This is a genomic window from Pseudoduganella umbonata, assembly GCF_014192225.1.
GTDB classification, from domain to species: domain Bacteria; phylum Pseudomonadota; class Gammaproteobacteria; order Burkholderiales; family Burkholderiaceae_D; genus Rugamonas; species Rugamonas umbonata.
In genome coordinates, this window is sequence record NZ_JACHXS010000009.1 from 1 (window position 1) to 326,777 (window position 326,777).

At 64.5% G+C, this 326,777-nt stretch carries 246 protein-coding genes, 3 tRNA genes and 3 pseudogenes; 119 read left to right on the forward strand and 133 right to left on the reverse strand.

Features of this window, described 5'->3' with window-relative positions; genetic code table 11:
• Nucleotides 1-343: 343 nt before the first annotated feature.
• Nucleotides 344-715, reverse strand: coding sequence for a DsrE family protein (locus tag FHS02_RS21210; protein WP_137316445.1), 372 nt, complete (start codon nucleotides 713-715; stop codon nucleotides 344-346).
• 123 nt (nucleotides 716-838) lie between these two features.
• The gene (locus FHS02_RS21215; protein ID WP_137316444.1) at nucleotides 839-1,738 is read right to left on the reverse strand and encodes a LysR family transcriptional regulator; all 900 of its coding nucleotides are present in this window, start codon (nucleotides 1,736-1,738) and stop codon (nucleotides 839-841) included.
• Between the two features lie 151 nt (nucleotides 1,739-1,889).
• Between FHS02_RS21215 and FHS02_RS21220 the strand changes: the two genes are divergently transcribed.
• The 4 genes from FHS02_RS21220 to FHS02_RS21235 all read left to right on the forward strand — a co-directional run bounded on the left by FHS02_RS21220 (nucleotide 1,890) and on the right by FHS02_RS21235 (nucleotide 7,248).
• Nucleotides 1,890-2,816: a PNPOx family protein gene (locus tag FHS02_RS21220; protein WP_137316443.1), complete on the forward strand. Its 927-nt coding sequence runs from the start codon at nucleotides 1,890-1,892 to the stop codon at nucleotides 2,814-2,816.
• A 70-nt stretch (nucleotides 2,817-2,886) separates the two neighbouring features.
• Nucleotides 2,887-3,366 (forward strand): nuclear transport factor 2 family protein, encoded by a 480-nt coding sequence (locus FHS02_RS21225; protein ID WP_137316442.1) that lies wholly within the window; start codon nucleotides 2,887-2,889, stop codon nucleotides 3,364-3,366.
• A 167-nt stretch (nucleotides 3,367-3,533) separates the two neighbouring features.
• On the forward strand, nucleotides 3,534-3,728 hold the full coding sequence (locus FHS02_RS21230) for a hypothetical protein (RefSeq protein ID WP_137316441.1): 195 nt from the start codon (nucleotides 3,534-3,536) through the stop codon (nucleotides 3,726-3,728).
• 205 nt (nucleotides 3,729-3,933) lie between these two features.
• A complete protein-coding gene (locus FHS02_RS21235) occupies nucleotides 3,934-7,248 on the forward strand; it encodes a PAS domain-containing protein (RefSeq protein WP_183444264.1) in 3,315 nt (1,104 codons plus the stop codon).
• Nucleotides 7,249-7,440: 192 nt separating this feature from the next.
• On the opposite strand, the gene FHS02_RS21240 is transcribed toward FHS02_RS21235, so the two are convergent.
• The 7 genes and pseudogenes from FHS02_RS21240 to FHS02_RS21265 all read right to left on the reverse strand — a co-directional run bounded on the left by FHS02_RS21240 (nucleotide 7,441) and on the right by FHS02_RS21265 (nucleotide 15,215).
• Nucleotides 7,441-8,271 (reverse strand): alpha/beta fold hydrolase, encoded by an 831-nt coding sequence (locus FHS02_RS21240; RefSeq protein ID WP_137317704.1) that lies wholly within the window; start codon nucleotides 8,269-8,271, stop codon nucleotides 7,441-7,443.
• A gap of 338 nt (nucleotides 8,272-8,609) precedes the next feature.
• Nucleotides 8,610-9,338: a phosphonate metabolism transcriptional regulator PhnF gene (gene phnF / locus FHS02_RS21245; RefSeq protein ID WP_137316439.1), complete on the reverse strand. Its 729-nt coding sequence runs from the start codon at nucleotides 9,336-9,338 to the stop codon at nucleotides 8,610-8,612.
• A gap of 83 nt (nucleotides 9,339-9,421) precedes the next feature.
• Nucleotides 9,422-10,264, reverse strand: coding sequence for a phosphonoacetaldehyde hydrolase (phnX, locus tag FHS02_RS32125; protein ID WP_260115660.1), 843 nt, complete (start codon nucleotides 10,262-10,264; stop codon nucleotides 9,422-9,424).
• Nucleotides 10,244-11,347: pseudogene (locus FHS02_RS32130) on the reverse strand (2-aminoethylphosphonate--pyruvate transaminase); the annotation flags it as partial. The gene phnX and the pseudogene FHS02_RS32130, both read right to left, overlap by 21 nt.
• A 25-nt stretch (nucleotides 11,348-11,372) precedes the next feature.
• Nucleotides 11,373-13,079: a putative 2-aminoethylphosphonate ABC transporter permease subunit gene (locus tag FHS02_RS21255; protein WP_229422378.1), complete on the reverse strand. Its 1,707-nt coding sequence runs from the start codon at nucleotides 13,077-13,079 to the stop codon at nucleotides 11,373-11,375.
• On the reverse strand, nucleotides 13,076-14,185 hold the full coding sequence (locus FHS02_RS21260; protein WP_137316437.1) for a putative 2-aminoethylphosphonate ABC transporter ATP-binding protein: 1,110 nt from the start codon (nucleotides 14,183-14,185) through the stop codon (nucleotides 13,076-13,078). The genes FHS02_RS21255 and FHS02_RS21260 overlap by 4 nt, the downstream gene beginning before the upstream one ends.
• Before the next feature lie 10 nt (nucleotides 14,186-14,195).
• Nucleotides 14,196-15,215 (reverse strand): putative 2-aminoethylphosphonate ABC transporter substrate-binding protein, encoded by a 1,020-nt coding sequence (locus tag FHS02_RS21265; protein ID WP_137316436.1) that lies wholly within the window; start codon nucleotides 15,213-15,215, stop codon nucleotides 14,196-14,198.
• A gap of 197 nt (nucleotides 15,216-15,412) precedes the next feature.
• On the opposite strand from FHS02_RS21265, the gene FHS02_RS21270 reads away from it, so the two are divergent.
• From FHS02_RS21270 to FHS02_RS21280, 3 genes are all read left to right on the forward strand, one after another.
• Complete coding sequence (locus tag FHS02_RS21270) at nucleotides 15,413-16,447, forward strand: porin (protein WP_137316435.1); 1,035 nt, start codon at nucleotides 15,413-15,415, stop codon at nucleotides 16,445-16,447.
• A complete protein-coding gene (locus FHS02_RS21275; RefSeq protein WP_137316434.1) occupies nucleotides 16,447-16,938 on the forward strand; it encodes a GNAT family N-acetyltransferase in 492 nt (163 codons plus the stop codon). Before FHS02_RS21270 ends, FHS02_RS21275 begins: the two co-directional genes overlap by 1 nt.
• A gap of 137 nt (nucleotides 16,939-17,075) precedes the next feature.
• A complete protein-coding gene (locus FHS02_RS21280; protein ID WP_137316433.1) occupies nucleotides 17,076-19,451 on the forward strand; it encodes a TonB-dependent receptor in 2,376 nt (791 codons plus the stop codon).
• A gap of 208 nt (nucleotides 19,452-19,659) precedes the next feature.
• Here the strand turns inward: FHS02_RS21280 and FHS02_RS21285 are convergent, their stop codons facing one another.
• Nucleotides 19,660-21,765: a DUF4357 domain-containing protein gene (locus tag FHS02_RS21285; RefSeq protein ID WP_229430122.1), complete on the reverse strand. Its 2,106-nt coding sequence runs from the start codon at nucleotides 21,763-21,765 to the stop codon at nucleotides 19,660-19,662.
• Between the two features lie 142 nt (nucleotides 21,766-21,907).
• Complete coding sequence (locus FHS02_RS21290; RefSeq protein ID WP_137316431.1) at nucleotides 21,908-22,915, reverse strand: helix-turn-helix transcriptional regulator; 1,008 nt, start codon at nucleotides 22,913-22,915, stop codon at nucleotides 21,908-21,910.
• 223 nt (nucleotides 22,916-23,138) lie between these two features.
• On the opposite strand from FHS02_RS21290, the gene FHS02_RS21295 reads away from it, so the two are divergent.
• On the forward strand, nucleotides 23,139-25,007 hold the full coding sequence (locus FHS02_RS21295) for an ADP-ribosylglycohydrolase family protein (protein ID WP_229422376.1): 1,869 nt from the start codon (nucleotides 23,139-23,141) through the stop codon (nucleotides 25,005-25,007).
• A 161-nt stretch (nucleotides 25,008-25,168) separates the two neighbouring features.
• Here the strand turns inward: FHS02_RS21295 and FHS02_RS21300 are convergent, their stop codons facing one another.
• A complete protein-coding gene (locus tag FHS02_RS21300) occupies nucleotides 25,169-25,654 on the reverse strand; it encodes a DUF4265 domain-containing protein (protein WP_229422375.1) in 486 nt (161 codons plus the stop codon).
• Nucleotides 25,655-25,817: 163 nt separating this feature from the next.
• On the opposite strand from FHS02_RS21300, the gene FHS02_RS21305 reads away from it, so the two are divergent.
• The gene (locus FHS02_RS21305; protein WP_137316430.1) at nucleotides 25,818-26,915 is read left to right on the forward strand and encodes a zinc-binding metallopeptidase family protein; all 1,098 of its coding nucleotides are present in this window, start codon (nucleotides 25,818-25,820) and stop codon (nucleotides 26,913-26,915) included.
• Here FHS02_RS21305 and FHS02_RS21310 read toward each other — a convergent pair.
• The 3 genes from FHS02_RS21310 to FHS02_RS21320 form a co-directional block, all read right to left on the reverse strand.
• Entirely contained in the window at nucleotides 26,898-27,692 is a 795-nt protein-coding gene (locus FHS02_RS21310) for a transglutaminase-like domain-containing protein (RefSeq protein ID WP_137316429.1), read from the reverse strand. The two genes, FHS02_RS21305 and FHS02_RS21310, sit on opposite strands and share 18 nt — an antisense overlap.
• 129 nt (nucleotides 27,693-27,821) lie before the next feature.
• Nucleotides 27,822-28,781, reverse strand: a complete 960-nt coding sequence (locus FHS02_RS21315; RefSeq protein WP_137316428.1) for an alpha-E domain-containing protein — start codon at nucleotides 28,779-28,781, stop codon at nucleotides 27,822-27,824.
• 1 nt (nucleotide 28,782) lies between these two features.
• On the reverse strand, nucleotides 28,783-30,195 hold the full coding sequence (locus tag FHS02_RS21320) for a circularly permuted type 2 ATP-grasp protein (RefSeq protein WP_137316427.1): 1,413 nt from the start codon (nucleotides 30,193-30,195) through the stop codon (nucleotides 28,783-28,785).
• Between the two features lie 385 nt (nucleotides 30,196-30,580).
• Here FHS02_RS21320 and FHS02_RS21325 point away from each other — a divergent pair, with 385 nt between their 5' ends.
• From FHS02_RS21325 to FHS02_RS21335, 3 genes are read left to right on the forward strand one after another with little or no spacing between them, the layout of a single operon-like run.
• A complete protein-coding gene (locus tag FHS02_RS21325; protein WP_137316426.1) occupies nucleotides 30,581-33,964 on the forward strand; it encodes a transglutaminase family protein in 3,384 nt (1,127 codons plus the stop codon).
• 42 nt (nucleotides 33,965-34,006) lie between these two features.
• A complete protein-coding gene (locus FHS02_RS21330; RefSeq protein ID WP_137316425.1) occupies nucleotides 34,007-36,595 on the forward strand; it encodes a circularly permuted type 2 ATP-grasp protein in 2,589 nt (862 codons plus the stop codon).
• Nucleotides 36,592-37,527, forward strand: coding sequence for a transglutaminase family protein (locus FHS02_RS21335; protein WP_137316424.1), 936 nt, complete (start codon nucleotides 36,592-36,594; stop codon nucleotides 37,525-37,527). The genes FHS02_RS21330 and FHS02_RS21335 overlap by 4 nt, the downstream gene beginning before the upstream one ends.
• A 439-nt stretch (nucleotides 37,528-37,966) precedes the next feature.
• On the opposite strand, the gene FHS02_RS21340 is transcribed toward FHS02_RS21335, so the two are convergent.
• The 3 genes from FHS02_RS21340 to FHS02_RS21350 form a co-directional block, all read right to left on the reverse strand.
• Complete coding sequence (locus FHS02_RS21340; protein WP_137316423.1) at nucleotides 37,967-39,712, reverse strand: hypothetical protein; 1,746 nt, start codon at nucleotides 39,710-39,712, stop codon at nucleotides 37,967-37,969.
• A gap of 38 nt (nucleotides 39,713-39,750) precedes the next feature.
• Nucleotides 39,751-40,986, reverse strand: coding sequence for a dsDNA nuclease domain-containing protein (locus FHS02_RS21345; protein WP_137316422.1), 1,236 nt, complete (start codon nucleotides 40,984-40,986; stop codon nucleotides 39,751-39,753).
• Between the two features lie 825 nt (nucleotides 40,987-41,811).
• Nucleotides 41,812-44,598 (reverse strand): metallophosphoesterase, encoded by a 2,787-nt coding sequence (locus FHS02_RS21350; RefSeq protein ID WP_137316421.1) that lies wholly within the window; start codon nucleotides 44,596-44,598, stop codon nucleotides 41,812-41,814.
• 891 nt (nucleotides 44,599-45,489) lie between these two features.
• Between FHS02_RS21350 and FHS02_RS21355 the strand changes: the two genes are divergently transcribed.
• The 5 genes and pseudogenes from FHS02_RS21355 to FHS02_RS21375 all read left to right on the forward strand — a co-directional run bounded on the left by FHS02_RS21355 (nucleotide 45,490) and on the right by FHS02_RS21375 (nucleotide 49,305).
• A complete protein-coding gene (locus FHS02_RS21355) occupies nucleotides 45,490-46,086 on the forward strand; it encodes a hypothetical protein (protein WP_137316420.1) in 597 nt (198 codons plus the stop codon).
• A gap of 76 nt (nucleotides 46,087-46,162) precedes the next feature.
• Nucleotides 46,163-46,654 carry a hypothetical protein gene (locus tag FHS02_RS21360; protein ID WP_137316419.1) on the forward strand — a complete coding sequence of 164 codons (492 nt, stop codon included), beginning with the start codon at nucleotides 46,163-46,165 and terminating at the stop codon, nucleotides 46,652-46,654.
• A 33-nt stretch (nucleotides 46,655-46,687) separates the two neighbouring features.
• Complete coding sequence (locus FHS02_RS21365; RefSeq protein ID WP_137316418.1) at nucleotides 46,688-47,410, forward strand: hypothetical protein; 723 nt, start codon at nucleotides 46,688-46,690, stop codon at nucleotides 47,408-47,410.
• Nucleotides 47,411-47,780: 370 nt separating this feature from the next.
• Nucleotides 47,781-48,696, forward strand: a pseudogene (locus tag FHS02_RS21370) (IS3 family transposase).
• A 99-nt stretch (nucleotides 48,697-48,795) separates the two neighbouring features.
• Entirely contained in the window at nucleotides 48,796-49,305 is a 510-nt protein-coding gene (locus FHS02_RS21375) for a hypothetical protein (RefSeq protein ID WP_137316417.1), read from the forward strand.
• A 562-nt stretch (nucleotides 49,306-49,867) separates the two neighbouring features.
• Here the strand turns inward: FHS02_RS21375 and FHS02_RS21380 are convergent.
• From FHS02_RS21380 to FHS02_RS21400, 5 genes are all read right to left on the reverse strand, one after another.
• A complete protein-coding gene (locus tag FHS02_RS21380) occupies nucleotides 49,868-51,631 on the reverse strand; it encodes a sensor histidine kinase (RefSeq protein WP_175424919.1) in 1,764 nt (587 codons plus the stop codon).
• 367 nt (nucleotides 51,632-51,998) lie between these two features.
• On the reverse strand, nucleotides 51,999-52,355 hold the full coding sequence (locus tag FHS02_RS21385; RefSeq protein ID WP_137316415.1) for an STAS domain-containing protein: 357 nt from the start codon (nucleotides 52,353-52,355) through the stop codon (nucleotides 51,999-52,001).
• A gap of 7 nt (nucleotides 52,356-52,362) precedes the next feature.
• Nucleotides 52,363-53,229 (reverse strand): STAS domain-containing protein, encoded by an 867-nt coding sequence (locus FHS02_RS21390; protein WP_137316414.1) that lies wholly within the window; start codon nucleotides 53,227-53,229, stop codon nucleotides 52,363-52,365.
• Between the two features lie 184 nt (nucleotides 53,230-53,413).
• On the reverse strand, nucleotides 53,414-54,745 hold the full coding sequence (locus FHS02_RS21395) for a sensor histidine kinase (protein WP_175424918.1): 1,332 nt from the start codon (nucleotides 54,743-54,745) through the stop codon (nucleotides 53,414-53,416).
• Nucleotides 54,746-55,025: 280 nt separating this feature from the next.
• Nucleotides 55,026-55,598: a PEP-CTERM sorting domain-containing protein gene (locus tag FHS02_RS21400; protein WP_137316412.1), complete on the reverse strand. Its 573-nt coding sequence runs from the start codon at nucleotides 55,596-55,598 to the stop codon at nucleotides 55,026-55,028.
• Nucleotides 55,599-55,890: 292 nt separating this feature from the next.
• Here FHS02_RS21400 and FHS02_RS21405 point away from each other — a divergent pair, with 292 nt between their 5' ends.
• Complete coding sequence (locus FHS02_RS21405; RefSeq protein ID WP_137316411.1) at nucleotides 55,891-56,448, forward strand: PEP-CTERM sorting domain-containing protein; 558 nt, start codon at nucleotides 55,891-55,893, stop codon at nucleotides 56,446-56,448.
• Nucleotides 56,449-56,607: 159 nt separating this feature from the next.
• Here the strand turns inward: FHS02_RS21405 and FHS02_RS21410 are convergent.
• The 3 genes from FHS02_RS21410 to FHS02_RS31985 all read right to left on the reverse strand — a co-directional run bounded on the left by FHS02_RS21410 (nucleotide 56,608) and on the right by FHS02_RS31985 (nucleotide 60,774).
• Nucleotides 56,608-56,698, reverse strand: a tRNA-Ser gene (locus FHS02_RS21410).
• Between the two features lie 338 nt (nucleotides 56,699-57,036).
• A complete protein-coding gene (gene acs / locus FHS02_RS21415) occupies nucleotides 57,037-59,034 on the reverse strand; it encodes an acetate--CoA ligase (RefSeq protein ID WP_137316410.1) in 1,998 nt (665 codons plus the stop codon).
• A gap of 171 nt (nucleotides 59,035-59,205) precedes the next feature.
• A complete protein-coding gene (locus FHS02_RS31985; RefSeq protein ID WP_137316409.1) occupies nucleotides 59,206-60,774 on the reverse strand; it encodes a methyl-accepting chemotaxis protein in 1,569 nt (522 codons plus the stop codon).
• Nucleotides 60,775-61,051: 277 nt separating this feature from the next.
• Between FHS02_RS31985 and FHS02_RS21425 the strand changes: the two genes are divergently transcribed.
• From FHS02_RS21425 to FHS02_RS21455, 7 genes are all read left to right on the forward strand, one after another.
• Nucleotides 61,052-61,660, forward strand: coding sequence for a TIGR00645 family protein (locus tag FHS02_RS21425; protein WP_137316408.1), 609 nt, complete (start codon nucleotides 61,052-61,054; stop codon nucleotides 61,658-61,660).
• 25 nt (nucleotides 61,661-61,685) lie between these two features.
• Nucleotides 61,686-63,215, forward strand: coding sequence for a fumarate hydratase (locus tag FHS02_RS21430; protein WP_137316407.1), 1,530 nt, complete (start codon nucleotides 61,686-61,688; stop codon nucleotides 63,213-63,215).
• Between the two features lie 234 nt (nucleotides 63,216-63,449).
• On the forward strand, nucleotides 63,450-64,298 hold the full coding sequence (gene murI, locus FHS02_RS21435; protein ID WP_137316406.1) for a glutamate racemase: 849 nt from the start codon (nucleotides 63,450-63,452) through the stop codon (nucleotides 64,296-64,298).
• Between the two features lie 177 nt (nucleotides 64,299-64,475).
• Nucleotides 64,476-64,551: transfer RNA gene (locus FHS02_RS21440), tRNA-His, on the forward strand.
• A gap of 63 nt (nucleotides 64,552-64,614) precedes the next feature.
• Nucleotides 64,615-65,283 (forward strand): pentapeptide repeat-containing protein, encoded by a 669-nt coding sequence (locus tag FHS02_RS21445; RefSeq protein WP_137316405.1) that lies wholly within the window; start codon nucleotides 64,615-64,617, stop codon nucleotides 65,281-65,283.
• 179 nt (nucleotides 65,284-65,462) lie between these two features.
• Entirely contained in the window at nucleotides 65,463-65,789 is a 327-nt protein-coding gene (locus FHS02_RS21450; protein ID WP_137316404.1) for a hypothetical protein, read from the forward strand.
• A 152-nt stretch (nucleotides 65,790-65,941) separates the two neighbouring features.
• The gene (locus FHS02_RS21455) at nucleotides 65,942-66,391 is read left to right on the forward strand and encodes a hypothetical protein (protein WP_137316403.1); all 450 of its coding nucleotides are present in this window, start codon (nucleotides 65,942-65,944) and stop codon (nucleotides 66,389-66,391) included.
• 461 nt (nucleotides 66,392-66,852) lie between these two features.
• Here FHS02_RS21455 and FHS02_RS21460 read toward each other — a convergent pair whose 3' ends face one another.
• The 8 genes from FHS02_RS21460 to FHS02_RS21495 form a co-directional block, all read right to left on the reverse strand.
• Nucleotides 66,853-67,221 carry a hypothetical protein gene (locus FHS02_RS21460; RefSeq protein WP_137316402.1) on the reverse strand — a complete coding sequence of 123 codons (369 nt, stop codon included), beginning with the start codon at nucleotides 67,219-67,221 and terminating at the stop codon, nucleotides 66,853-66,855.
• Nucleotides 67,222-67,371: 150 nt separating this feature from the next.
• A complete protein-coding gene (locus FHS02_RS21465) occupies nucleotides 67,372-67,548 on the reverse strand; it encodes a hypothetical protein (RefSeq protein ID WP_175424917.1) in 177 nt (58 codons plus the stop codon).
• A gap of 26 nt (nucleotides 67,549-67,574) precedes the next feature.
• The gene (locus tag FHS02_RS21470) at nucleotides 67,575-68,156 is read right to left on the reverse strand and encodes a hypothetical protein (RefSeq protein WP_137316401.1); all 582 of its coding nucleotides are present in this window, start codon (nucleotides 68,154-68,156) and stop codon (nucleotides 67,575-67,577) included.
• 153 nt (nucleotides 68,157-68,309) lie between these two features.
• Nucleotides 68,310-68,645: an energy transducer TonB gene (locus FHS02_RS21475; RefSeq protein ID WP_137316400.1), complete on the reverse strand. Its 336-nt coding sequence runs from the start codon at nucleotides 68,643-68,645 to the stop codon at nucleotides 68,310-68,312.
• Between the two features lie 34 nt (nucleotides 68,646-68,679).
• Complete coding sequence (locus FHS02_RS21480; RefSeq protein WP_137316399.1) at nucleotides 68,680-69,012, reverse strand: energy transducer TonB; 333 nt, start codon at nucleotides 69,010-69,012, stop codon at nucleotides 68,680-68,682.
• Nucleotides 69,013-69,059: 47 nt separating this feature from the next.
• On the reverse strand, nucleotides 69,060-70,853 hold the full coding sequence (locus FHS02_RS21485) for a methyl-accepting chemotaxis protein (protein ID WP_229422374.1): 1,794 nt from the start codon (nucleotides 70,851-70,853) through the stop codon (nucleotides 69,060-69,062).
• A 716-nt stretch (nucleotides 70,854-71,569) separates the two neighbouring features.
• Nucleotides 71,570-72,589 (reverse strand): tRNA dihydrouridine(20/20a) synthase DusA, encoded by a 1,020-nt coding sequence (gene dusA / locus FHS02_RS21490; protein WP_137316398.1) that lies wholly within the window; start codon nucleotides 72,587-72,589, stop codon nucleotides 71,570-71,572.
• Nucleotides 72,590-73,988: 1,399 nt separating this feature from the next.
• Complete coding sequence (locus tag FHS02_RS21495; protein ID WP_137316397.1) at nucleotides 73,989-74,426, reverse strand: DUF2867 domain-containing protein; 438 nt, start codon at nucleotides 74,424-74,426, stop codon at nucleotides 73,989-73,991.
• 324 nt (nucleotides 74,427-74,750) lie between these two features.
• On the opposite strand from FHS02_RS21495, the gene FHS02_RS21500 reads away from it, so the two are divergent.
• The 6 genes from FHS02_RS21500 to FHS02_RS21525 all read left to right on the forward strand — a co-directional run bounded on the left by FHS02_RS21500 (nucleotide 74,751) and on the right by FHS02_RS21525 (nucleotide 85,019).
• The gene (locus tag FHS02_RS21500; protein ID WP_137316396.1) at nucleotides 74,751-75,977 is read left to right on the forward strand and encodes a DUF4861 family protein; all 1,227 of its coding nucleotides are present in this window, start codon (nucleotides 74,751-74,753) and stop codon (nucleotides 75,975-75,977) included.
• A 259-nt stretch (nucleotides 75,978-76,236) separates the two neighbouring features.
• The gene (locus FHS02_RS21505; protein ID WP_137316395.1) at nucleotides 76,237-77,544 is read left to right on the forward strand and encodes a rhamnogalacturonan acetylesterase; all 1,308 of its coding nucleotides are present in this window, start codon (nucleotides 76,237-76,239) and stop codon (nucleotides 77,542-77,544) included.
• Complete coding sequence (locus FHS02_RS21510) at nucleotides 77,541-78,485, forward strand: glycoside hydrolase family 43 protein (protein WP_137316394.1); 945 nt, start codon at nucleotides 77,541-77,543, stop codon at nucleotides 78,483-78,485. Before FHS02_RS21505 ends, FHS02_RS21510 begins: the two co-directional genes overlap by 4 nt.
• A gap of 182 nt (nucleotides 78,486-78,667) precedes the next feature.
• The gene (locus tag FHS02_RS21515) at nucleotides 78,668-81,100 is read left to right on the forward strand and encodes a TonB-dependent receptor domain-containing protein (RefSeq protein WP_137316393.1); all 2,433 of its coding nucleotides are present in this window, start codon (nucleotides 78,668-78,670) and stop codon (nucleotides 81,098-81,100) included.
• Nucleotides 81,101-81,525: 425 nt separating this feature from the next.
• On the forward strand, nucleotides 81,526-82,950 hold the full coding sequence (locus FHS02_RS21520) for a glycoside hydrolase family 88/105 protein (protein ID WP_229422372.1): 1,425 nt from the start codon (nucleotides 81,526-81,528) through the stop codon (nucleotides 82,948-82,950).
• 80 nt (nucleotides 82,951-83,030) lie between these two features.
• Complete coding sequence (locus FHS02_RS21525; protein ID WP_307722173.1) at nucleotides 83,031-85,019, forward strand: rhamnogalacturonan lyase; 1,989 nt, start codon at nucleotides 83,031-83,033, stop codon at nucleotides 85,017-85,019.
• A gap of 170 nt (nucleotides 85,020-85,189) precedes the next feature.
• Here FHS02_RS21525 and FHS02_RS21530 read toward each other — a convergent pair whose 3' ends face one another.
• A complete protein-coding gene (locus tag FHS02_RS21530) occupies nucleotides 85,190-86,899 on the reverse strand; it encodes a rhamnogalacturonan acetylesterase (protein WP_137316392.1) in 1,710 nt (569 codons plus the stop codon).
• A 132-nt stretch (nucleotides 86,900-87,031) separates the two neighbouring features.
• Here FHS02_RS21530 and FHS02_RS21535 point away from each other — a divergent pair, with 132 nt between their 5' ends.
• On the forward strand, nucleotides 87,032-88,378 hold the full coding sequence (locus FHS02_RS21535; RefSeq protein ID WP_137316391.1) for a TolB-like translocation protein: 1,347 nt from the start codon (nucleotides 87,032-87,034) through the stop codon (nucleotides 88,376-88,378).
• 220 nt (nucleotides 88,379-88,598) lie between these two features.
• Here the strand turns inward: FHS02_RS21535 and FHS02_RS21540 are convergent, their stop codons facing one another.
• Complete coding sequence (locus tag FHS02_RS21540; RefSeq protein WP_137316390.1) at nucleotides 88,599-88,829, reverse strand: hypothetical protein; 231 nt, start codon at nucleotides 88,827-88,829, stop codon at nucleotides 88,599-88,601.
• A gap of 15 nt (nucleotides 88,830-88,844) precedes the next feature.
• Between FHS02_RS21540 and FHS02_RS21545 the strand changes: the two genes are divergently transcribed.
• On the forward strand, nucleotides 88,845-89,765 hold the full coding sequence (locus FHS02_RS21545; protein ID WP_137316389.1) for an alpha/beta hydrolase: 921 nt from the start codon (nucleotides 88,845-88,847) through the stop codon (nucleotides 89,763-89,765).
• A gap of 32 nt (nucleotides 89,766-89,797) precedes the next feature.
• Here the strand turns inward: FHS02_RS21545 and FHS02_RS21550 are convergent, their stop codons facing one another.
• Nucleotides 89,798-90,415, reverse strand: a complete 618-nt coding sequence (locus FHS02_RS21550) for a TMEM175 family protein (RefSeq protein ID WP_137316388.1) — start codon at nucleotides 90,413-90,415, stop codon at nucleotides 89,798-89,800.
• Nucleotides 90,416-90,458: 43 nt separating this feature from the next.
• On the opposite strand from FHS02_RS21550, the gene FHS02_RS21555 reads away from it, so the two are divergent.
• Nucleotides 90,459-91,091: a helix-turn-helix transcriptional regulator gene (locus tag FHS02_RS21555; protein ID WP_137316387.1), complete on the forward strand. Its 633-nt coding sequence runs from the start codon at nucleotides 90,459-90,461 to the stop codon at nucleotides 91,089-91,091.
• A 127-nt stretch (nucleotides 91,092-91,218) separates the two neighbouring features.
• Here the strand turns inward: FHS02_RS21555 and FHS02_RS21560 are convergent, their stop codons facing one another.
• The 5 genes from FHS02_RS21560 to FHS02_RS21580 form a co-directional block, all read right to left on the reverse strand.
• Nucleotides 91,219-91,551: an L-rhamnose mutarotase gene (locus tag FHS02_RS21560; RefSeq protein ID WP_137316386.1), complete on the reverse strand. Its 333-nt coding sequence runs from the start codon at nucleotides 91,549-91,551 to the stop codon at nucleotides 91,219-91,221.
• The gene (locus FHS02_RS21565; RefSeq protein WP_229422371.1) at nucleotides 91,548-92,774 is read right to left on the reverse strand and encodes a glycoside hydrolase family 88/105 protein; all 1,227 of its coding nucleotides are present in this window, start codon (nucleotides 92,772-92,774) and stop codon (nucleotides 91,548-91,550) included. The genes FHS02_RS21560 and FHS02_RS21565 overlap by 4 nt, the downstream gene beginning before the upstream one ends.
• Nucleotides 92,771-94,225, reverse strand: coding sequence for a glycoside hydrolase family 28 protein (locus FHS02_RS21570; RefSeq protein ID WP_137316385.1), 1,455 nt, complete (start codon nucleotides 94,223-94,225; stop codon nucleotides 92,771-92,773). The genes FHS02_RS21565 and FHS02_RS21570 overlap by 4 nt, the downstream gene beginning before the upstream one ends.
• 294 nt (nucleotides 94,226-94,519) lie before the next feature.
• Nucleotides 94,520-95,836, reverse strand: a complete 1,317-nt coding sequence (gene rhaI, locus FHS02_RS21575; RefSeq protein WP_137316384.1) for an L-rhamnose catabolism isomerase — start codon at nucleotides 95,834-95,836, stop codon at nucleotides 94,520-94,522.
• 106 nt (nucleotides 95,837-95,942) lie between these two features.
• Entirely contained in the window at nucleotides 95,943-98,042 is a 2,100-nt protein-coding gene (locus FHS02_RS21580) for a bifunctional rhamnulose-1-phosphate aldolase/short-chain dehydrogenase (RefSeq protein ID WP_137316383.1), read from the reverse strand.
• A 315-nt stretch (nucleotides 98,043-98,357) separates the two neighbouring features.
• On the opposite strand from FHS02_RS21580, the gene FHS02_RS21585 reads away from it, so the two are divergent.
• From FHS02_RS21585 to FHS02_RS21610, 6 genes are read left to right on the forward strand one after another with little or no spacing between them, the layout of a single operon-like run.
• A complete protein-coding gene (locus FHS02_RS21585; protein ID WP_137316382.1) occupies nucleotides 98,358-99,224 on the forward strand; it encodes a DeoR/GlpR family DNA-binding transcription regulator in 867 nt (288 codons plus the stop codon).
• Nucleotides 99,221-100,267 (forward strand): rhamnose ABC transporter substrate-binding protein, encoded by a 1,047-nt coding sequence (gene rhaS, locus FHS02_RS21590; protein WP_229422370.1) that lies wholly within the window; start codon nucleotides 99,221-99,223, stop codon nucleotides 100,265-100,267. Before FHS02_RS21585 ends, rhaS begins: the two co-directional genes overlap by 4 nt.
• A gap of 3 nt (nucleotides 100,268-100,270) precedes the next feature.
• Nucleotides 100,271-101,821, forward strand: a complete 1,551-nt coding sequence (locus FHS02_RS21595; protein WP_137316381.1) for a sugar ABC transporter ATP-binding protein — start codon at nucleotides 100,271-100,273, stop codon at nucleotides 101,819-101,821.
• A complete protein-coding gene (locus FHS02_RS21600; protein WP_229422369.1) occupies nucleotides 101,818-102,828 on the forward strand; it encodes an ABC transporter permease in 1,011 nt (336 codons plus the stop codon). The genes FHS02_RS21595 and FHS02_RS21600 overlap by 4 nt, the downstream gene beginning before the upstream one ends.
• 5 nt (nucleotides 102,829-102,833) lie before the next feature.
• Nucleotides 102,834-103,871, forward strand: coding sequence for an ABC transporter permease (locus FHS02_RS21605; RefSeq protein ID WP_137317694.1), 1,038 nt, complete (start codon nucleotides 102,834-102,836; stop codon nucleotides 103,869-103,871).
• Nucleotides 103,868-105,238, forward strand: a complete 1,371-nt coding sequence (locus FHS02_RS21610; protein ID WP_137316380.1) for an FGGY-family carbohydrate kinase — start codon at nucleotides 103,868-103,870, stop codon at nucleotides 105,236-105,238. The genes FHS02_RS21605 and FHS02_RS21610 overlap by 4 nt, the downstream gene beginning before the upstream one ends.
• A 166-nt stretch (nucleotides 105,239-105,404) precedes the next feature.
• Here FHS02_RS21610 and FHS02_RS21615 read toward each other — a convergent pair whose 3' ends face one another.
• The 3 genes from FHS02_RS21615 to typA form a co-directional block, all read right to left on the reverse strand.
• Nucleotides 105,405-106,451 (reverse strand): glycoside hydrolase family 43 protein, encoded by a 1,047-nt coding sequence (locus FHS02_RS21615; RefSeq protein WP_175424916.1) that lies wholly within the window; start codon nucleotides 106,449-106,451, stop codon nucleotides 105,405-105,407.
• A gap of 2 nt (nucleotides 106,452-106,453) precedes the next feature.
• Nucleotides 106,454-109,591, reverse strand: coding sequence for a TonB-dependent receptor (locus tag FHS02_RS21620; RefSeq protein WP_229422367.1), 3,138 nt, complete (start codon nucleotides 109,589-109,591; stop codon nucleotides 106,454-106,456).
• Between the two features lie 339 nt (nucleotides 109,592-109,930).
• Entirely contained in the window at nucleotides 109,931-111,763 is a 1,833-nt protein-coding gene (gene typA / locus FHS02_RS21625; RefSeq protein ID WP_137316378.1) for a translational GTPase TypA, read from the reverse strand.
• 246 nt (nucleotides 111,764-112,009) lie between these two features.
• Here typA and FHS02_RS21630 point away from each other — a divergent pair, with 246 nt between their 5' ends.
• Nucleotides 112,010-114,412 carry a PAS domain-containing protein gene (locus FHS02_RS21630; RefSeq protein ID WP_137316377.1) on the forward strand — a complete coding sequence of 801 codons (2,403 nt, stop codon included), beginning with the start codon at nucleotides 112,010-112,012 and terminating at the stop codon, nucleotides 114,410-114,412.
• A 106-nt stretch (nucleotides 114,413-114,518) separates the two neighbouring features.
• Here FHS02_RS21630 and FHS02_RS21635 read toward each other — a convergent pair whose 3' ends face one another.
• The 14 genes from FHS02_RS21635 to FHS02_RS21700 all read right to left on the reverse strand — a co-directional run bounded on the left by FHS02_RS21635 (nucleotide 114,519) and on the right by FHS02_RS21700 (nucleotide 132,421).
• On the reverse strand, nucleotides 114,519-115,172 hold the full coding sequence (locus tag FHS02_RS21635; RefSeq protein WP_137316376.1) for a PEP-CTERM sorting domain-containing protein: 654 nt from the start codon (nucleotides 115,170-115,172) through the stop codon (nucleotides 114,519-114,521).
• Between the two features lie 127 nt (nucleotides 115,173-115,299).
• Nucleotides 115,300-116,004, reverse strand: coding sequence for a PEP-CTERM sorting domain-containing protein (locus FHS02_RS21640; protein WP_229422366.1), 705 nt, complete (start codon nucleotides 116,002-116,004; stop codon nucleotides 115,300-115,302).
• A 237-nt stretch (nucleotides 116,005-116,241) separates the two neighbouring features.
• Nucleotides 116,242-117,198: a tRNA pseudouridine(55) synthase TruB gene (truB, locus tag FHS02_RS21645; RefSeq protein WP_137316374.1), complete on the reverse strand. Its 957-nt coding sequence runs from the start codon at nucleotides 117,196-117,198 to the stop codon at nucleotides 116,242-116,244.
• Entirely contained in the window at nucleotides 117,195-117,602 is a 408-nt protein-coding gene (gene rbfA, locus FHS02_RS21650) for a 30S ribosome-binding factor RbfA (protein ID WP_137316373.1), read from the reverse strand. Before rbfA ends, truB begins: the two co-directional genes overlap by 4 nt.
• 98 nt (nucleotides 117,603-117,700) lie before the next feature.
• Nucleotides 117,701-120,577 (reverse strand): translation initiation factor IF-2, encoded by a 2,877-nt coding sequence (gene infB / locus FHS02_RS21655; RefSeq protein ID WP_137316372.1) that lies wholly within the window; start codon nucleotides 120,575-120,577, stop codon nucleotides 117,701-117,703.
• 80 nt (nucleotides 120,578-120,657) lie between these two features.
• A complete protein-coding gene (gene nusA, locus FHS02_RS21660; protein WP_131147441.1) occupies nucleotides 120,658-122,223 on the reverse strand; it encodes a transcription termination factor NusA in 1,566 nt (521 codons plus the stop codon).
• Nucleotides 122,220-122,708, reverse strand: a complete 489-nt coding sequence (gene rimP, locus FHS02_RS21665; protein ID WP_137316371.1) for a ribosome maturation factor RimP — start codon at nucleotides 122,706-122,708, stop codon at nucleotides 122,220-122,222. Before rimP ends, nusA begins: the two co-directional genes overlap by 4 nt.
• A 555-nt stretch (nucleotides 122,709-123,263) precedes the next feature.
• Nucleotides 123,264-125,447, reverse strand: coding sequence for a 23S rRNA pseudouridine(2605) synthase RluB (gene rluB, locus FHS02_RS21670; protein ID WP_137316370.1), 2,184 nt, complete (start codon nucleotides 125,445-125,447; stop codon nucleotides 123,264-123,266).
• The gene (scpB, locus tag FHS02_RS21675; protein WP_137316369.1) at nucleotides 125,434-126,156 is read right to left on the reverse strand and encodes an SMC-Scp complex subunit ScpB; all 723 of its coding nucleotides are present in this window, start codon (nucleotides 126,154-126,156) and stop codon (nucleotides 125,434-125,436) included. Before scpB ends, rluB begins: the two co-directional genes overlap by 14 nt.
• A gap of 329 nt (nucleotides 126,157-126,485) precedes the next feature.
• Entirely contained in the window at nucleotides 126,486-127,502 is a 1,017-nt protein-coding gene (locus tag FHS02_RS21680; protein ID WP_137316368.1) for a glucokinase, read from the reverse strand.
• 301 nt (nucleotides 127,503-127,803) lie between these two features.
• On the reverse strand, nucleotides 127,804-128,763 hold the full coding sequence (locus tag FHS02_RS21685; protein ID WP_137316367.1) for a VTT domain-containing protein: 960 nt from the start codon (nucleotides 128,761-128,763) through the stop codon (nucleotides 127,804-127,806).
• Between the two features lie 12 nt (nucleotides 128,764-128,775).
• On the reverse strand, nucleotides 128,776-130,479 hold the full coding sequence (locus FHS02_RS21690; protein WP_137316366.1) for an ABC transporter ATP-binding protein: 1,704 nt from the start codon (nucleotides 130,477-130,479) through the stop codon (nucleotides 128,776-128,778).
• Nucleotides 130,476-131,486, reverse strand: coding sequence for an ABC transporter permease (locus tag FHS02_RS21695; protein ID WP_137316365.1), 1,011 nt, complete (start codon nucleotides 131,484-131,486; stop codon nucleotides 130,476-130,478). The genes FHS02_RS21690 and FHS02_RS21695 overlap by 4 nt, the downstream gene beginning before the upstream one ends.
• Entirely contained in the window at nucleotides 131,483-132,421 is a 939-nt protein-coding gene (locus tag FHS02_RS21700) for an ABC transporter permease (protein ID WP_137316364.1), read from the reverse strand. The genes FHS02_RS21695 and FHS02_RS21700 overlap by 4 nt, the downstream gene beginning before the upstream one ends.
• 423 nt (nucleotides 132,422-132,844) lie before the next feature.
• Between FHS02_RS21700 and FHS02_RS21705 the strand changes: the two genes are divergently transcribed.
• Together FHS02_RS21705 and FHS02_RS21710 are read left to right on the forward strand one after the other, a co-directional pair.
• Nucleotides 132,845-135,625, forward strand: coding sequence for a TonB-dependent receptor (locus tag FHS02_RS21705; protein ID WP_229422365.1), 2,781 nt, complete (start codon nucleotides 132,845-132,847; stop codon nucleotides 135,623-135,625).
• A gap of 411 nt (nucleotides 135,626-136,036) precedes the next feature.
• On the forward strand, nucleotides 136,037-138,823 hold the full coding sequence (locus tag FHS02_RS21710) for a TonB-dependent receptor plug domain-containing protein (RefSeq protein ID WP_137316363.1): 2,787 nt from the start codon (nucleotides 136,037-136,039) through the stop codon (nucleotides 138,821-138,823).
• A gap of 150 nt (nucleotides 138,824-138,973) precedes the next feature.
• On the opposite strand, the gene aroG is transcribed toward FHS02_RS21710, so the two are convergent.
• Entirely contained in the window at nucleotides 138,974-140,032 is a 1,059-nt protein-coding gene (gene aroG, locus FHS02_RS21715) for a 3-deoxy-7-phosphoheptulonate synthase AroG (RefSeq protein ID WP_137316362.1), read from the reverse strand.
• A 79-nt stretch (nucleotides 140,033-140,111) separates the two neighbouring features.
• Between aroG and FHS02_RS21720 the strand changes: the two genes are divergently transcribed.
• From FHS02_RS21720 to FHS02_RS21730, 3 genes are all read left to right on the forward strand, one after another.
• Nucleotides 140,112-140,291: a hypothetical protein gene (locus FHS02_RS21720; protein ID WP_137316361.1), complete on the forward strand. Its 180-nt coding sequence runs from the start codon at nucleotides 140,112-140,114 to the stop codon at nucleotides 140,289-140,291.
• Nucleotides 140,292-141,037: 746 nt separating this feature from the next.
• Entirely contained in the window at nucleotides 141,038-143,833 is a 2,796-nt protein-coding gene (locus FHS02_RS21725; RefSeq protein WP_229430123.1) for a TonB-dependent receptor, read from the forward strand.
• Between the two features lie 168 nt (nucleotides 143,834-144,001).
• Nucleotides 144,002-146,677 carry a TonB-dependent receptor gene (locus tag FHS02_RS21730; RefSeq protein WP_137316359.1) on the forward strand — a complete coding sequence of 892 codons (2,676 nt, stop codon included), beginning with the start codon at nucleotides 144,002-144,004 and terminating at the stop codon, nucleotides 146,675-146,677.
• 147 nt (nucleotides 146,678-146,824) lie between these two features.
• Here the strand turns inward: FHS02_RS21730 and tldD are convergent, their stop codons facing one another.
• The 3 genes from tldD to FHS02_RS21745 all read right to left on the reverse strand — a co-directional run bounded on the left by tldD (nucleotide 146,825) and on the right by FHS02_RS21745 (nucleotide 153,518).
• Nucleotides 146,825-148,285 carry a metalloprotease TldD gene (gene tldD / locus FHS02_RS21735; protein WP_137316358.1) on the reverse strand — a complete coding sequence of 487 codons (1,461 nt, stop codon included), beginning with the start codon at nucleotides 148,283-148,285 and terminating at the stop codon, nucleotides 146,825-146,827.
• Between the two features lie 88 nt (nucleotides 148,286-148,373).
• On the reverse strand, nucleotides 148,374-149,195 hold the full coding sequence (locus FHS02_RS21740; protein ID WP_229422363.1) for a carbon-nitrogen hydrolase family protein: 822 nt from the start codon (nucleotides 149,193-149,195) through the stop codon (nucleotides 148,374-148,376).
• Between the two features lie 9 nt (nucleotides 149,196-149,204).
• Nucleotides 149,205-153,518, reverse strand: a complete 4,314-nt coding sequence (locus tag FHS02_RS21745; protein WP_229422362.1) for a YhdP family protein — start codon at nucleotides 153,516-153,518, stop codon at nucleotides 149,205-149,207.
• Nucleotides 153,519-153,677: 159 nt separating this feature from the next.
• Between FHS02_RS21745 and glnE the strand changes: the two genes are divergently transcribed.
• The 3 genes from glnE (at nucleotide 153,678) to FHS02_RS21760 (ending at nucleotide 162,589) form a co-directional block, all read left to right on the forward strand.
• Complete coding sequence (glnE, locus tag FHS02_RS21750) at nucleotides 153,678-156,419, forward strand: bifunctional [glutamate--ammonia ligase]-adenylyl-L-tyrosine phosphorylase/[glutamate--ammonia-ligase] adenylyltransferase (RefSeq protein WP_137316357.1); 2,742 nt, start codon at nucleotides 153,678-153,680, stop codon at nucleotides 156,417-156,419.
• Nucleotides 156,420-156,610: 191 nt separating this feature from the next.
• Nucleotides 156,611-159,577, forward strand: coding sequence for a TonB-dependent receptor domain-containing protein (locus FHS02_RS21755; protein WP_137316356.1), 2,967 nt, complete (start codon nucleotides 156,611-156,613; stop codon nucleotides 159,575-159,577).
• 306 nt (nucleotides 159,578-159,883) lie between these two features.
• Nucleotides 159,884-162,589, forward strand: a complete 2,706-nt coding sequence (locus tag FHS02_RS21760; protein WP_137316355.1) for a TonB-dependent receptor — start codon at nucleotides 159,884-159,886, stop codon at nucleotides 162,587-162,589.
• A gap of 226 nt (nucleotides 162,590-162,815) precedes the next feature.
• On the opposite strand, the gene gap is transcribed toward FHS02_RS21760, so the two are convergent.
• The gene (gene gap / locus FHS02_RS21765; protein WP_137316354.1) at nucleotides 162,816-163,826 is read right to left on the reverse strand and encodes a type I glyceraldehyde-3-phosphate dehydrogenase; all 1,011 of its coding nucleotides are present in this window, start codon (nucleotides 163,824-163,826) and stop codon (nucleotides 162,816-162,818) included.
• 180 nt (nucleotides 163,827-164,006) lie between these two features.
• Complete coding sequence (gene tkt / locus FHS02_RS21770; protein ID WP_137316353.1) at nucleotides 164,007-166,004, reverse strand: transketolase; 1,998 nt, start codon at nucleotides 166,002-166,004, stop codon at nucleotides 164,007-164,009.
• A 187-nt stretch (nucleotides 166,005-166,191) separates the two neighbouring features.
• Here tkt and FHS02_RS21775 point away from each other — a divergent pair, with 187 nt between their 5' ends.
• On the forward strand, nucleotides 166,192-166,917 hold the full coding sequence (locus FHS02_RS21775; RefSeq protein WP_137316352.1) for a 16S rRNA (uracil(1498)-N(3))-methyltransferase: 726 nt from the start codon (nucleotides 166,192-166,194) through the stop codon (nucleotides 166,915-166,917).
• A 54-nt stretch (nucleotides 166,918-166,971) separates the two neighbouring features.
• Here FHS02_RS21775 and FHS02_RS21780 read toward each other — a convergent pair whose 3' ends face one another.
• Both FHS02_RS21780 and FHS02_RS21785 read right to left on the reverse strand, forming a co-directional pair.
• A complete protein-coding gene (locus FHS02_RS21780) occupies nucleotides 166,972-169,839 on the reverse strand; it encodes a TonB-dependent receptor (RefSeq protein WP_137316351.1) in 2,868 nt (955 codons plus the stop codon).
• 373 nt (nucleotides 169,840-170,212) lie between these two features.
• The gene (locus FHS02_RS21785) at nucleotides 170,213-173,290 is read right to left on the reverse strand and encodes a TonB-dependent receptor (RefSeq protein WP_137316350.1); all 3,078 of its coding nucleotides are present in this window, start codon (nucleotides 173,288-173,290) and stop codon (nucleotides 170,213-170,215) included.
• Nucleotides 173,291-173,694: 404 nt separating this feature from the next.
• Between FHS02_RS21785 and FHS02_RS21790 the strand changes: the two genes are divergently transcribed.
• Nucleotides 173,695-175,332, forward strand: coding sequence for an NAD(P)/FAD-dependent oxidoreductase (locus FHS02_RS21790; protein ID WP_137316349.1), 1,638 nt, complete (start codon nucleotides 173,695-173,697; stop codon nucleotides 175,330-175,332).
• Here the strand turns inward: FHS02_RS21790 and FHS02_RS21795 are convergent.
• Nucleotides 175,236-176,084, reverse strand: a complete 849-nt coding sequence (locus FHS02_RS21795) for an SDR family oxidoreductase (protein WP_137316348.1) — start codon at nucleotides 176,082-176,084, stop codon at nucleotides 175,236-175,238. The two genes, FHS02_RS21790 and FHS02_RS21795, sit on opposite strands and share 97 nt — an antisense overlap.
• A 99-nt stretch (nucleotides 176,085-176,183) precedes the next feature.
• On the opposite strand from FHS02_RS21795, the gene FHS02_RS21800 reads away from it, so the two are divergent.
• Complete coding sequence (locus FHS02_RS21800; protein WP_137316347.1) at nucleotides 176,184-177,098, forward strand: AraC family transcriptional regulator; 915 nt, start codon at nucleotides 176,184-176,186, stop codon at nucleotides 177,096-177,098.
• Here the strand turns inward: FHS02_RS21800 and corA are convergent.
• The 5 genes from corA to glnA form a co-directional block, all read right to left on the reverse strand.
• Nucleotides 177,076-178,041 (reverse strand): magnesium/cobalt transporter CorA, encoded by a 966-nt coding sequence (gene corA, locus FHS02_RS21805; protein WP_137316346.1) that lies wholly within the window; start codon nucleotides 178,039-178,041, stop codon nucleotides 177,076-177,078. The genes FHS02_RS21800 and corA overlap by 23 nt on opposite strands.
• 227 nt (nucleotides 178,042-178,268) lie before the next feature.
• On the reverse strand, nucleotides 178,269-179,786 hold the full coding sequence (ntrC, locus tag FHS02_RS21810; protein ID WP_137316345.1) for a nitrogen regulation protein NR(I): 1,518 nt from the start codon (nucleotides 179,784-179,786) through the stop codon (nucleotides 178,269-178,271).
• 59 nt (nucleotides 179,787-179,845) lie between these two features.
• The gene (gene glnL, locus FHS02_RS21815) at nucleotides 179,846-180,967 is read right to left on the reverse strand and encodes a nitrogen regulation protein NR(II) (protein ID WP_137316344.1); all 1,122 of its coding nucleotides are present in this window, start codon (nucleotides 180,965-180,967) and stop codon (nucleotides 179,846-179,848) included.
• The gene (locus FHS02_RS21820) at nucleotides 180,964-181,500 is read right to left on the reverse strand and encodes a DUF4124 domain-containing protein (RefSeq protein WP_137317689.1); all 537 of its coding nucleotides are present in this window, start codon (nucleotides 181,498-181,500) and stop codon (nucleotides 180,964-180,966) included. Before FHS02_RS21820 ends, glnL begins: the two co-directional genes overlap by 4 nt.
• 97 nt (nucleotides 181,501-181,597) lie before the next feature.
• Nucleotides 181,598-183,013 carry a type I glutamate--ammonia ligase gene (glnA, locus tag FHS02_RS21825; protein ID WP_137316343.1) on the reverse strand — a complete coding sequence of 472 codons (1,416 nt, stop codon included), beginning with the start codon at nucleotides 183,011-183,013 and terminating at the stop codon, nucleotides 181,598-181,600.
• A 336-nt stretch (nucleotides 183,014-183,349) separates the two neighbouring features.
• On the opposite strand from glnA, the gene FHS02_RS21830 reads away from it, so the two are divergent.
• On the forward strand, nucleotides 183,350-183,805 hold the full coding sequence (locus FHS02_RS21830) for a rhodanese-like domain-containing protein (protein WP_137316342.1): 456 nt from the start codon (nucleotides 183,350-183,352) through the stop codon (nucleotides 183,803-183,805).
• A 261-nt stretch (nucleotides 183,806-184,066) separates the two neighbouring features.
• On the opposite strand, the gene FHS02_RS21835 is transcribed toward FHS02_RS21830, so the two are convergent.
• The 5 genes from FHS02_RS21835 to FHS02_RS21855 all read right to left on the reverse strand — a co-directional run bounded on the left by FHS02_RS21835 (nucleotide 184,067) and on the right by FHS02_RS21855 (nucleotide 193,435).
• Nucleotides 184,067-186,568 (reverse strand): TonB-dependent receptor plug domain-containing protein, encoded by a 2,502-nt coding sequence (locus FHS02_RS21835; RefSeq protein WP_137316341.1) that lies wholly within the window; start codon nucleotides 186,566-186,568, stop codon nucleotides 184,067-184,069.
• Nucleotides 186,569-186,765: 197 nt separating this feature from the next.
• The gene (locus FHS02_RS21840; RefSeq protein WP_137317688.1) at nucleotides 186,766-188,133 is read right to left on the reverse strand and encodes a TAXI family TRAP transporter solute-binding subunit; all 1,368 of its coding nucleotides are present in this window, start codon (nucleotides 188,131-188,133) and stop codon (nucleotides 186,766-186,768) included.
• Nucleotides 188,134-188,322: 189 nt separating this feature from the next.
• Entirely contained in the window at nucleotides 188,323-191,463 is a 3,141-nt protein-coding gene (locus tag FHS02_RS21845; RefSeq protein ID WP_137316340.1) for a transglycosylase domain-containing protein, read from the reverse strand.
• A gap of 344 nt (nucleotides 191,464-191,807) precedes the next feature.
• Nucleotides 191,808-192,611 (reverse strand): competence/damage-inducible protein A, encoded by an 804-nt coding sequence (locus FHS02_RS21850; protein ID WP_137316339.1) that lies wholly within the window; start codon nucleotides 192,609-192,611, stop codon nucleotides 191,808-191,810.
• The gene (locus FHS02_RS21855) at nucleotides 192,608-193,435 is read right to left on the reverse strand and encodes an EI24 domain-containing protein (protein WP_137316338.1); all 828 of its coding nucleotides are present in this window, start codon (nucleotides 193,433-193,435) and stop codon (nucleotides 192,608-192,610) included. Before FHS02_RS21855 ends, FHS02_RS21850 begins: the two co-directional genes overlap by 4 nt.
• Before the next feature lie 278 nt (nucleotides 193,436-193,713).
• On the opposite strand from FHS02_RS21855, the gene FHS02_RS21860 reads away from it, so the two are divergent.
• Together FHS02_RS21860 and FHS02_RS21865 are read left to right on the forward strand one after the other, a co-directional pair.
• On the forward strand, nucleotides 193,714-194,070 hold the full coding sequence (locus FHS02_RS21860) for an FKBP-type peptidyl-prolyl cis-trans isomerase (RefSeq protein WP_137316337.1): 357 nt from the start codon (nucleotides 193,714-193,716) through the stop codon (nucleotides 194,068-194,070).
• Nucleotides 194,070-194,300, forward strand: coding sequence for a hypothetical protein (locus FHS02_RS21865; protein ID WP_175424915.1), 231 nt, complete (start codon nucleotides 194,070-194,072; stop codon nucleotides 194,298-194,300). The genes FHS02_RS21860 and FHS02_RS21865 overlap by 1 nt, the downstream gene beginning before the upstream one ends.
• A gap of 124 nt (nucleotides 194,301-194,424) precedes the next feature.
• On the opposite strand, the gene FHS02_RS21870 is transcribed toward FHS02_RS21865, so the two are convergent.
• Nucleotides 194,425-195,237, reverse strand: coding sequence for a hypothetical protein (locus FHS02_RS21870; protein ID WP_137316335.1), 813 nt, complete (start codon nucleotides 195,235-195,237; stop codon nucleotides 194,425-194,427).
• 227 nt (nucleotides 195,238-195,464) lie between these two features.
• Between FHS02_RS21870 and FHS02_RS21875 the strand changes: the two genes are divergently transcribed.
• Both FHS02_RS21875 and FHS02_RS21880 read left to right on the forward strand, forming a co-directional pair.
• Nucleotides 195,465-195,752 (forward strand): HU family DNA-binding protein, encoded by a 288-nt coding sequence (locus FHS02_RS21875; protein ID WP_050409188.1) that lies wholly within the window; start codon nucleotides 195,465-195,467, stop codon nucleotides 195,750-195,752.
• Between the two features lie 292 nt (nucleotides 195,753-196,044).
• On the forward strand, nucleotides 196,045-196,299 hold the full coding sequence (locus FHS02_RS21880) for an acyl-CoA-binding protein (protein ID WP_137316334.1): 255 nt from the start codon (nucleotides 196,045-196,047) through the stop codon (nucleotides 196,297-196,299).
• Nucleotides 196,300-196,349: 50 nt separating this feature from the next.
• Here the strand turns inward: FHS02_RS21880 and FHS02_RS21885 are convergent, their stop codons facing one another.
• Nucleotides 196,350-196,625: a polyhydroxyalkanoic acid system family protein gene (locus tag FHS02_RS21885; protein WP_137316333.1), complete on the reverse strand. Its 276-nt coding sequence runs from the start codon at nucleotides 196,623-196,625 to the stop codon at nucleotides 196,350-196,352.
• 89 nt (nucleotides 196,626-196,714) lie between these two features.
• Nucleotides 196,715-197,971, reverse strand: coding sequence for a putative Na+/H+ antiporter (locus FHS02_RS21890; RefSeq protein WP_137316332.1), 1,257 nt, complete (start codon nucleotides 197,969-197,971; stop codon nucleotides 196,715-196,717).
• Between the two features lie 248 nt (nucleotides 197,972-198,219).
• Between FHS02_RS21890 and fdxA the strand changes: the two genes are divergently transcribed.
• The 3 genes from fdxA (at nucleotide 198,220) to FHS02_RS21905 (ending at nucleotide 201,169) form a co-directional block, all read left to right on the forward strand.
• Complete coding sequence (gene fdxA, locus FHS02_RS21895) at nucleotides 198,220-198,543, forward strand: ferredoxin FdxA (protein WP_137316331.1); 324 nt, start codon at nucleotides 198,220-198,222, stop codon at nucleotides 198,541-198,543.
• 91 nt (nucleotides 198,544-198,634) lie between these two features.
• On the forward strand, nucleotides 198,635-199,702 hold the full coding sequence (locus tag FHS02_RS21900; RefSeq protein WP_137316330.1) for an NAD(P)/FAD-dependent oxidoreductase: 1,068 nt from the start codon (nucleotides 198,635-198,637) through the stop codon (nucleotides 199,700-199,702).
• Between the two features lie 243 nt (nucleotides 199,703-199,945).
• A complete protein-coding gene (locus FHS02_RS21905; RefSeq protein WP_137316329.1) occupies nucleotides 199,946-201,169 on the forward strand; it encodes a polyhydroxyalkanoate depolymerase in 1,224 nt (407 codons plus the stop codon).
• A 63-nt stretch (nucleotides 201,170-201,232) separates the two neighbouring features.
• On the opposite strand, the gene FHS02_RS21910 is transcribed toward FHS02_RS21905, so the two are convergent.
• A complete protein-coding gene (locus tag FHS02_RS21910) occupies nucleotides 201,233-201,988 on the reverse strand; it encodes a substrate-binding periplasmic protein (protein WP_371870577.1) in 756 nt (251 codons plus the stop codon).
• A gap of 330 nt (nucleotides 201,989-202,318) precedes the next feature.
• Between FHS02_RS21910 and rsxB the strand changes: the two genes are divergently transcribed.
• Both rsxB and nth read left to right on the forward strand, forming a co-directional pair.
• The gene (rsxB, locus tag FHS02_RS21915; RefSeq protein ID WP_137316327.1) at nucleotides 202,319-203,026 is read left to right on the forward strand and encodes an electron transport complex subunit RsxB; all 708 of its coding nucleotides are present in this window, start codon (nucleotides 202,319-202,321) and stop codon (nucleotides 203,024-203,026) included.
• Nucleotides 203,023-203,670, forward strand: coding sequence for an endonuclease III (nth, locus tag FHS02_RS21920; protein WP_137316326.1), 648 nt, complete (start codon nucleotides 203,023-203,025; stop codon nucleotides 203,668-203,670). Before rsxB ends, nth begins: the two co-directional genes overlap by 4 nt.
• 254 nt (nucleotides 203,671-203,924) lie before the next feature.
• Here nth and proB read toward each other — a convergent pair whose 3' ends face one another.
• The 4 genes from proB to rplU form a co-directional block, all read right to left on the reverse strand.
• Nucleotides 203,925-205,058: a glutamate 5-kinase gene (proB, locus tag FHS02_RS21925; RefSeq protein WP_137316325.1), complete on the reverse strand. Its 1,134-nt coding sequence runs from the start codon at nucleotides 205,056-205,058 to the stop codon at nucleotides 203,925-203,927.
• Between the two features lie 212 nt (nucleotides 205,059-205,270).
• Entirely contained in the window at nucleotides 205,271-206,380 is a 1,110-nt protein-coding gene (obgE, locus tag FHS02_RS21930) for a GTPase ObgE (RefSeq protein ID WP_137316324.1), read from the reverse strand.
• A 114-nt stretch (nucleotides 206,381-206,494) separates the two neighbouring features.
• Nucleotides 206,495-206,758 carry a 50S ribosomal protein L27 gene (rpmA, locus tag FHS02_RS21935; protein ID WP_130185981.1) on the reverse strand — a complete coding sequence of 88 codons (264 nt, stop codon included), beginning with the start codon at nucleotides 206,756-206,758 and terminating at the stop codon, nucleotides 206,495-206,497.
• 37 nt (nucleotides 206,759-206,795) lie between these two features.
• Entirely contained in the window at nucleotides 206,796-207,107 is a 312-nt protein-coding gene (gene rplU, locus FHS02_RS21940) for a 50S ribosomal protein L21 (protein WP_130185982.1), read from the reverse strand.
• Nucleotides 207,108-207,384: 277 nt separating this feature from the next.
• Here rplU and ispB point away from each other — a divergent pair, with 277 nt between their 5' ends.
• The 4 genes from ispB (at nucleotide 207,385) to FHS02_RS21960 (ending at nucleotide 212,078) form a co-directional block, all read left to right on the forward strand.
• Nucleotides 207,385-208,314, forward strand: a complete 930-nt coding sequence (gene ispB, locus FHS02_RS21945) for an octaprenyl diphosphate synthase (protein WP_229422886.1) — start codon at nucleotides 207,385-207,387, stop codon at nucleotides 208,312-208,314.
• A 154-nt stretch (nucleotides 208,315-208,468) separates the two neighbouring features.
• A complete protein-coding gene (locus FHS02_RS21950) occupies nucleotides 208,469-209,164 on the forward strand; it encodes a FadR/GntR family transcriptional regulator (protein WP_137316322.1) in 696 nt (231 codons plus the stop codon).
• A 270-nt stretch (nucleotides 209,165-209,434) separates the two neighbouring features.
• On the forward strand, nucleotides 209,435-210,838 hold the full coding sequence (locus FHS02_RS21955) for a glycoside hydrolase family 88/105 protein (RefSeq protein WP_137316321.1): 1,404 nt from the start codon (nucleotides 209,435-209,437) through the stop codon (nucleotides 210,836-210,838).
• A gap of 10 nt (nucleotides 210,839-210,848) precedes the next feature.
• Nucleotides 210,849-212,078 carry a BT3233 family polysaccharide utilization protein gene (locus FHS02_RS21960; protein ID WP_137316320.1) on the forward strand — a complete coding sequence of 410 codons (1,230 nt, stop codon included), beginning with the start codon at nucleotides 210,849-210,851 and terminating at the stop codon, nucleotides 212,076-212,078.
• Nucleotides 212,079-212,127: 49 nt separating this feature from the next.
• Here the strand turns inward: FHS02_RS21960 and arsC are convergent, their stop codons facing one another.
• Nucleotides 212,128-212,490 carry an arsenate reductase (glutaredoxin) gene (arsC, locus tag FHS02_RS21965; protein WP_307722172.1) on the reverse strand — a complete coding sequence of 121 codons (363 nt, stop codon included), beginning with the start codon at nucleotides 212,488-212,490 and terminating at the stop codon, nucleotides 212,128-212,130.
• Nucleotides 212,491-212,616: 126 nt separating this feature from the next.
• Between arsC and FHS02_RS21970 the strand changes: the two genes are divergently transcribed.
• From FHS02_RS21970 to FHS02_RS22005, 9 genes and pseudogenes are all read left to right on the forward strand, one after another.
• Nucleotides 212,617-212,693 (forward strand) — tRNA-Pro (locus FHS02_RS21970).
• Between the two features lie 465 nt (nucleotides 212,694-213,158).
• Nucleotides 213,159-213,839: a type 1 glutamine amidotransferase domain-containing protein gene (locus tag FHS02_RS21975; RefSeq protein WP_137316319.1), complete on the forward strand. Its 681-nt coding sequence runs from the start codon at nucleotides 213,159-213,161 to the stop codon at nucleotides 213,837-213,839.
• Nucleotides 213,840-213,913: 74 nt separating this feature from the next.
• The gene (locus tag FHS02_RS21980) at nucleotides 213,914-214,654 is read left to right on the forward strand and encodes an SDR family oxidoreductase (RefSeq protein ID WP_137316318.1); all 741 of its coding nucleotides are present in this window, start codon (nucleotides 213,914-213,916) and stop codon (nucleotides 214,652-214,654) included.
• Between the two features lie 40 nt (nucleotides 214,655-214,694).
• Nucleotides 214,695-215,453, forward strand: coding sequence for an alpha/beta fold hydrolase (locus FHS02_RS21985; RefSeq protein ID WP_137316317.1), 759 nt, complete (start codon nucleotides 214,695-214,697; stop codon nucleotides 215,451-215,453).
• Between the two features lie 63 nt (nucleotides 215,454-215,516).
• Nucleotides 215,517-216,122: a TetR/AcrR family transcriptional regulator gene (locus tag FHS02_RS21990; RefSeq protein ID WP_137316316.1), complete on the forward strand. Its 606-nt coding sequence runs from the start codon at nucleotides 215,517-215,519 to the stop codon at nucleotides 216,120-216,122.
• A 154-nt stretch (nucleotides 216,123-216,276) separates the two neighbouring features.
• A complete protein-coding gene (locus tag FHS02_RS31685; RefSeq protein WP_229422359.1) occupies nucleotides 216,277-216,606 on the forward strand; it encodes a hypothetical protein in 330 nt (109 codons plus the stop codon).
• Nucleotides 216,525-217,746: pseudogene (locus FHS02_RS21995) on the forward strand (aldehyde dehydrogenase family protein). Before FHS02_RS31685 ends, FHS02_RS21995 begins: the two are co-directional and overlap by 82 nt.
• A 47-nt stretch (nucleotides 217,747-217,793) precedes the next feature.
• Nucleotides 217,794-219,098, forward strand: a complete 1,305-nt coding sequence (locus FHS02_RS22000; RefSeq protein WP_217496861.1) for an MFS transporter — start codon at nucleotides 217,794-217,796, stop codon at nucleotides 219,096-219,098.
• A 46-nt stretch (nucleotides 219,099-219,144) separates the two neighbouring features.
• On the forward strand, nucleotides 219,145-219,732 hold the full coding sequence (locus tag FHS02_RS22005) for a flavin reductase family protein (RefSeq protein ID WP_137316315.1): 588 nt from the start codon (nucleotides 219,145-219,147) through the stop codon (nucleotides 219,730-219,732).
• A gap of 52 nt (nucleotides 219,733-219,784) precedes the next feature.
• On the opposite strand, the gene FHS02_RS22010 is transcribed toward FHS02_RS22005, so the two are convergent.
• The 4 genes from FHS02_RS22010 to FHS02_RS22025 form a co-directional block, all read right to left on the reverse strand.
• Entirely contained in the window at nucleotides 219,785-221,641 is a 1,857-nt protein-coding gene (locus FHS02_RS22010; protein WP_137316314.1) for an ABC transporter ATP-binding protein/permease, read from the reverse strand.
• Between the two features lie 201 nt (nucleotides 221,642-221,842).
• Nucleotides 221,843-222,322 (reverse strand): putative quinol monooxygenase, encoded by a 480-nt coding sequence (locus FHS02_RS22015; protein WP_229422358.1) that lies wholly within the window; start codon nucleotides 222,320-222,322, stop codon nucleotides 221,843-221,845.
• A gap of 126 nt (nucleotides 222,323-222,448) precedes the next feature.
• Complete coding sequence (locus FHS02_RS22020) at nucleotides 222,449-223,747, reverse strand: MFS transporter (RefSeq protein ID WP_137316313.1); 1,299 nt, start codon at nucleotides 223,745-223,747, stop codon at nucleotides 222,449-222,451.
• 329 nt (nucleotides 223,748-224,076) lie between these two features.
• Entirely contained in the window at nucleotides 224,077-225,846 is a 1,770-nt protein-coding gene (locus FHS02_RS22025; RefSeq protein ID WP_229422357.1) for a glycoside hydrolase family 9 protein, read from the reverse strand.
• 313 nt (nucleotides 225,847-226,159) lie between these two features.
• On the opposite strand from FHS02_RS22025, the gene FHS02_RS22030 reads away from it, so the two are divergent.
• The 4 genes from FHS02_RS22030 to FHS02_RS22045 all read left to right on the forward strand — a co-directional run bounded on the left by FHS02_RS22030 (nucleotide 226,160) and on the right by FHS02_RS22045 (nucleotide 228,780).
• Nucleotides 226,160-226,552: a hypothetical protein gene (locus tag FHS02_RS22030; protein ID WP_137316312.1), complete on the forward strand. Its 393-nt coding sequence runs from the start codon at nucleotides 226,160-226,162 to the stop codon at nucleotides 226,550-226,552.
• An 88-nt stretch (nucleotides 226,553-226,640) separates the two neighbouring features.
• Nucleotides 226,641-227,456 carry a 4'-phosphopantetheinyl transferase family protein gene (locus tag FHS02_RS22035; RefSeq protein WP_137316311.1) on the forward strand — a complete coding sequence of 272 codons (816 nt, stop codon included), beginning with the start codon at nucleotides 226,641-226,643 and terminating at the stop codon, nucleotides 227,454-227,456.
• A gap of 340 nt (nucleotides 227,457-227,796) precedes the next feature.
• Nucleotides 227,797-228,378 carry an acyl-homoserine-lactone synthase gene (locus FHS02_RS22040; RefSeq protein WP_137316310.1) on the forward strand — a complete coding sequence of 194 codons (582 nt, stop codon included), beginning with the start codon at nucleotides 227,797-227,799 and terminating at the stop codon, nucleotides 228,376-228,378.
• An 84-nt stretch (nucleotides 228,379-228,462) separates the two neighbouring features.
• Nucleotides 228,463-228,780: a helix-turn-helix domain-containing protein gene (locus FHS02_RS22045; protein WP_137316309.1), complete on the forward strand. Its 318-nt coding sequence runs from the start codon at nucleotides 228,463-228,465 to the stop codon at nucleotides 228,778-228,780.
• A 10-nt stretch (nucleotides 228,781-228,790) separates the two neighbouring features.
• Here the strand turns inward: FHS02_RS22045 and FHS02_RS22050 are convergent, their stop codons facing one another.
• Nucleotides 228,791-229,555 carry a helix-turn-helix transcriptional regulator gene (locus tag FHS02_RS22050; RefSeq protein WP_175424914.1) on the reverse strand — a complete coding sequence of 255 codons (765 nt, stop codon included), beginning with the start codon at nucleotides 229,553-229,555 and terminating at the stop codon, nucleotides 228,791-228,793.
• Nucleotides 229,556-230,029: 474 nt separating this feature from the next.
• Here FHS02_RS22050 and FHS02_RS22055 point away from each other — a divergent pair, with 474 nt between their 5' ends.
• From FHS02_RS22055 to FHS02_RS22120, 14 genes are all read left to right on the forward strand, one after another.
• Nucleotides 230,030-231,826 (forward strand): glycoside hydrolase family 2 protein, encoded by a 1,797-nt coding sequence (locus FHS02_RS22055; RefSeq protein ID WP_175424913.1) that lies wholly within the window; start codon nucleotides 230,030-230,032, stop codon nucleotides 231,824-231,826.
• A 187-nt stretch (nucleotides 231,827-232,013) separates the two neighbouring features.
• Nucleotides 232,014-232,880, forward strand: coding sequence for an STAS domain-containing protein (locus tag FHS02_RS22060; RefSeq protein ID WP_137316306.1), 867 nt, complete (start codon nucleotides 232,014-232,016; stop codon nucleotides 232,878-232,880).
• A gap of 7 nt (nucleotides 232,881-232,887) precedes the next feature.
• The gene (locus tag FHS02_RS22065) at nucleotides 232,888-233,244 is read left to right on the forward strand and encodes an STAS domain-containing protein (protein WP_137316305.1); all 357 of its coding nucleotides are present in this window, start codon (nucleotides 232,888-232,890) and stop codon (nucleotides 233,242-233,244) included.
• Between the two features lie 15 nt (nucleotides 233,245-233,259).
• Entirely contained in the window at nucleotides 233,260-233,676 is a 417-nt protein-coding gene (locus FHS02_RS22070) for an anti-sigma regulatory factor (RefSeq protein ID WP_229422356.1), read from the forward strand.
• Complete coding sequence (locus FHS02_RS22075; protein ID WP_137316304.1) at nucleotides 233,661-234,719, forward strand: ATP-binding SpoIIE family protein phosphatase; 1,059 nt, start codon at nucleotides 233,661-233,663, stop codon at nucleotides 234,717-234,719. The genes FHS02_RS22070 and FHS02_RS22075 overlap by 16 nt, the downstream gene beginning before the upstream one ends.
• On the forward strand, nucleotides 234,716-236,515 hold the full coding sequence (locus FHS02_RS22080) for an ATP-binding protein (protein WP_137316303.1): 1,800 nt from the start codon (nucleotides 234,716-234,718) through the stop codon (nucleotides 236,513-236,515). Before FHS02_RS22075 ends, FHS02_RS22080 begins: the two co-directional genes overlap by 4 nt.
• On the forward strand, nucleotides 236,512-238,047 hold the full coding sequence (locus FHS02_RS22085) for a response regulator (protein WP_137316302.1): 1,536 nt from the start codon (nucleotides 236,512-236,514) through the stop codon (nucleotides 238,045-238,047). Before FHS02_RS22080 ends, FHS02_RS22085 begins: the two co-directional genes overlap by 4 nt.
• A gap of 191 nt (nucleotides 238,048-238,238) precedes the next feature.
• The gene (locus FHS02_RS22090) at nucleotides 238,239-239,180 is read left to right on the forward strand and encodes a LysR family transcriptional regulator (RefSeq protein WP_137316301.1); all 942 of its coding nucleotides are present in this window, start codon (nucleotides 238,239-238,241) and stop codon (nucleotides 239,178-239,180) included.
• A 67-nt stretch (nucleotides 239,181-239,247) separates the two neighbouring features.
• A complete protein-coding gene (locus FHS02_RS22095) occupies nucleotides 239,248-239,724 on the forward strand; it encodes an META domain-containing protein (RefSeq protein WP_137316300.1) in 477 nt (158 codons plus the stop codon).
• A 182-nt stretch (nucleotides 239,725-239,906) separates the two neighbouring features.
• Nucleotides 239,907-240,857 carry a phosphate acetyltransferase gene (locus tag FHS02_RS22100; RefSeq protein ID WP_137316299.1) on the forward strand — a complete coding sequence of 317 codons (951 nt, stop codon included), beginning with the start codon at nucleotides 239,907-239,909 and terminating at the stop codon, nucleotides 240,855-240,857.
• Nucleotide 240,858: 1 nt separating this feature from the next.
• Nucleotides 240,859-242,058 (forward strand): acetate/propionate family kinase, encoded by a 1,200-nt coding sequence (locus FHS02_RS22105; protein ID WP_137316298.1) that lies wholly within the window; start codon nucleotides 240,859-240,861, stop codon nucleotides 242,056-242,058.
• Nucleotides 242,055-242,831: an enoyl-ACP reductase FabI gene (fabI, locus tag FHS02_RS22110; protein WP_137316297.1), complete on the forward strand. Its 777-nt coding sequence runs from the start codon at nucleotides 242,055-242,057 to the stop codon at nucleotides 242,829-242,831. Before FHS02_RS22105 ends, fabI begins: the two co-directional genes overlap by 4 nt.
• 132 nt (nucleotides 242,832-242,963) lie before the next feature.
• Complete coding sequence (locus FHS02_RS22115) at nucleotides 242,964-243,380, forward strand: hypothetical protein (RefSeq protein ID WP_137316296.1); 417 nt, start codon at nucleotides 242,964-242,966, stop codon at nucleotides 243,378-243,380.
• 11 nt (nucleotides 243,381-243,391) lie between these two features.
• A complete protein-coding gene (locus FHS02_RS22120; protein WP_137316295.1) occupies nucleotides 243,392-244,363 on the forward strand; it encodes a L,D-transpeptidase in 972 nt (323 codons plus the stop codon).
• A gap of 208 nt (nucleotides 244,364-244,571) precedes the next feature.
• On the opposite strand, the gene FHS02_RS22125 is transcribed toward FHS02_RS22120, so the two are convergent.
• Nucleotides 244,572-245,294, reverse strand: coding sequence for a sulfite exporter TauE/SafE family protein (locus tag FHS02_RS22125; RefSeq protein WP_137316294.1), 723 nt, complete (start codon nucleotides 245,292-245,294; stop codon nucleotides 244,572-244,574).
• Between the two features lie 86 nt (nucleotides 245,295-245,380).
• Between FHS02_RS22125 and FHS02_RS22130 the strand changes: the two genes are divergently transcribed.
• Nucleotides 245,381-246,298, forward strand: a complete 918-nt coding sequence (locus tag FHS02_RS22130; protein WP_137316293.1) for a LysR substrate-binding domain-containing protein — start codon at nucleotides 245,381-245,383, stop codon at nucleotides 246,296-246,298.
• A gap of 11 nt (nucleotides 246,299-246,309) precedes the next feature.
• On the forward strand, nucleotides 246,310-246,951 hold the full coding sequence (locus FHS02_RS22135) for a CatA-like O-acetyltransferase (protein ID WP_137316292.1): 642 nt from the start codon (nucleotides 246,310-246,312) through the stop codon (nucleotides 246,949-246,951).
• On the opposite strand, the gene FHS02_RS22140 is transcribed toward FHS02_RS22135, so the two are convergent.
• The 8 genes from FHS02_RS22140 to aptA all read right to left on the reverse strand — a co-directional run bounded on the left by FHS02_RS22140 (nucleotide 246,948) and on the right by aptA (nucleotide 258,220).
• Nucleotides 246,948-248,213: a Zn-dependent hydrolase gene (locus FHS02_RS22140; protein ID WP_137316291.1), complete on the reverse strand. Its 1,266-nt coding sequence runs from the start codon at nucleotides 248,211-248,213 to the stop codon at nucleotides 246,948-246,950. The genes FHS02_RS22135 and FHS02_RS22140 overlap by 4 nt on opposite strands.
• A 20-nt stretch (nucleotides 248,214-248,233) precedes the next feature.
• Nucleotides 248,234-249,628: a dihydropyrimidinase gene (gene hydA / locus FHS02_RS22145; protein WP_137316290.1), complete on the reverse strand. Its 1,395-nt coding sequence runs from the start codon at nucleotides 249,626-249,628 to the stop codon at nucleotides 248,234-248,236.
• Nucleotides 249,625-251,139, reverse strand: a complete 1,515-nt coding sequence (locus FHS02_RS22150; RefSeq protein ID WP_137316289.1) for an NCS1 family nucleobase:cation symporter-1 — start codon at nucleotides 251,137-251,139, stop codon at nucleotides 249,625-249,627. The genes hydA and FHS02_RS22150 overlap by 4 nt, the downstream gene beginning before the upstream one ends.
• 86 nt (nucleotides 251,140-251,225) lie before the next feature.
• On the reverse strand, nucleotides 251,226-252,527 hold the full coding sequence (gene preA, locus FHS02_RS22155; protein ID WP_137316288.1) for an NAD-dependent dihydropyrimidine dehydrogenase subunit PreA: 1,302 nt from the start codon (nucleotides 252,525-252,527) through the stop codon (nucleotides 251,226-251,228).
• Entirely contained in the window at nucleotides 252,527-253,894 is a 1,368-nt protein-coding gene (locus tag FHS02_RS22160; RefSeq protein WP_137316287.1) for an NAD(P)-dependent oxidoreductase, read from the reverse strand. Before FHS02_RS22160 ends, preA begins: the two co-directional genes overlap by 1 nt.
• Before the next feature lie 121 nt (nucleotides 253,895-254,015).
• Nucleotides 254,016-255,518: a CoA-acylating methylmalonate-semialdehyde dehydrogenase gene (locus FHS02_RS22165; RefSeq protein WP_137316286.1), complete on the reverse strand. Its 1,503-nt coding sequence runs from the start codon at nucleotides 255,516-255,518 to the stop codon at nucleotides 254,016-254,018.
• Nucleotides 255,519-255,591: 73 nt separating this feature from the next.
• Nucleotides 255,592-256,707 carry an alanine dehydrogenase gene (gene ald, locus FHS02_RS22170; protein WP_137316285.1) on the reverse strand — a complete coding sequence of 372 codons (1,116 nt, stop codon included), beginning with the start codon at nucleotides 256,705-256,707 and terminating at the stop codon, nucleotides 255,592-255,594.
• Nucleotides 256,708-256,927: 220 nt separating this feature from the next.
• Entirely contained in the window at nucleotides 256,928-258,220 is a 1,293-nt protein-coding gene (gene aptA, locus FHS02_RS22175) for an omega-aminotransferase AptA (protein ID WP_137317682.1), read from the reverse strand.
• 232 nt (nucleotides 258,221-258,452) lie between these two features.
• Between aptA and FHS02_RS22180 the strand changes: the two genes are divergently transcribed.
• Both FHS02_RS22180 and FHS02_RS22185 read left to right on the forward strand, forming a co-directional pair.
• The gene (locus FHS02_RS22180; RefSeq protein ID WP_229422355.1) at nucleotides 258,453-259,913 is read left to right on the forward strand and encodes an aminotransferase-like domain-containing protein; all 1,461 of its coding nucleotides are present in this window, start codon (nucleotides 258,453-258,455) and stop codon (nucleotides 259,911-259,913) included.
• Nucleotides 259,910-260,602, forward strand: coding sequence for a TetR/AcrR family transcriptional regulator (locus FHS02_RS22185; RefSeq protein ID WP_137316283.1), 693 nt, complete (start codon nucleotides 259,910-259,912; stop codon nucleotides 260,600-260,602). The genes FHS02_RS22180 and FHS02_RS22185 overlap by 4 nt, the downstream gene beginning before the upstream one ends.
• 34 nt (nucleotides 260,603-260,636) lie before the next feature.
• On the opposite strand, the gene FHS02_RS22190 is transcribed toward FHS02_RS22185, so the two are convergent.
• Complete coding sequence (locus FHS02_RS22190; RefSeq protein WP_137316282.1) at nucleotides 260,637-261,749, reverse strand: choice-of-anchor A family protein; 1,113 nt, start codon at nucleotides 261,747-261,749, stop codon at nucleotides 260,637-260,639.
• Between the two features lie 251 nt (nucleotides 261,750-262,000).
• On the opposite strand from FHS02_RS22190, the gene FHS02_RS22195 reads away from it, so the two are divergent.
• The 4 genes from FHS02_RS22195 (at nucleotide 262,001) to FHS02_RS22210 (ending at nucleotide 264,660) form a co-directional block, all read left to right on the forward strand.
• Nucleotides 262,001-262,273: a hypothetical protein gene (locus FHS02_RS22195; protein WP_137316281.1), complete on the forward strand. Its 273-nt coding sequence runs from the start codon at nucleotides 262,001-262,003 to the stop codon at nucleotides 262,271-262,273.
• Nucleotides 262,274-262,306: 33 nt separating this feature from the next.
• Complete coding sequence (locus tag FHS02_RS22200) at nucleotides 262,307-263,230, forward strand: sensor histidine kinase (RefSeq protein WP_137316280.1); 924 nt, start codon at nucleotides 262,307-262,309, stop codon at nucleotides 263,228-263,230.
• Nucleotides 263,227-264,003: a LytR/AlgR family response regulator transcription factor gene (locus FHS02_RS22205; RefSeq protein ID WP_137316279.1), complete on the forward strand. Its 777-nt coding sequence runs from the start codon at nucleotides 263,227-263,229 to the stop codon at nucleotides 264,001-264,003. Before FHS02_RS22200 ends, FHS02_RS22205 begins: the two co-directional genes overlap by 4 nt.
• Before the next feature lie 216 nt (nucleotides 264,004-264,219).
• A complete protein-coding gene (locus tag FHS02_RS22210; protein WP_137316278.1) occupies nucleotides 264,220-264,660 on the forward strand; it encodes a VOC family protein in 441 nt (146 codons plus the stop codon).
• Between the two features lie 32 nt (nucleotides 264,661-264,692).
• Here the strand turns inward: FHS02_RS22210 and FHS02_RS22215 are convergent, their stop codons facing one another.
• The 7 genes from FHS02_RS22215 to xapA all read right to left on the reverse strand — a co-directional run bounded on the left by FHS02_RS22215 (nucleotide 264,693) and on the right by xapA (nucleotide 273,446).
• The gene (locus FHS02_RS22215) at nucleotides 264,693-265,910 is read right to left on the reverse strand and encodes a nucleoside deaminase (protein WP_137316277.1); all 1,218 of its coding nucleotides are present in this window, start codon (nucleotides 265,908-265,910) and stop codon (nucleotides 264,693-264,695) included.
• Nucleotides 265,907-266,323: a cytidine deaminase gene (locus tag FHS02_RS22220; protein ID WP_137316276.1), complete on the reverse strand. Its 417-nt coding sequence runs from the start codon at nucleotides 266,321-266,323 to the stop codon at nucleotides 265,907-265,909. Before FHS02_RS22220 ends, FHS02_RS22215 begins: the two co-directional genes overlap by 4 nt.
• A gap of 128 nt (nucleotides 266,324-266,451) precedes the next feature.
• Entirely contained in the window at nucleotides 266,452-267,774 is a 1,323-nt protein-coding gene (gene deoA, locus FHS02_RS22225; RefSeq protein ID WP_137316275.1) for a thymidine phosphorylase, read from the reverse strand.
• Nucleotides 267,775-268,008: 234 nt separating this feature from the next.
• A complete protein-coding gene (locus FHS02_RS22230) occupies nucleotides 268,009-270,399 on the reverse strand; it encodes an aldehyde dehydrogenase family protein (protein ID WP_371861438.1) in 2,391 nt (796 codons plus the stop codon).
• Nucleotides 270,400-270,416: 17 nt separating this feature from the next.
• Nucleotides 270,417-271,373, reverse strand: coding sequence for a deoxyribose-phosphate aldolase (deoC, locus tag FHS02_RS22235; protein WP_137316274.1), 957 nt, complete (start codon nucleotides 271,371-271,373; stop codon nucleotides 270,417-270,419).
• Nucleotides 271,370-272,563: a phosphopentomutase gene (locus FHS02_RS22240; protein WP_137316273.1), complete on the reverse strand. Its 1,194-nt coding sequence runs from the start codon at nucleotides 272,561-272,563 to the stop codon at nucleotides 271,370-271,372. Before FHS02_RS22240 ends, deoC begins: the two co-directional genes overlap by 4 nt.
• Nucleotides 272,564-272,615: 52 nt before the next feature.
• Nucleotides 272,616-273,446: a xanthosine phosphorylase gene (gene xapA / locus FHS02_RS22245; protein WP_137316272.1), complete on the reverse strand. Its 831-nt coding sequence runs from the start codon at nucleotides 273,444-273,446 to the stop codon at nucleotides 272,616-272,618.
• Nucleotides 273,447-273,679: 233 nt separating this feature from the next.
• Here xapA and FHS02_RS22250 point away from each other — a divergent pair, with 233 nt between their 5' ends.
• Genes FHS02_RS22250 through FHS02_RS22260 form a run of 3 tightly spaced genes read left to right on the forward strand, consistent with a single transcriptional unit; the run spans nucleotide 273,680 to nucleotide 276,654 of the window.
• Nucleotides 273,680-274,816 carry a carbohydrate kinase gene (locus tag FHS02_RS22250; protein ID WP_137316271.1) on the forward strand — a complete coding sequence of 379 codons (1,137 nt, stop codon included), beginning with the start codon at nucleotides 273,680-273,682 and terminating at the stop codon, nucleotides 274,814-274,816.
• Nucleotides 274,817-274,818: 2 nt separating this feature from the next.
• A complete protein-coding gene (locus tag FHS02_RS22255; protein ID WP_137316270.1) occupies nucleotides 274,819-275,739 on the forward strand; it encodes a pseudouridine-5'-phosphate glycosidase in 921 nt (306 codons plus the stop codon).
• Between the two features lie 12 nt (nucleotides 275,740-275,751).
• Entirely contained in the window at nucleotides 275,752-276,654 is a 903-nt protein-coding gene (locus FHS02_RS22260; RefSeq protein WP_137316269.1) for a LysR family transcriptional regulator, read from the forward strand.
• 258 nt (nucleotides 276,655-276,912) lie between these two features.
• On the opposite strand, the gene FHS02_RS22265 is transcribed toward FHS02_RS22260, so the two are convergent.
• Nucleotides 276,913-279,156 carry a TonB-dependent receptor gene (locus tag FHS02_RS22265; protein WP_137316268.1) on the reverse strand — a complete coding sequence of 748 codons (2,244 nt, stop codon included), beginning with the start codon at nucleotides 279,154-279,156 and terminating at the stop codon, nucleotides 276,913-276,915.
• A gap of 511 nt (nucleotides 279,157-279,667) precedes the next feature.
• On the opposite strand from FHS02_RS22265, the gene FHS02_RS22270 reads away from it, so the two are divergent.
• The 4 genes from FHS02_RS22270 (at nucleotide 279,668) to FHS02_RS22285 (ending at nucleotide 284,318) form a co-directional block, all read left to right on the forward strand.
• Entirely contained in the window at nucleotides 279,668-280,663 is a 996-nt protein-coding gene (locus FHS02_RS22270; protein WP_137316267.1) for a BMP family lipoprotein, read from the forward strand.
• Between the two features lie 84 nt (nucleotides 280,664-280,747).
• On the forward strand, nucleotides 280,748-282,274 hold the full coding sequence (locus tag FHS02_RS22275; RefSeq protein WP_137316266.1) for an ABC transporter ATP-binding protein: 1,527 nt from the start codon (nucleotides 280,748-280,750) through the stop codon (nucleotides 282,272-282,274).
• Entirely contained in the window at nucleotides 282,271-283,350 is a 1,080-nt protein-coding gene (locus tag FHS02_RS22280; protein WP_137316265.1) for an ABC transporter permease, read from the forward strand. The genes FHS02_RS22275 and FHS02_RS22280 overlap by 4 nt, the downstream gene beginning before the upstream one ends.
• Nucleotides 283,347-284,318 carry an ABC transporter permease gene (locus tag FHS02_RS22285; RefSeq protein ID WP_137316264.1) on the forward strand — a complete coding sequence of 324 codons (972 nt, stop codon included), beginning with the start codon at nucleotides 283,347-283,349 and terminating at the stop codon, nucleotides 284,316-284,318. Before FHS02_RS22280 ends, FHS02_RS22285 begins: the two co-directional genes overlap by 4 nt.
• 196 nt (nucleotides 284,319-284,514) lie before the next feature.
• Here the strand turns inward: FHS02_RS22285 and FHS02_RS22290 are convergent, their stop codons facing one another.
• Nucleotides 284,515-285,102, reverse strand: a complete 588-nt coding sequence (locus FHS02_RS22290) for an NUDIX domain-containing protein (RefSeq protein ID WP_137316263.1) — start codon at nucleotides 285,100-285,102, stop codon at nucleotides 284,515-284,517.
• Between the two features lie 72 nt (nucleotides 285,103-285,174).
• On the opposite strand from FHS02_RS22290, the gene FHS02_RS22295 reads away from it, so the two are divergent.
• A complete protein-coding gene (locus tag FHS02_RS22295; RefSeq protein ID WP_137316262.1) occupies nucleotides 285,175-285,930 on the forward strand; it encodes a DeoR/GlpR family DNA-binding transcription regulator in 756 nt (251 codons plus the stop codon).
• A gap of 7 nt (nucleotides 285,931-285,937) precedes the next feature.
• On the opposite strand, the gene FHS02_RS22300 is transcribed toward FHS02_RS22295, so the two are convergent.
• The 11 genes from FHS02_RS22300 to FHS02_RS22350 form a co-directional block, all read right to left on the reverse strand.
• Nucleotides 285,938-287,002, reverse strand: coding sequence for a S1/P1 nuclease (locus tag FHS02_RS22300; RefSeq protein WP_137316261.1), 1,065 nt, complete (start codon nucleotides 287,000-287,002; stop codon nucleotides 285,938-285,940).
• Entirely contained in the window at nucleotides 286,999-288,225 is a 1,227-nt protein-coding gene (locus FHS02_RS22305; RefSeq protein WP_137317680.1) for a phospholipase D-like domain-containing protein, read from the reverse strand. The genes FHS02_RS22300 and FHS02_RS22305 overlap by 4 nt, the downstream gene beginning before the upstream one ends.
• Before the next feature lie 13 nt (nucleotides 288,226-288,238).
• A complete protein-coding gene (locus FHS02_RS22310) occupies nucleotides 288,239-289,930 on the reverse strand; it encodes a bifunctional metallophosphatase/5'-nucleotidase (RefSeq protein ID WP_137316260.1) in 1,692 nt (563 codons plus the stop codon).
• Between the two features lie 144 nt (nucleotides 289,931-290,074).
• Nucleotides 290,075-293,485: a TonB-dependent receptor gene (locus FHS02_RS22315; protein WP_137316259.1), complete on the reverse strand. Its 3,411-nt coding sequence runs from the start codon at nucleotides 293,483-293,485 to the stop codon at nucleotides 290,075-290,077.
• 570 nt (nucleotides 293,486-294,055) lie between these two features.
• Nucleotides 294,056-295,534, reverse strand: coding sequence for an adenosine deaminase family protein (locus FHS02_RS22320; RefSeq protein ID WP_137316258.1), 1,479 nt, complete (start codon nucleotides 295,532-295,534; stop codon nucleotides 294,056-294,058).
• Between the two features lie 31 nt (nucleotides 295,535-295,565).
• On the reverse strand, nucleotides 295,566-296,876 hold the full coding sequence (gene guaD, locus FHS02_RS22325) for a guanine deaminase (protein WP_137316257.1): 1,311 nt from the start codon (nucleotides 296,874-296,876) through the stop codon (nucleotides 295,566-295,568).
• Nucleotide 296,877: 1 nt separating this feature from the next.
• Nucleotides 296,878-297,882, reverse strand: coding sequence for a xanthine dehydrogenase accessory protein XdhC (gene xdhC, locus FHS02_RS22330; protein WP_137316256.1), 1,005 nt, complete (start codon nucleotides 297,880-297,882; stop codon nucleotides 296,878-296,880).
• A gap of 115 nt (nucleotides 297,883-297,997) precedes the next feature.
• Entirely contained in the window at nucleotides 297,998-300,364 is a 2,367-nt protein-coding gene (gene xdhB / locus FHS02_RS22335) for a xanthine dehydrogenase molybdopterin binding subunit (RefSeq protein ID WP_137316255.1), read from the reverse strand.
• Nucleotides 300,365-300,374: 10 nt separating this feature from the next.
• Entirely contained in the window at nucleotides 300,375-301,838 is a 1,464-nt protein-coding gene (gene xdhA, locus FHS02_RS22340) for a xanthine dehydrogenase small subunit (RefSeq protein ID WP_137316254.1), read from the reverse strand.
• 151 nt (nucleotides 301,839-301,989) lie between these two features.
• Nucleotides 301,990-303,540 (reverse strand): carboxylesterase/lipase family protein, encoded by a 1,551-nt coding sequence (locus FHS02_RS22345; protein WP_137316253.1) that lies wholly within the window; start codon nucleotides 303,538-303,540, stop codon nucleotides 301,990-301,992.
• Nucleotides 303,541-303,569: 29 nt separating this feature from the next.
• Nucleotides 303,570-304,787, reverse strand: coding sequence for a glutamate carboxypeptidase (locus FHS02_RS22350; RefSeq protein WP_137316252.1), 1,218 nt, complete (start codon nucleotides 304,785-304,787; stop codon nucleotides 303,570-303,572).
• A gap of 314 nt (nucleotides 304,788-305,101) precedes the next feature.
• Between FHS02_RS22350 and pilB the strand changes: the two genes are divergently transcribed.
• Together pilB and FHS02_RS22360 are read left to right on the forward strand one after the other, a co-directional pair.
• Nucleotides 305,102-306,823 (forward strand): type IV-A pilus assembly ATPase PilB, encoded by a 1,722-nt coding sequence (pilB, locus tag FHS02_RS22355; protein WP_137316251.1) that lies wholly within the window; start codon nucleotides 305,102-305,104, stop codon nucleotides 306,821-306,823.
• 8 nt (nucleotides 306,824-306,831) lie between these two features.
• Nucleotides 306,832-308,043 (forward strand): type II secretion system F family protein, encoded by a 1,212-nt coding sequence (locus FHS02_RS22360; protein ID WP_137316250.1) that lies wholly within the window; start codon nucleotides 306,832-306,834, stop codon nucleotides 308,041-308,043.
• Nucleotides 308,044-308,118: 75 nt separating this feature from the next.
• On the opposite strand, the gene FHS02_RS22365 is transcribed toward FHS02_RS22360, so the two are convergent.
• From FHS02_RS22365 to FHS02_RS22375, 3 genes are all read right to left on the reverse strand, one after another.
• Nucleotides 308,119-309,303 carry an alpha/beta fold hydrolase gene (locus FHS02_RS22365; protein ID WP_137316249.1) on the reverse strand — a complete coding sequence of 395 codons (1,185 nt, stop codon included), beginning with the start codon at nucleotides 309,301-309,303 and terminating at the stop codon, nucleotides 308,119-308,121.
• 279 nt (nucleotides 309,304-309,582) lie between these two features.
• Nucleotides 309,583-310,875: a PQQ-dependent sugar dehydrogenase gene (locus tag FHS02_RS22370; protein ID WP_137317679.1), complete on the reverse strand. Its 1,293-nt coding sequence runs from the start codon at nucleotides 310,873-310,875 to the stop codon at nucleotides 309,583-309,585.
• Nucleotides 310,876-310,898: 23 nt separating this feature from the next.
• Nucleotides 310,899-311,330: a DUF2231 domain-containing protein gene (locus tag FHS02_RS22375; protein ID WP_137316248.1), complete on the reverse strand. Its 432-nt coding sequence runs from the start codon at nucleotides 311,328-311,330 to the stop codon at nucleotides 310,899-310,901.
• Nucleotides 311,331-311,560: 230 nt separating this feature from the next.
• Here FHS02_RS22375 and FHS02_RS22380 point away from each other — a divergent pair, with 230 nt between their 5' ends.
• The 4 genes from FHS02_RS22380 (at nucleotide 311,561) to yacG (ending at nucleotide 314,082) form a co-directional block, all read left to right on the forward strand.
• Nucleotides 311,561-312,436 (forward strand): prepilin peptidase, encoded by an 876-nt coding sequence (locus FHS02_RS22380; protein WP_137316247.1) that lies wholly within the window; start codon nucleotides 311,561-311,563, stop codon nucleotides 312,434-312,436.
• Nucleotide 312,437: 1 nt separating this feature from the next.
• Nucleotides 312,438-313,061, forward strand: coding sequence for a dephospho-CoA kinase (gene coaE / locus FHS02_RS22385; RefSeq protein WP_137316246.1), 624 nt, complete (start codon nucleotides 312,438-312,440; stop codon nucleotides 313,059-313,061).
• A gap of 73 nt (nucleotides 313,062-313,134) precedes the next feature.
• The gene (gene zapD / locus FHS02_RS22390; RefSeq protein ID WP_137316245.1) at nucleotides 313,135-313,890 is read left to right on the forward strand and encodes a cell division protein ZapD; all 756 of its coding nucleotides are present in this window, start codon (nucleotides 313,135-313,137) and stop codon (nucleotides 313,888-313,890) included.
• 12 nt (nucleotides 313,891-313,902) lie between these two features.
• Nucleotides 313,903-314,082, forward strand: coding sequence for a DNA gyrase inhibitor YacG (gene yacG / locus FHS02_RS22395; protein WP_137316244.1), 180 nt, complete (start codon nucleotides 313,903-313,905; stop codon nucleotides 314,080-314,082).
• A 237-nt stretch (nucleotides 314,083-314,319) separates the two neighbouring features.
• Here the strand turns inward: yacG and FHS02_RS22400 are convergent, their stop codons facing one another.
• The 3 genes from FHS02_RS22400 to argJ are packed head-to-tail and all read right to left on the reverse strand — an operon-like array spanning nucleotide 314,320 to nucleotide 316,861.
• On the reverse strand, nucleotides 314,320-314,715 hold the full coding sequence (locus FHS02_RS22400) for an NUDIX domain-containing protein (protein ID WP_137316243.1): 396 nt from the start codon (nucleotides 314,713-314,715) through the stop codon (nucleotides 314,320-314,322).
• Nucleotides 314,712-315,593 carry an ATP-binding protein gene (locus tag FHS02_RS22405; protein ID WP_371861436.1) on the reverse strand — a complete coding sequence of 294 codons (882 nt, stop codon included), beginning with the start codon at nucleotides 315,591-315,593 and terminating at the stop codon, nucleotides 314,712-314,714. The genes FHS02_RS22400 and FHS02_RS22405 overlap by 4 nt, the downstream gene beginning before the upstream one ends.
• Before the next feature lie 32 nt (nucleotides 315,594-315,625).
• Nucleotides 315,626-316,861, reverse strand: a complete 1,236-nt coding sequence (gene argJ, locus FHS02_RS22410; protein ID WP_137316241.1) for a bifunctional glutamate N-acetyltransferase/amino-acid acetyltransferase ArgJ — start codon at nucleotides 316,859-316,861, stop codon at nucleotides 315,626-315,628.
• Between the two features lie 328 nt (nucleotides 316,862-317,189).
• On the opposite strand from argJ, the gene FHS02_RS22415 reads away from it, so the two are divergent.
• Both FHS02_RS22415 and FHS02_RS22420 read left to right on the forward strand, forming a co-directional pair.
• Nucleotides 317,190-318,407, forward strand: a complete 1,218-nt coding sequence (locus FHS02_RS22415; protein ID WP_229422354.1) for a hypothetical protein — start codon at nucleotides 317,190-317,192, stop codon at nucleotides 318,405-318,407.
• A gap of 9 nt (nucleotides 318,408-318,416) precedes the next feature.
• Nucleotides 318,417-318,836 (forward strand): type 2 periplasmic-binding domain-containing protein, encoded by a 420-nt coding sequence (locus FHS02_RS22420; protein WP_137316240.1) that lies wholly within the window; start codon nucleotides 318,417-318,419, stop codon nucleotides 318,834-318,836.
• Between the two features lie 146 nt (nucleotides 318,837-318,982).
• On the opposite strand, the gene secA is transcribed toward FHS02_RS22420, so the two are convergent.
• Nucleotides 318,983-321,751: a preprotein translocase subunit SecA gene (gene secA / locus FHS02_RS22425; RefSeq protein WP_137316239.1), complete on the reverse strand. Its 2,769-nt coding sequence runs from the start codon at nucleotides 321,749-321,751 to the stop codon at nucleotides 318,983-318,985.
• A 242-nt stretch (nucleotides 321,752-321,993) separates the two neighbouring features.
• Between secA and FHS02_RS22430 the strand changes: the two genes are divergently transcribed.
• Complete coding sequence (locus FHS02_RS22430) at nucleotides 321,994-322,467, forward strand: DciA family protein (protein WP_137316238.1); 474 nt, start codon at nucleotides 321,994-321,996, stop codon at nucleotides 322,465-322,467.
• Nucleotides 322,468-322,521: 54 nt separating this feature from the next.
• On the opposite strand, the gene FHS02_RS22435 is transcribed toward FHS02_RS22430, so the two are convergent.
• The gene (locus FHS02_RS22435; protein WP_137316237.1) at nucleotides 322,522-323,004 is read right to left on the reverse strand and encodes an AtaL-like protein; all 483 of its coding nucleotides are present in this window, start codon (nucleotides 323,002-323,004) and stop codon (nucleotides 322,522-322,524) included.
• Between the two features lie 101 nt (nucleotides 323,005-323,105).
• Between FHS02_RS22435 and FHS02_RS22440 the strand changes: the two genes are divergently transcribed.
• Nucleotides 323,106-323,999, forward strand: a complete 894-nt coding sequence (locus FHS02_RS22440) for a LysR family transcriptional regulator (protein WP_137316236.1) — start codon at nucleotides 323,106-323,108, stop codon at nucleotides 323,997-323,999.
• An 11-nt stretch (nucleotides 324,000-324,010) separates the two neighbouring features.
• On the opposite strand, the gene lpxC is transcribed toward FHS02_RS22440, so the two are convergent.
• The 3 genes from lpxC to FHS02_RS22455 form a co-directional block, all read right to left on the reverse strand.
• A complete protein-coding gene (gene lpxC / locus FHS02_RS22445) occupies nucleotides 324,011-324,943 on the reverse strand; it encodes a UDP-3-O-acyl-N-acetylglucosamine deacetylase (protein ID WP_137316235.1) in 933 nt (310 codons plus the stop codon).
• Nucleotides 324,944-325,018: 75 nt separating this feature from the next.
• Nucleotides 325,019-325,861, reverse strand: coding sequence for a DMT family transporter (locus tag FHS02_RS22450; protein WP_137317677.1), 843 nt, complete (start codon nucleotides 325,859-325,861; stop codon nucleotides 325,019-325,021).
• Nucleotides 325,862-325,988: 127 nt separating this feature from the next.
• On the reverse strand, nucleotides 325,989-326,777 hold a 789-nt coding region (locus tag FHS02_RS22455), incomplete at its 5' end, for an IS1595 family transposase (RefSeq protein ID WP_183444265.1).

A 326,777-nucleotide genomic window follows, 5' to 3' on the forward strand; every position in this document is an offset into this window, starting at 1 on the left:
GAGCATTCCGGACCGAAGTCCGGAGGCACATCACATCAAACGCCCACACTTATCGACTGTTGATTGTTAAAGAATTCTGCCCTTGAAGGCCTTGCCGCGTTGTCGACAAATCGTTGTGTTTGTCAGCAGCAGAGAAGCGAGATTATCGGGTGTTTCTTGCGAACCGTCAACCCCACTTCTGTCTCACATCAACTTGCCTGTTTCACTTTCGTGACAGAGCGTTGCTGCGAGGGACAGAACTATAGCAAAGCAAAATCATCCCGGCAATACCCTCGCAACATTTTCTTTGCCGATGCAAGGACGACACCGCGCGACCTGGCGGCCGCGCCCTCGATGCCGCCGCTCAGAACATGAACACCGTGTACCCATCCGCGGCGATCCGCGCGATGCTCGGCAACCCCGACGTCCCCGGCACGCTGTTATCGGTGATCAGGTCGAACCCGGCCTTTTCCACTTCCTCCCTGGCGCCGAACACGTCGGCGCAGCCGCAAGAAATGCCGATCACCCGGTCTTCCACTTCCTTGTACAGCGCATGGACCGGGTGCGCGGGATCTTGCAGAACGCCCGGCCAGCGGGTGCCGGTCCCCTGGAAGTAGATGCCCACTTCGGTGTCCTTTTGCTTGAAGTCATAGGCGGCGGCCAGGCCGTTGAACATGCGGCCCAGCGCTTCCTCGCCGGCTTTGGGATCGGACAGGATTATGATGGCGGCTTTCATGACGGTTTCCCTTTGAAGTTTGGCCCGCTGCGGCATGCAGCGGATGAGACCATTCTAGGCAGCAGGAAACTGCAAGAAAACGCCGTCGCCATCAATACATTATTGCGCCACGCGAAATGCCGCTTATTGAAGGTGCCGGTGGGCGCGCAGGTGTTCGGCCAGCAGGTCGATGAAGTTGCGCACCTTCGCGGAGCCGAATTTGCTTTCGCGGTGCACCACGTGCACGGGCCACGGCGCCTCTTCGTAGTCGTCGAGGATGATTTGCAGCCTGCCCGCATTGACATCCTCGGCGACCTGGTAGGACAGCAGCCGGCAGATGCCCAGGCCGGACGTGGCGGCCTCGATCGCCGCATCGTTGCTGGACACCGTCAGGCGCGGCCGCAGGCGCACCAGCGTGGGATCGTCGACGGCGCCGAACTTCCATTCCACGCGCGGCGAGATGCCGGTGGCGGCGATGATCGTGTGGCGCAGTAGGTCGGCCGGATGCTGCGGCATGCCATGGCGCGCCAGGTAGTCCGGCGCAGCGCACAGCACGCGGCGCACCTGTCCCACGCGCAGCGCCTTCAGGCTGGAGTCGGGCAGGTGCCCGATGCGGATCGCCACGTCGACGCCTTCGTCCACCAGGTTCACGATGCGGTCCAGGAACAGCGCCGACACTTCCACTTCGGGGAAATCGTTCAGGTAGCGCAGGATGCAGGGCATCACGAACTTCTTCCCGAACAGGACGGACGCCGTCACCGACAGGTTGCCCTTCGGCGCGGAATTCACGCCGGCGGCAGCTTCGTTCGCCTCCTCGATGCTGGCGAGGATGCTGCGCGTGTCGTCCAGGTAGCGCTGCCCGGCCTCGGTGAGGCGCACGTTGCGGGTCGTGCGCATCAGCAGCCGCACGCCCAGCTGCTCCTCCAGGCCGGCGATGGCGCGCGTGACCGCGGCCGGCGACAGGTCGAGGCGGCGCGCCGCCGCGGCGAACCCTTCCTCCTCGCCGACCGCCACGAAGACGTTCATCAGATGTATCTGGTCCACGCGTTTCTCCTTGCGAAATAATGTCTTGCGCCGGATGGCCATTCCAGCATCGCCCATTATTTCGCAGAATAACGTCACCAGCGAACCAACCGCCGGATTACGAACACAGCTCTTCATAATGGGAGACGCCGGCGCGAACAGGGAGAACACCATGAACGAGGCCTCTGTCTTCCATGACGGCGAGCGCACGATACAGGCGCTGGCCGGCGAGACCACCATCGCCGACCGCAATATCGCGATGCTGTCGGATACCGTGATCGGCGGCGCCCGCCCCTTCATCGCCAGGCAATTCATGGCCGTACTCGCCAGCACCGACGCCGCGGGCGCAGTATGGGCCTCCGTCATCTTCGGCAAGCCAGGCTTCCTGCACACGGACGACAGACATGCGATCGCGATCGACTTGCCGCACAAGGAACGCGACCTGGCCGACCCGCTATGGGAAAACATGGCGGCGATCGCAGATGTGGGCATGCTGTTCATCGAGCTGGGATCGCGCCGGCGCTATCGCGTGAACGGCACTGTTCGGCGGCTCGACGGGTGCGGTGCCGAGGTGGCGATTCGCGAGGCATATCCGAACTGCCCGAAGTACATCCAGCGCCGGCACCTGCGCCAGCTGGGCGAGCCGCGGCTGCCGGTCCAGGCGGCGCATGGCACCGTGCTGCGCGGCGGCGCCGCGAATATCGTGGCGCGTGCCGACACGATCTTCCTGGCCAGCCGCCACGAGCGCACGGGTGCCGATGCCTCGCACCGGGGCGGCCAGCCCGGCTTCGTGAAACTGGTCGACGACACCACGCTGCGCATCCCCGACTACCGCGGCAACAGCCTGTTCAACACGCTCGGCAATATCGAGGCCGACGGCCGCGCCGGCATCGCCATCCTCGACTTCGAGAACGGCCAGGTACTGCAACTGACCGGCAGCGCCACCGTGCTGTGGAACCAGGACGACCCGCACGGCGAAACGGGCGGCACGCGGCGCTACTGGGAATTCAAGGTCGCAAGCTGGATCCTGCGCGACCTGCCTCACGCGCTGCAATGGGAATACCTCGACGCTTCGCCGTTCAATCCGGTCGCCGCATGAGGAAGACACCGGCCGCCTGCCATGCAGGGCAGAATAGGGCCGGAATTTTGATTTCAACCTGGAGACCGCCATGCATACCAATATCGAACCCCGGCCGCCATTGCCGCCATTTACCCGCGAAAGCGCCGTCAAGAAAGTACGGCTTGCCGAGGATGGCTGGAACTCGCGCGATGCCGCAAAAGTGAGCCTGGCTTATACGCCGGACAGCCGGTGGCGCAACCGCGCCGAATTCGTCAATGGCCGGGAAGAGATCGTGCAGATGCTGTCCCGCAAATGGGCGAAGGAACTGGAATATCGGCTGATCAAGGAACTGTGGGCTTTCGACGGGAACCGTATCGCCGTACGCTATGCCTACGAGTGGCACGACGATTCGGGCAACTGGTTCCGTTCTTATGGCAACGAAAACTGGGAATTCGACGAACGGGGCCTGATGGCGCGCCGCTTTGCCTGCATTAACGATCTGCCGATCAGGGAAGAAGAGCGGCTGTTCCGCTGGCCGCAGGGGCGGCGGCCGGACGATCATCCCGGGCTGAGCGACCTGGGGCTGTAAAAAAAATCAACGACGCAGATAAAAAAAATGGCCGGTGCATCGCACCGGCCAAAATCCAATTCTGTGAAGAGTTGGAGGAGACAGGAGCATCTTCCCATTTAGTTCGCCATCTCGCCAATTGATTGTTCAGATAGCGATCATCACTGGCATGAATGAACGAATAATGAATGCAAGCGACTGATCCGCGCTGCGGGCCCTGCCGGACATTTTTTACAGCGAAAAACCATATCCGGCATCCCGGGCAGCATCTTCGCCATCGCCATTTCTGCAGCATCGGCCACGCAGATAACAACCATCCGCGCATTTTCACGGCCGCCAATAAAAAAACAGGCAAAAAAAAAGCCGGCTATCGGCCGGCTTGAATCCAATTCTAGTAGAGAGTTGGAGGAGACGGAAGCATCATCCCATGTCCACCCGATATACGCCAATTGATTGTCGGGATAGTGCTCATCACTGCGGTGAATAATGAAACCCGCTCACGTGTTTCATGCATGTCTGCCGTTTTCCCGTCATTTTGACTATCCGTTACCATGTCCCATCGCCAACGCTTTTCCGGACATGCCCGTAATGCACCCCGAAGGTAACGCCACTGCCGGCCAGGAAAACCACGCTGGCCAAAGCCCGCCGGCAACCGCCGCCGCGCTGGAAACAAGACCTTGGGTGGACGAGGAACTGCGGCAGTTGATCGACGCGATGCCGCTGGTGGTATGGGTAACGGACAGCGTGGGCCGGGTGCAGTTGTTCAACCAGCTCTGGCGCGACTATACGGGGCTGGCCTTCGACCACGAGACCGCGGCCGCCGTGGCGGCTGATGTCATCCATCCCGACGACCGGGCGATCACCATGGAACGCTTCGAACAGGCCTTGCAGACCGGCGGCATGTTCCTGGTCGAACACCGCGTGCGCGACCGCCATGGCGAGTATCGCTGGCTCGTCGCCAGGGCAACGCCCTTCCGGGATCCGGCCAGCGGTGCCATCACGCGCTGGCTCGGCGTATCGACCGACATCCACGACCGCAAGCAGGAAGAGGAAGGCCGCAGGCAGTTCGCCGCGCGGCAGAGCTTCCAGCTGGCGCTGGCGGACCGCATCCGGCCGCTGCTCGACCCGGCGGAAGTGATGACCTCCGCATGCGAGCTGCTGGGCCGGCTGCTCGGCGCCACGCGGGTAACCTACGGCGAACTGGAAAACGCCGGCGCGGTCATCGCGATGAACGGCAACTGGACGGACGGCTCGGTCCCCTCCCTTGCGGGGCTGCGCCTGACGATCGACGATTTCGGCCCGTCGGTCGGTGCCGCGCTGCGCGCCGGCGAGATCGTGGTGGTGGCCGACGTCACCGCGGAAGAGCGGCTGGCTTCCTTCCGCGACCAGTACGCCGCCAGCGGCATCGGCTCCTACATGGGCATTCCGCTGATGAAGCGCGGTGTGCTGCAGGCGATCCTGAGCGTGCATGACTCGGCGGCCCACGCATGGACAGGCAACGACGTCGACATGGCGCGCGACATGGTCGACCGCACCTGGGCCGCCGTGGACAGTGCGCGGGCACAGCTGGCCGCGCGCGAGAACGCCAGCCGCGTGCAGCTGGCACTGGCCGCCGGTGCCATCATCGGCACCTGGTTCTGGAATGTGCCGAACGACCGGTTCACCGTCGATGAAGCGTTCGCGCATGCGTTCGGACTGGATCCCGCGCTGGGCCGCGCAGGGCTGCGGCTGGCGCAAGTCGTGGCGACCGTCCACCCGGACGACCTGGCGGGGTTGACCGCCGCGGTCCGCCAGGCCATCGAACGGGGTGGCCAGTTCGCGCACCAGTACCGCGTGCGGCGCGCCGACGGCCGCTATTACTGGCTGGAGGCCAACGGCCGTGTCGAACGCGATGCCGCCGGCAATGCGCTGGCATTTCCCGGCGTGCTGCTCGACGTGGAGGGGCGCCGCGCGGTGGAGGCGGAACGGGACCGGGCGCTGCAGACGCTGCGCGTGCTGAACGCCGACCTGGAACGCAAGGTGACGGAACAGCTGCTGGCGCGCGGCCGCACGTGGCAAGTCAGCCCGGACATCCTGGCCGTGCTGAATGCGGACGGCTATGTCGAGGCATCCAATCCCGCCTGGAAGGCGACGCTGGGCTGGACAGCGGAAGACCTGGCCAGTGCGCCGCTGCTCGACTTCGTCCATCCGGACGACCGGGCGGGCGCGCGGGACGAATGGCGCATGGCCACAGGGCACGACGCGCCGGCACTGCGTTTCGAGCACCGCTACCGGTGCAAGGACGGCGGCTGGCGCTGGCTGTCGTGGGTGGTCGTGCCCGACGAGGGCAAGCTGTATTGTTCGGCCCGCGACGTGACGCTGGACCGGCGCGCCCAAGCCGAACTCATCACGCGCACCGAAGAACGCGACCGCATGTGGAACACGTCGCCAGACCTGATGCTGCTGATCGACTTCGACGGCTACCTGCGCCGGGTGAATCCGGCATGGACACGGCTGCTGGGCTATACGGCCGATGAACTGGTGGGTCGGCACGTCAATGCGTTCGTGCTGCCGGAGGACCATACTTCCACCGTGGATGCCTATGTCGCGGCGGCCGGCGGCGGCACGCCGCAGATCGTAAACCGCTACCGCCACAAGGATGGCTCGCTGCGGTGGATCGCCTGGGTAGCGGCGCCGTTCGGCGACACCACGTATGCCACCGGCCGGGACATCACGCTGGAGCGCGAACGCCAGGCGGCGCTGGAGCAGGCCCAGGACCAGCTGCGCCAGTCCCAGAAGATGGAAGCGGTGGGCCAGCTGACGGGCGGCCTGGCGCACGACTTCAACAACCTGCTGGCCACCATCATGGGCGGGCTGGAGCTCTCCGCCATCCGCATCCGCCAGGACCGGCCGGACGAAGTGGAACGCTACATGGGCATGGCGATGGGCGCCACCCGCCGCGCCGCCGCGCTCACGCACCGGCTGCTCGCCTTCTCGCGAAGGCAAACGCTCGCTCCGGTCGCCACCGACGTGAACGCGCTGGTCAACGGCATGCTGGAGATGATCCGCCGCACGGTGGGGCCCGGGGTGCAGGTCGACGTCGAATCGACGACGCCGTTATGGACGGTGCTCGCCGATCCTTCCCAGCTCGAAAACTCGCTGCTGAACCTGTGCCTGAACGCACGCGACGCCATGCCCGATGGCGGGCGCATCGTCATCAAGACCGGCAACCGCCATGTCGATCGCGCAAGCGCGGCGGCGCATGGCATCGACGCGGGCGAATACCTGGCGCTGTGCGTGACCGACACCGGCACCGGCATGACACCGGAAGTGATGGCCAAGGCCTTCGAGCCGTTTTTCACCACCAAGCCGCTCGGCCAGGGCACCGGGCTGGGACTGTCGATGATCTACGGCTTCGCGCGGCAATCCGGCGGGCATGCCAGCATCGCTTCCCAGGTGGGCAAGGGGAGCGAGGTGTGCATGCTGCTGCCCCGCCACCATGGCAACGCGATACCGGCTGCCGCCGCGCAGGCACCCAGCCTGGAACCGGCCGCCGGCACTGGCAGGACAGTGCTGGTGGTGGACGACGAACCGGACGTGCGCCAGCTGGTGGTGGACGTGCTGCGCGAACTGGGGCACGTCGCGATCGAAGCGGCGGACGGCCCGGCCGGGCTGCGCGTGCTGCAATCGGACGCCCGCATCGACCTGCTGATCTCCGACGTGGGGCTGCCCGGGCCGATGAACGGGCGGCAGATGGCCGATGCCGGGCGGACCGGGCGGCCGGGGTTGAAGGTGCTGTTCATCACCGGCTATGCGGAGGCGACCCTGCTCAACAACGGGCAGCTGGAAGCGGGCATGGCCGTGCTGTCGAAGCCATTTCCGCTGGAAGTGCTGGCGGCAAGGGTCAGGGAGATGGCCGGGTAGCTTCAGGCAAAAGCTCCGGGCAAAAGCTTCAGGCAAAAAAAAGCCGGCATCGAGGCCGGCTTGAATCCAGTTCCCTGTGGGGACTTGGAGGAGACACCTGGATCATCCCATGTCAACGGCCAGCAGGCCAATTGATTGTCGGGATAGTGCTTATCAGTGCCGTGAATGAAGGGTGGCCATTCACGCGCCCGTTCAGCCCTTGATGAAGGCGAGGATGTCGGCGTTGATCACGTCCGCATGCGTGGTGGGCATGCCGTGCGGGTAGCCCTTGTAGGTTTTCAGCGTGCCGTTTTTCAGCAGCTTGGCGGACAGCGGGCCGGAATCGGCATACGGCACGATCTGGTCGTCGTCGCCGTGCTGCACCAGCACAGGCAGCGTGATTTTCTTCAGGTCTTCGGTGAAGTCGGTCTGCGAGAACGCCACCACGCCATCGTAATGCGCCTTGGCACCGCCCATCATGCCCTGGCGCCACCAGTTCTGGATGATGCCTTCCTGCGGCTTGGCGCCCGGGCGGTTGAAGCCGTAGAACGGGCCGGCCGGCAGGTCGCGGTAGAACTGCGCGCGGTTGGTGGCCACCTGCTGCTGGATGCCGTCGAACACGTCCTTCGGCAGGCCACCGGGATTCGAGGCCGACTTGACCATCAGCGGCGGCACCGCGGCGATCAGCACGGCCTTCGCGGCGCGCTTCTCGCCATGGCGCGCCAGGTAGTGCACCACTTCGCCGCCGCCGGTCGAGTGGCCGACGTGGATCGCGCCCTTCAGGTCCAGGTGCTGCACCACGGCCGCCAGGTCGTCGGCATAGTGGTCCATGTCGTGGCCGGTCGCCACCTGGCTGGAACGGCCGTGGCCGCGGCGGTCGTGGGCAACCACGCGGAAGCCCTGCGCCAGGAAGAACATCATCTGCGCATCCCAGTCGTCGGAACTGAGCGGCCAGCCGTGCGAGAACACGATCGGCGTGCCGCTGCCCCAGTCCTTGTAGAAGATCTCGACGCCATCCTTGGTGGTGACAAAGCCGGTTTTCATGCGCGTGGTTCCTTTCGTGGGTGTTGCGCCCGCCGCCTGGGCGGGTGCGATTGTGTTCATCCATGCCAGCGGCAATGCCGCCGCGCCGCCGCTGGCGAGCAGGACTTGCCGACGTTTCCGGTTGATATCCTCGTTCTGGTTGGTCATGTTCTGATGCTCCTGTTTTTGTTCGCGGCGGGCCGCCGAAAGGCCCTGGCCGCGAATGACGCTGGGTGGATTGGCATGCGACGCGATTGCCAATGCGGTCATTGTGGGCGCGAAGGCGCCGGCGGGGTAGCCACCAAAGGTATAGGCGGGAACAGAAAAAAAGGGGGATGCGGCGGGGATGAGTGCGGCCGTCAGTCCGGCTCGATCACCAGCTGGACGGCGGCGCTGCTGAAGCTGGAGATGCCGTACTCGAACGGCTTGCCTTCCTGGTCGACGTAGACGGTTTCCACGTACAGGATCGGCAGCGAGGCCGGCTGGCCGAGCTGCTGCGCCACCTCGCTGCCCGGCATGCGGGCCGTGATGCGGCTCAGTTTGCGCTGGAACTGCGGGATGCCGAACCGCGCCAGCGCGACATGGGTCTTGCCGGCTTCCCGGTAGGCCTCGCCGAAGCCTTCGAAGCGCGGCAGCGGGAAGTACTGCGTGCACACGCCGATCACCTTGCCGTCCACCACGTCCAGCGAATCGATGGCCAGCGTTTTCGCGCGCGATGAGAGTTCCAGCAGCGCGGCGATGTCGGCTGGCGGCCGCACGCTTTCCCAGCCGAGGATCTCGCTCTTGCCGACGCGGCGCGCCTTGACGACGCTATGCGCCAGGCGGGTGCGCCGGCCGATCCGGTAGTCGAGGAAGTCCTCGCGCACGAAGGTGCCGCGGCCATGAACCACTTCCACCATGCCCTGCTCGACCAGCGCCTTGACCGCCTGCCGCACCGTATGGCGGTTGACGGCGAAGCGCTCGGCCAGCTCGGTTTCGTTCGGCAGCCGGCCGAGCAGGCGGCCAGCGAGGATATCGCTGCCAAGCGACTCCTGGATCTGCTTCCAGACGGTGGTGCCGGCCTGGCGAACGATCAAATTTTCGGACATTCAGCAGCACTCCATCGGGCGGAAAACACACCGCGGCGATTGTCGCATATTTGCACTGGGCGCGGTGGCGGCCATCGGGGCGTTCAAGGCCGCTCGCCCCGTGCCAGCCGGGCATCGATCCGCGCGATCGCTTCGGGCAGGTCGGCGATCGTGCCGATGACGTAGTGGGCGCCGGCCGCCCGCAGCGTGGCGGCCGCGGCGTCGAAGCGCCGTTCGCGTTCGTCCTGCGGCAGGGCCGCCAGCTCCTGCTCCGCCAGGCCGACTTCGTTGCCGGACAGCGCGACACCCACCGTCCACATGCCGGCCGCCAGGCCTTCGGCGATGCCGGGCACGGTGTCGTCGACTTTAACGCAGGCCCGCACGTCGGTCACGCCCAGCGCCACTACGTTGTCCAGCGCCATCCATGGTCCCGGGCGCCCGCCGGCCGGCAGGTCGTCGGTGGCGACGACGTGGTCGACCACCAGTCCGTCGGCCGCGGCCCTCGGCAGCAGCCGGTCCACCACCACGCGCGGATAGCCGGTGCACGAGCCGATCTTCACGCCCTGCGCGCGCAACGCCGCCAGCACATCCACCGCGCCGGCGATCGGCGCCGAGTACTGGCCCACGCGCTCGACCTGCAGCGGCAGGAAGGCGCTGTACAGCGTGTCGACGTCGCTGTCCGTCATCGGCGCGCCGAAGCGCTGCTGCCAGCGCTGGGCCACGCCTTCCTGGCGGCCGAGCGCCTGGATATGGTCCCATTTGGCCAGGCCCATCGGCACGCGCGCTTCGGCCAGCGAGATGCGCACGCCGAAGCCTTCGAAGGCGTCGATCAGCACCTGTGTCGGCGCGAAGGAGCCGAAATCCACCATCGTGCCGGCCCAGTCGAAGACGACGGCCTGCACCCCGCCTTCACAGGGCGCCGCGCGGCGCGGCCGCGAGATGCCCATTTCGCCCAGCACGGTGGCCACCGCGGCGACCGCGCGCTCGATGTCGGCGGGTTCTATGGCGCCGATGCAGCCGACACGGAACGTCTCCACCGCGGTGAGCTTGCCCGGATACAGGATCACGCCGTGCTCCTTGACGCGGCGATAGAACTCGCCGAAGTTCCAGTTCGGATGGTCCGGCGCATACACCGTGACGATGATGGGCGCCTGCACCTCGGCCGGCAGGAAAGAGCGCAGGCCGATGGCCGCCAGCCCTTCGACGAGCGCCTTGCAGTTGGCGCTGTAGCGGGCCAGCCGCGCGGGCTGTCCGCCCTGCTCTTCATACTGGTCCAGCGCGCAATCGAACGCGGCCACCACGTGGGTCGGCGGCGTGTAGCGCCATTGGCCGGTGCGGTGCATGTAGCGCCACTGGTCGTGCAGGTCCAGCGAGAGCGAGTGAGCGCGCCCCTCGGCCTGTTCGAGCGCGGCGCGGCGCACCAGCACGAAGCCCATGCCCGGCACGCCTTCCAGGCACTTGTTACTGGAGCCGATCACCGCATCGAACGCCAGCTCGCGGCACGACAGCGGCAAGGCGCCGAAGGCGCTCATCGCGTCGATCACCAGCGCGCGGCCGGCCGCGCCCACCTCGGCGGCGATGGCCGGCAGCGGATTGAGGATGCCGGTGCTGGTTTCGCAGTGGATCACGCCGACGTGGGTGATGTGCGGATCGGCGGCCAGCCGCGCCCGCACGACGGCCGGATCGACGGCCGACGTCTCGCCGAAATCCTCCACCTCGACGCGGCGGCCCATGACGGCGGCCAGCTGCGCCATGCGCTTGCCGTAGGCGCCATTAGCCAGCACCAGCAGCTTGCCGTCGCGCGGCACCAGGGTGCCGATGGCCGCTTCCACGGCAAAGGTGCCGGAGCCCTGCAGCGGCACGCAGACATAGTCGTCGCCGCCGTCGATGATGCCGACCAGGCGGCTGCCGATGCGCGCGGTCAGCGCGTTGAAGTCGCCGTCCCACGAACCCCAGTCGTACTGCATGGCGTTCTTGGTGCGGGCGGTGGTGGTCAGTGGACCAGGAGTCAGGAGCAGTGGTGCTTGCATGGTGTAGTCGAGAGAGGTGAAAAAATCAGTTGGCGCGCCAGCGTTGCAGGCGGCGCCCGCAGTACCAGCCGATGGCGTTCAGCAGCAGCGAGACCGCTCCGGAACAGGCGACGATCAGCGTGGCCATCGCCGCGGCGGCGGCGGTATCGCCGGCATCGTCCATGTTGAGCACGGCCAGCGAGGCCAATTCGGTCTCGGGGCTGTAGAGGAAGATCACGCAGCTGACGGTGGTCATGCTGGAAACGAACAGGTAGCGGAAAACATTCAGCAGCGACGGCAGCACGATGGGCAGCGTGACGCGCAGGCAGCACACCCACCAACCCTGCCCAAGGCTGCGCGATGCGGCTTCGATCTCGCCGTCGATCTGGCGCAGCGACGTGGTCAGCGTCATGTGGGCGGTGGTGTAGAAGTGGCAGATGCACGACGCCGCCATCAGCGTCATGCCGCCGTACAGGCCATGCAGCGGGTTGGCGGGATGGCTGAAGAACATGGCATAGCCCAGCCCCAGCACCATGCCCGGCACCGCCATCGGGATGACGGCGATGGCGCGCACCAGCAGCGCCGCGCCGGGCGCTACCGGCAGCTTTTCCAGCAGGTAGGCGTTGACGAACACCAGCAGCGTGCCCGCGAGTGCGCTGGCGCCGGACAGCACGAAGCTGTTGCGGAACGCTCCCCAGCCGCCGCCATCCTGGTGCTCGAAATCGAAGTGCGCCAGCGTCAGGCTCATGTCGTACGGCCACAGCTTGATGAAGGCGGCGGCCACCGCCGCGCCGGCCAGCGCCAGCAGGAACACGGCGACCGCGCCACAGGCCAGCGAAAGCAGCATGTCGCGCCCGGCGTGCGGCCTGGCGTGGTATTGCACGGAGCGGCCCGTCATGCCGGCCTGCGCGCGCCGGGCCACGCGGCGCTGGATGGCGAAGCTGGCCAGCGCCGGCAGCAGCAACAGCAGGCCGACGACGGCGCCGCGCTCGAAGTCATGCTGGCCGATCACCTGCTTGTAGGCTTCCAGCGCCAGCACGTTGGTCTGGCCGCCGATCACCTTCGGCACGCCGAAATCCGTGGCGGCCATGGTCAGCACCAGCGTGGCAGCCGAAACCAGGCCATAGCGAGCATTGGGCAGCGTGATCGTGACGAAGCGCCGCAGCGGGCCGGCGCCCAGCGTTTCGGCGGCCTCGTAGAGCCGCGCATCGGCCACCGACAGCGCCGCCGTCAGCACCAGCAGCGCATGGGGAAACGTGTAGAAGGCTTCGCCCAGCACGATGCCGAGCGGTCCGTAGATGCTGGCGCCACCCGCAAAGACGGCTAGCCAGCCCTTCAGCAGCCCCTGGTTGCCGAACAGGTAGACCAGCGAGATGGCCGGCATCAGCGACGGTGCCAGCAGCGGCGCAAGGCAGACCAGGCGCAGCACCGGCTTGCCGGCGATGCGCGAACGGGTCAGCGCGAACGCCACCACGAAGGCTGCCGGCAGCACCAGCGCCAGCGTCGCCACCGCGATCGCCAGGCTGTTCCATGCCGCGGCCTGGATGCGCGGTTCGGCCACCGTGCGCGCGATATCCGCGATACCGGCCCTGGTGAGAATGGCCAGCAGTGGCAGCACGAGAAACGCCAGCAGCGCGGCAAGGCACAGCCATTGCAGCAGCGCCGCGAAGCGGTCGTCGGCGCCGCGCACGCCGGGCATCGCCGCGCGCGGAAGCGCCGGCAGCAGCGCAGGCAGGAAGGAGCGGTTGTTCATGCCGCACCATCGACGAAGTAGCGCACCGCATGCGGTGCGATCGATACCGGCACGCGCGCGCCCGGCACCAGCAGCGCGTAGCCTGGGTCGTTGCGCGACACGTCCACCGTCAGCAGGGCATCGCGGTCGGCCGCCAGCGACAGCACGGCGCGGCGCACGCCACCAAGGAAGTCGACCCGCTCGACGATGGCCATCGTCATGCTGCCGCCGGCCGACCAGTGCGGTTCGACACGGATATCCTCCGGCCGGCAGAACGCCGTCGCGGCAGGCACCCCGGTCGGCAGGCTGCGGCCGAACGACAGGTCGCCCGAACGGACCACGCCTTCGTCGTCCTGGCGCACCGGCAGCCAGTTGGCGCAGCCGATGAATTCGGCGACGAAGCGGCTGGCCGGTTCGCGGTAGACCTGTTCCGGCGTGCCCACTTGCTCGACGCGGCCGGCGGACATGACGGCGATCGTGTCGGCGAGCGCCAGCGCTTCTTCCTGGTCGTGCGTGACCATGATGGCCGTCACACCGAGGCGGCGCTGCAAGGCCTTCAGTTGCTGGCGCAGGCTGTCGCGCACGCGGGCATCGAGCGCCGACAGGGGTTCGTCCAGCAACAGCAGGCTGGGCGACGTTGCCATGGCCCGCGCCAGCGCCACGCGCTGCTGCTGGCCGCCGGAGAGCTGCGCCGGATACTGCTCCTGCCGGCCATCGAGCTCCACCATCTGCAGCAGCTGCTCGACGCGCGCGGCGCGTTCCCGGCGCGGCAGCCTCAGGCCATAGGCCACGTTTTCCGCCACCGTCAGGTTGGGAAACAGTGCATACGACTGGAACACGATGCCGTAGTCGCGCTGCGCGGGCGGCAGCGCGCCGATATCGCGGCCGCCCATCACCACGGTGCCGCCGTCTTGCGCCTCCAGCCCGGCGATCACGCGCAGCAGTGTGGTCTTGCCGCAGCCGGAAGGGCCGAGCAGGCACAGGAACTCGCCGCGCCGCACCGACAGGTCGATATGGTCCAGCACCACGGCGCCGCCGAAGCGCTTGCTGACGCCGTCGATGCGCAGCCAGGCGGCTTGCGGCGCGGCCGTTTCAGCATCGGCCAGCAGGAGGTCGGTCTGTTTCATCGCACGCTCTTTACTTGGGTTCGGCCTTGCCGTCGTAGCGCCGGGTCCACTCGGCCAGGATGCGGTCGCGTTCGCGCGACGACCAGCGCAGGTCCTGCCTGACCAGCAGCGTCTCGTAATTGGCGGGAATCGCCGGATGCGGCTTGGCCACGCCCGGATAGGCGACGATGGCGAAGTTCTTCGCATACAGCTCGTTGGCGCCGCGCGAGGCCGCCCAGTCGGCCAGCCTGCTTGCGGCCGCCTGGTTCTTGCTGGCCTTGAGGATGGCGGTGCCTTCCACGTCCCAGCCCAGGCCTTCCTTCGGCAGCACCACGTCGAGCGGCGCACCGCCCTCCTTCAGCTTGGCCGCGCGGTACTCGAAGGCGATCCCGATCGGGAATTCGCCGGCCGCCGCCTGCTTGCAGGGCTTGGAGCCGGAATGCGTGTACTGGGCGATGTTGTCGTGCAGCCCGTCCATGTACGCCCAGCCGTCCTTCTCGCCGAACAGCGCCAGCCAGGCCGTGACGTCGAAGTAGCCGGTGCCGCTGGAAGCGGGATGCGGCATCACGATGCGCCCCTTGTATTCGGGCTTGAGCAGGTCCTTCCAGGACTCCGGCTTCTTCAGGCCCAGCCTGGCCGCTTCCACCGTGTTGAAGCAGATCGCCGCGCCCCACACGTCCATCCCCACCCAGGCCGGCGGCCGTGCACTGTCGACGTAGCGCGGCGACAGCTTGTCGACACCCTTCGGCGCATAGGGCTGCAGCATGCCTTCCCTGTCCAGCAACAGCAGCGAGGTGGCAGCCACACCCAGCACCGCGTCGGCCTGCGGCGCGGCCTTCTCGGCCAGCAGGCGGGCGGTGATGATGCCGGTCGAATCGCGCACCCATTTCAGCCTGATGTCGGGATTGGCGGCTTCGAACGCCACCTGGTAGGCCTTCAGCTGGTCGGCTTCCAGCGCGGTATAGACGGTCAGCGTGGTGGCGGCGTGGGACTGCAGGCAGGCAATCGACAGCAAGGCGGCAAGCGCGCTACGGATACGGGGGACAGGCATCGGCGACTCCGGTGAGTGGAACGGTTCTTAACAGTTGCGGCCATCTTATCGGTGCTTTGTGACTGCACAATGACATCTAGACGTCTGCATTGAAAGTTAGGATTTATATCTAGTCATCTAGACGTCACTACGTTGTCACAATGGCGCTTTAAGCTGCGGTTCCGGTTACTTCTCCACCATCACTAGGGATCGATGAAATGAAAAAACAAGTCCTGGCCGCCGCTTTCTGCGCGGGCTGCGCAGGCGCCGCAGTGGCGCAATCGAACGTGGGCATCTACGGTGTGCTCGACCTCAGCCTCGTCAACGTTTCCGGCGCCACGCCAGGCAGCGCGGGCTTCGACGGCAACGACACGAAGGTGCAGAGCGGCACCCTGCAAGGCAGCCGGATCGGGTTTCGCGGCACGGAGGACCTGGGCGGCGGTGTGTCGGCGATCTTCACGATCGAGTCGGGCATCCTGGCCGACACTGGTGCGTCCGACCAGGGCGGCCTGCTGTTCGGCCGCCAGGCATTCGTCGGTCTCCGGAGCAGCACGCTGGGCGCCATCACGATCGGCCGGCAGTACGGTCCCGAATACCTGGCATGGAAACTCATGGAACCGATGGACGACGGCTTCGCCGGCGCCGGCAGCAACTTCTTCGCCACCAACGGCAAGCGCGTCAACAACTCCATCAAGTACACCACGCCGACCGTCAACGGCCTGACCGCCGACGTGCTGTACGGCGCCGGCGAGGTGCCCGGCAAGAACACCGCTTCGCGCGACATCGGCGGCTCGGTGACGTACGTGCGGGACCCCGTGGTGATCCGAGCCGGCTACAACCGGCTCGATAACGCCGCCGCCAGCGACAAGGCCGTCAACTACGTGGCCGGCGGCAGCTACGACTTCAGGGTGGTCAAGGCGATCGCCATCTACGGCAACAACAAGGGCACCGGCAGCATCGACAACCGCGATTTCCTGCTTGGCGCATCGGTCCCCTTCGGCGCCAGCACGTTCCTGGCCAGCTACATCCGCAAGGACGACAGGAGCGGCGCGAACAGGGATGCGCACCAGGTCGCGGTCACCTGGACCCACGACCTCTCGAAACGCACCATCGCCTACGTGTCGGCCGCGCGCGTGAGCAACCGGAATGGCGCCAGCTACCACACCTACAACGCCACGCTTCCGGCGGCAACGCAGGCGGGCGCGGTGGCGGGCACGCGCGAAGTGAACATCGGCCTGCGCCACGCATTCTGATGGCGACCGTTCGACAGGCGGGTATCGCCGATCTCCCGGCGCTGGCCCGGCTCTTCGTGCAGCTCGGCTATCCCAACACGGTGGCGGAGCTGGAACTGCGTTGGCCCGACTTCCATGGCCGCGATGCCGATTGCTGGGTTGCCGTCAGCGGCGGCGATGTCATCGGCGTGCTGGCGCAGAACTACGTGCTGCCGCTGAACACCGCCGCGCACTACGCGGTGGTGAGCGCCTTCGTGGTGGACGAAGCGGTGCGGCGCAGTGGCGCCGGGAAGGCGCTGATGCGTTGCGCCGAGCAGGAGGCGGTGCGGCGGGGCTGCACGCACACCGAGCTTTCCAGCAGCATGCGGCGGCCAGTGGCGCACCTGTTTTATCTGGACTACGGGTTCGTGGAGGTGCCGAAGCGGTTCGTGAAGGAGTTTGCGGCGCGGGCGCGCGTAGCCAGGGAGATAACGCCGAGAGATGACGTAAAGGGAGTGACGACAAGGGGGTAATCGCGAGGAGTGCGGGGGCCGGGCGATAAAACTGTCGCGCCGATCAGACAATGTTTCAATAATTAACTTATTGCAAACCTGATTGCTACAATGGTCCGATCGTCCCCCCTTGCCCCTCCTCTCTCCTCCAGATCCCTATGAAAATTCGCCCGCCTGTCGTGTTGCGCCGTTCTCTCGTTGCCGTCTGCATCCACGCGGCGCTGTATCCCCAGGCGGCGTTGGCACAAGAGGCGGCGCAGCAGGCAACGCAGAATGCGAACCAGGACAGCCAGATCGAAATCGTCACGGTCACGGCACAGAAGCGCAAGGAAGATCCGGCCAAGGTGGCGATGAGCATCTCGGCGGTCAGCGGTACCCAGCTGCAGTCGCAGCACGTCAACGACATCACCGACCTGACGCGCATCGTGCCCAACATCTCTTTCACGGCCGCCACCGGCAATGGCGGCGCCGGTCCCGGCACGTCGAACATCGAGGTGCGCGGCATCAGTTCCGGCGCCGGCGCGGCCACGGTCGGCATCTACCTGGGCGACGTGTCGCTCACGGTGGGCAACGTATACACGATGGGCGCGGTGGAGCCAAAGTTCTTCGACATCGACCGCGTGGAAGTCCTGCGCGGCCCGCAGGCCACGCTGTACGGCGCCAGTTCGATGGGCGGAACCATCAAGTTCGTGCCCAACGAGCCGGACCTTCAGGAGCGTTCGTTCGATACCTACGCCGAGGCCTCGTCGCTGCGCGGCGGCAGCATGAATTATTCTGCGTCCGCCGTGGCCAACCTGCCGCTGGTGACCGACGAGCTGGCGCTGCGCATCGGCGTGCAGTCCCAGCGCGCCGGCGGGTTCATCGACCAGGTCGACGGCGACGGCGCCGTCATGGCGAAGAACATCAACCGGATCGACGACCAGGAGGTGCGCATCGCGCTGAAGTGGAAGCCATCCGCCGCGCTGACGGTGTCGCCGTCGGTGTACTACCAGAAGGTGGACGCCAAGGACATCTCGGCGTTCAACATCGAACTGCCCGCGTACCAGGCGCAGAAGCAGGTGCGCGAGCCGTCGAAGGACACGCTGCAGACGGCCACGGTGCTGGTCAACTGGGACCTGGGCTGGGCCGACCTCACGTCGAGCACCAGCCATTTCAAGCGCAAGTTCGACCGCACCCAGAACGGCTCGGCCTACAACAGCTATTCGCTGTCGACGTTCCTGACGTCGACCGAAGACGGCGGCACGGCACCGCCGGAACTGATCGAGGCCATCGCCGGGTTGCCGTCGGCCGTGTACCTGAACAACCGGGTGCGGCAGGTATCGCAGGAATTGCGTCTGGCCTCGAGGCCCTATGACAGCGCCGTGTCGCCATGGACCTGGCTGGCGGGCCTGTACTTCTCGAACCAGCACACCAACATCGAAGAGAACGATCCGATCTTCGGCGTCAACGATACCTTCGCGCACTTCGGCTTCGACATTGCCGATCCGGACCTGTTGCCCGACGCACGGCCGAACGCCTTCCCGAACGACAATGCCTTCATGGGCATCTTCCACTATCACGAGAGGCAAAGCTCCGTGTTCGGCGAAGCGAATTACTACTTCACGCCCACGCTTCACCTCACCGTGGGAGCACGCTACCTGAAGGGCACGTCGACGCTCGACCAGCAGAACGGCCTGTACCTGGCGGGCGCCGGCAACACCGGCAGCGCGCGGCTGTCGTCGCACGCCTTCATGCCGAAATATGCGCTGACGTGGGAGGTCGATCCGGCCCATACCGTGTACGGTACGGTCGCCAAGGGCTTCCGGCTGGGCGGCTCGAACGTGTTCGTGCCACCCACCACCTGCGGTCCCGACCTGGAAGCGAACGGTCTCGACGAAGGCCCAGCCACTTACGCGCCGGACAGCCTGTGGAACTACGAGGTCGGCAGCAAGTCGCGCTTCCTGAACAACCGCCTGTCGTTCAATGCCGCGCTGTTCTATGCCAAGTGGAAGAACATCCAGCAGGGCGTGTACCTGCCGACCTGCGCGTACACGTATAACGCCAACGCCGGCAATGCCGTCAGCAAGGGCATCGAGATCGACATCAAGGCCAAGCCCCTGCCCGGCCTGACCCTGAGCGCGTCCGGGGGCTACGTGAATGCCGAACTGTCCAACGACGAGGGCATCAACAACGGCGTGATCGGCGCGGTGCGCGGGGCCAAGGTGCAGGGCGTGCCGAAGTTTAACGCCGCGGTCAGCGCCCAATACAACTTCGCGGTGGGTGGCAACATGAGCGGCTTCGTGGCCGGCGGCGTGCAGTGGGTGGGCTCCAGCAACGGCTCGCTGAATCCCGAACTGCTCGATTACGAGCGGCCGTCGTACCACACGGCCGACATCAGTGGCGGACTGGCCTTTTCGCGCTACAAGCTGAGCGTGTTCGTGAAGAATGTGCTCGACGACGACACCGTGATCCAGCATCCGCAGGTCGCGTCGATCGTGCAGGGGTACCGGGTGGCGCCTCGCAGTATCGGGGTGAGTCTGGCGGCGAAGTTCTGAGGATTGCCGTGGAGCGCCATGGGTGCCATGGACATCCAGGGCATCCGGGGCCGGTACATCGCATGACGCGGCGACCGGCCTAGCCGCCCGCGCTCCACAGCAGCAGCCCGGGCAAGCATGCCATGTACATTCTATCCAAGCGAGCCCTCAATAGGCCTGGATGCGTTGCAGGCGAATGATCGGGCTCTGGTCGATCGTGCACTTCGGGTCAGACTTGCGATATGGACGGCACAGACTCGGCACCGATGCTGGCAATCTGCGTTGCCGGCAAATTGTCATGCCAGGCAGCATACGTAATGGATGTTCCTTTCACTTTCCAGCTGTTGCGACCATTATCAGGGCGGCCTAGTACGGTGGCCGCTGCTGCGCTGGGCTTCTTGAAATCCGTGTCCGTCGAAAACACCAGGTGCGTCTGGTCCTTGGACAGCGTGAGAATGCCGGTCTTGATCAAGTCATCCCGGAGCACCGAATAGGTATGTGGCTTGCCATTCCATTCGAGTTTGGCTTTAGCACCTGCCAAGACGGTGAACACGTTGCCCTTTTCGACTGCCGTCGCGGAAAGGCCATGCCGGGAACTCCTAAGTTCGTATGCTACGGTCCCATCGCCGGCTGCAAGGCTAGCAGCCACAGCACTGGCGATATCGGCCTTGCTCTTGCGTTTTTCCAGGCGCAGGTGCGTTTCAAGCTTGGCAATCATATTCGCCTGCCTTTGCTGCATGACGTCGACAGTCCATTGAGCATGCTGCAATACCTGAGTCGTCAACGCGAAACTGCAGACACCATTTTTGGAAAAGTACGCTGTCTTCTTCCACTCCAGATCATGATTGCTTGCCGCACTATTCTTGCTTCGGCTGAGCAATGCCAAATTTCCGAGACGATGGACCCATGCCTGGTGTGAGTCTGTATCGGGCACCCAGGCAACCCATTGGCTATTTGGAGCAGGTTGCTGTGGCATCACGTGTTCCACCGATACGACGTCGTGCTGGTACGTAGCGGTGCCATCGGCCATCAAGCGGTCCAGGCGCAGCAATAACAGCGCGAGTGCTCGTGGTGAATGGGTCTCGTACAAGGGACCGTTCAATGCTGCGTAGGTATCGTGTTGTTCTTCGGGCGAAAGCTGCAACGGCGAAGAATCTTCGAATAGTTCTGCATCCTCTTCTACCGCGCTTGTAAGCAGGGAAAAGCGCTCGATCCGCTCATTGATGCCTGCTTTGCGTGCGAGCATCGAGTACGCGAGGCGCTCCAGGTCACGGAAGAAATCCAGCACCATGTTCGGATGTTCGCGATGCCTGATGAAGAATGCCAGTGCTGGAGGAACCCAATCCTTGAATTCCAGCCGCTTCAGCCAACGCAGGTAATCATTTACCTCCTCGGCAAACTGCTGGCTTGAGTAGTTCATATCGCGCATTTCACGCAGCGCTTGCGCCATTGGTATTAACAAGGTGTCGATGAACTGCCCCGGCTGCTCAACCGCTCCTACATGCTCTTTGAATTCCTTTAGCAGCGTACCTTGGGGCTTGGCCTTTCGATAGACCATGCGAATGTGGCTGAACAGTTCGCCGAATTCATCACGGCCAAGCAGTTCTTCCTCATCCTCCCACTTCTTGGTGTAGGCATCACGGAGATCTTTTGGCAGGCCACCTATGATTTCAGCTTTCAATATATCGGTGGCACTCAGGTCAAGGCCGCGGCTATTCAACACGCCAAAGATCCGGTATGCGGAGTCCAGATCGGGTGTCGCCACCAGGACCAGATAGCAGCGATGCATCACGAACCTCACTAGGCGGAGCAGTGCGGCTTCAGAAAGCGAGCCAAGCTCTGTCATGAATACTTGGGCATTCGCTCGCAACCGTGCCTGGGCATCCGGCAACTTACTGTTGAGCTGCAGTACAGAATGCAGGCCGCCTTCATGTTGCACGTACTCCCGGAAGAAATCACGATCCCGTTCGCGAAGCGAAAGGCGGTAGCGGTCTTTTGTTCCCTTCACAATACTGGCCTTCTCATACAGGCAATTCGTAATGTCCTTCTGAACATCATCATTACCGACCGTGGCTCGAATAGCTGAGAGCAAGAGGGTCAAAGTTGTCAGCCTTTGCTGCCCATCGACCACCGTTGCATCGACAGAGCTGTCGGATTTGATCAGCACAATGCTGCCGAGAAAATATGGGGTAGCTTCAGTGACATCGTCCGGTGCAGCATTCGCCGCTGCAAGCAAGTCATCCAGCAACTCGCGCGCCTGCTCGGTGCCCCACGCATACGGCCTCTGATATCCGGGAATCGTGAAGATATAGTCGTCGCAGAAAATCTTGCTCAACGCTTGCTCTTTGGCTGTCAGCATATGCATCAGGAATTAGTTCCAGTTAAAAAGGTTTGAACAGCCGGGCCAGGCCCAACGTCCTTAAGTGAGTGAGATCAGAAAAGAAGTACGACTGCGCCTGGGTCGATCGGCGTAATACTCATCCATACAGCCGCGCCATATTCCGCACCATCCCGGCAATCTCTTCGCGCAGTTCCACCGGTTCCAGCACTTCCACTCCATCGCCAAACCCCAACAACCACCACAGCAAAGCACGGGTGTTCGGTACAGTGGCCGTGAGCGCAATACGGCCGTCATCGAGAACTTCGAGTTCCTGCGCAACGCAAAGCGGCGTTTCAAACAGATGCTCGCCGGCCTGGCGCCTGAAAACGGCACGCAGCCGCGCGGGCGGCCCGGTAACGATACCGAACTGGCCCGATGCCACGTAGGCATCGAGATCGAAGCCCGGACATTTGCGCGCGGGTTCGAACCGGTCCTCTGCCGCCACGATGCGGTGAAGCGCCAGGGTACGTGCGTTCTCGTAATCGCCAAACATGCACACCAGATAGATCACTCCGCCGCGCTGCACGATAGCGACGGGATGGATGCTCGGATAGTGCACCGGTGAAACAGCGTCGCGCTTGCGATAGCTGATGGCCAGCTGGTGGTCCTGCATCAGCGCCGCATAGACGGTATCGCGGACCTGCTCGTTCAGTACCGGCGGCAGCAGCGGCTGGGCTGGCACGATACTGCGTACTTTGCCCAGCCATGTTTTCGATGGCGTGTCAGATTCCACCGTCGCCAGCGTGCGGGCCGCGGCCTCGAAATATGGCTGCAGTACTTCGGTCGTGTTGGGCGGCAAGTGGTTGCGCAGATGCTGCTCGACGAGCTTCAACGTCAACGCTTCCGGCACCGAGATGCCCGGCAAGTTGAATCCAGCGCCTATGCGCGACCAGCTCCAGCCAAAAGGTTTCGACCGGTCGTCATATTCGAGATCGAATACTTCCGTCAGGTCCTTCAGGTCGCGTTGGATAGTGCGGTCGCTGACATCGTAATCGGACGCGGCCAACAGCTCGCATAATTGCTTGACCGTGATCTTGGCCGGCGCGCGCGGCAACAGTTTCAGCATGTGCCACTGCCGCAGCAGCGATTTTTCGTTCGTTGCCATGTGATTCTCTTGAATTCAACGCTGGGATACTATTGTTTAAATGAAAAATATGGAAGCATCAGGCAATATTTTTTACGAATATTTCCGGAAATCGTTGTATGCGACACGCCTTGTCGGTGCAGTGTTTATCGTGCCGTCGAAGGCGTAGCGCGATCGTTCCTGCCTGGCACAGGCTGAACCCGAATTCATCGTGAGCGCGAACTCAGATTGGAGAACTAAACAAATGCACGACCAAGGGGAATTTTGTCTCGACGCCCAAACATTGGCGCAATATGGCTTGCCTGACATTGTCTACCCAATCGCTTCAACCTCGATCGAAGTGGCTGTACAACAAAACGGCGTTCTGCCTTTGGCAGAAATGCTGTACGGGTTACAGCAGAGCCGTGCCGACGGCAAGGCTGACTGGCAGCAAACTGAGCCTGCCGCCAGCAGGCTTGCCGAATTGCTTTCGTCGGCGGACTACAGTGCAATCATGGCCGTGTCGGGAGAAAAATGGTGGCTCGAGCTTGGACCCGTAGATCTCGGCTCGCGGTTCGTCACCGTCCAGCGCGGCGATTTCCTGTTGGCGGCCGTTGCACCTCGCAAGGATGGGCGCTTGCGGGTGGCCGTCTTCCGTCCACTGGATGCGAAAAGCATCGGTTACCTAATCGGATTGGCCCAGGTGCCCGATTCCGAGAATGGTGTTTTCATGCGTGAAAGCAACTGGCAGTATGCGCTGGACTCATCTGCCGGCTTTGGCAATTTCTATGCAGCGGACCGGGGCGAAGCCTACCTGTCGTATTGGGAGAAAGGGCTGGGCATCAGCTCGGATGGCTCGGAAGTAGCCGCATGGCGCGCCCAGGCAAACCTCAACTCCAGGCCAGCCTCCTGTGTTGTCGCAGAGCTTACGACGTGGGCGTTGCTGACTCATGCGCAAAGCGAAGCGGTCCAACAAAGCGCCAAAGCGGAGGAACCATCGCCCAAAACCGGGCGGCGCGGCAAGCGCCAACAACGCGGCACGGTACGAGGAAGATTCCTGGGGTGCCTGTTGGGCGGCGCTGTCGGCGATGCATTGGGTGCGCCGGTGGAATTCATGAAGCGTACCGAGATCCTGCAACGCTTCGGGCCGGACGGCATCACGCAATATGCTCCCGCTTACGGGGGGCTCGGAAAAATCACCGACGACACGCAGATGACCTTGTTCACTGCCGAAGGACTGATCCGCGGATGGGTACGCGGCTGCCTGAAAGGTACCACCACGTATGCCGGTGTGACAGCCCATGCCTACCTCCGCTGGCTCCTGACCCAGGGGGAACGCCCGGCCTGCGACATCAGCTTTGGTGTCGACGAACCGGGATGGCTCATCCAGCAGCGCGAATTGTACAGTCGCCGGGCACCGGGCAATACCTGCCTTTCCGCCCTCCGGTCGATGCAGCGCTTGGGCGACGCAGCACACAACAACAGCAAAGGCTGTGGCGGCGTGATGCGTGTAGCTCCTGCAGGGTTGTTCGCCTGGCGGCTAGGCCAGCAGGAAACGCCCGAGGAAGCTTTTAACCTTGGTACCGAGCTCGCTGCACTCACCCATGGCCACCCTACTGGTGCATTGACTGGCGGCGTACTGGCTGTGCTGATCCTGGCCCTGACGGACGGTGTGTCGCTGCCTGAAGCGATCGATGCTTCGAAAGCGATCCTGCGGCAGAAGTCTGGGCACGAAGAAACTCTGTGGTGTATCGAACTGGCAGAACGCTTGGCTGTGTCCGGCGAGCGTCATGAGGCTGCGATTGCGCAGATAGGCCAGGGATGGATCGCAGAAGAAGCACTGGGGATATCCATCTATTGCGCGTTAGTTGCGCGCAACTTCAGGCATGGCGTCGTGCTGGCAGTGAACCACGATGGCGATTCGGACTCCACCGGTGCAATCGTCGGCAATTTGCTGGGTACGATGCACGGATTGAAGGCGATTCCATCTGAATGGCTGGAATCGCTGGAGCTTCGTGATGTGATTACGGCACTCGCGGAAGATCTCTATGCATTTAAAGACTGGAAGATCGACAAATACAGCGAAAACCTGGAGCTGAAACAGAAAATTTGGAAGAAGTATCCAGGGTGTTGAGTCGGAACCGTGCGAGTAGAGCATGATGCAGTGAGCCCGGCATTGCGTACCAAGACCCAGCTCCGGGGCATATAGCGAGCAATGAAAAATTGAATTGCTGCGGCTCCCGGGCCGCCCATACTCGAACATTGACCGTCTGAAACAGCCCATGGCACTGAGCCTCACTGCCACCAATCCAGCAGCGTCTCATCATCCACGTCGTCGAAATTCTTGTAGACGTTCGCGAAGTACCACTGAACGCCCGTCTTCGCGGTGAATGCGTCGAAGACTTGGCAGATCGTGGCCATCCCTGCGGAAGCCGGTACCGACAGGGCCAGGCTGCCACGATAGCTGCCGTCGAGCGTGCCATGCAGCTTCTCGCCGACGTTCTTTTCCAGTTCGTCGACATGGCCGGCGGCGAGTTCATCGGCATAGACCTGGATGCAGAAATTGCCGCCGCGCTGCACGACCGTGGCCGGTGCGGTGGCGTTTTTTATCTCGACGATATCGCCTCGAGCGAGATTCAGCGCCAGCCCGGGCGACGACAGCAGCTCGTACCTGTCCTCGCCAAGACTGTTCGCCGGGATCTCTTCGCAGACCGGCCCGTCTTCCCGCATCGCCACGAACAGCGCGACCAGCGTGGTTCCATCCTCGTCCATGTGGTGCATTGCAACCTTCCTTTTCCAACGCCATTGCCAGCACGCAGGGTACAGGATGCGCCACCCCCGCGCACGATATGAGGCGTAGTCCGACACGACCATATCAACACGAAAATAACTGATAGATTGTCAATATCCGTCGTTCAACCCCTTACTCTATCGGTCCCTGTCCATGAAAACGTTTCATTGCGACAAATGCGCACAACAAGTCTTTTTCGAAAATACCTTGTGCTTCAACTGCGACAGCACGCTCGGCTACCAGCCGGCGACACGCAGCATCAACAGCTTCGAGGAAACCGAGGATGGTCACTGGCGCAGCCTGAACCGCGTCGACGAAGGCAAGCTGTATAAAAAATGCGGCAACTATGTCGAACACAATGTCTGCAACTGGATGCTGCCCGCGGACGATCCCCACGAGCTGTGCGCCTCATGCCAGCTGACCGTCGTGATCCCCGCGCTGTCGTCGGAAAAAAACCACGTATTGTGGGCGCGCCTCGAAACGGCCAAGCGCCGCCTGCTGTTCTCGCTGGCGACACTGAACCTGACGCCGGCCTCGAAAGAAGAGGAACCGGAAACCGGCCTGGCGTTCCAGTTCCTGGAAGACGGCGTCACCGACCAGTGCGTGATGACCGGCCACGATAACGGGCTGATCACGCTGAACATCGCCGAAGCCGATCCGGCCGAGCGCGAACGCACGCGCGAGCAGATGCACGAACGCTACCGCACCTTGCTGGGGCATTTCCGCCACGAGAGCGGCCACTATTATTTTGACCGGCTGGTCGTCGACAGCGAGTTCATCGACGGTTTCCGCGCCCTGTTCGGCGACGAGCGCCAGGATTACGGCGAGGCCCTGAAGCGCCACTATGCAGAGGGCCCCGTGGAAGACTGGGAGTCGCGTTTCGTCAGCAGCTACGCCAGTTCGCACCCGTGGGAAGACTGGGCGGAAACCTGGGCCCACTACCTGCACATGATGGACACGCTGGAAACGGCGCACGCGTGCGGCCTGTCGCTGCATCCCTCCAAGCCGCTGGAACCGTCGCTGGACATCACGGCACCGCCAACCAAGGTTGCCTCGTTCGACGACACGCTCAGCGACTGGTTCGCCCTCACCTACGTACTCAACAGCCTGAACCGCAGCATCGGCATGCCGGACTCGTATCCGTTCAAGCTCAGCACGCCGGTACTGGAAAAGCTGGAATTCGTGCACAAGGTGGTGCGCGCCCAGCGGCCAGTGAAGACACCCGGGAAGCCTTCAGGAAAGGCTGCCTAGCAGGTCGACCGACACCTCCATGTCGTTGCGTACCAGCGGCGGCCCGAACTGGCTGAAGATCGCCACGTTGGCGGCATCGTGGCCGCGGGCGATCGTCACGCGGCCGCCGCGCGGTGCATCCTGGGTCGGATCGAAGGTGTACCAGCGCCCGCCCACGTAAGCCTCGAACCATGCGTGCAGGTCCATCGGTTCCAGGCCGTGCAGGTAGCCGGCCACGATGCGCGCCGGGATGCACAGGCTGCGGCACAGGGCGATGCCCAGGTGCGCCAGGTCGCGGCACACGCCTTCGCGCCGCTCGTTGACGGCGCTTGCCGCCATGTGGCTGTACGGCGATGCAGGATTGAAGCGCACCTCGCGCCGGATCCACGCGGTGATGCAGGCCACCTGGTCGTACCCCGGCGCGACGCCGGCGACGATTTCGGCCGCCATCTCGGCGAACAGCTCGGATTCGCAGTAGCGGCTGGGCAGCAGGTACGTGAGCACCTCGTCGGGCAGGGTCTGCACCTCGTCGAACGGTGCGCCTGGCGCGACGTCGATCGTAGGGGACGTCATCACGTCGGCCGACGTGTAGATCGAAAAGGCGCCGGGTGGCGCCACCAGCCGCTGGCACAGGTTGCCATAGCTGTCGGTGAATTCCATCGCCGGCACCCCGGGCGCCAGGTTATAGCTTTGATGGGCCACCCATTGCAGTGCGTCGCTGCGCGGGCGCAGCATCAGGATGAACGGCGTCGGCTCGGCAACGATGAAACTCAGGTTGCATCGGGTGCGCAACAACATGGCAGGCTCGCTTTCGCTTGTTGACATAAGTGCACCAATAAGGCGCACGAGTTGCAAATATTACCATTTTGGTGCGGTGCGTCATTTTTTGGTGCAGAAGTGTGACATTGCGCAGGCATGGCCGACACCTTACGCCGCGTCTTCCGACGCGGCCGGCACCAGGAAATCGCTGCCGATGCCATTGCCGATCTGCTCGATCGAGACGAGGAACGACGTCAGGAAATCGTGCAGGCCTTCCGCCAGGATGTCGTCGATCACCGCATGCTGCAGGCGGGCGTGCAGCTTGCCGGCCAGGCGCTCGGTTTCGTGCGACACGTCGTTGCTGATCTCGCGCAGGTTGGCCACCACGGCGGCCATGCAGGCCACCAGCGAGCGCGGCATCTTCGCCTCGAGAATCAGCAGCGTGGCCACGCGGGCCGGCGTGATGGCATCGCGGTAGACCTTGCGGTAGGTCTCGAACGCGGACACGGAGCGCAGCAGCGCCGCCAGGTAATAGAACTCGCCCTGCGGCCCCGCCTTGATGGCATCGGAATCGAGGGAGCGGAATTTCACGTCGAGGATGCGCGCCGTGTTGTCCGCGCGCTCCAGGAAGGTGCCGAGGCGGATGAAGTTGAACGCACCGTCCTGGAACATGGTGCCCAGCGTGACGCCGCGCGACAGGTGCGAGCGGTGCTTGACCCATTCCAGGAACTGGCCCGGCTGGTGCTCGAACATGCGGCTTTTCAGGTGCTGCTGCAGCTCGATCCACGTGGTGTTCTCGGTTTCCCACACTTCCGTGGGCAGGGTGCCGCGTACCGCCCGGGCATTCTCCCGCGCGCCCGCCAGGCAACTGGCAATCGATGAAGGATTGTCCGGATCGCGCACCATGAAGTCGATGACTTCCTTCTGCGTCAGCGCCGGATATTTGGCGTCGAACTGCCGTTCCAGTTCCGACACGCTCAGCATGGTGCGCCAGCCCTGCTGGGCGGCCACCGACGATTGCGGCATCAGCGAGTACTGCACGCGCACGTCGAGCATGCGGGCCGTGTTTTCGGCGCGTTCGGTGTAGCGGGCCATCCAGAACAGATGATCTGCGGTGCGGCTCAGCATATTAGTTCTCCAGTATCCACGTGTCCTTGGTGCCGCCGCCCTGCGACGAATTCACCACCAGCGAGCCCTCCTGCAGCGCCACGCGGGTCAGCCCGCCCGGCACCATCGTCACCGTCTTGCCCGACAGGACGAACGGGCGCAGGTCGATGTGGCGCGGCGCGATGCCCGAGTCGACATAGGTCGGGCAGGCCGACAGCGCCAGCGTGGGCTGGGCGATGTAGCCCGACGGATTGGCCAGCAGCCGCTCGCGGAACGCCTCGACCTGGGCGCTGGTCGAGGCAGGGCCGACCAGCATGCCGTAGCCGCCAGCGCCGTGCACTTCCTTGACCACCAGGTCCGGCAGGTTCGCCAGCGTGTAGGCCAGGTCCTCCTTCTTCCTGCACTGATAGGTGGGGACGTTGTTGAGGATCGGCTTTTCGCCGAGATAGAACTCGATCATGTCGGGCACGTACGGGTAGATCGACTTGTCGTCGGCCACGCCGGTGCCAATGGCATTGGCCAGCCCCACCCGCCCGGCGCGCACCGCCTCCATCAGGCCGGGCACGCCCAGCGTGGATTCGGGGCGGAATGCGCGCGGATCGAGATAGTCGTCGTCGATGCGGCGGTAGATGACGTCGACCCGCCGCGGGCCGCGCGTGGTGCGCATGTAGACGGTCTCGTTTTTCACGTACAGGTCCTGCCCCTGCACCAGCGCGACACCCATCTGCTGGGCCAGGAACGCGTGTTCGAAGTAAGCCGAATTGTGCATACCGGGCGTGAGCACGACCACGGTCGGATCGGCGATGCCATGCGGTGCCACGGTGCGCAGGTTATCCAGCAGCAGGTCGGGATAATGATCGACCGGTGCCACCCGGTTGCTGGCGAACAGCGCGGGAAACAGCCGCATCATCATCTTGCGGTTTTCCAGCATGTACGAGACGCCGGACGGCACGCGCAGGTTGTCTTCCAGGACGTAGAACTCGCCCTCCCCGGCCCGCACGATATCGACGCCGGCAATGTGCGCGTAGATGTCGGCCGGCACGTCGACGCCCTGCATGGCCGGCCGGTACTGGGCATTGTTCAGGATCTGTTCGGGCGGGATGATGCCCGCCTTGAGGATCTCCTGGTCGTGGTAGACATCGTGCAGGAAGCGGTTCAGCGCCGTCACCCGCTGCACCAGGCCGGCCTGCAGCTTGGCCCACTCGGCGGCGTGGATGACGCGCGGGATGATATCGAACGGGATCAGCCGCTCCTTGCCGGCCGTGTCGCCGTAGACGGCGAACGTGATGCCGACGCGCTGGAAGATCAGCTCGGCTTCGGTCCGTTTCTGGTCGATCTGGCCCGGTGGCTGGAGCGCCAGCCAGTCCGCGAACGCCTGGTAGTGCGGGCGCACGGTTGCCTCGGTGGAATACATTTCGTTGTAAAAGTTCGGCATCGATTCCTCCTCGTGGCAAGAGTGCTAACAAGAAACGTGCCAGGGGGGTTAATCGGTCGAAACAGCCACGGCAGGTAGCGTTACAGGGGTCTGTCCCCGGTAAGTGACGACCTGCGTGCTTGCCAGCGGCAGGTTGAGGGGACTGACCCCGGTGTTTGCCCGCATTCCTGGCACGCCGGCAAACACCGGGGTCAGTCCCCTCACAACGCCAACAATAAGCTAGCTGCCAACACTTACCGGGGACAGACCCCTGTAACGCTAGCGCCGGCGATCGCATCGACCAGCCACTACTCCCCCACACACTCCAGACAGAGATTGCATTTTTAGCAGGTACGAATCATGCTTCATCACCTTATATCGCGCCCATTTCGAAAGGCAGTCCCGCATGGCTATCCGTATCGCGCTGCACCACAAGACCAGTTACCGCTATGACCGCTTGGTCAGCCTGTCCCCCCATGAAGTGCGCCTGCGCCCGGCCCCCCACGCGCGCACGCCGATCCTGTCCTACTCGCTGACGGTAACGCCGCAGGAACACTTCATCAACTGGCAGCAGGACCCGTACGGCAACTACATCGGCCGCTTTGTCTTCCCCGAAAAATCGGACACCCTCGACTTCACGGTCGACCTGGTGGCCGACATGACCGTCATCAATCCGTTCGACTTCTTCGTCGAGAAGTACGCGGAGACCTTCCCGTTCGCCTACCCGCCGCAACTGACGTCCGAGCTGAGCGCCTACCTCCAGATCGAACCGTCAAGCCCGCTGGTGATGGAATGGGTGACCGCGGCACGCCGCGACCTGCTGGGAAAACCGATGGGCACCAACGACTTCCTGGTGGCCGTCAACCAGCGCCTGCAGCGCGACATCGCCTACCTGCTGCGCATGGAACCCGGCGTGCAGGCCCCCGATGAAACGCTGGAGAAGCGTTCCGGCTCGTGCCGCGACACCGGCTGGCTGCTGGTGCAGATCCTGCGCGAGATGGGGCTGGCGGCACGCTTCGTGTCCGGCTACCTGATCCAGCTGCGCGCCGACCAGGAAGCGCTCGATGGCCCCAGCGGCACCGACGTCGACTTCACGGACCTGCACGCGTGGACCGAGGTGTACATCCCCGGCGCCGGCTGGATCGGGCTCGACCCCACCTCCGGCATGCTGGCCAGCGAGGGCCACATTCCGCTGGCCTGTACCGCCCTGCCGTCGTCGGCGGCGCCAGTTTCCGGCTACACGGACAAGGCCGAGGTCACGTTCTTCCACGAGATGACGATCACGCGCATCCACGAAGACCCGCGCGTCACGAAACCGTACACGGAAGCGGACTGGCAAAAGATCGACCGCCTCGGCCAGCAAGTCGATGCGGACCTGAAGGCCCAGGACGTGCGCCTGACCCAGGGCGGCGAACCGACCTTCGTGTCGATCGACGACATGGACGGCCCGGAATGGAACACCCAGGCCCACGGCGACAAGAAGCGCGAGCTGGCGGGCAACCTGATGCACCGCCTGAAGAACCACTTCGCGCCGGGCGGCATGCTGCATTACGGCCAGGGCAAGTGGTACCCGGGCGAACCGCTGCCGCGCTGGGCGCTCAATATCTACTGGCGCATCGACGGCCAGCCGATGTGGCTCGACGCCACGCTGTTCTCGGACGAACATATCGACGACGGCTATGGCCCCGACGATGCCGGCCGCTTCACCACCGAACTGGTGAAATCGCTCGCCCTGCCCGCTAACAGCGCCATCCCCGCCTACGAGGACGTGCTGCTGCAAGCCCAGCGCGAGCAGGCTCTGCCGGGCAACCTCGATCCGCTGGACGCCGATCTCAACGCGCCGGAAGAACGCCGCCGCCTGGCCCGCCTGCTCGAACGGGGCCTGGGCGAGGTGGCCGGCTACGTGCTGCCGCTGAAGGCCAAGGACTACGATCCAGCCACGATCGGCACCGTCTGGCAGACGTCACCGTGGCCGATCCGGCGCGAGAACCTGTACCTCATCGAGGGGGATTCGCCGATCGGCCTGCGGCTGCCGCTGGCCACGCTGCCGTGGGTGCTGCCGGAAGAACGCGAGGACGAATACGACGTCGACCCGTTCGCGCCGCGCGCCGCGCTGCCGGTCGAGGAACGGAAGAAGGAAAAGGAGAAGCGGCCGATCCTGGGCCTGGCTGCGGGCAAAGCAGCGGACAAGGCGCCCGACAAGGCCCGCAGGCCGGTCGTCGAACCGATCCGCCCATTGAAACCGGCCGAACCGGCGCCGCGAGACGTGATCCACACCGCGCTGTGCGTCGAAGTGCGCGCCGGCCGCCTGTACGTGTTCATGCCGCCACTGAAACGCATCGAGGATTACCTGGCGCTGGTGGGTGCTGTCGAACGCACCGCGGGCAAGCTGGGGATGAAGCTGCGCATCGAAGGCTACGCGCCGCCGCGCGACCCGCGCATCAAGCTGCTCAGCGTAACGCCCGACCCCGGCGTGATCGAGGTGAACATCCACCCGGCGGCCAGCTGGAACGAGCTGGTTTATAACGTGTCGACCTTGTACCAGGAAGCCCGCCTGACCCGGCTGGGCACCGAGAAGTTCATGCTCGACGGCCGCCACACCGGCACCGGCGGCGGCAACCACGCCACCCTGGGCGGCGCCACCGCCGAGGACAGCCCGATGCTGCGCCGTCCGGACCTGCTGAAAAGCCTGATCACCTACTGGCAGAACCACCCTGCCCTGTCGTACCTGTTCTCCGGCACGTTCATCGGGCCGACCAGCCAGGCGCCGCGCGTGGACGAAGCGCGCGACGACAACCTGTACGAACTGGCGATCGCGTTCCAGCAGATGGACCAGGTACTGCCGACGTTGCATGAAGGCGACAAACCGTGGATCGTCGACCGCCTGCTGCGCAACCTGCTGGTGGACCTGACGGGCAATACCCACCGTTCCGAATTCTCCATCGACAAGCTGTATTCGCCGGACGGCCCCACCGGCCGCCTGGGCCTGGTGGAATTCCGCGCCTTCGAGATGCCGCCGCACGAGCGCATGAGCCTATTGCAGATGCTGCTGCTGCGCGCCCTGGTCGCGCGCTTCTGGCGCCAGCCCTACCAGGCCAAGCTGGTGAACTGGGGCGTGGCGCTGCACGACCGCTGGATGCTGCCCCATTTCGTCGCCCAGGACATCCGCGACGTGGCCCGCGACCTGCGCGCGCACGGCTACGAATTCGAGGACCACTGGTTCGAGCCATTCATCGAGTTCCGCTTCCCCCGCTTCGGCACTGTTGTTTATGAGGGCGTGGAAATGGAGCTGCGCCAGGCGATCGAGCCGTGGAACGTGCTCGGCGAGGAAGTCAGCGCCGGCGGCACCGCGCGCTATGTCGATTCGTCGGTGGAGCGGATGCAGCTGCTGGTGCGCGGGCTGACCAACGGCCGCCACGTCATCGCCTGCAATGGCCGCATGCTGCCGCTTCACCCGACCGGCATTCCAGGCGAGTACGTGGCCGGCGTGCGCTTCCGCGCCTGGAGCCCGTGGTCGGCGCTGCACCCGACCATCCGGGTACAGGCACCGCTCACTTTCGACCTGGTCGACACCTGGAGCGGGCGCGCGATCGGCGGCTGCACGTACCACGTGGTGCATCCGGGCGGCCGTAACGAAGTCGGCTCGCCCGTCAACGCCAACGCCGCCGAGGCGCGCCGCTTCGCGCGCTTCTGGCCGCACGGCCACACGCCGGGCCCGATGACTGTGCGAAAAGAGGAACAGAATCCGAGCTTCCCGATGACATTGGATTTGCGCTGGCAGCCAGATTAATCTACTGTTGATGCCTTATGGAAAGCAAAGCTGCTGTGCGACATGTCGAATAATCTACTTGAGTCCTACCTCTCCGCGCCCGATGGTTTCGATGAAATGCTCGACGCGGCGAGGGTGCCCCGCGCGCACTGGCGCGCCATGCTCGACAGCCTGGAGCACGAACCGCCGGACATGATGCGCCAGCGCCACGAAATGGTGCAGCGCCAGGTGCGGGAAAACGGCGTGACGTACAACGTGCGCGCCGACGCCGACGGCCTGCAGCGTCCATGGGACCTGAACGTGCTGCCCCTGATCCTGCCGTACGAGGAATGGAGCGGCATCGAAGCGGCGGTGATCCAGCGCGCCCGGCTGCTCAATAAGATCCTCGGCGACGTCTACGGCCCGCAGGACATGCTGCGCGAGGGCCTGCTGCCCCCGGCGCTGGTGCATGGCCACGCCGGCTTCCTGCGCCCGTGCCACGGCATGAGCCACCACGACGACATCGCCCTGCACTTCTACGCGGTGGACCTGGCGCGCGCGCCGGACGGCCGCTGGTGGGTGCTGGCCGACCGCACGCAGGCGCCATCCGGCGCCGGCTACGCGCTGGAAAACCGCGCGATCATTTCTCCCACCTTTCCCGACCTGCTGCGCGAACTGAAAGTGCAGCCGCTGAGTGGTTTCTTCCGCACCATGCGCGACAGCCTGGTGCACTGGGGCCGCCTGTGCGCGGCCAACGGCGATTCACCGGCCCCGCTGCGCGAAGGCGAAATGCCGCTGATCGTGCTGCTGACGCCCGGCCCCCGCACCGAAAGCTATTACGAGCAGGCGTATCTCGCGCGCCATCTCGGCCTGCCGCTGGTGGAAGGCAGCGACCTCACCGTGCGCGACGGCGTGGTCTATTTAAAAACCTTGGCGGGACTGCACCGGGTGCATGTGATCATCCGCCGCGTCGACGACGAATCCTGCGACCCGCTGGAACTACGCAGCTCGATGCTGGGTGTGGCGGGACTGACACAGGCGGCGCGGCGCGGCAACGTGCTGGTGTCGAACAGCCTGGGTTCCAGCCTGCTCGAATCGGGCGCCCTGCTCGGCTTCCTGCCGGCGCTGTCGCGGCGGCTGCTGGGCGAGCCGCTCAAAATGCCGTCGGTCGCCACCTGGTGGTGCGGCGAACCGGCCGCGCTGGAAGCGGTGATCGCGAAACTCGACCGGCTGGTCATCAAACCGAGCTTTTCACAGCTGCCGCCGGTCACCGTGTTCGGCCAGGACCTGGCCGGCGATGCGCGCGAGGCGCTGATTGCCAAGCTGCGCGCCAATCCGAATAACTACATCGCCCAGGAAGTGGTGCAGCTGTCGCGGGCACCGGTCTGGAAGCCCGGCGCGGCCTCCGGCCTGCAGCCGCGCGCCATCGGCCTGCGCGTGTTTGCCTGCGCCACGCCCAACGGCTATGTCGTGATGCCGGGCGGCCTGACCCGCGTAGCCACCGGCCCGGATGCGCGCGTGCTGACGATGAAGATGGGCGGCGCCAGCAAGGACACCTGGGTGCAGGCACGCGCCCGGGTGTCGGTGCCGCGCCTGCAACAGCGCAGCATCACGGGCAAGGACCTGGTGCGCGAAGACAGCAACCTGTCGAGCCGCGTGGCGGAAAACCTGCTGTGGTTCGGCCGCTATGCGGAACGCTGCGACAACATCGCCCGCCTGCTGCGGGTGGCGCTCAACTTCCTGTTCAACGTGCGCTTCGACCAGCGCGGCGCGGAATGGCCGACCGTCGAGGCGCTGTGCATCTATTTTCAGCTGATCGATGGAGAAAGACGGCCGGTGGCGGGACAGGCGGCGCAGATGCAGAGCCAGACTTCCGGCCAGGGTGGTCAATCGCAAAGCCAGAGCCAGGCGGTCGCCATCTTCACCGATGCCGAACTGGAGTCGGCCCTGCTGCTGGCGGTGGTCTCGCCCAACGTGCCCGGGCTGGCCCGGCAGCAGCAACAACTGGTGCGCCTCGCCGGCCAGCTGCATGAACGCTTCTCGGTCGACAACTGGCGCGCACTGAACCGCATGGCGCAACCGGCCGCCCGTCCCGGCGAGCGGCCGTCGCAGTCGGAAGCGATGACGATCCTCGACGACGCCGCCTCCTCGCTGATGACGCTGGCCGGCTTCGCGCTCGACGGCATGACGCGCGACCTCGGCTGGCGCTTCATGTCGATCGGCCGCCGCCTGGAGCGGCTGCAGTTCCAGAGCGTGGTGCTGCAGCGCGCGCTGGCGATGGACGAAAACGGCAACCTGGAATGGCTGCTCGAACTGTCCGACAGCATCATCACTTATCGGGCCCGCTATCGCGCCCAGCCAGAGTGGCTACCGGTGCTCGACCTGCTGCTGCGCGACGGCACCAATCCGCGCTCGATCCTGTTCCAGATGGACGGGATTTTGGGGGCTTTGCGGAAAATCGCGCTGACGCATGGGGACTGCGGCGTGGAGCTGCTGGCGCCGTTGCGGGAGGAGGTGCTGGCCCTGGAGCCGGATGCCGACCTCAATTACGCCAATGCGCATTTGAGCGACCTGCTGAATCGCATCCAGGTGGCCAGTGCGGCGTTGTCGGAGAAGATCAGTGTGCAGTTCTTCAGTTATACGGATGGGCAGCAGAGGAGCCGGAGATCATGAGTGACTTGCTGCCTGAAGGTAGGCCCGGCGAGGTGTGCGCGCGGTATCGGGTGGTGCATGAGACGCGGTATCGGTATCAGAGCACGGTGACGTTGTCGCAGCAGTATCTGCATCTGACGCCGCGCTCGTTTGCTTTCCAGCAGACGGAATCGCACCAGATCTGGCTGGATCGTTCGGTGGACGATGCTCGCGATGGCACCGACTATTTTGGGAACTGTACCCGGCATGTTGCTTTGACTGTGCCGCACGATAGTTTGCTGGTGCATGCGGAATCGACCGTTGCGCTATTTGCGCGCCCTACCCTGGCGGATATTGGTGGCACGCTGCCTTGGGAAGGCACGCGGGACATGATGGCCAAGGAGAAGAGTGCCGCTACCCTGGAAGCTTGCCGGTATCTGTATGCGTCGCCGCATGTTTATGCGTTTCCGGAGCTGGAAGCGTATGCACGGGAGAGTTATACGCCTTGCCGGCCACAGTTGGATGCCGCGCTGGAGCTGACGCATCGGATTTTTGAGGATTTCGATTTCGATGCGCGGGCGACGGAGATTTCGACGCCTTTGGAACAGGTGCTAAGGGGGCGGCGTGGGGTTTGTCAGGATTTTGCCCAGCTGATGATCGGCTGCCTGCGCAGCCTTGGGCTGCCGGCTCGTTACATTAGCGGGTATATCTTGACGCATCCGCCGGAGGGGAAGCCAAGGTTGGTGGGGGCGGATGCTTCGCATGCCTGGGTTTCGGTGTTTTGCCCGGAGCGGGGGTGGGTGGATTTTGATCCGACCAACCGGTGCCTTGTGGGGCATGAGCACATTACCTTGGGGTGGGGGCGGGATTTTAGTGATGTGACGCCGATGCGGGGGATTGTGTTGGGGGGTGGGGGGCAGGTGTTGGATGTGGAGGTTACGGTGACGCCGTTGGGGGTGGGACCTGATGGTTGAGCGAGCTCTAGTACTCCGATCTGACAACGCTGCATCAGAACTGAGCGGGATAGCTGCTTCGTATCTAGCGCGAGGATTGAAAATCCTTGTGTCGGTGGTTCGATTCCGCCCCGGGCCACCAAGAACATCCTTGACGAAACGCCGATCCATGCAGGTCGGCGTTTTTGTTTTCAGTACACGAATTCCTCGTGTCCGGTCCATTGCCGGTCCACCATCTCTGCGCTCGCACAACCGTCCGAATCGTCCAAACGTCCGCCCCACTCAGCTCCTCGCTCCGTAGCACGGACCTCAAACGTTTAAATGTCCAGACGTTCAGACGTCCAAACGTCCAAACGTCCAAACGTCCAAACGTCTATTGTGACCTCCAGGCTACGGTGACAGAACGGACTTAGGTCCGATGGTCGCAGGTTCGAAGCCCGCACGGCCTACCACGAATTGCCTATTCATCCGAATCCGCCTCCGGCTTCTCTTCCTTGACCTCGTCGGTTGGAAGGCTCAGCAGCGCGGCATTCATCTGCCGGTAGAGCGGCTCGACATCAGATTCGACCTCGTCGTAGTACTCGGGAAGCAACATGCTGTACTTCTTGTCGAAAACGGTTGTCTTGTCGAGCTGAGCGTCCGAGTGTTTCGTGACGCAGACTATGAGCTGCATGGAATCCGGAAGGCTCTCTGCGATGAACCCGAGGACGACGTGGAGGTTCAGGTCGTCTTGGTCCTGCTGGTTCGGAGAGTCTATGACTACGGGGATCGACATGCCTAACTGTTCGCCGTGGCAGACCTTCCACAAGGCTGCGTAGTAAGCGAGGAGTAAACGAGGCCCTCCGCTGCCTGAACGGTTAGGTCTGCTGACGAGGTTTGGATTGCCCGAAGGATCGGGTACGTTGAGCGACTTCCTCGCTAACTGGTAGGCTTCCCTAAACGCAGCCACAATCCTTTTGGCACGCTTCTTGTCAGTCAACGCATCCAGTCGCGCCTCGATTTCCGCAAGTTTGGCGTTCCAGTCTGCCAGTTCGCCGGCGATCTGTTCTCTTTCGGCGTCGAATGCCCTATGGGCAGCCTGGGCTCCTTGGGATTCCACTACCTCTTGAAACCGGAGGTCCCCGCGCTTTTGCTCAAGAATCCCGTTGATTCTGGCGTAGTTGCCGCGCAGCGTCCGAAGTTCCTCGTTCGTCGATTCCAGTTGGCGTCTCGCGGTAACGAGATCCCTCTGGAGCGTACGCGTAAGCTCCTCCAGGATCCTGGCGTCCTCGGCATAACCCAAGTAGTGCAGGAACGACTGCTCGTGCTCCGCCCCACACGTCGGGCAGACGATTTCATTGGCATTGGCAATGTTCGCAAGGTACTTCTGGTCTCCGGCGTATTCCCGCAGCGACGCGAAGGCGGTTTGGATCTGGTGGTTGATGCTTGCAACCACTTCGCCCTCGCGGACATACTTAGCACGCAGAGTTTCTTGCAGGCCGTTGAGCTCGTTCGCCTCCGATGTCAGGCGGCGGATTTCATCTTCGAAGCCCGCCTCCGACAGCTTCACTGTGCCGACCGGAAGAGTCTGGCTCAGCCGACCGCGAGCGCGTTCCAGAAGCTTCATCTCGCTGACACGCGCGTCGGCTTCCTTCGATATTGCGCTTTGCTCGCTCTTGAGCTCATAGTATTCGGCAGGCTTGATACCGCTGAAATATTCGAGGATGCTGCGGACCGGTGCCGCATACTGCATCGTAGCGGGGAAAGTGTCCCATTTTTCCCGCCAGCTCCCATCTTGGTCAATGTAAAACGGGAGGAAAAAACAGGAAGGATCGGCCAATACGCCCTGCCCTGTCTTTTTGGAAGTCAGCATGAGCTTGAAACCGACCAGCGCTGCGAACGTTTCTGCCCATGCGGCAGGCGAATCAGTTGCTTTGAGAAGCTTGCCGGACGAATCGTGAAGCGAGCGCGCACCACTATGGTGGATGACGGTGAACGATTCACCGTCTACCTTGAACCTGACTGCGGAAACGGTCTGAGGATCCCATTGTTCGAGGGTTCCCAGCGGTTTGGCACCAAGCGTTACGAAGAGGTGCTTAACGAGGCTTGACTTGCCCGTATGGTTTTCCCCTTGGATCAAGTTCCTGTGCGGGTGAAAGCTGACCTTCCTGGCTTTTTTGTCGCGGTGCGATAGCAGCGATATGCTTTCGAATTGGAAGATTCTCATAGGATTTTGTAGCTAGGGCGCGAAGGAGTTTTCTAAAATTAGGCTGCGGCATTTTTCGTTACCTGGATTAGCAAATACGCGAAGACTTCGGTGTTCTTGAAGGCCGGATGGGACGCCGCTATCCTCGCGGTTTCCGCTTCCAGTGCGGGAAGCAACGAAGAGGATGCCAGGAGCGGAGGTGCTGCCTTGGCGCATTCGTCGATCAGGGCGAGCTCGTCGCCCCCCCACGTGCCGGATACGACGGCGGAGAAGTACTTCGTCACGCCGACGTCAATCGAAATACGCCTTAGCGGAGCAAGCCCTTCCAGCAGCAGACCGTCAAGAACCTTGTCGAGGTACGATTTCAGGTCGGGAACGCCTTTGAGATCGGCAAGCGCAGAGTTCAGCTCGGCCATCGAGTATCCCCGCTGGCGACGCAGTTCCTCAAACGACACCACGGGCTGGGTCTGTCGTCCGAGGGCACTGAGCTGCGCGAAGAGAGCGTCCACGAACGCTTTCGCTTGGCCTGCGCTCGCCGGTAGATGCTTGCTGAGGTAAGCCGTAGCCGCGCCGAGAGCCATTAGGTGAGGGTCGTCCGGGTGCAGGGTGGTTTTTCGCAAGGCGAGCCGTTTGAGGTCCGGGACTTCTCCCGGAGCCGCGTGGAGCAGGGCTAACCCCTCGGCCAAAGGTAACGCGTGCGAAGCGTCAAGCTCCGACGCCAGGCATTTGAGCAGTGCCGAGGCTGATCCACTCGTGACTAACGGAAGGTCGCAGCCCGCGTTCGACACGAAGTGAGCGTTGGCTTCTAAATGCTGGACGGCTAAGCCAGCCTTATACAATTTGCCGAGAGGGCTCTTTCCTACCTTTGACAAAGTGGGGAATACTTTTTTCTTCGTTCGGCCGTCTGGCTTCAGCAAGCCCGTCAGTTCGTTGAACGACCACTCGCCACTGTCTTTCTTCTTGATCTGGTATATATCAACGCGGCTGGGTGCCGTTTCGGAATCGAACTCGGCGACGTCCTGGATCGACTCGAAAAGCAAGAGGAAATCGGTCGAGCCGTCTTGTTTGAGCTCGAATATACGGAGGATCGCCCAGTAGCGCTGGAAGTCCACCCCCTTCTGCCCATGACCACCCCCAGCTTCCGCCAGCTCAGGATCCTGGCTCAGGGAAAATATTTCGATGAATTTTTCTTCCGCTAGCGCCATATGTAAAGTTGGAAAGCATCGTTCGTCAATGTGTATGGGGCCCCTTTTGGGGTTGCTCAGCGCAACTGTTGGTAATTTATCAGTAAGCATGCACACTGACAATTTTTGTTAGCTGTCATGAGGATCAAGGCTTGTCAGGTCAAGGGGCTCATTGAACATTCCTGTGGCGGGCGCGCATGTCCTGCTCATATGACTTGAACGGCATATCCGGCCCGAAGATCATAGAGGAGCCCGAACCCGGACGTACCGGAGTATCGCGGCGACGTTGCAAAAGCGCAGCCAAAAACGTGTGCCAGCCGCAATTGTCGATTACCTCCTGAGAGCAGCCTATGCTTGAAAAAGCGCATTTTAGGCAGCGGCGCTTACTGATTTTTTCGATCTTCTAACCTGACAGATAGAGCTCGTGAGCAAGTACTCCACCGACGGAAGACCTTGTAAGGCTAATCGGTGAGATACACGATGTTCGTCTTGAAAACCCTTGTGTCGGTGGTTTGATTCCGCCCCGGGGCCACCAAGAACATCGTTCACACAACACCCACTCATGCAAGTGGGCTTGTCGTTTATAGAGTTTGCAGTCCCAGGCTCTGGTCTATTTCCGGTGCTCCCTTGTCAACAAGCGACTGGATCGTCCAATTGCCCAAAAGCACTGCTTAGATAGCTTCAGTGAAAAGATTTCTACGTTCACCGGTCCAATGCTACCGCTCTAATGAGTCTATAATGTGCTGGCGTTTGTGTTGACAGAATCAGGACGCTGCTTCGGTCTGTCTTCTGTCTTTTACGTCTATCTGAGGAAATTGGGCTAGTTCTCCATTGCTCATAGAATAGCCCCCGTGGTTAAAGCTGGGGACAACCTGAAAAAATTCGACTCGCAGTAGCTTATTGAAAATTTGTCAGGTGTCTTTGATAAACGCGTATTTATTGCCCAAGAAGTCGCCGCAGCGCCGCAAACCTAAACTGAGCAGGATTTCCAATTCTTTCTGCTACGGAATCGTTTAGAGACCCCTCCACAATCGCAGCATTCAATCCAGCTTGCATCCAAGCAAGTCCCTCTGTAACGTCCACTGGCGTCCCCCATGAAATCGATTCTTGCTGGTGAATTCTAAGGAATGAAAGATTCTTCTTATTCTGGCTAAGAAGCAATCCCAAAAACGCACATCCAGCCCGCGCTCGATTAAAATCATCCCGTCGATACAAACGGTTTAATTCTTCAAATGCCTTGGCAAGATTTGCAAACGCGAGGCTCGCGTCTTCTCCCCCTAGCGTACTTGGGCTCAGATCATCAGATATAGAATATGCTGTCAACCCGACATTGGAGACGTAGTCATTTAATATTCCACAAATGGTACCCCATTCCAACCAGACAGCTCGATTATCCCGCTTTTTTAACGACATTAAATACAGGACATCAAAAGCTCCATCGAGATCGCCGGACTCGCGCTTGAGTCGTGCAAGATTTACAGCGTAATAAACATTATCAGGGACGACCTCTAACATTTTCTCCGCGATTCTGACAGCCATTTCTGCATGTCCGTTTTGAACGAAATGCTTCGTTAAGGTGTAGTTCCAATCTTCTAATTCTTGCAATCGAACATTTTTGATCGACCTTAATCTTACTGCGCTGCAAGCAAGCAATATGTAGAGGCTTTCCAAGTCCTCTCCGTCATCACTACAAACTTCAAGCGCAGCCTTAGCTATGCGTCTGTGCCTTGTTCGTAAATATGCGCCACCACTTGCCGCTGCCTCGGCTGCAAGCGGCCACAAAACATCTTGCTGCATTGTCAACCTATCACACCCTATTGATTCCTGGAGGACGTTGGTGGAAAGGAAATTTAGGCCCTCTGCGTGCATTGCCGAAATAAGACGGAATGCGCCTCCAACTGTACCTCCCGACGGCAATGTCATATTGTCGAATCGTTGCAGGAGAGCTCGCATATGCGAACGCAAGTCTTTTCCATGGCGCAGGGTCAGTAATGCACCGAAGAATGCTCCTTCATCAAATCCGTCGTCCTTGGCGGCGTGAATTAACCGCTGCGCCAGCGCGTCCGGCTTGAGTCCATGTAACGAAGAGTCGTTAGAACTCGCACCAAAATGCAACCATGCTTCCGCAAGAGATGTTGCATCTTCCTCTGTAAGCCCTGCCAGACGTGTCGATTCAAACCGAGAAAAGGAATTCCATACAATAGTATCCCCTTTGGCAAGTTTCCAGTCAGAATCATGCGCCGCAATGACAAATTGGACGTTGCAATTGCCAGCGCGCTTTAGACTTTGTGCCAGCCTCGCTAAATCATCAACGATCATATCGCCGTGGTCGGTTGCTATTAACCAATTCGGTTTTGTGGCTAACATTTTCTCAAATGCCTGCACATTGAGTGAGACACTGTCATCCTGGTGCCAGAATACCCCAATATCTGGATTGGCCCGAACGACTGCCACGACGATTTGCCTGAGTGCCATAGATTTTCCTTCGGCTGCAGGCCCATGCAGTAAGGAAATTTGAGGGCGGTCTTCACCCTTGAAGCTGGTAACTTTCCTAAGCAAAGCCTTAGTTTGGCAGCGCAACGGAAACTGGGGAGAAATCGCCAATGCCCAATCCGGCTCTGCCCCATCAAAGAAACGTTGCGCTTCCTGCTGGTCAATTTCACGCGCAAAAGAATTCAATATTTCGGCATCAAGTACCTTCCACCCGGGTATTTGAACTGAAATATTGGAAAGGAGAGGTGCTCTCATCCCCGGCAGCGAAAAACGCCACCAGTCGGTTTCGCCAATTCGACGTTTCTGTGTAATGGCACTCATGTCTGGTGGCCACTCCCCGTTGACCCAGTACCGAGGTGAAATACGCACCTCCCCGGCTTGAGGGTCCAAATCCCCCCAAGAAAATCCATTTATCCACGGTTCCCCTTCGCGAGCTTGAAAAGCAGCTCCCGCTTGCAAAGTCAGGAAATGGTCTGCCATGCTTTCCTCGACTCGACCTTCGGACTTATGCATATGTCCATGTAAATAAATGACATTATGTTGAGCGAACAAACGTCGAATGTTTGCTTCCTCGTTCTCATTCCACCATGAGAGAGGGTGGTGACCAAGGATTATCTTTATTTGACACCCTTCAGCCTTCTTTAATGCTGACTCAACCAAACGATAACCCGGCGTTAACTTGTTCTTATCTTGGTCATTTTTGCAAAGCCAAGCAGTATTTAGCCCAATAACGGCAACTTGGACACCAGCCAAACTTCTGATGTGGAATGCGGTCCCCTCGCTCTTCGCCAACCAGTCTGGGGAAATTCCGCTCGCAGCCATCAATTTTTTATAGTTTTTGAACCGGGGCACAATTTGGTCTCGTGCGGCTTTCCCAATTTTGTCAGCATCAAAAAATTTGCTAGAAGCGGCTAATGGAGCGGTGCTATCCAACGTGTCGGTACCGGGCCGCTCAACGTCGTGGTTTCCTGGGACAGGAAAAACTATTGTACTTACATCAAACTTTTCTTGTAATGGGATAAGAAAATCCTTACGGAACGACTCATATTCGCGCTTCTGTCCCTTATTGGCAATGTCGCCCGTAAGAAAAACATAATCCGGAACGAACTCCTTTTCATTTTTCCAGCGTTCAATCTCTCTGATAATTTCAGTGAATAATCGCCGCTGTTCATAGGCGTCTTTACCAACATGAAAATCAGAGAGGTGTAACCAACGAATAGTGGGCGGCATGATTCTTTCGGCTTGTCCGTGTATGACCCTCTATTCTGCATGCTACTTATGGAAATAACAAGGTTTTTTCATTCGTTTAGGAAAGCGCTAATCAATCCGCTCCCCTGCCGATGTTGAAGCGCTGTATGGAACCCTCCATGTCCACTTCCCACATCACTGCTTGCTCATGTTTTCGTGCCGCTTCTCTACGCCTTATAGCCAGCATCGCCAGCGCGGCCTTCTCGCTGCGATCTAGCAGCGCGTGCGCCTGCGTTACGTTGCCGACATTACTAGCCGTACCGGTGACGATGTGCAACAAACCCTAGGCAGCATCGACACCGATGTGGCCTGCATGCCAAAGTATCAATAGTTGCCTGTCCGTGACTGGTGCATTGCTGGATCGCGCCTTGTTATTCGTCGAATGCCTTCCCTGTCCTTGCGCTCGAACGTGAAAGTGCTAGGTACCGGCGAACCAGCGCAATGCACGTCACCGAATCGGCGGCAATTTCGTATATATATTATTTTGATGGCTGATTTCAGCCAAAGCCCGAGCATTAACAAGCTCAGGATTTTTACATTCCAAAGGACAAAAGGTACATTTCGGTACATGATGAATATCACGGCAAAACCGACCTGGCAATGGCCAGGCAAGAATACAACGACACGTTCGCTCGCTGCACAAACTGGCAACGTAGGGAGCTCTGCCCTCAAACACGCATTAATGCCACGCAGCTTGGACCTGACCTTCTCGCTGAAGTATCGGCGCTAAACCAACTGCACATTACATCCGTTCGCTAGTCGCGTCGCACAGGCGGCGCATGCATAGCTTTAACCACGAAGGCTTATGACATCACCTTAGTCATAAGCCTTTCCTTATTCGTACTGACTACATTCGAATAACTGGAGAGCAAAATGAGCAAGAACACTCCTGCAATTAAGCCGTCCAACGCCCCCCAACCCGCTGCTGGCGCAAGTGGGTGCATCGAGGTCGCCCTTACTCCATTTTGGCTTCTCAATGCCGGGACTGCCAAGAAGCTAGGCCAGCACAGCGCTGGCATCCTCAATTATCACGTCCTCGCAGATAACAATCGCGTCGGTCTCCTTATTGCAGTAACGCGAAACGAAGGTGGTGGCTACTTCAGTCGTGAACGGGTTCCCTTCCGTACGATCGTGGCGTGCCTCGAAAGGTACAAATCAGGCAAGCCTTCTTTCGTTTCAAAGGTGCTCAAGAACGCTTTCATATCTAAGTCGGCCAACAATGCAGGCTTCCTGTGTGCGGTACTGCATGCACTCGGCCTGCTCGCGGCGGCACCTGAAGCTAAGACTCAGCACATTGTTATTGGCAACTGGCCACTCTGGGAGAAGACCATGCTCGCTGAGACTGGCACACGCATCGAGTTGCCAGCTGAAATTGGCGACGAAAATCAGGTCGAAAGGGATGCTGTACCGGATAATAAGCAACAGAAGAAGATGCTCGAAATCCCCGCCAAAAGCCCTAATAATAGCTAGCGGCGCGATGATTACAGGGTCGCATCTTGTCGCGCTAGCCGCTGCCGAACGGCTCCCACATGGGCTGCTGCATTGGATGATCGGCGTCCACGGCCTCTATATCTATGGGGGGCTGCTCAAGAGGATCATCGATCCGGCGTCCACCGCCCCCCTCGGTGACGTGGACGTGATCGCACTCGATGCCAAGGTCATGGCGGTCATGACCGAACGGTTCGGTATCGTCTTCAGGCGGGTGAACACAGCCATTACCCGCACGCCCTACTTCATCGGGAAGGCGGGCCAAGGAAACGCGAAGATCGTTCACCTTGCATTGCTGCACTCGCACGAGCAAGCAATGCGATACGTCATGAACAACCAGTTCGATATCGACCGTCTTGCCCTCTCCGACCACCATTTAATCTGCGATCCAAGCCTTGACCTCAATGCGATCTGCAATGCGATCCGATGCAGGCGCGCCACCCGCGTCCAGAGCACGCGGGACATGACCCTTTACGCGAAAACCCGGCCGCAAATCGAGCAGCATTACGAGGCGCGCCTAAGAAGCAAGGGCTACCTCGTCATCGACTAAATCCCGCGCCCCCAACAGAAATAGGAATCCAATATGTCTGCAACCATTTACGTTACCCGGCGGTCCTTCGCCACTATGACCCTGATCGCGCCGCTCGACTATTACGACAGAGTGACCCTCTCAGACGATCCCGCGACCGATCCGAGCGACAAGGAAGGCTACTATCTCAAGAATCTCTCGCACTTGGCCGTCTCGATTCTGCCCGACAATGCACACGTCGCTGTGCACCTCAATGCCGGCGCGCCCGAAGTGAGCTTCCCGACCGAGCTTCGCGGCTGCATCTTCGAGCACGCGCCGCATCTTCCCCCCAACTACCAACGCATCGTCGCATATTGGTCAGGCACACCGATCAACGCAGACGACGATTGCGCAATCTACTACCAATGCCCCACACAGCGTTACGAGGTACCGATGGCGAACCCGGAAGGTGGTTCCGAATTGATCGCCTCCCAGGACAACGCACGGCCCATCGACGCCCTCGTTTCCGAAGGCGTCGTCGTGTCTATCGTCGGTCTCAGCGCACTACTCGCCGATGCTGCTGACGACGATTTCGTGTCGGTGGTACTGCCTATCGATGATGATCTACTTGGCTTGGACAACGGTGGCTTCCTCGCCGAAAGCGTCTACAGCGTGACCTCGAAGCGTGTTGAACGCATCTTTCTCCAAGTGGCCGACATCAGGCGGTCGCCCGACCCGCAAAGTATTTACATCGACATCCTGCGCTACGAGGAACTTGATTATGGTTTTTACTACTAGTTGTCTTCTCAGCCGTGACTGTGCAATCGGCAAGCCGTTCGCGCTGCCGGCTTTCCCTATACCGTTCGGCAAGCGCGTACTGAACAATTCGTGCGTACGGTACTTTCTTCAAGCCGTTTCCGGCAGTATCAAGCCGTCCTTGTTGTGCGTGCTAAGGTCTTGATCCCTCGCCCAGCAATCCAATGAAGAAATAGTCGATCTGGACGGTATGCCGCAAGGCGTAGCCGTCCCTGCCGCATCGCGACGTGCGCCAATGCTCACCAAACCTTGCAAGCCGCTACCTGACGACCATCGACTGCGCAGGATACTGGGCTTCCCCCATGACGACGAACTCTTTCGATAGGTATCATGTCACTATCGGAGGTTTTTCATGGCACGTCAACGCAGGTCGTTTTCTGAAGAGTTTAAGCGCGAAGCTGTAAAGCTGGTCGACCTGTCCGGCGCAAGCAAATCGGGGAGCCTGTTGGCCCGCTGGTACCGGGAGGAAGAAGCTGGCAGATCGCCCGCTGCAAAGGCGTCCAATGCTGTGTCGGCAGAGGAGTACGAGCGTATGCGCCGCGAGCTCGCAAAGGTCAAGACGGAGCGCGATATATTAAAAAGGCGCTCGGCTACTTCGCTGCAGAGCCCAAGTGAAGTACGCCTTTATTGCCAAGCATAGGGCAATCTGGCCTACCCGAACCATGTGTCGGGTCCTTGGTGTTTCCCACAGCGGCTTCTGTGACTGGTTTGAGCGGCCACCCAGTGAACGTGACCAGGAAAACGAGCGCCTGCTTAAGTCCATTTGTCTGAGCCATCAGGCTAGCGATAACACGTATGGCTCTCCTCGTGTCTTCCGTGATCTGCATGATGCAGGCCATGCATGTAGCGAGAACCGCGATCTGTTTTCCCGCCGCGTGGTGGGTTGGTCGATGCAGCCGACGATGACGTCACAGCTTGTGATGGATGCCTTGCTGATGGCAGTGTTTCGACGTGGCCGGCCCAAGTCAGTGCTGCACCATTCCGATCAAGGACCGCAATACACCAGCGAGAACTTCCAGCGTCTGCTTAATTCACATGGCATCGTATGCAGCATGAGCCGTCGCGGAAATTGTTGGGATAACGCGGCAATGGAGAACTTTTTCTCGACGATGAAAACAGAGCGCTTGGCCAAACGGCACTACAAAACTCGCGATGAACTACGCGCTGATGTGTTCGATTACATCGAGCGGCTCTACAACCCAAGACGCAGGCATTCAACGTTAGGCTACATCAGTCCAGTACAATCCGAGAACTTAAAAAGCGCCTAGCAGGAAGTGCCCGTCAAATCGTGGGGAGGCCAGTAACATTAACTTCAACGAGCAGGTGGCCGGCAAGCCTAAGCTCAAGAACGATGACCTTAAGGACAAATGAATAAAATACAACAGCTCATCTATGTAACCTTAGCGCCGAAAGTGATAGAGCGGTTGTCCCAAGAACTTTCAGTAAGAATAACAACCGAAGAAATGTTGCTTACCCTGGTCACTCAAACCGCGAAGGAGTTGCAAGAGGTCGCTGAGCTGGACCTCACATACGAGTCCATCAAAGCAATTTACGAGAAACGCGACGCATTCAAGTCGCTCTCGAAGGTACTTGCGACCATCGAACTGTCAGAGAGTATTATTCCTGACGGAGTTGAGCGGGCCTTATACGAACAGCAAGTGAAGCACAAAGGAGAAGTTTGGGTGATTCACAAAAACGACGCTGACCCTCACCCATCCATTCCACATGCTCACAATTACGATGCGAACCTCAAGCTTCATTTGGGGAATGGCGATCTCTACAAAAAAAGGAATATCGTTGGAAATATCGGCAAGAAGGCTTTGATGGCCCTCCGTGAGAAAATCGTTGGTATCGATCTTCCCACGCTGGCAACGTAAATGCCCTTGCGGCTCCTTTGCATCAGACTCAAGTGCTACCGAAATGCTCGTACAATTACGAATGTGATCTAGTTTTGAATACTGCGGTCAAAACCATATCTTGGATTTTCATCCATCTTTCCTCGAATGCGGTATCTACAATTCGGGCATGGTTGCATCGACTCGCACGCACGCTCGGACGGCAGCGAATTTAATATGCAATCCTCCCGATACGCACTTCGGGATAAGCTGCTGGTTGCAAAAAATTTGGACTTAGTATGGGCATCAAATTGCACCGTTGCATCGTGCCGCACTGCGAAAAAGCATGATAAGTGCGGGATTTGCAATGCTTCGTGTCGCGTTACTATTGGTGACGGCGCGCCCTCGCGAGCGACGCCGTTGAGGTGCCGCCGCGCGCAAGCGGGGCCGGCACCTCAACGACAATGGGCGATTCGAAGAGGGCTGTGCGTGCACGCTACGCCCTTCGAATCTCCGCGCAGGCCCCTTGCTCTCTGCGCCCAGAATGCAAAACAGCCACCCGAAGGCGGCTGTTTTGCGATTTACCCTGTTGGTCGCCGTCAGCTCAGCCCACGCACATCGCCGCTCCAACCCGCGGCAACGTCACCTCCAACTGACACCCCATCCCCACCCCATCGCTCTTCGCACTAACCACCCCACCATGCAGCTGCACCAGACTCCTCGCCAGCGCCAGCCCAATCCCCAGCCCGCCCTGGCTCCGGTCCAGCCCCTGCACACCCTGTGAAAACAGATCAAACGCACTATCGATCAGCTCCGAAGACATCCCAACACCGTTATCCCGGATCGAGACCGTCAACGTCCTGGCCTGCGCCTCGAGAAGCAGTTCGATACGTCCGCCATCCGGTGTGTACTTCGCAGCATTCCCGAGCAGGTTAGCGAACACTTGCACCAGCCGTTTGCGGTCGCCTCTCACCATCACCTGCACGGGCGCGAGCAGCACATCCAGGTGATGCTGGTGCCGTGTGACGAGTGGCCGGACCTGTTCGATGGCGTCGGCGATCACGTCCCTGATGTTCAGTTCCGCGGTGTCCAGTTGCACCTTGCCGCGCGTGACCCTTGAAACGTCGAGCAGGTCGTTGATCAGCGAGGTCATGTGCCCGGCCTGCCTGGCGATGATCGCACCGGTACGCCGCACGACGCCTTCATCGAAATGGAAGTTGGACAGGATGGCTGCCGCCGACATGATCGGTGCGAGCGGGTTGCGGAGCTCGTGCGCGAGCATGGCAAGGAACTCATCCTTCTTCTGGTCCGCCATGCGCAGTGCGCTCTCGGCGTCGATACGGTCCGTGATATCCATCTGCGCGATGACGGCGCCGATGATCGCACCGATCTCGTCACGCACCGGGCGGCCCGAATTGAGCACGGTGCGGCGGGGCGTGGCCGCATCGAATGGCGCGATCTCGATCACCTGGCGGGGCGATTCCTCGCCAAGCAGGGCCCGCGCCAGCGACCATTCATGTGGCGCAAGCGGTTGTCCATGCCGCACTGAGCCATCGGCCCACCATCCCCGCCATGGTTGACCTGGCCCGAGGTCGGTGGCCTCGGGATGTAGTCCGAGCATCCGGCGATTTTCAGCGTTCATCTTGACGATCGCACCGTTGGCATCGGCGATGACAATGCCGACAGGCGCGGCCTCCAGCAGCGCATCGGTGCGCCTGCGCTCGGCTTCGGCCTGGCGGGACACTTCCAGGGCACGCCGCTGGCTCTCGCGCAGTTCGCCCTGCACCTGTGCCTGCCGGGCGATCAGCACTGCCTGGTCCTTCACTACCTTGCGCAACTCGATCTGGCTCATGATCTGCTGGGCGAGCGTGGCCAGCACGAACTGCTGCTGCTGCGTCAGGCCTTCCGGCCGCGGTTCCACGTCGAGCACACACAAGGTGCCCAACGGGATGCCTGCCTTCGTTTTCAACAGCTGGCCGGCGTAGAACCGCAAGCGCGGCTCTCCGGTCACCAGTGGATTGCGGGCGAACCGCGCATCTTCCCGCGTATCGGGCACGATCATCAGCTGGTCTTCGAGTAATGCAAACTTGCAGATCGAATCGTCGAGCGGCATTTCGCGGGTGCCCAGGCCCACTTCCGACTTGAACCACTGCCGGTTCTTTGCAATCAGGTTGACGGCGGCAATCGGCGCATCGAGCAGCTGGCTGGCGAGCTTGACGACGTCGTCGAACGCCTGCTCCGCAGGCGTGTCGAGGATGTCGTAGGAATCGAGTACGGCAAGACGCTCGGTTTCGTCGTACTGGTCAGCGTCCACAATGGACCAGTGTCGGGCGAAGCTGCGCTCTCGCAAGCGCCAGCAGGCCGTCATGGGCCACCTCGACCTTGCAGTCCATCCATCGCACCAGCTCGGAAAGCTTGGTGGCGGCATCATGGCTATGGTCGACGACCATTACTTGGCGTAGTTTGTTCATATGTCCCCCGTGTTATCTATCGATCACCGGCGCGGTACATCGCACTACCCGGGCTGTGTCACTTTGAATCAGTATAGACAACGGACGAGCTGCCGGATGCCGTCCGGCGTGGGACGGAGACACCAGCCGTCGTAGGACGAGCGCCCTGTGTAACTTCAGGTATTACAAATGTAGGAATTGCGGCACCATGGCCAATGGCCGGGGGATGTCGTGGTCGGCGTACGTGAGCCGCACGCACGACCTTTATCGCCAGTCTTGAAGCGGTTAAGCCGCGTCGCGCTTTAGCAGCGCGATGCCTTTTTCGACGTTCAGGGCGGTCTGCACGCCATGCAGCGTGAGGCCGAGCTCGACGAGGGTGATGGCCACGGCTGGCTGCATGCCGACCAGCACCGTGCGCGCATCGAGGATACGCGCCATCGCCGCGGTGTTGCTGATCATCCTGCCGATGAACGAATCGACGATGTCCAGCGCCGAGATGTCGATCAGTACCCCGCTCGCGTGGTCCTTGACGATGCGCGAGGTCAGGTCATCCTGCAGCGTCATCGCGAGCCGGTCGTGCATGTCGACCTGGATCGTGACGAGCAGCAGGTCGCCCATTTTCAGGATGGGGATGTGCTCCATCGCCGCCTCAGTAAGACTGTTCGGCGCGCGTCACGTTCGCGCCCACGCGCTTCAGGGCTACCAGGAACGCATCGGCCAGCGTGGCTTTCGTGGTCACGTCTTCCAGGTTGACGCCCAGGTGCACGATGGTCTGGGCGATCTGCGGGCGGATGCCGCTGATGATGCAGTCCGCGCCCATCAGGCGCGCCGCTGCCACTGTCTTCAGCAGGTGCTGCGCCACCAGCGTGTCGACCGTCGGCACGCCGGTGATGTCGATGATCGCGATCGATGCGCCGGTATCGATGATCTTCTGCAGCAGGTTTTCCATCACCACCTGGGTGCGGGCACTGTCCAGCGTGCCGATCAGCGGCAGCGCCAACACATCCTTCCACAGCTGCACGACGGGCGTGGACAGTTCCAGCAGCTCCTGCTGCTGGCGCATGATCACGCTTTCGCGGCCGCGCTGGTATTCCTCGATCGTGAACAGGCCCATGCGGTCGAACAGGCTGCCCGCTTCTGTCATCACGGCGGTGATCGTGTCCGGCTCATGCGCCATCGTCTGGCGTACCAGCGCGAACAGCGGTTCCTTCAACGAGAAGATGAACGCGGCCGTGTCGGTCGACGAATAGCCCTGGCGCACGCGCCCCATGGAGATCTCGGCCAATGTCTGGCGCACGTCCGCCCATGCAGGCGAGTCGAATTCATAGTTCTGGCTCTTCTCCACCGTGGCCGCAACCTCCGGCAGGAATCGCGTGGCCTGCTGGCGAATCTCTCCCTCGGCCACCTTGTCCCGGCGGACCATGCGGGACAACATCCCGCCCAGCCACACCTCCAGCAAGGTTGCCTGATGTTCGTTGAGGGTTTTGGCCAAAAGGCCTGTCGTTGCCATGCTCATGCATTCTCCTGGGTTATTGCCGGACTACTTGTGAGTGGCTTATCCAGTATCACACAGAAACAAGTTATCAATGCATTAATCGATGCGAGTGACCGGGACGATCGGTGGCCGACGTCCAAGGCAACATCCTGGGCGCGGGATATCGCTTCGATGCCTGAAAGGATGGCGGTGAGGCGGGCGGGACCTATTGCCCGCGATGACGGGGAAGCCGCACCGAGAAAGTGCTGCCGGCGTCTTTTCCATCGCTGTGTGCGGACACCGTGCCGGCATGGGCCTCGACCAGCCGTTTGACGAGTGCCAGTCCGAGGCCCAGGCCACTGTCGCGAGCGGCCACCGTCAGGTCAGCCTGGACATACAGGTCGAACATGGTGGGAATCAGCTGCGGATCGATGCCAATGCCATCGTCGGCGATTTCAACGACGGCGTGCTCCCCGTCGATCGCCAGGCGGATGCGGATTTCGCTGCCGGAAGGCGAGTATCGGCTGGCGTTGGACAGCAGGTTGCTCATCACCTGGGTCAATCGGGTACGGTCGCCGAGGACGACCGCGTCAGCGCATGCGACCATCCGGACGGCCTGCACCTTCGCGGCGATCAGCGCCCCCACCTGCTCGATGGCGGACTCCGTCACCTGCCCGAGGTCGATGACTTCGCGCCCGAGCGCCATCGTCCCGCGTTCGAAACGGGACACATCGAGCAGGTCTTCGGCGAGGCGGCTCATGTACCCTACCTGGCGCTTGACCAGTTTGCCGATGCTGGCGACGCGCGCGGCGTCGAGGTGGCTGGCGTTGATCAGCAGGTCGGCAGCGCCGTTGACCGCGGACAGCGGGCTTCGTAGTTCGTGGGCGAGGACGGCGAGGAACTCGCCCTTCTGCGCATCGGCCTTCACGGCAGCGGCATAGCGCACCTCATTGCTCAACTGGCGCTCTTCGAACTGGCGGGCCTGCCGTTCGAGCATATCGGCGCGTGCCGCCAGGACCGAGTTGTCCGCGGTAAGACCAGCGATCTTTTGATGCAATGGGTCCTGGTGAGGGGTGGAGCCCCGGCGCATATCGGCCGCGGATGCATCGACCTTGGCGAGTCCGGTAGCGAAGGAATCCATGGTCAGCGAACTGCTGGCCGGACACGCCCGCCACATGACGATGGAGCCGCCCGCCTGGTCATAGTCGATCGTATCGGCCCAATCGTTGGCGAGGCGCAGCGGCTCGGTCAGGGCGCTGCGGTCGAGAGGGTTCGCGGCCCCGGTCGCGATGGAGATACCCAGGCGCGTCGATGGCATCGCACCTCCCAGGCTGAACTGCAGGGTACCAGGGGCGCCGGACGACACCACGCTGCGAACGATATCGGAAACGATGGTACCCAGCCTCACCTGGTTCAACGAACTGAAGCCGCAGATCGCAGCGACCTGCAAGGCGCGCTGGCGTGCGGAAAAGACATCAAATTCGTTGTGTAGTTCAACGGTTAGCATAGGTGGGGGGCTGGCATGGCGGCGGCGAGTCGCATAAATGATGTGGATCAATGCATTCTAGCGTGAGGATGCCGCGAGATGTCGACAACTTCGCTGCAATAGTCGATGCTGGTGAGCTGGCTACAGTGCTGTTCAAGCCCAGGGTGCGTAGCCAAGAGGCGTTTCCGTGGGGGCGCTGTAGCGCTGTAAAGCGATTAATGAATTGCTTCAGGGGGGAAATTTACTGTGCGTGAGAAACAGTGCGGTTTCTACGCCGAAATGCACCGGACTTTTGTCCGCCCCCCTGCGCATTTCAGCTTTTTATTCAACATTCACCGGACGCATTCTCGATTCAGGATGCCGCAGTCTTCCTTCGCCGATGCGCAAGGCCAATAATGGACAGTCCAAGACCGAGCATCAAAACAGTTGCAGGCTCAGGGACGGAAACTACGCTGATTACTGTTTGATTGGTTGTTTCCCATGTCTTCGAGGCTCCTGGCTCGAACCAATCCCAGTATGCCTTTCCGTGGCCATCCCGACTGAGCCAGAAGGATCTCTGAAAATCAGTCCAATCTCCAGTTTCGCTATCGTAGGACTGATGCATCGTGGAAAATGCGAAATCTTGCGTATTTCGGTAGAAGAAATAGTAATCGTCAATCGTATAACGGTCAGTTTGGGTATTCGGGGTTATATAGTTGACTCCATTCACGACTAGAGCCGTGAACTCATCTCCCCTGATCTCGTTATCGCCATCCAGGTCTTCGCCAGTGAAACTGGCCTGAAACTTGGCGGACGGGTCCCAGACCAGCGAACCTCCTACGTCATCGTCATAGTTCGCCCCCTCATAGGAGAAGGATATCGTCACGGGTGCGGCGTGCGCGAAGGTCGCAGCTGTCAATAAGCAAGCAAATAAGGCTTTCTTCATTTTGATCTCCTTGAGTAGGGGATTTCATCTTACCGGACGCAAGGACCCATTTTCTTAACTTGCAATATGCTATCAGCAGATAGTATCCAGGCATTCTCTGTGACCAATATCCATTTCTCCCTTAGTACCGCTGAGCAGGTTGGTCGCCTGATTATCGTCGCCGTGCAGAGCGCTTATGTCGAAAATTCTTACATCATTGCAGCGCCGCTAGCCCAGGCAGTCGATAACCCCTTGTTTAATAAGCTTGGTACGCAATTTGCCTGCACAGTAATTTCACTCTTGGGGAACTCTGATGACTATAAGAAAGACGATCGTTGCAGCGGCATTCGCCCTGCTTGGCACCTCAGCCCATGCCGATATCACCCTAGACCCCCTGACCGGGGCCAGCAATATCTACGTGAACTGGGAAACGGAAGTCGGTACAGGTTTCTTCGTTCCTGTACAAATCTTCGGCGGGTCGTTTGGCAATAATGCATATATCACCGTCGACGCAGATGAAACCATCGATTTCTCGATTAGTGACGGAGGAATTCATGGGGACGCTTTTGCTCTGACACTCGACGGTGTGCTGCTCGCGCCCACTTCCGGCAATTTGGGGCCTGACACGCGCGGCCCTGGCGCCACTTCGTTCTACTCGGCGTTCTATGACGACATCGCGCTATCCGCCGGCAGCCATACGTTCAGACTTTACGTGACCGATGCCTGCTGTACGAGTGGTGGCACCTATGCATCCTTCTCGCCAGTCTCATCCGTTCCCGAACCGTCCTCGAACACAATGCTTGCAGCAGGATTGGGAATTACTGGTCTGGCTGCCCTGCGGCGAAACAGCGGCAGAAGGCGCCGCGCCTGAGCGGGGAGCGCCGTACCGGCGGGTGGGAATCGATGTGGCGCGGGTTTATTGGCCGCGTGATGGAAGAAAGTGAAGGAGCGTTCTACCGGACACGAGTACACGGCCGGTGAACAGTACAAATGGAAAGGGCCGCTATCGAAGCGGCCCTTGCAGTATCTGTGGCGGAGAGAGGGGGATTCGAACCCCCGTTAGGCTATGAACCTAAACACGCTTTCCAGGCGTGCGACTTAAACCACTCATCCATCTCTCCTGCATTCTCCCGCGTTGCGAGAGGCGCAGATTATAGCAGGTGGCCTGTAGAGTGCAAAGTTTTTTCGTGGAAAGGGACGGGGTTGGTCAATCGGTCCGGGGTTGGCTGCGCTTGGGCTCTGTACGGGAGAGCAAGAACAGGAACTGCCGGGAGCACGACTGCCGCGGGCTGACGAACCGGGGACAGGCACCAACCGCGAGAACCGGTGCCTTTCCCCTACGCTATGGGTGCGCTGCGAAACCCCTGCTCTGTCCGTGGCTAAAGAACCGGGGACAGACCCCAAGCGAGAAAACCGGGGTCAGTCCCCTCGCGCTATCGAAGCGCGAGGCACAAAGCGATCAGGCAGTCTCTTTGAGCTGCTCCAGAATCGCCGGATTCTCCAGCGTGGAAACGTCCTGGGTAATCGATTCGCCCTTGGCCAGCACACGGAGAAGGCGCCGCATGATCTTGCCCGAGCGCGTCTTCGGCAGGTTGTCACCGAAGCGGATCTCCTTCGGCTTGGCAATCGGCCCGATCTCCTTGCCCACCCAGGTCCGCAGCTCGGCGGCGATCTTCTTGGCATCCTCGCCAGTTGGCCGAGCCTGCTTCAGCACGACGAACGCGCAGATCGATTCGCCGGTGGTGTCGTCCGGCTTCCCAACCACGGCAGCCTCGGCCACCAGCGGATTGGCGACGAGAGCGGACTCGATCTCCATCGTGCCCATACGGTGCCCGGAAACATTCAGCACGTCATCGATGCGGCCGGTGATGGTGAAGTAGCCGGTGTCCTTGTTGCGGATCGCGCCATCGCCAGCCAGGTAGTACTTGCCGCCCAGCTCCTCGGGGAAGTAGCCGGCCTTGAAGCGGTCTGGATTGTTCCAGATGGTGCGGATCATCGATGGCCACGGGCGTTTCACGACCAGGATGCCGCCCTGCCCGTTCGGCACGTCAGCACCGGATTCGTCGACGATGGCCGCCATGATGCCCGGCAGCGGCAGGGTGCAGGAGCCCGGTACCATCGGCGTGGCGCCCGGCAGCGGCGTGATCATATGGCCGCCCGTTTCCGTTTGCCAGAACGTGTCGACGATCGGGCACTTTTCGCCGCCCACGTTCCGGTAGTACCACATCCACGCTTCCGGGTTGATCGGCTCGCCCACGGTGCCCAGCAGGCGCAGCGACGACAGGTCGAAACTCTTCGGGTGTACTTTCTCGTCGGCGTCCGATGCCTTGATCAGCGAGCGGATCGCGGTTGGGGCCGTGTAGAAGATCGACACCTTGTGCTTTTGCACGGTTTCCCAGAAGCGGCCGGCGTGCGGGAACGTCGGGATGCCTTCGAAGATCACCTGCGTGGCGCCGACAGCCGTCGGACCGTAGGCGATGTAGGTGTGGCCGGTGACCCAGCCGATGTCGGCGGTGCACCAGTACACGTCGCTGGGCTTGATGTCGAAGGACCACTTCATCGTCAGCGCGGCCCACAGCAGGTAGCCGCCGGTGGCGTGCTGCACGCCCTTCGGCGTGCCGGTGGAGCCGCTGGTGTACAGGATGAACAGCGGGTGCTCCGCTTCCACCCATTCCGGTTCGCATTCGGCGGCCTGGTTGTCGACCAGGTCGGACAGCCAGATGTCGCGGCCCTCGGTGAAGCCGATGTTGCCGCCGGTGCGCTTGTAGACGACCACGTTTTTAATCGTGTCGCAGCCGCCCATGGCCAGCGCTTCGTCGACGATGGCTTTCAGCGGCAGCTGCTTGCCGCCGCGCGATTGCTCGTCGGCGGTGATCACGGCCACGGCGCCGGCGTCGATGATGCGCTCCTGCAGGCTCTTGGCCGAGAAGCCGCCGAACACCACGGAGTGCGTGGCGCCGATGCGGGCGCAGGCCTGCATCGCGGCCACGCCTTCGACCGACATGCTCATGTAGATCACCACGCGATCGCCCTTCTTGATGCCGAGCGATTTCAGGCCGTTGGCGAACTTGCACACTTTCGCGTGCAGGTCTTTATAGGTGACGTTGGTGACGGTGCCGTCGTCCGCCTCGAAGATGATGGCGGTCTTGTCGGCGTTGCCGTTCTGCAGATTGCGGTCCAGGCAGTTGTACGACACGTTCAGCTTGCCGTCCTCGAACCATTTGTAGAACGGCGCGTTGTCTTCGTTCAGCGTGCGGGTGAACGGCGTTTGCCAGTCCACGTTTTCGCGCGCCAGGCGGGCCCAGAAGCCCTCATAGTCGCGCTCGGCCTCGGCGCACAGCGCGTTGTAGGCCTCCATGCCGGATACGGCGGCGTTGGCCGTGAAGTCCGCGGGCGGGTTGAAAACGCGGGATTCGACGTGGCCCTGCTGACCTTCTTGTTCCGTAGCTGCGTTCATGCTTTGTCTCCATCGTGGTAGTTATTTGCCATGACAGTAAGGCGGGGCGCTTACAACGCCCTTACAGGACAGCGCGTGTCCGGCAAACCAATACTGCCATTCTAACCACAATAGAAAAAGCGGGAGGGTGGCCGCAGCCGCCCTCCCGCCCGGATACCGCGACGGCTGCTATCAGCCGCGGTGTGCCAGCAGCACGCGGCCAGGGGTGGCCGCGCTGTCGAGACGGAACACGGAAACCGCCTGCGCCAGTCCGGCAGCCTGTTCCTGCAGCGATGCGGCGGCGGCGGATGCCTGCTCCACCAGCGCGGCGTTCTGCTGCGTGATGTCGTCCATCTGCACGATCGACACGTTGACCTGCTCGATGCCGGCGCTCTGCTCCACGGTGGCGCTGGTGATCTCGGCCATGATGTCGGTGACGCGCCTGACGCCTTCCACCACGTCGTTCATCGTGCTGCCGGCCTGCGACACGAGGCGGGTGCCGGCGTCCACTTTGTCGACGGAGTCGCCGATCAGTTCCTTGATTTCGCGGGCGGCGCTGGCCGAACGCTGGGCCAGGTTACGCACTTCGGAAGCCACCACGGCGAAGCCGCGGCCCTGTTCGCCCGCGCGGGCCGCTTCCACCGCCGCGTTCAGCGCCAGGATGTTGGTCTGGAAGGCGATACCGTCGATGACGCCGATGATGTCGACGATCTTGCGTGCCGACGCGTTGATCGCATCCATCGTCGAGACGACTTCGCCGATCACGGCGCCGCCCTTGACGGCCACGTCGGAGGCCGACTGGGCCAGCTGGTTGGCCTGGCGCGCGTTGTCGGCGTTCTGACGGACGGTCGTCGTCAGCTCGCCCATCGAGGCGGCGCTGTGCTGCAGCGAGCCGGCCTGGTTCTCGGTACGCTGCGACAGGTTCAGGTTGCCGGCGGCGATTTCGCCGGAGGCGGTGGCGATGGTATCGGTACCGCTGCGCACCTCGGTCACGATGCGCACCAGGCTGTCGTTCATCTCCTGCAGCGCGCGCATCAGCTGGCCGATCTCATCGTTGCTGCGCACCGTCACGCGGCTCGTCAGGTCGCCCTTGCTGACCGTTTGGGCCAGGTGCAGCGCCTCGCGCAGCGGCAGCGTGACCGAGCGCACCACGCGGTAGCCGGTCACCACGGAGATGGCGATCGCCAGCAGCACCGCGGCAAACATCACGTTGCGGTTGGTGGCGTTGGCGGCCAGCAGGCGGTCCACTTCCAGGCTGGCGTTCTGTTCCTGCATCTCGATCAGCGCCTTGAAACCCTTCACGGTGGCGGCACCGAACTTGTTGGTGTTATTGGCGCGCCACTCGGCCGCTTCCTCGGTCTGGCCGGCCGAATACAGCTCGAACCAGCGCGGGCGCGAGGCGAAGTACTTGGCATACGATTCCCTCAGCTGCGCCAGGCCGGCCTTTTCCTCGTCCGTGTGCGGCAGTGCTTCGTAGAGCTTCAGGTTGTCCTCGATGATGCCGGCCCATTTCTGCTCGTCGCCCAGGATCTTCGCGCGGCCCTGCTCGTTGGCCGTCATGAAGTTGGCGACACCGAAGCGCAGTTCCCACATCGCGTTCTGGGCGGCCACCAGGCCGGTGCTGCCGTTTTTCAGGTCGCGGATGCCCTCGTTGTTGCGCGCGACGCCTTGCAGGGAAAGGCCGCTCACCACGAGCAGCAGGAAGAACAGCACGCCCAGCATCAGGCTGATGCGGGTGCCGATTTTCAGGTTGTTGAACATTGTTGTTTTCAGAATTGGCGCGGGCGGCGGGGACAAGGCCATGTCGCGAACTGCATGCCGGCCAGAAGCTGCGGGGGGATGGGCAGCGGCCGAAAGGGCAGGATTGTAATGGGAAGATGTTGCCGTAACCAAACATTACAGTAATTTTTGTTTCGACTCAGCAACAAACGCACAGTTAACAGGCAGCGGGCGACCGGGCCTTGAGCTGCGGCAAGGACCGCTCAGGTGTAGAATGTCGGGTGTTTTTATCCGCACCACCCACCGGAGCCATTTTTCGATGACCGATCCGAAGTATCCAAACGGACGCCGCCTTAACCCCATCGCCTCTTTCATCTTCATGTCCCGCTGGCTGCAGCTGCCGCTGTACCTGGGGCTGATCCTGGCGCAATGCGTCTATGTGTTCCACTTCTGGGTCGAACTGAAGGACCTGATCGGTGCCGCGCTGGGCAACGAAGCATCGCTGCAGCACATCATCGCCGCCGTCACCGTGCCGGGTGCGCCGCCGCCGACCAAGCTCAATGAAACCACCATCATGCTGGTGGTGCTGGGCCTGATCGACGTGGTCATGATCTCGAACCTGCTGATCATGGTGATCGTGGGCGGCTACGAAACCTTCGTCTCGCGGATGGGCCTCGAAGGCCATCCGGACCAGCCGGAATGGCTGTCGCACGTTAACGCTTCGGTGCTGAAGACGAAGCTGGCCACGGCGATCATCGGCATTTCGTCGATCCACCTGCTGAAGACCTTCATCAACGCCCAGGTGTACGACGCCAAGACGCTGATGGCGCAAACCCTTATTCACATTGCATTCCTGCTGTCTGCCATTGCGATCGCCTATACCGACCGCCTGATGACCGGGACGCAAAACGGTTCCAAGCATCACTAATCCAGCCAATCGCAAGAGAACAGTCATGACCATCATCAAGCAAGAAGACCTGATCGAATCCGTGGCCGCAGCGCTGCAGTACATCAGCTATTACCACCCGGCCGACTACATCCAGCACCTGGGCCGCGCCTACGAGTCGGAGCAGAGCCCGGCCGCCAAGGATGCGATCGCGCAGATCCTGACCAACTCGCGCATGTGCGCCGAGGGCAAGCGTCCGATCTGCCAGGATACCGGCATGGTCAACGTGTTCCTGAAGATCGGCATGGGCGTGCGCTTCGAAGGCTTCACCGGCACTGTGACCGACGCGGTCAACGAAGGCGTGCGCCGCGCGTACAACTTCGCGGACAACAAGCTGCGCGCATCGATCGTGGCGGACCCGCACTTCGAGCGCAAGAACACCAAGGACAACACGCCGGCCGTGGTGCACATGGAACTGGTGGAAGGCAATACGGTCGACGTGGGCGTGGCTGCGAAAGGCGGCGGCTCCGAGAACAAGACCAAGTTCGTGATGCTCAATCCTTCCGACTCGCTGGTGGACTGGGTGCTGAAGACGGTGCCGCTGATGGGCGCCGGCTGGTGCCCGCCGGGCATGCTGGGCATCGGCATCGGCGGCAGTGCCGAGAAGGCGATGCTGCTGGCGAAAGAGTCGCTGATGGAAGACATCGACATGTTCGAGCTGAAGAAGCGCGGCCCACAGAACAAGCTGGAAGAGCTGCGCATCGAACTGTGCGACAAGATCAACGCGCTGGGCATCGGCGCGCAGGGCCTGGGCGGCCTGACGACCGTGCTGGACGTGAAGATCAACATGTACCCGACGCACGCGGCTTCCAAGCCGGTCGCGATGATCCCGAACTGCGCCGCCACGCGCCACGCGCACTTCGTGCTGGATGGTTCCGGCCCGGCCTACATCGAACCGCCGAAGCTTTCCGACTGGCCGAGCGTGTCGTGGGCGCCGGATACCGAGAAGTCGAAGCGCGTCGACCTGAATACGCTGACCAAGGAAGAAGTGGCTTCGTGGACGCCGGGCCAGACCCTGCTCCTGAACGGCAAGATGCTGACCGGCCGCGACGCCGCGCACAAGCGCATCCAGGACATGCTGGCCAAGGGCGAGCCGCTGCCGGTGGACTTCACCAACCGCGTGATCTACTACGTGGGCCCGGTGGATCCGGTGGGCGACGAAGTCGTCGGCCCGGCCGGTCCGACCACGGCGACCCGCATGGACAAGTTCACCGACATGATGCTGGAGAAGACCGGCCTGATCTCGATGGTGGGCAAGGCCGAGCGCGGCCCTGTCGCGATCGAATCGATCCAGCGTCACAAATCGGCTTACCTGATGGCCGTGGGCGGCGCCGCTTACCTGGTGTCGAAGGCGATCAAGAACGCCAAGGTGGTCGGCTTCGAAGACCTGGGCATGGAAGCGATCTACGAATTCGACGTGGTCGACATGCCGGTGACGGTGGCCGTCGATTCCACCGGTACCTCGGTGCACCAGACCGGCCCGAAGGAATGGGCTGTCAAGATCGAAAAGCTGAAGGCTGAAGGCGCGCTGGCGTAACTGCCGTCTCGCACTCGATGCATCGGCTGCGCCGGCGTACTGGTGTTCTGGCGTCGGACACCGGCTTCATGGTGTCGGACACCGGTGTTCTCATCCGACACCGGTATTCCCGGCATCGCATGCAGGCTCCGGGAAAACCGGTGTCCGACACCTGAAGGTGTCCGACACCAGCGCCGCGAACGCCAGTGCAGCATCATCCTTTCGCAAAGCATTTTCCAGACCCAGGAGCCCGCGATGACCCAGCCCATCCGCAATGTCAGTGTCGACGCCCCCATCGGCATCTTCGATTCCGGCGTGGGCGGGCTGTCGGTGCTGCGGCATGTGCATGCGCAGCTGCCGCATGAACACCTGATCTATTTCGCCGATTCCGGTTACGCGCCTTATGGTGACCGCGAAGAGGAATGGGTGATCCAGCGCTCGCTGGCCGTCGCCGCATTCCTGTTCGGGCAAGGCGTCAAGGCGCTGGTGGTGGCGTGCAATACCGCCACCGTCGCCGCCATCAAGGCCATTCGCACCGAGTGGCCCGGCGTGCCGATCGTTGGCGTCGAGCCGGGGCTGAAGCCGGGTGCCGCCGCCTCTCGCTCCGGCAAGGTCGGCGTGCTGGCTACCGACCGCACGCTGCACAGCGAAAAATTCCTCACGCTGCGCGACCAGATTAGCGCCGCCACCCAGGCCGAGTTCCTGCTGCAGCCGTGCATCGGCCTGGTCGACCAGATCGAACTGGGGCAGCTGGGCTCGGCCGGCACGATGGCGCTGCTGGAACAGTACGTGTCGCCGCTGCTCGATCGCGGCGCCGATACGCTGGTGCTGGGCTGCACGCACTACCCGTTCGTCGAGAACGCGATCCGGCAGGTGCTGGCGCGGCATGCGTCGCACGATGCCAGCGCGCCCGTCACGCTGATCGACACCGGCGACGCCGTCGCCCGGCAGCTCGCCCGGCTGCTCGAAGGCGCCGGGCTGCTGCGTCCCGCCGGCGTGGCACACCTGCGCGGCTACACCAGCGCCAGCGCCGCCGTCCTCGCCGAAGCCTTCCGCGCCCTGCTCTCGCTCACCCCGCAAGTCGACGCCGTCGACGTCGCCTGAAAAGTTGCTCGAAAACCGGTGACAGACACCGGTTTTCTGGAAATGTTTCAAAAAAACTGGTGTCTGTCACCGGTTTTCAGGAAATTTTGCAGCAAGAGGGGTTTGCCAGATGCCAATCGGTCCTATATAATGCGGCCTCTGTTGCGCTACTGGCGAAACAGAAAATGTAGTTCAGTGGTGGCTGTAGCTCAGTTGGTAGAGTCCAGGATTGTGATTCCTGTTGTCGTGGGTTCGAGCCCCATCAGCCACCCCAAAGAATTCAATGAAAAAGGTCACCTGCTTCGGCATGTGGCCTTTTTTGTTTTCCGGAGCACCGATGCACTTCCTCGACCAATCCCTCTCCCGCGCCGATATCGAAAGCGCACTTTCCCAAGGCACCCCGACCTTCGAGCAATGCGACCTCGATGGTGCCGACCTGTCGCGGCTGGACTTGCGCGGGGCCACCTTCATTAGCTGCAGCGTGGCCGAGACCTCGTTCTATGCCGCCCGGCTGATGCACTCCACGTGGCAGCGCTGCCGCGGCCGCCAGGCCGATTTCGAATCGGCGGACGTGACGGACGCGCAGTTCCACAGCTGCGACCTGAACAACAGCAGCTGGCGCCGCGCCAGGATGGCATCGGCGCTGCTGAAGGGGTGCAAACTGACGGGTGCGAACTTCGAGGAGGCGGCGCACCTGGGGCTGGCGTTCGAGGACTGCCTGCTGGTCGGCGCCGACCTGCGCCGCATGTCGTTTCGCAAGGCCACGCTGGCCGGGCTGGATTTCGCCGATGCCGACCTGGCGGGCTGCGATTTCCGCGACGCGGTATTCAACGGCGGCAGCCTGCGCAATGCGAACCTTAAAGGGGCGCGCTTCGAGAATGCCGACTTGCGTGAGGCGGATCTCGGCGGCCTGAAGCTGTCGGACATCAAACTGTTCCAGGGCGCGCTGATCTCGTCGCGTCAGGCGGCGGAAGTGCTGGCGGAGATGGGGTTGCGCGTCGGCTGACCTGCCTGGGCGGCGGCATGGACTCAGCTCAACATCACTGTGGTTTTTTGTCAATTCACGGAAAATTGCGTTGCCATATTTCAAGGACGGGAGCACTCTGGTCAAAATTGGTATTGTAACTTTCGATTTAAACGCCACATATACCTTGACCTCGCCAGAGCCACTTGAAAGGGCCGCAAATGGAGACCCCGAAATACAAGATCGTATTGGCAGCGCCGGGCTTGGCGCTGGATGAACAGAACACTGGCTTCCGCCACCTTGTGCATCGCTTCGTCGATGGCCTGCTGGGCAAACCCGAGCCTGCCAAAGCCATGGCACACATCGCACAGACACGGCAAGTAGCGGCGGCGGCAGATATTCCCCCACGCGAAATCGCCTGCGAGACGGAAGCGGAAGCCATCCAGGTTTGCCGGGACATGATCGCCCGCGGCTACTCGGCCGCGGTGCATTACGATACATACGACTTCTCCTGGTCGGTGGAAGTCGGTCCTGCAGAGGGCGATTAGGGCAGCCCTGCCCTGTAGCGCGGCGCCAAGTGGCCGGTGGGCCAGTCAAAGCGTTGTACGGTTGGCCCTGCAGATGAAATTTCCATTTTAAGTTGCGTCATGGAATTTATTTGCCGGTACAATATTGGTATTGCCAAATACCAATAATCATCATGTCCTCCGTCGCTTCCGCCTCAAAAGAATTCTCGACCTACAGCAAGGACACCCCCACCGAGCGCCCGGGCGTGGATGGTCGCGCAGGCGTGTTCGTGCCCACCGACGCCGTGGACCTGAACAGCGGCGTGATCCGCAAGGGCGCGGGGATCGTCGGCTACGGCAATCCCGACGGCACGCTGACCGTGTATTTCGAAGCCAACCGCTTTGAGGAATCCAGCCTGCACAAGTGGGAAAACAAAGTGCGGAAGGCGTATGACCGCCTGGTGATGGTAGCGCCAACAGTCTCGAAGGCGAAAATGAATGCCAGCACGATGGAACTGGTCGGCTACATCGATGGTTCCGGCATCCAGTTGAAGCAGCCCGACAGCGTCACTACCTGGCTGACGATTTCCGATGCCCTCGATACCGCCCCCGAAAGCAATGTGATCACGTTCGGCCGCCGTTAAAGCGGTGCCGATCGGGCTTCCAATAAAAAAACGCAGACCGGACAGTCTGCGTACATTCACGAGCGTTATTCCTACAACTTGCCCACAATTTTGCCGATGACTTCGGAGCGCCGCCCTCTTAAGATGAACTTAAGTCAAAAGGAGCCCATCATGGCACGGCATATTCCCCTCACATTCAGCACCATCCTGCTCAGCCTGGTCGGCGTGTCCACCTACTTGCTGTGCTCCACCGACCTGCTCCACAACGGCACGTTCTTCCTGCTGCACTGAGTACGCTGCATCAAGCACGCTGCACTGAGTATGTGCACTAAGCACGCTGCATTAAGCACGCTGCGCTGAGTACGCTGCATCAAGCACGCCGCACTGAGTACGCTGCATTAAGCACGCTGTACTAATTAGCTGCACTAATAAACCGCGCCAAGTACGCTGCACTCAATGCGTCACAAGAGTGCAGCGGCTCATCAGCGCCGGCCGCGCCAGCCGCGGCCGTGGTAGCCACGTCCCCAGCCGCCTGAACGGTGGCTCCAGACAAAGTCCAGCCCGATCGAGATCGGCGGGTACCAGTACGACGGTGCCGCATAGACCGGCGCCGGCGTGTAGACGGGTTGCGGCACATAAACCGGCTGCGGCACGTACGTGACTGCCGGCAGCGGCTCGGTGCTGTAGGTAACCGTCGAACCGGCGCGGGCAGCGGTGCCGGGCGCCACGGGCGTGACCGAGACGGTACGCCACTGGTATGGATCGACGGGTTGCGCGGCGTAGTACGGGCCGGGAACGGCACAACCGGCCAGAACGGCTGCCACGACAGGCAAAATCAGCAAATTTTTCATCGTAAATCTCCTTCCCAATAGAGAACTATAGGGAATTTCCGGCCGCCCTGCCGCGGATTTACACACCGTTACAGCGGCAAACAACATGGAAATATGGCGCCGGATTGGCCGCGTGGCGCATGCCACGCGACCCTGCCACACGTCCCTGAATCAATGCTTGCGGGCCTGCTTCTTTCCGCCGCCGGCTCCTTCATTGCTGCCGGCCTTGGTGTGGCTGGCCGCTTCCTTGCCCTGCTTGGCTTTCTTGGGCGACGCCGAAGATTGCGCTTCTGCTTCGGTGGCGGACTGCTTGTTCTGGTTACCCGTCGATTTCGATTGCGCCATCACGTTCCTCCGTCGGTTGATAAGTTAAATCAAATATACGGTATGTCGCAAATATCGAGCGCACGACCGTTCTCGTCGAGCCGCTGGGCACAGATGTCGAAGCGCACGCCATGCTCGAACTCCATCCGGTACACCTTCCCGTAAGGCAGCGCCACGCCCTGCTGCTGCACCTTGCGGTATTGCAGCGCCGGTACGTCCGCCGGAATGGCCATCGACGTGTGGAAGTTGCGCCGGCGGTCCTGCTGGCGCCGGTGCACGTCGACCACCACGCCCACGTCCAGCGTGATGCCGCCGGCCATGTAGGCGTAGCGCGTGATGTTGCGCGACGCGCTCAGCACGCCCCAGGCGCACGGCGCCGGACTCACCGGTCCTTTCGCGGAGCAGTTGCTGATCTGCGCCAGCGGGAAGTTTTCCTCGTGGCCGGCCAGCTGGGCCAGCGGCCAGGTGGTGCGGATCCCGTCGCGCTTGCCGGACATCGGGTTGGTCCACGTCATCGCATTGATCACGGAGACGGTCTGCTTCAGGCGCGCCGGATCGTCCTTGTTGCGCATCATCGTGCAGCCGGACAGCAGTGTCAGTGATACCAGGGACAGGCAGAGCGGGGTTTTCATAGCGGATCGGCAGTGGAACGATATGCGCCAGATTAACAGATGTGCGTGCATGCCAACAGCGCGGCGCAAACGGGCAAAAAAGAAGCCGGCGCAAGCCGGCTTAAAGAGGTAAAGCAGGTAAATCTGTCTGCCGCCCGACAGGCGGCGGGAAAATCAGTCCAGTTTCCAGGCGTAGTCGACCTTGGCCCATGTCTCGGCCGGTGCGCCATCCTTCGAGCCCGGCTTGAACTTGCAGGCGGACAGCGACTTGATCGCCGCCTTGTCCAGGTTCTTGAAACCGCTCGACTTGTCGAGCTTCGAGTCCTTCACGTCACCGGACGCGGAGACCAGGAACGACATCGATACCGTGCCCTGTTCTTCGTTCATCAGCGACGCCTTCGGATAGTCGGCCTTGCAGTTCTTGGCATCGAAGGAAGCCGGCACTTCCGCAGCGGAAGCGGCACCAGCGAAGAGCACCGTGGCCAGTACACCCATGAAACGCTTGTTCATCTGATTTCCCCTTTATCTTGTCAGCTACGGTTGATTACAGCGCCCACACGTAATCGACCTTGGTCCAGGTCTGCGCTACGGCGCCGTCCTTCTTGCCCGGAATGAACTTGCATGCGGTCAGCGCCTTCAGTGCGGCCTTGTCCAGGTTCTTGAAGCCGCTCGATTTCTCGACCTTCGACTCGACCACGTCGCCGCTCGTCGACACCAGGAATGCCATCGTTACCGCGCCCTGCTCTTCGTTCAGCAGCGAGGCTTTCGGGTATTCGGCCTTGCACTTGCGGGCATCGACGGAGGCCGGCACTTCGGAAGCGAATGCGGTGCCGGCAACGAGGGTGGCGGCGAAGAAGGTGATCAGATGCTTGTTCATGTTATTTTTTCCAGAAATTGAGTTGAGGTTGTCGTCTCGTTGTTTGCTTAGAATTCTTCCCATTCGTCCGCACCGGCCGGGGCGGCAACCACTTTCTTCGGCTTGTCCGAAGCGGGCTTGGCCGACGGTTTGGCCGATTGCGTGGACGCTGGCTTGGCCAATACCGGCTTGGCGGCGATGGCCGGGGCCGGCTTGCGGACGACCGCCTTGACGCTGGCGGTGGTCGGCACGGCCTTGGCGGCGGTGTTCACGGCGTCGATCACGGCGCGCTCTTCGCCCGCTTCCAGCTTGAAGATCGATACCACGCGGGCCAGTTCGCCGGCCTGGTCCTGCAGGCTTTGCGCGGCGGCGGCCGCTTCTTCCACCAGCGCGGCGTTCTGCTGCGTCATGCCGTCCATCTCGATGATCGAGCGGTTCACCTGCTCGATGCCGGCGCTTTGTTCCTGGCTGGCGTTGGCGATCTCGCCCATGATGTCCGTCACGCGGCGCACGGAGGCCACCACTTCGTCCATCGTCACGCCGGCCTGGCCGACCAGCTTCGAACCGCGCTCCACTTTTTCCACGGAGTCGCCGATCAGCGCCTTGATTTCCTTCGCGGCACCGGCCGAACGCTGGGCCAGGTTACGCACTTCGGAAGCCACCACGGCGAAGCCGCGGCCCTGCTCGCCGGCACGGGCCGCCTCGACGGCGGCGTTCAGCGCCAGGATATTGGTCTGGAAGGCGATGCCGTCGATCACGCCGATGATGTCGACGATCTTGTTGGCGGACTCGTTGATCGAGCTCATCGTGTCGACCACCTGCGACACCACGGCGCCACCCTTGCGGGCCACGTCGGAGGCGCTGGCGGCCAGCTGGTTCGCTTCGCGGGCATTGTCGGCGTTCTGCTTCACGGTGGAAGTCAGTTCTTCCATCGCCGACGCGGTCTTCTCCAGCGACGATGCCTGCATTTCGGTACGCGACGACAGGTCGATATTGCCGGCGGCGATTTCACGCGAGGCGGTGCCGATCGTTTCGGTACCCACGCGCACCTGGCTGACGATGCCCACCAGGCTGTCGCGCATTTCCTTCATTTCGGACAGCAGGCTTTCCTTCGCGGCGCCGCTCGTGTCGATCGACACCGACAGGTCGCCGTTGGCGATACTGCCGGCGATCGACGCCGTGTAGTCCGGCTCGCCGCCCAGCTGCTTCAGCAGGCCGCGGGTGATCGCAAGCGCCGCAGCCACCGACAGCAGCACCGCCAGCACGCCCATGCCGATCATGAAGTTGCGGGCACCTTCGAAGCTTTCCTTGGCATCGATCGCCGACTGCTTGTTGACCTTGTCTTCCAGCGCACCCAGCTGGTCAAGCGCTTCCATCCACTTCTTCTGGGCGGGACGGATTTCCTTGATCAGGATGCGGGTGGCGCTCATCGCGTCGTTGGCCAGCCAGAACTGCGAAGCGCGCTCGATGGCCGGCATCGCCACGGCTTCGTGTTCCTTGATTGCCGCCAGCAGTTTCTTTTCTTCCGGCGAAGCTTCGATCGCGAACTTGGCTTCCAGCTTCTTCAGGTCGGCCTGGTATTTCGCGGTCTGTTCCTTGATGCGGGCGAATTCCGGTTCCATGTCGGCCGGGTCGGACATCAGCGTCAGCACGCGCAGCGAACCGATACGGTCGGCCACGTTGTTGCGCATGTCGATCACGAGACGGGTAACGACGTTGTTAACGCTAACAACATGATCCAGGCGGTCCTGGATTTGCGCCAGGCGGAAAATACCCACCACGGTCACGGCCACCAGGAATGCCAGTACCAGTGCGAAACCGAGCGCCAGACGGCTACCCACCTTCATTTTGCTAAGATTCATTTCGACTCTTCGTTATTAGCGGTTATTGATGACCAGCGGTGATTGCAAGCGCTGCTTCGCGAAACTATTATTTATGAACACTTTTGATTACCTTAAGGCAATCGTCAAAGGTAGCAAACATGACTGCGAATGCAAAACAAGGGGAAGAAAACGCGGAATTGCTGTGGTTTTTCATTCCTCCTCCACACATTGAAGAACGACGAAATGTGTGTCCATAAGGAAAGTATAATTCTACGCATTGCCAAGGGGCAAGCGAAATCCTACGCGGAAATGCGTATTCTGTTTTTCTATGGGGAAATTACGACAGAATGACTGGAATGCGCACGAAACTGAGCGTTTCGTGGGATTTATGAACAAAAACAGGGCGTTGGCGCACCATTGCGGACCAGCAAAAACGTGCCGGCACGCGACGGATCGGGTGTAGATCTTGGTGTCGGACACCCTTCAGGATGTCGGACACCGGTTTTCTCACGCCACCACGATCGGTGTCGGAAGCCGGTTTCGTAACGCCACCACCAACCAGTGTCCGACACCATACAGCTGGTGTCCGACACCGAAGCGCGAACGCTGCCGAATGCATCAAGGGTGGTCGGCTGTACCTGACACACAGAGAACAGTTGCCGCAAAAATGGGGACGTACCCCATTTTCCGAGCAATGTTTCCCGAAAAAGGGGGCCCGTCCCCATTTTCTGGGCAACAGTTGGACCGCGGTGCGGCTATTTCGGCAGCGCTTCCAGCAGCAGTCCCGGGTCGCCGGCGGCCAGCCGCTTCGAGTCGGATAGCGTTTGCCGGAACTGCCGGGCGCCGTGCAGGCCCTGCATCAGGCCCAGCATATGGCGCGTGATCGTATTCAGCTTCAGGCCGCGGCCACCTTCCTTCGCCAGCTGGGCGGCGATGTACGGCATCATCGCGCGCAGTACTTCCTCGCGATTTTTCACGGGCGCGGTGTCGCCGTAATACTTGCTGTCGAACGTGGCCATCAGGTAGGGGTTGTGATACGCCTCGCGGCCCAGCATCACGCCATCCACGTGCCGCAGGTGTTCGTCGATCTCGGCCTCGGTCTTGATGCCGCCGTTGATCAGGATCTCGAATTGCGGGAAATCGCGCTTCAGGCGGTATGCGTACTCGTACTTGAGCGGCGGGATTTCGCGGTTTTCCTTCGGCGACAAGCCTTTCAGGATCGCGTTGCGGGCATGGACGATGAACGTGGTGCAGCCGGCATCGGCCACCGTGCCGACGAAATCGCGCACGAAGTCGTAGCTTTCCGTCTCGTCGATGCCGATGCGGTGCTTGACGGTCACGTCGATCGACACCGCATCGCGCATCGCCTTCACGCAGTCGCGCACCAGTTCCGGCTCGGCCATCAGGCAGGCGCCGAACGCGCCCTTCTGCACCCGCTCGGACGGGCAGCCACAGTTCAGGTTGATCTCGTCGTAGCCCCACTTCTCGCCCAGCTTCGCCGACGTGGCCAGGTCCTTTGGATCGCTGCCGCCCAGCTGCAGCGCCACCGGATGCTCTTCGTCGTTGAAGCGCAGGTGGCGCTCCACGTCGCCGTAGACCAGCGCGCCGGTCGTCACCATCTCTGTATACAGCCAGGTGTGCTTCGTGATGTGGCGGTGGAAGACGCGGCAGTGGCGGTCGGTCCAGTCCATCATCGGGGCTACGCTAATCCGGCGACCCGCGTAAGTATTGGATTTCTCTGCATTCCCCTCTGGGACGGCGTTGTTTGGCTGCATGGCTTGTATCACTAGGTATATCGATTAATCACCTGATTCAAAACGCAATGCTGCGGATGTGCTACGAAATGGCATCAGTGATTAAGATCGGAGATCAATGGCGGGACTTGGGTCAGGTGCAAGGGTTTCCGGCGGACAGACAGACCTTCTCGATGAAGGGGCGGGCAACTGCGAGGGCCGCGAAGACCGGGACGACATGATGGCACTGAAGTACCGGGACGTCCGTATCATATCAAAGATGGCCGCACCCGGCGTCATTGACCACTACACGAAGCAGATCCGGGCAGTCAACTGCTTGGCAGGAACATGGCTAACGTGCTGACCGTACTGCGGGCTAGACGCATCTTCGAAACCTTCGATTGACCGCTCTTACTTCGCGGCAGAGGCCGACGCGGGCGATCTATGGTCGCCGTCGATCTAACCTGGCTGGCAGCATGCAGAACACACAAAAACCGCTGGCGTTGACAGTAGATCCGAGCGCTACTGGATGTGCACAGACCACCACGAAATACTTGACTTACCACCGAAGTCCTCTCCCAGCTATCCATGTTCCGCTGCCACGACGGGCATCACAATTTTAAACACGCTTCAGAAATGGAACGACCTAAGATGAAAACTCACTAAACCTTAGGGGAACAATATGAAGACTTTGCTACTTACCGCTGCAGCAACTGCAACTCTTGTTTTTACTGCGTCAGCTTGGGCATGTGCCAATCCCAAATACTGTCGAAATGCAGAAGGGACGAGCGTCGTCTGTGGATGCAACGACAAGTCCACAAGCTCGGACCCGAAAGCTGGTGGTGAGAGGAAGAGATCCCCGGAGCCATCGCAGGATAATAGCGACCGAGGCAACTCACCGAAACACGATATGCCAACTCGGAAACAGTGACGAAAATCCACGGCTGTCAGTAGGCAGCTGGGTTCGAGCACCATCAGCCCCGAGAATTCAATGCAAAACAAGCACGAATTGTCGCCAGCTTATGCTCGTTCTGAAAGCTCTAATGCTTAAGGAATCTCCAACGAACGGTCGCCTCGGCGACCGTTCGTTGTGCGTCGCCATCGCACCACGACCTATTTCTTTCTCGAGAACGACCTGGCATGCATGCTTTTGGTCCGGGACAAACATGCACTCCTCCATTTCGCGCCAATGCTCGCTCTGACGGCTCAGGACAAGATGCGGGCATTAAATCACGATCTAAGCCTCGCGAAGTGCATCACAGCCTCAGAGGTGCTGTCCTAGCAGTGCAAACTGCTAAGGGAAACTTCGATATGTACGCGCAAAAGCACTGAACCGTGCGGCGCGCGCCGCATTCCGGTCCGCTCATTGCATGCCGTACGCTGGCATACGCCGCATCACCGCCGGCACGATACGTCGGTGCACGGGCGCAACGAAGAACATTTACACATGCCCCAACGGGCGGTGCACATGCACCACGGTCGACATCGACAGCCCGCCGCCTTCCCGGCACACAGAAACCTGCACGTCCAGGTGCCGGTCCGAATCGCCAAGGACGACTTCATCGTCCGACACATGCAGCAGTTCGAAAATGCCGATCCGGTCGCCGGGTCGGTAGGCACTGGCCGGCTTGGCGCGGTCGAAGCCGCCCAGCGCGCCAAGGTCCTTCAGACCGATGCGCGACACGACGGCGTTACGCAGCGCCATCATGCGGTCCACCCAGGCCGGCGTGCGTGTCACCGTGTCGAGGTAGAGCTGCAGCGCGGAACGGGGATCGGATGCCAGCGCCATGCGGTAGCTGTCGTGGAAGTGCGCGCCCGGCGTGGCGCGGTGAAGCCGGCTCGCGGCCGGAACCGGTTGTTTTACGATCGTTGCCGTCATCGCCGCAGCATAGCGCATCGCGGTAACGCGTGTGCTGCGTGCCTACGCACCGCACGGCGATGGCTGAATGCTCACATTGTTGATTGAATCTCCCCGTTCCGTTGACACCTGCTGAGCGAGTCCCGATACTCGTTTGCCGTTCTTGCATGACGGAGACCGATGGCAGCCGTGCCGAGATCGCGCCGCGCCCGCGGCACCGGCGCAGCGCGTGAGCACTGGTGGACGCCGTTGCCAGGCGCCCACTGGCGCCATACGCCCCGGCCGGGCTATCCTGCTGGCCTGACAGTCCCCGCAGTTCCACTCAACCTTCGCCTTGAGAGCACCATGACCAATCGATTCCTGCCTGCCGCCGCCGCATTCGCCGTCTCCGCCGCTTTCGCCATGCCCGCCGCCCACGCGGAAAAGCTGGCGATCACCGTGACCCACGCGCTCGACCAGGCCCGCCCCGCCGAGACGATCACCGTGCCATGGGCCGAGGTGAACCGCGTGCTGCCGGGCGCCATGCTGCAGCGGATCGCCGTGCGCGACGCCGCCGGCAAGCTGCTGCCCTACCAGGTGACGAACGTGGCGCCGCAGGCCAAGGACCCGGAAAACCGCGGCATCGCCTATGGTGACCTGATCTTCCAGCACGACTTCAAGGCCGGCGAGAAGAGCGCCACGTTCACCGTGGAGAAAACCGAGACGGTGTCGCCGCCGTTCCCCACCAAGGTCCACGCGCGCTACGTGCAGGAGCGCCTGGACGACTTCGCGTGGGAGAACGACAAGGTTGCGCACCGCACCTACGGCGCCGCGCTCGGCGCACCGGCGCCGGCCGGCGTCACCAAGGAAGTGCTGGTCACCAGCGGCAACGACATCTGGTTCAAACGCGTGCCGTATCCGATCGTCGACCGCTGGTACAACAAAGGCCATGACCACTACCACGTGGACCAGGGCGAAGGCATGGACATGTACAACGTGGGCCGCACGCTGGGCGCCGGCGGCACCGCCATCTGGGACGGCACGAAACTGGCCAAGGCAAGCAACTACACGGGCTGGAAGGTGCTGGCCAACGGTCCGGTGCGGGCGATCTTCGAGCTTTCGTACGACGCGTTCGACGCGGCCGGCACCAAGGTCTCCGAAGTGCGCCGCTTCACCGTCGATGCCGGCCATTGGTTCGACCGTATCGAATCGACGTTCACCTATGCCGGCGGCCAGCAGTTGAACGCCGTCGTCGGCCTGAACAAGACGCCGAGCGACAAGGGCCAGGACCCGCAGATCGCCACCGACCGCGTGCCGGCCGACGGCTCGCTGCGCCAGTGGGTCACGCAGAAGAGCAACGATGCGTTCGGCGTGGCGGTGGTGGTGCCGACGGCGAAGGACGCCGGTTCCGACCAGGCCAACGATTTCGTGATCGCCCCGGTCACCTCCGGCAAGCCGCTGACGTACTACGTGGGCGCGGCCTGGAGCCGTGCCGGCGAGATCAGGACCAAGGAAGAATGGGCTAAGCAGGTGGCGCTGACGGCCGCGCGGGCGAAGTCGCCCGTGAAGGTGACGGTGGCGGCGGCGAAGTAGGAATCGGATTCGCGTGCCGGGTCGCGAGGCATGCGTGTCGATTGCTTTAGCCGATAGCTGTTGGCCGCCGAACACCGGTGTCAGACACCTTTTCTGGGTGAATCTTCCAGAAAAGGTGTCTGACACCGGTTTGCTTCTTAAGTCGCCTGGTATCCCAAACCTCCCCCCCGCTCACTGTGCTGATTCTTTCCGCAGCCACCGCAGCCCCTCTCCGCCAGCCCCATAAAATACCGCGCAGGCAACCACTCCCACACCCGACATGAACATCAAACCGCTCGCCGGCCTGCTGCTCGCCCTGGCCGCCCCCGCCTCCTTCGCCGCCATGCCCGCCGACGGCTGGCGCTTCGATTTCACCGGCAAGGCCGCAGCGGGCCATACCGCCGTGCAGGCCGGCACGGCCTACGACAGCACCCGCGGCTTCGGCTATGAAGTGGACAACGGCGGGAACAACGGCGCGAACAACGGAGCTGATACAAGCACCGCCACCGCCACCGCGGCCGCCACGTTCTTCTCGGCCGACGTCCCCGAAGGGAACGTGGCCGTCACCGTCACGCTGGGCCCGGGCACGCACACGATCAAGTCGGAAGTGCGCCGGCTGATGCTGGAGAATGTCGTCGTTCCGGCGGGGCAGACGATCACGCGCACGTTCGTCGTCAACACGCGCACCCCGGCGATCGCCGCCGCGAACGGCATGAAGGCAGGTGTCGTGAACCTGAAGGCGCCGCGCGAAACGGTGCAGGAAGCGTGGAACTGGGACAGGCGCCTCACGCTCGAGATCCACGGCGGCGTCGACAAGGTCGAGATCAAGCCGGTGCAGCTTCCCACCATCTTCCTGCTGGGCGACTCCACCGTCAGCGACCAGCCGGGCGAGCCGTATGCCAGCTGGGGCCAGATGCTGACGCGCTTCTTCAAGCCGGGTGTCGCCGTCGCCAACCATGCGCAATCGGGCGAGACCTTCCGCGATTCGCTGGCGCGCCGCCGCATCGACAAGATCGTCTCGCAGCTGCGCCCCGGCGACGTGGTGCTGCTGCAGTTCGGCCACAACGACCAGAAGCAGATCAAGGCCGGCAACGGCGGCCCGTTCACCACCTATAAGGCGGAACTGCGCCAGCACGTGGACATGGTGCGCGAGGCGGGAGGGCTGCCGGTCGTGGTGTCGTCGATGGAGCGCCGCCGTTTCGATGCCGCCGGTAAGCCGGAGTCGACGCTTGCCGATTACGCCGCCGCGGCCAGCCAGTCCGCCCAGGAACTGGGCGTGCCGTACATCGACCTGAATGCCGCCAGCAAGGTGCTGTACGGCGCCCTTGGCGTGGAAGGCTCGAAGCCGGCCTTCGCACTGCCGGCGCCCGACAAGCTCGACAACACGCACCACAGCAACTATGGCGCCTACCTGCTGGCTAAGGCCGTCGTCAGCGGCATCCGCGACGCGAAGCTGCCGGTGGCTTCCCAGGTCGTCGACGGCTTCGCGTTCGATCCGGCCCGCCCCGACCCGTTCGACAAATTCGCCGTGCCGGCGAGCCCCCGCTACACCAATGAGCGTCCGCTGGGCGACGAGGCCAACCGATGATCCGAAAACTTCTCGCCACCGCCGTATTCTCCTGCGCCCTGCCCGCCTTCGCGGCCGACGCCTACCTGTTCGCCTACTTCACGAAGAACGGCGAGGACGGCTTGCACTTCGCCGCTAGCACCGACGCCTACAAGTGGGACAAGGTCGCCGGCGGCAAGAGCTTCCTGGCGCCGAAGGTGGGCAAGTCGAAACTGATGCGCGACCCGTGCATCGTGCGCGGGCCGGACGGTACGTACCACATGGTGTGGACGTCGGGCTGGAACGAGAACAATATCGGCTACGCCTCGTCGAAGGACCTGGTCACCTGGTCCGAACAGAAGGAACTGCCGGTGATGGCGCATGAGCCGGGCGTGCTGAACGCGTGGGCGCCGGAAATCGTGTACGACGACAAGCGCGGCGAATTCCTGATCTTCTGGGCCTCCACCGTGCCGGGCAAGTTCACGGAGACGGCCGGTTCTTCCGAGCAGAAATACAACCACCGGATGTACTACACGACGACGAAGGATTTCACGGCGTTCGCGCCCACGCAGCTGTTCTACGATCCGGGCTTCTCCGTCATCGACGCCACGTTCCTGCGCGCGAACGGCACGAACTACCTGATCGTGAAGGATGAAACCGTGAAGCCGCCGCGCAAGTACCTGCAGGTGGCCGAAGCGCCGGACGTGCGCGGGCCGTTCAAGCCGCTGTCGCCACCGATCACGCCGCAGGGCCTGTGGGTCGAGGGGCCGACGGCGATCCAGGCCGGCGCGGAAGTGCTGATGTACTTCGATGCCTACACCACGAAGCACTACGGCGCGCTGCGCTCGCGCGACCTGAAGACGTGGGAAAACGTGACGGACAAGATGCACTTCCCGGACGAAGGCACGCCGGTGCGCATGCGCCACGGCACCGTTATCCAGGTGCCGCAGGCTGTGCTGGCGAAGCTGCGCGCAGCCGATTAGGCGGGAGCCTGCCCTTCGTATCTCCTTGTGCTGGCGAAGCTGCGCGCAGCCGAATGAATCCGAACGAGTAACCGAGTGCGTATCGATTCACACTATGTTACTTAACGACTTGCGGTGGAAATAATGGCAACGAGGGCGGCGGGTACAATCCGGCCCACTATACCAACAACCGCCGTCACGTAATGAACCCATCGAAACTCGTCCTGCGTCCTTTGCCCGCCCTGCTGCTCGGTGCCCTGGTCGGGCAACTGGGCCTGGCGCACGCGCAGTCCGCGCCGGCCACGCCTTCGACCACGCCGCCGGCCAGCACGCCAGTCGCCGTGCCTGCCGCATCGAAGCCCGCCACCGCGCCAGCCTCTGTTACGCCCACCGTCAGCGCCAGGCCCGCCGACGAACTGAAAAAGCCGGAACAGGAAGCGCAAGCGGCAGGCGGCGGCCAGATGCAGACCGTGACGGTGGTGGCCGAACGCCCCGCCGAGCAGATCGACCGCTCGACCTATGACGTGAAGGCGGAAGTCGTGACGCCGAACGCGTCGGCGGCGGACGTGATCGCCAACGTGCCGAACGTCACCGTCGACCAGGACGGCAAGGTGGCGATTCGCGGCAACCAGAATGCGCAGATCTTCGTCAACGGCAAGCGCTCGGCCATGTTCTCCGGCGCGAACGCCGGCGATGCGCTGAACAGCTATCCGGCCGAGGCGCTGGAGTCCGTCGAGGTGATCACCACGCCGGGCGCCGAATTCGGCTCCGAAGGCGGCAGCGGCCCGATCCTGAACCTGGTCACGCGGCGCGTGCGCCCGCAGGGTTCGCAGGGGCAGGTTTCCGTGAACGTGGGCCAGGAGGGGCGCGGTGGCACGTCCCTTTCCGGCAGCTACAACGACGGCCGCCTGCAGCTGGAAGGCCAGGCGGGCGTGATGCGCAACGTGAACGAGCGCACCGGCTGGTCGGAGACCGAGACCGACGTGGGCAACGCGGTGTGGACGACACGGCGCGAGAACGACAGCCGCTCGCCGTCGCGGATCGTCATGCTCAATCCCACCATCAGCTACAACATCGGCACGACGGACCGCGCCAGCGCCACGCTGAACTTCAACCACTCGGAAAACGAAACCGGCTCCAACGAGTATTACCGCACCTACCACGGCGGTGCCACGCCTTACGAGGAATACAGCCGCGTCATCGACCGCGACAGCGAACGCACCTTCTACCAGCTCGCGCTGGGCTACGAACGCAAGTTCAGCGCCACCGAGAAGCTGAACTTCGACCTGCGCAGTTCCGGCAACCTGGCCGACACCGACAGCCGCAACCGCAACAGCTACGTGATCGCGCCGCCCACGGGTGCCCGTCCTGAAAGCACCAACGGCAACGAGACCACCAACCGCCTGACCGAGTTCAGCATCGACTACCAGAAGCGCGTCACGCCGATGTTCAACTTCAAGGGCGGCGTGAAAGTGGGCCGCAGCACCGGCCAGTCGGATGCCGACTACTTCAACATCGATCCGCTGACCGGCGAGGAAGTGATCGACGACGACCGCGCCAGCGCATTCCGCAACACCGAGCGCACCTACGCCGTGTACGTGTCGCCGAACCTGCGGATCGACGAACACTGGGCTGTCCTGCCCGGCCTGCGCTACGAGCGCGTGGAACGCCACATCGACTACATCAACCAGGACAACTCGGCCAGCGACGCCACCAGGAAGCTGCTGCCAAGCCTGCACGTGCAGTACGGCTGGGGCGAGCGCGGCGCGGCGATCACGGGCGGCTACTCGCGCCGCATCAGCCGGCCGCAGCTCAGCGACATCAATCCGAACCTGCAGTATGTCGACGACCAGAACTACACGCAGGGCGATCCGCGCCTGGCGCCGACCCGCAACGACAAGTACGAGCTGAAATACACCGACACGTGGCTCACGTGGCTGAACGCCAACCTGTCGGTGTACCGCGAGAAGGACAGCCCGCTGCTGGGCCGCTTCCTGACGCCGGTGCCGGGCAGCACGGCGGTAGTCAGCGAAGCCGTCAACTTCGGCGCGCGCACCAACGACGGCATCAGCATCAACCTGCAGGGCCGCCCGACGCGCGAAGTCAACCTGAGTGGCACGGTCGGCTTCCGGCGCGTGCAGCAGTCCTACCTCGCGACGCTGACCAACGCCGACGGCGCGCGGTATTCGGTGGAGACGGAGCGCGCCCGGAACACCCCGACGCTGCAGCTGCGCGCGCAGTATTCCGGCATTCCGAACCACCAGCTGCAGGTGAACGGCAACTACACCGGCCGGGCGCTGAACGGGCTGTACGAGACGGATTCGAACTGGCAGGCGCACCTGTCGTGGAGCTGGCGCTTCGCACCGCAATGGACGCTGCGCACCAGCGTCCGCGACGTCTTCGACAGCAACGTCAACCGCCTCACGCAGGTCTCGGACACGGTGCGCCAGGTCAGCTACAGCGAGCAGCAGGGCCGCACCTTCACCGTGGCCCTGAGCTACAGCTTCGGCGGCGTCTCGGGCGACCCGGGCCTGCGCAACAACCCCGGCATGTTCCGCGGCCCGCAGGGCGACGGCCCGCGCGGCCCGGGTCCCGGCGGCTTCAATCCCGGCGGCGGCTTCGGCCCCGGCATGTAAGCACCACAGCCGCACGCGGCACACCTGGTGTCAGACACCTTTTCCCGCCCGCGGGAAAAGGTGTCTGACACCGGTTTTCCATTGATGTCGCAAATAGCGTTCGCGTACAGGGGGCGAAGCAGGGGTTTCGCGGAGTACACTCCGCGCATGCGAAGCGGTGCTCCCTTACAAGGGAGCACTCCTTCCTGTCCCCGGTAAGTGTCAGCATCCGAGGCATCCACCTTCGCTGACAGGGGACTGACCCCGGTTTTTGCACGCGTACAGTCCCACCCTCTCCAATCAACAATGCGAGCAAAAGGCCTGCAAAGCGCTCACCGCATTGCACCGCCCCTTCATATCGGCTACTGTCACTCCGGATCGAGCGCGCGCATCGAACGCACGAGCTGCAAGCGCAGCCACCATTAACCCCGGAGACGATAGTTCAAGTGAAGAAGACCCCGTTCAAACTGAAGGCTGGCCGGCTGCTGATCGGCACGCTGCTCGCCTGCACCTCCCTGCAGCTGATGGCGCAGGAAGCCCCTGTCGCGCAAGAGAAGGGCCCGGCCGCCGCGGATGCGATGCTGCACGCGCTCGTCGTGAAATACCCGAACCCGTACCGCGCGATGGAAGCGGCCGAAGTGAAGGCGGTGATGGACCGCGTGTTCACGTACCTGGACGCCACCACGCCGGCTGAACTGATCGACAAAACCTCCCAAGCGCCGATCGCAAAGCTGGACAAGGCCAATCCGGAAGCCGTGCTGAAGCCGGGCGACTTCCGCCTGACCAGCTATGAATGGGGCGTGACGTACGCCGGCATGCTGGCCGCCGGCGCCGCCACGGGCGACAAGCGCTATACCGAATACACGACGAAGCGCCACCAGCTGCTGGCCGACCTCACGCGCCTGTACCTGCCGTCGGTGAAGGCCGATCCGGTCAATGCGCAGGCGCCGATCAAGAGCTTCCTGAACCCGCACGCGCTGGACGACGCGGGCGCGCTGTGCATGAGCTTCCTGAAGGCGAAGCAGATGGGCTCGAAAGTGAACTATGGCCAGATGGTCGACATCTGCGGCAAGTTCGTCACCGAGAAGGAATACCGCCTGCCGGACGGCACGCTGGCGCGCGGCGGTCCGGATGGCAAGGGCGGCAACAAGCAGCGTCCGCTGACCAACACGCTGTGGCTGGACGACATGTTCATGGGCGTGCCGACCATCGCGCTGCTGGGCAAGGATACCGGCAACGCGAAGTACTACGACGACGCCGTCAAGCAGGTGCTGCAGTTCTCGAAGCGCATGTTCAACCCGCAGCTGGGCATCTACATGCACGGCTACGTGGAAGGCCTGCGCGACCATCCGGAGCTGCACTGGGCGCGCGCCAACGGCTGGGCCATCATGGCGATGGTCGAGGTGCTGGAAGTGCTGCCGAAGAACCACAAGGGCTACAAGGCGGTCGAGGACCAGCTGCGCGCCCATGCGAAGGGCCTGGCCAAGTTCCAGCACAAGGACGGCCTGTGGCATCAGCTGATCGACCGTAACGACTCGTACCTTGAAACGTCCGCCACGGCGATCTACACGTACGCGATCGCGCGCGCCGTCAACCGCGGCTACCTGGACAAGGAAATGTACGGCCCGATGGCCAACCTGGCCTGGAACGCGGTGGCCCAGAAGGTCAATGCGAAGGGCGAGATCGAAGGCATCTGCGTGGGCACCGGCATGGCGTTCGATCCGGCGTTCTATTACTACCGCCCGACCAGCACCCGCGCCGCGCACGGCTACGGCCCGCTGCTGCTGGCCGGCGCCGAGATCATCGAGATGAACAAGAAGTTCAAGTTCGGCCTGAACGACAGCGGCTTCATGTTCCAGGGCCAGCGTTAAGCGAACCATGTGGCAGCGACGCGGCCGCGCTCCCCTTCCGGGACCGCGGCCGTTTTTTATGACAGCAGGAGACAGCAATAGTGAAGACAACGATGACACTGTGCGCGGCCGCCGTCGCGACAGCGATGATGGCCGCCTGTGGCACGACGGGCACGCAGCCTTCCGGCAGTTCCGCCGCGCCCGGCAGCGCGGCCACGATCGCCACCGCGATGGTGCCGGCGAAGACCGCCATGCAGCTGGAAAAACTGGACCGCGGCGCCGTGGCCGTGCGCGGCAGCGATGGCACGCTGGTGAGCTGGCGCGCGCTGGCGACCGATGCGCCGGGCCTGGCGTTCAATGTCTACCGCGACGGTAAAAAACTGAACGCGGAACCGCTTGCCACGTCGACCAGTTTCAATGACGCGGCCGGCGGCACCGGCGCGTACGAAGTGCGCGAAGTAGTGAACGGTACGGAAGGTGCCGCCAGCAAGGCGCTGGCCATCGACGGCTTCCTTACCGTGCCGCTGCGGCGCCCGGACGGCGGCAAGACCGCTGATGGCAAGGAGTACACGTACAACGCCAACGATGCGTCGGTGGCCGACCTCGATGGCGACGGGCAGTACGAGATCGTGCTGAAATGGGACCCGAGCGCATCGCAGGACAACTGCTGCGCGGGCTTCACCGGCAACGTGCTGCTCGATGCCTACAAGCTGGACGGCAAGCTGCTGTGGCGCGTGAACCTGGGCCCGAACATCCGCGCGGGCGCCCACTACACGCAGTTCCAGGTGGCCGACTACGATGGCGACGGCAAGGCGGAGCTGATCGTCAAGACGGCGGACGGCACGCGCGACGGCACCGGCAAGACGATCGGCGATGCCGGCGCAAACTGGGTCAGCGGCAGCGGCGAGATCGAGCAGACCGACCGCACCGGTTCGCGCCGCACCGAGGACGGCAAGCTGATGGCCAGCTTCGCGGGGCGCATCCTGAAGGGGCCGGAATACCTGTCCGTGTTCGAAGGCGCCACGGGGCGCGTGCTGGACACCATCCCGTATCCATCGAAACGGGGAGATGTCGACAAGGGCGGCGACAACCCGGGCGGCGACGAGCTGAAGGCACGCTGGGGCGATGCCTACGCGAATCGCTCCGACCGCTACCTGGCCGGCACCGCCTGGCTGGACGGCAAGCGCCCGAGCGCCGTCTTCGCGCGCGGCTACTACGCTCGTACCACGATCGCCGCCGTCGACTTCGCTGGCGGCAAGCTGAAACAGCGCTGGTACTTCGATTCCGAAGCGGCCGGCGTGCCGAAAGGGTACTCGGGCCAGGGCAACCACCAGTTCAGCGTCGCCGACGTGGATGGCGACGGCCGGCACGAGATCGTCTACGGCGCGATGGCGCTGGACGACGACGGCAAGCCGCTGTGGACGACCGGCATGGGGCACGGCGATGCGATGCACGTGGGCGACCTCGATCCGGCCCGCCCGGGGCTGGAAAAATGGGGCGTGCACGAGAACATGGCGATGGCGCGGAACCGCGGCGCGGCGATGGTCGATGCGCGCACCGGCGAAGTGCTGTGGTCCACTGCCGCCGCGAAGGATACGGGCCGCGGCGCGACGGGCGACATCGATCCCCGCTTCCCGGGCGCCGAGGCGTGGTCGGCGGCGTCGCCGAACCTGTTCGATGCGAAGGGCAACGTGATCGCCCAGGCGCGCCCGGGCCAGATGAACTTCATGGCGTGGTGGGATGGCGACCTGCAGCGCGAACTGCTGGACGGCACGAAGATCTCGAAATGGAACTGGCAGGCCGGCCGCGCCGATGTACTGCTGGACGCGCAAGGCGCCGCCTCCAACAACGGCACCAAGTCGAATCCCGCGCTGTCGGTGGATCTGTTCGGCGACTGGCGCGAGGAAGTCATCTGGCGCGCCGCCGACAACAACAGCCTGCGCATCTACTCGACGGCGATCCCGACCACGCACAAGCTGACCACGCTGATGCACGACCCGCAATACCGCGCCGCCATCGCCTGGCAGAACACGGCGTACAACCAGCCGCCGTGGCCGTCGTACTACATCGGCGAAGGCATGCCGAAGTAGAAACCCGCACCTCTCGATCCGCTGGTGTCAGACACCTTATCCGGCTTCATGGATAAAGGTGTCTGACACCGGTTTTCCTTCTTGGAGCCTTTGTTCGGCGAAAACCGGTGTCTGACACTGTTCCGGGCCTTGCCCGGAACAGTGTCAGACACCAGGCGCATCACACGTTGTCAACAGCTCGATGCTTCCACCTGCCGCCCCTGCGCCGACAGCCACTTGTCCACCAGCCCGCCCGGCAGCCCCTTCACCGCGGCGACGACGCGCTGCGCGTTGAACGAGGCGCCGGCGTCGTTGGTGTGCGTGCGCGCGTCGCTGAAGTACGTGTCGACGACGCCCGCGCCGATACGGCGGTAGCCTTCGGTGATCGCCATCGTCAGGTCGGCGAACAGTGCGCCGTGGCGCTCCGCCACTTCCCGGTCCCACCGGGCGAAGTTCTCGAAATCGCGGCGGTCCTGCCACGCGTCGCGGTGCGGGACCGGCGACAGCAGCACCACCGTAGCACCCTTCGCCTTCGCATCCTGCACGTAGCGCGCCATGTACCAGCCGAACGTGTGCACCTGTTCGACCGTGCCGTCCGGCTTTTTGTCTTCGACTGTCTCCGGGCCGGTGCCGGGGCCGGACGCGCGGCCTTTCATCGCCGGGTCGCCGATCCTGCCGCCGTCGTTGTGGCCGAACTGGATCAGCACCACGTCGCCGGCTTTCAGCTGGTCCAGCACCCTCTGCCAGCGCCCTTCCGTCAAGAAGGTGCGGCTGCTGCGCCCGCCGATCGCGTGATTGACGACGTTGACCCTGGCCGTGTCGAAGTACGGTGCGATACGCTCGCCCCAGCCGATATGGCCGCTCGCACCGCCGCTCTTCACCGTCGAATCGCCGACCAGGTGCAGCGTGGGCAGCGCGGCGTTCGCGGCCTGCTCGGCCTTCACGGATTTTGAATCGACGACCGGGCGGTCGTCTTCGCTGGCGGGGATGGGGGGATTGGCCGGGATGGCTCTCCCGCGCTCGTTCAGTGCGGCGACCAGCGGATGGAGATTCAGCGCCCTGATGCCGCCGACGACGATGCGCGCGTTCAGGTCGGCGCCGGCCCAGTTGGTGTGGACCGATTCGTCCGGCGTCACCAGCGGGAACAGTTTCATGACTTCGTCGCGGCCGATCTCGTCGTAGCGGCGCGCGGCCAGCTCATTCAGGTCGATGAAGCCGGCATTCTCGCGGCGCGCCACCTCCCTCGCCCAGCCCGCGTAATCGCCGGCATTGCGGCGCACCTTGCCGTCGTCGCCCCAGCGCTTGCGCGGAATCAGCGACACCACGACCGGTGTCGCGCCCTTTGCGCGGATCTGCGCGATGTAGTCGGCCAGGTACCAGCCGTAGCTGTGCACCGTCTCGCGCTGCTTCGTCAGCAGGTTGTCGATTTCCTCGGTCTCGTTGCCGGTGCCGCGGATCGTGCCGCGCGCGCGGCTGGTGTCGTTGATGGCGCTGGCGTCGTTGTGCCCGAACTGCATCAGCACCACGTCGCCCTTCTTGACCAGCGCGAGGGTACGCTGCCAGTGGCCGCTGGTCACGTAGGTGCGGCTGGACAGCCCGCCGACGGCGCGGTTGACGACGTTGACCTTCGACTGGTCGAAGTAGTTCGCGATCGGGTTGCCCCAGCCCCACTGGCCGGCCGGGCCCTTGCCCTGCCCGTCGTCGTGGCCGTTGCGCACCGTGGAGTCGCCGATCAGGACCAGCGACGGCAGTGACGGATTGGCCGGTTCCGGCAGCACCACCTGTGCCTTGGCCGGATCGGTATTCACAGCCGCCGGCAGCGGGGAGGCGGCGGGCGCCTGGGCCATGGCGAACGATTGGCAGAACAGGAAAAGCAGGAGGGATTGAAGGTATCGTTTCATGGACTCATTCTACGGCAGCGGTTTTGGCGGAGGTCCGGGAGGCTTTCAAACGCTCAGCAAGATGAGTGGACCGGGGGTGCGCAAACGCCCGGCCGGGCGCACAATCGGCCCTTTCGACCCGGGGCACACTCGATGAACACCTCTACCCTGCTGCGCGCCGCCGTGTGCGTGGCGCTCTGCTTCAGCACCGCCGCCCATGCCGGCATCGGCCAGCGCTTTCCTTCCGAACGCAAGGTCGTCAAGGACCCCGTCACCGGCACGATGCTGACCTTCCTCACCAGCACGCCGCAGGGCGACTCGAAGATCTACCCGACGCACCCGCAATGGACGTCGGACGGCAAGTGGCTGGTGTTCCGCTCGAACCGCGTGCAAGGCGAGGCGATGGCCGTCAACGAGGCTTCCGGCGCGCTGGTGCAGGTAACGGAAGGCGGCTACACGGGCATGCTGAACCTGGCGCAGAAATCGATGAAGCTGTTCTTCATGCGCCAGGCGGCCGAGAAAGGCGTGCTGCAAATCGTGGAAGTGGACCTGGCGGCCGTGTTCCGCGACAGCGCGGCCGGCAGCATGAAGGCGCCGGACGCGTACCAGCGCATCGCCGGCACCACGCCGGCCGACCTGGAAGCGGGCGGCGACATGGCGCTCGACGCCGACGAGGAATGGGTGTACTTCCGCGTGGGCCGCAACGCGGCGGCAAAGCACCTGCCGGCAGGCGCGAAGATCGAAGAGAACTTCGGGCCGCGCAACATGGGCGCCGGTCCGAACGGCATTGCGCGGATGAATGTGAAGACCGGCGAAATCCGGCACGTGGTGTCGGTCGGCTTCCAGATCGGCCACATCCAGGCCAACCTGTGGAACCCGGGCGAGATCGTGTTCTGCTGGGAGACCGGCGGCAAGTCGCCGCAGCGCACGTGGACCGTGCGCTCGGACGGTACCGGCCTGCGCCCGCTGTACCCGGAAGCGCCGTACGAATGGGTGACGCACGAGGCCGTGATCACGAAGGATGAAGTGGCGATGGCGCTGATGGGCCACCGGCCCGTGAAGGATGGCGGCGGCGGTGTCGCTGCGCCGGCGACCGGCGTCTACGGCGCCAATCCCGGCCAGGATGCCGCGTGGGGCGACGCCGGTACGCGCGAAAAGCCGACCGGCCTGGCCATCGTCAACCTGCGCACCCGCGAAATGACGATCGCCGGGCAGACGCCGTCCGGCAGCGGCCTGTGGCACGTGCACGGCTCGCCCGACGGCCGCTTCGCCGTCGGCGACGATTTTGCCCGCTCGCTGTGGCTGATCGACCGCAAGACGCGCGAGATGAAGCTCCTCACCACGGGCCACAAGGACACCGCGGCCGACCATCCGCACCCCACCTTCAATGCCGACGGCACGAAGATCCAGATCCAGTCGGCCATGCTGTCGGCGGATGGCAAGGCGATGAACATCGTCGTCGTGCCGGTGCCGAAGGAGTGGCTGAAGCGGAAGCAGTGATGGATACTCCGCTGTCGCTGCTACCGTTGCGATAAGCGGATTGTGATTGTGCAGATAGCGCTTGCGATGCTGGTGTCGGACACCGCGGTGTCGGACACCGGTTTTTGCCTGCGATGGCCAATGCGCTTACAAGAAAACCGGTGTCCGACACCATGAACCCGGTGTCCGACACCAGGTATCGATTTCTCAAGTGACGCCAACCGAATGGAATTTTCGGCTCTTACAGCTTTTCGAGCCTCACATTGCGCAGCTGGTACGCCGCGCCTTCCAGCTGGAAGCCGATGCGGCCCTCGGCCGGCTGCGCCTTCGTGATGCGGTTCTGGGTGCGCGCCTTGATGACGGGCTGCGCGCCGGGGGCGCTGGTGGGCGGTTCGGCGAACGTGGCGGCGGCCATCGCACCGGCCGATGCACACAAAGCCAGCAGTCCCGTGCACAATATCCTCTTGATCATTACACTTCCCCATTCATGAAAAAATTCGTCCTGCCCATCCTGCTTGCCATGACCTTTTCCTGCGCCGCCGCTGCCGCCCCGAACGTTCTTCCCCTGTGGCCCGAAGGGGTGCCCGGCAAGAAGGACATCGGCCCTGAACAGAACGGCAAGGGCTATATCCAGAACACGTCGAACCCCACGCTCACGCTGGTCGGCCCGGCCGTCGACCGCCCGAACGGCACCGCCATCATCGTGGCGCCGGGCGGCGGCTACGTGCGCCAGGCGGTCGACCGCGAGGGCACCCAGTATGCCACCTGGCTCAGCACCCTCGGCGTGACGACGTTCGTGCTGAACTACCGGATGCAGGAGTTCGGCCACCCGGCCCCGCTGCAGGACGTGCTGCGCGCCGTGCGCCTGCTCCGTTCGCGCGCGGCCGAATTCGGCATCGACCCGAACCGCATCGGCGTGATGGGCAGTTCGGCCGGCGGCCACCTCGCGGCCAGCGCCGGCACGCTGTTCGACAACCCGGCCGGCCGCACCGGCACGGACCTGGACAAGGTCAGCGCCCGCCCCGACTTCCTCGTGCTGATGTATCCGGTGATCGCGATGGAAGGCCCGGCCGCGCACATGGGGTCGCGCAAGGCGCTGCTGGGGGCCAATCCTTCGCAGGAACTGGTGCAGCTGATGTCCGTCGACCGCCAGGTTACGCCGCGCACGCCGCCCACGCTGCTGATCCATACGCAGGCCGATGCCGCGGTGCCGGTCGAGAACAGCATCCTGTTCTACCAGGCCCTCACGAAGAACAAGGTGCCGGCCGAGATGTACCTGTTCGAACAGGGTGCGCACGGCATGGGCATGCGCGACGGCCTGGCCAACGCCTCGCAATGGCCGCGCCGCGCCGAGGAATGGCTGCGCGCCCGTGGGCTGCTGACGCCGGCCGCGCCGGCGGCGAAGTAACTCGCCGGAATCCGGATGGGGGCATGCCTCGGTCAGCCCGGCCCCCGCTCGGCAGCTTTTTCTTCTTCCTCGATCTCTTCCTCGACTTTTTCCTCGATGCGCCGGTCGGGAATCAGCCACATCACGGCTACCGCCGCGTAGGCCAGGAATCCGAACCACGCCGTCACGAAGGACAGGGCCACGCCTGCCCCGTACAGGATGATGGAATACCTGCCCTTGCGGTCTTCGCCGATGGCTTCGGCCAGCGTGGCATTCTTCGGGTGGTTGGAGATCAACCGCCGCGCCAGCAGCGCGTAGGCGACGGCGCACATGCAGAGCACGAACCCGTAGGCAGCCGTCGGCGCCGTCTCGAAGTGGTTCTCGCCCATCCAGCCGGTAACGAAAGGGATCAGCGACAGCCAGAACAGCAAGTGCAGGTTGGCCCACAATACGCCGCCGCTGACTTCCTTCACGGCGTGGAGCAGGTGATGGTGGTTGTTCCAGTAGATGCCCACGTACACGAAGCTGAGCACATAGCTGATGAATACGGGCCAGAGCGGCAACAGCGCCCCGAAATCCGGATCGTGGGGAACTTTCAGTTCCAGCACCATGATCGTGATGATGATGGCGATAACGCCGTCGCTGAAGGCTTCCAGCCGGTTCTTGCCCATTGGGTGCTCCCTCAAGCATGTTGGTTTCAGCCATAATGCCACCATGCCCGAACACACCCCCGCACCCGACCAGGAAACGCTGATCGCCCAGCTCGACCAGATCGCCGCCGGCCTGGCGCAAACCTTTGCGCCGTTCTGCGAAGTCGTCGTGCACGACCTGCGCGACCCGGACCACGCGATCCTCGCCATCCACAACAACCTGTCCGGCCGGGCGCCCGGCGATCCGGCCACCGAGCTGGGGCTGGCGCGCATCGCCGACAGCGCGTACCCGCAGGTGGTGGCCAACTACGCCAACCGGTTTGCCGATGGCCGCCCGGCCAAGAGCACGTCGATCGGCATCAAGGATGCGCAGGGCAGCTACGTGGCGGCACTGTGCCTGAACGTGGACATGTCGATGTTCCGCTCGATGCAGAACGCGCTGCAGCAGTTTTCCGCCACCGGCGCGGCGCCGTTCCAGGAATCGCTGGACCCGGCCAACGCCGAGGCGATCCGCCGCCGCATCGACCAGTATGCGGCCGGCCTGGCGGCGTCGCCGCAACTGCTGAAGGCCGACGACCGGCGCGCGCTGATGCGCGAGCTGAAGGCCGCCGGCTTCCTGGAAGTGCGGCGCGCGATGGAAATCGCGGCCGCGCATCTGGGCATCTCGCGCGCAACCGCCTACAACGACGTCAAGTAGCATGGCGGTTTGCATGCGTGCCGATTGCCTCGGCCGGTAGCTGTTGGCATCCGAACACCGGTGTCAGACACCATTTTGAGCAAAGCTCAAAATGGTGTCTGACACCGGTTCTCCGCCGCGTACTACGTCAAGCGGATCGGCCCGCAAAGTGGAACAACTGCGGCAGCGCCCACTCCTTGGGACGATTGCCGGGCTCCACCTCCATCAGCTCCGCCATGTAATCCCACCACCGCTTCATGACCGGCTGCTGCGGCAGCTCGCCGATCGGCGCGCCATCCTTTACCTTCAGCACGGCGAACAGCGACAGCGTGTCTTCATCGAGGAAGATGGAGTAATCGAAAATGCCGGCGCCGTCGAGCGCCGCGGCGAGGTCGGGCCACAGCTCGTCGTGGCGGCGCTTGTACTCCTCCACCACGCCGGGCTTCAGCTGCATCCTGAATGCTTTAGTCGTGTACGTCATTTGATCGCCATCTTCTTCAGTTCGGCGGCAGCCTGCATGAAGCCGCCCACGCCATAGTTGTAGCTCGACGACGGCCGGTAGTGCGCCGGCTCGGCGCCCGTCTGCTGGATGCCGCCCAGGCGGCCGTCCGCGTAGATATGGTTCTTCACCAGCGCGGTCCAGGCCTTTTCGATCACGGGGCGGTAGGTCTTCTCGTCCAGGTAGCCGTTGTTCACGCCGTAGGCCATGCCGTGGATGAACATCGCCGCCCCGGACGTTTCGGCCAGTGGCCAGGCCTGCGGGTCCAGCAGGCCGGCGTGCCACTCGCCGTTTTCATCCTGGATCGACGCCAGCTTGGCCGACATCTCGCGCAGCTGCTGCACGTAGAACGGCCGGTTCGGGTCGTCCTTCGGCGTCAGGTCGAGCACCTTGGCCAGGCCGGCCATCACCCAACCCTCGCCGCGCGACCAGAAGATCTTCTTGCCGTTCGGCTCGCGCTTGTTCGGGTCCTCGTAAGCGGTATCGCGCGCGAACAGGTGCTCTTCCTTGTCGTACAGCAGGTCGTAGGTTTTCTTCCACTGCTCGTGCACATAGTCGGCATAGCGCTGCTCGCCGGTGGCCTGCGCCATCTTCAGCCACACTGGCGGCGCCATGAACAGCGCGTCGCACCACCACCACGGCAGGCGCGGGTCGTTCGGCCTCAGCGTGTCCAGGTCGATCAGCACGTCGAGGTATTTCTTCAGCGTGGCGATCTTCTCCGGGCTCGGTTCCTCCAGGTACAGGTCCAGGTACATCTGGCCGATGCTGATGTCATCCGCGTTTGGGTACTGGCCGGCGCGCAGCGACCAGTCGAAGCCCTTGGCCAGCTTCAGCATCGCGTTGCGGTACTTCGGATCGCCGGTCGCCTTCGACGCATCCATGAAGCCGGCATAGGTCACGCTGGCCGTCCAGATCTGGTCGGTGTATTCCATCGTGCGGCGCAGCTGCCAGTCGGCCACCTTGCGCAGCACCTTGTCGATATCCTTCTTCGTGATGGCCGGCGACAGGTCCGTGGCCAGCGGGCCGGCATCCTCCGGCGCATCGCCGAACTTGCGGCGGATGTCCTTGTCGATGATTGCCTGCATCGCAGCGGTCGGCTGCGGGTAGTCGGTCTTCGGCGACTGGGCATACAGCGCGGTGCTCGCGCACAGGGTCAGAACGGCAACGGCCAGCGTAGTGAAGCGTTGTTTCATCGGTTGTTTCATGACTTGTCCTGTTCTTCAAAGCTCTTCTTGGAGGGATCTTCCTTGATCGGGCGCGGCTGCACCACGAAGCTGCCTTGGGCCAGGCCGCGCACGGCCTTGCCGTCTTCCATCTCGACCGGCTTGCCCAGCTTGAGCCGGGCATTCTCGAACGTCCAGTCGGCGATGTCGTAGAGGTGGCCGCCCTGCTCCGCCTGGATGTCCAGGTTCTTCAGCGTGAAGCGCGTGGCCGGCTTTTCCTTGTAGCTGTCCACTTCGAACGCCGTCTTCGCGCCGGTGGCCTTGATGTTCCAGATCTGCACGTCGCGCAGCTGGGCCATGCCCTGCTCTTTCGGCACCTGCGTGGCCAGCACTTTCCAGTACGGCGGCACGTCCTTCACGTCATCCGGAATCTTCGCGTAGCTGTAGCTGGGGTTCCAGTTCATCGTGATACGCAATACCACCGGCGTGCCCTTCATCGTGAAGTCGTGCAGGCGGATGTTCTCGCCGAAGCCGCCGCGCGTGTGGGCCGACTTGAACAGGATGCCGACCGGTACCTTGTCGAGCACCGTGATGTTGTAGGCCTCGATGTTGCGGAAGCCGCCCGAGGTTTCGCTGCCGAAGGTGAAGCCGGCAGCACCGGACCGGACGATCGAGTCGCGCACGACGACATCCTCGGTGCGCCGCGCCACGCGCAGGCCATCCGAATCGCGGCCCGCCTTCATGCACAGCGCATCGTCGTTGACGTCGATGTCGGCGTTCTGCACCAGGATCTTCTTCGAGGAATCGATGTCGATGCCGTCGGTGGACGGGCCCAGGCCATCCTGGTTGTTGCGGATGATGACGCCGTCGATCGTCACGCTTTCCGAGTAGCAGATATGCACGGTCCAGAAGCCGGCGCGCTTGAGCAGCAGGCCGCCGCCCAGTTTTACGTCCTTCGAGTCGAACACCTGTATCAGGCGCGGGCGCTGCGCATCGTAGTCGGAAGCCCAGCGCAGGCCGCGCGGCTCGTACTGCTTGCGCAGCGTCCAGTAGCTGTCCCAGAACACCTTGCCGTCGCCATCGATCGTGCCCTCGCCTTCGATCCTGGCGTTGTCCTGCTGGTAGACGTTGACGAGGGCCGCCGGCCATTTCATCTCGATGCCGGCGATGCGGGTGGGCAGTACCGGGTAGTCCTTGATGTCCTGCGATCCCAGCAGCGTGACGCCTTTGCCGACCTTCAGCGTGACGCCGCTCTTGACGAAGATCGAACCGGTGAGATAGGTCCCCGCGGGGAAGGTAACGGTGCCGCCCTGCTTCGCCGCGGCATCGATGGCGGCCTGGATGGCCTTGGTGTTCATGGTCTTGCCGTCGGGCTTTGCGCCGTATTTGGCGACGCTGAAGTCGGGCGAAGCCGCTGCGGCGTGGGTCGCGTTTGACATCATGAACGCGGCCGACAGCAGGATTGCTGCGAGCGCGCGTAGCCAGTGGGTCATGGGTCTCCTCCTGTGTTTTTATAGGTGCAGCATGCGGGCCTGGTGTCGGACATCTTTTCCGGGCGCTTTATCCGGAAAAGGTGTCGGACACCGGTATGTGCATGCCTTGCCACTACCCGCCAGAAAACCGGTGTCAGACACTATTTCCGGGTGAAACATCCGGAAATAGTGTCTGACACCAGTAATTCGAGGCGCGAACGCTATCCGCGACTTCGGGGTTTGCTGCTACAGACGATTGCTACTACGGACGTGCAAAAGCCTGCCCGCGAAGCGGGCAGGCATGAACAACAAGGCTTAAACGATGCCGCTGCTGCTGGCGCCGGCCTTGGCCGGGCGGCGCTCGGCGGCGCTGTCGCGGTAGCCCGACGAGCGGTAAGCGGCGACCGGGTCGGCGGCGCCGCCGGCGCGCACGCGGGCCATCGCCAGGATCGCCGACACGTCGGTGCGGTAGGCTTTCTTCAGCGTTTGCGCGGCGTTCAGCACGTCGTTCGATTCCTGGAACGCGCGCAGTGCGTTGCGGTCCACCAGCGCGGCCTGCACGAAGGCGCGCTGCACTTCCACGGCGGAGGACATCAGGCTTTCGATCGGATCGGTCACGTTGTGCGACTGGTCCAGCATGTAGGCCGGGTTGAAGTCCGTGGCGCCGCTCTTCGCGCGTTCGGCCGCGTCGGCCAGCTCGTTGAAGACCAGGAACAGCTGGAACGGGTTGATCGAGCCGGAATCCAGGTCGTCGTCGCCGTACTTGCTGTCGTTGAAGTGGAAGCCGCCCAGCTTGCCGAACTGCGCCAGGCGCGCCACGATCATCTCGATGTTCGTGTTCGGCGCGTGGTGGCCCAGGTCGACCAGGCATTTCGCCTTCGGACCCAGTTCCGTGGCGGCCGCGAAGCTGGTACCCCAGTCGGCGATCACGGTGGCGTAGAACGCCGGTTCGAACAGCTTGTGTTCGATGAACACGTTCCAGTCGGCCGGCAGTGCGCCGTAGATGTCGCGCATGCTGTCCAGGTAGCGTTCCAGCGAGCCGCGCAGGTTGTTCTGGCCGGGGAAGTTGGCGCCGTCGCCCACCCACACGGTCAGCGCCTTCGAGCCCAGCTTCTGGCCCAGTTCGATGCAGTCGATGTTGTGCTGCACGGCTTGCGCGCGCGCCGCGCCGGATTGCGCCGACAGGCTGCCGTACTTGTAGGTGTGGTCCTGGCCCTGCTGGTCCTGGAAGGTGTTCGAGTTCACGGCGTCGAAGCCCAGGCCGTAGCCGTCGGCGATTTCCTTCAGCGCTGCCGGGTCGTCGGTGCGGTCCCACGGGAAGTGCAGCGACACGGCCGGCGTGGCGCGCGTCAGCTGGTTGATCACCGCGCAGTCTTCCATCTTCTCGAACACGTTGCGCGGCTCGCCGCGGCCGGCGAAGCGGGCGAAGCGGGTACCGCCGGTGCCGGCGCCCCAGCTCGGCACGGCCACGGCGAAGGTGCCGGCCAGTGCCGTCAGCTTTTCGATGTCGACGCCGCGGCGCGCCAGCATGCCGCCCAGTGCTTCGTAGTCGGCCTGCAGGTCTGCCTGCTGCTGCGCGTTGTGCTCGGCCACCAGGTTCGTGTCGATCACGGGATTCTTAATGTCGGTCATGCTCGTCTCCTTCAAGTACCGCCGCCGCGACGGGGCGCGGCGGCTTGCGTTTGGCTATTTGTATTATCGGCTAAAAAGCGTCGGCTAAAACGTTGGCTGACAGCGATCAGCGCGTGAACGCACCGGCGTTGCCGGCATCCACGTTGAGCACGTTGCCGGTGCTCTTCGCGGCCTTGTCGCTGGACAGGAAGTACACGGCTTCGGCGATGTCTTCCGGCAGCACCGAGCGCTTCAGCATGCTGCGGTCGCGGTAGAACGCTTCCACGTCGTCCGCCTCGATCTTGTTCGACTGGGCGCGTTCCTGCTTCCACTTGCCGTCCCAGATCTTCGAGCCCTTGATCACGGCGTCCGGGTTGACCACGTTGACGCGGATGCCCAGCGGCGCGCCTTCCAGCGCCACGCAGCGCGCCAGGTGGATCTCGGCGGCTTTCGCGGTGCAGTAGGCCGATGCGCCGGCCGATGCGACCAGGCCGTTCTTCGAGGCGACGAACACCATCGAACCGCCCAGCTTCTGCGTCTTCATCATGCGGAAGGCGGCGCGGCTGGCCAGGAAGTAGCCCTTGACGAGGATGTCCTGGTTACGGTCCCACACTTCGACCGTGGTGTCTTCCAGCGGCGCCGACGAGGCGATGCCGGCATTCGAGATCAGCAGGTCGACACCGCCGAAGCGCAGCGCCGATTCCGTGAACACCGCTTCCACCTGCTCTTCGCTGGTGATGTTGCCGGTGATCGTGGCCACGTTGTCCTTGCCGGCCACCTTGGCCAAGGCGCTCTTCGCCTCTTCCAGGGCGCCGCCGTCGATGTCGGTCAGCAGCACGCAGGCGCCTTCGGACAGCAGCTGCTTCGCCACCGCCTGGCCGATGCCGCCGGCGCCGCCGGTGACGACCGCGATGCGGCCTGCCAGCGATTTCGGCTTCGGCATGCGCTGCAGTTTTGCTTCTTCCAGCAGCCAGTACTCGATGTCGAACGCTTCCTGTTCCGGCAGGCCGACATACTTGTCGACGCCGTTCGCGCCGCGCATCACATTGATCGCGTTGACATAGAACTCGCCGGCGATGCGCGCGGTGGCCTTGTCCTTCGCGAACGACAGCATGCCCACGCCCGGGATCAGGTAGATGATCGGGTTCGCGTCACGCACTGCCGGGCTGTTGTCGCGCTTGCAGCGGTTGTAGTAAGCCGTGTAGTCGGCGCGGTAGGCTTCCAGCGCATCGTCCAGGCCGGCGGCGACGGCGTCGAAGTCCGGCCTGGTCGGGTCGAAATCGACGACGAACGGGCGGATCTTGGTGCGCAGGAAGTGGTCCGGGCACGAGGTGCCCAGCGCCGCCAGCGGTGCCAGGTCGGCGCTGTTGACGAATTCCAGGATCGTGTCGGAATCCTCGAAGTGGCCCAGCTTGTATTCGGTCTTGCTGATCTTGCCACGCAGCAAGGGCATCAGTTTCGCGGCGAATGCGGCGCGCTCGGCCGGCGGCAGCGCCTGGTGCTTCTGGCCGCCGAACACCGGTTGCGCGATGTTCGCTTCCAGCCATTCCTCGGCGCGCTTGATGATCGCCAGCGTGGTTTCGTAGGCTTCCTTGGCGGTATCGCCCCAGGTGAACAGGCCGTGGCCTTCCAGGATGATGCCTTTCAGGTGCGGCTGCTCGGTCGACAGCTTTTCCAGGTCCAGGCCCAGGTCGAAGCCGGGGCGCTTCCATGGCAGCCAGCCCAGCACGCCTTCGAAGATCTTCTCCGTCAGGGCGCGGCTGTTGGCCGTGGCGGCGATCGCGATCAGCGAGTCCGGGTGCATGTGATCGACGTGCTTCTTGTTGATGTAGGCGTGCAGCGGCGTGTCGATCGAGGCGGCGCGCGGGTTCAGGTTGAACGTGGCGTGCGGCAGGTAGCCGACCATTTCGTCTTCGTGTTCCAGGCCGCGGTAGCGCTTCTTCAGCGCGTGCAGCTTGTCCAGGTACAGCGTCGAGAAGCCGTCCAGCTTGATGCTGCCCAGGTCGCCGCCCGAACCCTTGACCCACAGTACCTCGACTTTGTCACCCGTCAGCGGGTCATCCATCATCACCTTGGCCGACGTGTTGCCGCCGCCGAAGTTGGTGATGCGCAGGTCCGAGCCCAGCAAATTGGAGCGGTACAGCAGCAGCTCCGGTTCGCTCATCGTTGCGGCCTTCTCGTCATCCCACAGCGACGTGATGGGCTGTTTCTGCTTCGGTTGGTTCATGTGGTCTCCATCGTTGATTTGCATTCGGTTTTGCCCCCGTTTCCGTGCTTTTTTCGGCCGGGAAGCAAGCGGAGTCAGTAGAAATCAGAGCCCTCGGGGGTGTCAATGCACAAGCGATCAACATCGTGACCAAGAATGAATTAATCATTTACTTGAGCGAAATGATCAGAACATGACAAGCGATTTTGGAAAAAATCATACATTTGAGCGCAGGATGATTGACCGGCTACTTTGAAAGGGTTTAGGCTTGCCCTTAATAAATAGACCACTCACGGCACCCGCCGGGAAGTAGGATCACGACAAGGAGACGGAAACATGGTGAATCACAAGCGCCGTAAACGTTTGCTCAAACTGCTCGCCGAGCACCAGACCGCCAGCGTTCCCCAGCTGGTCGAATGGCTGAGCGCTTCCCCCGCCACCGTGCGCCGCGACATCAGCTGGCTCGCCGCGCGCAACCTGCTGACCCGCACCCGCGGCGGCGCGGCGAACCTGGCCCAGAAGAAGCGCAATCTTACGCTCACGAGCGAAACCTTCGAACACAACATCCAGTGCTTTGCCGACCGCAAGCGCGCCATTGCCCGCTACGCGGCCGGCATGTGCGAGGAAGGCGAAACGATCGTCATCAACGGCGGCACCACCACGTTCATGATGGCGGACTTCCTGGTCGACAAGCACCTGAAGATCCTGACCAACTCGTTCCTGATGGCCGAGCGCCTGCTGCTGTCGTCGGAAAACGAAGTGATCCTCCCGGGCGGCAAGGTGTACCGTGAGCAGAACGTGATTCTTTCGCCGTTCGACAACGACATCACGCAGCACCACTACGCGGCGAAGATGTTCATGAGCGTGTACGGCCTTTCCCTGCTGGGCCTGATGGAAGCCGATCCGCTGCTGATCCAGGCCGAGAAGCGCCTGATCGGCCAGGCCGAGGAACTGATCGTGCTGGCGGACAGCTCCAAGTTCGCCAAGAAGGCCGGCCTGATCCTGTGCGGGCTCGATCGCGTGTCGTGCGTGATCACCGATACCTACGCATCGGACGCCGCCGTCCAGCTGCTCGAACAGTCCGGCGTCAAGGTCGTGACCGTGCAGCCGGAAGCCGTGCCGACCCAGGTCGGTTCGCTGCAATTCTCGCACGGGTTCGACTTCCCGGCTTCGTCGCTGTTCCATCCGGAGGCTGCACATTGAAACGCAAGACTTTTATCGTCGCCGCGCTGGCCGCCGCGGTCAGCGCCACCTGCATGACGGGCTGCGGCCAGAAGACTGACAACGCCGCCGGCGCCACCGGCGGCAAGGCGAATGGCGAGAAACTGCGTATCGCGATGGTCGTGAAAAGCCTGGGCAACGGCTTCTTCGATGCCGCCCACACGGGCGCCAAGGAAGCCGCCGCGCAGCTGAAGGACGTGGAGATCATCTACACCGGCCCGACGACGCCGTCGGCCGAAGGCCAGATCGAAATCGTCAATTCGCTGATCAGCCAGAAAGTCGATGCGATCGTCATTTCCGCCAACGATCCGAATGCGCTGGTGCCGATCGCCAAGAAGGCCATGCAGCGCGGCATCAAGGTGGTGTCGTTCGACAGCGGCCTGGCGCAGGAAGGCCGGCTGATGCACCTGACCCCGTCCAACCCCGAACTGATCGCCCGCAAGCAGCTGCAGATGGCCGCCAGCTCGATCGGCGGCGAAGGCGAGATCGCGATCCTGTCCGCTTCGGCGCAGGCCACGAACCAGAACATCTGGATCGACGTGATGAAGACGCAGCTCGCCACGCCCGAGTTCTCGAAGCTGAAACTGGTCGCCACCACCTACGGCGACGACCAGTCCGACAAGAGCTACCGCGAAGCCATCGGCCTGCTGCGCAGCTACCCGAACCTGAAGGCGATCATCGCGCCGACCACCGTCGGCATCGTGGCGGCATCGAAAGCCGTGGTCGACGAGAACGTCGTCGGCAAGGTGTTCGTCACCGGCCTCGGATTACCGTCCGAAATGGCCGGCCACGTAAAGAGCGGCGCCGTGAAGGAATTCGCGATCTGGAACCCGATCGACCTGGGCTACACCGCCACCTATGCGGCCTATGACTTCATCAAGGGCGCGCCGGATGCCAAGGCGGGCGGCAAGTTCGCCGCGGGCCGGATGGGCAATATCGCGATCGACGCGAAAGGCGAGGCCGCGATGGCCGAACCGTTCACGTACAACCGCGACAACGTCGACAAATTCGCCAAGATCTTCTAAGCCATGCAACAGACAACGAACACACCTGCCGGGAGTGCCATCCCGGCGGGCGAGGCCATGCTGCGCCTCGAGGGCATCTGCAAGCGGTTCGGCGGCATCACCGCGCTGAACAAGATGGCACTGACCGTGCGCGCCGGCGAAGTGATGGCCCTGCTGGGCGAGAACGGCGCCGGCAAGTCCACGCTGGTGAAAACGCTGACCGGCATCTACCAGCCGGACGAAGGCACCATCACGCTGAACGGCCAGCAGGTGCGGTTCGCCAATGCGCAGGATGCGATGCACGCCGGGATCACCGCGGTGCACCAGGAAAGCGTGATGTTCGACGAACTGACCGTGGCAGAGAACATCTACGTGGGCCGCCAGCCGCAAAAAGGCGGCCGCATCGACTGGGGCCGCATCGAGCGCGAAGCCGAGCAATTGTTCGCACGGCTCGAGGTACCGCTACCGGTGCGCACGAAAGTGAAGGACCTGTCGGTGGCGCAGCGGCACTTCGTCGAGATCGCCCGCGCCCTGTCGCAGGATGCCCGCGTGGTGATCCTCGACGAGCCGACCGCCGCGCTGTCGCAGCGCGAGATCGGTGAGCTGTACCGCATCATCAATCAGTTGAAGGCGGCCGGCACGGCCATCATCTTCATCACCCACAAGTTCGACGAGATCTACGCCGTGGCGGACCGCTACACGGTGCTGCGCGACGGCCACTACATCACCGAAGGCGTGCTGGCCGACATCACCGAAGGCGAACTGGTGTCGCTGATGGTGGGCCGCGCCGTGACGCAGGCGTATCCGAAGGCGGACGTGACGCCGGGCGCCACGCTGCTCGAAGTGAAGAATTTCTGCCATCCCACCGAATTCGACGACGTCTCCTTCTCGCTGAGGAAGGGCGAGATCCTGGGCTTCTATGGCCTGGTGGGCGCCGGGCGCTCCGAGGTGATGCAGGCGCTGTTCGGCCTGACGAAACCGTCGCGCGGCACCGTGCTCATCGACGGCAAGGCAGTGAAGATCGGCTGCGCCGCCGATGGCATCGCCCACGGCATCGCCTATGTGCCGGAAGACCGCCAGCACCAGGGCGCGCACCTGACGATGCCGATCCTGCACAACATCACGCTGCCGATCCTGGACAAGATGGGCTGGTTCCTGCGCGGCGGCAAGGCCAAGCGCGACTCGCTGGGCGTGGCGCGGCTGTACAGCGAGCAGCTGGAGCTGAAGGCGCACCACCTGCGCCAGAACGTGTCGGAACTCTCCGGCGGCAACCAGCAGAAGGTCGTGCTGGGCAAATGGCTGGCCACCGATCCGAAAGTGATCATCCTCGACGAACCGACCAAGGGCATCGACATCGGCTCGAAGGCGGCGGTGCACCGCTTCGTCGGCGAGCTGGTGAAACAGGGCCTGTCGGTGATCCTCGTATCGTCCGAACTGCCGGAAGTACTGGGGCTGTCGGACCGCATCGTGGTGATGCACCAGGGCCGCGTCGAGCGCGTGTATGCGCGCGGCGAGGCGACACCGGAGAATGTTTGCGCGGCCGCCTCGGGCGCCGTGCTGGAGGGAGCGGCGTGAACGCATTCAACTTGAAGCTGGCGAAACGGGAATTATTGCTGGCCGCGTCGATCGTGGTCCTCATCATCGGCGTGGGCGTGCGCGCGCCGGTGTTCGTCACCGGTGCGAGCCTGGCCAACCTGCTGACGGACAGCACGCTGCTGGTCATGCTGGCGCTGGCACAGATGCTGGTCATCGTCACGCGCGGCGTCGACCTGTCCGTCGCGTCGAACCTGGCGCTGTCCGGCATGGCCGCGGCGCTGCTGGCCGCCAACAACCCCGATTTGCCGCTGCCGGTGATCGTGCTGGCCGCCGCCGCGCTGGGCCTCGTGCTGGGTCTCGTCAACGGCTACCTGATCGGCTACCTGGACCTGCCGGCGATCGTCGTCACGCTGGGCACGATGAGCGTGTACCGCGGGCTGGTGTTCGTGCTGTCCGGCGGCGCGTGGGTCTCCTCGCACCAGATGCCGGAAGCGTTCATCGCCTTTCCGCTGAATAAATTCCTGGGCGTGACGAACCTGGTGTGGATCGCCGCGCTGGTCGTGCTGGCCGCCTGGTACCTGGCCAGCCACAGCCGCTTCGGCCGCGACCTGTACGCGGTGGGCAATGCGCCGTCGTGCGCCCGCTACGTGGGCATCCCGATGGCGCAGCGGCTGCTGTGGACGTACGGGATTTCCGGCCTGGTGGCCGGCGTGTGCGGCTACCTGTGGGTGGCGCGCTACGCGGTGGCCTACACCGAGATCGCCTACGGCTTCGAATTCACCGTGATCGCCGCGTGCGTGATCGGCGGCATCAACATCGCCGGCGGCACCGGGTCCGTGGCCGGCGCCGTGCTGGGCGCGCTGTTCCTGGCCGTGATCGGCAATGCGCTGCCGGTGGTGAAGGTTTCGCCGTTCTGGCAAAGCGCGCTGACCGGCGCCGTGATCCTGATTGCCGTGCTGATCAACGCCCGCGACCGCAAGAAGGAAGGCCGGCAGATCCTGCCGCTGCACCTCGATTCTCATTCACCTGTGCGGAGTGCCGCTTGAATACGATGACCGCCACTACCAATACGACCGACCCCGCGAACGCCGAACCGGCGGCCGGCAAATCCCGCTACACCATCCTCGACCAGCCGAAGCTGGGCATCAAGGGCGTGCTGGGCAAGTGGGAAACCCTGCTTGCGCTGCTGTTCCTGCTGGCCTTCGTCACCAACGGCATGCTGCTGCCGCACTTCCTCGATCCGTACAACCTGGCGGACGGCACGTTCAACTTCAGCGAGAAGGCGCTGATCGCGCTGCCGATGGCGTTATTGATCATCTGCCGCGAGATCGACATCTCGGTGGCCGGCATCCTGGCGCTGTCGTCGGTGGCGATGGGCCTGGCGATGAACGCCGGCTTCCCGCCCGCCTCGCTGCTGTTCGTGGCGCTGGCCACCGGCGTGGCGTGCGGCACGCTGAACGGCGTGCTGGTGACGCGCTTCGGCCTGCCGGCCATCGTCGTCACGATCGGTACCGTGTCGCTGTTCCGCGGCCTGGCGTCCGTGGTGCTGGGCGATAAGGCCTTCACCGGCTACCCGCAGGTGATGGCGGACTGGGGGCAAGGCTACTTCTTCGACTTCATCCCGCGCGAATTCGTGATCCTGCTGGTGTTCGCGGCGATCTTCGCCTTCGTGCTGCACGCAACGCGCTGGGGCCGCCGCATCTACGCGATCGGCAACAACCCGGTCGCCGCGCGCTTTTCCGGCATCGAGGTGGACCGCTACCGGATGGTGCTGTTCATGCTGACCGGTGCAATGGCCGGCCTGGCGGCCTTCCTGCTGACGGGCCGCATCGGCAGCACGCGCCCGAACATCGCCATGGGCTGGGAGCTGGAAGTGATCACGATGGTGATCCTGGGCGGCGTATCGATCGCGGGCGGCGCCGGCACCATCGGCGGCGTGATGCTGGCCGTGCTGACGCTGGGGACCGTGACGTATGGCCTGTCGATGGCCAACATCCCGGGCATCTACATGACGATCGTGATCGGGCTGCTGCTGCTCGTGACGATCGCGCTGCCGCGCCTGATGCGCGGGAAGAAGGTCGCCAAATGACTGACACTGCAATCATCGTCCTCGATATCGGCAAGACCAACGTCAAGCTGGCCCTGATCGACGCGGCGGGCACGCAGCTGGCCGAGCGCCGCAGGCCCAACACCGTGCTGCGCGACGGGCCGTATCCGCACCATGACACGGAAGGCATCTGGAACTGGATGCTGGAGACGATCGGGGAGTTCGCGGCCACCGCGCCGGTGCGGGCGATCGTGCCGGTGACGCATGGCGCCACGGCGGCGCTGGTGGATCACGATGGCCTGGTGCTGCCGGTGCTGGACTATGAATTCGAGCCGCCGGCCGCGCAGCGCACGGAATATCTGGCGGCGCGCCCCGCGTATGGCACGACGTATTCGCCATCGCTGCCGGCCGGCCTGAACCTGGGCCGGCAGCTGGCATGGCTGGCATCGGCCTTCCCCGCCGATTTCGCGCGGACGAAGCACATCCTGATGTATCCGCAGTACTGGGCGTGGCGGCTGTCCGGCGTGGCGGCCGGCGAAGTGACGTCGCTCGGCTGCCATACGGATCTGTGGCAGCCGTCGCGCCAGCAGTATTCGCAGCTGGTCGAGGGATCGGGCTGGACTCCGCTGATGCCACCGCTGCGCAATGCATGGGATCCGCTGGGGCCCGTGCTGCCAGCGCTGGCCGAACGCACCGGACTGCCGGCCGGCTGCCAGGTGATATGCGGCATCCACGACAGCAACGCATCGCTGCTGCGCCATCTCGATGCCACGGGCAGCCATGCGGCGCCGCCGGCCATCCTGTCGACCGGCACTTGGGTGATTGCCGCCCTGCCCGGCGGGCAGCTCGATGGCCTGAAGGAAGCGTCGGACATGCTGGCCAACTGCAGCGCGCTGGGCCAGCCGGTGCCGTGCATCCGCTTCATGGGCGGCCGCGAATTCGGCGCGCTGGCCGGCACGGACGCGGTGCCTTGCAGCGTGGCCGACCTGCAGCAGATCATCGACCAGGGCACCTACGCCCTGCCCGCGTTTGCCGAAGCGGGTGGACCGTTCGCCGGGCGCAAGGGTTCCGTCGTCGGCCCGGCCCTGCCGACCGATGCCGAGCGCACCGCGCTGGCCACGCTGTACTGCGTGCTGATGAGCGACTGGTGCCTGACCGCGCTGGGGTCGGCGGGCGACATCGTCGTCGAAGGCAGCTTCACCAACAACCCGCACTTCGCCCCGCTGCTGGCCGCCCTGCGGCGCGGCCAGCAGGTCACTGTGACCGACGACGCCAGCGGCACCACCAGCGGCGGCTGGATGCTGGCGCACTGGGGGCACGCCCCTGCCGTGCACTCGCACGCCGCCGATCCCATCGCCCTGCAGGGCTGGCCGCAATACCGCGAACGCTGGCTGACACTGTTGCCCTGAGAACCGGTGGCGAAGCAGGGGTTTCGAGAAGTTCACTTCTCGCCTGCGCAGCGGAGATGGCCTGCAGGCCATCTCTCCTCCCAGGCACCTGTTAATTTGAAATGTTTCAAAAAAACCGGTGTCTGTCACCGGTTTTCGGGAAATGTTTCAAAAAAACTGGTGTCTGTCACCGGTTTTGCTTGTCGGCGACGGGTGCACCGAAGTCGGGGGTGCCGTCGGCACGCCACGAGATGGCCTGGGCCCGCGTGTGCCGGTCAGGATTGCGCAGCGGGTCGCCAACGATGTCGCGGTAGTTCCGGGCGTGGTAGACGAGGATGTCCGTCTTGCCGTCCGGCGTGGTCGTGAACGAGTTGTGGCCCGGGCCATACTGGCCGTTTTCCACGCTGCTGGCCAGCACCGGTTGCGGCGACTTGGTCCACGATTTGCGGTCGAGCAGGTTGGCATCGGCCGGCGCGGTCAGCATGCCCAGCGCGTAGTTCGCGTCGGTGGCGGATGCGGAATAGGTCATGAACACGCGGCCGTTCTTCACCAGCACGGACGGCGCCTCGTTGACGGCATGCTTGACCTTCTCCCACGCGTATTCCGGCTCCGTCAGCAGCACGGCCGGCCCCGAGATCGACAGCGGCGTGTCCATCGGCGCGATGTAGATGTCGGTCTGCTTTTTCCCGTGATCCTTCGGCCGCTGCGTCCACAGCAGGTAGCGCCTGTCGTTCAGCTCGAAGGTCGTGGCGTCCAGCGCGAACGATTCCCAGCCCGTCTTCAGCTGGCCGCGCTCCTTCCACGGTCCGCGCAGCGGATCGTCCGACTCGCATTCGAGCACGTACAGCCGGATCTCCCAGATCGCATCGGAGCGGCCGGCGGTGAAGTAGATGTACCACTTGCCGCCGATCCTGTGCATCTCGGGCGCCCAGATGTGCGCGCCCATCTCGCCCTTGTCGTGCTTGCGCCAGACCGTGTGGACGTCGGCCTTGCCCAGCTCGTCGAGTGAGCGGGCGCGCCGCACTTCGATGCGATCGTACTCGGGCACGGTGGCGGTGTAGTAGTACCAGCCGTCCGGCTGCAGCGTCACGTGCGGATCGGCGCGTTGCTTCACCAGCGGGTTGTTGAACGCCGGCGCGGCAGAGGCAGCAGTGGATGCTGCATGGGCGGGCGCCCCCAAAAGAAAAAGCGCCGCCATTGCGGCAGCGCTTGAGCGTAAAGCATGTCTCGTCATTATCAGTATTTGTACGATGCACTCAGGAAGTAGCGGCGGCCCGAGAAGGCGAGTTCGTTGACGCGGAACGGATCGCCGGCATCGGTGACCTGCTCCTGGTCCGTGAGGTTCTTGCCTTCGACCGAGAACGTGAGGTTATCGTTATACCGGTATTGGAACTTCGCGTCCAGGAATCCGGTCTTGTTCTGGAAGACCGGGTTGCCCGACACGTCGTTGTTCCCCGTGAAGAAGCGGTCGCGGTAGGTGTAGGCCAGGCGGGCGTTGAACTTGCCCAGGTCGTACCACACGGCGGCGTTGTAGCTGTTCTTCGACAGGCCCGGATACGGCAGCACGGTACCATCGAGCACGTTCAGGCGCTCGGTGCCCTGCGAGTACTTGAAGGTCATCCGCGTGTAGTTGCCGTCCACGCCGAAGCCGGACAGCCAGCCGGGCAGGAAGGTCAGCGCGGTGCGCGCCGTCAGCTCGATGCCCTTGGTTTCCGCGCCTTCGCCGTTGACCGGCTGGGTCACGTCATAGCTCGATCCATCCCTGAACAGGTCGACGCCCTTGACCACCGTGCGGTCCAGGATATAGCTGGTGATCTTCTTCTTGAACAGCGCCAGGCTGACCTGCGAATCGCTGTTCGGGTAGTACTCGAACGACAGGTCGTAGTTCTTGGCGCGGAACGGCTTCAGGTCGGGATTGCCGGCCGTGCAGTCGTCATCGCCGTCGCCGCCGAAGGCCGGATTGCCGCTGCCGGCAATGCAGTTGGCGTTCGGCGCCAGCAGGTCGATGCGCGGGCGGGCCATCACCTTGCCGAAGCCGGCGCGGACCAGGAATTCGTCCGGGATCGCCCACATCATCACGTTCGCGCTCGGCAGCCAGTCGTGGTACGTGTTGTCCACGGTGGCCACGCTGTTCGAGATGACGAGATCGGTGTAGCCGGTCGTTCCGCTACCGGAGGCGACCCGCACGCGCTGGCTGCGCGATCCGGTGGAGAGATCGCGGGTGCGGGTGTAGCGCACGCCGATATTGCCCGAGATGCCGCGGTCGAACAGTTCGGTGTCGAAGTCCAGGCGTCCGTACGCGGCCTGGGTTTTCTCGCGCACCTGCCAGGCCGGGATCTGCGCATACGTGTTACCGTCGCTGCCCGGCGCGTTGTACAGGTACTGCTGGTTGAAGTTCGACGTGTCGAAGTTCGGCGCGGCGGCATTGTAGTCCGGCGAGATCCACGACGACGGCAGGCCGCTGACGCCGTCGAAGCCCTTGAAGAAGGTGCCCGGCGAACGGCCGGAGATCGACTGCACCAGCGCCGCCATCTGCTGGGCGTTGATGTAGTTCGTCGCGTTGAACTGGCTCATGAACGCGAACTTGTCCGGTGCGCGGTTCACGCCGGCCGGTGCCAGCGGATCGAAGATCAGCGTCTGGTTGATGTTCGAGCCGACCACCGTGACGTCATCGGCTGTGGAGTTCAGGTCGGCGCCGTTGCTGGCCAGGTAGCCGCCGCCGTTATAGCGCTTGCCGGCCGTGTCGCGGGCCTGCGCGCCGAACCACAGCTTGCTGAAGAACGGCGTATCGAGCTTGTATTTCAGGTCGATCTTGGCCTGGTCTTCGCGGTTCGTGGTTTCATAGGGTCGGTACTGCAGTTGCACCTGCGTGTAGGCGCTTGAACTGTCCGGCGAATACGCTGCCGGGAAATCGAAGTGCGGCAGGCCCTGGCCGTCCAGCGACACGCGCAGGCCGGGCGCATTCTGCGTCATGACCACGCTGTTCGAATTGTTGGTGTACTGCGAATTCGACGTGCCCAGCAGGCCTTCGATCTCCCACTTGCCCTGCTTGTAGTTGAAGCCCGTGGTGGTGTACTTCGAGTCGATGTCGAGGGCGAAGTCGCGTGCCGACGTGCTGAACGCGCTCTGGCCGCCCTGCCCCGCCGCGTACAGGCAATTACCGACCGTGTACTGCGTGACGTGGTGGTTGTCGACGATGACGCCTTCCGGCGTGGTCGTGGCCGACGCCGCCGAGCAGTTGCCGCCGGAAGGGATGCCGGCCGCATTGTACGTGGGCGCGGTACCGGCATTGGCCAGGCGGCTCACGTTGCCCAGTTCGGTGCCGAAGTTGCGGTCGTTGAGGCGCTGCTCCTGCTTGTTGTGCTGGTAGCTGACGTAGGCATTGAAGCTCTTGCTGAACTCATATTGCGCGGTCAGCTCGGCGGAGGCGCGCTTGTGGTCGCGTGTCCAGATGCCGTAGCGGGCGATGCCCGGCGAGTAGTCGTTCCACTGGTTGCTGCACGCGGTCTGCTGCTCCGCGGACAGGCCGCTGGTGCCGCATCCGGCCTTGCTGCCCACGGCGGCGACGGCGGGATCCCGGCTGACGACGGTCCTGTCAGCCGAAAAATCCCAGTCGCGCAGGAAGCGCCACGACGTGTTGCGCGCGTAGTCGTTGCGCGTCAGTACCTTGTCGTAGACGATGTTCGCCATCAGGCCCAGCTTGTTGTCCAGGAAGCGGTCCGCGGCCAGCAGGGACAGGCGCGGCTGCACGCCGCCGCGGCTCGACGACTGCTCGGCCGAGACGGTGGTGGCGATGGTGCGCTTCTTGAAGTCCAGCGGCTTGCGGGTCTTGATGCTGACGGTGCCGCCCACGCCGCCTTCGGTCATGTCGGCGGTAGTGCCCTTGTACACGTCGATCGAGGCGATCAGTTCGGACGCCAGCTCGCGCAGCTCGGCGCCGCGACCCGCTTCGCCATTGGTGCCCAGCACCGACATGCCGTTGATCTCGACCCGGTTCAGGTCCGGCTCGACGCCGCGGATTGCCACCTGCGAGCCTTCGCCGAAGTCGCGCGACAGCTGCACGCCGGTGATGCGCGACAGCGCCTCGCCCACGTTCTTGTCGGGGAACTGGTTGATGTCCTCGGCGATGATGGAATCGGACACGGTGGCATTGCGGATCTTGCGGTCGATCGCCGAGGCGACCGACTTGCGCGTGCCGACCACGGTCACCACGGCGCCCTGTCCGACCGCCGGTTCGGCTGCCGGCGCTGCCGGCTGGGCGGGCGCCTGTTGCGCCATCGCGGCGCCTGCCGCCAGCATCGATGCGGCGATGGCAAGGGCGGTCCTGCGGTGCAGGCGGCCAGGCGCCCGCACCTTGTTCATGTGCTTCGTCACTCTGAATCTCCTCCGGTGTCGGCCTGGATTGCAGGCCGCTAGTAAATGGCTATTTTTTCGCAATTCTATGTGAGTCAACCGGATGCGAAATAGCGCGCAGGCAAAGAATCAGAATGATGATTAACGGGCAGTTTTGCTCAACCGTTTGAGCGTTTCAAGCAGGGCACTGCGCGCCATGGTGGAAACGCTCCCGCAGGCTCGAATGGATGAACATCGATGATCAATGATGATCAATCGCCCGTCCCCATCCGGCGCAACGACATGCAAGCCATACAGGCAAGAAAAAACCCGCCGGTCTTGCGACCCGGCGGGTTTTCGAATCGGCTGTGCCGAGGAAGCTTACGCTTCGCGCGATGCCTTCTTGCGCTCGTGTTCTTTCAGGAAGCGCTTGCGCAGGCGGATCGATTTCGGCGTGATCTCGACCAGCTCGTCGTCCTCGATGAATTCCACCGCGTATTCGAGCGACATCTGGATCGGCGGCACCAGGCGCACCGCTTCGTCGGTACCGGACGAACGCACGTTGGTCAGCTGCTTGCCCTTGATCGGGTTGACGACCAGGTCGTTGTCGCGCGAGTGGATGCCGATGATCATGCCTTCGTACACCGGGTCGTTGTGCGACACGAACATGCGGCCGCGGTCCTGCAGCTTCCAGATCGCGTAGGCGACGGCGGCGCCATCATCCTGCGAGATCAGCACGCCGTTGCGGCGGCCAGCCAGCTCGCCGCGGGTGTTGTCGACCGGTGCGTAGGCGTCGAACACGTGGCTCATCAGGCCGGTGCCGCGCGTCAGCGTCATGAACTCGCCCTGGAAGCCGATCAGGCCACGGGCAGGAATGCGGTATTCGAGACGCACGCGGCCCTTGCCGTCCGATTCCATGTTCTGCAGGTCGCCACGGCGGCGGCCCAGTTCTTCCATCACGCCGCCCTGGTTGACTTCTTCCACGTCGACCGACAGGTTTTCATACGGCTCGTGGCGCACGCCATCGACCATCTTGAAGACCACGCGCGGACGCGACACGGCCAGCTCGAAGCCTTCGCGGCGCATGTTCTCGATCAGGATGGTCAGGTGCAGCTCGCCGCGGCCGGACACTTCGAAGATCGTGTCGTCGTCGGTCGGGGCCACGCGCAGTGCCACGTTGGCCTTCAGTTCCTTGTCCAGGCGGTCGCGCAGCTGGCGCGAGGTGACGAACTTGCCTTCGCGGCCGGCCAGCGGCGAGTTGTTGACCATGAAGTTCATCGTCAGGGTCGGCTCGTCGACGGTCAGCATCGGCAGCGGGTCCGGGGTATCCGGTGCGCAGACGGTGGAGCCGATGCCGATTTCCTCGATACCGTTGATCAGCACGATGTCGCCGGCGACGGCTTCATCGACCAGCACGCGTTCCAGGCCCTTGAAGTTCAGCACCTGGTTGATGCGGCCCTTGATCGGGGTAGCGCCTTCGCCGTCGATCACGACGACATCCTGGCCGGCCTTGACGCGGCCACGGGAGATGCGGCCGATGCCGATCTTGCCCACGTAGGACGAGTAGTCCAGCGACGTGATCTGCATCTGCAGCGGGCCGTCCGGGTTGTCGTCACGCACCGGCACGTGCTTCAGGATGGCTTCGAACAGCGGCTTCATGTCGCCTTCGCGCACATCTTCGGTCAGGCCGGAGTAGCCGTTCAGGCCCGATGCGTAAACGATCGGGAAGTCGAGCTGCTCGTCGTTGGCGCCCAGCTTGTCGAACAGTTCGAACGTGGCATTGATCGCCCAGTCGGCGCGCGCGCCCGGACGGTCGATCTTGTTGACGACGACGATCGGCTTCAGGCCCAGCGCCAGCGCCTTGCGCGTGACGAAGCGGGTCTGCGGCATCGGGCCTTCCTGGGCATCGATCAGCAGCAGAACGGAGTCGACCATCGACAGCACGCGTTCCACTTCGCCGCCGAAGTCGGCGTGGCCCGGGGTGTCGACGATGTTGATGTGCGTACCTTCGTACTCAACCGCGCAATTCTTCGACAGAATCGTGATGCCGCGTTCCTTTTCCAGGTCGTTCGAGTCCATGACGCGGGTATCGACCTGCTGGTTTTCGCGGAAGGTGCCGGACTGCCGCAGCAGTTGGTCCACGAGGGTCGTCTTGCCATGGTCGACGTGTGCGATGATGGCGATGTTGCGAATTGCGCGTTTAGTAGTAGACATAGTCGTTGTGTTTGTAAAAACGGGTGGGACGCCGAAGCTGCGGGGTACTGACGTAACTGAGTAACTGACGTAACTGAGTCACCGCTGACGGCTGCTGAGCAGGCGCCCCGGCAAATGCGGATGCACTGAACCCACTAGTATATCATGGGCTTGTGACAGCACAAAGACAGGCGGCTTTGTGTGTGTTGGGCCACCGACCGGTGGTTGCCAGACAGGCATCATGATGAACCGTTTTCCAGGATACCGATGAGCGATCGACCGCCAGATCCGGACGCCGTCTTCGGCGCCCTTCCCGCGCCTTATGTGCTGCTGACACCCGATTTCACCATCGTGCAGGCAAGCGACGCATTCCTGCGCGCCAACGGCCTGCAGCGCGAGCAGTTGCTGGGCCGCGACATCCTTTCCGTGTTCGGCGCACGGCCTGCCGATCCGCAGGTCAACGCGGCAACGATGGACAACCTGCGCACTTCCCTGGTCAAGGTACGCGACACCGCCACCACCGACGAAATGGCAGTGCAGCGCTACGATATCCCGGTGCCCGGCGAGCCGGGCCACCTCCAGCAGCGATACTGGAGCGCCACCAACTCGCCGGTCCTCGATGATGCGGGCAATGTCGCCTACATCCTGCACCACGTGCGCGACGTGACGGCACGCGTGCGCGGCAACGCGCGGCGCGATGCGCTGCTCGGGCTCACGGATGCCTGGCGCGACGTGCGCGCACCACGCGAGATCGTGCTGACGGCGCTGGCGATCCTGGGAGAACTGCTGGGAGTGAGCCGGGTTTCGTACGGCCGCTACAACGAGCTGACCGATACGCTGTATGTCGGCGCCGACTGGTGCCTGCCGGGTATTCCGTCGCTGGAAGGCACGGCGCACCTGCGCGATTTCGGCTCCTTCGTGGACGAGATGCGGCAGGGCCACGCGGTGGTGGTCGGCGACGTGGCGCTGGACCCGCGCACGGCGGCGCACGCGGGGCCGTTCCGCCGCCACCAAGCGCAATCGTTCGTCGACATTCCCGTGATCGAACACGGCCAGCTGAAGAGCATCCTGATCGTCAGCGATACGGTGCCGCGCCTGTGGGCCGACGACGACGTGGCGCTGATGCGCGAATTCGCGGGGCGTATCCGCACCGCCAGCGAACGGGCCCGCAGCATGGAGGCGCTGGCGACCAGCGAGGCGAAATTCCGCATCATCACGAACGCCATGCCGCAGATGGTGTGGTCGACGCTGCCGGACGGCTGGCACGACTACTACAACCAGCAGTGGTACGAATACACCGGTGTGCCGCCCGGCACCACCGACGGCCCGGGATGGAACGACATGTTCCATCCCGACGACCGCGAGCGCGCGTGGGAAGCATGGCGGCACAGCCTGGCCACCGGCGAAGTGTATGAAATCCAGTACCGGCTGCGCCATCGCTCCGGCGAGTACCGCTGGACACTGGGCCGCGCACTGCCGGTGCGCGACGAATCGGGCCGCATCATCCGCTGGATGGGTACCTGCACCGACATCCACAGCCAGAAGCTGGCCGAGGATGAACTGCGCGAGGCGGCGGCGCGCAAGGATGAGTTCCTGGCCATGCTGGCGCACGAGCTGCGCAACCCGCTGGCACCGATCGGCACCGCCGCGCAGCTGCTGAAAGGCGGGCTGGCAAACGAAAAAACGCGCATCGCCGCCAGCGACATCATTTCCCGGCAGGTGCGGCACATGGCGCACCTGGTGGACGACCTGCTCGACGTGTCGCGCGTCACGCGCGGGCTGGTCCAGCTGAACATGGCGGACCTCGACCTGGCCGACGTGGTGGCCAGCGCCGTCGAGCAGGCATTGCCGCTGATCGAGGAACGGCGCCATGCGCTCGACCTGCACTTGCCGGATTCCCCGGTGAAGGTGCATGGCGACCGCACGCGCCTCGTGCAGGTGATCGCCAACCTGCTGAACAACGCGGCGAAGTACACGCCGCCCGGCGGCCTGATCGCGCTGCGGCTGGAAGTGGTGGATAGCCACGCCCGCGTCGCGGTGCGCGACAACGGCAACGGCATCGCACCGACGCTGCTGCCGCATATTTTCGACCTGTTCATCCAGGGCGAACGCAATCCGGACCGGGCGCAGGGCGGCCTGGGATTGGGACTGACACTGGTCAAGAGCATCACCACGCTGCACGACGGCTTCGTGACGGCGCACAGCGACGGGCCCGGCCGGGGCAGCGAATTCTCGATCGCCCTGCCCCTGTGCGACAGCGTGCCGGTGGCGATGCAGAGTACGCCTTCGAGCCAGGCCCGGCCGGCAGTGCGGCCGCTGCGGCTGCTGGTCGTGGAAGACAATCCGGACGCGGCCGGCGTGCTGGCCGAACTGCTGCGCGCCGAGGGGCACGACGTGGCGGTGGCCGAGGATGCGGAAACGGCGTTGCGCCGCGCCGACCTGGCGGCGACCGACGCCTTCATCCTCGACATCGGCCTGCCCGGCATGGATGGCTATACGCTGGCACGGCGCCTGCGCGCCGACCCGGCCACCGCCGGCGCCACGATCATCGCGCTGACCGGCTATGGCCAGCCCAGCGACCGGGCCCAGTCGCATGCCGCCGGATTCAACCGGCATCTCGTCAAACCGGCCGATCCGGCCGAGCTGCTGATGGCGCTGCAGGCGGTGTAGCCGGCAGCGGGAAGAACGCCGCGCCCCCCCACCGCCCGTGCGCGCGCTACTCTAACACCGGCCTGCCCGTTCACCTGCCGACACGTTCGACGACCTGGCCCGCGGATCAGGACAGCTTGCGCCTGCGCCGCGAGGCATATCCAAGCAGCGCGAGACCACCGGCCAGCATGCCCCACGTGTGTGGTTCCGGCACGGCCGCGACCGACACATGGAAGTTGTCGATCGAGGACCATACGCCCGGCTGCTGGCCCGCGGTCACGGTCAGCGATACCAGATCCGCGCTGGAGACAAACCCGACGAACGAGTTGACGTCCGGATTTTCCAGCGTGAACGATACCGTGGCACCGGTACTGTCCGTGGCGGTCAGCAGCAGACTGGCGGCGCTGGTCGGATGGCTGTAGGCATCCGAACCGAAGAAGTTGCCGCCGGCGCCAGCCACGCCGCCTTGCAGCACGAACGTGGTGGTATCGGTGCGGTTCTGCGAGCTCAGCCAGAAGTCCACGAAATCGCTGGTGCCTGCCCACAGGGCGGGGGCTTTCGGCCCCGCGCTGACGCTGTACGAATACTCGCCAGCCTGGCGCGGCACTTCGTCATAGTACATCTGCTGGATCAGGTCATTGTAGTTGTCGACACCGGTATTGCCGACCGCGGCAAGGTACGCGGCTTCGTGGGTAAAGGTGGTGATGTCGGCTCGAGCACTGCCGGCGCTCAGCGCCAATGCAGCGGCGGCAACGGCCGCGATGGTGGAAATCGGTCGCACTATGGAACTCCATGGAATAAGGGGTGAACAGTGGCGGTGCGGGTGCAAGGCGCGTCTGGTCGCTCTGCATCGGCAGCGGCATGGGAAAGGCGCCTCGTGGGATCGCCCTCCGGTGCGCTGGTGCGCCTTACGCCAAGCGGCTGGTTGCGCGGCCTGGCCTGCGCCGTGCCGTCCAGCCCAGCAAACCCAGGCCGGCGAGCAGCATCGCGTAGGTGCCGGGTTCCGGCACGGCGGCCACGGACAGGTGCAGGTCGTTTACCGTAGGCCAGATGCCGTAGCCGTCGGCGCCAAGCTGGTCGCCGGTGGCGACCGACAGCGAGACAATCGTGGCGTCGGACACGAAACCGAGGAAGGAGCTGGGTACCGGATCAGTGATCGTGTAGGTCAGCGTGGCGCCCGTGCTATCCGTGGCGGTCACGGTGATGTAGGGGGCGAATACCGTGTAGCCGGCGATATCGGAACCCCAGAAAAAACCGCCGGCGCCGGCCACTGGTGTGCCGAAGCTGTCGAACGTGATCGCGTCGGTGCGCCGGCTAGAGCTCAGGTACCAGTCGACGTCGTCGTCGCTGGCTCCATAGGCGCGCGGGTTGCCAGGGCCGGTGGTAGCGACGTAGGTGATATCGCCGGCGGTGCGTGGGAACGGGGTGTCATACGGTTCGATATCGAGGTCGTTGAACGTATCGACCGCTGTGGCGCCGACCGCGCCGAGATAGGCGGACTGGCTGGTATACGTGGTGAGTGCGGCATTGGCCGTGGAAGCGGCGAACGACAGGACTGCGGAAACTGCAGCGGTGCTGACCAGGCTTGTGACTGAGCGAGACGTCTTGCGCACAATTGTGCTCCTTGTGGAAGTGGATGAGGAAGACTTTCGGGAGGCTCTTCAGCGCTGAAGAGTCCCCAATGTAGTCTTGCCGACATGCCGATTCAACAAGAGATCCCGAAATCATAATAATGATGATTAGTTTCGTGCCAGGCGTTGCTGACGGGGGAAAAGCACCTGACCGGGGGATTGACAGGCGGCCGCTGCGGGCAGGTACCGCCGATGCCGGTGCGTACCGGCTTCGGCTGGCTATTGCGCGGCGGCGATCAGCCGTTCCGGCTTGAGGATGGCCCACTGTTCGAACAGCCCGGTGCCGAGCAGTTTCCCATCCGCGTACACGCGCACGCGGCCTTCATAGGGCGCCGGCGTCTGCACGCCAGGCTCCTTGCCGAGCGGGAGCCGCTGGCCCTGCAGGAAGCGTTTCGACAGCTCGGCAGTGAGTTCGATGCGAGGGAACGTCGACAGCAGCGCATCCACCGGTGCCAGCAGGGACAGGGGCGCGGCGTGCCCCTGCACCTGTTCCAGCGTCACCATGTTGTCGGCGTTCAGCGCGCCGACGCCCGTGCGCCGCAAGGCGTTCAGGTGCGCGCCGCAGCCCAGCGCGGCGCCGATGTCCTCGCCCAGCACGCGGATGTAGGTGCCCTTGCTGACCGTGGCTTCCAGCCGCAGGAACGGCGCTTCGTACGACAGCAGTTCCAGCTTGTGGATGACGACGTTGCGCGCCTCGCGCTCGAGCGTGATGCCGGCGCGGGCGTATTCGTACAGCGGCTTGCCGTCGCGCTTCAGGGCCGAATACATCGGCGGCACCTGCGCGATCGGGCCGCGGAAGCGCGCCAGCACCGCTTCGATTTCCGCGACGGTGATGGTGGCAACGTCGCGGTCCAGCGCGGGATCGGCGTCGGCTACCTGCCCTTCGGTGTCACCCGTATCGGTGCGCACGCCCAGGTGCACGGTCGTCACGTAGGTCTTGTCGGCCTCGAGCAGGTCCTGCGAAAACTTGGTGGCCTCGCCGAAGCACAGCGGCAGCAGGCCGGTGGCGAACGGATCGAGCGTGCCGGTGTGGCCCGCCTTCTTCGCGTTCAGCACGCGCTTGGTCCTGATCAGCGCATCGTTCGACGACAGGCCGACCGGCTTGTCGAGCAGCAGGACGCCATCGACGAGGTCGCGTACCCGCTTCACGCGGGCAGCCTTGACTTCCTCCGTCATTCTTTTTCTTCGCCCGCGTCTTCTTCGTAGTCGGCCGCGCGCGTGGCGTTGGCCTTGTCGATCAGGGCCGACATCGCCATGCCGCGCGAGGCCGACGTGTCGTGCACGAAGTGCAGCTGCGGCAGCGTGTGGATGTGCAGCCGCTTGCCCAGCTGGTTGCGCAGGTAGCCGGCGGCGGCCTGCAGGCCGGCCAGCGTGTTCTTCACCGTGTCGGGATCGTCCTTGAGCATCGTGAAGTAGACCTTCGCGTGCGCATAGTCGGGGGTCAGCTGCACTTCGGCCAGCGTGAGCATGCCCACGCGCGGATCCTTCAGCTCGAAGGCGATCAGTTCGGAAAGGTCTTTCTGGATCTGGTCCGCCACGCGCAGGCCGCGCGCGGGGATCGATTTGCTGTGTTTAGCCATGATTTGTCCATCAATTAAAAATGGCGGGTGGCGCCCATCCGCTTGCGCGGACTGGGCGGCACCCGCCATGGATACTGCGTGCTGCCTGAGTGTCTCGCTTACAGCGTACGTGCCACTTCCTGGATCTCGAACACTTCCAGGGTGTCGCCAACCTGGATGTCGTTGTAGTTCTTCAGCGACAGGCCGCACTCCAGACCGGCGCGCACTTCTTTCGCGTCGTCCTTGAAGCGCTTCAGCGAGTCGATCTCGCCGGTCCACACGACGATGTTGTTGCGCAGCAGGCGTACCGACGAGGAACGCTTGACCACGCCATCGGTGACCAGGCAACCGGCGATCGCGCCGACCTTCGACACCAGGATGACCTGGCGGATTTCCACCTGGCCCGTGATGTGCTCGCGCTTCTCCGGTGCCAGCATGCCGGACATTGCCGCCTTCACCTCTTCGATCGCGTCGTAGATGATGTTGTAGTAGCGGATGTCCACGCCGTTGGTCTCGGCCAGCTTGCGCGCCTGGGCGTCGGCACGGGCGTTGAAGCCGATGATGACTGCCTTCGACGCGGTCGCCAGGTTGACGTCCGATTCCGTGATGCCGCCGACGGCCGCGTGCACGATCTGCACCCGCACTTCGGAGGTCGACAGTTTCTGCAGCGAGCCAACCAGCGCTTCCTGCGAACCCTGCACGTCGGTCTTGACGATCAGCGGCACGTTCTGCACTTCGCCTTCGGCCATTTGGTCGAACAGGTTCTCCAGCTTGGCGGCCTGCTGCTTGGCCAGCTTGACGTCGCGGTACTTACCTTGACGGAACAGGCCGATCTCGCGCGCCTTGCGCTCGTCCGCCATGACCATGACTTCTTCGCCGGCGGCCGGCACTTCGGTCAGGCCCTGGATCTCGACCGGGATCGACGGACCGGCTTCGGATACCGACTTGCCATTCTCGTCCAGCATCGCACGGACACGGCCGTACGACGAACCGGCCAGCACCACGTCGCCACGCTTCAGCGTACCGGACTGCACCAGGATCGTGGCGACCGGGCCGCGGCCCTTGTCCAGGCGGGCTTCGACCACCAGGCCACGCGCCAGGCTTTCCACCGGTGCCTTCAGTTCCAGCACTTCGGCTTGCAGCAGCACGTTTTCCAGCAGCGCATCGATGCCCTGGCCCGTCTTCGCGGACACCGGCACGAACGGCGACTCGCCGCCGTATTCTTCCGGCACCACGCCTTCGGTGATCAGTTCCTGCGTCACGCGTTCCAGGTTGCCGCCCGGCTTGTCGATCTTGTTGATCGCCACCACCAGCGGCACGCCGGCAGCTTTCGCGTGGGCGATCGCTTCCTTCGTCTGCGGCATCACGCCATCGTCCGCCGCCACCACCAGGATGACGATGTCGGTGGCCTTGGCACCGCGGGCACGCATTGCCGTGAAGGCTTCGTGGCCCGGGGTATCCAGGAACGTGATCATGCCGCGCGGCGTATCGACGTGGTATGCGCCGATGTGCTGCGTGATGCCGCCGGCTTCGCCCGACGCCACCTTGGCGCGGCGGATATAGTCCAGCAGCGAGGTCTTGCCGTGGTCGACGTGGCCCATGACGGTCACGACCGGAGCGCGCGGCTTCGCTTCGTGATGCGTCTGTTCGCCCTGGTCGGCCAGGATCGCTTCCGGATCGTCCTCGGCGGCGGCATGCGCCTTGTGGCCCATTTCCTCGACGACGATCATCGCCGTTTCCTGGTCCAGCACCTGGTTGATGGTGCACATCTGGCCCAGCTTCATCAGCTGCTTGATCACCTCGGATGCCTTGACGGCCATCTTGTGCGCCAGTTCGGCGACGGTGATGGTTTCCGGCACGTGCACTTCCTTGACGATCGCTTCCGTCGGTGCCTGGAAGTTCGATTCGCGGTCATCGTGGTGCGAATTGCGGCCACGGCCGCCACGGCCGCCACCGGCACGCCAGCCATCGCGGCTGGTCGGCCCGGTGCTCGTGCCGCGGCCCTTGCCGCCGCCCGGCGCGCCGCGCTTCTTGGCATCGTCCGACCAGGTCGACGACACGTTGGCCGACTTGATCGACTTGCGATCGCCCGGCTTTTTATCGTCTTTCTTGTCGGTCGTTGCCGGCGTGGTGGTGCCCGGCTTCTTGTCGGCCGGCTTGTGCAGCGTGCCAGCCGGCGCAGCCGGCTTGGCGACCACGGGTGCCGGTTCCGGCGCCTTGATCACGCGGCGCGGCTGCGCCATCATGGCCTTGATCTGGGCCACTTCGTCGGCTACGGCCTTGCGGGCACGCTCGGTGGCCGCGGCACGTTCCGCGGCTTCCTTGGTTGCCTGCTCGGCCTTCTTCTTGGCTTCCTCGGCGTCGGCCGCGCGTTTCTTGTCGGCGGCTTCGGACTCCGCCTGCTTCTGCGCGTCGCGTGCACCGGCCTTGTCGGCGGCGGCCTTCTCGGCAGCGGCTTTCGCGGCTTCCTCGTCGGCGCGGCGCTTGGCTTCCGCTTCTGCAGCAGCGGTGGCCTTCGCTTGCGCTTCCTTCTCGGCGTCCAGGCGTGCCAGCGCCTCCTGCTTCTCGCGCAGGTCCGCTTCCTGGCGGGCGATCAGCTCGGCCTGGCGGCGTGCATCTTCCTCGCGGCGGGCGTTCTCGGCCTCGTCGACCACCGGTGCCGCCGGGGCGGGCGTGGTGGTCGCGGGCAGGTCGTCGCGCTGCACGAAGGTGCGCTTCTTGCGCACTTCAACCTGGATCGTGCGGGTCTTGCCGGAGGCATCGGCCTGCTTGATCTCGTTGGTTTCCTTGCGCGTTACCGTGATTTTCTTCTTCTCGGATGCTCCAGCCGCGCCGTGCGTGCGGCGCAGGTGCTCCAGCAGCTTGTCCTTATCATCTTTCGACAATGGATCTGACGCCGAGCTCTTCTCGACGCCGGCAGAACGCAGCTGCGTCAGCAGCAGGTCTGCAGGCATCTTCAGTTCGGTGGCAAATTGGGCTACGTTGTTACTCGCCATTCAGTCCTCTTTTCTATGTGTCGCGTCGATGATAAGTAATAAGCTATGAAGCAGCTTGGCTGGTGGGGTGGCCAGGGCGCTCAGGCCTTGGCCGCCTCGGCCAGCGACCATGCCTTGGCCTGCAGGGCCTTGGCGCGATCGTCGTACTTTCCGTCGACCAGCTTCATTTCATCGTCGGTCACATCTTCAAATTCATTTTTAATCAGTTCAGTGGCACGGTCCGTCGACAGCGCCAGGATGGCGCCGAACTCGTCGTATGCCAGGCCGGCGAACTGTTCCAGCGTCTTGATGCCCGCCAGACCCAGCTTGCCCGCCGTGATGCGGTCCATGCCTTCCAGGCCGACCAGGCCTTCGTCCATCCCTTCCAGGCCTTCTTCCGAAGCGATCGCCTCCGTCACCAGCGCATCCCGCGCACGGGTACGCAGTTCGTTGACGGTGTCTTCGTCGAAGGCTTCGATATCCAGCATTTCGGAGATCGGCACGTAGGCGATCTCTTCCAGGCTGCTGAAGCCTTCCTCGACCAGGATGTCGGCCACTTCCTGGTCCACATCGAGCTTCTCCATGAACAGCGAGCGTACCGCCGCCGTTTCCTGGGCTGCCTTGTCGGCCGATTCCTCGGCCGTCATGATGTTGATCTTCCAGCCGGTCAGCTCGGAAGCCAGGCGCACGTTCTGGCCGGAACGGCCGATCGCGATTGCCAGGTTTTCCTCGTCGACGACGACGTCCATCGCGTGCTTGTCTTCATCGACCATGATCGACGACACGTTGGCCGGGGCCAGCGCGCCGATCACGAACTGCGCCGGGTCTTCGGACCACAGCACGATGTCGACGCGCTCGCCGCCCAGTTCACCGGTCACGGCCTGCACGCGCGAACCGCGCATGCCGACGCAGGTACCGATCGGGTCGATGCGCTTGTCGGCCGTGAAGACGGCGATCTTGGCGCGCACGCCGGCATCGCGGGCGGCCGATTTAATTTCCAGCATGCCCTGCTCGATTTCCGGCACTTCCAGCTCGAACAGCTTCATGATGAATTCCGGCGCGGTGCGCGACAGGATCACCTGCGGGCCGCGCATGTTGCGGTCCACGCGCAGGATATAGGCCCGCACGCGGTCGCCGATGCGCAGGTTTTCCTTCGGGATCATCTGGTCGCGCGGCAGGCGTGCTTCGATCTTGCCGGATTCGACGATCGCATCGCCGCGTTCCATGCGCTTGATCGTGCCGGTCACCAGCGCGTCGCCGCGCTCGAGGAAGTCCTGCAGGATCTGCTCGCGTTCGGCATCGCGCACGCGCTGCAGTACGACCTGCTTGGTGTCCTGCGCGAAGCGGCGGCCGAATTCCACCGATTCGATCGGCTCTTCGATGTATTCGTCGACTTCGATATCGGGGATCTGTTCCTTGGCTTCGAACAGAAGCACTTCCTGGTCAGGCAATTGCAGGCCGGCTTCGTCAGGCACCACGTGCCAGCGGCGGAAGGATTCGAATTCGCCGGAATCGCGGTCGATCGAAACGCGAATGTCGACTTCGCCTTCATAGCGTTTCTTCGTGGCTTGCGCCAACGCGAATTCGAGCGCGCCGAATACCACGTCCTTGTCGACGTTCTTCTCGCGCGCAAGCGCGTCCACCAATAACAAAACTTCGCGACTCATGCTTTGCGGCTCCTAAAATCCACCTGTGGCACCAAGCGTGCCTTATCCATATCCGCGAGCGTGAAATTCAGCAACGCAGGACCATCTTTACTTTCAAATTCAATTCCCAGCTGGTCACCCTCGGGTGCCTGCAGGATGCCCTGGTAGGACTTGCGGTTGGCGGTGCCCGGCAGCGCCATGCGCAGCTTGACGATTGCCTCGTGGCCGGCAAAGCGCTCGAAATCGGACAGCTTGCGCAGCGGCCTGTCCAGGCCGGGCGACGAAATCTCGAGCCGTTCGTATGGCACGTTCTCGACCGTCAGCACGTGCGACAGCTGGTGACTCACCGTGGCGCAGTCTTCCACCGTGATCGGGCCCTTTTCCTCTGCGTCCGCAGGGAGGAAATCGATGTACACGCGCAGCAGGCCGCGTTCGGCCCGTTCAAAATCGACCAGGTCGTAGCCGAGACCCGCGACGGTCTTCTCAATCAGTTCCGGCAGTTGCAAAGGAAAATCTCCAGATCGGGGCCCGCCGGCGCACTTGCCGGGAACCCGCTAAAACAGTTCAAATAACAGCTTGTTTTCCGCTCACCGGGCGCCGGCTGGGCGCTTACTTTTCCGTGAGCAAAAAAAAAATGGGCAACTGCCCATCTTCTTGTACTACCAGCCAGATGAAAGCATCTTTTCAAAGGGAAATCCTCGAAGGGAATAATCCCTTAAGGAAACCATCCTTTTGAAGAACTTTTACTAGGCCGCTTATTATAACGGCATATCCATTTCGCTGCAATGCCGCATAGGCGAAGCGGACGCCGTTACAACAGAGTCAAAGTTGGTTTTTATACTGCCGGGTAGCAGCAAACCAGGGGAGCGAGAGGCTGATGTGGCGCGAAAATACCGCGCCACGGACCTGTAGGTGTCTTATTTATAGACAGTCTTCTCGAAATCAAGCGGTTAATCCGACTCGGGGCTTGCAAAGTCCACGAAACCTCATCCATCCAGTCCCGGCCTTGCAAGGCCGGGCCGTTCGCCAGGCGTGGAGCGATGCTCCACGAATTCCCTGGCTTACCCTTTTCGCCGCCGCGGCATGCCGTGATCGGTGGCGCCGCCGCGCGGCTGGCCGCCGCCGCGGCGTTGCGGCTGGCCGCCGAAGCCGAACGTGGTCTGCAGCGGGTCCGGCTGGCGCGGACGCCCGCTCTTGCCCTGCTGCGGACGACCGCTGCCCTCGCCCAGGCCCGGGCGGCCCGGACGGCCCGCGCCGCCGGTGCCACCCGCACCGCCCGCACCGCCCGCACCGCGGGCAGGACGGCCGAGACCGGAGCCGGCACCGAAGTAGCTGCCGGCACCCTGACCGCCAGGACGGCCGCCGCGCGGCGCCTGCGGGAACGGATCGGCATTCTTGTTCGAGATGTCCATCCGGTTGAAGTTGGGCTCGCGCTCGCGCTCGCGTTCGCGGTTGCCGCGCTTCTCGCCGCCGCTGCGCTCATTGCCATTGCCGCTACGCTCGCCGGCGCTGCGTTCGTTGCCGCCGCGCTCGTTGCCGCTGCGTTCGCCGCCCTTGCCGGCCTTCGGCTCGCCGCCGATAGCCTTTTTCTCGACGCCGACGAAGGCCATCAGGTCGCGTACCGTGTTCTCTTCCATCTCTTCCCAGCGGCCGCGCTTCAGGTTCGACGGCAGCGTCAGCGCACCGTAGCGGGTACGGATCAGGCGCGAAACGGTCAGGCCGACGGCTTCGAACATGCGGCGCACTTCGCGGTTGCGGCCTTCGCCGATCACCACGCGGTACCACTTGTTGACGCCTTCGCCGCCGCCGTCGGCGATCTTCGAGAACTGCGCCAGGCCGTCTTCCAGCTCGACGCCGGCCAGCAGTTTCTGGCGCATGCCCTCTTCCAGCTCGCCCAGCGTGCGCACGGCATATTCGCGATCGATGTTGTAACGCGGGTGCATCAGGCGGTTCGCCAGGTCGCCGGAAGTGGTGAACAGCAGCAGGCCTTCGGTATTGAAGTCCAGGCGGCCCACGGCCAGCCATTTGCCGACCTTCATCTGCGGCAGGCGGTCGAACACGGACGGACGGCCGTCCGGATCGTCATGCGACACGATCTCGCCGGCCGGCTTGTGGTAGACCAGCACGCGCGGCGGCTTCTTGCTGACTTTCCGCTGGATCAGCTTGCCGTTGATGCGCACCGCATCGTTCGGCAGGATGCGCTGGCCGATGTGGGCCGGCTCGCCATTGACCGACACGCGGCCAGCAACGATCAGGTCTTCCATGTCGCGGCGCGAGCCGAGGCCTGCTTCGGCCAGCACCTTGTGCAGCTTCGGCGCATCGTCTTCGGCCGTCAGGTCGCGCCGGACGGTTTTCTGCTGGCCCTTGCCGCGCGCGCCGTCTTCCTGGTCGAACGCTTCGGACGTGACGAACGAGAACACGGCATCGGCTTCGCTCAGCTTGCCGCCACCCTGGCGCTGGCCCTGCGCGCCGGGGCGCTGGCCTTTGCCGCGGGTGTTCTGCGCATTCTTGTCGCTGCGCTGGCCTTCGGTGCGCACTTCGCCACGATTGCCTTCGCCGCGATTGCCTTCGCCACGGCCCTTGCCCTTGTTGCGGCCGTTTTCGCGGCGCGGCGCGTCATCGCGTGCGGCGCGTTCCTGCGGGGCGGCTTCGGCCTGTGCCGGTGCGCCGGCTGGCGCTTCGGCAACCTGCGCGTCTGGCTGGGCAGTTGGCTGGGCAGTTGGCTGAGATTCGGCCACGGCCGGTGCCTGCTCGGCTTTCAGCGCCTCGCGCACGGCGCGCTCGTTGCGCATCTGCCGCGGGCCGCGCGGCGTGCGGGGCTTTTTCGGCGCCGCCTCGTCGCTGCCGGCCGCATCGGCCGGTTGCGCGGCCGGTTGCGCTACCGCAACGGCTGGCGCCGCTTCGGCGACGGCTTCGGCCGGAGCTTCCACCTTCGGCTTGCGGGCACGGGGCTTTTTCACGGGTGCGGCTTCGTCCGCGGCCGGTGCCGCAGCGACTGGCGCTGGCGCGGCAGGTGCCTGGGCGGCAGGCGCCTCATCGGTGGCGGCGGATTCGACCTTCTTGCGGGTCCGCTTGGGCTTGGCCGGCGCATCGGCCGGAGCAGCCTGCGCTGGCGCAGCGGCTTCGACAGGCGCGGATGGCGCGGCTGCCGCTTCGGCGGCGATCTGCGCCTTGGTGCGACGCTTCGGCTTCACGGCCGGTTCAGCCGGCGTGCCGGTCTCGGTAATGTTCTCAGTATTGTTCATGCGTATTTTCTTGCGTGGGCTCAGCGTCAGGCGCCTGCATCGCATCGGTGGCGGATGCTTCCCCGGGCGCTACATTGTCAGTGACATCGGCGGCATGCGCCGCCTTCTCGAAATTCTCCTGCAGCGCGGCTTCGAGCATTTCGATCGAATTGGCGTTCTGCGTATCGCTGATTTGCTGCAAAGGCGGCAGCTGGGACAGCGACTGTAAGCCCAGGTCGTCCAGGAACTGTTTCGTGGTACCGAGGAGCGCCGGCCGGCCCGGCACGTCGCGGTGGCCCACAGTGTCGACCCAGCCGCGCTCTTCGAGCATCCGGATCGTCTGCGAATTCACCGCCACGCCGCGAATCTCCTCGATATCGCCACGCGTGACCGGCTGGCGGTAAGCGATGATCGCCAGCGTCTCGAGCGTGGCCCGCGAATACTTTTGCGGCTTTTCCGGGTTCAGGCGGTCCAGGTACTGCTTCATTTCGGGCCGGCTCTGGAAGCGCCAGCCGGAGGCCAGGCCGACGACTTCGACACCCCTGCCCTGCCAGTCCTGCCGCAACTGCTCAAGCAGGGCGCGGATCTCGTCGGCGCCGACACCGTCGGCCAATGGACGGCCCGCATCGTCGACATCGACGAACAGCCGGCGCAGGCTGTGCATCGACAACGGCTCACGCGCGCATAGCAATGCGGTTTCGAGGACTTTTTTCGCCTCAGCTGTATCCATATGCCAACATGTGGTCGCCGCATCCCGGCAGGAAAAAATTACGCTGGATTTCAGCGAATTGCCGGAAACACCGGGCGTAACTGCCCGGGGCGGCCTGGGCGTCAGTTCTGGATATCAGTTCCGGGCGTCAGTTCGCGAACCTGGGCGTCAGTAATCAAATAAGGTCAACGATGGTGAGAAGTGTTTTCAAGACCTGAAAACCTTGTCGGCCTTACCCGGAAGAGTTGCCGGATCGGGTGGCGCCGTTTCATCCAATGACGGGCATTGTACTCCATAAAACCGCGCGAAGTGCAATTCGCGGTTCAGGCGTAACGGACCAGTGTAACCGATCAGGCGCCCAGGCGCTCGGCGAGGATTGCGGAAACGCCAACGAAGGCCGGATATTCCGCGGTGATGACGAAGGCCGGAATCCCCGACAGGTACTGGCGGAAGCGGCCTTTCGCCTCGAAGCGGGCGCGGAAGCACGAGCGGTCGAAGCGCTCGCCCAGCTTCGGCACGATGCCGCCGCCGATATAAATGCCGCCCTGCGCACCGAGCGTCACCGCCAGGTTGGCGGCGATGGTGCCCAGCATGCCGCAGAACGTTTCGATCGCCTCGTCGCACAGCGCGCAGTCGCCGTCCAGCGCGCGGCGCGCGATCTCGGCGGGAGTGAGCGCCTCCGCCGGCAGCTTGCGGTAATCGGCCAGCGCGCGGTAGATCAGTTCGATGCCGGCGCCCGACATCAGCCGTTCGGCCGAGACGTGCTCGAATTCGCGCCAGGCGAACTGCAGGATCGCCACTTCGATTTCATTGACGGGCGAGAAGCTGACATGGCCGCCCTCGGACAGCAGCGCCGTCCAGCCCGATGCGCCCGGGATCAGGCCCGACACGCCCAGGCCGGTACCGGCGCCGATCAGGCCCAGCGGCGAATCCGGCACTGCCGCGCCGCCACCCACCTGCCGCTTGTGCGTGCCCAGAAACGGCAGCGAGCGGGCCAGCGCCGTAAAGTCGTTGACGACCGCCAGCACCTCGAAGCCGCACTCCTGGCGCATCCCTTCGATCGAGAACTCCCAGTGGTGATTCGTCATCCGCACGTAGTCGCCCGTCACCGGGTTGGCGATCGCGATCGCGCCGTGGCGCACCACGGGCGCGGCGGCCGCCACGTCCGGCAAGGCCAGGTAAGCCTGCAGCGCCGCCGCCAGCGTCGGATAGCCGGCGCCCGCCAGCACGTGGATGTGGCTCACCTGCCCCGGCGCCGATTCCAGCGCGAAGCGGGCATTGGTGCCGCCCACGTCGGCCAGCAGCCGGGGCCCACCGGGAAATGCGGAAACGAGGGTCTGCTGCGCGGGAGTCGACATGGCGTTCATGGGCACGAAAGAAGAAGTTGAAGCTGCATGCTAGCGGATTTCTTGGCGAACGCGCAAGAGTTGGCTGTAGTTTGGGTACAAACTGACGTATGACTGTGGGACAACTGCAAATTCGGCGTAGTAGTATGACTACCAAAAACCGGTGACAGGCTCCAGGTTTCTGGAAACATTTCTCGGAAACCGGTGTCTGTCACCGGTTTTTTGGAAACATTTCTCAAAACCTGGTGTCTGTCACCGGTTTTTTTGAAATATTTCCCGGAAACTGGTGCCTGTCACCGGTTTCGAGGGCGGTGGAGATGCGTCAGCGGTCCGTGGCGGGAATCTGTTCGCCGACCACCACCGTGTCGCCGGTGCGGAAGGCGGTGTTGTACGCTTCCAGTCCGCCATGCAGCGGCTTGGCCAGCGTGTAGCCGCGCTCGTGCAGTTGCTTGGCCACGCTGGCGGCGGTGACGTCGTTCGGGCAGCTGCAGTAGACGACGATGTGCCGGTCGCGCGGCAGCGCGCCCAGCAGCGCGGACAGGTTGCCGTCCACCGGCAGCGCGCCGGGTATCGACGGTTCCAGCTGGCGGGCGGTGGCGCTGCGCGCATCGACCATGACCGGCTCGTGGCCGGCATCGAGCAGCGCGCGCAGCTGGTCGACGTCGATCCGTTCGGTCTGCATCGCGCGCTGGAAGCGGCGCCGCTCGACGTACTTGAACAGCACGAACAGCGCCAGCAGCGTGCCGAGCACGGCCAGCGCGGTGCCGCCCATCGTCGACAGCACTTCCAGCACTTCGTCGATGTTCTCGTTGAAATACACGCCGATCAGGATGCCGGTCAGGCTCCACAGCAGGCTGCCCAGCAGGCTGAACGACAGGAACAGCGGCAACCGCGTGCCCATCGCGCCGGCCATCGGCGGTGCGATCGTGTTGAAGCCGGGGATGAACTTGGCCACCACCATCGACTTCACGCCCCATTTCTTGAAATTGTCTTCCGTCTGGGAGACGCAGTAATCGGGCGACAGGGAGATCCGGCACAGCACCTTCAGGATGCGCCTGCCATAGCGGCGCCCGGCGCTGAACCAGAACATGTCGGCCATCACGCAGCCGGCCAGCGCCACGGCGAGCACGGCGGGCAGCGGCGTACCGCCGTTCATCGCCAGCGCGCCGGCCACGATCAGCACCGGATACGCGGGAATCGGCGCCCCCATCTGCTCGACCAGGACGACGATGAAGACGATCAGCACGCCGTATTCCTGCAACAGATAGATCAAGTTCGCCATAGTTCCGCCATCTTACTCCACGCCACGGGGAAACGCCGACAACAAGCTGCGCGTGTAGGGATGCCGGGGGTTGCGGTACAACTCGTCGGCATCCGCGCTCTCGACCACGGCGCCGCCCTGCATCACCATGACCCGGTCCGAGATGTACTTCACCACCGCCAGGTCGTGCGAAATGAACAGGTAGGACAGCGCGAACTCGTCCTGCAGGTCCTGCAGCAGGTTCAGCACCTGGGCCTGCACCGACACGTCCAGCGCCGACACGGATTCGTCGCAGACGAGGATTTCCGGCTGCATCGTCAGGCAGCGCGCGATGGCGATGCGCTGGCGCTGGCCGCCGCTGAACTCGTGCGGATAACGGTGGAATGCCTGCGCCGGCATGCCCACCCGGGCCAGCAGCTCCAGTGCCATTGCCACTCTTTGCGCGTCATCGGCGCCGATGCGGTGCAAACGCATCGGTTCGAGCAGGATCTGCCCGACCGTGAAACGGGGATTCAGCGAGGCATAGGGATTCTGGAAAATGATCTGGATGCGCCGCTTGTAGGGATGGAAGGCGCGCTCCGGCAGCGCCAGCAGGTCGCGCCCGTCGAACAGCGCGCTGCCGCCGGTGGCGCGGTGCAGCCGCAGCAGGGTCAGGCCCACCGTCGTCTTGCCCGAGCCGGATTCACCCACCACGCCCAGCGTCTTCCCGCGCGGCAGCTGGAACGACACGTCCTTCACGGCCTGGAATTCGCGCTTGCCGAACAGCCCCTCGCGGATCCAGAAGCTCTTGCGCAGGTTGCGCACGTCCAGGATGATGTCGTCGTCCGGCCCGTAGCCGCGCGTGCGCTGCGGAACCGGCTCGCTGTCCGGCCCCCTTCCTGACTCTCTCTTCAGGTAATCGTCGATCACCGGCAGCCGGACCGGCCGGGAATCCAGCGACGGCCGGCAGTGCAGCAGCGCCCGCGTGTACGGGTCGCGCGGCGCGCCGAGCACCTGCCGCGCGGGGCCCGCTTCGCGGATCTCGCCATGCCGCATCACGATCACGTGGTCGGCGATCTCGCCCACCAGCCCCAGGTCGTGCGTGATGAACAGCACCGCCATGCCCCGCTCGCGCTGCAGCCGCGCGATCAGCGCGAGGATCTGCTTCTGGATCGTCACGTCCAGCGCGGTGGTCGGCTCGTCGGCGATCAGCAGCTTCGGTTCGCACGCGATCGCCATGGCGATCATCACGCGCTGCTGCTGGCCGCCGGACAGCTGGCCCGGGTACGCATCGATCTTCACGGCCGGATCGGGTATGCCCACCTCCTCCAGCAGGGCCAGGGTGCGGGCGCGGGCCTGCCGCCGGCTCATGCCCATGTGCCGGCGCAATACCTCGCCCACCTGGAAACCCACCGTGAAGACGGGGTTCAGCGACGACATCGGCTCCTGGAAGATCATCGCGATCTCGCGGCCGCACAGCGCACGCCGCTCGCCCGCCGGCAGGCGCAGCACGTCGCGGCCATCGAAGCGGATGCTGCTCGCCGGGTCGACCAGCGTGGACTCCGCCGGCAGCAGGCCCATCACCGCCAGCGAGCTGACCGACTTGCCGCTGCCCGATTCCCCCACCAGCGCCACGGTCGCATGGCGCGGCACGTCGAACGAAATGCCTTTCACGGCTTCGACCGTGCTATGCCGGTCGACCCGGAACGCGATGCGCAGGCCGCGCACCGCCAGCAGCGCGTCATCGGCCGGGTTCATGCCTTGACCTTCGGGTCGAGCGCGTCGCGCAGCGCATCCGCGACCAGGGAGAAGGCCGTCACGAGCAGCGCCATCGCCGTCGCGGCGGCCGTCAGCTGCCACCATTTGCCCAGCAACAGCTCGTTCTGCGCCTCGTTCAGCATCGAGCCCCACGACACCACGCCGGCCGGCACGCCGAAGCCGAGGAACGACAGGATCACCTCGGCCTTGATGAAGCCCACCACCAGGATCGAGACCTGCACCAGCGCCACGTGGCTGACGTTGGGGAAGATGTGGGCGAACATCCGCCGCCACGCGGAAGCGCCGATGGCCTGTGCCGCCAGCACGTACTCGCGGCGCCTGTGGCGCAGGTATTCGGCGCGCATCAGCCGGTACGGGCCGGTCCAGCCGGTGAGCCCGAGGATCAGCACGATCGTGCCGACGCCCTTGGTTTGCAGCACCGCGGCCACGGTCAGGATCATCAGGATGGCGGGGATCGCCGTGAATACGCTGTACAGCCACTCGAACAGGTCGTCGACGATGCCGCCGAAGTAGCCCGCCAGCGCGCCGGCCAGCGTGCCCAGGCCCACCGCGACGAAGGCCGCCACCAGGCCGACGACGATCGACGTTTCGGCCCCCTTGATGGTTTTCTGCACGATGTCGTGGCCCCACTTGTCGGCGCCGAACGGCAGCGTGGCCCGGCGCGCCTGCGTCGCGGCAGCGTCGGGCAGCGCGGCGCGCAGCGCCGCCAGGTCGGCGGCCAGCGGATCGAACGGATTGCCGCGAGCGGCCGAAATTGAAGCCGGGGCCGGTATGGGGACGGAACCGGAGGCGCCCAGGAACGATGGCGGCGCGTAGCTGACACCGACTTCGCGCTCCCAGCCGGCGGCAACCAGCCCGGCGGCGGACAGCGCGACCAGCACCAGCCAGCCGGCCACCACGGCCAGCGCCGCCATCGCCAGCCGGTCGGCGCGCAGCCGCCGCCACGCAAGCGTCCACACACCGGGCGCGCCGCGAAACAGCGTCATGCCGGCTGCACCCGCGGATCGGCGACCCGGTACAGCACGTCCGCCAGCAGGTTGAACACCATCGTCGCGGCGGCCACGTACACGGTGATGGCCTTGATGACGGGGAAGTCGCTGCGCTCGACGGCCAGGATCACTTCCCTGCCGATGCCGGGAATGCCGAAGAAGCGCTCCAGCAGGAAGGCGCCGATCAGCAGCGCCGGCAGGCTGGCCATCACGTGCGTGATGACCGGGATCGCCGCGTTCCTCAGCACGTGCACCCACATCACGCGCCGCTCCGGCAGACCCTTGGCGCGCGCGGTGCGCACGTAATCCTGGCCGGCTTCGTCCAGCACGAAGCTGCGGTACAGCCGCAGCGTCGGCGCCACCGATACCGCCAGGCCGATGAGGATCGGCAGCGGCGCATAGCGCAGCAGGTTTTCCGCGAGGCTGTCGCCCCAGCCCTGCACGGGGAACAGGCCGAGCCTGTAGGCCAGGCCGTACTGGAACGCGATGATGTAGACCAGGATCGACACCGACATGGCTGCCGTGCAGGCCACCATCACGGCGCGGTCGGTCAGCGAGCCGCGTACGAAGGCGATGGCCAGCGCCAGCGCGATGCAGAGCGCCGTTTCAATGACGGTCAGCGGCACCAGCACCGTCAGCGACGGCCCCAGCCGGGAAGCGATGATGTGCCCGACCGGTTCGCCGGTGGCCCAGCTCTGGCCGAAGTCGAACGTGGCGATCTGTTTCACGAAGATCAGCAGCTGCACGTGATAGGGATCGTCCATCCCCAGTTGCCGGCGGATGCCGGCGATGGCTTCCGCACTCGACATCTTGCCCGCCAGCACATAGGCAGGATCGCCGCCCACCCAGTTGAACAGCATGAACACCAGCAGCACGACGCCGGCCATGGTGGGCAGCATCTGCCACAGGCGCCGCGGGACGAATGAAAGCATGACGGGACCATGGATCGAAAGCGTAACGGTAACGTAAAACCGGAAGGCACGGCAGTATCCCGCTCCGACAAAATAAAGTTGCTACGTAAAAAGTTTGACGCGAAAGTGTATCAATTCGCCCACATTCCATATATACCGTTTATTTCATATGGAAAGTATCAGATGACCGAAGATCATTACCCAAGATTCACGGTCAACAAAATTTTCACGTTTTACTTGCCTTACGCCTACATCGATCTCGATTTGTGGCTTCCATCGGAATTCACTCGGACAACTTTTTATTTGACCGCCATGAATCCGAAATGATTACATGCAGCCTCAAGGAAGCAGAGCGCTTCCTGAAACCGAGCAACGGATACGCACACAACGCCGCCTTTGTAGCTCATCAGAAATTATTTGTGGAGGTTGTACATGGTAGAGAAAATGATGGCACGTTCGGTTCGCCTGTTATTCACGGGCAGCCTGATGGCCACGATGGGCATGGCAGGCACGGCCGCGGCCCAGGACAATTCGAACATCCAGCGCGTCGAGATCACTGGCTCGAGCATTAAGCGCGCAACCGCGGAAACCGCATCGCCGGTCACGGTGATCGGCCGCGACGAACTGCTGCGCTCCGGCAAGAGCACCGTGTCCGAATACCTGCAGACGCTGACCGTCGACGGCGCCGGCTCGCTGCCGACCGGCTTCGGCAACGGCTTTGCCGCGGGCTCCACCGCGATCTCGCTGCGCGGCCTCGGCGCCACCTCCACACTGGTCCTGTTGAATGGCCGCCGAATGGCGCCGTTCGCCCGTGCCGACGATGGCCAGAAAAGTTTTACCGACATCTCCACCGTGCCGATGCAGATCGTCGAGCGTATCGAGATTCTGAAGGATGGCGCTTCGTCCACCTACGGCGCCGATGCGATTGCCGGCGTGGTCAACATCATTTTGCGCAAGGATGTGCAAGGCCTGGAAGTGAAGGCCGACACGGGGTGGTCGCGCTATGACGACGGCAAGGCCAACAAGGCCTCCATCACGTACGGCATCGGCGACCTGGACGAAGACAAGTTCAACTGGGTGGTCAACGCCGAGTACAACCAGAGCGACCGCATCAAGAACAGCGACCGCGCCAACCGCCGCGGCCACATCGGCAACGGCGACCTGCGCGCCTACGGCTTCCCGATCGGCACCCAGTTCGCCGGCGGCTACATCAACGGCACCAACAACGTCAGCCCGTCGCCGACCGGCATGGTGCGCGACCCGGTGTCCACCAACTACGTGAACCTGCCGGGCTGCTCGGCGATCTCGGCCACCACGAACCAGACCGGCGCCAATGGCGGCTGCCTGTACTACCAGGACCAGTGGCGCGACATGCAGCCGGAGATCGAGTCCCTGAACCTGTACTCCAAGGGCACGTGGCAGATCAACGCGGACACCCAGGCTTACGTGGAACTGGGCTACTCGAAGCGCTCGACCGCATTCACGATGACGCCGCCGTCGGTGACGCCAACCGTGGCCTTCCCGCCGAACGCGCAGACGCCGCAGGGCTTCATCAACTACGGCAACCTGAACCTGATGTCGGCCGCGCACCCGCAGAATCCGTTCGGCGCCAACGCCCGGATGCGCTATATCGCCGCCGACATCGGCCCGTCCGAGCGTAACGCGGACAACGAGTTCCGCCGCTTCGTGGTCGGCGTCAAGGGTTCGGCCATGGGCTGGGACTACGACACCGGCTTCACCTACTCCGACTCGAAGCTGGACCTGCTGTACACGAACATGCTGAACATGAACGTGCTGACGCAGGCGCTGAGCAACCCGGCCTCGCAGTACTTCCCGTACTACATCGGCGCGGAAGCCGGCCGCAACCCGGCCTCGCTGTACCAGGCGATGGTGGTCAATGCGATGTCGCACTCCAAGACCAGCCTGTCCGTGATCGATTTCAAGGCAACGCGCGAACTGCCGATCGCCCTGCCGGGCGGTAACATCGGCCTGGCACTCGGCGCCGAGCACCGCCGCGAGAAAGTGACCAACCCGTCGCTGGCCGGTTCCGAGAACGGCTCGATCAACTCCAGCTATGTCGCCGCGTTCGGCGACTCGAAGGTGTCGGCGGTCTATGCCGAGATCCTGGCGCCGCTGCTGAAATCGCTGGAATTGTCCGCTGCCGTGCGTTACGACAAATACGACAACTTCAACTCGACCACGCCGAAAGTCGGCCTGAAGTGGACGCCAGTGCGCACGTTCGCACTGCGCGGTACGTACACGGAAGGCTTCCGTGCGCCAGGCCCGGCCGAAGGCAGCTCGGCATCGCAGTCGACCGGCACCTCCACCGTGCGCGACCCGATCCGCTGCCCTGGCAACGTTCCTGCCGCCGGTGGCGCCACGGCAACCGACTGCGCGATCCCCGTCGCCGCCGTCAAGGTCGGCGATGCCAACCTGCAGCCGGAAACGTCGAAAGGCATGACGCTGGGCCTGGTCTGGGATCCGTTCGAAGGCACCAGCGTGGCGCTCGACGGCTGGAAGATCAAGCGTGAAAACGAGATCAACCCGCTGCCGTACAACGAAGCGGCAGCCCTGCCGACCGCGATCCGCAACGACAACAACCTGGTGCAGAATGGCCAGGTGATCCCGAACTCGGGCACGCTGATCCTGACGCAGGCGCCTTACCGCAACTCGAGCTACACCGAGATCTCCGGCGTGGACCTGGACATCAAGCAGCGCCTGCGCCTGGGTAACTATGGCCGCGCCACGGTCGGCATGGTGATTACCCACGTCGCCTCGTGGGCCCGCCATGAAAGCGCAACGACCTCGTACCAGTTCGCCGGCACGCACGGCAACTGCGACACGTCGAACTGCGCCGGCACGCCGAAGAACAAGGTCAACCTGAACGCTTCGTGGGATATCGGCGCGTGGAACTTCACGAGCAACCTGAACTGGCGCGACAAGATGAAGAACATCTCGTTCGAAGGCGCAGCCTGCGCTTCCACGCTGGCCAACGGCCAGCCGGGCACGAAGGATTGCGAAATCGCGTCGTTCACGACGGTGGACCTGTCGACCCGCTTCAACGTGAGCAAGAACTTCACGCTGTTCGCCTCGGTCAACAACGTGTTCGACAAGATTGCCCCGCTCGATCCGCTGACCTACGGCGGCATCAGCTACAACCCGATGGATGCATCGGGCGCGATCGGCCGCTACTTCCGCGTTGGCGCGAGCTACAAGTTCTTCTGACCTGACTGAGCGCAGTACCGCAAAGGCGCCCCGATGGGGCGCCTTTTTTTTGTGTTCCATTTACACAACAGCACAATCCAATGCCGACGGCTGTCTTGATCTTCGCGTCGACAAGCCAGGACTCACATCTGTACATTCTATAAATGTAACTACCAAACGCTTCGTAAGAACTTTGTTTATTTGACACATCCTTGGCAGCAGCGCGCTACTTTTCCTTCCATCCACCGAACAAAAATTGACAAGAAGCATGGATAGATGGTTTGATATGCCCCCCGTGATTATTTGTGAGAATCACAGGGGCTAGTGGTCACTGTATAACAGTAACTTCCAGTTGCAGCATGGGCTGCGCCGGCCTCCGCCCTACCCGGGCGGCGGCCGCTTTGTCGTTCGCAATAACCTGAAAGAAGTTTCATGATTGAGAAAGTATTGTCTCGCTCCCTGCGCGTAATGTTCGCGGGCAGCCTGGCGATGGGCATGCATGCCGCGACCGCGCAGGAAGCCGGCGAGCAGCCCATGCAACGCGTTGAAATCACCGGCTCGTCCATCAAGCGCATCGCCGCCGAAGCGTCGCTGCCGGTGCAGTCCTTCAACCAGAAGGACATCAAGAAAACCGGTGTCACCACGGTTACCGACTTCATCCAGCAGATCCCGGCGATGCAGGGCTTCACCAGCGCGGCCCAGTCCGTGGGCGGCGGCGGCGGCGGCGTGACCACGGCGTCCATCCACGATATCGGCGAGCAGTACACGCTGGTGCTGCTGAACGGCCGCCGCATCGCGCCGTCCAACTCGGGCACCACGATCGACCTGAACTCGATCCCGCTGTCCGCCGTGGAACGCGTCGAAGTGCTGACCGACGGCGCCTCTGCGCTGTACGGCGCCGATGCCATCGCCGGCGTCGTCAACTTCATCCTGAAGAAGGGTGCGTCGGACTGGCAGGTCGATGCCAAGTACAACAACCCGGAACGTTCGGGCGGGGCGTCGAACTCGATCTCCATCTCGAAGGGCTTCGGCGACATCGATGAAGACGGCTACAGCCTGTTCTTCTCCGCCAGCCACGACGTGCAGAAGTCGCTGAAGGCTTCGCAGCGCAACTTCGCCAAGAGCGGCTTCATCAACTTCACCGACCCGGCCACCGGCAAGGAAATGCTGTTCGCGACCGGCTCGACCCGCGCGCTGCCGGCCAATGCGTCGGTACGCTACACGGGCGCCGACGGCAAGGCGAAGGCGGTGAACCTGAACCCGTACGCACTGTCGCACAACGGCGCCTGCGCGCCGCTGAACGCCGACCTGTACGGCGACGGCAACTGCTGGTTCGATTCCTCGTCGACCATCGAGATCAACCCGGAAACGAAGCGCGACGGCGTATTCAGCTCCGGCGAACTGAAGCTGGGCAACACCGGCTTCCGCGGCTTCTACGACTTCGCGTTCACGAAGGCCAACGTGCGGTCGGCGATCGCCCCGTTCCCGGCGCAGTTCTCGATCGCCAAGGGTTCGTCGCTGTACAACCAGCACATCCTGCCGTACCTGACCGCCGAGCAGGCCGCCGGCGTGACGGCGGTGAACGCGAACTACCGCCTGATGGAAATGGGCAACCGCACGTACGACTACGGCACCAAGGCAACGCATATCGTGGCCGGCGTGGACGGCAGCGCGTTCGGCTGGGACCTGAATTCGGCGTTCACCTGGTCGCGCAACCGCCAGCAGCAGGACTACGTCAGCGGCTTCCCGCTGGCATCGAAGTTCGGCGCGGCGATCGATGCCGGCCAGCTGGATCCGTTCAGCTACGGCCTGGGCGAGATGCCCGAAGCGATGCGCAATACGCTGCTGGGCACCGGCTTCTCCGGCAAGTACCAGACGCAGACCGTGATCATGAAGGGCTGGGATGCGCGCGGTTCGCGTGAAGCGTTCAAGCTGCCGGGCGGCACCGCCATGCTGGGCGTGGGCGTCGACTACCGCGACACCAACTACCACGTGGACGCCGAGAAGGTCGCGGAAAATATCGAGATCCTGTACGACGGCGGCGCCGTCGACAGCGGCTACCACCGCGACAACGCCGGCGCCTACGCCGAGCTGATGATGCCGTTGACGAAGGCCCTGGAAGTGACCGCTTCGGCGCGTTACGACCGGATCGGCGCCGTCAAGGACAACGTCGGCGGCAAGACCTACGGCGATACCGAAAGCGCCAGCACCTGGAAAGTGTCGGCCAAGTACTCGGCCACGAAGAACCTGATGTTCCGCGCTGCCGCCGGTACCGGTTTCCGCGCCGCGACGATGCAGCAGATCGCCGGCGTGCAGGAAGACTGGGGCGTCACGGCCGGTACCTACGGTTGCCCGCTGGTCGGCACCAGCCACCCGCTGGCCTCGTACTGCAACGGCATCGGCCGCACGCAGTTCGAAGCGTTCCGCGCGGGTAACGCTGAACTGAAGCCGGAGAAGTCGAAGCAGTGGTCGATCGGCACCGTGTGGGAACCGCTCAACAATGTGTCGCTGGCGCTGGACCTGTGGAACGTGGAAATCCGCGACCAGGTGAGCGACGTTGCCGAGTCGCGCATCTTCGCCGATCCGATGACGTACGCGAACCTGTTCACGACCAAGTACCTGAACTCGACCGGTTCGAACGAGCTGGCAATCATCTACGCGCCGATCAACATCGGCAAGACGGAAAATCGCGGTATCGACTACGACCTGACCCACAAGATGAACGTGTGGGGCGGCCGCCTGACGAGCCGCCTGGCCGGTACGTACCTGCTGCGCTCGCGCTACACGGAGCCAGGCACGGACGACGTCTGGACCACCAGCCTGAATCGCTACGGCAGCAACGACAAGGTCAGCTTCCGCCACGTGATCAAGGCCTCGACCTCGTTCGAGACCAAGCAGCTGACGCACACGCTGACGGCGAGCTACCGCAATGGCTACGTCGACAAGGCGTGGACCGCGGATGACTGCACGGTGACCGCGGTCGGTTCGGGCGAATGCCAGGCCGTCACGCTGGACGTGCCGAGCTACACCACGTTCGACTACCAGGTGGCCTACCGCCCGCTGTCCAACGTGGAAATCTCGGCCGGCTTCCTGAACATGTTCGACCGCAACCCGCCGCTGTCGCTGCGTAACGCCGGTTCGCACCAGATGGGCTACAACCCTGCCTACTCCAGCGCGCTGGGCCGGCAGCTGTACATCTCCGGTTCCTACCGGTTCTGATGAACCCCGGGCCTTGCGGCCCGGCGGCCCAACGAAAAGCGGCGCCTCGTGCGCCGCTTTTTTTGTTGCCGGAAAACCGGTGACAGACACCGGTTTTCCGGCAACATCTGTTCCAGAAAAACCGGTGTCTGTCACCGGTTTTGACGTTCCTTACTCGCCCTTCAACCGGCGCTGGCGCACGGCGTCGGCCAGTTGCTCCAGCACTTTTTCGCTGGTTTCCCAGTCGATGCAGCCGTCGGTGACGGATTGGCCGTAGGTCAGTTCCTTGCCCGGTACCAGGTCCTGGCGGCCGGCGACGAGGTGCGATTCGACCATCACGCCGACGATGCGCGTGTCGCCACCGGCTACCTGGCCGGCGATGTCGGCGCAGACGGGTACCTGGTTTTCCGGCTTCTTCGAGCTGTTTGCATGCGACGCGTCGATCATCAGGCGGGCTGCCAGGCCATGGCCGGCGATCGCGGCCGAGGTTTCCGCAACGCTGGCGGCGTCGTAGTTCGGCGCCTTGCCGCCGCGCAGGATGACGTGGCAGTCCTCGTTGCCGCTGGTGGAGACGATCGCCGAGTGCCCGCCCTTCGTGACCGACAGGAAGTGGTGCGGCTGCGAAGCGGCCTTGATCGCCTCGACAGCGATCTTGATGTTGCCATCGGTACCGTTCTTGAATCCCACCGGGCACGACAGACCCGACGCCAGCTCGCGGTGCACCTGCGATTCGGTGGTGCGGGCACCGATCGCGCCCCAGGCGATCAGGTCGGCGATGTACTGCGGGCTGATCACGTCGAGGAACTCGGTGCCGGCCGGCAAGCCCAGTTCGTTGATGTCGCGCAGCAGTTCGCGCGCCATGCGCAGGCCGTCGTTGATGCGGAAGCTGTTGTCCATGTACGGGTCGTTGATCATGCCCTTCCAGCCCACCGTCGTGCGCGGCTTTTCGAAATACACGCGCATCACGATTTCCAGGTCGCCCTTCAGGCGCTCGCGCACCTGGATCAGGCGGCGCGCATATTCCATCGCCGCCTTCGGATCGTGGATCGAGCACGGGCCGATGACGACCATCAGGCGGTCGTCCTGGCCATGCAGGATGCGGTGCAGTGCCACGCGCGCGCCGGAGGCCGTGGCGGATGCGGCTTCGGTGCAGGGGAATTCACGGATCAGGTGCGAGGGGGGCGTCAGTTCCTTCATCTCGCGGATGCGCAGGTCGTCGGTGCGTTGCATGGTGCTCTCCTGGAAAAATGCGGCTCGAATGGGCTGAAAAACGTACGGGTAAAAAAAACCGCCATCGCTGGCGGTTTGTTTGTATCTGCTGGACTCGCTTGCTTTTCGCTTACGTGCACCGGCCTTTACTCAACCGCCTGGAGGCAGGGAGCCAAAAGTAAAAAAAGCCGGTAAAGAAAACGAAGCGGTGCATGAAAACGATCCTGTAGTTGAGTTCACTATAACAACAAGTTTCGCGCTTTGGCAAGGACTTGTTTGATCGGCGCCCTTGCGTTCCCGCTTGCTGCTACATGCCACTCATCGCCGGTGCGATGCGGCGCCCGTCACTGCCCTTGCGGCGAATCCTTGATCCGCGTTTATTACGGGAGGCAGGGTTGTCCTGCTCCCGCCCGTCTTTCGCAGGTATTTCTTTCAGATCGATTTCTTCCAGATAGTCTCGCTGCCGTATGACGTACGAGATTGCGCTACCAGTCAAAAAAGCGGACGAAAGTTAATTCCGAATGTACTCGACGAATATTCGGCAAGGTCCAGGTATTCGACGGCGCGAGTATTGGAAGAGTTTACCCATTCTGGAGCCACGCAGTACACCCAGCATCGATACCCCTGCCACATGGCCGGAATCTGCATAACCCGACGATACTGCGGCAAGCTCGAAAAAACTGGATAAAACGGCAAACTTCACCCAAATAACGTCCTACGCACACTAAAAGACTCTAATTTCTCCTTCGTGCAGAATCGCGGATCACAATCCGAATTAGATGCAATAAGGAATTAAAATTTAACGCAAAGATACGTCGATAAATATCGTCCAGTGGGTTCCATAACTGGATTGTGGCGCACATGAGACATTTCAGTTCCGCCCGATCCTTAACTCCTATATAACGTTCACTCTCACGAAAAAATTCGAGACTTTCCGGAGATTTGAAGATGACACGAATGAAAATACGCCCAATGTCGGGCGTAGTACGGCGGGCCTTCCCTATTGCGGCACCTCTATTGATGACAATGCTGACGGCACAGGCACAAAATACGCCTGCCGACACGACCGCGCAGCCGATCCAGCGCGTGGAAATTACCGGTTCGAACATTCGCCGGGCGCAGGCCGAAACGGCATCCCCGGTGCAGACCGTGAACCGTGCCGATATCGAAAAATCGGGCAAGACGACCGTTGCGGAACTGCTGCAGACGCTGGCGGTCGATAACCAGGGTTCGGTCCCGACCACGTTCGGCAGCGGCTTTGCTTCCGGCGCGTCGGGCATCTCGCTGCGCGGCCTCGGCGCCGCGTCCACGCTGGTGCTGCTGAACGGCCGCCGCATCGCGCCGTACGGGCTGGCGGACGATGGCCAGAAAGTCTTCGCCGACCTGAACATCATTCCCGCGGAAGCCGTGGAACGCGTCGAGATCCTGAAGGACGGCGCGTCGGCAATCTACGGTTCCGATGCCATCGCCGGCGTGGTCAACGTCATCCTGCGCAAGGACTACGTGGGCACCACCGTGCGCCTGTCCCAGGGCCTGTCGAACGAGAGCGACGGCGGCGACACCCGCCTGGCCGTCACGCACGGCGTGGGCGACCTGGAAACGGATCGCTACAACTTCCTGTTTTCGGCCGAATACGGCAAGAAGCGCGAAGTGTGGAACCGCGACCGCGCCGGCCGTGGCGCCGTCGGCCGCGCCGACCTGCGCGAATTCGGTTTCTCGGCGCAGGAAGGGCTGGGCGGTACCGGTGCGATCGTCAATGCCGGCGCGGCGGGCAGCTCGATCATCGGTAACGTGCAACGGCCGGGTGGCGGTTATTACAGCCGGGACAGCCTTGACGCCGCCAACGGCTTCACGCGCACCTTCCCGGGCGCCGCGTGCGCGAACCTGACGAACCATCCACAAGGCGCCCCGGGCACCGGCTGCCTTATCGATGCCACCCAGCAGTACAACCAGATCCAGCCGCGCCAGGAAACGCTGAACCTGTTCGGCCGCGCGACCTTCCAGCTGAACAACGACTGGCAGGCCTATGTCGAATTGAATGGCTACCACAGCGATACGGATTCGTCGACGACCCCATCGGGCGTCAGCGCCAGCGTCGGCTATCCGGGCGGCCCCGTCAACAACGCCGGCGTTTCGCTGGGCGCCACCCACCCGGACAACCCGTATTTCGGCAGTGCCGCCCGCGTGCGCTACCTCGCGTGGGACGTAGGCCCACGCACCAGCGCCATCGAAACGAACTTCGTGCGCGCCGTGGCCGGCCTGAAGGGCACGGCCGCTGGCTGGGACATCGATAGCGCGTTGCTGTTCTCGCAGAGCAAGACCAACCGGAGCCAGAACGGTTACCTGCAACGCGACGTGGCCTTCGCCCTGCTGAACCCGACCGCGGCAAACGTTGCCGCCGCCCAGGCCGGCAGCGCCGCCTATGCCGGCCTGCCTGCCGGCAGCTACTGGCGCATTGGCGAGAACGCCGGCCTCAACTCGCCAGCCATCTACGCTGCCCTGTCGCCGACGATCACGAATGACGCCACCACCAACATCGCCATGGCCGACGTCAAGGCATCGCGCGAGTTCGGCCAGCTGCCGGGCGGTGCGATGGGCCTGGCCGTGGGCGCGGAGTTCCGCCACGACGAAACCGAACTGGCACCGACTTCGGGCACGGAACGCGGCAACATCATCGGCCTGGGCTATTCGGCCTACGAAGGCCAGCGCAATTCCGCCGCCGTATATGCCGAATTCCTGGCGCCGGTGCACTCCACGCTGGAACTGTCCGCCGCACTGCGCTACGACCACTTCAACGACGTGGGCAACTCGTACACGCCGAAGGCGGGCTTCAAGTGGACGCCGGCGCGCAGCTTCGCACTGCGCGGCACGTTCGCCCGCGGCTTCCGCGCACCAGGCCCGGCCGAAAATGGCCGCGGTGGCCTGGCGGCGTTCTCCACGGCGGACGATCCAGCCCGCTGCGCGCTGGGCGTCGAGGCTGCCTGCTCCTCGGGGCAGGTGGCGGTGATCACGTCGCCGAACCCTGACCTGGCGCCGGAAAAGTCGAAGAGCTTCTCGCTGGGCGCCGTTTGGGATCCGCTGCCGCGTACCAGCATCTCGCTGGACGCCTGGCAGATCGAACGCAAGAACGAGATCAACCAGGAAACGACCGAGGCGGCCATCGCGGCTGGCAACGTCGTGCGTGACCCGGGTTCCGCCGTCCCTGGCGTTGCCGGCGATCCTGGCCAGATCGTGGCCGTGCTGACCAACTACATCAACTCCGCCTCGACGAAAGTCAACGGTGTCGACCTGGATGCCCGCACCACGTTCCAGCTGGGCAATGCCGGTTCGCTGACGGCCGACATCAAGTGGACGCACATGTTCAAGTTCGAGCGCACCGACCAGGAAGGCAACACGGTCGACTTCGCCGGCACGCACGGCAACTGCGACGTGACGAACTGCATCGGCACGCCGGACGACCGTATCAACCTGGGCCTGACCTGGGATCGCGGCCCGCTGCGCCTGTCCGGCGTGGTCAACCATCGCGGCAAGTTCGACAACACGGAGAACAAGCAGGCGGAAGAATGCGCCTTCCACTTCTCCGCTGCCGCCGGTGGCGGCGATGCCCCGACCGGTTGCAAGATCAGCTCGTTCACGACGCTGGACCTGACCGCCAAGTACCGCTTCACGAACAAGGCCGAGCTGTTCGCCACGATCCAGAACGTGTTCGACAAGGAACCGCCGCTGGATCCGCTGACCTACGGCGCCGCCGGCTACAACCCGCTGGACTACAGCGGCGCACTGGGCCGTTACTTCCAGGTAGGCGTGCGCTACACCTTCTAAGCTACATTGCTGCAACAGAAATGGGCCTTCGGGCCCATTTTTTTTGATCTGTGATTTGTTAGCGATCAATATCGTGTCAAAGTGTTATTGCGAGCTGATGCATATAAGTGAAACCATCGGCTACTTCTGAGCAGTTCCATGAAAACTACTTGAGGAGCATCCCCATCCATGAACACCGCCCATCCGCGCACGCTCCGCTCCCGCCGCTTCAACCTCCGCCTCGCCGCCCTGCCCCTCGCACTCGCTTCCCTGGCATCCCCTGCCGCCCATGCCCAGCAAGCCGAAGAAGGCCAGGTCGCCCGCGTCGAAATCACCGGCTCGTCGATCAAGCGCATCCAGTCGGAAACGGCGAATCCGCTGACGGTGTTCCGTGCCGAGGAATTCGTCAAGCAGGGCCTGACGACGGCGCAGGAAGTGCTGGACCGGATCCCATCGAACCAGAGCAGCTTCGGCGCGGCCAACGTGGTGGGCGGCAATGCCAGCGGCCTGCCGACCGGGGGCCAGGCCACGGCCGACCTGCGCGGGCTGGGCGGCGACAAGACCCTCGTGCTGCTCAATGGACGCCGGCTGGCCACCCACCCGTACGACGGCGCCAGCGTGGACCTGAACCTGATCCCGGTGGCGGCGCTCGAGCGCGTCGAAGTACTGCGCGACGGCGCCTCGGCGATCTACGGCACCGATGCGATCGGCGGCGTGATCAACTTCATCACGAAGCGCGGTGTCGACCGCGCCACCATCGCGCTGGAAGCGACCTTTCCCGAGGAGACCGGCGGGCGCGAACGGCGCGCCAACCTGACCGCCGGCGGCGGCGACCTGGAGCGCGACCGCTGGACCGTGCTGGGCGTGCTGGACTGGCACAAGCAGGACGTGATGACGTCGCAGCAGCGGCCGTTTTCCGCCACTGGCGTGATCCCGTCGCGCGGCTTGAACATCACGTCCGGCACCACGTTCCCCGGCAATTACTTCGACCCGGTGACGGAGGCGCAGGGCAACCCGGGCAATCCCACCGGCTGCGATGCGCCGCGGTCCGTGCCGCATCCCACCAATGGCACCTGCCGGCAGGATTACACGCGCCAGATCGACAACATCCCGGCGCAGGAACACGTGACCGCATACGGCAAGGCCAGCATGAAGGTGGGCGCCGACCATACCGCCTCCGTCGAGCTGCTGTATTCGGTGAACCACGTGATGTCGCGCACCGCGCCACCGCCGCAGACCGGCCTGCTGCTGCCGGCGTCGAGCCCCTATTACCCCGGCAATTCAGGCGGTGTTCCCGCCCAGGCGGGGCTGTCCGGCGAGCCATTGTCGGTCAACTGGCGGCCCACCGAGGCGGGCCAGCGCCAGATCAAGTCGAAGGGTTCGGGCACGCGGCTGGTCGGCTCGCTGGAAGGCTTGATCGCCGGCTGGGATTACACGGGCGGGCTGAGTTATTCCGTCAGCCGCTCGGAAGAGCAATTCACCGGCGGCTACGTCACCGATGCCACGTTCGCGGCCGGCGTCTTCAACGGCATCCTGAATCCGTTCGGGTTGCAGGACGAGGCCGGGCGCACCTACCTGGCCAGCACCGCGCTGCGCGGCCGCGTGCAGGATGCCAGCAACCAGCAGACCGCGTTCGACTTCAAGGCCAGCCGCGAACTGTTCGACCTGGCAGGCGGCAAGCTGGCGGTGGCGTTCGGCGGCGAGCTGCGGCACGAGAAGGCCGACTTCAACGTCAACCGCGACATCGCCGGGCAGGCCTCCAGCTCGGGCCTGTCCGGCTCGCTGTCGAAGGATGGCAGCCGCACCGTGCAGGCCGTGTTCGGCGAAGTCAGCGCACCGCTGCTGAAGACGCTCGAAGCGTCGCTGGCCGCGCGCTACGATCACTACAGCGATGCCGGCAGCACATGGAACCCGAAGGCTTCGCTGCGCTTCCAGCCGAGCCAGGCCTTCGTGCTGCGCGGCTCCGCCAGCACGGGATTCCGCGCGCCCACGCTGTTCGAGAAAAACGCCCCGCTGTCGCGCAACGACACCAGCAATACCTACGACGATCCGATCCTGTGCCCGGGCGGCGTGCCGCAGCCGGGCGCGAACCCGCTGCGCGACTGCGACCTGCAGCAGTTCAAGCTGCAAGGCGGCAACGCCGACCTGAAGCCGGAGAAATCGCGCACCTACTCGATCGGCGCCGTCTTCGAGCCGATCCCGGCCCTGACGCTGACACTGGATTACTGGACCATCCGCCTGCGCGACAAGATCGGCGCGCTGCCGGAGCAGACCATCTTCGGCAATTACGAAAAATACCGCGACCGGTTCCTGCGCTTCCCCGACGGTTCGCCGAACGCGATCCTCGACCTGAACGAGAACCTCGGCAAGGTGAAGACGGACGGCGTCGACGTCAGCCTGACGGCGCGCGCGCCGAACCAGAGCTGGGGTGCGCTGTCGTTCACGCTGGACGGCACGTGGGTGCACAACTATGAATACCAGAACGAACGCGATGGCGAGTTCACGCAGAACGTGGCCCGGTACGCGGACAACAACGTGGTATTCCGCTGGCGGCACAACGCGGCGCTGACCTGGCGCTCGGGCGTGTGGAGCGCCACCGTGGCCCACAACTTCAAGACCGGCTACGACGACCAGAACCTGGTCGAGCCGCAATTCTTCAACCGCGTACCGTCGTATGGCCTGGTGAACCTGTCGGGCACGTACACGGGCTTCCGCAACGTGTCGCTCACCGCCGGCATCAAGAACGTGGCCGACAAGGAGCCGCATTTCTCGAACCAGGGCACGCTGTTCCAGAAGGGCTACGACCCGCGCTACACCGACCCGGTCGGCCGCGCCCTGTACCTGCGCGGCTCGTACACGTTCTGACCCGGAGATAGTTGCAAGAAAACCGGTGACAGACACCGGTTTTTCTGGAACGGATGTTCCCAGAAAATAGGTGTCTGTCACCGGTTTTCAGGCAACAAAAAAGGCGCCAGGATGATCCGGCGCCTTGTCGTTGCAGCGGAGCGAAGGTTACGCGGTGCCGCCGACGGTCACGCCGTCGATGCGCAAGGTCGGCTGGCCGACGCCGACCGGCACGCTCTGCCCTTCCTTGCCGCACACGCCCACGCCGGGGTCGAGCTTCATGTCGTTGCCGATCATCGATACGCGGTTCAGCACGTCGGGACCGTTGCCGATCAGCGTGGCGCCCTTCACCGGGTACGTGATCTTGCCGTCTTCGATCATGTAGGCTTCGCTGGCCGAGAACACGAACTTGCCGTTCGTGATGTCGACCTGGCCGCCGCCGAAGTTCACCGCGTACAGGCCGTTCTTGACGGAAGCCAGGATCTCGGCCGGGTCCTTGTCGCCGGCCAGCATGTACGTGTTCGTCATGCGCGGCATCGGCAGGTGCGCGAACGATTCGCGGCGGGCGTTGCCCGTGACCGGCATTTTCATCAGGCGGGCGTTCAGCGTGTCCTGGATGTAGCCGCGCAGGATGCCGTCCTCGATCAGCGTGGTGCACTGGGTGGGGTTGCCCTCGTCGTCGATGTTCAGCGAGCCGCGGCGGTCCTGCAGGGTGCCGTCGTCGACCACCGTCACGCCCTTGGCCGCGACGCGTTCGCCGATGCGGCCCGAGAACGTCGACGAGCCCTTGCGATTGAAGTCGCCTTCCAGGCCGTGGCCGATCGCCTCGTGCAGCAGGATGCCGGGCCAGCCCGGGCCCAGCACCACGGTCATCGGGCCGGCGGGGGCCGGGCGCGAATCCAGGTTGACCAGCGCGCCCTTGACGGCGTCTTCGGCGTACTGCGTCAGCAGTTCGTCGGTGAAATAGCCGTAGTCGTAGCGGCCGCCGCCGCCGGACGAGCCCATCTCGCGCCGGCCGTCCTGCTCGACGATGACGGTGACCGATACGCGCACCAGCGGGCGGATGTCCGCCGCCAGCACGCCGTCGCTGCGCACCACCAGCACCACGTCGTATTCGCCGGCCAGGCCGGCCATCACCTGCACCACGCGCGGATCCTTGGCGCGGGCGATCTTTTCCACCCGTTCGAGCAGCTTCACCTTGGCCGCGGCATCGAGCGAGCTCAAAGGATCGTTCGGCAGGTACAGCGAACGGCCGCCCTGCTGGGCCAGGCTGCCGGCCACCTTGATCTTGCCGGCGCCGGCGCGCGCGATCGTGCGCGTGGCGGCGGCCGCGTCGAGCAGCGCCGCTTCGGAAATCTCGTCGGAGTACGAGAACGCCGTTTTCTCGCCGGACACGGCGCGCACGCCAACGCCCTGGTCGATCGAGAAGCTGCCCGTCTTGACGATGCCTTCCTCCAGGCTCCAGCCCTCGTTCTTGGTGAACTGGAAGTACAGGTCGGCGTAGTCGACCTTGTGCGTGAACATGGTGCCGAGCGTCTTGATCAGCTTGCCTTCGTCCAGGCCGAACGGGGTCAGCAATACATCGCGTGCGACGGCCAGCGACGTGAGGTTCGGTTCGAATGGTTTCATGGTGAATTTCCCGAGCTATGACTGGCTGCCATTGTAGTGGATTCACGGCATGGCCGCCGCCGCCACGCCGCGCGGCCTAGTGTGTGCCTTACATCGTTCGATGCTGCAGCGCGGGCAGCTTGCGCCGCACGCTGTCGATCAGCTCGCGGTCGACCAGCCCGCCGGCGATGCCCTCGCCTTCCTCGACGATCGCGCGGACCTCGCCCCACGGGTCGATCAGCTGGCTGTGGCCCCAGGTACGCCGGCCGTTGACGTGCGTGCCGCCCTGCGCAGCGGCCAGCACGTAGCACTGGTTTTCGATGGCGCGGGCACGCAGCAGCGTATCCCAGTGCGCCGCGCCGGTGGTGTACGTGAACGCGGCGGGCACCACGATCAGGTCTACCGGCCCCATCGCGCGGAACAGTTCCGGGAAGCGCAGGTCGTAGCAGATCGCCATGCCCACCTTGCCGGCCCCCGTCTCGACGGTGCAGACATGCCTGCCCGGCACGATGGTGCGCGCCTCGTCGTACGATTCGCTGTCGTTGGCAAAGCCGAACAGGTGGATCTTGTCGTAGCGCGACACCTGCGCGCCGGCCGGGTCGAACACGAGCGTGGTATTGAGTACCTTGCCCGCCTCGCCGCTGACGAGCGGCAGCGTGCCGCCGAATAGCCAGACGCCATGCGTGCGCGCCAGCTCGGCCATCGTGTCCTGGATGATGCCGCTGCCGAGCTGTTCGGCCACCGCCACCTTGTCGGTATCGGCCATGCCCATGATCGGCCAGTACTCGGGCAGCACGACGAGGCCGGCGCCGTTCGCGGCGGCCTGGCCGACGAGCCGGCGGGCGGTGGCGATGTTTTCCGTCACGTCGGGCGTGGAAACCATCTGGACGGCTGCAACGAAGTTGCCGGCAGGATTACCGAAAGTGCTCATGATGTCCTCTCACTGGGTGCGGGTGGTGGTAGACAGGTCGGGCGCGGCGATGTCCTCGGTTACAGTCCTGCCGGGGTTCAGCCTGTTCTCGTCGAGTTTCGTGATGACGGGCGCCTTCCACGGCCCCGTCACCTGCATCTGGTACGTCAGCGCCTTCATCATCGGTTGCGCCAGGAACAGCTGGGCCAGGTAGCTGCCCAGCCCGATCACGGGATTGACGGCCAGCGCATAGACCAGCGGCGCGGTACCGAAGTTCAGCTCCGGGATGACGACCACGTGCAGGTTGGTCGATTCGTTGGCGATGTCGGCCGTGCCCGCCATCAGCACAGTGGCCTGCACGCCGTGCATTTTCAGGTTCTCCGTCTTCACGATGCCGCGGTCGATCTGGGCGCCGGCGGTGAGTCCGTCGAACTGCAAGCCTTGCGAGAACACGTCGTTGAAATCGAATTTCAGCAGCCGCGGCAGTGCTTGCAGGCTCAGCACGCCCAGCAGCTTCGCGGCGCCCGGGTCCTGCTTCAGGAACTGGCCCTTTTCCACGTTCAGGTCCAGCTTGCCGGAGAGCGTGGGAATGTCGAGCGAATACGGCAACCCCTTCCACGCGATATCGCCGGACAGCTTGCCCTTGCCGCCTTTTACCGTGTCGGCAAAGCCGAAGCGTTCCAGCAGCTTGCCCGCGTCATGGATCTCCAGGTTGAAATTGAGCGCCGTGTTGTGCCGCTCGTCCTGTTGCCCGGCTTGCTGCTCGTTGCCCGCTTTGTCCTGGCGGCCGCCGCGGGTGACCCAGCGGCCGGTGCCGTGCAGTGCGCCGTCCGCATTGACCAGCGCCAGCTTCGATACGCGCCATTCGCGCGACGACGTGATCAGCGCATTGTAGGCCTGCAGTTCCAGGCTGCCCAGCGGCCGGTTGAACAGCTCGAAACGCTCGGCCACGATATCGAGCGCGGGAATCGCCGGCGAGCTGGCCGACCGTTCCAGCATGTCCTTCACGTCGCCGGCCGCCGATTCGGGAATGATCAGGCTGGACAGCCGGGCCGTGACCTTGCCCAGCCCGCGCCCGGTCGGCGATTCGGCCCACGTGATGTAGCCGTTGGCCTGCCGCGAATCGATGTTGGCCTGCCAGGCGCCGCCGCGGTGGGTGGCGCCCAGCACCACGCCGTCGAGCTTGCGGCTGGCCAGGATCAGTTCGTCGGTGCGCGCCGCCATCGTCTCCGGCACGATGTACTGCGCCAGGTCGATGCCGCCGCCGCTGCCGCTGTTGCCACCGGTATTACCACCAGCGTTATTACCACCACCGTTATTACCACCACCGTTGCCGCCGCCCGCGCCGGCGATATCCGTGCCCAGCGCCAGCCAGTCGTCCACGTTCAGCGATTTCATGCTGACGTTCAGCGCCATGCCGCTGTCCGGCTCGGGCGCGGCCGTGTTGACGCCGATGCCGCCGCGCACCAGCTGCCATGCGCCGCGTTCCTGCCCGCGGCTTTGCCGCTGGCGCTGGTAGTAGGCGGCCACGGTGCTGCCGAGGGAAATGCGGATATCGTCGCGCGCCAGCCCCGCTTCGTCGGTGGCGGCGCCGTTCAGCACGAAGTGCACCGGCAGTGCGTCGGCGGCATTCTTGACGAGCGGCGCCGGGAAATCCAGGGCCACGCCGGTCAGCAGCGATTCGACGACGACCTGGTAGCGGTGGTTGTGCGCGGTGATCAGGCCGTTGTAGCGGGTGCCGCCATCGATGTGCCGGGCCAGGCGCTGCAGCGCCGGCGACGGGTAGGTGCGGCGCAGGCCGTCGGCCGTGACGTTGCCGCCGATGCGCACGGCGATCGTGCCGTCGCGCTGCGTGCCGCCGCCGACGGTCAGCTGGCCACCCAGCAACGTGCCGTTCAGGCCGTTCAGGTTGACGCCGCGCTCGTTGAATTCGATCTTGCCGGTGGCCAGCAGCACGGGCGGCATGTCGTTCCACAGCGTCACGTCGTTGCCCTGCAATTGCAGCGTGCCGTTGACCTTGCTCTCGAGCAGGCGGTTCAGCGGCAGGTCCAGGCGCAGCGTCAGTTTCGCGTTGCCGGTGGCCGAGGTCTGGTCGGTGAAGTGGCCGATCCAGCCCAGCACCGGGCTGTTGGCCACGTAGCGCAGGTAGTCGCTCATCGCGCCGGCCGCGTTGCCGTCGATTTCCAGCACGCTGTCGTGATGGATCAGGTCGGCGATGACGGCCTTCACGTTCGCCAGGTTGACGTTGCCCGTCTTCGCGGTGTCGCCGCGGATCTCCATGCGCGCGCGTTCGAACACGAAACTGCCCTGTATCTGTTCGGCCTGCGGCCACAGCGGCGACTTGCCGTCCGGCGCGAAGTGGGACGGTTCGTAGTTCAGCTTGCCATCCTTGATGCGCCCGGCGATGCGGAATTCGCCCTTGCCGAAATCCGGCGTATCGGCCGCGAACGGGAAATGCGCGAGGTCGCCGGCCAGCCGCACCGACACGTCGTGCGCGCTGCCGCCTTCCAGCGCGCCGGTCAGCCAGGTCTTCAGGTGCGCCGGCGTGGCGACCGGCAGGTAGCGGCCGATGCGGTTGATCGTGAAGCCATCCAGCTTGCCGCGGATGTCGGCGGTGCCGGGGCCGGCAAGCCTGCCATCCTTCCCGGCCGGCAGCACGTGGCTGCCCGACAGCGCGCCCGTCAGGCCTTCCTGGTCGAATTCCAGCTGGCCCAGGTCGACGCGCAGGCCCTCGTCGCCGCGCGACCACGATGCGTCCAGCAGCAGTTTCCTGAACGGCATTCTTGGCGTGTCGAACCAGGCCGGCATGTCGATCGCGAAACCGGGCGCGTCGAGCACAATGCTGCCGCCGTCTTCGCGCGCCTCGACCGTGCCGGACAGCCGCTCGAAGCCCGGCAGGGCCGGCATGGCCGGCAGCGCCGGCGACTTGCCGTCGGCCGGCACGGCCGCGCGCGCGGACAATGCTGCCATGCCGAGCTCGCGCAGATCCGCCCTGACCCGCCATGCGGCCGGCGCCGACAGCGGCCCCTGCCACTGTGCCTGCAGGTTTTCCACCCGCCCACGCGGTGCCAGGTCGGCCAGCAGGGTGCGCTGCGCGGCCGGCAGCGGCAGCCGCGTGGCCAGTCCGGCCAGCACCTGCAGGTCCAGCGCCGGCGAAGTGAGCTCGGTACTGGCCGGCCGGCTCCTGGTGGCAGGCGTGGTGCGTTCGGTCACCGTCGTCGGCGCCAGCGCGGCGCCGTCCCGCGTGCGCAGCGTGAGGCCGGTCACGCTGGCGCGGTGGCCATAGGCGCCGAATGCTGCTTCACGGTCGGCGCCGCGTGGTGCCTTGTCCTCGCTGAAGGCAAGCCGGCCCGCCAGCGCGGCCACGTCGAGCCGCGGCAGGTCCGGGCCCAGAGTGGCGACGACGTCGTCCAGCGCCACGTCGGCCGTCGCGCCCGTCAGGCGGGCGCGGTCGATGTCGAACCACGCGCGCAGGCTGCCGCGGCCCGATGCCAGTTCATGCGGATACGGCAGGTGCGGCTTCCAGGCGGCCAGGTCGGCGTTCCGCACGGCGGCGTACAGCGTGCCGCGCCATTGCCTGACGTCGGCCGCATGCTGCGTGAACGCGGGCTGCCGGAAGTCGGCGCGGATATCGAGCGTGCCGCCCAGCGCGCGCGGCGGCGCGGCCTTGATGCCGAAACGGTGCCGGCCCCAGCTGTTATGCAGCACCACATGCAGGTCCTGCAACGCCAGCGGTTCGGTGCCGCGCATGGCGTCGGTCCACGCCACCCGGCCTTCGCGGATCACGATTTCGCGCTGGGCCAGCAGCCAGTCGGCCCCGCTGCCGTCATCCTTGCGTTCAGGGTCGAGCAGCACGCCGGCCACGTAGAGCTTGCCGTCGGCCTCGCGGCGCACGTCCAGGTTCGGCCGGATCAGTTCGATCGATTCGAAGCGCACGCCGAACGTTGCCAGGCTCCACCACGACAGCGTGGCCGAGACGCTGGGCAGCCGCAGCGCCTGCCGGCCGGTGCCGTCGCGCAGCACCACGTCGCCCAGGAACAGGTTCGGGCGCAGGCCGGACCAGGAAGCATAGATGCGGTCGATCGTGACGGGATTGCCGGCGGCGCGGCTGGCCAGCCGTTCGATATCGTCCTTGTAGTGGTCGATATTGGGCAGCACGGCCCAGCGCAGCGCCAGGAACAGCAGCGCCAGCGCGAAATACACGACCAGCACCAGCTTGATCGTGAATCCCAGGACGTGGTGGGTGGCCAGGTTGCACAGGCGGTAAGCGGCCTGGAGACGGTGCCAGCGCACAACCAGCGGGCCCTCGCCTGTCAGCTCTTTCTCTGCCGTTTGTTCCGTCAACGCACAATCCCTGGGTCAGCCGCCCTGAAAAATGCTTAGCGGCAAAAAAAATATTGGCTCATTCACGCCCAGGGCGCGAGAGGTGCCCATTCTACCCCAAGGCCCGGTTAAACTAGCCCGCACAAAGCTGACCATTACACTACGTTACCAAGTCCTTAAATGCCCTCTTCCGTCTCCCCAGTCTCCAGCAGCCGCTTCTACCAGCGCTGGCTTGCCGCCGCGCCTGACCGCCAGGCGAAGATCGATTCTCTAGTGCAACAACCGCTGGACAGCGCCGACCTGGAGGCCTTGCTGGCCGTGGAACGCGAAGGTGGCGTATTGCCGACGGCACGCGGCATGCGCCGCTTGCGCAACCTGCTGATTGCCGGCCTGATCCGGCGCGACCTGGAGGGGCTGGCCGACCTGAACGAGGTGGTGACGGCGGTGACGCGGCTGGCCGACTTCGCGATCCGCACGCACCTGGCCGAAGTCGATGCCGAGATGCGCGCGGCGCACGGCGTGCCGACCGGCGCCGAGTCGGGCGTTGCGCAGGAATTGATCGTGCTCGCAATGGGCAAGCAGGGCGGCTTCGAGCTGAACGTGTCGTCCGATATCGACCTGATCTTTGTGTATCCGGAAGACGGCGATACGGTGCCGACGGCGCCAGGCCAGCGCGTGCTGTCGAATCACGAGTATTTCGTCCGGCTGGGCAAGAAGCTGATCGCGGCGATCGCCGAGATCACCGAGGACGGCTTCACGTTCCGTGTCGACATGGCGCTGCGCCCGAACGGCGGCTCCGGCCCGCTGGCGGCCAGCCTGGGCATGGTCGAACAGTACCTGATCGTGCAGGGCCGCGAGTGGGAACGCTACGCGTGGGTGAAGGCGCGCGCCGTGACCGGCCGCGCCGAGGATATCGCCGCGCTCGATGCGATCGTGCGGCCGTTCTGCTTCCGCCGCTACCTGGACTTCGGCGTCATCGATGCGATCCGCACGATGCACATGCAGATCCGCACCGAGGTGAACCGGCAGGAACGGCTGCACCCGGAGCGCAGCCACAACGTCAAGCTGGGCCGCGGCGGCATCCGCGAGATCGAATTCCTGGCCCAGGTGTTCCAGCTGATCCGCGGCGGACGCGACCCGAGCCTGCGCGACCGCTCCACGCGCGCGACGCTGCGCGTGCTGCCCGACAAGGGCCTGCTGGCGGCGGACACCGTCGAGCGCCTGCTGGCCTCGTACACCTTCCTGCGCAACCTGGAACACCGGCTGCAATACCTGGAAGATGCGCAGACCCACACGCTGCCGCCGAACGACGCCGACCGCGAGACGGTGGCGCGCATGATGGGCCTGCCCGATGCGGCGGCCCTGCTCGCCGAACTGGAACAGCACCGGCGCTTCGTCGCCGAGCAGTTCGACGCGATCTTTGCCGACAAGGCCGGCGACGAGGAAATCGACCCGGCCACCAGCAACGAATGCGCCGATCCGGACAACTTCGAGGCGATCGAATCGCGCTTCGCCAGCCTGGGCTACGACAACCCGTCCGCCGCGGCGCGCCGGCTGATCGCCACGTGGCAGGCGCCGCGCGTGCAATCGATGCCCGAAGCGAGCCGCCAGCTGTTCGTGGCGCTGATCAACGCGGCACTGCCCCGCATTGCCCGCGCGGCCGAGAACAATCCGGTCGGCACGCAGCTGGGCACGCTGGGCCGCCTGCTCGATTTCCTCGAAGCAATCGCACGGCGCTCCTCGTACCTGTCGCTGCTGACCGAGTACCCGCACACGCTGGCGCGCGTGATCGACATGATGCATGCCAGCGCCTGGGCCGCCACCTTCCTGACCCAGCACCCGATCCTGCTCGACGAACTGCTGGACGAGCGCATCCGCACCGCCGTGTTCGACCCGGTGGCCCTGGCGCAGGACCTGGATGGCCAGCTGGCCGTCTACGAAGGCGACACCGAGCGCCAGCTCGACATCCTGCGCGAGGTCCACCACGCGCAGCTGTTCCACCTGCTGGCGCAGGACCTGGCCGGCGACCTGACGGTGGAAAAGCTGGCCGACCACCTGTCCGCGCTGGCGGACGTGATCGTGGCCGCGGTGATCCAGGCCGCCTGGCGCACGGTCGCGAAGCGCCACCGCGAGGTGCCCCGCTTCGCCGTCATCGCCTACGGCAAATTGGGCGGCAAGGAACTGGGCTATGTCTCCGACCTGGACGTGATCTTCCTGTACGACGACGACGACCAGGAAGCGCCCGGCCTGTACGCCAAGCTGGCGCAGCGCTTCATCACGTGGATGACCACGCACACCCCGGCCGGCATCCTGTTCGACATCGACACGGCGCTGCGGCCGGATGGCGCCAGCGGCATGCTGGTGTCGTCGGTGGCGGCGTTCGAGCGCTACCAGAAGCAGTCGGCATGGGTCTGGGAACACCAGGCGCTGACGCGCGCCCGCTTTTGCGCCGGCGATGCCGACATCGGCCGGCGCTTCGAGGAGATCCGCTGCGAGGTGCTGCGCCAGCCGCGCGTGACCGGTGAAGAGCTCAAGCGGGAAGTGCTGGCGATGCGCCGCCGCATGCACGACGCCTACCCGAGTCGGCCGGAAAGCTTCGACCTGAAGCAGGATGCCGGCGGCATGATCGACATCGAATTCATCGTGCAGTACCTGGTGCTGCAGCATTCCGGGCAGCACCGCGAGCTGACGGCGAACCGGGGCAATATCGCGCTGCTGCGCATCTGCGCGGAACTGGGGCTGATCGACGCCACGCTGGCCGCCCAGGTCGGCGACGCCTACCGCGCGATGCGCAAGCTGCAGCACCAGATCCGGCTGCAGGGCGGCGAGCAGTCGCACGTCGATCCGCTGCGCGTGGCGCTGCACGCCGAGAACGTGACGCGGCTGTGGCGGACCCTGTTCGGCGAGGGTGATATCGCGTGAACCAAGGCGCGACCCAGGCCGCTGGCCGCGCCAAATATAAATTGGTCCCTACTGGGAACCGTTGCATATCCCATACATCCGACCGCGATTCGATTAGAAATAATTTGTAGTTTTTGCATCTTTGGCTAAAGATCTTTCTATCGGCAGGTGAGCCTGCGCCGACCGTCTGATCAACCAGGGAGCAAAACAGCATGAGAGAGAAACGACTTTCGCAGTCCGTGCGCCTGATGTGCCTCGGCAGCGTAATGGTGGGCATGACCGCACAGGCCCAGGGCCAGCAGGCGCCGGTCCAGGCCGCCCCCACGCAAACCGCGCAAACCGCGCAGGAAGCGCCGATGCAGACGGTGCAGGTGACGGGTTCGCGTATCCGCGCGCCGGGTGCGGAATCGGCGTCGCCGCTGCAGGTGCTGACGGCCACCGACATCGCCGCCTCCGGTGTCACGAACCTGCAGGAACTGCTGCTGAAGAATCCCACGCTGGGCACGCCGTCGGTCAGCCGCACCAACTCGAATTTCTCGACCTCGAGCGCCGGCGTCTCGACCGTCGACCTGCGCTCGCTGGGCACGTCGCGCACGCTGGTACTGCTCAATGGCCGCCGCTTCGTGGCCGGCATACCGGGCGAGACGGCCGTCGACCTGAACGTGATTCCCACCGACTTCATCGAGCGCGTCGACATGCTGACGGGCGGCGCGTCCGCCACCTACGGTTCGGATGCCGTGGCCGGCGTCGTCAACATCGTCACGAAGCGCAACTTCAACGGCCTCATCCTCGATGCCCAAGGCGGCCAGAGCACCAAGCACGACGACACGAAGAAGAAATTCTCGGCCACGTGGGGCGTCAGCAATGCCGAAGGCACCAGCAACATCATGACGCACTTCGGCTACACCAAGCAGGGTGCGGTCTACTCGAAGGACCGGCCGGAGACCGCGGTGGACCAGACCTCCGAGAACGATCCCGAAGACCTGTTCAAGGTGATCCGGCCGTTCTATTCCAGCTATGCGCCGCAGGGTCGCTTCTTCCATGACGAAGGCAGCTACACCTACGACGCCGCAGGCAACGTGATCCCGTGGAGCACGAACGGCACGGCCAGCCTGGCCGCCACCGGCTTCAACCGCTCGGCATTCCGCTCGATCGCCGTGCCCACGGAACGCTACCTGCTGGCCACGACGGGGAACATGGCGCTCAACGAAAACCACTCGCTGTTCTTCGAAGGGAACTATGCCGCCACCCGGGTGGCGACGCGCATCGAACCCTTCGCGCTGGGCGCCGAGGACATCTATCCGGCCAGCGGCGGCCAGGTACCCGCCGAGTTCCTTGTCGACGGCACGCTGCGCCGCAATCCGATCGTGCCGCAATACCTGTACGACCGCATCAGCGACACCGATGGCGACGGCCTGCGCGACTACTACTTCACGCGCCGCATGGCCGAAGTGGGCACCCGCTCGTCCCAGGCCAACCGCGACACGTTCCGCCTTGCCGGCGGCGTCAAGGGCAACTTCAACCTGGTGCGCCAATGGAACTATGAGGCCTACGTGGCTTACGGCCAGACCAAGGAAGCGCAAAGTTCGACGGGCCAGGTCAACGTGCTGAACTTCCGCAATGCACTGGAAGCGATCCAGGACGTCGACGACGCCAACAACAACGGCAATACCGCCGAGACGGTCTGCCGCGACGCCAACGCGCGCCTGCAGGGCTGCGTGCCGATCAACGTGTTCGGCCTCGGCACGATCTCGCCGGAAGCGCTGAAGTACGTGGGCGCCCCGGGCAGCCTGGAAACGCAGATCACGCAGAAACTGGCCGGCGGCTCCATCACCGGCGATATCTTCGACCTGCCGGCAGGCGCGGTGGGCTTCGCTGCCGGCTTCGAATGGCGTGGCGAGAATTCGAGCGCCGTTCCCGATGCGCTGACCCAGGCGGGCCTGAATGGCGGCAACGAGCTGCCGCCGACCTTCGGCGACTTCAACGTCAAGGAACTGTTCGCCGAGGTTCGCGTGCCGATCCTGAAGGACCAGCCGTTCGCGCGCGCGCTGGACCTGTCCGGCTCCTTCCGCCGCGGCAACTATTCGACCGTCGGCTACACCTCCAGCTGGAACGCCGGCGTGGAATGGTCGCCGGTCAGCGACCTGAAGTTCCGCGCCACCCGTGCACTGTCGACCCGCGCGCCGAACATCAATGAACTGTTCCAGCCGCCGCAACAGACCTTCCCGGCCGACATCGTCGACCCGTGCGAAGGCGTGACCGCGTCGTCGTCGGGTGCGCGCGACGCGGCCTGCCGGGCCGCTCCCGGCGTAATGGAAAACATCGCCGAAAACGGCTCGTTCACGCTGAACCAGGCCGACATCCAGGGCATCAGCGGCTACGACCGCGGCAACCCGAACCTGAAAGCCGAAAAAGGCTGGTCCACCACCATCGGCTTCGTCTGGACGCCCCGCTCGATCCCCGCCATCCGGAACTTCGCGTTCACGGTGGACTACTTCGACATCAAGATCGACGATGCGCTGGTGTTCATGCCACGCCAGTTTGCGCTGGAAAACTGCTACGGCGGCGACGGTTCGCTGTGCAATGTGATCACGCGCCGCCCCACGCAGATCGGCGGCAACAGCTCGGGCTCGCTGGAATACATCGACTCGCTCGTCAGCAACAGCGGCGGCGTGGCCACCGAGGGCGTCGACGTAACGGTGTCTTGGGCGGACCGCGTCGGCCCGGGACGGCTGTCCACGCGCCTGGCCTGGACCTGGCTGCGCGAAGGCTACGACGTGCCGACGCCGGGCGCGGATCGCGACTACTGGGCTGGCGAAGTGGATTCGGCCGCGAAGAACCGGGCCACGCTGAACCTGGGCTACCGGTGGGGACCGTGGAACATCAACAGCACCACCTCGTACATCGGCAAGGCGGCGCTGGACGACCAGTTCCTGGCCCAGTTCGACATCCCCCGCAATGGCGTGACGGTCGGCTCGAAAACCTACCAGGACTTCCAGGTCTCGTATGACATCAACAAGAAATGGCAGGTGTACCTGGGCCTCGACAACGCGTTCGACACGAAGGCGCCGCCGATCGTTTCCGGCCTGCCCGGCAGCGATACCGGCGCCGAGACCGTCGCGGGCACCTACGACCCGATCGGCCGGCGCTACTACGCCGGCCTGCGCCTGAGCCTCTGATCGCCATTCCGGCGAACTCCGCTTTTTTCGGATGCCTCTCTCGGCTATTGCCAGGGAGGCATTTTTTTGGCATCGATCGATCAGGAATGCTGCAAAAGGAAAATAATGTTTGGTCCCAGTCTACATTTGGTTACATCTTTCGATTGTTCATAACAAGATGTTACAGAAATGTTGTATGTAACACGAATGTAACAATAGAAGTTAAATTACTATTGACCCAGAGTAACGCGACAGTGTCTTATGTGCGATCGCCGACCGGCAATGTAGCCGCTCAGCGTGCATTCGGACCATGACACTGGAGCATAAATGATCAAAGAAACAACGCTTTCCCATTCGATCCGCCTGATTTGCGCGGCGGGGCTTGCCGGCATGATCGCCGCGCCCGCCTTCGCGCAAACGACGGAGCAGCCGATCCAGCGCGTACAGATCACCGGCTCGGCGATCAAGCGCATCGATGCCGAGACGGCCGTGCCGATCACCGTCGTCAAGATGGACCAGCTGAAGGCGGAAGGCATCACCACCGTGGAGCAGGTGCTGTCCACCGTGGCTGCGATGCAGGCTACCCAGGGCACCAGCCAGGTCGTTGGCCTGGGCACCGGCGGCGCCTCGTTCGCCGACATGCGCGGTATCGGCGAGAACAAGACGCTGGTCCTGCTGAACGGCCGCCGCCTGGCGAACAATGCGTTCGACAGCTCGGCACCGGACCTGAACATGATCCCGTTCGCGGCGATCGAGCGCGTGGAAGTGCTGCGCGACGGCGCATCGTCGCTGTACGGCTCCGACGCCGTGGGTGGCGTGATCAACTTCATCACCAAGAAGGACTTCACCGGCGGCATCGTGTCCGTCGGCGGCGATTCGCCCCACCACCAGGGCGGCCAGAGCCTGAACAGCAATATCGGCCTGGGCTTCGGCGACCTGGATACGGATGGCTGGAACTTCTTCGCCATGGGCGATTTCCAGAAGCAGCGCGCCATTGGCGGCCTGGACCGTGATTTCAACACGCGCTACCCCGGCGGCCTGTCGGGCAGCACCAGCCCGGCCAACTACTACCAGGAAGGTGATGCCGGCAACCCGGCCGCGCCGAACTGCACGAGCGCGCCGAACCTGGTACCGAATGGCACCAGCTGCCGGATGACGACGTCGAGCTTCGTCGACTACGTGCCGCGCTCCGAGCGCGCCACCGGCCTGTTCAAGGGCACGCTGAAGCTGCCGAACAACCACGAGCTGGGCCTGGAATACCTGATCAGCCGCAGCAAGGTGGAAAGCGCGATCGCGCCGGTACCCTACGGCGGCCTGATCATGAACCGCACGCTGGCCAACGGTTCGCTGAATCCGTACTACCCGGGCAACCCTGGCGCCGTGGCGTCGAACATCGAGCTCGATCCGAACTTCGGCGCATCCGACCTGCCGGACGGCGCCCGCCCTGGCTACATCAACGTGATGTGGCGTAACCTGCCGGGCGGTTCGCGCGCGGATGAAAACATCAACCGCCAGCAGCGCTTCGTCGCTTCGCTGTCCGGCAACGTGGCTGGCTGGGATTACCAGACCGCCCTGTCGTACAACGAAAACAAGGTGCAGGTGAACCTGAACGGCTACAGCAACGGCGACATCATCACGCAAGGCGTGCTCGATGGCGTGATCAACCCGTTCGGCGAACAGACCGCGGCCGGCATGGACCTGATCCTTGGTGCCGCCCTGAACGGCAACATCCAGAATGCCAAGGGCACCACCAAGACGCTGGACTTCAACGCCAGCCGCGAACTCGCCGACTGGTTCGGCGCCGGCCGTCCCGCCGCGCTGGCGATCGGCGGCGTGGCCAGCCGCGAGCACTTCGTGCAGGCGTCGAATACCGAGTACGCCGAGAAGGTCGTGGCCAGCACGGGCATCGATCCGACCGCCCACAACGAAGGTTCGCGCAATGTGTACGCGGCCTATACCGAGCTGAACGTGCCGCTGCTGAAGACGCTGGACGTGACGGCAGCCGTGCGCTACGACAAGTACAGCGACTTCGGCAACAGCACCAATCCGAAGTTCAGCTTCCGCTGGCAGCCGGCACAGCAAGTGCTGGTGCGTGGTTCGTACTCGACGGGCTTCCGCGCGCCGTCGCTGTACGAGATCAATGCGTCGCAGACGTACACCAACACGTCCACGCAGAACGATCCGGTGAACTGCCCGAACGGCACGCCGATCCCGGGCAAGGGCTCGGCCACGAACTGCCGCGTACAGTTCCAGAAGCTGCTGGGCGGTAACCAGAACCTGGATCCGGAAGAGTCGAAGAACGCCACGCTGGGTATCGTCTACGAAGGCGTGCAGAACCTGACGCTGTCGGCCGACCTGTGGGCCATCAAGCTGGAACACCAGATCGACAGCCTGTCCGAGGATGACGTGTTCGCCGACGGCGTGAAGTATGCGGCGCTGTACAACCGCAACCCGGCCGGCAACCTGTCGATCGACGGTTCGCAGTGCGTCACGCCGACCAACTGCGGCTATGTCGACCTGCGCACGCAAAACCTGGGCAACATCAAGACCCACGGCGTGGACCTGGCTGCCCAGTACCGCCTGCGTACCAATGCGTTCGGTACCTACAACTTCGCGCTGAACAGCACCTGGGTGCACGGCTACAAGTACCAGACGTCGCAAGGCGGCGAATGGATCGACCGCCTGGGCGCCTACCGCGGCATCGGCCCGGTGTTCCGCTGGCAGAACACCGCCAACGTGCGCTGGAACCTGCGCCAGCTGGGCGCCGGCCTGACCGCGAACTACAAGTCCGGCTACCTGGACGCGGACAATGCCTTCGAGGAAAACCACCGCGTGGCGTCGTACACCACCATCGACGGCTACCTGTCGTGGACGCAGCCGAAGGGCTACGCCGTCACCTTCGGCGTGCGCAACATGTTCGACCGCGAGCCGCCGCTGTCCTACCAGGAAGACACCTTCCAGGCTGGCTACGACCCGCGCTTCGCGTCGGCGATCGGCCGCACGTTCTACGTGCGCGCTTCGTACAGCTTCTAAGCTGCGCGCCGCATGACAAAGCCCCGCCGGCTCGCGCCGGCGGGGCTTTTTTCATTGCTCGACACCGGGGTCAGACCCCGGTTTCAGGAAACATTGCCCAAAACCGGGGTCAGACCCCGAATTTGGGCAACACCAGAATGTTCCAGGAAAACCGGTGACAGACACCGGTTTTCGGGCAACAAAAAAGGCGCCCGGAGGCGCCTTTTTGCAGATGCTGCGGGAGCGGTTACTTCGCGTTGAACAGCGCGACGGTGGTGTCGAGCATGCGGTTCGAGAAGCCCCACTCGTTGTCGTACCACGACGAGACCTTGACCAGGCGGCCGGAGACTTTCGTCAGCGTGCTGTCGAAGTTCGACGAAGCCGGGTTGTGGTTGAAGTCCACCGATACCAGCGGTTCGGTCTGGTACGTCAGCACGCCTGCCAGCGCGCCTTCGGCGGCCGACTTCATGATCTGGTTGACTTCATCGACGGTGGTGTCGCGCTTGGCGATGAACGACAGGTCGACCAGCGACACGTTGATGGTCGGCACGCGGATCGCGAAGCCGTCCAGCTTGCCGTTCAGTTCCGGCAGCACCAGGCCGACCGCTGCGGCGGCGCCGGTCTTGGTCGGGATCATCGACTGGGTGGCCGAACGGGCGCGGCGCAGGTCTTCGTGCATCACGTCGGTCAGCACCTGGTCGTTGGTGTACGAGTGCACGGTGGTCATCAGGCCGGTTTCCACGCCGATCGCATCGTTCAGCGGCTTGACCAGCGGGGCCAGGCAGTTGGTGGTGCACGACGCGTTGGAGATCACGGTGTCCGACGCTTTCAGCACGCCTTCGTTGACGCCGAACACGATGGTCGCGTCGACATCCTTGCCGCCCGGCGCGGAGATGATGACTTTCTTGGCGCCGCCCTTCAGGTGAGCCGAAGCTTTTTCCTTGGTGGTGAAGAAGCCGGTGCACTCCAGCACCACGTCCACGCCCAGCTCGCCCCATGGAATTTCAGCGGGATTGCGCTGCGCGAACACGCGGATCTTGTCGCCGTTGACGATCATGAAATCGCCGTCGACTTCCACGGTACCGTTGAACTTGCCATGGGCCGTGTCGTAGCGGGTCAGGTGCGCGTTGGACTGCGCGTTGCCCAGGTCATTGATGGCCACGATCTGGATGTCCTGCTTCTTGCCGCCTTCGTAGAAAGCGCGCAGTACGTTGCGGCCGATACGGCCATAGCCGTTGATAGCTACCTTGATCGTCATTACATGTGCTCCTGATTAAAGAAAATCGGTTCTTATAGCCGCTGACATGAGCTCCATGGCTGCGTTGCATTCGTCTCGCCGTACTAAAGTACTGTCTTCGACGATGCGCCTTGCCCTGACGCCCGTGTCAGCGGCTCCCTATCGTGGAACGCCCCACTACAGGAGTGGGGCGCGAGTTCTTTATGCAGCAATAACAGCTTTGGCTTTCGCCACTACGTTCTCAACGGTGAAGCCGAAGTGCTTGAACAGCACGCTGGCCGGCGCGGATTCGCCGAACGTGTCGATACCGACCACGGCGCCTTCCAGGCCCACGTACTTGTACCAGAAATCGGTCACGCCGGCTTCCACCGCCACGCGGGGGATGCCCTTGCCCAGCACGCTGGCCTTGTAGGCGGCGTCCTGGCGGTCGAACACGTCGGTCGACGGCATCGACACCACGCGGGCGGCAATGCCTTCGCTCTTCAGCGCGGCGGCGGCACCGACGGCCAGTTCCACTTCCGAACCGGTGGCGATCAGCACCACTTTCGCGTCCGCTTCGTCGGACAGGATGTAGCCGCCCTTGGCGATGTCGGCGATGGCCTGCTCGGTGCGCTCATGGTACGGCAGGTTCTGGCGCGAGAAGATCAGCGTGCTCGGGCCGTTCTTGCGCTTGACCGCTTCGCCCCAGGCGACCATCGATTCGACGGTGTCGGCAGGACGCCAGTTGTCCAGGTTCGGGATCAGGCGCAGCGACGACACGTGCTCGACCGACTGGTGGGTCGGGCCGTCTTCGCCCAGGCCGATCGAATCGTGGGTGAACACGAAGATCGAACGCTGCTTCATCAGCGCGGCCATGCGCAGCGCGTTGCGGCTGTAGTCGGAGAACGTCAGGAACGTGGCGCCGAACGGGATGTAGCCGCCGTGCAGGGCCACGCCGTTCATGATCGCGCTCATGCCGAATTCGCGCACGCCGTAGTTGACGTGGTTGCCCGGCTTGCCGGAACGGATGTTGGTCGACTCTTTCCAGTTCGTCAGGTTCGAGCTGGTCAGGTCGGCCGAGCCGCCCAGGAATTCCGGCAGCACCGCCGACAGCGCCTGGATCGCGTTCTGCGATGCCTTGCGGGTGGCGATGGTTTCCTTCTTCTCGACGCAGGAAGCGATCGCGGCCTTCAGCGTTTCATCGAAGTTGGCCGGCAGGTCGCCGTTCATGCGGCGCTTCAGCTCGGCGGCTTCAGCCGGGAAGGCGGCGGCGTAAGAGTCGAACTTGGTGTTCCATTCGGTTTCGAACGAAGCACCCTTGTCCTTGAAGTTCCAGGCGGTGGTGACTTCTTCCGGCAGCACGAACGGCTCGTGGCCCCAGCTGATGTATTCGCGGACGGCGGCGATTTCCTTGTCGCCCAGCGCGGCGCCGTGCACCTTGTCGCCACCCTGCAGGTTCGGCGAACCCTTGCCGATGACGGTCTTGCAGCAGATCAGCGTCGGCTTGTCGGACTTCTTGGCCTGCTCGATGGCGGCATCGACGGCGGTCACGTCGTGGCCGTCCACGTCGCGGATCACGTTCCAGCCGTACGCTTCGAAGCGCTTCGGCGTGTCGTCGGTGAACCAGCCTTCGACCTTGCCGTCGATGGAGATGCCATTGTCGTCGTACAGCGCGATCAATTTACGCAGGCCGAGCGTGCCGGCCAGCGAGCACACTTCGTGCGAGATGCCTTCCATCAGGCAGCCGTCGCCGACGAACGCGTAGGTGTAGTGATCGACGACATCATGGCCCGGCTTGTTGAATTCGTTCGCCAGCAGCCACTCGGCCAGCGCCATGCCGACGGCATTGGCCAGGCCCTGGCCCAGCGGGCCGGTGGTGGTTTCCACGCCCGGCGTGATATCGACTTCCGGATGGCCCGGGGTCTTCGAATGCAGCTGGCGGAAGCCGCGGATGTCGTCCATCGACACGTCATAGCCGGACAGGTGCAGCAGCGCATAGTGCAGCATCGAGCCGTGGCCGTTGGAGAGCAGGAAGCGGTCGCGGTTGACCCAGTCCGGATTGGCCGGGTTGTGGCGGTGGTGGCCGCTCCACAGCGCGACGGCGATCTCGGCCATGCCCATCGGCATGCCTGGGTGGCCGGAGTTGGCTTTCTGGACGGCGTCCATCGCCAGCGCGCGGATCGCGTTGGCCATCTGGGTGTGGGGGAGCTTAGCGTTCATATCAGTTGGTGCGGGAGGTTTGGAATTCCGGGGGCTACAGGCTGTATCGAGCTGGTAGTAAGCCACTAAGCAAACTTGCCGATGCTGGAACCGCCTTGGCTGCGTAGCCCGCTATTTTACCAGAGGCCGGCGCCGGCGCTTAAAATCAGTGCATTCCAGACTTATATCGATAACGATTCCGATAACGATGCCACGCTTTTACATCGACGCTCCCCTCGCCGCCGGCGCCCTGCTGGACTTGCCGGCCGAGGTTGCCCACCATATCCACGTCGTCCGCCTCGCGCCGGGCGACACGCTGACCCTGTTCAACGGCGAAGGCGGCCAGTACGAGGCCGTGCTGACGGAAGTGGGCAAGAAACGGGCAACGGCCGAGGTGGGCGCGTTCAATGCCCGCGACGTCGAGCTGTCCTACTCCGTCACGCTGGCCCAGGGATTGCCGGAAGGCACGAAAATGGACTGGATCGTGGAAAAAGCCGTCGAACTGGGCGTGGCCGCCGTGCAGCCGCTGGCGGCGCGGCGCTGCGTGGTGCGCCTTTCCGCCGAACGGGCGCAGAAAAAACTGGAGCACTGGCGCGGCATCGTGGTGGCCGCCGCCGAGCAGAGCGGGCGCAACCGGCTGGCGACCGTCGCCGAACCGGCCGATTTCCGCGACTGGCTCGGCACTCCCTCCGCCGGGCCGCGCCTCTTGCTGTCGCCGCGCGCCACGTCGTCGCTGGTCGAGTGGGCACGCCACGCCGGCCCCCAGCCGGTCACGCTGCTGGTGGGGCCCGAGGGCGGCTTCACGGACGAGGAAGAAGATGCGGCGGTGCGCGCCGGCGCGACCATGGTGTCGATGGGGCCGCGGGTGCTGCGCACGGAAACGGCGGCGCTGGCGGCTTTGCCGATGCTGGCCGCCGTGTGGGGCGGGATGTAACGCGATCATGAAAAAAGGGCGCCACGGCGCCCTTGATGAGGAGATGGCGGCCGGTCAGAACGTGTAGCTCGCGCCGAGCGAGAAGTAACGCCCCACTGCGCCGGCCTGGTGCAGCGTCGCGTTGTACGCGGTCTGCGGCCCGGCGTTGCCGTACGTCGCCACGTCGATCGGCGGCTGGCGGTCGAAGGCGTTCAGGATCGAGGCCTTGATCGTCAGGTTCTTGTTCACGCGGAACACGGCATTCAGGTCCGTCGACATGAACGAGCGGATCTTGCAGTATTCCGGCGGCGTACCGTTCGGGTTGTTGTTGAAGTACGCACGGCCGCCCACGCTTACGGCAATGTCGGCGCAGTCGTTGACGCCCAGCGACGGGTCCAGGCCGTTATAGGAACCGACCCAGTTGAAGGTGCTGGTCAGCGTCACCGGCCCCTTCTCGTAGCCCAGGGTCAGCTGGGCGCGGTTCTTCGGATTGCCCGTGTTGCCGGAAACCACGGACGGGCCATGCGTGCCGGCCAGCTCGTACTCGATGCCCACCTGGTCCAGCTTGTAGCTGATCATGTGGTTAAAGCTCAGCTGTGAGCGGAAGTTGCCGATGTCGCCGGCATTCCAGCGGTAGCTCAGGTCCAGTTCCACGCCGATGGTCTTCACGCCGCCCGAGTTCACGTAGGACGACTGGGCATAGGCGATCGTGCCGACCGGCGGCACGCCGGTGACGAGGCCGCCATTGCCATCGGCAATGTCGATCGGTACCGCCGGGTTGCGCACGTAGACCGGCACGAAGTCCGGCAGGCCCGATTCCGTGTTGATCTGGTTCTTGACCTCGATGCTGTAGTAATCCAGCGTGGCGCTCAGGTTGCGTACCGGCTCGACGATCAGGCCCAGCGTAAACGACTTCGATTTTTCCGGCTCAAGGTCGGGATTGGTCGTTTGCACGAAAGCGGGCACGAACGCACACGCGGAAGGCACATTGCCGGCCGTCGTGCGGTCGCCGTCGGCGCACAGGATCGGGTCGTCGATCGCGTTGAACGAGAAGGTGGACGACGAGATGCCCGATTCGGCCGCGTTCGGCGCGCGGAACCCGCGCGCAAAGGTGCCGCGAACCGTCAGGGCCGGGTGTGCCTTCCACTTGAATTTCGCGCCCGGCGTGAACGAGTTGCCGTACGTATCGTAGTGGTCATAGCGGGCGGAGGCGCTCAGCTCCAGGTTCTGCAGCGGCAGCGCGTTCAGCTCGGCAAACGCCGCCGTGTTGGTTTCGTCGCCAAAGACATAGGCGGCGCCGTTGCCGACCACGCCCTGCGCGAGCAGGTCCGGCGGCGGCGCGTTCAGTTCCTTCTTGTACCAGCTGACGCCGGCCGCGAACGTCAGCGGGCCGCCGCCGGGCAGGCGGACCAGCTCGCGCTGGGCATGTGCTTCGGCGAACGTCAGCTCGGATTCGGCTTCGTTACCGAAGGTCGGAACGATCGCCGCATTGTCGGCAACGGAGTTGCCGCCCAGCGGGTTGTAGGGATTGCCGGCGCGGCGCAGTGCGTCGTACAGCGCCACTCGATTGACATAGCCGTTGTAGACCGACTCGGTCTTCACCTTCGAATAGCCGGCGGCGGCGCCAATATCCCAGCCGCCCCAGGTGCCGTTCAGGTCGGCCGCGAAGCGCGTCGCGGTCGATTCGTTGTTCTGCTGCGCCGCCGAGCCCGCGCCGGGAATCAGGCCGTACAACCGGGCCGGCGCGCCGAGCTGGTTGATGCCGCCCGCCGGCAGCCGGGTATCGGGTACGCCGTTCACGATGCGGGGCGCCTGCCCCGGCACCAGCGCGGTATAGCCGCCGAAGGTATTGCTGGGCGTGAACGCCACGGCATTCGTCAGGCCCCGGCCGTTGGTGCTTTCGCGCCGGAACATCGACGCCTTCAATGCCAGCGTCCAGTCCTCGCCCAGCTTCTTCGTGAAGCCGGCCAGCACGCTCAGCCGGTCCGACTCCGGCTGCAGGTTCGACACCTCGTCGCGCACCACGCACTGGCCGGCGCGGTACTTGAGGAAGTTGCAGTTCGGGTCGAGGAACTGGTAGCTGGCCGGATTGTTGACGCCGGTGGCCGGGTTGTACAGGAAAGGACTGCTGGCGGCCGTCAGGAAACTGTTGCTCTCGTTCGGCACGCCGCGCAGCACGGACAGGCCGCCGCGCGTCGTCCAGTCGCCGCTGGCCCAGCCGTATTGCTCGCGCTGGTGCACCCTGATCGGGTCGGCGTGGCGGTACTCGGCGCTGACATAGGCGTTGTAGCCATCCGTATCCAGGTCGCCGATGCCGCCGGTGGCCGTCACCTTGTGCATCTTGCCGCCGCCGTGCTGCGAATTGCCGGCCTCGGCGCTGGCGCTGAAGCCCTTGAATTCCTTTTTCAGGATGATGTTGACCACGCCCGCGACAGCGTCGGAGCCGTACAGCGCCGAGGCGCCTTCCTTCAGCACCTCGATGCGTTCGACGGCGTCGAACGGGATCGACGACACGTCGACGAACTGCCGCTGCGAATCGTCGGACAGCGGATAGGGCGACATCCGGTGGCCGTCGACGAGCACGAGCGTCAGGCCGACACTGAGGCCGCGCAGCGACACTCCGGAGCCGCCGGCCGCGAAGGCACCCGCGAACCCGGTGCCCAGCGCTCCCTGCCCATTGGCGGACAGGTTGCTCAGTACTTCGGCAATCGACGTCTGGCCGGACCTGGCGATATCGGCCGCGGTCAGGACCTGGATCGGGCTGGGGGTTTCCTTGTCCGCACGGCTGATCAGGGAGCCTGTCACCGTGACGCGCTGCATCGGCTGCTGTTCAGCGGTAGAGCGGACGGTATCCTGTGCCCGCGAGGGCAGCGCGGGAAGAGCGGCCACGGCGCCAAAGGCCAGCGCCAGCGACCGTACGAGAACGGTTTTGTTTGCCATCATGGATTTCCTTTGTGAGCAAGCCATGCCGGGGCGCGATCCCGTTGGGATCACCTGTATCGGCAAGGCTTTATGGATCGCGTTCCCGCGACAGGCGCGGCAACGACTCGCTCGGAACACCAGTGGCTGTTTTTGTTTATTTCCGAATCCGCAATCAGAACATGCCCGCGGACGAAGTGTCAATTTATAAACATTGGTCTGCGGCAAACGTGCAACAAAAGTAGGCACGCTCTTTCTTGCGGGGCGTCAGGCGCATACGAAGTGGTATGCCCGTCCGCTGGCTGATTTGCTGCGAACGGCGCCATGAAAAAAGCCCGCGGAATCGCTCCCGCGGGCTTTTCTGCAACGGGCGCCGGGGCGCCCGTTCAGCACTTCATCAGAAGCGGTAGTTGTACTCGGCGGTCAGCTTCAGCTGGCGCGGCGAGGTGTAGCTGACGATACCGCCGTACAGCGCGTTGACCGTGGTCGCTGCGTCGGTGTTGTAGTCTTCGGTCATGTTCTGGCCAACCTGGCGGTTGAACACGTTGAACACGTCGAGCTTCAGCTGCAGGCCCTTCAGGATTGCCGGTGCGTAGACCACGTTCAGGTCCAGGCGGGTATCCCAAGGCATGCGGCCACGCGAACCGCGCGGTGCCGGCTTGTTGTCGCAGAAGAAGAACTCCGAGTTGTAGCCGGTAGCCGGGTTGTTGGCTTCGTAGTACTCATCCGGCAGGTTGCCGATACAGTTCTTCGGACGGCCCGACGCGATCAGCAGGTTGCCGCCAACGCTCAGCTGGTCGTTCAGCTGGTAGAAGCCGTAGGCCTTGATCTGGTGCTTGCGGTCGTTCGGCAGCAGGCCGTTGGAGTACAGCGACAGTTCAGGCTCGTCCCACACGGCGGTGGTCGACACGTCCGCCTGGCCCGAATCGGAACGGGTCTGGCCTTCGGTATTGCCGGCGTTGCGCGAGAACGTGTAGTTGATCTTGCCGTACCAGCCGTTGCGCAGCGGGTGCTCCGCGAACAGGTCCAGCGCGGCGTACGTGCGCTTGACTTTCGGGTAGCCCAGATCGGCGGCGCTCAGAGGCACTTCCGTCAGACGGCCCGAGCCGTAGTCGACGTTGAAGGTGTTGTCTTCGCCCGGGTTGAACAGGAAGCAGCTCGACGCGTAGTCCGCGGCGCCTTCGATGCCGTTCTCGATGCCCCATTTCTGGAACGGACGGGAATCGCAGAAGTCGTCGATCGCGCTTTGCAGCTTGCGGTAGGTGACTTTCGCGCCGAAGTTCAGCGATGGGCTGTACGCACGTTCGAAGCCAACGATCAGCTCGTCCTGGTACAGCGAATCCATGCCGATGGCGGCCACGGTACGCGGATCGCGGGACTGGCCGAACTCGTTGTTGGTCGAGGTCACGCCGGACAGCGGGGTCAGGCCGGTCGGTGCGCCGGTTGCCGGATCGATGCCGGTGTAGGCAAAGTACTCGCGGGTGAACAGCGATGCGCCGGCGGCACGGACGGCCACGTTGGTCGGCATCTGCAGGTGGTAGCGGCCCAGGTTACCGAATACTTTCAGCGACGAGTCGCCCATCACGTCCCAGGTTGCGCCCAGGCGCGGTGCCAGCTGGTGACGCTGCGAGACGTAGGCCTGGCCATCGCCGTTGTAGTTGGTGAACTGTTCGTTACGCAGGCCGAGCTTGACCAGCACGTCCTTGTGGACTTGCCAGCTGTCTTCGATGTACTGCGCGGACTGGTCCACGGACGGGGTCGACACGCCGGACGTGATGACGCGCTGCACGTAGTAACCCTGTGCGCCGTAGCCGCCACCGGCGATCGGAGCAGCAACGTCCGGACCGATCGGCTGCGTCGGATCGACAGCACGGCCATACTGCCACGTGCCGCCACCGGCGCGGCTGGTGCCGGCCTTGGAGCTGATGTCGTTCTTGTCCGCACCCACGCGGATGGTGTGGTCGCCCGCTTTCCACTGCAGGTTCAGGCTCATCACCTTCTGCTCGTCGAACGCGCCCGGGGTCAGGATGCTACCGGTGGTCGTTTGCGGGGCGATGTAGCTGAAGCCCGGGATACGCGCGCTGTCCGGCGCGACAACCTGCAGCAGGCTCGGGTTGTAGCCGACCGGCGCGAACACGTGCTCGGTCATGCTGTTACCGATCATCGCGGTCAGCGTCACGTCGTCGGACAGGTTGCCCGTGTAGTTCAGGATCTTGATTTCAGCGCCGACACGTGCCGCGACCGGGGTCGGGCCGTAGCTTTCGTAGTACGCGCCGCCGGTCTGCGTGCTGCCATGGCTCAGCGGGGCAATGCCGTTGCGTTCCGTGCTGCCGTAGTTGAAGCCGTAGTACTTGCGGTCCGATTTCGGATCGTCGAGGATGTACGTCCCTTCCAGGCGGTGGTTGTCGGAGATGTTCCAGTCGATCTTCACCAGCGCGCGGTTGGTGGTGTCTTCACGTTCCTGCCAGCCGGTGTTGATGGCGGCCGGCTGGTCGGCGTACTGGCGGGTGTCTTCGATCTCGGTCTTGGTGCGCTCCACGTTGGCGTAGAAGAACAGCTTGTCCTTGATGATCGGGCCGCCCACGTACACGTTGCCGATCTTGCGGTCGAACGAGTTGTCCTGGTCCCAGCGGTAGACGGTGCCGTCGGTGCCCGCGTTTTCAGGCGCACCGGTGCGCGGGTAGTACAGGTTGCGCTGCGAGGCGCGCAGCGAGTTCGGTTCCCAGCTGATGCTGCCGCCGGTTTCCCAGTTGTTGGTACCGCTCTTGGTGGAGATATTCACCACACCGCCGGTGGAACGGCCGAATTCGGCGCCGAAGCCGCCGGTCAGCACCTGGGCCTGGCCGATCGCGCCGAACGGCAGCTCGGAGGAGCCCACCTGGAACAGCACGTTGGTGACCGGGAAGCCGTTGATGTAGAACGCGTTTTCCGATGCCGCGGAACCGCCGAAGCTCGGTGCGTTGCCGTCGCCGTAGCGCGAGTCGCCGCGCGTCGTGTTCGGTGCCAGCTGGATGATCGATGCCACCGTCGGGGTCACCGGCAGCTTGGCCAGTTCACGCGCGTTGAAGGTGGTACCGCTGTTCGTGTTCGACACGTCGATGCGGCTGCGGCGGCCCGTCACCTGCACGGCCTGCATGGCCTTGCTGGAGAACGAAGCGTCGGCACCCTGGCCGATGCGCACATCGACTTCGGTGGTGTTGGCGACGGCGCCATTGCGCGTCAGTTCGACAGTGTACCGGCCGACCGGCAGTGCCGTCAGCTGGAAGCGGCCGCTCGCATCGGGAGTCACAGTCCGGCGCAGGCCGGTTTCCTTGCTCGACACGACGACCGTAGCACCGGCCGGGTTATCCACGGTGCCGAAGATGTTACCGGCAGCGTTCGACTGTGCCATTACCGGTTGGGTAATGGCCATCGTCATCGCAGTCGCGCCGAACGCGATCTGCAATGCCCGAACCAGAACAGTTTTCTTAAACATTGTGTATTTCCTATATTTGGTAAGCTTGCTGGCCACCGGATTTGGGTGAAATCCGGCATACCAACAGCTATGTTTATATGTCCCAACAATTCCAGCTGACTCGTCTTTTGGACGACTCCACCGAACGTCCATTGATCGATGTCAATACAGTCCGATAGCAAATCTGACCACACGGTCAATTGGGGTGTCAATTGGGAAAGATTATTTTGCGGCTCAGATACAACAGTTGAGCTCAGATAGCTTTGGAATGGCTCGGAAGTGGTGCGAAACCCGTCAGTTGTGGGGCATGCACCATGTTGGTGCAGCGGCGGAAAGTGACGTCAGGACCCTGTTCCGGGTAAAATGGAAGGTTACCGTGCGCCACCCTCTCGTCTCGGCGCCTCGCAGACTTCTCCAGAATTGCCATGCTTCGATTAAATGAAATCAAACTGCCTTTAAATCATCCGGAATCCGCGCTAAAAGACGCAATCCTGGAACGCCTGGGAATCGCCGCGGACGCCTTGCTGCAATTCACGGTGCATAAGCGCAGCTACGATGCCCGCAAAAAAGCGCATATCGTTCTGATTTATTCGGTGGACCTGGAAACTACCGACGATGAGGGTGTTCTGGCCCGTAATGCCCGCGATGTGCACCTGATGCCGTCACCGGACATGGCCTACAAATTCGTTGCGCACGGCGTCAATCGCGACGGCCGCCAGCCGCGTCCTGTCGTCATCGGCATGGGCCCCTGCGGCCTGTTCGCGGCGCTGATCCTGGCCCAGATGGGGCTGAACCCGATCGTGCTCGAGCGCGGCAAGACGGTCCGCGAACGCACCAAGGATACGTTCGGCTTCTGGCGCAAGCGCGCGCTGAACCCGGAATCGAACGTGCAGTTCGGCGAAGGCGGCGCCGGCACGTTTTCCGACGGCAAGCTGTACAGCCAGATCAAGGACCCGCGCCACCTGGGCCGCAAGGTGCTGACAGAGTTCGTCAAGGCCGGGGCTCCCGAAGAGATCATGTACGTCAGCAAGCCGCACATCGGCACTTTCCGCCTCGTCAAGATGGTGGAAGCAATGCGCGAGGAAATCGTCGCGCTGGGCGGCGAGATCCGTTTCGAGCAGCGCGTGACCGACTTCGACATCGAGGAAAAGAACGGCGTGCGCCAGGTGCGCGGCCTGCTGCTCGCGTCCGGCGAGCGCATCGCCACGAACCACGTGGTGCTGGCGATCGGCCACAGCTCGCGCGACACGTTCTACACGCTGTACGAGCGCGGCGTGTACGTGGAAGCGAAGCCGTTCTCGATCGGCTTCCGCGTCGAGCACCCGCAATCGCTGATCGACACCTGCCGCTTCGGTCCGAATGCCGGCCACCCGATCCTGGGCGCCGCCGACTACAAGCTGGTGCACCATGCGAAGAATGGCCGCGCCGTGTACAGCTTCTGCATGTGCCCGGGCGGCACGGTGGTGGCGGCGGCTTCCGAGCCGGGCCGCGTGGTCACCAACGGCATGAGCCAGTATTCGCGCGCCGAACGCAACGCCAACAGCGCGATCGTGGTCTCGATCGGCCCGGAAGATTATCCGGGCGGGCCGCTGGCCGGCATCGAGTTCCAGCGCCGGCTGGAAGAAGCGGCGTTCCGCCTGGGCGGCGAAGACTACAACGCGCCCGGCCAGCTGATGGGCGATTTCGTGGCGGGCCGCCCTTCCACCGAATTCGGCGCCGTGATCCCGTCGTACAAACCAGGTGTGCACCTGACGGACCTGGCGCAGATCCTGCCGGATTACGCCACCGAGGCGCTGCGCGAAGCGTTCCCGGCGTTCGACCGGCAGGTGCGCGGCTACTTCAAGCACGACGCGGTGCTGACGGGCCTGGAAACCCGCACGTCGTCGCCGATCCGCATCAAGCGCCGCGACGACGATCTGCAAAGCCTGAACACGCGGGGCCTGTTCCCGGCCGGCGAAGGCGCCGGCTACGCGGGCGGCATCCTGTCGGCCGGCGTGGATGGCATCAAGGTGGCGGAAGCGGTCGCGCTGTCGATGGCGGACGCGGATAACACGTCGGTGTAGTATCCGCCTGAGCGCGCCCGGGCAAGTGCCATCGCGTCGTCGCCTGCCGGGTAGCGCAGCGTCGTAGCCGGATCGTTTGCCGCGTGCCAGATTGCCTCCGCTACCGCGGCTTCGGTGGTTGCCAGCGGCACCCCACTGAAGCCGGCGAACACCGATTGCGCATAAGCCATGTAAGGCTCGAGAATCAGGTCTTTCATGCGCTCCGCCCCGTTCGCAGCGAAACGCGTAGCAGGACCGTACCCGGGTTCGATCAGCTTGACCCGCACGTCGAATTCCGCCAGCTCGAGCGCCAGTGACTCGGTAAAGCCTTCGACCGCGGTCTTGCTTGCCGTGTAGGCGGCCACGAGAGGAAACGGAGCGATGGTGGCGGTCGAGGTGACGTTAATGATGATCCCCGACCTGCGCTTCCGGAACTGAGGCAGGACCGCCTGGGTAACTGCCATGGTGCCGAAGGTATTGGTTTCGAAGATCTCGCGAACGGTAGCCAACGGGGTGGCCTCGAAAGCGCCGAACAATCCAATGCCGGCATTGTTGACCAGCACATCGATCGGTCCGGCAAGTTCCAGGGCCTGGTCGATGCTTGCCGTCCGCGTCACATCCAGCGGCAGGACCAGCAATCCCTCGGCAGGTGCGAGGATCCCGGGCGTTGGCGTCCGCATCGTGGCGATGACATTCCATCCCCTTTCGTGAAACAGACGTGCGGTCTGCAGACCATAGCCGGACGAACAACCGGTGATCAGGATCGTTTTCATTGCGCTGTCTTTCATGTAGTGGGTATGCATTGACTTTAACGAGGCATGGACGGATTAGCTATAATCAAAAGTCCATATATCATTCGCGATAGTCCTGCCATGGTCGATCCGCTTGCAGAAGTCATTACGCTGCTGAAGCCACGGACAGTGTTCTCGAAGGTGGTCAGCGGTGCCGGATCCTGGGCCGTACGCTATCCGGAATTTGGCGAACCGAGCTTTTGCGCAATGCTCGACGGCGAGTGCACCCTTGCCGTGGAAGGCCAGCAACCTGTCCTGCTGAAAGCTGGCGACTTCGTCCTGCTGCCCGCCACGCCAGGCTTCACCTTATCAAGCTCCGACACGGTTATTCCGATCCTGATGGATCCGGCGTCGGCCGCGGCGCGCGGGAATCAGCTCCGCCACGGCAGGCAGGACGGCCCCGTCGAGACACGCATGCTTGGCGGCTATTTCGCCTTCGATTCCCCGGATTCCGCCCTGTTGGTATCGCTTCTGCCGGCGCTGATGCATGTCAGGGGTGTCGAGCGGCTGAAGCTATTGGTGCAGATGGTCAGGGATGAGTCGCTTCAGCATCAGCCAGGCCGGGAGCTGGTGCTCGGCAGGCTTGTCGAGATCCTGCTCGTCGAGACGCTGCGCTCGACATCCAGCCATGCCGCAGCACCCGGACTGCTCCTCGGCCTTGCCGACCCGCGCCTGGGCGCGGCGATCCGGCATATGCACGAGAACCCGCAATATCCGTGGACGGTGGGTGAACTTGCCGTGAAGGCTGCACTGTCGCGATCGGCCTTTTTCGACCGTTTCTCGCGTGGTGTCGGCATGGCGCCGATGGAGTACCTGCTGACGTGGCGCATGGCGCTCGCAAAAGACCTTTTGCGCCAGAAAAAGTTTGCCCTTGTTGAAATCGCCGAAAAGATCGGCTACGGCTCGGCGAGCAGTTTCAGCACGGCCTTCAGCCGGCATGTCGGCATCCCGCCGGGTGCGTATGGGTTGACGGCTACAGCCAGCGCGCCTTCCTGAAGCGGCGATACAGGTAGAAACACACCGAGAACATCGCCGCCAGCGCCAGCGGGTAGCCGTATTTTGATTTGAGTTCGGGCATGAACTCGAAGTTCATGCCCCAGATGCCGGCGAATGCTGTCAATACGCCGAAGATCGCGGCCCATGCCGCGAGGCGCTTGTTCACTTCCCCTTCCTCCAGCGCGATCATCGACAGGTTCACCTGGATCGCCGTGGCGATGGTGTCGCGGATCGAGTCGAGGATGCCGTTGATGCTTGCCAGGTGATCGTGCACATCGCGGAAGTATTCCTGGCTGTTCGCGCACACCTCTGGCACCCGGCCGCCATGCAGCTTGCCGATCGCGTCGAGCAGCGGCGCCACCGCGTGACGCAGGATCATCACCTTGCGCTTCAGGTCATACAGCTGCTCGATGTTGTCGCGCTGCGAGGTGCCGGCAAAGATGCGCTCCTCGATCTGCTCGAGCTCGGATTCCAGCGCATTCACCAGCGGGAAATAGCGGTCGACCGCGGCATCCATCAGCGCATACAGCACGAAGCCCGCGCCGTGCCGCAGCAGGTGCGGCTCACGCTCGGCACGGGCGCGCACGCCCATCATGTCGTGGGTACTGTTCTGGCGCGACGACAGCACGTAGTTCCGGCCGACGAAGATGTCGATCTCGCCCAGCACGAGCTCGTCGCCCTGCTGCTCGACGGTCTTGACGACGACGAACAGCGAATCGCCGTATTCCTCGATCTTGGGGCGCTGGTGGCCGCGCTGGGCATCTTCGACAGCCAGCTCGTGCAGGCCGAACTCCGCCTGCATTTGCGCCAGCTCGGCCGGCGACGCATCGCGCATCGCCACCCAGACGAAGGTATCGTCGCGGGCCAGGTAGTCGCTGATGCCGGCCACCGGCAGGTCGGCCAGCTTGCGGCCATTGCGGTAGGCGACGCAGTTGATCAGCATGAAGATGCAGCGGTGATACGTTTCAAGAAAAAAGCTCCAGGTGGCGACACCGGGAGCTTACCTGAATTTCCGCCACGGCCGGCTTCCAATGCCTGCTGCCGCCCCCCCCCGGAGCGCTGCGCAGATGAAACAAAAAAAAACCGGTGACAGACACCAGTTTTTTTGAAATGTTTCCAGAAAACCGGTGTCTGTCACCGGTTTTCGTCTGCGCACGCTCCGGCCGCGGGTCAATCCTCTTTTGCCCCGTCGATTCCCAGCTCGGCGATCTTGCGCGTGATCGTGTTGCGTCCGATCCCCAGCCGCACGGCGGCATCGTTCTTGCGCCCGTGCGTGTACTTCAGGGCGGTGCGGATCAGTGCCGATTCGAACTGCCGGCCCAGTACGTCCATCACGTCCTGCTGGCCGTCGGACAGCATCGTGGCCGCCTGCAGCTCCAGCAGCGACAGCCAGCCGTCCGGGCCGGGCGCGGCGGGTGCGCCGGCGATGGCCGAAACGTGATGAGAAGCGTGATGTGAAGCGTGATGCGAACCGTGATGCGACGCGTTGTGCGCCGCCGGCACCGGCAGCTCGGGCGCGGCCTGCATTGCGCTCTGCCCTTCGGACAGTTCCAGCGGCAGGTCCTTCACCTCCACCGTCTGGCCGGGCGCCATCACGGTGATCCAGTTGCACAGGTTTTCCAGCTGGCGCACATTGCCCGGCAGGTCCAGGCTTTGCAGGAAAGCCAGCGCGGCTTCGCTCATGCGCTTGGTTTCCACGCCGAGCTGCCGGGCGCTCTGCACCAGGAAATGGCGCACCAGAATGGGGATGTCCTCCCTGCGTTCGCGCAAACTAGGCAGGCGCAGCCGGATCACGTTCAGGCGGTGGAACAAGTCTTCGCGGAACAGGCCGTCGCGCACGCGCTGCTCGAGGTTCTGGTGCGTGGCCGTGATCACGCGCACGTTCGCCTTCAGCGGCTGGTGGCCGCCGACGCGATAGAAGTGCCCGTCGGACAGCACGCGCAGCAGGCGCGTCTGCAGGTCGAACGGCATGTCGCCGATTTCGTCGAGGAACAGCGTGCCGTTCTCGGCCTGCTCGAAGCGGCCGCGCCGGGTCGCCTGGGCACCGGTGAACGCACCCCGCTCGTGGCCGAACAGTTCCGATTCCAGCAGGTCTTTGGGGATCGCCGCGGTGTTCAGCGCGATGAACGGCTGCTGCGCGCGCGGGCTGTGCTTGTGCAGTGCCCGCGCCACCAGCTCCTTGCCGGAACCCGATTCGCCGGTGATCAATACCGTCACGTTCGACTGCGACAGGCGGCCGATGGCGCGGAACACCTCCTGCATCGCCGGCGCCTGGCCGAGGATCTCGGGGGTATCGGCAGGGCCCGATTCCACGCTGGCTTCGCGCAGGCTTTCATCGAGGGCACGGCGGATCAGTTCGACGGCCTTGTCGATGTCGAACGGCTTCGCCAGGTATTCGAAGGCGCCGCCCTGGAAGGCCGCCACGGCCGAATCCAGGTCGGAAAACGCGGTGATGATGATGACGGGCAGGCCCGGCAGCCGCGATTTCACAAGCGACAGCAGGTCGAGCCCGGAGTCGCCCGGCATGCGGATATCGGAGACGAGCACCTGGGGCGTCTCGTACTCCAGCGCGGCGATCGCATCGCGTGCGTTGGCAAAACTCTTGGTGGCGAGGTTTTCCCGCGCCAGCGCTTTTTCCAGTACCCAGCGGATCGATTCGTCGTCGTCGACAATCCAGATTGGCTTCATATGTAATGTGCTTCCCGCAATTTGGATTCATCAGGGACTTCGATCGCACCCTCCCCGGCTTATGGCAGGGGCAGCAGGATGCGGAAGTCCGTAAAGCCGGGCCTGCTTTCGCATTCGATGACGCCCATGTGCTGGTGCACGAAGGTTTGCGCCAACGTCAAACCCAGGCCGCTACCGCCATCGCGCCCCGATACCAGCGGGTAGAAGATGCGGTCGCGGATCTGGGGCGGAATGCCCGGTCCGTTATCGATGATATGCAAATCTAATGCCAGGTTATAACGGACCTTGGCCAGCGTGACCTGGCGCGCCACCCGCGTCTTGAAGGTGATCTGCGCATCGCCGCTTTCCACCCGGCCGGCCAGCGCCTGCGCCGCATTGTGGGCGATGTTCAGCACGGTCTGGATCAGCTGTTCCTTGTCGCCGCGGAACTCGGGCAGCGACGCGTCGTAATCGCGCACGATGGCCAGGCCGGCGGGAAACTCGGCCAGGATCAGGCTGCGCACGCGCTCGAGCACTTCGTGGATGTTGACGTCGCCCACGATGTGCGGGCGGCGGTGCGGCGCCAGCAGCCGGTCGACCAGCGTCTGCAGCCGGTCCGCTTCCTTGATGATGACCTGCGTGTATTCGCGCAGCTGCTGCAGGTGCAGCGGCGGCAGCTCCATCTCGAGCAGCTGGGCCGCGCCGCGGATGCCGCCGAGCGGATTCTTGATTTCATGGGCCAGGTTGCGGATCAGTTCCTTGTTGACCTGGCTCTGGTCCAGCAGGCGCTCTTCGCGGTCCAGCTTCATCTGCTGCACGGTCTCGCGCAGCTCGAGCAGCACGTTGCCGTCCGGCTCGTCCATCGCGCTGGCGATCGCATGCACGTGCAGCGGTTCGCGGGCCGGACGCTCCAGTGTCAGCTCCTGCCGCAAGTCGGAGAACTTGTGGGCGCGCGCCTGCGCGATCACATGCTCGAATTCGGCGGGATTGGAAAACAGGTCGCACAGCCGCTGGCGCGACAGGGCCTTCAGCGAGCTTTCCAGCATGTTCTCGGCCGCCGCGTTGGCGAAGGCGATGCGGCCCTCGGCATCGACGATCACCACCGCCGAGGCCAGCAGGTCGAGGCCCGCGAGCGTGTGCGAACGCGGGATGGCACCCGCCGCCGCAGCCGCGGCACGGGCGATATTGGTCACAATTTTCATCGTATGTTCGCGATCTCGCGCTGTAGTGCTGCCACGTTCTGTTCCGAGCGGGCGATGGCGTCGCGCAGGCTGGCCACCCGCTCCTGGTACTTGGCATAGTTGCGCTCGTCGCCGCGCCGTTCCGGCTCGCCGTTGTTGTATTCACGGCGCAACTCGCCCAGTTTCTGTATTTCGGCGTTCAGTTCGTCGGTCAGGATCTGGCGGCGGTCGGCATCGCGGGCACGCTGTTCGGCCGTGTCGACGCGCGGAAAGCCGGCACGTGGTGCCGCACTTGCAGATGGGCCAGCGGAAGGACTTGCGGACGGGCTCGCGGACGGGCTCCCGGCCAGCGGCCGGGGGCGCGGTGCGCTTTCCCTCGGCGGCGGCGCTGGAATGGCCGCGCTCGGCAAATCCAGCAGCACGCATTGCTTGCCGCGCAGCTGGCGGTCCGTGTATTCCTTGCGCCCTTCGGCGTCCGTGCAGCGGTAAATCTGCGCCGAAACACTGGCGGCGGCAGTGAACAAAACCAGTAACAACGAGCAGCGTGCGATCATGCCCCGACTATACAACAACCGAAAAAAAACGCGGGGATGGCTCAAGCCCTCCCCGCGCTGTCTTGCTACCGGTTCATGACTTCCGGCAGCGTCGCCATTACAGCGAGTAGTACATGTCGAACTCGACCGGGTGCGTCGTCTGGCGCATGCGGGTCACTTCCGTCATCTTCAGTTCGATGTAGGCATCGATCATCGAATCGGTGAACACGCCGCCGCGGGTCAGGAACTCGCGGTCCTTGTTCAGGTGATCCAGCGCTTCTTCCAGCGATGCGCAGACGGTCGGGATCAGCGCGTCTTCTTCCGGCGGCAGGTGGTACAGGTCTTTCGACGCTGCTTCGCCCGGGTGGATCTTGTTCTGCACGCCGTCCAGGCCGGCCATCATCAGTGCGGCGAAGCACAGGTACGGGTTGGCCAGCGGATCCGGGAAGCGCGTCTCGATGCGGCGGCCTTTCGGGTTCGCCACGTGCGGGATGCGGATCGATGCGGAACGGTTGCGTGCCGAGTAGGCCAGCTTCACCGGTGCTTCGTAGCCAGGTACCAGGCGCTTGTACGAGTTGGTGCCCGGGTTGGTGATCGCGTTCAGCGCCTTGGCGTGCTTGATGATGCCGCCGATGTAGTACAGCGCGAAGTCGGACAGGCCGGCATAGCCGTCGCCGGCGAACAGGTTCTTGCCGTCTTTCCAGATCGACTGGTGCACGTGCATGCCCGAGCCGTTGTCGCCCACGACCGGCTTCGGCATGAAGGTGGCGGTCTTGCCGTAGCTGTGCGCCACGTTCCAGATCACGTACTTCATGTTCTGCGTCCAGTCGGCGCGCTCGACCAGCGTCGAGAAACGGGTGCCGATCTCATTCTGGCCGGCGCCGGCCACTTCGTGGTGGTGCACTTCGACCGGGATGCCCATCGATTCGAGGATCAGGCACATTTCCGAGCGCATGTCCTGGAACGAATCGACCGGAGGCACCGGGAAGTAGCCGCCCTTGACGGTCGGACGGTGGCCGCTGTTGCCGCCTTCGATGTCCTTGTCGGTCGACCACGACGCTTCGTCGGAGTCGATCTTGACCATCGCGCCGGACATGTCGATCTTCCACTTCACGGAGTCGAAGATGAAGAATTCCGGTTCCGGGCCGAAGTAGGCGGTATCGCCCAGGCCGGACGACTTCAGGTAGGCTTCGGCGCGCTTGGCGATCGAGCGCGGGTCGCGGTCGTAGCCCTTGCCGTCCGACGGTTCGATCACGTCGCACTGCATGAACAGCGTGGTCTCTTCGAAGAACGGGTCGATGTTGGCCGTGGTCGGGTCCGGCATCAGCAGCATGTCCGATGCTTCAATGCCTTTCCAGCCTGCAATGGAAGAACCGTCGAAGGCGTGGCCGCTTTCGAACTTGTCGATATCGAAGTGGGAGACGGGCACGGTCACGTGCTGCTCTTTACCACGGGTATCGGCGAAACGGAAATCAATGAACTTGACTTCGTTGTCTTTAACCAATTGCAGGACTTCTTCGGCGGTGCGTGCCATTACGTATCTCCTAAGTGAAAAGGGCTGCCGGCACATGGTGCGGCGGAAACTCGCATGTCTTTATGCAGGAAGTGTGCCAGCACAAAGCATCTATCGATATGCGGCGACTTACATTGATCTTGCTCCCTACGGAAACTAAAATCGTCCGTACGGAAACTTGCGGCAAATTGCACCAAGATTGCACATCCCGTTGATTGCCCAATTTTGGTGCGAGCTGGTTATTTTGCACCAACTTTGCGCGATGCGCCCCAAAATGTAGCATGAATGTCCAGGCGGAATTTTTGCCTGAATTCATGCCTCCGACGATAGACACAGATCCTGAGGATTTAACGCCAAATGAGCACCAACGACATTCTCGAGCGCGCCCGCGAACGCGGCAATGGCTTGCCCTATGCTGGCGCAGTCACGCCCCAGGAAGCACACGCCCTGATCCAGGACAACCCGGCCGTACGCCTCATCGATGTGCGCACCAACGCCGAACGCGACTGGGTCGGGCGCGTGGCAATCGACGATGCGCAGCATGGCGCTGTGCAGTGGAGTACCTATCCGGGCGGCGTGCCGAACTCGGACTTCGTCGAACAACTTGCCAGCATCGCCGGCAAGGACGACGTGCTGCTGTTCCTGTGCCGCTCCGGCGTGCGCTCGCGGCACGCCGCCAAGCTGGCCACCGAGAACGGCTATACGAACAGCTTCGATATCCTGGAAGGCTTTGAAGGAGACAAGGATGCCGAGGGACACCGCAAGACGGTGGGCGGGTGGTGCAAGGCGGGCTTGCCCTGGGTGGGAGCTTAGCAGTCTAAAACATTGCCCGGAAAATCGGATCCGTTTTCTGCAGCGCCTGGATAAGGCGAATCGGCCCATATAAGCAGCACTTGAGCCGCTGGTGTCGGACACCTTCAGGTGTCGGACACCGGTTTTCTGCGGAAGAAACCGGTGTCCGACACCGAAAAGCTGGTGTCCGACACCAAGCCGCTACCGTTGGCGAAGCATCCAATGGAGCTAACTGAGCGGCATGGGTCCCGTTCCCATTTTCCGGGCAACTTTTGATGACGGCTACAGCGCGTACGTCAGCCGCGCATACACGAAGCGGCCCGAGCGGCCGAACGGCGAGTAGTTCGTGAACGGGGCATTGCCCGTGGTGTTCAGCGCCGCGGGATAGGCGTCCGGGTACTGGTCGAACAGGTTTTCGGCGCCCAGCGCCACCGACAGTGCTTCGTTGATCTTCCAGCGCCCTTCCAGGTCCACCAGCGTCTTCGCCGACATCGTGTGATCCAGCGCCGGCGTGGTGCCCGGCGTCAGCACCTTGCCATAGCGTGTCGCCCGAAGGGTGGCGCCCCACGGCCCCAGGTTCCACGTCCCGCTGGCGGTGAACTTGGTTTTCGGCGTGCCCTGCTCGAACGTCAGCACATTGACGCGGTCGAACAGCGCGGGGGCCGGCGACAACGCGGCCAGCTCGGCCGTTTGCGGCACCTTCGTCACCTCGGTATCCGTGTAGTTGCCGGCAACGGTCAGGTCGAAGCGGCCCGCGCTACCCAGGTTCCATGGGTAGTTCAGTACCACATCGACGCCCTTGGTCGTGGTGTCGACACCGTTGATGAAGAAGCGCCCGCCGCCGACACCGGGGAAGCCGTTCGCGGTCAGGAAGTCACGCACGTTCACCTGCGTGAGATTTTCGGACAGCACGATCCGGTTGCGGATGTCGATGTGGAACGCGTCCACCGTCAGGCTGCCGCGACCCAGTTTGGTCACCGCGCCCAGCGAGAAGTTGGTGGACTTTTCGGCGTCCAGCGGCTTCGCGCCGAGCGCCACGGCGGCCGCATCGGTCGGCTTGAACGTGGTGATGTCGAACGGAATGCCGTTGATGAAGTTGGTCGACGTGGACGTGAAGAACTGCTGCTGCATCGACGGCGCACGGAAACCGTTCTGCACGGAGCCGCGCAGCGCGAAGTTCGGCGTGAAGTCATAGCGGCCGGCCAGCTTGCCGGACCAGTTGCTGCCGAAGTCCGAATAATGCTCGCCGCGCACGGCGAACGATGCCAGCAGCGCCGGCAGCAGGTTCGCTTCGACATCGGCAAACACGCTGTACGCGGTGCGGTGGCTGTCCGACTCGTCGCTGGGGCGGAAGCCGGGGAAGACCTGGGCACCCGAGGCGGTGGGCAGGCCGGAAGCCAGCAGCGCGCCACCGTTGCGATACGAATCCGGTTCGCCCGCCTCCAGCTTGTAGCCTTCCCTGCGCGCCTCGCCGCCGAGCGCCACGTTCAGGGGCGAGGCCAGGCCGACGTCGAACTGCCGCACGCCGGACAGGTTGTAGGTCAGCTGGTCATACGAAAAGCCGCCCGCGTCGAACACGGTCTTGCTGGACGGGCCGAGCGAGCGGTTCAGCGTGTTCTGGATCGTGAAGTCCATCTTGTTCTTGCCGTAGCTGAACGACGAATCCATGTCCCAGCCGCCCGTTGTCCACGTGAAGCCGGCCGCCGCCGAGAAATCGTCGACCTCCGGCGCGATGATGGGCAGGAAGCCGTTCGGGTAGATCGCGACGATGTTGTTGTCCTGCAGCGCGCGGCGGAAGAAGCCGCCCGATTCCGCTTCGCGCTTCTGGTAGCTTGCCCATCCATACCACTTCACCGTTTCGCTGACCTGGCCGCCGGCGTTGGCGAACACGGTCGACTGCTTCATTTCCGGTTCGCCGTACCACGCGTTGAAGCGGTCGATCGTCGCTTCGCGCGGATCGAAGCCGCCGTTGACGAGCGGGTACTGCTGCCGCGTGTCGTAGCCGCTGCGTTCCGTGTGTTCCTGGTCCTTGTACTCGGCCGCGACGGTCAGGTAGCCGGTCTCGCCCAGCGCAAAGCCTTTCCACAGGCTGACGGTGGCGACGCCGCCATCGCGGCGCTCGCGTTCGTCCTGCGTGCCCCAGTTGGCACCGGCCGGCGGCGGCGCCACGGCGAATGCATAGTCGGTGATGCGCTTGCCGTAGCTGACGGTGGCTTCGCCGCCGCTCTTGTCGTTGCGCAGCCGGATGTTGACCACGCCGGCGATCGCATCGGAACCGTATTGCGCGGAGGCGCCGTCGCGCAGCACTTCGATGGTCTTCACGATGCCGGTAGGGATCGTGTTCATGTCGACGGCGGCCGAGCCGCGGCCGATCGTGCCGTTCAGGTTCACCAGGGACGAGGTGTGGCGCCGCTTGGAATTCACCAGCACCAGCGTCTGGTCCGGGGCCAGGCCGCGCAGCGTGGCGGGGCGGATCGTGTCGGTGCCGTCCGCCAGGCCCGGACGCGGGAAGTTCAGCGACGGCAGTGCGACGGACAATGCCTGCGTGATTTCCGGCACGCCCGTGTTCTTGATGGTGTCCGCCGAGATCACGTCGACCGGGGCCGACGTGTCGAGCACCGTGCGGTTCGATACGCGGGTGCCGGTGACGACGACGGTGGCCTGGTTTTGTTCGGTGGCGGCGGCGCCCTGGGCGGGCGCCGGCTGGAGGTTTTCCTGGGAAGCCGCGGGGCCTGCGAACAGCGCAGCGATGGCGGTGGCGAGCAATGCCCTGGCGGGTAACATGCGCGAGGCTGTGACGGGTAACGTATTCCGATGCATCCTGGTCCCTTGTAGAAGTGATGTGCCGTGCAGTGAAATGACGGACTCATCATCGGGGCCGGTGCGGCACGATGTCAAAGGTATTGCGCCGCCGGGGCGTGAATATGTCGCAATATTTACACGGTAATAACCCGTATTCGCGCCGAACAAAGTGCTTACGGCTAAGCCTCCATGGCGCCCGCCTGCGCCTCGCCCCCCATCAGCCCGACGATCCGCTGGCGCACGAAATGCACGTGGCTGCGCAGGCCATACAGGTCGTCGGCGAAGGACAGCGGGATCGACAGGTGGTTGACGCGGTCCTCGATCTCGCCCAGCCGTTCCAGCTGCGCGGCATAGATCGCGCCCCGCTCCTCCGGCGGCACTTCCACCGCATCCTCGATCGCCCCCTCCACCGTGCGCAACTGGCCGTACCACCGGTAGATCCGCGAACGCACGCGCCACACATACAGCGGCGGCACGATCTTCGACAGCGGCAGGATCAGCGCGGACAGCGCCAGCAGCAGCACCCACATGCGGTCGAGGAAATTGGCCAGCCAGAAGCTCATGTAGCGCTGCAGGAACGGCGCGCCATCCTTGTAGAACTTGGCCGCCTCGTCGGCCACGGGGATTTCCGTGTACTTCGCCGACGGGAACTGGCCCTGCTGCTGGAACCAGCCGGCGCCGCCGTGGATCCTGGCCGCGGCCTGCACGAACAGTTCGATCAGCGCCGGATGCAGGTCGTCGCGCGCGACCAGCGTGGCGGTCGGCGCGATCAGGTGATAGTCGCGCGCCGGCAGGTCGCGGCCCAGGTCGACGATGCCGCGCGGCAGCGTCACGTGCGTGAGGAACGGCAGGCGGCGCGTATAGGCTTCCGCCTGGGAGAAGTCGAACAGGTAGATGCCGGGCGTCTGCAGCAGCATCTGGATCAGCGGGTCGTCCGGCGCGGCGGCAAACACGAGGCCGTCGATGCGGCCTTCCAGCAATTCCACCGTGGCCGGGGTATTGTCGAGCTGGGAGGTGTTCAGCTCCTCGCGCTCGACGCCGTTCACGCCGAGGATCTGCCGCACCAGCCGCGGCGTGCCGCTGCCGCGCGCGCCGATGTTGATCTTCAGCCCGCGCAGCTGGGTCAGCTGGTTCAATGGCGGCGCGCCTTCCTTCGCGCGCAGGAACAGCCAGACCGGTTCCGTGAACAGGCTGCCCAGCGACACCAGGCCGCGGCGCTCGGCCTCCGCCTCGTCCGTGGAACCGCTTTGCACGAAGGCGATGTCGACCTTCCCTTCGGCCAGCAGCTTCAGGTTGTCGCGCGAGCCGTGCGAGCCTTGCAGCGCGACGGCGATGCCTTCCTTCTTCAGCAGTTGCTGGTACTTCTTGCCGAACACGTCGTAGGCGCTGTTGTCCTGGCCGGTGCCCAGCGTGACCTTGCGCGGCGGCGCCGGGTCGACGATCAGGTAAGCGGCGACGCAGACGGCGGCGATGGCGAGGATGGTCGGGCCTGCGGAAGCGACCAGGTCGCGCAGCGAAAAGCTGGTGAACTTCTTCAGGCGGTTCATCGTGGAGCGGAGGACGGGTTTCATCATGGCTGGCACGATGCCAATAAATGATGAAACCTGCAAGAAAAAACCGGTGTCCGACACCCTTGCAGGGTGTCAGACACCGATGCATCGACTGTCCGAGGTGGCCGATTGCGGCTGCGGGCTGGTGTCAGACACCCTTCAGGGTGTCTAACACCGGTTTTCGCCTCACCCGCCGCAGGCCTTGACGGGTGCGCCCAGCGCCGCGGCAGCGGCGGCGACGGACGAATCCGCCGGCAGCGCGGCGGCCTGGTTCGGCTCGATCAGCGGCATCAGGCTCGGCGCCAGCACCGCCAGCAGCTGCACCGGCAGCGCGCTGGTGAAGTCGTAGTTCTTCGATTCGGGGCCGCGCACGTAGGCGGTCATGCTGCCGAAGAAGCGCTCGCCGATGTTGAACACGAACGTGGCCGAACGGTTCACGTAACGCGATTCGATCAGCCGGCCACCGCCGGCATACACGTCGAAGCGCTGGTCGCCGGTACCGGTCTTGCCGCCGACGGCGATATTGGTGCCGTCCGCCGCCACGAAAGCGGTCTTCGCGCGCTTCGCGGTACCGTCCGACACCACGCCGCGGATTTCATCGGCCACCACGCGCGCCACTTCGGCGGACAGCACCCGTTCCGCGGCCACCTTTTCGGCGCGCGCCACTTTCGTGTCGTACGGCGTGCCGGCCGCGAAGTGCAGCGATTCGATGCGCTGGGTGGGCTTGCGCACGCCGCCGTTGACGATGATGCCCATCATCTCGGCCAGCGCGGCCGGGCGGTCGGCGGACGCGCCCAGCGTGGTCGCGTACGACGGCACCAGCGAACCGAACGGATAGCCCATCTTCTTCCACTGATTGTGGATGCCGATGAACGCTTCCATTTCCAGCAGGCCGGCGATGCGGCGGTCCTGGGCGTGCTTGCGGTGCGTCTTGAACAGCCACTGGTAGACTTCCTGGCGCTCCTTTTCGGACGCGGCCACGATCTGCGACAGCGTGGCGCCCTCGTGCTGGCGCAGGTAGGCCACCAGCCACAGTTCCAGCGGGTGCACGTTGGCCAGGTAGCCGCGGTCGGCCAGGCTCCACTTGTCCATCGCGTACTGGTCGAACATCTTCTCGAGCCGCTCCTGCGGCACCTCGTTCTGTTCGAGCAGGTTACCGTTGACGAACATGGCGAACTCGCCCAGCGAGGCCTTGGGGAACAGCGTGCGGTGGATGTTGGCCAGGCGCAGCGGCGTGGGGCGGATGCTGTCGACCAGGATCTTGTCGAGCTCCGACTTCGGCTTGCCCTTGTACTTGGCGTAGAAGCGGTACAGGAATTCCTTGCCTTCCTTGTCCGCGAAACGGGCCAGGTACTCGGCGCGGCGCGGGTCGTCCGCATCGGCCAGCAGGCTGGCCGAGGAACCTGGCATCTGGAACATGTAGTACTTGACCACGTCGCGCATCAGCCGCACGAACAGCAGGTTGGTGGAGCGGCGCAGGCCTTCGCGCACGGTCAGGATGCGGCCGTTGTCTTCCTTCGAGAAGTTGCCGAAGTAATGCAGGCCGCCGCCGGTGAAGAAGCCCTCGCCCGGATTGCCGGAATAGGTGCGTTCCATCGCCGCGTTCAGCATCGCCGGCAGGTCGCGCTTGTCCATCGGCGTGATCGACAGCCACTCGATGCCCCATGCGGTGAGCCGGTCCTTCGGATCGAACTGCACCTTGCCCAGTTCGTCCGCGCTCATGCCGCCGAACTTCTTGTGCAGCTGGTCGATGATGTCGAGGTAGGTAACCAGCGTGCGCAGCTTGGCGGTGGAGCCCAGGTCCAGCTTGGCGCCTTCGTTGATGTCCAGCGGCTGGTCGTAGTTATCGGTCTGCACGCGCAGGTAATTGACCTTGTCGCCGCGCTCGAGCAGCGTGAAGCTGTAGACGACGTTGGCCGGATCGCCGTTGCCCAGCATGCCCTTGCCCGTCAGGCCGGCGCTTTCGGCCACGGTGGCGTCCTTCAGGTCGCGCAGCATGCCGGCCACGGCGCGCTGCGCTTCCGCGTCCAGCGTGCTGACCACCGACAGGTCCAGACGGTCCAGGTTGTACATGCGGTTGTCGCCGAGCAGGTTCGCCAGGTGCACGCGCACCGTGTTGGCGGCCTTCTTCGTCACGTAGCTGACCGGCGGCGCGGCCTGCAGGCCGTTGCCCTTGGCCGGACGCAGCTTTTCCTTCAGTGCGGCATCGCGTAGCGACGGCGTGATGACGCCGGCCTGCGCCAGCAGGCGCAGGTGGCTGTTGGCCAGGGTTTCCAGATCCTGGTCGCCGTCGCCCAGGTAGTAGCTGGGGCGGCGCTGCGCGATCAGCAGCGACAGCGCTTCCTTGAACACGAGCGCGCTGCCCGGCTGGTCCATCCGGCCGGCCAGCAGGCGGTTGACTTCGTTGAAGTCGCGGCCGTACCAGACCCACATGCCGTCGCCCAGGCCGTTCACCTCGCCGTAGCCCGGCTTGGCCGACAGCGGCACCGTATTCAGGTAATCGACCACGATCTGGCGGCGCACCGCCGTCGTGTCCTCGCCCTGCTGGTAGGCCCTCAGGGTGGCCGACAACATCTGCTGCAGCTTGTCCTTCATCGAGCCGGTACGGCCTTCCGGCGAGTGGCGATACTTCTCGATCTGCGTGGCCAGCGTGCTGCCGCCGGCGGCGCGGCTGCTGGCCAGGCCAACGGCGCTGGCCGATTTTTCCAGGATCGCTTTCGACAGGCGGTCCCATTCCACGGCGGGATTGCGTTTCGGGTAGGTGTTGTCCAGCAGCTCGCGGTTCTCGATGAACAGCAGGCTGTGCACCAGCGCCGCCGGGGTCTGCTCGAAGCCCGGGTAGATGCGCTCCGGGTAGCTGGCCGTGAACAGCGGCTGGGCGCGGCAATCGTAGATCGTCAGGCCCGTGCGGGTCTTTTCGCGGAACGTGGTGAACACGCCCATGTCCGCCAGCTGCACCATCTTCGGCGAAAAGCGCGACTGCGCCAGCACGCGGTAGTCGCGCTGCTTCAGGCGTTCCAGGTAATCGGGAATATTGGCGTAGCCCAGCCGCTCGTCATAGGGACTGTCTTGCGGGAAGCGGATCGCATTGCTGGGGCCGGGTTGCACCTTGTAGTTGAGCTGCTTGACGACGCCGGCGAAGTATTTCGCCTGCAGCGTCGAGGTGCGCGATTCGTGGACCATCCACCAGACGGCCAACGACAGCAGCACCAGCATCAGCACGATGAAAGCGTTACGGGAGCGACGGCTTTTGGGCTCGGACGGCGGCGGCGTGGCCGTCTGCTCGTCGTCGACGCCCTGCCTTTCTTGATCGTATTGGGAAGACATAGGGTTCTGCTACTGAGGTTCTGCTCGAGGTTCTACTTCGGGTTCTGCTTCGGGTTCTACTACGGGTTCTGCTCTGGAATACGCTCTGGTTTTTGCTGCAAGCCCTGCGGACATTCGCGCCGTGCGGACTGCGCACGGCTTATTGCCATTGCACCACATCGCATCGGTGTGCACGGGTCATCGGGGCGAATATTTCGGGCGGCACCGATATTTTCGCAAAAAAACAACGACCCTGATCTGCAAGCAACAGCGGCGGCGCCTGCGGGTCGCCGCGCCTGTTATGGCAATGTCACGGCTGTGTCATGCGGTCGTCATGCCGTGGTCATGTCGCGGTCATGCCGCCCTCATCCGATCGGCTCGTATTCGGCGCGGTGCGCATCGAGCCCTTCGCACAGCCGCACGAACGCGGCCGCCACCTGTGCCGGATCGCCCTTCACGCCCAGCTCGATGTGCCGCCGTGTCTGCGCGTCGCCCACGCTGGGCAGGCTGAACACTTTGACATCCGGCCACGTCGCCTCGATGTCTTCCATCAGCGGCGTCAGCGCCGCCTCGGCGCCGTCGAACACCAGCACCGCCCGCTCGGCGCGCGCCTGCCGGTTGAACAGGTGCGGGTAATGCGTGTCGAGCACCCATTCGATCATCGGCCACGCCATCACGGGAAAGCCCGGCACGAAGTAATGGCTGCCCAGTGCAAAGCCGGCAACGTTGTTGTACGGGTTCGGGATCAGTTCGGCACCTTCGGCGAATTCGGCCATCTTCAGCCGTTGCAGGTTTTCCGGCGCATTCAGATCCACTTCCTTTCCCTCGTCGCGGGCGACCTGCAGCACGCGCTGGCGGATGTTCTCGGCGCCCTGGGGATGCAGCACCAGCGGCCGCTTCAGCGCGGCCGCGGCAGCCTGGCGCGTGTGGTCGTCCGGCGTGGCGCCGATGCCGCCGGTGGAAAACACGATGTCGCCGCTGGCGAAGGTGCGCTCCAGCGTGGCCGTGATCCGCGCCGGATCGTCGCCGATGTATTCGGCCCAGCCCAGCTGCAGGCCGCGCGCGGCCAGCAGCTGCACCACTTTCGGCAGGTGCGCATCGACGCGCTTGCCGGACAGGATTTCGTCGCCGATGACGATCAGTCCGATCGTGTTGACCTGGTTGCTCATGTCGGTTCTTGCTCCATGTTGGATGTGCCGCGGGCGCGCAGCTGCGCCAGCGCTTCGAGACAATAATACTGAAACCACAGGCCGGTGAAGATGAAGATGAGGACATACAGCCACACGGCGGCGGCCAGCAGGAACGGGAACAGCACCACGGCGATCGCGGCACCGCCGACCCACACGATGGCCGGCAGCGAACCGGCCACGCCGGAGGCCACGCCGATCGCCAGCAGCGGCCATTTCTTCTCGCGCTGGAGGATGGCGATCTCCTCTTCGCTGGCGTGTTCGGACAATGCGTCGTAGCTCATCACGCGCGACGTCAGCCAGCCCCACAGCAGCGCCGACGAGACGATCGCCAGCGGCGGCAGCGCATACAGCGGCAGCAGGCACAGCCAGATCACGATGAACACCAGGAACAGCGACACCGCCTTGCCGATGCCCTTCACCAGGCTGCCGCCCTGCTTCTTTTCCAGGTGCGGGAAATGGCGCTCGCCCACGTGCCTGACGATCGCCGGCACGGCCGCCACGCCGATGAAGATCAGTGCGGTGAGGATCATCAGCGGCAACAGCAGCAGCATGGCGAACAGCGGCACCACCACCGTCTTCAGCATGGCCAGGCCGATGTCCTCCAGCCAGCGGCTGGAATACTGGTACAGCTCGAAATCGAAGAAGTGGCCCGTCAGCCAGTCCAGCAGCGGCTGCAGCGTGAAGTACAGCACCACGCCCCACACCCCGACCGACAGCAGGAACGGCACCACCGACAGCATCAGCATCCGGCCGTGCAGCTGCGACAGCACGGCGCGGCCGTAGGCATTCAGCACGCCGCGCATCAGTGCGCCCTCCGCGCGAAGGGAGTGCCGAAAGCGGCCTGCGCCGCCGGCATGCCGGCCAGGCGGGAAGTCATCATGCCGGCGACGGGCGGGCGATGGCTGGAACTGCGGAACATGGGAACTCGCGACAGAAGTGGCAAAGCCCTATTTTACGGCCAATGCCGGGCCTCGCCGGTAGTCCGCGCGGTTTCGCATGAGCACGCATTGCACGGGGCCGACTAGCCGTTCCGGGCCGCCTGCACTACAATCGTCAGCCCGAACATTGAAAGGAACGCCCCATGTCCACCACCACCACCCCATCCGGCCTGCAGTACGACGACGTCCAGGTCGGCGACGGCGCCGAGGCGAAAGCCGGTCAGAACGTCACCGTTCACTACACCGGCTGGCTGCAGAACGCCGACGGCAGCAAGGGCGCCAAGTTCGATTCCAGCAAGGACCGCAACGACCCGTTCGAGTTCGCGCTGGGCGCCGGCATGGTCATCCGCGGCTGGGACGAAGGCGTGCAGGGCATGAAAGTCGGCGGTACCCGCCAGCTGATCATCCCGGCCGACCTGGGCTACGGCGCACGCGGCGCCGGTGGCGTGATCCCGCCGAACGCGACGTTGATCTTCGACGTCGAACTGCTGGGCGTGTGATGCGCTTGCCGGCACTGACACGCCTGCCGCTGCTGGCGACCGCTCTGCTGGCAACGGCGACCCTGTCCGGCTGCACCGTGGTTGCCGTCGGCGCCGCCGTCGTGGGTGCCGGCGTCACCGTCGCCTCGACCGCGGTCGACGTGGGTGTCGCCGCCGGCAAGGGCGTCGTCTACGTGGGCAAGGCCGCCCTGTCGGACGACGACGACGAGGAAGACGAGAAGAAAAAGTAGGCGAAGAAGTAAGCAAGAACCGAAGCAGGCCGGACGTTCGTGACCGGGCACGGCTTGCCGACGCAGCAGATGAAGCAATTGAAGCAGATGAAAAAGGCGCCCTTGTGGCGCCTTTTCTTTTTGGCTAGCGCTGCCAGCCGCGCTGCATGGCTTCCTGCTCCGCCTTCGCGTCCAGCGGGTCGCCGGAAATGCGCTGTTCGATCGCCACCTTGACCGGCGGCGCGATATCGATGGCGGCAGCGCCGGCGGGGGCTCCGGTGCCGCTGGCCTGCGCCGGCCGCGGGTTCTGCATCACCAGCGGCAGGCGCCACTCCTGCCCCGTTTTGCAGGCCAGGCCGGCAAGCTCGAAAGTGCCGCTGCCGCTGGCGAAGCTGCGGCAATAGCTGCCGTCCATCGACACGAACGACATGCCGATGCGCACCGCGCCGGCGGCCCGCGCCGCCGCATTGGTGGCCACGCCCGCCGCGCCCGGCGGTACCGACAGTTGCTGCTCGAGGGCCGTGACGAGGCGGCCCTCGGCCACCAGCGTGCCGTCGCGGCTGGCGACCAGGTCGACCTTGACTTCATCGGCCTGGAAGTACGACAGGCCGAACGTGCCGGCCAGTACGCCGACCACCAGCACGCCGCCCAGTGCCATCCATTCGGGCCAGGACCAGCGCCGCTCGCGCGTGGCCTTGCGGGCCGCCAGCTGGGACGCCTCGCGCCGTGCCCGCACCGCGTCGAGGCTGACGATGGTGGCCTGGCGCGGCGGGCGCATGCGCTGGCCGTCGTCGGCCTTGGCAAAGCCGGCGAACACGTTGCTGCGCCGCGTCTTGTAATAGGCAACGCGCCGGGCCAGCGCCAGGTCGGTGGAACAGGCATGCTCCACCGCGCGGCGCGTGACCATGTCCAGTTCGCCGTCGGCATACGCGATCAGGGTTTCGTCGGAAAAGCTCATGATGTTGGCCCGCCTGTGTTCAAGGGACGATACTTCATATTAGCACCGGGCCGCGCCGCTTACGTGTCCGGCTTGCGTCCGACTCGCGCGCGGGCATCGCATGGCGGTCCGGCGGACCATGCCGCACCGCAGCAGCCCAACAGCCATAAGGGTTTCTATTGTTTCAAAGGATTACTTTCCGCAAATATTGTGCTAATCTGCGGCCTCTATTAACCACGGAGGTAGTAATGAAAAAAGGCGAACTGATTGCAGAATTTGCGAAGCGTACCGAAATGTCCGGTGCCGCCGCCAACGACGCAGTGAATACCCTGATTGCCATCGTTACGGAGCGCCTGAAAAAAGGCGACACGGTCGGCATCACCGGCTTCGGCACCTTCTCGGTCGCCAAGCGCGCTGCTCGCAAAGGCCGCAATCCTGCAACCGGCGAAGCGATCAAGATCGCCGCATCCAAGACGCCAAAATTCTCGGCCGGTGCGACGCTGAAAGCGGCCGTGAACCCGACCAAGAAAAAGTAAACCCGGATTCACGCCGAAACGGCGGTCAGGGCCCGGTCGCCTCGGGTCCTGGCCGCCGTGTTCATTTGGCGCGGTGATTTGACAGATATGGTTGGCGGGGCACAGTTGTCAATCAGGCTGGCGCAGAATACCGGGCACGGAATAGCGGGCACGGAATAGCTGGTACAGAATAGCGGGCACAGAAAATCCGGCGCAGCATATTGGAGTAGATGCTCTACAGTTTCCCGGCTCGCGATGTCCGCTGTTTTTGTATGATGCGCGGTACCAAACCCTGCAACCCAACGAGGACACCATGAGCCTGCAACAAGAGTTCGACCAGGCGGTCGCCGATTCGAAGAACCTGCCGGAGCGCCCGGACAACATGACGCTGCTGAAGATCTACGCGCTGTACAAGCAAGGCTCTTCCGGCGACGCCACCGGCGAGCGCCCCGGCATCACCGATTTCGTCAACCGCGCCAAGTACGACGCCTGGGCCGCACTGCAGGGCACGTCGCGGGACGACGCGCAGCAGCAATACGTCGACCTGATCGCCGAACTGAAAGGCTGATCCCGGCGCACCGCGCTACCCTTCCGGCCAGCTCCCGCCGGCCCATGGCGTCACTCCGGCGCAAACACCTTGCGCATCTTTTCAGCGACCTTGCTCTGGATCGCCGGCGCAAAGGCGCCATACAGGAATCCCAGCTTGATCTGCATCTGCGCCTGCTTTTCCAGCAGCGTCAGCGTGCCTTCGACACCGCTTTTCTCGAAACGCAGCACGTCGCCCTGCCATTGGCAGGAAAGGTCCAGTTCGCGCGCCAGCTTGTCGGCCACCTGCTGGGCCGCGGCACGGGCCGCGTCGGGGTCGAGGTTGTGGGGTTGGGTGATGTTGATCATGCGTGGATGGGGCAAAAAGGCGCCATCATGCCACAACGCACCCCGGCCGGCAGCAACTCGGCAGGCAGCAATCCAGCAGACACCGCATGCTACAGCAGACGGAACGCGGCGACCGCCACCGCTGTCGGCGCCAGCGCAGCCAGCAGCAGGTGCAGCGCGGACACCGTCTGCAGCGCGAAATGCTCCTTCAGGATCGACATGCCGGCCGGGTTCGGTGCATTGGCGATTACCGTCAGGCCGCCGCCGGCCACCGCGCCCGTCACCAGCGCATACTTGAATTCGTCGCTCAAGCCTTCCACCAGCGAGCCCAGGTAAGTGAGCGCGGCGTTGTCGGTGATCGCCGTCAGCGCGGTCGCGCCATAGAACACAGCGTCGCTGCTCATGCTCATCAGCGCGGGCTGCAGCCACCACTGCTGCTGCCCGCCCAGCACCACCAGGCCGGCCAGGAAAAACGCCACCAGCAGGCCCTCGCGCAGGATCAGCCGGTCCTGGAAGCGCTCATACGCATGGACCACGCCGAGGAAGAACAGGAACAGCCCCATGAACACGGCCGGATGGTGCGCGAACAGCACCACGCCGGCCAGGAACGCCAGGTGCGCCACGACCAGCGGAAGCGGCACCGTGGCCTCCCGTGGCCCGGCAGCGGGCTTCAGCGCTGCCAGTTCGCGGGCGAACAGCGCTGTGACGCCGGCCGCGTTGACCAGCACCGCCAGCGCCGCCTTCCAGCCGATGTGCGACAGCATGAACGGCAAGTCCCAGCCCCATTTGGCCGCCACCATCAGCACGGGCGGTGCGGCGTACGGCGTCAGCGTGCCGCCGATCGACACGTTGACGAACAGGACGCCCAGCGTGGCGTACTTCAGCCGTTCCGAAATGCCGGCGGCGAAAATGCGTTCGGACAGGATCAGCGCGGCCAGCGTCATCGCGGCCGGTTCCGTGATGAACGAGCCCAGCAGCGGCACGCCGGCCAGCACGAGGAAATAGGTCATCAGGCCGTCCGGCAGCGGCATGGCGCGGGCCAGCAGCGCCACGGCCGATTTCGTCGTCTGCAGGATCGGCCGCGTGGCGGCGATCACCATGATCACGAACACGAACATCGGCTCGGTGAAGTTCCGGCTGTCCACATAGGCCACCGCGTCGCCCGTCCCGCCGGTAATGGCGATGAATGCCACCAGCACCAGGGCCCAGAAGCCGAACACGACTTCGACCTCGCCCAGCAGGTGCCAGATTCCCGCGTGGGCAGGAAAGCGCTCGGCCAGGCGCTCGAAGAACTGGGCAGTGAAGGTGTGCAGGATGGCGACGGCGAACAGGACCGCGCCGGCGATTTCGATGGTACTGGGCGTCATGCATTGCTCCTGGAATCAGAACCAGGAATTGTATGCCAGCAACAGCCGGATGCCATGCACGACGGCATCCACAGGCCGGCATTCCAATGCATCGGGGCGCGCGCCACCAATGGCGCGCCCCGCATTTGCTTATATGTATTGTGTCTAAGCCTGAATTGTGAGAAAGGGGAAATTGCCCTAAAATACAGTGCTTTGCTGAAGTTGGATTGTGTTATCGACCGCTTCACACCAACATTGATAGGACTGCTATGACCCACGTTGTCACCGAATCTTGCATCGCCTGCCGGTATACGGACTGCGTCGATGTTTGCCCGGTAGATTGTTTCCGCGAAGGCCCGAATTTCCTGGCAATTGATCCCGACGAATGCATCGACTGCGCAGTGTGCGTGGCCGAATGCCCGGTCAACGCCATTTTCGCGGAAGAAGATGTGCCGTCCGACCAGCAGAATTACATCAAGCTCAACGCGGACCTGTCCCGCAACTGGCCTTCGATCACGAAGACCAAGCCAGCCCTGCCGGAAGCCGAGCAGTTCAAGGACGTCAAGGACAAGCTCAATTTGCTGGTGCGCTAACGGCAGCCTCCCGGTACCCGCGCCACGTGCCCGCCCGGGCACACTCTTGCGCGCGGCCTGCCGCATTTGAATTCACAGGATAGAAATCGTCATGAATATCGTCAGCACCACTCCAGGTGGTTTCCATGAAACGGATGCCGTCATCATCGGAGCCGGCCCCGTCGGCCTGTTCCAGGTCTTCGAACTCGGCCTGCTGGAAATCAAGGCCCACGTGATCGATTCGCTGGCGGCCGTTGGCGGCCAGTGCGTCGAACTGTATCCGGACAAGCCGATCTACGATATCCCCGCGATTCCTTCCTGCACCGGCCAGGAACTGACGGACGGCCTGCTCAAGCAGATCGAGCCGTTCGGTCCCACGTTCCACCTGGGCCAGGAAGTGACCGTCGTGCAGAAGCGCGAAGACGGCCGCTTCGACGTCGAGACCAGCCTGGGCACCAAGTTCATCACGAAGACCATCTTCATTGCCGCCGGCGTCGGTTCGTTCCAGCCGCGCACGATGAAGACCGAAGGCATCGAAGCGTTCGAAGGTTCGCAGGTGTTCTACCGCGTCAAGGATCCCGCGCAGTTCGAAGGCAAGAACATCGTCGTCTGCGGCGGCGGCGATTCCGCGCTGGACTGGGCGCTGAACTTCGTCGGCAAGGCCGAGTCGGTCGTGCTGCTGCACCGCCGTGAGGACTTCCGCGCCGCGCCCGCTTCCGTGGCGAAGATGAAGCAGCTGTGCGAAGACTATGAAATGCAGCTGATCATCGGCCAGGTGTCCGGCATCGAGACGAAGGATGACAAGCTGTCCGAACTGCGCGTGACGGGTGCCGACGGCGTGACCCGCCGCGTGCCGCTGGACATGCTGCTGGTGTTCTACGGCCTGTCGCCGAAGCTGGGCCCGATCGCCGAGTGGGGCCTGGACATCGAGCGCAAGCAGCTGAAAGTTGTGTCCACCGAGAAATTCGAGACGAATGTGCCGGGTATCTTCGCCGTGGGCGACATCAACACGTATCCGGGCAAGAAAAAACTGATCCTGTCGGGCTTCCACGAAGCCGCGCTGGCCGCCTTTGGCGCCGCGCCGTATATCTTCCCGGACAAGAAGATCCACATGCAGTACACCACGACGTCGCCAAAACTCCACAAGGTGCTGGGCGTCGAATCGCCAGTCTTCGACTGAAGCCAGTCGTCTTACCCAGGGTTCGGACCTGTCCTACAAAAAAGCAGCGGAAACGCTGCTTTTTTTGTTTCAACGGCACTATTATCGTAGGAACTACAGGCTTTTACTGTCATTTTGTTGCTTTTCGTCCCCTTTCCTGCGGTACCTGGAAAATGCTTTACGTTAATAATAAACGGCCTATAATGGGCTTATGATTTCCGCGCTGCACTTATTTAAGGCAGCGCATATGACCCGGGAACACCTATGCTTTACCAACTTCACGAGATGCAACGGACCTTCCTGAACCCACTGATGCAGTGGGCCGAAGCGTCCTCGAAACTGTTCAGCAACCCGGTATCGCCCCTGGCACACACGCCATTCGCGCAGCGGATCGCTGCCGGCTATGAACTGCTGTACCGCCTGGGCAAGGATTACGAAAAACCGCCATTCGGCATCGACACCACCACCGTCGACGGCAAGCCCGTGTCGATCATCGAACATGCCGCCGTCACCAAGCCATTCTGCCGCCTGATCCACTTCCGCAAGGACACGCGCGAGGAACTGAAGCAGCCGACCGTGCTGCTGGTGGCGCCGCTGTCCGGCCACCATTCCACGCTGCTGCGCGATACCGTGCGCGGCCTGCTGCCGGAACACGACGTGTTCATCACCGACTGGACCGACGCGCGCATGGTGCCACTGAGCGAAGGCCCGTTCCACCTCGACGACTACATCTATTACGTGCAGGATTTCATCCGCCACCTGGGACCGGACGTGCACGTGATTTCCGTCTGCCAGCCGACGGTGCCGGTACTGGCCGCGATCTCGCTGATGGCGTCCAATAACGACCCTAAGCTGCCGAAGACGATGACGATGATGGGCGGCCCGATCGACCCGCGCAAATCGCCGACGGCCGTCAACAACCTGGCCATCGAGAAGCCGTTCTCGTGGTTCGAGAACACCGTGATCTATCCGGTGCCGCCGAACTACCCGGGCTTCGGCCGCAAGGTCTACCCCGGCTTCCTGCAGCATGCCGGCTTCATCGCGATGAACCCCGGCCGCCACGCGCAATCGCACCGCGAGTTCTACATGCACCTGGTGCGCGGCGACGACGATTCGGCGGAAGGCCACCGCAAGTTCTACGACGAATACAACGCCGTGCTGGACATGCCGGCCGAGTACTACCTGGACACGATCAAGACGGTGTTCCAGGAACACCGCCTGCCGAACGGCACGTGGGAAGTGGGTGGCCAACTGGTGCGCCCGCAGGACATCAAGAACGTGGCGCTGCTGACCGTGGAAGGCGAACTGGACGACATTTCCGGTGCCGGCCAGACGCAGGCCGCGCATGAACTGTGCAGCGGCATCCCGGCCGACATGCAGGAGGACTTCGTGGTGCCGCAGGCCGGCCACTACGGCATCTTCTCCGGCCGCCGCTGGCGCGAGCTGGTGTGCCCGAAGATCACGTCGTTCATCAAGCAGCACGCCTGATCAGGTTCCTCGACGGCTGGCCGCCCCACGGGGCGGCTTTTTTTTTGCCCGGCCCGTCCGGGGTCAGTCGCCCGCCACCCCTACTTCACCGATCCTGCGCCAGTACGCCTTCTCGACCTGGCCGAAATCGACGCCCTTCGCCGCGTCGTTGAACGCCCGCTGCTGCACCAGGCCGGCGTGCGTGCGCTTGAAGCACACATGCACGGTACGCTCCCGGAACAGGCGCTCGTTGACGGCGATACGGCCGCGGTCCTCCGCGGTGAACCGCGTGGTCAGCAGGTGGCGCAGCACGCGCCGCTCGATCAGCATGGCCGGATAGCGCCGCGCCAGCAGCTTGCGCAGGTTGGTTTCATCGTTGTCGCCCTCTTCCACGCCGAGCCCGCCCTGGCGAACCAGCGCATCGAACTCGCCGCCGTTGGAAAAACCGCCAACGGTGCCGATGCGCACGCCGCGCAGGTCGGTCAGCTGGCCGGCGCGCACGGGCTTGTCCTTCAGGTAGGCCAGTACCGTCAGCGTGGAGCCGACCGGGCTGGAAAAATGGCACAGCTTTTCCCGTTCGGGGGTACGCCAGACGGCAAGGAAGCCCGCATAGCGGCCATCCTTCAGGCCCAGTTCCATCGTGCGCTTCCAGGGAAAATAATCGATCCGTGCCGTATAGCCGAGGCGGTCGAGCACCGCGCGCAGCATCGCGCCGGACAGGCCATCGTCGGGCAGCGCATCGCTGACGAACGGCGGCCATTCCTCGGCGGCGAAGCGGATCGTTTGCGGCGTCTGCGCCGTGGCGGACGTCCACACGGCGGCAACTACACCGCCGAGCACGCAGGACCGGACACGCCGCAAAGCGGCACGCCGTATTCCTTGCAAAGCGGCACGCAGCATGCCGTGCAGTGAGCCGTGCAGTGGACCATGTTCTGCACGATACGGCGCACCGCATGGCATGGGGGCCTCCGGGCGGCGCGTACTCATGCCCGGACGGTCTCGGTGGGGGTTGGCTTTGCATGTTCCATCCATGCATGCTCCCACAAGGCGGCGGCAAAGCCAAGCGCAGCCTGCCGGCACGGCGTGCCCGCTGCACGAGCGCGCGCGAATGAAGGATAATGCGTCTTTGCTGTCTTTAGCCGCATCCTTTAGCCGCATCCTGCCCCCATCGTGACCGAACCAGCCACCCTCGCCGACCGTATCGAAGACGCCTTGCCGCAAACGCAGTGCACAAAGTGCGGTTATACCGGCTGCCGCCCGTACGCGGAAGCGATCGCTGCGGGCGAGGCGCGCATCAACCAGTGCCCGCCCGGCGGCGCCGAAGGTATCGTGCGGCTGTCCGCCGTGACCGGCCATCCGGTCATTCCGCTCAACCCCGAAAACGGCCTGGAACGGCCGCGTGCGGTGGCCTACATCGACGAGGCGCTGTGCATCGGCTGCACGCTGTGCATCCAGGCCTGCCCGGTGGACGCGATCATGGGCGCGGCCAAGCAGATGCACACGATCATTCCCGAGCTGTGCACGGGCTGCGACCTGTGCGTGAAGCCGTGCCCGGTCGACTGCATCGTGATGTATCCGGTGACCGAAGCCACCGGCTGGGATGCCTGGTCGCAGCCGGACGCCGATGCCGCCCGCGAACGCCACGATTTCCGTATCGCCCGCCTGAAGCGCGAGCGCGAGGAGAACGATGCGCGGCTGGCCGCCAAGGCCCAGGCCAAGATGGCCGCCGTCGAGAATCTCGCGCCGGAAAATGCCGCCGAGCTGGCCGAGAAGGAACGCAAGCGGGCAATCATCGCCGCCGCGATGGAACGCGCGCGGCTGAAGGCCGAGGCAGCCAAGGCTGCCGCCGCTGCGCAGGAGAACAAACCTCAACAATGAACGCAGCCAAACGCCACGAAATCTTTCGCCGCCTGCGCGAAGCCAATCCGCACCCCACCACCGAACTCGAATACACCACCCCGTTCGAACTGCTGATCGCCGTGCTGCTGTCGGCGCAGGCGACCGACGTGGGCGTCAACAAGGCCACCCGCAAGCTGTACCCGGTGGCGAACACGCCGCAGGCAATCCTCGATCTCGGCCTCGACGGGCTGGTGCCATACATCCAGACCATCGGGCTGTTCAACACCAAGGCGAAGAACGTGATGGCGACGTGCCGCATCCTCGTCGAGCAGCACGGCGGTGAAGTACCGCGCGATCGCGAGGCGCTGGAGGCGCTGCCCGGCGTGGGCCGCAAGACCGCCAACGTGGTACTGAACACCGCGTTCGGCGAACCGACGATCGCCGTCGACACGCACATCTTCCGCGTATCGAACCGCACCAATCTCGCGCCTGGCAAGACAGTGGATATCGTCGAACAGAAGCTGCTGAAGTTCGTGCCGAAGGAATTCCTGCAGGATGCGCACCACTGGCTGATCCTGCACGGACGCTACACGTGCGTGGCGCGCAAGCCGCAGTGCTGGAACTGCATGATCGTGGATTTGTGCGAGTACCGGCAGAAGACGGCGGCGCCGGCGGTGGTGTGATGCAGTCGGCGGCGGTCGAGTAGCAGGGGTCTGTCCCCGGTAAGTGTGGACTTCCGCGTTCGCCGCCAAAGCAATTAGGGGACTGACCCCGGTGTTTGCCGGCATCGTCGCAACGCCTGAAAAAAAGCGGGGTCAGTCCCCTTGATCTACGCTGACAGCTACGTTCAAGGCCAACAACTGGCGGGGACAGACCCCTGCCGCTCCACGGCCAACAACTGAGTGAGACAGTCGTGGACTCCACCACTGTTACCTCATCACAGCAGCACCAGATTATCCCGATGAATCAGCTCGCGCCCTTCGACGAAGCCGAGTACCGCTTCGATCTCGGCCGACGGCTTGCGCAGGATGCGCCGTGCTTCGCCGCTCGTGTAGTTGGTGATGCCGCGCGCGATCGGCACGCCCTTTTCGCTGATGCAGGTAATGACGGCGCCGCGGCCGAATTCGCCGCGCACTTCGAGCACGCCGATCGGCAGCAGCGACTTGCCTTCGCGCGACAGTTTTTCGACGGCGCCGGCATCGATGACGACCTGGCCCAGCGTGTGCAGGTGATCGGCCATCCACTGCTTGCGCGCGGTGAGGTGGCCGGTCTGGGCCTGCAGCTCGGTGCCGATCGCTTCGCCGGACGCCAGGCGCGTCAGCACGCCCTCTTCGCGGCCGAAGGCGATGACGGTGTGCGCGCCGGACTTGGCGGCGCGCCTGGCGGCCAGGATCTTCGTCAGCATGCCGCCGCGGCCCAGGCTCGACCCGGCACCGCCCGCCATCGCTTCCAGCTGCGGATCGCCGGCGATGCCGTTGGTGATCAGGAAGGCCGCCGGGTCCTTGCGCGGATCGGCCGAGAACAGGCCGCGCTGGTCGGTCAGGATGATCAGCACGTCGGCCTCGATCAGGTTGGCGACCAGCGCGCCCAGCGTGTCGTTGTCGCCGAACTTGATTTCATCGGTGACGACGGTGTCGTTCTCGTTGATGATCGGCACCACGCCCAGCGACAGCAGGGTGGTCAAGGTGGAACGCGCATTCAGGTAGCGTTCCCGGTCGGCCAGGTCGGCATGCGTCAGCAGCACCTGCGCGGTGCCGATGCCGTGCGCGCGGAAGCTCGTTTCATAGATCTGCGCCAGGCCCATCTGGCCCACCGCGGCGCATGCCTGCAGTTCATGGACGTCGGTGGGACGGTGCTCGAAGCCCAGGCGCAGCATGCCTTCGGCGATCGCGCCGGAGCTCACCAGCACGACCTGCTTGCCCAGCGCGCGCAAGGCGGCGATCTGCGCGGCCCAACGGGCGATGGCAGCCTGGTCGAGGCCGCGGCCATCGTTGGTGACGAGCGACGATCCGACCTTGACGATGATGCGGCCGGCTTTCTGGACGACGGATGGTGTGGTGCGCGAATTCATTGGGCGGCAAATCTCTTGTTGGAAGTGGACTGCATGTCGCCGGGCCTGTCGCCCCGCTTTGCCGCTGACACTGGGCGATCGGCGGATGGCGAAATCGTACAGGTAACAGTGAAGAGAATTTTAACCGGTAACGGCGCGGTTTACCGAACTAGATATGGAAAAGGCCCGCATTGCGGGCCTCTTGTTCAAGCGGTCTGGTTCGAGCCTGCTTCTCAGTCGAGAACCTTGAAGCGGGGATCGTCCGGATCGATCGACGAGATGCCGCGTGCTTCTTCCGTCATCTGCGTTTCCTCGGCGCGCTGTTCGCCGTGGCGCTTCTCTTCCAGGTACTGGTAGATCGCCGTTACGAGTTCCTGCGTGCCTTCGCGCGACAGCGCGGAGATTTCAAAGACAGGGCCCTTGAAGCCGAACTTCTTGACGAAGTCCTTCACGCGCTTGGCGCGCTCCGCTTCCGGCACCACGTCCAGCTTGTTCAGCACCAGCCAGCGCGGCTTGTCGACCAGCGCCTCGTCGTACTTTTCCAGCTCCTTGACGAGCGCCTTGGCTTCCTTCACCGGGTCCACGGTCGCCTCGAACGGCGCCAGGTCGACGATGTGCAGCAGCAGGCCGGTACGCGACAGGTGGCGCAGGAACTGGTGACCCAGGCCGGCGCCTTCGGCGGCACCTTCGATCAGGCCGGGAATGTCGGCGATGACGAACGATTTTTCATGCGATACGCGTACCACGCCCAGATTAGGGTGCAGCGTGGTGAACGGGTAGTCGGCGATCTTCGGGCGCGCGTTCGACACGGCCGTAATGAACGTCGACTTGCCGGCGTTCGGCATGCCCAGCAGGCCCACGTCCGCCAGCACCTTCAGTTCCAGGCGCAGTTCGCGGCGTTCGCCTTCCTTGCCTTCCGTCTTCTGGCGCGGCGCGCGGTTGGTCGACGTCTTGAAGTGGATGTTGCCCCAGCCGCCCTCGCCGCCCTTGGCGAGCAGTTCGACCTGGCCGTGTTCGGTCATGTCGGCGAGGATCTCGCCGCTCACGTTGTCGATGATCAGCGTGCCGACCGGCATGCGCAGCATGATGTCGTCCGCGCCCTTGCCATAGCAGTCCGAGCCGCGGCCCGCTTCGCCGTTCGACGCCCGGTGCATCTTGGAATAGCGGTAGTCGACGAGCGTGTTGATGTTACGGTCGGCCACGGCCCAGATGGAACCGCCCTTGCCGCCGTCGCCGCCATCGGGACCTCCGAACGGGCGGAATTTCTCGCGCCGGAAAGAGGCGCAGCCGTTGCCGCCGTCGCCAGCGATGACTTCGATACGTGCTTCGTCGATGAACTTCATGATTACCGCCTTACTAAGCGCCCGGAATCAGGCACCTGGAAATGAAAAAGGCTCCACCGATGGCAGAGCCTTTCGATAAGAAGGCTTGCGCCTTACATCACCGTATGGGCTGGATTACTGAGCAGCCGGTACGACGGTGACGAACTTGTTGCTGCCAGCGCCCTTGGTCACGAACTTGACCACGCCGTCGACCAGTGCGAACAGGGTGTGGTCCTTGCCGGTGCCCACGCCTTCGCCGGCGCGCACAGGGGTGCCACGCTGGCGGATGATGATGCCGCCGGCGTTGATCGTTTGACCGCCGTAAACCTTAACGCCCAGGCGCTTTGATTCGGAATCGCGGCCGTTGCGGGTAGTACCGCCACCTTTTTTGTGTGCCATTTATTGCTCCTTGATTGACTAATTCAGATAACAGCGATTAGCCGTTGATCGAAACGATTTGGATTTCGGTGTAGTTCTGGCGATGGCCCTGGTGCTTCTGGTAGTGCTTACGACGGCGCATCTTGAAGATCTTGACCTTGTCGTGACGACCTTGGGAAACCACTTTCACCAGAACCGTTGCACCTTCAACCAGTGGAGCACCAAACTTGATGCTGTCGCCCGCGCCAACGGCGAGGACTTGATCGATGGTGAGTTCGGAACCAATGTCAGCAGGTATCTGTTCTACTTTGAGTTTTTCGCCAGCGACAACTTTGTATTGCTTGCCACCGGTTTTTATGACCGCGTACATGATTTGAAACCTCATCAAATGTTAAGAAAATCCCTCCCTCGACGCCATGCAGTTGCACCTTCCAACGGCTGGGCGGAGGCCAGAGAACCAACGATTATACATGCAAGGCAAAAACAGGTCAAAAACTAATTCACAAAGCCCCCACGCTCGTGGTATGTCGGCAACGGCAAGCGTGCATGTCGTATAATCGCGGCACTTCAAACCCGACCGCAGCAGGCTCGCCTTGTCCACCCAACCCACCAGCCAGAACCACATCATCAGCACCATCGCGGCCGACATGGACGCCGTCAATGGCGTGATCCGCCAGCGACTGCATTCCGAGGTGGCGCTGGTCAACCAGATCGCTGAATACATCATCAGCGCCGGCGGGAAACGGATCCGCCCGGTACTGGTGCTGCTGGTGGCAAACGCGTATAAATATGAAGGCGCCGCCCACCACGAACTGGCGGCGGTGGTCGAGTTCATCCATACCGCCACACTGCTGCACGACGACGTGGTCGACGAATCGTCGCTGCGCCGCGGCCGCGCCACGGCCAATGCGCTGTTCGGCAATGCCGCCTCGGTGCTGGTTGGCGACTTCCTGTACTCGCGTTCGTTCCAGATGATGGTTTCGCTCGACAATATGCGCGTGATGCGGATCCTGTCGGACGCCACCAACGTGATCGCCGAAGGCGAAGTGCTGCAACTGTTGAACATGCACGACCCCGACGTTTCCGAGGACAGCTACCTGACGGTGATCCGCTCCAAGACAGCCAAGCTGTTCGAGGCGGCCGCCGAACTGGGCGCGCTGGTGGCCGGCGCGGACGACGCGCAGATCGCCGCCGCGGGCGAATACGGCCGCTCGCTGGGCACCGCCTTCCAGCTGATCGACGACGTGCTCGATTACGCGGGCGACGCCGCCGAGATCGGCAAGAACGTCGGCGACGACCTGCGCGAAGGCAAGCCGACGCTGCCGCTGATCTACCTGATGGAACACGGCACCGAAGAGCAGCGCCAGCTGGTGCGCTCCTGCATCGAGACCGGCGACGAACAGCATTTCGACGCCGTGCTGGCCGCCATCACCAGCAGCGGCGCGCTCGATTACACGCGCCGCGCCGCCGAAGTGCAGGCCGACCGCGCCACCGCCGCGCTGGCGACCATGCCGGAAAGCCGCTACAAGGATTCACTGCTGCAGCTGGCCCGTTTCGCGGTCGACCGGACGCACTGAAGCACCTGCCGGGAAGCGTGCCTGGCCACCCCGCGAGGGGGGCGGCGCACGCAAGATGGTGATCGTTTCCACTCTCCCCCGTATTTGCCGCGGGCTGCCGCCCGCAGTGGCTGGAACACAACTATAATCGGCGTTCCACAGAGGACATCCATCCATGAGAAAGAACTCCGCAAACGGCGAAACCCCTGCCGCAGAACCGCGGCTATACCGCGTCGTCGCCGAGCGTGTCCAGCAGATGATCCAGGACGACAGGATCGGCCCCGGCGAACGCCTGCCGGCCGAACGCGAACTGGCCGCGCGGCTCTCGGTCAGCCGCGCCTCGCTGCGTGAAGCGCTGATCGCGCTGGAGCTGGGGGGCGTCGTCGAAGTACGCGGAGGTTCCGGCGTCTACGTCTGCGAACAGCCGTTGCCGGCGGACGTCCCGGAAACCGGCCCCGGCCCGTTCGAAGTGCTGGCGGCGCGCCGCATGATCGAGTCCGAAATCGCCGCCATCGCCGCCAAGGCCGCCACCGGCGCCGCCGTCGACGCGATCCTGAAAGCCGTCGAGCAGATGGAACGCCATCACGAGGACCGCGCCAGCAACGAACTGGCGGACCGCAACTTCCACCTGGCCATCGCCCGCGCTACCGGCAACACGGCGCTGGTCGGCGTCGTCGAATACCTGTGGAACAACCGCGGCTCGCTGTGGCACAAGCTGAAGGAGCACTACCAGACCGAGGAACTGCGGCTGCAGACGCTGCCCGACCACCGGAAAATCCTCGAAGCCATCGCCGCCCACGACCCCGCCGGCGCCCGCCACGCCATGCGCTCCCACCTTGAGCGCGTCACCCGCACGTTCTCGCGCGGCTGATCCCCTACTCCCTACTCCCTACTCCCTACTGCCGGGCCCGTGTCTCGGTGCCAGGCACGCGGACACGGGCTCATGCGCTCATACCCTCGAACGTGTCAGGCGCACGCACTACGCGAACCGAACTTTCCTGGTTGCTGTCGAGCTCGTGTCCCGGTGCCAGGCACCGAGACACGGGCTCGGCCGTTGTTGTGGTCGCCCACCTTGCTTAACTGGCCAGACCAATCTAGAATGGCCTGACCAATAAGCCACGCCAACCCTGACGGAGACAAGGTGAAAAACTCGACCAAACTGCTGGCCGCCCTGGCCTGCTGCACGCTGCTGGGCACCGCCCATGCCGAAGGCCCCTTCCGCAATCCGGACAACAAGAACCTGAAGGACGTTTCCGAAGGCACGTATCCGGTACCGTACAAGATGCCGGTGGTGGCCGAGATCACCGAACAGCTGCACCGCATCCGCGCGTACATGGACCATGCGACGCCGACCAAGGTGGTCAACAAGAAGACCGGCGCGCCGATCACCGACTTCAGGAATCCCGTGGCCGATGCGGCCATTGCCGAAGCGGCGGGCGATTACGGCATCCAGGTCTATGAAATGGGCGTGGTGCACGCGGGCCTGATGAGCGCGGCCGAGGCCACCGGCGACGACAAGTTCACGGCGATGACGAAGCGCCACTTCGACTTCTTCGGCCAGACGCTGCCCTACTTCCGCGCCCAGGAAGCCAAGTTCCACCTGGAGCGCCAGAACAGCTTCGCGCGCTTCATCGATCCCCGCTCGCTGGACGACACCGGCTCGATGTGCGCGGCGCTGATGCGCGCCAAGGCGAAGAAGATCGGCCCGGACCTGAAGTGGATGATCGACAGCTGCAGCGACTGGGTGGCCAACAAGCAGTTCCGCCTGGCCGACGGCACGATGGCGCGCAAGCGCCCGCAAGCCGTGTCGCTGTGGGGCGATGACATGTACATGGCCATTCCGGCGCTGGCCGAGATGGGCCGCATGACGGGCGAGCGCAAATACTTCGACCTGGCGGTGGCCAACGTGCTGGGCATGTCCGAGCGCCTGTACAACCCGCAGCTGAACCTGTTCACGCACGGCTGGCATGAACACGTGCCGAATTCGCCGCGCTTCTACTGGGCGCGCGCCAACGGCTGGGCGGTGGTGGCGATGAGCGACCTGCTCGACGTACTGCCGAAAGACCACCCCGGCTACGACAAGGTACTGAACCAGCTGCGCGGCGCGATCAAGGGCATTTCGGAGCTGCAGTCCGGCACCGGCCTGTGGCACCAGATGGTCGACCGGAACGACTCGTACCTGGAAACGTCCGCCTCGGCCATGTTCACGTACGTGATCGCCCACGCGATCAACCAGGGCTGGATCAGCCCGACGGTCTATGGCTCGGTCGCACAGGCCGGCTGGATCGGCGTGACGACGAAGATCAACGACAAGGGCCAGGTCGAAGGCACCTGCGTGGGTACCACGCTGGCATCGGACCAGGTGTACTACTACAACCGCCCGGTCAGCGTGCACGCTCTGCACGGCTATGGCCCGGTGCTGCTGGCCGGCGCCGAGATGATCAAGCTGCTGAAGAACCCGAAGGTCAGCGTCGAGTACAAGCTGCGCACCTATCACTACCAGCCGAAGGATGGCGGCAAGACCGACTACCGCGAACACCAATGAAAGGATGACGATGACGCTCTTCCCCCGCCGACTGGCGACCCTGGCCTCCCTCCCTGCACTGCTGCTGGCGGCAAGCGCGGCCAGCGCGGCCGGCCTGCGCGTGACGCTGTCGCATGACCTGGACAGCGCCCGCCCATCCGAGACCGTGACGATTCCGTGGAAAGAGGTCAACGCCGCGCTGCCCGGCGCACTGATCCAGCGTATCGCGGTGAAGGACGCGAGCGGGAAGGCGGTGCCGTTCCAGGTCACCAACGTGGCCCCGCAGGCGAAGGACCCGCAGAACGTGGGCGCCGCCTACGGTGACCTGATCTTCCAGCACAGCTTCAAGACCGGCGAGAAGAGCGCCACGTACACGGTGGAAAAGACCGAGGCGGTCGCGCCGGTGTTCCCGCAACAGACGTCGGCGCGCTACATCCAGGAGCGCCTCGACGACTTCGCGTGGGAGAACGACAAGCTGGCGCACCGCACCTACGGCCCCGCGCTGATGGCGCCGGCGCCGGCCGGCAGCGGCAAGGAAGTGCTGCAGACGTCCGGCCTGGACCTGTGGTTCAAGCGCGTGCCCTACCCGATCGTCGACCGCTGGTACAACAAGGGCCATGACCATTACCACAAGGACGAAGGCGAAGGCATGGACTTCTACAACGTCGGCAAGTCGCGCGGTGCCGGCGGCACCGGCGTGTGGGATGGCAAGACGCTGCATGTGTCGGCCAACTATGCCGGCTGGAAGGTGCTGGCCAACGGCCCGATCCGCTCGATCTTCGAACTGCGCTACGCCAGCTGGGACGCGGCCGGCACGCCGGTCACCGAAGTCAAGCGCTTCACGGTGGACGCGGGCCACCAGCTGGACCGCATCGACAGCACGTTCGAATTCCAGGGCCCGGCCACGCTGACGGTGGCCGTGGGCCTGAACAAGACGCCGACCGACAAGGGCGAGAACGGCGTCGTCGACGTGAAACGGGACAAGTCCACCGGCACGCTGCTGCAATGGATCGAGCAGCGCAGCAAGGGCGCGTTCGGCACCGTCGTGATCCTGCCGGGCGCGCAGGACTTCACCGACGATGCGCTGAACAACCTCGTGCTCGCGCAGGTGAAATCGGGCGAGCCGCTGCGCTATTACGCCGGCGGTGCCTGGAGTGGCGCGGGCGAGATCAAGACCGCCGCGCAATGGCAGGCTTACGTGGCGGACTTTGCGAAGCGCGCTGCACATCCCGTCAAGGTCGGACTGCAGACGCAGCCCTGAGCATCGGCGGATCAGCTGATTTGGGCCGGCATCATGCCGGCCTTTTCTTTTACAGAATCTCTTTTACAACGGCCGGCGGCCGGCACAGCCGCACGCTCTTGTCCGTCACCACGAACGGCCGGTTGATCAGCGCCGGATGAGCGCTCATCGCATCGAGCAGCTGGTCGTCCGTCAGCGACGGATCGGCAAGGTTCAGCTGTTCGTACACGTCTCCCTTGTCGCGCATGGCGCCACGCGGCGTCAGACCTGCGCGGGCAATGATGTCCGCCAGTTCGGCACGAGTGGGCGGATTCTTCACGTAGTCGACGATTACAGGCTCGATGCCCGCTTCGCGGATCAGCGCCAGGGCGCCGCGCGAGTTGCTGCACGCGTTGTTGTGGTAGATGGTGATGGCCATGGAAATACGGGTCATGTTGAGAAGGCCCGGATCATAACGGAACCAGCTGCGCAAAGGCTCGCTGGCATCCCGGCAGCCAAAGATTACTGTTGAGATACTTGCCATGAGCCCTGAAATCTGGTCTAATAATGCCTCACCAGTCGGGGTGTAGCTTAGCCCGGTAGAGCGCTACGTTCGGGACGTAGAGGCCGGAGGTTCGAATCCTCTCACCCCGACCAAGAATTCAAGTAAACAGCGAACTTCGGTTCGCTGTTTTGCTTTGTGCAGGTTGCTTTGTGCAGGTTGTTTCGTGCGGGTTGCTTTGTGTGGGTTTGTGCAGTATCGCTTAGTACCAAGCAGTTTTGCCCCGTGCTTGTCGCGAGACTTCGACCAGCCGCTATCGATCACTACCCCGTCATTCGCACCACAGCGGCAACCAATCACCCGCTGCACAAGCGCTGCCCGCTATAGCCTCGCCACTCCTGCCCTACCCCTTCCGATCCAATCCCCCTGCCTTCTGTCGAACCGCCCCCAAACCCACTGAAAATTAATTCAACAAAATTCTAGACGACCGGTCTACTTAGTGATATCTTGTATCCATCGGTGCAGCAAACAACACGCTGTACCAGTACCACCGGCCTGTCGCGCTTACCCCTTAACGAGACGACCGGTCTAATTCAAATCACACTTACTGGAGCAACACCATGAAAAAAGTCCTGATGGTTCTCACGTCCCACGATCAACTCGGCAACACGGGCCGCAAGACCGGCTTCTGGCTCGAAGAGCTGGCCGCGCCCTACTACGCCTTCAAGGATGCCGGTGTCGAAGTCGTGCTGGCCTCGCCGCTGGGCGGCCAGCCGCCGCTGGATCCGAAAAGCAACGAGCCGTCGTTCCAGACCGACCTGACGCGCCGTTTCGAAGCCGATGCCGCCGCCAACGCGCAACTGGCCGCCACGCTGCGCCTGGACAGCGTCGACCAGGGCCAGTTCGACACCGTGTTCTACCCGGGCGGCCATGGCCCGCTGTGGGATCTGGCCGAAGACAAGCACTCGATCGCGCTGATCGAATCGTTCCTGGCAGCGGCCAAGCCGGTCGCCCTGGTCTGCCATGCACCGGGCGTGCTGCGCCATGTGAAGACGCCGTCCGGCCGTCCGCTGGTCGAAGGCAAGAAAGTGACCGGTTTCACCAACACCGAAGAGGAAGGCGTGGGCCTGACGAATGTGGTGCCGTTCCTCGTCGAAGATGAGCTGAAGGCAAAGGGCGGCGTGTATTCCAGCGGTCCGGACTGGGGCTCGTATGTGGTCCGCGACGGTTTGCTGATCACCGGCCAGAACCCGGCATCGTCGGCGGAAGCCGCGGCACTGCTGCTCGAACAACTGGCCTGATGCGCCCTTGCGGCGAGGCGCTTCCCCCGCGGAGGCGCCGCGCCAACCTAGCAAACCCATACAAAGGAATCGCCATGAAAGAAGGCATACAGAACAAGGTCGTCCTGATCACGGGCGGCAGCACGGGCATCGGGGCCGAAGTGGCCCGGCTGCTGGCGAGCCGGGGCGCGAAGGTGGCGATCGCCGCCCGCCGCAAGGAAAAGCTCGATGAGGTCGTGGCCGGCATCGCGGCGGCCGGCGGCACGGCAAGGGCCTACAGCCTCGATGTCACCGACAAGAAGCAGGTGGAGGCGGTCGTTGCGGCGGTCGTGGCGGATTTCGGCAAGCTGGACGTGCTGGTCAACAACGCCGGCCTGATGCCGATCCGCCCGATGGCCGAAGCCAACACCGACGAGTGGGATGCGATGATCGACGTGAACCTGAAAGGCACGCTGTACGGCATCGCCGCCGTGCTGCCGCGCTTCCTGGCGCAGGAAAGCGGCCACATCATCAATCTCAGTTCGGTAGCGGGACGCAAGGTGTTCGCTCCCGGCGGTACGGTGTATTCCGGCACCAAGTTCGCCGTATCGGCCATTTCGGAAGGGCTGCGGCAGGAAGTGGGCGACAGGATCCGCGTGACGTCGATCGCGCCGGGCGCCGTCGAGAGCGATCTCAAGCACAGCACCTCCGGTACCGCCCGCGAAACCGTGCTGGATTTCTACAAACAGGCCATTCCCGCGGCATCGGTGGCGCGCGCCATTGCCTTCGCGATCGAACAGCCGGCGGACGTCGACATCAATGAAATCGTGCTGCGTCCGACAGCGCAGGTGTTCTAAGCAGACCGTCAAATCCCTTACTACCGAATGGAGCCTCATCATGATCAAACTGAACCGCATCGCCTCCGCACTCGCCCTGTCGCTCGCCGCCATTGGCGCGCAGGCAGCCACCCCGGCCCCGGTCAAGAACGTCGTCCTGGTCCACGGCTTCTTCGCTGACGGCTCCGGCTGGAGGGGCGTGGCCGACATCCTGACCCGCGACGGTTTCAATGTCACCGTCGTGCAGCAGCCGGAAACCTCGCTGGCCGACGACGTGAACGCGACGACGCGGGCGATCGATGCCCAGCAGGGCAACAGCATTCTCGTCGGCCACAGCTATGGCGGCGTGGTGATCACGGAAGCGGGCAACCATCCGAAGGTCGCTGGCCTGGTGTATGTCGCGGCCTACCTTCCCGACGCCGGCGAAAGCCTGAAAGACCTGGCCAGCCGGATGGCGCCGGCCACCAAGGGCATCCAGGCCACGGCGGACGGGCACCTGTACTTCGATCCGGCGCGCTTCCATGCCGATTTCGCGGCGGACCTGCCGGCGGCCGACGCCAGGTTCATGGCACAGTCGCAGGTGATCCCGGCCATCGCCGCGGCGACCACGCCCGTATCGAAGGCGGCATGGCGCAGCAAACCGAGCTGGGCGATCATTTCGACGGCCGACCGTACCGTCCATCCGGACCTGGAACGTACGATGGCAAAACGCGCCGGCAGCAAGACGGTCGAGATCGATGGCAGCCACGTCGCCTTCATCGCGCACCCCGAGCAGGTGGCCAAGGTCATCGAACAGGCGGCGGCCACGGCCGGCAAATGAGGCAGGCGAAAATATTTCGGCCCGTTGCTAGACGACTGGTCTATTTAGACGTATAGTGTCTCCATGGCTAAAGCACATAACACCGATTCGTCCGACGTTCGCGACAATATCCTGGCAGTGGGGCAACGCATCATGTCCGGCAAGGGTTTCTCGGCGGTCGGACTGAACGAGATCCTGACGGAAGCAAAGGTGCCGAAGGGCTCCTTCTACCACTACTTCGGCTCGAAGGATGCGTTCGGCGAGGCATTACTGTCGAACTACTTCGAGGACTACCTGGCGGACATCGACACCGTGATGGGCCAGCCCGGGGTGACCATGGCGCAGCGCCTGCTGGATTATTTCGACATGTGGCGCGCCAACCAGTCGTTCCTCGATTGCCAGGGCAAATGCCTGGCGGTCAAGCTTGCCGCGGAAGTGGCCGACCTGTCCGAGGCGATGCGCACGGTGCTGAACCAGGGCACGTCGGCGATCATCGCCAGGCTGGCCGATGCCATCGAACGGGGCGTGGCGGAAGGTTCGCTGGCGGTCGACGACAGCCCGCGGCGGATTGCCGAAAGCCTGTACCAGCTATGGCTCGGCGCCAGCGTCATGGTCAAGATCGTGCGCGGTACCGAACCGTTCGATTCCGCCATGGCGGTCACGCGTCAAATGCTGCACCTGGATCATTGATCCAGGATACTGATCCGACTCATTGATCCGATTCACTGATCCGGCCCGCGGGCGGCCGGCTCCCGACACTTCCAGCGAAGTGTTTTTTTAGGCTCACATTCTAGACGACCGGTCTAATTCAAACGGTCTCAACCATCAACACGAAAGGGATACCATGTCTACCGCAACCGCCGCACAAGTCGCCAATCCGTCCACCTCGCCCTTCCAGGCTCCCTACTTCCTGAGCATCGGCGGCCAGCTTGCAAGCGCCGACACCACGTTCGACGTGCTCAATCCAGCCACGGGCAAGCTGCTGGCCCGCGCCCCCGCGGCCAGCATCGAGCAGCTCGATGACGCCATCGCCGCCCCCGCACCGCGTTCAAGTCCTGGTCCACGATCGGCTACGAGCGGCGCCAGCAATACCTGGAAGCCTATGCCGACGCACTCGCTACGCACCGCGACGAACTGGCCCGCCTGCTGGTGCTGGAACAGGGCAAGCCGCTGAAGACCATGGCCGAGCCGGAAGTCGACCAGGCCATCTCGTGGATCCGCCAGATCGCCGCACGCCGCATTCCGGTGGAGATCGTCGAGGAGACCGACAGCCACATCGTCGAACTGCACCATACGCCGCTGGCGTCATCGGCGCCATCACGCCGTGGAATTTCCCGGTGCTGCTGGCCCTGTGGAAAGTCGCGCCCGCACTCATCACCGGCAATACGATGGTCATCAAGCCGTCGCCGTTCACGCCGCTGACCTCGCTGCGCTTCGGCCAGATCGCGCAGTCGGTCCTGCCGCCGGGCGTGCTGTCGGTGGTTTCCGGGAACGATGAACTGGGGCCGCACATGACCGCGCATCCAGATATCGCCAAGATCAGCTTCACGGGCTCGACGGCCACCGGCAAGCATGTGATCCGCTCGGCGGCCGGGACGATGAAGCGCGTCACGCTGGAACTGGGCGGCAACGATGCGGCCATCGTCATGCCCGATGCGGACTGGGAAGCCATCATTCCGCAGCTGTTCTGGGGCGCGGTGGGCAATTCCGGCCAGTGGTGCGTCGGCATCAAGCGGCTCTACGTCCACAGTTCGTACCATGCCCGTTTCGTCGACGCCTTCGTCGCCTACGCGCGCCGGCAGAAACTGGGTGACGGCCTGGATCCGGAAGTCACGGTGGGGCCGGTGCAGAACCGCATGCAGTTCGAGAAGATCAAGACCTTCCTCGACGACATCAGGGCCAAGGGCTACAAGGTCGTGCTGGGTGGCGAAGTGGACCCGGACCGTCCCGGTTATTTCATCCCCGTGACCGTGGTCGACAACCCGCCGGAAGATTCGATGATCGTGCAGGAAGAACAGTTCGCCCCGATCGTGCCGACATTGCCTATGACGATGTCGACGACGTCGTCGAACGCGCCAACGACAGCCCGTTCGGCCTGGGCGGTTCCGTGTGGGGCCGCGACACCCGCGCCGCCGTTGCCGTCGCCAACCGCCTCGAGACCGGCATGGTGTGGGTCAACGAAATCCATACCCAGGGCGTGGACATCCCGTTCGGCGGCCACAAGCAGTCGGGCCTGGGCACCGAGCACGGCAGCGAGGGCCGGCAACTGTTCACCAATCCGAAAACCGTTCTCATCCACAAATCGCATTCATAAATAAAACCATGCCCGGGCCGAGGCCCGGGCCATCCAGGAGAAATGCCGTGTCCGTCCAATTCACTTCCCCCATCGGTGCGCGCCTGTTTGCTGCCCCGGCCGCCGCCCCAGCCGCCGACGCCGCAGCGATCCCGCAGGTGCCGCGGCAACCAGCTGCGCCCGCAGCCAGCGGCTCCCTGTCGATGGCTGCCGCCATCCTTTGCGTGGTGCTGGTCGCGCTTACCCTGCGTCCGGGCATCGTGTCCATCGGCCCGCTGCTGCCCGCCATCATCGGGGAATTCGGCCTGTCGCACACGCAGGCAGCGCTGCTGACGGCCATTCCCACATTACTGATGGGCCTGCTGGCCGCGCCGGTGCCCTGGCTGTCGCGGCGCTTTGGCCGCGACAGGGTCATGCTGGCCGCCCTCGCGCTGCTGACCTTGTCGAGCCTGCTGCGGGCGTTCGCCGGTTCGGTGGCACTGCTGTTCGTCACGACCGTCGGCATCGGTGCCGGCATCGCGATCGCCGGGGTGCTGATCGCGGGTTTCGTCAAGGCCGGGTTTCCCAAAAAGGTGGCGATCTTCATGAGCCTGTATGCGACCGCGCTGGCGCTGGGCAGCACGCTGTCGGCCGCGGCCACGGGATCGATCGCCGCATGGACGGGCGGCTGGCGCTGGGCCTCGGGCGTCTGGATGGTGCCCGGCGTGCTTGCCTTGCTGGCCTGGCTGTTCGTCACGAAGCGCAGCGTGGCACCGGCCGGCGCGCCGGCGGGCGCGCCGCGCTACGGCATGCCCTTCCGCAACCCGACGGCATGGCTGATCGCCCTCTTCTTCGCCTGCAATAACTTCGTGTTCTATGCCTGCATCTCCTGGCTGGCGCCGATGTACGTGGAAGCCGGCTGGACACCGTCGCACGCCGGCCTGCTGCTGGCCACCTTCACACTGGCGTTCATGGCGGCCAACCCCGTGTTCGGCTTCCTGAGCCGCGACGAAGACCGGCGGCTGCCGCTCGCGCTGGGCGCCGGTACCGCGCTGGCCGGCATGCTGGCGATGGCGCTCGCGCCAACGGTATCGCCGTACCTGGTGGTGGCCGTCCTGGCATTCGGCACCGGCGGCTCGTTCACGCTGTCGATGACGCTCCCCCTCGACAACACACGGCATGCCGAGGAAACCGGTGCGTGGAATGCCTTCGTGCTGCTCGTCAGCTACACGGTGGCTGCCGCCGGTCCGCTGGCGGTGGGCCAGCTGCGCGACGCCAGCGGCTCTTTCCACTCCTCGCTCTGGCTGCTCGTGGCGGTGGGTGCCGCGATGGTGGCGCTGACACCGTTCCTTCAGCCGCACCGCCACAGGAACGGCGTCGCGGAGGCGGCATGACTGGCGCTACACTGCGGGCACCCGCATCGAACCGAAAGGAATTTGCATGAACGAACACATCGCACCGGTACCGCTGGATAAAGCCTACCGCCTGCTCAACCACGGCCCCACCGTGCTGGTATCCGCCCGCCACGAGGGTGTCGAGAACGTCATGGCGGCGGCATGGGCCTGCGCGCTCGACTATGCGCCGCCCAAGCTGACCGTCGTCCTCGACAAGGGCGCGGCAACCCGCGCACTGGTCGAGAACAGCGGGCGCTTCGTGATCCAGGTGCCGACCGTACGGCAGCTCGAGTTGACGTACCAGGTCGGCCACCGCAGCCTGGCCCGCGAACCGGACAAGCTGGAACACAGCGGTGTCGAGCTGTTCGGCATGCCGGGCTTCGATCTGCCGTTCGTGGCCGGATGCTCGGCGTGGCTCGCGTGCCGGGTGCTGCCCGAGCCCCGCAACGAGGCGACCTACGATCTGTTCATCGGAGAAGTCGAAGGCGCGTGGTCGGACACCCGGGTATTCAAGGATGGCCACTGGCATTTCGAGGCCGCCGATCCCGGCCTGCGCAGCCTGCACTATATCGCCGGTGGATTCTTCTATGCGATCGGCGAACCGATGCAGGCGGGGGAAACCGCGCCGGAGTAAGTCCGGACCAGGTGCGCCGTACGGGCCAACCGATGGCGCCGTTCTTCCCAGCCTACCCCGCCGCGACCACTTGCAGCGGCACGGCCACCTGCGGGGCGGTACCGCTGCTGCGCACGGTGGCGACGGGCTCGTCGAACCGGTAGCCGCTTGCCTCGTGCACCTCCCAGCCGCCCTCGCCCATCAGATGCAGCACGTGGGTATGGTGGCGCAGCACCGCCGGGCGGTGGGCAATGCTGATCAGCGTGGTGCCGCTGTCACGCAGGCGTGTGTACAGCGAGGCTTCGTTGGCGCAATCGAGCGCACTGGTCGCTTCGTCCAGGATCACGATGCTCGGTCCATGCACCAGCACGCGGCCGAAGGCCAGGCGCTGCTGTTCGCCGACCGACAGCAGCTTTGCCCAGTCGCGCACGGCATCCAGGCCGCCGACGCGCCCGGCCAGGTGCGGCAGGTGAACCTGCTCGAGGATCTCCAGCAGTTGCTCGTCGCTCAGGCTCGACTCGGCGCTGGGGTAGATCAGTTGGCTGCGCAGCGTGCCCGGCTGCAGGTACGGCTGCTGGGGCAGGAAGAAGAAGTCTTCCATCGGTGGATGGTGGATCACGCCGCTGCCGGTATGCCACAGGCCCGCGATCGCCCGCAGCAGCGAGCTCTTGCCGCAGCCGCTGTCGCCCGTGATCAGCAGCGCATCGCCCGGCTTCAGGACCAGCGACAGTTCCTTGATGAGCACCCGTTCCGATTGTGGCGGATGCAGCGTCACGGCCTCCAGCGCTAGGTGTTTTCCCTGCCGCGTCTGGATGCGCGGGTGCTTGTCGCCGACGGCGGCATTGGCCCCTCCGTCGGCCAGCACGAGGTCCGACAGCGCCTGCAGCCGACCGATGCCCGCCACGAAGCGGCTCAGGCTTTCGAAGTTGTCGACGATGATGCCCACCGCTGCCAGCACGGCGGTGAACGCGCCGGCCGCCTGGATCGCCCGCCCCACTTCCAGCCGGCCGGACAGAACGCCTTCGGCCAGGATCACGAACGGCAGCACCAGCGTGAGCTGGCTGAACGTGCGCTGGAACAGGTTGAGGGAACGCTGTTTCCTGATCAGCCGTGAAAAATTATGGATCACCTTCTCGAACCTGCTGTCGATATGCGCGCGCTCCTGCGCTTCGCCGCGGTAGAACGCGATCGATTCGGCATTTTCGCGCAGGCGCATCAGGCTGAACCGGAAATCGGCCTCGCGCCGCAACTGCCAGAAATTCAGGTGGATCAGCGGCGTGCCGAACACCCACAGGGCAACCACGGTACCGACCAGCGCATATACCGCCAGCACGCCGACCAGCAGGTGCGAGATCGACCACAGCACGGCGCTGAACGCCACCAGCTGCATGATCGAGCCCAGGAAGACCAGCAGGAAATGGATGGACCTGCCGGTGAACGTGTTGATGTCTTCGCTGATGCGCTGGTCCGGGTTGTCGATCTCGCCATCCGATCCCAGCTCGTAGTACTTGCGGCGTTTCAGGTAGCCATCGAGGAAACGGCCGGTGAGCCAGCGCCGCCACTGGTTGGCGAAGACGTCGCGCATGTAGTAATAAAACGCGTAGATCGGTACCGCGAACGCCAGGATGATCAGGCAGGAGCGCACGGAATTCCAGAAGCGGTCGCTGTTCTTGCCGGCCAGTGCCGAGGTCATCTCGCCGGCCTGGTTGTTCAGCATGACGGCCAGCTGGGTTTCCACCATCATCAGCGCGATCAGCAGCACCAGCAGCAGCCAGGCCTGCTTCTTCTGGTCTTCGAGCCAGTAAGGCTTGGCCACGCTGACGAACTGTTTCCATGCTGCGAGCGACAGGGGTGCTGCTCGCTGTCTCTTCTTCGGTACCGCGCACTCATCGTTGGCTGCGCTGCTGGCTGCGGGGGGCGGCGTCTTCATTGTCGTTATTCCGATAGTCACCCAGGCGCGAAGGTGCTTCCTGGGCATGACCCAGCATACGGAAAGGAATGGAAGCGTTCAGTGCGGAAACGGACATAACATGACACAAGCGCCGATATTGTTTCCGGAGAGGAAAGGCGGGCTGAACAAGCGGGACCGGCAAGCCGGGCCATGGTGCCCGAGCACGATGGCCATGCCGGGCTACCGGTTCGGCATTTTCCGGAACATCGTGCCCATGGTTTGCGCATCGGTCGCGTGCATGTCGACCAGCTTCAGCGATTTCACCATGTGCAGCGTCCCGGACTTGTATTTCTGGAAGTGCGGCGTCTTCAGGTGCGCCTCGTAGGCCTGGCGGCTGGCATAGATCTCGAGAATCCTGAATTCGGTATCGCTGTCCCGCCGGGACATCGGGAAGATGGCGATCACACCCGGTTCCAGCCGCACCGACGCTTCCGCTTCTTCCTGCAGGATTGCCTTGTATTGTTCCAGGTGCTGCGCGTGGACCTGGATCTCCGAGATCCGCACGATCATCTGCTCCTGCTCCTTCCCCTGCGCCTGGGCCAGGCTGGCGGCGAACAGCAGCCAGCCCGCGACCAGCGCGACGAGAAATCCCCACAGCCGATGCGGCAGCGGCCGGCCACGGGATTCGTTCGCCATTGCCTGGCTGGTCCAGACGGCCATGCCTGCCTCCTTGATGTGATCGTTTGAGGGTGATCTGATCGTTTGAGGGTGATCTGATCGTTTGACGGGCGCGTGGACGGACCGCCGCCACCGCTTCCCCTCCTGTCGCATCTTAGCAAAGGCCGGTCACTTCACCTGTCCCGCAGGTTCCGGAATCGGCCGCACCACCAGGAACAGATACGACATCGCTCCCAGGAAAGCCATGCCGGCGCCCGTCAGCAGCGCCGGTACGAACGACCAGGTCTGCGCGATGTAGCCGGTCAGCACGGGCGCCAGCGCGCCGCCCAGGAAGCCGCCGAAATTCTGCAGCGCGCCCAGCGAACCCACGCTGCTGGGCGGCGCCACCACCGTGGCGAGCGACCAGGCGCAGGCCGATGACGCGTTGGCGAGGAAGATCACGATCGAGATGCAGGCCACGGCCACCACGTTGCTCTCGGCCAGCGCCGCCGGGATCGTGAACGCCACCATGCCCAGCGTGGCCACCACCACCGCGTTGCGGCGGCCGGCCACCTTCGAGACCGTCATGCGGGCAACGCGGTCCGATGCCCAGCCGGCGACCAGCGCGCCGGCGAATCCGCACAGGAACGGGATCGACGCGGCGATGCCGGCCTGCGCCAGGTCCATGTGGCGCTCGGTGCGCAGGTAGCCCGGCAGCCAGGTGAGGAATACCCAGTTCAGGTACACGGAGCCGAAAAAGCCCAGCATCATGCCCCATGTCGCCCGGTAGCGGAACAGGGCGCGCCAGGCGGCGAAACCGGCAGCCGGTGCGGCTGGCGCAGCGTCGTCCACTTCGAGGTAGGCGCGTTCCTCGGCAGTCAATTGCGCGCGCACCGGGTCCCTGTAGACGGCGATCCAGACGATGGCGGCCACGATGCCCAGCGCGCCGGTCACGAAGAAGGCCCAGTGCCAGCTCGTGGCGGCGATCAGCGGCGGCAGGCACAGCGGCGCCAGCGCCACGCCCAGCGGCGAGGCCGAATTGAAGACGCCGGTCGGCGTGCCGCGCGAGCGTGCCGGGAACCAGTTGCTGACGACCCGCGCGGCAGCCGGGAATTGCGGCGCCTCGCCGATGCCCAGCGCGATCCGCACGACGAGGAACCAGCCGAAGGTCGACGCCAGGCCGCCGGCGGCCTGTGCCAGCGACCACAGCACCAGGCCGGCGCCGAGCAGCCAGCGCGGCCCCACCTTGTCGACCAGTACCCCTACCGGCAACTGGCAAATCGCGTAGCTCCATGAAAACGCCGACAGCAGCACGCCCATCTCGCCCAGCGACAGGCCGAGGTCGGCGCGGATGTATTCATTGGCCACGGCCAGCGTGGCACGGTCCAGGTAATTGATGACGCCGCAGACCAGCAGCAGCGCGAGGGAGATCGCCTGGCTGCGGCGGATGCGGGGCGGAATGGCGGCGGGGGCCGGGCGATTGGACATGGTCGGATGCAGCCTGCGCCGTGCTCCAGGCAACGGGTCGGCTGCTTGTAGTGAATAAGGGAAATGCCGGCGAGTATAGTTCACCGGCATCATGCAGGCCCAGTCGAGCTGGTCTCAAAACAACACCGGAAACAGTCCCTAGTGCCACTCAGTTAGCGACTTCGGATGCCTCGCCAGCGGTGCGGACTGGTGTCGGACACCGGCTGTTCGGTGTCGGACACCGGTTTTTCGACGCGTTTTGCCCGTTTTCTTCCGCAGAAAACCGGTGTCCGACACCTGAAGGTGTCCGACACCAGCGGTCGCGGCGCTACGGCCTCAGGAGCCGTGCATCATTTCCCGGCGGCCGGCGTCAACGCCTGCACCCCGGCCGACACATAGACCAGCGGTGCATTCCAGTTGATCGCCACCTCGTTGCTGGCATACGAACAGGCGTGGTCCACGTACGACCTCGCCGGCAGCGCCGATGGGTACGGCACCGGGCAATCCTTCTTGTCCTGCTGCGCGGGCTGCGGTCCGCCGACGATCCAGCCCGGCACCGGCGCGCGGATGCCGTCCGCTTCCGAGGGCCGGTGATGCGGGTGCATCGGCGACTTCGTGCCGAAGCCGGTGACGAACGAGATGCCGACGGCATTGCGGCCCAGCGCATAGTCGAGCCCCGCCTGGGCCGCGTCCAGGTAGTCGCGCTTGCTGGTCATCCGGTAGCCATGCAGCAGCACCATCGCCTGGTTCAGCGCCACCGCGCTGCTGCCCCAGACATAATCGGCGGGCTGCATCGGAATGCCGTACGCCGACTTCTTCCAGCCCGCCGCCAGGCTGGCGGACAGCGTGTCGATCCGGCTGGCGATCAGTGCCTTGTCCGCCGCCGCGTTCAGCGTGTCGCGGTGCCGCGCGAGCGACATCCACGCCAGGCCGCGCACTTCGGCCCACGACGGCACGCTGGCCTGCAGCGCGGGCGCGTTCATCGCCTTGTACCAGGCCGCGTCGCCGGTGGTCACGAACAGCTCGGCCGCGGCCCAGCCGAATTCGTCGCTGACGTCCTTGTCGCCGTATTCGCCGGTCGACACGTCTTTCGGCTGCTGGTAGTAGACGCGGGGATGGGCCTGCGCCCATTGCCACGCGGCCTTCGACGCCGCGAGCATGCGTGCCGCCATGCCGGGCATCTGCTGCTCGTACGGCGCGTACACGCGGCTGGCCATGGCCATCACGGCGGCGAAGTTCAGCGCGGCGGCCGTGGTTTTCTGCACCACGTAGCGCGGCTGCGTGGCCTTGTCCGGCATCACCATGCCGTCGAAACCCAGGTTGGTCAGCTTGTGGTACACGCCGCCATCGGCCGGGTCCTGCATCGTCAGCATCCATTCCAGGTTCCACAATGCCTCGTCGAGCAGGTCCGGCAAGGCGTTGCCGCTTTCGGGAATGCCCAGGTTTTGCGCCTTGAACAGGGCCGGGAAGTCTTCCCAGGCCGCCAGCAGCGTGTACGTGGTGATGCCGGAATTGACGATGTACTTGTTGTAGTCGCCCGCGTCATACCAGCCCTTGGGGCTGGCGATGACGGTCCCCGCCGGCCGCGCCGGCGAGGCGGCCGACGCGTGGACCAGCACGCGCGTGTCCGGATGGCCTGCCGGGCGCTTGAAGATGCCGGCATGCCGTTCCTCCAGCGGAATGGCCGTGCGATTGAAGTAGAACGCCTTGATCGACGCGGCGTTCACTGCCTGGAATACCCCTGGTCCCACGTCGAACGGCGGCGAATCGGGCAGGCCTGCGACGCGTACCTGGTAGCGGCCCGGCGTGGCGAGCGCCGTGAAGGTGGCCAGCCGCACCCGGTCGCCGGATTCCGGCGCGGCTGCGGCGGGCGCCAGCGCTCCGTCCAGCACGACGGTATCGGTGCCGGCCTTGACGATGGCGAAGCTGCGTGCCGCGCCGTCCGGCACCACGGCGACTTTCGCCGCTCCCGGCAGGAAGCCGAGCTGGTTGAGCGCGATGGCGGGGGCGGGCTGCGGCTGTGCCGCCGAAGCCGTCGCGGAAATGGCCATGCAGGCGAACGGCAGCGCCAGGGCGGGCAGCTTGCGCAGGGGGAGGAACCGCAGGGGGACGTGTCTCAATGTCTTATTCCTTATTGTCTGTGTGGCGGCGAAAATGGAAAACCGAAGTGAAAACGTTTTCACTCCCCGATGGTCGCGCACTTTGCAAGGAAGGGCAACTTGCAGCGCAGCAGAATCGGCGCAACACCTATCAATTCTGCTAGTGATGCATCGCCGGCGGCTCTGGTTTAATAGTTTGTGCTGGACACGTTGCCGGCAACGCCGCCGGCGCGCGCAATCAGACTGACCATCAGATCAACCATCCACGAACGGGGACGCGCGGGCGGCATCGGCCGCCCACCCGCCCCGGGCATCCTGACGTAAGGAGAAGACCTTGCACCATCTGCTGATCCTGGCTCGCGGCGATGCGCGCACCTACCGCTCCGCCGATGGCGGCTCCCTGCTCGACCAACTGCCTTTCGAAGTGACGCTGTTTGCCGACGGCAGCGACGGTCCGGCGCTGCGCGCGCTGGAAGGCGAGCATGAAATCTTCGTCGTGCGCTGGAACGATGGCCCGCAGGTGGCCAGCCGCGCGGCGCAGCTTCACACGGCGGTGCCGTTCACTTCGGTGGCCGCCTTCGACGATCGGCTGGTCGGCCTGGCCTCGCAGATCCGCGACGCGCTCGGCCTGGAAGGCATGTCGATGCGGGCGGCCGAACTGTTTCACCAGGTACTGCGCAACCGCATGGCCACCGGCGAATGGCAAGCTGCCTGCGTGGAATGCTAGTCGCCGCGCCGTCTTCGCCGCGCAATCGGATGTCCCCGCCCATGTCCGTCCGGACCCGCCAGCCGCTGTGGCATCTCCGTTGAGGCACATGATGCACGACGCGAACCTGCAACTGCTGCCGCTGGCAATGCCGCAGCCGTTGCCGCTGCCGGTCGATCCCCGCGACCTGCCGGCGCGTAACGCCGTGGCGATCTACCTGATGGAACTGCAACCGGCGGCCGATCCGGCACGGACGGATGGGTACCTGCCCCTGCTTGCCATCGCCGAACTGGCGCGCTGGCGCGCGATCCGGCCAGGGCAATGCCAGTGGCAGTACCTGCAAAGCCGCGTGCTGCAGCGCGTCGTGCTGGGCGCGTACGTGGACGACGACCCGCGCGCGCTGGCATTCAAACGCGACCGGTGGGGCCGGCCCTGCCTGGCCGAGCACGAGGAACTCCATTTCAGCCTGTCGCACTGCGCAACGCACGTGGCCCTGGCGATCGGCAGCGATCCGCTGCTGGGCGTCGACGTCGCCACCATGGTGCCGGTGCGCCGCGGCTTCATGCGCATCGCCCACCGGCTGTTCCACCAGGGCGACCTGGCACAGTTGCTCGACTGTCCGGAAGAGCGCCGCTACCACCGCTTCCTGGAACTGTGGACGCTGAAGAGAGCGTACTCGAAGGCCCTGGGTCCCGGCATGGCCAGGTCGATGGCCGATTGCGGCTTCGGGCGCACGCCGGAGGGATTGATCGTCGCCCAGGACCGGGCGCCGCTGCCGGACCGTACGGCGCCGGACGGGTTCGTCGCCGTGCGCCGCATGCGCGACTGCCAGCTCGCCCTCGCCTACCGCCGGGGCCGGCCGGTACGGTTCCGCTACCTGCACGGCAGTGCCGCCTTGCCCTGGCCGGAAACCGCCGCCAGCTGACAACGCGCGGACGGCAGGGATAACAAATTCCTTGCAGCCCGATTTCCAGCGCACTCAATACAAGCCGCGGTCGCGGCATCCCGCTGCCGCAGCCCTGCCGAATAATCTCCATTCGGGAATGCGAGCACTGGCGGGCTAGCATTTAAATCCGTTTCTGTCCCTATCAGTTCTACCAGTATGGCCCGGCCATTCTACTAGTAGAACCGGGAGTTATTAAGTTTAGCCAGGACGCATAAAGTACCTACATCAACTGCATTCAAAAGGCAGCGCGGCAGATAGCGAAAGATAGGTAACAAACCAAAGTCCAGACTTAACGAGATAATCCACAGGGAGAAATAACATGGCTTCGATAATTCAAATTGGTCAGCGTCAGGAGTTTTCCCGCAACGAGCTGCGTGATATTCACGTGCTGCGCGCCAAGGTGTTCCGCGATCGCATGGGCTGGGAAGTGCCGGTGTTGGACGGCATGGAAATCGACGGTTACGACGCGCTCGAACCCCACTATATGGTGATTCGCGACGACGCCAGCAAGGTGTGCGGCTGCTGGCGCATGATGCCGACCGAAGGCCCCTACATGCTGAAGGATACGTTTCCGCAGCTGCTGCATGGCGCGGCCGCGCCGGTGGACGGGCAGGTCTGGGAACTGAGCCGCTTTGCGATCGAGACGGACGGCGATTCGAAATTCGGTTTCGCGGAGCGGGCACTCGCGGCGATGCGCGGCATCGTGACCTTCGCCGACCAGCATGGCATCCGCAAATACGTGACCGTGACGACGACGGCGGTGGAGCGGCTGCTGCGCCATACCGGCGTGGAAACCAGCCGCATGGGCCCGCCGCTGCAGATCGGCGTGGAACGTGCGGTGGCGCTGGAAATCCACCTGGGCGAGAAAACCCGCGCAGCGCTGTTCGGCACCGTTCACTGAAATACACATGCTGAAATAACACATGCCGGCGCGGGTCAGCGCGCCGGCACCTGGTTCAATCCTGTCACCATATCGGGTTTTATCATGAACAAAATCGATCGCTTCGGCCTCGCCCAATGGATGCCTGCTCCGCACTTCAATACGGAGACACAGGAAACGCATACGATGACGCAGCATGATCACGACCTGATTCGCGACCTGCGCTATGTGATGCATGAAAACCAGACGCAGTTCTGGCGCCGTTTCGGTGTCACGCAAACGCAGGGCAGCCGCTTCGAGCGCGGCCGGAGCATTCCGCTGCCGGTGCTGCTGCTGATCCGCCTGTACCTGCTCCGCATCGTGGGCGACGATCACCTGCACACGGTGCGCGCGCCGGAATTCGGCAGCACTGCCGCCAAGTAAGCAATGCCTGCTAGCCCGGCAGGTCGATCAAGCCCAACCGTATGGCCTTGATGACGACGTCGTTGCGGCGGCTCACGCCGAACTTGCCGCGCAGGTTGGCGATATGAAAATTGACGCCCGCTTCCGAGATGCTCAGGATGCGGCCGATCTCCCAGGCTGTCTTGCCGGCGCACATCCATTGCAGGCAATCGCGCTCGCGTGCCGTCAGCACCGGCGCCGCTTCGGCAGGCGGCGGCGCGGCGTGCACATACTGGTGCAGCGAGTCGAAAGCGACGTCGCGCAGCAGCGCCAGGGCGCCCAGGTTCTGGTTCAGGTCTTTCAGGAAGTCCGGCCCCGGATTGCCGTCGCGCACGCAGGTGAGCATGCCGATCTCGCCATCCACGCCGCGGATCGGCAGCGTGACGCCCACCTTCAGGCCGAACGCCGAGGCTTCTTCGTACAGGGCCTGCTGTTCTGCCGTCTTGAACGATTGCGGCAGCCACACAAAGGGCGAGCTGGAGCGGAAACAGTATTCGACCGTGGGATCGGTGGCGCGCAGGTTGTTGCGATCGTAGTAGTCGCGCCACCGGTCCGGGTAATTGCTGCGTAAATACACTTCGCCGATATTGAGTTTCGGCTGCGGGATCACGGCGAACATGACGTTATCGAAACCCAGTTCGCGTGCCGCCGCCTGCAGGCGCAGCACGGCATCCGGCTCGTCCGCCGCATTCATCAACGCGTCGTAGGGGGAGAAAAAGCCCGGCATCAGGCCGGCACTGCCAGGCACCTCTTCCATGCCTTCCTCCAGGATGATCGGAAAAACGCGGCCACGGAACGGCATGGCTGCCGGCTGAACATGCTTCCAGTGCCTGACAAATCCGCGAGGCTGCTTGGCATCTCCCCGCACCGGCGTACTGTCATCTCGACGCGCCTTGCCATGAAAGTCTTGTCAGGCGCTTCTAGCCTAAACATTTTAGCAATTATTTCCGCCGGTCGGGGAAAAGGCATTGCCTTGTTGCGGCGCAGTACACACGGCCCGTTACTTGCATCGCGCGCCCGCGCAGGCCCCTGCTGGCGCGGCGGGCTGCCATGGTGCAATGCAGCAGCCGACGCTATGACTTTACAGCCGCGGCACCACCATCCCGGGATGCTCGCCAGGGCCATCCCCGCCGAGCGCAGCTGCAGCGTCGTGCGCATTCGCACGCCCGCCCGTGCGGCCGCCGGTCGATCCGTGCGTCCGGCAAATCGCGTCTCGGGCTACCATGTTTCGATGACCACGACCGACATCCTCCACCCCCGTCCCCAACTGACCCGGCCCGACTGGATCAGCCTCAACGGCACCTGGGAATTCGCGTTCGACGATGAAGACCAGGGCCGCAACGATGGCTGGCACGATGGCCGCGCCCTGCCGCGCTCGATCGAGGTGCCGTTCCCGTACCAGAGCGAGCGCTCCGGCATCGGCACGCACGACGTGCATGAAATCGTCTGGTATGCCCGCACGTTCGACGTGCCGGAGCAATGGCGCGGCAATGAAAGCGATGAACCGCACGACCTGCTGCTGCACTTCGGCGCAGTCGACTACAGCACCGAAGTGTGGATCAACGGCCGGCTGGCGGGCCGCAACCGCGGCGGCCACGTGCCGTTCTCGTTCAACATCGCGCCGTTCCTCGTGGACGGCGCCAACCGCATCACGTTGCGTGTCGAAGACCGGCAGGACATGTACCAGCCGCGCGGCAAGCAGTCGTCGTCCGGCAAGCCGGTGCGCATCTATTACTGGTGCACCACCGGCATCTGGCAGACCGTGTGGCTGGAACCGGCGCCGCCGGTGCGCATCGACTCGCTGCGCTGGCTGAAGACGGAGCCGGACGGACGCCTGTCGGTCGAGGTGCACCTGCACGCGCCGTCGGCCGGCTGGACCGTGGAGCTGGACGTGCTCGACGAGACCGGCAACCGGGTCGCCTTCGCCCAGGCGGAAACGCGCTTCGCCACCGCCACGCTGGATGCGCGGATCGATGCGCCGCAAGCCTGGTCGCCCGACCATCCCTACCTGTACGGCCTGCGCGTGCGCCTGGTGGCCGACGGCCGGGTGCTGGACGAAATCGGCTCCTACTGCGGCCTGCGCCGCTTCGAGGCGCACGACGGCCATTTCCGCCTGAACGGCGAGCGCACCTTCCTGCTGATGGTGCTGGACCAGGGCTACTGGCCCGATACCAACCTGGCCGCGCCATCGGTGGACGCGCTGCGCACGGATGCCGAGTGGATCAAGCGCCTGGGTTTCAATGCCGTACGCAAGCACCAGAAGATCGAGGACGAGCGCTGGCTGTACTGGTGCGACCGGCTGGGCCTGCTGGTCTGGGAAGAAATGCCGAACACGCGCAGCTGGTCGCTGGACGCCGAGGAAGCTCTGCTGTCGGAATGGGAACGCGCCGTCGAGCGCGATGCCGGGCATCCGTGCATCGTGGCCTGGGTGCCGCTGGTGGAAAGCTTCGGTTTCCCGGCGTTGTACCGCCATCCCAGCCAGCAGGCATTCATCGAAAAACTCGTGCTGCGCACGCGCCGGCTCGATCCGGGCCGCCTGGTGGTCGACAACGACGGCTGGGAACACACCGATCTGACCGACGTCTGCTCGATCCACGACTACACGCAGCCCGGCGACAAGCTGGCCGCGCGCTACGCCGAAGCGCAGCAGACCGGCGTGCCGCCCCTGAAGGGCTGGTACAAGGACAAGCCGCTGTTCCTGCCCGGCGGCAAATACCGCGGACAGCCGGTCGTACTGTCGGAAGTGGGCGGCTTTCTCAGCGAACCCGAGGGGGCCGATGCGCCGCGCGACCGGCTGTTCGACTATTACGGCAGCGTGCGCTCCGGCGACGAACTGCTGGCGCGCTACCGCGACCTGATGGAAAGCCTGGGCACCCTCACCTTCCTGGCCGGTGCCTGCTACACGCAGTTCACCGACGTCGAACATGAAAAGAACGGCCTGCTGACGTTCGACCGCCAACCCAAGATCGACCCCGAACAGGTCGCATCGCTGCACCGCGCGCTGCTGGAACGCTACCGGAACGGCTGAACACTCATCCAGCGTCTTCGGCCGAGCCCGTGTCCCCGTGCCTGGCACCGGGACACGGGCTCGGCCGTTTTCGCCTTTCTTTTGCTTCCAGGTTCGTATCGTGTGGCAAGGAAATGTTTCAAATCGTATCATTGCGGGTCGTATCAAACTGTTACACTGATTCGTTTGAAATTTTTCCGGAGATCGCATGAGCATGGCAACGACCGGCCACCTGGCCAAGATTCTTACTGACAACCAGGAGGCATTGCTGGAAGGCTGGCTGGGCGGGATGCTGTCCCGTATGGTGCGCCGCGACAAGGCGGCCGAAGGCGAGATCCGCCAGCAGGCCAGCCGCTTCCTGGTACTGGTTGCCCGTACCGTGGGGACCGGCCAGAGCTACGATTTCGATGCCCAGGCCTGGAGCGAAGTGCGCCAGCTGCTGGCCGAAATGTCCGCCGCGCGCGTGCGCCAGGGCTTTTCGCCGACCGAAACGGCCAGCTTCATCTTCTCGCTGAAGGAACCGGTGTTCGCCCTGTTGCGCACCAGCCTGGCGGGCGACCCGGCAGCGCTGGCTGCCGAGGTCACCGACACGGGCGCGCTGTTCGACCGCATGGGCCTGTATACGATCGAGGAATACCAGCGCAGCCGCGAAAGCGTGATCATGCGCCAGCAACAGGAGCTGCTGGAGCTGTCGACACCGGTCGTGCAGCTGTGGAAAGACGTGCTGGCACTGCCGCTGATCGGCACGCTCGACAGCGCGCGCACCCAGGTCGTGATGGAAAACCTGCTGCAGAAGATCATCGAAACGGGCGCCTCGATCGCCATCATCGACATCACGGGCGTGCCGACCGTGGACACGCTGGTGGCCCAGCATCTGCTGAAGACGGTCGCCGCCGCGCGCCTGATGGGCGCCGACTGCATCATCAGCGGCATCCGGCCGCAGATCGCGCAAACCATCGTGCACCTGGGCGTCAACCTGGAGGACGTGACCACCAAGGCGACGCTGGCCGACGCCTTCCTGGTGGCGCTGAAACGCGTCGGCGCCACCGTGGTACGCGCCGAAACGGCCTTCTGAGGCAATCATGGAACGTATTCCCATACTGAAGATGGGCGACATGCTGCTGGTCACCATCCAGGTCGACATGCACGACCGGCTGGCGATGACGCTGCAGGACGACCTGACTTCCCGCATCGTCAAGGATCGCGCACGCGGCGTGCTGATCGACATCTCGGCGCTCGACATCGTCGACTCGTTCATCGGCCGCATGATCAGCAACACGGCGGCGATGGCGCGCATCCTCGATGCGCGCACGGTACTGGTCGGCATGCAGCCGGCGGTTGCCATCACGCTCGTCGAGCTGGGCCTGACGCTGCATGGCGTGCAGACGGCACTGAACGTCGAAAAAGGCGTCCAGCTGCTGAAACAGAGCGCTGGCTAACCGGAAAGGCGATCCTTGAGCAATATCGATGTCGATGCAGTGGTACTGCCGGTTCGTTCCGACGAGGATGTGGTGCGGCTGCGGCAATCCGTGCGCGAGCAGATGATTGCCGCCGGTTTCTCGCTGATCGACCAGACCAAGATGATCACGGCGGCCAGCGAACTGGCCCGCAACACGCTGCGCTACGGCGGCGGCGGCGAGGCGCACATGGAGAAGCTGCTGAACGGTGCCCGCAAGGGCGTCGGCCTCACCTTCATCGATCATGGCCCCGGCATTCCCGATATTCCGCGGGCACTGACGGACGGCTATACCACCGGCGGCGGCATGGGCCTCGGCCTGTCCGGCGCCAAGCGCCTGGCCGACGAATTCGAACTCGAATCGGCACCTGGCCAGGGCACTACCGTAAGAATCTGCAAATGGAAACCATACTAGCCGCCGAACACCGGCAGAGCTGCCATGCCCTCGCGGACGGCAGCCAGGTCGCGGCGGTGCGCCGCGCCGCTGTCGACCTGTGCACGCGGCTCGGCTTCGATGAAACGGCGGCCGGCGAGGTGGCGATCGTCGTCACCGAAGCGGCCACCAACATTCTGAAGCACGCCGGGCACGGCGAGATCCTGCTGCGCCCGCTGTGCCAGCGTGGTGTGCACGGCCTGGAAATCCTGGCCCTCGACAGCGGCGCCGGCATGGCCAACGTGGCCGCCAGCCTGGCCGACGGCCGTTCCACCGCCGGCAGCTACGGCGTGGGCCTGGGCGCCATGCGGCGCCTGGCGGCGGAGTTCGACATTTACAGTGCGCCCGGCCGCGGCACCGCCGTCATGATGGCCATGTGGCCGCGCCAGTTGACGGACATGACACCGGCCGAGGCGGCCCGCCATGCGCCCGCGCTGCACTGGGGCGCCGTATGCCTGCCGATGCATGGCGAAGACCTGTCCGGCGACAGCTGGACGCTGGCGCACGATGCCACCTCGGCCACGGTGATGGTGGCCGATGGCCTGGGGCACGGCCCGCTGGCGGCCCAGGCTTCCGAGCTGGCCGCCACCATGGTCGCCCGCGAACCGGCGCTGCCGGCCGGCACGCTGCTCAACGACATGCACGCGGCGCTGCGGCCCACCCGCGGCGCCGCCGCCGCCGTCGCCCGCATCGACATGCTCGACGAGACGATCACGTTTGCCGGGGTCGGCAACATCGCCGCCCACCTGTTCGCCGGCGACGACCGGCGCCAGCTGGTGTCGCACAACGGCATCGTCGGCAGCAACGTGCGCAAGGTGCAGGAATTCGGCGCGCCGTGGGCCGATGCGGCGCTGCTGATCCTGCATTCGGACGGCATCAACTCGCGCTGGCGCCTGGAGGACTACCCGGGCCTTGTGGCCTGCCATCCGGCCCTCATGGCCGGTGTGCTGTACCGCGACTTCAGCCGCGGCCGCGATGACGTGACGGTGCTCGTGGTTCGCGATTACCGGGGATGGCAGGCATGAGCATCCGCGTCCTCACGCTGCGCATCGAGCAGGAGCTCGACGTGGTCGCCTCGCGCCAGCGGGCGCGCCAGATCGCCGCGCTGTGCGGCTTCAACGCGCAGGACCAGGCGCGCATCGCCACCGCCGTGTCGGAGCTGGCGCGCAACGTGTACAGCTATGCCGGCAACGGCCGCGTGGAATTCGCCGTCGAGGGCACCACGTCGCCGCAACTGCTGGTGATCCGCATCGAGGACAAGGGACCGGGCATTCCCCACCTGGACCTCGTGCTGTCCGGCCGCTACCAGTCGCGCACCGGCATGGGCATGGGCATCATCGGCGCGCGCCGGCTGATGGACCAGTTCGACATCCAGACCGCGACCGACCAGGGCGCCGGCACCGGTACTGGCACGGCAGTTGGCACCTCAACTGGCACCACCATCACGCTGAAGAAGCTGCTGCCGCACGATGCGCCGCTGCTGACAGCGGCCAGCGTGGGCGAGATGAGCGCGCAGTTCGCGGCGCTCGCGGCGGACGTGTCGGTGGCCGAGGTGCAGCAGCAGAACAAGGAGCTGCTGGCCACGCTGGCCGAGCTGAAAACGCGCCAGGACGAGCTGATGCAGCTGACCCGCGAGCTGGAGGACACCAACCGCGGCGTGGTGGCACTGTATGCGGAGCTCGATGAAAAGGCCGACCACCTGCGCCGCGCCGACGAGATGAAGACACGCTTCCTGTCGAACATGAGCCACGAGTTCCGCACGCCGCTGTCGTCGATCCGCGCGCTGACGCGGCTGCTGCTGGAACGGGTCGATGGCGAGCTGACGCCGGAACAGGAAAAGCAGGTGCGTTTCATCCTGAAGGGTGCCGAGTCGCTGACCGAACTGGTCGACGACCTGCTCGACCTGGCCAAGATCGAGGCGGGCAAGATCGACGTGCGCGCCGCGCCGTTCGAAGTGAACGACATGTTCTCCGCGCTGCGCGGCATGCTGCGCCCGCTGCTGGTCTCGTCCACCGTGGAATTGCTGTTCGACGAGCCCGAGGGGCCGATCACGATGATGACGGACGAAGCGAAGGTGTCGCAAATCCTGCGCAACTTCATTTCGAACGCGCTGAAGTTCACCGAAGCGGGCCACGTGCGCGTGTCGGCCACGCTGCTGCCGAAAGGCGACGCGGTGCGCTTCGAGGTGGCCGACACCGGCATCGGCATCGCGCCCGAGCACCAGCAGCTCATCTTCGAGGAATTCTCGCAGGTGGAAAACCGGCTGCAGCACCGCGTCAAGGGCACCGGCCTGGGCCTGCCGCTGTGCCGCAGGCTGGCCAACCTGCTGGGCGGCTCCGTGTCGCTGCGAAGCGCGCCCGGTGCCGGCTCCACGTTCTCCGCCACCATCCCGCTGCTGCATGACGACATGCCGCAACCGCACGTACTGCGCCCGGATGCGCCGGATGCCGCCGGTATTCCCGTGCTGGTGGTCGAGGACGACCGCTCGACCCAGCTGCTGTACCGCAGTTACCTGCGCAACACCGGCTACCGCGTGATCGCCGCGCGCAGCGTGTGGGAAGCGGAACAGGCATGGGCCGTGGAACGGCCGGCCGCGATCATCCTGGATTTGTACCTGAACGGCGGCGACAGCTGGCGCTGGCTTGCCCGCATCAAGGACGACGAACACCGCAAGCATGTACCGGTCATTATCGCTTCCGAAGTGGCGGACCGCCAGAAGGCGTTTTCGCTGGGGGCGGATGCCTATTTCAGCAAGCCCGTCGCGCGCGACGAACTGCTGGCGCAGTTGAATACCCTCTGCCATCAGGAGAGACCATCATGAAGGCCCCCCCGCACGATCCCGTGATCCTGAATGTCGACGATACCGATGCCGCGCGCTACGCGAAGACGCGCATCCTGCAACGCGCCGGCTTTCGCGTGCTGGAAGCGGGCAGCGGCGCGGAAGCGCTGCGCATGGCCCACGAAGCGTCGCCCGACCTGGTGCTGCTCGATACCAAGCTGCCGGACATCAACGGCTTCGAAGTGTGCCGCCAGCTGAAGCAGGATCCGCTGACGGCCATGGTGCTGGTGCTGCAAACCTCGGCTTCCTACCTGTCGTCGCCGGACAAGGTGCGCGCGCTCGACAGCGGCGCCGACAACTACCTGTTCGAACCGATCGAACCGGAAGAGCTGGTGGCCAACGTGCGAGCGCTGCTGCGGCTGGGCCGGGTGGAGCGCGAACTGCGCGACGTGGACCGCCGCAAGGATGAATTCCTGGCGATCCTGGCGCACGAACTGCGCAATCCGCTGGGCCCGATCCGCAATGCCGTCGAACTGCTGCGCAGCCTCGATCCGCACTCCTCGCCGGCCCAGGAAAACGCGCGCCGCGTGATCCTGCGCCAGACCGACCACATGGTGCGACTGGTGGACGACCTGCTGGACGTTTCGCGCATCTCGCAAGGCAAGATCACGCTGCGCCGCGCCCAGGTGGAGCTGTGCGGCCTGCTGAGAAGCGCCGCGGAAACGGCCGAACCGAACATCGCCGCGCGCCAGCATGTGCTGACGGTGAAGCTGCCGGACCACGAGATCTGGGTCGATGGCGACAGCGTGCGCCTGACGCAGGTGGTCGGCAACCTGCTGAACAACGCCGCCAAGTTCACGGCGCCCGGCGGCCGCATCGCGCTGGCCGCCTGCCTGGAAGGCGATGAGGCGGTGATCCGCGTGACGGACAACGGCATCGGCATCCCCGCCGAACAGGCGGAAACGATCTTCGACCTGTTCGCCCAGGCCGGCCATTCGCCGGACCGGGTACAGGACGGGCTGGGCATCGGCCTGTCGCTGGTGCGCACGCTGGTCAACCTGCATGGCGGCGACGTAAGCGTGCACAGCGAAGGCACGGGTGAAGGCAGCACGTTCGAGGTGCGCCTGCCCACGCTGCCCCGCACGCCCGCGGCCGACGAATCCGATTGCATCGTCCCGGCCGCGGCGCCGGCCAGGCCGGCCGATGCGCACCGTATCCTCGTCGTCGACGACAACGTCGATTCCGCCGAGATCGTGGCGGCGCTGCTGCAATTCACCGGCCACGAGGTGCACATGGCGCACGACGGCGCCAGCGCGATCGAAGCGGCACTGCGGCTGCGCCCGGACGTGGTCTTCCTCGATATCGGCCTGCCCGACATGAGTGGCGTGGACGTGGCGGCCACGCTGCGCACCTATCCGGAACTGGAGAAAACGGTGCTCATCGCACTGACCGGCTATGGCCAGGACAAGGACCGCATGGGCGCGATGGCGGCCGGCTTCAATCATCATCTGACGAAACCAGTCAACATGGAAACGCTGAACGACACCGTGCGCACGTTCATGCGGAAGCAGTAATGTTGCCGGAAAAATGGGGACGTACCCCATTTTTCCGGCAACATCGCTTTCAGATCGACCACTTGGGCGCCCGATCGAGCACGTGTGGCCCGCTGCAATCTATTTACAGTCGATACATGGATTGTCTGCACCCGGCATGAAAGATCACGTATATTTGACATATCCGTATCCGTATAGACACAGCCTTTGCCATGTCCGCCCTGCCGCAGCATCTCGACATTCACCTGATCCGCATCCTGTACCTGCTGCTGGTGGAAAAGAACGTTTCGCGGGTGGCGTTGAAGCTGAACCAGCCGCAGCCCTCCATTTCGGCCTCGCTGCGCAAGCTGCGCGAGCTGACGGGCGATCCGCTGCTGGTGCGCGGCGCCCGCGGCATGGTGCCTACCCAGCACGGCGAAAGCCTGCTGAAGCCCGCCAAGCGCATCCTCGACGAGACCGAGAACCTGTTCGTCAAGAAGACGCCCTTTGCACCGCAGGAGGAAGCACGCACGTTCAACATCGCCGCGCCGGATTACCTGGACAGCCAGTTCCTGCCAAGCGTGGTGGCGCTGCTGCGGCGCGGCTCGCCGAAGAGCCGCGTCGTCATTCACAGCCTGGGGCCGGGGGTCGACTATGTGCGCATGCTGTCCGATGGCGACATGGACCTGGTCATCGCGAACTGGGATGAACCGCCCCAGCACCTGCACATCTCGAAGCTGTTCGAGGATCCGATCGTCTGCGCGATGCACGCCTCCAGCCCGTACGCCAAGCGCACCGCCGACGATGCGATGACGCTGCATGAATACCTGACGCTGCCGCACGTGGCGCCGTCGCAGATGGTGCAGGGTTCCGTCGGCGTGATCGACGCCTTCCTTGAACGCCAGGGCCTGCACCGCAACGTGGCAGTGGAATCGGCGTACTTCGGCCTGATTCCCTACATGCTGATGCAGTCGGACCTGGTACTGACGACGGGCCGCCAGTTCATGCAGTTCTACGAGAAAACGCTGCCGCTGAAGCTCTTCACGGTGCCCGTGAAATTCCCGCCGATGCGCTTCTACCAGCTGTGGCACGAGCGGGTGCACCAGTCGCCCGAGCACAAGTGGCTGCGCGACCAGGTGACGGCGGCGGCCAAGGCGCTGGTGAAGGGACGATAGCGAACACGGCGCCGCCCCGCTCCACGCGCTGGCCGGCGAAGCCACCAATGACAGAAAGGAGTGAACCATGAAAACAGTCCAACGACGTAACCTCCAATACTTGGCCGGCATCGCCGCCGCGGTGCTGCTGGCAACGGGATGCGCCGGGGTGTCGGGTACCGGAGGCCAGGCGCAGCTGGCCGGCAGCGTCTGGCAGCTCGTCGGCTACCAGGCGGCAGGCGCCGGCACGGCCGAAGTCCGGCCGGCCCGGCCCGATCAGTACCAGTTGCGCTTCGGCGCGGATGGCCGGCTGTCCGCACGCGTCGACTGCAACCAGGGTTCGGGAACCTGGGCCGCCACGCCGGGCGCGGCGGGTGGTGCTTCCGGCAGCCTGATGCTCGGCCCGCTCGCCACGACGCGGATGATGTGCCCCCCGTCGCCGCTTGCCGGGCGCCTGCCGGGCGATATCGAAGCGGTGCGCAGCTACCGGATCGACGGCGGGCGGCTGCACCTGGAGCTGGCCGGTGGCGGCGGCACCTATACGTGGGAACGCATGTCGCCGTGATCCCTGCCGTGCGGGAGAGGGGTTGCGCACTGCAGCCGCACTGCATCAATAACGGCTGGCATCGTGGCCGATTAATGGCTAAGATTGCGCTAACTCTTCGTTGGAGCGCACATGTACCATTCGATGGAATGCCCGCTGATGCGGCGAGCAGCGCTTAGCTGCGCTGCACAAAGCGAGGTCCGATGAGCGCCCCTGGCACCGGCCATCCCTACTTCGACAGGCTGATCGGCCTGGCCCGCGAGAGTGGCCCCGTCACCGTGGCATTGGCCCACCCTTGCGATGCCCATGCGCTGGAATCGGCGCTCGATGCCAGCCGGCTGGGCCTGATCCAGCCGATCCTCGTGGGCCCGCGTGCCAGGATCGAACAGGCCGCCGCCGCCGCGGCTCTCGATATCTCCGCCCTCCCCCTTGTCGACACGCCGCACAGCCATGCCTCCGCGGCACGCGCCGTGGAGATCGTGCGCGAGGGCGGCGCGCAGGCGCTGATGAAAGGCAGCCTGCACACCGATGAGCTGATGGGCGCCGTCGTCTCGGCCACCACCGGGCTGCGCACCGCCCGGAGGCTCAGCCATTGCTTCGTGATGGACATCCCTGGCCATGGCGAGCCGCTGATCATCACCGACGCCGCCGTCAACATCGTGCCCGCGCTGGCCGACAAGGTCGATATCGTGCAGAACGCGATCGACCTCGCGCACATCCTCGGTTTCGGCGAAGCGCGGGTCGCCATCCTGGCGGCGGTGGAAACGGTCAATCCGAAAATGCCCGCGACACTCGATGCGGCGGCCCTGTGCAAGATGGCCGACCGCGGCCAGATCACCGGCGGCATCCTCGACGGACCGCTGGCGATGGACAACGCCATCGACCCGGAAGCGGCCGCGATCAAGCACCTGGTGTCTCCCGTGGCCGGCCGCGCCAACGTGCTCGTCGCGCCGGACCTGGAAGCGGGCAACATGCTGGCCAAGAGCCTTACCTTCATGGCCGGCGCCGGGGCGGCCGGCATCGTGCTCGGCGCCCGCGTGCCGCTGATCCTCACGAGCCGTGCCGACTCTGTGGCCGCGCGCCTCGCATCGTGCGCGGTGGCCGTGCTGGTCGCCCGCCGCAAGCTGGCCGAACCGAAGATCCTGGGCGGCTGACATGCTGGCGCCGAACGATGCCGTGGTGGTCATCAATGCCGGATCGTCGAGCATCAAGTTTTCCCTGTTCCGTGGCGCGGCGCTGGCGCCGGCATTGAAGGGCAAGGTGGAAAACCTGTACGCCGGCAAGACGCGCTTCGTCGCCTCCGATGCCGCCGGCCTGCCGGCGGGAGAACGCACCTGGGACGGCGCGCCGCTCGATCACGAACAGGCCATGGCTTTCCTGATCGACCATGCCGGGGAACACCTGCAAGGCTTGCGGGTGCGTGCGGTCGGCCACCGCATTGTGCATGGCGGCGCGCACTACAGCGGCCCGCAGCGGCTGGACGGCGCCGTGCTCGACGAACTCGAAAAGCTCATCCCCCTCGCCCCATTGCACCTGCCGCATAACCTCGCGCCGGTGCGTGCCGTGATGGCGCTGGCACCGCAGGTGCCGCAGGTGGGCTGCTTCGACACGGCATTCCACACGGCGCAGCCGCCGCTCGCGCAAGCCTTCGCGCTGCCGCCATCGATCACGGAGCGCGGCATCCGGCGCTACGGCTTCCATGGCCTGTCCTACGAATACATCGCCAGCCGCGTGCCGGACTTCGCGCCGCACCTGGCCGGCGGTCGCGTCGTGGCCGCCCACCTGGGCAATGGCGCCAGCATGTGCGCGATGCGTGCCGGCCGCAGCGTCGCCAGCACGATGGGGTTCACCGCCGTGGACGGCCTGCCGATGGGGACGCGCTGCGGCGCGCTCGATCCCGGCGTGGTGCTGTACCTGATCGACGAGCTGGGCATGGACGTGCCGGCGGTGCAGCGGCTGCTGTACCAGCAATCCGGGCTGCTGGGCGTGTCCGGCCTGTCGGCGGACATGCGCACGCTCGAGGCCAGCGACGAACCGCGCGCACGCCTGGCGATCGACCTGCTGGTCTACCGCATCGGCCGCGAACTCGGCTCGCTGGCCGCCGCGCTGGGCGGACTCGATGCCCTGGTTTTCTCCGGCGGCATCGGTGAGAACAGCGTGGCGGTACGCGCCGCCGTGTGCCGCGATGCGGCGTGGCTGGGCGTGTCGCTGGACGAGGCGGCCAACGCCGGCGCTGGTGCCGACCAAATCTCCCGCATCAGCGCCCCTTCCAGCAAGGTCGAGGCGTGGGTGGTGCCGGCCAACGAAGAACTGATGATCGCGCGGCATACGGCTGCGCTGGTGGAGGAAGCATGAGCACTGAAACAGTCCATCCGATCCTGGCGGGAAAGCGCGCGCTGGTCGTCGGCGTGGCGAACGAACACTCGATCGCCTATGGCTGCGCGCTCGCCTTCCGCAAGCTGGGCGCGGAGCTCACGCTGACCTACCTGAACGACAAGGCCCTGCCGCACGTGGCGCCGCTGGCCGAGGCGCTGGGTGCCGAACTGCTGCCGCTGGACGTCGAGCAGCCGGGCCAGCTCGAAGCGGTGTTCGAGGCGCTGGCGCGGCACAGCCGCCTCGACATCGCCGTGCACTCGATCGCGTTCGCGCCGAAAGCCGACCTGCAGGGCGGACTGCTCGACTGCTCGCGCGAATGCTTCCTCCGCGCAATGGATATTTCCTGCCATTCGTTCGTGCGCATGGCGCGGCTGGCCGCACCGCTGATGACGGAAGGCGGCAGCCTGTTCGCCATGAGCTACCACGGTGCGCGGCAGGTGGTGCCAAACTACGACGTGATGGGCCCCGTCAAGGCGGCGCTCGAGGCGTCGTGCCGTTACCTTGCGCACGAACTCGGCCCGAAAGGTATCCGCGTGCATGCGATCTCGCCCGGCCCCCTGAAAACCCGGGCCGCCTCGGGGCTGAAGGATTTCGACCTGCTGCTGGCCGACGCCGTGGCCCGGGCACCGCTCGGGGAACTGGTCGATATCCTGGACGTCGGCAACACCTGCGCCTACCTGGCCACCGACTATGCGCGCCGTCTGACCGGCAGCACGGTGTATGTGGACGGCGGCCTGAATATCATCGCCTGACGCGCCCCGGCAAACAACGGAGAAAACGATGCAGGTCATCCTGATGGGATTGCACGGCGACGCCAGCGCGGACAGCGTGGCATTACCGCTAGATCACCGGCCACGCATGAGAGGAATCACGAAAGGATCACGATGACACGTTCCACCCTGTTGATTGCCGGCGCGGCATTGTGCAGTGCTCTGGCATGGCTGCCGCATGGCGCCGCGGCGGCCGACAAGGTCGAGCGGTACACGGTCGATGCCAGCACGCCGGGCACGAAAACCTTGCGCGGCAAGATCCGTGGTTATGGCACGGCGGAGTACAAGGTGCTGCTGCGGCAGGGGCAGGACCTGACCGTCGGCCTGAAGACGAACTCGCTGTCGAACTACTTCAACATCACGGCGCCGGGCGCGCAGGAAGCGCTGTTCAACGGCTCGATCAACGGGCTGGATTACCGGGGCAAGGTCGAACAGGATGGCGAATACACCGTAAACGTCTACCTGATGCGCAACGCCGCGCGCCGCAATGAACGCGCCAGCTATACGCTCTCCGTGGGCACGCAGCCGTGACGGATAACCGCATGAAGTTCAATATTCCAGCCGGCGCGGCTTGCCTGGCGATGGCGGCGCTGATGTTTGCCGGAACGGCATCGGCACAGGGGCGCACCGTATCGTCCGCGGTGGAACTGGCGCGGCAGTCCGGCAGCCTGAAGCCCGGCGAATGGGTGTGGGCGCCGCGGATCGCGCCAAAGGGCCCGGTGCTGGTCTACGTGGACCTGTCGAAACAGCTGGCCACCGTGTACCGGAACGGCGTGCGCATCGGCGTCGCGACGGTTTCGAGCGGCAAGCCGGGATACCAGACGCCGACCGGCGTATTCACGATCCTGCAGAAGGACGCCAAACACCGCTCCAGCAAGTACAACAGCGCACCCATGCCTTACCAGCAGCGCCTGACCTGGGACGGCGTGGCGCTGCATGCCGGCGGGCTGCCCGGATACCCGGAAAGCCACGGCTGCGTGCACCTGCCGATGGCTTTTGCAAAGCAGCTGTTTTCAGCTACAAGGCTCGGTACCACGGTCGTTGTGGCGGGCGATTCGGCGCACCCCGTGGCGACGGGCGGCGGCGAAGTGCTGGCACCGACCACGCTGGAGCTGGACCGCGATGCGGATTTCTGGACGCCGGAAAAGTCGGCTGAGGGGCCCGTCACGATCGTGCTGTCGCGCGCCGACCAGGCCGCGGTCGTGCTGCGCAACGGCGTGCCGATCGGCCGTTCCGCCGTGACGCTGCCGCGCGACGACGACGCCACGCACGTGCTGACCCTCGCCGGCGGCAGCGGCGACGGGCAGCAATGGATCTATGCCGGCGTGGCCGGCCACGAGGGCGAGGACGGCCAGCCGGTGGACGAAGTGGCCCGCAACCGGGTGCAGATCCCGCCGGACTTCTACCGGCGCGTGAGCGCGCTGCTGGCGCCCGGCGCCACCCTGCTGGTGACCAGCGCTCCTCTCGGCGAAGGCGGCACGGGCAAGCAACTGGCGGTGCTGAGCGGGCAGTAGCTGGCTGGACCGTGGCGCAACGAAGCAGGCGCGCCGAAGCGTGGGTTATCCGCCCTCGCCGATGACCCTGGCACCGGTGACAGGCTCCAGTTTGCACCGGTGACAGGCTCCAGTTTCGGGGAAATGTTTCCAAAATACCGGAGCCTGTCACCGGTTTTGAAGAAACATTGCAAATTAACTGGTGCCTGTCACCGGTTTTCGGGCGGGCTCAGGCATTGATCGTCAGATGCCCCCCTAGCAGCAGCAACGTGAAAAAGAAGCAGCGCCGGAACACCTGCGGCTTGAGCCGCGCGCGCAGCCGGCTACCCAGCGCCAGGCCGGCCAGCGCCGGCAACTGGGCCACGAACGACATGCCGGCACTCGCCGGTTCCCACGCGCCATGCCCGGCCAGCATCGCGGCCAGCGCCAGCGTCGACACCGTGAACGACAGGCCCATTGCCTGCACCAGCTCTTCCTTCTCCATCCCGAGCGCCTGCAGGTAAGGTACCGCAGGCAGCACGAACACGCCGGTGACGGCCGTCAGCACGCCGGTCGCCACGCCAACCAGTGGCCCCAGCCAGGGTTCCTGCGCCGCGCGCACCTGCCAGCGCCACGACGTCAGCCCGAGCAGCGCATACAGCACCAGCGCGATGCCGAGGACCGCCCTGCCATCGCCTTTGGCGAAAAAGGCGCCGCCGAGCAGCATGCCGGCGCACACCCCCAGCAGCATCGGGCGCAGCCGCAGCCACAGCGCATGCAGGCCGCGCCGTTCCAGCATCTGCCACATGTTCGTCAAAAGCGAAGGCACGATGAGGATGGCGGCAGCCTGCAGCGGCGGCATCACGAGCCCCAGCAGGGCCATCGCGACGGTCGGCAGGCCCATGCCGGTCACCCCTTTGACCACGCCGGCAAGCACGAACACCGCGCAGATAAAAATCAGGTTGTTTTCCATGGGCGCAGTATGCCGCCCGTGCCGGAGGCCGGAAATGTGGAATATACTGCCTCAGCCTTCGGATTCGACGAAGGCTGAGAGGACATATGCGGTTCGACCTGACCGACCTGAAACTGTTTTTGCGCGTGGTGGAAAGCGGCAGCATCACGGCCGGCGCCGCGCAGGCCCACCTGGCCCTGGCGTCGGCCAGCGCCCGCGTGCGCGGCATGGAGGATGCCCTTGGCGTGCCGCTGCTGCAGCGCAGCCGCCGCGGCGTGGAGCCGACCGACGCCGGCCGCACGCTGCTGCATCACGCGCGGCTGATCACGCAGCAGATGGAAAAGATGCGTGCCGACCTGGGCGAATACGCCACCGGCCTGAAGGGCCACGTGCGCCTGCTGTGCAATACGTCGGCGCTGACGGAGTTCCTGCCCGATGTGCTGGCCGCGTTCATGGCCGGGCACCCGCAGGTCAATGTCGATCTCGAGGAACGGCTGTCCAGCGACATCGTGCAGGCGATGCGCGACGACCTGGCCGATATCGGCATCGTGACCGACTCGGTCGACAGCAGCGGGCTGGAAACCAGGCTGTTCTGCGAAGACCGGCTGGTGCTGGCGCTGCATCCCGGCCACCCGCTCGGCAAGGGCCTGCGCCGCAATGCCGCGCTGCCCTTCGCGGCCGCGGTGGAACATGACTTCATCGGCCTGGCCGGCGACAGTGCGCTGCAGATGTACCTCGGCGAGCAGGCCACGAAACTGGGCAGGCGGCTGCGCTACCGCGTACGGGTGCGCAGCTTCGACGCGGTGTGCCGCATGGTGGCCAGCGGCGCCGGCCTGGCGGTGCTGCCGGAATCGGCCGTGGTGCGCTCGCGCGACGCGGCCAACCTGAAGGTGGTCAGGCTGGCGGATGCGTGGACGCGGCGCCGCCTGCTGCTGTGCACGCGCAGCTATGCCGACCTGCCGGGCTATGCGCGCGAACTGGTCGATGCGTTGGCGGCCCATGCGACAATATCGGCCTCGCAATGACACGACACGCTATGGAAAACTTCGAACGGCGGCGCGACCGCTTCCAGATGTTCGACGGCATGGACAGCCCGGCCGTCAACCTGTGCTTCCCGCTGGATTTGCCGGACTTCCGGCCCTGGTGCAGGGACAACGGCCTGCCGCCGTTCCACGTGCTGCTGTGCGCCATGCTGCGCGCGGCGATGAAGATCGAGAACTTCCGCTGGCGCATCCATGACGGCGAAGTGTTCGAGATCGACCGCCTGATCCCGTCCTTCACGGTGATCAACCAGCACAACGACCTCAATTTCGCCATGTTCGACTGGTCGGACGACCTGCGCGAATTCGTCGCCCGCGGCAGCGCAGCGCGCGAAGCCGCGTCGAACATGGTGCAGTTCAACGAACCCTATCGTACGCTGTCGCCCCGCGAGGCAAAGCACCAGATGTTCGTCACCTGCATTCCGTGGCTGGCCTTCACGTCGATCCAGCATCCGACGGCGGCGCTGGACTGCCCGGACATCCCTTCGCTGGCGTGGGGCAAGTTCCGCGACGGCGCGCCGGGCGAACTGGTGCTGCCGTTCTCGGTGCAGGCGCACCACGGTTTCGTGGACGGCTTCCACATCCACCAGCTGGCGCAACAGATCGCCGCCGAGCTGGCGGCGATTATCGCGAACTAGACCACCCTCGCCCGTTCGAGCATCGCGTGCAGCAGCACGTTGCAGCCGGCTTCCAGGTGCGCCGGCTGCGCATCCTCGATCTCGTTGTGGCTGATGCCGTCCTTGCACGGCACGAAGATCATGCCGGACGGCGCCAGCCGCGCCGCATAGATCGCGTCGTGCCCGGCGCCGGATACCACGTCCATCGTCGAATACCCCAGCTTCGCGGTGGCGCTGCGCACGGCGCCGACCACGTCCGGGTGGAACGGGCATGGCGGGTAGTACGACACGCGTTCCAGCTTCACGTCGAGGCCCGAGTCGGCCGCGACCTGCGCGACGAACGCCGTCATCTCTTCGTGCATCGTGTTCAGCAGCTCGTCGTTCACGTTGCGCAGGTCGATCGAGAACTTCACCTGGCCGGGGATCACGTTGCGGCTGTTCGGGAACACCTGCATCATGCCGACCGTGCCGCGGCCATAGGGCGGGTAGCGGTTGGCGATCGCCACCACTTCCGGGATGATCCGCGCGGCCACCTGCATCGCGTCGCGCCGCAGGTGCATCGGCGTCGGGCCGGCGTGCGCTTCCATGCCGCTCACCGTGCAGTCGTACCACGACAGCCCCATCACGGCGGGCACCACGCCGATCACCTTGTCGGCATCTTCCAGCACGGGCCCCTGCTCGATGTGCGTCTCGAAATAGGCGCCGATCGGATGGTCGCCCGGCACCTGGGTACCCTTGTAGCCGATGCGTTCCAGTTCCTCGCCGACCGTCCTGCCGTCGACGTCCTTGGCCGCATACGCGTGTTCCAGCGTGAATGCGCCGCAGAAAACGCCGGAACCCATCATCACGGGCACGAAGCGCGAACCTTCCTCGTTGGTCCAGAAGGCCACCTCGATCGGCGCTTCGGTGCGAATGCCATGGTCATTCAGCGTGCGCACCACCTCCAGGCCGGCAAGCACGCCGTAGTTGCCGTCGAACTTGCCGCCGGTCGGCTGCGTGTCGATATGGCTGCCCGTCATCACCGGCGGCAGTGCATCGTTGGTACCGGCGCGGCGCATGAACACGTTGCCGATCTGGTCGACGGTCACCGTCATGCCGGCGGCCTTTGCCCAGCCGACGACGAGGTCGCGGCCCTGCCGGTCCAGGTCCGTCAGGGCCAGGCGCTTCACGCCGCCCTTCTCGGTCGCGCCGATTTGCGCCAGTTCCATCAGCGCATCCCACAGGCGCGGGCCATCGACGCGCAGCGCGTCGATCGCCACGTCGGTCTTTACTGCGTCGGTCATGTCGTTCATTGCTTGTCCCTTCAGCTTGCGGAAACGGGTTGGAATGCCGGGCGTTCCACGTGCCGGCCGGCGCCTTCCACGGCCATCAGCTCGCCGTGGTGGAACACCACCTTGCCGGCGGCGATCGTGGTGCTCGGGATTCCTTTCACGGTGCGGCCCTCGAACACGTTGAAGCCGCCCCTGGCGAACTGCGTCTTCGCCGAGATCGTCCGCGTGCCGGCCGGATCCCAAACGACGACGTCGGCATCGGCACCGGCCTGCACGACACCCTTGCGTGGATAGATGTTGAAGATCTGCGCCGCGTTGGCGGACGTGACCTTGACGAATTCGGATGGCGTCAGCAGGCCGCCGTTCACCCCTTCATCCCAGATCACCGCCATGCGGTCCTCGACGCCGCCGCAGCCGTTCGGGATCTTCGTGAAGTCGTCGCGGCCGGCCGCCTTCTGTTCGGCGCAGAACGTGCAATGGTCGGTAGCGGTCGTGTGCAGGTTGCCCCCACGCAGGCCCTGCCACAAGGCGCGCTGGTGCTCCTTGCCGCGAAACGGCGGGCTCATCACGTGGCCGGCGGCGAAGTCGAAGTCGGGGTTCTGGTAGACGCTGTCGTCGATGATCAGGTGCCCGGCCAGCGCTTCGCCGTACACGCGCTGGCCGGCCGCGCGGGCGCGCGTGATGGCATCGAGCGATTCCTTGCACGACACATGGACGATGTACAGCGGCGTTTCCAGCACGCTGGCGATGGCGATCGCGCGATTGGCCGCCTCCGCTTCCACGGCCGGCGGCCGCGACAGCGGATGCGCCGCCGGCCCGGTGATGCCCTTGGCCAGCAGGTCGCGCTGCAGCTGGTACACCAGTTCGCCGTTCTCCGCATGCACGGTGGGGATCGCGCCCAGCTCCAGCGAGCGGCGGAAGCTTTTCACCAGCGTTTCGTCGTCCGCCATGATGGCGTTCTTGTACGCCATGAAATGCTTGAAGCTGTTCACGCCATGGTCGCGCACCAGCACGCCCATCTCTTCGTGCACCCGGTCGGACCACCAGGTGATCGCCACGTGGAAGGTGTAGTCGCCGGCCGCCTTGGCGGCCCAGCCGCGCCACTGGTGGTAAGCCTCCAGCAGCGATTGCTGCGGATTCGGGATCACGAAATCGATGATCGTGGTGGTGCCGCCAGCCAGGCCGGCCGCCGTTCCCGTATAAAAATCGTCCGCCGTCACGGTACCCATGAAGGGCAGGTTCATGTGCGTGTGCGGATCGATCCCGCCGGGCATCACGTACTGGCCGGCTGCGTCGATGACTTGCGCGCCCGCCGGCGCATCCAGCTTGTCGCCGACGGCGACGATCCGGTCGCCCTCGCACAGCACATCGGCACGGAAGGCGCGGTCGGCGTTGACGACGGTACCGCCTCGGATGATCAGGCTCATTTGGTGTCTCCGTTCAGGACTGGCGTGGCGGGACGGAACGCGGCCAGCTGCATCATCGCCGCGTAGGCGACGGCCGCGATCGCAATGCCCACGAACCAGGCATAGGTATAGATGGTCTTGAAGGTTGCGCCGACATCGGGGAACGCGGCGGGGAAAGCCGCGTTCAGGAAGCCGGGGATGTTCGGCAGCACGCCGAGGACGAAGGCGATGACGGCGGCCATGTTCCAGCCGGTGCCGTACGAGTAGATGCCGTGTTCACGGTACAGCTCCGCGACATCCAGCTCGGTCTTGCGCACCAGGTAGTAGTCGACGATCAGCACGCCGGCGATGGGACCCAGCAGCGCCGAATAGCCGATCAGCCACGTGAAGATGTAGCCCTGCGTGGTTTCCAGCAGCTTCCACGGCATCATCGCCAGCGCGATGCCGGCGGTGATGTAGCCGCCGGTGCGGTACGAGATGCGCTTTGGCGCCAGCGCCGAAAAATCGTAGGCGGGGCCGACGAGGTTGGCGGCCAGGTTGACGCTGACCGTGTCGACCAGCAGCACGATCAGCGCGACCAGCACGGCCACGCCGGTCATCCGCGCGGCCAGGTCCACCGGATCCCACAGCGCCTTGCCGTACAGGACGACGGTGGCCGACGTGACGATCACGGCCAGCGCCGCCAGCAGGCCCATCGGCACCGGCAGACCGATCGACTGGCCCACGATCTGGTCCTTCTGCGACTTGGCGAAGCGGGTGAAGTCGGGAATGTTCAGCGCCAGCGTGGCCCAGAAGCCCACCATCGCCGTCAGCGACGGCCAGAACGCGGTCCAGAACTGGCCTTCCTTCGGCTGGCCCGGCGCGAACTGCGAAGGCTTGTCCAGCATCGGGCCGAAGCCGCCCGCCTTGTCCCAGACCCACCACAGCAGCACGAAGCAGATCAGGATCTTCAGCGGCGCCGTGTACGTCTCCAGCTTGCGGATCGAGTCCATGCCGTGGACGATGTAGTACATCTGGATCGCCCAGAACGCCAGGAAGCACAGCAGCTGCGCGCCATTGATGCCGAGCCAGCCGATCTTGTCGCCGCCGATCGGCGCTCCCATCAGCACGCCCAGCAGCGTGTAGATCATGCTGCCGCCGAACCATGTCTGGATGCCGTACCAGCCGCAGGCGACGATCGCGCGCAGCAGCGCCGGCAGCTTGGCGCCGTCGGTGCCGAACGACGCGCGCGCCAGCACCGCGTACGGAATGCCGTACTTGGTCCCGGCATGGCCGATCGCCAGCATCGGCACCAGCACGATGGCGTTGGCCAGGAACACGGTCATCACCGCCTGCCACGCCGACATGCCGCCTTCGACGAGGCTGGCGGACAGCGTGTACGCGGGAATGCACATCACCATGCCGACCCATAACGCCGCGAAGTGGTACCACAGCCAGGTGCGCTGGGCGGCGGACGTGGGCGCGAGGTCTTCGTTCCACAGGTGGGGGTTGGCTTTGATGTCGTGGCTCACTGGCGGCTCTCCTGGGTTCATGTGCTCTTTCAGGTCTTGGTATCAGACACCTTTTCGGAGCATCATCCCGACAAGGTGTCTGATACCGGTTTTTTTATGAGGCAACGTCAAGCGGCGGTCGGCACCTGTTCCGCCCGCGGATTGCGCGGATCCTGCGTCCAGTTCATGTACGCCTTGCCGGTCTGCTGCGGCACCATCGTGATGCAGCCCTGCACCGGGCACGTGATCTCGCACAGGTTGCAGCCCACGCATTCGCTGTCGATGACTTCATAGGTGCGCTTGCCGGTGGCCTCGTCCACCAGGCGGGCGACGGCCTGGTGCGACGTGTCCTCGCAAGCCACGTGGCACTTGCCGCAGCCGATGCAGTCGGCCTGGCTGATGTGCGCGATCGTCTTGAAGTTCATGTCCAGGTACTTCCAGTCGGTCGTGTTCGGCACCGCCCGGCCGCGGAACTCCTCGATGGTGCGGTAGCCCTGCGTCTCCATCCAGCGCGACAGGCCATCCTTCATCTCTTCGACGATGCGGAAGCCATGCAGCATCGCCGCCGTGCACACCTGCACGCAGCCGGCGCCCAGCGCGATGAACTCGGCGGCGTCGCGCCAGTTGTTGATGCCGCCGATGCCGGAGATCGGCAGGCCGCGCGTTTCCGGGTCGCGCGCGATCTCGGCCACCATGTTCAGCGCGATCGGCTTCACGGCGGTGCCGCAGTAGCCGCCGTGCGTGCTGGCAGAACCGACGGTGGGCAGCGCCACCATCCGCTCCAGGTCGATCGACGTGATCGAGTTGATCGTGTTGATCAGCGAGACGGCATCGGCGCCGCCGCTCTTCGCGGCGCGTGCCGGGTGGCGGATGTCGGTGATGTTAGGCGTCAGCTTGACGATCACCGGCAGCCTGCTGTGCTTCTTGCACCACGCGGTGACCATGCCCACGTACTCCGGCACCTGGCCCACGGCGGCGCCCATGCCCCGCTCGGGCATGCCGTGCGGGCAGCCGAAGTTCAGTTCGATGCCGTCCGCGCCGGTCGCTTCCACCTTCGGCAGGATGTCGGCCCAGTAGTGTTCCTCGCACGGCAGCATCAGCGACACGACGATCGCCCGGTCCGGCCATGCTTCCTTGACGGCGGTGATTTCGCGCAGGTTGATGTCCAGCGAACGGTCGGTGATCAGCTCGATGTTGTTGAAGCCGATGACTTCGCGGTTCTTGCCGTAGATGGCGGAGTAGCGCGACGACACGTTGACGGCCGGCGGATCCTCGCCCAGCGTTTTCCACACCACGCCGCCCCACCCCGCCTCGAAGGCGCGGATCACGTTGTAGGCCTTGTCGGTGGGCGGCGCGGAGGCGAGCCAGAACGGGTTCGGCGACTTGATGCCGCAGAAGTCGACGGCCAGGTTGCTGTATTCGGTGCTCATTACGCTGCCTCCAGTTTCGATTGAAGTTCGGCATGGATCGCCATTGCGGCCAGCTTGCCGTGCTGCACGGCCTGCACCGTCAGGTCCTGTCCCGGCGCGACGCAGTCGCCGCCCGCGTAGATGCCCGGCAGCGCCGTGCGGAAATGTTCGTCGACGTGGATGCGGTCGCCGTCGCGCTTCAGCAGCGTCGCGAGCGGATCGGCCAGTGCCCCATCGTCCATCGTCTGGCCGATCGCCTTGAAGATGGCATCGGCGGCAATCTCGAACGTTTCGCCGCTGCCCACCAGGCGGCCGCCCTCCAGGCGCGTTTTCTCGAAGCGCATGCCCTGCACGCGTCCGGCCGCATCGAGCAGCACCTGCTGCGGCTGGGCCCACGTGCGCATCCGCACCTGGTTGGCCTTGGCGATGTCCTGCTCGTGCTGCGTGGCGCTCATCGCATCGAAGCCGCGGCGGTAGACCAGCGTCACCTCTTCCGCGCCGAGCCGCTGGATCTGCACGGCCATGTCGATCGCCGTGTTGCCGGCACCGATCACGATCGCGCGCTTCGGCACCGGCAGTGCGGCGAGATCGTCCGCCTGGCGCAGCGCGGCGATGTAGTCGACGGCGGCGAGCAGGCCTGGCGCGTCCTCGCCCGTCAGGCCCAGCTGCCTGCTGGCGCCGAGGCCCAGGGCGAGGAACACGGCATCGTAGTTCGCGTGCAGGTCTTTCAGGTGGAGGTTGTCGCCCAGCTTCTGCCCGAGGCGGATCTCGATGCCGCCGATGCCCATCAGGAAGTCGACCTCGCGCTGCGCGAAATCGTCGGTGAGCTTGTACTTTGCGATGCCGTATTCGTTCAGGCCCCCGGCCTTGTCTTGCGCCTCGAACACGACGACGTCGTTGCCCAGCATCGCCAGGCGGTGCGCGCACGACAGGCCCGCCGGGCCGGCGCCGACGACGGCGACCTTGCGTCCGGTGGCCCTGGCGCGCTGGAACGGGTGTTCCGTGAAGCTCATGTTGTCGGTGGCGTAGCGCTGCAGCAGCGCGATCTTCACCGGCTGGCCTTCGGCATCGTGGTTGCGCACGCAGGCGTCCTCGCACAGGATCTCGGTGGGGCATACGCGCGCGCAGCTGCCGCCGAAGATGTTCTGCTTCAGGATGCCGAGCGCGGCGCCGTCGACGTTGCGGTCGTGGATATTGCGGATGAAGCTGGCCACGTCGATGTCGGACGGGCAGATGCGCGTGCATGGCGCGTCATAGCAGTACAGGCAGCGCGCCGCTTCGATCGCGGCCTGGCGGGCATTGAGCGGCGGGGCGAGGTCGGTGAAGTGGGTGGCCAGCTCGCTGTTCGAGGAGCTGGGGTGCGGAATGTAGTTGAGTGAGTCGAGCATGGTTCTGGTTCCTGGCTGAGCTGGGTGAGATCCTGACTGCACTGTGCGGGTGAAAGGCTGGGGTCAGTCCCCATGCGGGGACGGACCCCGGACCGCATCGGCCGCTGACTTTGGGGGTCGCTTACTTCATCTGTGGGAATGCAAATTCCGCGCCAGCGGTAGCCGTGTTGGGCCACCGCTGCATCACGGCCTTGTGACGCGTGTAGAAGCGCACGCCTTCCGGGCCGTATGCATGGTGGTCACCGAACATGCTGCGCTTCCAGCCGCCGAAACTGTTGAACGCCATCGGCACCGGCAGCGGCACGTTGACGCCCACCATGCCCACCTGGATCTGCCGCACGAACTCGCGCGCCACGCCGCCGTCGCGCGTAAACACGGCCACGCCGTTGCCGTATTCGTTGCGGTTGATCAGTTCCACGGCGCTGCCGACGTCCGGCAGCCGCATCACGCACAGCACGGGGCCGAAGATTTCCTCCTTGTAGATCGTCATGTCCGGCGTGACGTGGTCGAACAGCGTGCCGCCGACGAAGAAGCCGTTGGGCCGGTCCGCGACCTTGAAGTTGCGGCCGTCGACGACCAGCTTCGCGCCCTGCTCCACGCCCTCGCCGATCAGTCGTTCGATACGCTGCTTGGCGGCGAGCGTGACGACCGGTCCCATTTCGGCGTCATGCGCCATGCCGTCGCGTACTTTCAGTGCGGCCGTGCGCCGTTCCAGTGCACTCACCAGCGCATCGCCCGCATCGCCGATCGCCACGACGACGGAGATCGCCATGCAGCGTTCGCCGGCCGAGCCGTAGGCGGCGCCCATCAGCGCGTCGACCGCCATGTCCATGTCGGCATCGGGCATCACGACCATGTGGTTCTTGGCGCCGCCCAAGGCCTGCACGCGCTTGCCGTATGCGCTGCCTTTCGCATAGATGTATTCGGCGATCGGCGTGGAACCGACGAAGCTCACGGCCTGTATGTGCGGGTGTTCGAGCAGCGCGTCGACGACCAGCTTGTCGCCCTGCACGACGTTGAATACGCCATCGGGCAAGCCCGCTTTCTTCAGCAATTCGGCATGCAGCAGCGATGGCGAAGGATCGCGCTCCGAAGGCTTCAGCACGAAGGTGTTGCCGCATGCGAGCGCCACCGGGAACATCCACATCGGCACCATCACGGGGAAGTTGAACGGCGTGATGCCGGTGACCACGCCGAGCGGCTGGCGCATCGACCAGGCATCGATGCCGCGCGCGATCTGGTCGGTGAATTCGCCTTTCAGCAGTTGCGGAATGCCGACCGCGAATTCGACAACCTCGATGCCGCGCGCCACTTCGCCGCGCGCATCGGCCAGCGTCTTGCCGTGTTCGCGCGTCAGCATCGCCGCGAATTCCTCGGTGTGCTGCTGGCACAGCTGCAGGTACTTCGCCAGCACGCGGGCACGCGCCAGCGGCGGCGTGTCGGCCCAGGCGGGGAATGCCGCGTGGGCGGCCTGCACGGCGGCATCCACTTCGTCCACGCTGCCCAGCGCCACGCGGGCCACCGGTTCGCCGAGCGCGGGGTTGTAGACGTCGGCGTAGCGGCCGCTGCGCGTGTCGGCTTTCGCGCCATTGATGTAATGGGTGATGGTATCCAGGTCGCTCATCTTGTTCTCGTTTCAGGTTATGTAATGTCGGGACGGCGCGGTACTACGACAGCAATGGTCACGACCGCAAGGGTCACGACAGCAGCGTGTCCGCCGGCACGTAGTCGTAGCCCAGGTCGCGGGCCACGGCTTCGTAGGTGACCTGGCCGTGGCAGACGTTCAGGCCGTTCTTCAGGTGCGCATTCGCTTGCAGTGCCTTCCTCCAGCCCTTGTCCGCCAGCGCCAGCGCATGCGCGATGGTGGCGTTGTTCAGTGCGAACGTGGACGTGCGGGCGACGGCGCCCGGCATGTTCGCGACGCAGTAATGCACCACGCCGTCGACGACGAAGGTGGGTTGTTCGTGCGTCGTCGCGTGCGAGGTTTCGAAGCAGCCGCCCTGGTCGATCGCCACGTCGACCACGACGGCGCCCTGCTTCATCTTCGCCACCATCTGGCGCGTGACCAGCTTGGGCGCGGCGGCACCGGGCACCAGCACGCCGCCGATGACGAGGTCAGCATCCAGTACCGCTTCCTCGATCGTGTGCGCGTTCGAATACATCGTCTGCACGCGGTTGCCGAACACCAGGTCGAGCTGGCGCAGGCGATCGACGTTCTTGTCGAGCACGGTCACGCGCGCACCCATGCCGACGGCGATCTGCAGCGCATTGGTGCCGACCACGCCGGCGCCGATGATGGCCACGTGGCCCGGCGCCACGCCGGGCACACCGCCCAGCAGCAGGCCCATGCCGCCCTTCGATCTTTCCAGGTGCGCCGCGCCGGCCTGCACGGCCATGCGCCCCGCCACTTCACTCATCGGCGCCAGCAGCGGCAGGCCGCCGTTCGGGCCGGTGATGGTTTCATAGGCGATGCACACGGCCTTCGATTCGACCAGCGCCTTCGTCTGCGCGGGATCGGGCGCCAGGTGCAGGTAGGTGTACAGGATCTGGCCTTCGCGCAGCATCGCGCATTCCTGCGGCTGCGGCTCCTTGACCTTGACGATCATGTCGGCGCGTTCGAAGATTTCCCGCGCGCTGTCGACGATCGTGGCGCCCGACGCTTCGTACATCGCATCGGCCAGGCCGATCGCGGCGCCGGCATTGCGTTCGACGAGCACGGGGTGGCCGCGCAGCGTCAGCTCCTTCACGCTGGCCGGGGTGAGGCCGACGCGGGATTCCTGGTTCTTGATTTCCTTGGGTACGCCTACGAGCATGGTATGTCTCCTGTTAGGCTTTATCGGGTGATGCGGTGCTTCATTATGCGTTTGCATTCCGACATTGAAGAGTCGGTGTAAGGAGTGATGGCATGCATGCCATCACCGCTTGGCAGGCGCGGAGCATGCTCCGCGAAACCCCTGCCAAGCCACCGGTGTTCGGCAGCCAACTCTTATCGCTTGTGGCGACGGTCCGCTTGCAGGCTGCCGGATCAGAGGTTCAGTCCAGATCCTTCAGGATCTTCGCCAGCTTGCCGAACAACTCGTCGATGTGCGCCTTCTCGAACACCAGCGGCGGCGACAGCGCGATGATGTCGCCGGTGACGCGAATGAGCACGCCGTCGGCGAAGGCCTTCTTGAAGGCGGTGTAGGCGCGCATGCCCGGCTTGCCCGGAATCGGGGCAAGCTCGATGCCGGCGATCAGGCCGATGCAGCGCAGGTCGATCACGTTCGGCAGGCCCTTCAGCGAGTACACGGCATCGGCCCAGTACTCCTGCAGCCCGGCCGCATGGTCGAGGATCTTCTGTTCCTCGAACACCTCGAGCGTGGCGAGCGACGCGGCGCAGGCCAGCGGGTGGCCGGAGTACGTGTAGCCGTGGAACAGTTCGATGCCGGCCGGCGCATCCATGAACGCGTCGTGCACGAAGCCCTTGGTGAACACGGCGCCCATCGGCACGGTGCCGTTGGTGAGGCCTTTCGCGGTGGTCATCATGTCCGGCTCGACGTCGAAATAGTCGGCCGCGAACGGCGTCGTCATGCGGCCGAAGCCGGTGATCACTTCATCGAAGATCAGCAGGATGCCGTGCTTCGTGCACAGCTCGCGCAAGCGCTTCAGGTACCCCTTCGGCGGGATCAGCACCCCGGTGGACCCGGCCACCGGCTCGACGATCACGGCGGCGATGGTCGAGGCGTCGTGCAGCGCGACGATGCGTTCCAGTTCGTCCGCCAGGTGCGCGCCGTATTCGGGCTCGCCGCGCGTAAAGGCGTTCTTTTCCAGGTTGTGCGTGTGCGGCAGGTGGTCGACGCCCGGCAGCAGGGTGCCGTACTGCTTGCGGTTGCCGGCGATGCCGCCGACCGAGATGCCGCCGAAGCCCACGCCGTGATAGCCGCGCTCGCGGCCGATCAGCCGGGTACGTGCCGGTTCGCCGCGCGCCTTGTGGTACGCCAGCGCCATCTTGAGGGCCGTGTCCACCGCTTCCGATCCCGAGTTGGTATAGAACACGTGGCCGAATTTGTGGTTCGTGTAGGCCATCAGCTTTTCGGCCAGTTCGAACGCGGTCGGGTGGCCCATCTGGAAGGTGGGCGCGAAGTCCAGCGTGCCCACCATCTCGCGCACCGCCGCCACGATCCTCGGCTGCGCATGGCCGCACGGCACGCACCACAGGCCGGCGGTGCCGTCGAGCACCTGGTTGCCGTCGATATCCCTGTAGTGCACGCCGGCGGCGGAGACCAGCAGCCGGGGGCTGGCCTTGAAGTCGCGGTTATTCGTGAAAGGCATCCAGAAGGCGCCCATCGAATCGGGGTAAGGCGTGGACGAGGATGCCGGCTGCTGTGCGGACAAGTTTTCTGGTCGGTTCATGCGATCTCCCATCGGGCCGGTTGGCCCTAAAATTATTTACCAGTTGGCAAAATGATGATGCAATAATAGACACGCCGTTGACTATGTCACATATACACAATCGGCAAGGCGTTCCAACCGTACTGGTCTGAAAAACACTACAGTTCAAACGATGGCAAGCAGACGAATGACCGCGCCGGAAATATCGGCGCCGATGGCATGGCCCGCGATCGCCATCGAGCGGGCCAGCAAGGGCAGCCTGGTCGACAAGATCGTTGCCGTGCTGACGGGCATGATTTCGGGCAAGGAGCTGCGCATCGGCGCGAAGATGCCGTCCGTACGGCAATTCGCGAAGTGTAATGGCGTGAGTACCTTCACAGTCGTCGAGGCGTACGACCGGCTGGTCAACCTGGGCCTGCTGACGTCGCGGCGTGGTTCCGGCTATTACGTGGCGCGGCACGACATTGCGCCGCACCTGCCGCCGGTGGCCGTGGCCGGGCCGGCCACGGTCGACGCGCTGACCTCCGACCTGTACTCCGGCGTGTCCGATGCGCTGCCGGTGGGCGCCGGCTGGCTGCCGCCCGAATGGTATGGCGAGGACACCATCCTCGATGCGGTGCGCCATGCGATGCGCATTCCCGCCAACCGCCTGCGCGGCTACGGCCACCCGCTGGGCTTCCCGGCGCTGCGCCAGCACATTGCGGCCGTGCTGACGGACGAACTGTTTCCCGCCGAGGCGGACCAGGTGCTGCTGACGCACGGTGCCACCCACGCGTTCGACCTGATACTGCGCACGCTGACGCGGCCCGGCGATACCGTGTTCGTCGAGGATCCCGGCTACAGCAACCTGCTGTCGCTGATCCGCCACCATGGCTGCAATGCGGTCGGCATCCCGCGCGGCGAGCATGGCCTGGACCTGGATGCGCTGGCCGCGCAGGCGCGCCAGGCACAGCCCAAGCTCATGTTCGTCAACACGGTGCTGCAAAATCCGCTCGGCACCTCGCTGTCGCAGGCGCAGGCGCACCGGCTGCTGGCGATGGCCGAGCAGTTCGACTTCTGGCTGGTGGAAGACGACATCTACCGCGACCTTGCCGGCAGGGGCGAAGCGTCGCTGGCGGCAATGGACGGCCTGCGGCGCGTGATCCGCGTCGGCAGCTTCTCGAAGACGCTGTCGCCGGTGCTGCGGGTCGGTTCGATCTGCGCCTCCGGCTCGCTGATGCCGGAACTGGTGCGGGTGAAGATGCTGACCGGCCTGACGACTTCGGAGGTCAACGAACGCGCCGTGTACCACGCGGTCACGGGACGCGCCTATCGCCGGATGGTGGACCGGCTGGTCGCCCAGCTGGACGCCGGCCGCGAGCGCACCATCGAAGCGCTGGCCGACGTGGGCATGGCGCCGCTGGCCCGGCCACGCGGCGGCATGTTCGTTGCCGCCGGCTGGAACGTGCCGCCGGCGCCTGATTGCAACGCCCGCACCATCGCCGATGCCGCCCTGCGGGCCGGTATCCTGCTGTCGCCGGACGAATTCTTCCTGCTGCGGCCCAGCACGACGGTCTGGTTCCGCTTCAACGTGGCGTATGCGCACGACCCCGTGCTGCGCGCCTTCCTGCAAGCCGCCTTCGAACCACTGTCACGGAGAACGCCATGAATGGCAAGAACGGCAAGAACGGCAAGAACGGCAAGAACGAAGCATCCGCCACCGCCACCTCGCGCCGCATGCAGAACCGCGACCGGCTGGAGGCGGACATCGCCGCGGTCGCGGTGCGCATATTTGCCGAATGCGGCTACGAAGGAACGTCGGTGGCGGCCATCGCGGAAGGCGCAGGACTGTCGAAGCAGAACCTGATGTACTACTTCCCGACCAAGCAGGAGCTGTACCGCCGCGTGCTGGACGATGTGCTGGACGAATGGCTGGAACGCATGTCGAGCCTGGCGCAGGGCGCGGCCGATGGCGCCGGCGACCCGGCCGACCTGCTGCGCGCCTATGTGCAGGCCAAGCTGCGCTTCTCGCAGGAGCAGCCTTACGCGTCGCGCGTGTATGCGATGGAAGTGATCGGCGGTGCCAGGCTGTATGGAGAGCAGATCAGGGAGCGCGTGGTCCCGGTGCTCAAGCGCGACATCGAGGTGTTCGAGAGTTGGATCGCCGCCGGCCGCATCGCCGCCGTGAACGCCACGCACCTGCTGTTCGCGATCTGGGCGATGACGCAGTCCTATGCGGACTTCGCCGCGCAGATGGCGCTGGTGCTGGACCGGCGCCAGTTGCTGGACAAGGATTACCGGGACGCCGGGGACACCATCGTCAGGCTGGTGCTGGCGGCGACCCGGCCCGGCGGCTGAAGGGTGCGATGCCGGGCCGCCGGGATGATGGCGCTCAGCGCGTAAAGCACTCGCGGCGGCGCGCACGGCCCACGCCGAACACCGCCAGGCCGGCCATGATCATCGCGACCATGGTCGGTTCCGGTACCGGCGACAGGGAATCGACGTTGCCGGTGAACGGCTGCACGTGCACCTGGGCGCGCAGGTCCAGCGCGTTGGCGAACAGGCCGCCTTCGATATCGGCGGTATTCGTGACCAGTGCATCGGTGGCCAGTACGGTGCCGCCGAACTGCGAACTGATCGTCAGGCTGGTCGCATCGTAGAAGTTCCAGATCACCTGGCTGCCGACGTTTCGGGCGCTGCCGCCAAGGAAATTGGCGTGGATCGAGGCGCTCTTGATATCCGTATTCATGATGACGGTGGTGGCACCGTTCAGCTTGAAGTCGAACTCGTTTGCCGCGAACAGGGTGTCGTCGATGCCGGTCAGGTCGAACACGGCCACGCCGGTGGCATCGGCAACGGCCGAGAAGGTGGCTTTCGAGCCGTCGAACTTGACCGTGCTGCCGGTCGAATCCAGTCGCGACAGCGAATTCGACAGGTTGTTCAGTACGCCGCCGAAATTGGTGGACGTGGCGGCGGCGTTGGCGGTGGCCATCCCGGCCGTCATGCCGGCGAGCGTGCCACCGTTGATGGGCGAATTCGTCACCGTGCCGGTCACCAGGCCGCCACGGTCGAGCCTGGAATCCACAACATTGCCCGCGACATACGCGGCGCCGTTGAACGTCGTGCCGGAAACGTTGCCGTTGATGACGCTGCTGCCATCGTTCACCAGCAGGTTGCTGGCCGAACCGTTGATGACGGCCCCGCCCTGGTTCACCATCAGGTTACCCTGGCCCCATTGGTTCTTGCTGCCGACGACCGAGCCGGCGGTGAGGCCGGCGTAGTCGGATTTCGGCGCCGCGCCGAGCTGGTTGCCGTACTGGCCATCGGTGACGGTGCCGGCGGCCCAGGTGCGCCCATGGACGTGGCCGCCCGGACGGGCCGTGATGTCCGTGAGCGACACGGCATTCATCTGGTTCAGTACCTGGGTGGCCGTCAGCGGCGCCGGGGCGGCATGGGCGATGGCAAACGCGGCGGACAGTATGGCGGCAATGGTCAGTCGTAGCATGGATTCCCTGAGATGTTTGTTATATGAAATATAAATTTCCTATAGGATACCATGGGGCACCTTTCGGCTTGCGTCGAGTCAAGGAAAATGCTGATTGTTGGTAATTTTTGTTGCGTTTTTCGTAGTGCCGGCTCCCATCCGTCCGCCATCGCCGCAATTCATCCCTCCGGAATCGCCGTTTATCGGCTGGCCGTTCCACCCTGCCGGCGGGCGCGCTACAGTGCGGTCATCGATTGAAGGAGAACCTGCTCATGAAGACCATCAACAAAACCTGCACCGAAACCCTGCGCGACGCCTATGACGCAACCGTGCGGATCGTACGGCACGCGATGCGCCGCCTGGAGCGCATGCCCTGGCCGACCCTGCTGGCCGTCTGCGTGATGCTGGCCCTGCTGGTTACGGTGCTGCCGCTGGCGCTGACGCTGTTCGTGCTGTTCCTGCTCGTGAAGCTGGTGGCGGGCGCACTGGGCGGTAAGCGGAACGGGCCGCGCCACCGCGAACATGCCCAGCCCAGCGGCCAGTAAGTTCACGCGATTTCGAAGGCAGACGGGTTGGCAATGAAGACAGCAACGACCGGCGCCCGCGGCGCCCTGGGATTCGTGCGCGAGCTGGGCGACACCGCCAGCTCGCTGTGGTGGCAATTCTTCGACTGGCTGGCCCAGGTGCCGATGCGCCAGCTCGTGGTGACCTGGGTGCTGGCAACGCTGCTGGCCTGCACCCCGGTGATCCACCCGGAGCAGGTGGTGGCATTCATCTTCATCTCGCTGGGCCTGAAGGTGCTGGCGGGCGGCAAGCGCAAGGCCGAGATCGAGGCGCGCCGTGCTTCCGAGCAGGCCGGCACCGAAGAGCTGGAACGCCGGCTGGTGGAAGCGCGGATGGCCGCGCTGCAGGCCCAGGTGGAGCCGCATTTCCTGTTCAACACGCTGGCGCTGATCGGCCAGCTGATCGAGACCGATCCGCCGCAGGCGGCGCGCATCCACCAGCACCTGATCGATTACCTGCGCTCGACGTTGCCGCAGATGCGCGCGCGCGGCAACGGCACGCTGGGCCGGCAGATCGGGCTGTCGCGCTCCTACCTGGCGATCATGCAGGCACGCATGAAGGCGCGGCTGGCCGTGTCGATCGACGTGCCGCCCGAACTGGAAAGTGCCACGTTCCCGCCGATGATGCTGCAGATCCTGATCGAGAACGCCATCAAGCACGGGCTGGAACCGAAGATCGAAGGCGGCCGGATCGATATCCGCGCCTCCGCCACCGGCGCGATGCTGCAGGTGGACGTGCAGGACGACGGCGTGGGCTTCTCGTGCTACGCCGGCGACGGCATCGGCCTGGCCAATGTGCGCGAGCGGCTCAAGCTGATGTACGGCACGCGTGCCGAACTGCAGATCGAAACGCCGCCCGAAGGCGGCTGCCGGGCCGCCATCCGGGTGCCGTTCGCGCCGGACATCTTCGCGCAAAAGCCGATGGGAACGTCCCCATGAGCAGCCCCACCGCCCTGATCGCGGACGACGAAGAACCGATGCGCGACATGCTGCGCACGCGGCTGCGCGAATGCTGGCCGGAGCTGGCGATCGTGGCCGAGGCGTCGAACGGCGTCGAAGCGATCGCGCTGGCCGGCCAGCACCAGCCGGACGTGGTGTTCCTCGATATCCGCATGCCCGGCCTTTCCGGCATCGAGGCGGCGCGCATGCTGTTCAACCGCTGCCACATCGTGTTCGTCACCGCCTACGACCAGTATGCGATCGAGGCGTTCGAACAGGGCGCGCTCGACTACCTGCTGAAACCGGTCGGCGGCGAACGGCTGAGGACCACGTGCGCGCGGCTCAAGGAACGCATCGGGCAGCAGCCGAACGATATCGCGGCGCAGCTGTCGCGGCTGCTGGACGGGCGAGCCGGCGCCGCTGAATCGGGCCGCGGCGGCAAGCGCGACTACCTGCACTGGATCCAGGCCCAGGTCGGCAGCAGCTTGCGGATGATCAGCACACGCGAGATCCTGTTCTTCCAGGCCGACGAAAAGTACACCCGCGTGCAGACGTCGCAGGGCGAGGTTTTGATCCGCAAGACCCTGAAGGAACTGGCGGACGAACTGGATCCGGACGAGTTCTGGCGCATCCACCGCTCCACGCTGGTGCGCGTCGATGCGATCGCGGAAGTGACGCGCGACCTGCGCGGGCGGCAGATGCTGCGCGTGAAAAACTTCCCCGAGCAGCTCGAAGTCAGTCGCGGCAACACCCATTTATTCCAGCAAATGTAAGCCGTTGTGCGGCCGCTCATGTGTTGCGCTCATGTGTTGCGCTCATGCGTTGCGCCCATGCCGGCCGGCAGTACCTGACTTTGCTTGCCCCTGCTTGTGCGCTGGTCTATATTGGGATTTCGCCTACCAGGAACCCGCAACAGAACAGGGAGAAGCGCAATGACGACGACATGGGATATGGGAGATGGGGCTGAACCCAGGACGACGGCACCCACGATGACCATACCGAGGCAAACGCGCGCAACCATCATGCCTTGCCTGCGCTACCGCGACGCCCCCGCCGCCATCGAATGGCTGTGCAGCACGCTGGGCTTCGAAGCCACCCTCGTGGTGCGCAACGAGGATGGCACGGTGGCCCATGCCCAGCTTTCCTACGGCAACGGCATGATCATGCTGGGCTCGGTTTTCGATACCGACTATGGGCGCCTGCTGAAGCAGCCTTCGGAAACGGGCGGGTTCGTCACCCAGGGCGCCTACCTCGCCGTCAACGATGCCGATCGGGTGCACGAGCGCGTGATGGATGCCGGCGGCGAAGTCGTGCTGCCGCTGCAGGACGAAGACTACGGCGGCCGCGGCTTCACGTGCCGCGACCCGGAAGGGCATGTGTGGAGCATCGGCACCTACGATCCGTGGGCCGAGGCCGAACGGCCGCGCTGACCGGCCCGCTTTCAGGCCAATGCGTCGCTCAGTTAGTCGCTCAGTGCGCCGATCAGGGCACCATCGGCGACCTGTACCGGCTTGATGCCGATCAGGTCACGGTACAGCGGCGGCAATGCTTTGCACAGCACGTCGAGCTCGGCCGGCGCCATGCCCGGCCGCACGTACTGGAACTGGGTCGGATTATCCGGCGGCAGCGCACCTTCCATCGTCGAACCATAGGCGCCCAGCTCCATGAAGCTGAGCGGGCTGTCGTCCGGCCCCACGGCCAGCACGAACGTGCCGTCCTTCGGGTGGCCGAGATAGCGGCGCACTTCCGCCTGGCGCTCCGCATCGGCGCCCGCCATCAACTTGTAGCGCAACTGCGCGTAGGCGCGCGTGCATTCCATGAACGCGGTGCGGATGCCGGATTGCGAGCGGCGCCCATGGCAGCACAGCAGCAGGTTGCCGAACGCATCCAGCAGCACCACGGCATTGCCGCTGCCGCCCTGTGCCAGGTCGCGTTCCATCGCATGTCGCAGGTAGGGGGCCAGTCCGGCATCGGGCCGGCGTGGCGTGGCGCGGTACGTCAGCGCATCCGGGCAGGCCCGTTTCAGTGCGCGCACGATGGCGTGCTCTTCCGGCAGCGTGGCGGGGTCGAGCAGGCCGGCGCGCGGCGGGTCGATGCTGAACAGGTCCAGCACGGCTTCCGTGGTTGCCTCGAACACCAGCGAGCAAAGGGCCTGCGTGGGCTCGGCGATCGTCTTGCCGATGAAGAATGGCGGCGGCGCCGCACCCGCCGCGTTGCGTGCATACGACGACGAGCCCAGCACGGCCGGGTAGGAAAAGGTGGCGCTTGCCTGCTGGCGCAGCGCTTCAGGCAGCGCGGCAAACGTGCCGGTGCCATCGTGATCGATGCCGGCATTGGCATCGTTGGCGGCCACCACGACATTGAACCCGGCCGCCAGGATCGCCCCCGCGCACATGCAGCACGGGTCGAGCGACGTCACGATCGTGATCTCGCGCGGCGGCGGCAAGTTCCTGCCCTTGGCCTTTTCCGCGAGATACCAGTCGACCAGCTGGCGCTCGCCGTGCGCGGTCGGATCCCAGATCAGGCCGTCGCGGATCACCTGGTTGTGGACCGCCTGCAGCACATTGCCGAAGCCATCGAGCATCACGCCACCGACACCGAACGTGCCCTGCGTCTTCGCGGCGATCGCCTCGAGCGAGGCAATGGTGACGGCGGCCTGGACGTCGATCGTTTTCTTCACGGCGCCGGCTTGCGCTTCAGGTCCTGGCCGCCGAACGCGTTCGGCAACTGGGCCGCGGCGGTGGTCTCGAACACGTCGCCCTTCAGGTTCGTCAGGATGACCGGCAGCTCATTGCCGCCCAGCTCCAGGATTACCTGGCGGCAGGCGCCGCACGGCGCGATCGGTCCATCGGTCTCGCCGACCACCACCAGCTTGTCGAAGTCGCCCGGCCCGCAGCCCTGCGCGAAAGCACTGAAGAACGCCGTGCGCTCGGCGCAGTTGCACAGGCCGTACGCCGCATTCTCCACATTACAGCCATGGAACACCCTGCCATCCCTGGCCAGCAACGCCGCCCCCACCTTGAAGTTGGAGTACGGCGTATAAGCCTTCAGGCGCGCCGCCTTGGCTTCCTCGATCAGTTGTTCAGTATTCATCAGCAATGTTTCCTAAAACCGGGGTCTGACCCCATTCTCGAGCAATGTTTCCTGAAACCGGGGTCTGACCCCGTTCTCGAGCAATGTTTCCTGAAAAATGGGGTACGTCCCCATTTTTCAGGAAACTTTTACGGGCGGATGGTGCGGTAGACGATCGGGTTGGCGGCCGGGGCCGTGTCGGCGATCGTGTAGGCGGCTTGCACGTCGGCGATGGCGCGCTGGGCGGCTGCTTCGGTGCGAGCGTGGACGTAGGCCAGCGGCTGGCCGGCTTCGATGCGCTGGCCCAGTTCGGCCAGTTCGGTCAGGCCGACGGCGAAGTCGATCGTGTCCTGCGGGCGGGTACGGCCGCCGCCGAGCGCGACGACGGCCAGGCCGATGGCGCGGCAGTTCGTGGCCGCGGCATAGCCGGAGCGCAGGGCCGGGACCGGCACGATGATGGGCGCCTTGTCGAGGTACTTGTCCGGGTCCTGCATCAGGTCGGCCGGGCCGCCCAGTGCGGCGACCATGCGGGCGAAGCGGTCGGCGGCTTCGCCGGAATCGAGCGATGCCTGCAGTTTCGCGCGCGCTTCGGCTTCATTGGCGGCCAGCTTGCCCAGCACGAGCATCTCGGCGCACAGCGCCAGCGTGACTTCGTGCAGGCGCGCGGGGCGCGACTTGCCGGTCAGGTAGTCGATCGCGCAGCGCACTTCGACCGCGTTGCCGGCAGCCGGCGCCAGCGATTCGTTCATGTCCGTCAGCAGTGCCGACGTCAGCGTGCCGGCGCCATTGCCGACATTGACGATCGACTCGGCCAGCTCCACCGATTTTTCATACGTGGGCATGAACGCGCCGCTGCCGGCCTTGACGTCCATCGCCAGCACGTCCAGCCCGGCGGCCAGCTTCTTCGACAGGATCGAGCCGGTGATCATCGCCACCGATTCCACCGTGCCGGTCACGTCGCGGATGCCGTAGAAACGCTTGTCGGCCGGTGCCAGCGAAGCCGTCTGGCCGATGATGGCCACGCCGACTTCCTTGACCACCTTGCGGAACAGTTCATTGTCCGGCACCGTGGTATAGCCGGGGATCGAGTCGAACTTGTCCAGCGTGCCGCCGGTGTGGCCCAGGCCGCGGCCCGAGATCATCGGCACGAAGCCGCCGCACGCGGCGATCATCGGGCCGAGCAGCAGCGACACCAGGTCGCCCACGCCGCCGGTCGAGTGCTTGTCCATCACCGGCCCGGGCAGGTCCAGCGATTTCCACTCCAGCACGTCGCCGGAATCGCGCATGGCCAGCGTGAAGGCCACGCGCTCGTCCATCGTCATGTCATTGAAGTAGACCGCCATCGCCAGCGCGGCGATCTGGCCTTCGGTGGTTTCACCGGTCGTGATGCCGCCGACGAAGAAGCGGATTTCCTCGGCGGTCAGGGTGCCGCCGTCGCGCTTCTTGCGGATGATTTCCTGGGGGAGGTACATGGTTGTGTTCTTTCTAGCTGATGCGCAACAGGGGTCTGTCCCCGGTAAGTGGCAATTCAAACTCAGTAGGTAACGTATCGAGGGGACTGACCCCGGTTTTTGCCCGCGTTCCGACTTCGGCCGGGAAAACCGGGGTCAGTCCCCTGACAATGCTGGCGGCAAGCGCTGAAGTTCACACCTACCGGGGACAGACCCCAGTGCCGCCAGCGCCATCTGCGACTTCTGGCCGTTACATCAAACGCCGTAAGGAATCCAGATATTCTTCACCTGCGTCACATGCTGCAGCACGGTCCGTCCGGCGGCCTGCTGCGTGCTGAACCAGTCGCGCCCTTTCGCGCCGCCGGTCCACGTGCGCTTCAGCGAGCCGGCCGACAGCCGCTCCACTTCGGCGCAGCCCTCGGCCGAACCGTCGTGGCGCCAGACCGCATCGATATCGGCGTGCGTGGCCAGCGTGCGCGCCAGTTCGTCGGCGCTGCCGGTGACGATGTTCACCACGCCGCCAGGCAGGTCCGACGTATCGAACACCTGGTACAGGTCCGTCGCCGACAGCGGATAGGCCTCGGAAGGCACGGCCACCACGCGGTTGCCCACGGCGATGGCCGGCGCCACCAGCGAGATAAAGCCCAGCAGCGGGTTCTCGTTCGGGCAGACGATGCCGATCACGCCGATCGCTTCGTTCAGTGCCACGGTGATGCCGTGCATCGGCGGCTGGTGCGCGGCGCCGTCGTACTTGTCGGCCCACGCGGCCCAGTAGAACAGGCGCTCGATCGATGCCTGCACTTCTTTTTCGGCCGAATCGGCACCACCGGTCTGCGCGGCGATGCGGTCGGCGAATTCGCGGCCGCGGGCGGCCAGGTTCTCGGCGATGTAGTACAGCACCTGGGCGCGGTTATGCGCGGTGGCCTTGGTCCAGCCGGCGGCCTTGTGCGCCGCTTCGACGGCATTGCGGATGTCCTTGCGGCTGCCCTCGCCGATCTCGCCGAGGAAGGCACCGTCGGCACCGTGGATCGCGCGGCTGTAGGCGCCGTCCGGGCGGGCCTGCTTGCCGCCGATGTACAGCTTGGCCGTGCGGTCGATGGCGAACGGATCGCTCGACGGCGCGGCGGCCCTTGCCGAAGCGGACGATTTCGGCAACGCAGGCAGGGCCGGACGCGCATCCTCGCTCACCGGCACCAGGTATTCGTACAGGCCTTCGCGGCCGCCCTCGCGGCCATAGCCGGATTCCTTGTAGCCGCCGAAGCCGCACGCGGCATCGAACTGGTTCGCGGTATTGATCCACACCACGCCCGCCTTGATGGCCGGCGCGACGTCCAGCGCCAGGCTGATGTTCTCGGACCACACGCACGCGGCCAGGCCATACACGGTGTTGTTCGCCAGCTGCACGGCTTCGGCCGGGGTGCGGAAGCTCATCGCCACCAGCACCGGGCCGAAGATCTCGGCCTGGGCCACGGCGGCCGACGTCGATGCGCCCATGATCAGCGTGGGCGGGAACCACGAGCCGTCGGCCGGGATTTCGCACGCGGCCGGCTGGTAGATCTCGCAGCCTTCGCCGCGCGCCGCTTCCACCAGGCCATGGATGCGCTGGCGCTGCACCGGATCGACCAGCGCGCCGATGTCCATCGATTTGTCCAGCGGCGAACCGAGGCGCAGGTTGTCCATGCGCGCCTTCAGCTTCTTCAGGAAGCGCTCTTCCACCGATTCCTGCACCAGCAGCCGCGAACCGGCACAGCAGACCTGCCCCTGGTTGAACCAGATCGAATCGACCAGGCCTTCGACGGCCGCATCCAGGTCGGCATCGTCGAACACGATGTACGGCGACTTGCCGCCCAGTTCCAGCGACAGCTTCTTGCCGCTGCCGGCGGTGGCTTCGCGGATCAGGCGCCCCACTTCGGTCGAACCGGTGAAGGCCAGCTTGTCGATGCCTTCGTGCTTCACGATGGCTTCGCCGGTACGGCCGTCGCCGGTGACGATGTTGACGACACCGGCCGGCACGCCGGCCTGCACGCAGATCTCGGCGAACAGCAAGGCGGTCAGCGGCGTGAACTCGGCCGGCTTGAACACGACCGTGTTGCCGGCCGCCAGCGCCGGGGCGATCTTCCACGCCAGCATCAGCAGCGGGAAGTTCCACGGTACGATCTGGCCGACCACGCCCACCGGGCGGTGGTTCGGGAATTCCTCGTCCAGCAACTGCGCCCAGCCGGCATGGTGGTAGAAGTGGCGGGCCACCAGTGGCAGGTCGGCATCGCGCGTTTCGCGGATGGTCTTGCCGTTGTCCAGCGTTTCCAGCACGGCGAACAGGCGCGCATGCTTCTGCATCAGGCGCGCGATCGCATACAGGATCTTCGCGCGGCCATGGCCACCCAGGGCAGCCCACGCCGGCTGCGCGCGGCGCGCGGCGGCCACGGCACGGTCCACGTCGCCGGCCGTGCCCTGCGTCAGCTCGGCCAGCGGCTTGCCGTCGGCCGGATTGGTGGAGGCGAACAGCTCGCCGGCGTCGGACCATTGATTGTCGATGAACAGCCCGAACTTGCGGCCATGCTGCTCCAGCCACGCTTGCGCTTCTTTCTGGCTCTCGGGTGCGGGGCCGTATTCCATGGTGTTGAGGATCTCGTTGATAGTTGGCATGGCGATAGTCTTAAAGCTCAAGGTTGCGCGTGGCGGTGGGCCGCGGAGTAATTACCCGTGACGTGGTGTTCCAGCTGGCGCTCGATGTCGGTCAGCAGGCTCGATGCGCCGATGCGGAACAGGTGCGGCTCCAGCCACTCGTTGCCCAGTTCCTCCTTCATCACCGTCATGTATTGCAGCGCCGCCTTGGCGGTCGACACGCCGCCGGCGGGCTTGTAGCCCACCTTGAAGCCGGTGCGCTCGTAGTATTCGCGGATCGCCCGCACCATCACCAGCGAGACCGGGATCGTGGCGTTGACGCCTTCCTTGCCGGTGGACGTCTTGATGAAGTCCGCTCCGGCCATCATGCACACCCACGAAGCCTTGGCCACGTTTTCCAGCGTGACCAGGTCGCCGGTGGCCAGGATCGCCTTCACGTGCGCTTCGCCGCAGGCCTGGCGGTAAGCCACCATTTCGTCATACAGCGCCTGCCAGTTCCCGGTCAGCACATGCTGGCGGGTGATGACGATGTCGATTTCCTGCGCGCCGTCGGCCACCGACAGCTCGATCTCGCGCACCTTGGTTTCCATGCTCGTCAGGCCGGCCGGGAAGCCGGTCGACACGGCGGCGATCGGCAAGCGGCCCTGCAGCACCTTGTCCGCGTGGCGGATCATCTCGTGGTACACGCAGACGGCGCCCGTCTTCAGGTTGCGCTCCTGCAGGCCCAGTGCTTCGACCAGGTCGGTGCGCAGCGGACGCAGCGCCTTCATGCACAGGCGTTCCACGCGGCCCGGCGTATCGTCGCCGGACAGCGTCGTCAAGTCGATCAGCTCGATCGCCTTGACCAGCCACGCGGCCTGGTATTCCTTTTTCACGGTGCGGCGGTTCGCCAGCGATGCCGCGCGGCGCTCGGCGGCCGCCTTGTTGACGTGGATGTGGTTCAGCCAGCCCAGGTCGAGGCCGGTGGCCTCGTTGCGCTTGAAGTCTTGGGTCATAACAGATTGGTTCCGTTGGAAAGGGGTTTCACGCCGAGGTGGTGCGCGATGGTCTGGCCGATGTCGGAGAACGTCTCGGAGATGCCCAGCTCGCGGCCGGCCACGCCGGGGCCGAAGAAGATCATCGGGATGTGCTCGCGCGTATGGTCGGAACCGGGCGACGTGGGATCGCAGCCATGGTCGGCGGTGATGACGACCAGGTCGCCCTCCTTCAGCCGGCCGATGAATTCCGGCAGGCGCGCGTCCAGTTCGTGCAGCGCCTGCGAGTAGCCCTGCACATCGCGGCGGTGGCCGAAATGCATGTCGAAGTCGACGAAGTTCACGAACGTCAGCGACTTGTCGCCGGCCTGCGCTTCCACTTCGAGCAGGCGGTCGAACAGCGCCATGTTGTCCGGGCCTTTCACCACGCGCGAGACGCCCTGCCCCGCGTAGATGTCGCTGATCTTGCCGAGCGCGATGACTTCGCCGCCGGCATCCTTCACGTGGTCCAGCAGCGTCGGGCCGGTGGGCGGCACAGCGTAGTCGTGGCGGTTGGCGGTGCGCTTGTAGTTGCCGTCGCTGCCCAGGAACGGGCGCGCGATCACGCGGCCGATGTTATACGGCTTCACCAGCTCGTAGGCTTTCTCGCACATGTCGTACATGCGCTCCAGCCCGAAGTGTTCCTCGTGCGCGGCGATCTGCAGCACCGAGTCGGCCGACGTGTACAGGATCGGCTTGCCGGTGGCCACGTGTTCGTCGCCCAGGTCGGTGATGATCGTGGTGCCGGACGCGTGGCAGTTGCCCAGGAAGCCCGGCACGCCGGTCAGCTCCTGCAGGCGGTCGGTCAGCTCTTTCGGGAACGACGGCACCGTCTTCGGGAAGTAGCCCCAGTCGAACAGTACCGGCACGCCGGCGATTTCCCAGTGGCCGCTCTGCGTATCCTTGCCGGTCGACTGCTCGCGCGCGGCGCCGTAAGCGGCGGTGAAGCCTTCGCGGCGGTCGAAGCCGGGCGCCCAGGTACCGCAGGCGGTATGCGCGGCGGCCGCGAGGCCCAGCTGTTCGAGCGCGGGAAGGGACATGGGCTTGCCCTGTTCGGCCGCCCATTTGGCGATGTGGCCGAACGTGTTGGTGGCGGCGTCGCCGTACTTGTCAGCGTCCGGCGTGGCGCCGAGGCCGAAGGAGTCGAGCAGGAGGATGAATGCGCGTAACATGATGTATCCGGTCTATAAAGTTCAAGGGCGGCCGAAGCCGCCCTTCTGTTCATCAAGCTTTCGCGAGATTCGCAAAGAACGCCTGGATCAGTTTCACCAGGCTTTCGGCGCCCACGGCCGCGTACTTCAGCGTCTGCTCATGGGACAGCGGGAACGGCGACAGGCCTTCGGCCAGGTTGGTGACGACGGACACGCCGACCACCTTCAGGCCGCAGTGGCGGGCCGGCACCACTTCCGGCACCACCGACATGCCGACGACGTCGGCGCCCAGGCGGGTGAACGCGCGGATCTCGGCCGGCGTTTCGAAGTTCGGGCCCGAGTAGGCGATGTATACGCCTTCGTGCAGCGTGATGTTCTGTTCGGCGGCGGTGTCCTGCAGCTGCTTGCGCAGGTCGGCGTCGTACGCGTTGGCCATGCTGAAGAAGCGCGGGCCGAAGCGTTCGTCGTTCGGGCCGATCATCGGCGAACCCGGCAGGAAGTTGATATGGTCGTTCAGCGCCACCAGCGAACCGGCATCCACTTCCGCGCGCAGCGAACCGGCGGCGTTGGTGACGAACACGAATTCGCAGCCCAGCAGTTTCAGCGTGCGCACGGCACTCGTCATCACGCCCAGGCCGTAGCCCTCGTAGAAGTGGCCGCGCCCCTTCAGGCACACGACCGGCACGCCGGCCAGGTTACCAAGCACCATCTGGCCCGCGTGGCCATGCACGGTGCTGATCGGGAAGCCTGGCAGCTCATCGAAACCGATCGTGACGACATCCGTCATCTGGTCGGCCAGCACGCCGAGGCCGGAGCCGAGGATCAGCGCGGCGCGCGGTGCAAAGCCGGCCGGCACGCGGGAACGCACGATGGCGGCGGCCTGGAAGGGGGAATTGTTCGACATGGAGTTCTCGCAGTGTTATCTGGTGAATACGCTGGTGGACCGCCGGGGCGGCGCGTGGCGTTCTGGGGCACGCGACACTATGCATCATTGGCGATATGTATGACAAATACCTATTTTCTTTGCCATTTATATCCAGTACGTATAAATTCCCCATTATTATAGCCGTTTGACAGCGAACAAACAGTTGTTTACGATGATAGACAAATGTTTGATGACACCGGGCGCGCGCGACAATGAGCAAGAAAGAACAACTTTATGGCCTGATCCGCGCCAATCCGTTCATCTCCCAGCAGGAGATGGCCCAGGCGCTGGGGCTGTCGCGCTCCGCCGTGGCGGGACACGTGGCCAGCCTGATCCGCGAGCGCCGCCTGGTCGGCCGCGCCTACGTGCTGCCACCCGAGCGTTCGGTACTGTGCATCGGCGCCGCCAATCTCGACCGCAAGCTGCGTACTGTCGAGCCGCTGCGGATGGGCACGTCGAATCCCGCCACCGCCGCCGAGACCTTCGGCGGCGTGGCCCGCAACATCGCCGAAAACCTGGTCAGGCTCGGCATGCGCTGCGCGCTGCTGACGGCCCTGGGCGATGATAGCGCCGGCCAGGCCCTGCGGGCGCACGCCCGGCACTGCGGCATCGACATGACCGGCACGCCGGTGCTGCCGGGCGCCGCCACCGGCACCTATACGGCCGTGCTGGATGCCAGCGGCGAAATGGCGGTGGCGCTGGCCGACATGGGGCTGTACGAACAGCTGACGCCCGGCTTCCTCGCCAGCCGGCAGGCGCAGCGCAGCGCGGCCTCGTTCGTCATCGCCGACCTGAACCTGCCGCACGATACCGTCGCGCTGCTGCTGGACGAAGCGCGCCGCGACGGCATCCCGCTGGCGATCGTGGCCGTGTCGCAGCCGAAGATGGCGCGGTTGCCGCGCGACCTGGCCGGCCTGCGCCTGCTGATCCTGAACCGCGGCGAACTGGAAACCCGCGCCGGCCGCCCGCTGCCGACCGAGGCGGCGGTGCGCGATGCATGCCGCGCCGTGCAGGCCGACGGCGCGCAGGACGTGATCGTCACCTGTGGCGCCGCCGGGGTGTACTACACGTCCTTCGATTACACGTCCGCCGGCATGCCGGGCGGCACGGCGGCGTCCGAACTGCACTGGCTGCCGGCCCATGACGTCGCCGTGGTGGACGTGACCGGCGCCGGCGACGCGTTTTCCGCGGCGGCCTGCTGGACGCTGGCCCACGGCGAAGCCGACCTCGCCACGGCGTGCGCCCGCGGCCTGCATGCCGCCGCGCTGACCGTGCAGAGTCCCCATACCGTATCCCCGGCGCTGACGGCAGAACTGTTCAGCGCCCCTCTCCCAACAGAACAGGAATGACCATGCACCAGTTTCTCTCCTTCTCGCCCGAAGTGGCGAATGCACGGGCCAGCGGCACGCCGGTCGTGGCGCTCGAATCGACGATCATCTCGCACGGCATGCCCTACCCGCAGAACGTGCAGACGGCGCGCGAAGTGGAGCAGATCGTTCGCGATGGCGGCGCCGTGCCGGCCACCATCGCCGTCATCGGCGGCAGGATCTGCATCGGCCTGACGCCCGAGCAGCTGGAATTGCTGGGCAATTCGCCGGAGGCGCTGAAGGTCAGCCGCCGCGACCTGGCCTACGTGCTGTCGCAGCACAAGCTGGGCGCCACCACGGTGGCGGCAACGATGATCTGCGCGCAGCTGGCCGGCATCTCCGTGTTCGTCACCGGCGGCATCGGCGGCGTGCACCGCGGCGCCGAGACCAGTTTCGACATCTCCGCGGACCTGCAGGAACTGGCGCAGACCAACGTGGCCGTCGTCTGCGCCGGCGTGAAGTCGATCCTCGATATCGGCCTCACGCTGGAATACCTGGAAACGCAGGGCGTGCCGGTCGTCAGCGTGGGGCAGGAAGGCTTTCCCGCCTTCTTCACGCGCGAAAGCGGCTTTCATGCCGACTTCCGCCTCGACACGCCGCGCGAGCAGGCATCGTTCATCCGCACCAAGTGGGCACTGGGCCTGAACGGCGGCGTGGTCGTCGCGGCGCCGGTGCCGGAGAGCGATGCCATGCCGAAGGACGAGATCGACGCCATCACCGTGCAGGCCCTGCAGGAAGCGGAAGAAAACGGCGTGACAGGGAAAAAGGTCACGCCGTTCCTGCTGGCCCGCATCAAGACGCTCACCGCGGGCCGCAGCCTGGCCACCAATATCGCGCTGGTGAAGAACAACGCGCGCGTCGGCGCCGCGCTGGCCCGCGCGCTGCTGGAACATCCGGCCACATAAGGCATAGCCGCCATGTCGATCGACCTGAAGCAACTGAAGTACTTCCTCGCCGTCGCCGAGGAAAAGAGCTTTTCGCGGGCCGCCGAGCGGCTGCACATTTCCCAGCCGCCGCTGTCGCAGCAGATCATGAAGCTGGAAGCGGAGCTGGGCGTCAAGCTGTTCGCCCGCACCACGCGCAGCTTCGAGCTGACGGTGGCCGGCCGCGCGCTGATGAACGAGGCGGCCGAGCTGCTGGCGAAGATGCGCATGACGATCGACACCGTGCGCCAGATCGACCGCGGCGAAGTGGGCCGGCTGCGCGTGGGCATCGTCGGCTCGGCGATGTGGGGGCCGATCCCAAGCCTGCTCGAGGAATTCCAGGGCAAGTACCCGCGCGTGACGTGGACGATCCATGAACTGGGTCCCACCGTGCAGTACGAGGCGCTGCGCGCCAAGCAGATCGACGTGGGCTTCTGGCGCGAGCCGAAGCTGGACGAAAGCGACCTGCGCAACGACAACCTGCGCCAGGAACTGTGCTTCCGCGAGAACGTGTGCGTGGCCGTCAACGAACACCATCCGCTGGCGAAGAAGGAAGCGATCGAACTGGCCGACATCGCCGACGAGCCGATGCTGACACTGGCGCTGGACAAGTCCGCGTTCCCGCGCTACCTGATCCAGTGCTGCGTGGACGCCGGCTTCGAGCCCGCCATCTTCCAGGAAGCCAACGAGCCGCAGACCTTGCTGGCCATGGTCGGCGCCGGGCTCGGCGTCACGCTGATGCCGGAAACCACCAGCCGCATCGGCTGGCCCGGCGTGGTCTTCCTGCCGATCCGCACCAACCCGCCATCGGCCAACCTGTACATCACGTACACCACCACCGACGATGCGCCGGTGGTGAGGGCGTTCATGAATATCTTGCGGCCGGCGGAGCGGTAGCTTTTACTTCGCGCCCGAAGTGGCGAAGGGCGTTTGCGTCTCAGGGGTCTGTCCCCGCCAGTCGGCGGCCCGGAATCCAATTGCCGGCATTGAACAAGGGGACTGACCCCGGTTTTTGCTGGCGTTGTTGGTACGCTTGCAAACACCGGGGTCAGTCCCCTCGATACGTCAACTACCAAGCTCTGTTCAACACTTACCGGGGACAGACCCCTGCTGCTCAACCGCTAACCGCTAGATCGAGCGCGCAAGGCAGCCACCTCAGAAATTCACCTTGAACTGCACCCCATACGTGCGCGGCTCGTTCAGGATACCCGTCAGGTTATTGAAGTCGATCGCGCCCACCGACTGCACTTCGTCGGTGATGTTCCGGCCATACAGCGCCAGGTCGTACTTGCCGTCGCCCCACTTGTAGCCGACGCGCAGGCCGCCTTCCAGCAGGTGCTTGGCCTTGTACTCGACCGCTTCGTACAGGAAGAAGTTGTACGAAGAGCGGTACGACCAGTCGGTGAACGCATACGCTTCGCCGTTCGCTACCGGCGCCGCGTACTTCAGCGTGAAGTTGTGCTGCCACTTCGGTGCGCGCGGCAGCGGGTTGCCGTCGATGAGCGCGACGCGCGTGCCGCCGACGAACGAGACCGGGTTCGTCACCGTGCAGCCGCTGCCGCATGGCAGCACGAACAGGCTGCCGTCCTTGATCTCCGTATCGTTGTAGCTGGTACCGAACGTGGCCGAGAAGTTCTGCGACAGGTTGGCCTGCAGGTCCAGCTCGACGCCCTGGCCCACCGCCTTGTCGGCATTGAGCAGCTGGTTCATGTTGACAGTGCCGCTGCCGGCGGTCAGCTGCTTGTCCTTTACGCGGTAGTGGAACACGGTGGCCGACATGCGCGCGCGGCGGTCGAACAGGTCCTGCTTCACGCCCGCCTCCACCGACAGCACCTTCTCGGCCCCGGCCATCGATGGCCTGCTGCCAAGGTCGTTCAGCCGGCCCTGCATCGACGGCGCACGGTAGCCCGTCGCCACGCGGGCAAACACATTGGTGTCGCGGTTCAGCACATACGTGCCGGAGGCATCCCAGCTGACGTTGCTCGAATCGTCCGACAGCGGCAGGTAGGTGCGACCGCCGGTTTCGATGCGCTGTGCGACGAAATCCTTCTTGTCGCTGGTATAGCGCAGGCCGCCGCGCAGCTTCAGCCGCTCGCTGACCGCATAGTTGACGGAGCCGAACACGGCCCACGATTTGGCGTTCTGCGTCTGCGTCGCATAGTTCGGCACTTGCGGGTTGCCCGGCGCCAGCGAGTCGAACGCGATGCTGTCGATCGTGATGTCTTCCTTGAAGTAGAACAGGCCGGCAATCCACTGCAGCGGGCCGTCGCCGGTCGATTCGGCGCGGAATTCCTGCGAGAGCTGCTTGTGGTCGGGGATCAGGTCGGCCGTTTCGACGAGGAACGGGATGAAGCCCGGACCGTACGGCGGCGCGTACACGGCGCCGTAGCCGCCGTCGACGTCGGCGCGGCTGTAGAACTCGAGCTCTTCGTAGCCGGTGATCGAATGCAGCGTCACACCCGGCAGATCCCAGCGCAGCCGCACGTTGCCGCCCTTGTTCTTCAGGTGCTGTTCGTTGACGCCGTCCGTCGGGTAGCGGTCATAGTCGAAGCCGTCCACCAGTTCGTTCGTGCCGGCCTTCAGGATATTGGCGCGGAACAGCGTGGCGGTACCGTCCATGTCGCGGCCGTGCACATTGAACAGCGCCGAGAAATTCGCCGACGGTTTCACGAGCACCTGCAGGCGCGCGGCGTTGTCCTTGTAGCCTTCGAATTCGCGCGTGCCGGTGGGGCGCTCGTTGCTCACCCGGTCGCCGCGGTGCTGCGAGGAGCCGGCAAAGCGGATCGCCACCGTGTCGCTGACGGGGATGTTGTAGGCGCCGTCGACGTTGCGCACGCGGTCCTTGCCGAAGCCGGCGGCCAGGTAGCCTTCCTGCTTGAATACCGGCTTCGCCGAATCGAACTTGATCACGCCGGCCGGCGAATTGCGGCCGAACAGCGTGCCCTGCGGGCCGCGCAGTACTTCCACCTGGTCGACGTCGAACACGGGGAAGCCCTTCAGCATCGGGTTTTCCTGCACGATGTCGTCCATCACCAGGCCGACCGGCTGGGAGGCGTTCAGGTCGAAGTCGGTATTGCCCAGCCCGCGGATGTAGAAGCGCGGGAACGTACGGCCATAGTCCGACTCGATGCTGACCGACGGCGAGCGGCCCGACAGGAAGCGGATGTCCTGCCCGCCGGAGGTCAGCACGTCGAGCTTCTCGCCCTTCACGGTGGCGATCGACATCGGCACGTCCTTGATGTTTTCCGCGCGGCGCTGCGCCGTCACGATCACGGTTTCCAGCTGGCCCGGCTGAGTGGTTTCAGCGCTTGCGGCGCCCGCCTGGGTGTCCTGGGCGGAAGCGAGGGGGAAGGCGGCGGCGATCGCCAGCGCCATCAGGGTCCGGTGGGTCAGTTTCATGGAGGGCCAGTTCCTTATTGTTGGGATTCAGTAGTAGTAGGTGGCAATAAACGCGTGGCAAACAGCCAACATCTGCCGATCCTACACGAACGAAACTGGCGGTCACAACAAGCTTATTGAGATCTTTTCAATATAAATTCTGTTGAAAAAAGGTATTTGTCATACATATCTCAGCCATGCAATAGTGTGCGGTCAGCCCGGCTCCGGCCGCCCGCCGGCCCCAGGGGAAGCGATCATTTCGGGGCCCTTTCGCGACGCCAGAAGTGGAGCGAAAACAACGGCGGCAGGCGCCCCGGGTTGCTGATGGGACGCTCTACTGCTTATCGATGGTTGTTGCGGGATTCCAACAGCGGCGATGCCGTGGCAGGAAATGCAAGAAATGGAAAAGATGATGATCCGGCAAATGCCGAGCAAAGCTTCTAAACATGCGGCATTCATTCGCCGGCGCCTCAGCGGGATACGTGTTTTGCTCGCAAAAACTATACAATAGCGGACTTCCAGGAGCATTTTCATGAAAATCAAACAACTTTCCATGATGATCGCCGCAGTTGCGGTATCGGCGAGCGCTTTCGCCGCCAATCCGAAACTGGGCGTCGTCTATGACGCGGGCGGCAAGTTCGACAAGTCGTTCAATCAATCCGCTTTCGAAGGTGCTTCGCGCTTCAAGAAAGAAACCGGCATCAACTTCATCGAAGTGCAGGCTTCGTCCGACACCCAGGCCGAGCAGGTGCTGCGCGGGCTGGCCCGCAAGAAGCTCGACATGATCGCCTCGATCGGCTTTGCGCAGACGCAGGCCGTGCAAAAAGTGGCCAAGGAATTCCCCAACGTGCGTTTCGTGCTGATCGACGGCGTGGCACAGGGAAATAACGTGAATTCGATCACGTTCAAGGAAGAAGAAGGTTCCTACCTGGCGGGCGTGGCCGCCGCGATGGCGTCGAAGTCGAAAAAGCTGGGCTTCATCGGCGGCATCGACATTCCGCTGATCCGCACCTTTGCCTGCGGCTACGCGCAGGGCGCCAAATCCGTCGACAAGAAATCCGAGATCGTGCAAAACATGGTCGGCACCACCGCCGCCGCCTGGAACGATCCGGCCAAGGGCGGCGAACTGGCCCGCTCGCAATTCGAGCGCGGCGTGGACGTGGTGTTCGCCGTGGCCGGCGGTTCCGGCATGGGCACGCTGCAGATGGCCAAGGAAAAAGGCAAGCTGGCGATCGGCGTGGATTCGAACCAGAACCACCTGTATCCGGGCACGATGCTGACCTCGATGGTCAAGCGCGTGGACAATGCCGTGTACGACAGCTTCATGCAGATGAAGAACGGCACCTGGAAAGGCGGCGTCACGGCCAAGGGCCTGAAGGAAGGCGGCGTGGACTGGGCACTCGATGCCAACAACCGCAAGCTGATCACGCCGGAAATCGAAAAGCGCGTGCTGGGTGCCCGCAAGGACATCATCGACGGCAAGACCAAGGTCATCGATATCCGCTCGGGTGCTGCCTGCCCGGCCTGATTTACCCGCATCACAGATAAAAACGCGCCGCCGGGGTTTCTCCCTGCGGCGCGTTTTTCAGTAAAACACGACCTGAAAACTCCTATGCAGCCAGCTGTTGAATTCCGCGGCATCTCCAAGCACTTCGGTGCCGTGAAGGCGAACACGGATGTCAGCTTCGCGATCGCCAAGGGCGCCATCCATGGCCTCGTGGGCGAGAACGGCGCCGGCAAGTCCACGCTGATGAGCATCCTGTACGGCTATTACCATGCCGACGGCGGCACCATCCTGCTCGATGGCCGGGAATGCCAGATTCGCTCCAGCCAGGAAGCGATCCGCCTCGGCATCGGCATGGTGCACCAGCACTTCATGCTGGTCGATAACATGACCGTGCTCGACAACGTGATGCTGGGGACCGAAGGCGGTTTCCGGCTGGCCAGCCACCGCGCCGAGGCCGAGAAAAAGCTGCGCGAGATCTGCGACCGCTACCGGCTCGACGTCGACCCGCTGGCCACGATCCACGACCTCTCCGTGGGCGCCCAGCAGCGCGTGGAAATCCTCAAGCAGATCTACCGCAGCGCCAACATCCTGATCCTGGACGAGCCGACCGCCGTGCTGACCGCGCAGGAGACGGAATCGCTGTTCGAGATCCTGCGGCTGTTCAAGGAACAGGGCAAGACGATCATCCTGATCACCCACAAGCTGCAGGAAATCATGGACATCACGGATACCGTGACCGTGATGCGCGGCGGCCGCGTGGTGGGCGCCGTCGAAACGGCGCAGACCTCGAAGGAAGCGCTGGCCAACATGATGGTGGGCCGGCCGATCGAGAACAACCTGCCGCGCGGCCCCTACAAGCCGGGTGCGCCGGTGCTGGAAGTGAAGGGCCTGGCGCTGAAGGACAAGGCCGGCGTCTCCCTGCTCGAAGACATCGACTTCACGCTGCGTGCGGGCGAGATCGTTGCCATCGCCGGCGTGTCCGGCAATGGCCAGAGCGAACTGATGGAAATCCTGTCGGGCATGCGGCTGCCGACCGCCGGCCAGGCCGACTTCGAAGGAAGCCCCCTGCCCTTCAAGCGCCACGATGCCGACGGCCTGCCGCGCGTGTTCCGCAACCTGGGCATCGCCCACGTGCCGGAAGACCGGCTGCGCGACGGCGTGGTGAAGAATTTCAGCGTGATGGACAACACCTTCTTCGGCTACCAGGACCATGTCAAGGGCCGCTGGGGACTGTTCGACTTCAAGCACATCGCCGAGCGCTGCGCCGGCTTGCTGCGCGAATTCGACGTGCGACCGCCGAACCCGGACCTGCGCATCGGTTTATTAAGCGGCGGGAACCAGCAGAAGGTCGTCATCGCCCGCGAGGTGCTGGCGAAACCGAAGCTGATGCTGGTGGGCCAGCCCACGCGCGGCGTGGACATCGGCACCATCGAGGCGATCCACACCCAGCTGCTGGCCTTGCGCGATGTGGGCGTGGCGATCCTGCTGGTGTCCGTGGAGCTGGAAGAAGTGCGCGCGCTGGCCGACCGCATCCTCGTGATGTGCGGCGGCCGCATCACCGGCGAACTGCCGATCAATGAATTCGATACCACCCGCATCGGCTTGCTGATGGGCGGGATGCACAAATCATGAACAACGACCTGCCACGCTGGGCAACCGCTATTGCTCTTCCTGTCCTTAATCTCCTGTCGGCGCTGCTCGTCACCGCGCTGGTGATCCACCTGCTGGGCGAGGATCCCGTCGAGTCGATGCAGATCCTCGTCAACAGCGCGGTCGTCAATCCGGAAGGCCTGGCCTACACGCTGTTCTACGCGTCCACCTTTGTCTTCACCGGGCTGGCGGTCTCCGTGGCGATGCAGGCGGGCCTGTTCAACATCGGCGCCGAAGGGCAGATGTACCTCGGCGGCCTGGGCCTGACCGTCGCCATGCTGGCCTTCGACGCCAGCCTGCCGTGGTACCTGCTGATCCCCGTGGGCATGGCCGGCGCCGCGCTGTTCGGCGCGCTGTGGGCCTTCGTTCCCGGCTACCTGCAGGCGAAACGGGGCAGCCACATCGTCGTCACCACGATCATGTTCAACTTCATCGCCGCGTCGCTGATGAACTTCGTGATCGTCAAGTACCTGATTCCGCCGGGCGAGCAGAACACGGCCAGCCGCGTGTTCGCGCCGGGCGCCGAGCTGCCGCGCCTGTCCGACTGGCTGCCGGTGCTGGGCGATACGCCGCTCAACATCAGCTTCTTCCTGGCCATCATCGCGCTGGCCGTGTACGGCGTGATGGTGACGCGCTCGTCGTGGGGCTACAAGCTGCGCGCCACGGGCCTGAACCAGCACGCGGCGCACTACGCCGGCGTGAAGATCTCGGCGATGATCATCGTGACGATGCTGATCTCCGGCGCGCTGGCCGGCCTGGGCGCCGTCAATTCGATCATGGGTTCCACCCATTACCTGTCGCTGAACTTCGTCGGCGGCGCGGGCTTCATCGGCATCGCCATCGCGCTGATGGGCCGCCAGCATCCGGTCGGCATCTTCCTGTCGGCTGTGCTGTTCGGCGCGCTGACCCAGGGCGGCTTCGACCTGTCGCTGGAAAAACCGAACATCCCGCCCGAGATGGTGATTCTCATCCAGGGCCTGATCATCCTGTTCTGCGGCGCGATGGAAAACCTGTATGCGCCGGCGCTGGCCAAACTGCTCAAGGGGAAACAAGCATGAGTTTCGAAGACCTCCACCTCGGCAGCATCGTCGTCTCCACGGTGCGCAACTCGCCCGTGCTGCTGTTCGCGGCGATGGCCGGCCTGTTCGCGGAACGCTCCGGCGTCGTCGACATCGGCCTGGAAGGCAAGATCCTCGCCTCGGCATTCGTCTCCGCCGCGGTGGCATTCACCACGCAGAATCCGTGGTACGGCATCCTGGCCGGCATTGGCGTCTCCGTGGTACTTGCGCTGCTGCAGGGCGCCATCGCCATCACGCAAAAGGGCAACCAGCTGGTGGCTGGCATCGCCATCAACATCGCGATGAGCGGTCTGACGTTCGTGGTGGCGCAGTACTTCTTCCAGCAGGGCGGCCGCACGCCGGACCTGGGCGAGGCGCGCCTGCCGGAAATCGTGCTGCCGGGCAGCGCGGCGGTGGCCGACGTGCCCGTGCTGGGCTGGATCTGGACGCAGCTGCTGGGCGGCCACACGATCCTCGTCTACCTGGCGTTCGCGCTGGTGCCGCTGGTGCACTGGGTGCTGTACCACACGCGTTTCGGCCTGCGCCTGCGCGCCTGCGGCGAGAACCCGCATGCCGCCGACGCGGCCGGCGTCTCCGTCGAGCGCACCCGCTACGCGGCCATGCTGATCGCCGGCATCCTGTGCTCATTCTCGGGCGCCTACCTGGCCATCGTGCAGAGCGGCTTCTTCCTGCGCGACATGTCCGCCGGCGCCGGCTACCTGGCGCTGACCGCCATGGTGTTCGGCAACTGGCGGCCGTTCTATACCTTCCTCGGCTGCCTGATGTTCGGCTTCTTCGGCGCCGTGCAGATCCAGCTGGAAGGCGTCGACCTGCCGGTCGTGGGCCGCATCCCGGGCGCGCTGATCCAGATGGTGCCGTACGTCGTCACCGTGATCGTGCTGGCCGGGCTGATGGCCAAGTCGGTGGCGCCGAAGGCGATCGGCATGCCGTTCGTGAAGTCGCGGTAAGCGTCCCCTGCCCTGCCCCGAAAGCCTGCGTAACCCGCAGGCTTTTTTCTTTCCTGCACTGTTGTAAAAATCCTGGGGACTGTCCCCTCCGGAGGGACTGTCCCCATTGGGGGGACTGTCCCCGTGTTTGGAAAACAACGGTCAGCGTGAACCGGGGTCAGACCCCAGTTTTTGGAAATATTTCTCAAATCCGGGGTCAGACCCCGGTTTTTGGAAACAAAAACAGGGCGGCGTGCTGCAGCAGCATGATGGTCTTGCCGTCTTCGATGCGGCGGTCGGCGATCATGGCCAGCGCGTCGTCGATGTCCAGCTCCAGCACTTCGATGTCCTCGCCTTCGGCCGCCACGCCGCCGCCATCGTCGGCGCGGTGGGATGAGTCGTATTCGGCGACGAAGAAATGCAGCCGCTCGGTGACGGAGCCGGGGCTCATGAAGGCGTCGAACACGCGCTGCACGTGCTCGACGTGGAAGCCGGTTTCCTCGGCGGCTTCGGCGCGGATGCGTTCTTCGGGCGAGGCGGCGTCCAGCAGGCCGGCGGGCGCTTCGATGAGGTAGCCGTCATGCGTGCCGCCGTAGCCGTAGGCCGGAAAGCGGAATTGCCGCACCAGCACGACGGTGCGGCGCGCCAGGTTGTACAGCAGGATCACGGCGCCGTGGCCGCGGTCGTAGGTTTCGCGCGACATCGTCTGCCAGCTGCCGTCGCGCCGGCGGTAGTCGAACGTGGTTTTCTTCAGCAGGTACCAGTCGTCGGAAAGGGTCCGGACTTCGCGGATACGTACGTGCATGATCGCTCCATTGGTAACGGGTCTTTTTTAGGCTATCATGCGATCTCGTGCAATTTCAAGGAAAATCGTGCAATGCTGACCCGCCAGCGCAAGGAGCTGCTGCTCCGCCTCCTGAAGGAAGAAGGACAAATCGTCGCCAAGACCCTGAGCGAATCGCTGGGCCTGTCGGAGGACACGATCCGCCGCGACCTGCGCGAACTGGCCAAGGAGGGCCTGCTGCAGCGCGTGCATGGCGGCGCCCTGCCCGCCTCGCCCGCGCAGGGCAATTTCGCCGTGCGCGAAAAGCTGTCGACGGACGCCAAGCCCGCCATCGCCCGCGCGGCCGCGGCGATGATCGCGCCGGGCCAGGTGGTGTTCATCGACGGCGGCACCACCGCCGTGCAGCTGGCGCGCGCCCTGCCCCGCGACCTGCGCGCGACGGTGATCACGCACAGCCCGTCGGTGGCGGTGGAGCTGGTCGAGCACGAGCACATCGACGTGATCGTCATCGGCGGCCGCCTGTTCAAGCATTCGATCGTGGCGATGGGTGCCGCGGCGGTGGAGGCAGTGAGTCAGTTCCGCGCCGACCTGTTCTTCATGGGCGTGTGCAGCCTGGATCCGGAGGCCGGCATCACGACGGGGGATTTCGACGAAGCGGCGATGAAGCGCGCGCTGTCGGTGCATGCGCAGCGCACGGTGGTGCTGGCATCGCCGGAAAAACTCGGCACCGCGGCGCCGTTCCAGATCGCGCCGCTGGCGACCGTGGATCACATCGTCGTCAACCGCGGCGTGGACGAGGCGCTGCTGGCGCCTTACCGGGAGATGGGCATCGAGGTGACGCTGGCGTGAAAGGAGGTCACGCCTCCGGCCAGATCTCCTTCAGCAGCGCGGCCAGGTTGTAGCCGCCCTTGATGAGCTGCTGCCGGGCCAGCGCGGACGATGGCACCGGGTAGTCGTCCGGCACGTTCAGCGCCCACACCTTGTAGCTGGTGCCGCTGCTCTTCGACGTCTGCGTGGTGGCGTCGCCCAGCGTCACGTCCATGTGCGCCAGCTTCGATACGGCCAGCGAATCGTTGGCCCACTGGTAGGGCCAGGTGGCCGCGTCGCCGGTGTTGACGGACACCGCCGGCTTTTTATCGATCGCGTACTGCGCGAACTGTTCCGGCGTGCGCGTGCTGGAGCGGCGGAACGCGTAGTCGACCACGGTGGTGTCCCAGTACGAGTGGAACGGTTTGGTCTTCGCCGCGCTGGCACCGGTTTTCGGCGGCGCGCCGGGCGGAATATGCTTGTTGCCGATCGACGCGATGAGTGCGTCGTCGAGCAGCAGGTTGTTGCCGCCGCGCGAATCGAAGATGTTCAGTTCGTCGATCTCGGCGTGCGTCTTCGGCACCACGAAGCGGCCATCCTTGCTGACGAAAGCGGCGCCCACGTGCAGCGGCTGGTGGATGTCGCCGGCCAGGTGGGCCACGACCAGCAGCGCCTGGCGCGGCGTGAACTTGTGCGGGTTGGTCTGCGGCGTGTCCTTGCCCTGCAGGACCAGGATCGCCGACTTCAGCGTCTGCACGATGTCGTCTTCGAACGTGCCGGGCGCGTGGTCGTGGTAGGCGGACAGCTGGAACGGCACGTCGGTGTAGTGGTATTCGGAGTGCTTCGGATTGGCGGCCACATAGGCCTGCATTTCCGGCGTCTGGGGGCCGCACCACGTGCCCTTCACGCAGTCGGCCCAGACGGCGATCGATTCCAGCGTTTCGCCGGGCAGCAGCAGCGCGGCGATGCGCTGTTCGGCGACGCTGCCCTTGAGCAGCTTGGCGGCGATGGCGCCCACGGCGCGGTGGCCGTCGTTGCCCCATGCCAGGGCGGTCGAGGGTGCGACGGTGGCGAAGGCGCCGGCCAGCGCCAGCATGCATGCGAGTCGTTTCATTGTTCCGATGCTTTCTGTGGTTTCGGGTAGTTCCTGTTGATGTCGAGCGGCTGCGCATACGGCGAGCTCCACACCTGTTCCTGCAGCGCGGCGATGCGCCGTGCCATCTGCTCGTTGCGCATCACGATTTCCAGGTTGCGCGACAGGTCGAAATAGCCGCCGGCCCAGTTGCTGGTGCCGACCCAGGCCAGCCTGCCGTCGATGACCATGGTCTTCGAGTGGATCACGCGGGCGAACGGAATGAAGCCGGCCGATGCCTTGGGCAGCGTGACGACGCGGATCTCCACGTTCGGCAGCACGGCCAGGCTTTTCAGGTACGGCAACGTGGCGTGCTCGAGGTTCCAGTTCGACACCATCAGCTTGATCTTCACGCCGCGGTTGGCGGCCGCGCGCACCGCGTTGTCGACCACGGCGTAGTACGGCCGCGTGCCGTTCGGGCCATACGACAACGGCGCGTAGTCGAGCAGCTGCACGCGCACTTCTTCCTTCGCCTCGGCCAGCAGCGCCGGCAGGCCCGTTTCGGAATCGGCGACACCGGGCGGGTTGTAGGCCGCAGGGCTGGCCAGCAGGTACGAAGGCCGGGCCAGCACGCCGGCGGCGACGGCCGCCTGCTTCTGCTGCACTGGCGCCACCGTGCGGCCCTGCGCCAGCTGCGCCTGCGCGCTCCAGTCCTGTTCGAAGATCGCCCTGATCTGCGCGACGATCGCGGCATCGTCGACCAGCAAGCCCGTTTCATGGATGTGCGTGAACGCGCGCCAATCGAAGTTCTGGCTGCCGACGAATGCCCGCTTGCCATCGGCCAGCACGTATTTGGCGTGGATGATGCCATTGCCGGTGAGCTGGCTGAAATCGAGGATGCGCAGCTCCAGGTTCGGGATCGACCGCAGCCGCTCCAGCGTGGCGGCATCGGACAGCCCGACACCCTTCTTGTCGAGCAGGAAGCGGATCTTCACGCCGCGCTGTCCGGCCGCCGCGAGGCGGTCGATCACTTTTTCAAAGGGCGAACCGGGCTTGCCGGCCGCGTAGAACTGGCCGATCGCGATGTCGTTCTTCGCGTTGTCGAACAGCTCGCACCAGACGGTAACGGGATCGCGCAGATCGGCGTTGGCCAGCGTGGTTTCGACCGGCGCGGTCTGGACCAGCTCGAAGCCGGGAATGCGGAAGTCCGCGTGAGCGCTGCCGAAGCATGCGGCCAGCACGCCGCACAGGATCAATCGTTTCATCATCGGTTCCTTGTCATGGGGCCTGGGTGCGCTGGATGCGCGGCTGTTCGGGCGCCAGGCCCGCCGGCTTGCCCTCGGCTTCGCGGCGCACCAGGTATTCGTTCAGCGAATCGATGTCGCGGATGCCTGTTTCGGCACGGTTGGTGCCGTTGGCGAACATCGGGAATGCATCGTTGCCGCCGGCGAGGAAGTTATTGGTGGCCACGCGGTACGTCGCGCTGTCGTCCAGCGGAACGCCGTTCAGGGTGACATCCAGCACGCGCGCGCCTTCCGGCCGGGCCGCATCGTATCGATAGGTGAAACCCTGGGACACCTGCAACAGGCCGCGCACGTGCACCTTGTCGGCCACCCACTGCTGTTCCAGCAGCGTGCGGATCTGCGCACCGGTCATGTCCATCACCACCAGCGTGTTCCCGAACGGCAGCGTGGCCAGCGCCTGGCCTTTCGAGACGACATTGCCCTCGCCCGCTTCCAGGGCACGGCGGATGCCGCCGCGGTTCATGAATGCGATCTGCGCACCGAACGGCCGGCCCGCCAGCAGCGTGGCATCGGCGACCAGGTTGCCCAGCGCGGATTCGTCGTCATCGTCGCCGCCGCGCGTGACGGCCGGCACGGCGATGCGCGCCACTGGCTTGGCCAGCTCGCGATTGCTGCGCTCGCGCACGCCGGCAAGGTAGGCGGCCACCTTCGGCTCGGACGGATACGCACCCTGCTCGATGACGACGTTGCGCGCATCGACATCGACGATCCTGCCGGTGGCCTTGTCGACCATCAGCTTGATGCGCGACAGCATGTGCCCGCCCATCTGCGCCTGCGTGACGATCCTGCCGTCGACGTTGCACAGGTAGCCCTTGTGCGAATGGCCGCTGATCACCAGCCTGATCGCCGGATCGAGCCGCTTTACCACGGGCAGGATCTCGCCTTCCAGGTTGTCGCAATACTGCTTGTCGAACGGCGCTTCGGTACGGCCGCCCTGGTGCATCAGCACCACGAAGGCGCCGACTCCCTGCGCGCGCAGTTCCGGCAGCAGCCGGTTGACGGCATCGGCTTCGTCGACGAAGCGCAGGCCGGCGATGCCGGAGGCCACCACCACGTCGGCGGTTTCCTTCAGCACGGCGCCGATGAAGGCGATCTTCACGCCCTTGGCTTCGAGGATGCGGTAGGCCGGCAGGATCGTCTTGCCGCTGTCCGCCTCGACGACATTGGCCGCCAGGTAGCCGAACTTCGCGCCGCCGTATTGCGCGTCGAACCGGCAGGCCTTGTCCGGCCGCGGCGAATCGCAGCCGCCGTGCTGCTGGCGCAGCAGTTCCTTGCGGCCGCCGTCGAATTCATGGTTGCCGGCCGAGGTCACCGCGAGGCCCAGCATGTCCAGTGCGGCGATGGTCGGCTCGTCGGCCCACATCGCCGACAGCGCCGGGCTGGCGCCGATCATGTCGCCGGCGCCGACCAGCAGCAGTTCGCCGTCTTCGCGCCGCCATTGCTGCAGCGCGCCGGCGATGGTGTCGATGCCGCCGGCCATCACGGTGCGCGGCGCCTTGTCGGCGGCGCCGGTGTAGGTGAATTTGGTGGCTTCCAGGTTGCCATGGAGGTCGTTGAGGGCCACCAGGTTGATCTCGGTCGCCGAGGGGTGGGACGGCGGCGTTGCGCACCCGGCGAGCGCGGTCAGCGCCGCCGCCAGGGCGAGAGTGTGCAGTGTAGGTTTCATGGAAAAGGTGTGGGACGCGACCGTGTATTGTACCGACGACTGCCGGGCAAAAACAGCGCGGCCGGCACGTCGATACCTTGTGTTACAGATGGAAAAAAGGCCGGCGGATGCCGGCCTTCCTGTCAGGCTAGAGCTGCACGAATCTTAGAATTCGTACTTCACGGTGGCCTGCAGTGCCCACTGCGATTCGCCCTTTTCCTGGCGCACGGTCAGGTCTTCCACCTTGTCGCGCATCGCGTAGATGTACTTGCCGTTCTCCATGCCGACCACGTCGACGAAGGAACGGGCTTGCGCGCCGTTGGCCTGGAAGGCCACTTCGTTGATGCGGCCCCACTTCTTGTTCAGCAGGTTGCCGAAGTTCAGGATGTCCAGCGTGAACACGCCCTTGTGGCCTTGCCACAGGCCCGGGATTTCCTGCGACACGCGCACGTCGACGTTGTTGGTCCAGTTCGAGAAGCTGTTGTTGCGCTTCACGACGCCGCCAGCCGAATTGCGCAGGCCGCGGTACTGGTCGACGATCGCCCAGAAGCGTTCCTCGTTGGCGTGGCTGGTGGCCGTGTCGCCACGGAACACCACCTCGCCGGAGCCGAACGCGGTCGGGACGTACAGCAGGTCGTTGCCGGCCAGGCCGTCGCCGTTGGCGTCGTTGTTGAACGTCCAGCTGTACGGCTTGCCCGAACGGCCTTCATAGAACGTGCCGAAGGTGGTGCGGTAGGTACCGAAGAAGCGCTTCTGGAAACTGAGCGATGCGCTGATACGGTCCTTCACCAGGTAGCTGGAATTGGCTTCCACTTCCTCGTTCGGGTTGAACACGGAACGGCCCGACCAGTTCGAGTTCGACGTGGACGAGGTCAGCGGCGACACTTCCTTCGACTCCGTGTACGTGTAGGCCGCATTCCATGCCCAGCCGGCGTTCATCGGACGGCTCAGCTGCAGCGTGGCGACGTTGCTGCCGCCCTTCTTCGTGTTGGTGGCGACCAGCACGTTGTTGAAGCCGCGGTTCGACAGGGAACGGCTGCGCAGGCTCGAGCAGGTCGTACCGGTCGTGATGCTGTTGCCGCTGGCATCCCAGCACTGCCCGTTGTAGCCGGCGTCCGTGTAATACAGCTCGCGGCCGTCGGTACCGGTCCGGGTCGGCGCGCCGATGTTCAGGTTGCGGTAGTAGATCGCGTCGCGCGCGTTCGTCTTCAGGAACTCCGCGCCCACGGTGATACCGTACCACGGCAGTTCGTGGTCGACGGCCAGGTTCATCTTCCACACTGCAGGCTGGCGCAGGCCGGCCGCCAGAACGTCCACCGAGGCGGCCGACGGCGTGCCCGGGAAACGCGGCTGGTTGTTGATGTCCGTACTGAACGTACCGCCGCCGGTCGGGCAGTTCTCGAAGCCGCTGATGCCGCAGCCGACCGTCGACGTGGCCACGCCGGCGTTCTGGAACGGGTTACCCAGCCACACGCTCATCGCGGCGCCCTGGAACAGGCCGGCGCCACCGCGGATCTGCGTGCGGCGGACCGTGTCGAAGTTGTAGTTGAAGCCGACGCGCGGCTGCCACAGCTTCTGGCCGTCCAGCGTGTTGGCGTTGTTGATGCCGAAACCGCCGGTGACACGGCCGTTGACCACCGGACCTGGCGCGGCGGCCAGGGTGGCATTCGACAGCGGACGCTCTGGCACGTCGATCTTGTCCAGGCGCACGCCGGCCATCACGGTCAGGCGCGGGCTCACGGTCCAGGTATCCTGCAGGAACACGCCCGTGTTCTTCATCGTGAAGCGGGCCACGGCGTCTTCCAGCGAGTAGCCAGCGTTGGCGACCTGGTACTGGTAGGACAGCGGGCGGCCGCGGCGGAAGTTTTCCAGCACGGCTTGCTGGACCAGGGTTGCGTCGTTGCAGCCGACCTGGGTGGTCAGCGTGGCGCCGCCCAGGAATTCGTAGCCAAGGCCGGTCTGGCAGGCGAACGTGTAGTTGCCGTACACATTCTGCAGGAACGCGTTGTAGATCTCGTTCTTCTGGTAGTCGGCGCCGAACTTCACTTCATGGTCGCCCAGCTGCAGGTTGCCGCCCACGTAGACGTCGTCCGTCTTGGTGCCCAGCACGTTGCGCTGGCGGCTGTTGTCGGTACCGAAGTTGATGAAGCGGTTGCCGGTGGTAAGACCGGCCGGCGCGCCGGCGGCCAGCGGACCGGAGAAGCGCAGGCCCACGGTCGGCATTTGCGCGTTCACGGTCGGCACGCTGTCGTAGTCGCGGGTCGACAGCTTGATTTCGGTGGAGAACGTCGGCGTCCAGTCCGAGGTCAGCTGGGCGACCTTGGTCTCGATGACCTTGTTCTGCTGGTACCACTGCGAGTTCAGCGAGATGCCGGTGGAGCTCAGGCCGGCGAAGAACGGCTCGCTCTGCTCGGTCTTGGACCAGCGGAACATGGCGCGGTGGTCGTCGCTGATGTTCCAGTCCACTTTCAGCAGCTTGTCGGTCACGGACAGCATGGTGCCGCCAGGAACCGAGGTGCCGATGTCCAGGCCATAGGTGCTCTGGGCAATCTGTTGCGCCTGGTCGATGGCGCCCTGCGTCACGCCCACGTTGGTCATCGCGCTGCCGATCGGGCCGAAGGACGGCGCGGCGCGGGTCGATTCCAGCTTTTCGTAGTTGGCGAAGATGAACAGCTTGTCCTTGATCAGCGGGCCGCCAACGGTTGCACCCTTGGTGGTTTCCTTGAACTTGGCCGGATCGTAGTAAGTGCCGTCGGTGGAGTTGAAGCGCTCGCCCGCCATCTTGTCGTTACGGAAGACGTAGTAAACGCTGCCCCGCACGTCGTTGGTGCCGGACTTGGTCACGGCGTTGATGTTGCCGCCCGTGTAGCCCTTCTGCGTCACGTCGTAGTTGGCGACGTTGACCTGCACCGACTGGATCGCTTCGATCGAGATCGGCTGCTTCGCGGTCGGGGAGCCGGAAGCTTCCAGGCCGAACGTATCGGACACGGCCACGCCGTCGATGGTCAGCGAGTTGTAGCGGCTGTTCTGGCCGGCCACGGAGATTTCGCCGCGCTCCTTGTCGGTCTGCGACACGCGGGGGTCGGTGCGTGCGTAGTCCTGCAGGTTGCGCTGGATCGACGCCTGGATCGCCAGTTCCGTCGGGCCGATATTGGTGCCGGTGCCCATCGCCGTCTTCGAGAAGCGGTCGTTGCGGACGTTGGTGCCGGTAACGGTCACGGTCTGCATTGCCTGGCCCAGCTGCGCATCGACGGCAGCCGTTTCGGCCAGGGCGATGAACACGCCTTCGCGCTTTTCGGTCACGCCGTTCTGCGTGATCGTGATCGTGTACGGACCACCCACGCGCAGGCCGCGGGCAACGTAGCGGCCCTGCGCATCGGTGGTGACGCTGCTGACGGAACCGGACTCAACGTGCAGGATGCTGACCTGCGCACCGGCGGCAGGGTTGCCGTCGGCGCCCGAGATGCGACCGCCGATGGCGGAGGTCGTATTCTGAGCGATGGCAGGTACCGCTGCCAGTGCGATGGACAGGCTCAGCGCGATCTGCGTAAGCCGGAGCCGTTTGTGATTCATCATTGTTTAACCCCAAAATGGACGAATTTAATGGCAGTTCAATACGGATCGGATAGATCCACACTCCCTGCCACGCTTTACCTGATGTTGCCAACTGCTTAGCCGACCCGAGACTCTAGCTGTATACAATGTCACGGTCGTGACAGCTTTATGACGGTTTCATGACAACTGCATGACCCGGTTCGGCTAACATGACATAGCTTCCAATCAACTATGCATGACAGCAAAAACTGTGACAAATTCGATTTAACAAGCGCATTTATATGCGCCGGAAATAAATCGGCATTTTGGCCGCATGAATGACGGTGTTTGCTGGGGTCGGCTGACGGCGGGATTATAGAGGCGGTACGATTGCGTGAAATTATTTCATTTGGAAATAATAAAAATGGTGCGCGCTCGCTACAAAAATGTAGCGCAATGACCACACAATTAGCAGGAAAGAATTTAAATCCTGCAAGATCCCGGCCGTTGCAGCCGGGATATCTGGTTTAAGAAGCAAATAGCGCGAATGAAATGCTCGCGCTATCACCTGGACCTTCCACGCCGGGTACCCGGCACCGTGAATTTCCGGCCTCAGGGCTTGCCGGGCACCGCACCGGCAATCTGCGCTTCGAACCTGGCAAACCGCTCATCCAGCTGCTTCAGCAACCGCTTGCGGTCCGTCTCGGCCAGGAACGCATAGCGGATGCTGTCGTACGACAGCTTCTTGACTTCCGCGTAATCGGTCTCGTAGCGGGTGGCGAACAGCACGTATTCGTTCGACAGGCTGTGGCGCGTGACGCCGGCATCGTCGGTGGACAGCACGAACGGCACGCCGTAGCGGCGATACAGTTCGACCGGGTGCTCGCCGTGCTTGACGCCCAGGATGAACTCATTGCTGGTCAGGTTCACTTCGACGGGGACGCGGCGCTCGCGCATCGTCTTCATCACGGCCAGCGCATCCTGCTCGTGGGCGATGTCCAGGCCATGGCCGATGCGGTTCGCGCCGGCGACGTTCACCGCCTCGGCGATGTGGAAGGTCAGCCCTTCCGGCGGCACGATGCCGAGGCGCAGTTCGCCGGCATGCAGCGCCGTTTTCACCTCCGGGTACTTCACCTTCAGGAAGCGGAACATCTGCATGTGCAGGCTGTAGTCGCGCATCGATACGTGCAGGCTTTCCTGGCCGACGATGTTGACGCCGACGATCAGCGGATTCGCCTGCGCCAGCTTGAAGCTGGCCAGCATCTGCGAATACACGGCCGACGGCGACAGGAAACGCAGCACGTACGGCTGGTAGCGCATCGTGAAGCGCTCGTCGTCGATGCCGGCGGCGCTCTTCTCCACGTTGGCGACATAGTCGGCGATGCCGCGCGCGAAGGCGGGATTCGCTTCCAGCTGCGCGGTGAACTTCGCCAGCGCAGCATCCAGCTGTGCCGGCTGGAACGATGGCGACGCGACCAGCTGGTCGAAGGCCGCATCGGGCGTCATCGGTGCCAGCTCGAAGATGGTTTCGATGTACGACAGGTTCTCGGCGATCGCGCGGGTCTTCAGCGTGCGCAGGCCTTCATTGGTATTGGTCGATGCCACCGGGCCGAAGTAGCCGAACGTGTCGAAGAACGTCTGGTCGGGCGGCGCCTGGTCGGCCGAATGGTTGTGGAAGTCCAGCGTCGACCATTTCTGCAGCAGCTTGCGGTAGGTATCGTTGTCGGCCACCAGGTCGGCGCCGGACACGCAGGTGCGCAGGCCGTTGGGCTTGGCGCGCTCCGCTTCGATGGCCGCCTTGTCGCTGGTGATCCGGAAGTTGGTCTTGCTGACGCAGTAGCCCTGCCGGTCCACCCATTCCAGGTACTGCTCGGCATAGATCGCGCCGGAGTAATGGTGGTGCAGGTCGCCGCCCTTCGGCATCATCGTCATGAACATCGTCAGTTCCGCGGTTTTTGCCGGGCTGGCGACCAGCGTGGCGAAGTGACGCTTGACGATGTCTTCGTTGCCCCCTTTTGCCTGCGCGCCAAAGGCGAAGGCCGCGGCAAGCGCGGCGGCGATGATGCGTGGAGCGGTGACTGTTCCTGACATGGGGACTCTCTCTTTCTAAAAGGTGAGAAAGTCAGCCCTCCCGCGCGTGCACCCGCTTGCCGGCCGAGTACGTGGCTGCGATCACGCGGTCGTCACCCAGCAGGGCCAGCGCGAACAGCATCTCCTCGAGGCTTTCCGTGCGGGCCGTGCGGCGTGCCAGCAGTGGCGTGGCCTGCGGATCGAGCACGATGAAGTCGGCCTCGTTGCCGGCGGCCAGGCTGCCGATCGTGCCGTCCAGGTGCAGGCTGCGCGCGGCGCCCAGCGTGGACAGGTAGAACATGCGCAGCGCGGGCAGGTAGCTGCCTTTCAAGCGCGCTACTTTATAGGCTTCATTCATCGTTTGCAACATCGAGAACGACGTGCCGCCGCCTACGTCCGTGGCCAGCGCCATCAGCATGCCGGCCTTGTCGGCTTCCTCGAAATCGAACAGGCCGCTGCCCAGGAACAGGTTCGACGTGGGGCACACGGCGGCGGCCGATTTCGTCTCGGCCAGCCGCGCGCGGTCCTGGCCATCGAGCCAGATGCAGTGGCCGAACACGGCGCGCGGGCGCAGCATGCCGTAGCGGTCGTACACGTCGAGGTAGCTGCGCGCCTGCGGATACAGCTGCTTGACCCAGCGGCACTCTTCCTCGTTTTCGGAGACGTGGGTCTGCAGGTAGGTGTCCGGGTACTTGCGGGCCAGCGCGCCGGCCAGCTCCATCTGCGCCTCGGTGGAGGTGGGCGCGAAACGCGGCGTGATCGCGTATTGCGAGCGGCCGCGGTTGTGCCAGCGCCCGATCAGCTCTTCCGATTCGAGGGCACCCCGTTCGGCCGTGTCGCACAGGAAGTCCGGGCAGTGGCGGTCCATCATCACCTTGCCGGCGATCATGCGCAGGCCGCGCGCTTCGCTGGCGGTGAAGAACGCGTCCACCGATTGCGGGTGCACGGTGCAATACACCAGCGCCGTGGTGGTACCGACGCGCATCAGCTCATCCAGGAAGAACTCGGCGACGCCCGCCGCATGGGCCGGGTCGGCGAACGCGCGCTCGGTCGGGAAGGTGTACTGCTCCAGCCACGGCAGCAGGCCCGGCGCCGGCGACGCGATCATGTCCGTCTGCGGGTAGTGGATGTGGGCGTCGATGAAGCCGGCCGTGATGATCTTGCCGCGGTAATCCGTCACCGGGGTATCCGGCGGCAGCGTGGCGTGCAGGTTGGCCCAGTCGCCGGCGGCCTGGATCTTGCCGTCGGCAACGATCAGCAGGCCATCCTCGTACCAGGAATGGGCGCGCTCGCTGAAGGCCGGGTCGGCATGGAAGGTCAGGAGGCCGGCGCGGTAAGCCTGCACGTTCGGGGTGGTTTGCATGTCAGTTCTCTTGCAGGGCGGGCTGGCGCGGCATCGCGGCGGCGCCGTGCGCCTGCGCTTCCCAGGTGATCAGTAATTGCGCCGCCACGGAGGCGGCGATGACGGCGGGTGCCTTGTCGGTAATGCCGGGCAGGCCGATCGGGCAGACCATCGCATCGATGCGGTCGGCCGGCAGTCCGCGCGCGGCCAGCCGGCGCTCGAACAGCACGCGCTTCGTTTTCGAGCCGATCAGGCCGAACCAGCCCACGTTGTCGCGCGCCAGGATGGCCGCGGACAGGCGCTCGTCCAGCGCGTGGCTGTGGGTCAGCACCAGGTAGCTGGCGCCGGGCGGGGCCGATGCTACCACGGCTTCCGGCGTATCGGTGGCTTCGACGATCACATTGGCCGGTACCTGCGCGGGGAACATGTCGTCGCGCTCGTCCACCCAGGTGATCGTGCACGGCAATTCGGCCAGCGCCCGCACGATGGCGGCGCCGACGTGGCCGGCGCCGAACAGCACCAGGTGCGCGGCCGGCGCGGCGACCGGGTCGACCAGCCAGCCGTCCGGCAGCACGATCGCGCTGGAGGTGCGCGGGAAGTGGTGCGGAACGTCCGCGTCTCCGGCGACCAGCGTGCCTTCCGCATCGAACACCGCGTTGCGTGGCCGGCCGGCGATCGACGCGACGCGCCAGTAGTCGTCATGCCGATTGCCACGCAATACAGTGAGCATTTCGGCGACGGAGTCCGTCACCGGTTCGAACAGCAGCCAGACGACGCCGCCGCAGCACTGACCCAGGCTGGGGCCGAGCCCGAAGCGCTCATGGCGTACCCCGGTGGCGCCCTTCGCCAGCATCTCGCGGGCGATTTCCACCGCGCGCAGTTCCAGGTGGCCGCCGCCGATGGTGTCATGCAGCGTGCTTTCCGTCACGAGGAACTTCGCGCCCGGCTCGCGCGGCGCCGATCCCTCGACCCGCGCCACCGTCACCAGCACCGCCGGCCGGGCGGTTGTCGTCAGCCATTCGTTCATGATTCAACCAGTTTCTCTAAAACCGGTGACAGACACCGGTTATTAGTTTCTCTAAAACCGGTGACAGACACCGGTTATTCTGAAATGTTTCAAAAATATGGGTGTCTGTCACCGGTTATTGGGCAACTTTCGCGGTGACGGCGTCGATCGCGCGCAGGATTTCCTCGCTGGTGGCGGGGGCGTTCAGCGGCGGGTTCACCTGGTGGTTGCCCACCGCGGAGATGGCGTCGCGGATGGCGAAGAACACCGAGAACGGCAGCAGCAGCGGCGGTTCGCCGACGGCTTTCGAGCGGTGGATGCTGTCGGCCACGTTCGGCTGGTCGAACAGGTTCACGCGGAAGTCCTCCGGGCAGTCGGAGATGCCCGGGATCTTGTACGTGGATGGCGCGTGCGTCATCAGCTTGCCGGAGGCGTTCCACCACAGCTGCTCGGTGGTCAGCCAGCCCATGCCCTGGATGAACGCGCCTTCGACCTGGCCGATGTCGATGGCGGGATTGAGCGAGCTGCCGGCGTCGTACAGCGCATCGGCGCGCAGCAGGCGCCATTCGCCGGTCAGCGTGTCGACGACGACTTCGGAGACCGCCGCGCCGTAGGCATAGTACGAGAACGGGTGACCGCTCATCGTCTTCGGGTCCCACGACAGGTGCGGCGTGGCATAGAAGCCGTCGGACCACAGCTGCACGCGCTTCAGGTAGGCCTGCCCCACCAGCACGTGGAAGCGGATCGCCTGGCCGTTGACATGCACGTGATCGTCCGCGAAGCGTACCGAGGCGACGTCGCCGCCATGCTGCTCCACGGCGAATTTCGCCAGGCGTTCCTTGATCTGCCGTGCCGCATCCTGGGCTGCCTTGCCGTTCAGGTCGGCGCCCGTCGATGCCGCGGTGGCCGACGTGTTGGCGACCTTGCTGGTATCGGTGGCCGTGATGCGCACGTGGCACAGGTCCAGCCCCAGTTCGTGGGCAACCACCTGCATCACCTTGGTGTTGACGCCCTGCCCCATCTCGGTGCCGCCGTGGTTGACGAGCACCGAGCCGTCGACATACACGTGCACCAGCGCGCCGGCCTGGTTCAGGTGCGTGACGTTGAACGCGATGCCGAATTTCAGCGGCGTGAAGGCGAGGCCTTTCTTCAGCACCGGGCTGGTGGCGTTGAATTTCTCGATCGCCTCGCGGCGGGCGCGGTACTCGCTGGTCGCTTCCAGCCGCGCGGTCAGTTCCGGCAGCACGTTGCCTTCGACCACCTGGCCGTACGGCGTGACGTTGCGCTCGTCGATGCCGTAGAAATTCAGGCGGCGCACGTCCAGCGCATCCTTGCCCAGCTCGCGGGCGATCTCGTCGATGATGTACTCGATCGCGATCGCGCCCTGCGGGCCGCCGAAGCCGCGGAACGCGGTGTTCGACTGCGTGTTGGTCTTGCCGGCGCCGGCGCGGATGTCGGCGTCGGACAGGTAGTAGCAATTGTCGAAGTGGCAGATGGCGCGGGTCGCCACGGGGCCGGACAGGTCGGCCGAGTAGCCGGCGCGCGACGTCATGTCCACTTTCGCGGCCAGGATGCGGCCCGCGTCGTCGTAGCCCACTTCGTATTCGTACCAGAAGCAGTGGCGCTTGCCGGTGACGATCATGTCGTCGTCGCGGTCGGCGCGCAGCTTCACCGGCACCTTCAGCTTGTACGCGGCGATGGAGGCGGCGGCCGCCCACAGCGCGGACTGCGATTCCTTGCCGCCGAAGCCGCCGCCCATGCGGCGGCACTCGACCTGCACGTTGTGCGAATGCAGGCCCAGCGCATGCGCCACCACGTGCAGCATCTCGCTCGGGTGCTGGGTGGAGCACTGCACGAACATGCCGCGGTTTTCCTTCGGGATCGCGTACGAGATCTGGCCTTCCAGGTAGAACTGCTCCTGGCCGCCGACGAACAGCTCGCCCTTGACCTTGCGCGGCGCGCGCTCGAACGCGGCTTGCGGATCGCCCTTCTCCAGCTTCATCGGCGGCAGCACATACGAGCCGGCGGCTTTCGCTTGCTGCGGCGTGAAGATGGCCGGCAGCTCGTCGTAGGTGATCGCGGCCTTGCGGGCGGCGCGGCGGGCATTGGTGTGCGTGTCGGCGACAACGATGAAGATCGGCTGGCCGACGTACTGCACCAGGCCGGGCGACAGGATCGGATCGTCGTGGATGATCGGGCCGCAGTCGTTCACGCCGGGAATGTCCGCGGCGGTCAGCACGGCGACCACGCCCGGCGAATTCTTCACCGGCTCCAGGTCCATCGCGACGATGTTGGCGTGAGCCTTCGACGACAGGCCCAGCGCCGCGTGCAGCGTGCCTTGCAGCTCGGGGATGTCGTCCGTGTAGGTGGCCTGGCCCAGCACGTGCAGCTCGGCCGATTCATGCTTGCGCGACAGGCCGACGCCAGACCAGTTCGCGGCCGAGGTGGCGGATTCCAGCTCGGGAATGGCGGCCTTCAGTTCGGGGATGGCGGGATGGTTCATGGATGTCTCCTCAGGCGGCGGCAAAGGCGTTCACGTCGGCATTCGCCAGCGGCGCATCGATACGGGTTTCAAGCCAGAAGCGGCGCAGCAGGTTCTGCGCGGTGCGCATCCGGTAGGTGCTGGAGGCACGCATGTCGGTCAGCGGTGCGTAGTCCTGCGCCAGCGCGGCCATCGCCTCGGCCAGCGCATCCTCGCTCCACGCGCGGCCGTTCAGCGCCGCTTCGGCCAGTGCGGCGCGCTTCGGCGTGCCGGCCATGCCGCCGTAGACGATGCGCGCATTGGCGACGTTGCCGCCATCGAGCTCGAAGGCGAAGGCGGCGCACACGGCCGAGATGTCCTGGTCGAAGCGCTTGGCCAGTTTATAGGTACGGAACGCAACATTGGCGCGCGGCAGCGGCACGCGCACGGCGCGCACGAATTCGCCCGGCCGCATGTCCTTCTTCATGTAGTCGAGGTAGAACGCATCCATCGGCAGCGTGCGGTCGCCCGCGGCACTGTGCAGCACCACTTCGCTGCCCAGCGCGATCATCCACGGCATCGAGTCGCCGATCGGCGAACCGTTGGCCACGTTGCCGCCCAGCGTGCCGGCATTGCGGATCGGCAGCGAGGCGAAGCGCTGGCGCAGCTCGGACAGCTCGGCCGGATAGTATTCGCACAGCTTGCCGTAGGCGTCGTCCAGCGCGACGCCGGCGCCGATCTCCAGCATCTGGCCGTCCACGGCCACGCTCTTCAGCGCTTCGACGTGGCCGAGGTAGATGATGTCCGTCAGCACGCGCATCTGCTTGGTGATCCACAGGCCCACGTCGGTGGAACCGGCCAGCAGCGTGGCGGCCGGGTATTCGGCACGCAACTGCGCCAGCTCTTCCAGCGTGCGCGGCGCATGGAACGTCTGGCCGTTGGCGGCATAGGTGGACAGCCTGTCGCGCTTCAGCGCCTGCAGTTGCTGCGCCAGTCCGGTGGTGTCGAAGTCCACGGCCGGCAGTTCCGTCATGCGGCGCGCCGCGTCGATGATCGGGCGGTAGCCGGTGCAGCGGCACAGGTTGCCGGACAGGCAGTCGTCGATCTCTTTCCGCTCGGGCGTGCGGCCTTCCACTTTCAGGTACATGCCCCACAGCGACATGGCAAAGCCCGGCGTACAGAAACCGCATTGCGAACCGTGGCATTCGACCAGCGCCTGCTGCACCGGGTGCAGGTCGCCGTTCGGCTGCTGCAGGTCCTCGACGGTGAACAGGGCCTTGCCGTCCAGCGTGGGCGTCAGCTGGATGCAGGAATTGACGGCTTTCAGCTCGACCTTGCCATCGACAAGGGAGCCGACCACGACGGTACACGCGCCGCAATCGCCCTCGGCACAGCCTTCCTTGGTGCCGGTGCAATGCAGGTCTTCGCGCAGGTGCTGCAGCACCGTTTGCGTGGTATCGGCGCCTTGCACTTCGTGCACGGCGCCGCGGAAGTAAAAGCGGATCGGTTCGGACATGTTGGCCTCGCGGTGGTATCAGTTTGTAAGACTAACATTCGCGACCAACCCGCCTATAACATTTGGCTGATGAGCCTTATCAGCCAAAGCGCATGAAGCAACATTACGGCCCGCGCCCGCCCGGCCTTGTCAGGACGTCATCGCCGCCCTGTCATTGCCTGGCGGCCTGCCGGTCGTGGAATTCGAAGCGCGCGCGGTCCTGCGGCTCGTAGGCGCCGGACTCCACGTCGATCCGCATCACGCTGGCGCCCGGCTGCGTGAGCAGCGGCCAGGCCGGCAGGCCGGCGCCGTTCGGGTCGCCATGCTTGATGAAGTTGGCAAAGTAACCCTGCATCGTGCGCGACACGGCGCGGTCCTCGTCCGTCCACGCATAGACCTTGTTGCCGTCCAGGTTGCCCATCGCGTATTCGATCTCGGCCGAATGTGTCGCGCCGGTCGCGGCCGGCCTGCCGTCGACGGTGGCCGGGCGCGGCCGACTGTAGTAATAACGCCACGTCGGCGCCGCCTTCGCGTGCAGGTCGATCCATTTCCACGTGCCATAGACGATCCAGCGGTCGCTGGCCAGGTCGCGCGCGGCATCGGCCACGTCGTAGTCGTAGACGCGGACCGCCTCGGCAAGGACAGCGGGATCGGCGCCATAGAACCTCTGCAACGCCGCCTGGAAGCGCTCGGGCGTCGGTTCCTGGTTGTCGAGGATCGCGCCGGCATGCATTTCCTGCGAATTCCAGCCGGCCAGCAGCGGTACTTTCGCCTGGCGGCCCTGGGCGTAGCTGTCCAGCGGCGGACGGTCGATCACATGGCCGTCGGTCACGATGCCGAACGACGGCGCGCCAGGCCGGGCCTGGGCCTGCAGCAGCGCTTCGGCCGGCGCCGCGCGCAGCTCCTTGAGCGTGGCGAAACCGGCAGCCTGCGCGAACGCGGCGCCCTGCTTTTCCGCGTCCGCCAGCGGCGGCGCACCGCGCCGGCCCAGCACCGAACCGCTCTCGCCGATGGCCCGCGCGAACAGCCCTTGCGACATCGGCATGATCATCTGCGCGCTGACCGAGTACGACCCGGCCGATTCGCCGGCGATCGTCACCTGTTGCGGGTCGCCGCCGAACGCCGCGATGTTCTTCTTCACCCATGCCAGCGCGGCCGCCTGGTCCATCAGGCCGTAGTTGCCGGAAGCCTTGTGCGTGCTCTCCGCCGTCAGCTCCGGATGGGCCAGGAAGCCGAATGCGCCGAGGCGGTAGTTGACCGTCAATGCCACGATGCCCTGCTTCGCCATCGCCGCGCCTTCGTAGCGGGGTTCGGAGCCGTCGCCGGTGGCCAGGCCGCCGCCATAGATGTACACCAGCACCGGGAGTCCTTTTTTCTTGCCCAGGCCGGCGTTGGCCGGTGCCCATACGTTCAGGTACAGGCAATCCTCGGACTGGCCGGGCGAGCGGAACACCATGTCGGAATACAGCGGCAGCTGCATGCAGCGGTTGCCGAATTCCACCGCCTGGCGCACGCCCTGCCATGGCCGCACCGGCTGGGGCGCCTGCCAGCGCAGGGCACCGACCGGCGGCGCGGCGAACGGAATGCCCCTGAAGGCACGTACGCCGTCCTCGATGCGCCCTTCGATGCGGCCGCCCTCGACCTTGACGGTGGTGGCGGGTGCCGCGGCATGGGCAAGGGTGGTGGCGGCGGCCAGCAGGATGCCGGCGGAGGCTTGCTTCATCGTGTTGTCTCCTGTTGTGAGTGGACTGCTTACGGTTTTACCAAGGCGGGCGAGCGGCCGTATTCCTGGATCAGCCTCGCCAGCAGGTAGATGCGCGGCGCGATGCTGTCCACTTCGGCATATTCGTCGGCCGTATGGATGCCGCCGCCGACGATGCCCAGCCCGTCGATGGTGGGCAGGCCGGCCGCGAACAGCAGGCTGGCATCGGCCGCGCCGCCGCTGCTTTCCAGCGTCAGCTTGCGGCCGATCTCGGCGTAGATAGCCGTGGCCCGCTTCGCCAGCCCGTCGGTGACGGGGCTGGCCGGCATCGGCGGGAAGTCGCGTTTCAGCACGGCCGACACTTTCGCTTCGGGCACCAGCTGGCTGGCGGACAGGCGGCGCAAATCGCGCTCGACGCGGTCGAATTCCTCGGGTGTCCTGGCGCGCACGTCGGCCAGCGCCCGGGCATGGTCGGGGATCACGTTGGTGCGGTCGCCGCCCTGGATGACGGTCCAGCTGACGGTGGTGTCCTTCGCATCGTCGCCCAGGCGCGACAGCTGCACGACCTGGTGCGCCGCCTCCAGCGCCGCGTTGACGCCCTGCTTCGGCGCCACGCCGGCGTGCGATGCCTTGCCCGTCACGTCCAGTTCGATCTCGCCGCTGCCTTTGCGCGCCACCACCAGGCCGTCGGCCGCGCGGCCCGGTTCCAGGTTGAAGGCCACGTCATGCTCGCGTGCCAGCCGGTCGATCAGCGTGCGGGTGCCGGCGGAGCCGGTTTCCTCGTTGGTGTTCAGCAGGATGGTGAGCTTGCCGAAATCGCCGCCGGCCAGCAGGCGCGATGCATGGATGGCAATGACGATGCCGCCCTTGTCGTCCATGATGCCGGGGCCGTAGGCACGCTTGCCGTCGACGCGGAATGGACGCTTCGCGGCGGTGCCGTCGGCGAACACGGTATCCATGTGGGCCATCAGCAGCACGCGGCCCTTGCCGGTGCCGGCACGCGTGGCCACGATATTGCTGCCGGCCGCCGGCGTGGCGGGCAGCTTCTCGATGCGGAAGCCCTGCTCCGCCAGTTCGGCCGCGGCGATGGCACCGACCGCATCCAGCCCGGCCCCGTTGAAGGTGCCGGAATCGATGTTGACGAGCTTTTCCAGCAGCGCCAGCGCGGCCGGCTGCCGGGCTTCCGCCCGCTTCAGCAGCGCCGGATCCGCCGACGCCGTTCCCAGTGTTGCCAATGCCAGCGCGATGCCGGCGGCCAGTCTGCGCATGTGATGCCTCCCCGATAACACCTGATCATAGCTCAGTGAGCTGAACGATGGAGCAGACCGCGTCGCGGCACCGTGCCGCCGCGCGACACCGGCAGGCGGCCGGGACTACACTGGCGGCATCCTGCCGGGCCGGACCGTGTTGGCATCCGCATCAGGATCGTTATCGGGGCACCAAGACAAGTACTGGACAGGGTCCCGGCAAGCCGCGAAAAGTCGTCAAATTACGACAGTCCACACGGATGAGGACGCTTTACAAAAGTGATGCCTGACGGCATCATCGCTTGATTGCCCACACTTCAGCAGCAGTTTCATCTATGGCAGCAGTCCACCCCACGACGGCGAACGCTCCCATGCCGGGACTGGCACGGGTGCTGGTGCAGGCCGGCCGCCTGACGGCCGCGCAGGCGGACGCGCTGCACAAGCGTGCCGCCACGGAAAAGCAGCCCTTCATCGACGTACTGCTGGGCAGCGGCATCATCGGCGCGCGCGACCTGGCCGCGTTCTGTTCCGAGACGTTTGCCTACCCGATGCTGGACCTGCACGCGATCAGCGCGGCCGCGCTGCCCCAGGCGATCATCGACGAGAAGCTGATGCAGAGCGGGCGCGTGGTGGCGCTGGCGAAACGGGGCAACAAGATGTCGGTGGCGATTTCCGATCCCACCAACACGCAGGCGCTGGACCAGATCAAGTTCCAGACCGAATCGTCGGTGGAACCGGTGATCGTGCCGCACGATGCGCTGCTGCGGCTGCTGCACGAACTGGGCAAGTGCAGCGCACAGCTGATGGACGAGCTGGCCGGCGCCGACAGCGAGATCCAGTTCGCCGAAGAGCAGGACGCGGCGGTGCCGGAGGCGCCGGCGACGGACATCGAGGATGCGCCGATCGTGCGCTTCCTGAACAAGATGCTGATGGATGCCGTGAACATGGGCGCCTCCGACCTGCACTTCGAGCCGTTCGAGAAGTTCTACCGGATCCGCTTCCGGGTCGACGGCGTGCTGGTCGAGCACGCGCAGCCGCCGATCGCGATCAAGGACAAGCTGGTATCGCGCATCAAGGTACTGGCCCGGCTCGACATCTCGGAAAAGCGCGTGCCGCAGGATGGCCGCATGCGGCTGATCGTGTCGCCGACCCGGACTCTGGACCTGCGCATCTCCACGCTGCCCACGCTGTTCGGCGAGAAAACCGTGATGCGTATCCTCGACGCCTCGCAGGCGCAGATGGGCATCGATGCGCTGGGCTACGAGCCGGAACAGCGTGCGCTGCTGCTCGATGCGATCGCCCGCCCGTACGGCATGGTGCTGGTCACCGGCCCGACCGGCTCGGGCAAGACGGTGTCGCTGTACACCTGCCTGAACATCCTGAACAAGCCGGGCATCAACATCTCGACGGCGGAAGATCCGGCCGAGATCAACCTGCCCGGCGTGAACCAGGTGAACGTGAACGACCGGGCCGGGCTGACGTTCCCGGTGGCGCTGAAATCGTTCCTGCGCCAGGATCCGGACATCATCATGGTCGGCGAGATCCGCGACCTGGAAACGGCGGACATCGCCATCAAGGCGGCGCAGACGGGGCACATGGTGTTCTCCACGCTGCACACGAACGATGCGCCGTCCACGCTGACCCGGCTGATGAACATGGGGGTGGCGCCGTTCAACATCGCCTCGTCCGTCATCCTGATCACGGCGCAGCGGCTGGCGCGCCGGCTGTGCGGCTGCAAGCAGCCGCTCGACATCGCGCCGGACAAGCTCGTCAGCGCGGGCTTCCGCGCCGAGGAAGTCGACGGCAGCTGGAAGCCCTACGGCCCGGTGGGCTGCGAGCGCTGCAACGGCTCCGGCTACAAGGGGCGCGTGGGCATCTACCAGATCATGCCGATCACGCCGGCGATCGAGGCGCTGATCCTCGCGCACGGCAACTCGATGCAGATCGCCGCCCAGGCCCAGGCCGAGGGCGTGAAATCGCTGCGCCAGTCCGGCCTGGTGAAGGTGAAGGCGGGACTTACGAGCCTGGAAGAAGTGCTGGGCTGCACGAACGAATAGGAATACACATGGCACACGCGGGCGGCATCAAGGAATCCATCTTTGCCTGGGAAGGCAAGGACAAGACAGGGAAAACCGTGCGCGGCGAACTGCGCGCGGGCGGCGAGGCGGTCGTCAACGTGACGCTGCGCCGGCAGGGCATCATGGTCACCAAGGTCAAGAAAAAGGTGTACCGCTCCGGCAAGAAGGTCACCGACAAGGACATCACGCTGTTCACCCGCCAGCTGGCGACGATGATGAAGGCCGGCGTGCCGCTGCTGCAATCGTTCGACATCGTCGGCAAGGGGCACGCCAACCCGGCCGTGTCGAAACTGGTGATGGACCTGCGCGCGGACATCGAGACCGGCACCAGCCTGAATGGCGCGTTTCGCAAGTTCCCGCTGTATTTCGACCCGCTGTTCTGCAACCTGGTGGGCGCCGGCGAACAGGCTGGCATCCTGGAAGACCTGCTGACGCGCCTGGCGATCTACAAGGAAAAGACGCTGGCGATGAAAGCCAAGATCAAGTCGGCGCTGACGTACCCGATCGCGATCCTGGCGGTGGCGTTCATCGTCACGGCCGTGATCATGATCTGGGTGGTGCCGGCCTTCAAGGAAGTGTTCACCAGCTTCGGCGCGGACCTGCCGACGCCCACGCTGGTGGTGATGGCGATCTCGGAATTCTTCGTTGACTGGTGGTACGTGATCTTCGGCGGCCTGTTCGCTTCCGTTTACTTCTTCTTCCAGGCCTGGCGCCGTTCGCTGTCCATGCAGCAGGCGATGGACCGGCTGCTGCTGAAGGTGCCCGTGTTCGGCGCCGTGATCAGGAAGGCCACGATCGCCAGGTGGACGCGCACCCTCGCCACCATGTTCGCCGCCGGCGTGCCGCTGGTCGAGGCGCTCGATTCGGTGGGCGGCGCTGCCGGCAATGCCGTCTACCTGGACGCCACGCGCAAGATCCAGAGCGAAGTGTCGACCGGGGTGAGCCTGACGGTGGCGATGCAGAACGTGGAAGTGTTCCCGAACATGGTCACGCAGATGGTGGCGATCGGCGAGGAATCCGGCGCCCTGGACAGCATGCTGGGCAAGGTCGCCGACTTCTTCGAGGAAGAAGTCGACGAGGCCGTCGCTTCGCTGTCGTCGCTGATGGAGCCGGCGATCATGGTGATCCTGGGCGTGCTGATCGGCGGGCTGGTGGTGGCCATGTATTTGCCGATCTTCAAGCTGGGGTCGGTGGTGTAAGCGACACCGTGCAGGTGCTCGGAATACTTCGCAGTGTCTCGGAAACCTTCGCAGTGGCGTCTGCGCTGCATTCCACTATCGATTGCGCCCCCGGCCAGGGTGGCGTAATTCAGCCACTTTTTGAGCTTGCTCCGAAATTCCGGTTTTCTGAAGGTCTTGCAACTTGCCGACGAATTCCGCAATTGCCTTACCGTACTGCCTGCCCTCTTCCAGCAGCCCATTGTGGCCTGCCGGACTGATCGTGACGAGGTCCGCGCGCGGGGCCTTGGCAGTTATGGCAACTGCCGCCTCCGGCTTCGTCAGGCGGTCGGCATCGCCTACGATCACACGCACCGGAACCGGGAGGATTGCCGGCGTATCGGTTTCATCCCAGCGCATCACGGCCCGCAGGCCTTTGGCAATGACGGAAGGCGTGTCTTTGACATTGAACCTTGAGCCAAAGTCGAGCTGCCCACGTGTTACTCCACGGCTCAGCGAGGTAATGCGGTTCACGATATGGCTGGTGCCGTTCAGGTAGCTCTGCAGGTTCATCAGTCGTACAAGCGGCGACAGCAAAATGGTCAGCAACAACAGCGGCTCAATGAGTGGCCACCTCAGGAACTTCAGCAAAGTGCCTGCCATTACGGTGTTCAATGGCCAGGTATGCGTGGTATCCATCAGGACCATGCCGTTGACCTTTTCACGGAACAGGTCTGGCCGCAGACGAGCCAGGGTCAGCATCATCATGCCACCGATGCTGTGCCCAACCAGCGTGACGGATGCGTACCCGGTTTCCCCGATAACGCGATGCAGGTCTTCCGCCAGACGTTCCACACTGTAGCGGCGGTCGGCCGGCTGGCTCGACAGGCCAAGCCCCGGCAGGTCCCATAGCACCAGCCTGAAGTCCTTGCTCAACTCTTTGCGCACGTAATACCAGGCCGTGCTGTCGAGGGCCCAGCCGTGGGTCATGACGATGACGGGCTTGCCCTCCGGGCCATCGAATTCGACGTGTAACGCGCTACCGTCAACACCTTGGACTTTTCTGGAATTCGGACTGCGTTCAGAGCGCGGCTCATCTGGCCCACGCGGGTATAAGGCCAGTACAAGCTGCCGCCCCAGCAGGGACCACGCGAGCATGGCTATGCCAGACCACAGCCACCCCATGGTTGCCAGCGTCCCGACATACCACGCCCATACGATATAAACGCCCCCGGCCAGCAGTGCCAAGGAAATCACACCGGCAAGTGTACCAAGCAAGAATGGCAGTACCGAAATGTACATGGCTTGTTGCTCCTTATAGGACAAGTAGCGCACAAAATAGCTGGGCCAGGTTGCGTGGCCACCCCATTGGCAATGCCAATCAGAAGCTACCGCCGATCAGCGCGGGGCACAACTCCTTGTCATTACGTGAACGTGTAAGACTTCTCTGATTACGAGGGGTTTGGGCACCGCTGCGCGCACCTGACGGGATGAGTCAGGTGCACGCGCCGCAGTGTGAGAGGCTTACGGATCCGCAGGGCGCTACTGCGGCACGTGGTGATTTCCTACGCATGGCCGCAATCAGCGGCTCGGCACCACCCGCCACACCATATTGGCCAGGTCATCCGCGACGATCAGCGCCCCGCGCGGGTCGACCGTCACGCCGACCGGCCGGCCGCGCGTCTTGCCGTCGGCATCGCGGAAGCCGGTCACGAAGTCGACCGGCTCGCCGGCGGGCATGCCGTCCTTGAACGGCACGAAGATTACCTTGTAGCCGACGGGCTGGGCACGGTTCCAGCTGCCGTGCTCGCCGACGAATGCGCCGTTGGCGTATCGGTCCCCCATCGCCGGCTGCGAGAAGCTCAGCCCGAGCGCGGCGACGTGCGAGCCCAGGCTGTAGTCAGGCTTGATGGCGGCTGCCACCTTGTCGGGGTCCTGCGGCATGACGCGCGGATCGACGTTCTGGCCCCAGTAGCTGTAAGGCCAGCCGTAGAATCCACCTTCGCGCACCGAGGTCAGGTAGTCCGGCACCAGGTCCGGCCCCAGTTCGTCGCGTTCGTTGACCACCGCCCACAATTTGCCTGTCGCGGGGTTGATCGCCAGTGCCGTCGGATTGCGCAGCCCGGTCGCATACGGCTTGTGGGCACCCGTCTCGGCGTCGATCTGCCAGACCATGGCCCGGTCGAGCTCAGCCTCCATGCCGCGCTCGGTGATATTGCTGTTGGAGCCGATGCCGACGTACAGGAAGCGCCCGTCGGGGCTGACGGTCAGCGCCTTGGTCCAGTGGTGATTGATCTCGGCGGGCAGCTTGGCGATACTCTTCGGCGGACCACCAGCCTTGGTCTGGCCTTCCTGGTAGTCGAAGCTGACCAGTTCGTCCTGGTTGGCCACGTACAGCTTGCCGTTGGCGAACGCCAGGCCGTAAGGCGCATCGAGATCTTCCGCGAACACCGTTTTCAGCTCATACCGGCCGTCGCCATCGGCATCGCGCAGCAAGGTCAGACGATCGCCGCTTTCCACCTTGGTCGTGCCTTGCGCCTTGATATAACCGGCGATCACATCCTTGGGCTTGAGCTTGGCGGCGCTGCCGCCGCGGCCTTCCGCGACGATGATATCGCCGTTGGGCAGCACCAGCGTCTGGCGCGGAATCTTCAGGTCGGTGGCAATCGCGGTGACGGTGTACCCCTGCGGCACGGTGGGCTTTTGACTGCCCCACGCCACCGGTTCGGCGATCTTCATGCTTGGTAACAAGCCGCGCTCCGGTTCCGGCAGCCTGGGGTCGGGTCCGCGTGCCTGCTGGCTGTCGCCGTTCTCGGTGCATGCGGCCAGCAACAGGGCCATGCCCAGACATGCCAGGGGCTTCATTGGCGTCATCGGCGTCATTGACTTGATCGGCTTCATTTCGCCACCTCCGGATGGGTATCGATGCTGAGCCAGGCCGCGATGCAGGCCAGCACGGCAACGATGACCGACAGGATCAGGCCATCCGGCATGGCCGCCCAGGCGTCCTTCGCATGGACGAAGGCGTTGACCAGTCCCAGCACCCAGGTTGCCAGCAACAGCAGCAATCCCATCAGCGGCCGCCCTGTCCGGCGATGCGCGCGGAGCAGGGCCGCCAAGGAAAGCACCAGGGCAAGTCCGCAGATGAGCAGGCCGCCGGCGATGAGCCAGGATGCGAAATTGCTCCACTGGATCTGGTAGGTTCGATAGTAGGCAACATCGCTTGCCAATGCGCCGAGAAACAGGGGCACCGTCCCGCCGAGCAGGATGGCGTGCAGCCGTCCGGTCGGGTGTCGATGGATCGGGCTGTTCGTTATCTGTGCAGACATTGCATGGACCTCATCGTTGATTTCACTTGCTCCAATCGTAGCGATATTACAAATGTGCTGTCGCATAGCTGAGCCTGGAGCCTGCGTCGCCGGAGAAGCTTGGCCCGTCGCGCCGGGCAACGGCGGCGTGAAGCCATCTGCAGCGCCTCCATCTTCAAATGGCGACCGGTGGTGTAAGCTCTGGTTTTCATCTGCCGCCCTGCCGCGCCAGGGGTCACGGAACCCGCACAATGCTCGAGCAACTCTTCCTCTTTTCACCGCCCGCCACCCTCCCCGCCGCGCTGATCGCCGCCATTTTCGGCCTGCTGGTCGGCAGCTTCCTGAACGTCGTCATCTACCGCGTGCCGAAGATGATGCAGCGCGAGTCCGACAACTACGTGGCCAGCGAATCGGGCCTGCCGCTGCCGCACACGGACCGCTTCAACCTGATGGTGCCGCGCTCGGCCTGCCCGCATTGCGGCCACCAGATCACGGCGCTGGAAAACATCCCCGTCGTCAGCTGGCTGGCGCTGCGTGGCAAGTGCAGCCGGTGCAAGGCGCCGATCTCGGCACGCTATCCGGTCATCGAGGCGCTGACGGGCGCGCTGTCCGCGGCGCTGGTCTGGCAGTTCGGCAGCGGCTGGACCGGCCTGGCCACGCTGCTGTTCGCCTACCTGCTGATCGCGATGACGTTCATCGATGCCGATACCAGGCTGCTGCCGGACGACCTGACGTATCCGCTGCTGTGGGCCGGCCTGCTGGTGAACCTGAACGGCACGTTCGTGCCGCTGGCGGACGCGGTGATCGGCGCGGCCGCCGGCTACCTGTGCCTGTGGTCCATCTATTGGGCATTCAAGCTGCTCACCGGGAAGGAAGGCATGGGCTACGGCGACTTCAAGCTGCTGGCCGCGCTGGGCGCGTGGCTGGGCTGGATGATGCTGCCGACGATCATCCTGCTGTCCTCGGTCGTGGGAGCGGTGGTCGGCATCGGCCTGATCGTCTTTGCCAGGCGGGGGCGCGACAACCCGATCCCGTTCGGTCCCTACCTCGCCGCCGCGGGCATGATCGCGCTGCTGTTCGGGCCGCAGATCGCCGCGTTCACGGAGCGGTTCCTGGGGGTGGCCTGACATGCAGCGGCGTTTTACGGTTGGCCTGACGGGCGGCATCGGCAGCGGCAAGAGCGCGGTGGCGCGGCTGTTCGCCGAACGGGGCGTGGACATCGTCGATACCGACCAGATCGCCCGCAGCCTTACCGGGCCGCATGGCGCGGCGATGCCGGCGGTGCTGGCCGCGTTCGGCGACGACTTCGCCGATGCCCACGGTGCGCTGGACCGCGCGAAGATGCGCGCGCTGGCCTTCTCCCGGCCGGAGGCCAGGCGCACGCTGGAAGGCATCCTGCACCCGATGATCCGCGATGCGGTCTTTGCCGAAAGCCTGCTGGGCACCGGTCCTTACGTGATCTTCGACATTCCGCTGCTGGTCGAGTCGGGGACGTGGAAACAGCGCGTGGGCCGCGTGCTCGTCGTCGATTGTCCCGAGGCGTCGCAGGTGGCACGCGTGATGGCCCGCAATGCCCTGGCGGAAGACCAGGTGCGCGCGATCATGGCCGCGCAGGCACCGCGGCAGGTGCGTCTGGCTGCCGCGGACGACGTCATCGACAATGGCGGCGCGCTGGACGCGCTGGCGCCGCAAGTCGACCGCTTGCATGCAACTTACTTAGCGTTGGCTGAAGAAGCGGTAAGAAACAATTAACAACGTTTGTATTTTTGCCTCGCATGCCTCAGAATCACGGGCATATTTCAGGCCCACCCACGAGGGATTCACTTTGATCGTCTATGAATATCCTTTCAACGAGCGCATTCGCACGCTGTTGCGCCTGGAGGACCTGTACGAGAAGTTCAAGTTTTTCCTGAACCAGGAACATCCGCTGCAGCACCACGTGGCGCTGGCCACGATCTTCGACATGCTCGAAGTGGCCGGCCGCGCCGACCTGAAGTCCGACCTGCTGCAGGAAATCGAGCGCCAGAAGCAGACGCTGATGGGCTACCGTTCCAACCCCGCCGTACAGGCCGAGATGCTCGATGCCATCCTCGAGGAGCTCGACAGCGTGTCGTCCGCGCTGGTGGCCTCGCAGGGCAAGACGGGCCAGAACGTGCGCGACAACGAATGGCTGATGAGCATTCGCGGCCGCACGATCATTCCGGGCGGCGCGTGCGAATTCGACCTGCCGTCGTATTATGCGTGGCAGCAGCATTCGTTCGAACAGCGCTTCAACGACATCGCCACGTGGTTCGCGCCGCTGGCGCCGCTGTGCGATGCGCTGGCCCTGGTGCTGCGCCTGTTGCGCAATTCCGGCGCGCCGAAAAAGATGATCGCCAACGCCGGCAGCTACCAGCAGATGCTGCAGGGGAAGGTGTACCAGATGCTGCGGCTGACGCTCGACGAATCGCTGGGTGCGATCCCCGAGATCTCGGCCAACAAATACATGCTGTGGGTACGTTTCACCAGCCAGGGCGGCGACTGCAAGCCCAAGCCGCTGGAAGACGACGTGCCATTTGAACTCACTCTTTGTAATTTCTGATTTTTACCTGCCATGCCAACCGTTGTCGACTGCCCCACCTGTGGCAAGAAAGTGGAGTGGAGCGAGAAAAACAAGTACCGCCCCTTCTGTTCCGAACGCTGCAAGCAAATCGACCTGGGCGCCTGGGCCGAGGAAAAATACACGATCCCCGGCGCCATCCCCACCGATCCGCTCGAAGAAGACAAGCAATAACTTACCAAAGGCAATGTTTCTCTAAAAATGGGGACGTACCCCATTTTTCGGGCAATGTTTCTCTGAAAATGGGGACGTACCCCATTTTTCGGGCAATGTTTCTCTAAAATGGGGACGCCGGGTCGCCGTACCGCTCCCTTTTTTTCATGCAACACCTGTTGCAAAAAAACTGGTGTCTGTCACCGGTTTCCAGGAAATGTTTCAAAAAAACTGGTGTCTGTCACCGGTTTTCGGGCTTTAGCCGCGGTCGATCCACTGCAGCAGCGGGATCGTGGCGGGCAGCAGCGGTTCGACACCCACTTCCCCTTGCCATGCGAATGCCTGGCCTTCGAGGCTTTGCGGTTCGCCGCGCCACTCGCGGCTGATGAAGAAGTGCAGCCGCACGTGGGCGTGTTCGTAGACGTGCTCGACGCCGCACCATTCCTCGGCCGACAGCACTTCGATGCCCAGCTCTTCCATGAATTCGCGCTGCAGCGCCGCGAAGATGGTTTCGCCCGGGTCCACTTTCCCGCCGGGGAATTCCCAGTAGCCCGCGTAGGGCTTGCCGGCCGGGCGCTGGCCCAGCAGCACATCCCCGTTCGGTTTCATCAGGATGCCGACCGCCACGTCGATCGGCCTGCTCGCTTCCGTCATGCCGCGGGGTTCCCGGATGCGTCCGTGTCCATCTTGCCGGCATGGTCGCGGGCGAACTGCCAGGCCACGCGGCCCGAGCGCGAGCCCCGCTGCAGGGCCCAGCGCAGCGCATCGCCGCGTGCCTCGTCGATCTGCGCGGGGGTGCAGCCGAAGGTGCCGAGCCAGTGCGCGACGATGGCGAGGTAGTCGTCCTGCTTGAACGGGTAGAACGACAGCCATAGCCCGAAGCGTTCGGACAGCGAGATCTTTTCCTCGACCGTTTCGCCCGGATGCAGGTCGCCGTCCTCGTCATGCTTGTAGCTGGTGTTGTCCGACATCCGTTCCGGCAGCAGGTGGCGCCGGTTCGACGTGGCGTAGATCAGCACATTGTCCGACTGCGCGGTGATGGAGCCGTCCAGCGCCACCTTCAGCGCCTTGTAGCCGCTCTCGCCCTCTTCGAACGACAGGTCGTCGCAGAACACGACGAAGCGCTCCGGCCGGCCGGCCACCAGGTCGATGATGTCCGGCAGGTCGGCCAGATCGGCCTTGTCCACTTCGATCAGCCGCAGGCCTTGTTCGGCGAAGCCGTTCAGGCAGGCCTTGATGAGCGAGGATTTGCCGGTGCCGCGGGCGCCCGTCAGCAGCACGTTGTTGGCGGGCCGGCCGGCGACGAACTGCCGCGTGTTCTGCTCGATCGCCGCCTTCTGGTTGGCCACGTTGTGCAGGTCGTCCAGCGTGATCTTCGCTGCGTGCGCGACCGGCTGCAGCCAGCCGCTGGCACCCGCCAGGCCGCTGCGCTTGCGCCAGCGGAACGCGAATGCGGCGTTCCAGTCGGGCGCGGGCACGGCTGGCGGCAGCAGGGCCTCCACCCGCGCCAGCACGCTTTCGGCGCGAACCATGAAGGTTGCCAATGAGTCCTCCAGCCCGGCCATCAGGAACGGTAATCCGCGTTGATCGACACGTAGTCGTGCGACAGGTCGCAGGTGTACACGGTCGCGGCGGCGGTGCCGCGCGCCAGTTTCACGCGCACGGTGATTTCGCTCTGCTTCATCACGCGCTGGCCGTCTTCTTCCTTGTAGTCGAGGTTGCGGCCGCCGTCCTTCGCCACCCACACATCGTCCAGCCACATGTTGATCTTCGAGACGTCCAGCTCGACGCCGGCGTAGCCGATCGCGGCCAGGATGCGGCCCAGGTTCGGGTCGGAGGCGAAGAAGGCCGTCTTCACCAGGGGCGAATGGCCGATCGAATAGGCGATCTTGCGGCACTCGTCGACCGACTCGCCCTCTTCCACCGTGATGGTGATGAACTTGGTGGCGCCTTCGCCGTCGCGCACGATGGCCTGGGCCAGGAATACGGACAGTTCGGTGACCGCCGCCGCCAGTTCGCGGTACTCCGGCGAATCGACCGAGTTCACCTCGAGCGTGCCGGCGCCGGTGGCGATCAGCATGAACGAATCGTTGGTGGAGGTATCGCCGTCGATCGTGATGCAGTTGAACGATTTGTCGGCCGCTTCCTTGACCAGCACGTCCAGCACGGGTTGCGCCACTTTCGCATCGAACGCCAGGTAGCCCAGCATCGTGGCCATGTTCGGCTTGATCATGCCGGCGCCCTTGCTGATGCCCGTCAGCGTGACGGCATGGCCGGCAATGGTGACCGTGCGCGAGCCGGCTTTCGGCTGCGTGTCGGTGGTCATGATGCCTTCGGCCGCGTTGAACCAGTTGTCGGCTTTCAGGTTCTGCACGGCGGCCGGCAGGCCGGCCTTGATCTTGGCGACCGGCAGCGGTTCCAGGATCACGCCGGTGGAGAACGGCAGGACCTGCTGCGCATCGATGCCCAGTTCGGCCGCCAGTGCATTGCAGGTTTCGCGGGCATTGGCCAGGCCCGCTTCGCCGGTGCCGGCGTTGGCATTGCCGGTATTGACGAGCAGCGCGCGGATCGGCTTGCCGCCGGCCTGCGCCGCCGCCAGGTTTTCCTTCGAGATCTGCACGGGCGCGGCGCAGAAACGGTTCAGCGTGAACACGCCTGCGACGGTGGCACCCTCGGCCAGCTTCATCACCAGCACATCCTTGCGATTCGGTTTCTTGATCCCGGCCTCGGCGTAACCGATCTCGATACCGGCGACGGGTTTCAGCTCAGCGGCGACAGGAATGGGGGAGTTGACGGCCATGTGTTGTTCTCGTGCGGGTTAGTGAAATCGCTATTTTAAACCCTGTGACAACAGGTGGCGGGCGGTACCCGACGAGTCGGCGAAGACTTATATTTTTCTATAGCAATTGTTTCCAGGTAGCGCAATCAGTTCACAAAAAACGACAGTAACTTTCATGTTTTATATTGATAGGGAAAGAAAACTTGATGCTTTTAGGAAATATCCCATAAGGTAGAGACCGCATGCAGTCTGTCGTGAACATCGCGCCGCTCCCCCACCTCCGCAGCGGCCCCGCGGCAAGCATTACCTCATACAAAACCACATCGGATCGGATTCCTTCAGCATGAAAATGAAACTGTCAGCAGTATTCGTCCTGGGCGCAGTGGGCCTGATGCAGGCCGGCGCGGCAGGCGCGGTCACCATCGGCGACGGCAACCTGAATGTCAGCGGCTTCGGCACGCTGGCCGCCGCAAAAAGCAACACGGAAGACGCACGCTTCACGCGCGCCAACCAGCGCGAAGGCACGGCCGGCACCAGCACGATCGGTCTCGATTCCAACCTGGGCCTGCAGGCTACCTACACGTTCTCGGACAAGCTGTCCGCCACCACGCAGATCCTGTCGCGCAAGTCGACCGGCGACAGCTTCACGACCGAGCTGGCATGGGCGTTCGTGAAGTACAAGCTGAACGACGAAGTGTCGTTCCGTGCCGGCCGCATCGTCGTGCCGGCATTCCTGATTTCGGATTACCAGAACGTGGGCTACGCGAACACGATGATGCGTCCGCCGGTGGAGATGTACGGCCAGATGTTCATCGAGAACGCCGACGGCGTCGACGTGAACTGGCAGCGCGCCTTCGGTGATACCAACGTGACGGCGCAGGCCTTCGTCGGTATTGCGCGCGGCAAGTCCTATGTATCGAGCGACCATTCGTCGCCGCGCTACCAGGCGCCGGTCGGCGGCTTCGCCGTCAGCGCCGAGCATGGCCCGGTCACGCTGCGCTTCGCGCATGCCCAGGGCAAGCTGAAAGCCACCGACGTGAAGCCGATCAACTCGCTGACCGCCACGCTGGCCTCGGTGGGCTTCGGCCAACTGGCCGACGACATCACGATCGCCGACTACAAGCGTGTGGCCTTCACCTCGGTGGGCCTGATGGCCGACTGGAACAACATCGTGGTGCAGTCCGAATTCGGCATGCGCCGCGCCAAGGATCCGGTGTACCTGGCCGACAGCAATGCCTGGTATACGATGGTGGGCTACCGCTTCGGCAAGGTGTTGCCATACTTCGCGCACGCCAAGTACGACGGCAAGGGTTCGACCGTGGCCGTGCCGGCGCAGCTGGCTCGCATTCCGACGCTGAATGCCGGCGTGAAAAACCTGCTGGCACCAGGCAGCCAGTCGTCCAACCTGGTCGGCGTGCGCTGGGACTTCGCTTCGTCCGCCGCGCTGAAGGTGCAGGTCGACCGCGTCAAGCCGGGCGCCAAGAACGGCTTCCTGAGCGACGTGACGCCGGCCGGCGTCGGCAAGAAGGTGACCGTCGTCGCGGCGGGCGTGGACTTCGTTTTCTAAGGCATTCACATGAAAAAGATCACTATCACCCTGGTCATCGCCGCCCTCGCCGCGACGGCCGCCGTCCTGCCGTCGTCGGCATTTGCCGAGACCGTGGTCATCGTCAGCGCGAAGAACCCGGCCACCCGCATGTTCTCCGAGCAGGCTGCCCAGTTCTTCCTCGGTAAATCGACGATGTTCACCCCCATCGACCAGGCCGACGGCTCGGCGATCCGCAACGAGTTCTACAAGAAGGTGACCGACAAGGACGCCGCCCAGGTGAAAGCCATCTGGTCGAAGCTCGTGTTCACGGGCAAGGCCCAGGCGCCGAAGGAATTCAAGTCGAACGCCGACGTGAAGAAGGCCGTGGCGGACGATCCGAAGGCGATCGGCTACATCGACAAGTCGGCGGTGGACGATACCGTCAAGGTGATCCTGACGCTGCAGTAAATAGCGGCAGGAAGCAAGAAAGCCCGGCACTGCCGGGCTTTTTCACATCTGGGACGGTTTCGATCGCAAAATCAGGGACGGACCCTGTTTTCTGGACAGGTACCAGATCCAGGCGAAAAAAACCGGGGCGCGCCCCGGTTTCTGGATCAAGCCAGCTTGCCGTGGCAAGCCTTGAACTTCTTGCCGCTGCCGCATGGGCAAGGATCGTTGCGGCCCACCTTCGGCCCGACCTGCACGTGCGCATCCGGCATGCCGCCAGGGGCCGGATGGGCGGTCGGCGCCAGCAGTTCTTCCGGCGCCGCGTTCGGATCGAAATCGGCGTGCTGGAAACTCACGTTTTCCAGGTGCGTGGCGGCCATGGCCGCCTCGGCCGCTTCCACTTCCTCGCGCGACTGGATGCGCACGGTCATCACCTGGCGCACCACTTCGTTCTTGATCATGTCCAGCATCTGGGCGAACAGTTCGAACGCTTCGCGCTTGTATTCCTGCTTCGGGTTCTTCTGCGCATAGCCGCGCAGGTGGATACCCTGGCGCAGGTGGTCCAGCGCCGCCAGGTGTTCGCGCCAGTGGCTGTCCACCGATTGCAGCATCACGCTGCGCTCGAAGCCGCCGAACGCTTCCTTGCCGACGATGGCGATCTTGGCGTTGTACTGCTCGTCCGCAGCGGCAACCACGCGCTCGACGAGGTCTTCGTCGGTCAGGTTCGATTCCGTCTCCAGCATCTTGGCCAGCGGCAGGTCGATATGCCACTCGGCCGCCAGCGTGGCCTGCAGGGCCGGCACGTCCCACTGCTCTTCGACCGATTCCGCCGGCACGTACTCGCGCACCAGGTCGGTGAACACGCCATGGCGCAGGTTCTGGATCATTTCGCCGATCTCGGTGGCTTCCAGCAGCTCGTTACGCTGCTGGTAGATCACCTTGCGCTGGTCGTTGGAGACGTCGTCGTATTCGAGCAGCTGCTTGCGGATGTCGAAGTTGCGGGCCTCGACCTTGCGCTGCGCCGATTCGATCGAGCGCGTGACGATACCCGCTTCGATCGGTTCGCCTTCCGGCATCTTCAGGCGTTCCATGATCGCGCGCACGCGGTCGCCGGCGAAGATGCGCAGCAGCGGATCGTCCAGCGACAGGTAGAAGCGCGACGAGCCCGGGTCGCCCTGGCGGCCGGAACGGCCGCGCAGCTGGTTGTCCACCCGGCGCGATTCGTGGCGCTCGGTGCCGATGATGTGCAGGCCGCCGGCCGCCACCACCTGCTCGTGCAGCGCCTGCCAGCCGTCGCGCAGCGCTTGCGCGCGGGCTGCCTTGTCCGCCTCGGACAAGCTGGCATCCGCTTCGAGGAACTTGATCTGGTTCTCGACGTTGCCGCCCAGGACGATGTCGGTACCGCGGCCGGCCATGTTGGTGGCGATCGTGATGGCCTTCGGCGAACCCGCCTGCGCGATGATCTCCGCTTCGCGGGCGTGCTGCTTCGCGTTCAGCACGTTGTGCGGCAGGTTTGCCTTGTCGAGGATCGATGCCAGCAGCTCGGAGTTCTCGATCGACGTGGTACCCACCAGCACCGGCTGGCCGCGCTCGTAGCAGTCGCGGATGTCGGTCACCATCGCCTGGTATTTTTCCTGCGCCGACTTGTACACCTGGTCCTGCTTGTCCTTGCGGGCGGACGGGCGGTTCGGCGGGATCACCACGGTTTCCAGGCCGTAGATGTCCTGGAATTCGAACGCTTCCGTATCGGCGGTACCGGTCATGCCGGACAGCTTGGCGTACATGCGGAAGTAGTTCTGGAACGTGATCGAGGCCAGCGTCTGGTTCTCGTTCTGGATCTTGACGCCTTCCTTCGCTTCGACCGCCTGGTGCAGGCCGTCGGACCAGCGGCGGCCCGTCATCATGCGGCCGGTGAATTCGTCGACGATCACCACTTCGCCGTTCTGCACCACGTAGTGCTGGTCCTTGTGGTACAGCGCATGGGCGCGCAGCGCGGCATACAGGTGGTGCACCAGCGTGATGTTGGCGGAGTCGTACAGCGACGCGCCTTCCGGCAGCAGGCCCATGCTGGTCAGGATCGCCTCGGCCTTTTCATGGCCGGCTTCGGTCAGCAGCACTTGGTGTGCCTTCTCGTCCTTCGTGTAGTCGCCCGGCACTTCGATCGTGCCCTTGCCGTCCGGCTTTTCCTCGCCGACCTGCAGGGTCAGCAGCTTGGGCACTTCGTTGATCTTGTGGTACAGGTCGGTGTGGTTCTCGGCCTGGCCGGAAATGATCAGCGGGGTGCGGGCCTCATCGATCAGGATCGAGTCGACTTCGTCGACGATCGCGTAATTCAGGCCGCGCTGCACCCGGTCGCGGATGTCGAACACCATGTTGTCGCGCAGGTAGTCGAAGCCGAACTCGTTGTTGGTGCCGTAGGTGATGTCGGAAGCATAGGCCTGCTGCTTGACCGAGTGTTCCATCTGCCCCAGGTTGACGCCCGTGGTCAGGCCCAGCCAGCGGTACAGCTTGCCCATGGTTTCCGCATCGCGCTGGGCCAGGTAATCGTTGACGGTCACGATGTGCACGCCCTTGCCGGACAGCGCGTTCAGGTAGGCCGGCAGGGTCGCCGTCAGCGTTTTACCTTCACCGGTGCGCATCTCGGCGATTTTCCCGTAATGCAGCACCATGCCGCCGAGCAGCTGCACGTCGAAGTGGCGCATCTTGAAGACGCGCTTGGAAGCTTCGCGGCAGACGGCAAAGGCTTCCACCAGCAAGTCGTCGAGCGCTTCGCCGGCCGCCACGCGCTCCTTGAAGGCGGGCGTTTTTGCCTGCAATTCGGCGTCCGACAGCTTTTCGTACTCGGGTTCGAGAGCGTTGATGGCTTTGACGGTTTTTTGGTATTGCTTGAGCAGCCGTTGATTACGGCTGCCGAAAATCGCGGTCAGTAAGGACATGCTTGAATTCTTGAATAAACGCCGTTTAAAAAAAGCTCGCTTCGCGACCTCGCCCAAAGCCTCTGGCAAAAGACCATGATTTTAGCACGGGGGTACATTGGGATGGCTGCCGGAAAGACAATAGCCATAAGGGAACTAGCGCTACACTCGACGCACCTCGCACGATTCTTGCCCCGCCTTCCACTCCCAGCCGCCGCGCCGCCGATGCTGCAGGCACGGCGTGGCTATGCTATGTTTCGCGCATGCGATTCAACTCCTTCCAGACCCGCCAGAACCGGACAGCGGTCGAAGCGACCGACTTCCTGCGCCATGACGCCAAGCTTGCGGCCCTGCTGCCGGCCGTGCAGCGCATGGCGAAGCTGCAGCAGGACTGCGCGAAAGTCCTGCCGACCGCGTTCAGCTTCTGCGAGATCATCTCGTTCGAGGCTGGCCTGCTGGTGCTGTCGACACCGAACGCATCGGTCGCCGCCAAGCTTAAACAGCAATTGCCAAAATTGCAAGAAGCACTGGCGACCAAGGGGTGGCAGATCGACAACATCCGCCTGAAGGTGCAGATGATGAAGGCGATGACGACACCGCCCGTGGAGCGGCGCCAGCTCGTCATTCCCGACGTGGGCGTGGAGTCGTTTGCCCAGCTGTCCGAAGCGCTGGAACCGACCAAGCAGAATGCCACGCTGATCGCGGCGCTGAAGAACCTGGTGGCGCACCGGCGTTAGCGCACCGGCGCAAGCGCACCAACGCGGCGGCCAGCGCGCCGCATGCCGGTCCCGTCAGATGCGGCCCTCCTCCAGCAGTGCGCGGGTGCGGCCCAACGTGGACAGCAGCGCGGTGCGATAACCGCCATCGCTGTCCATCCACGCCTGTTCGGCCTGTTCCTCGGGCCCGCCCGGCGCCTTGCCTCGCAGGCCGAGGTAGCAATAGAAGCGCAACTGCAGCGCCCCTTCCGCATCCTCGAACAGTTCGTTGACGATCACGCCCTCGCGCGGCCCGGCCGCCTGGAAGAACGACACCTTGTGCGCGTGCTCGAAGGCGATGATTTCGCGCAGGTCGTCGCCGGCGATCGTGGCTTCGCGCACCAGATGGGTGGTAGGGGTGCCGCTCTCCTCCACGACCTCGCAACGGGTGCACAGGCCCGGCGGCAGGAACTGGCGGGCGTCGCGCGCCTTCATGACGAGGCCGGCCCAGGCCTGGGCACGGGTCAGCGGGGTTTCCCCGGCCGGGTTCACGGGAATGGTTGCGGTCGAGTAGATCATGGCGTTCTCCTTGGGTTGAAAGACAAGGCCATGGTAGGCATCCCACGGGCGATCCGATAGACGGTATATTTAGATTCACCGTCTCATGAATGGAACACCTTATGGATTTGCTGGCCCTGGCCGATTTCAATCTCGTCGCCCGGCATGGCGGCTTCGGGCGTGCCGCCCGGGCCAGCGGGCGGTCGAAGGCAACCCTGTCACGGCGCGTGGCGGAACTGGAAGGCAGCCTGGAACTGCGCCTGTTCGAACGGGGCGCGCGGACGTTGAAGCTCACAGAGGAAGGCCGCGCCCTGTACGAACGCACGGCGGCGCTGCTGACCGAGATCCATGAAACGGCGGCGGCGATCGCTTCCGGCGGCGGCCAGCCGCGCGGCAGGTTGCGCATCAGTGCGCCGCTGCTGTTTTCCCAGACGGCGATGGGCAGGCTGGCGGCCGGCTTTGCGCTGAAATATCCGCAGGTGCGGCTGGAAGTGACGAGCGAAGACCGCTCCGTCGACATGATCGAGGAAGGCTACGACCTCGTGATCCGCGTGAACCCGGCGCCGGATGCGAACCTGGTCGGCCGCATCCTGCTGCGCGACCGGCTGGTGGTCGTGGCGAGCCCCTCCTTGCCGCGGCCAAGGGGCACGGTACCGGTACCGGTCGTGTTGCGCGGCCCGAATGGCCGGCCAGAGACCTGGATGGTGAAAGGGGCTGGGGGAACGTCGCCCCTGATGGTGGAGCCGGTGCTGTTGCTGTCGTCGCTGATCATGGTGCGCGACGCCGTGCGCGCAGGCGTGGGCGCGGCGCGGCTGCCGATCTCGCTGGCGGCGCGCGACCTGGCGGCCGGCCGGCTGGTGCAATGGGGGGATGTGGAGGGGCCGGAGATCGCGCTGTGGGCGTTGTATCCGTCGCGCCGGCTGCTGAACGCCCGCGTCTCGGCCTTCCTCGATTACCTGCGGGAAGCCTTCCCGAACGGCACGCCGGACGAGCTGGCGGCCCTGCTGGACGCCTGAGCGTCAGCTGGTCAGTTGTAGGCCCATTCCTGTTCGAGCTGCCGGGCATACGACGGCGGCGCCTGGTCGGCAGAATCGTAGCTGACGAATTCATACGCATCCGGATTGGCCAGCAGTTCGCGCAGCAGCTTGTTGTTCAGCGCGTGGCCGGACTTGTGCGCCTCGTACGCGCACACCAGCGGGTGGCCGATCACATACAGGTCGCCGATCGCATCGAGGATCTTGTGGCGCACGAACTCGTCGTCGTAGCGCAGGCCGTCCGGATTCAGGATCCGGTATTCGTCCATCACGATCGCGTTTTCCAGCGAACCGCCGCGCGCCAGGCCGATCCCGCGCAGCATTTCCACGTCCTGCATGAAGCCGAACGTGCGTGCCCGCGCCACCGCCTGGATATACGACTGGCTGCCGAAATCGATCTGCGCGCGCTGCGCCGTGCCGTCGACGGCCGGATGGTTGAATTCGATGAAGAAGTCCAGCTTGAAGCCGTTGTGCGGCACCAGCCGCGCCCATTTCTCGTTGGCGCCCTGCTCTTCGCGCACTTCGATCGGCTTCTTGATGCGGATGAATTTCTTCGGCGCGTCCTGCTCTTCGAGGCCGGCCTGCTGCAGCAGGAAGACGAACGACGACGCCGATCCGTCCATGATCGGGATTTCCTCGGCGGTCACGTCGACGTAGAGGTTGTCGATGCCCAGGCCGGCGCAGGCGGACATCAGGTGTTCGATCGTCGACACGCGGGCGCCGTCGCGGATCATCACGGTCGCCATGCGCGTGTCGCCGATTTCCAGCGGGCCGACCGGGAATACCACGGGAGGATCCAGGTCGACGCGGGCGAAGACGATGCCCGTGTCGGGCGGGGCCGGGCGCAGGGTCAGCTCGACCTTGGTGCCGGAGTGCACGCCGACACCGGTGGTGCGGACTTGTTCTTTGATGGTACGTTGTTTCATTTCACGATTATATCGGCTTTCCCGGCCCCGCGTTCTCTCCCCCATAAGGGATAAAAGCGTGACAACATGCGGGTTTCACGGGTGTTCGGCCTCGCTGTGCACTGCCTCGCGCCGCACCAGGTAGATGCCGCTGCCGATGATGATCGCGGCACCCACCAGGGTCCACCGGTCCGGCAGCGTGCTCCATAGTGCCCAGTCGATCGCCACGCCCCAGGCCAGTGCCGTGTACTCGAACGGCGCCACGACCGACGCCTTGCCCATGCTGAACGCCCGGGTGATCGCCAGCTGGCCGAGAAAGCCGGAAAACGCCAGCGTGGCGATGACGGGCCAGTCATCCCAGCGCAGCGGCACCCAGGACGGCCACGCCAGCGGCAGCGCACCCGCGCCGATCATCACCAGCAGCCAGAACATGATCTGCTCGTTCGAATCCGTGCGCGACAGGATGCGGCTGGCGATCGCCGATACCGCGTAGCATGCCGCCGAACCGAGGATCGCCAGCCCGGCCACGGAAATGAAGCTGGTGCCTTCGGGCCGCAATACCACCAGCACGCCGGCCAGGCCCACGCCGATGGCGAGCCACTGCATGCCGTCGACCCGCTCCTTGAGGATGAACACCGACAGCGCCGTGATCAGCGCGGGTGCGATGAAGAACACCGCATACGTCTCCGACAGCGGCAGCGATTTGAGCCCGTAGGCGAACAGTGTCAGCATGCCGATGCCCAGCGCGCCGCGCAGCAGCTGCAGGGGCCAGTTCACGTTGAAGATGCCGCGGAACCCGCCGCGATAGGCGACAAAGGCACAGACCAGCGGCATCGAGGAAAACGCGCGCAGTACCGTTACCTGCATCGCCGGATAACGGACCGCGAGCAGCTTCATCGCCGTGTCCATGATCGAGAACATCGCGACGGCGATGACCATCGCATAGATGCTGTGCAGGTTTTCCTTGGCGTGCTGTTTCAAAAGTGGTTCCCGGTGTGCGGCTGTTGCTAAGCCGGCCATTGTAAATGGCGCAGTCACCCGAACCTGTGGAAGTTTCACCACGTCATCAGGAAACGGAGCAATTGCCGCGCAGCGCGGCGATCAAGCAATCTGCCGGAGCTAGCCAGCGCCGCCCGTCGATGCCATGGCGCCAGCCCAGGTAGTTCGGCAGGTATTTGCTCGCCACGCCATTGAACCGCGATAGCCAGCCATGGAAGCGGCTGTGATAGCCATTCACGTGCTGCAGGTGGATCGCACCCCGGGCGCGCACGCCTGCCCTCAGGTTGACTGCTTCGTGCAGGATGCCGGCTTGGCGTGTGAACGTTCGGTAAGCGGCAGCGCTGTCCGACACCAGCAAGACATCGGCGGCCAGTATCGGTGGCAAATGGCACGCCAGCTGCCGCGCCGTCACCGGGCCGCGGCCGCAGACGAAATCCCGCGTTTTCCCGTCCCGGTCGCGTGCCACGAGAATGCAGTCGAGTTCCTTGGAGATGCCGCGCCGCCTGGCCTTGCCGCCACGCCGGCGCGCCGGCCGGTCCAGGTGCCGGCTGCCCTTTTGCGATTCGAGCAGATAGGTCTCATCCGCCTCGACAATGCCTTGCAGCCGCGGTGGCCGGTCGTGCCGTGCTGCTCCCATGAAGCGATGGCGCCAGCGAAAGCTGGTATTGCGGTGGACGCCGATGTTTTCGGCGGCGCCCCGGACGGTGCGAGAATCCAGCACCGCCTGCAGGAACGGCAGCCATTTTCCGCGCAGGCGCAGGAAAGCGAACGGTGTACCGGTCAAGGCATTGAAAGTACGGCGGCACGTCAGGCAGCGGTAGCGTTGCAGGCCGCCAGTGCTGCCGTGACGGTGGAT

Coding starts and splice junctions, on each gene's coding strand:
- FHS02_RS22035 (WP_137316311.1), top strand. CDS start 226,641: ATGATGCACGACGCGAACCTGCAACTGCTGCCGCTGGCAATGCCGCAG.
- FHS02_RS21275 (WP_137316434.1), top strand. CDS start 16,447: ATGGCGACCGTTCGACAGGCGGGTATCGCCGATCTCCCGGCGCTGGCC.
- FHS02_RS21320 (WP_137316427.1), bottom strand. CDS start 30,195: ATGCCGAACTTTTACAACGAAATGTATTCCACCGAGGCAACCGTGCGC.
- FHS02_RS22200 (WP_137316280.1), top strand. CDS start 262,307: ATGAAGACAGCAACGACCGGCGCCCGCGGCGCCCTGGGATTCGTGCGC.
- FHS02_RS21960 (WP_137316320.1), top strand. CDS start 210,849: ATGACGCTCTTCCCCCGCCGACTGGCGACCCTGGCCTCCCTCCCTGCA.
- FHS02_RS21255 (WP_229422378.1), bottom strand. CDS start 13,079: ATGAACAACCGCTCCTTCCTGCCTGCGCTGCTGCCGGCGCTTCCGCGC.
- FHS02_RS21865 (WP_175424915.1), top strand. CDS start 194,070: ATGCGCTTGCCGGCACTGACACGCCTGCCGCTGCTGGCGACCGCTCTG.
- FHS02_RS22365 (WP_137316249.1), bottom strand. CDS start 309,303: ATGTACATTTCGGTACTGCCATTCTTGCTTGGTACACTTGCCGGTGTG.
- FHS02_RS22080 (WP_137316303.1), top strand. CDS start 234,716: ATGAGCATCCGCGTCCTCACGCTGCGCATCGAGCAGGAGCTCGACGTG.
- glnL (WP_137316344.1), bottom strand. CDS start 180,967: ATGAAAATTGTGACCAATATCGCCCGTGCCGCGGCTGCGGCGGCGGGT.
- FHS02_RS21725 (WP_229430123.1), top strand. CDS start 141,038: ATGCTGACGGCACAGGCACAAAATACGCCTGCCGACACGACCGCGCAG.
- FHS02_RS21860 (WP_137316337.1), top strand. CDS start 193,714: ATGTCCACCACCACCACCCCATCCGGCCTGCAGTACGACGACGTCCAG.
- gap (WP_137316354.1), bottom strand. CDS start 163,826: ATGACGATCAAGGTAGCTATCAACGGCTATGGCCGTATCGGCCGCAAC.
- rpmA (WP_130185981.1), bottom strand. CDS start 206,758: ATGGCACACAAAAAAGGTGGCGGTACTACCCGCAACGGCCGCGATTCC.
- FHS02_RS21780 (WP_137316351.1), bottom strand. CDS start 169,839: ATGATGGCAAACAAAACCGTTCTCGTACGGTCGCTGGCGCTGGCCTTT.
- FHS02_RS21225 (WP_137316442.1), top strand. CDS start 2,887: ATGCATACCAATATCGAACCCCGGCCGCCATTGCCGCCATTTACCCGC.
- FHS02_RS22255 (WP_137316270.1), top strand. CDS start 274,819: ATGCACCAGTTTCTCTCCTTCTCGCCCGAAGTGGCGAATGCACGGGCC.
- FHS02_RS21475 (WP_137316400.1), bottom strand. CDS start 68,645: ATGAACAAGCGTTTCATGGGTGTACTGGCCACGGTGCTCTTCGCTGGT.
- FHS02_RS21610 (WP_137316380.1), top strand. CDS start 103,868: ATGACTGACACTGCAATCATCGTCCTCGATATCGGCAAGACCAACGTC.
- FHS02_RS22430 (WP_137316238.1), top strand. CDS start 321,994: ATGCGATTCAACTCCTTCCAGACCCGCCAGAACCGGACAGCGGTCGAA.
- FHS02_RS21845 (WP_137316340.1), bottom strand. CDS start 191,463: ATGTCTTCCCAATACGATCAAGAAAGGCAGGGCGTCGACGACGAGCAG.
- FHS02_RS21775 (WP_137316352.1), top strand. CDS start 166,192: ATGCCACGCTTTTACATCGACGCTCCCCTCGCCGCCGGCGCCCTGCTG.
- FHS02_RS21980 (WP_137316318.1), top strand. CDS start 213,914: ATGAAAGAAGGCATACAGAACAAGGTCGTCCTGATCACGGGCGGCAGC.
- FHS02_RS22140 (WP_137316291.1), bottom strand. CDS start 248,213: ATGACCGACGCAGTAAAGACCGACGTGGCGATCGACGCGCTGCGCGTC.
- FHS02_RS22265 (WP_137316268.1), bottom strand. CDS start 279,156: ATGAAACTGACCCACCGGACCCTGATGGCGCTGGCGATCGCCGCCGCC.
- FHS02_RS21950 (WP_137316322.1), top strand. CDS start 208,469: ATGAGAAAGAACTCCGCAAACGGCGAAACCCCTGCCGCAGAACCGCGG.
- FHS02_RS21690 (WP_137316366.1), bottom strand. CDS start 130,479: ATGAACCCGGCCGATGACGCGCTGCTGGCGGTGCGCGGCCTGCGCATC.
- nth (WP_137316326.1), top strand. CDS start 203,023: ATGAACGCAGCCAAACGCCACGAAATCTTTCGCCGCCTGCGCGAAGCC.
- preA (WP_137316288.1), bottom strand. CDS start 252,527: ATGAGCACCGAATACAGCAACCTGGCCGTCGACTTCTGCGGCATCAAG.
- FHS02_RS22275 (WP_137316266.1), top strand. CDS start 280,748: ATGCAGCCAGCTGTTGAATTCCGCGGCATCTCCAAGCACTTCGGTGCC.
- FHS02_RS22300 (WP_137316261.1), bottom strand. CDS start 287,002: ATGAAACGACTCGCATGCATGCTGGCGCTGGCCGGCGCCTTCGCCACC.
- phnX (WP_260115660.1), bottom strand. CDS start 10,264: ATGGGCATCTCGCGGCCGCGCCGCGCGGCGCCCTGTGAAGGCGGGGTG.
- FHS02_RS21790 (WP_137316349.1), top strand. CDS start 173,695: ATGCTTCGATTAAATGAAATCAAACTGCCTTTAAATCATCCGGAATCC.
- FHS02_RS22250 (WP_137316271.1), top strand. CDS start 273,680: ATGAGCAAGAAAGAACAACTTTATGGCCTGATCCGCGCCAATCCGTTC.
- FHS02_RS22270 (WP_137316267.1), top strand. CDS start 279,668: ATGAAAATCAAACAACTTTCCATGATGATCGCCGCAGTTGCGGTATCG.
- FHS02_RS22045 (WP_137316309.1), top strand. CDS start 228,463: ATGAACAAAATCGATCGCTTCGGCCTCGCCCAATGGATGCCTGCTCCG.
- glnA (WP_137316343.1), bottom strand. CDS start 183,013: ATGGCACGCACCGCCGAAGAAGTCCTGCAATTGGTTAAAGACAACGAA.
- FHS02_RS21385 (WP_137316415.1), bottom strand. CDS start 52,355: ATGGAGCACATCCCCATCCTGAAAATGGGCGACCTGCTGCTCGTCACG.
- FHS02_RS21445 (WP_137316405.1), top strand. CDS start 64,615: ATGCACTTCCTCGACCAATCCCTCTCCCGCGCCGATATCGAAAGCGCA.
- FHS02_RS21480 (WP_137316399.1), bottom strand. CDS start 69,012: ATGAACAAGCATCTGATCACCTTCTTCGCCGCCACCCTCGTTGCCGGC.
- FHS02_RS21835 (WP_137316341.1), bottom strand. CDS start 186,568: ATGTTACCCGCCAGGGCATTGCTCGCCACCGCCATCGCTGCGCTGTTC.
- FHS02_RS22305 (WP_137317680.1), bottom strand. CDS start 288,225: ATGAAACGATTGATCCTGTGCGGCGTGCTGGCCGCATGCTTCGGCAGC.
- FHS02_RS21875 (WP_050409188.1), top strand. CDS start 195,465: ATGAAAAAAGGCGAACTGATTGCAGAATTTGCGAAGCGTACCGAAATG.
- FHS02_RS21755 (WP_137316356.1), top strand. CDS start 156,611: ATGAGAGAGAAACGACTTTCGCAGTCCGTGCGCCTGATGTGCCTCGGC.
- FHS02_RS21545 (WP_137316389.1), top strand. CDS start 88,845: ATGAAAAAATTCGTCCTGCCCATCCTGCTTGCCATGACCTTTTCCTGC.
- FHS02_RS21710 (WP_137316363.1), top strand. CDS start 136,037: ATGATTGAGAAAGTATTGTCTCGCTCCCTGCGCGTAATGTTCGCGGGC.
- ald (WP_137316285.1), bottom strand. CDS start 256,707: ATGCTCGTAGGCGTACCCAAGGAAATCAAGAACCAGGAATCCCGCGTC.
- FHS02_RS21585 (WP_137316382.1), top strand. CDS start 98,358: ATGGTGAATCACAAGCGCCGTAAACGTTTGCTCAAACTGCTCGCCGAG.
- FHS02_RS22440 (WP_137316236.1), top strand. CDS start 323,106: ATGGATTTGCTGGCCCTGGCCGATTTCAATCTCGTCGCCCGGCATGGC.
- fdxA (WP_137316331.1), top strand. CDS start 198,220: ATGACCCACGTTGTCACCGAATCTTGCATCGCCTGCCGGTATACGGAC.
- guaD (WP_137316257.1), bottom strand. CDS start 296,876: ATGCAAACCACCCCGAACGTGCAGGCTTACCGCGCCGGCCTCCTGACC.
- xdhC (WP_137316256.1), bottom strand. CDS start 297,882: ATGAACGAATGGCTGACGACAACCGCCCGGCCGGCGGTGCTGGTGACG.
- FHS02_RS22415 (WP_229422354.1), top strand. CDS start 317,190: ATGAAACTGTCAGCAGTATTCGTCCTGGGCGCAGTGGGCCTGATGCAG.
- FHS02_RS21975 (WP_137316319.1), top strand. CDS start 213,159: ATGAAAAAAGTCCTGATGGTTCTCACGTCCCACGATCAACTCGGCAAC.
- FHS02_RS21595 (WP_137316381.1), top strand. CDS start 100,271: ATGCAACAGACAACGAACACACCTGCCGGGAGTGCCATCCCGGCGGGC.
- ispB (WP_229422886.1), top strand. CDS start 207,385: ATGGACGCCGTCAATGGCGTGATCCGCCAGCGACTGCATTCCGAGGTG.
- FHS02_RS22165 (WP_137316286.1), bottom strand. CDS start 255,518: ATGAGCGACCTGGATACCATCACCCATTACATCAATGGCGCGAAAGCC.
- FHS02_RS21325 (WP_137316426.1), top strand. CDS start 30,581: ATGGCTATCCGTATCGCGCTGCACCACAAGACCAGTTACCGCTATGAC.
- FHS02_RS22295 (WP_137316262.1), top strand. CDS start 285,175: ATGCTGACCCGCCAGCGCAAGGAGCTGCTGCTCCGCCTCCTGAAGGAA.
- pilB (WP_137316251.1), top strand. CDS start 305,102: ATGGCAGCAGTCCACCCCACGACGGCGAACGCTCCCATGCCGGGACTG.
- truB (WP_137316374.1), bottom strand. CDS start 117,198: ATGACGGAGGAAGTCAAGGCTGCCCGCGTGAAGCGGGTACGCGACCTC.
- FHS02_RS21840 (WP_137317688.1), bottom strand. CDS start 188,133: ATGAACCGCCTGAAGAAGTTCACCAGCTTTTCGCTGCGCGACCTGGTC.
- FHS02_RS22195 (WP_137316281.1), top strand. CDS start 262,001: ATGAAGACCATCAACAAAACCTGCACCGAAACCCTGCGCGACGCCTAT.
- FHS02_RS22310 (WP_137316260.1), bottom strand. CDS start 289,930: ATGAAACCTACACTGCACACTCTCGCCCTGGCGGCGGCGCTGACCGCG.
- FHS02_RS21730 (WP_137316359.1), top strand. CDS start 144,002: ATGAACACCGCCCATCCGCGCACGCTCCGCTCCCGCCGCTTCAACCTC.
- nusA (WP_131147441.1), bottom strand. CDS start 122,223: ATGAGTCGCGAAGTTTTGTTATTGGTGGACGCGCTTGCGCGCGAGAAG.
- FHS02_RS21270 (WP_137316435.1), top strand. CDS start 15,413: ATGAAAAAACAAGTCCTGGCCGCCGCTTTCTGCGCGGGCTGCGCAGGC.
- FHS02_RS21905 (WP_137316329.1), top strand. CDS start 199,946: ATGCTTTACCAACTTCACGAGATGCAACGGACCTTCCTGAACCCACTG.
- FHS02_RS21350 (WP_137316421.1), bottom strand. CDS start 44,598: ATGCCGCCCACTATTCGTTGGTTACACCTCTCTGATTTTCATGTTGGT.
- FHS02_RS22220 (WP_137316276.1), bottom strand. CDS start 266,323: ATGAATACTGAACAACTGATCGAGGAAGCCAAGGCGGCGCGCCTGAAG.
- FHS02_RS21515 (WP_137316393.1), top strand. CDS start 78,668: ATGAACCCATCGAAACTCGTCCTGCGTCCTTTGCCCGCCCTGCTGCTC.
- FHS02_RS22050 (WP_175424914.1), bottom strand. CDS start 229,555: ATGGAAGAGGTGCCTGGCAGTGCCGGCCTGATGCCGGGCTTTTTCTCC.
- FHS02_RS22260 (WP_137316269.1), top strand. CDS start 275,752: ATGTCGATCGACCTGAAGCAACTGAAGTACTTCCTCGCCGTCGCCGAG.
- infB (WP_137316372.1), bottom strand. CDS start 120,577: ATGGCGAGTAACAACGTAGCCCAATTTGCCACCGAACTGAAGATGCCT.
- FHS02_RS21260 (WP_137316437.1), bottom strand. CDS start 14,185: ATGAAACAGACCGACCTCCTGCTGGCCGATGCTGAAACGGCCGCGCCG.
- xdhB (WP_137316255.1), bottom strand. CDS start 300,364: ATGAACCATCCCGCCATCCCCGAACTGAAGGCCGCCATTCCCGAGCTG.
- typA (WP_137316378.1), bottom strand. CDS start 111,763: ATGTCTACTACTAAACGCGCAATTCGCAACATCGCCATCATCGCACAC.
- secA (WP_137316239.1), bottom strand. CDS start 321,751: ATGTCCTTACTGACCGCGATTTTCGGCAGCCGTAATCAACGGCTGCTC.
- FHS02_RS22130 (WP_137316293.1), top strand. CDS start 245,381: ATGCGGTTCGACCTGACCGACCTGAAACTGTTTTTGCGCGTGGTGGAA.
- FHS02_RS21340 (WP_137316423.1), bottom strand. CDS start 39,712: ATGAGAATCTTCCAATTCGAAAGCATATCGCTGCTATCGCACCGCGAC.
- FHS02_RS21495 (WP_137316397.1), bottom strand. CDS start 74,426: ATGACGGCAACGATCGTAAAACAACCGGTTCCGGCCGCGAGCCGGCTT.
- FHS02_RS21570 (WP_137316385.1), bottom strand. CDS start 94,225: ATGACCCACTGGCTACGCGCGCTCGCAGCAATCCTGCTGTCGGCCGCG.
- FHS02_RS22290 (WP_137316263.1), bottom strand. CDS start 285,102: ATGCACGTACGTATCCGCGAAGTCCGGACCCTTTCCGACGACTGGTAC.
- lpxC (WP_137316235.1), bottom strand. CDS start 324,943: ATGAAACAACGTACCATCAAAGAACAAGTCCGCACCACCGGTGTCGGC.
- FHS02_RS21830 (WP_137316342.1), top strand. CDS start 183,350: ATGAGCACCAACGACATTCTCGAGCGCGCCCGCGAACGCGGCAATGGC.
- FHS02_RS21885 (WP_137316333.1), bottom strand. CDS start 196,625: ATGATCAACATCACCCAACCCCACAACCTCGACCCCGACGCGGCCCGT.
- FHS02_RS21230 (WP_137316441.1), top strand. CDS start 3,534: ATGCAAGCGACTGATCCGCGCTGCGGGCCCTGCCGGACATTTTTTACA.
- FHS02_RS22405 (WP_371861436.1), bottom strand. CDS start 315,593: ATGGTTCGCGCCGAAAGCGTGCTGGCGCGGGTGGAGGCCCTGCTGCCG.
- coaE (WP_137316246.1), top strand. CDS start 312,438: ATGCAGCGGCGTTTTACGGTTGGCCTGACGGGCGGCATCGGCAGCGGC.
- FHS02_RS22125 (WP_137316294.1), bottom strand. CDS start 245,294: ATGGAAAACAACCTGATTTTTATCTGCGCGGTGTTCGTGCTTGCCGGC.
- FHS02_RS22280 (WP_137316265.1), top strand. CDS start 282,271: ATGAACAACGACCTGCCACGCTGGGCAACCGCTATTGCTCTTCCTGTC.
- hydA (WP_137316290.1), bottom strand. CDS start 249,628: ATGAGCCTGATCATCCGAGGCGGTACCGTCGTCAACGCCGACCGCGCC.
- FHS02_RS22135 (WP_137316292.1), top strand. CDS start 246,310: ATGGAAAACTTCGAACGGCGGCGCGACCGCTTCCAGATGTTCGACGGC.
- FHS02_RS21455 (WP_137316403.1), top strand. CDS start 65,942: ATGTCCTCCGTCGCTTCCGCCTCAAAAGAATTCTCGACCTACAGCAAG.
- FHS02_RS22160 (WP_137316287.1), bottom strand. CDS start 253,894: ATGCTCGACTCACTCAACTACATTCCGCACCCCAGCTCCTCGAACAGC.
- FHS02_RS21560 (WP_137316386.1), bottom strand. CDS start 91,551: ATGACGTACACGACTAAAGCATTCAGGATGCAGCTGAAGCCCGGCGTG.
- FHS02_RS21505 (WP_137316395.1), top strand. CDS start 76,237: ATGAACATCAAACCGCTCGCCGGCCTGCTGCTCGCCCTGGCCGCCCCC.
- aroG (WP_137316362.1), bottom strand. CDS start 140,032: ATGCAACGCACCGACGACCTGCGCATCCGCGAGATGAAGGAACTGACG.
- FHS02_RS22435 (WP_137316237.1), bottom strand. CDS start 323,004: ATGATCTACTCGACCGCAACCATTCCCGTGAACCCGGCCGGGGAAACC.
- FHS02_RS21380 (WP_175424919.1), bottom strand. CDS start 51,631: ATGACGGCCTGCTGGCGCTTGCGAGAGCGCAGCTTCGCCCGACACTGG.
- FHS02_RS22040 (WP_137316310.1), top strand. CDS start 227,797: ATGGCTTCGATAATTCAAATTGGTCAGCGTCAGGAGTTTTCCCGCAAC.
- FHS02_RS22210 (WP_137316278.1), top strand. CDS start 264,220: ATGACCATACCGAGGCAAACGCGCGCAACCATCATGCCTTGCCTGCGC.
- FHS02_RS21360 (WP_137316419.1), top strand. CDS start 46,163: ATGATCGGCGTCCACGGCCTCTATATCTATGGGGGGCTGCTCAAGAGG.
- FHS02_RS22375 (WP_137316248.1), bottom strand. CDS start 311,330: ATGTCTGCACAGATAACGAACAGCCCGATCCATCGACACCCGACCGGA.
- FHS02_RS22105 (WP_137316298.1), top strand. CDS start 240,859: ATGCTGGCGCCGAACGATGCCGTGGTGGTCATCAATGCCGGATCGTCG.
- FHS02_RS21700 (WP_137316364.1), bottom strand. CDS start 132,421: ATGCTTTCATTCGTCCCGCGGCGCCTGTGGCAGATGCTGCCCACCATG.
- FHS02_RS22065 (WP_137316305.1), top strand. CDS start 232,888: ATGGAACGTATTCCCATACTGAAGATGGGCGACATGCTGCTGGTCACC.
- FHS02_RS21375 (WP_137316417.1), top strand. CDS start 48,796: ATGAATAAAATACAACAGCTCATCTATGTAACCTTAGCGCCGAAAGTG.
- FHS02_RS21900 (WP_137316330.1), top strand. CDS start 198,635: ATGAATATCGTCAGCACCACTCCAGGTGGTTTCCATGAAACGGATGCC.
- FHS02_RS21220 (WP_137316443.1), top strand. CDS start 1,890: ATGAACGAGGCCTCTGTCTTCCATGACGGCGAGCGCACGATACAGGCG.
- FHS02_RS21685 (WP_137316367.1), bottom strand. CDS start 128,763: ATGGCGAACTTGATCTATCTGTTGCAGGAATACGGCGTGCTGATCGTC.
- FHS02_RS21290 (WP_137316431.1), bottom strand. CDS start 22,915: ATGGCAACGAACGAAAAATCGCTGCTGCGGCAGTGGCACATGCTGAAA.
- FHS02_RS21550 (WP_137316388.1), bottom strand. CDS start 90,415: ATGGGCAAGAACCGGCTGGAAGCCTTCAGCGACGGCGTTATCGCCATC.
- FHS02_RS21785 (WP_137316350.1), bottom strand. CDS start 173,290: ATGTTTAAGAAAACTGTTCTGGTTCGGGCATTGCAGATCGCGTTCGGC.
- FHS02_RS22190 (WP_137316282.1), bottom strand. CDS start 261,749: ATGCTACGACTGACCATTGCCGCCATACTGTCCGCCGCGTTTGCCATC.
- FHS02_RS22420 (WP_137316240.1), top strand. CDS start 318,417: ATGAAAAAGATCACTATCACCCTGGTCATCGCCGCCCTCGCCGCGACG.
- FHS02_RS21615 (WP_175424916.1), bottom strand. CDS start 106,451: ATGACGAGACATGCTTTACGCTCAAGCGCTGCCGCAATGGCGGCGCTT.
- FHS02_RS22005 (WP_137316315.1), top strand. CDS start 219,145: ATGAACGAACACATCGCACCGGTACCGCTGGATAAAGCCTACCGCCTG.
- FHS02_RS22350 (WP_137316252.1), bottom strand. CDS start 304,787: ATGCGCAGACTGGCCGCCGGCATCGCGCTGGCATTGGCAACACTGGGA.
- FHS02_RS21820 (WP_137317689.1), bottom strand. CDS start 181,500: ATGATCGCACGCTGCTCGTTGTTACTGGTTTTGTTCACTGCCGCCGCC.
- FHS02_RS22150 (WP_137316289.1), bottom strand. CDS start 251,139: ATGAACCCAGGAGAGCCGCCAGTGAGCCACGACATCAAAGCCAACCCC.
- FHS02_RS22095 (WP_137316300.1), top strand. CDS start 239,248: ATGAAAACAGTCCAACGACGTAACCTCCAATACTTGGCCGGCATCGCC.
- FHS02_RS22055 (WP_175424913.1), top strand. CDS start 230,030: ATGACCACGACCGACATCCTCCACCCCCGTCCCCAACTGACCCGGCCC.
- FHS02_RS21265 (WP_137316436.1), bottom strand. CDS start 15,215: ATGCCTGTCCCCCGTATCCGTAGCGCGCTTGCCGCCTTGCTGTCGATT.
- rhaI (WP_137316384.1), bottom strand. CDS start 95,836: ATGACCGACATTAAGAATCCCGTGATCGACACGAACCTGGTGGCCGAG.
- fabI (WP_137316297.1), top strand. CDS start 242,055: ATGAGCACTGAAACAGTCCATCCGATCCTGGCGGGAAAGCGCGCGCTG.
- FHS02_RS22090 (WP_137316301.1), top strand. CDS start 238,239: ATGTCCGCCCTGCCGCAGCATCTCGACATTCACCTGATCCGCATCCTG.
- FHS02_RS21485 (WP_229422374.1), bottom strand. CDS start 70,853: ATGAATCTTAGCAAAATGAAGGTGGGTAGCCGTCTGGCGCTCGGTTTC.
- FHS02_RS22205 (WP_137316279.1), top strand. CDS start 263,227: ATGAGCAGCCCCACCGCCCTGATCGCGGACGACGAAGAACCGATGCGC.
- deoC (WP_137316274.1), bottom strand. CDS start 271,373: ATGACCCAAGACTTCAAGCGCAACGAGGCCACCGGCCTCGACCTGGGC.
- argJ (WP_137316241.1), bottom strand. CDS start 316,861: ATGGCCGTCAACTCCCCCATTCCTGTCGCCGCTGAGCTGAAACCCGTC.
- FHS02_RS21630 (WP_137316377.1), top strand. CDS start 112,010: ATGAGCGATCGACCGCCAGATCCGGACGCCGTCTTCGGCGCCCTTCCC.
- FHS02_RS21500 (WP_137316396.1), top strand. CDS start 74,751: ATGACCAATCGATTCCTGCCTGCCGCCGCCGCATTCGCCGTCTCCGCC.
- FHS02_RS21235 (WP_183444264.1), top strand. CDS start 3,934: ATGCACCCCGAAGGTAACGCCACTGCCGGCCAGGAAAACCACGCTGGC.
- FHS02_RS21530 (WP_137316392.1), bottom strand. CDS start 86,899: ATGAAACGATACCTTCAATCCCTCCTGCTTTTCCTGTTCTGCCAATCG.
- FHS02_RS21555 (WP_137316387.1), top strand. CDS start 90,459: ATGCCCGAACACACCCCCGCACCCGACCAGGAAACGCTGATCGCCCAG.
- FHS02_RS21390 (WP_137316414.1), bottom strand. CDS start 53,229: ATGAGCATGGCAACGACAGGCCTTTTGGCCAAAACCCTCAACGAACAT.
- dusA (WP_137316398.1), bottom strand. CDS start 72,589: ATGCAGCCAAACAACGCCGTCCCAGAGGGGAATGCAGAGAAATCCAAT.
- FHS02_RS22185 (WP_137316283.1), top strand. CDS start 259,910: ATGAATGGCAAGAACGGCAAGAACGGCAAGAACGGCAAGAACGAAGCA.
- obgE (WP_137316324.1), bottom strand. CDS start 206,380: ATGAAGTTCATCGACGAAGCACGTATCGAAGTCATCGCTGGCGACGGC.
- scpB (WP_137316369.1), bottom strand. CDS start 126,156: ATGGATACAGCTGAGGCGAAAAAAGTCCTCGAAACCGCATTGCTATGC.
- FHS02_RS21315 (WP_137316428.1), bottom strand. CDS start 28,781: ATGCTGAGCCGCACCGCAGATCATCTGTTCTGGATGGCCCGCTACACC.
- FHS02_RS21540 (WP_137316390.1), bottom strand. CDS start 88,829: ATGATCAAGAGGATATTGTGCACGGGACTGCTGGCTTTGTGTGCATCG.
- FHS02_RS22120 (WP_137316295.1), top strand. CDS start 243,392: ATGAAGTTCAATATTCCAGCCGGCGCGGCTTGCCTGGCGATGGCGGCG.
- murI (WP_137316406.1), top strand. CDS start 63,450: ATGACCCAGCCCATCCGCAATGTCAGTGTCGACGCCCCCATCGGCATC.
- FHS02_RS21300 (WP_229422375.1), bottom strand. CDS start 25,654: ATGCACCACATGGACGAGGATGGAACCACGCTGGTCGCGCTGTTCGTG.
- FHS02_RS21510 (WP_137316394.1), top strand. CDS start 77,541: ATGATCCGAAAACTTCTCGCCACCGCCGTATTCTCCTGCGCCCTGCCC.
- glnE (WP_137316357.1), top strand. CDS start 153,678: ATGCCCTCTTCCGTCTCCCCAGTCTCCAGCAGCCGCTTCTACCAGCGC.
- FHS02_RS21210 (WP_137316445.1), bottom strand. CDS start 715: ATGAAAGCCGCCATCATAATCCTGTCCGATCCCAAAGCCGGCGAGGAA.
- FHS02_RS21680 (WP_137316368.1), bottom strand. CDS start 127,502: ATGAACGCCATGTCGACTCCCGCGCAGCAGACCCTCGTTTCCGCATTT.
- FHS02_RS21990 (WP_137316316.1), top strand. CDS start 215,517: ATGGCTAAAGCACATAACACCGATTCGTCCGACGTTCGCGACAATATC.
- phnF (WP_137316439.1), bottom strand. CDS start 9,338: ATGTCCGAAAATTTGATCGTTCGCCAGGCCGGCACCACCGTCTGGAAG.
- rplU (WP_130185982.1), bottom strand. CDS start 207,107: ATGTACGCGGTCATAAAAACCGGTGGCAAGCAATACAAAGTTGTCGCT.
- FHS02_RS21855 (WP_137316338.1), bottom strand. CDS start 193,435: ATGCGCGGCGTGCTGAATGCCTACGGCCGCGCCGTGCTGTCGCAGCTG.
- rluB (WP_137316370.1), bottom strand. CDS start 125,447: ATGAACAATACTGAGAACATTACCGAGACCGGCACGCCGGCTGAACCG.
- FHS02_RS21310 (WP_137316429.1), bottom strand. CDS start 27,692: ATGTTGTTGCGCACCCGATGCAACCTGAGTTTCATCGTTGCCGAGCCG.
- FHS02_RS21280 (WP_137316433.1), top strand. CDS start 17,076: ATGAAAATTCGCCCGCCTGTCGTGTTGCGCCGTTCTCTCGTTGCCGTC.
- FHS02_RS21335 (WP_137316424.1), top strand. CDS start 36,592: ATGAGTGACTTGCTGCCTGAAGGTAGGCCCGGCGAGGTGTGCGCGCGG.
- FHS02_RS21880 (WP_137316334.1), top strand. CDS start 196,045: ATGAGCCTGCAACAAGAGTTCGACCAGGCGGTCGCCGATTCGAAGAAC.
- arsC (WP_307722172.1), bottom strand. CDS start 212,490: ATGACCCGTATTTCCATGGCCATCACCATCTACCACAACAACGCGTGC.
- FHS02_RS21580 (WP_137316383.1), bottom strand. CDS start 98,042: ATGAACCAACCGAAGCAGAAACAGCCCATCACGTCGCTGTGGGATGAC.
- FHS02_RS21355 (WP_137316420.1), top strand. CDS start 45,490: ATGAGCAAGAACACTCCTGCAATTAAGCCGTCCAACGCCCCCCAACCC.
- FHS02_RS22370 (WP_137317679.1), bottom strand. CDS start 310,875: ATGACGCCAATGAAGCCCCTGGCATGTCTGGGCATGGCCCTGTTGCTG.
- FHS02_RS31985 (WP_137316409.1), bottom strand. CDS start 60,774: ATGTTCAACAACCTGAAAATCGGCACCCGCATCAGCCTGATGCTGGGC.
- FHS02_RS22015 (WP_229422358.1), bottom strand. CDS start 222,322: ATGGCCGTCTGGACCAGCCAGGCAATGGCGAACGAATCCCGTGGCCGG.
- xapA (WP_137316272.1), bottom strand. CDS start 273,446: ATGTCGAACAATTCCCCCTTCCAGGCCGCCGCCATCGTGCGTTCCCGC.
- FHS02_RS22285 (WP_137316264.1), top strand. CDS start 283,347: ATGAGTTTCGAAGACCTCCACCTCGGCAGCATCGTCGTCTCCACGGTG.
- FHS02_RS21295 (WP_229422376.1), top strand. CDS start 23,139: ATGCACGACCAAGGGGAATTTTGTCTCGACGCCCAAACATTGGCGCAA.
- FHS02_RS21760 (WP_137316355.1), top strand. CDS start 159,884: ATGATCAAAGAAACAACGCTTTCCCATTCGATCCGCCTGATTTGCGCG.
- FHS02_RS22380 (WP_137316247.1), top strand. CDS start 311,561: ATGCTCGAGCAACTCTTCCTCTTTTCACCGCCCGCCACCCTCCCCGCC.
- FHS02_RS22240 (WP_137316273.1), bottom strand. CDS start 272,563: ATGTTACGCGCATTCATCCTCCTGCTCGACTCCTTCGGCCTCGGCGCC.
- FHS02_RS31685 (WP_229422359.1), top strand. CDS start 216,277: ATGTCTACCGCAACCGCCGCACAAGTCGCCAATCCGTCCACCTCGCCC.
- ntrC (WP_137316345.1), bottom strand. CDS start 179,786: ATGAAGCCAATCTGGATTGTCGACGACGACGAATCGATCCGCTGGGTA.
- FHS02_RS21985 (WP_137316317.1), top strand. CDS start 214,695: ATGATCAAACTGAACCGCATCGCCTCCGCACTCGCCCTGTCGCTCGCC.
- FHS02_RS21400 (WP_137316412.1), bottom strand. CDS start 55,598: ATGAAGAAAGCCTTATTTGCTTGCTTATTGACAGCTGCGACCTTCGCG.
- FHS02_RS22115 (WP_137316296.1), top strand. CDS start 242,964: ATGACACGTTCCACCCTGTTGATTGCCGGCGCGGCATTGTGCAGTGCT.
- tkt (WP_137316353.1), bottom strand. CDS start 166,004: ATGAACGCTAAGCTCCCCCACACCCAGATGGCCAACGCGATCCGCGCG.
- FHS02_RS21850 (WP_137316339.1), bottom strand. CDS start 192,611: ATGAGCAACCAGGTCAACACGATCGGACTGATCGTCATCGGCGACGAA.
- FHS02_RS22450 (WP_137317677.1), bottom strand. CDS start 325,861: ATGGTCATCGCCGTCGCGATGTTCTCGATCATGGACACGGCGATGAAG.
- rbfA (WP_137316373.1), bottom strand. CDS start 117,602: ATGGCTAAACACAGCAAATCGATCCCCGCGCGCGGCCTGCGCGTGGCG.
- FHS02_RS21240 (WP_137317704.1), bottom strand. CDS start 8,271: ATGAAAACCGGCTTTGTCACCACCAAGGATGGCGTCGAGATCTTCTAC.
- xdhA (WP_137316254.1), bottom strand. CDS start 301,838: ATGTCCGAACCGATCCGCTTTTACTTCCGCGGCGCCGTGCACGAAGTG.
- FHS02_RS21535 (WP_137316391.1), top strand. CDS start 87,032: ATGAACACCTCTACCCTGCTGCGCGCCGCCGTGTGCGTGGCGCTCTGC.
- FHS02_RS22345 (WP_137316253.1), bottom strand. CDS start 303,540: ATGAAGCAAGCCTCCGCCGGCATCCTGCTGGCCGCCGCCACCACCCTT.
- FHS02_RS21605 (WP_137317694.1), top strand. CDS start 102,834: ATGACCGCCACTACCAATACGACCGACCCCGCGAACGCCGAACCGGCG.
- FHS02_RS21565 (WP_229422371.1), bottom strand. CDS start 92,774: ATGAAACAACCGATGAAACAACGCTTCACTACGCTGGCCGTTGCCGTT.
- FHS02_RS21695 (WP_137316365.1), bottom strand. CDS start 131,486: ATGACGCTGTTTCGCGGCGCGCCCGGTGTGTGGACGCTTGCGTGGCGG.
- FHS02_RS22020 (WP_137316313.1), bottom strand. CDS start 223,747: ATGTCCAATCGCCCGGCCCCCGCCGCCATTCCGCCCCGCATCCGCCGC.
- FHS02_RS21365 (WP_137316418.1), top strand. CDS start 46,688: ATGTCTGCAACCATTTACGTTACCCGGCGGTCCTTCGCCACTATGACC.
- deoA (WP_137316275.1), bottom strand. CDS start 267,774: ATGTACCTCCCCCAGGAAATCATCCGCAAGAAGCGCGACGGCGGCACC.
- FHS02_RS21425 (WP_137316408.1), top strand. CDS start 61,052: ATGACCGATCCGAAGTATCCAAACGGACGCCGCCTTAACCCCATCGCC.
- FHS02_RS22085 (WP_137316302.1), top strand. CDS start 236,512: ATGAAGGCCCCCCCGCACGATCCCGTGATCCTGAATGTCGACGATACC.
- FHS02_RS22400 (WP_137316243.1), bottom strand. CDS start 314,715: ATGACGGAAGCGAGCAGGCCGATCGACGTGGCGGTCGGCATCCTGATG.
- FHS02_RS21705 (WP_229422365.1), top strand. CDS start 132,845: ATGATGGCACGTTCGGTTCGCCTGTTATTCACGGGCAGCCTGATGGCC.
- tldD (WP_137316358.1), bottom strand. CDS start 148,285: ATGAAACCATTCGAACCGAACCTCACGTCGCTGGCCGTCGCACGCGAT.
- FHS02_RS21890 (WP_137316332.1), bottom strand. CDS start 197,971: ATGACGCCCAGTACCATCGAAATCGCCGGCGCGGTCCTGTTCGCCGTC.
- FHS02_RS22060 (WP_137316306.1), top strand. CDS start 232,014: ATGAGCATGGCAACGACCGGCCACCTGGCCAAGATTCTTACTGACAAC.
- proB (WP_137316325.1), bottom strand. CDS start 205,058: ATGAATTCGCGCACCACACCATCCGTCGTCCAGAAAGCCGGCCGCATC.
- FHS02_RS22180 (WP_229422355.1), top strand. CDS start 258,453: ATGACCGCGCCGGAAATATCGGCGCCGATGGCATGGCCCGCGATCGCC.
- FHS02_RS21740 (WP_229422363.1), bottom strand. CDS start 149,195: ATGAGCACTTTCGGTAATCCTGCCGGCAACTTCGTTGCAGCCGTCCAG.
- FHS02_RS21470 (WP_137316401.1), bottom strand. CDS start 68,156: ATGAAAACCCCGCTCTGCCTGTCCCTGGTATCACTGACACTGCTGTCC.
- FHS02_RS22075 (WP_137316304.1), top strand. CDS start 233,661: ATGGAAACCATACTAGCCGCCGAACACCGGCAGAGCTGCCATGCCCTC.
- FHS02_RS22100 (WP_137316299.1), top strand. CDS start 239,907: ATGAGCGCCCCTGGCACCGGCCATCCCTACTTCGACAGGCTGATCGGC.
- FHS02_RS21460 (WP_137316402.1), bottom strand. CDS start 67,221: ATGAAAAATTTGCTGATTTTGCCTGTCGTGGCAGCCGTTCTGGCCGGT.
- FHS02_RS21305 (WP_137316430.1), top strand. CDS start 25,818: ATGAAAACGTTTCATTGCGACAAATGCGCACAACAAGTCTTTTTCGAA.
- FHS02_RS21870 (WP_137316335.1), bottom strand. CDS start 195,237: ATGAGCTTTTCCGACGAAACCCTGATCGCGTATGCCGACGGCGAACTG.
- FHS02_RS21800 (WP_137316347.1), top strand. CDS start 176,184: ATGGTCGATCCGCTTGCAGAAGTCATTACGCTGCTGAAGCCACGGACA.
- FHS02_RS22315 (WP_137316259.1), bottom strand. CDS start 293,485: ATGATGAATCACAAACGGCTCCGGCTTACGCAGATCGCGCTGAGCCTG.
- aptA (WP_137317682.1), bottom strand. CDS start 258,220: ATGGGCGCCTTCTGGATGCCTTTCACGAATAACCGCGACTTCAAGGCC.
- FHS02_RS21330 (WP_137316425.1), top strand. CDS start 34,007: ATGTCGAATAATCTACTTGAGTCCTACCTCTCCGCGCCCGATGGTTTC.
- corA (WP_137316346.1), bottom strand. CDS start 178,041: ATGCTGATCAACTGCGTCGCCTACCGCAATGGCCGCAAGCTGGCCGAC.
- acs (WP_137316410.1), bottom strand. CDS start 59,034: ATGAACGCAGCTACGGAACAAGAAGGTCAGCAGGGCCACGTCGAATCC.
- FHS02_RS22230 (WP_371861438.1), bottom strand. CDS start 270,399: ATGCCAACTATCAACGAGATCCTCAACACCATGGAATACGGCCCCGCA.
- FHS02_RS21405 (WP_137316411.1), top strand. CDS start 55,891: ATGACTATAAGAAAGACGATCGTTGCAGCGGCATTCGCCCTGCTTGGC.
- FHS02_RS21345 (WP_137316422.1), bottom strand. CDS start 40,986: ATGCTTACTGATAAATTACCAACAGTTGCGCTGAGCAACCCCAAAAGG.
- FHS02_RS22010 (WP_137316314.1), bottom strand. CDS start 221,641: ATGAAGACGCCGCCCCCCGCAGCCAGCAGCGCAGCCAACGATGAGTGC.
- FHS02_RS22360 (WP_137316250.1), top strand. CDS start 306,832: ATGGCACACGCGGGCGGCATCAAGGAATCCATCTTTGCCTGGGAAGGC.
- FHS02_RS22320 (WP_137316258.1), bottom strand. CDS start 295,534: ATGTCAGGAACAGTCACCGCTCCACGCATCATCGCCGCCGCGCTTGCC.
- FHS02_RS21795 (WP_137316348.1), bottom strand. CDS start 176,084: ATGAAAACGATCCTGATCACCGGTTGTTCGTCCGGCTATGGTCTGCAG.
- FHS02_RS21450 (WP_137316404.1), top strand. CDS start 65,463: ATGGAGACCCCGAAATACAAGATCGTATTGGCAGCGCCGGGCTTGGCG.
- FHS02_RS21430 (WP_137316407.1), top strand. CDS start 61,686: ATGACCATCATCAAGCAAGAAGACCTGATCGAATCCGTGGCCGCAGCG.
- yacG (WP_137316244.1), top strand. CDS start 313,903: ATGCCAACCGTTGTCGACTGCCCCACCTGTGGCAAGAAAGTGGAGTGG.